This window comes from Parabacteroides sp. ASF519 (assembly GCF_000364265.2).
Classification (GTDB): domain Bacteria; phylum Bacteroidota; class Bacteroidia; order Bacteroidales; family Tannerellaceae; genus Parabacteroides; species Parabacteroides goldsteinii.
In genome coordinates, this window is the sequence record NZ_AQFV02000006.1 from 3,287,273 (window position 1) to 3,748,645 (window position 461,373).

356 protein-coding genes, 3 tRNA genes and 12 pseudogenes (1 of these 371 running past the window's edge) are annotated in these 461,373 nt (G+C 44.1%); 256 read left to right on the forward strand and 115 right to left on the reverse strand.

What is annotated here, in order from left to right; all coding sequences use genetic code 11:
- The 5 genes from uvrA to nhaA all read left to right on the forward strand — a co-directional run.
- On the forward strand, positions 1-169 hold the end of the coding sequence (gene uvrA, locus C825_RS12860; protein ID WP_010802753.1) for an excinuclease ABC subunit UvrA. The gene continues 2,672 nt to the left of window position 1, outside the view; 169 of the gene's 2,841 nt are visible here — the last part of the coding sequence; its start codon lies beyond the left edge, outside the window; it ends in the stop codon at positions 167-169.
- An 89-nt stretch (positions 170-258) separates the two neighbouring features.
- Positions 259-477: a hypothetical protein gene (locus C825_RS12865; RefSeq protein WP_007658121.1), complete on the forward strand. Its 219-nt coding sequence runs from the start codon at positions 259-261 to the stop codon at positions 475-477.
- Positions 478-480: 3 nt separating this feature from the next.
- Positions 481-1,077 (forward strand): IMPACT family protein, encoded by a 597-nt coding sequence (locus tag C825_RS12870; protein ID WP_007658120.1) that lies wholly within the window; start codon positions 481-483, stop codon positions 1,075-1,077.
- Between the two features lie 102 nt (positions 1,078-1,179).
- Positions 1,180-2,382: a cation:proton antiporter family protein gene (locus tag C825_RS12875; RefSeq protein ID WP_007658119.1), complete on the forward strand. Its 1,203-nt coding sequence runs from the start codon at positions 1,180-1,182 to the stop codon at positions 2,380-2,382.
- A 59-nt stretch (positions 2,383-2,441) separates the two neighbouring features.
- The gene (gene nhaA, locus C825_RS12880) at positions 2,442-3,797 is read left to right on the forward strand and encodes a Na+/H+ antiporter NhaA (RefSeq protein WP_010802754.1); all 1,356 of its coding nucleotides are present in this window, start codon (positions 2,442-2,444) and stop codon (positions 3,795-3,797) included.
- 37 nt (positions 3,798-3,834) lie between these two features.
- Here nhaA and C825_RS12885 read toward each other — a convergent pair whose 3' ends face one another.
- The gene (locus C825_RS12885; RefSeq protein ID WP_154278314.1) at positions 3,835-3,975 is read right to left on the reverse strand and encodes a hypothetical protein; all 141 of its coding nucleotides are present in this window, start codon (positions 3,973-3,975) and stop codon (positions 3,835-3,837) included.
- A 113-nt stretch (positions 3,976-4,088) separates the two neighbouring features.
- Here C825_RS12885 and C825_RS12890 point away from each other — a divergent pair, with 113 nt between their 5' ends.
- Positions 4,089-5,018, forward strand: a complete 930-nt coding sequence (locus tag C825_RS12890) for a tyrosine-type recombinase/integrase (RefSeq protein WP_010802755.1) — start codon at positions 4,089-4,091, stop codon at positions 5,016-5,018.
- A gap of 80 nt (positions 5,019-5,098) precedes the next feature.
- Here C825_RS12890 and C825_RS12895 read toward each other — a convergent pair.
- Positions 5,099-5,950, reverse strand: a pseudogene (locus C825_RS12895) (Rpn family recombination-promoting nuclease/putative transposase).
- Between the two features lie 1,446 nt (positions 5,951-7,396).
- Between C825_RS12895 and C825_RS12900 the strand changes: the two are divergent.
- The 14 genes from C825_RS12900 to C825_RS12965 all read left to right on the forward strand — a co-directional run bounded on the left by C825_RS12900 (position 7,397) and on the right by C825_RS12965 (position 22,249).
- Positions 7,397-8,305: a DUF5119 domain-containing protein gene (locus tag C825_RS12900; RefSeq protein ID WP_010802758.1), complete on the forward strand. Its 909-nt coding sequence runs from the start codon at positions 7,397-7,399 to the stop codon at positions 8,303-8,305.
- A 15-nt stretch (positions 8,306-8,320) separates the two neighbouring features.
- Positions 8,321-9,283, forward strand: coding sequence for a fimbrillin family protein (locus C825_RS12905; protein WP_010802759.1), 963 nt, complete (start codon positions 8,321-8,323; stop codon positions 9,281-9,283).
- Between the two features lie 10 nt (positions 9,284-9,293).
- Positions 9,294-10,229: a fimbrillin family protein gene (locus tag C825_RS12910; RefSeq protein WP_010802760.1), complete on the forward strand. Its 936-nt coding sequence runs from the start codon at positions 9,294-9,296 to the stop codon at positions 10,227-10,229.
- Between the two features lie 43 nt (positions 10,230-10,272).
- The gene (locus C825_RS12915; protein ID WP_010802761.1) at positions 10,273-11,298 is read left to right on the forward strand and encodes a fimbrillin family protein; all 1,026 of its coding nucleotides are present in this window, start codon (positions 10,273-10,275) and stop codon (positions 11,296-11,298) included.
- A 209-nt stretch (positions 11,299-11,507) separates the two neighbouring features.
- The gene (locus tag C825_RS12920) at positions 11,508-12,527 is read left to right on the forward strand and encodes a fimbrillin family protein (protein ID WP_010802762.1); all 1,020 of its coding nucleotides are present in this window, start codon (positions 11,508-11,510) and stop codon (positions 12,525-12,527) included.
- Between the two features lie 25 nt (positions 12,528-12,552).
- Positions 12,553-13,593: a BF2992 family fimbrillin-A clan protein gene (locus C825_RS12925; RefSeq protein ID WP_010802763.1), complete on the forward strand. Its 1,041-nt coding sequence runs from the start codon at positions 12,553-12,555 to the stop codon at positions 13,591-13,593.
- A 13-nt stretch (positions 13,594-13,606) separates the two neighbouring features.
- Positions 13,607-13,894: a hypothetical protein gene (locus C825_RS12930; protein ID WP_250690636.1), complete on the forward strand. Its 288-nt coding sequence runs from the start codon at positions 13,607-13,609 to the stop codon at positions 13,892-13,894.
- Positions 13,801-14,721: a fimbrillin family protein gene (locus C825_RS12935; RefSeq protein ID WP_250690632.1), complete on the forward strand. Its 921-nt coding sequence runs from the start codon at positions 13,801-13,803 to the stop codon at positions 14,719-14,721. The genes C825_RS12930 and C825_RS12935 overlap by 94 nt, the downstream gene beginning before the upstream one ends.
- 11 nt (positions 14,722-14,732) lie before the next feature.
- The gene (locus C825_RS12940) at positions 14,733-15,746 is read left to right on the forward strand and encodes a fimbrillin family protein (protein ID WP_010802765.1); all 1,014 of its coding nucleotides are present in this window, start codon (positions 14,733-14,735) and stop codon (positions 15,744-15,746) included.
- Positions 15,747-15,771: 25 nt separating this feature from the next.
- Entirely contained in the window at positions 15,772-16,785 is a 1,014-nt protein-coding gene (locus C825_RS12945; protein ID WP_010802766.1) for a fimbrillin family protein, read from the forward strand.
- Entirely contained in the window at positions 16,782-18,833 is a 2,052-nt protein-coding gene (locus C825_RS12950; protein ID WP_010802767.1) for a DUF4906 domain-containing protein, read from the forward strand. Before C825_RS12945 ends, C825_RS12950 begins: the two co-directional genes overlap by 4 nt.
- Positions 18,834-18,847: 14 nt before the next feature.
- The gene (locus tag C825_RS12955) at positions 18,848-20,983 is read left to right on the forward strand and encodes a DUF4906 domain-containing protein (RefSeq protein ID WP_010802768.1); all 2,136 of its coding nucleotides are present in this window, start codon (positions 18,848-18,850) and stop codon (positions 20,981-20,983) included.
- A gap of 13 nt (positions 20,984-20,996) precedes the next feature.
- Positions 20,997-21,278, forward strand: coding sequence for an HU family DNA-binding protein (locus tag C825_RS12960; protein WP_010802769.1), 282 nt, complete (start codon positions 20,997-20,999; stop codon positions 21,276-21,278).
- A 476-nt stretch (positions 21,279-21,754) separates the two neighbouring features.
- Complete coding sequence (locus C825_RS12965) at positions 21,755-22,249, forward strand: hypothetical protein (RefSeq protein ID WP_010802770.1); 495 nt, start codon at positions 21,755-21,757, stop codon at positions 22,247-22,249.
- A gap of 42 nt (positions 22,250-22,291) precedes the next feature.
- On the opposite strand, the gene C825_RS12970 is transcribed toward C825_RS12965, so the two are convergent.
- On the reverse strand, positions 22,292-23,425 hold the full coding sequence (locus tag C825_RS12970) for an AAA family ATPase (protein ID WP_010802771.1): 1,134 nt from the start codon (positions 23,423-23,425) through the stop codon (positions 22,292-22,294).
- 615 nt (positions 23,426-24,040) lie between these two features.
- Positions 24,041-25,159, reverse strand: a complete 1,119-nt coding sequence (locus tag C825_RS12975) for an IS110 family RNA-guided transposase (protein ID WP_010800321.1) — start codon at positions 25,157-25,159, stop codon at positions 24,041-24,043.
- Positions 25,160-25,337: 178 nt separating this feature from the next.
- Here C825_RS12975 and C825_RS12980 point away from each other — a divergent pair, with 178 nt between their 5' ends.
- The 5 genes from C825_RS12980 (at position 25,338) to C825_RS13000 (ending at position 28,826) form a co-directional block, all read left to right on the forward strand.
- Complete coding sequence (locus tag C825_RS12980) at positions 25,338-25,787, forward strand: HU family DNA-binding protein (protein ID WP_044214359.1); 450 nt, start codon at positions 25,338-25,340, stop codon at positions 25,785-25,787.
- Between the two features lie 37 nt (positions 25,788-25,824).
- Positions 25,825-26,724, forward strand: a complete 900-nt coding sequence (locus tag C825_RS12985) for a D-Ala-D-Ala carboxypeptidase family metallohydrolase (protein WP_010802772.1) — start codon at positions 25,825-25,827, stop codon at positions 26,722-26,724.
- Between the two features lie 73 nt (positions 26,725-26,797).
- Positions 26,798-27,946, forward strand: a complete 1,149-nt coding sequence (locus tag C825_RS12990; RefSeq protein WP_010802773.1) for an AAA family ATPase — start codon at positions 26,798-26,800, stop codon at positions 27,944-27,946.
- 13 nt (positions 27,947-27,959) lie between these two features.
- A complete protein-coding gene (locus C825_RS12995; RefSeq protein ID WP_007658106.1) occupies positions 27,960-28,199 on the forward strand; it encodes a hypothetical protein in 240 nt (79 codons plus the stop codon).
- Between the two features lie 12 nt (positions 28,200-28,211).
- Entirely contained in the window at positions 28,212-28,826 is a 615-nt protein-coding gene (locus C825_RS13000) for a hypothetical protein (RefSeq protein ID WP_010802774.1), read from the forward strand.
- Here the strand turns inward: C825_RS13000 and pbpC are convergent, their stop codons facing one another.
- Complete coding sequence (pbpC, locus tag C825_RS13005) at positions 28,827-31,127, reverse strand: penicillin-binding protein 1C (protein WP_167754498.1); 2,301 nt, start codon at positions 31,125-31,127, stop codon at positions 28,827-28,829.
- A 310-nt stretch (positions 31,128-31,437) separates the two neighbouring features.
- Between pbpC and C825_RS13010 the strand changes: the two genes are divergently transcribed.
- The 26 genes and pseudogenes from C825_RS13010 to C825_RS13135 all read left to right on the forward strand — a co-directional run.
- The gene (locus tag C825_RS13010) at positions 31,438-36,972 is read left to right on the forward strand and encodes an alpha-2-macroglobulin family protein (protein WP_010802776.1); all 5,535 of its coding nucleotides are present in this window, start codon (positions 31,438-31,440) and stop codon (positions 36,970-36,972) included.
- Positions 36,973-37,090: 118 nt separating this feature from the next.
- Entirely contained in the window at positions 37,091-38,389 is a 1,299-nt protein-coding gene (locus C825_RS13015) for an amylo-alpha-1,6-glucosidase (protein WP_010802777.1), read from the forward strand.
- Between the two features lie 15 nt (positions 38,390-38,404).
- Positions 38,405-40,156, forward strand: coding sequence for a class I mannose-6-phosphate isomerase (locus C825_RS13020; protein WP_010802778.1), 1,752 nt, complete (start codon positions 38,405-38,407; stop codon positions 40,154-40,156).
- Between the two features lie 31 nt (positions 40,157-40,187).
- A complete protein-coding gene (locus C825_RS13025; protein WP_010802779.1) occupies positions 40,188-41,273 on the forward strand; it encodes an ROK family protein in 1,086 nt (361 codons plus the stop codon).
- A gap of 21 nt (positions 41,274-41,294) precedes the next feature.
- The gene (locus C825_RS13030; protein WP_010802780.1) at positions 41,295-43,667 is read left to right on the forward strand and encodes a GH92 family glycosyl hydrolase; all 2,373 of its coding nucleotides are present in this window, start codon (positions 41,295-41,297) and stop codon (positions 43,665-43,667) included.
- Positions 43,668-43,683: 16 nt separating this feature from the next.
- Positions 43,684-44,829 (forward strand): MFS transporter, encoded by a 1,146-nt coding sequence (locus C825_RS13035; protein ID WP_010802781.1) that lies wholly within the window; start codon positions 43,684-43,686, stop codon positions 44,827-44,829.
- Positions 44,830-44,835: 6 nt separating this feature from the next.
- A complete protein-coding gene (locus tag C825_RS13040; RefSeq protein WP_010802782.1) occupies positions 44,836-47,733 on the forward strand; it encodes a glycoside hydrolase family 38 N-terminal domain-containing protein in 2,898 nt (965 codons plus the stop codon).
- A 219-nt stretch (positions 47,734-47,952) separates the two neighbouring features.
- Positions 47,953-48,516 carry an RNA polymerase sigma-70 factor gene (locus C825_RS13045; protein WP_007658090.1) on the forward strand — a complete coding sequence of 188 codons (564 nt, stop codon included), beginning with the start codon at positions 47,953-47,955 and terminating at the stop codon, positions 48,514-48,516.
- A gap of 69 nt (positions 48,517-48,585) precedes the next feature.
- The gene (locus C825_RS13050) at positions 48,586-49,560 is read left to right on the forward strand and encodes a FecR family protein (RefSeq protein ID WP_007658089.1); all 975 of its coding nucleotides are present in this window, start codon (positions 48,586-48,588) and stop codon (positions 49,558-49,560) included.
- Positions 49,561-49,719: 159 nt separating this feature from the next.
- A complete protein-coding gene (locus C825_RS13055; protein ID WP_010802783.1) occupies positions 49,720-53,097 on the forward strand; it encodes a SusC/RagA family TonB-linked outer membrane protein in 3,378 nt (1,125 codons plus the stop codon).
- 29 nt (positions 53,098-53,126) lie between these two features.
- Entirely contained in the window at positions 53,127-54,695 is a 1,569-nt protein-coding gene (locus tag C825_RS13060; RefSeq protein WP_010802784.1) for a RagB/SusD family nutrient uptake outer membrane protein, read from the forward strand.
- A gap of 293 nt (positions 54,696-54,988) precedes the next feature.
- Entirely contained in the window at positions 54,989-57,304 is a 2,316-nt protein-coding gene (locus tag C825_RS13065; protein ID WP_010802785.1) for a GH92 family glycosyl hydrolase, read from the forward strand.
- Positions 57,305-57,324: 20 nt separating this feature from the next.
- Positions 57,325-59,607: a GH92 family glycosyl hydrolase gene (locus tag C825_RS13070; protein WP_010802786.1), complete on the forward strand. Its 2,283-nt coding sequence runs from the start codon at positions 57,325-57,327 to the stop codon at positions 59,605-59,607.
- Between the two features lie 189 nt (positions 59,608-59,796).
- Positions 59,797-61,362 (forward strand): PD-(D/E)XK nuclease domain-containing ATP-binding protein, encoded by a 1,566-nt coding sequence (locus C825_RS13075; RefSeq protein ID WP_007658079.1) that lies wholly within the window; start codon positions 59,797-59,799, stop codon positions 61,360-61,362.
- A gap of 421 nt (positions 61,363-61,783) precedes the next feature.
- Positions 61,784-63,703 (forward strand): UDP-N-acetylglucosamine 4,6-dehydratase family protein, encoded by a 1,920-nt coding sequence (locus tag C825_RS13080; RefSeq protein WP_010802787.1) that lies wholly within the window; start codon positions 61,784-61,786, stop codon positions 63,701-63,703.
- Positions 63,704-63,810: 107 nt separating this feature from the next.
- Positions 63,811-65,130: a nucleotide sugar dehydrogenase gene (locus tag C825_RS13085; RefSeq protein ID WP_007658077.1), complete on the forward strand. Its 1,320-nt coding sequence runs from the start codon at positions 63,811-63,813 to the stop codon at positions 65,128-65,130.
- A 15-nt stretch (positions 65,131-65,145) separates the two neighbouring features.
- Positions 65,146-66,405 carry an oligosaccharide flippase family protein gene (locus tag C825_RS13090; protein ID WP_007658076.1) on the forward strand — a complete coding sequence of 420 codons (1,260 nt, stop codon included), beginning with the start codon at positions 65,146-65,148 and terminating at the stop codon, positions 66,403-66,405.
- Between the two features lie 421 nt (positions 66,406-66,826).
- Entirely contained in the window at positions 66,827-67,840 is a 1,014-nt protein-coding gene (locus C825_RS13095) for an O-antigen ligase family protein (RefSeq protein ID WP_232434110.1), read from the forward strand.
- Positions 67,833-68,732: a glycosyltransferase family 2 protein gene (locus C825_RS13100; RefSeq protein WP_010802789.1), complete on the forward strand. Its 900-nt coding sequence runs from the start codon at positions 67,833-67,835 to the stop codon at positions 68,730-68,732. The genes C825_RS13095 and C825_RS13100 overlap by 8 nt, the downstream gene beginning before the upstream one ends.
- Positions 68,720-69,862 (forward strand): glycosyltransferase, encoded by a 1,143-nt coding sequence (locus C825_RS13105; protein ID WP_010802790.1) that lies wholly within the window; start codon positions 68,720-68,722, stop codon positions 69,860-69,862. The genes C825_RS13100 and C825_RS13105 overlap by 13 nt, the downstream gene beginning before the upstream one ends.
- Positions 69,863-70,003: 141 nt before the next feature.
- Positions 70,004-71,167 (forward strand): glycosyltransferase, encoded by a 1,164-nt coding sequence (locus C825_RS13110; RefSeq protein ID WP_007658072.1) that lies wholly within the window; start codon positions 70,004-70,006, stop codon positions 71,165-71,167.
- A gap of 3 nt (positions 71,168-71,170) precedes the next feature.
- Entirely contained in the window at positions 71,171-71,776 is a 606-nt protein-coding gene (locus C825_RS13115; protein WP_007658071.1) for a sugar transferase, read from the forward strand.
- A complete protein-coding gene (locus tag C825_RS13120; RefSeq protein ID WP_228100181.1) occupies positions 71,776-72,960 on the forward strand; it encodes an ATP-grasp domain-containing protein in 1,185 nt (394 codons plus the stop codon). The genes C825_RS13115 and C825_RS13120 overlap by 1 nt, the downstream gene beginning before the upstream one ends.
- Before the next feature lies 1 nt (position 72,961).
- Complete coding sequence (locus C825_RS13125) at positions 72,962-74,149, forward strand: ATP-grasp domain-containing protein (protein WP_007658069.1); 1,188 nt, start codon at positions 72,962-72,964, stop codon at positions 74,147-74,149.
- 120 nt (positions 74,150-74,269) lie between these two features.
- Positions 74,270-75,469 carry a DegT/DnrJ/EryC1/StrS family aminotransferase gene (locus C825_RS13130; protein ID WP_010802792.1) on the forward strand — a complete coding sequence of 400 codons (1,200 nt, stop codon included), beginning with the start codon at positions 74,270-74,272 and terminating at the stop codon, positions 75,467-75,469.
- A 42-nt stretch (positions 75,470-75,511) separates the two neighbouring features.
- A pseudogene (locus C825_RS13135) lies at positions 75,512-75,912 on the forward strand (sugar transferase); the annotation flags it as partial.
- 64 nt (positions 75,913-75,976) lie between these two features.
- Here the strand turns inward: C825_RS13135 and C825_RS13140 are convergent.
- The 5 genes from C825_RS13140 to C825_RS13160 form a co-directional block, all read right to left on the reverse strand.
- A complete protein-coding gene (locus C825_RS13140; protein WP_010802794.1) occupies positions 75,977-76,450 on the reverse strand; it encodes an N-acetylmuramoyl-L-alanine amidase in 474 nt (157 codons plus the stop codon).
- A gap of 2 nt (positions 76,451-76,452) precedes the next feature.
- Complete coding sequence (locus C825_RS13145; protein WP_007658059.1) at positions 76,453-76,584, reverse strand: smalltalk protein; 132 nt, start codon at positions 76,582-76,584, stop codon at positions 76,453-76,455.
- Positions 76,585-76,604: 20 nt separating this feature from the next.
- Entirely contained in the window at positions 76,605-77,072 is a 468-nt protein-coding gene (locus C825_RS13150; RefSeq protein WP_007658058.1) for an HU family DNA-binding protein, read from the reverse strand.
- Positions 77,073-77,310: 238 nt separating this feature from the next.
- On the reverse strand, positions 77,311-77,523 hold the full coding sequence (locus C825_RS13155; RefSeq protein WP_010802796.1) for a DUF4248 domain-containing protein: 213 nt from the start codon (positions 77,521-77,523) through the stop codon (positions 77,311-77,313).
- Positions 77,524-77,740: 217 nt separating this feature from the next.
- Positions 77,741-79,882, reverse strand: coding sequence for a VapE domain-containing protein (locus tag C825_RS13160; RefSeq protein WP_010802797.1), 2,142 nt, complete (start codon positions 79,880-79,882; stop codon positions 77,741-77,743).
- 208 nt (positions 79,883-80,090) lie between these two features.
- Between C825_RS13160 and C825_RS13165 the strand changes: the two genes are divergently transcribed.
- The 6 genes from C825_RS13165 to C825_RS13190 all read left to right on the forward strand — a co-directional run bounded on the left by C825_RS13165 (position 80,091) and on the right by C825_RS13190 (position 88,393).
- The gene (locus C825_RS13165; protein ID WP_228100183.1) at positions 80,091-80,429 is read left to right on the forward strand and encodes a hypothetical protein; all 339 of its coding nucleotides are present in this window, start codon (positions 80,091-80,093) and stop codon (positions 80,427-80,429) included.
- Positions 80,430-80,482: 53 nt separating this feature from the next.
- On the forward strand, positions 80,483-81,943 hold the full coding sequence (locus C825_RS13170) for a capsule assembly Wzi family protein (protein WP_044214362.1): 1,461 nt from the start codon (positions 80,483-80,485) through the stop codon (positions 81,941-81,943).
- Positions 81,940-82,341: a lipocalin-like domain-containing protein gene (locus C825_RS13175; protein ID WP_010802800.1), complete on the forward strand. Its 402-nt coding sequence runs from the start codon at positions 81,940-81,942 to the stop codon at positions 82,339-82,341. Before C825_RS13170 ends, C825_RS13175 begins: the two co-directional genes overlap by 4 nt.
- A 216-nt stretch (positions 82,342-82,557) precedes the next feature.
- Positions 82,558-84,954, forward strand: coding sequence for an SLBB domain-containing protein (locus C825_RS13180; RefSeq protein ID WP_016212879.1), 2,397 nt, complete (start codon positions 82,558-82,560; stop codon positions 84,952-84,954).
- 42 nt (positions 84,955-84,996) lie between these two features.
- Positions 84,997-86,106: a Wzz/FepE/Etk N-terminal domain-containing protein gene (locus C825_RS13185; protein WP_010802802.1), complete on the forward strand. Its 1,110-nt coding sequence runs from the start codon at positions 84,997-84,999 to the stop codon at positions 86,104-86,106.
- A 25-nt stretch (positions 86,107-86,131) separates the two neighbouring features.
- Positions 86,132-88,393 (forward strand): Helicase associated domain protein, encoded by a 2,262-nt coding sequence (locus tag C825_RS13190; RefSeq protein WP_010802803.1) that lies wholly within the window; start codon positions 86,132-86,134, stop codon positions 88,391-88,393.
- 15 nt (positions 88,394-88,408) lie between these two features.
- On the opposite strand, the gene C825_RS13195 is transcribed toward C825_RS13190, so the two are convergent.
- Together C825_RS13195 and C825_RS13200 are read right to left on the reverse strand one after the other, a co-directional pair.
- A complete protein-coding gene (locus tag C825_RS13195; RefSeq protein WP_010802804.1) occupies positions 88,409-90,568 on the reverse strand; it encodes a sensor histidine kinase in 2,160 nt (719 codons plus the stop codon).
- Positions 90,569-90,673: 105 nt separating this feature from the next.
- Positions 90,674-91,996, reverse strand: coding sequence for a Gfo/Idh/MocA family protein (locus C825_RS13200; RefSeq protein WP_044214364.1), 1,323 nt, complete (start codon positions 91,994-91,996; stop codon positions 90,674-90,676).
- 83 nt (positions 91,997-92,079) lie between these two features.
- On the opposite strand from C825_RS13200, the gene C825_RS13205 reads away from it, so the two are divergent.
- Positions 92,080-92,574 (forward strand): UpxY family transcription antiterminator, encoded by a 495-nt coding sequence (locus tag C825_RS13205; protein ID WP_007655929.1) that lies wholly within the window; start codon positions 92,080-92,082, stop codon positions 92,572-92,574.
- A 38-nt stretch (positions 92,575-92,612) separates the two neighbouring features.
- The gene (locus tag C825_RS13210; RefSeq protein WP_044214569.1) at positions 92,613-93,338 is read left to right on the forward strand and encodes a tyrosine-protein phosphatase; all 726 of its coding nucleotides are present in this window, start codon (positions 92,613-92,615) and stop codon (positions 93,336-93,338) included.
- Here C825_RS13210 and C825_RS13215 read toward each other — a convergent pair whose 3' ends face one another.
- Positions 93,339-94,820, reverse strand: coding sequence for a cobyric acid synthase (locus tag C825_RS13215; protein WP_010802805.1), 1,482 nt, complete (start codon positions 94,818-94,820; stop codon positions 93,339-93,341).
- A 103-nt stretch (positions 94,821-94,923) separates the two neighbouring features.
- Here C825_RS13215 and C825_RS13220 point away from each other — a divergent pair, with 103 nt between their 5' ends.
- The 23 genes from C825_RS13220 (at position 94,924) to C825_RS13330 (ending at position 123,933) form a co-directional block, all read left to right on the forward strand.
- On the forward strand, positions 94,924-96,039 hold the full coding sequence (locus C825_RS13220) for an acyltransferase family protein (RefSeq protein WP_007655949.1): 1,116 nt from the start codon (positions 94,924-94,926) through the stop codon (positions 96,037-96,039).
- Positions 96,040-96,050: 11 nt separating this feature from the next.
- Positions 96,051-97,184: an acyltransferase family protein gene (locus tag C825_RS13225; protein WP_007655950.1), complete on the forward strand. Its 1,134-nt coding sequence runs from the start codon at positions 96,051-96,053 to the stop codon at positions 97,182-97,184.
- Positions 97,185-97,211: 27 nt separating this feature from the next.
- Positions 97,212-98,414, forward strand: coding sequence for an L-serine ammonia-lyase (locus C825_RS13230; RefSeq protein WP_007655951.1), 1,203 nt, complete (start codon positions 97,212-97,214; stop codon positions 98,412-98,414).
- Between the two features lie 161 nt (positions 98,415-98,575).
- On the forward strand, positions 98,576-99,214 hold the full coding sequence (locus C825_RS13235) for a TetR/AcrR family transcriptional regulator (RefSeq protein ID WP_007655952.1): 639 nt from the start codon (positions 98,576-98,578) through the stop codon (positions 99,212-99,214).
- Positions 99,215-99,225: 11 nt separating this feature from the next.
- Positions 99,226-100,518, forward strand: coding sequence for a TolC family protein (locus tag C825_RS13240; protein WP_010802806.1), 1,293 nt, complete (start codon positions 99,226-99,228; stop codon positions 100,516-100,518).
- Positions 100,519-100,542: 24 nt separating this feature from the next.
- On the forward strand, positions 100,543-101,445 hold the full coding sequence (locus C825_RS13245; protein ID WP_044214570.1) for an HlyD family secretion protein: 903 nt from the start codon (positions 100,543-100,545) through the stop codon (positions 101,443-101,445).
- Between the two features lie 30 nt (positions 101,446-101,475).
- Positions 101,476-102,375, forward strand: coding sequence for an ABC transporter ATP-binding protein (locus C825_RS13250; RefSeq protein ID WP_010802808.1), 900 nt, complete (start codon positions 101,476-101,478; stop codon positions 102,373-102,375).
- 134 nt (positions 102,376-102,509) lie between these two features.
- Positions 102,510-103,244 (forward strand): ABC transporter ATP-binding protein, encoded by a 735-nt coding sequence (locus tag C825_RS13255; protein ID WP_010802809.1) that lies wholly within the window; start codon positions 102,510-102,512, stop codon positions 103,242-103,244.
- Between the two features lie 2 nt (positions 103,245-103,246).
- A complete protein-coding gene (locus C825_RS13260) occupies positions 103,247-104,362 on the forward strand; it encodes an ABC transporter permease (RefSeq protein WP_010802810.1) in 1,116 nt (371 codons plus the stop codon).
- 11 nt (positions 104,363-104,373) lie between these two features.
- The gene (locus C825_RS13265) at positions 104,374-105,468 is read left to right on the forward strand and encodes an ABC transporter permease (protein WP_010802811.1); all 1,095 of its coding nucleotides are present in this window, start codon (positions 104,374-104,376) and stop codon (positions 105,466-105,468) included.
- 173 nt (positions 105,469-105,641) lie between these two features.
- Positions 105,642-106,451 carry an IclR family transcriptional regulator gene (locus C825_RS13270; protein ID WP_007655969.1) on the forward strand — a complete coding sequence of 270 codons (810 nt, stop codon included), beginning with the start codon at positions 105,642-105,644 and terminating at the stop codon, positions 106,449-106,451.
- An 8-nt stretch (positions 106,452-106,459) separates the two neighbouring features.
- Positions 106,460-108,232: a YncE family protein gene (locus tag C825_RS13275; RefSeq protein ID WP_007655970.1), complete on the forward strand. Its 1,773-nt coding sequence runs from the start codon at positions 106,460-106,462 to the stop codon at positions 108,230-108,232.
- A 12-nt stretch (positions 108,233-108,244) separates the two neighbouring features.
- Positions 108,245-109,339, forward strand: coding sequence for a chorismate transformation FkbO/Hyg5 family protein (locus C825_RS13280; RefSeq protein ID WP_010802812.1), 1,095 nt, complete (start codon positions 108,245-108,247; stop codon positions 109,337-109,339).
- A gap of 68 nt (positions 109,340-109,407) precedes the next feature.
- Entirely contained in the window at positions 109,408-110,145 is a 738-nt protein-coding gene (locus C825_RS13285) for a cupin domain-containing protein (RefSeq protein ID WP_007655974.1), read from the forward strand.
- A 43-nt stretch (positions 110,146-110,188) separates the two neighbouring features.
- Entirely contained in the window at positions 110,189-114,199 is a 4,011-nt protein-coding gene (locus C825_RS13290; RefSeq protein ID WP_010802813.1) for an SUMF1/EgtB/PvdO family nonheme iron enzyme, read from the forward strand.
- A 112-nt stretch (positions 114,200-114,311) separates the two neighbouring features.
- Positions 114,312-116,762: a cytochrome c biogenesis protein CcsA gene (locus C825_RS13295; RefSeq protein WP_010802814.1), complete on the forward strand. Its 2,451-nt coding sequence runs from the start codon at positions 114,312-114,314 to the stop codon at positions 116,760-116,762.
- Between the two features lie 161 nt (positions 116,763-116,923).
- Positions 116,924-117,244, forward strand: coding sequence for a hypothetical protein (locus C825_RS13300; protein WP_007655979.1), 321 nt, complete (start codon positions 116,924-116,926; stop codon positions 117,242-117,244).
- Positions 117,245-117,280: 36 nt separating this feature from the next.
- The gene (locus tag C825_RS13305) at positions 117,281-118,297 is read left to right on the forward strand and encodes a dihydroxyacetone kinase subunit DhaK (RefSeq protein ID WP_007655981.1); all 1,017 of its coding nucleotides are present in this window, start codon (positions 117,281-117,283) and stop codon (positions 118,295-118,297) included.
- A gap of 10 nt (positions 118,298-118,307) precedes the next feature.
- Positions 118,308-118,922, forward strand: coding sequence for a DAK2 domain-containing protein (locus C825_RS13310; RefSeq protein ID WP_007655983.1), 615 nt, complete (start codon positions 118,308-118,310; stop codon positions 118,920-118,922).
- A 38-nt stretch (positions 118,923-118,960) separates the two neighbouring features.
- Positions 118,961-119,833 (forward strand): 3-hydroxy-5-phosphonooxypentane-2,4-dione thiolase, encoded by an 873-nt coding sequence (gene lsrF / locus C825_RS13315; protein ID WP_007655985.1) that lies wholly within the window; start codon positions 118,961-118,963, stop codon positions 119,831-119,833.
- Positions 119,834-119,917: 84 nt separating this feature from the next.
- Positions 119,918-120,805, forward strand: a complete 888-nt coding sequence (locus C825_RS13320) for a beta-propeller domain-containing protein (protein WP_010802815.1) — start codon at positions 119,918-119,920, stop codon at positions 120,803-120,805.
- 148 nt (positions 120,806-120,953) lie between these two features.
- Positions 120,954-122,900, forward strand: coding sequence for a sodium:solute symporter family protein (locus C825_RS13325; RefSeq protein WP_010802816.1), 1,947 nt, complete (start codon positions 120,954-120,956; stop codon positions 122,898-122,900).
- A gap of 34 nt (positions 122,901-122,934) precedes the next feature.
- The gene (locus tag C825_RS13330) at positions 122,935-123,933 is read left to right on the forward strand and encodes a glycoside hydrolase family 130 protein (protein WP_007655989.1); all 999 of its coding nucleotides are present in this window, start codon (positions 122,935-122,937) and stop codon (positions 123,931-123,933) included.
- Between the two features lie 599 nt (positions 123,934-124,532).
- Here C825_RS13330 and C825_RS13335 read toward each other — a convergent pair.
- Together C825_RS13335 and C825_RS13340 are read right to left on the reverse strand one after the other, a co-directional pair.
- Positions 124,533-124,615, reverse strand: a tRNA-Tyr gene (locus C825_RS13335).
- Between the two features lie 44 nt (positions 124,616-124,659).
- Positions 124,660-124,733 (reverse strand) — tRNA-Thr (locus C825_RS13340).
- Between the two features lie 229 nt (positions 124,734-124,962).
- Here C825_RS13340 and C825_RS13345 point away from each other — a divergent pair.
- Positions 124,963-126,369 carry a Gfo/Idh/MocA family protein gene (locus tag C825_RS13345; protein ID WP_010802818.1) on the forward strand — a complete coding sequence of 469 codons (1,407 nt, stop codon included), beginning with the start codon at positions 124,963-124,965 and terminating at the stop codon, positions 126,367-126,369.
- Between the two features lie 89 nt (positions 126,370-126,458).
- Here C825_RS13345 and trxA read toward each other — a convergent pair whose 3' ends face one another.
- Positions 126,459-126,821, reverse strand: coding sequence for a thioredoxin (gene trxA / locus C825_RS13350; RefSeq protein ID WP_007655995.1), 363 nt, complete (start codon positions 126,819-126,821; stop codon positions 126,459-126,461).
- A 202-nt stretch (positions 126,822-127,023) separates the two neighbouring features.
- Positions 127,024-127,689, reverse strand: coding sequence for a superoxide dismutase (locus C825_RS13355; RefSeq protein WP_007655997.1), 666 nt, complete (start codon positions 127,687-127,689; stop codon positions 127,024-127,026).
- A gap of 294 nt (positions 127,690-127,983) precedes the next feature.
- Between C825_RS13355 and C825_RS13360 the strand changes: the two genes are divergently transcribed.
- From C825_RS13360 to C825_RS13395, 8 genes are all read left to right on the forward strand, one after another.
- Entirely contained in the window at positions 127,984-128,523 is a 540-nt protein-coding gene (locus tag C825_RS13360) for a pyruvoyl-dependent arginine decarboxylase (RefSeq protein WP_007655998.1), read from the forward strand.
- Positions 128,524-128,694: 171 nt separating this feature from the next.
- On the forward strand, positions 128,695-129,171 hold the full coding sequence (locus tag C825_RS13365; protein ID WP_010802819.1) for a PaaI family thioesterase: 477 nt from the start codon (positions 128,695-128,697) through the stop codon (positions 129,169-129,171).
- A gap of 38 nt (positions 129,172-129,209) precedes the next feature.
- Complete coding sequence (gene nfo, locus C825_RS13370) at positions 129,210-130,046, forward strand: deoxyribonuclease IV (RefSeq protein WP_010802820.1); 837 nt, start codon at positions 129,210-129,212, stop codon at positions 130,044-130,046.
- Between the two features lie 60 nt (positions 130,047-130,106).
- Positions 130,107-131,516 (forward strand): sodium:proton antiporter NhaD, encoded by a 1,410-nt coding sequence (nhaD, locus tag C825_RS13375; protein ID WP_007656003.1) that lies wholly within the window; start codon positions 130,107-130,109, stop codon positions 131,514-131,516.
- A gap of 10 nt (positions 131,517-131,526) precedes the next feature.
- On the forward strand, positions 131,527-133,167 hold the full coding sequence (locus tag C825_RS13380; protein WP_010802821.1) for a dipeptidase: 1,641 nt from the start codon (positions 131,527-131,529) through the stop codon (positions 133,165-133,167).
- Between the two features lie 40 nt (positions 133,168-133,207).
- Positions 133,208-133,708, forward strand: a complete 501-nt coding sequence (locus C825_RS13385) for an outer membrane beta-barrel protein (RefSeq protein ID WP_007656006.1) — start codon at positions 133,208-133,210, stop codon at positions 133,706-133,708.
- Positions 133,709-133,828: 120 nt separating this feature from the next.
- On the forward strand, positions 133,829-135,013 hold the full coding sequence (locus C825_RS13390; RefSeq protein WP_010802822.1) for a hypothetical protein: 1,185 nt from the start codon (positions 133,829-133,831) through the stop codon (positions 135,011-135,013).
- 348 nt (positions 135,014-135,361) lie between these two features.
- Positions 135,362-136,168, forward strand: a complete 807-nt coding sequence (locus C825_RS13395) for a DUF6261 family protein (RefSeq protein ID WP_010802825.1) — start codon at positions 135,362-135,364, stop codon at positions 136,166-136,168.
- A 70-nt stretch (positions 136,169-136,238) separates the two neighbouring features.
- On the opposite strand, the gene C825_RS13400 is transcribed toward C825_RS13395, so the two are convergent.
- Positions 136,239-136,874 (reverse strand): HAD family hydrolase, encoded by a 636-nt coding sequence (locus C825_RS13400; protein ID WP_010802826.1) that lies wholly within the window; start codon positions 136,872-136,874, stop codon positions 136,239-136,241.
- Positions 136,875-137,069: 195 nt separating this feature from the next.
- Between C825_RS13400 and C825_RS13405 the strand changes: the two genes are divergently transcribed.
- Positions 137,070-138,446 carry a 3-keto-disaccharide hydrolase gene (locus C825_RS13405; protein ID WP_007656011.1) on the forward strand — a complete coding sequence of 459 codons (1,377 nt, stop codon included), beginning with the start codon at positions 137,070-137,072 and terminating at the stop codon, positions 138,444-138,446.
- Between the two features lie 2 nt (positions 138,447-138,448).
- Here the strand turns inward: C825_RS13405 and C825_RS13410 are convergent, their stop codons facing one another.
- From C825_RS13410 to C825_RS13430, 5 genes are all read right to left on the reverse strand, one after another.
- Entirely contained in the window at positions 138,449-140,215 is a 1,767-nt protein-coding gene (locus C825_RS13410) for an ArnT family glycosyltransferase (protein WP_010802827.1), read from the reverse strand.
- A gap of 96 nt (positions 140,216-140,311) precedes the next feature.
- A complete protein-coding gene (locus C825_RS13415) occupies positions 140,312-141,868 on the reverse strand; it encodes a DUF4435 domain-containing protein (protein ID WP_007656013.1) in 1,557 nt (518 codons plus the stop codon).
- A 153-nt stretch (positions 141,869-142,021) separates the two neighbouring features.
- A complete protein-coding gene (locus C825_RS13420; protein ID WP_010802828.1) occupies positions 142,022-144,733 on the reverse strand; it encodes an alpha-L-rhamnosidase in 2,712 nt (903 codons plus the stop codon).
- 289 nt (positions 144,734-145,022) lie between these two features.
- Positions 145,023-146,504: a proline--tRNA ligase gene (gene proS / locus C825_RS13425; RefSeq protein WP_010802829.1), complete on the reverse strand. Its 1,482-nt coding sequence runs from the start codon at positions 146,502-146,504 to the stop codon at positions 145,023-145,025.
- 261 nt (positions 146,505-146,765) lie between these two features.
- Positions 146,766-148,037, reverse strand: a complete 1,272-nt coding sequence (locus tag C825_RS13430; protein WP_007656041.1) for a phosphoglycerate kinase — start codon at positions 148,035-148,037, stop codon at positions 146,766-146,768.
- Positions 148,038-148,360: 323 nt separating this feature from the next.
- On the opposite strand from C825_RS13430, the gene C825_RS13435 reads away from it, so the two are divergent.
- Genes C825_RS13435 through C825_RS13445 form a run of 3 tightly spaced genes read left to right on the forward strand, consistent with a single transcriptional unit; the run spans position 148,361 to position 151,205 of the window.
- Positions 148,361-149,512, forward strand: coding sequence for a COG1470 family protein (locus C825_RS13435; protein ID WP_044214368.1), 1,152 nt, complete (start codon positions 148,361-148,363; stop codon positions 149,510-149,512).
- A 3-nt stretch (positions 149,513-149,515) separates the two neighbouring features.
- Complete coding sequence (locus tag C825_RS13440) at positions 149,516-150,256, forward strand: ABC transporter ATP-binding protein (protein WP_010802831.1); 741 nt, start codon at positions 149,516-149,518, stop codon at positions 150,254-150,256.
- A complete protein-coding gene (locus C825_RS13445) occupies positions 150,249-151,205 on the forward strand; it encodes an ABC transporter permease (protein ID WP_007656046.1) in 957 nt (318 codons plus the stop codon). Before C825_RS13440 ends, C825_RS13445 begins: the two co-directional genes overlap by 8 nt.
- A 72-nt stretch (positions 151,206-151,277) precedes the next feature.
- Here the strand turns inward: C825_RS13445 and C825_RS13450 are convergent, their stop codons facing one another.
- From C825_RS13450 to C825_RS13460, 3 genes are all read right to left on the reverse strand, one after another.
- Positions 151,278-151,745 carry an alanyl-tRNA editing protein gene (locus C825_RS13450; RefSeq protein WP_007656048.1) on the reverse strand — a complete coding sequence of 156 codons (468 nt, stop codon included), beginning with the start codon at positions 151,743-151,745 and terminating at the stop codon, positions 151,278-151,280.
- Between the two features lie 75 nt (positions 151,746-151,820).
- Positions 151,821-152,888 (reverse strand): GNAT family N-acetyltransferase, encoded by a 1,068-nt coding sequence (locus tag C825_RS13455; protein WP_010802832.1) that lies wholly within the window; start codon positions 152,886-152,888, stop codon positions 151,821-151,823.
- Between the two features lie 145 nt (positions 152,889-153,033).
- Positions 153,034-153,549 carry an outer membrane beta-barrel protein gene (locus tag C825_RS13460; RefSeq protein WP_010802833.1) on the reverse strand — a complete coding sequence of 172 codons (516 nt, stop codon included), beginning with the start codon at positions 153,547-153,549 and terminating at the stop codon, positions 153,034-153,036.
- 149 nt (positions 153,550-153,698) lie between these two features.
- On the opposite strand from C825_RS13460, the gene panB reads away from it, so the two are divergent.
- Positions 153,699-154,526 carry a 3-methyl-2-oxobutanoate hydroxymethyltransferase gene (gene panB, locus C825_RS13465; protein ID WP_007656055.1) on the forward strand — a complete coding sequence of 276 codons (828 nt, stop codon included), beginning with the start codon at positions 153,699-153,701 and terminating at the stop codon, positions 154,524-154,526.
- Positions 154,527-154,731: 205 nt separating this feature from the next.
- A complete protein-coding gene (locus C825_RS13470; protein ID WP_010802834.1) occupies positions 154,732-156,057 on the forward strand; it encodes a cobyrinic acid a,c-diamide synthase CobB in 1,326 nt (441 codons plus the stop codon).
- Here the strand turns inward: C825_RS13470 and C825_RS13475 are convergent.
- Positions 156,050-156,757 (reverse strand): DNA alkylation repair protein, encoded by a 708-nt coding sequence (locus tag C825_RS13475; RefSeq protein ID WP_173012319.1) that lies wholly within the window; start codon positions 156,755-156,757, stop codon positions 156,050-156,052. The two genes, C825_RS13470 and C825_RS13475, sit on opposite strands and share 8 nt — an antisense overlap.
- A 102-nt stretch (positions 156,758-156,859) precedes the next feature.
- Between C825_RS13475 and C825_RS13480 the strand changes: the two genes are divergently transcribed.
- The 21 genes and pseudogenes from C825_RS13480 (at position 156,860) to C825_RS13575 (ending at position 177,744) form a co-directional block, all read left to right on the forward strand.
- On the forward strand, positions 156,860-157,354 hold the full coding sequence (locus C825_RS13480; RefSeq protein ID WP_007656066.1) for a hypothetical protein: 495 nt from the start codon (positions 156,860-156,862) through the stop codon (positions 157,352-157,354).
- Positions 157,355-157,377: 23 nt separating this feature from the next.
- Positions 157,378-159,006, forward strand: a complete 1,629-nt coding sequence (locus tag C825_RS13485) for a flotillin family protein (RefSeq protein ID WP_007656068.1) — start codon at positions 157,378-157,380, stop codon at positions 159,004-159,006.
- Position 159,007: 1 nt separating this feature from the next.
- A complete protein-coding gene (locus C825_RS13490; RefSeq protein WP_007656071.1) occupies positions 159,008-159,580 on the forward strand; it encodes a cob(I)yrinic acid a,c-diamide adenosyltransferase in 573 nt (190 codons plus the stop codon).
- A gap of 571 nt (positions 159,581-160,151) precedes the next feature.
- Entirely contained in the window at positions 160,152-161,249 is a 1,098-nt protein-coding gene (locus C825_RS13495) for an MraY family glycosyltransferase (protein WP_010802835.1), read from the forward strand.
- A 75-nt stretch (positions 161,250-161,324) separates the two neighbouring features.
- Positions 161,325-162,479 (forward strand): annotated as a pseudogene (locus C825_RS13500) (ATP-binding protein); the annotation flags it as partial.
- 90 nt (positions 162,480-162,569) lie between these two features.
- Entirely contained in the window at positions 162,570-162,803 is a 234-nt protein-coding gene (locus C825_RS13505) for a hypothetical protein (RefSeq protein ID WP_010802837.1), read from the forward strand.
- Positions 162,804-163,173: 370 nt separating this feature from the next.
- Positions 163,174-164,490: a UDP-glucose dehydrogenase family protein gene (locus C825_RS13510; protein WP_010802838.1), complete on the forward strand. Its 1,317-nt coding sequence runs from the start codon at positions 163,174-163,176 to the stop codon at positions 164,488-164,490.
- The gene (locus C825_RS13515) at positions 164,487-165,476 is read left to right on the forward strand and encodes a UDP-glucuronic acid decarboxylase family protein (protein WP_010802839.1); all 990 of its coding nucleotides are present in this window, start codon (positions 164,487-164,489) and stop codon (positions 165,474-165,476) included. Before C825_RS13510 ends, C825_RS13515 begins: the two co-directional genes overlap by 4 nt.
- 280 nt (positions 165,477-165,756) lie before the next feature.
- Positions 165,757-167,055: a lipopolysaccharide biosynthesis protein gene (locus tag C825_RS13520; protein ID WP_044214370.1), complete on the forward strand. Its 1,299-nt coding sequence runs from the start codon at positions 165,757-165,759 to the stop codon at positions 167,053-167,055.
- Entirely contained in the window at positions 167,033-168,166 is a 1,134-nt protein-coding gene (locus tag C825_RS13525) for a glycosyltransferase family 4 protein (RefSeq protein WP_010802841.1), read from the forward strand. Before C825_RS13520 ends, C825_RS13525 begins: the two co-directional genes overlap by 23 nt.
- Positions 168,167-168,169: 3 nt before the next feature.
- Complete coding sequence (locus C825_RS13530; protein WP_010802842.1) at positions 168,170-169,231, forward strand: glycosyltransferase family 2 protein; 1,062 nt, start codon at positions 168,170-168,172, stop codon at positions 169,229-169,231.
- Between the two features lie 8 nt (positions 169,232-169,239).
- The gene (locus C825_RS13535; RefSeq protein WP_010802843.1) at positions 169,240-170,382 is read left to right on the forward strand and encodes an O-antigen ligase family protein; all 1,143 of its coding nucleotides are present in this window, start codon (positions 169,240-169,242) and stop codon (positions 170,380-170,382) included.
- A 40-nt stretch (positions 170,383-170,422) separates the two neighbouring features.
- Entirely contained in the window at positions 170,423-171,457 is a 1,035-nt protein-coding gene (locus C825_RS13540; protein ID WP_010802844.1) for a glycosyltransferase family 4 protein, read from the forward strand.
- Between the two features lies 1 nt (position 171,458).
- Positions 171,459-172,346, forward strand: coding sequence for an FkbM family methyltransferase (locus C825_RS13545; protein WP_010802845.1), 888 nt, complete (start codon positions 171,459-171,461; stop codon positions 172,344-172,346).
- 11 nt (positions 172,347-172,357) lie between these two features.
- Entirely contained in the window at positions 172,358-173,704 is a 1,347-nt protein-coding gene (locus C825_RS13550) for a phenylacetate--CoA ligase family protein (RefSeq protein WP_010802846.1), read from the forward strand.
- Positions 173,704-174,834 carry a glycosyltransferase gene (locus tag C825_RS13555; protein ID WP_010802847.1) on the forward strand — a complete coding sequence of 377 codons (1,131 nt, stop codon included), beginning with the start codon at positions 173,704-173,706 and terminating at the stop codon, positions 174,832-174,834. The genes C825_RS13550 and C825_RS13555 overlap by 1 nt, the downstream gene beginning before the upstream one ends.
- A gap of 127 nt (positions 174,835-174,961) precedes the next feature.
- Positions 174,962-175,510, forward strand: coding sequence for a WcaF family extracellular polysaccharide biosynthesis acetyltransferase (locus tag C825_RS13560; protein WP_010802848.1), 549 nt, complete (start codon positions 174,962-174,964; stop codon positions 175,508-175,510).
- A 93-nt stretch (positions 175,511-175,603) separates the two neighbouring features.
- Positions 175,604-175,732, forward strand: coding sequence for a hypothetical protein (locus C825_RS27630; RefSeq protein ID WP_010802849.1), 129 nt, complete (start codon positions 175,604-175,606; stop codon positions 175,730-175,732).
- A 15-nt stretch (positions 175,733-175,747) separates the two neighbouring features.
- Positions 175,748-176,974, forward strand: coding sequence for a glycosyltransferase family 4 protein (locus C825_RS13565; RefSeq protein WP_010802850.1), 1,227 nt, complete (start codon positions 175,748-175,750; stop codon positions 176,972-176,974).
- Positions 176,975-177,056: 82 nt separating this feature from the next.
- The gene (locus tag C825_RS13570; RefSeq protein WP_007656094.1) at positions 177,057-177,221 is read left to right on the forward strand and encodes a hypothetical protein; all 165 of its coding nucleotides are present in this window, start codon (positions 177,057-177,059) and stop codon (positions 177,219-177,221) included.
- 34 nt (positions 177,222-177,255) lie between these two features.
- Complete coding sequence (locus C825_RS13575) at positions 177,256-177,744, forward strand: DUF6169 family protein (RefSeq protein WP_010802851.1); 489 nt, start codon at positions 177,256-177,258, stop codon at positions 177,742-177,744.
- A gap of 80 nt (positions 177,745-177,824) precedes the next feature.
- Here C825_RS13575 and C825_RS13580 read toward each other — a convergent pair whose 3' ends face one another.
- Positions 177,825-178,097 carry a hypothetical protein gene (locus tag C825_RS13580; RefSeq protein ID WP_010802852.1) on the reverse strand — a complete coding sequence of 91 codons (273 nt, stop codon included), beginning with the start codon at positions 178,095-178,097 and terminating at the stop codon, positions 177,825-177,827.
- Positions 178,094-178,408 carry a hypothetical protein gene (locus tag C825_RS13585; RefSeq protein ID WP_010802853.1) on the reverse strand — a complete coding sequence of 105 codons (315 nt, stop codon included), beginning with the start codon at positions 178,406-178,408 and terminating at the stop codon, positions 178,094-178,096. Before C825_RS13585 ends, C825_RS13580 begins: the two co-directional genes overlap by 4 nt.
- Before the next feature lie 92 nt (positions 178,409-178,500).
- Here C825_RS13585 and C825_RS13590 point away from each other — a divergent pair, with 92 nt between their 5' ends.
- Together C825_RS13590 and C825_RS13595 are read left to right on the forward strand one after the other, a co-directional pair.
- Positions 178,501-178,683, forward strand: coding sequence for a hypothetical protein (locus tag C825_RS13590; protein ID WP_010802854.1), 183 nt, complete (start codon positions 178,501-178,503; stop codon positions 178,681-178,683).
- A gap of 12 nt (positions 178,684-178,695) precedes the next feature.
- Positions 178,696-179,001, forward strand: coding sequence for a hypothetical protein (locus C825_RS13595; RefSeq protein WP_228100076.1), 306 nt, complete (start codon positions 178,696-178,698; stop codon positions 178,999-179,001).
- 1 nt (position 179,002) lies between these two features.
- On the opposite strand, the gene C825_RS13600 is transcribed toward C825_RS13595, so the two are convergent.
- Both C825_RS13600 and C825_RS13605 read right to left on the reverse strand, forming a co-directional pair.
- Positions 179,003-179,464 (reverse strand): glucosaminidase domain-containing protein, encoded by a 462-nt coding sequence (locus C825_RS13600; RefSeq protein WP_010802855.1) that lies wholly within the window; start codon positions 179,462-179,464, stop codon positions 179,003-179,005.
- A 17-nt stretch (positions 179,465-179,481) separates the two neighbouring features.
- On the reverse strand, positions 179,482-179,934 hold the full coding sequence (locus C825_RS13605) for an HU family DNA-binding protein (RefSeq protein ID WP_010802856.1): 453 nt from the start codon (positions 179,932-179,934) through the stop codon (positions 179,482-179,484).
- Positions 179,935-180,352: 418 nt separating this feature from the next.
- Between C825_RS13605 and C825_RS13610 the strand changes: the two genes are divergently transcribed.
- From C825_RS13610 to C825_RS13655, 10 genes and pseudogenes are all read left to right on the forward strand, one after another.
- Positions 180,353-180,775: a hypothetical protein gene (locus tag C825_RS13610; RefSeq protein ID WP_044214371.1), complete on the forward strand. Its 423-nt coding sequence runs from the start codon at positions 180,353-180,355 to the stop codon at positions 180,773-180,775.
- Positions 180,776-181,099: 324 nt separating this feature from the next.
- Positions 181,100-181,600 (forward strand): hypothetical protein, encoded by a 501-nt coding sequence (locus C825_RS13615; RefSeq protein WP_010802858.1) that lies wholly within the window; start codon positions 181,100-181,102, stop codon positions 181,598-181,600.
- On the forward strand, positions 181,597-182,952 hold the full coding sequence (locus tag C825_RS13620) for a replicative DNA helicase (RefSeq protein WP_010802859.1): 1,356 nt from the start codon (positions 181,597-181,599) through the stop codon (positions 182,950-182,952). The genes C825_RS13615 and C825_RS13620 overlap by 4 nt, the downstream gene beginning before the upstream one ends.
- 13 nt (positions 182,953-182,965) lie before the next feature.
- On the forward strand, positions 182,966-184,189 hold the full coding sequence (locus tag C825_RS13625) for a CHC2 zinc finger domain-containing protein (RefSeq protein WP_010802860.1): 1,224 nt from the start codon (positions 182,966-182,968) through the stop codon (positions 184,187-184,189).
- A complete protein-coding gene (locus tag C825_RS13630) occupies positions 184,186-184,449 on the forward strand; it encodes a DUF4248 domain-containing protein (RefSeq protein ID WP_010802861.1) in 264 nt (87 codons plus the stop codon). Before C825_RS13625 ends, C825_RS13630 begins: the two co-directional genes overlap by 4 nt.
- 190 nt (positions 184,450-184,639) lie before the next feature.
- A pseudogene (locus tag C825_RS13635) lies at positions 184,640-186,102 on the forward strand (capsule assembly Wzi family protein).
- Complete coding sequence (locus C825_RS13640; protein ID WP_010802863.1) at positions 186,090-186,497, forward strand: lipocalin-like domain-containing protein; 408 nt, start codon at positions 186,090-186,092, stop codon at positions 186,495-186,497. Before C825_RS13635 ends, C825_RS13640 begins: the two are co-directional and overlap by 13 nt.
- Before the next feature lie 143 nt (positions 186,498-186,640).
- Entirely contained in the window at positions 186,641-189,052 is a 2,412-nt protein-coding gene (locus C825_RS13645) for an SLBB domain-containing protein (protein ID WP_010802864.1), read from the forward strand.
- A 35-nt stretch (positions 189,053-189,087) separates the two neighbouring features.
- A complete protein-coding gene (locus C825_RS13650) occupies positions 189,088-190,194 on the forward strand; it encodes a Wzz/FepE/Etk N-terminal domain-containing protein (RefSeq protein WP_010802865.1) in 1,107 nt (368 codons plus the stop codon).
- Between the two features lie 193 nt (positions 190,195-190,387).
- On the forward strand, positions 190,388-192,649 hold the full coding sequence (locus C825_RS13655; protein ID WP_010802866.1) for a Helicase associated domain protein: 2,262 nt from the start codon (positions 190,388-190,390) through the stop codon (positions 192,647-192,649).
- Positions 192,650-192,670: 21 nt separating this feature from the next.
- On the opposite strand, the gene C825_RS13660 is transcribed toward C825_RS13655, so the two are convergent.
- Positions 192,671-193,519, reverse strand: coding sequence for a histidinol-phosphatase (locus C825_RS13660; protein ID WP_044214576.1), 849 nt, complete (start codon positions 193,517-193,519; stop codon positions 192,671-192,673).
- 120 nt (positions 193,520-193,639) lie between these two features.
- On the opposite strand from C825_RS13660, the gene C825_RS13665 reads away from it, so the two are divergent.
- A complete protein-coding gene (locus tag C825_RS13665) occupies positions 193,640-193,810 on the forward strand; it encodes a hypothetical protein (RefSeq protein ID WP_007656129.1) in 171 nt (56 codons plus the stop codon).
- 84 nt (positions 193,811-193,894) lie between these two features.
- Here C825_RS13665 and kbl read toward each other — a convergent pair whose 3' ends face one another.
- Positions 193,895-195,085 (reverse strand): glycine C-acetyltransferase, encoded by a 1,191-nt coding sequence (gene kbl, locus C825_RS13670; RefSeq protein ID WP_010802868.1) that lies wholly within the window; start codon positions 195,083-195,085, stop codon positions 193,895-193,897.
- 252 nt (positions 195,086-195,337) lie between these two features.
- Between kbl and C825_RS13675 the strand changes: the two genes are divergently transcribed.
- Positions 195,338-196,291, forward strand: a complete 954-nt coding sequence (locus C825_RS13675) for an NAD-dependent epimerase/dehydratase family protein (protein ID WP_007656131.1) — start codon at positions 195,338-195,340, stop codon at positions 196,289-196,291.
- Between the two features lie 294 nt (positions 196,292-196,585).
- Here C825_RS13675 and C825_RS13680 read toward each other — a convergent pair whose 3' ends face one another.
- The 6 genes from C825_RS13680 to mfd form a co-directional block, all read right to left on the reverse strand.
- A complete protein-coding gene (locus tag C825_RS13680) occupies positions 196,586-197,914 on the reverse strand; it encodes a Na+/H+ antiporter NhaC family protein (RefSeq protein ID WP_007656136.1) in 1,329 nt (442 codons plus the stop codon).
- The gene (locus C825_RS13685; RefSeq protein WP_010802871.1) at positions 197,892-200,483 is read right to left on the reverse strand and encodes a DUF5686 and carboxypeptidase-like regulatory domain-containing protein; all 2,592 of its coding nucleotides are present in this window, start codon (positions 200,481-200,483) and stop codon (positions 197,892-197,894) included. Before C825_RS13685 ends, C825_RS13680 begins: the two co-directional genes overlap by 23 nt.
- Positions 200,484-200,597: 114 nt before the next feature.
- A complete protein-coding gene (locus tag C825_RS13690) occupies positions 200,598-202,499 on the reverse strand; it encodes an AMP-dependent synthetase/ligase (RefSeq protein ID WP_010802872.1) in 1,902 nt (633 codons plus the stop codon).
- A 12-nt stretch (positions 202,500-202,511) separates the two neighbouring features.
- The gene (locus C825_RS13695; protein ID WP_010802873.1) at positions 202,512-203,114 is read right to left on the reverse strand and encodes a hypothetical protein; all 603 of its coding nucleotides are present in this window, start codon (positions 203,112-203,114) and stop codon (positions 202,512-202,514) included.
- Positions 203,111-204,307 carry an AAA family ATPase gene (locus C825_RS13700; RefSeq protein WP_010802874.1) on the reverse strand — a complete coding sequence of 399 codons (1,197 nt, stop codon included), beginning with the start codon at positions 204,305-204,307 and terminating at the stop codon, positions 203,111-203,113. The genes C825_RS13695 and C825_RS13700 overlap by 4 nt, the downstream gene beginning before the upstream one ends.
- 67 nt (positions 204,308-204,374) lie before the next feature.
- Positions 204,375-207,737: a transcription-repair coupling factor gene (gene mfd / locus C825_RS13705; protein ID WP_010802875.1), complete on the reverse strand. Its 3,363-nt coding sequence runs from the start codon at positions 207,735-207,737 to the stop codon at positions 204,375-204,377.
- A 227-nt stretch (positions 207,738-207,964) separates the two neighbouring features.
- On the opposite strand from mfd, the gene C825_RS13710 reads away from it, so the two are divergent.
- From C825_RS13710 to C825_RS13725, 4 genes are all read left to right on the forward strand, one after another.
- On the forward strand, positions 207,965-208,702 hold the full coding sequence (locus C825_RS13710) for a polyprenol monophosphomannose synthase (RefSeq protein ID WP_010802876.1): 738 nt from the start codon (positions 207,965-207,967) through the stop codon (positions 208,700-208,702).
- A gap of 111 nt (positions 208,703-208,813) precedes the next feature.
- Entirely contained in the window at positions 208,814-211,594 is a 2,781-nt protein-coding gene (locus C825_RS13715) for a polysaccharide lyase family 8 super-sandwich domain-containing protein (protein ID WP_010802877.1), read from the forward strand.
- Positions 211,595-211,716: 122 nt separating this feature from the next.
- Positions 211,717-214,872: a glycosyl hydrolase gene (locus C825_RS13720; RefSeq protein ID WP_010802878.1), complete on the forward strand. Its 3,156-nt coding sequence runs from the start codon at positions 211,717-211,719 to the stop codon at positions 214,870-214,872.
- Positions 214,873-214,938: 66 nt separating this feature from the next.
- Positions 214,939-216,279 (forward strand): dihydroorotase, encoded by a 1,341-nt coding sequence (locus C825_RS13725; RefSeq protein ID WP_010802879.1) that lies wholly within the window; start codon positions 214,939-214,941, stop codon positions 216,277-216,279.
- 133 nt (positions 216,280-216,412) lie between these two features.
- Here C825_RS13725 and C825_RS13730 read toward each other — a convergent pair whose 3' ends face one another.
- Both C825_RS13730 and C825_RS13735 read right to left on the reverse strand, forming a co-directional pair.
- Positions 216,413-216,868, reverse strand: coding sequence for a DUF6078 family protein (locus C825_RS13730; protein ID WP_044214578.1), 456 nt, complete (start codon positions 216,866-216,868; stop codon positions 216,413-216,415).
- 69 nt (positions 216,869-216,937) lie between these two features.
- Positions 216,938-217,825 (reverse strand): AraC family transcriptional regulator, encoded by an 888-nt coding sequence (locus tag C825_RS13735; RefSeq protein WP_007656161.1) that lies wholly within the window; start codon positions 217,823-217,825, stop codon positions 216,938-216,940.
- Positions 217,826-217,920: 95 nt separating this feature from the next.
- On the opposite strand from C825_RS13735, the gene C825_RS13740 reads away from it, so the two are divergent.
- The 11 genes from C825_RS13740 to C825_RS13790 all read left to right on the forward strand — a co-directional run bounded on the left by C825_RS13740 (position 217,921) and on the right by C825_RS13790 (position 234,344).
- Positions 217,921-219,396, forward strand: coding sequence for a rhamnulokinase (locus C825_RS13740; RefSeq protein WP_010802880.1), 1,476 nt, complete (start codon positions 217,921-217,923; stop codon positions 219,394-219,396).
- A 205-nt stretch (positions 219,397-219,601) separates the two neighbouring features.
- Positions 219,602-220,861, forward strand: a complete 1,260-nt coding sequence (locus C825_RS13745) for an L-rhamnose isomerase (protein ID WP_010802881.1) — start codon at positions 219,602-219,604, stop codon at positions 220,859-220,861.
- Positions 220,858-221,880 (forward strand): L-rhamnose/proton symporter RhaT, encoded by a 1,023-nt coding sequence (gene rhaT, locus C825_RS13750; RefSeq protein WP_007656164.1) that lies wholly within the window; start codon positions 220,858-220,860, stop codon positions 221,878-221,880. The genes C825_RS13745 and rhaT overlap by 4 nt, the downstream gene beginning before the upstream one ends.
- A gap of 42 nt (positions 221,881-221,922) precedes the next feature.
- A complete protein-coding gene (rhaD, locus tag C825_RS13755; protein ID WP_007656165.1) occupies positions 221,923-222,723 on the forward strand; it encodes a rhamnulose-1-phosphate aldolase in 801 nt (266 codons plus the stop codon).
- 216 nt (positions 222,724-222,939) lie between these two features.
- Positions 222,940-224,694 carry an alpha-L-rhamnosidase-related protein gene (locus C825_RS13760; protein WP_010802882.1) on the forward strand — a complete coding sequence of 585 codons (1,755 nt, stop codon included), beginning with the start codon at positions 222,940-222,942 and terminating at the stop codon, positions 224,692-224,694.
- Between the two features lie 33 nt (positions 224,695-224,727).
- The gene (locus C825_RS13765; protein ID WP_010802883.1) at positions 224,728-226,935 is read left to right on the forward strand and encodes an alpha-L-rhamnosidase-related protein; all 2,208 of its coding nucleotides are present in this window, start codon (positions 224,728-224,730) and stop codon (positions 226,933-226,935) included.
- A gap of 108 nt (positions 226,936-227,043) precedes the next feature.
- Positions 227,044-228,012, forward strand: a complete 969-nt coding sequence (locus C825_RS13770; protein WP_010802884.1) for a DNA/RNA non-specific endonuclease — start codon at positions 227,044-227,046, stop codon at positions 228,010-228,012.
- 202 nt (positions 228,013-228,214) lie between these two features.
- Positions 228,215-229,267, forward strand: coding sequence for an efflux RND transporter periplasmic adaptor subunit (locus C825_RS13775; protein ID WP_010802885.1), 1,053 nt, complete (start codon positions 228,215-228,217; stop codon positions 229,265-229,267).
- An 11-nt stretch (positions 229,268-229,278) separates the two neighbouring features.
- Positions 229,279-232,320 (forward strand): efflux RND transporter permease subunit, encoded by a 3,042-nt coding sequence (locus C825_RS13780; RefSeq protein ID WP_007656174.1) that lies wholly within the window; start codon positions 229,279-229,281, stop codon positions 232,318-232,320.
- A 3-nt stretch (positions 232,321-232,323) separates the two neighbouring features.
- Complete coding sequence (locus tag C825_RS13785) at positions 232,324-233,619, forward strand: TolC family protein (RefSeq protein ID WP_007656176.1); 1,296 nt, start codon at positions 232,324-232,326, stop codon at positions 233,617-233,619.
- A gap of 284 nt (positions 233,620-233,903) precedes the next feature.
- Positions 233,904-234,344 (forward strand): GNAT family N-acetyltransferase, encoded by a 441-nt coding sequence (locus tag C825_RS13790; protein ID WP_010802886.1) that lies wholly within the window; start codon positions 233,904-233,906, stop codon positions 234,342-234,344.
- 33 nt (positions 234,345-234,377) lie between these two features.
- Here C825_RS13790 and C825_RS13795 read toward each other — a convergent pair whose 3' ends face one another.
- The 17 genes from C825_RS13795 to C825_RS13875 form a co-directional block, all read right to left on the reverse strand.
- On the reverse strand, positions 234,378-235,496 hold the full coding sequence (locus tag C825_RS13795) for a hybrid sensor histidine kinase/response regulator (RefSeq protein WP_010802887.1): 1,119 nt from the start codon (positions 235,494-235,496) through the stop codon (positions 234,378-234,380).
- Between the two features lie 107 nt (positions 235,497-235,603).
- Positions 235,604-236,791, reverse strand: a complete 1,188-nt coding sequence (locus tag C825_RS13800; protein ID WP_010802888.1) for a glycosyltransferase family 2 protein — start codon at positions 236,789-236,791, stop codon at positions 235,604-235,606.
- 14 nt (positions 236,792-236,805) lie between these two features.
- Entirely contained in the window at positions 236,806-237,693 is an 888-nt protein-coding gene (locus C825_RS13805; protein ID WP_010802889.1) for a glycosyltransferase family 2 protein, read from the reverse strand.
- Complete coding sequence (locus C825_RS13810) at positions 237,686-238,861, reverse strand: glycosyltransferase family 2 protein (protein WP_010802890.1); 1,176 nt, start codon at positions 238,859-238,861, stop codon at positions 237,686-237,688. The genes C825_RS13805 and C825_RS13810 overlap by 8 nt, the downstream gene beginning before the upstream one ends.
- 180 nt (positions 238,862-239,041) lie before the next feature.
- A complete protein-coding gene (locus C825_RS13815) occupies positions 239,042-239,806 on the reverse strand; it encodes a class I SAM-dependent methyltransferase (RefSeq protein WP_007656188.1) in 765 nt (254 codons plus the stop codon).
- Between the two features lie 20 nt (positions 239,807-239,826).
- Entirely contained in the window at positions 239,827-240,942 is a 1,116-nt protein-coding gene (locus C825_RS13820; protein WP_010802891.1) for a glycosyltransferase family protein, read from the reverse strand.
- Entirely contained in the window at positions 240,939-242,384 is a 1,446-nt protein-coding gene (locus C825_RS13825; protein ID WP_010802892.1) for a lipopolysaccharide biosynthesis protein, read from the reverse strand. Before C825_RS13825 ends, C825_RS13820 begins: the two co-directional genes overlap by 4 nt.
- Before the next feature lie 5 nt (positions 242,385-242,389).
- Entirely contained in the window at positions 242,390-243,367 is a 978-nt protein-coding gene (locus C825_RS13830; protein WP_010802893.1) for a glycosyltransferase family 2 protein, read from the reverse strand.
- Positions 243,333-243,956, reverse strand: coding sequence for an acyltransferase (locus C825_RS13835; protein WP_007656198.1), 624 nt, complete (start codon positions 243,954-243,956; stop codon positions 243,333-243,335). Before C825_RS13835 ends, C825_RS13830 begins: the two co-directional genes overlap by 35 nt.
- A 9-nt stretch (positions 243,957-243,965) precedes the next feature.
- A complete protein-coding gene (locus C825_RS13840) occupies positions 243,966-245,078 on the reverse strand; it encodes a glycosyltransferase family 4 protein (RefSeq protein WP_010802894.1) in 1,113 nt (370 codons plus the stop codon).
- The gene (locus C825_RS13845; protein ID WP_010802895.1) at positions 245,062-246,291 is read right to left on the reverse strand and encodes a glycosyltransferase family 2 protein; all 1,230 of its coding nucleotides are present in this window, start codon (positions 246,289-246,291) and stop codon (positions 245,062-245,064) included. Before C825_RS13845 ends, C825_RS13840 begins: the two co-directional genes overlap by 17 nt.
- A 22-nt stretch (positions 246,292-246,313) precedes the next feature.
- Positions 246,314-247,771 carry an O-antigen ligase family protein gene (locus tag C825_RS13850; protein ID WP_007656206.1) on the reverse strand — a complete coding sequence of 486 codons (1,458 nt, stop codon included), beginning with the start codon at positions 247,769-247,771 and terminating at the stop codon, positions 246,314-246,316.
- A gap of 2 nt (positions 247,772-247,773) precedes the next feature.
- Positions 247,774-248,400 (reverse strand): hypothetical protein, encoded by a 627-nt coding sequence (locus C825_RS13855; protein WP_010802896.1) that lies wholly within the window; start codon positions 248,398-248,400, stop codon positions 247,774-247,776.
- A 40-nt stretch (positions 248,401-248,440) separates the two neighbouring features.
- Positions 248,441-249,928, reverse strand: coding sequence for a GumC family protein (locus tag C825_RS13860; protein ID WP_010802897.1), 1,488 nt, complete (start codon positions 249,926-249,928; stop codon positions 248,441-248,443).
- A gap of 3 nt (positions 249,929-249,931) precedes the next feature.
- The gene (locus C825_RS13865) at positions 249,932-250,717 is read right to left on the reverse strand and encodes a TolC family protein (protein WP_010802898.1); all 786 of its coding nucleotides are present in this window, start codon (positions 250,715-250,717) and stop codon (positions 249,932-249,934) included.
- 7 nt (positions 250,718-250,724) lie between these two features.
- The gene (locus tag C825_RS13870) at positions 250,725-251,906 is read right to left on the reverse strand and encodes a sugar transferase (protein WP_010802899.1); all 1,182 of its coding nucleotides are present in this window, start codon (positions 251,904-251,906) and stop codon (positions 250,725-250,727) included.
- 35 nt (positions 251,907-251,941) lie between these two features.
- The gene (locus tag C825_RS13875; RefSeq protein ID WP_007656214.1) at positions 251,942-252,307 is read right to left on the reverse strand and encodes a response regulator; all 366 of its coding nucleotides are present in this window, start codon (positions 252,305-252,307) and stop codon (positions 251,942-251,944) included.
- A gap of 191 nt (positions 252,308-252,498) precedes the next feature.
- Here C825_RS13875 and C825_RS13880 point away from each other — a divergent pair, with 191 nt between their 5' ends.
- Positions 252,499-254,967, forward strand: a complete 2,469-nt coding sequence (locus C825_RS13880; protein WP_010802900.1) for an alpha-L-arabinofuranosidase family protein — start codon at positions 252,499-252,501, stop codon at positions 254,965-254,967.
- Positions 254,968-255,027: 60 nt separating this feature from the next.
- Here the strand turns inward: C825_RS13880 and C825_RS13885 are convergent, their stop codons facing one another.
- The gene (locus C825_RS13885; RefSeq protein ID WP_010802901.1) at positions 255,028-257,376 is read right to left on the reverse strand and encodes a family 20 glycosylhydrolase; all 2,349 of its coding nucleotides are present in this window, start codon (positions 257,374-257,376) and stop codon (positions 255,028-255,030) included.
- Between the two features lie 181 nt (positions 257,377-257,557).
- Positions 257,558-258,838 carry a serine hydroxymethyltransferase gene (glyA, locus tag C825_RS13890; RefSeq protein WP_007656220.1) on the reverse strand — a complete coding sequence of 427 codons (1,281 nt, stop codon included), beginning with the start codon at positions 258,836-258,838 and terminating at the stop codon, positions 257,558-257,560.
- A gap of 583 nt (positions 258,839-259,421) precedes the next feature.
- Between glyA and C825_RS13895 the strand changes: the two genes are divergently transcribed.
- From C825_RS13895 to C825_RS27865, 5 genes and pseudogenes are all read left to right on the forward strand, one after another.
- A complete protein-coding gene (locus tag C825_RS13895; RefSeq protein ID WP_010802902.1) occupies positions 259,422-260,798 on the forward strand; it encodes an FAD-dependent oxidoreductase in 1,377 nt (458 codons plus the stop codon).
- A gap of 23 nt (positions 260,799-260,821) precedes the next feature.
- Positions 260,822-262,276 (forward strand): decarboxylating NADP(+)-dependent phosphogluconate dehydrogenase, encoded by a 1,455-nt coding sequence (gene gnd / locus C825_RS13900; RefSeq protein ID WP_007656224.1) that lies wholly within the window; start codon positions 260,822-260,824, stop codon positions 262,274-262,276.
- 15 nt (positions 262,277-262,291) lie between these two features.
- Positions 262,292-263,761, forward strand: a complete 1,470-nt coding sequence (gene zwf / locus C825_RS13905; RefSeq protein WP_044214580.1) for a glucose-6-phosphate dehydrogenase — start codon at positions 262,292-262,294, stop codon at positions 263,759-263,761.
- 14 nt (positions 263,762-263,775) lie between these two features.
- Positions 263,776-264,477: a 6-phosphogluconolactonase gene (pgl, locus tag C825_RS13910; RefSeq protein ID WP_010802904.1), complete on the forward strand. Its 702-nt coding sequence runs from the start codon at positions 263,776-263,778 to the stop codon at positions 264,475-264,477.
- A pseudogene (locus C825_RS27865) lies at positions 264,478-264,597 on the forward strand (Rpn family recombination-promoting nuclease/putative transposase); the annotation flags it as partial.
- A gap of 75 nt (positions 264,598-264,672) precedes the next feature.
- On the opposite strand, the gene C825_RS13920 reads toward C825_RS27865, so the two are convergent.
- Together C825_RS13920 and C825_RS13925 are read right to left on the reverse strand one after the other, a co-directional pair.
- Complete coding sequence (locus C825_RS13920) at positions 264,673-269,298, reverse strand: T9SS type A sorting domain-containing protein (RefSeq protein ID WP_010802905.1); 4,626 nt, start codon at positions 269,296-269,298, stop codon at positions 264,673-264,675.
- A 168-nt stretch (positions 269,299-269,466) separates the two neighbouring features.
- Positions 269,467-270,246: a DUF4469 domain-containing protein gene (locus tag C825_RS13925; protein ID WP_010802906.1), complete on the reverse strand. Its 780-nt coding sequence runs from the start codon at positions 270,244-270,246 to the stop codon at positions 269,467-269,469.
- Between the two features lie 165 nt (positions 270,247-270,411).
- Here C825_RS13925 and C825_RS13930 point away from each other — a divergent pair, with 165 nt between their 5' ends.
- The 12 genes and pseudogenes from C825_RS13930 to C825_RS13985 all read left to right on the forward strand — a co-directional run bounded on the left by C825_RS13930 (position 270,412) and on the right by C825_RS13985 (position 284,539).
- The gene (locus C825_RS13930) at positions 270,412-271,530 is read left to right on the forward strand and encodes an IS110 family RNA-guided transposase (protein WP_010800321.1); all 1,119 of its coding nucleotides are present in this window, start codon (positions 270,412-270,414) and stop codon (positions 271,528-271,530) included.
- 945 nt (positions 271,531-272,475) lie between these two features.
- Positions 272,476-272,658, forward strand: a complete 183-nt coding sequence (locus C825_RS13935; protein WP_010802907.1) for a hypothetical protein — start codon at positions 272,476-272,478, stop codon at positions 272,656-272,658.
- Between the two features lie 268 nt (positions 272,659-272,926).
- Complete coding sequence (locus C825_RS13940; protein WP_010802908.1) at positions 272,927-277,276, forward strand: CusA/CzcA family heavy metal efflux RND transporter; 4,350 nt, start codon at positions 272,927-272,929, stop codon at positions 277,274-277,276.
- Between the two features lie 73 nt (positions 277,277-277,349).
- Positions 277,350-278,243, forward strand: coding sequence for an efflux RND transporter periplasmic adaptor subunit (locus C825_RS13945; RefSeq protein WP_010802909.1), 894 nt, complete (start codon positions 277,350-277,352; stop codon positions 278,241-278,243).
- A gap of 13 nt (positions 278,244-278,256) precedes the next feature.
- Positions 278,257-279,293 (forward strand): annotated as a pseudogene (locus C825_RS13950) (sensor histidine kinase).
- Positions 279,290-280,060, forward strand: coding sequence for a LytR/AlgR family response regulator transcription factor (locus C825_RS13955; RefSeq protein ID WP_007657168.1), 771 nt, complete (start codon positions 279,290-279,292; stop codon positions 280,058-280,060). The pseudogene C825_RS13950 and the gene C825_RS13955 overlap by 4 nt, the downstream one beginning before the upstream one ends.
- Before the next feature lie 105 nt (positions 280,061-280,165).
- Positions 280,166-281,071 (forward strand): DUF6268 family outer membrane beta-barrel protein, encoded by a 906-nt coding sequence (locus C825_RS13960; RefSeq protein ID WP_010802911.1) that lies wholly within the window; start codon positions 280,166-280,168, stop codon positions 281,069-281,071.
- 51 nt (positions 281,072-281,122) lie between these two features.
- Complete coding sequence (locus C825_RS13965) at positions 281,123-281,518, forward strand: hypothetical protein (RefSeq protein ID WP_250690587.1); 396 nt, start codon at positions 281,123-281,125, stop codon at positions 281,516-281,518.
- Positions 281,518-282,210, forward strand: coding sequence for a sensor histidine kinase (locus C825_RS13970; RefSeq protein WP_250690588.1), 693 nt, complete (start codon positions 281,518-281,520; stop codon positions 282,208-282,210). The genes C825_RS13965 and C825_RS13970 overlap by 1 nt, the downstream gene beginning before the upstream one ends.
- Entirely contained in the window at positions 282,207-283,259 is a 1,053-nt protein-coding gene (locus tag C825_RS13975) for a sensor histidine kinase (protein WP_228100094.1), read from the forward strand. The genes C825_RS13970 and C825_RS13975 overlap by 4 nt, the downstream gene beginning before the upstream one ends.
- A 5-nt stretch (positions 283,260-283,264) precedes the next feature.
- A complete protein-coding gene (locus C825_RS13980; RefSeq protein WP_010802914.1) occupies positions 283,265-283,987 on the forward strand; it encodes a LytR/AlgR family response regulator transcription factor in 723 nt (240 codons plus the stop codon).
- 165 nt (positions 283,988-284,152) lie between these two features.
- Positions 284,153-284,539, forward strand: coding sequence for a GtrA family protein (locus C825_RS13985; RefSeq protein ID WP_007657160.1), 387 nt, complete (start codon positions 284,153-284,155; stop codon positions 284,537-284,539).
- Between the two features lie 507 nt (positions 284,540-285,046).
- On the opposite strand, the gene C825_RS13990 is transcribed toward C825_RS13985, so the two are convergent.
- Positions 285,047-286,699: an amino acid permease gene (locus C825_RS13990; RefSeq protein ID WP_010802915.1), complete on the reverse strand. Its 1,653-nt coding sequence runs from the start codon at positions 286,697-286,699 to the stop codon at positions 285,047-285,049.
- A gap of 122 nt (positions 286,700-286,821) precedes the next feature.
- Positions 286,822-287,547: an SDR family NAD(P)-dependent oxidoreductase gene (locus C825_RS13995; RefSeq protein WP_010802916.1), complete on the reverse strand. Its 726-nt coding sequence runs from the start codon at positions 287,545-287,547 to the stop codon at positions 286,822-286,824.
- A 206-nt stretch (positions 287,548-287,753) separates the two neighbouring features.
- On the opposite strand from C825_RS13995, the gene C825_RS14000 reads away from it, so the two are divergent.
- Positions 287,754-288,935 (forward strand): DUF4934 domain-containing protein, encoded by a 1,182-nt coding sequence (locus C825_RS14000; RefSeq protein ID WP_010802917.1) that lies wholly within the window; start codon positions 287,754-287,756, stop codon positions 288,933-288,935.
- A gap of 92 nt (positions 288,936-289,027) precedes the next feature.
- Positions 289,028-289,945 (forward strand): ThuA domain-containing protein, encoded by a 918-nt coding sequence (locus C825_RS14005; RefSeq protein ID WP_010802918.1) that lies wholly within the window; start codon positions 289,028-289,030, stop codon positions 289,943-289,945.
- Between the two features lie 113 nt (positions 289,946-290,058).
- Here the strand turns inward: C825_RS14005 and C825_RS14010 are convergent, their stop codons facing one another.
- From C825_RS14010 to C825_RS14075, 14 genes are all read right to left on the reverse strand, one after another.
- Positions 290,059-291,315, reverse strand: coding sequence for an ABC transporter permease (locus tag C825_RS14010; protein ID WP_010802919.1), 1,257 nt, complete (start codon positions 291,313-291,315; stop codon positions 290,059-290,061).
- 8 nt (positions 291,316-291,323) lie between these two features.
- Positions 291,324-292,625: an ABC transporter permease gene (locus tag C825_RS14015; protein WP_010802920.1), complete on the reverse strand. Its 1,302-nt coding sequence runs from the start codon at positions 292,623-292,625 to the stop codon at positions 291,324-291,326.
- Between the two features lie 91 nt (positions 292,626-292,716).
- On the reverse strand, positions 292,717-294,648 hold the full coding sequence (locus C825_RS14020) for a RecQ family ATP-dependent DNA helicase (protein WP_044214376.1): 1,932 nt from the start codon (positions 294,646-294,648) through the stop codon (positions 292,717-292,719).
- 9 nt (positions 294,649-294,657) lie between these two features.
- Positions 294,658-296,382 carry a single-stranded-DNA-specific exonuclease RecJ gene (recJ, locus tag C825_RS14025; protein ID WP_007657149.1) on the reverse strand — a complete coding sequence of 575 codons (1,725 nt, stop codon included), beginning with the start codon at positions 296,380-296,382 and terminating at the stop codon, positions 294,658-294,660.
- A gap of 270 nt (positions 296,383-296,652) precedes the next feature.
- Complete coding sequence (locus C825_RS14030; protein ID WP_010802922.1) at positions 296,653-296,937, reverse strand: HU family DNA-binding protein; 285 nt, start codon at positions 296,935-296,937, stop codon at positions 296,653-296,655.
- A gap of 46 nt (positions 296,938-296,983) precedes the next feature.
- Entirely contained in the window at positions 296,984-299,176 is a 2,193-nt protein-coding gene (locus C825_RS14035; protein WP_010802923.1) for a hypothetical protein, read from the reverse strand.
- A gap of 165 nt (positions 299,177-299,341) precedes the next feature.
- The gene (locus C825_RS14040) at positions 299,342-300,091 is read right to left on the reverse strand and encodes a DUF4469 domain-containing protein (protein WP_010802925.1); all 750 of its coding nucleotides are present in this window, start codon (positions 300,089-300,091) and stop codon (positions 299,342-299,344) included.
- A gap of 38 nt (positions 300,092-300,129) precedes the next feature.
- Positions 300,130-302,658 (reverse strand): fibrobacter succinogenes major paralogous domain-containing protein, encoded by a 2,529-nt coding sequence (locus C825_RS14045; RefSeq protein ID WP_135033547.1) that lies wholly within the window; start codon positions 302,656-302,658, stop codon positions 300,130-300,132.
- Between the two features lie 80 nt (positions 302,659-302,738).
- Positions 302,739-303,644, reverse strand: a complete 906-nt coding sequence (locus C825_RS14050; protein ID WP_010802927.1) for a FimB/Mfa2 family fimbrial subunit — start codon at positions 303,642-303,644, stop codon at positions 302,739-302,741.
- Positions 303,641-305,260 (reverse strand): OmpA family protein, encoded by a 1,620-nt coding sequence (locus C825_RS14055; protein WP_010802928.1) that lies wholly within the window; start codon positions 305,258-305,260, stop codon positions 303,641-303,643. The genes C825_RS14050 and C825_RS14055 overlap by 4 nt, the downstream gene beginning before the upstream one ends.
- A gap of 12 nt (positions 305,261-305,272) precedes the next feature.
- Positions 305,273-305,842, reverse strand: a complete 570-nt coding sequence (locus tag C825_RS14060; RefSeq protein ID WP_010802929.1) for a DUF3575 domain-containing protein — start codon at positions 305,840-305,842, stop codon at positions 305,273-305,275.
- Positions 305,843-306,440: 598 nt separating this feature from the next.
- Positions 306,441-307,712 (reverse strand): site-specific integrase, encoded by a 1,272-nt coding sequence (locus tag C825_RS14065; RefSeq protein WP_010802930.1) that lies wholly within the window; start codon positions 307,710-307,712, stop codon positions 306,441-306,443.
- Between the two features lie 60 nt (positions 307,713-307,772).
- Positions 307,773-308,072, reverse strand: coding sequence for a PD-(D/E)XK nuclease domain-containing protein (locus C825_RS14070; RefSeq protein ID WP_228100093.1), 300 nt, complete (start codon positions 308,070-308,072; stop codon positions 307,773-307,775).
- Entirely contained in the window at positions 308,066-309,469 is a 1,404-nt protein-coding gene (locus C825_RS14075; RefSeq protein ID WP_010802932.1) for an AAA family ATPase, read from the reverse strand. Before C825_RS14075 ends, C825_RS14070 begins: the two co-directional genes overlap by 7 nt.
- Positions 309,470-309,625: 156 nt before the next feature.
- On the opposite strand from C825_RS14075, the gene C825_RS14080 reads away from it, so the two are divergent.
- The 6 genes from C825_RS14080 to C825_RS14105 all read left to right on the forward strand — a co-directional run bounded on the left by C825_RS14080 (position 309,626) and on the right by C825_RS14105 (position 315,961).
- On the forward strand, positions 309,626-310,186 hold the full coding sequence (locus C825_RS14080; protein WP_010802933.1) for an L-threonylcarbamoyladenylate synthase: 561 nt from the start codon (positions 309,626-309,628) through the stop codon (positions 310,184-310,186).
- A 2-nt stretch (positions 310,187-310,188) separates the two neighbouring features.
- Positions 310,189-311,589, forward strand: a complete 1,401-nt coding sequence (locus C825_RS14085) for a sugar transferase (RefSeq protein WP_010802934.1) — start codon at positions 310,189-310,191, stop codon at positions 311,587-311,589.
- 1 nt (position 311,590) lies between these two features.
- Positions 311,591-313,375 carry a chloride channel protein gene (locus C825_RS14090; protein WP_007657143.1) on the forward strand — a complete coding sequence of 595 codons (1,785 nt, stop codon included), beginning with the start codon at positions 311,591-311,593 and terminating at the stop codon, positions 313,373-313,375.
- A gap of 3 nt (positions 313,376-313,378) precedes the next feature.
- Positions 313,379-314,353 carry a methionyl-tRNA formyltransferase gene (gene fmt / locus C825_RS14095; RefSeq protein ID WP_010802935.1) on the forward strand — a complete coding sequence of 325 codons (975 nt, stop codon included), beginning with the start codon at positions 313,379-313,381 and terminating at the stop codon, positions 314,351-314,353.
- Between the two features lie 2 nt (positions 314,354-314,355).
- On the forward strand, positions 314,356-314,727 hold the full coding sequence (locus C825_RS14100; RefSeq protein ID WP_007657139.1) for a YbaN family protein: 372 nt from the start codon (positions 314,356-314,358) through the stop codon (positions 314,725-314,727).
- A 139-nt stretch (positions 314,728-314,866) separates the two neighbouring features.
- A complete protein-coding gene (locus tag C825_RS14105; RefSeq protein ID WP_010802936.1) occupies positions 314,867-315,961 on the forward strand; it encodes an MBL fold metallo-hydrolase in 1,095 nt (364 codons plus the stop codon).
- Between the two features lie 81 nt (positions 315,962-316,042).
- Here C825_RS14105 and C825_RS14110 read toward each other — a convergent pair whose 3' ends face one another.
- On the reverse strand, positions 316,043-317,509 hold the full coding sequence (locus tag C825_RS14110; RefSeq protein WP_007657135.1) for a catalase: 1,467 nt from the start codon (positions 317,507-317,509) through the stop codon (positions 316,043-316,045).
- Positions 317,510-317,837: 328 nt separating this feature from the next.
- On the opposite strand from C825_RS14110, the gene C825_RS14115 reads away from it, so the two are divergent.
- Positions 317,838-321,767 carry an AlbA family DNA-binding domain-containing protein gene (locus C825_RS14115; protein ID WP_010802937.1) on the forward strand — a complete coding sequence of 1,310 codons (3,930 nt, stop codon included), beginning with the start codon at positions 317,838-317,840 and terminating at the stop codon, positions 321,765-321,767.
- Positions 321,768-321,866: 99 nt separating this feature from the next.
- Here the strand turns inward: C825_RS14115 and C825_RS14120 are convergent, their stop codons facing one another.
- Genes C825_RS14120 through C825_RS14130 form a run of 3 tightly spaced genes read right to left on the reverse strand, consistent with a single transcriptional unit; the run spans position 321,867 to position 327,564 of the window.
- Complete coding sequence (locus tag C825_RS14120; protein ID WP_010802938.1) at positions 321,867-325,001, reverse strand: efflux RND transporter permease subunit; 3,135 nt, start codon at positions 324,999-325,001, stop codon at positions 321,867-321,869.
- A gap of 7 nt (positions 325,002-325,008) precedes the next feature.
- Positions 325,009-326,124, reverse strand: a complete 1,116-nt coding sequence (locus C825_RS14125) for an efflux RND transporter periplasmic adaptor subunit (protein ID WP_010802939.1) — start codon at positions 326,122-326,124, stop codon at positions 325,009-325,011.
- Between the two features lie 33 nt (positions 326,125-326,157).
- Positions 326,158-327,564 (reverse strand): efflux transporter outer membrane subunit, encoded by a 1,407-nt coding sequence (locus C825_RS14130; protein ID WP_010802940.1) that lies wholly within the window; start codon positions 327,562-327,564, stop codon positions 326,158-326,160.
- Between the two features lie 236 nt (positions 327,565-327,800).
- Between C825_RS14130 and bamJ the strand changes: the two genes are divergently transcribed.
- Entirely contained in the window at positions 327,801-328,217 is a 417-nt protein-coding gene (gene bamJ, locus C825_RS14135; protein ID WP_010802941.1) for a BamJ family beta-barrel-assembly machinery protein, read from the forward strand.
- A 58-nt stretch (positions 328,218-328,275) separates the two neighbouring features.
- Here the strand turns inward: bamJ and C825_RS14140 are convergent, their stop codons facing one another.
- The 8 genes from C825_RS14140 to C825_RS14175 all read right to left on the reverse strand — a co-directional run bounded on the left by C825_RS14140 (position 328,276) and on the right by C825_RS14175 (position 342,473).
- Entirely contained in the window at positions 328,276-330,561 is a 2,286-nt protein-coding gene (locus tag C825_RS14140; protein WP_010802942.1) for an NADP-dependent malic enzyme, read from the reverse strand.
- Between the two features lie 130 nt (positions 330,562-330,691).
- A complete protein-coding gene (locus C825_RS14145) occupies positions 330,692-330,961 on the reverse strand; it encodes a hypothetical protein (protein WP_010802943.1) in 270 nt (89 codons plus the stop codon).
- Between the two features lie 19 nt (positions 330,962-330,980).
- Complete coding sequence (locus tag C825_RS14150) at positions 330,981-332,705, reverse strand: SWIM zinc finger family protein (RefSeq protein WP_010802944.1); 1,725 nt, start codon at positions 332,703-332,705, stop codon at positions 330,981-330,983.
- Positions 332,681-333,817: a VWA domain-containing protein gene (locus C825_RS14155; RefSeq protein WP_010802945.1), complete on the reverse strand. Its 1,137-nt coding sequence runs from the start codon at positions 333,815-333,817 to the stop codon at positions 332,681-332,683. The genes C825_RS14150 and C825_RS14155 overlap by 25 nt, the downstream gene beginning before the upstream one ends.
- The gene (locus C825_RS14160; protein WP_010802946.1) at positions 333,784-336,195 is read right to left on the reverse strand and encodes a DUF5682 family protein; all 2,412 of its coding nucleotides are present in this window, start codon (positions 336,193-336,195) and stop codon (positions 333,784-333,786) included. The genes C825_RS14155 and C825_RS14160 overlap by 34 nt, the downstream gene beginning before the upstream one ends.
- Positions 336,156-337,268: an ATP-binding protein gene (locus tag C825_RS14165; RefSeq protein ID WP_044214380.1), complete on the reverse strand. Its 1,113-nt coding sequence runs from the start codon at positions 337,266-337,268 to the stop codon at positions 336,156-336,158. The genes C825_RS14160 and C825_RS14165 overlap by 40 nt, the downstream gene beginning before the upstream one ends.
- A 35-nt stretch (positions 337,269-337,303) precedes the next feature.
- Positions 337,304-339,229 carry a DUF4132 domain-containing protein gene (locus C825_RS14170; protein WP_010802948.1) on the reverse strand — a complete coding sequence of 642 codons (1,926 nt, stop codon included), beginning with the start codon at positions 339,227-339,229 and terminating at the stop codon, positions 337,304-337,306.
- 7 nt (positions 339,230-339,236) lie between these two features.
- A complete protein-coding gene (locus tag C825_RS14175) occupies positions 339,237-342,473 on the reverse strand; it encodes a DUF4132 domain-containing protein (RefSeq protein WP_010802949.1) in 3,237 nt (1,078 codons plus the stop codon).
- Between the two features lie 89 nt (positions 342,474-342,562).
- Here C825_RS14175 and C825_RS14180 point away from each other — a divergent pair, with 89 nt between their 5' ends.
- The 3 genes from C825_RS14180 to C825_RS14190 all read left to right on the forward strand — a co-directional run bounded on the left by C825_RS14180 (position 342,563) and on the right by C825_RS14190 (position 345,979).
- Complete coding sequence (locus C825_RS14180; protein ID WP_493351719.1) at positions 342,563-342,916, forward strand: DUF8478 family putative metalloprotein; 354 nt, start codon at positions 342,563-342,565, stop codon at positions 342,914-342,916.
- A 232-nt stretch (positions 342,917-343,148) separates the two neighbouring features.
- Positions 343,149-345,449: a TonB-dependent receptor gene (locus C825_RS14185; protein ID WP_010802950.1), complete on the forward strand. Its 2,301-nt coding sequence runs from the start codon at positions 343,149-343,151 to the stop codon at positions 345,447-345,449.
- 101 nt (positions 345,450-345,550) lie between these two features.
- Positions 345,551-345,979, forward strand: a complete 429-nt coding sequence (locus tag C825_RS14190) for an HIT family protein (RefSeq protein WP_007657113.1) — start codon at positions 345,551-345,553, stop codon at positions 345,977-345,979.
- A gap of 39 nt (positions 345,980-346,018) precedes the next feature.
- On the opposite strand, the gene C825_RS14195 is transcribed toward C825_RS14190, so the two are convergent.
- The 7 genes from C825_RS14195 to C825_RS14225 all read right to left on the reverse strand — a co-directional run bounded on the left by C825_RS14195 (position 346,019) and on the right by C825_RS14225 (position 353,419).
- Positions 346,019-346,345, reverse strand: coding sequence for a type II toxin-antitoxin system RelE/ParE family toxin (locus C825_RS14195; RefSeq protein ID WP_007657112.1), 327 nt, complete (start codon positions 346,343-346,345; stop codon positions 346,019-346,021).
- Positions 346,330-346,632 carry a hypothetical protein gene (locus tag C825_RS14200; RefSeq protein WP_224265325.1) on the reverse strand — a complete coding sequence of 101 codons (303 nt, stop codon included), beginning with the start codon at positions 346,630-346,632 and terminating at the stop codon, positions 346,330-346,332. The genes C825_RS14195 and C825_RS14200 overlap by 16 nt, the downstream gene beginning before the upstream one ends.
- 210 nt (positions 346,633-346,842) lie before the next feature.
- Positions 346,843-347,445: a ribosome biogenesis GTP-binding protein YihA/YsxC gene (gene yihA, locus C825_RS14205; RefSeq protein ID WP_007657110.1), complete on the reverse strand. Its 603-nt coding sequence runs from the start codon at positions 347,443-347,445 to the stop codon at positions 346,843-346,845.
- A 4-nt stretch (positions 347,446-347,449) separates the two neighbouring features.
- Positions 347,450-348,910: a sodium:solute symporter gene (locus C825_RS14210; RefSeq protein ID WP_010802951.1), complete on the reverse strand. Its 1,461-nt coding sequence runs from the start codon at positions 348,908-348,910 to the stop codon at positions 347,450-347,452.
- A 370-nt stretch (positions 348,911-349,280) separates the two neighbouring features.
- Positions 349,281-350,594 (reverse strand): SpoIID/LytB domain-containing protein, encoded by a 1,314-nt coding sequence (locus C825_RS14215; RefSeq protein ID WP_010802952.1) that lies wholly within the window; start codon positions 350,592-350,594, stop codon positions 349,281-349,283.
- A gap of 8 nt (positions 350,595-350,602) precedes the next feature.
- A complete protein-coding gene (locus C825_RS14220; protein WP_007657105.1) occupies positions 350,603-352,600 on the reverse strand; it encodes an OPT family oligopeptide transporter in 1,998 nt (665 codons plus the stop codon).
- Positions 352,601-352,840: 240 nt separating this feature from the next.
- Entirely contained in the window at positions 352,841-353,419 is a 579-nt protein-coding gene (locus C825_RS14225; RefSeq protein WP_010802953.1) for an HdeD family acid-resistance protein, read from the reverse strand.
- A 163-nt stretch (positions 353,420-353,582) separates the two neighbouring features.
- Between C825_RS14225 and rfbA the strand changes: the two genes are divergently transcribed.
- The 43 genes and pseudogenes from rfbA (at position 353,583) to C825_RS14440 (ending at position 400,128) form a co-directional block, all read left to right on the forward strand.
- Positions 353,583-354,458, forward strand: coding sequence for a glucose-1-phosphate thymidylyltransferase RfbA (gene rfbA / locus C825_RS14230; protein WP_007657099.1), 876 nt, complete (start codon positions 353,583-353,585; stop codon positions 354,456-354,458).
- Entirely contained in the window at positions 354,455-355,528 is a 1,074-nt protein-coding gene (locus tag C825_RS14235; protein ID WP_010802954.1) for a GDP-L-fucose synthase family protein, read from the forward strand. Before rfbA ends, C825_RS14235 begins: the two co-directional genes overlap by 4 nt.
- 13 nt (positions 355,529-355,541) lie before the next feature.
- Positions 355,542-356,693 (forward strand): GDP-mannose 4,6-dehydratase, encoded by a 1,152-nt coding sequence (gmd, locus tag C825_RS14240; RefSeq protein ID WP_007657094.1) that lies wholly within the window; start codon positions 355,542-355,544, stop codon positions 356,691-356,693.
- A gap of 112 nt (positions 356,694-356,805) precedes the next feature.
- Positions 356,806-357,942 carry an OmpA family protein gene (locus C825_RS14245; RefSeq protein ID WP_007657093.1) on the forward strand — a complete coding sequence of 379 codons (1,137 nt, stop codon included), beginning with the start codon at positions 356,806-356,808 and terminating at the stop codon, positions 357,940-357,942.
- 100 nt (positions 357,943-358,042) lie between these two features.
- Positions 358,043-359,439, forward strand: a pseudogene (locus C825_RS14250) (undecaprenyl-phosphate glucose phosphotransferase).
- A gap of 69 nt (positions 359,440-359,508) precedes the next feature.
- On the forward strand, positions 359,509-359,931 hold the full coding sequence (ruvX, locus tag C825_RS14255) for a Holliday junction resolvase RuvX (RefSeq protein ID WP_044214382.1): 423 nt from the start codon (positions 359,509-359,511) through the stop codon (positions 359,929-359,931).
- Between the two features lie 3 nt (positions 359,932-359,934).
- Positions 359,935-360,492 carry a peptide deformylase gene (def, locus tag C825_RS14260; RefSeq protein ID WP_007657090.1) on the forward strand — a complete coding sequence of 186 codons (558 nt, stop codon included), beginning with the start codon at positions 359,935-359,937 and terminating at the stop codon, positions 360,490-360,492.
- Between the two features lie 19 nt (positions 360,493-360,511).
- Entirely contained in the window at positions 360,512-362,059 is a 1,548-nt protein-coding gene (locus C825_RS14265; protein WP_007657088.1) for an acyl-CoA carboxylase subunit beta, read from the forward strand.
- 29 nt (positions 362,060-362,088) lie between these two features.
- Complete coding sequence (locus C825_RS14270) at positions 362,089-362,415, forward strand: acyl-CoA carboxylase biotin carboxyl carrier protein subunit (RefSeq protein WP_007657087.1); 327 nt, start codon at positions 362,089-362,091, stop codon at positions 362,413-362,415.
- 255 nt (positions 362,416-362,670) lie between these two features.
- Positions 362,671-364,800, forward strand: a complete 2,130-nt coding sequence (locus tag C825_RS14275; RefSeq protein ID WP_044214384.1) for a tetratricopeptide repeat protein — start codon at positions 362,671-362,673, stop codon at positions 364,798-364,800.
- Between the two features lie 155 nt (positions 364,801-364,955).
- Positions 364,956-366,911 (forward strand): threonine--tRNA ligase, encoded by a 1,956-nt coding sequence (gene thrS / locus C825_RS14280; RefSeq protein WP_007657085.1) that lies wholly within the window; start codon positions 364,956-364,958, stop codon positions 366,909-366,911.
- Between the two features lie 33 nt (positions 366,912-366,944).
- Positions 366,945-367,588, forward strand: a pseudogene (infC, locus tag C825_RS14285) (translation initiation factor IF-3).
- Positions 367,589-367,639: 51 nt separating this feature from the next.
- Positions 367,640-367,837, forward strand: a complete 198-nt coding sequence (gene rpmI / locus C825_RS14290) for a 50S ribosomal protein L35 (RefSeq protein ID WP_007657083.1) — start codon at positions 367,640-367,642, stop codon at positions 367,835-367,837.
- A 107-nt stretch (positions 367,838-367,944) separates the two neighbouring features.
- Positions 367,945-368,289: a 50S ribosomal protein L20 gene (gene rplT / locus C825_RS14295; protein WP_005635321.1), complete on the forward strand. Its 345-nt coding sequence runs from the start codon at positions 367,945-367,947 to the stop codon at positions 368,287-368,289.
- Between the two features lie 455 nt (positions 368,290-368,744).
- Positions 368,745-370,919, forward strand: a complete 2,175-nt coding sequence (locus C825_RS14300; RefSeq protein ID WP_010802957.1) for a beta-N-acetylhexosaminidase — start codon at positions 368,745-368,747, stop codon at positions 370,917-370,919.
- A 128-nt stretch (positions 370,920-371,047) separates the two neighbouring features.
- Positions 371,048-373,291, forward strand: a complete 2,244-nt coding sequence (locus tag C825_RS14305) for a GH92 family glycosyl hydrolase (RefSeq protein ID WP_010802958.1) — start codon at positions 371,048-371,050, stop codon at positions 373,289-373,291.
- A 157-nt stretch (positions 373,292-373,448) separates the two neighbouring features.
- A complete protein-coding gene (locus C825_RS14310) occupies positions 373,449-374,753 on the forward strand; it encodes an AAA family ATPase (protein ID WP_007657079.1) in 1,305 nt (434 codons plus the stop codon).
- On the forward strand, positions 374,734-375,519 hold the full coding sequence (locus tag C825_RS14315; protein WP_010802959.1) for a hypothetical protein: 786 nt from the start codon (positions 374,734-374,736) through the stop codon (positions 375,517-375,519). Before C825_RS14310 ends, C825_RS14315 begins: the two co-directional genes overlap by 20 nt.
- Before the next feature lie 463 nt (positions 375,520-375,982).
- Positions 375,983-377,902: a UDP-N-acetylglucosamine 4,6-dehydratase family protein gene (locus C825_RS14320; protein WP_010802960.1), complete on the forward strand. Its 1,920-nt coding sequence runs from the start codon at positions 375,983-375,985 to the stop codon at positions 377,900-377,902.
- 394 nt (positions 377,903-378,296) lie between these two features.
- Positions 378,297-379,052, forward strand: a complete 756-nt coding sequence (locus C825_RS14325; protein ID WP_228100092.1) for a 3-deoxy-manno-octulosonate cytidylyltransferase — start codon at positions 378,297-378,299, stop codon at positions 379,050-379,052.
- Between the two features lie 16 nt (positions 379,053-379,068).
- Positions 379,069-380,643 carry an aldolase catalytic domain-containing protein gene (locus C825_RS14330; RefSeq protein ID WP_010802963.1) on the forward strand — a complete coding sequence of 525 codons (1,575 nt, stop codon included), beginning with the start codon at positions 379,069-379,071 and terminating at the stop codon, positions 380,641-380,643.
- The gene (locus C825_RS14335) at positions 380,636-381,331 is read left to right on the forward strand and encodes an inositol monophosphatase family protein (protein ID WP_010802964.1); all 696 of its coding nucleotides are present in this window, start codon (positions 380,636-380,638) and stop codon (positions 381,329-381,331) included. Before C825_RS14330 ends, C825_RS14335 begins: the two co-directional genes overlap by 8 nt.
- Positions 381,328-382,137: a glucose-1-phosphate cytidylyltransferase gene (gene rfbF, locus C825_RS14340; protein ID WP_010802965.1), complete on the forward strand. Its 810-nt coding sequence runs from the start codon at positions 381,328-381,330 to the stop codon at positions 382,135-382,137. The genes C825_RS14335 and rfbF overlap by 4 nt, the downstream gene beginning before the upstream one ends.
- A gap of 1 nt (position 382,138) precedes the next feature.
- A complete protein-coding gene (gene rfbG, locus C825_RS14345) occupies positions 382,139-383,194 on the forward strand; it encodes a CDP-glucose 4,6-dehydratase (RefSeq protein WP_010802966.1) in 1,056 nt (351 codons plus the stop codon).
- A complete protein-coding gene (locus C825_RS14350) occupies positions 383,191-384,108 on the forward strand; it encodes an NAD-dependent epimerase/dehydratase family protein (protein WP_010802967.1) in 918 nt (305 codons plus the stop codon). Before rfbG ends, C825_RS14350 begins: the two co-directional genes overlap by 4 nt.
- A gap of 284 nt (positions 384,109-384,392) precedes the next feature.
- Complete coding sequence (locus C825_RS14355; protein WP_044234848.1) at positions 384,393-385,433, forward strand: glycosyltransferase; 1,041 nt, start codon at positions 384,393-384,395, stop codon at positions 385,431-385,433.
- On the forward strand, positions 385,417-385,983 hold the full coding sequence (gene rfbC / locus C825_RS14360; RefSeq protein WP_010802969.1) for a dTDP-4-dehydrorhamnose 3,5-epimerase: 567 nt from the start codon (positions 385,417-385,419) through the stop codon (positions 385,981-385,983). Before C825_RS14355 ends, rfbC begins: the two co-directional genes overlap by 17 nt.
- Positions 385,984-385,985: 2 nt before the next feature.
- A complete protein-coding gene (locus C825_RS14365; RefSeq protein WP_010802970.1) occupies positions 385,986-387,098 on the forward strand; it encodes a glycosyltransferase in 1,113 nt (370 codons plus the stop codon).
- 14 nt (positions 387,099-387,112) lie between these two features.
- Positions 387,113-388,141, forward strand: coding sequence for a glycosyltransferase family 2 protein (locus tag C825_RS14370; protein WP_010802971.1), 1,029 nt, complete (start codon positions 387,113-387,115; stop codon positions 388,139-388,141).
- Positions 388,131-389,648 (forward strand): lipopolysaccharide biosynthesis protein, encoded by a 1,518-nt coding sequence (locus tag C825_RS14375; protein ID WP_010802972.1) that lies wholly within the window; start codon positions 388,131-388,133, stop codon positions 389,646-389,648. The genes C825_RS14370 and C825_RS14375 overlap by 11 nt, the downstream gene beginning before the upstream one ends.
- 68 nt (positions 389,649-389,716) lie before the next feature.
- Positions 389,717-390,451 carry a 6-hydroxymethylpterin diphosphokinase MptE-like protein gene (locus C825_RS14380; protein WP_157310093.1) on the forward strand — a complete coding sequence of 245 codons (735 nt, stop codon included), beginning with the start codon at positions 389,717-389,719 and terminating at the stop codon, positions 390,449-390,451.
- A 1-nt stretch (position 390,452) separates the two neighbouring features.
- Positions 390,453-391,442 carry an acyltransferase family protein gene (locus C825_RS14385; RefSeq protein ID WP_010802974.1) on the forward strand — a complete coding sequence of 330 codons (990 nt, stop codon included), beginning with the start codon at positions 390,453-390,455 and terminating at the stop codon, positions 391,440-391,442.
- Positions 391,443-391,454: 12 nt separating this feature from the next.
- Positions 391,455-392,528, forward strand: a complete 1,074-nt coding sequence (locus tag C825_RS14390) for an EpsG family protein (RefSeq protein WP_010802975.1) — start codon at positions 391,455-391,457, stop codon at positions 392,526-392,528.
- Positions 392,529-392,532: 4 nt separating this feature from the next.
- Positions 392,533-393,330 carry a glycosyltransferase gene (locus C825_RS14395; RefSeq protein ID WP_010802976.1) on the forward strand — a complete coding sequence of 266 codons (798 nt, stop codon included), beginning with the start codon at positions 392,533-392,535 and terminating at the stop codon, positions 393,328-393,330.
- A gap of 17 nt (positions 393,331-393,347) precedes the next feature.
- A complete protein-coding gene (locus C825_RS14400; RefSeq protein ID WP_010802977.1) occupies positions 393,348-394,331 on the forward strand; it encodes a glycosyltransferase family 2 protein in 984 nt (327 codons plus the stop codon).
- A gap of 59 nt (positions 394,332-394,390) precedes the next feature.
- Entirely contained in the window at positions 394,391-395,518 is a 1,128-nt protein-coding gene (locus C825_RS14405) for a glycosyltransferase family 4 protein (RefSeq protein WP_010802978.1), read from the forward strand.
- Between the two features lie 10 nt (positions 395,519-395,528).
- Positions 395,529-396,137, forward strand: coding sequence for a sugar transferase (locus C825_RS14410; RefSeq protein ID WP_010802979.1), 609 nt, complete (start codon positions 395,529-395,531; stop codon positions 396,135-396,137).
- A gap of 6 nt (positions 396,138-396,143) precedes the next feature.
- Positions 396,144-396,725, forward strand: a pseudogene (locus tag C825_RS14415) (acetyltransferase); the annotation flags it as partial.
- A gap of 78 nt (positions 396,726-396,803) precedes the next feature.
- A complete protein-coding gene (locus C825_RS14420; RefSeq protein WP_044214593.1) occupies positions 396,804-397,790 on the forward strand; it encodes an ATP-grasp domain-containing protein in 987 nt (328 codons plus the stop codon).
- Positions 397,780-398,430 (forward strand): HAD family hydrolase, encoded by a 651-nt coding sequence (locus C825_RS14425; protein ID WP_010802981.1) that lies wholly within the window; start codon positions 397,780-397,782, stop codon positions 398,428-398,430. Before C825_RS14420 ends, C825_RS14425 begins: the two co-directional genes overlap by 11 nt.
- An 18-nt stretch (positions 398,431-398,448) precedes the next feature.
- A complete protein-coding gene (locus tag C825_RS14430) occupies positions 398,449-399,693 on the forward strand; it encodes a DegT/DnrJ/EryC1/StrS family aminotransferase (protein ID WP_010802982.1) in 1,245 nt (414 codons plus the stop codon).
- The gene (locus tag C825_RS14435; protein ID WP_154278261.1) at positions 399,694-399,849 is read left to right on the forward strand and encodes a cupin domain-containing protein; all 156 of its coding nucleotides are present in this window, start codon (positions 399,694-399,696) and stop codon (positions 399,847-399,849) included.
- An 81-nt stretch (positions 399,850-399,930) separates the two neighbouring features.
- Positions 399,931-400,128: a hypothetical protein gene (locus tag C825_RS14440; RefSeq protein ID WP_044234851.1), complete on the forward strand. Its 198-nt coding sequence runs from the start codon at positions 399,931-399,933 to the stop codon at positions 400,126-400,128.
- A 79-nt stretch (positions 400,129-400,207) separates the two neighbouring features.
- On the opposite strand, the gene C825_RS14445 is transcribed toward C825_RS14440, so the two are convergent.
- The 3 genes from C825_RS14445 to C825_RS14455 are packed head-to-tail and all read right to left on the reverse strand — an operon-like array spanning position 400,208 to position 401,473.
- Positions 400,208-400,525 (reverse strand): hypothetical protein, encoded by a 318-nt coding sequence (locus tag C825_RS14445; RefSeq protein WP_010802983.1) that lies wholly within the window; start codon positions 400,523-400,525, stop codon positions 400,208-400,210.
- Between the two features lie 33 nt (positions 400,526-400,558).
- The gene (locus tag C825_RS14450; protein ID WP_010802984.1) at positions 400,559-401,020 is read right to left on the reverse strand and encodes a glucosaminidase domain-containing protein; all 462 of its coding nucleotides are present in this window, start codon (positions 401,018-401,020) and stop codon (positions 400,559-400,561) included.
- A 9-nt stretch (positions 401,021-401,029) separates the two neighbouring features.
- The gene (locus tag C825_RS14455; protein ID WP_010802985.1) at positions 401,030-401,473 is read right to left on the reverse strand and encodes an HU family DNA-binding protein; all 444 of its coding nucleotides are present in this window, start codon (positions 401,471-401,473) and stop codon (positions 401,030-401,032) included.
- Between the two features lie 493 nt (positions 401,474-401,966).
- On the opposite strand from C825_RS14455, the gene C825_RS14460 reads away from it, so the two are divergent.
- From C825_RS14460 to C825_RS14540, 17 genes are all read left to right on the forward strand, one after another.
- The gene (locus tag C825_RS14460) at positions 401,967-402,131 is read left to right on the forward strand and encodes a hypothetical protein (RefSeq protein ID WP_154278262.1); all 165 of its coding nucleotides are present in this window, start codon (positions 401,967-401,969) and stop codon (positions 402,129-402,131) included.
- 148 nt (positions 402,132-402,279) lie between these two features.
- On the forward strand, positions 402,280-402,504 hold the full coding sequence (locus tag C825_RS14465; protein ID WP_007657044.1) for a DUF4248 domain-containing protein: 225 nt from the start codon (positions 402,280-402,282) through the stop codon (positions 402,502-402,504).
- A gap of 175 nt (positions 402,505-402,679) precedes the next feature.
- Positions 402,680-403,069 (forward strand): hypothetical protein, encoded by a 390-nt coding sequence (locus C825_RS14470; protein WP_010802986.1) that lies wholly within the window; start codon positions 402,680-402,682, stop codon positions 403,067-403,069.
- 337 nt (positions 403,070-403,406) lie between these two features.
- The gene (locus tag C825_RS14475) at positions 403,407-403,934 is read left to right on the forward strand and encodes a MarR family transcriptional regulator (protein ID WP_010802987.1); all 528 of its coding nucleotides are present in this window, start codon (positions 403,407-403,409) and stop codon (positions 403,932-403,934) included.
- Between the two features lie 7 nt (positions 403,935-403,941).
- A complete protein-coding gene (locus C825_RS14480; RefSeq protein WP_010802988.1) occupies positions 403,942-405,342 on the forward strand; it encodes a replicative DNA helicase in 1,401 nt (466 codons plus the stop codon).
- Positions 405,329-406,261 (forward strand): CHC2 zinc finger domain-containing protein, encoded by a 933-nt coding sequence (locus C825_RS14485; protein ID WP_250690590.1) that lies wholly within the window; start codon positions 405,329-405,331, stop codon positions 406,259-406,261. Before C825_RS14480 ends, C825_RS14485 begins: the two co-directional genes overlap by 14 nt.
- Positions 406,262-406,281: 20 nt before the next feature.
- Positions 406,282-406,776 (forward strand): hypothetical protein, encoded by a 495-nt coding sequence (locus C825_RS14490; RefSeq protein ID WP_250690591.1) that lies wholly within the window; start codon positions 406,282-406,284, stop codon positions 406,774-406,776.
- Positions 406,777-406,807: 31 nt separating this feature from the next.
- On the forward strand, positions 406,808-407,539 hold the full coding sequence (locus tag C825_RS14495) for a YjbH domain-containing protein (RefSeq protein ID WP_010802990.1): 732 nt from the start codon (positions 406,808-406,810) through the stop codon (positions 407,537-407,539).
- Positions 407,539-408,750: a YjbH domain-containing protein gene (locus C825_RS14500; protein WP_010802991.1), complete on the forward strand. Its 1,212-nt coding sequence runs from the start codon at positions 407,539-407,541 to the stop codon at positions 408,748-408,750. Before C825_RS14495 ends, C825_RS14500 begins: the two co-directional genes overlap by 1 nt.
- Positions 408,751-408,861: 111 nt before the next feature.
- Complete coding sequence (locus tag C825_RS14505) at positions 408,862-410,064, forward strand: carboxypeptidase-like regulatory domain-containing protein (protein WP_010802992.1); 1,203 nt, start codon at positions 408,862-408,864, stop codon at positions 410,062-410,064.
- A gap of 14 nt (positions 410,065-410,078) precedes the next feature.
- Entirely contained in the window at positions 410,079-410,861 is a 783-nt protein-coding gene (locus C825_RS14510; protein WP_007657036.1) for a polysaccharide biosynthesis/export family protein, read from the forward strand.
- An 11-nt stretch (positions 410,862-410,872) separates the two neighbouring features.
- Positions 410,873-413,233: a GumC family protein gene (locus C825_RS14515; protein WP_010802993.1), complete on the forward strand. Its 2,361-nt coding sequence runs from the start codon at positions 410,873-410,875 to the stop codon at positions 413,231-413,233.
- 15 nt (positions 413,234-413,248) lie between these two features.
- Positions 413,249-413,977, forward strand: coding sequence for a tyrosine-protein phosphatase (locus tag C825_RS14520; RefSeq protein ID WP_007657032.1), 729 nt, complete (start codon positions 413,249-413,251; stop codon positions 413,975-413,977).
- Positions 413,978-414,016: 39 nt separating this feature from the next.
- The gene (locus tag C825_RS14525; RefSeq protein ID WP_007657030.1) at positions 414,017-414,304 is read left to right on the forward strand and encodes an HU family DNA-binding protein; all 288 of its coding nucleotides are present in this window, start codon (positions 414,017-414,019) and stop codon (positions 414,302-414,304) included.
- A 430-nt stretch (positions 414,305-414,734) separates the two neighbouring features.
- Positions 414,735-415,313, forward strand: coding sequence for a DUF3575 domain-containing protein (locus C825_RS14530; RefSeq protein WP_010802994.1), 579 nt, complete (start codon positions 414,735-414,737; stop codon positions 415,311-415,313).
- Positions 415,314-415,326: 13 nt separating this feature from the next.
- Complete coding sequence (locus C825_RS14535) at positions 415,327-416,337, forward strand: DUF3868 domain-containing protein (RefSeq protein ID WP_010802995.1); 1,011 nt, start codon at positions 415,327-415,329, stop codon at positions 416,335-416,337.
- A gap of 38 nt (positions 416,338-416,375) precedes the next feature.
- Positions 416,376-417,944: an Mfa1 family fimbria major subunit gene (locus tag C825_RS14540; RefSeq protein ID WP_010802996.1), complete on the forward strand. Its 1,569-nt coding sequence runs from the start codon at positions 416,376-416,378 to the stop codon at positions 417,942-417,944.
- Positions 417,945-418,044: 100 nt separating this feature from the next.
- Here C825_RS14540 and C825_RS14545 read toward each other — a convergent pair whose 3' ends face one another.
- Positions 418,045-418,971: a magnesium transporter CorA family protein gene (locus C825_RS14545; protein WP_010802997.1), complete on the reverse strand. Its 927-nt coding sequence runs from the start codon at positions 418,969-418,971 to the stop codon at positions 418,045-418,047.
- Between the two features lie 195 nt (positions 418,972-419,166).
- Between C825_RS14545 and dnaB the strand changes: the two genes are divergently transcribed.
- Positions 419,167-420,696: a replicative DNA helicase gene (gene dnaB, locus C825_RS14550; RefSeq protein ID WP_007657015.1), complete on the forward strand. Its 1,530-nt coding sequence runs from the start codon at positions 419,167-419,169 to the stop codon at positions 420,694-420,696.
- A 1-nt stretch (position 420,697) separates the two neighbouring features.
- Here dnaB and C825_RS14555 read toward each other — a convergent pair whose 3' ends face one another.
- The 4 genes from C825_RS14555 to C825_RS14570 all read right to left on the reverse strand — a co-directional run bounded on the left by C825_RS14555 (position 420,698) and on the right by C825_RS14570 (position 426,124).
- A complete protein-coding gene (locus tag C825_RS14555) occupies positions 420,698-421,459 on the reverse strand; it encodes a helix-turn-helix transcriptional regulator (protein ID WP_044214389.1) in 762 nt (253 codons plus the stop codon).
- A gap of 316 nt (positions 421,460-421,775) precedes the next feature.
- On the reverse strand, positions 421,776-424,154 hold the full coding sequence (locus tag C825_RS14560; RefSeq protein WP_010803000.1) for a hypothetical protein: 2,379 nt from the start codon (positions 424,152-424,154) through the stop codon (positions 421,776-421,778).
- A gap of 6 nt (positions 424,155-424,160) precedes the next feature.
- Positions 424,161-425,072: a FimB/Mfa2 family fimbrial subunit gene (locus C825_RS14565; protein WP_044214391.1), complete on the reverse strand. Its 912-nt coding sequence runs from the start codon at positions 425,070-425,072 to the stop codon at positions 424,161-424,163.
- Positions 425,066-426,124 carry a fimbrial protein gene (locus C825_RS14570; RefSeq protein WP_010803002.1) on the reverse strand — a complete coding sequence of 353 codons (1,059 nt, stop codon included), beginning with the start codon at positions 426,122-426,124 and terminating at the stop codon, positions 425,066-425,068. The genes C825_RS14565 and C825_RS14570 overlap by 7 nt, the downstream gene beginning before the upstream one ends.
- A gap of 231 nt (positions 426,125-426,355) precedes the next feature.
- Between C825_RS14570 and C825_RS14575 the strand changes: the two genes are divergently transcribed.
- The 13 genes from C825_RS14575 to C825_RS14635 all read left to right on the forward strand — a co-directional run bounded on the left by C825_RS14575 (position 426,356) and on the right by C825_RS14635 (position 442,162).
- A complete protein-coding gene (locus C825_RS14575) occupies positions 426,356-426,634 on the forward strand; it encodes an HU family DNA-binding protein (RefSeq protein WP_010803003.1) in 279 nt (92 codons plus the stop codon).
- Positions 426,635-427,156: 522 nt separating this feature from the next.
- Positions 427,157-428,950 carry a hybrid sensor histidine kinase/response regulator transcription factor gene (locus C825_RS14580; RefSeq protein ID WP_010803004.1) on the forward strand — a complete coding sequence of 598 codons (1,794 nt, stop codon included), beginning with the start codon at positions 427,157-427,159 and terminating at the stop codon, positions 428,948-428,950.
- 237 nt (positions 428,951-429,187) lie between these two features.
- Complete coding sequence (locus C825_RS14585) at positions 429,188-430,384, forward strand: hypothetical protein (protein ID WP_010803005.1); 1,197 nt, start codon at positions 429,188-429,190, stop codon at positions 430,382-430,384.
- A 134-nt stretch (positions 430,385-430,518) separates the two neighbouring features.
- Entirely contained in the window at positions 430,519-431,664 is a 1,146-nt protein-coding gene (locus C825_RS14590) for a fimbrial protein (RefSeq protein ID WP_010803006.1), read from the forward strand.
- Between the two features lie 21 nt (positions 431,665-431,685).
- Positions 431,686-432,843: a fimbrial protein gene (locus C825_RS14595; protein WP_007657006.1), complete on the forward strand. Its 1,158-nt coding sequence runs from the start codon at positions 431,686-431,688 to the stop codon at positions 432,841-432,843.
- Position 432,844: 1 nt separating this feature from the next.
- On the forward strand, positions 432,845-433,741 hold the full coding sequence (locus C825_RS14600) for a FimB/Mfa2 family fimbrial subunit (protein WP_007657005.1): 897 nt from the start codon (positions 432,845-432,847) through the stop codon (positions 433,739-433,741).
- Positions 433,742-433,771: 30 nt separating this feature from the next.
- Positions 433,772-434,905, forward strand: a complete 1,134-nt coding sequence (locus C825_RS14605) for a fimbrial protein (RefSeq protein ID WP_010803007.1) — start codon at positions 433,772-433,774, stop codon at positions 434,903-434,905.
- 12 nt (positions 434,906-434,917) lie between these two features.
- Positions 434,918-436,108 carry a fimbrial protein gene (locus tag C825_RS14610; RefSeq protein WP_007657003.1) on the forward strand — a complete coding sequence of 397 codons (1,191 nt, stop codon included), beginning with the start codon at positions 434,918-434,920 and terminating at the stop codon, positions 436,106-436,108.
- A gap of 220 nt (positions 436,109-436,328) precedes the next feature.
- A complete protein-coding gene (locus C825_RS14615) occupies positions 436,329-437,120 on the forward strand; it encodes a DUF6261 family protein (RefSeq protein WP_007657002.1) in 792 nt (263 codons plus the stop codon).
- A gap of 387 nt (positions 437,121-437,507) precedes the next feature.
- A complete protein-coding gene (locus tag C825_RS14620; RefSeq protein WP_010803008.1) occupies positions 437,508-438,530 on the forward strand; it encodes a fimbrial protein in 1,023 nt (340 codons plus the stop codon).
- Between the two features lie 51 nt (positions 438,531-438,581).
- Positions 438,582-441,449, forward strand: coding sequence for a DUF4906 domain-containing protein (locus C825_RS14625; RefSeq protein ID WP_010803009.1), 2,868 nt, complete (start codon positions 438,582-438,584; stop codon positions 441,447-441,449).
- A gap of 2 nt (positions 441,450-441,451) precedes the next feature.
- Positions 441,452-441,763 (forward strand): HU family DNA-binding protein, encoded by a 312-nt coding sequence (locus C825_RS14630; RefSeq protein ID WP_010803010.1) that lies wholly within the window; start codon positions 441,452-441,454, stop codon positions 441,761-441,763.
- A gap of 57 nt (positions 441,764-441,820) precedes the next feature.
- Positions 441,821-442,162, forward strand: coding sequence for a hypothetical protein (locus C825_RS14635; protein WP_010803011.1), 342 nt, complete (start codon positions 441,821-441,823; stop codon positions 442,160-442,162).
- Here C825_RS14635 and C825_RS14640 read toward each other — a convergent pair.
- The 3 genes and pseudogenes from C825_RS14640 to ettA all read right to left on the reverse strand — a co-directional run.
- A pseudogene (locus tag C825_RS14640) lies at positions 442,159-443,375 on the reverse strand (mechanosensitive ion channel family protein); the annotation flags it as partial. The gene C825_RS14635 and the pseudogene C825_RS14640 sit on opposite strands and share 4 nt — an antisense overlap.
- A 360-nt stretch (positions 443,376-443,735) precedes the next feature.
- A complete protein-coding gene (locus C825_RS14645; RefSeq protein WP_044214392.1) occupies positions 443,736-444,389 on the reverse strand; it encodes a 3-keto-disaccharide hydrolase in 654 nt (217 codons plus the stop codon).
- A gap of 34 nt (positions 444,390-444,423) precedes the next feature.
- Positions 444,424-446,112, reverse strand: coding sequence for an energy-dependent translational throttle protein EttA (gene ettA, locus C825_RS14650; RefSeq protein WP_007656994.1), 1,689 nt, complete (start codon positions 446,110-446,112; stop codon positions 444,424-444,426).
- A 338-nt stretch (positions 446,113-446,450) separates the two neighbouring features.
- On the opposite strand from ettA, the gene C825_RS14655 reads away from it, so the two are divergent.
- From C825_RS14655 to C825_RS14665, 3 genes and pseudogenes are all read left to right on the forward strand, one after another.
- Positions 446,451-446,523, forward strand: a tRNA-Lys gene (locus C825_RS14655).
- Positions 446,524-446,793: 270 nt separating this feature from the next.
- Positions 446,794-447,342: pseudogene (locus tag C825_RS14660) on the forward strand (phage integrase SAM-like domain and Arm DNA-binding domain-containing protein); the annotation flags it as partial.
- Positions 447,343-447,356: 14 nt separating this feature from the next.
- Positions 447,357-448,667 carry a reverse transcriptase/maturase family protein gene (locus tag C825_RS14665; protein WP_010803014.1) on the forward strand — a complete coding sequence of 437 codons (1,311 nt, stop codon included), beginning with the start codon at positions 447,357-447,359 and terminating at the stop codon, positions 448,665-448,667.
- Positions 448,668-449,209: 542 nt separating this feature from the next.
- Here C825_RS14665 and C825_RS14670 read toward each other — a convergent pair.
- The gene (locus tag C825_RS14670; protein WP_044214394.1) at positions 449,210-449,539 is read right to left on the reverse strand and encodes a hypothetical protein; all 330 of its coding nucleotides are present in this window, start codon (positions 449,537-449,539) and stop codon (positions 449,210-449,212) included.
- A gap of 124 nt (positions 449,540-449,663) precedes the next feature.
- On the opposite strand from C825_RS14670, the gene C825_RS14675 reads away from it, so the two are divergent.
- On the forward strand, positions 449,664-451,022 hold the full coding sequence (locus tag C825_RS14675; RefSeq protein ID WP_010803018.1) for an AAA family ATPase: 1,359 nt from the start codon (positions 449,664-449,666) through the stop codon (positions 451,020-451,022).
- Positions 451,023-451,062: 40 nt separating this feature from the next.
- Here C825_RS14675 and C825_RS27635 read toward each other — a convergent pair whose 3' ends face one another.
- The 6 genes and pseudogenes from C825_RS27635 to C825_RS14700 form a co-directional block, all read right to left on the reverse strand.
- Positions 451,063-451,185 carry a hypothetical protein gene (locus C825_RS27635; protein WP_255217670.1) on the reverse strand — a complete coding sequence of 41 codons (123 nt, stop codon included), beginning with the start codon at positions 451,183-451,185 and terminating at the stop codon, positions 451,063-451,065.
- 25 nt (positions 451,186-451,210) lie between these two features.
- Positions 451,211-451,264 (reverse strand): annotated as a pseudogene (locus C825_RS14680) (hypothetical protein); the annotation flags it as partial.
- 64 nt (positions 451,265-451,328) lie between these two features.
- Positions 451,329-454,184, reverse strand: coding sequence for an SNF2-related protein (locus C825_RS14685; protein WP_010803019.1), 2,856 nt, complete (start codon positions 454,182-454,184; stop codon positions 451,329-451,331).
- Position 454,185: 1 nt separating this feature from the next.
- Positions 454,186-459,180: a hypothetical protein gene (locus C825_RS14690; RefSeq protein ID WP_010803020.1), complete on the reverse strand. Its 4,995-nt coding sequence runs from the start codon at positions 459,178-459,180 to the stop codon at positions 454,186-454,188.
- A 1-nt stretch (position 459,181) separates the two neighbouring features.
- Positions 459,182-459,883: a hypothetical protein gene (locus C825_RS14695; RefSeq protein WP_010803021.1), complete on the reverse strand. Its 702-nt coding sequence runs from the start codon at positions 459,881-459,883 to the stop codon at positions 459,182-459,184.
- On the reverse strand, positions 459,880-461,301 hold the full coding sequence (locus C825_RS14700) for a MotA/TolQ/ExbB proton channel family protein (RefSeq protein ID WP_010803022.1): 1,422 nt from the start codon (positions 461,299-461,301) through the stop codon (positions 459,880-459,882). Before C825_RS14700 ends, C825_RS14695 begins: the two co-directional genes overlap by 4 nt.
- Positions 461,302-461,373 lie beyond the last annotated feature (72 nt).

The window sequence follows — 461,373 nt, forward strand, 5'->3', positions numbered from 1 at the left end:
CGAGCATAACCTCGACGTCATCAAATGCGCCGACTACCTGATCGACATGGGCCCCGAAGGCGGCCGTAAAGGCGGTCAGGTCTTGTTTACCGGCACCCCGGAAGAGATGGTAAAGAAGAAAACGAAGAGCTATACCGCTCCGTTCCTGAAAGAGGAGTTGAAACAATAACCTGGCATAGGCAGACGAGGAATATGGCACGCCTATCCCCGTTTGCCGACATAACTAAGATAGAATAATAACTAAGTGAAGACAGATATATGAAGAATCCTATCCAAATGATCAAACAATGCGTAGAGAAGGAAGAACCTTATTTCCTGCTGCGCGGACAAGATATATGCGCCCTGGCGGCCATTGAAACCTATTACGAGGAGGTGAAGAAAAATGTGAAAGATCCCTATTTTATCGAGGAGATCGAAGAGATCATGAAAGACTTCCGGGCCTTCCGCGAAGAACAGCAAACCCATATACCGGATTGATCGATGGCAGACGACAGTTACAGAACCATTAAACAAGTAGCCGAGGGCTATTACACGGAGAAGCGTAGCCGCTTTATCTCGTATGCCATCCCCGTGCGTACGGTCGAAGAGGTGAAGGAGCAACTGGACCGGTACCGTAAACAATATTATGATGCACGCCATGTCTGCTGGGCTTATATGCTGGGACCGGACCGCCTGACGTTTCGTGCAAACGATGACGGCGAACCGTCTTCCACTGCCGGGAAACCGATCCTCGGACAGATCAATTCCAATGAACTGACGGATATCCTGATCCTCGTAGTCCGTTATTTCGGAGGTATCGAGCTGGGTACCAGCGGGCTGATCGTTGCCTATCGTACGGCCGCTGCCGAAGCGATTGCGGCCGCCGAAATAGAGGAACGTACGGTGGATGAAGATATCACAGTCGCTTTCGAATATCCCTACCTGAACGGGATCATGCGCATAGTGAAAGAAGATACCCCCCTTATTGTATCTCAAAAATTCGAAATGGACTGTGAGATGACACTACGTATCCGAAAAGGGGAGGCGGAAAAGCTGAAGAACCGCTTATTGAAAGTGGAGTCGGCCTATCTGAAGTAATTTATTAATAATCTGAAACATGAGTTACCTGCTATTTCCGATTTGAGAGGATTTCCTTATTTTTGTACTCTGAAATCTAAACAAGCAAATAGTGGTAATATAATGAAGAAGATTCTGTTATTTTCTTTTTTCTTAGTGATTGGTTTGGTTGTCTCGCAGTTTCTTCCCGGTATGGTGGGAGAGAACTATTCGATGGTGAAGACGATCTCCAACACGTTGTTGTATGTGTGCCTGGCCTTTATTATGATCAACGTGGGCCGGGAGTTTGAAATGGACAAAACCCGTTGGAAATCTTATACGGAGGATTACTTTATTGCGATGGCAACCGCAGCCTTTCCCTGGATCTTTGTGGCGTTGTATTATATGTTCGTCCTGCTTCCCGATATCTATTGGTCGAGTGGCGAAGCCTGGAAGGAAAACCTGTTGCTGAGCCGTTTTGCGGCGCCTACCTCTGCCGGCATTCTCTTTACTATGCTTGCTGCTGCCGGACTGAAGGCTTCATGGGTATATAAAAAGGTGCAGGTTCTGGCTATTTTCGACGACCTCGATACAATCCTGCTGATGATACCGCTTCAGATCATGATGGTGGGACTGCGCTGGCAGTTGGGTGTTATCATCCTGATCGTGATGGTGCTGCTTATGCTCGGGTGGAAGAAGATGGGCACTTATAATATGCGTCAGGACTGGAAAGCGATCTTGCTCTATGCAATTGTGACGCTGGCTATTACACAGGGAGTTTATCTGGTGTCCAAACATTTCTATGGTGAAGACGCCAGTATTCATATCGAAGTGCTGCTGCCTGCTTTCGTCCTGGGTATGATCATGAAGCATAAGCATATCGACACGAAGGTCGAACACAATGTGGCTACAGCCATATCCTTCCTGTTCATGTTCCTTGTGGGAGTGAGTATGCCGGTATTCTTTGGCATTGATTTTGCCAAACAATCGGCCGAGGCGGCAACCATTACCGGGGCGCAGCCGATGATGTCGTGGCCGATGATCCTGTTGCACGTTCTTATTGTCTCTTTCCTTTCTAATATAGGAAAACTTTTCCCACTGTTCTTCTATCGCGACCGGCGCAAACGTGAGCGTCTGGCATTGTCGATCGGTATGTTTACGCGTGGTGAGGTAGGAGCAGGTATTATTTTCATCGCTCTCGGATACAATTTAGGTGGACCGGCCCTGATGATTTCTGTCCTTACTATTGTGTTTAATTTAATTTTAACTGGTATCTTTGTGGTCTGGGTAGAAAAATTGACCCGCAGTGCCTATCAGCTCGAAATGGCAGAGAAGCAAAGACAATAACACAGTTAGGAATTACGGAGACAGGTCAGCAAGCTGTCTCCGCAAATATTTTAAATACAATGGATCGTACTATTAATGTTATCCTGAAACCATTGCGCCGTTTCGCTACACAGAAGTCGAGCGCCAGTTTTCTATTGTTTATGGCCACCATACTGGCTATGATACTGGCCAATTCCCCTTGGGCGTATGCTTATCATCATATACTATCTTATCCCATAGATCTTCAGATCGGTAAATTCAATTTGTTCTCGCATCACGGAGAGCCGATGCCGATGCTGGCTTTTGTGAATGATGCCCTGATGGCCGTATTCTTCTTTGTGATAGGGTTGGAGATCAAGCAGGAGGTTTTGATCGGCGAACTCAGTTCGGTCCGTAAGGCGATCCTTCCGGTAATTGCCGCTTGCGGTGGTATGATCGTGCCGGTCCTTTTCTTCCTTCTGGTGTGTAATACAGGACCGGAAGCACGCGGGGCTGCCATCCCAATGGCTACCGATATCGCTTTTGCCCTTGCCGTTCTGGGACTTTTGGGGAAGCGGGTTCCTCTGAGTATGCGAATTTTCCTGACGGCGTTGGCTGTTGTCGATGATATCGGCGGTATAATTATTATCGCTTTGTTTTATAGCGGGCATATTGCCTATCAGCCGTTGCTGATTTCCCTGGCCCTGTTGGCGTTATTGTATGCCGGAGGGAAGATGCGGGTAAATAATAACCTGTTCTATTATATTGTCGGTTTTTTTGTCTGGATTTTGTTCCTGGAATCGGGTATTCATCCAACCATAGCAGGGGTATTGGTTGCCTTCACCGTTCCCGCCCGTCCGAAGATCAACCTGAACGATTTCACCTGTGATATGACCGGCTATCTGAATATGCTGGACTATACGGAGGTGCGCCAGTCTAAAAAGGCCGCCGTGCTGACTCCGACGCAGATACAGGTATTGAACAATATCCATTCGCTGGCGGATAGAACGATCAGTCCGTTGCAAAGCATTGCCGACAAACTGCATCCGATGGTAAATTACCTGATCCTTCCGCTGTTTGCCTTTGTGAATGCCGGTGTCACGTTCGGCGATATCCAGCCTGCGTCTTTGGTCAATGTGCCGTTGGCAGTCTTCCTGGGATTGTTTGTCGGAAAGACATTGGGTATTTTCTCTTTTACCTATTTCTTTGCCCGTACAAGCCTTGCCTCTATGCCGGCAGGAATGACACGTTGGAATCTGTTTGGGGTGTCGATGTTAGGAGGTATTGGTTTCACAGTTGCACTGTTCATCGCTAACCTGTCGTTTAACACTACGGATGCTGTAGGCATGGATTTGCTGAACCAGGCTAAACTTGGCGTATTTACGGGATCGTTTGTCTCTGGACTTTGCGGATACTTATTGCTGAAAAAGGTGCTGCCGAAGGCGGCAAATGAGTGATAACATACATTTGACGCACCTTTCTGCAATCAGATTCTTATACTTCCCAAATCTTATACCCCTTATTCGCAACGACATAAATAACAAATTGGCGAATATGGAAATCCGGCAATAATTCTTTGGCATCGGCAGCATAGCGGCACACCTGTTCGACATCTTCCGGATGCAGCACTTTCACGTATAGTATAGGGTATCTTATAACTTCTCATAGCGAAACATGTTAATCATTCAGACAAAGGTAGTTCATTTTCTGTTATATTCCTGCCAATATTAATTTAAATAGGAAACAGTATGGATGAAATGACTTTGATTAGGAAAGGGGTTGCACGTAATGGGTTCGTGCTTTATGCTCTGAATATTATTGACCAGGTGGAACAGGAAGGACGGTTCGGGACGGCACATGCCTATATGAGTAGCCTGAAGTCGCTGGTGCAGTTTACCGGGAGCCAGCGGATACCCTTCCGGCTGTTCCGGTCGGGGATGCTGAATAGTTATGAGAACTGGTTGTTGGGACAAGGCTGTTGTGAGAATACGGCACATTTCTATCTGCGTAATTTACGCGCCCTTTACAACAAGGCTGTGGCGGAGAAAGTGATCCGCCCGCGCGAAAACCCTTTTGCCGGCATGTCGCTGGAATCGATGCCGACACGTAAACGGGCATTGCCTAAAAGATGGGTGAAACGGATAAAGAACCTCAAATTGGATGAAGGAACCAGCCTGGCTATGGCACGCGATATGTTCCTTTTCAGTTTTTACACCTGCGGTATGGGGTTTGCTGATATGATTCTATTGAAACATGAGCAATTGCAACGGGAGATGATCCATTATGAGCGGGTGAAGACCGGACGGCCCGTCTCTGTTTTTGCAAATGGAGACTTGTTGAAGATTATTGAAAAATATCGTACCGATAGTTGTTACATCTGGCCTGTGCTGTCGGATGGGGCGAGCGAGGAAGCCCATTATAAATGTTATCGGAGTGCCTTATGCTCATTCAATCGTCATCTGAAGATCATTGCGGAGAAAGCGAATATCCCCGAATCACTGTCGTCATATATGGCCCGCCACTCTTGGGCAACCGCCGCCCGCAACCAATTGATGCCTACTGCGGTGATTAGTTCCTGCCTGGGACATGCCAACGAAAAAACGACACAGATCTATCTCGACTCGTTCAACGAAGGGTTGGTGAAGCGGATAAATAATAAAGTGATCAATCTGGATTGATAGGGGATGATAATGAAAGAAAGTTTCCATTACAAATGGAAACTTTCTTTCTGTTGACATTTGACTGTTAAGTGAATAAACTACAATTTGTCTATTTCTTCGACAGACAAACCGGTACACTGGGCGATCGTTTCGATATTAACTTCCTGCTTTTTTAAATTTGCAGCAATCTGGCGTTGTTCTTCTACTTTACCCTCAGCTTTACCTTTTGTCATCCCTTTCATTTCGGCCTCCTCCACCGCATATTCCAAGGTATTGCGCCAGTCGCGGTAAATCTTCAGGTTCTCATCGTAAACAGCCCGTTCGTGAGAAGTCATTGCATTCAGGTTTGCCACATCGAGCAGGCGTTTGAAGGCATCGTTTTTCTCCTTAAACGGAGACATATCAAATAAATTCATATTCTTCAATATATAAACCATATTCTCCAGAGGCGTTTTGCATTCCTCTTCTCTTAGATTGAACAGATCGAACGACAGATAAATCTGTTTCAGTTTGACCTCGCCAAAAGTTTTCCCTGTCGCCTCATTGGCTAGCACCACATCGGTGCGCCAACTCTGAAATTCAGGCAGACTAAAGTTCAACAGGTAGATGCCATATACCGGAAGCAAGCTATACTTCCAGTCAGCTCCGCTCTCTCCCTGACGGGAGATCATTCGACAAATGTAATAAAATCCGCGGTTAAAGAAATAATGTTGAGGACAATTCTGCATTTCAAGTACAAATTTGCTCCCGTCCACATCTTCGCAAAGGAGATCGAAGATCACCGTGCGCTGTTCTATTACTTCGGGTTGGATTTCTTTATCGAGATAGGTCAGGTCTTTCACCTAGCGTTCGCCCTCGAGCGTGGCGTTGATAAAGTCGATTGCCACTTGCTTTTCACCGAATACGGTTTTAAAAGCCTTGTCGAGCATGATGTTCACATACTTTTCCATAAGTCAATAGTTTTAGTTGTTTTATTACCCGATAGCAGGTAACGAGACAAATGTAGGCAATATTTTATTTATTCCAAACAGAGAAGGGGATTATTTGATTCAGATGTAGGAATAATTGAGCTATCTGTTTATAGTGACGGGAGTAACCAATTCCCCTCTTGAGAGGGGATAAGGGGTGTGTTAAAGCCAGTTATGGGGCGAAACTATAACACACCCCCTTCCCCCCTCTCAAGAGGGGAGCCAGTTACAACCAGTTTATAATTTAGATAGTTCAAATCTGATAGATTATGAACAGGATTAACTCCACCAACGATTATGAACTGTATTGTATAGAAGAATGCTATTCCTATTTTTTATTGGTATTCTTGAAAATCAATTTGTCATTTAATCCCTTTTATAGGAACTCTCTATGGAGGCGGGTAAGGGATTGGGAGTATTTATGCGTCTCTGGGGAAGTTAAGCGATGACAGGAGGAAAGGGGATTGGGGAAATCGGATGACTTTTTGTTTGCGCATTTGGAATGGGGCCCCGGGCTGTTTGTGATGGTGGCTGCTTGGTTGATGGAAACGGCTACATTTTGTCAGGCAGGAATGGTGTGGATTTTTTTACCTTCCAGCGAAAAAAACACTGAATAACCGATGCCTGCTTAGGGAAAAAAGAGACGTGTTACAATTATCTCCCAAGCAATTTCAATTGGCTGCCGGACAATTCCGACCAGTTGCCGGGTGGTTGAAACTATCCGGCAACTAACTGAAACTATCTGCCGGGTAATCGATACCAAACCGGAGCCAATAACCATGAAAAAGGCCTTTTTACCCGCCAAAAGCAACCGATTTGCGTCCGGATGGCCTCTGTTGAAAAAAGAGGGCGTTACGAAAAGAACTTAAAAAGTGATTGCAATGATAGCCTATCGTTGATTTTTGTTACTTTTTGATATCCTTTAGACTTCTGATAATCAGTTTGTGCTTTTCTTTGTCGGCTCTCTTATTCACCTTTTCCCTCTGTAACTCTTATCCCATATCAGCCGGATTTGTTGCATCCTAACAACAATCACCGGGTTCATTTTTTTGTGATTTTACGGCCTGTTCAATCTATAAATAAAGCTAAAAAATAATTGTTTGGTGGAGAAGAAGAGATGCCCTGAATTTCATATCCTTCTGAATATAGGGTACTGCATCTCTATTGATAGTAGAGATACATTATATTTACTTAACTAAAAACTGGTACAAAGGTAGTAAATATCTGTTTTAAAAACTCCTTGATCATTAAGAAGTAAATAATATTTAACTATTGAAAAAATGTTATCAATTTCACGTTTATTTACGTATTTTGTTGTGTGAATAAAAACCAATGAAGGTTAATGTTATTTGTATCACATTGAATTATAGTCGATTAAAGGCTGTGTATCTCTACTATCAATAGAGATGCAATATTCAGGGAGGAAAAATGAAGCAAAAAACAGGTATAGGGTTCATCTTTTGCTTGCTTGCAATCATGAGTATTTTATCTTGTTGCAGGAGATCTGACGAGCCGGCTGCGGAACTTGTCGACGGGACAGTCCGTATCTGTTTTGAATGGGATACGGTGCCTTCCGGCATACAGCCTCCGGAGGGGATGACGCTCCGTTTCTATCCGGAAAGCGGTGAGGGGACGGTCTACGAAATGAAATCGGATACGGTCTCTTTCTCCGGCAATCTGCCGGTCGGCAATTATCGTGTACTGATCTATAACTGTCCGACACCGGGTATCTGGTTTCGCGGACAGGAGCAGTTTGAAACCGCTGAAGCCTGCGTAAAACCTCTGACCCGTTCGGTGGAAACGGTCGGTCAACCGGATTGGTTTACGCTGGCTACGCTCGGAGAGTATGAAGTGAGGAAAGAGGATCCGGGTGCAGAGCCTTTACGGGTTCATCCCGAGCCAATTGTGCGGCGCATCTCTTTTCGTATAAAAGTGACCGATGCGCGGGAGGTGGAATCGGTATCGGGTCGCCTCCTGAATGTGGCCGAAGCAGTCAATCTGAGTACGGGAAAGTCTGTAGCCTCCTATGTGGCGGGCACCGATATCCCCATCCGCGCGGAAGAGGGCCTGTTCGTGGGTTCGCTTTTGGTGTTCAACCTGCTGGATAAGGATGAGATCCCGGGTGGAGGAGCCGATAAAAACCTTCGTTTGCAGATCAACTATGCGGACGAGACGAAGGAGGTGCACGAATTGGATATCTATGACGACTTGATCAATATGGGGGATGGCGATAATGCGGATGTGGAGTTGGATGTGACTCCTTCGGGCATCCATTTTCAGGTTCGTATAACTGAATGGATAGCGGGACAGGGTCCCGATGTATCGGTTGGTAAATAAAAAAATGATAGAGAAATGAAAACAACGACATTAGTATTAGTAGCGGGCCTGGGTCTGTTGTGTGCCTGTTCTGACAACCGTGGGGCCGAAACGCCGGACCTTTCGGGTGTGATCCGTTTTGAATCTGGCATTCAGACGAAAGCCGGTCCGGTGACGGGTACGCAGTTTGCAGCCGGAACGAAAGTGGGCGTGTACACGCTTGAAAACAGGAACGGCGTACCCGTCTGGACGACATCGGTTAGTGATGCTTCGAACAACCTGATTATGAACAATGTGGAAGCGGAGGTCAGCGGTAGCGGCGGCCTGGTCTACGAACCTGTAAAGATGTACACGGCGAATGCCAACTACAGTTTTTTTGCCTACTATCCTTATGAAGCGTCCGTCACGGATCCTTCTGCCGGTCAGCCGCCTAAGCTGGCCTGCACGTTCGGGAAGACTCCGTCGGACCAGATCGATTATATGTATGCGAGTCCGCTGGAAAATAAAAAGCCGGTGACCGGCGCTTACCTGCTGAGCTTCAACCATGCCCTGACGCAGGTCACGGTAAAGGTGGTGAATGGTACGGGCGATAAACTGACGCTGCACTCTTTGAAAATACAGGCTCCCGGCGGTGCAACGCTGAATATCGGCAACGGTACGTGGAGCGCACCTTCCGGATCGGAAACCTATATCCTGTTTGGTCCGTCTGCTGCGGAAGAGATTCAGCCGAAAGCCTCTTTCTCCGTACCGGGACAACTGATGTTGTTGCCTGTAGCAGCCAAAGGGACGGCCTATACTTTTGATATGGGTGTGACGGAAGGCGATGCTTCTTCGGCCATAGAGAAAACCGGTCAGACGCTGACATTGCCGACGGAAGGTTTACGGGCGGGATATTCTTACGAATATACAGTGACTTACGGAAGTGCTTCCTCCATCCAGTTGTCTACCAGCGTGGTGGAATGGCAATATGTATCAGGTCCGGGTATCACGGTAAAATAAAGGAGAGGGGATGAAACGGCTGCTGATATATCTGGTTTGCGCCGCCATGTTTGGGGGGTGTTCTCCCGACGACCGTCGGGAGACGCCTTCGGGCGGAGCAATTCGTTTCGTGGCAGACGTCTCTGTAGAAACGAGCAAAGCTTCGGGTCTTCTGTCGGGAACCGTATTACCGGACGGAAGTCGTGCCGGACTTTTCGCTTGTTCGACGCAGACCGGCGGTAGCAGTGAAGTTGTCATGAACAACGTAGCGGGAACGATCGGTGTGGAAGGGGCGGTCGATTACGATCCGGTGAAGTATTACGAAGCGGGAAAGAACTATTCTTTTTATGCCTGTTGGCCCTATACGGCGTCGATGGCCTATACGGATGCTGCCGACGCCCCTTCGCTGAAAATCAGCCTGGGCGATCAGGCGGGGAGTCAGGCGGATTATCTGTGGGCATCCCTGAAAGTAACGCCTGATACCGACAGGTCGAATGATATCGGCCGGTTGACTTTCCGGCATGCCTTGTGCCGGATACGGGTACGTATTTGGAACGGTAGTACAGCCGGTGTTTTTTTGAATAGCATTACGCTGACGGCTCCGGGGAGCGGCACGCTTTCGCTGGCCGACGGAAGCTGGGAGGAGGTAGAGGAAGGCAATCGTTTTCCCTCTTTTATCCTTTGCCGTTATAGTGAGGCGGTGGAACTTCCGCAAGAGGCTTTCTACGAGATACCGATTTCGTTGCTTCAACTCCCGGTGGGAGCGGAGACAATGAAAAAACAGGTTTTCAGCATTACGATCGACGGACAGACGTTCGAGGTTTCTCCCGCCACCCCTGCCGAAGGCTGGGCGGCAGGCTACTCTTACCTTTATACGGTATGGTATGCCACCGATGGTGTCACTTTCCAGGGTACGATCGAACCCTGGCTACCTGTCGAGGCAGGAGAGGTCGACCCGGAAGAATAGTTTTGAACAATATAAAGTATTAATATTAAAAAGAAATTAGTGTATGAAAAATCTTATTTTATTAACAGCAATCGCTTTCGCTGCTGTCTCCTGTTCTGAGGACGACGGGTTGCAGAATAGCAAACCGGAGGCTAATGCGATCCTTTTCGGTACAACGGTGCAGATAGAAACCAAGGCCGTGGTAAAAGGGACGAAGATCCCCGACGGGGAAAAAGTGGGACTGTATGCCCTGGAAGCGGAATCATCCGCATCCCCGGCATGGAAAGCCTCCGCAAACCTGATGGATAACATCGAAGCGGTTGCGAACAGTTCGGGAGGATTGGACTATTCTCCGCTACTGAACTATACGGTGGACAAAGTGTATAACTTCTATGCTTATTATCCGCATACGGCTGTTTCCCAGGCAGGTGGCGACGGAGTCGTGGCGCCAACTACTACTGCTGCCCCCAAATTGAAAGTGACTCTGGAAAAAACACCGTCCGCCCAGGCCGATTATATGTATGCCGCGCCGATTGAAAACTACAAACGGACATCAGACGAAGCCGGTGTTATTCAGAAGCTGGTGTTCAAGCATGCCTTGACACAGATACGTTTTAAGTTTAAGAATACGGAAGAGTCGGATGCGATAGTCATCAAGAGTATCAAGGTGAAAGACAATGATAAGGGAACAATGAGTATAACGGATGGGGAATGGAGCAGTTTAAGTGCTACATCATCCGACGGGAATACCTTTACTTTCTTTCAGCCGACAACCCCTCAGACAGTAGCAGCCGGAACAACTTTCGATATCCCGGAACAATTGATGCTGTTCCCGAAGACAGGAGAGGATATGGTTGGTAATTCGACTCTTAAATTTGAGTTGGCTCTGGATGCCAGCGGTACGGAAAAAAAGGTGGAGATCACCCCGACAGTCCCTGCCACAGGTCTTACAGCGGGCACTTCCTATCTGTATACCTTATTATACAGTTCCACAGCCAAAGACTTCATTTCCTTATCCACCGAAGTGGTCGACTGGGTAGATGCCATAGGCGGCGATTTGCCGGTAGTACCGGATAAACCCGGGGCGTGAAGCGGTAAGATAAAGATGTAGATATAGAAATAATTGAACTATCCCGTTCCCGTGCCCGACACGGGATCGCAAAGGCACAAACCGTATCCTATATGTATCTTTTGATACTGCTGGTTCTTCTGCGGCCCCGTGTCAAGCACGGGGACAAGATAGCTCAATTTTGGCAATATGTGAAACATTCAAATCTGACAATAATTAAAACAACAAACATGAAAACAACCAACATATTACTAACCATTCTCCTACTGCTTCTCTCGGTTACCGGGTGTACTTCCGACGAACAGGGGGATGACCCCGTTACAAACGGGAAGGGAGAATACGCTGTCAACTTTAGTGGAAATATAAATTTGACGCAGACAAAGGTAAGCTCGTCGGAGAGTGTGGCAACTGGGGTAAAAGCAAAAATCTCCACCTTTGTAACGGACGAGACTTCTACTCCTGTTGTCGATGCAAAAGGATATACGGTCGCCACTGCCGGGAAATTTAATGGCGACGATAGTTTCGTAATGTATCTGGCTAAAGGTTCTTATGACTTTTATGCCGTATCGGCCAATATCACCACTTCGGCAAATGGAATTCCTGTCTTTTCAAGCGGCACATCGACTACCGACTTGCAAAATAAGGTCGATTATATCTATGCGAATAGTAAGAATGTGGCTGTTCCTGCAACTGGCGGCGGTAGTGACAATAATATAACCCTGAATTTCGAGCATAAAGCTGTCCGGATTACTATTGACGTAAAATCCGGAACCGGGTTGGAACTGACCGGCTGGCAGGATGGTGACGATCATGCGACCATAACCCCTCCTGTAATAACCAATTGTAAGATGAACTTGACTGATGGTGTAATAACACCGGCAACGAGTGTGAATACAATTGCGGATAATATGGAAACAACAGCTGTGGCTACTAAAGCCTCTACAGCCTCTTATACGATGCTTCCTTTGGCTGCTTCGGGAGGCAATGCTCACCAATTGACTGTCACCTTTAAGGTTAAAGTACAGGTCGGAGGCCGTGCAGAAGAGAATAGAACCTATACGGCAACATTAACAGCACCGAATACCAGTGACAACGGTAACACGACCGCCTTCCAGTCCGGCAAGAATTACACCTACACGGCCACTCTGAACCCGACTGCAATCACCTTCACCGGCGCCACAGTCACAGACTGGACACAGGTAGGCACAATGGAAGACCTGAAACCCAACGAACCGGATCCGGTGCCATAAATATAAAATAACAAATAAAACACATATGTCCCATCCTTATTTATATATCCTGTCTTTCATCCTGCTACTGTCGGCTTGTGTCGATGGGGAAGAACATGCTGACGAGGTTGTCGATCCGGCTCCGCCCGGGGAGATGGTTGCCGTGTCGTTCAGTAGCGTTATCGGCCTGGCTACAAAAGCAGGCGGGGAGGCAGCGGGAGTTACCGCAGATACGGATCTCGTACTCGCCGATGATGTACAGGTAATTGTCTATGCCTATAAGGAGACCGCTGTCGGTGTCCCTACTGCTGCCCCGGTTGCCAGTCGAACTTATAAGGTTGCGAATGGGAATGGGAGCCTGACGGAATCCGGTAGCGAGGGCCTGATGTATCTAGCCGCCGGTAAATATTGCTTTTATGCCCTGTCGGTCAATGAAAACAGCCAACCGCCTGTATTGGCGGAAGGCTCCTTTTCGGAAACCGGCGAGCTAACCAATAACACCGACTATATCTATTGCAAAACAAATGCAACCATCTCGTCTACCTCGGGCGAAGAACAGGAGGTTTTGTTATCCTTCTCCCGCCTGTCGGTACGTATCGAACTGAAGGTGGTGAGCGAAATCAACGGAACGGATGCCGGTAAGGCGACGGAGGCAGCTACGCCGGTAATCAAACTGGCAGCTACCGACCCGGTTGGCTCAAAAATCAGGCTGGGGGCCGATCCGGTAATTACCTCCGGTCGTGTGCCGGATGCAGCCGTTGCCAACACAGGGATGACAGTCACAGGAACGCTGGCCGGAGGTGGTTTTACAGCCGGTTGCATCATGCTTCCGATGAAGGCCGGGCAGGAAATCCCTGTAACCCTCACCTTTCCGACTATCACCTTCGATGGACTGCCCCAGCAGAAAGACAAACTTTATACACTGGCTATAACGACTCCGGAAGGAGGTTTTGTGTCTGGTAACCAATATAGTTACCGGGTGAATATCACAGGAAACGAAGTCGTCTTTCAGGGGGTGACGATTACTGGTTGGAAAGACAAAGAGGGCAGTATGCCCGATAGCGATATAACAGAAGATTTTATGTAACACAGCAACAACCATGAGAGATCGAATAAACATACCTGCGTTGGCGAGCCTTTGGGTTCCGGTTCTTTGCCTGGTACTGGCAACCGGATGTACCCGGGAGGAAGCGATCGACGGTCCGGAATCAGGCAACCGATCGGAAATCCATTTCTTTACCTCTACGCAGACACGTGCGGGGGAAGTGGCCTGGCAACATCCGCTAAAGTTCGTATTTATCCCTATCATCGAAAAACAGGGACAACGGCACCGGTCATGTATGGCGGCAAAGAGTACGTGGCGGATGCTACCGCCGGAACAACGCTGACTCCTGCGGCTCCTGCGGGTACGGATGCCAAAAATATGATCCTTCCTGCCGGAACATTCGGGTTTTATGCCATTTCTACCAATAGCAGTACGGAAGAAGTTCCGGCGTTTAATACCGTTGCCAATGATGGCTATCCGACAGATGACGCGAAGAACACGACCGCACTTGTCAATGGAATCGATTATCTGCACGCTGTTAGAGAGGAGGCGATACAATTCGGTTCCGCGCAGGAGGTCCCTTTGACATTTAAGCATATAGGAACCCAGGTGCAGCTGACTATCCAGTTCGATGCAAATGCCTGTGCGGCAAGTGAGACGGCCGCTCAAAATTTTGCCAAAGCTGAGGTCTGGGTGCAGCAAACCGATGTAACAAATGTTTATATGTACCTGAGAGACGGCCAGGTGCGTGTCGGTAATAATGTGGGATTGCCGTTTTTGGACTGTGGTTCCGCGGCCGATAATTTGAATACCGGTAGCATGGCAAAAATGTCCGTAGAGAAGGTCGGAGAGGTGACAGGGAGCATTCCGGCCAATCAGGTGGCCACCTTCAATATGCTGCCATTGAGATCGGAGGCGTCCCGGAAGATGTGGATTAAAGTCGTTATCGCTGACCTTAAAGTCGGGGATACGCCAGCGGCAACCCACACCTATAGCGGACAACTCGATGCCTCCAACGGCTGGAATCCCGGTGAACGAAACAGCTATACGCTGATTCTGAAAGGTAATGAGATTTCTTTTTCCGGGGTAACGGTGGAAGACTGGAAAAACGGTACTTCGGGCGTGGTGGGCGGTATAACGGACTCGTCGTCATCAACAACAACAAACTAAACACGGAAAACATGAAACAACTGACAGCTACAATAACTACCGGCCTGTTCATGCTGCTTCCCATAGCCTGTACGCAGGAATACGGACAAGAACAGGCAGACAACCATGATATAACAGTCGGCTTTACGGCTACGGCAGGTGAGTTGGCTGCTCGGGCGGAGGCTGCCGTCGGCAAGTCCCTGGAAGCAGGAGCGAACGTCACGGTACATGCCTGGACGAGTGCCCTTTCTTCCGCCACATCGGAGAATCCTGCGCTTTCAAATACGTATACCGTCGATAATTCGGGAGAAACAGTGGTGTTGAAGGCAACAGGCGGTCCTATGCAGGTACAGACCGGATTGAGTTATTATTTTTATGCCCTGTCGACCAATAGTGCAACGGATGCCGTGCCCGCATTAAGCGGCAGTTACCAGACATCCACCCTTCACAACGGAGTCGATTACCTGATGGCAACAGCCAATATAACTAACAGCGGCGGTGATAGTGAGATTACGGTCCCTTTGTCTTTCCGCCATCTGGCAGCCCAAATCGTATTGACCGTAAAACCGGCAACCACTGATGGCTATCTGTCTGCCGATGCTCTGTCGGTAAGTATTGCCGACACCGATCCGACGGGCAGTTATATCGATTTGTCCGTCGGTTCCGATAGTCCTGCATTGATAACGGGCGGTGTTCCGGGCGATCTGCCCAGTGGGCAGACCAAGGGGGCTACAGTATCTCAATCCTCTCCGGCCGAATTTACCGTCTCCTTTATCGTCCTGCCGGTAACAGCTTCCGCCCGGGGGATCCCGTTGAAACTGGATTTTACCAATTTGAGCTTTGAAAGCGATAAAACCACGGCCTCTAAAAGCTATACGGCAAGTATCCTGCCGGAAACCGGTAAAACACTTACGCTGGAGGGGGGCTACAGTTACGCATACGAAGTGAGAATCGCCCGTTATGCCGCTTCATTCAGCCTGCCGACAGTAAAACCCTGGGAATTGTTCGGTGTGGATATGGATAAGATAGAACTGGACCCGAAATAATCAGCTTCGGAAAACAAGTATACGTATGAAAAAGAGTAACAATATATGGATCGTTCTTTTGTTGTTGGCATCCTGTCGGCAGGATACAGTCGTGCCGGACGGGGAGGTGCTCTATCCAGTGACGTTCAGCCTGCCGGAAGTGGAGGTGATGACCCGCGCAACGGAAAGCGAAGCGTTGGAAAACGGCAAAACGCTGACAATAACCGCTTATAACCCGGATACGAAAGAGATGGCGGGAAGTAGTCAATATGTCGTAAGTTCCGGCAGTCTCGGATTGGCAACGGGTGCGGGCCCTTTGTATCTTCCTGCCGGTACCTACGATTTTTGTACGATGGTTCCGGGGACCGGTCTGTCGGAGGATGGGCGTTCTATTACGGTTGCTGCCAATGTGGATGCGTTGGGTTCGGTTACCCGGGCGCAGATGTTGCCGGAGCCGACGAGTGTCACGCTGAATAGCCTGGATCATCTGGCTGCGCAAATCAGCTTTACGGTGCGGGTAGTGACGGCAACTTCGCCAATCACAACTTTTGAAGTAAAGAAGGTTGTTATAAATGGTATGGTGGAAGCCCGGGCCGATAATTATAAGTTGCCGGAAAATGAGTGGGTTATGCCGGATGTATTTAACGGTAATCTGACGATCGATAATCAGAGTGGGAATCTGTTTACTTATTCGGCGGATGCTCCTGACGGAAAAAACGGGAAACACTATAATATCCAGAAAGAGCCCTTAGTTATCTTCCCCCGGCCTGCCGGTACGTTTGAGGCTGTCATCACATTGAATGTGGGAGAAGAGAACAAGGCGGCTGTGGAAAGAACAGTAAAAGCAACCATTAACAAACTGGCATTCGAGCCGGGCAAACGATATCTGTTTGAAGTGAACTACGGCTGGGATTTTGTGAGTTTCACGGTGACAGTCGCTGCATGGAATCCGGTAGATAATAACCAGGACACAGTGGGGAGCGGCGAACAGGAGATCGAACATATCTTTACGATCGAAGGTAGTTGGGTAGATGTATCATTGGAAGGAGAGATAGGATGAAACAGTTGAAAGCGATTTATTACGGATTGTTTGCATGGGGCATAGCTTCCGGTTGTTCCGGAGGTTTACCTGATCACCCGGAAGAAGGGAGGGGCGATGAACCGGTACCGGTCTTTTTTTGCCTGAGGCAGGAACCGGTTGTCTCGATCGCGTGTGTCGACGGGCTGACGAAAGCAGACCCGCCGGCAACCGGAGAAACAACGGAACTGGCTATTAATGACCTGACGGTTTTGCAGTTTGACTGGGATGGAACGACGGGGGATGGCACTGATGCTGAATGTGTAACGTCGCGTTTCATCCTTTCGCCTCAACCGGAGACTGGTACTGATATAGAAAATCTTTACTCTATCGGTCTGCGTTCCCAGAGCAATGCAGACCAGTATATCATCTTCATAGCGAATGCCGGAGCCGTATTCCAGGATTACGAAGGAGGAACACTTGGAGCATTCAGGGAGAAGACGGTGGCGCTCGACCAACAGACCATGAATGAAAAGAATATCATGATGATTGCGGCAGTTAAAGCCTCCTTTACCTCCGGTGGAAATCAGGGAAATCCTATTGCGGTAGACTTGCAGCGGTTGGTGGCACGCATCCGTTTCACCTGGAAAAAGAACCTGAAAGTAACGGGTGCCAATTTTACCCCGTCTGTCCTGAAAATAGGGAATGTGCCTAATGTATTGAGATATGCCGACGGATTTGTCGATACGGCTGCCGGGGCGGATTATCCCGAAAAGAAGGAGGCCAATTTCAAAGACTATACCTCTATTGTCGCCGGGATCGACAAAGGGTATACCTGGTATGTTCCCCTGAACCGGCATGCCAAAACAGGAAAAGGAGCGACCTCCTATGAAAAAGATGCAATCAATGCCCCCGATGCATTTTGTACCTATGTGGAACTGTCAGGCGTATATACTACGCCGAATATGCCCGACCAGCTGGTCAGCTACCGGTTTTATCCCGGAGGAAATACAACGAACGATTATACGATCGACCGGAATTGCGCTTACGATATTCAAGCCGTTATTGAAGGGTTAAACTCGTTTGACAAGCGGGTGACGAAAAAGACCTTTGAATATACAGAACCCGCCAATTGCTTCGTAATAGCCCCGGAGCCGGGTAATGAATTGTCGTTTAACCCTTACCTGGCCCCGGGAGCAAGTGTGGCGGGCACAGGAGTGCTCTACGAAGACCGGTTGATCGACGGACGTTTCAGCAGAGTGGCCGGGGTGAAAATTCTCTGGCAAACGGTAGAAGGTTTGATCCGGTCGGTATCTCTAACCCAGGGGATGGTCGATATCGCTACGAATACGGACGGTGTTGCCGGAAATGCCCTGGTTGCGATTTACGATGATGAGGGAACCATCCTCTGGAGTTGGCATATCTGGGTGACTCCCTATGAGAAAGTGCTTTATAAAAATGGTACAAACGGGCGTTTGCAGAACTATGCCGGACAGACCTGGATGGATCGTAACCTGGGTGCACTGAGTACGATCAAAGGGGATGAAGGTGCCCGTGGTGTCTATTACCAGTGGGGACGTAAAGACCCGTTTGTTACCTCGGTTGTTGCCGGGGGAACGGCTCCCGCTCATAGGGATATGGGAACAGCTTTGAATATAGACAAGTCGGTCGAAAATCCTACTGTGTTTTTTACCAATCAGGCGGATAACACCTGGAATGGCGGGGGACCGTTGCCTGCATTGTGGCAGGCAACAGGCAGCAAAACACTGTTTGATCCCTGCCCGGCAGGTTGGAGGCTGCCGGGGAAAACGGCTTGGGAGACTTTTGTATGGAGCACTAATTTTTCTTGGGATAGCTCAACAAGTTCAGGGGCAGCCAGAGATGTCGAGGGCGAGACATTGCCTGCCTGGTATCCGTTGTCCGGACGGTTGGATAATAGTTCAATGGAGTATGCTGCTTCCCCTGCCTACCTGTGGTCGGCATCTTTCGGGAACACAATGCCGTATGTTTTCCAGTTTAGTTCAAGCGGGGCCTCCACAGTAGAAACCTCCGGAGCCTGGGGGGCAGCCGTGAGATGTGTCAAACAATAAAGAGAAAAAGAAGAATGGATAGAAAGAAGACAAATAGAACCCGGTTGATCGGAATATTGTTTTTACAGGTCGTCGGTTGGGGTGTTGTAACCGGTTGTGTGGAGGACGGCAGACGGACGGAAACGGATGACCGCAACAGCATAGAGGTAACCTGTTGTTTGCAGATCGAACCGCTGGTAGGCGAACCGGCTACGCGGGCGGATAATACGCTTATCAATGGAGAAGGCACAACGGCAGAAGAGACGGTGGTAAATGACCTGACGGTGATACAGTTTGACGGGAACGGAGACGCGACAGACGAATCGATTGTGATCCGCACATTCAATGGTAAGTTGAATCTGACCAGTTTGTCTATCGGCCTGATGCAACCGCCTTCGAAGGGAAGTCAGTATCTTTATTTTATCTGTAATGCCGGTGATGTGTTTGCCAATTTTGTGGGAACGCTGGGTGAGTTGGAAGAAAAAATACTGACAATCAGCCGGGAGGGTGGTTTGTCGGGAGGAATTGTAATGACCGGAGCCTGTCGTTCGACGTTGGTAGGCGGGACACCGATAAAGGCGACGCTGACCCGCCGATTTGCCAAAATTCGTTTTACTTATAACGCGGATGGATTGCCGGAGGGGGATACCTTCGAGCCGGTGTGGTTGCAATTACTGTCTGTTCCCAAGGCGATGATGCTTGAACCGGCATCGGCAACAACGGATATTGTTGTCGGTTTTTCCGATCTTGATCCGGTTTTAAAAGAGATAGAGAAGGGATATGTCTGGTATATACCTGAAAACAAACGGGGGAAGGGTAAGAATACCGGTGGTAGTGCGGCCAATAAAGGCGCGGTGAGTGTTCCTGATAATTATTGTACTTATATTTTACTGGAAGGCAGGTATCATCAGAGTAGTGATAATAAAGATTATAAAGTCTTTTACCGCTTTTATCCGGGAGCAGATGCGATCAATGATTTTAATCTGGAAAGTAACCATGTATATAATGTAGGATTGACCTTAAAAGGGATAGGTAACAACGACGACCGGGTGGCATCGCAGACGGCAGAGTCGCTACCCGGAGCAAATTGCTATATGACAGCACCCGGTTCTATTCTGACTTTTAATCCGTATGCAGCTGCGGGGATTGATGTTTCATCGACCGGATGGACGTATGCCGGCCGGATGGGAACAAAAGAGCAAAGTAAGATCGACCACGTCGGATTAGTCTGGCAAACGGAACCGGGATTGATAAGGAATATCTATTACCTGATTTCCAGCGGAGAAATACGTTTGGCTATAGATAATAAGTCAGGAAATGCATTGGTTGCAGCGTATGACGGGAATAATAGAATACTATGGAGTTGGCATATCTGGATAACGGATTATTCGGTGGCAAAGGCAGACTATTCTATGGAGGGAACCAGTGCCGAAGTTGATAATGGGTATGTTTATAAGTTTAAAGACTATATCTGGATGGACAGAGGCCCCGGTGCGTTATCTAATGAACGGACAAATGTTACAAACTTCGGTATGACTTACCAGTGGGGAAGAAAGGATCCGTTTGTTCCGGCAAATATGTTTACTGCAAATACCCTGACACCTATGTATGATGCGAATGGGGAGAGGGTCGAAACTACTGCAAAACAGTTTGATCAGGCTTATGTGAATACAGTCGGAGATATGTTTGATAATGTGATGCAAAATCCGCTTACATTCTTTACGAATGGAGCGGCTGTATCAGGTACACCTGTTAATACAAGCAATGAATGTATATGGTATGGTATGTCAGCGAAAGGTGATTTGTGGTCGTCGATAAAAACCTTTTTCGATCCCTGTCCGGCAGGGTGGTGTGTTCCACCGGCTGGAGCAAGGCCGGGATCTGGTGATGTATCTTATCATTATGCTTCAAATGCTTCCGGGAATGGTTTTTATATTAAAGGAATCGAAGGTCTGTTTTGGCCTTATATTGGCTATAGGCAGATCTCGACAGGAGTGCCTAGTGGTGTTGGAGCGCAAGGAATATACTGGACTTCTGAGAATGGAAGCAGTAAGGGAAGTAATTGGGCTAAAACTTATGGGGCTGGTAATGCGAATTGGGATAATACTATGTTTGACCAAAGCCGCAGACACTCCGATGGTATGGGAGTCCGTTGTGTAAAAATCAAATAAACGCAATAAATATATGAATAAGATCGAACTGGCCCGTGCCATCCAGGAAGCGTGTGGATGCACGCAGACAGAAGCAGCCGGGTTGTTGAATACTGTTATAGATGTATTTACAGAGCAACTGTCGAATGGCAATTCCATCAACCTCCAGGGGTTCGGTACCCTGAAACCCTGGCATCAGACCTTGCGTGACGGTCGCAACCCGAAAACAGGAGTACCCGTCACCATCCCTCCGCGCATCAGCGTCAAATTCCGTCCGGGAAAGTTTCTGCTGGAAGCATTGAATAAGTCCGAATAAGCGGATTTATAGAAATAACTGCATAACTTGTTAATAGTGACAGGTTGTATCTACCTCCCCTCTCGAGAGGGGTAGGGGTGTGTTAATGCCAATAAATAAAACATGCCTGGTTAAGGTTTATTTGTCGTCAGTTTTAACTCAATGTCATAAAGTTAAGGATAGGGACAGTAAATGTCCTGAAAGGACTAACTATGAATAGCCCCCGGTGAAGCCGGTGGGAAATAGGATGCGGTATGTCGGTGATCCCCGAAGGGGGTCAATCATAGCTTGTTATTCGCCCCTTTCAGGGACGCACCATCCGATGTATATCCTGTCCCCCGGCTTCACCGGGGGCTATTCACAATCGGGCCCTTCGGGTCCGGCACCGTTACTATTTAATTCCCCTTCGATACTATCAATACTTAACCCCGTTTGTGCGTGTACACATAGCGGGGGCAGGTGAGGATATAACCCGATCCTATAAAAAAAATAGTATTATGTACGAAGAATTAAGAGCATTATTCGGAAAGGAAAAGCCTTCCGTTAGTAAGTTTGAAACAATCCTGAGTGAATTACCCCCTGTCAGACGTTTGTATTATCACCGGCTTGCTTATAAAGTAGCCCTTTGCGAATGGGAATACCTGACTGTGCGTTACCAACTTTTTCTCACTCATTTCTTTACCCGCGACTGGCAGCGAACGCTCGATTATCTGCTGGAAAACACGGTACTCGGTACCTTGCAGTTCGAACTTCAGGAACCGGACATCATCCAGCGTTTTATCGGCCAGATGGAAAGCAGTAATCCCTATCACAAACCTTCTTTTGTGCATCTGTCTTTCTCCTATCAGCTGGCATTCAAATGCAAGAACTCCGTCGAGTACCTCGGTGACAAATTGCGTACGCAAACCCTCACCGCCGAAGACCTGATCTGGCTGAACGACAAGACGCTCATAACCAACGAACCGGGCCACGTACCACCCCGTGTGAAATAAGTTTAAATAGCAAGGGAATGGAGCGGTTGTAATAGAGTGGATTTAATACGGTTGTTGTCGTAACCAGATCGCAAAGAAGCGATCGTAAACGATATAACCGGCTTCTGTCCGGTAAACCATTTCCATTTTCGTGAGAGTACGAAGGGCTGAATTTACACTGCTCGCGGCTTTCAGTTTGTATTTGGAAATGAAAGAACCGGCATTGATCTCCGGTACGATCCGTTCCTTTGCTATTGCCTTAATTAAACGTATAGCGCCGGAAGTATAGGCAGCCAGTAAGTTTTGATAACCATATTCATTCTCTGCAACGATTTCGCGTATAGCATGGCTAACCGTTTCCTGATCGGGATTTATGGAATATCCGTACAGACGATTTAATATGGACTGAATATACCAGGTATGTCCTCCGAACTCATCGTAAATACCGGAAAATGTCTCTTCCTTTAAAAGGAGGTTTTGTCTGTCAAACCAGATAGCCGCAAAATCATAATAAGCCTTTCTATCTATACAACCGATGGTTATTGTCTGCGTACTTTGATAAAAAGGTCGCTTGGTTGACAAAAACATTTCCTGCATAACATGCTGTTTACTACCTGCAAAAATAAAACAGACATTGGGTAGGAACTGGATGTAAGAACGTAACAGGGCTTCTACTCCTTTTTCAGGATATTCCGTGATCTGCTGGAATTCGTCGATAGCGATATAACAACGTTTTTCCGACGATTGCAGGTAATTGAATATTTCTTTTAAAGTAGCTTCTTCTTTATCGGGGGCAATGTCAATACTGACTTCCGGCATACCTGATAGTTCATCCAGCGTAAAAACAGGCCGACAACTTTTAATGAATCGGCTGATTCGTGACATCGCTTTTTGAGGTATGGAGTCGAGGCTGCCTAATACGGTACTGGCAAATGCCTGTACAAACTCATTCAGGTTCTGCGTCGAATAAATATCGAGATAAAGAGTGATAATGTCAGAATGTTGCTCGTGCAACTGATGGAAAACATGCTTGATCAATCCTGTTTTACCCATACGCCGGGGAGCAACGAGCGTCAGGTTGCGTTCGTTATGTAAGGCGTTGGTTATCTGCCCGGTTTCCTGTTGTCTGTCACAGAAATAATCGGGACCGTAATATCCTGCTATCAGGAAAGGATTGTTCGGTTGAATCGTCGACATATTTTCATTGCGTAAATTGCGTAACGCAAATTACGTAATAAAGATCGAGGTGTGCAAATATTCCCGGAGGAAGTTGTCCGGCGGCCCTTATTATCGACGAAAGGTGGTTTTGGGGTTTCTGTATATTTCCTCTATAAATAAACAAACGTGAGTTCGAAATAAGTACCATAACCTTCCTCAGAATAACAGTCAAGCCATGTTTAATAACATGTATGTGTAAAAATATAACAAAAAGTTTGTATTAAAGAAAAATAAACCTGTCCTTTGACGAAAAGATTTTAACTATGAAAAACACAAAGAGATAACATTGCCACAGTCTTGACTATGAAATGTATGATCTTTGGGAGGGAGTCTGTATAAGGGTCCCTTTTTTCTTATTATTTTCTGTGTAATAAAAGTTACACTAACCTTATTTCGAACTCCCGTTAAAATAAGATCACTTTGTAGCTGTCCCTACATTTTGTCTATGCAGAGAGTGATAAATAATTTCCTCTTCGAGCTTGTTTGTCTCAGACGCAATTCCTTGCCAGAGCGTGCCTGTATACCAGTTTGCAAAAACGGGGTTTACTCCACCACAAATATAAGGGTCTTGGAACGCTCATTAAGAAGCAACCATTAATTCACAAATGGCATATAAGGTTGCTTTTTAGCTAATAAATTCCAAATAACAACGAGTAGCTTTCGAGCATTTGCCATTAAAGCCTTGTTGTGATTCATTCTCTTTTTCAAGGTATGATATCTGCTATAAAATTTAGATGTTTGAGTCCTGCAGGCTCCCCATGCACATTGTGTAAGCATAACACGTAAATACTTGTTTCCATGTAAAGTCTTTCTTCCTTTGATCTTTCCTGCACTTTGATCATTTCGCGGTCTTAATCCAGCCCAGCCAACTAAAGCTGATGCTGTTAGAAAGGCTTTCATGTCAACACCGATTTCTGCTATGATTCTCATAGCGCTTTCCTCTTTTATCCCAGGAGCTGTTTGAAGGATTTCCAGTTCCTCGGCATAATGTCCCTCGCAAATTATTCGCATTTTCTCTTTACACTCAAGAAGCTGACGATCATAAAGTTCCACTTCTTCCAAACTCATTTTAAGCATGTCTCTGTCTGATGAAGATACAATACCAGTCAAAGACGACTTAATAACCTCATGACAATGTTTATTACGAATACGCTTGTGAACCAACAGAGCTAATACTTCAGAATCAGTTTCACCACAGATTAATGCATTGACCACCTTACGCATGGATTTACAACCAATATCAGAAACATAATTACTCAAACGAATATTGCAACGTTGCAACGTTAGATCGATAGCAGATTCAGCTTGCTGTTTGCGACGAGTCAAATGGAAGATACGACGACTGTACTGACGTAATTCCTGTATTTTTGAATCAGGAATATAACTTCCCTTAATTAGCTCTTTCTGAAGAACAGTCGCAATCCATTGGGCATCTTTAATATCAGTTTTACGACCAGGGAGTTGACGGATGAAATAAGGGTTAACCAATTTAACATCAAAATCGCATTCCAAAATGCGCCAAATAGGAACCCAATAAATACTGGTGCTTTCCATTGCAACTTTACCAACACCATGAGAGACTAAAGTGTCACGAAGGCGATCCAGTTCCGGTGTTAAAGTTCCAAACACATCTTCAATTTTCTCACCGTTTGCTGTGAGAATACACATAAAGACACTATCTTTATGCACATCAAGACCACAAACTCTGTCCATAAGATATAGTTTTTTTGTATTACAACTTTAAAATAACGAAAGTCGGTGGAATAACAGCAGGGAGTGGTCTTTATTTTTATTAGACGCGCTTATAAATCTCAATTTTTATGTAAGTTTGTTATGTGCTCCGATAGCGGACATACAATTCATACATTATTCATTTAATACATTAATTATTATGGCAATGAAGTTTAAGCTGGTTACGAGAAAGAACATGGGGCCGGATCAGGAAGAAGTTCCGGAGAAAATTTATGCACAGATGGTGTGTGGCGATTATGTTCCTTTTGATGAATTTGTGGAAGAGGTTGCCGACAGTTCGGGAGTGGGCAGTGCCGGGGTAAAGGCGGTGATCGACCGTACGGTCGTTGTGCTGGTTCGCCATATGCAACACGGACGAAGAGTACAGGTGGGAGACCTGGGACATTTCCGCTATAACTTCGGATCAGAAGGAGTGCCGGATGAAAAGAGTTTTGCAACGAACATGATCCGCGAGCCGAAGGTTCGTTTCTTCCCGGGAAAGGCGTTGCGCGTAGCTAAAAGTCGGACGAGTTTCGAGAAGATTGTGCTTGATGATAAGGCGGAAGATAATGGTGGCGGAAGTGGCGGTGACAGACCGGAGATTGAGTAATTGAGTATTGAAGATCGGCGGTTCAATATGTAAGGTTATGAAACGGTTGACGGTTCAGTTGATTATTGCAATCCTGCTCACAATGAGCGGGATTGTCCTTCTCTTCAGCGGATTCTGGATCGATCCCGCATTGGAAGAGTTTACCTACAGCCGTATCGCGGTAGAAAATGCACTCGACAACACGCCTCCTGCCGCAGCAAAGACGGCTTTGAATCATCTGGTTACTTATTTGCTGGAACCTTTACGGAAGTTTTACAAATCCCCTGTTGCGATCCTTAGCGGATACCGTAGCGATGCCGTGAACCGTCTTGCCGGCGGTGTTGTTGCCAGCCAGCATCGGAAAGGGGAGGCTGCTGATTGTTATGTGGCAGAGGGACCGGAGCAACTACTGGCAGCTCTGCAAAACTCCGGCCTCCCTTTCGACCAGGCTATCTTATACAAACGCCGCCGTTTCCTGCATCTTTCCTTAAAGCAGTTCGGAAGGAACCGGATGCAGGTACTTGTTTATATGATTTGTGTTATTTGTTTGTTTCCGGGCTGCGGATTAAGAAGAAACATACGCCAATCTGAACAGTACGGTTACAGCGATTCCGTCGTTTTCATCCGTAGCGACAGCCTGTTACTTCAACAACATTCAGCCCTTCACGACTCTTTATCTTGGGAATTAAAGCAAATCATCTATCTTCCGCCAGACACGTCCGGCAGGCAACCCCTGCAAAGCATCACCTTCGCCCGTCTTCTCCATACCACCCACCAAACCGACAGCCTTACAACCAAAACTACTACACAACAATCCAGGTCCGCATATACGGAAGAAAGATCACTTACACAGAAAGAACATCGCGCAACGGGCTATCGGGTTTTGATATTGGTGGTAGTCGGGGGAGGCTTATTTATTAGTACTTGGAGATATCTGGCAAGAAAATATCAGTCGTAAAGCAATATTTAAGTTGAAACTTATTAGAAAAGAAATATATCCTTATCTTTGTACAAAATGATATATCTGAACAATGATTACAAAGATATCAATAGAGAACTATAAGTCAATAACCAAACTGGATTTTTCTCCGGGACGTTTTAATATACTTATAGGGGAGAATGGAGGAGGAAAATCTAATCTTCTTGAGGCCATATCATTTGGGCTAGCTGCTTCTTTGGATAAATTAGATAATGAATTTCTTGGATTGAGAGGTATCAGAGTTACCAAACCTCAGTTTGTGATGTCATCATTTGAGAATAATCCTCCAAAAGAAATTGTTATTTCTTTTCTAACTGATAGGAAAACTTCAAGTATAATTTGTCGGATCGATCCTAAAACAAAAAAGGCAGAATTGTTTGCTGGCTTTCCTATCAGCGGGAATGCGGAAGCGGAACCATTGAGTTATGAAACTATCTCACATATTAAAAACATATTATCTAAAGAAGGGATTTATGTGAACAAGCTGGATATTAGATCCACTTTAGCTGCAGAAGCACATCCTTTTTATGGAAAAGTAGATCCGGAACTTGGGCGTTTTGTTTTTTATTGTCCGGAGGAATCTGCCTTACGTACATTTCGTGATGAATATCAATTATTACCTTTGGGTAGAAAAGGCGAAGGTGTCTTTAAATATTTGAAAGAATTGTCCCAATCTGAAGAAGGAAAGCTTGTTTTAAATGAAATCAATGAGAACCTGTCTCTCCTTGATTGGTTTGATCATATAGAAGTTCCTGCTACAGGGTTATCAAATGATTATACGGTATATATTAAAGATCGCTATTTGACAGATACTATGTCGTATTTTGATCAGAGAAGTACCAATGAAGGTTTCCTGTATCTGTTGTTCTATTTCACATTGTTTATTTCAAAAGATACTCCTGCTTTCTTTGCAATTGATAATATAGAATCGTCTTTTAATCCGAAATTGTGTACTAAAATTATAGAGGTTTTGCAAAAGTTAGCGGTAAAACATAATAAGCAGGTGATCTTGACTACTCATAATCCATTTATATTAGATGGCTTGGATTTATCGGATGAAGATCAGAGATTGTTTGTTGTCAGACGAAATGATGAAGGGCATACGAAAATCAGGCATATTGAATATAAACCGGAACGAAAGAAAAAACTGTCAGAGCTTTGGATGAGTGGAGCTATCGGAGGATTGCCGGATAACTTTTAATATAGATACGGAAATGACCATCGCATTAGTAACAGAAGGTATCTCCGAATACCGCATAACAAAGCATATTCTTACAAAATACTTTAAAGGGTATAACGAAGATATTGACATCAATCAGATGCCACCGAAATTGACTGAAGATGAAAAGAAACAGGCTGATGGTGGTACCAAAGGTGGTTGGGTTGAGGTTTTGAAGTATTGTGAGAACCAGGAAAAACTGGAATCAATCGTTCAAAGTTTGAGTAACATTTAATACAGATTTATTATGTGTAGGATATTTACTTTTCTATTGTTTTGTCTGGTCTCGTTTTCTATGTCTGCCCAATCCTCGAAGGTGGAAGTCTCTTATGAACTTTGTAAGGATGATATGACACGGGAATTGATGGATTTTCAGGATATTCGTTATTATCAGGTATTTATTAAAGGTGATTTTTCAGGAAAGATGTGTAATTTGGTGATGGTACATTGTCGGGATGGTCAGTTGTCCTATGATGAACCGATTCGTTTTCAGGAAAAGGATTCGACGATCCGGCTGACCTATTTTGCCCAGTCTATTGATAGTGATACAGCCAAAATCTCTCTGAAAAGTAAAGCTGTACATTCAACTCGTAAATATGATGTGAAGAACTGTAAAAGTCATATACTTATGGAAACCTATACGGAAGCTCCTCTGACTACGGCGGATACTATACCGGTAATTGCTTATACAACAGGCTTGGTTCAAAATTTTATGTTTGAAGGGAAACCTGTAACCGGTATTGATTATTGTGGATTACGTTTTGCGAAGGTTAATCCTAAAGAGTGGTCGGACAAGTACGGGGTAAAGGACTTTGTTTATTATATCATTTATTTTGAACCTTTCGACATAGGGAAAGAATAACTATTTCACCTCGAAAAGTATCTTACGCTGATTACCCCAGTTGTCGATCAGAGTGAGCATGTGTTTACCGGACTCCACTGTGCAGGCGATCTGGTGGTTGTCTGTTGTTTCTCCAAGGTACGTGTCGTCGAGATGCCAGTAGATGGTGGCGTCGGGACGGGCATGGGCGGCTTTGAAGATAAACTTCTCCTGTTTGCCGGAGAATCCTTTCGGTAAGTATAAGATGGCGTTGTGTTCCGGGTAGATCAGTTCGATCTGCCGGCTTTGTGCCTGTTCGCATCCCGGTTTGATGGGAGGGAGGGGGACGTAGTCGATATGATAGTTACGGTAATAATATTCCTGTGAAGGCGGGAGCACGAACCAGGGACGGGTGATCATCCGGTCGACAGACTCGCAGGAACTGTTTACACGGAAACGTCCGTCTGCCGATAGATGGACGAGTTTGTGGTAAGGACATACCGGGGTGTTGATGCCGGAACGGGGGATATATAATGTGTCCGTCTGGTCACAGATCCGGGAGGCTTTGTGTCCGCTGTTACGACAGATCACCGCCTGTTCCAGTTCGTCGTAAGGCATATCGAACCAACTGCTGCCGGGTAACAGTGAGAAGAGGTCGAAGAGGACAGGGGCTGCATTTCCTACTCCTGTCAGGCCCGGGCGACCTTCGCCGGACGCATTTCCCACCCATACACCGACGACATAGCGGGGAGTAGTCCCGATAGCCCAGGCATCACGTCCTCCGTAACTGGTCCCGGTCTTCCAGGCGATCTGCTTCATCGATTCGAATTGTTGCCAGTCGGCTTCTTCTTCCGGGCGATTGAGGGCGGACATGGCTTCGTAAGTAAACCAGATGGAGGCGGCTGATAATAATGGCTTATCGGTAAGTCGCTTGTCTGTGATTGATTGTATAGGATCTTTTCCTTTGTTAGGGAATGGTGTCAACGGATGAATATCCTGCGGATTATATCGCCCGTTGTAGGGGCGGTAATGGGTGAGAACCCGGGACAGGGAGGCATACATTCCGGATATATCCCATAAAGTACCTTCTGCGCCTCCCAGAATCAGAGACGCTCCGTAATGTTCTTCCGAGAAACGGAGGGAGGTCATGCCTAATGTCTTCAGTAAGGTCATGAAACGGCCGGTATTATATTGCGACAACATGCGGACCAGAGGTACGTTCAGCGAACGTTCGATTGCCCGGTGGGCAGGGACGGCACCGTTAAATGTCTTGTTATAGTTCTGCGGCATAAAACCGTTGATGTTCAGAGGTACATCCGATACGAGGGTGGAAGGGAGTATCTGTCCGTCGTGCAGCATGCCGGCATAAAGGAAAGGTTTCAGGATGCTCCCCGTGCTACGGGGGGAAGTGATGATATCGACCTGGTTTCCCCGTTTTTCGTCGGCCTGGAAGGTGGCATTTCCAGCATAGGCCAGGATTTCTCCGGTTTCCACGTCGGCGATAAGGGCAGCCAGGTTATGGATATGGTTGGAACTGCTGTATTCCCGGGCATAACGGTTGACGAGTTCCTGGGTTTGTTTCTGCAAGGAATACTGTACCGATGAGGTGATACGTATTCCCGGTGTGCCGGCGGCCAGCCGTTCCAGCAGATGAGGAGCTTCGTTGGGTAAGGGTACCGGGGCTTCCGGCAGAGGTTCCATGCAGGATAGTTCGTATTCGGTATTATCGATGATATTTCTTTCCTTCAGCGTGTGCAGGAGTTTGTCGCGTTTTGTTTTCAGTTGTTTCCGGTTCCTGCCCGGATGGATAAGGGCGGGAGAGTTGGGTAGTACGGCCAGTGTGGCACTTTCCGCCCATGAGAGATCGGAAGCGCTGCGTCCAAAGTAACGCCAGGCCGCTGTCTCGATGCCTACAACGTTCCCTCCGAAGGGGGCATGGGAAGCATACAGGTTGAGTATTTCCTTTTTACTATGGGTCGTCTCCAGGAAGAGCGCCCAGCATATCTCGATACTTTTTTCGTACACGGTACGATCCCGGTTTCCCCGGGCGAGGCGTGCCAGCTGCATGGTCAGTGTACTTCCTCCGCTGACGACGCGGTGGTACCGGACATTCAGATAGGCGGCACGCAGAATGGCTGCCGCGTCTATCCCCGGATGATAAAAGAAATATCGGTCTTCATAAGTAGTCAGGCAGGTAATGAATTTATCCGGCAGAGAATCGGTCGCCGGAAACCGCCATTGCCCGTCCGGTGCAATCCTCGCCCCCAGCAGGTTACCCTCCGAAGAGTAAAGTAATGTCGAGTAAGATACGGGGAACAGGGTACGGGGAACCAGCAGGTACATCCCTCCCCAAAGAAACAGGATAAACAGCAAAATAGATATTATCCAGGTTTTATTTATCGTCATAATGCCCTAAAGCTGATACTATATAAACTGTCACGATATTTTCATCTACTATGATCTCTGCTCTATGTAATGTTTTAGTTGCCATACTTTCCATTGTTATAGTTATTACAAAGATAAGGATAAAAATGAAAGATCAGGTGGAATACGTTCTATCGTAGAATATAATTCTTTATATTTGTGAAATAAGTAGATGTGCTGATGTTTGTTTTTGATCTTGAATAAGTAGTAACCGTTAATTGGAAGAAATATGGCAAGGTATCTTTATTTGATGTGTTTATGCTATTTGTTGTGCCTGTTGGGCAGTTGTACTTCAAAGAGTAGTGAAGGCGAGACGGGAGAGTTGCCTTTTAACCCGCATGTGGAAGCGTTTACCTCGGGTAAAATATCCAGGTATACACCGGTGTATCTGATATTCAATCAGGATATACCACAGGATAAATTACAGAGCGACCGGTTGTCGAAGCTGGTCCGCATCAAACCGGATATAGCCGGAGAGTTCTCTTTTGAGAATAACCGGACTATCGTTTTCAAACCTGCAAAAGAGTTTGACCGGAATACCTCCTACAAGCTGACGGCCGACCTTTCCGAATGGTTTGACGTGACAGGCAAGGACAAGCAGTTTACCTTCGGCTTTTCTACTTTCCCTATGGCGTTGCGTGCCAATCTGGAATCGATGGAGATCAACAAGAAGAACGAGAACGGTTATGATGTACTGTGTACTTTGCTGACCCCCGATAAGGAGATACCGGAAACAGTTGAATCGTTGGTCCGCTTCTCAGAAAAGGTGGATGCTGTATGGCAACACAGCCCCGACGGTAAAAAACATCAGGTTACCTTGCAGAATGTACAGGCCGGAACCGACGGAAGCCGTACGCTTACCCTTTCCGTTGCCCCGAATAAACTGGGCGTTGCCGAAGATAAGCTGCTATCCGTAAGTATCCCGGATATGAACGATTTTGAGGTTTATGACGTGACTTATGTGACGGAACCGGAACGGTATGTGGAAGTGACGTTCTCTAAAGAGCTGGATTCTTCGCAGGATATGCAGGGATTGGCCTTTATCGCCGGGAATACCTCCGAGACGGTGAATGTGGAGGGGAACCGTCTGCGTTTATATCCCGATGCTCAACGTACGGGAGTTATGAATGTACATCTGAACCATCAGATACGCAGTAAGAACGGCCTTACTCTGAAAGAAGATATTACCCGCCAGGTCGAGATCAGCAGCCTTCTGCCGGATGTCAGGTTTGTTGGGCAGGGAGTTATTATACCGCAATCCACTCAATTGCTCGTACCTTTCCAGGCCGTTTATCTTCGTGGCGTTGTGGTACGTGTGATAAAGATATTGGAGCAGAATATCGGCCAGTTCCTCCAAGTGAATAATCTGGACGGGACTTCGGACCTGATGCGTGTGGGCCGCCTGGTTGCACGTAAGACGATCTTCCTGGATGAAGACGGCAGCGATCTTACCCAATGGAACACCTATGCTATCGATATGAAGCAAATGATGGAACCTGAACCCGGTGCCATTTACCGTGTCGAACTTTCTTTCAATAAAGATCTGTCGGCCTATCCTTGCGATGATTCCGTGAAAGTCTCCCGCGAACAATTGCTTGCTGAAGATGAAATCAAATTCAAAGAGGAAAGTTCGCGTTTCGATAATGGCGGATACTATTATTATAATGGTGATTTCGACTGGAGTGATTATAATTACAACGAACGGAATGACCCCTGTTCGAATAGTTACTATTATAATAAGGTAGAAGGCAAGAATGTGCTGGCAACCAACCTCGGCCTGATAGCAATGGCAGGTGAGGATAATGAAATGACGGTCCTGGTGCATAACCTGATGACGACTCATCCGGAGAATGGTGTCAATGTCGCAGCTTACAACTACCAGAACCAGCAGCTGGCATCGGGTATTACGGACAGCCAGGGGCAGACCCGTCTGAAGATAACTTCGGGCAAGCCTTTCTATCTGATCGCTTCTTTGGGAAATGAACGCTCGTATCTGCGTGTGGATGGCGGATCGGCATTGTCGTTAAGCTCTTTCGATGTCTCCGGCGAGGTCGTACAGAAAGGCATTAAAGGATTTATCTATGGTGACCGGGGCGTCTGGCGTCCGGGCGATACCTTGTTCCTGAGTTTTATGCTGAACGACCGTGCCAAAAAACTTCCCGCCAACCATCCGGTGGTAATGGAACTGTATAACCCGTTGGGACAATTATATCTGCGTAAGACACAGACCCGGGGAGAACTGGGTGTGTATTCGTTTGCCATGCCGACGGAACCGGATGCACCGACAGGCGCCTGGAATGTGACTGTAAACGTGGGAGGCGTCAGCTTCACCAAACGCCTGCGTGTGGAATCCATCAAGCCGAACCGTCTGAAGATCGACCTGTCCATGCCCGAAAAGACATTATTGCGCGGCGATCCGCTGAACGCACGTCTGCATACGGAATGGTTGCAGGGAGCAACGGCAAGGAACCTTAAATACGATATTCAGGGAACCTTTATCTCTACACCGACCACTTTCAGCGGATTTAAGGATTTCTATTTCGATGATCCTTCGAAAGTGTTTAACAGCGAAGAGAGCAAACTGATCTCCGGAACGACCGACGAGAAGGGAGACGCCCTTGTGCAGGCGAAGTTTGAGATCGGTTCGACGGCCCCGGGTATGCTGATGGCAAACTTCGTTACCCGTGTGTACGAAGAGTCGGGCGATTTCAGTATCGATGCCAACCGGATGTTGTATTCGCCTTATAAGCGCTATGCCGGTATCAAGTCGCCGCAGCAGACACGCGAACAACTCAATACAGGAAGTAATTACACCTACGAAGTCGCTTCGGCCGATTACCTGGGCAACCCGCAGGCCAATACGGAACTGGAGGTGCAGGTCTATAAAGTGTATTGGTACTGGTGGTGGAGTTCCGACAACAGTAGCCTGGCAAACTATGTCTCCGACTCCTACAACAAACCCGTCAAAAATATGACAGTCCGTACCGGGGAGAACGGGCGCGGGACCTTTAGCTTATCGTTCGGCAATGAAGAGTGGGGCACTTACTTTATTTCTGTGAAGGATAAGGAAAGCAAGCATTCGACCGGTGTCATGAGTTATTTTGACTGGCCTTATAACGAGGGACGGAGGAATGCCGACGGCAGTGAATCGGCCAGCATGCTGACCTTCAAGACGGATAAGGATAATTACCAGCCGGGCGAGAAACTGGTTATCACCATCCCTTCAGCCAAAGGAAGCCGTGCCGTTGTCAGCATAGAAAACGGCACGAAGGTATTGTCCGTTACCGAACATACCTGTGACGACCAACAGACCGTAATCAAACTGGACGTGACCAAAGAGATGCAGCCGAATGCCTACGTTTATGTAACGTTGTTGCAGCCTCACGGAATCACAAAAAACGATTTGCCGATCCGTATGTACGGCGTTGTCCCGTTCACGGTGACCTCTCCGGAAAGTCATTTATATCCCCAGATCAGCATACCGGACGAGATCAAGCCGGAAGCCAACTATGAGGTAACCGTTTCCGAAAAGGACGGCCGCGAAATGGCCTATACCTTAGCCATTGTGGACGAAGGCCTGCTCGACCTGACCCGTTTCCGCACCCCTGAACCCTGGAAGGCGTTCAATGCCCGCGAAGCCTTGGGCGTAAGCACCTGGGATATGTATAATTTCGTAGTCGGCGCTTACGGCGGACGTATCGAACAATTGTTCAGCATCGGTGGCGACGACGCCCTTAACAAGGGGCCGAAAGCCATTGTGAACCGTTTCAAGCCGGTTGTCATGTTCGACGGCCCGTTCCTGCTGAAGAAAGGGGAGAAGCAGCGTCATTCCTACCGGATGCCGAACTATAACGGTCGGGTGAAGGTCATGGTCGTAGCCGGCAACGGTGAAGCCTACGGAAATGCCGACAAGAGCGTTTTCGTGCGCAAGCCTGTGATGTTGCTCGGAACGTTGCCCCGTGTGATCGGTGTCGGCGAAGAGATGGTTGTCCCCGCTACCGTATTTGCTACTGAGAACGGTGTCGGAAATGTCAATGTCTCGATCAGTTGTTCCGATAATATGGAAGTCGTGGGACCGGCCACCCAACAATTGAACTTTACGGAGAAGAGCGACAAGCTAGCCTCGTTCCGTATCAAAGTGAAAGATCAGCCGGGAGCCGGACGCGTAACGATCACTGCATCGGGCAAAGGCGATAAGTCGGTTTACACAACGGATATCGAGATACGTTCAGTCTCCCGCCCGCAGGTGAAGGTATTGCCTGTCACTCTGGAAGCCGGCAAGTCCTGGAAAGAAACGGTTCAGATGCCGGGAATGAAAGGTACCAATTCGTTGACACTCGAAGTATCCGACGTGCCGCCTTTGAACCTGTCTTCCCGCCTGTCATACCTGATCGGTTATCCGCACGGATGCGTCGAACAGATCACCTCCAAAGGTTTCCCGCAATTGTATGTCGGTGAATTTGCTGCTTTGTCGAAGGCGCAGCAGACAACGACCGGAAACGCTGTTAAGGAAGTCATCCGTCGCTTGCGTTCTTACCAGACGGTAGACGGTGCATTCTCTTACTGGCCCGGCGGAACCAGCAGCAATGCCTGGGGAACGGTCTATGCCACCCACTTCCTGCTTTCTGCCGAGACGAAAGGATATCTGGTGCCCGACGGCATGAAACGGAATGTCCTGAATAACCTCCGCCGTGTGGCACGCGACTGGAAGCCCGTCAACTCCTATTATTCCCGTTCGGAAGAGATGACGCAAGCCTATCGCCTCTATGTTCTCGCCTTGGGACAGACGCCGGAAGTAGGCGCCATGAACCGCCTGAAAGAAAATAAATCGTTGCAACCGATGAGCCGTTGGCTGCTTGCCTCCGCCTATGCCTTGATCGGCCGCAGCGACGTGGCAAAGAACCTGATCGAAAAGACTACGGAACTGAAAACAGATTATTCGGACTACGACCTTACATTCGGCAGCGACCTGCGTGACCAGGCCATCCGCCTGATGACGCTTACCCTGCTCGGAGACGGTAAGGAAGCCGCCCTGCTCACCCGTGACATCTCGAAAGAACTTTCGTCGGACGATTGGCTGAGTACGCAATCCACGGCCTTTGCCCTGGTATCCCTCTCCGAATACATGGCAAAATACAAGGTGGGCGGATCGATGGATTTCACCTATTCCTGCGCCGGAAAGAATGACAAAGTCAGCTCCGTCAAGAACGTTTGGACGGAAACCTTACTGGAAAAAGCTGGGGCATCCGCTTCCGTAGAACTAAAGAACACCGGAACATCGACCTTGTTCGCCCGCATCATTACCGAAGGTATTCCCGAACAGGGCAAGGAAGAAGCCTATGCGAACGGCCTGTCGCTGGCCGTCAGCTACACCGACCAGAACGGCCGGGCTGTGAATATAGCTGACATGCAGCAGGGAACGAATTTCATAGCCGTGGTGACGGTCAAGAATCCTACCGCCCGTGGCATAAACAACCTGGTCTTGACGGAAATATTCCCTGCCGGCTGGGAAATCCTGAACACCCGCTTCCTGAACGACGGGGCGACGGACAAGACGGCCACAGGCATAAATTATCAGGATATTCGCGACGACAAGGTGTATAGTTACATCGACTATCTGCCTTCCGGCCGCCAGGTGACGGTAAAGATCAATCTCTGTGCCGTTTATCCGGGACGTTTCTATCTGCCCCCGGTTTATTGCGAAGCCATGTACGATAATTTGGTACGGGCGAATACCGAAGGGAAAGAAGTGGTTGTAGAGTGAAAATAACCGGCATTCCCGAACTTCCAAATCGTAAGATAGTCCAACTACATCGAAACAAATGCTTGTTTTATTCAGAAGTAACCTTTTTATCTTTGCCGTGGATAAATACAACTGATTCATGAAGAAAAAACACTTACTCTTTGCTTTGTTTTGTAGCGGACTTCTATCCTGTACAGCGCCTACAGCAACTCAACAGTTAGCCGGGGATATCCTGGCCGACCAAAGTTTTCATACCGTCGACAGTATGGCCCGTGCCGTAATCCGCAGCGGTTTTAATGCCGGAAGCGGTTACTCCCAGATATGGGCGCGCGATATGAATACCTTTATTGAAGTGGCCTGCGAAGAAAGCAACCCGTCCGATCTGCGCAATGCGATCCTGCTGTTTTTTGCCCTGCAACAGCCAAACGACGAGATGATAGACGGATATGTCCTGAAAACAGACTTCAACTGGGGTGACGATCATCCTTATTATTCTGATGCCGCGCCCGACCATGTCGCTTTCAAGAATACAGTCGAAACAGACCAGGAATCTTCCCTGATCCATATCGTAGGAAAGTATATCCGCAAGACCGGCGACACCTCTATCCTGAACGAAGTGGTAGCCGGCCGCACCGTCTACGATCGTATGGTCGGAATGATCGACTATCTGATGAAGGAACGTTATAACGAACAATATGGCCTTCTCTACGGAGCCATGACGACAGACTGGGGCGACGTGCAACCCAACGACGATTTCGGTTGCGATATGAATGAATTGTCGGACCCAGCGATCGATGTCTACGACAATGCCATGTTTATCATCGCCCTCGATTTTATGCAGGAGATGACTGCGGATAATGTGGATAAGACCCGCTGGAAAGAACTTCGCCAGCATATAGCAGCGAATACCCGCAAACATCTCTGGGATGAACAGCGTCAGAAGTTTATTCCCCATATCTACCTGGAGAAATCTCCGATACCGGAAGGCTTTAACGAACTGGACGTGCATTATCACGGAGGAACCGCCATCGCGATAGAAGCCGGCCTGTTGTCTCCCGAAGAAATAGCCGTTGTCAATGCGCAGATGTTGGAGAATGTCCGCCTGTCCGGTATGCCGAGTATCGGTCTTACGTTGTATCCTACTTATCCGGAAGGGTTCTTCCGTGGTGGAATGTCCAAACCCTATATTTATCAGAATGGGGGAGACTGGACCTGGTTCGGCGGTCGTATGATCCAGCAGCTCATTGCCAACGGCATGGTGAAGGAAGCCTATGAAGAAGTGCGTCCGATGATCGATCGCGTCATAAAGAACCAGGGATTTTATGAATGGTACGGCAAAGGTGGCGTACCCAGCGGTTCCGGTCATTTCAAAGGCTCGGCCGGGGTACTGGCGAAAGCTATCGAGATGTTCAATCAATGGTCGGAAGAGAATAAATAATAAAATATCATACAAATGAGAAAAAGTAATTACGATAAAAGCCCCTCGACAACCGTCGACGGGGCTCTTTGGAAAGGTTGGGAGTCTGTTCTGGATAAGTTGAAGGACGTATGCAACGTCCCGGAAGAGTTGGCACGAAAGGTCGTTGTCATTGAATGTTATCATGGTGTATACCCGGAGGAACTGGCTGAACACCTGGCAACATTGCATCCTTCTTTGATGATTCATTCGGATCAATGTTTTAAAGGCGTAGAAGATATTGAGAAGATGACGCGTCCTTATCTGACAGACGATCGCCTTTTTGGACGCCGTGCCCCGTTTTACTATGCAGACTTCCTGGATGCGGACAAAGTAAAAGAATGCCGGGAAAAGATAAAAGCTGCGACCGGACTGGTAATCGTTTACGGGCATGCTGCGGCAGAGGTTGTTCCCGAAGCTGATGTACTGGTCTATGTCGATATGGCACGTTGGGAGATACAACAACGTTTCCGCCAGGGAAAGATCGACGGCCTGGGAGTAAAAAACCGGGAGGAAGCGCCTTCGCTCCATTACAAACGCGGATATTTCATTGACTGGAATGTTTGTGACGCCCTGAAAAAACAACTGTTACCGAAAGCAGATTACTGGCTGGATACTCATATCCCCGGTATGCCTAAAATGATAACCGGCGAAACCCTGCGTGCTGGACTGGAAAAGACAGCCCGTAAACCGTTCCGTGTGGTTCCTTTCTTCGACCCGGCCCCCTGGGGAGGACAATGGATGAAGGAAGTCTGCGACCTCGATAAGGAACAGGCAAACTTCGGCTGGTGTTTCGACTGCGTGCCCGAAGAGAACAGCCTGTACCTGAAAGTAGAAGGCGAACTGTTTGAGATGGCCTCTAATAATCTTGTATTTTATCAAACCCGTAACCTGTTGGGAGGCCCGGTCGAATCGCGCTTCGGACAGGATTTCCCGATCCGTTTCGACTTCCTGGATACGATGGGAGGGGGCAACCTCAGTTTGCAGGTACACCCGACTACCCAGTATATCCGTGATACGTTCGGCATCTATTATACACAGGACGAAAGCTATTATCTGTTGGACGCCGGAGAGGATGCAACCGTTTACCTCGGTCTGAAAACGGGCGTGAACCCGGATGAGATGATCGACGCATTGAATGAAGCCCAGGTATCGGGTAAGCCGTTCGATACGGAGAAGTACGTAAACAAATGGCCGGCCAGGAAACATGATCATTATCTGATCCCGAACGGCACTATCCATTGCTCCGGTTCTAATGCGATGGTACTGGAGATCAGTGCTACCCCGAGCCTTTTCACATTCAAGTTATGGGACTGGGGACGCCTGGGGTTGGACGGCAAACCGCGTCCTATCAACATCACCCACGGTTCGCATGTGATACAATGGGAACGGCAGACGGAGTTTGTACGCGACCAGTTGGTCAACCATTTCGAACCGCGTGCCGAAGGCGAAGGTTGGGTAGAAGAACGTACCGGTCTGCATGAAAATGAGTTTATCGAAACCCGCCGCCACTGGTTTACCGGCACAGTGCCGCACAATACAGGTGGGGGAGTCAACGTTTTTAATGTGATAGAAGGAGATGAACTGATCGTGGAAAGTCCGGTAAATGCGTTTGAACCGTTTATCGTTCATTATGCCGAGACATTTATCGTACCGGCCGTAGTCGGTGATTACACGATCCGCCCGTATGGCATTTCAGAAGGAAAAACCTGCGGAACGATCAAGGCTTATGTACGGACGAAAGGATAATAATCGAATATCAATTAAACACATATATATAATGTATAACGATAACCGCATAGTAATGACCCTTGATGCCGGAGGGACCAACCTGGTCTTTTCGGCTATCCGTGGGGGAAATGAGATAGTGACTCCTATTACGTTGCCCTCTTGTGCCTGTAATCTGGAACAGTGCCTGGGGCAATTGGCCACAGGTTTTTCCCGGATTCGCGAACAACTGACGGAAGCCCCGGTTGCCATCAGTTTTGCTTTTCCCGGGCCAGCCGATTATTCGGCCGGTATTATCGGTAATCTGCCGAACTTTCCTTCTTTCCGCGGAGGCGTAGCGTTGGGCCCGTACCTGGAAGAAAAGTTCGGCATCCCTGTCTTCATCAATAATGACGGCGACCTTTTTGCTTATGGCGAAGCGCTTACCGGCGCATTGCCGGAGGTAAATCTTCGTCTGGAAAAGGCGGGAAGCATTAAGCGTTATAAAAATCTGCTCGGCGTAACACTCGGTACCGGTTTTGGTGCCGGAGTCGTGATAAACGGTGACCTGCTGATGGGAGACAATGCGGCCGGAGGTGATATCTGGTGCTTCCGCAACAAGAAACACCAGCAATATATCGTAGAGGAAAGTGTCAGTATCCGAGCCGTGCAGCATGTCTATCGCGAGCTTTCCAGCGACACTTCCGCTTTGACTCCGAAAGATATTTTCGATATCGCCGAAGGTACCCGTCCCGGAAATCAGGATGCCGCCCGCCGTGCCTTTGCCGAATTGGGGGAAATGGCCGGGGATGCCATAGCGCAGGCCATCACTTTGATCGACGGTCTGGTCGTGATTGGCGGAGGACTGACCGGTGCTGCCAAATATTTCATGCCTGCCTTGCTTGAAGAGATGAATAGCGAGACCGGTATGATGGACGGAAGCCGTTTCAGCCGTCTGCAAAGCAAAGCATTCAATTTGGATGACGAAGCGGACTTCAACCGGTTTGCCCGAGGGGAAGCGGTGAAGATACCTGTTCCCGGTTCGGACCGCCAGGTGGATTACGACCCTTGCAAACGCATCGGTGTCATGATAAGTAAGCAGGGGGCCAGCCGTTCGGTCGCTTTGGGTGCTTATGTATATGCCTTGAATCATTTATAAGAATGTAAAAATAAATACGCCATGAATACAAACTGTTTAATAACTCCGGTTCTCACCCTTCTGACAGGCTTGCTGGTTGTTTCCTGCTCGCCGGTGAAAGAAGAGAAGGCGGTTGCGGAGAACCTGTCCCAATATGTGGAACCACGTATCGGGACGGCACATTGCCGCTGGTTCCATTTCACCCCCGGTGCGATGCCTTTCGGTATGGCGAAGCCTGCTCCGTCGACAAACGCCCATCTGGGGAATAACTCCGGCTGGGAAGCAACCGGCTATGATTATCGCGATACTTCCATTGAAGGTTTTCCCTGTCTCCACGAGTTTCAGGTGGGTGGTATCGTCCTGATGCCGACGGTGGGTGAGTTGAAGACTGTCCCCGGTGCCGTGAATGATTCGACCGGAAGCGGTTACCGTTCCCGTTTCGATCATTCGGAAGAGATTGCCACTGCCGGTTATTATTCTGTGAATCTGCAAGACTACCATATCCGGGCAGAACTGACAGCCACCCCTCGTGTGGCTTTTCAGCGTTATACGTTCCCTGCTTCCGAAGAAAGCCGTATCCTGTTCGATATAGGTAACCGGCAGGGCGAGAGCGGTGTCGTGAAGGATGCCTCCGTCACGTTGAATGATGACGGGACGGTTGAAGGCTGGGTGATTACCTTGCCGGAATATGTAAAGAAATACCAGCCGGGCGCAACAGTTCCGTTGTATTTTTCTGCCCAGTTGGATAAACAGCCTTCCGGATACGGCACCTTCATCGGTGAAAAGGTACAGCCGGATGCAAAACAGGTTTCCGGAGTCGGTTCGGGTTTATATCTTACCTATAAGACTGCGGAAGGAGAAAGCATTACTGCCAAGGTCGGCCTGTCGTATACCTCTGTGGAAAATGCTCGTCTGAACCGTGATACGGAAGCCCGCACGCTTACCTTTGACGAGGCGAAAGAGGCGGCTCACCGACAATGGGAAGACTACCTCGGACGCATCCGGGTAGAGACACCGGTTAAAGAAGATAAGGTGAAATTCTATACCGGCCTTTACCATGCCCTGCTGGGACGCGGCCTTGCCAGCGATGTAAACGGAGCCTATCCCCGTAACGACGGTAGTGTGGGGCAGATACCGATGAAAAATGGCAAGCCTGCCCATAACCTTTATAATACCGATGCTGCCTGGGGAGCGCAATGGAATCTTTCGCAAGTTTGGATTTTGGCTTATCCTGAATATGCATCCGATTATATCAGCAGTCATTTGCTGGTCTACAAAGATGCCGGATGGTTGGCAGATGGCTTGGCCAATAGCCGTTATGTATCGGGGGTAGGGACCAACCTGCTGACTACGATTCTGGCCGGGGCTTATCAGTGCGGTATCCGTGATTTCGATGTCGACCTGGCTTATGAGGCTTCTATTAAAAATGAACTCGACGGTACGAACCGTCCGCTGGGGGCCGGAAAGGTCGATACGGATAAGTTCCTTGAATACGGATATGTCCCCCATCTGGAAAATGGTAATGGTCCCGACGAGGCCTTTATGTTCTCCGCTTCCCATACATTAGAATATTCTTACAGTGCCTGGGCAGTCGCTCAATGGGCAAAGAAATTGGGTAAGACTGACGACTATGATAAACTGATGTGGTTGTCGAAAGGCTGGGAACGTATCTATGATCCGTCCACTAATTTTGTTCATCCGAAGAAGGCTGATGGAAGTTTCATTGATAACTTCAACCCGATGCAGGTGTGGCGCGGTTTCCAGGAAGGAAATGCCTGGCAGTACACGTTCTATGTGCCGCATGATGCGGAAGGCTTGGTCGGCAAGGTCGGAGCCGATGTTTTCAATCAGCGTCTCGACAGTATTTTTACTGTTTCCCGCGAGCTGATCTTCAGCGGTGGTACGGAGGTCGGAGCCTTTGCCGGTCTGCAAACTTTGTATAATCATGGCAACCAACCTTGCCTCCATATCTCCTGGCTGTTCAACGAGGCGGGACGTCCTTCGCTGACCCAGAAATGGGTACGTGCCATTCTGGACGAGTTCTATGGAACGGATGGTATTCATGGTTACGGTTACGGGCAGGATGAAGACCAGGGACAGTTGGGTGCCTGGTATGCGATCGCTTCCCTGGGACTGTTCGATGTCAAAGGACTGACAGACCCGCAACCTTCTTTTGCTTTGGGCAGCCCTGTATTCGATAAAATAACGATTCAGCTGAATAATACATATTATAAAGGAAAAGAATTTGTTATCGAAGCAAAGAACAACAGCAAAGAAAACTATTACGTTCAGCAGTACCGTCTGAATGGTAAAGTCTATCCAACTACCCGCATTCCTTTTGAAACAATTGCAGCCGGAGGACGTCTGGAACTGGATATGGGGAATCAGCCGGTAGATACATACAATGATTATTGAAAAAACAATACATACCATGAATAAACAAAATTCGAAAGCCATTTATCCCATCCTCTTCGGTTTCTTTGTGATGGGCTTTGCAGATGTTGTCGGCATAGCAACCAACTATGTAAAGGTAGACTTCTCCCTGTCTGATACGTTGGCAAACCTGATTCCGATGATGGTTTTCCTTTGGTTCGCCCTGTTTTCTATTCCGACAGGAGTTATGATGGGAAAGCTCGGACGACGTAACACGGTGGTCATCGCGTTGGCTGTTACAGCCCTGGCGATGTTGCTGCCTCTGTTCTTTTATGACTTTGCTTGCATCCTGCTGGCCTTTGCCTTGTTGGGGATCGGTAATACTATTTTACAGGTTTCTCTGAATCCGATGGTGGCTAATGTAGTTAGTCCGGACCGTATTACGAGTGTCCTGACTCTGGGGCAATTTATCAAGTCGATTTCCTCTTTCCTCGGCCCGATCATTGCCGGGGCGGCTGCCTCTTTCTGGGGTGACTGGAAATTGATATTCCTTGTTTACGCAGTAACGACACTGATCTCTACGATCTGGCTGATCTCCACGATCCCGGGAAAGGAAAAGCTGGAAGAGGCCGGGGCTACCTTTGCTACCACCTTATCCCTGTTCAAGGATAAATATATCGTATCCCTGTTCCTGGGGATCCTTTTTATTGTCGGTATAGATGTCGGCTTGAACACTACTATCCCCAAGTTGCTGATGGAACGGACAGGTATGCCCGTTTCCGAAGCCGGACTGGGTACCAGCCTTTATTTTGCCGCCCGTACGATCGGTTCGTTTGCCGGAGCTTTCCTGCTGGCGAAACTCTCCGGTGCCCGCTTCCTGAAATATAGTATGTTTGTTGCGATAGCAGCATTTGTCTTGTTGTTGCTGGTTCCGGATATGTGGAGCATGTTTGTTATGATCGTTATTGTAGGGTTGGCGTGTGCGAATGTCTTTTCGATCATCTTCTCATACGCCCTTCAGCACAAGCCGGAACGGGCAAATGAAATATCCGCCCTGATGATTATGGGAGTATCCGGTGGTGCCCTGATAACGCCGTTGATGGGAATTGTTGCCGATGGTTTCGGACAGGTTGCCGGATTGTCCATCCTCCTGCTTTGCATCCTTTATATTTGTATAATCTCTTTTAGAATCGATAAAAAATAGATGCTTATGAAAACGCTTAAAACCTTATTCCTGGCAGGACTGGCATTGTTTGCTATGTCATCCTTTGCCTGGAGCGGTTCGACCGCTCCGCCGGGGATCGAGACGCATCTCTTTCCCGCTTTGTATAAAACAGCGAAAGGACCGGTACAGAAAGTACGGGTTACGGTAAAACACGAAGGAGCCTCCGCCAATGCAACGATTACCCTGGGCGATCAGTCCCGGAAAGTGAAATTGAATGACGGGCCGAATCCCTTCTTTTTTGAGATACCGCAGATACAGTCTACCGTGCAGTTGCCTCTGACAGTAACTGTCGGTAAGGAGCAAGAATCTGCCCGGGTGGAAGTAAAACCTGTCCGTCACTGGCAGATGAATATGGTGCAGCATACGCATACCGATATCGGCTACACCCGTTCGCAAACCGAAATCCTGGCAGAACATCTCCGTTACATCGACTATGCGCTCGACTATTGCGACGCTACCGATAATTACCCCGACTTTGCCAAGTTCCGTTGGACCTGTGAAATCGCCTGGGCCGTCAGCGAATACCTGAAATGCCGCCCTGCCGAACAGATCGCCCGCCTGAAAAAGCGGGTAGCCGAAGGACGCATCGAACTGGCTGCCATGTATCTGAACTTCGACGAATTGCCCGACGAACAGACATTGGCCGCCTCCCTCTACCCGTTGAAGGCTTTCCGTGAAGCAGGAATGAAAGCGGAAGTCGCTATGCAGAACGATGTGAACGGTATCGGCTGGTGCTTCACTGAATTTTTTGCCGATGCAGGTGTGAAATATGTAAATATGGGAACACACGGTCATCGTGCCCTGATCTGTTTCGACATACCGACCGTATTCTGGTGGCAGTCTCCTTCCGGGAAAAAGGTGTTGACTTATCGTGCCGAACATTACAACCAGGGAAACTTCTTCGGTATCCACACCGATAACTTCGAGCAGTTCGAAGAACGCGTCCTGAATTATCTGGGTGAAATGGAAGCCAAGAACTATCCGTACGATATCGTTGCCGCCCAGCACTCCGGTTATTTTACCGATAATTCGCCCCCTTCGACCAAGAGTTGCGAGATGCTGATGAAGTGGAATGAGAAATACGAATGGCCCAAACTCCGCACGGCAGTTGCCAGCGAGTTTATCAAAGATGTAGAGACGAACTATGCCGATAAGATACAGACTATCCGTGGCGCATGGCCTGACTGGTGGACAGACGGTTTTGCTTCCGGTGCCCGTGAAGCGGCTATTTCCCGTATCACTCATTCGGACATTATCGCCAACCAGGCAGGTCTGTCTTTTGCCGGTATGCTGGGAGCCAAACTTCCTGCCCAGATCGGTAACCAGATAGACGACATCAACAAGGCCCTGCTGTTTTATGATGAACATACATTCGGTTACAGCGAAAGCGTCCGTAATGCTTATTGCAAGGAAACCTGGGAGCAGCGTTCCCTGAAACAATCGTATGCCTGGGAGGCTTACCGTCATTCCGGTTTGCTGGGAGAAGTGACGATGGGATTGTTGCAGTCTTTCGTGCCGAAAGCCGAATATCCCTCGGTGGCTGTCTTCAATACGTTGAACTGGACATATAGCGGTATAGCCAAAGTGTATATCGATCACCAGATATTACCTCGCGAAAAAGCCTTTGAAATAGTGGATGCTTTCGGGAATATCATTCCTGCGCAACCGGCGGAAAGCCGTTCGGACGGTACTTACTGGTCGCTTTACGTGAAAGACGTACCTGCCTTTGGGTATGCCCAATATTATATAAAGGTAAAAGACGAGCCTCGTCCTGCCGTGCAATTGGCAGATAAATTGGAGAATGCTCATGTCGAGAATCCCTGGTATGCCATCGACTTCAATACTCGCAAGGGAACCATCAGTAAACTGTTCGACAAGGAACTGAACAAGGAGCTGACTACCCCGAATGCCGAGTGGGAGCTGGGCGAATTTATCTACGAGATCATCGACAGCCGTCATCCGATGGAACAGTACCGCGCACCGCAATTCCTTCGCCGTCGTCCCGAACGGATCCGTTTCGAGCGTTACGAAAAGGGAGCGATCTGGGATACGTATCGTTTCCGTGGCGAGACCGTTGCCGGTCGTGAACCGAACAACCTGATGGTCGAGTTCCGTGTATTCAATGTGACAAAGAAGATCGATATTGTTTACCGTCTGCGTAAAAAAGCCATTACCGATCCCGAAGCTGTCTATATCTCGTTCCCGTTTGAGGTGAATCAGGGAAAGATATTCCTGGATGTTCCCGGCGGAACGATCGAAGCGGGTGTAGACCAGATTCCCGGTTCATCGAACGACTGGTACACCGTCCAGAACTTTGCTACGGCGCGTAACAGCGAATCGCAGGTCGTGATGGGCAGTCCTGAAATACCGTTGATGCAGTTCGGGGCAATCAACACCGGACGCTATAAAGCCGGTGCCGTTCCCCAATCCACCAATATGTATTCCTGGCCGATGAACAACTATTGGGTAACCAATTTCAATGCCGACCAGATGGGTGAACTGCAATGGAGTTACTTTATCAATTCAAGCAAAGACAACTCGATTGGTTATGCCACCCGTTTTGCCTGGGAGAACCGCATCCCGTTCCTGACCCGCGTATTGCCGGCGGGAGCGAAGGGAAGCAAAGTCGTATCTCCTGCTTCCGTGTTCAATATCTCATCCGACAATTTGTTGCTGGTGAATATGAAACCTGTTGAAGGAGAAAACGCCGTGATGCTTCAGTTGCGCGAGATTGCAGGAAAACCGGCTGAATTTGCCGTTACTTCCGATAAGGTCAACTTTACGAAAGTCACTGTTTGTGATGTAGTGGGAGACCCGATTGCCGGAAATGCAACAACAGACTTTGTCCCCTGGGAGAATAAGTTTATAAAACTTTCCTGGTAATCTATCTGTAAGATAAAGCGATGCCACTTATGAAACTATCCTTCTGTAATAAAGGATTTTCATAAGTGGCATTTTTTTATTATTCCCTTTGATACGTTTGGTAAATAAATATTTCTTACCTGAACTTTATTGCAGTGAAAGTATCTTTTATATCTTTGCTGTCATTATAACATTCATGTCTATGGTATTCTGTAAAGAATAGTAACTCCTGATATAAAAATGCAAGTGGAAAATACAGATATTTTGCTGAAAGATGTACGGAATAATTTTGACAAAATCTATGTCCTATATTATTCCCGTATGTTCCGTTTTGCTAAAGAATATGTATTGTTTGACGAAGATGCGGAGAATATAGTACAGGATGTTTTTCTCCTGTTGTGGGAAAAGAGGGAAGTGTTGGATATACAGATCAGTTTAGTCTCCTATCTTTTCGCTCTGGTTAAAAATAAATCCCTGGATTACCTCAGGCACAAGGTAATAGCAGATGAATATAAACAGGAACTTAGTGCGAAGTTAACCGCCCTTGAATTATTGAATTACTCTTTTACTTCCGATGAAGAAATAGAACAAATTCTGATGACGGCAATCAATAAACTTCCGGAACGCTGTCGGCAGGTATTTCTCAAAAGCCGTATCGAAGGAAAGAAAAACCGTGAGATAGCCAATGAGCTTAACTTAACCGTAAGTACGGTGGAAAACCAGATGACCATTGCCCTGAGGAAACTCCGTGTAGAGTTGAAGGATTATTTGCCTCTGCTACTCTTTCTTTTAGATGTTAAATAATATTTATTTGCCCGACGGCTTTAGGAGGAAACCGCTTTTGAAACGCTCTCCTTGTATAAAAGCCGGAAAATGCACATTTTAATAACAAAATACTTTGAAGGAGAAATAACGGCAGCCGAAAGAAAGTTGTTATTCTCGATGATCCAGACAGATGAGAAGTTGAGGAAAGACTTTTCTTCTGTACAGAACCTGTATGCTTTATCTTCCTGGTTACCAAATGAAAATGACGAATTTGAGGCTGTGGATAAATTAGCCGCTTTCAAACATACCCATTGCAGGAAAAAGCGTTATCCGATACATATCCTTAAACATGCTGCCGGTTATGCCGCTGCCATTTGTATAACAATTCTCTCGACCTGGATGGTCATGAATGACCGGGAACCGGCTGAAGAAATGGTCACTTACGAGGAATTTACAACCCCGTCCGGACAACGGGCGATGGTGAAACTGCACGACGGAACGACTGTCTGGTTGAACGCCCGTTCCACACTCCGCTATCCGAATCATTTTGCCCGTGAAGAACGTAAAGTGGAACTGGACGGGGAAGCCTTTTTCGATGTTGAACATAATGAACATAAACCTTTTGTGGTGTCAACGGAGAAACTGGATATAAAAGTCCTGGGAACGAAGTTTAATGTATTTGCCTATAAAGGCCGGGAAGAATTTAATACGGCATTGCTGGAAGGTTCGGTGAAAGTATATGAGCGTATGAACGAGGAAAAGGCGTTGTTTATGAATCCAAATGAATGTGTGGAATTAAAAGATAATAAATTAGTGAAACGCCCTATGGGCAATACCGATTTTCTGCTGTGGAAAGAAGGTATTTATGCCTTTGATGACGTCCCGTTTGAAGACATAATAAAGAAGTTTGAATTATATTATGATATCGTGATAACGGTCAATAATAGCAAGCTTATGAAATATAAGTTTAGTGGAAAATTCCGGCAGAGGGATGGGGTGGAAAGTGCACTCCGCACACTGCGGAAAGTCTATTATTTTACTTATATTAAAGATGAAGAAAACAATAATATTGTAATACGATAAAGACTGAGAGAATAAAATATGTTCAACCTTTAAATCATCATTTGCCTATGGAAATATAAAGAATAAAAAAACGGCCGAAAGACGTTCCCGCATCCATTCGGCCGCATGCTAACACGTAATCAAAGTAATTAAGTATTAACAAATAATGGAAACAAAGTTATGAAAAAAGAACCGAAAATTCTAAATGTTATGAGAATTTCAGCCATTCTGCTTTCCCTTTGTGTATTCTCTTCCTTTGCTTCAAAGACCAGTTCGCAAAACGTGAAAGTGAATATGAGCGGAAAGAATATGACTATCGCTAATTTTATAGATCAGATTGAACAGCAGACAGATTATCTGTTTGTCTATAGTAAAAATGAAGTAGATGTAAATAAAACCATTCCTGTAAAAGCCGGAAGTAAATCCGTTGCCCAATACCTGAATGACGCTTTTGCAGACTCGGAAGTGAAGTTCGCTTTTGAGAATGATTATATCGTACTGACGAAGAACAGCTTGCTTTCTATCAAGCAGCAAGGTAAGAAAGTAACCGGTTCGGTAACCGATTCGTCCGGAGAGCCTGTCATCGGTGCCAATGTGGTAGTGAAAGGAACAACCAACGGTACGATCACGGATGTCGATGGTAAATTCTCCCTGGAGATTCCGGATAAAGCGGTATTGGTGATCTCTTATATCGGTTATCTGACCCGCGAAGTCTCGGTAAACGGCCAGTCGACTGTCAGTGCAGTACTGACAGAAGATACACAGGCGCTGGATGAAGTCGTTGTTGTCGGCTACGGAACAATGCGCAAATCGGATGTAACAGGATCTATCGGAGTTGCCAAAGGAGAGGAACTGACAAAGAATCAGAACTTCAGTGCATTGGATAACCTGCGCGGTAAAGTCTCCGGCGTCAATATCTTCTCGAATTCCAGCCAGCCGGGAGCCTATGCGAACCGTGTCATTATCCGTGGTATGGCTACTATCAACTCTTCTTCCGAACCGTTATATGTAGTGGACGGTGTCGTGATGGAAGACTTCGGACTGGTTAACCCGAATGATATCGAATCCATGGAAGTGTTGAAAGACGCTTCTGCTGCTGCCATCTACGGTGCACGTGGTGCCAACGGAGTTATTATGGTCACAACCAAACGGGGAAAGAAAGACGGCGAAGGAACCTCTGTCAGCTATCAGGGGTCGGTCAGCGTCAGTCATATTGCCCGTAAGATGGACTTGCTGAATTCGCAGGAATGGGTAGACACTTTCATGAAAGGGTTGGAGAATGAAAATACCTATATGGGGAAAGACTGGTCGTTGGACCGTTCCTATTGGTTCCATGACCGTAACTATTTCGATGAAAACGGTAATCCTTTGTATGATACTGACTGGCAGGATGAAGCTACCCGTACGGCTGTTTCACATAACCATCAGATAAACATACAGCAGGCCGGCAAGAACTCTTCTATGGGTGCTTTCCTGAATTATACCGATCAGCAGGGTATTGTTAATAATACGTATAACAAACGTCTGAATGCCAAGGTCGCTTACGATGCCAATCCGACTCCCTGGTTGTCTACGGCTGTTAACCTGTTGGTTAACCATACATGGGGACGCTATACTCCGGAAGACGGCGGCGGACAGGATGCCCGCCGTACCATGATCGAGATGGTTCCCTGGCTGCCGGTCTATGATGCCAACGGTGATTATACGACAAGCACCACTTCTTTGAGCGAAAGCAATTATTTCGGTCTGGAGGGCATGTCCAATCCGGCTATGATCCTGGACTTGCAGAAACGTATGCGATATAATACGCAGATATTCGGTAATGCTGCGCTGACTTTCCATCTGATGGACGGCCTGGACCTGAAGACCCAGTTCGGTATCGACAGCCATAATGCAACCTACAGGGGATATTCTTCCATCTCCCTGAATAATATCTCCATGCCTAACGGTTGGGCTGAATACCAGAACTGGAACTCACTCTACTGGCAGGAAGAAACTTATCTGACTTACAGTAAAGTATTCGGCGATCACCGCATAAACGCCATGGCCGGTTTATCCTGGCAGGAACGCACACAGCGTTGGAACAAATCCCGTACGGAAGGTTTTGCTGACGACTTCTACGAAGACAACAACATGGCTGTCGGAACCAATCCGGGCAGTCCGGAATCAAGTTGGGAACGTTGGGCTATGAACTCTTATTTCCTGCGTTTGGCTTATACCTATAAAGATCGTTACTCGGCAACCGTTACCGGCCGTGTCGATGGTTCTTCCAAATTCGGTGATAACAATAAATATGCCTTTTTCCCCTCTGCTGGTCTGGCATGGAATATCTCTCAGGAAGATTTCCTGTCTGACAGTGAAGTGATAAGCAACCTGAAACTGCACACCAGTTATGGTTTGACCGGTAACTCTGAAATTGGTCCGTACAATTCGTTGGGCAAGACGGATGCCGGAACGCATCTGATCGACGGTAAACGTGCTCCCTGGTCTTATATCAAGACCATGTCGAACCCGGATCTGAAATGGGAAAAGACGGGGCAGTTTGATATCGGTTTCGATATTGGCTTCTTCCAGAACCGTTTGAACTTGGATATCGCTTATTATAACAAGAAAACGACCGACTTGCTTTTGGACTGCCCGGTCCCTCACTCGACAGGATTCAGCACGATCTTTAAAAATATCGGAGCAGTAAGAAACCAGGGTATGGATTTGATGGTGAATGCAACTCCGGTACGTAGTAAAGAATTCAACTGGAACTCAGTAGTAAACCTGAACTATAACAAAAATAAGATCCTTGCTCTGGGTGATACCGATGCCGATGTGTATCTGTACGATTGGGTAAACGGCGGCAGTATCCTGCGTGTCGGAGAAAGTATGGGTAGCTTCTATGGCCTGCAACGTTACGGTGTTTATACGATAGAAGACTTTGAAGCCGGCAATTGCGAAAAGAATCAGATAGGCCGTGCAAAACGCTCTTCCGAAAAAGAGATCATCGGTAAAGGATTACCGGATTGGACGGGTAGCTGGATCAATAACTTCTCTTACAAGAATTTTGATCTTACACTGGATTTGCAGTTTGTATGGGGTGTTGAAACGTTGCAGCGTTTCTTCCACTCAACTTATGACCGTTTCGGTATAACCAACGGCTTGAAGAATATCCTGTATGATGCCTATGACGGAACAAATCCGGGAACCATGCAGCAGATGATCTATCTGCAAAGCGGCGACCATAACGGAGAAAAACATGCCGGCCAGGATACGACAACCGACTCTCAATGGGTTGCCAACGGTTCTTATCTGCGTTGCAACATGTTGCAGATAGGATATACATTTGAAAAGAATGTCGTCAAGAAACTCGGTTTGTCCGGTTTGCGCCTGTATGCTAGTGGTAATAACCTGTTCCAGATTGTCTCTAAGGATTTCCTGGGTTACGACCCCGAATCGACTTCCGAGACCAGTTCGACGGACAAGGGAGCCGGCAAGTTCGGCCAGAACATGACTTTCTTCTCTTATCCGAGAGCACGTACGTTTACTTTCGGTGTTAATGTGACTTTCTGATTCATTTAACTAATTAAGACGATTAAAATATGAAAAAGATATTGACGACCGCGATTTTATGTGCCGGACTGTTCAGCTTTACGGCATGTAGTGATTTTTTGGATGAAAAGCCTAAAAGCCAGCTGACTACTGTCGGTTATTATACAACGGAAGCGCAGGCATTGGCCAACGTCAACTATTTGTACCGTACAGGTGCTATCCGGCAGATAGCATCGGCGCCGAGTGCTTATGTCGGAAGTTTTGCCTCCATTACCGGACTGCTCACAGGTTATTTCCTGAACAGCTATGAAGGGCAGGAGATCGTTTGTAAGTATTCCCGCGAATTGAACCGCCAGCAATACACCATGCAGATCTCAGGAACGATGGACGGAATCTGGGATGCCTGTTACAAAGCGATCAACGTGTCGAACGCAGCCATTAAAAGTATTCCGGATATAAAGATGGAAGAGGCGGTATCGACCCGCTTGATCGGGGAGGCCAAGTTCTTCCGTGCATTCAATTATTTCTATCTGGTGAAAACATTCGGAGCTGTTCCTTTCTATACGGAACCTTATGTTATTGCAGAGAATATGGAACTTGAACGTACGGCGCCCGAAACCATTTACGCCCAGATCGAAGCTGACCTGAAAGAGGCGACCGATGTGTTGCCGGCTGCAAAATTTGCCGACAACTCTCACCGGATCACCCGGTATGCCGCCGCTATGATGCTGACTTCCGTGTATATGCAGCAGGGTAAATATGCCGATGCCGTCCAGTACGCAAAAATAGTGATCGATTCGCCCCATAAGCTGGTTCAGAATGACGACCTCAAGATGAACAGTGCTTTCAACAAGCTACGTTCGACCGATGATCTCGACGAAGTGATTTATGCCCAGGAATACGACAATGCAGTGAATACAAGCGACTGGTTCCCTACATATGCCTTTAATTCAAGTGCCGTGTCTGTATTCGGTACCTATTCAATTTTCGAACGCGTCTACGGTCCTGTTGATGAATTTCTGAATGTGTATGACAAGAACGATTTGCGTGTTCAGCCGAACCAGTTCTTCCATTGGGAATATACTAACCCGAACACGGGAGCGACCTGGTCTTCCAAGAATGCCGGATGCTGGTATTATTATGATGAAGACGCTTTGCTGAGTACAGGTAAAGGCACAAAAGACTGGAATATCTTCCGCTACGCCGAAGCCTTGCTGGACGGAGCGGAGTCTATTGCCCAAAGCCAGGGAGTCACGGCCGAAGCTGCCGGATATCTGGCACAGGTGCAGGCCCGTGCCAATATGGAAGGTAAAACAGCCGGCCAGATTGCCGCCGATTTGCAGAAGCTGTCGAAACAGGCATTTATCGAAGCCTGCTGGACCGAACGTTTGCGTGAGTTCCCGCTGGAATACAAGATTTGGGATGATTGCGTACGTACGGGCAAATTCCCGGTGATCTCCAAAACAGAAGCCGGCCGGGTAAATTATGTAGACTTGATAGGAGCCCAGAATGCTTCCGGTGCTACGTTTAAGGAAACCGACCTGTTATGGCCGATCTCGGTAAATGAAATGCAGCGTAATCCCCGCCTGACTCAAAACTCCGGTTACTCTGCCCGGTAAATAAATGGTTGAAATGCCGGAAACAATGTTTCCGGGGACCTGACCCACCGTCGAAATGGAATTTACAATGTTTCCGGGAGGTCGACAGTGGGTTATCTCCCCGGAAACATTGTTTCTCGCAAAGGCACTCACTTCCCGGATTATTATGTAAAGAGCCCCTTTATGTGATTTTGTATGTGAATTAAAGATATTTGTATTCTTTCTCTTCCGGATTGTCTTTATCTTTGTGTGATTAATGAATTTGATGATTTGGCTTCATTTAAACATATAAATTCAACCCAAAATAAGAAAACATGAATAAGAAAAATGTATTGGCTATTGCTTTGGTCGCGATGACGGCCTGGATTGGAAAGCCGGCTATGGCAGCTCCCGGTAACGACGCCTTTGATCCGGTAGAGTATGCAATGCCGTTGATGGGAACTCAATCGAGCTTTGAACTATCGACAGGAAACACTTATCCCGCCATTGCCCGTCCCTGGGGGATGAACTTCTGGACTCCCCAGACAGGAAAGATGGGAGACGGATGGCAGTATGTATATACCGCAAATAAGATAAGAGGATTCAAACAAACCCACCAGCCAAGTCCGTGGATCAACGATTACGGACAGTTTGCCATTATGCCCGTAGTGGGCGCTCCTGAATTTGACCAGGATAAACGTGCCAGCTGGTTCTCCCATAAGAGTGAAGTGGTGAAACCTTATTATTATAAAGCCTATCTGGCCGATCACGATGTGATAACGGAGCTGACTCCGACCGACCGTGCCGCTCTGTTCCGTTTCACCTTCCCGGAAAACGATCATTCTTATATTGTGGTAGATGCGTTGGATAACGGTTCTTATATCAAAGTCATTCCGGAAGAAAACAAAATTATCGGTTACTCTACCAAGAATAGCGGCGGTGTTCCCGAGAACTTCAAGAACTACTTTATTATCGAATTCGATAAACCTTTTACCTACGAAGCGACGTTTGCCGACAACACGCTGAAAGAAGGTTCGAAAGAACAAACTTCCAGTCATGTAGGTGCCGTGATCGGTTTCAAGACGAAGAAAGGCGAAATCGTTCAGGCCAAGGTGGCTTCTTCCTTCATCAGCTTCGACCAGGCTGCCATCAATATGAAAGAATTGGGTAATGATAATTTCGATACCCTGGTTTCTAAAGGTAAACAAGCCTGGAACGATGTCTTGGGTAAGATCGAGGTAGAAGGAGGAACATTGGACCAGTACCGTACGTTCTATTCCTGCATGTACCGTTCACTGCTTTTCCCGCGTAAGTTTTATGAGATCGATGCAGCCGGAAATGTAGTTCATTACAGTCCGTACAATGGAGAAGTATTGCCCGGTTATATGTTTACCGATACCGGTTTCTGGGATACGTTCCGTGCCCTGTTCCCGTTCCTGAACCTGATGTATCCGTCGATGAACAAGGAGATGCAGGAAGGTCTGATCAATACCTATAAGGAAAGCGGCTTCTTCCCCGAATGGGCAAGTCCGGGACACCGTGGTTGCATGGTGGGTAACAACTCGGCTTCCATCCTGGTAGATGCTTATATGAAGGGTGTAAAGGTCGATGACCTGGAAACGATGTACAAAGGCCTGATCCACGGAACGGAAAACGTACACCCGACTGTGTCTTCCACCGGCCGTCTGGGACATGAGTATTACAACAAACTGGGATATGTGCCTTACGATGTCAAGATCAATGAAAACGCAGCCCGTACGCTGGAATATGCTTATAACGACTGGTGTATTTATCAGATCGCCAAAGAACTGGGCCGTCCGAAGAAAGAACTCGACCTGTATGCTAAACGTGCCATGAATTATAAGAATCTGTACGACAAGGAAAGTAAACTGATGCGCGGAAAGAATGCCGACGGTACTTTCCAGTCACCGTTCTCTCCGTTGAAGTGGGGGGATGCTTTCACCGAAGGCAACAGTTGGCATTATACCTGGTCTGTCTTCCACGATCCGCAGGGACTGATCGACCTGATGGGTGGCAAAGACTCTTTTGTGATGATGCTTGATTCTGTATTTGCCGTTCCGCCATTGTTCGACGACAGTTACTACGGACAGGTAATCCATGAGATCCGCGAAATGCAGATCATGAACATGGGTAACTATGCACATGGCAACCAGCCGATCCAGCATATGATCTACCTGTATAACTACGCCGGACAACCCTGGAAAGCGCAGTACTGGGTACGTGACGTAATGAATAAGATGTACACTCCGACACCTGACGGTTATTGCGGTGACGAAGACAACGGCCAGACTTCCGCCTGGTATGTATTCTCAGCCCTTGGATTCTATCCGGTGGCTCCGGGTACTACGCAATATGTGTTGGGCGCTCCGTTGTTCAAGAAGGCAACACTGCATTTCGAGAATGGAAAGAACCTGGTGATCAACGCTCCCGAAAACAGCGACAAGAATATCTATATCGAGTCGATGTCATTCAACGGCGTGAACTATACCAAGAACTATCTCGACCACAACGAACTGCTGAAAGGCGGTGTCCTCGATATTAAGATGGGCGACAAACCCAACCTGAACAGAGGTGTTAACCCGGAAGACTTCCCTTATTCATTCTCAGTGGATGAAAAGAAGAAAAAATAAATACTGAATTGAATACTAAGATGAAATTAAACAAAAAAATCAAGACATCTGTTGCCTTGCTGGCTTCAGCTTTTTTACTGGCCTCCTGCGCTGCCGGAGGAGGTCTCCCGTCGGAGCAGAAAAGCCCGGTAGACTATGTCAATCCCTATATGGGAAACATCAGTCACTTGCTGGTGCCTACCTATCCGACCGTACATTTACCTAACAGTATGCTCCGTGTCTATCCGGAGCGTGCCGACTTTACAGGTGATATGTTGAGCGGACTGCCGGTTATCGTAACCAGCCACCGCGGAAGTTCTGCTTTTAATCTGAGCCCGTATCAGGGAGAAGAATCCGGATTGAAGCCGGTTATCAATTACAGTTATGACCATGAGAAGATCTATCCGTATCGTTACCAGGTATATCTGGACGATAATAATATAGATGTAGACTTCGCCCCTTCGCATCAGAGTGCCGTCTATGGCATCACTTTTGAAGGAGAAGGGCCAGCCTATCTGATCTTCAACAGCCGTAACGGACAGTTGAAGAGCGATGGAAAGAGCGTCAGCGGTTACCAGTTCGTAGACCGGAAGACGAAAGTCTATCTCTATGCCGAAATAGACAAAGCTCCGCAACAATGTGGCGTATTGGCAGATAACACCGTGAAATACGGCGAAACGTCGGTAGAAGGTAAAGACGCTGCCCTTGTCCTTTCTTACGGGAATGACGTGAAGAAACTCGGTGTGCGTTACGGTATCTCCTTCATCAGCGAAGACCAGGCAAAGAAGAACCTCGAACGTGAGATCGCCGCCTACGATGTGGACGTTGTAGCCAAGATCGCCCGCAACGACTGGAACGATGCCCTTGGCAAAATCCAGACGCAAGGCGGAACCAACGACGACAAGACCGTATTCTATACCTCTTTATACCGTTGCTACGAACGTCCGGTCAACCTGAGCGAAGACGGCCGTTACTACAGTGCCTTCGACGGTCAGATTCATGAAGACGGCGGTCGTCCGTTCTATACCGACGACTGGATCTGGGATACCTACCGTGCAACCCATCCGTTGCGTATCCTGATCGACAATGAACGTGAAAGCGATATCATCAACTCTTTCCTGCTGATGGCAGAACAGATGGGTACGAACTGGATGCCGACCTTCCCGGAAGTGACCGGCGATTCGCGTCGTATGAACTCCAACCATGCCGTAGCTACTGTGATCGATGCCTGGAAGAAAGGTTTACGCGGCTTCGACCTGGAAAAGGCTTATATTGCTTCAAAGAAAGGTATCGAAGAGAAAACACTGATCCCCTGGTCGGCTGCCCCTGCCGGATGGTTGGACGATTTCTATAAGGAACACGGTTATATCCCCGCATTGAAACCCGGCGAAAAGGAAACGGTAGCCAACGTCTCTATCTGGGAAAAACGCCAGCCGGTAGCCGTTACGCTGGGAACAGCCTACGACCAATGGTGTCTCTCACAAATCGCAGCCGAACTGGGTAAGACTGACGAAGCCAAACATTACCTGCGCGAATCCTACAACTACCGCAACCTGTTCAACCCCGATACCCGTTTCTTCCATCCGAAGGATAAGGACGGCAAGTTCATCGAACCGATGGATTACCGTTATGACGGTGGCCTGGGTGCCCGCGATTATTACGATGAGAACAATGCCTATGTGTATCGTTGGGACGTACAGCATAATATCGGCGACCTGATCTCTATGATCGGTGGTGACAAAGCATTTGTTTTGGATCTCGATTCCATGTTCAACGAACCGCTCGGTATGTCCAAATGGAGTTTTTATTCCTTCCTTCCCGACCATACCGGCAATGTAGGTATGTTCTCGATGGCCAACGAGCCGAGTTTGCATATCCCGTATCTGTACAACTACGCCGGTCAGCCCTGGAAGACACAGAAACGTATCCGTACGCTGTTGAACCAGTGGTTCCGTAACGACGTGATGGGCGTTCCCGGTGATGAAGACGGCGGTGGTATGTCTGCTTTCGTAGTGTTCAGCCAGATGGGATTCTATCCGGTTACTCCCGGTTCGCCTACCTATAATATAGGTAGCCCGGTATTTACCGATGTGAAGATCGACCTGGGAAACGGCAATACGTTTGAGATCAAAGCAAACAACGCTTCCGAAGAGAACAAATATGTGCAGTCGGCTCGCCTGAACGGGGAAGTCCTGAACCAGCCCTGGTTCCAGCACAGCGACATCGCCCAAGGCGGTCTGCTTGAACTTGAAATGGGCCCAAGAGCCAATAAAGAGTGGGGGACAAAGACACCTCCGCCTTCAGCAGCTCCGATGCCTCAATAATGATTTTCTTTCCGGATTTGATCTGGAATTCTTAAAAAAAATCAGCCAGGTAGTATATAGGTTAGCTACTTGGCTGATTTTTTTTGGATATTCTGTTGTGGTCGATATTAATTGGTTGGTTGTTTCCGCTTTATACGGATAAATGTTTATCTTTGTTCAACAACTAGATAAAAGTTAAAATAGCGTATAATGATGAGTCGTAAATTACCGATAGGAATACAAGATTTTGAAGATATTCGGAATGGGAACTATTTGTATGTCGATAAAACAGCATTGATTTATGAATTGGTGATGAAGGGAAAGCCTTATTTTCTCAGTCGTCCCCGTCGTTTCGGAAAGAGTTTACTGATTTCTACATTGGAGGCCTATTTTCAAGGAAAAAAAGAACTATTTGAAGGTTTGGCCATTGAAAAATTAGAACAAGAGTGGAATACTTATCCGGTGTTGCATCTTGATTTGAATGCCCGTAAATATGAAACGGAAGCAGATCTGGTAGCTATTTTAAATCAATATTTGGAAATGTGGGAAGCTGTTTACGGAGATGAAATGAAATTGCGTGTTCCGGAAGAACGTTTCTTTTATGTTATTCGTCGTGCCTGGGAACAAACCGGGCGTCAGGTAGTTGTTTTGATCGACGAATACGATAAACCTCTTTTGCAGGCGATTAATAATGAATCTTTGATGGAAGCCTATCGGCGTACGATGAAAGCGTTCTATGGCGTTCTCAAAAGTGCTGACCGTTACCTGCGTTTTGTATTCCTGACCGGTGTCACTAAATTTGCACAAGTAAGTGTTTTTAGTGATTTGAACCAACTTAATGATATAAGCCTCGACTATAATTATGCAACTCTTTGCGGTATAACACATCAAGAGTTAACTGCGAACTTGCGTCCCGAATTGGAACAGCTAGGTCAAATGCAGTCACTGACATGGGAAGAAACAGTTGAAATGATGGTGAAGCAATACGACGGCTACCACTTTCATCCGAACCGGGAGGGAGTGTTTAATCCTTTCAGTACGTTAAGTGCATTAGACAAAAGAGAGTTTGGCGATTATTGGTTCCAGACCGGAACTCCTACCTTTCTGGTAGAGTTATTGAAGAAAAGTGAATACGACCTTCGTCTTTTGATCGATGGTGTAGAGACACAAGCATCGGCTTTTACCGAATACCGTGCTGAACGGAACAACCCGATCCCGTTAATCTATCAAAGCGGATATCTGACAATCAAAGAATATGATGCTCGTTTTAAACTCTATAAACTGGAATTTCCAAACGAAGAAGTGCGTTACGGATTCCTAAACTTTATCACTCCTTTCTATTCTTCCATCACTGAAGAAGCAAGAGGCTTCTATATCGGTAAATTTGTCCATGAACTGGAGTCCGGCGATGTCGATGCTTTTATGCGACGTATGCGTGCTTTTTTTGCGGATTTCCCTTATGAATTGAATGACAAGACAGAGCGTCATTACCAGGTTGTCTTTTATCTGATCTTTAAATTGATGGGGCAGTTCTGTGATGCAGAGGTCCGTAGTGCCAAAGGCCGTGCGGATGCAGTTGTCAAAACTGGAGAATATATTTACGTTTTCGAATTTAAGTTGGACGGAAGTATAGAAGATGCTTTACAACAAATAAACGATAAAGGATACCTGTTACCTTATCAAATAGATCATCGTAAACTGATAAAAGTCGGTGTTTCGTTCGATCGGAAAGAACGAAATATCGGAGAATGGGGAATCTTCCATGATCTCCAATAGCTTCCTAACCTTAACCGATTTGGCTATAAAGATTAAAATCATGCTGAGAGTGCAAAAACTAATTTAGGTAAACTTTCTTTATAAATAATATTCAATAATTGACAAGGTGAAAGTGAAATGACTAGAAAAAACGATCGTTTTTTCTAGTCATTTATTCGTGTGCAAAATTATTCTTTATAATCCAATAATCAAAGCCTTTTCAGAATTATTATGACCTTAATTATCAATATTTCTCCTCTGATTTATACAAAATCTCTGTTAATCAATGATTAATGATTTTAAACAGAAAAAGGATGACTAGAAAAAACGATCGTTTTTTCTAGTCATCCTTTTCTTTGTGTAGGCTTTGAAAAACAAGCGATAATCGTCAGTCCAATTATGGGACTGACGAGCATTTTTATAACATATAACTAGTATTAATGTGTTGAAAATCAAAGATTTTATTATCCTCTTCTCGAAGCAAAAATACTTCAATCGCTGGGTAATCTTTTTTATAGACCTGTTTTTCTCGGTTTTATCCACTTTTTTAGTATTTGCGACCCTTGGCAATATTTTGAAAATAAGTCTGCCGGTACGTGAGTTTATTTATATAAATCTCTTTTCCATCCTATGCAGTACAATTTGTTTTCTTTCCTGCCAGACCTATAAAGGTGTCATTCGTCATTCAACTTTTACAGAGACGGGGCGTATTGCTATTGCCTCTTTTGTGAAAGCTACTTTGATGATTGTAGCCCTTTTCTGTTTTATCCACTCGTTATCTTTTCTTCAAATCTTTTTAGGAGGTTTGCTTGATTTATTCCTGACTTTCTTTATTCTAACAACGTTTCGTGCTTTATTAATAATGATGTATAGCATGATAGTTAGAAGTATTGCTTCCAATAATGAGAAGTTATTAATTTATAGGGAAGAAGGTACATCATCAAGCTCATCTGTAATTTCTCTATGGAAACAATCCGATAGTTGTCAGATTGGAGGATATATACGAATAGGGGAGAGAAGTAAAATTCGTATAGGAGGCTATCCCGTTTATTCTGTCAAGAATCAGATGGAATTTAATGCTTTAGTGGATCGAAAAGGGATCAAGACGATTTTGTTTACCGACTATCATGTCGTAAAAGCAGAAAGTGAACGTCTGGTGCGTTATTGCGAGAAAAAAAAGATTCGTATGTTGGTATTTTCAGCAATGAACGAGTTAAAAAGCAGAACAGTCAACCTGCATAATTTACCTGAGATTCGTATTGAAGACCTGTTAGGGCGTGATGAAATAAATATCAATCTAAAAAAAATAGCAGGTGAATTAAAAGGAAAAGTTACGCTGGTTACAGGAGCCGCCGGTTCTATCGGTAGTGAACTTTGTCGTCAACTATGTAAATTAGGATTAAAGCAATTGATCTTGTTTGATAGTGCCGAGACACCTATGCATACTCTTCGTCTGGAGTTGGAAGATCGATATCCGGAAGTTGTTTTCACTCCGATTATGGGAGATGTCCGGATGTTGGCTCGAGTGGAAAGTGTTTTTAAACGATTCCATCCTCAGTATGTTTTTCATGCGGCAGCCTATAAACATGTTCCCTTGATGGAAGAAAACCCTTGCGAAGCTGTGCACACCAACGTCCAGGGAACCTGTAATATGGCAGACATGTCTGTAAAATATGATGTAGACAAATTTATCATGATCTCTACGGACAAGGCGGTTAACCCTACGAATGTGATGGGAGCCTCCAAACGTTTGGCCGAAATCTATGTACAAAGTCTGAGTATTGCGATAAATAAAGGAATCCATCCTGGTAAAACTCGATTTATCACTACTCGTTTTGGGAATGTATTAGGGAGCAATGGTTCTGTTATTCCTCGTTTTCGTGACCAACTGGCAAAAGGAGGTCCTTTGACCGTCACTCATCCCGACATCATCCGTTATTTTATGACAATTCCGGAGGCCTGTCGTCTTGTTTTGGAAGCTGCATTTATGGGAGAAGGGAACGAGATTTTTGTGTTTGATATGGGGACTCCGGTAAAGATAGCCGATCTGGCACGTCGAATGATAGAGTTGGTAGGTCTTATTCCCGATAAAGACATTGAAATAAAATATACCGGTCTTCGTCCGGGTGAGAAATTGTATGAAGAGTTGTTGGCAACTAAGGAAAATACGCTTCCTACCATAAATGCTAAAATTTTCCGTGCGAAAGTGCGTGAATATGATTTTGCCGAGATATCAGCTGGTATTGATCATTTAGTAGATTTGGCAATCCGAGTAGAAAAGTTGGAAACCGTAAAAATGATGAAATCGATCGTGCCGGAGTTTATAAGTCGGAATTCGGAGTATGAGAAACTGGATAAGTAGGAAGAAGTAATATATAGCGATTGTTGGTTTAGGTTTGAATAAGAAAGAATATTTTTAATATTCTCTCAAATAGGAAGATGGAAAATGTTAATAAATCAAATATCAATATGTCGAAAGAAATTAAGATTGCCGTAGCTGGAACCGGTTACGTAGGATTGAGTATTGCCACCTTGCTGGCGCAACATCATGCAGTGATGGCTGTGGATGTCATTCCTGAGAAGGTGGAAATGTTAAACCGCAAGCAGTCGCCTATTCAGGATGAGTATATTGAGAAATATTTGGTTGAGAAAGAGTTGGATTTGACGGCCACGCTTGATGGGGCTTCCGCTTATCGTGATGCTGATTTCATTGTTATAGCGGCTCCAACAAACTACGATCCAGCGAAGAATTATTTCGACACGCACCACATTGAGGATGTAATCGATTTGGTATTAAGTGTCAATCCTGAAGCCGTAATGGTGATCAAGTCTACGATTCCCGTGGGTTATTGTCGTAGCCTCTATTTGAGGTACGCTCAAAAAGGGATACGGAAGTTGAATTTACTGTTTTCTCCGGAGTTCCTGCGTGAGAGTAAAGCCCTTTACGATAATCTATACCCGAGTCGTATCATCGTAGGTTTCCCGAAACTGATTACAGATGAACGGTTCAAGGAAGAGAATGAGGCCATTCGTCGCATCGCTGATATTCCAGCTTTAGAAAAAGCAGCTCATATTTTCGCCGACTTGTTGCGGGAAGGTGCTATCAAGCAAGATATACCCACGCTTTTCATGGGTATGAAGGAGGCCGAGGCCGTTAAGTTGTTCGCCAATACCTATCTCGCTTTACGTGTTAGTTATTTCAATGAGTTGGATACCTATGCGGAAGTGAAGGGATTGGAATCGCAAGCTATCATTCAGGGAGTAGGGTTGGATCCACGCATTGGTACTCATTATAATAACCCGAGTTTTGGTTATGGTGGTTACTGTCTTCCCAAGGATACCAAGCAGTTGTTGGCCAATTATCAAGACATTCCTCAAAATATGATGACCGCCATTGTGGAGAGTAACCGGACACGTAAGGACTTCATTGCGGATCAGGTATTACGTAAGGCCGGTTATTATAGTTATAGTGATCGGAACAGTTTCTGTCATGCAGAAGAGAAGGATTGCGTGATAGGTATTTATCGCCTGACAATGAAGTCGAACAGCGACAATTTCCGTCAATCTTCTATCCAAGGCGTGATGAAACGCATCAAGGCGAAAGGAGCATGTGTGATCGTTTATGAGCCTACGCTAGAGGATGGAGTTTCTTTCTTTGGTAGTACTGTGGTGAACGACCTTGTTAAGTTTAAGGAGATGAGCCACGCAATTATTGCCAACCGCTATGACGGTTGTCTGGATGATGTAATGGGGAAAGTATATACGAGGGATATTTTTAATAGGGATTAGGATTCATATCCAAAGATGATATTTTTGAAGGAAAAACTGGGTAGGAATAAGACTGTATTGGCGAATTTCTCCTACCTGAGCATATTGCAGGTATTTACGATCCTGTTCCCCTTGTTGACTTATCCTTATTTGTTGCGTGTCATAGGGTTGGAATTATATGGGGTGATTGTATTTGCCCAAACGATTGTCAACTATGTCTCGTTGGTAATAAATTTCGGATTTAATATGTCCGGGGCAAGAAATGTCGCTGTTTATAAGGACGACAAGACCCGATTATCAAATATTGTATCATCTACTTATTTATGTAAATTGATCTTATGGGTTATTTGTCTTGTCGTATATTTATCAGTTATAAGCATAGTCCCGTTTTTTGAGGATCATTATTGGGTCTACGCACTCTCTTTTCTGTTGACTTTTAATGAGCTTCTGTTACCTATCTGGTTCTTCCAAGGGATTGAGAAGATGAAGTATATCACGATCGTGAATTTGTCAGCCCGTCTGTTATTCGTGGTTGCTATCTTCTTGTTTGTCCATGAGCGGGAGGATTATCTGATAGTTCCTTTATTGAATGGTATTGGTGCTATGTTGGCGGGTTGCTTGTCATTGTATATCGTATTGGGAAAGGAGAGGATAAGGCTGTCCGTGATACCTATACGAAAATTAAAATCGGCTTATAGGGAAAGTTTTCCATTATTTATTTCCAACTTGTCTACCCAGATTTATGTGAATGTGAACAAATTGGTAATAGGTTCTTTTTTGGGAATGTCGGAAGTCTCTATCTATGACATGGCTGATAAGGTGTTGCATTTGATGAAGCTCCCTATTTCCATGATGGCGCAAGCCGTTTTCCCGAAGATTTCCCGAGAACGTAATATCCTTTTCGTGAATCGTGTGATGTTTTTGGTGGTGGGAATTGTGCTGTTGGCTTATATCTGTGTGTTTATCGGTAGTGACCAGATCGTGTATTTTTTCACCGGGAAGTATATGAGAGAAGCTTCTATTATCATGCGTTTATTGGGGATATCCGCTATCTTGGTTTCATTTAATACTTTTATAGGAGGAAATCGGCTTGTCCCTATGGGGTATTCGTCTGTCTATATGAAGGTGATGGTTGGTAATTGTTTGTTTTTTTTGGTAGGGATAGGCTTGCTTTTGCTTACACATAATATAAATATGTATACGGTGACAGTGATGGTGGTGACAGTAGAAGGTTTTAGCTTTGTTTCTTTAGTTTATAGAAATTGGCGATTAGGATTGTTGAGAATAAAAAGATAAAGAAAGTGGCATCGGGAGATTAGTGTTTAAAGAATAGATTTCGTGTCTTTTTTGAGATAGTATTGGTTGCATCGTTTTTGATGTGAGGAGTGGATAGGTCAAATAAATTTTTGTTTATTCTCTTGTAGTTTTGGAAGTTTTAGTGTCTCAATTTTTTATGTAAGAGAATGAAAAAGTAAAAATAAGAGAAATAGCATTGAAAGTGGTTTCAAAACATAAAAGATGATTATGTTTTATGGGAAATATAAATAGGAGTATAGTGCTATCCTTTAGGGATGTATTGTTATGGTTTACTTTTTTTATAGTAATAGGGAGTGCATGCTTTCAAACTCAATACAAATTTCCATTATTATTCGCATTGTTCAACATATTGTCGAAAGTAATTTTTGTGACAAGTTTAATCCTTCACATCATAAGATGTTTGAGATATAAGAAACAGTTTTTTACGAAGTATGATATTTTATTGTTGTTACTGTTTTCCTGGTTAGTGTGTTCTTCTATACTAAATGGTCATAGTTGGATTATGCAGGTTCCTTTTGTAATGAAATCTCTTTCGATTCGTTATATCTTTACATTGTATACTCCTAATCGCAAAGAAAAGATAATAACCATTTTGTCATCTGTTTTTACATTTATTGTTTATTTGAATTTTTTTCAATTACTCTTTTTTTCATCAATAATGGGTTACGTTGATGGAGATAAAGTCTATCTTATTTCAACGAATTATAACCAGTTTGGGGCAGTATTTATGCCGGCGATTTTTTTAAAAATAATAGAATCGTTTCAGACAGGTTGTAAAAGAAGTTTGATTTTGTTGTTTGTAGTCTGTGTCGCTTCTGTCGCAATAGAAGGTTCAGCAACGGCAACGATTTCTATATTACTATTATTACTTACTGTTGTTTTTGTTAAAAAATATTTTTTTCTAAAGGTAGAAAACATATCAATCTTGGTTGGGATTGTATTGTTTTTTTTCACATTTGTCTTACCAGTACTTTCGATATTCAATGTACCTTTTGTTAGTAGTTTTGTAGAAGGTTTGGGAAAGGATATGACATTTTCGCATAGAACGTCCATTTGGATTTATGCGTTATTTCAAATATCTTATAGTCCGCTAATAGGTTATGGGGTATGCGATAAGGAGTGGTTTCAGTTTTTGTTGAGTAATGCGGTAAATACTCATAATGTCATTTTACATTTTTTAATACAAGGGGGAGGGGTTGGTTTGTTGATATTTGCGGTATTTGTGTATATCGGAATTAAACAACTTCTGTCTATTCAAGATAAGTACCAAAGAGAGTTGTTGCTGACAGTAGTAATTGTTTTCTTCTTAATGTCTCAGTTTGAAGTATATACTAATACATTCATATATATATTTATATTTTTAATGTTTATATCCAAAGAAATGCTTACTTGTAAATTCATTGAAAATGTTTAATTATACTCTTATAATACCGCATTACAGATCTGTTGATACATTACATAGATTGCTTTTATCAATTCCTGATAGGAATGATATCCAGATATTGGTGATTGATGATAATAGTAGTTTGGATGAAGACGAATTTAAACGTTTGCCGTTATTTGCTTTTGCTGAATTTTTAATAATTTTTTTAATGAAAAACGAAGGGGCCGGAGGCGCTAGAAATAAGGGGCTAAAGACAGCCAAAGGGAAGTGGCTGATATTTGCAGATTCTGATGATTATTTTGTTGAAAATGCATTTTCTATATTTGATAAATATAATAATGAAGATTATGACATAGTTTATTTTAAATCGGAGAGTATCTGTTTGGGCGGTGACATTGTTTCTGATAGGAGTAATTATTATAATCAATTGATTGATAGTTTTTCACCTGAAGATGTGAAGTCTGTAAACAAGTTGAGATACAATCATGGTGTACCATGGTGCAAAATGATAAAAAAAAATTTGGTAATATTCAATAATATCCAATTTGATGCTATAATGTATAGTAATGATGTAATGTTTTCTACGAAAATAGGATACTATGCAGAAAAAATAGCGGCTGTCAATAGTATTGTTTATTACGTTACTACGAACGTAGGTAGTTTGACATCCCAAAAAAGTAAAGAATCATTGTTATGTAGATATGAAACAGCTCTTAGACAAAATAAATTTTTAAGAGATAGAGAATTGGCTAAGTATCAGAAATCTATTATGTTTTATCTTAGATTATCACTGAATTATGGTGTTTCAACATTGCTGTTTTTTATTAGATTAGGAATAAAATATCGTGCAAATTTTACAATAGGAATGCTTCATTGGCATGAATATATAACTACTAAAATTAAGTCTAAGTGTTTGTTTTAGTTGTATCTCGAGGTTTTCCTTCTTCTTTGGATGTGATGAATGGGAATTTTGAGGCGGATCAAGTTAGGGCACTACGAGCTTTAGGTCATAAGGTTGTCGTATTTAGCATAGACAGACGTTTTAACGCTTGTGATAGACATATTGGTCTTAATCATAGATTTGTAGATGGAATAGATGTGTATAATTTCTATTTGTTACCAATGCCGATAAAGACTATGTATAAATTAGGTTATTTTTATATAGTTCAGATGGCTAAATTAATGTATTGGATCATTCTTCGAAATCATGGTAAGCCAGACATCATACATGCACATTATCTGTATACTATGCCCATTGCTTTAAATTTGAAGAGCAGATTCAAAATACCGTGTGTCGGTACTGAGCATTGGAGCTTTGTAGGAAAAAGTAATATACCGAATCATGTTAAATTTTATGCTGAAAATGTGTATCCTAAATTGGATGCTCTTATTACTGTTTCAAATAGTTTAAAAACAAATATAAGTAAACAATTTGGTGTGGAGAGCATTGTTATACCGAATATGTTGGATATATCTAAATTTAATATCGAAGCTCAATGTGATTCTAATAAAGACGGAGCGTATTTTTCTTTTATATCGGTTGGTGCGCTTGTTGGAGGAAAATGCTTTGATTTATTGCTTAAAGCATTCTCAAAGTTGAAATTTGAAAATAAGTGTTTAACAATCATTGGGGATGGACCTCAAAAGCAAGATTTGAAAAACTTGATTATAGAATTAGGCCTTCAAGATTATGTAGAGCTTACAGGTAAATTGACTAGAGATGAAATGTTACCAAAGTTATCAGTCTCGAATATTTTTGTCTTGCCATCAAATTCTGAAACATTTGGGGTCGTTTATATTGAAGCAATGGCTTTAGGATTACCTGTTATTGCTACCAAGTGTGGTGGTCCTGAAGATTTTGTGAATTTTTCTAATGGTTTGTTGATAGAGCGGAATAACGAGGAACAGTTGATTGATGCAATGGAATATATGTACAGTCATTATAATGAATACAAGCCGGAAATAATAAGTAAGGATATTATAAATAAATACTCGCCAAGTAAAGTTGCTAGGCAGATAGAATCTTTATATAATGAGTGTTTATGCTACTAAGAGGTATTGGTCGAGCATCTTAGCAAATCATTGTTTGTCAATTAGAAATCCTTAATATTGATTATCACTACATTTGCTTATGAGTTGTCTGAATTTTTTATAAAATAATGCTAAACATGATGTAATATAATGAGGGAAAATATGAAAGGTTATTTATTTGTCAGCAATTCTTCTAAACCGGGGCATATTATCAGTGAACCTAAAACTGTTAATGTTGATTCTTTTGCTTTGCCTGCAATTTATGCGGCTGATAAGCTGGGATATAAATTGTATATAGGAATCAACTCAAATAATCCAAAGTTGATAACTTGTAAGCAATATGATGTCGTTTATTACAACCAAAATAGTTTTCGAAATCCATTTGCTATTAAAGATAACATAAAAGCATATAAGAATCTTTGTGCCTTTTTGGAGAAAAATTCAAATATAGAAGTAATTCATTGTAATACTCCTATAGGTGGTGTGATTGGTAGACTTTGTGGTTGTAAATACCACAAAAAAGTGATATATACTGCTCATGGATTTCACTTTTTCAAAGGGGCTTCAATAGTGAATTGGTTGCTTTATTATCCTATAGAGAAATGGTTGGCTCATTATACCGATGCTCTCATCACGATTAATAAAGAGGACTACGAGAGAGCTAAAAAATTCAAGCTTCGTAAAAATGGTAAAGTTTATTATGTACCAGGTGTAGGTGTTGACTTATCTGTATTTAACAAAGGGGAGGATAAATCTGAATTGAGGAAAGAATATAATATTAAAGATGATGAAATAGTGTTTGTCTCAATGGGTGACTTAGTTCCTCGTAAGAACTATGCTGTTGCATTGAACGCTATAGCTAAAGCTGGAGTAAATAATCTCAAATATCTTATCTGTGGAAACGGTCCTCAAATGGATGAAATGAAACAACTCTGCGTAAAACTTGGTATTGAAAAACAAGTTGAATTTCTTGGTAGAAGAGGCGATGTATCGAAGATCGTGAAGGCCTCTGATGTATTTCTATTCACGTCAAAACAAGAAGGCTTAGCTCGTTCTCTGATGGAAGCAATGGCAAGTGGCTTACCTTGTGTTGTTTCTGCTATTCGTGGTAACACAGATTTGATTGATAATGAAAAAGGAGGATTTATGTATGATGTAACAGATATTGATGGTTTTGTGGAAGGTATCAAGAGGATTTGTGGAGATAGTGAACTTCGCCAAAAAATGGGAAACTATAATTTATTAAAAATAAAGAACTTTGATATTAATGCTTCAAAAGCTGCATTTTATACTGTGTTTAAACAAGAATTAATAAAAGGTATATAAGCTATGTATAAGTGTTTTTTTAAAAGACTGATAGACATAGTAGGATCGTTGTGTATCTGTCCTTTTGTGGTGTTGGAAATTGTAATATTAGCACCTCTAATTTATTTCACGGATAGAGGTCCGATTTTTTTTAATGGTCAGAGAGTAGGTAAAGGTGGTAAGATTTTTAAAATGTTTAAGTTACGTTCAATGTACATCAATTCTAAAGACATACGTAATGCTGATGGTTCGACATTTAATTCAGACAATGATCCACGTGTTACTCCTATTGGTAGGTTTATTCGTAAGACCAGTTTAGATGAATTTCCTCAATTCTTCAATGTCCTAATAGGTGATATGAGTCTGGTAGGTCCACGTCCATCTTTGACAACAACTCCGTACTCAGAGTATAGTGAAGTAAGAAAGAAGAGAGTATCGATCTGTCCTGGTGTGACAGGTTACTCTCAGGCATACTACCGTAACTCGATAGGTCAAGATGAGAAGTTCAAGTATGATGCTTATTATGCAGATAACGTAACATTTTGGATGGATATTAAAGTTTTATTTAAGACATTTTGGACTGTTATTGCAAACAAGAATATTAATACGGGCGAATCAATGAAGAAATAATGAAAAAAAAAATACTTATAATTGGAGCTTCAATACTCCAGCTTCCAGCAATTAAAAAGGCAAAAGAGATGGGGTTAGAGGTAGCTGTAGCCGACTTTAATCCAGAGGCAATAGGAGTACCATATGCTGACAAATATTTCAATGCAAGTACTATTGACATTGAAGCAATTGTAAGAGTTGCTGAGGAATATCAACCGGATGGGATAATAACATTGGCAACAGATATGCCAATGAGAAGCATAGCTGTTGCCACAAGCAAGCTAGGTCTTGTGGGAATTACTTCTGATACAGCTTTGAAATCAACTGATAAGGCTGAAATGATTAAGGCTTTTCGCTCTGCAGGTGTACCGGTTCCGTGGTATTATATTGTTGATAATAAGGCTGTTTTTAATGAAAATTTTGCTGAATTTACTTTCCCTTGTATCATGAAACCTACGGATAATTCAGGAAGCCGTGGTGTTGTCTTGATTAAGTCGGTTGACGAATTGGTTGATGCTTATAAATATAGTCGTGAGCAGTCTAGAAATGGTAGTGTTATTGTTGAGGAATATTTGCAAGGTCATGAAGTGAGTGTTGAAGTGATTGTCTATAAAAGCAAGGTTCACATACTGCAAGTGACTGACAAGTTAACTACAGGAGCTCCAAATTTTGTGGAGATGGGGCATTCACAACCATCTCGCTTTATTGGTGAAGCCTTGGATAAAATTCACGATGTTGCAACAAAAGCATGTGCTGCTGTTGGTATTGAGAATGGTCCAGTTCATGTTGAGATGATGGTAACAGAGTGTGGACCGAAGATGATCGAGCTAGGAGCAAGAATGGGGGGGGACTGTATCGCTACGCATCTTGTTCCATTGTCAACAGGTATTGATATGATTAAAGCAACGATTGACATAGCTCTAGGGAACAAACCTGACCTGGAACGGAAATTGTATTGTGGTAGTGCTATTAGATATTTCGATTTGCCACTAGGTACAATTAAATCTATAACAGGAGAAGAAGATGCTCTGAATGAGGAAGGTGTGTGTGATATCATGTTTACTAAACATGTTGGAGATAAGGTGACTTCAATACATAGTAGTCTTGACAGAGTAGGGATGATAGTCTGTCAGGCAAAGTCAGCGGAAGCAGCTGTCGCACAATGTATAAAAGCAAAAGAGAAAGTGATGTTTGAAATAGAATAATATGATAGCTAGCAAGAAACTATTGTTCTTAGGTGGGGGACGTAGCAATATAAATGCAATAAAGTCAGCCTTGGAACTCGGTATAAAGCCATACGTTGTAGGTATGGAAGGTAATTATCCAGGTTATAAATTGGCAGAGAAGATTTTCATAGCTAATATTATGGATAAGTACGATGTTATGAAAGCTATTAAAGATGAAAAGATTGATGGCGTTTTAATTTGCTGTTCGGATAGAGCTATAGAGACTGTTGGTTTCTTAAACGATCATTTAGGATTGAATGGTATCACAGAATCTGCTGCAAAACGTTGTAACAACAAGTATGAAATGAAGCAGGCTCTTTTTAATAAGGGGGTTAATACTGCGAAGTTCATGAAGCTTGAAAAGGAGGCAGACTTGAAGAGGGCGTTAGAGTTACTGACATTCCCTGTCATAGTGAAAGCTGTTGATCTTCAGAGTAGCAAAGGTGTCTACATATGTAAGGATGAAACAGAATTGATGGAGAATTACTGTAAATCAATCAGTGAGTCTAATCTTACATACTGCATTGTAGAGGAATTTATAGAAGGTAGGGAACTTGGTGCTCAAGCTTTTGTTTGTAATGGTAAAATTGTATTTGTGCTTCCTCACGGTGATATAATTGCTCATGAGGGTAAGTCGACCGTTCCTGTTGGCCATTATGCACCATTAGATTGTAGTGAAAAACTGCGCAAGAGAATCGCCGAAGAAGCAGGTAAAGCTATCGATGCACTTGAGTTGAATAATTGTGCGGTTAATATCGATTTTATTGTTAAAGATGATGTTCCATACATTTTAGAACTGAGTGGAAGAGTTGGTGCAAATTGTCTCCCGGAAATGACAGGGTATCACTATGGAATGGATTATTATAAGATGATTGTTGCTGTAGCTGTTGGTGAAGATCCATTTTCATATTTCACCCCTAATATGAAGGGTAAGATAACTTTAGTTAAGATGATCAATTCAGCAGAAACGGGTGTACTTGAATTACTTGAATATGATAAGGACATGCTGCCTTATGTTAGCTTCTTTGTAAATAAGGGGGATAAAGTTTCTTCTTTTAAAAACTCCAATGACTGTATCGGTGAAATGTTAGTTCAGGGCGACACAATGGAAGAATGTGAAGAAAAGATAAGAAAATTCTATGAGAAACTTGTGATAAGGTTCAAATGATATTATGCAAAGAATAAGCAAGACGAGTATAAGCCTTTGTGCTTCGGGTATTGCGCAACAAGATTTTGAGAATAGCAGGTGTAAATTTATATCCTAAATAGAATATTAAAATTATTTCTTATGAAGAAAGTTCCTTTTTCTCCTCCTGATATAACTGAGAGTGAGGTTAATCTAGTATCAGAGGCTCTTCGTTCCGGTTGGATCACTACGGGACCTAAGACAAAAGAATTTGAGAGATTAATTGCCATGTGCTGTCAGACGGAGCAAGCTGTATGCTTGAATTCGGCTACGGCTTGTATGGAGTTGATATTGCGTGTTTTGGGTATTGGACCAGGAGACGAGGTGATTACTTCCGCTTATACGTATACTGCTACCGCAAGCGTAACTTGCCATGTGGGGGCAAAGGTTGTCATGGTAGATACCGCTCCTAATTCGTTTGAGATGGATTATGATAAGTTGGCAGATGCGATTACGGAGAGGACAAAGGTTGTTTTGCCTGTTGATCTTGCGGGTGTGGTTTGTGATTATGATAAAATATTCGCTGTCGTAGAGAGCAAGAAACATTTGTTTTCGCCAGCGAACGATATCCAGAAGGCATACGGTCGGGTTATCGTACTTGCGGATGCCGCTCATGCTTTTGGTGCCAAATGGCATGGAAAGATGTGTGGTGAGATCGCTGATTTTACTTCGTTTTCCTTCCATGCAGTGAAAAACCTTACGACAGCAGAGGGAGGTGCGTTGACTTGGAGAAATCATGATGGGGTTGACAACGAGTCTCTTTATAAACAGTTTCAATTGCTTTCCCTTCATGGGCAGAACAAGGACGCACTTGCTAAAACGAGGTTGGGGGCATGGGAGTATGATATTGTCGCTCCATATTATAAGTGTAATATGACGGATGTGATGGCGGGTATTGGTCTAGCGCAGTTGAAGCGTTATCCGGAAATGTTGTATCGTCGTCGTCAGATTATTGAGAGGTATAATGAAGGACTGAAGGGGTGCGATGTGCAGGTCTTGGATCATTTTGGTGATGACCATTCTTCGAGTGGGCATTTGTATCTTGTACGTTTGCTTGGTGAGGATGTGGAATATCGAAATGCTGTGATAGAGCGGATGGCTGAACGTGGGATCGCTTGTAACGTACATTATAAACCTTTACCGATGATGACGGCCTATAAAAATTTAGGTTTTGATATCGTAGATTATCCGAATGCTTACAACCAATACCATAACGAGATTACTCTTCCTTTGCATACCAGTCTTACGGATGAGGACGTAGAATATGTGATCTCTAATTTTGTTGATATTATTACCCAATAAAATAATCAATCGATTTGAAACGTTTTTTTGATGTTGTAGCCAGATAAGAAGGGACTTATTATGGTAGGAGGGCGTGATCCACGGGTTACACGGTCTGGCTATTATATCCGTAAGTATAAATTGGATGAGTTTCCTCAATTGATCAATGTACTCAAAGGGGATATGAGTTTGGTCGGTCCCGGCCCGAGGTGCGTAAGTATGTCGACATGTACACGGCTGAACAACGGCGTGTGTGGGCAGTCAGGCCGGGTATTACAGATTATGCATCTATAGTGTATATGGATGAAAATAGGTTACTGGGCCAGTCCTCAAATCCCGACAAAACTTATGTTGAGGATATTATGCCGGCGAAAATTGAACTCAATATGAGATATATTAATCATCCTACATTGTTTGAGTACTTTAAGTTGATAGTTCTTACGATTTTTAAAATAGTTCGATAAGCACGCAAACAACATGATGTATTTTGATTGGTTTTCATGTCGTTTGCGTGCCGGTAAGACACCGTCAGATCCATCTGTACTCCCATTCGGCATCAAAACAAGGACATGCCTTGGGTGCATGTGGGGTGAGGTGGTTATGGCCGGTGATGAGGGCTTGCGGGTAGAGTTGGCGGAGGATCGTTAGTAATTCTTCCAGCCGTTCGCGTTGGCGGGGCGTACGGGTATCGGCAGGATGCCCATCGGGGTCGAGCCCGCCCTCGTAGCAGATACCGATGGAGCAATGGTTCAGGCCTTTTACATGGGCACCCACCTCACCAAGTAGGCGAGGGTGGGTGGTGGTTCCGTCGGTACGGATGTAAAAATGATAACCGGTTGTGCGAAAACCTCTGCTCCGGTGGTCGCGTTCCAACTGTTCGGCTGTATAAGGCCGATTGCAACGGGTGGCGGAACAGTGGACCACGATAAAGCGGACACTATCAGTGGCATGGCGCATGAGTTCGATCTCGCCCTGCAGGACGGTTTCGCAGATAGGAACCATGGCTACAAGCAAGACTGGAGTCCCAAGGCTCCTAAAAGGGTGGCTACTACGGTGGCGATCACCTTTAACACGATACCCCAGATTTTGTGTTTGGGGTTTTCCGGTGCCGGATTGGCTTCAATGGTTTGTTGCATGTGTTTATAAATTTAATGAATTATTCGATTTCCGGTCTGTCACTACCTCCTCCTTCTTCCTCAGGAACTTGAGTCCCGTTGATGTTCACCTTTACTAAGGTAGTTTTTTCACCTAAGAGTGAATAACGGCGGGTACCGTTGAGGATCGTGTACGAAGGAGTAAAACCGGGGACGATGCTTCTGATTTGTGTTGCTTTTACCTCTTCGGCCTTTTCAACGCCTTTCCCTGTGATCAAACGGTTGTAGACCGTTCCGAATCCAAGCAGTTCAACTTTATAACCTTTTTGAAGGTTTTGAATGACATAGCGTTGATAACGGTCCAGGACGTTTAGCACATCCCCTTTGGTGAGCGACGATTCTTCTGCAATTTGCTCGGCGGCATCACGGGTCGATAGTGTCCCGTAATAAAACGGGGCAGGTTTGAATACTTCTTTCCGTGGTTCTTCCCCCGGAATAGTATACTTGCGAACTAAAAAAGCTTGCGGCATACGTTTTGATATTTAATAGTTTAACAATGTTTACAATGCAAATATACGGCAAGGGGCCGGTGGCAGTGATGCCGGATGATGCGGCAGGGAGGGAAATCCATCCGCTTTTTTTCATGCATCTGTCGATGGGCATCCTTCGTTTTCAAGAATGCCTATCCTTAGCCTCTTACAGTGGCATTGTAAGCTTCTTAGGATGGGCATTCTTGGCCTCTTAGGATGCCCATTCATGGATTCATTCTCAGCCGGGTTCTCCGAGGTAACGGATGATCAGCCGGACCTGTCGGGGTGTAAAGAAACGCTGGGTGGGCGAATAGCCGCTCAGAAGCAGTTCTTCATGCAATTCTTTACAACGGATGATCCAACGGCGCAGGCGATTGCATGCCTGGTGAGGTGCCAGTTCAGGGAAGTAGAGACTGGCGAGGTCTGATTTTTTGAGAGGATAAGAGATCATAATTGAATTGATAATTGATCATAGAAAATTAATATTTGAAAATCTGATGGCCGGATGTTGTGAAGGATGTGAAGTCAGTGAGGGCTGTTTTGTAAACTTTCCGGGAATACAAATAAATAACGGGGTCTCTTTAAAGAGAGGGCGGTATTTATTTATTTTCCCGCATAGTTTACAAACAGGGGGTAAAATCCTTCACATCCTTCACAGCGGTCGATGGTCAGCCCCCGTTTTTTTCCTCCTCTTGCGGTTCGGGCAAGATGGTGGTGATCTCGTCGGTAGTCCGCTCTGCGACCAGCCAGAAATTTCCGTTGCGGGTATGCAAGTTTTCAAAACCAAGCTCTTTCATGATGCGTCCCACTTGTCCGGTTGTCAGCCGTATGCTGTTGCCAAAGCGGGCGACAATCTGGCTGGCTGTGATGTAACGCCCTTTTTCCAACCCGTAAGGTTTCCGATAAAAAGCAAGGATCAATTCCCTGGCAGGGTTGGGTGTTTCAAAACGCCGGTTTCGGCGGTTGAGTTCGTCGATCTCTTCGCCTTGGAACCAGTAGCGGAAACCACTGTCGAGCAAGGCTTTTGCTTGCGCATAGACGGCATCGTGGTCGATCGGATGTTCCCAGGGACTATCGATGTCTGCCACTTCAAAAACAATCCATCGGCGGTTTCCGGTATCGTCGGAGAGGAAGAGCGGGTTGTTGCCGGTAGCGCAGAAGGAGGCGACGTGTGGCAACCGTACTTTGTTGCGACCGTAGGGGAGTCGTTCGTCGATGTAAAGTGCGGTGGTCATTGCTTTGAGTTGGTTCAATTCCGTTGGGCGCATGGTGTCGATCTCTTCGAAATTGACCAGGAGGAATTCCGAGAGGGTCAGCAGGTCGTCTTTGCCAAGCCGCTGGCTGTTGGTCTTCGTCGTGAAGTAACGCCGGAGGCAGGGTGGGAGCAGGTTTTGCATGAAAGAGGTTTTGTAGCTTCCCTGGCGGCCGATCAGCACGAAGATGACATGGTTGACAGTCCGTTCATCCAGTGCTCCCGCCAACATCCCCACAAGCCAGCGGCGGAAGTAGGAAGCGAATTTTTCAGGGGAGTTGTCTGTGGTATGCACCATCGCGGCGAGTTTGCCGATCGGGTCGCTCGTACCGTCCCAGGGCGGGAGGGTATTGAGATAGTCTGTCAACGGATGGTATTCGGGCACGAAGTCGCTGGTCAACAGGGTGTGCAGGCGGGAAAGGTCTGCATTGATACCCTCTTTTTGCATGGCTCGCCAAAGGGAATTCTCTATGGTGTCGGTCATGCGTTGCCATTCACTGTTGCCTTGCAGGCGTATTTCCGCCTGTTGGGTGAGTCGGTTGCGACGGATTTCCATGTAACCGTCAATGAAACGCTCCATCTCCTCGACCGAAGCACAACCTCGTGCGCGGGTTGTGCCACCGGCTACCGTCTGTTCGAACTTGCGGAGCTTTTGTGTGGCATGTTCGGCTGTCAATGCATAGCAGCTTTTTGCAGTAGAGCGGACGGAGGCCGCATCGTAATCGGCAAACGTATCGAGTGCCCATGCCGTAGCCTCCTTTTCCGGGATGCCGAACCGGTTCATCCAGTAGAGGCAGCGGCAGATGTAATCGTTGTGACTGTGTGCTTCGTAGGCGATTCCTTCCTGTTCAACGAGGCGGCGCACGGTCAGGGCTGCCCGGGAAACGGAGGGTTTGCGGCCGCGTTTTTCCACCTTACTTGTCTGCTTGCCTGTCTGTTCGTCCGGCAATGGGAAACAGAGCGCGTCGGGGCGGTAGAGAGTATCGGGATCATGGCAGATGACAGACATGCGGGTCGGATTTTTGCATTTGAAGTCATATCCGATACCGCTCAGATGGACATAATATTCATTGACAGTCTTCCAGGCAAGCAGGAAATCATGCTTTGTGGCCGCATTTTCCATCCGGACGAATACCCGGATACCGACACCGGAGATTGTGGTATGGGCGAGGAAGGTATGAGGATCGGCTTTGATCCGGACAAGTATTTCGGTGAATTGCCCGGGTGGGATGTCATCGATGTCGACCATGATGAACCCGGAATAACCGGTAACGTGTGCGGAGGTACGTCCGCCTGTGAGCGAGACCGAAGCGATAAAGGCAGGTTGGGCCTGTTTGATTTGTTCTTTTTCTGCTTTCAGCTTCGGGAGAAGCAAATTATCGTTCTCTTGTTCCGCTTGGTGCAAACGGGCAATTGTCTGCCGATACAGTTCGGTTTGCGCTTTATGAAACGGCCCTGTCAGTTCGTTGACAATCGTTTCCCATGAAACAGGAACCGGTGTTGTCGCCCGCAATGAGGCGAAACGGCTTGGCTGAAATGGAATAGTGTTTTGAATCATGTTAACAACAATTTGTTTAATTAAAAAATAAAAACAGAGAAAACTGTGTATGAGAGGCATGCCCTTTTATACTTGTGCTAAAGATATGGTTCTTATTTTTTAGCATGGTACATGGATGAATGTACCAAATATAGGATATAGTAGCATAAATTAAGGTTTCTTTTGTTTTCGGGCCGTTTCATGGGGAGATGCCCTCAGTGGAAACGAAATGTCCCGGCAATTTTCCGACGTAGGTTCTAATAAATGGATTATGATTGCTTCTGATGAAGTTTGGCAGATACAAAGAAGGTGGAGATTGCTATCATTCAGGCAATTGTCTGAATGTCTGCATATCGACCGCCGCACACTTTCGAAACTGGACCATCACCATCCGGATGGCACGTTGACGCTTGAAACGCTCGACCGCATTTATGCGACCTTCATGTACCTCTGTCCGATACACTTCACCCCGGAGGAGGTGGAAGAGGAATACCACAGGCTGGTCAATTCGCGTATCCGTATATTGATGTGTTCGGAGATAAACCCTCGGGTACTGGCTCAAAAATGAAAGACTGAAAAATGGTAATATTAATAAATCAGCTTCTCGTATTATATAAAAAAATGAAAATTATATCTAACTTAATCCTTTTGGGGAGTATATGTATGCTTCCTTTAACCTCTTATGCTCAGTTTACGAAAGGGCTGAGTTATCGGGCGGAGACCGGTGTCAGTTTCAGCGGAGGCGAACATAATCCTTTCTGGCTGACAGCAAATAAACAGGGATTGTCTTCTATCGAAAAGAATAACGGGTATCTGCGTGCAGGGATCTTCCGAGAGTTGGAAAACGATAAACGCTTCTCGTATGCTTTCGGGGCGGATCTGGCTGTCGCTTATAATTTTACATCGACTTTTGTGGTGCAACAATTGTATGCGGATCTGAAATATCGTTACCTGGGGGTGAGTATCGGAAGTAAGGAGCGGTATAGCGAGTTTAATAATCCGTTACTGAGTAGCGGTGGACTGACATTTTCGGGAAATGCCCGTCCGATTCCGCAAGTGCGTATCGGTATTCCGGAATATACGCTCGTTCCGGGAACAAAAGGTTGGTTGGCTTTTAAAGGACATATTGCTTATGGTATGTTTACGGATGATGGTTGGCAGAAAGATTTCGTAGCTCCGGGCGGTAAACGTACGGAACATGTGCTTTATCATTCCAAAGATTTATATGTGAAGATCGGTAATCAGGAAAAGTTTCCTTTGATCTTTGAAGGAGGGCTGGAGATGGCTGCTCAATTCGGGGGAAATGCGTTTAAGGGAAATGGAAAGATTGATATGCCGAATGGGATAAAAGATTTCTTTAAAGTGTTTATTCCGAGTGGGGGTAGCAGTGATACACCGATGGGAGAACAAACGAATATTTATGGAAATCATTTGGGGAGTTGGAATTTTTCACTGACGTGGTATGCTCCTAAAGAATGGGCAATCCGTCCTTATTACGAACATTATTTCGAAGATCATTCGCAGATGTTCGGAGAATATGGTTGGAAGGATTGCCTGGCTGGAGTGGAAATAACGCTTCCTAAGAATCCGGTGATCAGTGGTTTTGTTTATGAGTATATTTCTACAAAGGATCAGACCGGTGCTGTCTATTGGGATCATACACCGGAAATACCGGAGCAGGTAAGTGGTGCGGATAATTATTATAATCATAGCATTTATACCGGTTGGCAACATTGGGGGATGGGAATTGGTAATCCGCTAGTCATGTCTCCTATTTATAATACAGATGGTGATATAAGTTTTAAAAGTTCGCGTATGCAAGGACATCATTTCGGGATTATGGGAACTCCTTGTGCCGATTTGCAATATCGTGTCCTTTTATCAGTAACCCGTAATTGGGGTACTTATGGCGTACCATTTTATGAGATCAAAAAGAATGGCAATGCGTTAGTAGAATTAATTTATACGCCACATCAGTTAAAAGGCTGGGACTTTACAGGATCGCTGGGTATAGACCGGGGAGCGATGTTGGGTAAAAGTGTTGGTGGCATGTTAACAATCAGAAAAACGGGATGGATATGATGACTTTAATAAATACGAAGAAAAGATATATAGTGGCGGTGTTGCTGACCCTGATAGTCAGTGCCTGCGGAAAAATGCCGATCAACGGAGACCTGGATGGTCGCTGGCAGATCATGAAAATAGCATATGCGTCGGGAGAGGAAGAGATGCCTGAACGGGCTTACTACAGTGTTGCTTTGCATACAATCAACTTGATGAAGGTTGATGTAACCAGTCAGACCGGCAATATGGAATATACCGGAGATTCCTTGTTTGTAGTCATGCCGGTCAGCAAAGTTAAAGACTTATTGCCATTTGGAATGAACGGGACGGAGCAACGTTTCGGCGTCAAAGAATTAACATCAAAGTATCTAGTATTACAATCGGATTATGCCCGATTGGAGTTCAGGAAGTTTTGATTCAGAAATTATCAGAATTGAACTATCCGATTATTGACCGGTTGTACCCAGCTCCCCTCTTGAGAGGGGGAAGGGGGTGTGTTATAGTTTCGCCCTATAACTAGCTTTAACACACCCCTTATCCCCTCTCAAGAGGGGAATTAGTTACTCCCGTCACTATAAACAGATAACTCAATTTTTTTCTAAAATCGAAATAACAACAAAACAAATAACAATATGAATATCGTAATCAGAAATGTATTATTGGGGGGATTACTGTGGTTGGCGGTTCCATTGTCGGCGCAGGTATCCCAGGATTTGATCGACAAGGCAAAAGCTGCCGGTATGACGGATGAACAGATCCGTCGGGAGATAAATAAACGGATGGGGCAATCCGGTACAGAACAGGCTACACGTACAGCCTCGGATGCGGTGGTTACAGATCGTACGGTTGTCGTTCCAGATGGAAAGGGGATACCTCCTCTGGATGCTCAGCGGGAAGCCAATCGTCCGGCAGGAGATTTAAGCGGAACCGTGTTCGGTCGCGAAATATTCTCGAACAAGAACCTGTCCTTTGAGCCTAATCTGAATGTACCGACTCCCAAAGGATATGTTTTATCCGCAGGAGACGAATTGCTGATCAATGTATGGGGAGATTCAGAACTGAATCTGAAACTGAAGGTCTCTCCCGAAGGGACAATTCTTATCCCTAATCTAGGGCCGGTATCTGTCAGCGGACTGACTATCGAAACAGCTGAAAACCGTATCCGACAGGAATTAGGACGGATCATGTCTACTTTGTCAGGAGATACGGATGGGGCTAATACGTTCGTATCCGTTAGTCTAAGCCAGATACGTAGTATCAAAGTGAACATAGTAGGTGAAGTCGTTGCTCCGGGAACCTATACGCTTCCATCGTTTGCAACTTTGTTTAATGCGTTGTATGCAGCAGGCGGTGTAAATGAGATCGGTTCGCTTCGTGGAATAAAAGTCTATCGTAACAGTAAGGAAGTCGCTAAACTGGATGTATATGATTATCTCCTGAATGGCAAATACAATACGAATATCCGTCTGGAAGAAAATGATATGGTGATCGTTTCCCCTTATGACCAGCTGGCTGTAGTACAAGGAAAAGTAAAACGTAACCGCATTTTCGAAATGAAAAAAGGGGAAACACTCTCACAGCTATTGAACATGGCCGGCGGTTTTACCGGGGATGCCTACAAGAAAGACGTCCGTATTAAACGAAAAGCCGGAAGCCGTTATCAGATAGCTACTGTTACGGAAGATAAATATCCTACCTTTGCGATGATGGACGGTGATTCTTTGTTGGTGGATTCTGTGATCCCCTTCTATGAAAACCGTTTGACAGTGACGGGGGCAGTTTGGCGTCCGGGAGAATATGAATTGAATGGTACAGTTCATACAGTCCGTCAACTGGTTGATCAGGCAGCGGGTTTGAAAGGAGATGAGTTTGCCGGTCGTGCCCAAATCACCCGTTTGAATCCGGATTTCACAACGACTGTTATAGCCGTAGATATCCGTGGCATTCTCAGTGGCACATCTCCGGATATAGAACTTAAACCGGAAGACCAACTGAACATTCCATCCCTGTTTGATCTTCGCGAGCCTTATACGATCAAAGTAAGCGGAGCGGTAAATTACGTAGATACAGTTCTTCCTTACCGGAACAACCTGACAGTGGAAGATGCCATTATGATGGCTGGCGGTTTGAAGGAATCGGCTGCAACGGTGAATGTGGAAGTAGCCCGTCGTATTAAGGATACAAAGACGTACGAAAATACTAACCGTACAGCAGAAGTATTCAACTTTGAATTGAACGATAATTTAGGATTGATCTCTACGGATGGAAAGAAAAGCGATACGGTTTTTACGCTGGAACCGTTTGATGAAGTGTATGTGCGTTTTTCACCGGGTTATCAGGAACAACAGGTGGTGAAGGTCAATGGTGAAATTACTTTTGCCGGCGATTATGTATTAGCCGAAAAGAACTCCCGTCTGAGTGATATTATCACCAAAGCCGGAGGAATAACTCCCGATGCCTATGTAAAAGGGGCAAGCCTGAAACGCCAGCTGACAGAGGATGAGATGCGCCGCCTGGAAACTCTGCTGCAACTGAGTGCAAATAAGCAAAGCCGTGATTCGGTTGCCTTATCACTGGAAAACATTAAAGACTACTCTGTGGGTATCGATTTGGAAAAAGCCTTGGCAAATCCGGGAAGTGCGCATGATGTGGTGCTACGTGACGGGGATGAACTTTATATTCCGCAATTCCAAAGCACAGTGAAGATAAGTGGAGCTGTAACTTATCCGAACAGTGTGACGTATACAAATGGAATGTCTGTAAAAAGTTGTTTGTCGCAAGCCGGTGGTTATAACGATATTGCCCGTAAATATCCGATCGTAATTTATATGAATGGTAAAGTGGCAACGACCAGGAAGCGTTTTATCTTCTTCAAGCACTATCCGAAGGTAGAGCCCGGCAGTGAAATCGTTGTTCCCGCCAAAACGCAGCAAGATCGCAAAACAAGTTTGGCAGAAATCTTGAGCATAACCAGTTCGACCACATCGATGGCTGCAATGATAACCTCTATCATCAACACACTGAAATAATTATCAATTTTCAATCTTTAATTATCAATTAACAAGGTGGATATGATTCAAATGAACGCTCCTGATATGGATACAAACGAGCAGGAGATAGATTTAATAGAGTTGGCTAAACGGCTATGGGGGGAACGCAAGTTCTTGTTCAAATGCTGTGGAGTCGCGATAGTTGTGGGATTGGTGGTTGCTTTTAGTATACCGAAAGAATACAGTACGACAGTAAAGCTGGCACCTGAAACGTCTGATCCGTCTAAAAAGATGGGAAATTTGGGAGGATTAGCAGCCATGGCAGGGATAAACCTGAACAGTACTTCGGGAGCGGATGCCATCTCTCCGGACCTGTATCCGGATGTAGTCAGTAGTATTCCTTTTTTACTGGAGTTATTTCCTGTACAGGTGACAAATGAGAAAGGTGATTATTCTGCATCTTTATATGATTATATGAATGAGGATCAGAAAAGTGCGTGGTGGAGTTATGTGGTACAGGCTCCGTTCAAACTGTTGGGTGTTGTGAAAGATTTGTTCTCAAAAGAAGAACCGGCAAGTAGTGGGGAATTGACTTCTTTCAGATTGACAAAGGAACAGGCAGATGTCATAAATGCGTTACAGGAACGCATCTCCGCTTCTGTGGATAAAAAGACATCGGTAATCACCGTGTCCGTTCAGATGCAAGACCCATTGATCTCTGCGAATATCACTCAAATTGTTTTGGAAAAACTTCAGGGATACATCACAAATTACCGTACCCAGAAGGTAAAGCAAGACCTGGAATTCACAGCGAAAGTGTTCAGCGAAGCCCGTGATTCCTACTATAAAGCACAACGTGCTTATGCGGCTTTTGAGGATGCCAACAAGAATATCATCTCAGCCAGTTACCGTACGGAACAGGAACGTTTAAAGAATGAAATGACATTGACCTTTAATGTTTACAATACATTGGCCCAGAAGCTGGAGCAGGATAAACTCCGGGTACAGGAACAGACACCGGTATATACAATAATACAACCCGCCACTGTCCCTTTAAAAGCATCCTCTCCCAAGAAACCACTGATCCTGATTGGGTTTATATTCCTTGCCATTTTCGGTGGAGTCGGTTATCTGTTTATCAAAGACCTTTTCAAACCCAAAGAGGAAACTGAGGTTTTAGAGGTTGAATAATTTCTGAAATTGACATATTTTCTCAATGTCACTCTGCGATCTTTATCATTCTTATCATTATTTTGTCACTGAAGAATCCGGCTGTCTGCTGGTAGGATTCAGGGAGGACTCCGTTACTTTCATTGTAAAAGAGGTATGGAATAAGGAACCTGTCGGTTTGCCGGAAGTGGACAGGCTGTATACTGAAATGCAGCGTATCGGAGAAATGTGCGGCTGCAACCAGTTCCGGATCCTGGCTCATGGCGGTTATCTGCCGGAGGCACTTTCCTTTGAACTGCATGGACTGACTGTTTCAGATGATAGCTATCTGAGAAGTTTGGAGACAGGAAAACATATTGAACTGTTCTCACATAATGAAGCGGCTTACCGGGCAATTGAGGAAGGATTCAAAACGAACAGGATCGGAGCCGTTGTACAGGCGACCGGAACAGGAAAATCCTATCTGATTGCCCGCTATATCGTCAATCATTCGGAAGACGATATAGTAGTTATTGCTCCCAACGTTACGATTATCGCTGAGATCAAAAAAGCAATCGGCAGGACAATGCCGCATGTCGCCTACCGGACTTTCCAGGCATTAGTCCTGAATCGCGGAACAGTGGGGGAACTCAAAGCGGATCATATCATTATCGACGAATTCCATCATTTCGGAGCCGAGGTATGGGGAAAAGCTGTACAGGAAGTAATAGATAACAATCCGGAGGCCCGTGTATTGGGGATGTCAGCAACCCCGATACGTCCCGAAGAAATGCTCGATACGGTAGAAGTCTATTTCAAGGGAAACCTGTTTCATGAACTGTCTTTGTCTATGGCCTGGTATTATAAGATACTGCCTGTCCCTGTCCTGGTGCAGAGTGTATTCGATCTGAATAACCAGCTGGATAAGGTGCAGCGTATGCTGAACAGGAGTGACTGTACATCAGAAAGGCGTAAGCATATTCAGGATAAGATAAACTTTGCCCGACTGGATTTTCGCGGTTCGTTGAGTGCATCGGAACTGATCCGGCGTTATCTTCCGAAAGAGGTAAAGAAAATGCTTGTCTTCTGTAAAGACAAGGAAGATCTTCAGCATATGATTCCCGAAGTCTCGAACTGGCTCGGACAGGCAGGCTTTGAAACGGAAACATTTGAGATCCATAACGGGCTGAGTAACCGGGAGAATGAAAAGACATTGCGTCGTTTTCGTAGGGAAACGGGAAAACTGCATGTACTTTTCTCCATAAACATGCTGATCGAAGGGTTGCATGTGGAAGGAGTAGATGCCGCCATGTTCCTGCGACGGACGGAATCGTATGTGGTTGCCTTGCAACAGTTGGGCCGTTGCCTGAAAGCAGGTTCGGACCGTCATCCGGTGGTGCTAGACTTCGTCAATAACCTTTCGGGGCGTTCTGTTTATGAGGCTATGTCAAGGGAGTTGGCTTATCATCCGGCGATCCGTGCCCCGAAAAGCTTTAAAGGCTTTATGGAGTTTGAGGTAACAGGATTTCTGTCTGATATCCGTGCCCGTGTGGATGATATGCTGGCGGAGTTGGATGCGTGGCCGGTCATGTATGAGCGACTGATCGAATATAAGGAGCGTGAAGAACGCTGGCCACAGGCAGCCGAAGGGAAGTTGGGAAACTGGTGCAACACCCAGCGGATTGCCCGGAAGAAAGGGACGTTGTCGGAAGATTATATCTCGCAGCTGGACCGGATCGGTTTTGAATGGGAGGTACAGGACAGTCGTTGGATGCAGTATTATGAAGAGTTAAAGGTTTTTATGGCTGTAGAACACCGTTGTCCCAAACGCGGCGAAAACAAACTGAATATCTGGTGCAATACCCAACGACAAGCACGAAAGAAAGGACTTTTGTCTGAAGAAAGGACCCGGTTACTCGATTCGATCGGATTCAGATGGGAACAGGATCTGGATTCGCTCTGGACGGAGAACTGGCAGCAGGTGCTTGCTTACTACAGAAAACATGAACACTGGCCTAAAAGCCAGGAGGGTAGGTTGGGAGCGTGGTGTAATACGCAACGAAGATCCCGTAAACAGGGAGTGCTATCGCTTGTTCGCATCAGACAAATGGATGCCGAAGGTTTTATCTGGACAGTCGATGAAAAATGGCAGGAGAATTATGAGATGCTGAAACGTTTCTATACAGAGAATCAACGTTGGCCAACCGCCCGTGAGAATAAACTGGGCAGTTGGTGTTTCGTGCAACGCAGAAGTATGAAGAAAGGCGAACTTTCTCCTGAACGCAGGGAATTGCTTGACCGGATCGGTTTTCCCTGGAGTTTAAAATGATCTGTTTTTTAGTTATTACGAACTAATCCCTTTATAATCCAAAGGCAACGTAAACCAGAACGTAGAACCTTTACCCTGAACAGAATCTACTCCGATGGTACCTCCCAGATATTCGATGATCGTTTTACTGATTGTTAATCCCAGGCCGGTGCCCTGGTGGAAGTCATTGATCTTGATGAAACGTTCAAAAACACGGGGCCTGTTTTCTTCCGAAATGCCGATTCCGGTGTCTCGCACACAGACTTTCACTTCATTTTCTTTCGTCTCATAAAAGATTGTAATACTCCCTTCGCTTGTGAATTTGATCGCATTATTGACGAAATTGGCTATTACCTGCAGGATACGTTGCGGGTCTGTCCTGAGGGTTACAGTCGGTGAGTTTTTATCGAAAAGTAATTTTACTCCCGGTTTTATCTTCAGCGATCCGGACAGATAGACCTCCATGCACAATTCTTTGATGTTGGCCTCTTCAATGTTATACTTCAACATACCCGCCTCTATTTTTGAGAAGTCCAGAATGTCACCGATCAGGTTAAGCAGCAGATCGTTGTTTGTATGGATAATGTCGAGATAAGTCTGTCGCTCCTCCGGATCGTCCGTTTCGGCTACCAGGTCCGAGAATCCGACGATCGCATTCAACGGAGTACGTATCTCATGGCTCATGTTTGCCAGGAATGCCGACTTTAATTTATCTGCCTCCTTGACTTTCATTAGTTCCAGTTCTTTCTCACGTTGTTCGGTGATGTTAGAGGTGTAGCTTACTATTTTACTGGGTTTCCCGTCTACTGAATATTTATAAGCGCGGACATTTGAATTGAGCCAGTAAACCTTGCCGTCGAATACCCGGCGGTATACGGATATATATTTGCCGATTTCTCCGTCGACAAGCCGTTTGAATTGTTTGTTGTAAACCCTGTGGCGGTCATCGGGATGCAATGTTTCTATAAAATCACGTACGGAACTGAATCTGTCTTCTTTCAGATAAGTCAGGAATGAACTCTCTTCGATTTGATCATTCAGGCTGAAATCCGCACTTAGCTTATCTGTTGCCACATCATATTCCCAAATAATGGATTCGCCTGTATCGACAGCCGCTTTTAGTTTAGCCAGACTGTATTGTATCTCTTCTGTTTTATGATAACTCTCGGTATCATCGAAGACTATATAAAAGAATCCGAGTATCACGTCCTGCCGGTCTTTCAGCACAACGCCTTTCACCCTCAAATGTTTAACTTCATCGGCTAGTTTACTTGTATAGTAACCTTTTTCAGCAGCTTTATTGAAATTATAATCCAGCAGGAAAGCTACGTCTTCCCCTTTTTTTAGTTTCTCGCTTGCCCATTCCGGAATATTGGGGTTTTCGAATGCATTGAGACCGATTGCCTGTTCGCGTGTTACTCCGAAAATTTCAAGATCAGCTTTATTAATATCCAGCAGATACCCGTTTTCGTCGTATAATTCGACACCCCACGGGAGTCTGTCGAAGATGATCTGAAATTTGGCTTCGCTTTTCAATACCTGTTTCATTGAGTGTTCTATCATACCATGCGCCAGTTCGCGCTCGATAGCAATAGAGATAATATCGGTGAGCATTCGCAGGTTTTCGACATCCAAAGCATCCCAGTCCCTGTGTTTTTTTACACAATCGAGTCCTATGAAACCATTGGCATATCCTCTGTAATAGATAGGAATAACGAGCAGGGAGAGTATTTCCTGAACTTTTAGGATGTTTTGTTCGGCAGCGGCCTCTTCCGGCATATTATTAGTATCTCTGATAATAATGTCTTTTCCTTCCCTGATCGTTTTTATCCACCAGGCATAATCTGCTTTGGGCAACCCAACTAAAAGATCTTCACGCATGGAAATCGTACCTTGGCTGGTTACTTCATGCGTGAAGTCGAAAGTCGGTTTGTCATTATCGAAATTTCCGATGTATACCCTGTCTACATTAAAAAATCTCAATATGGTCAGTAGAGACTGATCAATAATATCCTTTTGGCTTGGAGTTATTAACAATGATAAAACTTCCGAGAATGTTTTCCTTAATGCGACTGCATTGTTCAGAAAACGACTTTGGTATATTTTTTCATCATTAACAGAGGTGCCTTGTGCCTTCAGTATTTCTATTTCACGGATCAGGTCTTCTCTCGAATAATTAGCATAAACGCTGCTCATTTAGGTATATCAAGTTTATATGTTCGTGTATCTGGAACAAAAGTACATATAATAATTGATTATCAAAAGATGTTCAGCGTTTTCCTGCTAATTATATTTTTACGTTTACAATTTGGGTAATTCCCATGGGGCGCGATAGTAAGCCTTTGATAATGCTGTTGCCTCATTATCACCGATAAACATGCTGTTGGCATCGTCCCAACGCACTTCCCGTTGCAGGCGGCAGGAGATGTTTGCCAGGTGCGACATCTTGGCTACACGTGCACCGATAGCGATATCTGCTTTGGGCAATTCGCGGCTTTTGATGCAACTCAGGAAATTTCCGACATGGTTGTACAGGCCTTTGCCTTCTCCCTTTTTGAAGGGGACAGCTTCCATGCGTGCTTCTTTTCCGGCAACGACAGGGATGACTTCCCAACCGGCGCGGGTGAGTACCAGTGTGCCGTTTTCACCGAAGAAGGCCAAACCTTCTTTTTTGTCGAACGGACCGTGGTTGATACCGCAGGCATGATCCCAGATGATATTGAAATCTTTGTAGGCGTATGTAGCCATCAATGTATCGGGCGTCTCCATTGCATCATCGGGATAGGCGAACTTGCCACCTCCGGAGAATACGCGGCTGGGCAGATCGGCTCCCATGCCTTCGAGCGCATAATCCAGCAGGTGTACGCCCCAGTCGGACATCAGTCCACCGGCATAATCCCAGAAGAAACGGAAGTTATAATGGAAGCGGTAGATATTGAACGGACGTTTCGGAGCCGGACCGAGCCACATGTCGTAATCCACTCCGGCGGGGACGGGACTGTCGGCAACAACAGGCAGAGTCGGTTTGCCGTCCTGGTAAGCCCAGACTTTTACGGTACGGATACGACCGATATTTCCCGCTTTCAGATAATTGGCGGCCTCGTCCCAATGCGGATCGCTGCGTTGCCATTGGCCTACCTGTACGACCCGGTTATATTTGCGGGCAGCCTTTTCCATCAGGTTGCATTCTTCGATGGTGTTGGAAAGCGGTTTTTCGACATACACGTCTTTGCCAGCCTGGCAGGCGAAGATAGTCGGCAGGCAGTGCCAGTGGTCGGGAGTACCGATAATGACAGCGTCGATATCCTTGTTGTCGATGACATGGCGCCAATCCTTATACAGGTGAGGAACTTTTTTTCCGGTCTTTTTTTCTACATCGGCGGCCCGTTTGTTCAGCCATTCGTCGTCGATATCGCAGAGGGCGACACATTCCACTTCCGGATATTCCAGAAACTTACTCAGGTTGGAGAAACCCATACTGCGGCATCCGATCAGAGCGACTTTCACTTTGTTGCTTGCTGCCGTTTGTCCGTAAACTGACTGATAAGTACCTCCAAACAGCGGTGACAAACCAAGTCCTGCAGCCGAAATGGCCGATTTTTGCAAAAAACTTCTTCTATTCATGGTATTTAAATTTGTGTTCGCAAACAGTTTTGCAATAATACGAAAAATAGTCCTATATTTGTGCCCGAAACAAAAAAAAGATAATGATACCCCCTTTAAATACCAATTGGAATGTATTATATACTGCCCCGCGGGCAGAAAAACAGGTAAAAGAACGTATTGCAGCTTTAGGTGTTGAATGCTTTTTACCTTTACACCGGACTCCGCGTGTGTGGTCCGACCGTGTGAAAATAGTTGAAGTCCCGTTATTCAGTTCTTATATATTTGTGCGCTGTCCGGATACGGTGTTGCGTGACCTGCTTCAGGTATATGGCGTTATCCGTATCGTCTTTTATAACGGTAAACCGGCTATTGTCCGCCAGAAGGAGATAGACGCTATCGAGGATTTCCTGGGCCAGGCAGCCGAGCATGAGCTTTGTGCGGGTGAAGAAGTGGAAATTCTTACCGGGGCCATGAAGCATGTATCCGGCAAGGTAAAGAAGATAAAGAAGAATCATTTGCTGCTTTACCTGGAGCAACTGGGAGCAACCGTTTGTGTGAAAATGGATGATGTGGCGCGGGTGAACCGGTTGAAATGACCCTTTCCCCATTGCAGGTATTGTTATATAAGTATATTATGAGCACATTTCTTTCAAATCTATTTACCCGGAAAAAACTTTTGTGGCCGGGGATGACTGATGTACATACCCATTTGCTGCCCGGGGTGGATGACGGGTTTTCGTCAGAGAAAGACAGTCTTGCCATGTTGGCTTTTCTGGAAGGGCAGGGAGTGGAACGTATTTTCCTGACACCGCATATAATGGCTGATTTGGCTAAGAACCGGAAAGATTACCTTCGGGACCGGTTTGAAACATTTCGGGAAGACTGTGCACATATACATATAGACCTTCATCTGGCAGCCGAATATATGCTGGATGAATGCTTCTACGAGCGGATGGAAGAAGGGTTGTTGTCGTATGACGGGAAGCATGTATTGGTAGAGGTTTCCTGCTTGCAGGCTCCCGGTGATCTGTTTGAGAAATTGTACGATATCCAATTGAATGGTTTTGTACCGGTTTTTGCTCATCCGGAACGCTATGGTTTCTGGAAGATGGAAGATTTGATGAAGCTGAAAGAGCACGGATGCAAATTTCAGCTTAATTTGTTTTCCCTGGCAGGCTTTTACGGAACGCTTCCTCGAAAAACAGCCGGTTCATTACTGAAAAACGGTTGTTATGATTATACCGGAACAGATATACATTCACTGAACTATTGCAGAGCCTATGAATCTTTTTCTCTGAAAAAAGATCAGTTTGAGGCTGTAAAACTGTTGATCCGGGCGAACGGGGAGTTGTGGGGATGATTACAGCGTACTGTAAATATACTCCATATCCACATGTTTTCTTACCAGGTCGGCCAGTTTGTCATACTGTTCTTCTTTGAATGCAGCGTAATCGAACGGGGTATTGTCGACTTCTTTGTTGAACCCCTTAGCTAGATTATCAAGTACTTCGGGATTATCGAGAATGCCATGCATATAGCTTCCCCAGCAATGGTCGTTCAGGTAGTAGCCGTCTTTCCTTCCGTCTTCCAGCAGGGCAACCGGACTTTCGGGCGCGTTGCCGAGTAAAGAGGTTTGTCCCATATGTATCTCGTATCCTTTGCAGATCATAGGGGAGCCGTTGCGGAAAGTGAAACGGCTTTGTTTGGTGACTTTCTCCTGTTCGATAACGGTGCATTGGGGGAGTAGTCCCAATCCCGGAACGGTAGGCAGGTTTCCTTCTATACCTTCCGGATCTTCCAGACGGGCACCCATCATCTGGTAACCGCCGCAGATACCGATTACTTTTTTCCCTCTCTTATAGGTGCGGACGATGGTGTCGGCTATGCCGTTGGCGCGGATGCTTTGCAGGTCGGCCAGCGTGTTCTTCGAGCCGGGCAGCAGGATGATGTCCGCTTTCTCAATCTCGTCGATGTTGCTGGTATAATAGGGATTGAAGCGCGGGTCCATATCCAGGACGTCGAAGTCGGTAAAGTTCGACATACGTTTCAGCAGGATGATGGCGACATTGATTTTGCCGTCCTGCCAGGTGTTTGTCTTCATATCCAGGGCGACGGAGTCTTCTTCTTCTATCTTGATGTCACGGAACCAGGGGATAACGCCTACGACGGGGAGGCCGGTCAACTCTTTCAGTATCGTCCGTCCTTCTTCAAACAGCGACGCGTCTCCGCGGAATTTATTGATGATGACACCTTTCATTTGTGCCCGTTCTTCTGGTTTGAGCAGTGTGATAGTACCGTAAACCGAGCCGAATACACCGCCCCGGTCGATATCGGCAACCAGGTAGGTGGAGGCGTTTGCCTGTATCGCCATCCGCATGTTGGTGATATCGCGGTCGCGCAGGTTTAGTTCGGAGATGCTTCCGGCGCCTTCCAGTACGATTGGGTTATAGCGGGATTCCAAGCGGTTGAAGGCCTCGATAGCTTCTTTGAAAAGTGCTTCCTTCTGGTTTTGTACACCGAAATAGTCTTTGGCGGACATGTTGCCGACCGGTTTACCGTTCAGTACGACCTGCGAACTCTTGTCGTTAGTCGGTTTCAGCAATACCGGGTTCATATCCGTATGCGGAGCGATACCGCATGCTTCAGCCTGTACTACTTGGGCGCGTCCCATCTCGCCACCTTCGGGAGTGGAGAAGGAGTTCAACGACATATTCTGCGCCTTGAAAGGGGCAGGTTGGTATCCGTCTTGCTTAAAGATACGGCAGAAGGCTGCGTTAATCACACTCTTTCCTGCATCGGAACAAGTGCCAACGAACATGATCGGTTTCAAATGCTGTTTCATAATGGTTGCAAAACTAGTGAAAAAGCAGGATAGTTCTTATATTATTTTCTATATTTGCGCTTACTTATTTCTAAATTTTATACGATTATCTAAATTGAATACCATGGAAAAACAGAAACAAAGCCAGCGGTTGTTGTCGTTGGATGCATTGCGGGGATTTGATATGTTCTTTATTATGGGGGGAGGTTCCCTTTTTGTTGCGTTGGCGACGTTGGTCCCGACGCCTTTTTTTGAGTCGATAGCTGCCCAAATGAGTCATGCTAAATGGGGGGCGGGGTTTACGTTTGAAGATATAATTTTTCCTTTGTTTTTGTTTATTGCCGGTATCTCTTTTCCTTTTTCATTGGAAAAGCAGCGGGAGCGGGGAATGTCGGAAGCGGCTATTTATAAAAAGATTATCCGCCGGGGAATTACACTGGTTGTATTAGGATTTGTTTATAACGGGTTGCTGAATCTGAATTTTGAGACACAGCGTTATGCCAGCGTATTGGCGCGTATCGGTCTGGGATGGATGTTCGGTGCGCTGATTTTTGTCAATACGCGGACGATCACACGGGTATGGATCGTTGCTGCCATCCTGATAGGTTACTGGTTGCTGTTATTTATTCCGGCACCCGACGGGAACGGGGCGGAGTTGTTTACCCGCGAAGGGAATCTGGCTTGCTACATCGACCGTCTGTTATTGCCGGGGCGTTTGCATGGAGGCAATTATGATCCGGAGGGGATTTTATCTACCTTGCCGGCCATCGGAACCGCTTTGCTGGGAATGTTCACCGGTGAGTTTGTCAAACTGCGGAGAGAGGGACTGACGGAGACGAAAAAGGTTGTTTATATGCTGGCTGTTGGCGGTTGCCTGTTGGTGATAGGTCTGTTGTGGGGATTGTTTTTCCCGATTAATAAATATTTGTGGACAAGCTCGTTTGTTTGTACGGTCGGTGGTATCTCGGCAATACTGTTTGCCGTCTTCTATTATATTGTCGATGTGAAGGAGTGCAGAGGGTGGACCCTTTTCTTTACAGTCATAGGTACGAACTCGATCACTATTTATCTGGCACAGGTGTTTATTAATTTTACCTTTACGGCAAATGCCGTTTTCGGAGGTTTCATCGGGTTATTCCCGGAAACAGCCCAGCCATTGCTGGGGGCGATTGCTTATATCGCCGTGTGCTGGGGATTCTTATATTTCTTGTATCGTCAACGTATTTTCTTAAAAGTCTAAAATAATAACAAATGGAAAAAACTACTTACAAGCGGCTGGAGTCGCTTGATGCTTTACGAGGATTCGATCTTTTCTTTTTGGTTGCTTTAGGACCGTTGGCACATTCATTGGCACGGGCTGCGGATGTGGGATGGCTGAATGATTGCATGTGGGCTTTTAATCATGTACAATGGGAAGGTTTTTCTCCCTGGGATTTGATTATGCCGTTGTTCCTTTTTATGTCGGGAGCTTCGATGCCGTTTGCTTTGTCACGTTTTAAAGGTGTTTCCGACAAAAAGACTCTTTTCCGGCGTCTAGGAAAACGCATCCTGTTGTTGTGGATATTCGGTATGATGTGCCAGGGAAATCTGCTGGGATTTGATCCGGATCGTATTTATTTATATTCGAATACGTTGCAGTCGATTGCCGCTGGTTATTTGATTACGGCTGTGTTGTTCCTTTATACCAGTCGGAGGACGCAGATCGGTGTGGCGGTGGCCCTGTTGCTTGTTTATTGGGCGGCGATGCAGTTCATTACGATCGGCAGTTATGGAGGTGGTAATTACACACCCGAGGGAAACCTGGCGGAATGGATAGACCGTACGGTGCTGGGACGTTTTCGGGATGGGGCGAAAGTGGTGGACGGTGAAGTCGTTTTTGCACCCTGGTATCATTATACATGGATTTTGAGTACCCTGAACTTTGGCGTGACGGTGTTGACCGGTTTGTTTGCCGGCTATATTGCCAAGGATAAGACCAGTGATATCCATAAACTGAAATGGTATTTCGGAGCAGGAGCCGCTATGGTGGCTGCCGGATGGCTTTGGGGATTGCAGATGCCGGTTATCAAGACGATATGGACCAGTTCTATGGTGCTGGTAAGTAGCGGATATTGCTTCCTATTGATGGGATTGTTTTATTATCTGATAGATTATAAAGGATATAAGAAGAATATAACCTGGCTGAAAGTGTACGGGATGAACTCGATTGTAGCCTATATGCTGGCGAACGTCATCAATTTCAGTTGCCTGGGACAGTCTTTGTTTTATGGGATGGAGCAATATCTGGGTAATTATTATTCCTTTTTGATAAGCTTGTCAAACGTATTGGTTATTTATGTAATTTTGTGGCTGCTTTATAAACGTAATATATTTCTTAAAGTATAGAAAACACAAAATTAGAGAGAAAGAGAAATGGAATCAATCAAGCAGATATACCGGATCGGACATGGTCCGTCGAGTAGCCACACGATGGGGCCGATGCGTGCTGCCCAGATGTTCGTGGAACGTAACAGAGGTGCCGTGCGGTTTAATGTGACTTTATATGGTAGTTTGGCTGCTACCGGGAAAGGCCACATGACGGATGCTGCCATCCTGGAAGTGTTGCAGCCGGTTGCTAAAACGACTATTACCTGGGAACCCAAGATATTTCTTCCGTTCCATCCGAACGGAATGTTGTTCGAATCGTTTAATGAGAACGACGAAGAACTGGAATCGTGGACTGTGTACAGTATTGGCGGCGGTACGCTTGCCAACGAAAGTTTTAACGAACTTAAAACGGCACAGGTCTATGAGATGAGCACGATTAAAGATATACAAGCCTGGTGCGAAAAGACCGGACATTCCTATTGGGAATATGTGGAGCAATGCGAAGGACCGGAAATCTGGGATTACCTGGCGGAAGTATGGGACGTGATGCAAAAGGCGGTGCAGAGCGGTCTGGAAGCAGAAGGTATCCTGCCGGGCGGTCTGGGCATACGCCGGAAAGCATCCGACTATCTGATTCGTGCCAAAGGATATGGCAGCAGCATTAAAAGTCGTGGTATGGTTTACGCTTTTGCGTTAGCTGTATCCGAAGAGAATGCCTGCGGTGGTAAGATTGTGACGGCTCCGACCTGCGGCTCCTGCGGAGTGATGCCGGCGGTGTTGTATCATCTGAAAGATACCCGTGAGTTCCGCGATTCCCGTATCCTGCGTGCATTGGCAACGGCCGGATTGTTCGGAAATGTGGTACGAACCAATGCGTCGGTTTCCGGAGCGGAGGTAGGCTGCCAGGGAGAAGTAGGGGTTGCCTGTGCGATGGCTGCCGGTGCTGCCAGTCAGTTGTTTGGCGGAACGCCTGCTCAGATTGAGTATGCTGCCGAGATGGGGTTGGAACATCACCTGGGATTGACTTGCGACCCGGTTTGCGGTTTGGTTCAGATTCCTTGTATCGAACGTAATGCTTTTGCCGCAGCGCGTGCACTGGATGCAAATACTTTCTCGAACTTCTCGGACGGAAAACATCGTGTGAGCTTCGACCAGGTAGTAGAGGTGATGCGACAGACGGGTAATGACCTGCCGAGTTTGTATAAAGAAACTTCCGAAGGCGGTCTGGCTAAGAAATACGGGGAATAAGATTAAAAAGAATATTCTCTTCATTGTATAAAAGATATTAAAATAAGGGTGCAGTAGTTGCATCCTTATTTTTTTACATTACTTTTGACACGTCTGTCAAACAAAAGTGTCAGACATATTCGACAGACAGTAATGACAAATGTGGTAAAACAAGATATACAATGAGTACAGAAGAAGTAATCACAATGGAGAACCGAATCCTGGAAGCGGCCAAACAGGTCTTTGTCAGGAAAGGATATGAAGCGACCAAGATGGGCGACGTGGCTGCCGAAGCAGGCATCGGGCGTACAGCCTTACATTATTATTATCGTACGAAAGAAATGTTGTTCGATGCGATCTTCGACCAGTTGATAGATGCCTTGCTTCCGAACCTGGGAGCGATTATGGAAGAGAATACCTCTTTCCTGGAGAAGCTGCCGAAGATTATCGATCAATATGTAAGAACGTTGCAGAGGAATCCTTTGTTCCCTGTGTTTGTTATAAATGAACTACAACGTGATCCGGAGCATATTTATCATTCCATACTGAAGAATCCCGCACGGGTTGAACCAATCATCCGAATGCGTAAACAGATGGAGGATGAGATGGAGAGAGGTGTATTGAAGAAACTGCCGGTATATTATGCGGCGACTACCTTGATAAGCCTGTTGGTTTTCCCCATGCTGGTACGTAATCCGTTTACGGCTGTTTTTATGGGAGGCGATGCAGAGAAATATGAAGAATTTCTGCGGGAACGGATTCCCTTCGTTATTGATATAATGATCCGGTTGCTGACACCGGACGATAATACATCGAATTAATAAATACCCCTATGAAACGGATTTGTGTAATTTTATTCTTATGTTTCCCCTTATTGTCGGGTGCCGTAAAAGGGCAGGAGCAGATAACATTGACACAATGTTATGAATGGGCCCGTGCCAATTATCCCCAGATACGGCAGTTCGGGTTGATCGGGCAGACGGAACAATACAATCTCTCGAATGCCGGAAAAGGCTGGTTGCCCCAACTGACGGTGAATGCAAAGGCAACCTATCAGAGTGATGTAACTAAACTACCTTTTGATGCGGACAAACTTTCGTCGATCGTTCCGGGGCTGGAGATTCCGACATTAAGTAAAGACCAGTATCAGGTAGTGGCCGAACTGAATCAGAATATCTGGGATGGCGGAACAATTCATTCCACCCGGCAGTTGACAAAGGCACAGGCTGCTGCCGACCGCGAACAGCTGGAAAGCGACCTTTATACATTGAACGACCGGGTAAATCAACTTTATTTCGGCTGCCTGCTTCAGGAAGAACTGATCCGCCAGAACGCATTGCTCCAGAAAGAGTTGCAGATTAATATCGACCGGATAACGGCGATGATGGATAATGGTGTGGCCAACCAGTCCGACCGCGAGAGTATGGAAGTGGAACTCTTGAATGCCCGTCAGAAAGAAATCGAACTGAAAGCCTCCCGTGTCGCCTTCGGCAGAATGCTGAGTGCGCTGATAGGAAAGCCTTATGATAAAGACAGGATATTGGTTGTTCCTTCCATACCGGGCGATCCGTTATCCGGAGACATAAACCGTCCCGAATTGCGGGCGCTGGATGCAAAAAGCTATTTGCTGGAAGTACAAAACAAACAGATTACAAGTGGTTTAATGCCTCGTCTGGGTGCATTTGTACAGGGCGGATATGGCCGTCCGGGGTTGAATATGCTGGAGGATGACTTTAATCCGTTTTATATAGCGGGAGTACGCCTTTCCTGGAATATGGGCAAATTGTACACCTTGAAGAATGACCGCCGTAAAGTGACTACGGCACGTCAGCAGGTGGAGGTGCAGCGTGAGACATTCCTGTTTAATACCTCATTGGAACTGATGCAGCAAAATACGGAAATACAGAAAATCTCCGATCTGATGAAAGCGGATGACGAAATAATCCGCCTGCGTACCAGCATCAAAAATGCTGCGGAGGTGAAACTGGCAAACGGCGTTATCTCCGTCACCGACCTTATCCGCGAAATCAATGCGGAAGATCTGGCGAAGCAAGCCGCTGCCGCCCATCGCATCCAGCATCTGAATGCCGTCTATAATTATATGTATACAACGAATAATGAATAATCACAAAGAATCATGAAGAAGAATATGAAACGATTGAATTCTTATACATTAATAGCAACCGCTTTATTAAGTCTGGCTGCATGTAACAGGGGAGACGGCGACTTCGATGCTACCGGTACGTTTGAAGCGACGGAAATCCTCGTTTCTTCCGAAGCAAACGGAAAGATTATGGAATTGAATATAGAAGAAGGCGACCGTCTGGATGCCGGCGCCCTTGTAGGATATGTCGACAGCACTCAATTATATTTGAAGAAAATGCAACTCTCGGCCGGTCTGCGCTCTGTCGATATCCGTAAACCGGATATTCGCAAGCAAATAGCCGCCCTGGAGCAACAGATTGCTACCGCACGTACGGAACAACAACGTATGGAGAATCTGGTAAAGGCAAAAGCCGGCAACCAGAAACAGGTGGACGACATCGTCAACAATATCAAATACCTCCAGAAACAATTGGATGCGCAGTATTCTACGCTAAACAAGACGACAGGCGGTGCCGATGCGGAAGCCGAAGGTATCCTGTATCAGATTATGCAGCTGGACGACCAGTTACAGAAAAGCCGTATCGTAAATCCCCAGGCAGGAACCGTTCTTGTTAAATATGCTGAACCGGGTGAAGTGACGGCCGCCGGTAAGCCTCTGTATAAAATAGCCGACACCGACTTGCTTTACCTGCGTGCCTATATCACGTCCGACCAACTTTCGACATTGAAACAGGGCCAGACAGTCCGTGTCTTTGCCGATTATGGAGAAAACGACCGGCGCGAATATCCGGGAACGATTACCTGGATATCCGATAAATCGGAGTTCACTCCCAAAGGAATCCAGACAAAGGACGAACGGGCCAATCTGGTCTATGCCATCAAGATTGCTGTTAAGAACGACGGTTATCTCAAGATTGGACAGTATGGGGAAACGGTGTTTGAGTAATTGAAAATTGAGAATTGAAAATTAATAGGGATGAATGGAGTTAAGATGGAGGCGGTTGGTAAGAACTACGGGCAGGTAGAGGCTTTGCAGGATATTTCTCTGGATATACGTCCCGGTGAATTGTTCGGCCTGATTGGTCCCGACGGGGCAGGGAAGACCACTTTGTTCCGTATCCTGACGACTTTATTGCTGGCGGATAAAGGGACGGCTACCGTCTGTGGTCTGGATGTCGTGCGTGATTATAAAAAGATACGTACGATGGTCGGTTACATGCCCGGCCGTTTCTCGTTGTATCAGGACCTGACGGTCGAAGAGAACCTGGATTTCTTTGCTACCGTGTTTAATACTACGGTAGAAGCCAACTATGACCTGGTTCACGACATTTATGTTCAGATAGAACCTTTTAAAAAACGGAAAGCAGGAAAATTGTCCGGAGGTATGAAACAAAAGCTGGCATTGAGCTGTGCTTTGATTCACCGCCCCGAAGTCCTTTTTCTGGATGAACCGACAACGGGTGTCGACCCGGTTTCCCGGGTGGAGTTCTGGGATATGCTGGACCGCTTGAAGAGGCAGGGCATTACGATTATGGTTTCCACTCCTTATATGGATGAGGCTTCCCGTTGCGACCGCATTGCTTTGATGCGTTCCGGCCAGTGCTTGTCCGTCGATACGCCGGCAGGCATCCGTGCCTCTTTCGGCAGGCAGCTGTGGACTGTCCGGTCGGCATCCATGTTCAGGCTGCTGACGGACCTTCGTTCTTTTCCGGGAACCTATTCCTGTTATGCCTTTGGCGATGCCCATCATCTGACATTAAAGGAAGATGGCAGGGAGATGAATGCCCTGATGCAGTTCTTGAAAGATAAAGGATATGCAGATGTCGCTATTGAACCGGTCGAGCCAAGTGTGGAAGATTGCTTTATGGCTTTGTAAAAACGATAGAGTGAAATGTAATACCATATATTGTGATAGAAAATTCTCATATATTATGATATTGGAATTGTATAATATATGAGAATGCAGTATCATAATATATGAGAATTTTATCTGATAAAAGTATATATACAATGAACGTAATAGAAACAGACAGTCTGACTAAGCGCTTCGGAACTTTTACCGCAGTAGATCATATCAGCTTTGAAGTGGGAGAAGGAGAGATCTTTGGTTTCCTGGGAGCCAATGGTGCCGGAAAGACGACGGCGATGCGTATGCTTTGCGGACTGTCGACACCCACTTCCGGCAAAGCCCGTGTGGCAGGTTTTGATGTATATAAGGAGACCGAGCAGATCAAACGCCATATCGGCTATATGAGTCAGAAGTTTTCCCTGTACGGTGACTTGAAGGTTTGGGAAAATATCCGTTTGTATGGCGGTATCTACGGTCTGTCGAAGAAAAAGCTGGCGGAGAAGACGGATGAACTGCTCGATGTACTGGATTTGGAGGGCGAGCGGAACACGTTGGTCGATGCGTTGCCTTTAGGCTGGAAGCAGAAGCTGGCTTTTTCCGTCGCTATCATCCACGAACCCCGTATTGTTTTTCTGGATGAGCCGACGGGTGGTGTTGATCCGGTTACCCGCCGTCAGTTTTGGGAGTTGATCTATAAAGCGGCGGAACGCAATATCACAGTCTTTGTCACCACCCATTATATGGATGAAGCCGAATATTGCAACCGTGTCTCTATTATGGTCGACGGAAAAATCGAAGCGCTGGACAGTCCGGCTGCTTTGAAATCGTCTTTCCATGCCGAAAATATGAATGATGTGTTCCGTGCCCTGGCGCGAAAAGCAACAAGAGGTGAATAGTTATGAAACAGTTTATATCTTTTATCCGCAAAGAATTCTTCCACATCTTCCGCGACAAACGGACCATGTTGATTTTATTGGCTATGCCGATTATCCTGATTATTCTGTTCGGCTATGCGATTACGACGGAAATAAAATGTGTGCCGATTGCCGTGTTCGACCAAAGCCGGGATGAAGTGAGCCGGAAAATCACCGAACATCTGGGGGCAAGCGAGTATTTTGATTTGTATAAAATGGTAGACAGCGAAGCGGAAGCTCAATCCCTCTTTAAACAGGGTAAGATTAAACTGGTCGTTGTTTTTCCGCCCCAATATGCTTCCACGGCGGATGCGGATGTCCAGTTGCTGGCAGATGCAACCGATCCGAACGAAGCGACTCAGCTGACCGCTTATGCAACCACCATCATCGCTTCTGCCAAAGCGGAGATACAAGGAAATCTCCTTCAGCCGGAAGAAAAAGCGCAACTTATGCAGGTGGGCATCATGCCGGTCACTCACCTTCTCTACAACCCCACCATGAAAGGCGCCTACAACTTTGTGCCGGGGGTAATGGGATTGATATTAATACTGATATGTGCCCTGATGACCTCCGTAGGCATCGTGAAGGAGAAGGAGATGGGTACGATGGAAGTGTTGCTGGTTTCGCCGATGAAGCCGGTCTATATCATTCTGGCAAAAGCGATTCCCTATCTTTTATTGAGTATAGTGAATGTGGCGACAATTCTTGCCCTGTCTTATTTCCTGCTGAAGGTTCCGATTGCGGGGAGCCTGGTTCTGCTGGTGGCAGTTTCCATCCTGTATGCCCTGGTTTCCCTTTGCCTCGGTCTGTTGATATCGACGATAGCCGACACGCAACAGGCTGCCATGCTGATTAGTGCTATGGTGTTGATGCTGCCGGTGATTCTGCTCAGCGGCATGGTATTTCCCATAGAGAACATGCCTGATATATTGCAATGGCTTTCCAATATCGTGCCGGCCAAATGGTATATTATCGCAGTGAAAGATGTGATGATAAAAGGGTTAAGTGCCGGAGCCATCCTGAAGGAGATAGGGATACTGTCGTTTATGGTCATATTCCTGGTGATTCTTAGTGTGAAACGTTTTAAGACTCGTTTGTGAGATAAGAAGTTATGAAAACATTACGATATTTACTTGAAAAAGAGTTTAAGCAGATCAAGCGCGACCGGTTTTTACCGCGCATCATCTTTTTGGTACCGTTGATGCAGTTGCTTATCCTGCCTTTTGCCGCCAATTTCGAAATGCGTAATATCAATCTGGGAGTGATTGACCATAATCATTCCGTGGTGTCTGTGCAGCTGGTCGAAAAGATTCTTTCGTCCGGTTATTTCCGGCTGACCGATGTGTCTTCCAGTTATGATCAGGCGATCACCTCGATAGAAAGTAACGAGTCGGACCTGTTGCTTGAAATCCCGGCAAAGTTTGAACAGGAGCTTGGCCGGGAAGGAAAGGCGGATGTCCTGATTGCTGCAAACGCAGTAAACGGAACAAAAGGAGGGATGGGTAGCTCTTACCTCACACAAATTATTCAGGATTTTAACCGGGATAAAGGTTTCACCTCTGCTGCCGTGAGTAGTGGAGTGCGGGCGACAGCTCTTTTTAATCCGCATCTGAATTATAAGAATTATATGGTGCCGGGTATCCTGGTCTTTTTGTTGACGATTATCGGTGGTTTCCTTTCGGCCCTGAATATAGTCAGCGAGAAGGAGAAAGGGACCATCGAACAGATTAATGTGACGCCTGTCCCCAAAACATTGTTCTTGCTGTCGAAGCTGATTCCTTTTTGGGTAATCGGTTTTATCCTGTTGACGATCGGAGCCATTGTGGCATGGATTATTTACGGTTTGCTGCCGGTCGGCAATATGGGGATTATTTATTTGTTTGCGGCAGTTTATCTGATTGCTTTTACAGGTTTGGGGTTGGCAATATCTTCTATATCGTCCAACCAGCAACAGGCGATGTTCACGGCTTTCTTCTTCTTGATTATATTTGCTTTGTTGAGCGGACTTTTTACCCCGATCAGCAGTATGCCGCAATGGGCACAGACTATAACATTATTTAATCCGGTACGTTATTTTATAGAAGTGATGCGTATGGTTTATCTGAAAGGCAGTTCGTTTTCCGATTTGAGCGGACATTTCATTGTCGTTTGTCTTTTTGCTGTATTATTTAATGTATTGGCTGTGATAAGTTATAGGAAAAAATAGTAAATCCCAAATACGTAATATAGAGTGCCGGATGGTAGAAACGGACAAACGGAGATAATGGTTTTGGCTAGTTGAATGTTTTACAGCATACTTAACGATATTTTACAAACATCTTACTGCTTTTTAACGTGACTCTTTTATATTTGATTCAAATCTGAAACAATATTTCAAATATGGAAAGCGTTATTCCAAATATGGAAAAAGGAGAAGAAAATTATAAGGTGCCGAATTTGGAGAAAGGAATTGCGGTGCTTGAATATCTTTCGCTTCGTCCACAGGGTGAGACGCTGCAAGATATTAAGAATAAGCTGGATATCTCCCAGACTACTGCTTATCGTATTTTGAATACATTGGTTCGATTGGATTATCTTAACTATAATGAAGACACGAAACGCTACAAATTGTCCCGAAAATTGCTAACTTTGGGCTTCAGATCGTTGAATGAACATAATTTGTTGGAGACAGTATTGCCTTGTTTGCGTGATTTGCGTGATAAAGTAGGGGAGACTGCCTGTTTTGGTGTACTAGGAGATGAGAAAGGAATTTTTATAGAGCAGGCGCAGGGACATCATACGTTCCGCTTTGTTCTATCGCCGGGGAAATCATTTGAATTACATTGTTCTGCACCCGGAAAAGCGATTATGGCTTATCTGCCAAACACGGTCCGCGACCGGTATTTGTCGTATATGACATTTGCGAAGTATAATGCGCGGACGATTACTAACCGGGATGCTTACCTGGAAGAATTGGAAAAAGTCCGTAAGCTGGGTTATGCTATGGATAATGAAGAAGAATTGAATGGTGTGATCTGTGTAGGTGCTCCTATCTTTAACTACACAGGCTATCCATGTGGCGCCATCTGGATATCGGGTCCCAAAGACAGGTTAACAAAAGAAATATTCCATTCAACGGTTGCGAGCATCAAGGAGGTCGCTCAGAATATTTCGGCTGAATTAGGATATAGTAAAAACACAAAAAAATAAATAATACCATGAGGACGAGTAAATACATATTAAGAACTTCATTGATGGCATGCTTTGTCAGTTGTTGCATCTCATTTGCATCGGCTGATAATCCGCCTTTTTTTACGACTGATATAAAACTGAATGATAAAGGGGAAATGCTTCTGACTGAAAAAGGAATGAAGCGGGTGGATGTATTTTCAGCCGACGGCAAACTGCTGCGTTCTTTCCCCATGGATGAAACACCGACCGGTATTTTGGTTGACGGCGATAAGGCCTATGTGACGACCTTTGAGAAGACGGGGAAGTTACAGATCTTATTGTTGGAATCGGGTAGGGTGGAAGCTGCTATCCCTACAGGGTCGGGTGCCTGCCATCCGATGTTCGGACCGGATAAAAAGACAATCTATGTCTGTAACCAGTTCGAAAACACGGTGTCGGAAATTGATCCGGTAAATCATAAAGTACTACGCACGGTTAAGGTACTTCGCGAACCGAAATCCGCCGTATTCAGCAAAGACGGTAAATATATGTATGTAACAAACTTCTTGCCGGCACAACGTGCGGACCTGGATTATGTGGCAGCCTGTGTTTCCGTGATTGAAATGGATGGTTTTACCAAAGTGAAAGATATTCAGCTGGCAAACGGTAGTAATGCTTTGCGTGGCATTTGTATTACGCCTGACGGCAAATATGTATATGTGTCGCATAATTTGGGACGTTTCGCCGTACCGACTTCGCAGTTGCAGCAGGGATGGATGAATACGAGCGCTTTCAGTATCATCGATACGGAAAAGCAGGAGTTTGTCGGTGCCGTTGTTGTTGACGAACCGGAAAGAGGAGCTGCCGGTATCTGGAGCATCGATTGTAATGACGACCATATCTTTATTTCGCATTCCGGTACTCACGAGGTGAGTGTGATCGATCATCCGGCTTTGCGTGAAAAGTTTGAAGCCTATCCCAATAAGGCAATGCTGGATTATGACCTGAATTTCCTGTATGGCATCCGCGAACGTGTTCCGTTGCAGGGTAACGGTCCCCGTGCGATGGCTCTGACCAACGAGAAACTGGTTGTTCCTACTTATTTTGCCGATGTTCTGAATGTAATGGATATTAATACCCGTGAAGTAACGTCGACAGAATTGAATCCGGGACGTACGGAAAGCAATATAAATAAAGGAGAAAAATATTTCAACGACGCTTCTCATTGTTTCCAGAATTGGCAGAGTTGTAACGGTTGCCACCCGGGGGATGCCCGTACGGATGGTATGAACTGGGATTTGATGAACGATGGCGTAGGAAACTCAAAGAACTGCAAAAGTTTGTTGTTTAGCCATGTGACTCCTCCTAATATGATTTCAGGAATCCGTGCTTCTGCGGAGGTTGCTGTGCGTGCAGGATATAACTTCATCCAGTTCTTCGATATTACTGAAGATGATGCAAAATGCGTGGATGAATATCTGACGTCATTGCGTCCGGTGCCGAGTCCTTTGCTGGTGAACGGTGAATTGTCCGATAAGGCGAAAGAAGGACGTAAAGTCTTTGAAAAACTAAAATGTGGTGAATGTCATAGCGGACCTTATTATACAGACATGAAGATGCATCGTATCGGTGAAGATATCGAGTTTGAAAAAGGGTGGGATACTCCGACTTTAAGAGAAGTCTGGCGTACGGCTCCTTATTTGTTCGATGGTCGTGCAGCTACAATGGAGGAAGTCTTTGAAGTGCACAAGCATGGAATTGATAAGAAGGTATCCAAGAAAGATATTGAGGCTTTGGTTGAATATGTAAACTCACTCTAAAAGGAGGGATCGATGAATTATTGCGAGAAGATACGTTATAACATTTACACTACTGAGAAAGCGGATTTTGAGGAAATGGTGGATAAGCTGCTTGCCCAATTACCGCAGAACGAACAAATATTCAGGCTGGCCTTTTTCGGCATGCCGGATGATAATGAACAATATGTTTCGCGCCGCGTAATGTTGCGTGAAAAAGTACGTAAATACTATGGGAACCATGAACCGGTGTTGAGTTATGTATCCCAGCCGCCATTGAACGGAGGTTTGATACTGGAGGCTCATACATATACGCCGGATAAAGGAGACCATATTACATATAAACATATCGGGACATTCCCGTATGTGGTATTGGTAAATGGCAGCGGCCGTTTCCTGTTTGCCGGAGGTTTCCATGGCGATGTGATTAATTTCGGTATCGAGCAACAGTCGAAAGAAGTGTTCAAGCTGGTATCGGAGTTGTTGAGGAAGGAAGGATTCCCGATCAACAGCATCATCCGCCAGTGGAACTATATCGAGCAGATCACTAAGTTTGACGGTGAAGACCAGCATTATCAGATATTCAATAATGCCCGTAGCGATTATTATGCCATGACAACCTGGGAAAACGGTTATCCGGCAGCAACGGGTATCGGTGCGAATCTGGGAGGCATACTGGTTGATCTGGATGCTGCCGTATTCTCGAATCCGGATTGTTATGCAACACCGATCGACAATAAATTGCAGGTGGCTGCCCACGCTTATTCCGAAGGAGTACTGGAGCCGGCCCACAGCAAAAAGACGACTCCGAAGTTCGAGCGCGCCAAGAGCATGACATTTGGAGAACGTGAGGTGATCTATATCTCCGGAACTGCGGCTATCCGTGGCGAGGAGAGTTTGATAGGAGTGGGGTTGGAGCGTCAGCTTCATATTACGATGGAGAATATCGCTGAACTGATCGGTGAGGCGAAGTTGAAAATGCTCCGGGTCTATCTGAAAGAGAAATCTTTCTTTGAAGAAGCTGAAAGGCTTTTGAATGCGTATGAGTTGAATATCCCCATATCATATATGTGGGCTGATGTTTGTCGGGATGAATTATTAATTGAGATTGAGGGAATAGCAGTGTTGTAACCCCTGCCATATCATGTTGACCGTTTGGCGAAATAAAGCAAATATTACTAACATAAATTAAAACAAAAATGAAAAAAGGATTGAGTATTAAAACAATGGCTGTGGGGCTTTTATTAAGTTCTATGGTTGCATGTACTGGTAACAAAACAAGTGACGCTACTTGTTGCAACGGAGAGGGCGAATGCACTGAACAGAGCAAATGCGATAAAAATTCTAATTGTAAAACTAATAAAGAAATGACTTATTCTAAGAAGTACACAAACGCCGACTTCTACAAAGACGGCAAATTCGATCAGGCAGTAGCTATCGAAGCAATGAAAGACATGTTTAAGTTCTATGATGTTCCTTTTACAGAACTGATGGCTAAAGACATGTGGGTTACAGATTTCGGTCTGGGTGACTTTGAAAACGTTGGTATGGGTGGTATTTTCTGGATCAACGATGCAGAACACGGATACTTCGCTCACGCTATCTATCTGCTTCCGGGACAGATGATCCCTGAACACGCTCACGTAAAAACTAAATTCCCTGCAAAACACGAATCATGGATGGTTGAAAAGGGATGGGTTTATAACTTCTCTGTACTTGGTGACGAAACTCCGAACGCTCCTGCAATTCCTGCAAGTCACGGACCTATCAAGAGCAAAAACTTCGTAGTTCAGAAAGTCGGTGATGTATTGCGTCTGAAAGAGCTTGAATCATTCCACTTCATGATGGCAGGACCGGAAGGTGCTATCGTTGACGAATGGGCTTGTTATCATGACAATGACGGTTTGCGTTTCACAAACCCGAAGGCGTCTCTCTAACTCCAATCGTAGTTGTTAACACCTTATATTAATATTGAGATACATGAATAAATATTTTTTATTAGTATCACTCTTTTTATCTACTTCTTTCTTTGTTTCGGCTGCGCCGAAACAAAAGAAGGTGGATACTTGGATTGATGCATCAATTAAAGCAAAAACGGAACTGCAAACCCAGCTTCAGAAAACAGGAATGCCGATTATTTCCTCTTTCAAGAAGCATAAGGAAAAAGCAGAACCTTTTGCTGTTGACTTGAAAGGCGTAGATAAGCTGGTGCTTATCACTGCCGGAGGTCCGGATGGTTCTGATTACGACCAGGCTGTTTGGGGTAATGCCCGTTTGATTAAAGCGGACGGTACTGCTGTTTGGTTGGATGAAGTTCCTTTCGAATATGGTGTTGCCGGTTGGGCAAAGCCAAAAATGAATATTAATGCTTACGACCATGAGATTTTCATTGCAGGCAAAGAATACAAACACGGTGTTTTCTGTCATGCAAACGGAACTTTGGTTTATCCTATTAAAGGTGAATATGTTCGTTTTGAAGCTGAAGTAGGTATCGACGATACTTCTTCCGGCGGTAGCGTGTATTTCCAGGCATTGAACGTTGTTCCGAAGTTTGTCGGCGATGAACTGATCGCTAAATATCCGGAACAGATCGGTATGCTGGGCGCTATGATGGACGGTTTGGACACTTGGTTGATCACCCCGGATGCCTCTATTGAAAAACAAGCAGTAGAAGCAATGGTCGGTAAGTTGAAAGACGGCTCTTATTATAAGAGTGTCGTTCAGCAGATCGCTAACGAAAAAGATGTAAATACACAAATCCGTAAATATCTGGAGTTGTTTGAAAAACTTCAGGATGTTTATGCGCTTCAAGGCGAACTGGAATGGCTGAATATCGATGCTATCAAGTTGGCATTTGCAGATATGAGCAAGCAGAAAGGTTTTGATGCTGCTAAATATCAGCCGATGCTGAATGAATTGGTACAACTTCAGCAGAAAGGTTTCAGTGGTATTTATAAAGGAGACGAACAAGCTATTGCCGATGCTCGCAAGGCATTGGATAATAAGAAGGCCATTTTGTTAGGTAACCCGTTGTTGGATCCTGACAAGATCGTTGCCGTACGTTATAAATTAGGCTCTACTGCTCGTCAGGCAATGGCTCCTTCTTTGGGAACACAAGCTAACAACTGGAGTAATCAGGAATCTGCCCGCCGTAGCGGTTTCGATGCAGAGATCGTTGAATTGTCTAACCTGCGTGGTGACATGCAGATGAAGAGTATCTTCAAACCGATCGTTCCCGATGCCTCTATCGCTGACCTGAGAATGCACTGGGATGCAAACCGCGTTATGTTCACAACCCTGATGGGCGAGAACGACAAACGTTGGAATGTATACGAAGTAAAACTGGATGGAACAGGCTGCAAAAAGCTGATCGAGAATGAAGAACCTGACTTGGAATTCTATGATGGTACTTATCTTCCGGACGGACGTATTATTGCTAACTCCAACATCGGTTACCAGGGTGTTCCTTGTGTAAGTGGTGATGACCCGGTTGGTAATATGGTTCTTTATACTCCGGAACAGAAGAATCTGCGTCGTCTGACATTTGACCAGGATGCCAATTGGAACCCGGTTGTAATGAATAACGGACGTGTGATGTATACCCGTTGGGAATATACCGACCTGACTCACTATTATTCTCGTATCGTGATGCATATGAATCCGGACGGAACAGAAAACAAGGCTTTGTATGGTAGTGGTTCAATGTTCCCGAACAGTACGTTCGACATTCAGCCGTTGCCCGGACATGGTTCTGCTTTCGTTGGTATTATCTCAGGACACCACGGTGTTGCCCGTTCAGGACGTCTGATCATCTTCGACCCGACAAAGGGACGTAAGAATGTACAGGGTATGGTTCAGGAAATTCCTCACCGTAACCGTCCTATCCAAGAGTTGATCAAAGACGAATTGGTAAATGGCGTATGGCCTCAGTTCGTTAAACCGACTCCGCTGAATGACAAATATTTCCTGGTTGCAGCCAAGTTAGACCCGCAGTCTTTGTGGGGACTTTATCTGGTCGATATCTATGATAACGTTACTTGTCTGATGCAGGCAGAAGGTGAAGGTTATATCAGCCCGATCCTGGTGAAGGAAACAAAAACACCTCCGGCAATTCCTGATCGTGTGAAGCTGAATGAAAAAGAAGCTACTATCTTTATTCAGGATATTTATGAAGGTGAAGGTCTGCGCGGTATTCCTCGCGGAACTGTAAAAGAACTTCGTCTGCATGCTTATGAATATGCTTATGTGAAGACTCGTTCAGACCACAACTGGCACGGTATCCAGAGTGGTTGGGATATCAAACGTTTGTTAGGTACTGTACCTGTTGAAGAAGACGGTTCGGCTATCTTCAAAGTTCCGGCTAATACTCCGATCTCTATCCAGCCGATCGACAAGGACGGCGTTGCTGTTCAGTGGATGCGTAGTTGGGTAACCGGCCAGCCGGGTGAAGTGGTATCTTGTATCGGTTGTCACGAAGACCAGAATCAGATTCCTATTCCGAAACGTGTGATGGCTTCTCAGAAAGCGGCTGTTCCGTTGAAGGCTCCTGAAGGTGGTGTTCGTTCATTCACATTCGACCTGGAAATTCAGCCTATCCTGGATCGTGCTTGTATCGCTTGTCATAATGGCGAAGGCAAGGCATTCGACCTGCGTGGCGGTAAGAAAGACAAACTGGGTTATGGCACATCTTATCTGAACATTCATCCGTACGTACACCGTCAGGGTGGCGAAGGTGATATGGTTGTTCTTCAGCCGTATGAATATCATCCGAACACCAGCGAATTGGTTCGTATCCTGAAGAAGGGTCACCATAACGTGAAATTGACTGACGCAGAATGGTTGAAACTGTACAACTGGATCGACTATAATGCTCCTGATAAAGGTTACTTCGATGCAAACGTTCTGGGTAAGGAAATCATCCCGTACCAGGGATTCGATCAGATCGAACGTCGTAAAGAATTGACTGACAAATATGCTAATGGCATGGGTGTAGACTGGAAGAAAGAAATCGCTGACTACGCTTCTTATCTGAAAGCTCAGGGCCCGATCACTCCGGTTATGCCTGAAAAGGCAGCTCCTGTAAAGGTGAAGAATGTGAAAGCTAAAGGCTGGCCGTTCGACAAAGCAGCTATCAAAGATATGCTTGCAAAGGAAACGAGCAACCGTAAAGAGGTTGAAATCGCTCCGGGCGTGAAGATCAATTTCGTTCGTATCCCTGCCGGTGAATTCGTAATGGGTAGCTATAATGGCGAATCTGATGCTTATCCTACTGCTAAGGTGAAGATCGACAAACCGTTCTGGATGGGTGAAATGGAAATTACCAACCAGCAGTTCAATGCGATTTATCCGGATCATGACAGCCGTTTCGTAGACCAGTTGTGGAAAGACCACGTGGTACAGGGTTATCCGGCTAACGAGCCGAATCAACCGGTAATCCGTGTAAACTACAATGATGCAATGGATTATTGTAAGCAACTGAGCGAAAAGACAGGTCTGAACATTACGCTTCCGACAGAAGCACAATGGGAATGGGCTTGCCGCGCAGGTAGCGACAGTGATTTCTGGTATGGTGATATGAATACTGACTTCGGTAAATATGAAAACCTGGCTGACAAGACTACTTTACTGTTCGCAGTAAGTGGTGTAGACCCGAAACCGATGTCTCCGAATTCTTATTGGTATAAGTATTATACTTATTTGCCGAAAGAAGAAGGAGTAGACGACGGTCAGCTGATCCAGACAGGCGAAAAGGTGTATGAAGCCAACCCGTTCGGTTTGTATAACATGCACGGTAATGTTTCAGAATGGACCCGTTCAGACTATGTGCCTTATCCGTATAATCCGAAGACAAAACTGACTTCAGATCATAAAGTGGTTCGTGGTGGTTCATATATCGAACGTCCGAAATTCTCTACTGCTTATGCACGTAAGGCTTACTATCCGTACCAGCGTGTATTTAACGTAGGTTTCCGTGTAATCATCGAAGACTAATCCCTAAGATATGTCCTAGATATAGATAAAATCTATTAGGTGGCCCCGGTAAGGCCGGGGTCACTTAATTGAAAATTCTTATCTTTGGCGGCATAACTTAATAAAACAACAAATGAAAGCAACTCTCGAAAGAATACTATCTTCCTTTGTAACAACAATTGTCTTGTTACTCCTCTATGGTTTTGGCCTGGCTGTCGCCACTTTTATAGAAAAGTATCATGGAACAGCAGCTGCCAAAGCAATGATTTATTATTCCCCCTTATTCTTTTTGTTGCAGTTTCTTTTAGTCGTTAATTTTATTGTCATTGCTGTTAAGTACCAATATTGCAAGCTGCACAGATGGGGCTTAATGGTAGTTCATACTTCCTTTATCATTATCCTTCTTGGCGCCCTTACATCCTTCCAGTTCGGCGAAGAAGGCATCCTTCATATCCGCGAAGGAGAATCAACCGATCAGATAGCAGTCCGCCAGGGCGATCTGACAACATTCCACACTTTACCCTTCACCGTAGAATTGGTGAAATTTACTTTAACCCGCTATCCGGGTTCGTCCAGTCCGTCTTCTTATGAAAGCGAATTGCTGGTGCATGTAGACGGTAAAACACGCCACGAACATGTATTTATGAATAATGTGTTAGATGTAAAAGGTTACCGTTTCTTTCAGGCTTCTTACGATCCGGACGAACAGGGTACCGTACTTTCCGTCAACCGCGATGTAGCCGGACGGAATATAACGTATACAGGTTACCTGTTGTTGGTAATCGGTCTTATCTTATCCTTAGTAGGGAAGAATTCCCGCTTTATGGCGTTGAGCCGCCGTTTGAAAGAATTTCGTTCTGTTGCACAATCGGCAACAATGATTATCGCTTTGCTGGCATTATCGGTGTCGGTAAATGCGAAAGAAGAAACTTCGTCCATGCTGGATGCCGTACAGAAATATGCGGTGTCTCCGGAACATGCCGCTAAGTTCGGCGCATTGCCGATCCAGTCGCATAGCGGCCGTATGATGCCTATCAATACCTTTTCTTCGGAAATCCTGCGTAAGCTGCATAAGTCGGACAAGATCGGAAATCTGAACTCCGACCAGTTCCTGCTGAGCCTGCTTTCCATGCCGGATATGTGGATGCGCGTTCCTTTTATCGCTTTATCCAATAAAGAACTGGCTAATTATTACGACCTGACAGACGGCGAATGTGCCTATCTTCAGGCGTTCGATAATAAAGGCGATTATAAATTGCAACAGAAACTGGAGGAAGCCTACAACAAGATGCCTGCCGAACGGACCCGTTTCGACAAGGACTTGCTGAAACTGGACGAGCAGATCAACATCTTCCACCAGTTGATCAATTACCAGATGTTGAACCTGTTCCCGAAAGAGGACGACCCTAACCATAAATGGTATGCCCCCGGTGATGACTTGTCCGAATTTGCCGGCAAGGACTCCATGTTTGTTTCCCGCATCATGGGTTGGTATCTGGCCGAAGTGCAGGATGCTTTGCAGGGTGGCGACTGGTCGAAAGCCAATGAGGTGATCGACATGATCAGTACTTATCAGCAGGCAAAGAACAAAACACTGGATATCTCTCCGAAAAAGATAGAGACAGAATTGAAATATAACAAGATGGACGTGTTCCGTCAGTGTAAGAAAGGCTATCTGATCCTGGGTGGATTGATGCTTGTACTCTCTTTCGCCATGCTGTTCAAACAGCAGAAGTGGATGAAGGCTGGTCTCTGGATAGTGGGAATAGGCGTGTTGGCTGTATTCCTTTTACACATGTACGGCATGGGGATGCGTTGGTATATTGCCGGATATGCACCGTGGAGTAATTCGTATGAAACAATGGTATATGTTGCCTGGGCTACAGTCTTGGCCGGTCTGCTGTTTGTAAGACGCAGTACGGTGACCTTTGCACTGGCTACTTTGTTCGGCGGTATTATCCTGTTCGTCTCCGGACTGAACTGGATGGACCCGGAAATCAATCCGCTCGTTCCGGTACTGAAATCGCCGTGGCTGATGTTCCATGTAGCCGTAATCGTTGCCGCTTATGGCTTCTTTGGTATCAGCTGCCTGATCGGACTGACGAACCTGGTGATGACGAGTATCGCCGGAAAGAAAAATACGGAATTACTGAAAGCCCGTGTGAAAGAACTGACTATCGTCAATGAAATGTCGCTCTGGGTAGGTCTGGCTTTGATGACGATCGGAACATTCCTCGGTGCCGTTTGGGCGAACGAGTCATGGGGACGTTACTGGGGATGGGACCCGAAAGAAACATGGGCATTGATTACGATGGTGGTTTATGCCGTTGTTGTTCACCTTCATCTGGTGAGACGCTGGTACAGCGACTGGTTATTCAATCTGTGCTCGGTCGTTGCTTTCTCATCCGTATTGATGACATTCTTCGGAGTGAATTATTTCCTGAGCGGCATGCACTCGTACGGACAGAACGATAATGTACACGGAATCTTTACTTATTTGTATATAGCCGGTGCTGTTGTAATCGTTTTAGGCGTATTGTCCAGGATTGGCTTTAACAAAACGAAGGAGAAGGAAAATGGGTAGTTTTTGCCTGTTGTGGTCTACCTACTTGGTAGGCATGATCTACCTACTAGGTAGACACGGTTAACCTACTAGGTAGGCAAGGTCGGGTCCGTTACCAGATAAAGTGGATATAAAATAAATGAATTATTAATATAGAAGTTAAACATTAAATTTTAGTGATCATGAGAACATTTAATCATGTAGGTATCATTACCAACGAAAACCAAGAAGGTGCAATGTTCAACGAAGGTTTGAACGTATGGTTAACCGATTACAGCAAGAGCCCTAACAAGATCGAATTCCTGAAGTTTGACGATCCTGCAAAGAGTTGTCTGCCTGAATTGGTTAAATCAAATGGTCATATCGCTTATACAGTTCCTTCACTGGACGAAGCGCTGAAAGATGCAAAGGTAATCTTTGGCCCGGCTGTATGCGACGAACATCTGACTATCGCTTTCATCGAAGAAGAAGGCATCGCAATCGAATTAATGGAAATCAAATAATTTATAAACCTAAACGAAACAAGGAGGAAAAACACCATGGCAGAAATTAAGACTAAATTTATAAATGATCCCGAACAAGTAACTCCGGAATTGCTGGAAGGTTATGTATTGGCTTATCCTGATCAGGTAAAGCTGGCTGCAGAAAACGTTGTTGTTCGCGCTAATCCGAAAAGCGAAGACAAAGTAGCTATCGTTACATTAGGCGGTTCTGGTCACGAACCTGCATTGAGCGGCTTCGTAGGCGACGGTATGCTCGACTGCTCCGTTGTAGGCGACGTATTTGCAGCTCCGGGTGCACAGCGTCTGTTCCAGGCTTTGCAATTGATGAAACGCGAAGCAGGTATCCTGTTGGTTGTATTGAACCACTCAGGCGACGTGATGAGTGCAAACATGGCTTGCCAGCTGGCAGAACGCGTAGGCATTAAAGTTAAACAGCTTCTGACTCACGATGATATCAGTGCCGGTATCGGTGCTCCGACAAACGATCGTCGCGGTTTGGCTGGCTGCGTACCTTTGTATAAGATTCTGGGTGCTGCTGCCGACGAAGGCAAATCATTGGACGAACTGATCGAGATCGGCGAACGTTACAACGAAAAAGTAGCTACTTTGGCTGTTGCTATGCGTTCTTGTACTCATCCGCAAAACGATGCTACAATCACTGACCTGCCTGCCGGTATCATGGAAATCGGTATGGGACAGCACGGTGAAGGTGGTGGCGGCCAGAAACCGCTGGTATCTGCCGATGCTACTGCTGCCGAAATGGTAGACCTGCTGTGTCAGCAACTGCAACCGAAGGCTGGCGACAAGATGATGCTTATCATCAACGGCGTAGGCGCTACTACTCATATGGAATTGAATATCATCTTCCGCAAGGCTTACAAAGAATTGGAAGCACGTGGTCTGGAAGTAGTATTCGGTCGTATCCAGGAAATCCTGACAGTTCAGGAACAAGCCGGTTTCCAGATGATCGTAGGTATTTTGGATGAAGATCATATTGACTATTTAAAGAACAAGAGTGCAAACGCACCGTATTGGACAACTATCGGTAAATAAACAAATAAACATGAAACAACTGACTATTGAGGCTTTCAAAGGTATGCTGAATAACGCCTTAACGCATATCAAAGCCCGCGAAGACGAATTCTCTAAACTGGATGCGGTAATCGGTGACGGCGATCACGGACAGGCTATCGTAACTGCTTTCTCTGTTGTAGTGAAAGCAGGCGAGAAAGGAACAGAATTCAAATCTATGCTGAATGACATGGGATTTGGCGTGATGCTGGAAACAAGCGGATCGACAAGTACCCTGTTAGGAGCATTTTTTCTTGGAATGAGCGACAACGCTGCCGGCACTGAACTGGATGCTGCCGCTGTGAAGAAGATGTTTGCCGGAGGCCTTGCAAATGTGCAGAAACAGACACAGGCTAAGAAGGGTGATAAAACCATGATGGACGCCCTGATCCCCGCAATCGAGGCAATCGAAGCATCTACTTCGGACGATATCAAGGAAATCATGACAGCAGGTGCTGAAGCAGCTATCAGAGGTGCTGAAGAAACTGTCAACATGAAAGCAAACTTCGGACGTGCCCGTAACTACGGCGAACGTTCTATCGGTTACGCCGATAGCGGTGCTACTTCCTGGAGCTGTATGTTTGCCTCTTTCGCAGAAGCATTATAATAGAATAACTAACTTTTTTAAATATAGAAAATAGAAAAATGGCAGATTTAGATGATTTGAGAGAAGGCAGTAACTTCGGTTTAGGTGTTAGCTCTCAACAACAGAGTTTCCATGTGAAAGGTGCTGAAAACCTTCCCTGGGGTATGAAAGATCGTTTATCACGTATCTTCAACCCGAAAACAGGCAAAGCCGTAATGTTGGCTTTCGACCACGGCTTCATCATGGGACCGACTTCAGGTTTGGAACGTATCGACCTGAATATTGTACCGCTGATTGAATATGCCGACTGTATCATGTGTACACGCGGTATCCTTCAGTCTTCAATCCCGACAACAACAAACAAACCTATCTGTTTGCGTTCGGATGCTGGTACTTCTATCCTGACTGACCTGAACGACAACGTTCTGATCGACATAGAAGATGCTATCCGCATGAACGTTTCAGCTATGGCTGTGATGTTGGCTATCGGTGACGAAGCACACGAAGCGAAGACGATCGCTAACCTGTACAAGGCTGTAGATAAAGGAACTCGTTATGGTATTCCTGTAATGGGTGTGACTGCTGTCGGTAAACAGATGGCACGCGACGCTCGTTACTTCGGTCTGGCTTCTCGTATCTGTGCTGAAAACGGTGCAAATATCGTGAAGACTTACTATTGCGAAGGTTTCGAAAAAGTAGTTGCTGCTTGTCCGGTTCCTGTTGTGATTGCAGGCGGTAAGAAATTACCTGAACTGGAAGCATTGGAACTGTGTTACAAGGCTATCAACGACGGTGCTGCCGGTGTTGACATGGGACGTAACGTATTCCAGTCTGAAAATCCTGTCGCTATGATCCAGGCTGTTCACGCAGTGGTTCATGACGGTTTGACTCCGCAACAAGGTTTCGAAAAGTTCCAGGATTTGTCTAAGTAATTAATTATTATACTCCGAAGGGGCGGGGCTCTGCTCTGCCCCTTGTTGTATCTAAACATAACATAATACATATATTGAATTGCCATGAAGAAAATATTCACATTATTGTGCTCTGCTCTTTTCTTATTTGCTGCCACTTCCTGCCAGCAAAAGGCTCAGAAATTATTGTTGGCCGGTTCAGGCTGGAATAAAGTCGTTATCATTGACAAGAATACAAAGCAGATAGAATGGGAGCATCCTATACAAAAGGGTTGGGAATGTAATTCAGCCGTTGCTACTCCGGACGGAAATATCCTGTTCGCCTATAAAAAAGGTGCAAAACTGATTACCCGCGATCAGAAAGAGTTATGGAACATTCCGGCTCCGGATACTTGCGAGATGCAGACAGCCCGTGTATTGCCCGACGGTAATTACCTGTTGGCATGGTGCGGCCATCCGGCTAAGATCATGGAAGTGAGCCCGAAAGGCGAGATACTTTCAGAAACTGTATACGAAACAGGTATCGACCACCCGCATGCTCAGTTCCGCCAGGTGAACAAGAACAAGGCAGGCAACTATCTGATGCCTCTTTTCGCTACATCTGAAGTACGTGAAATCTCTCCGGCCGGCGAACTTGTTAAAACAACGAAGCTGGAAGGTACTCCGTACAGCACTGTATTGCTGAACAACGGCAATTACATGGTAGCTTGCGGTGACGGACATTCTCTGATGGAAGTAAATCTGGACAAAGGCGAAATAATCCGCCGGATCGGCGAAAAGGACATCGAAGGTGTTTCCTTATTTTTTGTTGCCCAGCTGTTGCCTACTTCAAACAATGGTCTGTATATCTGTAACTGGCAGGGACACGACCCCAGTGCAAAAGAATCAAACAACCCGCAGTTGATGGAGATCGACGGTAACAACAAAGTTATCTGGAGCCTGAATGACAACGATACATTCGGCATGATCTCTTCTGTCTGCCCGATCGACTAAGTGGATTATCTATAACTACTGGTTGTAACTGTTTCCCCTCCCGAGAGGGAAACAGTTACTTTCTTCACTCTCCACAGAAGGATTTATAACTTTCTCCATTTTTTATATATCTTTGCTAAACGTTAAACCTAAAAACAAACTTAATATCATGAAATTGCAACCAATCGACATCTTTATCATCGGACTCTATCTGGTGGCCATGATCGTCATCGGATTAGTGTTAAAGAAAAAGGCGTCGAAAAACATGGACTCCTACTTCCTGGGAGGAAAAACACTACCTTTTTATATGTTAGGCTTGTCTAACGCATCCGGCCAGTTCGATATCTCTGGTACTATGTGGATGGTTACACTAGCCTTTATTTATGGAATTAAAAGTGCCTGGGTGCCCTGGCTCTGGCCTGTATTTAACCAGATATTCCTGATGGTCTATCTCTCTGTCTGGCTGCGCCGGTCGAATGTGCTGACGGGGGCGGAATGGATACAGACACGGTTCGGAAAGAACAAAGGCGCCAGCCTGTCGCATACGATTGTCGTTATCTACGCCCTGATCGGCGTGCTGGGTTTCCTTAGCTACGGCTTTATCGGCGTGGGTAAATTTATGGAGATATTCTTCCCATGGGATTTTGTTTCCCAGTATGTCCCGTTTGATATACCGGCTGAATACGTGCCGCATGCTTACGGTATATTCTTTACAGCCATCGCCACGATCTATGTGATGCTGGGCGGTATGCTGAGTATCGTATGGACCGATGTGGTTCAGTTTGCCATTATGACGGTTGCCGGTATCACGATTGCCGGTATCGCTATGATGAAGGTAAGCCCTGAAACGATTGCTTCTATCGTACCTGCCGGTTGGGACAGCCTGATGCCTGGGTGGAACCTTGATTTGCATTGGACCGACATTTTCAGCGATGTAAATACAAAGATAATGAACGACCAGTTCGGTTTGTTCGGGATTTTTATTATGATGATGCTTTTCAAAGGAGTGTTCAATAGTATGGCGGGACCTGCCCCCAACTACGATATGCAGAAGATCCTTTCCTGCCGTAACGGTAAGGAAGCAGCCTTAATGAGCGGTTCTGTTCCTGTCATCCTGCTTATCCCGCGTTATCTGATGATTATGGGATTTACGATCCTGGCGCTGGCTTTCTTCAAAGACCTGGATTTGACGACAAAGACCGGAGCGATTGACTTCGAACTGATCCTGCCGAATGCTATTAACCAGTTTGTGCCCGTTGGAGTATGCGGATTGCTGCTTGCCGGATTGCTTGCTGCCTTTATGTCTACTTTTGCCTCTACGGCCAACGCGGCGCCTGCTTATATTGTAAATGATATCTATAAAAAATATATCAACCCGAATGCCAGCAACAAGACGATGATCCGTGCCAGCTATATCGTAACGGTAGCGGTGGTTGTTGTCAGTGTGGTGATCGGTTTCTTCGTGGAGAGCGTAAACTCCGTCCTGCAATGGATCACATCTGCTTTGTATGGCGGATATATTGCAGCCAACCTGCTGAAATGGCACTGGTGGCGTTTTAACGGGAACGGTTATTTCTGGGGAATGATTACCGGTATCCTGGCCGCTATGGTATGTCCGTTCATCTTCGACGGCTATACGATGGTAGACGGACATTTTGTGGAAAGGGTGGGCGAGTATGCCAACAATGCTCCGATGCTGCCGTTGTTCTACTTCCCGGTTTTGCTGGTTGTTTCCCTGATCGGTTGTATCGTCGGTACTTATGCGGCTCCTCCGGTAGAAGACGAAACGCTGGAACGTTTCTACATCACCGTACGTCCTTGGGGGTACTGGAAACCTGTTTATAATAAGGTTGTTGCCAAATATCCGCAGGTGAAGGCGAATAAAAACTTCAAACGCGATATGTTCAATGTGGCTGTCGGCATTATCTGGCAGATGTGTCTGACCATTATCCCGATGTATATCGTGATCCGTGAAGGCATGCCGTTGATAACCAGCATCCTGATCCTGGCTATCACTACGTTGGTGCTGAAAAAGAACTGGTACGACAAGATGAGTAAGGATGAAGTCGAGTATAATGCTTTGATGGAAGAACTGAAATTGAATGAAAAGAAGTAATTTTGTATTGTCAAATAAAACAAATCAATAAGAAATGGATAAACTGAAAATTATTGGCGAACCGCTGCCCGATATGCCTTGGGAAGACCGCCCGGCTGATTGTAAAGATGTGATCTGGAGATATTCGAATAATCCGGTGATCCCCCGTGATATTATCCCTACATCAAACAGTGTGTTCAACAGTGCTGTCGTTCCGTTCAAGGGAGGTTATGCCGGCGTGTTTCGTTGCGACGATACCAACCGCCGTATGCGTCTGCATGTCGGTTTCAGTGCGGATGCTATCCACTGGAATATTTCTGAGACAAAGCTGGAGTTCGAATGCAACGACGAAGAGATAGGCAAATTCGTTTATGCGTATGACCCTCGTGTATGCTTCATTGAAGACCGCTATTATATAACCTGGTGTAACGGCTATCATGGCCCGACGATCGGTGTGGCTTATACATTCGATTTTGAAACATTCCATCAGTTGGAAAATGCTTATCTGCCTTTCAACCGTAACGGTGTGATGTTCCCGCGTAAGATCAACGGTAATTTCGCCATGCTGAACCGTCCGAGTGACAATGGTCATACTCCGTTCGGCGACATTTTCTACAGCGAATCCCCTGATATGTGCTTCTGGGGAAAACATCGTCATGTGATGGCTCCGGCTCCGTTTGAAGTGAGTGCCTGGCAATGCCTGAAGATCGGGGCAGGTCCTATTCCTATCGAGACATCGGAAGGTTGGTTGCTGATCTATCATGGCGTGTTGCAGTCATGCAATGGCTATGTATATAGCTTCGGTGCCGCCCTGTTGGATCTGGATCAGCCCTGGAAGGTAAAATATCGCACGGGGCCGTACTTGCTTTCTCCGCAAAAGGATTACGAATGTGTAGGTGACGTGCCTAACGTGACATTCCCGTGTGCCGCCCTGCATGATCCCGAATCTGACCGTATCGCTATCTATTACGGCTGTGCGGATACCGTGACAGGTCTTGCTTTTGGTTATATCAGCGAAATCATCGAGTTTACAAAGAAAAATTCTATTGTATAAATTCGTGTATTTCCATTAATAGGAGAATACGTTTTCTAAAAAGAGGGGTGCGTCAAAAGGAAAGAGTCTCAATAGTCTCATCAGTCTCACCCCCCTTTTTCATTTTCTGCATTTTTGTTCAGATAAAGATTTCTGCACTTATATATCTGAAATATAGCTTATTATATTTATATTTTCTTTTTTCTCTCTTCAATTTATTCCTTTTTTATTAAAGTTTCGGACGCACTTCTTCTTTTGGAGTATGGTTATTCGGTCATATGAGGTAAGCATAATATGAAAAACGGGTAAGCACCGGAAGAAAAACGGATAGGCACCGGAGGAAGAACGGATAGGCACCGGTGAGTTAACGGATAACTACTCATTAAAAATGTCCGAAATAAAGAGAAAAAACGGGTTTTTATGCTTGAATTCGGATCTTAAAATAGGGCGTATATGGATGTATATCAATGTATTATATATGTTTTTAGAAAAAAGCGTATTTTCAGAAATGGGGGTGAGACTGATGAAACTCTTGACACTCCTGTCCTTCATGGGATAGTCAGAAACACGAAACGACATAAAACAAAAAACCTCAGAAATTAAATTCCTGAGGTTATCTGTGGGCAGTGATGGATTCGAACCACCGAAGTCGAAAGACAGCTGAGTTACAGTCAGCCCCATTTGGCCACTCTGGTAACTGCCCAGTGCAAAACTTACGTTTTATAGGAAAATCTCTCTTTTCCTTTGAGCCTCTTGTCGGATTCGAACCAACGACCCCGAGATTACAAATCACGTGCTCTGGCCAACTGAGCTAAAGAGGCATTCAGTATTTCTGTTTTGCGAGTGCAAAGGTAGTTATTATTTCTAATCTCGCAATAGGGGAGGGTGTTTTTTTGTATACTTTTTTTCATCTTTCTTTTCAAATACAATCTATCTCCCTGATTAATAATAAGAAAAGATTAGACATTTTTTAAAGAAAAATAGTAGAAGTGAAAATAAATTCTTATTTTGCCGACTCATATAATATCACTTAATCTAAAATCTATTATCATGAGCATTAACAGAAGACAATTTTTAAGAAGATCATTGGCGGGAAGTGCAGCTATCGTTGTAGGCAAAGAGATGAATGCTGCCAATACGCCGGTCAGCGGGAGTTCTTTTTCACAGACAGAAGACCTGTCTCCCCCGGCAAAAGGAAAATCTGTTTTAGGACTGCGTTGTAAACCTTTGAGTACCGTCCGTATCGGTGTTGTCGGTCTGGGAAGAGGGGCAGGCGCCGTAGAGCGTATGGCACAGATCGAGGGAACGGAGATTGTGGCTATCTGTGATCTGAATCCCGAACGGATTGAGAATAGCCAGAAAACACTTAAAAACAGTAACCGGAAAGAAGCAGTCGCATATACCGGAGAAGAAGACTGGAAGAAAATGTGCGAACGCGATGATATCGACCTGATTTATAATGCCACCCCTTGGGAGTTGCACGTGCCTATCGCCCTTTATGCCATGGATCATGGAAAACATGTTGCCATCGAAGTGCCGGCTGCGCTAACGGTAAAGGATTGTTGGGCGTTGGTCGACAAGGCCGAAGAAACGCAGCTTCATTGCATGATGCTTGAAAATTGTTGTTACGACTTCTTTGAATTGGCCACATTGAATATGGCCCGCCAGGGACTGCTGGGAGAAATTATTCATACCGAAGGCGCTTATATCCACGACCTGAGAGGCTCGAAGTTTAAAGGCTATTATAAACATTGGCGCCTGGAATACAGTAAATACCATACCGGAAACCCGTATCCAACACATGGACTTGGCCCGGTTGCCCAGATTCTGGGAATCAACCAGGGAGACCGGATGGATTACCTGTCATCTGTTTCGACCAACCAGTTCGGCCTGGCTCTTTGGGCGAAGGAAAATCTGAAAGATGACGAACGTATCACCCAATCGGAACGGTATGCCCTGGGGGATATGAATACGACCATTATCCATACTGTGAACGGCAAGTCTATCATGATTCAGCATGATACGACATCGCCCCGTCCTTATTCCCGTATCCATCTGGTGCAGGGAACGAAAGGGATGGCTGTTAAATATCCGGAGCAGAAGGTGGCTGTACAGCCAGATACGCATTCTTTCCTGAAAGAAGGGCCTCAAAAGGAAGTGATGGCGGATTATGAACACCCGCTGAGCAAATACATCGGCGAACGGGCAAAGAAAGTCGGTGGTCACGGTGGTATGGACTTTATCATGGACTGGCGTCTTATCTATTGCCTGCGTAACGGTTATCCGCTGGATCAGAGTGTGTACGATGCGGCTGCCTGGTCGTGTATCGTCGAATTGAGCGAACGTTCTGTCCTGAACAAGAGCTGCTCTGTGGCTGTTCCAGATTTTACCCGTGGTGCCTGGCGTGATTATAAGCCCTGGCCTGTGATTGACATGAAAGATATTTTACACGGATAAATTGTAGACAAAATAAAACTCCTGAAAGCCGGCTGCTCTTTCGATAGCCTGCACTTTCAGGAGTTCCGTAAGTAATATGATAGCATTGTTTATTTCTTCAAAAGAACTTCTTCGATAGCCTTTTTGAAATCAGCCTTGCTCATGGCACCTCTTGCCATCTGCGGTTGTTCGCCCATCGGACAGAACAGGAGGGAAGGAATGCTCCGGATGCCGAAAGAAGCTGCCAGTTCTTCTTCTTTTTCCGTATCGACCTTATAGATGTCTATTTTTCCTTCATATTCGCCTGCCAGCTCTTCCAGGATAGGGGCAATCATTTTACAAGGACCGCACCAGGTAGCGAAGAAATCGACGATACAAGGTTTGTCACCCTCGTATATCCATTTATCGGGACTTGCTTCATAATTGGCCACTTTACTCAGAAATTCTTGTTTTGTCAACTCTTTTACTTTCATGATTCTAACTCCTTATTGTTTAGTTATTATTTCTCTTTCTATTTTACATAACAAAGTTACGACCTTATATGCTTGTAACTGTTTGCTGTATTTCCTTAATAATTGACATTTTTCCCTTGGGGTGATCGGTAAACAAAAAGCCGTTCGGAGAACATTTCCCCCGGACGGCCTTATCTGGTTTAAATCACACTACTTATTAATATCAATATCTTTCGCCAACGGCATCCCAATCAACGATATTCCATAAGGCATTCAGATGATCGGGACGGCGGTTCTGGTAATCCAGGTAATAAGCATGTTCCCATACATCGAATCCCAGGAGAGGAACCAGTCCGTGTGCAACGGGGTTGCTGCCGTTTGGCTCTTTGGTAATTGAAAGTTTGCCGTCTTTATCTTTTGCCAGCCATACCCATCCGGAACCGAATAGACCGGCGCCTGCTGCGTTGAACTCTTTCTTGAAGTTATCGAACGAACCCCAGGTTGCTTTGATGGCTTCCGCCAGCTTTCCTTTAGGTTCGCCGCCGCCTTTGGGGGAGAACTGGGTGAAATACAAGTTATGGTTGAGTATCTGTCCGGCATTATTAAAGATAGCGCCGTCGGATTCTGCTACGATCTGTTCCAGGGGAGCGTTTTCAAACTTTGTACCCGGAATCAGGTTATTCAGGTTGTTTACGTAAGCCTGTAAATGTTTTCCGTGATGGAACTCAATTGTTGCTTTACTGATAACCGGTTCCAATGCATTTGCCGCATAAGGCAATTTAATTAATTCGAATTTCATAATTTCTTCTTTTTTATCTGTTATTTGACTACTACTATTATTACTATTATTAGTTACCAACAATAATAAACTGAGGCATAATGTAAGCATGACTAATAAGTTTTATGTTGTTTCTACTATTCTAACACGGCGGGTTTCTTATTTGTTCACCCGGAAAGCCGGTATTTCCCATCACTTTTGTCAATCGGGCGATAAGTGAAATTTATGGACGTTGGCGGAAGTCTCCGTGACGGCTGATAATTATACCTTATGCGATATACCTTAAAATAAAATGAATAATAATATGTAAAAAGCTGTTTTTTTATCATTTGTAAAGAAAATAATCCCAAAGAAGTTTCTATTTTTGTGCCCTCATATTATTAATTAAGTAAAACATATTTGTAGATGGTAAAGAAAGTTGGGAATTTAATTCCAAACACCTTTTTTATTACAAAGGGTAGTGGTGATTCAGACCTGGAAAAGCATGCAGGTTCTTATCACATGGCTCTTTATGATGCCGGTATTTCAGACTTTAACATTATGACTTATTCGTCTGTTATTCCAGCAACTGCACATCTTGCAACCATGGACGAGATCGATCTTCCTCCATTTGGTACGGAATTGAAAACCATTATGGCGGTATCGCATGGTTATCAGGATGAGTTTGTATCTGCCGGTGTGGTTTACGCCTGGATGTACAAGGACGAAAACTTCGATGAGAAGGTTGGAGGCCTGGTATGCGAGGTCAGCGGCCGTTATCGTATCGAGGAGTTGGAATCACGTCTGATCCGTGTAATCAACGACTTGCACCAGAAGACTTACGGTAAGTATTATCTGGGTGAACTGAACTTCATTACCGAAGGTATTACCATCGAAAAGAGATACGGAACAGCTTTGGCTGCCCTGTGCTTCGTAGATTTCCTGATGCCTGAGATTGAAGATTAAAAGAAAATAAAATATCTGATTATCAGTATGGAAACAGAGGTAAGGCCACGGCTCTTATCTCTGTTTTTTTGTGGCTTCGGGAAAAACGGCATAAGTTTGTTATATTTGTAACCGGCTTATAGTATAAAATTCTCTTTATTTAAGAAACAATCCGTTTAAAGCTGTTGTTGTATGAAAAAGATTATTAATCCCTGGAAAGGGTTGGATGGCTATATGTGCTTCGGGTGTGCACCCGAAAATCCGCAGGGCCTGCACATGGAGTTTTACGAAGATGGTGAAGATATAGTTGCTTTCTGGAAGCCGGAAAGCCATTATCAGGGATGGTTGGAGACATTGCATGGGGGAATACAGACTACCATGATGGATGAACTGGCAGGTTGGGTGGTATTAAGGAAATTACAGACGTCGGGCGTGACTTCACGGCTGGATGCCCGTTTCCTGAAAAGTATCTCGACCCGGGAACCGCGCTTGATGATACGGGGGCGTATCAAGGAGCAGAAACGGAATGCCATATTCATAGAGACGGAGATATACAATTCGCAGAACGAACTTTGTTCGCGGGCGGACATCGTATATTTTGTCGTCACAAAAGAACAGGCGACGGAGAAGTTTCATTTTGCCGGCTGTAAGACCGAAGATGAAAAATAATGAACAGTAACAAAAAGAATAAAGTAAACGATTAACAAATGAAATACATCGGAGCACATGTAAGTGCGTCGGGTGGGGTTGAGAATGCCCCTCTGAACGCGAATGCTATCGGGGCCAAAGCATTCGCCCTCTTTACCCGAAACCAACGTCAGTGGAAATCATCCCCGTTGACGAAGAAAAGTATCTCCTTATTCAAAGAACGTTGTGAGGAGTTCGGTTACGAGGCGAAACATATCCTGCCTCATGACAGTTACCTGATTAACCTCGGACATCCGGACCCGGACGGATTGCAGAAGTCGCGCGATGCTTTCCTGGACGAAATGCAGCGTTGCGAACAACTGGGGCTGGACCGGCTGAATTTCCATCCTGGAAGTCATCTGAACGAATTGTCGGTCGACGATTGCCTGGCTCGTATTGCCGAGTCAATTAACCGGACGTTGGACCAGACCGCAGGTGTCTGTGCCGTTATAGAGAATACGGCCGGACAGGGTACAAACCTGGGATATACATTCGAACAAATAGCAGCCATCATCGATCGGGTAGAAGATAAAACGCGCGTCGGTGTCTGTATCGACACGGCTCATACGCTGGCTGCCGGTTATGATATTAAAACGGAACAAGGCTTTACCGAAACCTTCCGCCACTTCGATGAAGTGATCGGTTTTTCCTATTTGCGCGGAATGCATATCAACGATTCGAAGAAAGACCTGGCGACCCGTGTAGACAGGCATGACAGTATCGGAAAAGGGGTGATGGGGATGACAACCTTTAAAATGCTGATGGCCGATCCTCGTTTTGACGACATCCCTCTGATCCTTGAAACCCCTGACGAGTCGATCTGGGCGGAAGAGATCGGTTATTTGTATACATTGTGATAAAGTATGATTCAAAATAAGTCCCTTCTGAAAGAAGGTTGACCCAAAAACAGGACAACTATGTTTATATTAATGCCAATTATTTTTATCGGGGGTATCATTGCTATTGCGCTTGAAGATAAGATTAAGATCAACAAAGCGGCAACAGCTCTTTTTATGGCCATTTCTTTGTGGATGATATTGATGTTTGATGCCTACAACATTTTCGTTGAACGTTCCAATCCGCTGTTCGAAGAGTTTCTGATGCAGAACCCCGAAATGACAAATCTGCCGGCAAAAGACCAGTTTATTAATTTTATAACCAACCGTTCTATCGTTTACCATCTGGGAAATGTGGCAGAGACCTTGTTCTTTGTGATGTGTTCCATGCTGATTGTCGATATTGTAGATAAACACGGTGGTTTCAGGTCGGTGACGGGATATATCCGCACCTCCAACAAACGGAAACTGTTGTGGTATATCAGTTTTGCCACTTTCTTCTTCTCTGCTTTGCTGGATAACCTGGCGGCAGCGATCGTGATTATGGCGGTGCTTCGTAAGTTGGTTCCCGACAGGACCGACCGGTTGAAATATGCCTGTATGGTGATTATTGCAGCCAATGCCGGCGGCTCGTGGTCGCCCATCGGTGATGTGACGACAATCCTGCTCTGGGTAGGAAAGAATGTGACGGCGATGCACCAGATTTCGCATGTATTTATTCCTGCATTGGTTAATATGCTGGTTCCACTCTCCATTGCCCATTTCTGGTTGTTCAAGAAAGATGCCCAGTTGCGTGTCATGAGTGAGGAAGAGGCTGCCGATGAGTTTATTCCGGAAATACCGAATCATTCACGCCGGGTGATCTTTGTGATCGGCGTGCTTTCGTTGGCTTTGGTTCCGGTCTTTCAGATGCTGACCAATTTGCCTCCGTTCCTGGGCGTATTGCTGGGACTGGTTATTTTATGGATATATACCGATGTCATGTACAGCCGTTTGCATGTGCATGAATCGGAAAAGCTGCGTATTACCCAGTTGTTACCGAACATCGACCTGGCAACGATCTTTTTCTTCCTGGGAATCCTGATGGCGGTAGGCGCCCTGGAAACATCGGGACAGTTGGGGATCATGTCCGCCTATCTCGACAAGCATGTGCATGAACCTTATTTAATCAGCTTTGTGATCGGAGCTTTATCTTCCTGTGTGGATAACGTGGCGCTGGTGGCAGCAACGATGGGTATGTATCCGATCGTGCAGCAGACGGCCGACCTGGCCCCTTATGCACAGTTTTTTGTTTCCGACGGAGGATTCTGGACATTCCTTGCCTACTGTGCCGTAACGGGCGGTAGCATCCTGATTATCGGTTCGGCGACAGGTGTCACGGTGATGGGATTGGAGAAAATAGATTTCATGTACTATACAAAGCGATTTTCAATATTGGCATTGATTGGCTATATTTGCGGTGCGGCAGTATATATGCTATTATTCGCTTAAACTTATTTATATGAAAAGAAAATGGATTATCGCAGCAGCCTGTGCCGTTTTGCTTTCCGGAATGGAGGCAATGGCTTGTACGGGTTTGCTGGTAGGAAAGAAGGCATCGGTCGACGGATCGGTGATGATCAGTTATGCAGCTGATTCGCATACCCTGTATGGCGAGTTATACCGTTGGCCGGCAGCGACCTGGCCGAAAGGCGCCATGCTGGAAGTCAGGGAATGGGATACAAATAAGCCGCTGGGACAGATTCCGCAGGTGGAACAGACGTATTCGGTTGTCGGCAACATGAACGAACATCAGGTAGCTATCACGGAAAGTACGTGGGGCGGACGTCCGGAGCTGGTGGATACAACAGGTATTATTGACTACGGCAGCCTGATCTACATCGCCCTCCAGCGTTCAAAGTCAGCCCGCGAAGCAATCAAAGTAATGACCGACCTGGTGAAGGACTACGGTTATTACAGCAGCGGCGAAACTTTCTCTATCGCCGACAAGAACGAAGCGTGGGTGATGGAACTGATCGGTAAAGGCCCGGGTAACAAAGGGGCTGTTTGGGTGGCCATCCGCGTTCCGGATGATTGCATCTCTGCACATGCCAACCAGTCGCGCATCCAGCAGATTCCTTTCGATGACAAGGAAAACTGTATGTATTCGCCCGATGTTGTTTCTTTGGCCCGCGAAAAAGGGTATTTCAGTGGAAAAGATAAAGACTTCAGTTTCCAGAAGGCCTATTGTCCTTACGACTTCAGTGCATTGAGAGGTTGTGAAGCACGCGTATGGTCTTTCTTCCGTAAATACGATAAGACAATGGATAAGTACACCGACTTTATCAAGGGCGATCCTTCCAAAGAGCCGATGCCGTTGTATGTGAAGCCGGACCGTCTGTTGTCTGTTCAGGACGTTCAGAACGGTATGCGCGACCATTTTGAAGGAACCGATCTGGATATGACGAAAGATGCCGGAGCCGGTTCTTATAAAGTGCCGTATCGCTGGCGTCCGATGACATTTAAGGTGGATGGACAAGAATATACCAACGAACGTGCCATCGCTACGCAACAGACCGGTTTTGTAATCGTTCCGCAGATGCGTAACTGGTTGCCGGATGCGATCGGTGGAATCCTTTGGTTCGGTGTGGATGATGCCGATATGGCTGTGTTCACTCCGCTGTATTGTTCTATCACGGAATCGCCCGAGTGCTACCGGGTAGGAAACGGAGACATCATGAATTTCTCGTGGACTTCTGCATTCTGGATTCACAACTGGGTGGCCAACCAGGCTTACGGTAAATATAGCTTTATGATCAAAGACATTCGTCCGGTTCAGCAGGAGTTGGAGAACAGTTATAAGGAGGCAATCCCGGCTATCGACAAGGCTGCCTCCGAATTGTATGCCAAGAATCCGGCGGAAGCAGTCCGGTTCCTGACCTGGTTCAGCACGACGACTGCCGATCAGGCAACTGCCCGTTGGAAGAAGCTCGGCGAGTATCTTTTAGTAAAATATATGGACGGAAACGTTAAGAAAGAAGAAAACGGCCAGTTCAAGCAAAATGGCTACGGGCTGTCCGAATATCCTGATTTCCCTGGCTACGACGAAGACTATTATCGCAGTATTGTTAAGAGCGCAGGAGACAGACTTAAAGTAAAATAATTATATTTGCGCATAATGTTGAACTAAAATTAATGAGAGTATGAAGAAATTAATTGTTATGTGCATGCTGGCAATTATCAGCATGAGTGCATTTGCACAGACTCAGCAAGGACAATCGTCTTTCGGTTTTAATCTTGGTTATGGGTTTAATGAGAATGGAAATGCGTTGTTGGGGTTGGATTATCGTTATAATCTGACGGATGAGGTTCGTTTGGCTCCGTCTTTGTCTTATTTTGTGAAAGATGATGGTTTGAGTGCCTGGGCTATCGACGTGAATGCCCACTATGTCTTCAAATTGAGCGATATGTTCGGTTTCTATCCGTTGGCAGGTCTTGACCTTTCGTTCTGGAAAGTAAGTCTGGGAAATAGTGCAAGTCTGAATAAGACTCGTTTAGGAGCCAATATCGGTTTAGGAGGTGAAGTATATGCAACCGATCAGTTGAGTGTCGGTTTGGAATTCAAATATAATATACTCAAATCCTGGGGAGACCTGAGATTATCTCAGCCACTTCTGGCCCTTCGCATCGGATATAATTTCTGACAGATTATTTTTACAATAAAAAACAGAAAAGGGGATGAGCAGAAATGTTTATCCCCTTTTTTTGTTTATATTTGCGAGTGTTGTTTTTCAAACGGAGTTTGTCACTTAAATTTAATCTGAATGAAAATATTCCAGCAAGAAATATCGGAGAGTCACCGCAATGTTGTCAAAGGACAGCAGATGGCTAAAATATTACCTTCCTATGCATGGTTTGTACTGGGCGAAAATGGTGCGGATGAGTCGTTAATCTTCTACCAAAACGGAACTTTTGTAATCACTCAGAATAACGAAGAGAAGAAAGGTTTATGGCAATACAACTCCACTCTCCAAACGCTCTACATGAGACGGGACGACAACATAAGCGCTTTGCATCCTTTTTTCCGGAACAACGAAGTGCTGGTTCTGAAATTACATCAGGAAGATGCTTATCTGTTTTTGATAAAATCCGAATGCGTGAATAAATTCGATTACCATGTGCTGGAAGATTTTAATACCTATGCCGAACGATGGGAAAGTGCCCAGATAGCCAAAGGTAAAAAGGAGAAATTCTGGGAAGAATTGAAAGAACAACGTACGCCGATAGACCGGAAACCAGTTAAAGCGAAAAAAGAAAAGGAATTTTTCCTTGAAGAACGACCTGCCCGTACACCCGAAGAATGGTTAAAAAGAGAGGAAATGTTAAAGCAAAACTTCGAGTATAAGAAGCAGCAATATAAAAAAAAGTTTGAAGCTCAAATGGCTCGGAAGCTGCGTGAGCGGGAAAGAGAAATAGAAATTGACTTCATGCATAGGATGGCTGCGCAGGAGGCCAAATTTCAGGAACTGCTGGTGAGGCAGAGACGCGAAGCTCAAACTGAATTGTCTCGGTTGAAAAAGAAAGAGAATAGCCAGAAATCACAAGAAGGACTGGAATCGTCAACAAAAGAAGGGATAATCAACGAAATAATGGAAAAATGGTTTTATTATCAGAAAAACAAATCAGTTCGCATATCCCGGGAAATGGAAAAAATACTCGCTAAAGATAAGGGGTATAAAAAAGTCCACAGGGCCGTCAGGTATGCGTTTGGCTTTTTTATCGCTTCTCCATTTTTTATATTATTATTAACGGTTTTCTTATGTATTGGGGTACCTGAAGGTTATATAACGGATATTGTTATAACAGGCGGTATGGGAGCTGTTTTGGTTGGGGGGATGGCCTATTTTGCGTATCAGGAGTTCTGTTTATCTGAAGAAGAATATAAAAGACGTTTTAAGGAAGAACTGCAAAGAGAGTGTGATGAGTCTTTTTTAAAAAGTTTGAGGTGAAAAATGCTTTCGTATGCTGCGCCGCCGTTTTGCACCTTTGAAAAATGCTTTCGCATGCTGCGCCGCCGTTTTATACCCTTGCAAAATGCTTTCGCATGCTGCGCCGCCGTTTTACACCCTTGCAAAATGCTTTCGCATGCTGCGCCGCCGTTTTACACCCTTGCAAAATGCTTTCGCATGCTGCGCCGCCATTTTACACCCTTGCAAAGTGCTTTCGCACGCTGCGCCGCCATTTTGCATGCCAATATGGACTTTTTTTTCAAGGTGTCATTGATTTTCAGTTTGAGACCCCTATTTTGTAAATAAATATACCTATCTTTCGTCCATCAACCAATAAAAAATATAATTATGGGAACCTATTTGAAATTTGCAGATCCATTGATGACTCGTTTCAACAACGCCGAGTACCTCAGTTTTCTCCGCCGTTTCCGTGCCCTCCTTCCATTTCCGGAGCAGGGTGGCGACCGACCCGAAATCGAAAGCCTTAGCGTCAATGAATCGAACGGTGTCCCTGCATTGGGCGTTTCGGCCGCTCAACTGACTGTCCTCGACGCAGTGATCGACCAACTTACCGATCTGAACAACCAGAGCCGTATCAGCCAGGAAACTGAAACGTTGAACGACACTGACAAACAACGCGACAACGTTGCCGTCTATGCTTTGAACCGGATAAACAATTCCGCAACCCTGCCACTCCAGGCAGAACAGGAAGCCGGAAAGTTTCTGCGGAACGTAGTGAAACCATATACCGGAATCGCACGCCTCCCGCTCAATCAGGAAACAGAAACGATCAAAGGACTCCTGGTCGATCTGAGAAAACCTGAAAATGCATCTGCCGTACAGGCTTTGAGCCTGACCCCTTATTTGAATGAACTGGAACGTTTGAATAATCTATACGAATCACTGGTGGCCCAACGCGCTGCCGAACGTCTGGCTAGTAGTGTAGACAACAGCAAGATCGTGCGTGCCCAAGGTGATGATATTTATGACGATATAACCTCGCTGGCTTTTGCCTGGAGCCTGGCGAATCCTTCGGACGAAGCTACTGCTTTTATCCGCAATGTCAACGCTCTGATATCCGATGCGCAGACAGCCTATAACCAGCGTATGGGACAGAAGAAAAAGAAGGAAAGCGACCGGCCGGAAATTGAATAAACTGGGTAAGGTTGCGGTTAAGCCCGTTTTTACAACGGCTGCCGCAACCTTCTTTTTTTATTCTGTTTCATTACCACTTCAGATAATCCTCGAAAGTAACCTTTTCGAAGTTCGGAATCACTTCATATACTTTATCCTTTAATGATTCTTCCGGGTTGGTGGTGCTCAGGCCGATCACCCGCATGCCGGCAGCCGTTCCCGCTTGTATGCCGGCAAATGAATCCTCAAAAACGAGGCAGTCGGCAGGGGAGACACCCAGGTCGTCTGCGGCCAGTAGGTAACACATCGGATCAGGTTTCCCCTTAGTGATGCGGTCGGCGGTCACGACTGTGTCGAATATATTTTCCAGGTGATGTAATTTGAATGCACGTTCCACCTTCGCATTGTCCGAGCTTGTGACTAATCCCATCTGTACACCGTTCTTTTTCAATAAGTGCAGAAATTCCAGGGAGCCGGGCATGGCGGGCAAGGGCATCGTGCTTTCGTATTCGGTCGATTCATTAATAACCATCCGGCGGAATTCTTCCGTACGGTCGGAAAAATACTTTTCCATGATGTAGGGGAGTGTTGTGCCTTTGATAACAGCAGCGAAGTTGTCGATACCTGTCCCGTAACGTTCACCTGCCTCATTCCAGAAAATATCGTAAATGGGTTCAGTGTCGACTATCACGCCGTCAAAGTCAAAGAGAGCCGTTTTAAATTTCATAAAAATACCTTTATTGATTACATTTTGCACACAAAGATAAGGCTATTCTTTGAAAAAGATTCTATCTGTTGTAAAATAGCAACACTTTTGCTGTGCATTTATGAATAATATTTTATCTTTGTGCTCGTACACATGTGTTAGTTGACAGACCAGTAAAACAATTTTCTTATTTATAATACCTAAAAGAAAAACAGAATGAAAACATCTTTGAAGTTAGCAGCCCTGTCCCTCGCGCTGCTTTGTTCCTGTCAGTCGAATGACGGCTGGCAAAAGTTATTCAATGGTAAAGACCTTACCGGTTTCAAGCAATTGAACGGCGAAGCGCCCTACCGGGTGGAAGACGGCTGCCTGGTCGGAACTTCGGTGACGGGCCAGCCGAACAGCTTTATGGCTACCGAACAGGAGTATGGCGATTTTATCCTGGAATTTGAAGCCCTCTGCGACCCGGCATTGAACTCCGGTGTGCAGTTCCGCAGCGAAAGCCGTCCGGATTACCAGAACGGGCGTGTGCATGGCTACCAATGCGAAATGGACCCTTCCGACAGAGCATGGAGCGGAGGCGTTTACGACGAGGCACGCCGTGGTTGGCTGGTGACGCTCGTCGATAACAAACCGGGACAAGCCGCCTACAAAAAGACAGATTGGAATAAATTCCGTATCGAAGCGATCGGCAACAATATCCGCATCTGGCTGAACGGCGTGAACACCGCCAATCTCTATGACGACGAAACAGCCAAAGGCTTTATCGCATTCCAGGTGCATGGCATCGGAAAGAATACCGATCTGGAAGGAAAAGAAATCAAATGGCGTAATATCCGTATAAAGACGGAGAACCTGGAAGCCGAGCGCATGCAGGGCACATTAGCTCCGGAAGTGAACCGCGTCCCCAACTACCTGACGGATGCTGAAAAAGCGGACGGATGGAACCTCCTGTTCGACGGACAGACAACTACAGGCTGGCGTGGCGCCCATAAAGAGGCCTTCCCGGATCATGGCTGGAAAGTGGAAGACGGACAGTTGATCGTCTTGAAATCCGGTGGCGGCGAGTCTACCAACGGAGGTGATATCGTGACCGATAAAGAATATGCAGCATTCGAGTTAAGCCTGGAATTTAAAATCACTCCGGGAGCAAACAGCGGAATCAAATATTTCGTGACGGAAGCAGAAAAACCTAGCGGCTCCGCCTATGGCCTCGAATACCAGATATTAGATGACAAACTGCATCCGGATGCCAAACTCTACACAACGACTCCCGGCAGCCGCACCCTGGCAAGCCTTTACGACATGATGCCGGCCGGTAACAAACGTTTCAACGGTGTGGGCAACTGGAACCAGGCTGTCCTGAAAGTATTCCCCAATAACCATGTGGAACATTGGCTGAACGGCTTTAAAACATTGGAATACGATCGTGGTTCGGATGCTTTCCGCGAATTGGTGAAAGGTAGTAAATATGCTGCCCCGTCTTATAACGAGGCAGGACGTTTCGGTGAAGCTCCCCAGGGACATATCCTGTTACAGGATCATGGCGACGAAGTTGCTTTCCGCAGTATCAAAATCAAAGAATTAAAATAATCTTATTTTACACGGAGGAAGCTACACAGGACAACCGGGCGGCGCACTTCGTGGATGATACGTTCAGAGGAGGTCAATATATTAAAAGTATATTGGCCTTCGTAATTTTTAAGGACAACCTCCAGGTCGCTGGAAGTTGCAAAGAAAAATCCTTCTTCCGGCATCTCCTGTTCGAAATTGTGGAAGCGGTTGCCGAGATAGAAATTAAGCCCGTACAGGTTCCTGTATTTCTTGAGATTATTCATAACGAACATATTGTTCTCATTTAGCGGATATTCTTTCATTACCTTTTCCGCAAAAGGACGGGCAGAACCATCCTGGCGGATACCCCGCATGATAACCCCGTCGATCAGTAAATTGATCGTAAAACTCAGGGCGATTGTCGCATACAGGATCTTGATGTTTATCTTTTTGAACATCTGGTAAAGCACCGTCAGCAGCGCCACCAAAACGACGATAACAATGCAAACCGTCAGTCCGTAACTGAAAGAAAATATGTTGCTGACAGCTTCGACCTGTGCCAGGGTAGAGGTACGGCTTGTGTACTGTGAAGCAATAGCCACGGGGTCGATAACACCGATCATCGTCAATCCGATGGCAATCAGTACCACGGTAGTGACCGATGCCAGGAAGGCTGCGAAGATACGGGTTACCTTTGTCCTGTATTCCGTGATATAGATGGCGTATTGTGCCAGGAATATTGCGATGAACGGATAAGCCGGCATCAGGTATACGCTTCTCTTGCTGGAAGGGATACTATAAAAGAAGATGATGCAAACCAATGCTACCAGGCTGAACAGTTTTTCCTTTTCCATGGAAAGAATATTATTCCAGCTGTCTTTCAGCACTTGTTTGAACGATCCTTTTTTTCTCTGCCAATTCAAACCGAAGAGGGAGAAGAAAAAGAAGATGGTCCAGGGAATAAATCCGGCAGCCAGCGTCATAAAGTTATACCATACGCCATTCTCGTGTCCCAGGTCATAATTGATATCGGGCGTATTGAGATGGAAGAAACGTCCGAAGTTCTCGGCAAGTACGACATCGAGAAATTTATCCCCTCCCTGTTTCCAGGCTGCGATATACCACAGCAGAGGCAGGAACAGAGACGAAACGCCGATATAAAGCAGTGCCTTGAAAATTGTCAGCAGGCTGTATTTACGGAGCATCAGCAGATAAGCACCGAACACGAATAGAGGCAAAATAACTCCTACAGGCCCTTTAGTCAGAACCGCACACCCCAGCAATACCGGGATAATAACCGGCAGACCTTTCAACTCCAGTTGGTCTTCCCATCGGAACAACTGATAGAGGCCGATGACAATGAATGTCGTCAGTAGCATATCGACACGGGTAGTCATCGCCGCTCTGTGCATTTCAATGCATGTGAGTAGTAGGAGAGTAGCTATAAACGCCTGCTGGAATTTTATCCTCCGCCCGAAAAACATGAGCGTGCATCCCATCAGGCAGATAAAAGCGATTGTAGACGGCAGGCGAGAGGTAAACTCCGATACATATCCCTGCGGATAAGAGAAAGCAGCCATCAGCCAGTGTGCCATCGGCGGCTTATAGGCAAATTCGTTGGCATAAACCTGGGGTAATATCCAATTGCCTGATTCAAGCATGGATATGGCAACTGATGCTTCACGCGGCTCTCCTTTGGTGGAGAAATCACCCAGGCCGATCCAGGGAAGCACGGAGATTATACAGATTATAATAACCATTGTTACCGGCTTTTGCAGGTAGAGATATTGTAATGTCGGTGTACGCATATTCTTTTTGTAAGAGGACTAAACCAGTTAATGTCGTTATATCAGTTTGCAAAAGAACGATTTTTTGCGGACTTTTTCCTCATTTTTGATAACTTTTTATGTCCCTAAAGATTCTTTGATGGAAGAACGTATGACTTCCGCATCCTCTTTGTTTTCTTTCAGAATGGAAAGAACGAAGTTTAAATAACTCTCCTTGTTGCTGATACCGCAGAAGTTGCATACACGGCTTTGCGGCAGCATCCCTTTTTGATTATACACACGAAGGATATTCTTGTAATCTCCCGTTTCGATGTACTGGTTGAATTTATCTTTTATCCCATTGTATATTTCATCGACATGGACGTTGTAACGGATGCTTTCCACATGCTCGGTCAGTTGTTCGACGGTCGTTATCTTGCGGTCGACCGCTGTTTCCAGTTTCTTGCGGACGCGGTGTTTGGCATGCAGGATAACCTGGCTTTCGAGGTCCTTCTCGAAGAGTTTGACTACATTTTCCTTTACCTGGGTAAATACGGTATCGGGATCTTTCATCATACGGCGTGCCACGGTACGTATCACGGGTTCGAGCATCAGCAGGTTTTCCACTTCGGCTACGTCGGGAACGAAGATATGCTGGTCATGCAGATAGTCTATCTCTCCCTGTGTACGGCGGTCGCGGTCTACGATCCCCATGGATTCCAGCGTATGGAAGTCCTGTAACTGCCGGAAAGCCTTTGTCGTTTCGATCACCTTCTGGCAGCCACCCATCGGCTTGACCATATAATCGGGGAAGATCAGCGGATAGAGGCGGTTGTCGATACTGTTGGAGTCGGTCCCTTCGATGAACAGGATCGGCTTGCGGCTCCCAAGGATATCTATATATACTTCTTCGGGAAGGCTGTCGCTGTTTTCTATCAGTTGGTAGTCCCAGACATGGGCGTCGGCATTGTAGTCCCTGATCCATATCCGTTTGCCTTCCGGACGAGAGGTGGCGAAGTCGATATCGTGCGTCAGATAAACGAATGTGCAGTCGGGACGCATAGCTTCGATCTCATCCCAAAGCAGGTTCTTGATCGAGTTGTGAAGCAGTATTTCCGGTTCTTCGATCACCAGCAGTTCGTTGGGACGGGCACAGAGTACGGCGCCTATCAGGTAGAAGACGATCTTTTCGCCGTCGCTCATTCTGCCGGCCGTATAAGAATCGCCGTCGCGGCTGGTGGAAGCCAGTTCAATAAAGCCGGACTTCCTGACCAGGCGGTTATGCGGGAACATTTTCTCCCAGATGGCCTGTATGCGGTCTATTTTGGTAATGGGCGGTTCCAGGTCCGGGGTCAGCTTGCAGGCTTCCTTATAGTTTACCGCCGCCTCAAATTCTTCGCTTTGCAGGTGGAGGATTAGTTTTTCGTATTCTGAAAGGCGGGGCATGAAGATGCGTTCCGCTATCATCGATTGCAGGCGTGCCAGTTCATTACCTTCGACAGGCACAGGTTCTTCACTGCTGATAAACAGGGAGTGCATGCCGGATATCTTTTTACTGTTGTCGGAGTAACGCTCCAGCAGATCTCTGCCGAACGAACTTTTGCCGGCACCATTTGCCCCGATAACGACAAGCACGTTTGTGTCGAGCACGATCGTTTCGGAGGCATTCAACTTGGAAGGGAGAGTGAGTTCCATACAGGTACTGATTTATTTTACTCCCAAAGGTAATTAAATTATTCGTATTCTATAGCTTGGGCGATCTTTTTGACGGAGTAAAAAAATCTGTAAATGGCAAACCAATGATTAAGATCAAGGATGTCATTTACAGACTTTTCTTCATATTTATTTTTAGTTATTAAAGTGATAACTGCCCGAACCGATCTCGATTTCCGTATAGGAGGCAGTGTCATTCACCCTCCTGATACCCGATTGGTTGGATTGTTTGATCCGGAACTCTTTCGGTATCCGTACGACGGCTGAGGTGTTGCCGGGGATTGTAATATCCCAGCTGAAAGTACCGTTTTCTTTTTTCCAGGCACTTTTGATCTCTCCGTAGACTGATTCGTAGGAGGCGGAAACGGCATTCAGCCCTTCGGGAAATACCGGAGCCATGATCAGCTTCTTATAAGCGACGGATTCCGGAGCGCATTTGATTCCAGCCAGGTCTTCATAGTACCAGATGATCAGGTCGCCCAGTAACATGACATGGTTGGCGGAATTCATGGCAGGGTCGGCGGTATCTCCGTTCCAGAGTTCCCAGATGGTGGTGGCACCTTTCTTTGCCATGTATCCCCAACTCGGGTAGGTGTCGTTCGTTGCAATCTTCCAGGCTATATCTACCCGGCCGTATTCGGTGAGGCCGCGCATCAGATGCTGGATGCCCAGGACACCGGTACTGACATGGCCGCCGAAGTCTCCCTCCGTTTTCTTGACAATGTTGGCAAACACTTTTTCTTCATATCCTTTTGGAACGAGTCCTAAACGTAATGACAGGATGTTGGCTGTAACCGTATTGTTGCCGTATTGGGCTGTTTCCGGATGGAAATATTTTGCGTTGTAGGCTTCTTTCATCTTTGCTGCCAGTTCCTGATAGGCTGTAATATCGTTTTCCTGTCCGCTTAGCCGGGCAAATTCGCTCATCATATTCAGCAGGCTGTAATACATGGTTGTAGACAGGATAGCACCGTCAGTCTTACGGGCCGGGTCCTGCGAATGAATTAACTCCTGTGATTCCGGGGGCATACACCAGTCACCGTAAGTGTCTTTTACGATGATATAATCCTGCATGGCTGTTTGTTGTATGTGTTGCATCCATCGCTTCATAGACGGGTAATGTCTGATGATGGCACTCTTATCCCCGAACTGGCGGTATAAGAGGTTGGCTACATAGAAATAGGCGGCAGGCCAGGTGACATCGTCGTTGTATATCGTCCAATAACGGGGAGATACGTCGGAGATGCTTCCTTCCGGGCTTTGGGAGTCTTCGATATCCTGCAACCATTTATTATACAGGAGGGCATTGTTGAAGATGAAAGCTTCTCCATATGCTCCGGTTACACGGTCTCCCAGCCATCCGTGACGTTCGTCGCGTTGCGGACAGTCAGTCGGCATGCCCCGGTAATTGCCACGAATACCCCAATAGGCATTTTTATAGATCTGGTTCACCAGAGGGTTGGATGTTTCAAACTTTCCGGTCGTTTTCATTTTGTCATAGATTACTTTTCCGGTAAAGGCGGATAATTCCGGCTTATAATCAAGCCCCGAAATCTCTACAAAACGGAATCCGTGATAGACAAATATCGGTTCCCAGCTGAACTGGCCGTCACGGGCCGGGGTATATATATCGGTTACATTGGCACTACGCAGGTTTGCCAGGTAAAGCGAACCGTCTTCCTTGAGTAATTCAGCAAATTTCATGGTGACTGGTTGATCTTTCTTTCCTTTCAGGCTGACAGCCAACCTGCCGACCATATTTTGTCCCATGTCGATGATATATTTGCCGTCCGGTCTTTCGGTGATGCTGACCGGCTTGATTTCTTCCTGGATACGGAGGTTCGGATTTGACTGTACGGTTAATTTACCGGCGGGAGTTGTCATGACATCTGCCGTGAGCCATTTAGAGTCGTCGAAACCATTTTTGTTCCAACCGCTCAGTTCCAGGCGGGCGTCATATTCTTCGCCGTCAAATTCGTTGTTGGCAATGATCGGGCCTTTGGAGGTTACTTTCCATGAGGTATCGCTGACTATGACGGTTTGCGAGCCGTCGGCATACTCGATTTCCAGTTGTGCAAGCAGGGAGGGCAGCGTTTCCTGCCGGTCTCTCATTGCGAAATAACGACCGTTACCCAAGGCAACGCCTATCGTATTTTTATCTTTTGACAACAGATCCGTCACGTCATATACATTATAGTATACACGGTTAGGATACCAGGATGGTCCGGGCGCGAAAATATCTTCGCTTACAGTTTTTCCATTGATATAGGATTCGGAAAAACCGAGGCCGGAAATGTATAGAACAGCTCTTTGAATCGGTTTATCCGCAACAAACTCTTTGCGGAGATAGCGAGCAGCAAGACGTGTCTTCCCTTCTTTCGTCTCTCCGGGGTTGGAAAGATTGTTTTCGCCGATCCAGGTTGCTTTCCAGTCGGAAGGATTGAGCAAGGTCATCGACCAGGTGTTTATCGGACTCCAGTCCGTTGAGCCTTGATTCGTATTGGCTTTAATACGCCAATAATATTGTTTTCTGGATTGTAACGGATTGCCTCCGTAGGGGATGAGTATGGACTCATCGCTTTTCACTTCACCGCTGTCCCAAAGCAGTTCTTTCCCGTTTTTCAGGTTATCGGGAGATTCGGCAACCTGTATCTGATAGGAGGTCTGCGTGAGATCGGGTGATCCGGAAGAGATTTTCCACATAAAGCGGGGTTGTGATACACCAATGCCTACCGGGTTTTCTTTCATTTCAACCCGAAGATCTTTGATACTGACCGTTTGGCCGGAAGTACATCCTGCCAGTATGATAATCAGGACGGCCAATAAGGGGGAGAAGGTTAATTTCATCTGCATTCGTATTAAGTTAGGTATAGACCGGAATAATATATATTCCTTTAATTCACAAAATTAAGGCTTTGGGTGTAGGCTATAGTTCCAATTTTGACTTTTTTACTTTATAAAATGATACCTTTATATAGGTTGATAAAAAGCGTGTGAAATTTGATATATTTCCCTCCTTCTTTAGTCGGTTTTTCAGTACTTTCCAGTGTAGTAGTGTGTAGACTAATACGTCAAAGAGGACACACCATCACGGCATATCCTCTTGAATAGTTATTGTTTTTTTATTCTATATTGCTTAATAAGCCCGTGCAAACAATACGCGCTGTGCGGAAGGTTTGCCGGTAACCATACACTTACCCGGTGTTTTGTCGCCTTCCAATGGGATACAACGGATAGTTGCTTTGGTTTCGTTCTTGATCTGCTCTTCTGTTTCAGGAGTACCGTCCCAGTGAGCCATGATGAACAGGCCTTCTTCTATTTTTTCTTTGAACTCTTCGTAAGTATCGACAGTTACCGTGCAAGCTGTACGATGATCGAGAGCTTTCTGGAAGATGTTCTGCTGGATTTCTTCCAACAGATTCTGTACGTATTCTTCGATACCGTCGCAAGTGATGGTTTCTTTTTCCAGCGTATCGCGGCGCATTACTTCGATCGTGTTGTTTTCCAGATCGCGTCCACCCATTGCCAGACGTACAGGAACGCCTTTCAGTTCGTATTCAGCAAACTTCCATCCCGGTTTCTTGTTATCTGCATCGTCGTATTTAACGGAGATACCCATCTTTTTCAGTTTGGCTACGATACCGTTTACCTTTTCGCTGATTTGTGCCAACTGTTCTTCGCTGCGATAGATCGGAACGATCACTACCTGGATAGGAGCCAGGTGCGGAGGCAATACCAGACCATTATCATCCGAGTGAGACATGATCAGGGCACCGATCAGACGGGTTGAAACTCCCCATGAAGTAGCCCAGGCATAATCACTCTTGCCTTTTTTGTCGATGAAAGTAACATCGAAAGCCTTACCGAAGTTCTGTCCCAGGAAGTGGGAAGTACCTGCCTGCAAAGCCTTTCCGTCCTGCATCATCGCTTCAATAGTGTAGGTATCCAAAGCGCCTGCGAAACGTTCGCTGGCAGATTTTACACCTTTGATAACCGGCATTGCCATATAGTTTTCAGCAAAGTTTGCATATACTTCCTGCATCTTCTTTGCTTCGATTTCTGCTTCTTCACGGGTAGCGTGAGCCGTGTGACCTTCCTGCCACAGGAATTCTGCGGTACGGAGGAACAGGCGTGTACGCATTTCCCAGCGCATCACGTTTGCCCATTGGTTACATAGGATAGGCAGGTCGCGGTATGACTGAATCCAGTTACGGTATGTGTTCCAGATGATTGTTTCAGAAGTCGGACGAATGATCAGTTCTTCTTCCAGTTTAGCTGCCGGGTCGACAACTACACCTGTACCGTCATGGTTTGTTTTCAGACGATAATGTGTAACAACAGCGCATTCTTTGGCGAAACCTTCCACGTGTTCGGCTTCTTTGCTTAAGAATGATTTCGGGATCAACAGAGGGAAGTAAGCGTTTACGTGTCCTGTTTCCTTGAACATATCGTCGAGGATACGTTGCATCTTCTCCCAAATAGCGTATCCGTAAGGCTTGATAACCATACAGCCACGTACAGCAGAATTTTCTGCCAGATCCGCTTTAATAACCAAATCCTGGTACCACTGAGAGTAGTTTACACTTCTCTTAGTCAGTTCTTTCAGCTCTTTTGCCATTTTCTTTAATTCTATGTTGTTTTCAATGATTTTCGAATAATGTCGGGCAAAGGTACAAAATATTTAGATTGAGTTCCAATATGCAAGACTGATATTAGAATATATTCTGATCCGGGTATAAATTTCCATAGAAGAATGACACTTTCCGAATGATTCTTCCTTCTATGGTAAAAAGTGTTTCTATAGGTAGAAACAAACAAAGGCTGTCACCTTTTCAGGGACAGCCTTGGCGCTTATTTAGATAAGAGTATTTTCTTATTCTTATTTATACGGTTCGCCCTTTACAGCAGCGATACCCGGAAGAACTTTACCTTCGATAGCTTCCAGCAAAGCACCACCACCTGTAGATACATAAGAAACCTGATCTGCGATACCGAACTTGTTAACGCAGGCAACAGAGTCGCCACCACCAACAAGAGAGAATGCACCGTTCTTTGTAGCTTCAACGATAGCGTTACCTACTGCACGTGAACCGTCAGTGAAGTTATCGAATTCGAATACGCCTGTAGGACCGTTCCAAAGGATAGTCTTTGAGTTTTTGATAACGTCAGCGTAGATTTCGATAGTCTTAGGACCGATGTCAAGACCTTCCCATCCGTCAGGAATTTCGTTTACGTCAGCATATTTAGTGTTTGCGTCGTTACTGAAAGCGTCAGCAATCTTAGCGTCTACAGCCAATACCAGGTTTACACCTTTTTCTTTTGCTTTCTTCATCAGGTCAAGAGCCAGATCCAACTTATCGTCTTCAACGATAGAGTTACCGATCTTACCACCCATAGCCTTTGTGAAAGTATAAGTCATACCACCTGTTACGATCAGGTTATCTACCTTACCCAGCAGGTTTTCGATGATTTCGATTTTAGAAGAAACTTTAGAACCACCCATGATAGCAGTGAACGGACGAGTGATGTCGCTCATTACTTTATCGACAGCTTTTACTTCTTTTTCCATCAGGTAACCGAACATCTTGTGGTCAGTATCGAAGTAGTCAGCGATCAACGCTGTAGAAGCGTGAGCACGGTGAGCTGTACCGAATGCATCGTTTACATAGCAGTCTGCATAAGAAGCCAGTCTCTTTGTGAATTCTTTCTGGCTTTCTTTAACGGCTTTCTTGGCAGCTTTCTTTTCATCGTCTGTTGCGTCTTCAGCCAAACCTCTTGGTTTGCCTTCTTCTTCAGCATAGAAACGAAGGTTTTCCAGCAACAATGCTTCGCCCGGTTGCAATGCAGCAGCCTTAGCACCGGCTTCTTCGCCGATACAGTCGTTAGCAAACTGAACTTCTACGCCCAGCAGTTCAGAAACGTGTTTCAGGATATGTTTCAAAGAATATTTATCTGTAACGCCTTTCGGACGGCCCAGGTGTGAACCGATAATTACACTGCCACCGTCTGCCAGGATCTTCTTAAGAGTAGGAAGAGCGGCACGGATACGAGTGTCGTCTGTGATGTTGAAGTTTTCGTCCAATGGAACGTTGAAGTCAACTCTTACAAATGCCTTTTTGCCGGCAAAATTGAAATTGTCAATTGATTGCATAACTCTTGTATTTAAATTTCTGTATAAAATGTCTTTCTTAGCGCTCGCAAACTTACATAAAAATATTTTATTTCAGTGTTACATTTACATAATAATTCGGTCTATTTAGCATCCGAATGACATCTTTTGGTTTTATCTATATATAATGTATAGATGCTGAATAATCTGTTGTCGTAAACAGGAGAGGGCCTTAGGGTAAAAAGATGGGAGATCTTGTGTAATAGATTTTTTTTAACACTTTTAATAATTGCTAATAATCACAGTTTATATATTTGTCACCAGCTAATTAAGTAATCATTTTTGTATACTCTATAAAAATCATTATGAAAATGCAAATTAACTGTTTAAACCTACTATTGGTACTGTTATTGGGTGTTATCCCTTGTAAGATCCACGCTACGGACACAAAAGAGAGCGTGATGTTGTACACTCCCTACACAAAGATTTCTGTTCCACCGGGAGAGTCGATTGATTACAGTGTTGACGTCATCAACAAAAGTGACGAAGTGAAGAATGCGACGATTTCCGTGGAAGGAATGCCCCGGGGATGGAGTTATGAGGTGAAGTCCGGAGGTTTTACAATCAGTCAGTTGTCAGTTCTGCCGGATGAAAAGAAAAATTTCTCTTTAAAGGTCGAAGTGCCGGTGAAGGTGAATAAAGGTACTTATAATTTTACAGTCTCTGCCGACGGAATGGCGAAACTCCCGCTTACGATTACCGTCTCCAAGCAGGGAACTTACCAGACCGATTTCACGACTACACAGCCGAACATGGAGGGAAATTCCAAATCAACATTTACATTCAACGCAACGATTAAGAACCGTACAGCGGAGCAGCAACTCTATGCTTTGACAGCCGATGTACAGCGGGGCTGGAATGTGGTATTCAAGCCGAATTACAAGCAGGCAACATCTGCACAGGTAGAACCTAATGCAACCCAGAATATAACTATCGACGTCACCCCGCCGGCTAATGTTGCAGCAGGAAGTTATAAGATTCCTGTTCATGCCTCTACGGGTTCCACTTCTGCCGATCTGGACCTGGAAGTGGTAGTTACCGGTTCTTATGAAATGGAATTGACTACTCCGAGAGGTTTGCTCAGTTCTGATATTACAGCCGGTGAGACGAAACGGATCGATTTGGTTGTGAAAAATACCGGTTCTGCCGAACTAAAAGATATAGAGCTTTCTGCCAGCAAACCGGTAGACTGGGAGGTTACTTTCGAACCGGCAAAACTGATGAAGCTGGGAGCCGGACAGACTACAAACGTTGTTGCTACGGTAAAGGCTTCTAAAAAAGCACTTCCCGGAGATTATGTAACAAAGATGACAGTCAAGACTCCGGAGGTAAATGCTACAACCGATTTTCGTATTTCCGTAAAAACTCCGATGATATGGGGCTGGGTTGGTGTTCTGATCATTGTTTTGGTATTGGGAGGCGTCTATTATCTGTTCCGCAAATATGGAAGGAGGTAAGCCATGGGTCAACCAGTTATTGAACTTACCGGACTGACAAAAAAGTATGGTGGTTTTACTGCGGTAAATGGTTTGAACCTGACCATTAATAAAAAGGACATATTCGGATTACTGGGACCTAACGGAGCCGGAAAGTCTACAACGATCCTGATGATGCTGGGACTGACTGAGCCGACTTCGGGTTCTGTGAAAGTATGTGGCGTAGATTCTACCACGCACCCGATAGAAGTAAAACGGATAGTTGGCTATCTGCCGGAAGATGTCGGGTTTTATGACGACATGACCGGGATAGAAAATCTGGTATATACAGCTCAACTGAACGGTATTCCGAAGAAGGATGCAAAAGAAAAGGCTGTTCAATTGCTTGAAAGAGTCGGTCTGATGAATGAAGGGAATAAGAAAGCCGGTAAATATTCGCGGGGTATGCGTCAGCGTTTAGGCTTGGCAGATGTCCTGATTAAAGATCCGGAAGTGATTATTTTGGACGAACCGACATCAGGAATAGACCCTGCCGGTGTCCGTGAGTTTATGGACCTGATCCATCAGTTGAGTCATGAAGAAGGGCTGACGGTGCTGTTCTCTTCCCATCATCTGGACCAGGTTCAGCAGGTCTGTAACCGTGTCGGTCTGTTCAGCAGTGGTAAACTGTTGGCCGACATTGAACTGACGGAGCAACAGAAGAAAGAGCACGGACTCGATGATATTTATAATCATTATTTCGAAGGAGGTAAAGGTCATGAATAGAATATATCATCCTTTTTGGGTAATTGTGAATAAAGAAGTCTCCGATCATGTGAGAAGCTGGCGTTTTATTATCATGATCGTCCTTATTGCATTGACTTGTATGGGGTCGTTATATACTGCTCTGACTAATATCGGAGACTCCATCAAGCCTAATGACCCAGACAATGCGTTCCTTTTCCTGAAACTGTTTACCGTTTCGGATGGAACTTTGCCTTCTTTTGTTGTCTTTATCAGTTTCCTGGGGCCTTTGCTGGGGATTGCGTTAGGATTCGATGCGATCAATTCTGAACAAAACAGAGGTACATTGAGTCGTATCCTGTCTCAACCTATCCATCGTGATTACCTGATTAATGCCAAATTCGTCGGGGCATTGATTGTTATTGGCATTATGTTGTTCTCCCTGGGATTTCTGGTGATGGGATTCGGATTGATAGCGATCGGTATTCCTCCGACGGCGGAAGAGTTTTTGCGGATGGTGTTTTTTATCATTGTCAGCATCTTCTATGTTGCTTTTTGGCTGAATCTGTCGATATTCTTTTCCATACAGTTCCGTCAGGCTGCGACATCCGCACTGGCTTGTGTGGCCATCTGGTTATTTTTCAGTGTGTTCTATAATATGATCATCAATCTGATAGGGAAAGCACTCAGTCCTTCCGGATTTGCCAGCGATTACCAGATAATCAGCTACCAGCGCTTTATGCTTAACCTGTTGCGCTTCGCGCCGAGCCAGTTGTTCAGTGATGCAACGACAACCTTGCTGATGCCTTCTGTCAGAAGTTTGGGACCGTTGACGATGGAACAGGTGCATGGGGCTATCCCCAGTCCGTTGCCTCTGGGCCAGAGCCTGATCGTTGTCTGGCCGCAGCTGACAGGGTTGATTGCAGCGACAGTTGTTTGTTTTGCCTTGTCTTACGTTTCTTTTATGAGAAGGGAAGTTCGTTCCCGTTAATCCGATTAATATCAGAAAAGGCTCTTACCTGTGTTGGGGATAAGAGCCTTTCTTTAATAGTTATATCTTTGTTTATGCAGTTTCCAGTTTGAACCGCAGGCGTAACCGTCCGTCAGTATAATCGTAATTCAAGAGTTTAAACCGCCCTATTTCAGAAGTGTTGCTGACATGTGCACCAATACATGCACAGGCATCATAATCTCCGACACGAACAATACGTAATGTCTCACTCGCATCTTCCGGTAATTTACTGAGATCGACAATGGCTCCGGCTTCCGCTTTCGGAATAAATTCGATCGTTACAGGCAGATGCTGTTCTATTACTTCATTTATCCGGCGTTCTACTTCTGCCATCATTTCAGCGGTAGGCGCTTCCGATAATTCATAATCGCACTTGCTCTTTTTCCTTTCTATATGGGCATTCTTCGAACGCGGACAACCAAACATGCGAACCATCGTCTGATTTAAAATATGTTCGGCTGTATGCATCGGTGGATATTCAGCCTTATTATGTTCGTTTAATTGAATTTCTTGTTCCATTTTAATTATTTTGATTGATGAGGTTTACTGCAACTTGTTTGAACTTGTGTGATTTTTACACAGGTTGATTTATTATTATTTCAACTCCAACTCCTTCCTCAGTAAACTATATACATTTATATCCGTGTATTCACCGGAAGAAAGTAATTCTCCGTCACGTTCCGTTCCTTCCAGTGTGAAGCCTAAACGTTGAGGAATGGCGTTGCTGGGTTGATTGCCCACGGCACATCGTACCTGGATGCGGTTGAAATCTTTTTCAAAGAACGCCCATTGGCAGAGATAATGGACGGCCCGTGTAATAACACCTTTTCCCCGAAACTCAGGAAGCAGCCAGTATCCTATTTCCGTACGATGGTTTGTTCGGTCTGAGAAATGAAAACCGATCAGACCACAGATCGCAAAGCCTTTTTCAATGATATATACGACATCCCGTTCTTTATAAGGCACTTTTAATGTAGATTCCAGGAATAACTGTTCATCCGCAACACTGTTTAAACCATCGACAAACGGTAACCAGATCCGTAAATCCTCACGATGTTTATCTATCGCTTCATATATGATTTCTGCATCTTCATAAATAGCTTCCCGGATCGTATAACCCGGAATCCCGAAAGAAGAGGAGTGGGGGCGGATGCTTTTTTCAAACGCTTTGCGTTTATCTCCCCTGTAAGAAACTTCTCCAGAGTAACTGAATCCCAAAGAATCTATTAAGCGGAGCATATACTGATTGTCGAAATTGGTGTCGATGCGAAATGCATAGATGCCCTTGTTACGGCTTATTTCTTCCGCCTGCAACATAAAACGTTTCGCCAATCCTTGATGTTTCATCTCATCGGCTACGGCCAGTCGGTGAACTACCATGTAAGGAAGATCGTTTGTCCATTTACCGTCGATTTCTTTGTAGGCTGGCTCTCCGTCGAAAGAAATAACGCCATAAGTAACAGCTATATTTTCTTTATTACAAAAGACATATCCGTTTCCCGATTGAATATCTTTGGCAATGTTTTCAAGTGCCGGATAATTCTCATCCCATTGATGGCTGTTCAACCGTCGCATTTGCGCTTTGGCTTGTCCGATGATTTCCCAGATACGTGCTATATCTGCTTCTTCTGCTTTCCGGAATAGTAAATCTGAATTGTCCATATTATATCATTATATTTCAGTGGATGCAAATATAATGATATATTTCGGGCAACAGGATATTTTTTGAAGAAGTGGCGTTCAGAAAGAAAAAGAGCCTGCCTATCCGGAGTAGGATAAAGACAGGCTCTTCCTGTTTGATTGATAATTAGAATTCGTAGTGGAAACCGAAAGTCAGGTCTTCAGAACTCAGGCTGATACCGGATGTACTGTTGGCATATTTATAATCATCGCGATAACCGGCGAATCCGTATTTAGTGACAAATGTCAGGTTCTTGCATATTTCAAGTGCAATACCCGGTTTGATACCGATTTCGAAACCGTTGACGCTATCGTAGCTTTCTCTTTTATAGGTAGAGATACCAACACCACCGTCCAGGAATAAACGGACAATACCTTTTTCGAAGAATGAAAAGCGGGCATAAGGAGCGAAATTAAACGCATTAGCTTTGTTCTCGTCCGATTTGAAATGTGTATAACCGATCTCTGCTGCAATAGTCCAGTTTTCGTTCAGGTTATAACCGACTTCTGGTGCAATAGAAAAATTGGTAACATCGGCGTTCTTGTCGTGAGTAAGATTGAATGAACCACCTACATAAACCTGTGCATCAGCACTGATGATTGCCATAAATGCAACCACCAAAGTAAAAACTAACTTTTTCATCTTTGCTTGTATATTAAACGTTATATGTAAACGGGCGCAAAGATATACAAAAATAAACATATGTTGTACGGCATAAATATTTTATTGTTTGTCTTGCTAATTACAGAATATCCTTAACTTTGCCGCCGTAACAATTAACAAAAAGCATTATGTCAGTTGCAAAGAGGGATTTAGATGATACAAGAAAGGTGACGACACATCGCCTGATGGAAATGAAACAACGTGGAGAAAAAATTTCTATGTTGACGGCTTACGATTATTCTATGGCTAAACTGATCGATCAGGCTGGTATGGATGTTATTCTTGTCGGCGATTCAGCATCGAATGTAATGGCCGGTAATGTAACAACGCTTCCTATCACATTGGATCAGATGATTTACCATGGTAAATCGGTTATGAAAGCAGTACAGCGTTCGTTGGTGGTAGTCGACCTGCCTTTCGGTACATACCAGGGGAACTCCAAAGAGGCTTTGGCTTCCGCTATCCGTGTCATGAAAGAGACGCATGCCGACTGTATTAAACTGGAGGGAGGTAGTGAAATAAGAGAATCTATCGAGCGTATCCTTTGTGCAGGTATTCCTGTGATGGGACACTTGGGTTTGACTCCGCAGTCTATTAATAAGTTTGGTACTTATACCGTCCGTGCCCGTGAAGAAGCAGAAGCACAGAAGTTGATTGACGACGCTCATTTGTTGGAAGAAATCGGATGTTTCGCCATCGTGCTGGAAAAGATTCCGGCAGAACTGGCTGCACGTGTTGCTTCCGAACTGAGCATACCTATTATCGGTATCGGTGCCGGTGGAGGTGTAGACGGTCAGGTTTTGGTTATGCACGATATGTTGGGAATCAATATGGGATTCTCTCCGCGTTTCCTTCGCAGATATGCCAATATCGGAGAAGAAATTACTCGTGCTGTCCAGGCATACATCGAAGATGTGAAGACACAGGACTTCCCGAATGAGAAGGAACAATATTAGAAATAATTGACCCGACTTTTCCCTTGATGGAAAAGTAGTCAAAAGATCAAGGCTGCACCTGCTTTGCTACTATAAGTATCGGTGTCGGCCATCCTAAGAGGAAGTACAGCTTCCTTGGAAAGGCCTAAGCGGTGAAGCCGGTTGAGCCTTGATCTTTTGGCTACTTTTCTATCAAGAGAAAAGTGATATTTAAATCTGATAAGTCATGAAATCTCATCTACTGATCGGAGCCGCATCGTCAGGAAGCGGTAAGACAACATTTACACTCGGTTTGCTTCGGGCGTTGAAGAATCGGTATGGAAAAGTCCAGCCGTTCAAATGTGGTCCGGACTATATCGACACGCGCCATCATAAAATGGCCGCCGGTTGTCCTTCCGTCAATTTGGATAGTTTCATGATGTCCGAACAACATATATGTGATTTGTATCGACGCTATACTTCGGTAGCCGATTATGCGGTAACCGAAGGCGTGATGGGCCTTTTTGACGGATACGATGCTATGCAGGGAAGTAGTGCTGAAATCGCGCGTACATTAAATATACCTGTCGTCCTGATCGTAAACGCAAAAAGTACAGCCTATTCCGTTGCCCCTTTGCTGTACGGTTTCAAAAACTTCTATAAAGAGATAAACATTGTCGGAGCCGTTTTCAATTTTGTAGCTTCCGAAACTCATTATTCCTTTTTGAAACAAGCCTGTGAAGATGCCGGTGTCGAAGCATTAGGATACCTTCCCAAACAGGCCGACGTAGAGATACCGAGCCGCCATTTGGGCTTAACCCTGGATGAGACATTTTGTTTTGATACATTTGCCGACCGTGTAGCCGCCCTGGTAGAGAAACATGTCGATATCGACAGGCTATTGGCATTGACCGCCTGCCAACCTGTTTCTAACTCTCATATGGTTCAGCTTGAACAAACGCTGCCTTCTCCTTTGAAAATCTCGATCGCTCGTGATACCGCCTTTAATTTTGCGTATGAGGAGAATATTCAATTGCTGCACAGGCTGGGAGAAGTTACCTTTTTCAGTCCGCTTCACGATTCCGTATTACCGGAATCCGATTTTGTATACTTGCCCGGAGGCTATCCCGAATTATACCTTCCCGGTTTATCATCAAACCGTTCCATGCTTCAATCTATCCGCGATTATGCAGAAGCAGGAGGGAAGCTACTTGCCGAATGCGGAGGAATGATGTATCTATGCAATGAAATAAAATCGTCGGAAGGGAGTAGTTTTCCGATGGTCGGTTTACTGAACCAGTCGGCTACTATGGAGCAAATGAAACTTCGTCTGGGATACCGTACATTATATTATAATGATTATGTAATGACCGGACACGAGTTCCATTATTCCCGTATTGAGCCTCAGAAAGAGGAACTGCCTTCCGTCGCTACCGCCTGCACAGCCAAAGGAAGCCCTGTCGCTACCCCTTTATACAGATATAAGAACGTCTTAGCCGGATACACCCACCTTTATTGGGGCGATCCGTCAAGAAACCAATGGTTTATCGACTATCTGAACGGACTTATCTAGCCATTGCCAACACTTTCATCTCTTTCGGCATCTTTTCGATCGCATATCTTAACGAAGTACGCGGCATATCCGCTTTCTTAGCCATCACATAGTCGAATACATCTTTCTGATATGCTTCACTGGCAGCCTTCAACATCCATCCGTAGCCTTTTTGTACCAAATCATCCGTATCATAGAAAAGAGTATCGGCAATTTCAAATATATCTTTCAGGAAAAGGCCCTTTCTGGCAGGGATAATCAGTGTGACGGCAGCTGCCCGTTTCATCCACCGGTTCTCAGAATGCGCCCACTCTTTCAAACGGGAAATATAGTCCGGATACATCTCAACAAAAGTACCGACCGTATGATTACATAATGTATCGCAGGAAGCCCAATTGGATACATACTTGTCCACCCACTTTTCGAAAACGTCAAAATCCTCCGGTTCATACTGCGCATGAAGATAATAAGACCAATTACATGCAATATAAGATTCTTCCGAATATCCTGATTCCCACAAAGTTTCACAAAGAGTAAATATCTCTTTCTTAGGAAGTTCTTTGATTAATGCATAAAACTCCTTACTGATCTTATTAACCGTGGGGATTCTCACACCGTGGTACAAAATTTTTTCCTTAAAGAAACCCTGGGCATTCTGCCGGGTCTTTTCGTCAATATTGTCAACCAGTGCCTGGCGTACTTGTTCAATGACTGTTTTCATAAGAGGATATGATATATTTACTACAAACATACATATTTTTCTTATATATGCTCGTTTTAATAAAATAATCCTTATTTTCGTGTAAACTAATAATTCAATGCCATGGTCAATACTATTTTTCTTGGAATCGCAGTTGTTGCTTCCGCTATATTTCTGATACAGTTCATCATGTCTATCTTCTTTGGAGACCTGGATACGGACACGGATATTGATGTCGATCTCAGCAGCGCAGTATCTTTTAAAGGATTAACCCACTTCTGCATCGGTTTCGGATGGTATATGTATATTGCCAAAAGTACGGCCATCTCTACTTTCCTGATCGGCATCCTGATCGGGTTGCTCTTCGTTTTTATCCTATGGTTTCTCTATAAGAAAGCCTATCAGCTTCAAAAAGAAAACAAACCGGAAAAGACAGAAGCCCTGGTGGGCCGGGAATGTACGATCTATGCACACGACGGAGTTCGCTATATCGTTCAGGTCGCCCAGAACGGAGCCTTGCGTGAGGTGGAAGTCCGTTCTCTGGAAGGAAAAAAGTATCAGACCGGCGACCGTACGTTGATCTGCAAGGTTGAATCAGGAACAATTTATATACAATAAATAATAAACTCAACTATTAAATTATGACACAGGAAATGTTAATCATGGTAGCCATCCTGGTAGGGGTTATCATTCTTTCTTTTATCGGGATATTGTCCCGTTACCGTAAGTGTAAGAGCGACGAGGTGTTGGTTGTGTACGGTAAGACATCCGGAGAGAAATCAGCCAAACTCTATCACGGTGGAGCCGCTTTCGTATGGCCTATTATTCAGGGATACGAGTTCCTTTCCATGAAACCTCTTCAGATTGATTGTAAACTGACCGGCGCCTTGTCCGCGCAGAATATCCGTGTAGATGTTCCGACCACCATTACGGTAGCGATCAGTACCGATCCCGAAGTGATGCAGAATGCAGCCGAACGTCTGTTAGGTTTGCAGCCGGAAGACAAGCAGAACCTGATTACCGATGTTGTGTATGGCCAGATGCGTCTGGTTATTGCCGATATGACGATCGAAGAGTTGAACTCCGACCGTGATAAATTCCTTTCCAAGGTACGCGACAATATCGATACGGAACTACGCAAGTTCGGTCTTTACCTGATGAACATCAATATCAGCGATATCCGTGATGCCGCCAATTATATCGTCAATCTTGGTAAAGAAGCTGAAAGCAAAGCCCTGAACGAAGCACAGGCCAATATCGAAGAACAGGAAAAACTCGGCGCCATCAAGATTGCCAATCAGATTCGCGAACGTGAAACGACTGTTGCCGAAACACGCAAAGATCAGGATATCGCTATTGCAGAGACAAAGAAACAACAGGAAATATCAGTTGCCAATGCCGATAAAGAACGTATTGCCCAGGTTGCCGTTGCCAATGCCTCGAAAGAGTCGCAGGTAGCCAAAGCCGAAGCAGATAAGAATATCAATATAGAAAAAGCAAATACTGAAAAAGAAAGCCGTATCGCAGAACTAAATTCCGATATGGAAATCAAGAAGGCCGATGCCGGAAAGAAAGCCGCTGTCGGACGAAACGAAGCGAATAAAGAAGTTGCCAAGTCTGATGCCGAACTGGCAGTAACCCAGGCCGAAGCGAGCAAACAAGCCGGTGAAGCAGCAGCCCGTTCGGAAGCCTCTGTGCAAGCTGCCCGCGAAATCGCCCAGCGCGAAGTGGAAGAAGCAAAAGCCAAAAAGGTTGAATCAGCCCTGAAAGCACAAAAGATCGTTCCGGCAGAAATCGCCCGTCAGGAAGCCATCCTGCAAGCTGAAGCAGTGGCCGAAAAGATGATCCGCGAAGCCGAAGCGAAAGCAAAGGCAACTTTGGCCCAGGCCGAAGCCGAAGCCCGTGCCATCCAGATGAAACTGGAAGCCGAGGCCGAAGGTAAAAAGAAATCATTGCTGGCTGAAGCCGATGGTTTCAAGGCAATGGTTGAGGCAGCCGAATCGAACCCGGCTATCGCTATCCAGTATAAGATGGTAGACCAGTGGAAAGAAATTGCCGGCGAACAGGTGAAGGCATTCGAACACATGCAGCTTGGCGATATCACCGTCTTTGACGGTGGCCAGGGCACAACCGGTAATTTTCTGAACCAATTGGTTAAAACCGTTGCCCCGAGTCTCGGCGTATTGGATAAATTGCCTATCGGCGAAACCGTAAAAGGAATCATTCGTCCGGAAGAAAAAGACGAAAAGAAAGATACAACGAAGAAGTAATATGAGAATTTACACCAGGGGAGGAGATAAAGGCCGTACCGGTATCCACGGCGGCGAACGGGTTGATAAAGACGATATCCGTATCGAAGCCAACGGTACGCTTGACGAAGTGAATGCACAAATCGGTATCGTGCGGGCTTTATTACCTCCCGAACATGAATGGCAGGATGTCTTAGGTAAAATACAACGGGAGTTGATGGTTGTCATGTCGCACGTGGCAACCCCTTCGGCTATCCGTGATAAGAACCCTAACAGTTTATCGGAGGACCTTGTGTCCTTCTGTGAGCAACAAATAGATCTACTTACTGGACAGATGCAGGATAATGGTTTCTTTATCCTGCCCGGCGGTACCCTGATCTCCGCCCATTTGCAGTTGGCACGTACCATTGCCCGTCGAGCCGAACGTCGTTTATGGACATTATACCGGAAAGATCCGCTTCCGGAAGAAATCATGCAGTTCGTGAATCGCCTCTCAGACCTACTTTTCACTATGGCCCGTTACGAAATGTTTCAACAGGACCATGCCGAAGAACGTTGGAACTCTTTCCTCTATAAAAGAAAAAAGAAAGAGTAATCCATATCCGGCAATAGTTAAATTAAACTCTAAAATCTTGCAAATTCACTTTTCAATCGTGAATTTGCAAGATTTTTTTATTTTTCAGAAGTATATAACCTCTCTTTTTGAAGTTTGCCATCATCGGAACGTCCACTCTCCTTATGAAACTAAACCTATTTCTGGAAATCTCATCTTTTTAATTACTTATAAAAAACAGTGTATTCTTGTTTTACTTATTGTATGGAATTAATGTTTTATGTTTTGATTGAAAAATGACTTTATTCATATAAATTATATGACTTGAAATGTGTATTAATATACAGTATACTAGATATTTATGTATAATAGGTACTGACTAGAAAAAACGATCGTTTTTTTTAGTCAGCGCAAAAGTAAGCAAAAAAAATATATAACAAACAAAGAAATTCAATTATTATTTGAAATTCAATACTTCAACATTTTTTTAATCATAGTAAAATCGGACAATATGATGACTAGAAAAAACGATCGTTTTAGCTAGTCATCCTGTTCGTGAGTACACTTTATGTGACTGACGAACCTTGTCATATCAAAAAACTAGTATTAATTAATGGCTTATTTATTGACAACCCTGTCTTTAGTCTTATCTATATTGCTCTCAGCCCTGATAATTCCGCGTATCCTGGTTGTCGCTTATCGAAAAAAACTATTTGATATACCTAATGAACGAAAAGTTCACGACGGAATAATTCCCCGTTTAGGTGGTATTTCATTTGTTCCTACAATCCTGTTTTCACTCTCTTTTGTGACCGGATTACGTTATCTGATCGGCTTCGAAATAGCCGAAAACAGGCTCCATTTTATCATTCCCGAATTTTTCTTCTTGATCTGTGGTCTCACGTTATTGTATTTATCCGGTATAAAAGACGATCTGGTCGGACTACGTTATCGGACAAAATTCTTTATACAAATCCTAGCCGCCTCCATGTTCCCTCTGGCGGGATTATGGATCAATAACTTATACGGGTTGGCAGGTATTCACGAATTGAGTCCGTATATAGGAATTCCTCTTACGATATTAATGACAGTCTTTATCATCAACGCCATCAACCTGATTGACGGTATCGATGGCCTGGCCTCCGGGTTAAGTATTATTGCCCTAAGTGTTTTAGGAAGTTTATATCTTTATTATAGCCAGTGGGTATATGCCATGTTTGCTTTTTCGGCATTGGGCACATTACTCTCATTTTTCTATTATAACGTCTTTGGGAAGGCGGACCGTTGTACGAAGATCTTTATGGGCGATACCGGTAGTTTGACATTAGGTTATATGCTGGCATTTCTTATGATCTCTTATGCAACAGTCAATCCGCAGATACATCCTTATTTCGAAGGAGCGATCATTGTCGCTTTTGCCCCGTTGATAGTACCGGCTTTCGATGTTTTCCGCGTCATGTTGATTCGTGCCCGAAATCATAAACCATTGTTTATTGCCGACCGGAATCATATTCATCATAAATGCCTGGATGCAGGTCTGACATGTAAAAAAGCAGTGGTATACATCTTAGGACTGGCTTGTGTCTTTTGCATCCTGAATATGGCACTGATTAATACGATCAATAACAACCTGATTCTTTTTCTGGATATTCTGTTATGGTCTGTGTTGATAGGTTGGTTGAATAAATCAATAAAACGTTTTAACTATTAACTTTTCAGGTTTCCGCTTTATCCGGATAAATGTTAATCTTTGTTCAACACTTGACAAAGATTAAAATAGCGTATGATGACGAATCGTAAATTACCAATAGGAATACAAAGTTTCGAGAAGATTCGGAATGGAAACTATTTGTATGTCGATAAGACTGAACTGGTTTATCGTTTGGCAGTAAGTGAGATCCCTTATTTCCTCAGTCGTCCTCGTCGTTTCGGAAAAAGTTTGTTGATTTCTACTTTGGACGCTTATTTTCAAGGACGAAAAGAACTTTTTCAAGGGTTAGCCATTGAAAAATTGGAACACGATTGGTTTACTTATCCGGTGTTGCATCTTGATTTGAATGCCCGTAAATATGAAACGGAAGCGGATCTGGAAGCTATTTTAAATCAATATTTAGAGATGTGGGAAGCTGTTTACGGGGATGAAATGAAATTACGTGCTCCGGAAGAACGTTTCTTTTATGTTATCCGTCGTGCTTGGGAGCAAACCGGTCGTCAGGTGGTTGTATTGATCGACGAATACGATAAACCCCTTTTGCAGGCTATTAATAATGAACCTCTGCTGGATGCCTATCGGCGTACAATGAAAGCGTTTTACGGTGTACTGAAAAGTACGGATCGTTATCTGCGTTTTGTTTTCCTGACCGGTGTCACTAAATTTGCACAAGTCAGTGTTTTCAGCGATTTGAACCAGCTCAATGACATAAGCCTTGATTACAATTATGCTACTCTTTGTGGTATAACGCATAAGGAGTTGGCCGAAAACTTTCATCCGGAATTGGAACAACTAGGTCAAATGCAGTCTCTTTCATTGGATGAAACATTTGAAACAATGGTTAAACAATACGATGGATACCATTTCCATCCGAACCGTGAAGGAGTATTCAATCCTTTTAGTACTTTAAATGCATTAGAAAAAAGAGAATTTGGCGATTATTGGTTCCAGACAGGAACTCCCACCTTTTTAGTAGAATTATTGAAAAAAAGCGAATACGATCTTCGCCTTCTGATCGATGGTGTAGAGACACAGGCATCGGCTTTTACCGAATACCGTGCCGAGCAGAATAATCCGATCCCGTTAATCTATCAAAGCGGATATCTGACCATCAAAGAATACGATGCCCGTTTCAAACTCTATAAACTTGAATTTCCCAATGAAGAGGTGCGTTATGGATTCCTGAATTTTATCACAAAGGTCGGTGTTTCGTTTAATAAAGAAGAACGGAATGTCGGAGAGTGGGGTGTTGTGAATAAAGAGGTGATATTTTGATTTTAATGGTTTATTTATATAGCTTTGTAAAAAATCAATAACGAAATGGCAAAACAATCGCATCCATATAAATCAAAAGAAAATATTCACTCTTCGAAGTTGGAGGAACCTTCTGCTGCTTATGTTTCTGCTGACTTGCGGGGCACTTATCTGGATATTGTTTCTGAAGATATGTTTAGAAGTGCCATATCCAAAGCTGTTTCTGATTTCGATAAAGGATTGGTCATATCCCATAACCAGATAGATGAATTAGTGAAGGCTCGAATGGGATGGAAATAGTTTGGTCATCTTTTGCTACCGAAGGACTTTTCTCTATATTAGAATATGTAGAGACTGATTTTGGAAGCCGTGTATCCTAACGTGTATATACTGATATAATGGGATATATTGAAACCTTAACTAAGTTTCCTAACTTGGGTATTCATGATGATATATTTTCTACTGAAACTTTAGAGGTTCGTTATCTGATTTGTAAGCAAAATATAATTTATTATTTGATCTATAAGGAGACAATATACCTTTTGTCGATAGCAAACTCCAACCAGTCCTCTGACCGTATACGTAAAGTGATAGCAGACTATTTACGATTATATAAATAAGTTTTCCAAGGAATATCAATTCCTGATATTCCCATTGTAATCAAACAATAATGAATATAGCAATTGTAGGAACAGGCTACGTAGGCCTGGTCACGGGAACCTGCTTCTCTGAAATGGGAGTAGATGTCACCTGTGTGGACATAAATGAAGCAAAGATAAAAGCTTTGCAGGGAGGTGTAATGCCTATCTATGAACCCGGTTTGGAAAGCCTGGTCCTGAAGAATGTGGAAGCCGGTCGTTTACATTTTACGACTGATCTGACCGCTTGCCTGGATAATGTATCTATTGTTTTCAGTGCTGTCGGAACTCCTCCGGATGAAGATGGAAGTGCCGATCTGAGATATGTCCTGGATGTAGCGCGTACTGTAGGGCGTTCTATTAATAAATATACGCTGCTTGTAACAAAGAGCACTGTTCCGGTCGGAACGGCTCAAAAAGTAAAAGCCGTCATTCAGGAAGAACTGGATAAGCGTGGAGTGGCTATTCCCTTTGACGTGGCATCCAATCCTGAGTTTCTGAAAGAAGGAGCAGCCATTAAGGATTTTATGGCACCTGACCGGGTGGTTGTTGGTATTGAAAGTGACCATGCCCGTAAACTGATGGAACGTTTATACAGACCTTTTGTATTGAATGGTTATCCTATTTTATTTATGGATATTCCTTCAGCGGAGATGACGAAATATGCAGCTAATGCTATGCTGGCTACCCGTATCAGTTTTATGAATGATATCGCTAACCTGTGTGAAAGAGTTGGTGCTGATGTGGAATGTGTCCGTAAAGGCATTGGAAGCGATACCCGGATCGGAAAACATTTTTTGTATGCCGGCTGTGGTTATGGTGGCAGTTGTTTTCCAAAAGATGTGAAAGCATTGCTACATACCGGAAAAGAGAACGGTTATACGATGCGTGTTATAGAAGCTGTAGAAGAAGTGAATGAAACTCAGAAAAGTATTGTTTTTGAAAGAGTAAACAAACTCTTCAATAATGAGCTGAAAGGCAAGATCGTTGCTATTTGGGGATTGGCATTTAAACCGGATACGGATGATATGCGTGAAGCTCCGGCATTAGTGGTTATTGATAAACTGATAAAAGCCGGAGCGATAGTAAAGGTATACGATCCGATCGCTATGGATGAATGTAAACGTCGAATAGGAAATCAGGTGGAATATGCAAAGGATATGTATGATGTAGTAGTTGATGCAGATGCTTTAATGCTAATAACTGAATGGAAACAGTTTCGTTTACCTAGTTGGAAGTGTATAAAGAGATTGATGCGGGGAAATATTATGATTGATGGGCGAAATATTTATGATATGAAAGAAATAGAAGATGAATATTTTGTTTATTCCAGAATCGGACGGAAATGAAACGAATATTAATAACGGGCGGAGCCGGTTTTATCGGTTCCCATCTATGTGAACGTTTGGTGAAAAAAGGTAACGATGTGATTTGTCTGGATAATTATTTTACCGGCAGTAAGGATAATATTCGTCACCTGTTGCAGTATGATAATTTTGAGTTGGTTCGTCACGATGTAACATCCCCCTATTATGCCGAGGTCGATGAGATCTATAACTTGGCATGTCCAGCATCACCTCCCCATTATCAGTATAATGCAATTAAGACAATGAAAACCTCCGTTTACGGAGCAATGAATATGTTGGGATTGGCTAAACGAACGAAAGCAAAGATTCTCCAGGCATCGACCAGTGAAGTGTATGGCGATCCGGCTATTCATCCACAGGTTGAATCTTATTGGGGAAATGTGAACCCGATCGGTATCCGCAGTTGTTACGATGAGGGTAAACGCGCAGCCGAGACACTATTTATGGATTATCATCGACAGAATGGTGTACGGATTAAAATCATTCGGATATTTAATACATATGGCCCAAATATGAATCCGAATGATGGACGGGTTGTCTCTAATTTCATCATGCAAGCATTGCATGGAGTGGACATAACAATCTATGGAGATGGCCTTCAAACCCGTAGTTTTCAGTATGTGGATGATTTGATAGAAGGGATGATTCGCATGATGGCTACCGGAAATGATTTTATAGGCCCGGTAAATCTGGGAAATCCTGGAGAGTTTACAATGTTGGAACTGGCAGAAAAAGTGATTGAATTAACAAATTCAAAATCAAAGATTGTTTATTGCCCTCTACCTGGTGATGATCCGAAACAACGGAAGCCGGATATAGCATTGGCTAAAGAGAAATTGGATTGGCAGCCTACAATACGATTGGAGGAAGGGCTAAGGAGGACGATTGGGTATTTTGTGGGAAAAAAGTTTACGTTAAAAGGAAAAATGAATATTCCTAAATATGGATACCTATTGGAATATTCTTAAAAATTTGAGTTCGGATATGAAGTCAGAGCTAATATCCCGGCTTTCAAAATCATTGCTAAGCAAACAAGTTTTGTAAATATAGGAACTTCTATAAAAATTAATTTTGCTTTAAATCTGGTTAATACATTGCAGGTTTAATTTATATATTCTATCCACTGAATGAATACCTATTTGGATATTGTGTATGTTGATATGTGCGTAAATGCCATAACTAAAGTAGTTTCAGATTTTGAGGTTTGAATTCTGTATTGTTGTGGATTAGATGAAATAAATGAATTAGATGATGAACGTTCTGATAATAAAGAATTTATTTGCTAATGTTTATGGTGTAGTTGTTAATCTCGTATTTCAAATATTATTGGTACCATTATATATTAATTATTGGGGGAAATCTTTATACAGTGATTGGATTGTGATAACATCGTTAACAGCTTTCTTTTCGATAACAAATATTGGATTGAGTACTGTTACACAAAATGTATATTCAATTGAATACCTAAATAATAATATAAAGAAGTGTAATTCACTTATAGTTAATAATGTTTTGTTAGTTTCTCTTGTATTTATATTTTCATTGATTATAAGTGTTATTGTGTTATCAATTATTGATTTACCAATACTGTTGCATTTGTCGGAAATGAATAGATCTTTGGCTAATTTTATATTTGTTTCATTTTTGATATATGTCTATATATCAATGTATGGAGCTATTTTAGATTCTTTATTTCGTGCTAAATCAAAATATCATATAGCTACATTTATATCAATTACTTCCAGATTGATTGAAGTTTTGATAATTATTTTTTGCGTTAGCTGTAATGTGTCAATCTATTTTATGGTTTCATTGTATTTATTGCCAGGGTTATTTCTTTTGTTGTATAAATATAAATTGGCAAAGAGTTTTATTCAATTCTCTATTAATAAGAAATATTATGATTGGTCTTTGTTTAAACAATTAATAATTCCTTCTGTTTCGTTTATGTCTATTCCGGTTAGTTATTCAGTTTTAATACAAGGTTCTAATTTAATTGTAAATTATTTTTTTGGACCTAATGCTGTAATACTTTATACAACAACACGGACTTTGTCTAATTTTATAGCAACTCTTTTGAAGACAATTAAACATGCTATATGGCCTGAATTTACGATCGCTTTTGGTCGAGGGGATAGTAAGGAAATGAATAAATTATATAAAACATCAGCTGTCATATCAACATTTTTTGCCATATTAGTTAGTATTGTTTTGTTTTTTTACGGTGATTGGATATATTCTATGTGGTTACATAATAGCGTTGTATTTGATGCATCGTTAATGCTTTCATTTGTATTAATCATAATTGTTCATTCTTTGTGGGAGTCAGGAAGTGTTGTTTTGGAATCTACAAATAATCATGTTGTATTAGGATTATTATTTGTTAGTTTATCTATAGTAACACAATTACTTGCATATATAGTTTTGACTAAATATAAGTATATTGATATATTACCTTATAGTCAATTATTGATGGAGATAATAATATTATATTATGTAATAGGGAAAATAAAGAAAGTGATTTATGGAAAAGAATATAAAAATTAATGTTGTATCTTTGGGGAGAAGATGGTTATTGGATGTTGCTAGAGAGTTAGAAAAGCAAGGATATGAAGTTGCTTTTTATACTGCAGTCCCATATAAGCGAATGAAGAAGTTTGGATTAAAAAAAGAATCTAGTAAGTCAATATTTTGGATAATGACCCCTTTTATTTTGTTAAGTAAAATGTTTCCTGTATTTGGAATGAAAGTAATGAATTCTGTTTTTGATTACTTTGTATCTTTATATATGCGTAATAGTGATATTTATATTTCAGATGTTAATATTCATAAGAAGAGATGTTTTCGTGTTGCGAAAAAGAAATCTAAATTTAGATTATTAGAATCAGGTTCTACTCATATATTAAATCAAAAAAAACTATTAGAGAATTATCTAATCTCGAAGAAAATGCCAAATGATAAAAGATATTGTATTAAAAAATCAGATTTAGAAGATGAATTGAATCAATATAAAGAATGTGATTATATATTAGTTCCTTCAAAGATTGTTAAACAAACATATCTAGAAAATAATTATCCTTTCAATAAATTGTTCTATAATCCTTATGGTGTTGATTTATCAAAATTCTATCCTTTGAAATTTTCAAAAAAAGAATTTGATATAATAATGACGGGTAGCTGGTGCTATAGAAAAGGATGTGATCTTATACAACAATTATGCTTAAAACAAAACTATTCATTTTTGCATATAGGAAAAATTATGGATATGCAATTTCCTGAAAGTGCAAATATGAAGCATATTGAAGCTGTAGATCAAAATACTTTAATAAAGTACTATGCTAAAGCAAAAATATTCGTTCTACCTTCTCGAGAAGAAGGTTTAGCTTTAGTTCAACCTCAGGCTATTGCATGTGGATTACCTGTTGTGTGTTCTAAATTTACAGGAGGGAAGGATATTGGAGAAGTAACAGATTTAAAGGAATGGATATTTGAGATGAAAGATTTTTCGTTAGCAGCTTTAGAAGAAGAAGTATCAAAAGCTTTAATATTTTGTTCATTAAATAAAGTGCTTAATAGAGATCAATTAGATAATATTTCTTGGGAAGCATATGGTAGAAGATACTCAACGTTTATTGAACATCTATTTAAGAATTGTTAAATTATGAAAAAACCTTTGATTTCTGTTATTGTTCCTATTTATAATGTTGAATTATATTTGGAAAGATGTATTATAAGTATTATTACTCAAACAATTCATGATATTGAAATAATTTTGATAGATGATGGATCTACAGATAAATCAAGTGTGATAGCTGATAGATATGCATTAAAAGATGATAGAATATTAGTTGTTCACAAACCCAATGGAGGATTGAGTGATACTAGAAATGCAGGAATAAAATTAGCAAAAGGAGAGTATTTGTCATTTATTGATTCTGACGATTGGATTGAGTCCACAATGTTGGAAAGCATGTATGAGAAAGCTTGTTTGTACAATGCCGATATAGTAGTTTGTGGTGTTTGTACAGAATTTGTAAATGAAAATCGTATTGCTGAATATAAATCAATTGATAGATTATATGTTGAAAATGATAATATAGGAGAATTGTTTTGGAAATTGTCCAAAAAGAATATTTCTAATTATATGTGGAATAAAATATATAAATCGTCTTTGCTGTCCAATAATTCATTGTGCGTTGAAAATTTAGTACCTATGGAAGATTTGTTTTTTAATCTTAAAGCTTTCAAATGTGCAAAATCAATATATGTGTCTAGTGGCTTGTTTTATCATTATATGCGCCGTGACAGTTTTACTCTTTTATCTTCTTATTATTCTAGACTTGGATGTGTATATGATAAGATGATAAATTCCTGGAATATGTTTTTTGATTATTTTAATCTTAAAGGTCGATTATATGACGAATACATTTTAAGGTTAAGAAGCTTAAGTGGGCTTGCAATAACACTAAATATTTATAAACAAAATTCTCCTTATTTGAATGATAAACAAAATAGATTGCTTATTATCAATAAAGAAATATATGGAGGTGAATTTTCTATTTCAAATACGATTAAATCGAAGAGTTTTATTGAGTCTATTTATTTGTATTCTGTAAGAAATTTTTCACCATATATGTTTGATATTGTGTTTATGAATTTGTTTAGATTGAGATATTATTTTAGATTATTGTATTACAAAATACGCTCTAATTTAATAAAATAGATGATATTATGATGATACGATTAATAGTATCTATTATAACTATAATTGTTTTTTCAAGGAATATATTTATTGAGATTGAATTTCCTGTTTATTTATATTATTCATACTTTTTATTTGTATTTATTATATCTATATTGAAAGGTGGTATAAAAATAGATAGAACAATGCTATATTTTATCTTTTGGGCAATAGTTTCATTAGTGCTAAATAACGTTTCTCCTATGTTTAAAGCAGAAGAACGTTTGTTAAGTTTTGTTGTTGTGGTATCTTCGATTTCTCCCTTCTTAAATTCCTCTTTTTTATATAGTTATAAATTTCGTTTAATCAATCTTATGAATTTAGTAATTGTATATGTGGTAGTCATATCGTTTATTGGATATTTATTGTCTATTTCTAGTTTTACTGGTAGAAGTGGATTTAATGGATTGGTTAATCATTCTTTATTACTGGGCTATATGTCTGGTGTGTCTACAATAATCTGTTTTGTTAATTACTTGTTTTCAAAACAAAAGATAGATAAAATTAAATATCTATTCCTAATATTAATTAGTCTTTTAGTTTGTCTGATTAGTGCATCAAGAACTGCATTTGTTTCTATTATAATTTCTTTGTTTCTTATGATTTATGTTCATTACAAGAATAAAGTTATGTCTATATTTAAGGATTTGTATGTTTTTATTATAATTATATTTATATCTACTCCTTTGTGGATTAAATTTTCTCAGAATATATTGGAAAAACATATAGCTCGTTCAGAGGGAGGTAGTGCATTAAGTGGTAGAGATATTATGTGGTTGGATAGATTGGCAGACTTCCAAGAGAGCCCTTTTTATGGTGTTGGATTTGCTTCTATGAGCAATATGTTTTATAGTAAATTTTCAGATGATGGAGTGGTAGAACCCGGATCTTCATGGCTTTTTGTATTATCAACGATGGGTATTGTGGGACTTGTACTGTTTTCAATTATGATCTTTAAACCTATATGGTATGTACTTCATACTTCTTCCAATGGAGCGTTAAATTTGTTTGTATTAGGAATATTGTCTTATTGTGCATTGCATATGGGGACTGAAGGCTATGTTTTATCTTCTGGGGCCTTTTGCTTTGTTTATCTTTGGTTATGTATTGGGATTTCAAAATATGTGAAATAAATAATTAAAAATCATGTAGTTTAAATTGAATGACAATTGAATGAAAACAATCTTAATACTCTATTCCGCATTCATGCCTTACAATCTTATTGTAGTAAAGGAACTAATACAGATGGGTTGTACTGTCCATATAGTCAGATGGACGAAATGTAATACCCCCTATGTTCCTTCCGAATTACCGAATGTGAATTATTATGATCGTAATACATTTGCAAATGTACATTCTTTACTTCACAAAGTGCGAGAAATAAAGCCTGATTTGATTTGGGTTTCGGGTTGGATTGATAAATTATATTGCAGAGTAGTCGGTTTATATCGAAAGGAACATGATATACCGGTTGTCGTAGGGAGCGATACCCAGTGGCGGGGGGGAAAGCAATGGTTGAATGTTTTCTTTTCTCCTTTTAGACATAGGCGTTGGTTTAGCCATATTTTTGTGTCCGGTATTTGGCAGTATGAATATGCTCGTAAATTAGGATTTGATACTAATCATATTCTTATGCATAATTTATCGGCTGATGTATCAACATTTATGTCTGTTGATATTAACTTAAAGCAATATCATTATCCTCATAAACTTTTATTTATCGGACGTTTTGTTGACGTTAAAGGTTTATCTTTTCTTCTTGATGCGTGGAAATCTATTCCGGATAGAAAAGGTTGGACGCTTACTTTAGTAGGGAACGGCCCATTACGTGATACCTTGAATGGTTTTCCGGATGTGGAGATCAAAGATTTTATGTCACAAGAACAATTAGCGACCGAAATGCAAAACTCCGGAGCTTTTATCCTTCCTTCTATCTTCGAGCCATGGGCTTTGGTCCTGCATGAAGCTGCTGCGGGCGGATTACCTATTCTTGCTTCCAATTGTTGTGGGGCAGTTCCTTATTTTGTATTGGATAATTATAACGGGCGTTTGTTTACTCCGGGAAATATCTCATCCATTCGTGAGGCGATTCAATTATTGATTACTACCTCCGACGAAGATTTGATACGCATGTCATACAAAAGTCGTGAATTATCCAGACGCATTAATCCAGAGATTGTAGCACAAACATTATTAAGCGTAATATAATATGAATAGACTCCTTACTGTAATCCGTTGGATTATTCGACAACCTCTGAACAGAGGTAATAAGCAAAAAGCCCTAAAACGCTTTTTGCAATGGCAGCTAAATGTCCGTATAAATCCCTATCCAATAATTTTACCTTGGGTAAATGGGGTGAAGTTGATCGTAAAACGAGGAATGACTGGGGCTACCGGAAATTTGTATGCCGGTCTGCATGATTTTGAAGATATGTCATTCCTTTTGCATTTGTTGCGTGATGAAGATATGTTTATGGATATCGGCTCTAATATCGGTAGTTATACGATTCTTGCTTCAGGAGCGATCAGGTGTCGTAGTATTGCGATAGAACCGATTCCATCTACCTACGAACATTTGAAGAATAATATAGCTGTCAATCGGATGGAAGATCGCGTAGAAGCTCTTAATATAGGTCTGGGAAGTAAACATTCAACGTTATTATTTACTAATACTCAGGATACAGTAAATCATGTAGCAGTTGATGGAGAAAAAGATACAACCGAGGTTTCTGTACAGACGTTAGATGGAATCCTGAAAAGTTGTACTTGTCCTTTATTGATTAAAATAGATGTGGAAGGATTTGAAACAGAGGTTTTGCTTGGTGGTAAGAATACGTTGAATAATCCGGATTTGAAAGCAGTCATTATAGAATTGAACGGATCGGGTGCACGATATGGCTACAAAGATGCAGACATACATGCTATGTTTATAACAGCAGGTTTTCGTCCTTATGCGTATGAGCCGTTCACTCGCCAATTGACAGAACTAAATGCATATTCGGACGAAAGTAATACGATTTATATTCGGGATGTGGATTTTGTAAAGAATAGAATAAGGGTATCTGATGCATTTAAGGTTTTAGGTTTGGAAATATAAATATCATACTTATGGAAGATGCATTATTTTGGTTAAAGAACAATCTGTTTAGAAAAGCTGCAATGCGACAATATAAGAGAGCTATATTGTCGGATATATTATCTGATGAAGAATTGAACAATATCAATTGGATGAAGAGAAAGGCTATTGTAATGCATGCTTATAACCATTCCCTTTTCTATAAACACTTTTATGATGATCATCACTTTAATCCATCCATGTTACAAAAAGAGGCTGATTGGGATATAGTTCCAATATTGGAAAAGAAAGATGTTAGGACATTTCGTGAAGAGATAAAAGATAGTAGTATTTCCCAAAAACAAGTTGGAATTGCAACCACAGGAGGATCTACAGGAATGCCTTTGAAAGTCTATATAGACAAACGTTTTCATTTTGAAATATTGGGTTGGCGTGCTTTTCGTTGGTGGGGAGTTTCTCCAGCTGATCATGTTGGAATTATACATCGTTCCGTGCCATCCACTTTTTTAAGCAAATTGATAAATCGCTGTATGTGGTGGCCTACTCGCAGGGCATATTTAAATGCTTCTTCCATGATGGAAGAAGATATTAGAGTATTTGTGGATACTCTAATATCACAGCATACTAAATGGATTGTGGGATATGTTGGAGGTATAGAAAAAGTGGCCGATTATATTCTTGCAAATAACATTCAAATAAATTCTGTTCGTATGGTTTGGTCTACATCTGCTCCTTTATTAGATTTTGTCCGTAAAAAAATAGAGAAGGCCTTTCAGTGTAAAGTAATGGATCAATATGGGTGTAATGAAGTAGCAAACATAGCGATTCAATGTCCATTATGTAATGGTCTTCATATTAATTCCGACTTTATCCATGTTGACATAGTGGACCAAGAGGATAGACTTTTGGAAGCAGGCAAATATGGTGAAATTTTAGTTACAAATCTAGAAAGTAGAGCTTTTCCGTTAATAAAATATAGATTAGGGGATAAGAGTAAATATATGTTGGAAAAATGTTCTTGTGGATTACCTTATCCTTTATTGGAATTAATAACAGGCAGGACTTCTGATTCTGTATGGACTCCCTCAGGTATTATTCTTGAAAGCATTTATCTTACCTCGATTTTTGATGATTATACTGACTATGTGCAAAATTTCAGAATTTTGCAAAAATCAGATTACTCTGTAATAATTGATATTGTTATTGATAAGGAACAACAATCTGAAATTGAGAATGTAATCCAAACAATTAAGAATATATTATTGTCGAAATCTAAAAATGAAATACCAATTATTATAAAGTGCGTTGATAAAATAGAAGATGATCGAGGTAAAAACAGATATATAATTAGTAAAGTAGCCTTGAATTTGAATAAATAATGAAGATCCTACACTCAATCCCATCCATGGGCGTATTATTCGGTGGTCCGGCTTTAAGCACATTGTTGTCTGTGCAAGGAGAAAGGTCAGTTGGGCTTTCTTCTGTTGTTTTGACATACGATGTAGATAAAAGAAAGGACCGTTTGATAGATTCTTCTTCGTTTATCTACTTGGTTGCACGTCCTAAAGAGAGGCGGTTTGCCTATTCATCCTCTTTTCGTAAGGCATTGGAAGATGAATCGGCTGATTTGTATCATATTCAAGGGATATGGCAATATCCGTCTGTCTGTACGGCTTCGTGGGCAAGAAAAGAAAATAAACCCTATGTGATTACTTTGCGGGGCATGCTGTATCCGCAGTGTTTTGAGAAGTCTGCATGGATAAAGAAATTATCGTTGTGGTTATACTTGAAATCTGATCTGCAAAGGGCGGCATGCTTGCATGCTACTTGTATGGAAGAGATGGAACATTTACGAAATATGGGTATTTATGCACCTGTTGCTGTTATACCTAATCCGATTCGGACTTCAGGCCTTCAGGATAATATTATTCTACCTGACGGATTGCGGATAGGCTATTTAGGACGTATCCATCCTCGTAAACGGGTAGAACGGATTTTTTATGCTTTAGATGCTTTGCAGGATAAGAATCTAGAGATTCTGGTTATCGGTGATGGAGATGCCGCGTATATACAGTTCTTACGGGAAGAAGCCAAACGCTTACATTTGGATCGTATGATTTTTACCGGCTTTTTAAGTGGTGAAGAGAAAGAGAAAGCATTGAAATCACTTTCCTATTTAGTTGTTCCCAGTGATTTTGAGAATTTTGGGAATATTGTTACAGAGGCATTGGTAAAAGGCATCCCTGTTATCGCCTCCAAAGGTACACCCTGGGAAGAGCTGAATACGCATCGTTGCGGTTGGTGGGTGGATAATGATGTGGATACTTTGGCGGCTACGATTAGGGAGGCCTTGAATACTTCCGAAGCCGAAAGGATCGCAATGGGTGAGCGGGGGAAACATCTGATTCAGGAGAATTATTCCGTAGAGATGGTTGCCGGAAAGCTGAAGCGATTGTATGAGTGGATACTGTATGGAGGCGAGAAGCCGGAGTTTGTTTATTTGAAATAACTGAATCCGAGTTTACCGAGCCATCAGTATACATCGGATTATTGGGGAATTATCCACTCAAGAAAGAAAAGATTCCGTTTTTCATCTGGTTACATATATATTGGTTTATACAACCGGAAATTACTCAATGAAAACAAATCTATCTAAATATGATAACTCTTGGTATGATCCAGGAGCTGGTCTTGTCAAAAGGACGCTTTGGTTTATAGTCAATGTAGTATTCTTTCAATGTCCTTTGAATCCATTTTCTTCTTTGAAAGTTTTTTTACTACGACTATTTGGAGCGAAAATAGGAAAAAAAGTATGTATAAAGCCTTCTGTAAATATAAAATATCCATGGCGATTATTTGTGGGTAGTAATGTTTGGATAGGAGAAAGTGTATGGATTGATAATTTAGCTGATGTTGTGATAGAAGACAATGTTTGTATTTCACAAGGAGTAATGTTACTTTGTGGGAATCATAATTATAAAAAAGAAACATTTGATTTGATGATTGGTAAAATCATAATAAAGAAAGGAGCTTGGGTTGGAGCTCGTAGTATAGTTTGTTCCGGTATTATATTTAATGAAGGAGCAATATTAACAGTCGGTTCTGTTGCCAATAGAAACTTGGAAGAATATGCTATTTATCAAGGTATACCAGCAGTTAAGATTCGAAATAGAAATATCAATTAATGTAATCAAAAATCATTTATTCACCTTTTAGATATAGGTTGTGGAGATGGTTATTTTCTACATTAAATCAATTTATTTAATTCTAATTCAAAAATGAAAACAGCATTAGTCTGTGGCGCCGGTGAATTTATCGGTAGCCATATGGTGAAGTGCCTCAGAAAAGGGGGCTATTGGGTGAAAGGTGTCGACTTGAAATATCCGGAATTCGGACAGGTAGAATAGTGGATATTATTTGAAATGAAGATATATTGTATCTCTCAGGTTTACTGGCCTGACAATGTAGCTGTTGCTCAACATTTATATGATTTATTAAAATTATTATCAACCCGTGGGCATGAGGTAACCATCATCACCAGCCGTCACAATTACGAACATCCGGAGATTATCTACCCGGCTCGTGAGTGCTGTGAGCGGGTTCATATTCACCGTCTGCCGAACACAGGATTCGGCAAGCGAACGAAACTTGGGCGGCTGGTTGATTTTCTTAGTTTCAATTTTCTGATTGCCTGGAAATTACTTTTCATTGGCCGCAAATCGTGCGATGTGATGATTGGTCTGACCAGTCCGCCTTTGCTTTCGTATATCGGGATCAAGATTGCGCGGATGAAAAAGATGCGTTTTGTCTATTGGACGATGGATCTGCAACCGGAACTCTCTGTAGTGGCCGGATATATGAAAGAGGGTTCTTCGATGGCACAGACGATTCAGAAGCGGGGGGATTATATTTTTCGACATGCGGACAGGATAATCGTGTTGGATAAGTATATGAAGGAGCATATTTGCCGTCGTCTTCATTCGGACAGGAAAGGGATCGATGTGATTCCGGTCTGGCCGGTGATGGAGTCGGTGTATGAAGGGAAGCGGGAGGATAACCCGTTCCGTCAGGAGAATGGTTTCGGTGACCGTATCGTGATCATGTATTCCGGTAATCATTCGGTGATGCATCCGTTGACGACTTTGTTGGAGACTGCTGTCCGGCTGAGTGATGACAAGCGTTTCCTCTTTGTTCATATCGGTGGCGGAGTACGTTTACAGGAAGTCCGCGAATATAAGGAAGAGTATGGATTGGATAATGTCATGATCCTTCCTTACCAGCCGCGTGAACGGATTCATTTGTCGTTGGGTTCGGCCGATATCCAGGTTGTTTCGTTGGGAGAGGGATGTGTCGGATATACGCATCCGAATAAGGTCTATGGGGCTATGTTTATCGGCAAACCGATTCTCTATATTGGTCCGGAGAAGTCGCATATCAGTGATATCCTGAATGTCTGTAAAGGAAACATGGCTGTCTGTCATGAAGAATCGGAACTGTTGGCGGAAAGACTTTTAGCTTTTGCCGAACTTTCAGAAAGTCAAAAGAACGCAATCGGATTGTGTAACAAAACTTTTGCCGAACAGCATTTTCATCCTGATGTATTATTAGATCAGATGATACGGTCGGTAGAGTCGGTAGAGGATTTATGATATCTTGATTTTTTTCTTCTCTTTCTTTTTTGATATTCAATTATTTCTTTGTTCCTTTGCAGTAATCAAAACAAATAAGAATATGAATAATCCATTCGAAAAATTAATTAAGATGTCTCCAGAGGAACTGCTGAGTGCAACAAAAAAGATGTTGGAGGATAAGGAAGCATGGAAAGAATGCGTCCAAAAGAAAGAATCTTTTTCAACTCTGGAGAATAGAGGTATGAAATTGATGAAAGTTAAATAAGCCGTTAAAAATCAAACCATAAACCTTAATTGTAATGTATTCTATAATTAATCTTGATGACATTAATTTGTCCGCACCTTATTTTGTATATGCTTCATCTGATAATAAAAGTATAAAATTCACAACGGATAATACGTTGCATTATACTGTATCGTTTATTGAAGATTACAATTTTCCTGGTGCATATCAGTTTTTCTTATATGAAGATGATAAAAGAAAATCCTCATATGATGAAAAAATCAGTTTAACGATATTATCTATTCTAAGATCTTTTTTTACAGATAAGAATAATGTGTTGCTTTTTATTTGTGATGCACAAGATGACCGGCAGTGTGGAAGGAATCTGTTGTTTTCTAAATGGTATCATATATATGGGAGTAAAGCATATCATAAAGAAGATTTAGTAATAAATGTAGGTGGAACTTGTTCCTATTATGCATCATTTATTTGTAGGAAAGATCATCCTTCGTTAAAAATCATGCAAGAAACATTTATCGATTTTCAGAAAAAAAATTCAAAATAAAAACGTTTTGCTTCAGATTAACTAATACACAAAAAGTCTGTTACCCCTCCATATCAGAGAAGATAACAGACTTTAAACGATCAAACTTCCGTCTCTTCATCTTTCCAGTCCTCTTCCGGATAATACTGGTCGATGATAACGAAAAACAGATGATATTTACATAAGATATGACGTATCCAGCGTTCGCTCACCAATAGCATCTCACTGATCCGGGAGATATCCCGGTCGGTAATGCCGGAGACATCCATGCTTTCGGCATGTTTTCGGTAAGCCTTCAACAGACAGTCATAGATAGCATATCCGGTCGCTTTGTTGCGGCGGATCATACGTTGGTAATTTTCTTTGTAACTCATGCCGTGAATAATTTGTACAGACCGCCGATCAGTCCCGCAGCCATCAGGCTGTAACCGGCAATGTCTATGGGTTCGACACGTTGTTTGGTTCCCCAGTCGCCCTGGTGGAGAGCGAGAGTATCGCTCCGATAGTTGTCAGCGTCACTTCTGTCTGCTCCATCAGCAGAGACAGTAGGGTGATCGCCATCAGAAAGAGGACGAGGGTAGGGATGGGGACAAGGGCAGTCACCGGCTGCCGACTTTTGCCTGCGGGGAAAGATGATCCGGGCAAGGCTGGTGAGGAAGTTGAAAATGGTTTCAAGAGTTTTCATGTTAATTGAAAATTATAAATTGAAAATTAATGATCACAGATTAATGGAATTATCGTACCTTTGTCAAATAACCAAATAAAAAGTATTGTCTTATGAAAAAATTGAAAGAATACTCAATTCAAGATGAAACCTCTTCGGTTAAGGAATCGGAAGTGGAGTATCGCACATCTTATCCTTATATGTCAAGAGCCGAAGCTCTTAAACATGGAATGCCGTTAGAAGAATCCAGAAGACTTATGTTGGAACGAATTCATAAAGACTTCCAAAATAAGTAATATATGGATGTGATGATTAGCGATCAGGTCCATGAAGTTATCATGGACTTTTATGAAGCATCTAAACATTTGCACATTACTCTTGATGAAGAAACTGTAGCCAAGAAGATGCTGCGTATTTATGACAAGGTGAATGATCTAGGTAAATATGCAACATGTTGTAATACAGCTCGTCTGAAGTTGAAATGGAAACAAAATGGTTACAAGGAATGTATCATTGAAAATTTTCATTTCGCATTTCAAATCTATCAGGATGAAAATGATGAATCATTTGTTTATGTCCACGATGCTTGTCATAGCTATTTGTATAAAGAATAAATTAATTGACTATCATCCTTTCGATCGACCGGCAGATCGACACCAGCATCCTCTGGTAAGCAGCACGGTTGTCGCCATTCACTTCGCTGATGTATTTACTATACGCGATCTCTTTGGCATAGGCCGAAGGATGGGCACTGAGTGAGGCGGCTACCGGATAAGCGGTGTGGATCAGACGGGCGAAGTCCATAAAACTGTCTTTCGCTGATTCGTAGGTGCGGAACCAGAGGGAAGTATGGCCGCTGTTTTCCGACAGATCGGTCTTTTCGCCTTTCCAGAAAGCGTTTGGACGTCCGTAAGCGGTGATACCGAAGAAATTGTTATGCTCCTTTGCCAGCGTACTTTCTCCCCAGCCGGTTTCGATGGCCGATTGGGCAAGGATGACGATCGGATTGATTCCGAAACATTCCCCCGCCTTTTGAGCGGGGAAAAGATACTGTTTGATGTATTCCTGTTTTACCATAATAAAGAATAATTATTTTACTCGATTTCCGGACGGTCACTGCCACCGCCGCCTTCTTCCGGCTTGCTTTCCGCGCCGGGGATATTGTATTTTTCGAAACTGGCATTACGGATCGTGTCCGTCAGCATTGTACCCGGATAGAAAACTATATGTGCCCGGTGGAACAGAGAGGTATTGAAATCCTTTTCCGTAGAAGATCCTTTGCTGCCGGCAACCATCCGGAAGCTGCCGAAATCGCCCAGATGGATCGATTCTCCGTCGCCCAGCGATTCATTCATGACGGATAAGAGTCCGTCGAGTACCAGCAGGATATCACCGCGGCTGGCAGTGCTGTATTTGCTGATACGGCTGCAAATACGGTTCAGGTCGACCTTTTTGGTGATGCTGGTCTGTGCATAGTAAAGTTCGGCCCCTTCGGCCGCATCCTTACTCATGTCTCTTCTTTTGACAAGTCTGAATTTTAATGGCATGGGAAATAATTATTTAATGTGGATAATATGCCAATGTGCCAATGAAAAAACTTTTCCGGCATTTTGGCGGTTAGTTGGTTATCGATAACATTACAAAGGTAATTGCTGCGGAAAAGTGGCTGCCGGATAGAAGCAGATAGCGGTAGTTGGATGAGAATAAAGAAGGTTATTATTTATCGGAAAAGGAGCTGATAATTGCTATTAAAAGATAGGTGTTTTAACGGCAAAACATATATGGTTTGCGAACGAAACATATATGTTTTGTAAAAGGAAAAAGAGGGTATTTCACAAGAATAGAGACCGGAATTACGATTTAAAATCAGAAAATTATGAATACAAATAAAATAAATCGTATAGTGAATAATTTAATTGAAGTTTTAAAAAAACAATCAGGGCGATAACTGGAAATCATTTGTCGTTGGAGTCTTTGTCAAATTGGCTTGAAACGCAGCCGGATAAAGGACGCTATGTGATGTTGTTGGCGTGGCTCCTGGGGGAACCAGCTATAAAGCAACATACAACCTGGGAGGTGTTAAGAAAACGTTTTAATAAACATCATCGGGATGATATTCTGGAATATTGCGAAATTGATGCCTGCCGTTTGTTGATCGAACGTATCGTGGTGAACGATCCGGATTTATTTATTGCTTATATCTCGGCCATGCTCCGTTGCAAAATAATAGACGGAACGTATGAAAAGACAGCTGACCGTATCGACCTTGTTTTTCGTACCGGCAGGGAAATCAGTACCATTTGCAACCATCTGAGCGAAGCGGATGATGTGTATTTTGACATTTGTGAAGCGGTTAGAGAGACGAAAAAGAAGTACAAGAAAAATTGAAGTGACAGGAATATTGTTTAAACGGTTGTAATCGAGGAATTTATAATTGAGAAATGCCCTCAAGATATATTTTTCAAGGCGAGTAGTAATGGCTAAATTTGCATCAGAACGTTAGGGTATTATTTCATTTGCGAAAAAAATGATGGAAATTACGATTTATAAATTCTAGATAAGAAAGATAGTTCTAACTATATTAAAAGAGAGGCATCCGGATACGTATAGAGTCTACATACGGTAGTGCTTCGGGATAATGACTATCAAGTTTTAGCGCAAATAGTAATCTCATAACGGGGCAAATATTAATTTTCTTTAAATGTGATTATTATGAGCGTAAAACAAACGAAAGAAAACCCGGAGGTATTGTGGATGGGAAAGTCTTTTATGAAGATGCCTCGAAAAGTGTTGGCGCTGTCGGTTAGTGCCAGTAAGAAAGAACGTCACCTAGCCCGTATCTACATGGCATTGGCAACGATGAGTTATTTCAAACCCGGATTTATGAAACTGGGACGTATCCAGTACGTTTGCCATGTAGGGGAATATTTTTGTACTTATCAGTTCCTGGCTGATCGTACTGATATCAGTGTCGGTTCGGTGGGGTATTATCTGAGAAAGTTGGCTCGTGAACGATTGATCGAATATGGTCCTGTGGCGGGAGGCACAAAAATCAAGATTTGTAATTATAATTATTTTTCGGGACAGATAACGGAGAATACGGATAACAACGGGAACGATATTTCTGCCGCTCAGGCAATGGCTGCTGCCGAACAGGCGATGGGAGGTCGTAGCAAACAATTTCAGCCAAAAGGAAAGGGAGGCGAAGCATGAAAGAAGGTGTTGACGAACAGAAAGATCTGACATTGTCGGAGGTGGAGAATACGTTGGTGTGCTGCCTGCTGACCAGTGTGGATGCTCCGGGCCTGGTGTCGACATTGCTGCATAAGGAAATGTTTTCGGATGCAGCGCTGGGTTTTGTTTTCCAGGCGGTAATGAATTTGTATGAACAGGGTGTGCAACCGGATATGGTGTCGGTCGAAACGGAGATGCGGCGGATGGATGAAGCTCGCTGGAAGGAGCTGAACGGATTGTCGTTCCTGCTGACGGCGATGCTGAATGTGCGCCATGGCGGAAATGTGCAGCATTATGCTCAGGAGATAAAGCGCCAGTATATGTTACGTTGCCTGGCACAGTTGTTTGTCCTGCTGAATATTAAGAGCAGTTGTTTTGATGCTGATCCGGAGGCCGTTATTTCGGAAGCGGAAGATTCGCTGCTGAAACTGCGGGGGGAAGTGGCCGGTAGTGAACCGATACGTCCGGTGGGTGTCCTGGCTGCCGAAGCGGTTGCCTGGCACCGGGAGCGGTTGGATGGTTCGTACGACCGGAATCGCATACGGAGCGGGTTGGCTGAGTTCGATTATGTCACCGGTGGTTTTCATAAAGGGGAACTTTCTGTCTTGGCGGGTCATTCGAGCGATGGTAAGACTGCTGTCGCCCTGCATATCGCTGTCCAGGCGGCCCGTGCCGGAAAACATGTCTGCCTTTTCAGTCTGGAGATGTCGAACCTGCAAATGCTGAACCGCATCCTGGCGGGTGTGACGGATGTCGATCCGGACCATCTGCGTATCTCGGGACTGACGGTCCACGAACTGGAGGTGCTCGAAAAGGCCGGAAAGTTGTTGGAGCATCTGCCGTTGTATATTGACTATAAGGCGTGTAACACCCTGTCGGATATCCGTTCGAAGGTCATGCTGAAAAGCAAGAAGGGGGAGTGTGATTTCGTGATCCTCGACTACCTGCATCTGCTGAGCAGTATCCGTCAGAAAAACGAAACGCAGGAACAGGTAGTGGGGCGTAACATAACGGCCCTAAAGCAGTTGGCTTTGGATACCGACTGCCCGGTGCTTGTCGTTTCGCAGGTGAACCGTGCCAGCGACCAGCGTGTCGACAAGGCGCATATCCCGGTGATGAGTGACCTGCGTGATTCGGGAACCATCGAACAGGTAGCTGATTGTGTATTTTTTGTCTATCGCCCGGAGCGTTACGGGATCGTCAAGGACGAGCGTACAGGGGAAGACCTTAAAGGGGTAGGCAAACTCTATATCGTTAAAAACCGAAACGGTGCGACCGGCATTGCCCGTTTCCGTTATAATGCTTCGTACACTAAAATAACGGATTATTAATACCCGGAACGAAATGGCACAATATAATATCGATCAGATAAAACGGTCGGTCCGCCTGGAAGAGGTGGCCGGACATTACGTCAAACTGTCACGTCGGGGGAAGTTGTTTATCGGACTTTGTCCGTTCCATGCTGACCATCATCCGTCGTTGACCGTCGATCCGCAAAAGCAGACTTTCACCTGTTATGCCTGTGGCGAACATGGGGATGTGATTGCTTTTGTACAGAAAGCGGAGAAATGTAGTTTTGCGGAAGCGGTGGAGAAGTTGTCGCCGGTGACATCGTTGCCAATGACACACCCCCTGCCCCCTCTCGAGAGGGGAAAAGTTACTCCCGGCGCTATAAACGAAAAAACGGAATGTCCGATGGTATCTCCTTCCCCTCTTGAGAGGGGGCAGGGGGTGTGTTATCTTACCGTCCAAAAGAACAATCAATTTCTCCAGGCCCTCTTGCCTTATGCTTGCGGTGATTCGGACTTGACGCCTGCTTATCTGGATTTTGAGGTGGGTGTTTCGCCGGGTATGGTGCCGAAAGAATGGTATAAGATGCGGAACCGTGTCATTTTTCCGCTCCGTGATGAGATGGGAGGGTTGATAGGTTTTGCCGCGCGGAAACAACCGGACGGGGATCCGGATGAACCGAAATATAGAAACACGTCGGTGGAAGAGGGGTATCGGAAAAGTGAGAACCTGTATGCCTTGAATCTGGCGAAAGAGGCGATCCGGCAGGATGGTTTTGCATTTGTGGTGGAGGGGTATAAGGATGCCATAGCCATGCATGCGGCGGGTTTCAGGAATACAGTAGCTTTGTGTGGGACGGCTATGTGTGACGGACATGTCGCGTTGCTGAAAAAATATACTTCGCAGGTGACTGTCTTGCTGGACGGGGATCGGGCGGGTGAGAAGGGTTCGACTGAAGCTGTAGCGATTCTTCGCCGGGAAGGTCTCTGGGCTGTCAAGGGAGAATTGCCTGCGGGTGAAGATCCGGATTCGCTCTTTCGCCTTTGGGGAAAGGAGGCTTTTGTCTCTTTTATCCGCGGGTTACGGAAACAATTGCTGTCATCGGAAGAGGTCGCCTTATTCAACCGGATAAGCAGACAGGTGCAACTACTGCTGCAAAAGCATAATGCCGGGGAACGAAAAGTTTTGCTCAGTGATTTGAGGAAGATGTTTGCTTATCGGACAGGTTTGTCGCTTCGTGACGGCCATCCGGCTACATTAGATTGGAGGTGGCTATGAAAGAGGATCAGAAAAATAAGAAGCCGGATAGGGACGAAGAGGAGGAGAAATGGAAGAACCGTAGTTTCGGTTGGCTTGAACTGGGTATCCTGTACAGTCCGATGATAACACCGGCGGCAGCTTCCCGCCGTTTGAAAGCCTGGGTATTGGCAAACAAAATTCTGGTCACTCTTCTGAAAGCCGCCGGTTGGAATCGCAAGCAACGTGTCATGACACCGAAACAGGTGGAATGTATAGTAGAAATATTGGGAAGACCTTAATATCGATAACGTGATGAGGGGGACTGATTCAATATTTATCAGATTTGAACTATCCGATTATTGACCGGTTGTACCTGTCTCCCCTCTCAAGAAGGGAATTGGTTACTCCCATCACTATAAACTGATAGCTCAATTATTCCTAAATTGGCATATTGCCACATTGGCTCATTATTTTCTAAAATCGGAACAAATGAAATTAATATCAAACTTACTTCTTTGGGGAGGTATTTTAGTGCTTCCCCTAAACTCTTATGGCCAGTTAACGAAAGGACTGAGTTACCGGGCGGAAACCGGTGTGAGCTTTAGCGGGGGAGAGCATACTCCTTTCTGGCTGACGGCAAACAAGCAGGGACTTTCGTCCATTGAAAAAAATAATGGGTATCTGCGTGCCGGGGTCTTCCGGGAGTTGGAAAACGATACGCCTTTCTCGTATGCTTTCGGGGCGGATCTGGCTGTGGCTTATAATTTTACTTCGACTTTCGTGGTGCAGCAATTGTATGTGGATTTGAAATACCGTTGCCTGGGGTTGAGCATCGGAAGTAAGGAACGCTATGGTGAGTTCAATAATCCGCTTCTTAGTAGCGGTGGACTGACATTCTCGGGAAATGCGCGTCCGGTTCCGCAGGTTCGTATCGGTATTCCTGAATATACGCTTGTTCCGGGGACAAAAGGTTGGTTGGCTTTCAAAGGACATATGGCTTATGGTATGTTTACAGATGACGGCTGGCAAAAAGATTTTATTAAGCCGGGAGGAAAGCATACGGAGCATGTGCTTTATCATTCCAAAGATTTGTATGTGAAGGTCGGTAACCGAGAGAAGTTTCCTTTGATCTTTGAAGGAGGTCTTGAGATGGCTGCTCAGTTTGGGGGAATGCGTTTAGAGGAAGTGAAAAGATTGATATGCCAAACGGGATAAAGGATTTCTTTAAAGTGTTTATTCCAAGCGGAGGGAGCAGTGACACTCCGCTTGGGGAACAGACGAATATTTATGGAAACCATTTAGGAAGTTGGAATTTTTCTTTGACCTGGTATGCTCCTAAAGATTGGACAATTCGTCCTTATTACGAACATTATTTTGAAGATCATTCGCAGATGTTCGGAGAATATGGCTGGAAAGACTGTCTGGCAGGAGTGGAAATAACGTTTCCCAAAAATCCTGTCGTTAGCAGTTTCGTTTACGAATATATCTCAACAAAAGACCAGTCCGGTCCTGTTTATTGGGATCATACATCGGAGATACCTGAACAAGTGAGTGGTACAGATAATTATTATAATCATGGTATTTATACCGGTTGGCAGCATTGGGGAATGGGAATCGGGAATCCGCTAGTCATGTCTCCGATCTATAATGCAGATGGTGATATAAGTTTTAAAAGTTCACGTATGCAAGGACATCATTTGGGGATCATGGGTACTCCTGTCAACGGTTTGCGATATCGTATTTTATTCTCGTTTACCCGTAATTGGGGAACTTATAGCTTACCTTTTTATGAGATCAAAAAGAATGGAAATGCGTTGGTAGAATTAACTTATACGCTCCATCAGTTAAGAGGCTGGGACTTTACAGCATCGCTAGGTGTTGACAGAGGCGAAATGTTGGGTAAAAGTGCCGGGGGAATGCTAACAATCAGAAAAACAGGATGGATACGATGAGTTCTATGAATATGATGAAAAGAGATATAATAGCGGTGTTGCTGACCTTAATAGTCAGTTCCTGCGGAAAAATGCCGATTAACGGAGACCTGGATGGTCGCTGGCAGATCATGAAAATAGCATATGCATCAGGAGAGGAAGAGAACCTTGAACGGGCATATTACAGTGTTGCTCTGCATACAATCAATCTGATGAAGGTTGATGTAACCAGTCAGACCGGCAATATGGAATATACCGGAGATTCCTTGTTTGTAGTCATGCCGGTCAGTAAAGTTGAAGATTTATTGCCATTCGGGATGAACGGAACGGAGCAACGTTTCGGCGTCAAAGAATTAACATCAAAGCATCTGGTATTACAATCGGATTATGCCCGATTGGAGTTCAGGAAGTTTTGATTCATAATTTATCAGATATGAGCTATCTAATTATCGACCGGTTGTAACTGGCTCCCCTCTGGAGAGGGGAGCCAGTTACAACCAGTCACTAAACCGATAGTTCATCTTTCTAAAATCGAAATAACAACAAAACAAATAACAATATGAATAACGTAATCAGAAATGTATTATTGGGAGGATTACTGTGTCTGTCGGTTCCATTGTCGGCGCAGGTGCCCCAGGATTTGATCGACAAGGCGAAAGCCGCGGGTATGACGGATGAACAGATCCGTCAGGAGATGAATAAACGAATGGGACAGTCCGGAGCGGAACAGACCGTACGTACGGCATCGGATGCTGTGGTAACAGACCGCACGGTCACGGTTCCGGATGGGAAGGAGATACCTCCTCTGGATGCTCAGCGGGAAGCCAATCGTCCGGCGGGAGATTTAAGTGGTACGGTGTTTGGGCGTGAAATATTCTCAAACAAGAACCTGTCCTTTGAACCGGATCTGAATGTACCGACTCCCAAAGGATATGTTTTATCCGCCGGAGACGAATTGCTGATCAATGTCTGGGGAGATTCAGAACTGAATCTGAAACTGAAAGTTTCTCCCGAAGGAACCATCCTTATTCCTAACCTGGGTCCGGTATCTGTGAGCGGACTGACTATTGAAACAGCCGAAAATCGTATCCGTCAGGAACTGGGGCGGATCATGTCTACTTTGTCCGGAAATACAGAGTCTGGAAGTACGGACGGGGCTAATACGTTCGTATCCGTTAGTCTGAGCCAGATACGCAGTATCAAAGTCAATATTGTAGGTGAAGTCGTTGCTCCGGGAACCTATACATTACCTTCGTTTGCTACTTTGTTTAATGCTCTGTATGCAGCAGGCGGAGTGAATGAGATCGGTTCGCTTCGCGGAATAAAGGTTTACCGTAACAGTAAGGAAGTGGCTAAACTGGATGTATATGATTATCTCCTGAACGGCAAATACAATACGAATATCCGTCTGGAAGAAAATGATATGGTGATCGTTTCCCCTTATGACCAGCTGGCTGTGGTTCGTGGAAAAGTAAAACGTAACCGCATTTTCGAAATGAAAAAAGGGGAAACACTCTCACAGCTATTGAACATGGCCGGCGGTTTTACCGGGGATGCCTACAAGAAAGACGTCCGTATTAAACGAAAAGCCGGAAGCCGTTATCAGATAGCTACTGTTACGGAAGATAAATATCCTACTTTTGCGATGATGGACGGTGATTCTTTGTTGGTGGATTCAGTGATTCCTTTCTACGAAAACCGTCTGACAGTGACAGGTGCAGTCTGGCGTCCGGGAGAATATGAGTTGAATGGTACTGTTCATACGGTCCGTCAACTGGTTGATCAGGCAGCCGGTTTGAAAGGAGATGAGTTTACCGGTCGTGCCCAGATCACCCGTTTGAATCCGGATTTCACAACAACAGTTATAGCCGTAGACATTCGTGGTATTCTCAGTGGCACATCTCCGGATATAGAACTTAAACCGGAAGACCAACTGAACATTCCATCCCTGTTTGACCTTCGCGAACCTTATACGATCAAAATAAGCGGGGCGGTGAATTACATTGATACGGTTCTTCCTTACCGGAACAACTTAACCGTTGAAGATGCCATTATGATGGCGGGCGGATTAAAAGAATCGGCGGCAACGGTCAATGTGGAAGTAGCCCGAAGGATTAAGGATACAAAGACTTACGAAAACACTAACCGTACAGCCGAAGTATTCAATTTCGCATTGAACGATAATTTAGGTTTGATATCTACGGATGGAAAGAAAAGCGATACGGTCTTTACGTTGGAACCGTTTGATGAAGTGTATGTGCGTTTCTCACCGGGTTATCAGGAACAACAGGTGGTAAAGGTAAATGGTGAAATCACTTTCTCCGGTGATTACCTACTGGCAGAAAAGAACTCCCGTCTGAGTGATATCATCACTAAAGCCGGAGGAATAACTCCTGATGCCTATGTAAAAGGAGCAAGTCTGAAACGCCAGTTGACAGAAGATGAAATGCGCCGCCTGGAAACTCTGCTGCAACTGAGTTCCAATAAACAGAGCCGTGATTCGGTTGCCTTATCACTGGAAAACATCAAAGACTACTCGGTGGGTATCGACCTGGAAAAGGCTCTAGCAAATCCGGGAAGTGCGCACGATGTGGTATTGCGTGACGGGGATGCGCTTTACATTCCTCAGTTGCAAAGTACAGTTAAGATAAACGGCGCCGTAACTTATCCAAACAGCGTGACCTATACAAATGGGATGTCCGTGGGAGATTGTTTGTCGCAAGCTGGTGGCTATAACGATATTGCCCGTAAATATCCGATCGTAATCTATATGAACGGTAAAGTTGCAACAACGAAGAAATGCTTTATCTTCTTCAAACGTTATCCGAAGGTAGAACCCGGATGCGAAATCGTGGTTCCGACCAAGACACAGCGCGATCGTAAAACCAGCTTAGCGGAGGTACTGAGTATAGCCAGTTCAACCACTTCGATGGCAGCCATGGTCACTTCTATCATTAATACAATGAAATAATTTTCAATCTTCAATTTTCAATTAACAAAGTGGATATGAATCAAATGAATACCCCTGAGACAGACAATGTGCAGGAGATAGACTTGGTAGAATTGGCTAAACGTTTATGGAGTGAACGCAAGTTTTTGTTCAAATGTTGTGGAGTGGCGATAGTTGTAGGATTGGTGGTCGCTTTCAGTATACCGAAAGAATACAGTACGACGGTAAAGCTGGCACCTGAAACGTCTGATCCATCCAAAAAGATGGGGAATCTGGGAGGATTGGCTGCTATGGCAGGGATTAATCTGAACAGCTCTTCGGGAGCGGATGCTATTTCTCCGGATTTGTATCCGGATGTGGTGCAGAGTATTCCTTTTCTGTTGGAGTTGTTTCCGGTACAGGTTGAGAGTGAAAAAGGGGATTACTCATCGACATTGTATGCATATATGAATGAGGATCAGAAAAGTGCGTGGTGGAGTTATGTAGTACAGGCTCCATTCAAACTGTTGGGTGTTGTGAAAGATTTATTCTCAAAGGAAGAGGAAAAGAACAGTATGGAGTTATCCTCTTTTCATCTAACAAAAGAGCAGTCTGATGTGATAGAGGATTTGCAGGAGCGCATTTCTGCCTCTGTAGATAAAAAGACATTGGTGATCACTGTCTCTGTTCAGATGCAGGACCCGTTGATCTCTGCGAATATCACTCAAATTGTATTGGAAAAACTTCAGGGATACATCACAAATTACCGTACCCAGAAGGTAAAGCAAGACCTTGAATTCACAGAGAAAGTATTCCGCGAAGCCCGTGAGTCCTACTATAAGGCACAACGTGCCTATGCGGCCTTTGAAGATGCCAACAAGAATATCATTTCAGCCAGCTATCGTACGGAACAGGAGCGTTTGAAAAATGAAATGACATTAACCTTCAATGTTTACAATACGCTGGCCCAGAAGTTGGAACAGGATAAACTCCGTGTACAGGAACAGACACCGGTGTATACAATAATACAACCTGCCACTGTCCCTTTAAAAGCATCTTCTCCCAAGAAACCACTGATCCTGATCGGATTTGTATTCCTTGCCATATTTGGCGGAATCGGTTATCTGTTTATCAAAGACCTTTTCAACCCCAAAGAGGAAACTGAGGTTTTAGATATTGAATAATTAGTTGGGGTATTTGTATAGAGTTCAGTTTTTATCAGATATGAACTATCTTGTCCCCGTGCTTGACACGGGGCCGCAGAAGAACCAGCAGTATCAAAAGATACATATAGGATACGGTCTGTGCCTTTGCGATCCCGTGTCAAGCACGGGAACGGGATAGCTCAATTATTCCTAGTATTGACATATTTTCTGAATGTCACTCTGCGATCTTTATCATTCTTATCATTATTTTGTTACTGAAGAATCCGGCTGTCTGCTGGTAGGCTTCAGGGAAGATTCCGTTACTTTCATTGTAAAAGAGGTATGGAATAAGGAACCTGTTGGCTTGCCGGAAGTGGATAGACAGTATACTGAAATGCAGCGAATCGGAGAAATGTGCGGCTGTAATCAGTTTCGTATCCTGGCTCATGGAGGCTATCTTCCGGAGGCACTTTCCTTTGAACTGCATGGACTGACTGTTTCGGATGATAGCTATCTGAAAAGCTTGGAAACGGGAAAGCATATTGAACTGTTTTCACATAATGAAGCGGCTTACCGGGCCATCGAGGAAGGATTCAAAACGAATAGGATCGGAGCCGTTGTACAGGCGACCGGAACAGGAAAATCCTATCTGATTGCCCGCTATATCGTCAATCATTCGGAAGACGATATAGTAGTTATTGCTCCCAACGTTACGATTATCGCTGAGATCAAAAAAGCAATTGGCAGGACAATGCCGCATGTGACCTACCGGACTTTCCAGGCATTAGTCCTGAATCGCGGTACGGTGGGTGAACTCAAAGCAGATCATATCATTATTGACGAGTTCCATCATTTCGGGGCGGAGGTATGGGGAAAAGCTGTACAGGAAGTCATTGATAACAATCTGGAGGCCCGTGTACTGGGAATGTCGGCAACCCCGATACGTCCTGAAGAGATGCTCGATACGGTAGAAGTCTATTTCAAGGGAAACCTGTTTCATGAACTGTCTTTGTCTATGGCCTGGTATTATAAGATACTGCCTGTCCCTGTCCTGGTGCAGAGCGTATTCGATCTGAATAACCAGCTGGATAAGGTGCAGCGTATGCTGAACAGGAGTGACTGTACATCAGAAAGGCGCAAGCATATTCAAGACAAGATAGACTTTGCCCGACTGGATTTTCGCGGTTCATTGAGTGCATCGGAACTAATCCGGCGTTATCTTCCGAAAGATGTAAAGAAAATGCTTGTCTTCTGTAAAGACAAGGAGGATCTTCAGCATATGATTCCCGAAGTCTCGAACTGGCTCGGACAGGCAGGCTTTGAAACGGAAACATTTGAGATCCATAATGGGCTGAGTAACCGGGAGAATGAAAAGACATTGCGTCGTTTTCGTAGGGAAACAGGAAAACTGCATGTCCTTTTCTCCATAAATATGCTGATCGAAGGATTGCATGTGGAAGGAGTAGATGCTGCCATGTTCCTGCGTCGGACGGAATCATATGTGGTTGCCTTGCAACAGCTGGGCCGTTGCCTGAAAGCAGGTTCGGACCGTCATCCGGTAGTGCTTGACTTTGTCAATAACCTTTCGGGTCGTTCTGTTTATGAGGCTATGTCAAGGGAGTTGGTTTATCATCCGGCGATCCGTGCCCCGAAGAGCTTTAAAGGCTTTATGGAGTTTGAGGTCACGGGATTCCTGTCTGATATCCGTGCCCGTGTGGATGATATGCTGGCGGAGTTGGATGCGTGGCCGGTCATGTATGAGCGGCTGATCGAATATAAGGAACGTGAAGGGCGCTGGCCGCAGGCAGCCGAAGGAAAGTTGGGAAACTGGTGCAATACCCAGCGGATTGCCCGGAAGAAAGGGACGTTGTCGGAAGATTATATCTCACAGCTGGACCGGATCGGTTTTGAATGGGAGGTGCAGGACAGTCGTTGGATGCAGTATTATGAAGAGTTAAAGGGTTTTATGGTTGTAGAACACCGTTGTCCCAAACGCGGCGAAAACAAACTGAATACCTGGTGCAACACCCAACGGCAGGCACGAAAGAAAGGTCTCCTTTCCAATGAAAGAATCCGGTTGCTCGATTCGATCGGCTTCTGGTGGGAACAGGATCTGGATTCGCTCTGGGCGGAGAACTGGCAGCAGGTACTTATTTATTACAAGAAACATAAACGCTGGCCCAAAAGCAATGAAGGAAAAGCCGGCAGTTGGTGTAACACCCAGCGTAAAAACCGGAAACAAGGTCTACTTTCAGCTGAACGCATCGCTCGGATGGATGCCGAAGGTTTTATCTGGACCATCGATGATGTCTGGATGGAAAACTATGAAAAACTACAACAATTCTTCTCTGAAAACAACCGCTGGCCAACCGCCCGTGAGAACAAGCTGGGCAGTTGGTGTTTCGTACAGCGCAGAGCCTTGAAAAAAGGCGAACTCTCCTCTGATCGTAGGAGTCTGCTGGATAAGATTTCTTTCCCCTGGAGTTTGAGGTAAATTTCCAATAAGACTTTCCTATTAGTCAATGGCGACATCCTGCCATTCCCCTTTCACCAATTCACGGGTAGACTTAAACCCGATCTCTTTCAGCAATTTGAATGCCTTTTCCCGTCCGTCGTTTACCAGGTCAGGATAATGGCAGTCGGAATTAACCATCACGGGGATGTTCATCTCTTTCAGTAATCCGAGGTACTCTTTCCGGGGAAATAGCTGTTGCTTTTTTTCCAGATTTTTGGTGTTTATTTCAACCATCAATCCTTTTTCAGCTATCAGGTCGAGGGTTGCTCTGAACGGTTCCTGATACCAGGCTGCGTCAAAAGAGAAACCTTCGCATTTGTGCCCGTTCATATATATTTTATCTATATGGCCGACAATATCGATACCGCCGGCTTCTATCATTTTTAGTGTCGAATCATAATAACGGGTTACCAACTTGCGGATATCTCCTTCAAAATAACGTTCTACCGATGCTTTATAATCAGCGAAGGAACCGTCGATACAGACCATATTCTCTTCACTCAGATGTTCTGAGATAGGAAGGAAATGGATGGAGCCGATGCGGTAGTCCAACGGAAGTTCCTGGAAATAAGGGACGGATGGGTTGTAGGTTTCATCCAGATAATCAATTTCCAGGGCTGTATATATTTCTAACCGGTCGCTGTATTTCTTTTTCAGCCGGTCTATTTCAGCCAGGTATTCGGGCATGTCGTTTTTCGACATGTTCCAGAAGGTCTCGAAGGGCAGGGGGGAGTGTGATGAAAATCCATACGCCCGGAAGCCATGGGATATAGCGAACTTTACAAAGTCTTCAGGCGTACTGCGCCCATCACAGAATGTACAATGACTGTGATAATTACTAAGTTGCATAAATATTCTATTGTCGATTGTTTTAGGAATACAAAGATAGAAAATCTTTCTGAACATATTGACCGGGACTGTTGTTTAATAGTTGAGAGATTGTTAAACAGGTGATAATTTATAAGAGATATGAACAGACGAGAAAGATTGGAACTGGAGGTTTCGAATATCCAGTCGAAGATAGATAATGCTCCGAAAGATATTCCTTCCCATATTTTAGATTCGTGGAGGAAAGATATAGTCAGTCTGGAGTTTGAGTTGAACAACCTTGTCGATAGCGAGGAAGATAATAATTACTGATAGGTATATTTATAGGTTAATAGATTGTTTTAGGAAGAAAAGAAGCGGAACATCCCCATGTTGCCGCTTCTTTTTTTCAATCTTTTATTTGATGACATTCAGCTCTTTACCAACTTTGATAAATGCTGCAATGGCTTTATCCAGATGTTCTTTTTCGTGGCCGGCAGACAACTGAACGCGGATACGGGCCTGGTCTTTCGGAACTACCGGATAGTAGAATCCTGTTACATAAATGCCTTCTTCCTGCATTTTTGCAGCAAAGTCCTGAGACAATTTGGCATCATACAACATTACGGCGCAGATAGCAGACTGTGTCGGTTTGATATCGAAACCGGCAGCCAGCATCTTATCGCGGAAGTAAGAAACGTTGTTCATCAGCTTAGTATGCAGTGCGTCGCTTTCTTTCAGAATCTTGAACATTTCCAGACTGGCTCCAACGATAGCCGGTGCTACTGAGTTAGAGAACAGATAAGGACGTGAACGCTGGCGGAGCATGTCGATAATTTCTTTTTTACCTGTAGTAAAACCACCCATAGCGCCACCGAATGCTTTACCTAATGTACCTGTGAAAATATCTATTTTTCCATATACATTATATTGTTCTGCCACACCGCGACCTGTCGGACCGGCTACACCGGCTGAGTGAGATTCGTCGACCATGACCAGGGCATCGTATTTTTCTGCCAGTTCGCAGATCTTGTCCATCGGAGCAACGTTACCGTCCATAGAGAAGACACCGTCTGTGGCGATGATGCGATGACGCTGTGCCTGAGCTTCCTGCAAGCAACGTTCCAGGTCAGCCATATCGGCGTTGGCGTAGCGATAACGTTTTGCTTTACACAAACGTACACCGTCAATGATGGAGGCGTGGTTCAACGCATCGGAGATGATGGCATCTTCTTCGCCGAACAACGGCTCGAACAAACCACCGTTTGCATCGAAACAGGCGGCATACAGAATCGTATCTTCTGTTTTGAAATAATCGGAAATAGCGGCTTCCAATTCTTTGTGCAAATCCTGTGTTCCGCAGATGAAACGAACGGATGACATACCGTATCCGTGAGAATCCATGGCATCTTTAGCTGCTTTAATCAGACGCTGGTTGTCTGACAGACCAAGGTAATTGTTGGCACAGAAGTTTAAAACATTACTTCCGGCATTTACTTTAATGTCGGCTCTTTGTGGCGTAGTGATAATACGCTCGTTTTTGTACAATCCGGCTGCTTTAATGTTAGCCAGTTCCTGTGTAAGGAAATCTTTCAGTTTACCGTACATAACTTTGTTTTTTGTTAGTATTTTTGAATCAAGTAGACTATTTAGTTAACAATTGATAGTTGAAAAGTAACAGTTAGTTCGTTTTTGTTACAAAGGACTGTCAACAGTTAATAGTCAACTCTCAACTGGTGAAGCAAAGGTCATATTTTTTTTTGAATATTAGCATGAAAAAACACAAGAAAATCGTGCGGGAACAATTTTATTCTCTATACCTTTGCCGCAGAAAAAACTTAAAAGAACAATAAAAACGCAATGAAGAATGTATTAATTATCGGTTCTACCGGTCAGATCGGCTCAGAGTTAACCATGGAGTTGAGAAAACGTTATGATGGCGACATCGTAGCAGGTTATATATCCGGAGCAGAACCCAAAGGTGAACTATTGGAATCAGGACCTTCTGCACTTGTTGACATAACAAATGAACAGCAGATCGCCGAGACAGTGTCTAAATATAAGATTGACACAATCTATAATCTGGCTGCATTGTTGTCTGCCGTTGCTGAAGCAAAGCCTCAGTTAGCCTGGAAGATCGGTATGGGTGGATTATTCAACGTACTGGAAGTAGCACGTGAAATGAAATGTGCCGTATTTACTCCGAGTTCTATCGGTGTATTCGGTAACAACACTCCGAAAGACAAGACTCCGCAGGATACGATCCGTAACCCGCGTACGATGTATGGTGTGACTAAAGTTTCCGGCGAGTTGTTGAGCGACTATTATAACATCCGTTTCGGTGTGGATACACGTTCGGTTCGCTTCCCGGGATTGATTTCTTACGTAACTCCTCCGGGTGGTGGTACAACTGACTATGCAGTGGATATTTATTATTCAGCCGTAAAGGGTGAGAAGTTTGAATGTCCGATCGCTGCCGGTACATTTATGGATATGATGTATATGCCGGATGCATTACATGCTGCTATCCAGATTATGGAGGCCGATCCTACACGTCTGCAACACCGCAACTCATTCAATATTGCTTCTATGAGTTTCGATCCGGAAATTATAGCAAACAATATCCGTAAATATATTCCTGACTTCCAGATGGAATACAAGGTTGATCCGTTGCGTCAGGCGATCGCTGATTCATGGCCCAATTCATTGGATGATACTTGTGCCCGTGAAGAATGGGATTGGAAGCCGACTTACGATCTGGATACAATGACTAAAGACATGATCGCAAAACTGAAAGAACGTTTCGGTAAATAACAAATATAAGAGGTTTGTTGATGGGAGGGGATATCCGGTTTAGGGTGTCCCCTTTATTTTTAAGTGGGGTGGGTAATAAAGTTTCCTGTAAAGGATACTTCATTTTATATGTTTTAGAGCATGTTTTGGCTAAATAATGTTAATGCGAGGCATTTTTCTTGCAAATATTATGCTGAATAACATAAAACCCCTATATTTGCACTGTGTTTTTCATGGTATTAGATTTAAGGTTAACAATGAAGATTGGCTGTCCGTGATGGATAGCCTTTTTTTGTTTATATGTGTCTGGATTTGCTATTTCGTAGAAACCATGTTACTGTATTTTTTCGGGTATCCTGAGAGGATTGCCAGTAAAGCGCCGAATCCCAATAAATAAGGATAGTATAGGTACTGCATAATCTCGAGAGGGGAGACCTGGCCTAATCCTGAAGCCATTAGCAACTGTGCCCCGTAGGGGATGATTCCCTGAATGAAACAAGAGAAAATATCCAGAATACTTGCGCTGCGGCGTGGGTCGACTTTAAAACGGTCTGCAATATCTTTTGCGATCGGTCCCGCCATGATCAGGGCAATCGTATTGTTTGCCGTACAGAGATTGGCAAAGCTGACCAATGCGGCGATACTCATTTCCGCTCCTTTGGAGGAATGGATGCGGGAAGTCAGTTTGAGGATGATCCAGTCGATACCTCCATTGTAACGAATCATTTCCAACATGCCTCCTGCCAGTAAAGTGACGATAATCAGTTCACCCATATTGGTTATACCGAGTCCCATCGAAGCTGTCCAGCCCCATATGTCGAAACCTCCCGTCAGCAATCCGACAATGCCGGAGAGCAGGATACCGATAAATAAGACCAGCATTACATTGACTCCGCAAATGGCGGCGACAAGGACTACCAGGTAAGGAACCACCTTTGTCCATTCGATCGCTCCGGTTGTGTAATTGCTGTCGATACCGCTTCCAACCAATACATATATTATACCTGTAATAATAGCGATGGGGAGAGCGATACGGATGTTCACTTTAAACTTATCATTCATGTTACATCCCTGTGTTCGGGTGGCAACGATCGTAGTGTCGGATATGAAAGACAGATTGTCGCCGAACATGGCCCCGCTTACAACCACTCCGAGCATCAGGGCATCGGGCATTCCCGTCTTATCGGCGATACCTACTGCCACTGGAGCGAGGGCAACGATTGTACCTACGGAGGTCCCGACTGAAATAGATATAAAGCAGGCAGCCAGGAATATACCGGCAGCCAACAGGTTTCCGGGCAGGATCGACATCGCCAGATTGACGGTCGCATCTACAGCCCCCATCGCTTTGGCTGTCTGGGCAAACGCCCCGGCGAGAATAAAGATCAGTACCATCAGCATGATATTGCTGTTGGCAGCTCCGCGGCAAAATTGTTCGATACGGTTGGACAGTTTTCCTCCCTTGGATATGGCGATAGCAACGACAGATGATATGACAAAAGCTACGGTGATAGGCATCTTATAAAAATCGCCTGCCAATATGGATACGACCAGATAGGTGAGCAGGAATACCAGTAAAGGTATGAGTGCCCAGGCATTAGGCGCATGATTTAAAGGAGAGTTAGAAGGAGAATCGCAACGCAATACGCACCCCTCCTTTCTTTATATTCGGTTCATCCAGATAGGTAAGCCGTCGGTAATAATCTATACGAAGAATCTTGAAGATGTTTTCCAGGCCGACGCTTGCTTCCATATAGGGTGTTTTACCCAAAGGACGTGTGCCGTCGGGCAGGAGGAACAGATTCGGTGTCAAGGCCGGATTGTTTTTATCCGTCAGTCCTCCGTAGATACCATTGAAAGAGATTACTTCGCGTAACCTTAGCCATTTGATACCCGGGATACGGTTTAATATCCAACCTTTTAAATAATAAGTTGCATTGAATGAAACATATTGGTCTGTCACAAACTCCAGGGCATTCATCATGTGGAATGCTTCCGGCTGGATAGTAATTGACTGGTTGGTATTCGGCAGGATCAGCAGCGGGAAAGGTACTTTGTTCCATACTTTTCCGGCTTTCAACTGCGTATCGATATGCCCGAACGAGGATAACCAGATACGTTTTTCCGCACTGACTTCCGTATGATTGTAGTTATATTCTCCACCCAGTACCCCTTTGATACCCAACTGATGTGACAGTTTGAAGATAGGAGCATCCTTCGACAGGTTGAAGACCGATTCTTTTCCGGAGCGTCCGTCGTAAGAGCGTTCACCGGGAGCGAAACGGAGTTGTGTTCCGATTTCAGAGGTTGTAATATCCTTTTTTTGAATCAATGTGCCGTCTGCTTCTTTCTCGATATATTTGAGCGTTCCGGCAGCCTGGTTATTCTGGTTATATACCCATGACCTCCACGTAAGGCCGTTCAGCCATTCTTTTTCGTACTGGAACATGGATTTGCGGATATACTGCATTTTAGTTACCGGTTCGCCTACTTTCCAGGCAACAAAGATGTTATCCTTGCTGGTGAAAAGGAAATCCTGTCCGGGGGTATATACGTCATATTCCTGGATAAAGGATAAATTATTGACCGGACTTTCTCCTTCGTGGTATAGTTTTTTGTTGAAGCTATGTGTCAGTTTTACATTGTATTTCAGTTTACGGTCGTTCGTTCCGTAGGCGAGATATCCGCTGGCGAACCAGTAAGGATTCAGATTGGCTGTCGTCATACCGCCGATACGTAAACGGACACCTTCCAGACTGTTACCGCTGATTGTCGTGTTCATCGGACCGAAGTCGAATTTGGTGGATTTTTTATCGCCGGCTGTCGGGATATATCCGGATATAAGTATTTCTGCTGTTTTGATGATTACATTGAATGCCGGGACTTTCCGGAGTTGGGCCAGCAGGTCGTCCAAGGCGTTTTCTTTTTCTTTCAGAGGCACATGGCGGTTGTTTATCCAGAAGGTATCGGGCTGTTCGATTGCCACAGGTAATGTATGGAGTGAACCCAGCAGGTTGAAAACGGAGTCTGCTTTCGCCTGTTCTATGTTGAAATTGTATTTGTCGTAATTCCTGAGTTGGTGCGCATAGAGCTGCTGGGCACCTTTTACCAGGTAGAAATTGACATAGGTGTTTTCGTTCTTTACTACCCAGGTGCTGTCCGGCATCCGTTCGAATTCCTGTTCGATACGAAGTTTGTCCACCCAGTTCAGGTTGATATTGGCGGGGGTGTTCAGCAGGAATTTTTTTAAGGCATAATTACCGTCAAGAGTGATGTATAACCTTCCGGTAAAACCGTAACTCTGGCTGTTGACCGGAACGAAAGCCAGGTCGACACATTTATCGCCTCCTATATCGAGGGTATCCATGATATAGTATTTATAATAGCTGGTAGCCAGGGTGGAGGACAAGGGGCTGACGAAACGGTTCAACAGGATATTGATATTATTATCGAAGATGTTGATGCCCTGAAATATCTCTTCCAGGTTGGAGGTGATGCCCCCGCCGTCATCCAGAGTCTGGTCGACGCCTTGCATACGTTTGCCTTTGACAATCGTTTTTTCTGTTTTCGGATGTTTCCGGTAATATCTATCTGCAATTGTTTCACGAACGGAAAGGGTCAGGATGGGTTTACCGTTAAATTCGGAACTGTCCAGGTAGTTCTTGATGAATTTGAATTTCTTCATGAACTTGTTTTTCTCGAAATCCGGGTTGAAGTCATCTAGGGAGAGAGAGAGTTTTTCGTATACCTCGGTTTGATATTCGTCCTTGGCTTCGATGCGGTTGTCGTTTTTGTGTTCGATTACTTTCTTAATCAGTTCGACGGCCGGATTGTCTTTACGGGAATATTTTTCTCTTTTGGGTTTGACGATAACTTCGGATATTTCGAAGGCGGTAGGACGAAGGTCAATGGTAAGCCCGTCATTCTTCTGTCCGGTTTTCAGGTCGAGTATTTTAGTGTCGTATCCTAATGATGCGACAGCCAGCTTGTTATAACCTTTATCGTTCTGTAAGGCGAAAGCCCCGTTGTCGTCGGTCATTGCCCCAATGGTTGAACCGTCAAAATAGACGGAAACAAAAGCCAAAGGTTCTCCGGTTATTGAATCCTTTACGATACCGGATGCAGAGGTCATGCTTTGCGCATATAAAACGGCAACACCGGTCACTGCCTGCAACAGAACCAATAATACTATTAAGTGAATTCTTTTTACCATGAAACTAACGTTATTCCTTCTCGGATAATGCAGTTGGCAAAGGTAAGCTTTTTCCCCGTAGGAGCGGAGTCAGCCTTATTAATAATATTTAATCAAGGAGGATGCAGGAGCCGTTTACAACGACTTTATATTCTCCCTATTTACCGGATTCTTGCCTTCCGGTGTGTATAAATGATCGATGCGGGAAGCATAGGCTTTTTCTACTTTTCCACGGACAATCTTCATTGTACTGTTAACCATGCCGTTTTGTTCGGTGAACGGTTCGGGCAAGACGGCAAATGTGGTGGGTAGCCAGCGATCGGGGAACATAGATGACAAGTCACCCCCTTTACGGAAACGGTCGATCTGTTTTTGGATGATACGGATGGCTTCTTCTTTTCCTTTTTCCGTATTCAGATCGAGTTGCAGGTGGGAGAGATGTCTTTTCAGATGGTCTTTGTTCGGTACAACCAAGGCAACCGTATAAGGATTCTGGTTGTTGTAAAGCAACAGTTGGTCGATGCAGGAAGAATGTTCAACCAATGCTTCTTCGATACCTTCCGGACTGTATTTTTCGCCATCGCTACCGATCAGCAGGCTTTTGAAACGGCCTAATACATATAATAAGCCATCTTTACCCATATATCCCATATCCCCGGTGTAAAGCCAACCGTCTTTAATGGTTTCGGTCGTAGAAGCCGGATTTTTCCAGTATCCTGCCATGACATTTTCTCCGTGGATAACAATTTCGCCTTTTTCTCCGAGGGGAAGTTCTTTACCTTCCTGGTCGCATATTTTCAGGTCAAGTGGTTGAACCAGTACGCCGCTGCTTCCAAACCTGTGGTGGCGCGGGCCGTTGGTCGAGATGACAGGGGTTGCTTCGCTAAGCCCGTATCCTTGATACATCGGCAGGCCGATGGCATAATAGAACTTTTGTAAATCCTTATCCAGCAGGGCACCGCCGCCGATAAAGAACTTCAGTTCGCCGCCAAAGTTTTCACGGACCTTAGAAAAGATGATACTATCGAACAGGCTTACAACCGGCTTTAGCAGGAACCGCCAGCCACGACCTTTGTCATCGCCGCCATCCCCATTATAGGTATATGCCACGTTCAGCCCCATGTGGAACAGACGGTTGACCATGTTACCCTGCGCCCGGATGCCTTGTTCGATATTCTTCTTGAAGTTCTTGGCAAGGGCCGGGACACTCAATATTAAATACGGCTTAAATTCCTTGATGTTTACAGGGATATTCTTTAACGTCTCCATACCGGTTCTTCCCACCTGTACGGTAGCTACCGAAGCTCCTTTATACATAAATATATAGAAGCCTACCACATGGGCAAAGCAATGGTCGAGCGGAAGGATAACCAGCGTGCGCCAGGTATCGTCGATATCTACGCAGGTAAGTGATTGCTCCACGTTAGCCGTGTAATTGCGATGAGTGAGGATAACGCCTTTCGGGTCGGCGGTTGTTCCGGAGGTGTAAGTGATTGTGGCATAATCATCGTTGGTAAGCGATTGTCCGATTGCCAGAAACTCTTCCAACGGATGCGCACTGAGGTATTCTTGCCCCATTTCTATTACTTTAGAGAGGGGAATTTCTTTTTCCTGATATTCTTTTTGGTCGTCGAAGATGATGATTTGCCGGAGCAACGGCAGTTTATCGACGATAGAACGTATTTTCTTCAACTGGTTGCCGGATACCATAATATATTTTACATCGGCATGTGTCAGACGGAACAACAGGTCGTTTGCCTCTTCCAGTTTGATAGAGAGGGGGACATTGGTGGCTCCGGCGTAGAACATCGCCAGTTCACCGATGATCCAGGCGTTGCGGCCTTCGCTGAGCAGGGCCATGTTGTCGCCTTTCATTACTCCCAGGGCAACCAGTCCGGCGCCCAGCGTGTAAACCTGTTCCCTTACCTGTGTGTAGGTGGTAGGCTCAAATTTGTTTGTTGTCTTTTCCCATAAGAACGGGTTGTCGGGATATTGTTTCACCGAGTTTTCAAAAAGGTCTACCAATGTTCTTTTCATGACATCTTCATTTTATCCAATTAGCTTTATATTGTCGGAACTGATAATCTCCGCGTTGTTTGTGCCTCTTATAATAATGCCATAGTCCAGATAAAAATCGTTTATGGCATCGATACTGAATATCGTACTATTGAATGCAGATAGTAAATTGGGAAATGAAACGATAGCGTATACTTCTTTTTCCTGAGGTAAAATGCATTTATCTTTAAAGAATTGAACGGTCTGCTTTATTTGCTCAATCATATTATTCGGATAATCGTTTCCTTTCCTGAAAGCAGCGATCTCGTTTTCTGCATATTTCATTTCTACAAAAAGAACCCAATCTGTATCTTTATAATTATCGGGGTAAATAACACATTCGCATTGACGGGCCTTTTTCTTTTTGCTGTATTGTAATGCGTTTTCGCCGAATGCATCCACAAGAATGGACATGGCCGAATCATTCCTTAAGCAAACAGAGTGGATTAGTTTTCCTGTATTCGGGTTAACCGGAACACGATCATGTACTTTCAGATTTTCGCTCGTGAACTTTTTCCAATCAACGATATGGATGCTTGTATATGAACATGGATAAACCTGATGTTGTTGTATAGAATCATTTATCCGTGTTTTCATTTTGTTCTTTTGATATACTTGAGCATTGCATAATATTCATCCATTACTTCATTCATTATTGTGTTGAAATAATGATCTCCGATTGTATTCAGTCTGCTATTCTTAATATCTACTAACTTACCATCTTTTATTTCCCATGCGGATACCAGCGACGGATCTATCCATGATTGTCGGCTAGCCAGACTTTCCTGTTCCGTTTTCGGCATTGTCTCTTTTACTTGAAAGCCTAACATGCAGTTATTCAGGGCATAAAGGATGTAGGGACTATGGGTGGTGAGAATTAATGAGTCGTCTTCACGTTGCTGAACACTGCTGATGAGATTGTATAGTATATCTCGTTGGGTAGACGGAAATAGATTAAGTTCCGGTTCCTCAATAAAGAATCCGGTACCTGCTGTTGCGATATATGGAATAATATATGGCTCTAGTTCTGTAAATTGTATGCCGCCATCCTGCTTACTTAAAGTACTTATCAAAATATTTAGAAATCTGGAATCCCTCTCCTTAGAAGCTATACTTCTTGGTTCTTCATTTGTATATATCCACTCTGCAAAATAAGATCGCAATACGACTAAAGGGATCATAGATTGTAAACCACTGGATGCATCCATTAGTTGAATAACGGTACCGTCCTGATTTTGAATATAATCCATATCGCTCTTTTCGTCATAGTAATAGTCTATCTCTAAAAAGGGCAGATGAATATGTTTCTTAGGAGTGAATATTTTGCGGGCATTGTTCCAGTCTGCCATAAAATTCCTTATGTTGTTGTTGGGCAGGCTGACTTCTTTCCAGTCGGAAATCATCGAAACAATATTTCTTTCGGCAGGAATATATGACAGTTTTATCCTTTTATATCCAAACTGGTTCTTCCAATTTATGACAGGTTCTTTATCTTTATATATATATTTCAGATTAATTGTTTCTGAATGATATTCTATTTCTGAAGTTTCCTTAAAATAGCCGGTGAGTTTGTGGAAACGAGCTAATTCTTCAATAAATACACCTTCTTTGAGGAAGTAATCAAAAGATTGATCTAATGATATTTTCTTTTCCACCCAAGAACAGTAACATGCAATTTTATTGATAGTACTTTTCCCCGAACTCTGGGGGCCCATGATTACATTGACTTTGTTTAGTTCAATGTCTGCATATTTTATCGGACCTATATTTTTAATTCTTAAATGTGGCATATTATATTCTTATATTAATTCTCGCAAATGTAAAGAAATATATTTGAACCGAGTTGCTTACAATGGTTTATTCGTGAGAAGTCTTTGTCTTCTCTATTTCTTCAAGCAGCATGCAGGCAGCCTCTACTGTACTCACATTTTTTATTACGATACTGCGCTTACCGTTCTGGTCCCGGAGATTACATTCGCGGGGATGTTTTTGTATAAAGGCCAGCAATTTGTCGAAAGCCTCGCTCTGATAGTACGGGCTTTCGGAGTTGGATATGAGGATGATGTTCATCTGCCCCTTCTTTAATACTACTTTTTCCATTCCCAGCTTCTTGGCCATACGGCGGAGGCGGACGATACGGATCAGTTCTTTTCCTTCCTTCGGAATTTTGCCGAAGCGGTCTTTCAGACGTTCCGTGAAGGCCAGTATATCCCGTTCTTCTTCCATATTATCCAGTTCGCGGTAGAGAGAGACACGTTCCGAATCGTTGGGGATATAGGTGGGTGGGAACATCAGTTCGAGGTCGCTTTCGATATGAGTTTCGCGGATATATTCGCTGCCGGAATCCCGTTTGCCGTTGTCGGAATCGGCATACAGGTCGGCAAACTCATCGCTTTTCAATTCATCGACAGCCTCTTCCAGAATCTTCTGGTATGTTTCATAGCCGAGGTCGGCGATGAAACCACTTTGCTCGGCTCCCAGCATGTTACCGGCACCACGGATATCCAGGTCCTGCATGGCGATATGGATACCGCTACCCAGCTCAGAGAAGTTCTCGATGGCCTGCAAACGCCGGCGTGCCTCCTGTGTCAATGAAGAAAGAGGCGGGGAGAGCAGGTAACAGAAGGCTTTGCGGTTGCTTCGTCCTACACGTCCGCGTAACTGGTGCAGGTCGGACAGGCCGAATTGCTGTGCGTTGTTGATGATGATTGTGTTGGCATTCGGTACGTCGATACCGCTTTCCACAATGCTGGTGGCGATCAAGACATCGTATTCGTAATTGACGAAATCGAGGATGATCTTCTCCAGTTTTTCCGGTTCCATTTGTCCGTGACCGACTGCTACGCGGGCATCGGGTACTTCACGGCGAACCAGATTCTCTATCTCGTAAATATTCTGGATACGGTTATTGATAAAGAAAACCTGTCCGTTACGGCTCATCTCGAAATTGATCGCTTCACGGATAATATCGGGGTTGAAACGCTCCACTTCCGTCTGTACCGGATACCGGTTGGGCGGGGGAGTGGTGATGCTGCTCAGGTCGCGGGCACCCATCAACGAGAACTGCAAAGTTCGCGGGATCGGTGTCGCTGTCATTGTCAGCGTATCCACATTCACTTTCATCTGACGAAGTTTTTCCTTAACGGATACGCCGAACTTTTGCTCTTCATCGATGATAAGCAATCCCAGGTCTTTGAACTTGACATCTTTGCTGACAATACGATGCGTACCGATCAGGATGTTCACCTGACCGTCGGCGACATCCATCAACGTCCTTTTGATCTGTGCCGTAGTCCTTGCCCGGCTGATATAATCGATCCGGCAGGGGAAATCTTTCAGACGCTCCGAAAAAGTCTGGAAATGCTGGAAAGCAAGAACTGTTGTAGGAACCAGTACGGCTACCTGCTTGTTATCGGAAACGGCCTTGAAGGCAGCACGGATCGCTACCTCTGTCTTGCCGAAACCTACGTCACCACAGATCAGGCGATCCATCGGACGTAAACTTTCCATGTCTTCTTTCACTTCGCTTGTCGCTTTCATCTGGTCGGGCGTATCTTCATAAATGAAGCTCGCTTCCAGTTCGTGCTGCATGAAGCTGTCCGGCGAGTAGGAGAAACCTGTCTCCTGTTTGCGTTGGGAGTAGAGAAGGATCAGGTCGCGGGCAATGTCCTTGACCTTCTTCTTTGTCTTTTCCTTCATCTTCTCCCAAGCACCGGTTCCCAGCTTGTTCAGCTTGGGCGGTTCGCCGCTGTCTTTTCCTTTATATTTGGATAGCTTATGCAGGGAATGTATGCTGACGAAGATGATATCGTTGTTCTGGTAAATCAGCTTGATAGCTTCCTGTATCTTGCCGTTTACTTCGGTGCGTACCAGGCCGCCGAACTGCCCGACGCCATGGTCGATATGCACGATATAGTCGCCGGTCGTGAACTGGTTCAGTTCTTTCAGTGACAACGAGAGTTTTCCGCTGCGGGCCTTTTCGCTTTTCAGATTGAACTTGTGGAAACGATCGAACAGCTGATGATCCGTAAAGAGACAGATACGCAGCGCGTCATCGGTAAATCCTTCATGGATGGTTTTGTTGACCGAAGTGAAAGGGATATTTTCTCCCCGGTCCTCGAAGATCGCCCGGATACGGGTTGCCTGTTTTTCTACGTCACTCAATATATATAATGTATAGCCACCCTCCAGATAGTTACGGAAAGAGTCGCTCACCATGTCGAAATTCTTATGGTAAATAGGTTGTGCCTGTGTACTGAATGTAAGGGTGGCATCCGCTACTCCTGCCGGGCGTGTACCGAAATGTATCCGGCGGAAGTTGAGGGCTGCCCGGAGGAAATCTTCTCCAGTCACCAGTCTGGCACGCATTCGGCTGATGTCGGCAAACGATTCTTCGTCACCGACAACCGGCTCTTCGTTCCACAGGCTACCGATACGTTCCTTCGTCCATGCCAGGTCTCTGGCTGCCAGGATTGTTTGTGCAGGCAGTGAATCCAGCAGCAGGGTGTTGGTACGGTCGCTTTTATTCATTTCCGGCACGATATAGATACTCTCCAGTTTCTCTTTGGAAAGCTGGGTTTCCACATCGAACGTACGGATTGTCTCCACTTCCTTTCCGAAGAAGTCGATACGGTAAGGAAATTCGTAGGAGAAAGAGAATACGTCCAGGATACTGCCGCGCAGGGCATATTGCCCCGGTTCGTAGACATAGTCCACCTGTTCGAATCCATATTCGTCGAGCACGTCGGACACGAACATATTATCCAGCTTCTCGCCGACACTGATCTTTAGAGTGTTCTTTTTCAGGTCGTCGCGCGATATGACCTTTTCAGCCAGTGCATCGGGATAGGAAACGATCACGAAGGGTGCTTCGGGGTCCTGGAGGACACTGAGCACTTCGGTCCGCAGTATTTCATTTGCCGGATCGATATGTCCGTATTTGATGGCCCGGCGGTAAGCGGACGGGAAAAAGTAAATCTCATTGCTTCCGGTCAGCTGCATCAGGTCGTGATAGAAGTAGCCGGCTTCTTCCTGGTCGTTGAGTATGCACACATAGTTGCCCCCTCTTTTTAAAAAAAGAGAAGCGATTGTCATTGCTGCGCCCGAGCCGTTCAACCCTTTCAGGAAAATGTTATTTGACGTATTACCGTTCAAAAGGGTATCCAATGCGGAAACTTGTGGGTGGGCGGCGAATATTTTAAGTAATTCTTGTACCTCCATTAAAATTGTTGTCTGTTGACAAGTAACAAATGACAGCAACAAATGTTACTGAAATGTTTGGCAAAGGTAGCTTTTTTGTTCAAAATAATATAGAGTAATAAGTTTAAATCAACTAAAATATGTACCTTCGCATTCGGGTTGATAACCGATTGCCGACAGTTCTGCGGGATAGTTGCAGTAAATCTGTCAACTGTCACTTGTCAACTGTCAATTAATAAAAGAAGTATATGTCAGACAGTATTGTTATTATTCCGACCTACAACGAGAAAGAGAATATTGAGAATATTATCCGTGCGGTATTTGGGTTGGAAAAGGAGTTTCATATTTTGATTATAGATGATGGCTCGCCTGATGGAACAGCGGATATTGTAAAGCGATTACAGAGTGAATTTCCTGAACGTCTTTTCATGGTAGAAAGGAAAGGCAAGTTAGGGTTGGGAACTGCCTACATTTGCGGTTTCAAATGGGCGATCGAACATAAGTACGACTTTGTCTTCGAAATGGATGCCGATTTCAGTCATAATCCGAATGATCTTCAGAAGTTATATGCCGCCTGCACGGAGCAGGGGGGAGATGTGGCTATCGGTTCGCGTTACAGCAATGGCGTGAATGTGGTGAACTGGCCGCTGGGACGTGTATTGATGTCATATTACGCATCTGTCTATGTCCGCTTCGTTACCGGGATGAAAGTACAGGATACGACTGCCGGTTTCAAATGCTACCGTCGCGAGGTGCTTGAGGCGATCGATCTCGATCATATTCATTTCAAGGGATATGCTTTCCAGATAGAGATGAAGTTTACGGCGTATAAATGTGGTTTCAAACTGGTGGAAGTGCCTATTATCTTTATCAACCGCGTATTGGGAACATCGAAGATGAACTCTTCCATATTCGGGGAAGCGTTGTTTGGCGTGCTTAAACTGAAGTGGTGGAGTTTATTCCGCAAGTATCCGCAGAAGAAGTAAAGGGGATAGCTGGTAATAGAGGACGGATTCGTTACAATTTTTTTCGCCATTATTATATTTGTCAGGATTAATTATGGTAAATTTGTTGCTTTCAGTACTAAATTCAATATCATGAAGCTTCTTACAAACACATTCTTGTTAGCCGCATTCTTGTTTTTACCCGTGCGTGTGTTCTCGCAAACACAGCAGGACGAACTGGAGCAGATCCGTCAGAACTATATCGGGACCTTGATCAGTTCCAATGATGAATCGGATTTACTCAACCGCATATTGTCCGGTATCCCGCCTGAGACGGAAATGTCTGATCAGGTCGTTGTGGAACTGCATCAGCGGTATCCCTTCAATATGGAGAAGATCAAAGGATATATGGAGAGTATAAATGAAGACGGTTCCTGGCCGGATATCAACTATACAGATACCAAACGCTCCGGATGGGATGCCAAGAAGCATGCCGACCGTATACTGGAACTGGCAAAACTCTATCATGCCGAAGGACCTTCGTGCACCTGGTCGCCCCGCTTCTCTACGGTTATTCATCAGGCGCTCGGTTATTGGTTCCGCACGAAACCTGTTTGCAAGAACTGGTGGTATAACGAGATCGGCATCCCGAAAACGTTCGGGCCGGCTTTCCTGCTGCTCCGTATGCAGATGACACCCGACGAACTCAAAGAAGCTGTGAAAGTAATGGATAACGCCCGTTTCGGCATGACGGGGCAGAATAAAGTCTGGCTGGCAGGAAACGTACTTGTCAAAGGCCTGCTGACAGACGATTATGCCTTGGTAAAGGCTGCCCGCGATACGATCATCTCTGAAATAACCACCGGGCGTGAGGAAGGTATTAAAAGCGACTGGAGCTTCCACCAGCACGGGCCGCAACAGCAGTTCGGCAACTACGGGCTGGCTTATCTCGGTGAGATGAGTTTCTATTCAGGATTGTTTGCCGGGACTTCCTTTGCTTTGAATGCCGAACAGCAATCTATCCTGAATAATTTATTAACGGAAGGCTATCGCTGGATTATCTGGCGCGGCTATATGGATGTGAATGCCCTCGACCGGCAATTGTTCCATAATGCCCCTATTCATAAAGCGTTGGCGATAGGATATGCCGCCAGTTCACTGAAGAAGGGCAGCACACCGGGCGATGTGCAGAAGATGGATGATTTCCTGAATGACAATTTCCCTCCCCAACCTGCGCAGGGGACAGCCTTTACCGGACAGAAACATTTCTGGGATTCAGACCAGACTATCCATCGCGCACCGGGGTGGATGGCCTCTGTCAAGATGGCTTCCAAGCGGGTGATCGGTACTGAGTTAGTAAATGAAGATAACCTGAAAGGCTTTTATATGGGTGACGGCGCTACTTATATATACCGTAACGGCGATGAATATCTGAATGTGTTCCCGTTCTGGGACTGGCGTAAGGTCCCGGGTATTACTTCGTATGAAAGCGATGCGCCTATCCCTTCTCCCCGTACTTACGGGGCTCATGTCCGTAATGAAACGACTTTTGTCGGTGGTGTAACGGATGGCAGTACAGGCATGACCGCCATGATCCTGAACCGTGACGGAGCACATGCCCGCAAGTCGTGGGTTATCACGGACGATTTTGTGTTATGCCTTGGGGCGGGGATTCAGACCGACAGTACGCTGAACCTGGCGACATCGATCGACCAACGCTTGAAACAGGGGGAGCTGGCTTATTGGGAAAATAACCGTTGGAATCCTGTCGACGGAACCGTTACGATCACCGGGAAGGCTCCGCGTTTCTATCATGACAGTACCGGTTATATCCTGATGCAACCTGAAAACAGTGTGGCGATCTCAGAAAAACGTTCCGGCCGTTGGTCCGACTTTATGGGTTCATATATACCGCAAACGGTGGAAGGGGAGGTGGTCTCTTTATATATCCGCCATCCGAAAGAGCTACCCGCCACTTACCAATACCTGATACTGCCGGCCTCTTCGGCAGACCGTACAGCCACTTTCCAGACGGATGATATCCGGGTGCTTCGCAATGACGAGGTCATGCAGGCCGTAGCAGCCGGCAACCGTTTCTATGTCACCGCATATCAGGAAGGAACCATCCGCCTGTCGGATGATATAACACTGGTGGTACATACACCGGGTATCTATATGCTTTCTCCGGAAAACGGGAGACTCCGTATAGAGGCAAGCGATCCGACACATACACAATCGTCCTTGTCTTTAACGATCAATGACTACGATTTGAAGATAATGGTTCCTGCCAACCAGGCTCCCGGCCAGCCTGTTTCCGTTACTCCGGTTATCAGCGCGCCGTTGGTAAAGTCGATTTCCGTAGATGGCAAAAAAGACGACTGGCAACAGATACCTGTTTCCGTGTCGGGCCTGACCGCTCCCTGGAACGGGGCTGCTAAAGACCGGACCCGGTTCTCTGTCTGCCACGACAAGAAGAACTTATATTTCCTGTATGAAGTAGCCGATACTACCATTATATATAATAATGAAAAGACCGAGGCTTCGGTTGGGAGCAGTGACCGTATCGAGTTTTTCTTCAGCAAAGACCCGGCTATGGGCGATTATTATTGTGCGGAGATCGATCCGCGCGGAAAGGTCATGGACTATCATGCAAAGTTCTACCGCCAGTTTGATTTCGACTGGAACTTTAAAGGACTGAAACTGGGAACACATACCGGCAAAGACACTTATATCGTGGAAGGCTCCATCCCCTTGAAGAGCCTGGAAGAAATGGGCGTGATCTCACCGGACGGCGAGATACGTTTCGGTGTATACCGTGCCGATTATTACGGGCCGCAAGAGGAACAGGTGATCTGGTCGTCCTGGATCATCCCCGATGCCGCTAATCCAGATTTCCATATACCGTCTTCTTTAGGAGTATTGAAATTGCGGTAAGGGGTGGTTTGGAATTTATCAGAATTGAGAAGTATATTGTCATTATTATAAGTAATAGAGGAGAATATAAACAGTATTTTTGCTTGCATGTAAGATCAATGTAATTGCTTAATTCATGTATTATGGCGAAAATAACACACTTATTCTCTTTATGTATTCTTGTTTGTTTAGGTCTTTTGTCATGTAATAAGACAGAGACGTCTGCAAATCATCCATCCTTTGCCAGTATCGAGCAAGGCTTCCGTTCAATACCCGATAGTGTACAGACCGGTGTCTATTGGTACTGGATTTCTGATAATATATCGAAAGAAGGGGTGGAACGTGACCTGGAAGCCATGAAAGTGGCTGGTATTAATCGTGCGTTTATCGGGAATATCGGTATCGATGGCATCCCTTACGGCGATCATAAACTGCTGAGTTCCGAATGGTGGGAAGTGCTGCATGCCGCTTTGAAGAAAGCCACGGAACTGAATATAGAAATCGGAATATTCAACAGTCCGGGATGGAGCCAGTCTGGTGGTCCGTGGGTAAAAAGTTCACAGGCTATGCGTTATCTGGCCTCTTCAGATACGATTGTCGCCGGACCAGGACGTATGCAACTGACGCTACCTTCCGTTGGAAAAGATGAACAGGACGTCTGCGTTATCGCTTATCCGGCATTGGATAAGCCAGTGGCGGAAAAAAGCTGGGCGATAAATAAGAAGTCAGGGCAATCGTCCTCCTCCGTTCTGGTCTTTGATAAGGAAGCAACCGTCCGCACACTGATCTACCGGGTAAATACACCTTTTAAAACGACCGCCAAGCTGTGGGTGAAAAAAGGAGGAAAGGAAGAATTGCTGAGACAATTCGTGATCGACCGTAGTAACCCGGCACTGAATGTAGGCTTTGTCCCTTATGCGCCGGTCGTTATTTCCCTTCCGGAGACTTCCGCTTCACAGTTCCGCCTGGAAATGTCTGAAGAAGGAGAGGCTGCCGGAAATGTAACCCTTACATCTTCTCCCATGATGGAACGCTACCCGGAGAAATCGCTGGCTAAGATGTTCCAGACCCCGCTCCCTATGTGGGATGACTATCTCTGGGAAAAACAGCCTGCCGTTAGTGATGCCTCTTTGATGGTTTCGCCGGATGCGATAAAGAACGTGACTGAATTTTCAAAGAACGGTGTGTTGGATTGGGAAGTGCCTGAAGGTAAGTGGGTGATCCGCCGGATGGCGATGTTGCCGACAGGTGTAACCAACTTGCCGGCTGCTCCCGAAGCTACAGGGCCTGAGATCGATAAGATGAGCAAGAAACATGTCGCTTTCCATTTTGATGCCTTTATCGGTGATATACTGAAACGCATTCCGGAGGCTGACCGTAAAACATTTAAGGTAGTTGTCCAGGATAGCTATGAAACCGGAGGACAGAACTGGACTGACGATATGATCAGCGTATTTAAGGAACGTTACGGATATGACCCCGTTCCGTATCTTCCGGTTCTGGAAGGTACAGTGGTCGGTAATCCTGATATTTCAGACCGCTTCCTGTGGGATTTGCGCCGTTTGATAGCCGATCGTGTTTCTTACGATTATGTAGGTGGCTTGCGTGATGTTTGTCATCAGCATGGATTGACGACCTGGCTGGAAAATTACGGTCATTGGGGATTCCCGGGCGAGTTTCTGCAATATGGCGGCCAGTCCGACGAGATCGCCGGCGAGTTCTGGAGCGAAGGTTCCCTGGGGGATATCGAGAACAGGGCGGCTTCTTCCTGCGGACATATTTATGGCAAGAGACGTGTCTGGGCCGAGTCGTTTACAAGCGGCGGACCTGCTTTCGGCCGTTATCCGTATCAGATGAAGCAGCGTGGGGACCGTTTCTTTACGGAAGGGATAAACAGCTCTTTACTGCATGTATATATCCACCAGCCGTTTGAAGACCGCGAACCGGGACTGGATGCCTGGTTCGGTAATGAATTTAACCGGAAGAATACCTGGTTCAGCCAGATGGATGTCTTTACCGGCTATCTGAAAAGATGTAACTTCATGTTGCAACGCGGCGATTATGTGGCAGATGTAGCTTACTTTATCGGAGAGGATGCTCCGAAGATGACCGGTATCTGTACGCCTGAACTTCCTGCCGGTTATTCCTTCGATTATATTAATGGGGAAGTTTTGTTGCAGCGGGCATCGGTGGAAGACGGCCGGATTGTTTTGCCTAGCGGAATGAAATATCGTTTGCTGGTATTACCCCAACTGGAAACCATGCGTCCGGAAATTTTGCAGAAGATAAAGGAACTGTTGCAGGCTGGCGCCTGTGTGATAGGGCCTGCTCCGAAATATTCTCCGAGCCTGAGTGATTATCCGGCTGCCGACCGGAAAGTGCAGGCACTGGCTTCCGAGCTTTGGGGCGACCAGACAGAATCCGTACGGACAATAGGTAAAGGCCGTCTGTTTATGCCGGCGACTTCCCTGCAACCGGTATTGGAAGCCTTGAACGTAAAACCGGATATGCGTGTTAATTCCGGTACGCCTGTTTTGTTTATCCACCGTGCTACGGATGAGGGTGATATTTATTTTATCTCGAATCAAAGTGAAACTCCGGTTGATATAAACCCGTCCTTCCGTGTAGCCGGAAAATTACCGGAACTGTGGAATCCGCTGACAGCAGAGATACGTCTTTTGCCGGAGTTTACCTGTGCCGACGGAGTAACTACCGTACCGGTTCGTCTCGAAGGCTTTGAAAGCTCCTTTATTATCTTCCGTAAAAAAGGCACGCCGGCGAAAACAACTGCCCGGAATTATCCGGTTAAAGAGGTTCTGGCAACCGTTAGCTCTCCCTGGCAGGTCGATTTTGAAAAAGGGAAAAGAGGACCGGAAGAAGCTGTAACCTTCCCGGCATTGCAGGACTGGACAGAAAGTACAGACCCGTCCATCCGCTATTTCTCAGGAAAAGCAATCTATACCAACCGGATCACCTTGGATGAACTGCCTCAGAAGGCGCTTTATCTGGATCTGGGCAAGGTGATGGTCATGGCGAAAGTAAAGATCAACGGACAGTATGTTGGCGGCGTATGGACAACCCCTTACCGCCTGCCGGTTGGAGACTTTCTACGTAAAGGGGAGAACCTGATCGAAGTGGAAGTCGTGAATAACTGGAGGAACCGCCTGATCGGTGACGCTTCGTTGCCTGAAAAGGAACGCGGCACCTGGACAAACGTGAATCCCTGGAATGCAGATTCGCCTCTACAATCGTCCGGTTTGATCGGACCGGTGGAAATACAGGCCTATTCTTACGAATAACCGCTCCTGCCTGCGTTGTTTTTGAATAGAATCATGTACATTTGTAACAAATAAAATACAAGGTATATGAATAAGATTCTGATAAAAAACGCTCGCATTGTGAATGAAGGCCGTATGTTTAAAGGCTCGGTCCTTATTGATGGAGATAAAATAGCAGAGGTGTTCGAGGAAGTTGTTCCCGAAACTGCCTCTAATGTACAAGTTATCGATGCTGAAGGAAAGCTCCTGTTACCGGGAGCAATCGACGATCAGGTACATTTCCGTGAACCGGGCCTGACACATAAAGGAGACATCGCTAGTGAAAGCCGTGCGGCCGTAGCTGGCGGTGTCACCTCTTTTATGGATATGCCGAATACTAAGCCTCAGACTACCACGATAGCCGATCTGGAATGGAAGTTGCAGCGCGGAGCGGAAACATCTGCCGCCAACTACTCTTTCTTCTTCGGCGGAACGAATGATAATATGGACGAGATCCGTAAGCTGGACCGTAGCCGTGTGCCGGGGTTGAAGCTGTTCCTCGGTTCTTCCACAGGCAACATGCTGGTGGATAAGAAGGAGAGCCTGGAACGTATCTTCGGTGAAGCGGATATGTTGATCGCCATCCATGCGGAAAAGGAAGAAGTGATCAAACGTAATATCGCTTATTATACAGGCAAGTACGGCGAAGATCTCGACATCTCTTTCCATAGCAAAATCAGAAGCGAGGAAGCATGTTATGCCTCTTCATCCGAAGCTGTCGAACTGGCTACCCGCCTGAATTCACGTTTGCATATCCTGCATTTGTCTACTGCCAAAGAACTGACATTGCTGAGTAATGAGATTCCTTTGAGCGAGAAGAAGATTACCGGCGAGGTGTGTGTGCATCACCTTTGGTTCCATGACGGCGATTACGCTAAGTTCGGTAACCGAATCAAATGGAATCCGTCTATCAAGACGTTGGAAGACCGTGTCGCTTTGCGCAATGCCGTTAATGATAATACAATAGATATCGTAGCGACCGACCATGCTCCGCATTTGTTATCGGAGAAAGAGGGCAGTTGTTTGAAAGCGGCTTCGGGCGGTCCGTTGATTCAGCATTCGCTGGTTGCCATGCTGGAGATGGTGGCAGAGGGTTGCTTCACGTATGAAAAAGTGGTGGAAAAGATGGCGCATATGCCGGCAGACCTGTTCCATATCGACCGGCGCGGTTATATCCGTCCGGGTTATTATGCCGACCTGGTCCTTGTCGATCCGGAGAAGAACTGGACGGTGGCTCCCGAAAATATAGTATATAAATGCGGATGGGCACCTTTTGAAGGGACTACCTTTCATCATAGTGTCAGCCAGACTTTTGTCAACGGACAGTTGGTGTATGACAATGGCGTCATAAACGACGAAGTCCGGGGGATGGAAGTGAAATACAACTAAAATACAAACCTGTATGTATAATGTATCCCTTCTCGCTTTTACCAACTAGCCTACCACACTTTGGTAGGCTCGCTTCCAAGGCGTAGTAGTGTGGCTTCCAATCCGTGGAAGAGATGCTACCACGCCGTGGTAATCAGGTAAAGATAAAATCGTAGAGGTCGCGATACTCGTCGAAGCGTAACTCGTCTGTATAGCCGTGCCGGCGGAAGAGGTTGATGATCCATTCCTGTTGCTCGGGTGTGAGAAGGCGTTCGCCGTTGTGGTAGCGGTAGTAGGTGGTGTTTCCACCCAAATACGTCTTGATACGGTCGCGCAGAGGCGTATCGTCTTTCTTCTTCACCTCGGCAAAGAGGGCACGGAAACCGTAGGCGGCGTGGATAATACGTGTCTGCTTATAGCACACGCAGGTCGCGCCTTGACGGGCTGTGGGATAGACGGCAGGCCCTGTCACCCAGCCTTCGGGGAGGTGCTTTCCTGCGAGAAAACGAGCGCAACTGTCCGACTTCGGGCAGTCGCTTTGGAAGCAACGGCAGTAGGAGGGAGGAATTTGTTCGGGGGTCAATAGGATGTTTGTCTCCATTGTATTCATATTATTCGTTTCCTGTTTCAGTGAGTAAATAGCTTCTTGATGTTTTCTGTCCAACCGTCAACAACCGTATTAATGTGCTCTTTCCCTGAACTCGGAGGGCGTTACGCCCTCTTTCTTTTTAAAGAAAGTCGAGAACTGGCCGGCATTTTCAAACTTCAGGCTGTAAGCAATCTCCGATATGTTCAGGTTACTTCCTGTCAGGAGTTCTTTTGCCCTCAATAGTTTTTGTTGTAACTGGTATTGAGCAGGAGACACGCCGGTATATTCTTTGAACATACGGCGGAACCAAGAGTATCCCAGTCCCAGTTGCGAGGCGATCTCTTCCGGTGACACGGGGTTTTCTACCTGCTCTTTCATCAGAATACGGGCCTCGTTGATTTTGTCTACTACATATGTATTAGTAAAAGCGCCATTCTTTTTCTTATAATAAACAGTACCCATTATATGAAGGACGATACTGGATATCATCTGCTGGTATCCGGATTTTTCCTGCATGGCAAACTTTAGTATATCTTCATATAATCCTACGATAGTAGCACTTAAACCGATTCTATGAAGCGGCTCTTCTTTCGTGAAGAAACGTTTTTCCACTCGTTTGTCGATATGTATTCCACGGAATCCTACCCAATATTCATCCCATCCGGTCTCTTTGTCCGGATAGTAGCTGTGCCATTCTCCCGGAAAAAGCAGGATCATGGTGCCGGCTTCTATCTTTTGCTGTTTGCAGGATTGGGAAGAGAAGTAGCCGCTTCCTTTCGTTATATAGACAAGCTGGTATTCCTTCAAGATGCGTCCTGTCTGCGGTTTGAAATTATAACTGTCCGGATGACCGGATAACGGATATTGACTTTGGGGTGGAATGAATTGGTATCCGATCGTGGTGACCGTAATCCCCCAGTCTTCATCAGACGCTCCGATTGTCAGGTAGCGTATTTGATTATTTGCGTGTTTATTCATGTCAGAATTGAAAGGTTTAAAATCATTTTCGTAAGCAAAGATAGTAAATAACCTTTTACTTTTGCTTCTGTAAAACAAATAACTTTGTTGCAGGCATGAAGAAACATAACTTTTTAGCATTTGACATAGGAGCTACAAGCGGGAGAGCCGTTTTGGTGTCATTAATGAATGGCAAATTTGAAATGCGGGAACTTCACCGCTTCCCTAATAACCTGTTGGAATTGCATGGGAAATATTATTGGAACATATATAATCTGTATGAGGAACTGAAGAAAAGTCTTTCCCTTTGTGCCCGGGAAGATATCCCGGTCGATTCGATCGGGATCGATACCTGGGGAGTCGATTTCGGTTATCTGGCTTCGGATGGTTCTTTACTGGGGTTGCCCAGGGCGTACCGTGATCCGTATACGGAAGGTGCATTGGAGGAATATTTCCGCCTGGTGCCGCGTGAGGAAGTCTACCGGCTGACCGGTATCCAGTTTATGAACTTTAATAGTCTCTTTCAGTTGTTCCGTGCCCGGAAGGAAGATTTTGCACCTTTGAGAAATGCTGAAGAAATACTTTTCATTCCTGACTTATTGTCTTATCTGTTAACGGGCAAGAAGGTGTGTGAATATACGGATGCTTCCACATCCCAGTTGCTTAATCCTGTTACGAAACAATTTGAACCATCCTTGCTGGAAGCGGCAGGAGTTTCGCCGTCTATCGTGCGGCAGGTGGTGATGCCGGGAACGCTTGTCGGGGAACTGACGGATGCTCTGGCGGAGGAAACCGGCATTGGCAAGATACCTGTTATTGCTGTAGCGGGGCATGATACGGCTTCTGCCGTAGCTGCTGTTCCGGCCAGGGATGAGCATTTTGCTTATCTGAGTAGCGGGACCTGGAGCTTGATGGGGATTGAAACGGAAGAACCGATCATAACGGAAGAATCCTATAAGAATAACTTTACAAACGAAGGCGGTATCGAGGGAACAACCCGCTTCCTGAAAAATATTACCGGCATGTGGTTATTGGAACAATGCCGGAAAGAGTGGGAGAAGGCCGGGCGTGCTTATGCTTATTCTGAAATCGTGGAGCTGGCCGGGCAGGCTGTTCCCTTTGTACGTTTCGTAGATCCGGACGATCCCCGTTTTGCTAATCCGACGTGTATGACAAAGGCTATTGCCGGTTATTGTGAGGAAACAGGGCAGCCTGTTCCTGAAACGGATGCCGATTTTATCCGTTGCATCTTCGAGAGCCTTGCACTTCGTTATAATGAGGTGATCCGGATGTTGAAGGGAATGGCGCCTTTCCGGATCGATCGGTTGCATGTGATCGGCGGAGGTTCGAAAAATAACCTGCTGAATCAGTTTACGGCGAATGCGATCGGCATGCTGGTGATTGCCGGCCCTTCGGAAGCAACGGCGATCGGGAACGGTATGGTACAGGCACGGTCTGCCGGTATCGTCTCCACCCGTTGGGAAATGCGGCAGTTGATAGCTGATTCTATTCAGACCGAAACATTCCTGCCGCAGGATGAGACTGTTTGGAAAGATGTTTACGACCGGTATTTACAGGTTGTAAAACGATAATAATTAAGATAAATAAAGACCAGTGTGATAGTAAAAGTCAGCTTGTTCCCGCGCTTGACGCGGGATCGCATGAGAACCGGTCATATGAATATCGAATCGATCAGGCCTGTTTTTATGCGTCCCCGCATCGGGTGCGGGGACAAGGGCTTTTATATATTTGGAGTATAATAAAGTATTAACAATATCAATAATTAAAAAGCATACCATGAATACTGAAAAGAAAGTAAAAGAAGCATTTGATTTGGCAGCCGAACGTTTTGCTGCTGTAAACGTTGATGTAAACAGTGCACTTGAAAAGTTGCAGAAAATCAGTCTTTCACTCCATTGCTGGCAGGCAGATGACGTGACGGGATTCGAGAATCCGGACGGCTCGCTTTCGGGCGGCATACAGGTGACCGGTAATTATCCGGGCAAAGCGCGTAATATAGATGAAGTTCGCGCCGATATCCTGACGGCAAACTCTTTTATCCCGGGAACTCATCGTTTGAACCTGCATGAAATCTATGGCGATTTCGGAGGAAAGAAAGTGGATCGCGATGAAGTGGAACCTGCCCATTTCCAGAGTTGGATGGAGTGGGGGAAAGAGAACAATATGAAACTCGATTTCAACTCCACTTCTTTCTCACATCCTAAAAGCGGAAACCTGACGTTGGCTAATCCGGATGATTCGATCCGTAACTTCTGGATCGAACATACGAAACGCTGCCGTGCGATCAGTGAGGCGATGGGTGTTTACCAGAACGATCCCTGTATGATGAACCTCTGGATACATGATGGTTCCAAGGAAGTGCCGGCAAGCCGCATCAAATACCGCCAGTTGCTGAAAGATTCGCTGGACGAAATCTTTGCAACGGAGTATAAGAACATGAAGGATTGCATCGAAGCTAAATTGTTCGGTATCGGACTGGAAAGCTATACGGTCGGTTCTTACGATTTCTATCTGGGATATGGAGCTAAGAATAACAAAATCGTAACGTTGGATACCGGACATTTCCATCTGACGGAAAGCATTGCCGATAAGATCTCTTCCATGCTGTTGTTCACTCCTGAGATCATGCTTCATGTGAGCCGTCCGATCCGTTGGGACAGCGACCATGTGGTTGTATTGAGCGATGACCTGCTGGACCTTTCCCGTGAGATCATCCGTTGTAATGCATTGGACCGTGTACATATCGGACTGGATTATTTTGATGCTACGATCAACCGCATAGGAGCTTATGTGATCGGTTGCCGTGCCACACTGAAAGCATTCCTGCAAGCCTTGCTTGAACCGTCTGCTACTTTGCAGCAATATGAATCGGAAGATAAACTGTTCCAGCGCCTGGCATTGCAGGAAGAATTGAAAAGCCTTCCGTGGACTGCCGTATGGGATATGTACTGTTTGAAAAATAATGTTCCTGTAGGGGAAGATTACATTGCAGAAATAGAAAAATATGAAGCGGAAGTAACAAGCAAGCGCAGATGAATATACTGATAGGCTTACTGATTATCGCCATCGGCAGTCTGGGGCAAAGCAGTTCCTACGTGCCGATCAATAAGGTGAAAAACTGGAGTTGGGAGAGCTTCTGGCTGATCCAGGGTATTTTTGCCTGGCTCGTTTTCCCTTATCTGGGCGCACAACTCGCTATTCCAGAAGGAAATAGCCTGACTGAACTCTGGAGTGCCGGTGGAAGTACCGGCGCTGTAATCTACGGAATGCTGTGGGGCGTGGGAGGTCTGACATTCGGTCTTAGCATGCGTTATCTGGGAATAGCCCTGGGGCAGAGTATCGCTCTTGGTACCTGTGCCGGATTCGGTACGCTTTTTCCGGCAGTATTCGGGGGGACGGATTTATTTCATGGCGACGGACTGATCCTTTTGCTGGGTGTTTGCGTAACGTTGGCTGGTATCGCAGTGATCGGTTATGCCGGTAGTCTGCGTGCCCGCAACATGACGGAAGAGGAAAAGAAAGCGGCTGTGAAAGACTTTGCCCTGACGAAAGGTTTGCTGGTTGCATTGTTGGCGGGTGTGATGAGTGCCTGTTTTAATCTGGGCCTTGAATCCGGAACTCCGATACTGGAAAAAGCGAAAGCCTCTGGTGCAAGCGATTTGTTTGCTTTGAATCCGGTGATCCTGTTGGTAACAATGGGTGGCTTCCTGACGAATGCAGCCTATTGTATCTTCCAGAATATAAAAAATAAAACAGGGAAAGATTATTTCTCCGTTCCGGGTAAGATATTATTGAATAATGTTTTATTTTGTGCGCTGGCAGGAGTTCTTTGGTATTCACAGTTCTTCGGATTGGGCATGGGAAAGAGTTATTTTTCTGACTCTCCGGTAATGCTTGCCTTTTCATGGAGTATCCTGATGTCGCTGAATGTCATATTCAGTAATGTTTGGGGAATCATATTGAATGAATGGAAAGGTGTTAGCAGGAAAACGATTATCGTATTAATTACCGGTATGGGAATACTGATATTCTCTTTGCTGTTACCGAGTTTATAGATGACTTTTCGGGAATACCCGAAGCAATTAATATAGAAAAAAATGACAACAATTGGAAACAACAGCCTTTTGATGGCTGAAATTGGCCGTATCGCTGAGGTGGCTGGCTATCTCTGGACAAAAGGATGGGCCGAAAGAAATGGAGGAAATATATCTGTTAATCTAACCGGTTTACTGACACCGGAAGAAATGGAATTGCCGGCACTTGCTCCTGCTATTCAGTTGCAGGAAGCGATGACCGCCCTTGGAGGACATGTATTTTATGTGACCGGGACAGGCAAACGGATGCGGTATGTCGCACAGGACCCGTTCGCAAATGGTTCGCTGATCCGGATAGCACCGGACGGAAAAAGCTATGAGATCATTGCCGAACAACCTGTCGCCCCGACATCCGAACTGCCGTCTCACCTGATGATGCACAATTATCTCCGTTCCTTGGGACGTGATAACAAGGTCGTTTTGCATACGCATCCGACAGAACTGATCGGTATGACGCATTGTAAACCATTCCTCGATTCGCAGGTGATCACCCGGACATTATGGGGCATGATCCCCGAATGCCGTATCATCGTACCGAAAGGTGTCGGTATTGTCCCTTATGAAATACCGGGAACGATCGAACTGGCACATGCAACGATCAAACAACTGGAAAAACATGATGTTGTATTCTGGGAAAAACATGGAATCCTGGCGGTCGGTGAAGATCTGATCGAATGTTTTGACGCAATCGACACCTTGGCAAAATCTGCTCAAATCTATCTGAGTGCCCGCATGGCCGGCTATGAACCGGCAGGAATGACCGACCAGCAGTTGGATGATCTGGTTCCTGCTTTTGGGTTGTAGTTCCTGTAGCGTGTGAGGTTCAAAATTAGAAAGAAATGAGCTATCCCGTTCCCGTGTTTGATACGGGATCGCAAAGGCACAGACCGTATCCTATATGTATCTTTTGATATTGCTGGTTCTTCTGCGGCCCGTGTCAAGCACGGGGACAAGATAGCTCATATCTGATAATAACTAAACCTGTCCATAGAAGCAAATTGATTCATTATTGATAATACCATGAAAAAGATACTTATACTTCTTACTCTTTTATGTTCCCTGCCGGTACTGGCCCAGCAACGCGACAGCCGGGTACGCGAATATCTTTCCCCGACGCGTATTGTCTGGCAACAACATAGCGAATTGATAAAAGATGGTGATAAACTGCTCCTGCCGGGTAACGGACAGGCAGAATTAACAGATCGTGCCCTTTGTAAGATGACCAGTACGTCAGAAGAGCATCCGGCCCTTTTGTTTGATTTCGGGAAAGAACTTCAGGGAGGGATTCAGATTGTGACCGGTGCTTTTTCCAATAAAAGCCCTATAAAGATGCGTGTCCGTTTCGGAGAATCCGTCAGTGAAGCCATGTGTGAAATTGATGGGAAGAACGGGGCCAGTAATGACCATGCAATACGTGATTTTGTTGTCACATTGCCCTGGTTGGGTGTGCTGGAAGTCGGTAATTCAGGTTTCCGTTTTGCCCGTATAGACCTGATGAGCGATTCTACGGAAGTTTCCTTGAAAGAAATCCGTGCTATTTCTACATTCCGTGATATCCCGTACAAAGGTTCTTTCCGAAGTAGTGACGAACGGCTGAATAAAATCTGGCAGACCGGTGCGTATACGGTTCATTTGAATATGCAGGAATATCTTTGGGATGGTATTAAGCGTGACCGTCTGGTCTGGTTGGGTGATATGCATCCGGAAGTGATGACCGTAAATACTGTTTTCGGTTATAACGAAGTCGTCCCAAAGAGCCTTGACCTGATCCGCGATGTAACGCCTCTTCCCGCTTGGATGAATGGTATCAGCGCCTATTCGATCTGGTGGTTGCTGATCCAGCGTGACTGGTATTATCACCATGGAGATGTGGCTTACCTGAAAGAGCAGCAAACTTATATGAGCGACCTTCTGCGCCTCCTGATTTCTAAAGTGGATGCAGACGGACGTGAGAAACTGGATGGATGGCGTTTCATGGACTGGCCGTCAAGTGAGAATCAGGTGGCGATCGATGCCGGTCTGCAATCGCTGGTTCTGATGGCTATGAGGGCAGGCGATGAATTATGTACAACACTTGGTGACGATGTGTTGGCATCCCAATGTCGTGAAACGGCGAAGAAAATGGAAAAGGCGGCTCCGAAGGTGATCAAGCCTTTGTTGAAATCTAAAATAGCACCGGATGCTCCGGGCTCAAAACAGGGTGCGGCTTTATTGGCCCTGGCTGGTTTGATGAAACCGGAAGAGGCAAACAGTAAATATCTGTCAGTAGGTGGGGCACGTGGATTCTCTACTTTCTACGGATATTATATGTTGCGTGCAATGGCTGCTGCCGGGAATTATCAGGGAGCGATCGATGTGATTCGTCAGTATTGGGGAGCGATGATCGACCTGGGTGCTACTACGTTCTGGGAAGATTTCAATATGGACTGGCTTCCGAATGCCGCACGTATCGACGAACTTGTGCCTGAAGGGAAAAAGGATATTCACGGTGATTATGGTGATTATTGCTATAAAGGTTTCCGTCATAGTTTGTGTCATGGCTGGGCTTCCGGTCCGACATCATGGCTGAGTGAATATGTATTGGGTGTTCAGGTGGTGGAACCGGGATGCCGCGCAGTCCGTATCACCCCGCATCTGGGCGATTTAAAATGGGTGGAAGGAACTTTCCCGACTCCGCAGGGTGTAATAACGATCCGTCACGAAAAAGGAGCGGACGGTAAAGTGAAAAGCGAAGTAAAGGCTCCGGACGGTGTGAAAGTCTATCTGGAGAATTAAATAAAATTGATAACCTGTAAAAGCGATCGTATTATGAAAAAGTATCTCTTATTGTGTGTATGCGCCGGATTTTTGGCCTCGGCAGAAGCTAAAACGAAAACGGACTGGAAAGCAAACTGGATAAATACGGAACAATGCCAGAGTGCGAGCAATACCTGGCTGGCCTATCGTAAAACGGTAACTTTGGCTGAAGTTCCTCGGACACTGACCGCACATATTGCAGCCGACAGTAAATATTGGTTATGGATCAACGGCCGGATGGTGGTGTTTGAAGGAGGCTTGAAACGCGGTCCTTCTCCTTATGATACTTACTACGATTCGGTAGAGATTGCTCCTTACCTTACGTCGGGGGAAAATACGATCGCTGTTTTGGTGTGGCATTTTGGTAAGAACGGATTCAGTCATGTGAACAGTGGACTGGCAGCCTTGTTATTTGAGGCGATTGCTCCCGGCATAGAGATTGTATCCGATAAAAGCTGGAGTTGTAGGGTATATGATGCTTATCAGAATACCGGTGCTCCTTATCCGAACTATCGCCTGTCGGAAAGCAATATCCGTTTCGATGCCCGCAGAACATTGGAAGGATGGAACCTACCTGGTTATAAGAATGCGTTTCCTGGTGCCGAGATCGCTTCAGTGGTTGGTAAAGCGCCTTTGGGAAACCTGGTTGAACGTCCTATTCCGCTCTTTAAGGATTTTGGTTTAAAGGAGTATCCGGGTGTTCGCCGGTCGGAGAGAGGCGATACCCTGTTCTGCCGTTTACCTTACAACTGCCAGTTTACACCCTATCTGAAAGTGGAGTCGGCGGAAGGTGCGACAATCCATATGCAGACGGATAATTATCGGGGTGGAGGACCAGAAAATATCCGTGCCGAATATGTCACCCGCAACGGCATACAGGAGTATGAAAGTTACGGCTGGATGAGCGGTCATGAGATGTGGTATATTCTTCCCGAAGGAGTAAAAGTACTGGAAGTTAAGTATCGTGAAACCGGCTATGATACAGAGTTTGCCGGATCGTTTCAATGTAACGATTCTTTCCTGAACGAACTTTGGAAACGTTCTGCGAGAACATTATATATAACGATGCGTGACAATTATATGGATTGTCCCGAACGCGAACGTGCTCAATGGTGGGGAGACGAGGTGAACGAGTTGGGAGAGGCTTTCTATGCACTTTCTCCTTCTTCCCATAAACTGGCCGTTAAAGGCATTTATGAACTGATGAACTGGCAGCGTGCTGACGGCTCATTGTTTGCTCCTGTTCCTGCCGGTAACTGGTCGAAGGAGTTGCCTTTGCAGATGCTGGCTTCGGTGGGTTGGTATGGTTTCTATACACAGTATTATTATAGCGGAGACAGTACATTTATTCCGGTTATTTATGACCGCCTGCATCGTTATCTGCATGAAACATGGCAGGTCGATAAGAGTGGCCTGCCCATCGAACGCAGTGGTGAATGGAGTTGGGGTGACTGGGGCGAACAGATCGATATGGGGGTATTGACGAACTGCTGGTATTATCTGGCACTGAAAGCAGAAAAGGAATTTGCACTTCAACTGGGTAAGAAAGCAGATGCAGAAGAGATCACCCGTATGATGTATAGTATTGAGAAATGCTTTAATACGAAATTCTGGACCGGCACTGCATATCGTTCTCCGGGTTATCATGGCAAGGATGACGACCGTTCGCAGGCTATGGCCGTTCTATCCGGTTTGGCGACAAAAGACAAGTATCCTGCCATACTGAAGGTCTTGAAAAAAGAATATCATGCCAGTCCTTATATGGAAAAGTATGTATTGGAAGCTCTTTTTCAGATGAATGCCCCGGAGGTTGCCTTGCAGAGGATGCGTGACCGGTATGCCGGTATGTTAAGCTATAAGGATTATACAACCTTATTTGAAGGTTGGGGAGTCGGCGCTGAAGGTTTCGGAGGAGGTACGATCAACCATGCCTGGAGCGGAGGACCACTGACGCTGCTGAGTCAGAAAGTGTGTGGTATTGAACCGACATCTCCCGGTTTCCGTACATTCCGCATAAAACCTCAGATGGGGTCTTTAACGGAAGCATCGGCATCAGTACCTACCCATTACGGAGATATAAAAGTGAAATTACGCAAGTCAGGACGTACTATATTAATGGAAATACAAGTTCCGGAACAGACGAGTGCAGAGGTCGTTTCTCCGAAAGGAAAGATACAGCAGATAGGCTCCGGAACCTATAATTTAAAGTGCCCCTTTTAATCGGGGCACTTTTTGTATTAATTCTGACGAATATATTTAAGGTTTATATATTGTTTAATAATCTCACATTATCTACTTTTGCGGCGGAGAATAAATGGTTATTAATCAATGGCAAAAAGAAAAGGCAAAGCAAAATCGCGGAAAAAGAAGAATCAGGGGGCATCTTTAGTTTCTGTAATCAGGCGTATATTTGTTCTTGCGGCCTTAGTGGTTATCTGTTTTATCGGCCTGTTATATGTGTTTAACTATTTCTATCCTACTTCCGGTAAGAAGCCTGTGGCGGTGGAACAGAAGAAGCAGCCTGCTGATCCTGTAAAGGAAAAACCGGCAGATAAAAAGCCTGCCATTGTTCCTCCTCGTCCGAAAACAACTACTTTTAAAGTTCCGGCAAATGCCGAAATCCCTAAATTGAAGGCTAAACGTTCCGAACAAGTGATCCGTCACGAAGGATATACCGTATCCTACAATTCAGATTATAAGATTGCGAACTGGGTAGCTTACGAGCTGACTGCCGAAGAGGCGAAAAGCAAAAAGACGGAACGTTCTAATAAATTCGTACCGGACCCGATGGTAAAAGGTGCGACAGCAACGAATGAAGACTATACCCGTACAGGTTACGACCGTGGCCATATGGCTCCTGCCGGTGACATGAAGTGGTCGGCAAAGGCAATGCGCGAATCATTTTATTTCAGTAATATCTGTCCGCAGAAACCGGCGCTGAACCGGGGTATCTGGAAAGAACTGGAAGAGCAGAGCCGTTTATGGGCGAAAGATTACGGATCTTTGCTGATTGCTACCGGTCCTGTAATTACGGACAATATGAAACGGATGGGAAAGAATCGAGTAGGTGTTCCTGGCGCGTTTTACAAAGTGATTTGTTATGTTTCGGGAAGCGAATATAAAGCAATTGCGTTCATTCTGGAAAATAAGGATTATAAAAAGACTTCTTTGAAGTCAATGGTGATACCTGTCGATAGTGTGGAAAAAGTAACGGGAATTGATTTCTTTCCGGCTGTTCCCGATGAACAGGAAAGGGTAATGGAAGCAAAAATAGATTGGGACAGTTGGTCCTTTTGACACTAGTAGTTTGTACGAGCAATATAGAAATAAAACAAGCAAATATAAGTAGCTGCCGTTCGGTTCCGAAGGAGCGGCGCAATTAGAACAATTAGTGGAAAATGAATGTTGTATAGCTATGACTTAACGCATAGTTTTATATGACTGTATACAAGCATATATAATTAATAAGTAACTAAAATAACTAAATCAAGTTGTTATCATGAATGGTAAATTGATTCCCGTTTTTGTATTGACAGCATTGATGTCATGTAGCCAGCCTCCGGTAAAGGAACAGGGCCCTCGTCCGGTGAAGCTGGAAGAAGTGACATCTTTGGATATGGTAGAAAAATCATTTAGCGGTGTTGTATCGCCTGATCAATTTAGTGACCTGGCTTTTAAGATGTCCGGTCCACTGATCTCATTGAATGTCGAAGAAGGACAGAAAGTACGTACAGGGCAAATCGTAGCCGAAATAGACCCACAGGATTTCAAATGGGATTATGAAGCCAAAAAGGCTTCTTTCCAGACAGCACAGGCACAGCTGCAACGTGCAGAAAGACTTCTGGCTAAACAGGCAATCTCTCAACAGGAGTATGAATCGACAAAAGCTGCTTATTCCAATGCACAGGCAGCATTCGAGAACTCACAGAACACATTGGAGCAGACTAAGCTGCGTGCTCCTTTCGATGGCTTCATCCAAAAGAAATATGTAGAGAATTATCAGAAGGTACAGATGGGACAAGGTATTGTCTGCCTGATAAACCCGAACAAATTGCAGGTGCAGTTTACAATGCCTGAAACGAATATCACTTACTTCTCCACTCCCTACAGTATCTTTGTAGAGTTTGACAATTACAAAGGAACCCGCTTCAAAGCGAAAGTAAAAGAATATGTGGAAGCCTCGCCCGATGGTTCCGGCGTACCGGTATTCCTTTATATTGATGATCCCGAATTTAATCTGAACAAATATAAGGTAGCCGTAGGTTTCTCCTGTCGTGTAATCCTGAACATAGAGAGCAAGAGCTTCAATGAAGGAGCCGTGTTGATTCCGCTGTCTGCTATCGTTGCCGACGAACCGAACAGTGGTAATAAATATGTGTTCGTCTATAACCCGCAGACCTCGAAAGTAGAACGTCGTAAGATTACGGAAAAAGAACTGGTCGGCAAAGACGGTGTTGTCGTAACCGAAGGTTTGAAAGCCGGAGAACAGATCGTTACTGCCGGAGTAACCCGCCTTGTCGACGGACAACAAGTAAAAGTATTAACAGATTAAGAGGATAAGCAATGAATATTCCAAAATATTCTTTAGAGAATTCGAAGATTATATACTTCTTCCTGGCTGTTATGCTGATAGGTGGTGTATATTCTTTCTTCAAATTGCCGAAGAAGGAAGATGCTCCCTTTGTGATCAAGCAGGCTGTGCTTGTTACACAATATCCGGGTGCGACTCCTTTCGAGGTAGAAAAACTGGTCACCGAGCCAATCGAACGTGAGATCCAGTCTATGTCTGACGTGCTTCAGATCAAGTCTGAATCTTATTTCGGTATGTCTAAGATTTCGATTGAACTTCAGCCGACACTCGACCCTGACAACATGCCCGTTAAGTGGGATGAACTTCGCCGTAAGGTGGCGAATATCGAACCCCGCCTGCCGAGTGGCGCTTCTTCCATCTCAGTCAGCGATGATTTTGGAGACGTGTTTGGTATCTATTACGCTTTGAGTGCGGATGATGGTTATACCTATGATGAATTACGTGACTGGGCTCAGAAGATCAAGACGGAGCTGTCTCCCGTTCCCGGTGTTCAGAAAGTATATCTATTCGGTGAACAGACACAAGTTATTAATGTAAGGATTTCAGTTCCTAAACTGGCAAATCTTGGTATCGACCCGAACTCGATACAGCAAGTGTTGCAAACGCAAAACCTGCTGGTAAATACCGGAGATATCAATACGGGTAATTACCAGTTGCGTGTCCGGGCGGAAGGAACCTATAAGAATATCCAGGATATCCGCGACCAGTTGATCGTAACCAAAAGCGGTAGTGAAGTCCGTTTAGGAGATATTGCTATTGTGGAACGAGGGTATATGGATCCTCCTTCCAATCTGATGCGTGTGGATGGCAAACGTGCTATCGGTATCGGAGTTGCAACAGGGGCTAAAGATGACGTGGTGGCTGTCGGTAATGATGTAGCTGCCCACCTCCAGGAGATGGAACAATTGTTCCCTGTTGGAATGGACCTGAAAACGATCTATCCGGAAAACAAGATTGCAGACGAGGCAAACAATGGTTTTATCCTGAACCTGATCGAATCGTTGCTGATTGTAATTGTGGTGATCTTCCTGGTGATGGGATCACGTGCCGGTATGCTGGTGGGTAGTTCGCTGCTCTTCTCGGTGGGCGGTACTTTATTGCTTATGTTGATCTGGGGTGTCGGACTGAATCGTACTTCGCTGGCCGCCTTTATCATTGCGATGGGTATGCTGGTGGATAATGCGATAGTTGTAACCGATAATGCGCAGGTCGGTATCAAGCGGGGATTGTCCCGTTATCAGGCTCTGATCGATGGAGCGACCAAACCGCAATGGGCATTGCTGGGAGCTACCTTTATCGCTGTCTGTTCATTCCTGCCGATGTATCTGGCTCCGGCTTCAGTGGCCGAAATCGTTAAACCGTTGTTTATCGTATTGGCTGTTTCATTAGGTTTAAGTTGGGTACTGGCATTGACTCAGACAACAACTTTCGGTAACTTTATCCTGAAAGAGGCTAAACCGGGCGAGTCGAAGGATCCGTACGATACGAAACTGTATCATAAATTCGAAGGGGTGCTGGGTCGTCTGATCAAACGCAGATGGATAACTATTACTTCCGTGATTGCGACATTGTTCCTCTCCTTATTTATTATGAGTATCATGCCGCAGAGTTTCTTCCCGATCATGAACAAACCTTATTTCCGTGCCGACCTGATCTTCCCTGAAGGGTACAGTATTTACGACGTGGAGAAGAATGTTAAGTTGATCGAAGATTATCTGAGCAAGAACGAGAATATCAAGTCATATTCATTTACCCTGGGAGGTTCACCGGTTCGTTATTACCTGGCAAGTTCGTCGGTAGGTCCGAAACCTAACTTTGCCAATGTGCTGATTGAGACTAAAAAGGCGGAGGATGCACAGGCGGAAGAAGGTAAATTCTATGACTATATGGTGGCTAACTATCCTGATATCCTGACGCGTTCAGCCTTGTTCGCCTTGTCTCCGGTACCTGATGCCGCTATCGAGATCGGTTTTATCGGCGACAATGTGGATACACTGGTCGCTTTAACGGAACAAGTCAAAGAGATTGCCCGTCAGTACGACCAGGTGATGGAAGTGCGTGACAGCTGGGGGAATAAAGTACCGGTATGGAAACCGATGTACTCACAGGAAAAAGGTCTGCGCCTGGGTATTACCCGCCAGCAGGTTGCTTATTCCCTTCGTTCGGCAACGAACGGTGTACCATTGGGTGAATATCGTGAAGGCGATGTCTTCATGCCTATCCTGATGAAGGATGCCGACAGGGATTCTATGAACCTGAACGATATTAGAACATTGCCGGTTTACAGTGCCAAAGGACGTTCCGTCAAAGTTGAACAGGTTATCGACGATTTCTCTCTCGATTATGAATATAATGTAGTGAGACGTTACAACCGTCAGCCATACATGATGATGCAATGTGAACCGAAACGCGGCGCCAACACCATGGCTGCTTTCAGCCATCTTTGGACAGAAGCCCAGAAACAAATACAGGTTCCTGAAGGTTATAAGATGACTTATTTCGGAGAACAAAGCGAACAGGATAAAGGTAATAAAGCGATTGCCGCCAATATTCCGTTAATGTTCGGTCTGATCTATGTTACCCTGTTGTTCCTTTTCCCGAAATATTACCGTAAACCGGTGCTGATCATGGCTATGCTTCCGTTGATCTTCATCGGTGTGGTACTGGGATTACTGGTATTCGGCAAGTCGCTCGACTTCTTTGCGATGCTGGGATTATTGGGACTGATCGGTATGAATATAAAGAATGCGATTGTGCTTGTCGATGAGATAGGTTTGCAAATGGATAGCGGACTGGCTCCTGTCAATGCCGTTATCGAGGCGACCAAGACACGTATCGTTCCTGTAACGATGGCCTCGGGTACAACGATTCTGGGTATGCTTCCGTTGCTGGGAGACGCGATGTTTGCAGGTATGGCCGCAACGATCATGGGAGGTTTGTTTGTCTCAACCATCCTGACCATCTTCGTGCTTCCGGTTACCTATTGTATTTTCTTTAAGATTAAATCGGAATAAGATATGAAAAGTAAACTGATAATAGGTTGTATGTTACTGGGTGCCCTGTCTGCGAAAGCACAGGTGCAGCCCATTACGGCAGCCGAATACAAAGAAAAAGTACTTGAATACAGCCGTCAGATCAAGCAAAGTTCGGAAGAACGGATTGCAATGCAGCATGCTATCAAAGCTGCTAAAACAGCATTCTTCCCAGCTGTGGATTTCTCCGGAAGTTATCAATACCGTATAAATAAATACGAATTGGGAATGGGAGATGGCATACCCGGTATCGAAATGGACCATAATACGTATAGTCTTGGTGCCACAGTAAGCCAGCCTATTTACGCCGGCGGACAAATTTACAACAATTATAAGGCTGCCGAAATCCAGGGTCAGATCGCTACTGAGGCCGAAGAGCTGACGACCGATAACATCGTTTATGCTGCCGACATGAACTATTGGTCTGTAGCCGCCCGTAAAGGCATGTACGCTGTAATGACACAGTATGTCGATATTGTACAGGAACTGGCAAACGTGCTGACTCTCCGTTTTCAGGACGGACAGATCAGCAAGACTGACCTGTTGCAGGTACAGGCCCGTTTAAAGGAAGCCGAGTTGAATAAAAGTGCCGCTTATAAGGATTATCAGATTGCATTGCAGAATCTGAATGTCCTGATGGGCGTCCCTCCAATGGAGCCGATAACGATTACAGACTCTATTACGATGGTTTTGCCATTGCCTATGCAGGTCGGTGAATCGGCAGCATTGGAAAACCGGCCGGACTACCTGATCTCCAAACTGAACATCGAGTATCAGAAAAGACAGATCAACCTATCAAAAGCAAAATATAATCCGACCCTGTCTGTCGGTTTTCAAGGCACATGGGGAACTCCTATGTTAAACGTAAAAGGCTCCGATAACTTATGGACACCGGCTGTCTTTGCCTCTTTAAAGATTCCTTTGTTCCGTTGGGGTGCCCGTTTCAAGGAAGTAAATTCCCAAAAAGCCGTGCTGCGCAGTAAAGAGTATGCAATGGATAATACCCGCGACCAGATCACTCAGGAAGTGGCTAATGCATGGACAAGCCTGACAGAGAATACTAAACAGATCGATGTCGCTGAAGAGGCTTGTAAGATAGCAGAAGAGAACCTGGATCTGAATACATTCAGTTACAACGAAGGTAAGCTACCCATCGTCGATGTCCTTTCTGCCCAGTTGTCATGGATACAGTCTTATAGCAGCCTGATCCAGACCTGGTACCAGCAAAAAGCATCATTGGCCCAGTATAATAAGGCTATTGGTATCCGACGGATGCAGTGACCTCTGGAAAATACATACTAAGTAAAATCTGTTTCTCCCTAGTGGAACACTTGTTTCATTAGGGAGAAACATTTGTTTCATAGTAATGAAACAGTATAAAGGTTGTATGTTTATATTTGAATACAATTGCTTGCAGGTTAGAAAGCATTAGTTTTTATCTTTGTATCCGTTTAAGAACACAAAAACAAGATGGAGATTATAAGATTGACAGCAACGGATCATCCGCGGATACTGCTTTTAGAAACATATATGATATAAGTTTCCCAATCTATGAACAACGGACTGTGGAGCAGCAACAGGACGCGTTTTCAGACAGCCGGTATCATTTGGATTGTCATATTGATCCGGTCAATGATCTTTTATTGGGCTTTATCGCTTATTGGAGATTCGATAGTTATACGTATGTGGAACATTTTGCAATCCATCCGAATGAGCGCGGGAAAGGTCTGGGAGGTTTGATTCTGAAGAATCTGATAGAGCAGGAAAGTGGGCGTGTATTATTAGAAATAGACCCTGTTACGGATAATGTCTCTGCTGCCCGCCTGCATTTTTATCAGTTACATGGGTTTGTAGAAAATCCGTATCCTCATACCCATCCGGCTTACAGAAATGGATATCCGGATCATTCGTTAGTTGTTCTTTCCTCCGGAGAAACCATACCGGATATTGAATATAAGCGGTTCGCTTCAGATTTGAATCGGGTTATAATGAAAAAGGGAAGGTGATGAACCTTCCCTTTTTCATTATATAGTTTCTTTTTATTCTTTACTCAACGCTTTCAGGGATGCGAAGAATGTGGAACCTTTACCTTCTTCCGACTCGAACCAGAGCTTTCCGTCATGCTGTTCAACAAAGTCTTTGCAAAGCATCAAACCTAATCCGGAACCTTTTTCATTATTCGTTCCATAGGATGTGAAGTGAGTATTCTGTTTTAACAGCTTTTCCTGGTCTTCTTTCTTTATCCCCTTGCCGGAGTCTTTGACGCTGATAACAACATGGTCTCCTTCTATCTTGGAACCGATAGTAATGGTTCCGCCTTCAAAGCTGAACTTAATAGCATTTGAAATAAGGTTCCTGACAACTGTTTTGATCATGTCTATATCAACAAAACCGGATAATTCTTTGTCCATGTCCTGTAATTGGATAGTCAGTCCTTTTTGGGTTGCCATCGGGATATATATTTCTGCTGTGCTTGAAACCAGGCTGTTTATATCAGTTTCCTGTTTATATACATTTTGTTTCTTCAGACGGTTTTTAGCCCACTTAAGCAAATTATCCAACAGCAGGAAGATTTCTTCCGACGTCTTGTTCATCATCTGGAGCATTTCAAATACTTCCGGACTTACCTGGTCCTTATCTACCATCATAAGGATCGCATTGTTCATCATTTTCAGAGAACCTAGTGGCGAACGCAGATCATGGGCGATAACGGAATAAAGGGTGTCACGGGATTCTATGGTGTTTTCCAGTTCCTGCTTAATTCGTTTAATGCTGAATAACTCGAAACGGTGAGCTACGCGCTTAACCAATTCCTCTCTCTGGAACGGTTTCGTCACATATTCTGTTGCTCCGAGCTGGTAACCTTTTACTATACTCTGCATATCACTCAGGGCCGACATGATAATAACAGGTATATCGTTTGTGTCCGGATTACTTTTAAGATGCTGTAATACTTCGTATCCATCCATCTCCGGCATCATGATATCTAATAGTATGAGATTAGGGTGCTTGTCATGTGCCAGACGTAAAGCCTTGGCTCCGCTGTCACAGGTTAATAGCCTGTAGCCTTCTTTTTTTAATATAGCTTGTACTAACATGACGTTGGTTGGTACATCGTCAACGATCAATACTGTATATCCTGCTGCTAAATTATCCATATCAAATTTAAACTTTTCTTGATATTCAATCACTATGCGTACGCAAAAATATTAATAATGTTTGAATTTACAGGCGTTTTCCTTGTTACATTTTAGAATTATTTTTTTTATTGAATTCTTTTTGCTTTCTCCCATGCTCCATTCCCTTTATTTCCAGCTAAATAGAAAAAACCTCTTATCACATTTATATTCATGAAAGAGAAGTAGTAGGGGATAAAAAACAACTTGTTTCGAACATTTTTCTGTTCCATCATATAACCGGCATAAGCCATTATATAGAATGCGACTTGTAAAAGTAGTAAAAATATATAAGTAAACCCTCCATAACAGGCTAATATTATATTTAATGGTATTAAAAGAAATAACATGACCGGCGTAATGGTCCATCGTAAGACACGATGGCTCACAAATTGAAAACTAAGCATACCATAACGGAAGATGTTGAACAGGTTTCGCAGACGCCAGACCGATTGCAGTCCTCCGGCAGCAATGCGTATTTTGCGTTTTTCTTCTTCTTTCATATTGAGGGAAGCGGTTTCGGTAGCGTAGGCTTCTTTACAATAGGCTATTTTATATCCTTTTTGTGCAATATGTAATGAAAGAATGAAGTCGTCAAGCAGGGTGTCTGACGGCATTTGTTCGAATAACTCCGTCCGTACGGCAAATAACTCTCCTGCTGCTCCGACTGCCGAATACAACCGGTAGTCTAATGCTTTCAGGGCTGATTCGTATTTCCAGTAAATACCTTCTCCCGCCGTAGCTCCTTGGGCAGTGTTTGTTTCCACTCTTTTTTCTCCGGCTACGCATCCGACCTCCGGATTGGAGAATTGGCGGATAATTTCATGCACGGCTTCTTTATTAAGCATGGTATTTGCATCCGTAAAGATGACGTAGGGCGTTGTTATATATTGTATACCTCGGTTCAGGGCGGCTGTTTTCCCTTTGCGTTGCGGTTGGAAAAGCACGGTTACTTCCGGATATTGTTTCAGGAGTTCATTCGTACGGTCGTTCGACCCGTCTGTAACCCAAACGATTTTCAGTTTATCGGTCGGATAGGCGAGGGCATGACTGTTCTCCATCTTGGAAGCAACGATGTCTTCTTCATTGTATGCCGCAATGAAGAGGGTAACTTCAGGAAGAGGCTCAGGCAATCCTATGCTTATGGGTTTTTTGAAGAGTTCTTTTACTTTTACTAATACATATAATAATATACCGTATCCCAGATAGGTATAGAAGACTATAAAGATACCGATCCAAAATAGCCATTCGATTACAGTGTAAAATACTTCTTGCATGGTTTTATATTTATTTATCTGATAAAAGAGATTCCGTCTATTCCTCCTTTAAGCAAAGGAAGTATCAGCTTGAATTTTCCTTGGCATAAATAAATCAGAAAGTGCTTAGGTAAAGCAACAAAAAGCTGATATAGATAGGAACATTTCCTTTCAAATGGGTCAGACAATGTTCTTTGGGCAAATATCAGGCGATTGCGGGTATGAAAATATACTTGTAACGGACTTTGCAGACCGACACTGGCACTTTCTTTATGTCCGACGACTGCCTGAGGTTCATACCAGATACTAAATCCGGCTTTATGCATGAAGGTACACCAATCCAGTTCCTCATAATACAAAAAATAGTATTCGCTCATATAACCGAACTTTTGAATATCAGCCGTCCGGATCATCATGGCTGCTCCATTGGCAAAGGCTGTTTCCTGCGGGACATCAAACCTTCCGTCGTCTTCCTGTGAGTAGCCGATGAATTCGTTACGGAGTGTTATGTAACTCATTGGAGTGGCTCCTGCATATTGCAGTTTATTGTTTTGCGGCCAGAAAGTCGTTTTAGGGGAGACACATCCTATTTTTTCATCACTATCCAGCCGTTTTACCAGTATCTCAAGAATAGGGCGGGTAATGATCGTATCGTTATTCAGGAAAAACAAGTAATCACCGGTTGCCTGTTTGACGCCGATGTTATTTCCTTCTGCAAATCCGAGGTTTATATCGTTTCGTATTACTTTTGCATCAGGATATTTTTCTTTTAACAAAGTGTAATCATTCAGACTGGCTGAACCGTTATCCACAACAATCAGTTCGTAAGGATAATTTTCATGCCGTTTTAATGATTCAATCATTTCACATGTATCTGTGACCCCGTTATAATTAACAGTTATTATGGAGACTTTTTTATTCATGATTATTCTTTTTAGTGATATGATGCGGTGTATTGTTGAAACTCATGTCTTTCTTTTTTACGCGGCAAATCGAAGCCGTGTAACTGCGTAACAGTGCTATCATCATTGATGGTAGTTTTGTTATGCTGACGAAAAAGTCTTGGGTGTACATATTCCGGGGTATTGCTAAGAGATATGTTCCTATTTTGATGATTAGCAGGCAATACCATTTAATTGCAACGGGAAACGATACGACAGACCAGAAGAGTATCATCAGGAATATCAGCAAAAAACGGACTGGTCTGGGGAAAGGGATCCATTGGATGACCTTGTCAATATATGACAGATTTATCTTCCTTATATTAAAATCCTTTGTTATCAGGGAAAATGCAAGAATCTGAGCATGGAACCATCTTGACCGTTGTCTGATCAGAATGTCTTGTCTGGCGGTCTTCTCATCATATACATATATATCATCACTATAATCTACGAATATGTTGTCTCTGGCCAGGATGGCTTCCAGTTCTTTGTCTTCCGCAAAGGTTTTGCACTCATGCATATGTTGTTTCAGCCATTCAAAATCAAAAACCATTCCGGAGCCGATCAAAGCTGATGATAGTCCGACGTTCACACGTCCTTTTCTGAATATAGTATTATTTATCTCTTCTGAAATGCCATCCCACACGGCAACGGATGTGTTTTCATTTTTCCGGGTTCTGTGGGCCTGCAATACTTTAACTGTTTGTGTGGCTTGGTTTATGCGGGTCAGGAAGTCTGTGTCGGTAATATTATCGGCGTCCATAATAATAACCCGGTCAAATCCTTCCAAGTGATCTAATGCATAAGATATGGATTTATGCTTCATACTTTCTTGAAAGTCAGGAGTAAAAAGAGTTATTGGCAATTGCCCCAAAGCGAGATTGGTTGCCTCCTCCATATGATCAGAGACCACTACTACCTGAAATTTATCCCGGGGATAATCTTGCTTCATAAAACTTTCAACAGATTCTTTTATTACCCGGTCTTCCTTATAGGCAGCAAAGATAACTACAATGCTTTGTGTTTTAACATGGTCTGTCTTTCCTTTTTTTCTTTTGACAAAAGAGGCCAAAGTGAAAAAAAGATTGTATCCTGTGAATAGTACAGTGATAACAAACAGTAGAATATCTATTTTTAAAATAAGATTCATTTCTTTTTTTTACAAAAATAGAGATAAATATTAGTAAACTTTGATTTTCAATAAGTTTTTATCGCCTCTGATACAAAAAACTTTTAGCAAAGAGGCGTCTTGTATTATATATGCAAGCCTTCTGCAAATAAGAGACTTTGCAGAAGGCTTGCTATGAATAACTTACGTCCATGCAATATTTTATTTACTATTATTATATTCTGCCAGAGAGATTGGTTTGTGAACGAATATCCTCCTTTTTATCATTGTTTTTATCAAATGCATAATGACCTTTATTGATATTGCAACATCTTGTTGTTTAGAACGAATTGGGAAAATTTTATGTTGCATCTCTTCAGTCCATGTCTTTTCAAAAAAGGATCTGTAATATTCGTCTTGCGGATTGACTAGTATATCAATTGTATCATTCCATTCATATCTGACTGTATTGACCTGATGGTAGGACAAATAGAAAGTTCTTAAGGCCAGACTTTGATACGGAAGAAAATTGAGAAAAGTTCTCCCGTAGTCGGGGTATATCCTTGGCAATTTGTCCTTTTCAAATAGTACTAGTTTACCATCTATTTCCAAACAAACCCATTTGTGGGCTAATTTAGGAAACAAGGACTCTCCAACTAAACTAGGTAGTTCCAGATATCCTTTTGATGCAACACGCTGTAACTCTTTTACAAATCCAATAGGATCATCAGTGTGTTCAAGAACCTGATTACATATAATGTAATCAAATTCTTTATTCTGGAATGGCATGCTGGCGCCATCCGCATTTATAAATTTCTGGTGGGGGAATATCTTTACCTCTCCACTTCTGTGATAGTTCGAGCTGATGTATTTCTCAACAATTACATTCGCCCGATAGCTGGGATTATGCCCGCTACCTACTTCTAATACATAATCACTCTTTTTAATATTCAGATCATAACGATCTATTGGTGTACGATGTCCCATAGCTTTTATTTTTTAGTTATTTATTCTTCTATCGCTTTTATAACTTTATTCATTTGTGCTTCCCATGAAAGTGAAAGAATAGAGCTTCTTATTTCCAAAGGGATAGGATTTAACTTTTTGTAAAACTCTATTATTTTATTTACTTCAATAGGACTTTCGTCTGCCGGGACCTTTAAGATGTAAGGCTTGTCCTCAAAGTCACTGTCTTGTTCCGAATAGATGAAAGATAAGCCGCGAGCCGCATATTCCCGGTTCTTAAGTGTTTTTATATTGGTTATACCACTACGATGGCGCGCCAGACTACCAATGGCCATATCTGATTGTTCAAAAAGCTGATCTAATTCTTCACCATGTTTTGCCCCATGTAGAATGATATAAGGCTCCAGATGATTTGTTTCAATCAGTGGTAAAATATCATTTTTCTCTCTTTCCCCAAAAAAATTACCGACTAGGTGGAAAAACACTTTGTAATCGGGGGCTTTCTTATAATAATTAACCAGGCCTTGTACAAGACGGTCGAATCCATGCCAGTAATGTATCTCTGCGACTCCAATCAAATGGAGTTCGTGAGAAGTGTCATTTGTTTTTTGTTTCAATTTTATTTTGTTAAAATCGACTCCATTGGATATCTGGATTGTGGAAGTACCAAAAATACTTTTATAATCAGAAAATGTAACAATCCGGCATAATTGTTTGGCTAGACTATTCCTGAAATACTTATCCAGAAATCGTTGTAGTTTTCTTTCGGAAGAGGGTGTCTCATTATCATAGGGGTAAGTCGGAATTTCCATAACAACACGAATGTCCGCTTTACGCATTTTTTTTACCATTTTGATCGTAAACGGGTTGGCATTATGATCTGAACGGATATATACGAAACGAATACCTTCATTAATTGCATAATCTGCGATTGAATTGAACTCAATCCGTTTTAGTAGTTTTCCTTTTATTCCCCGTCCATAATCACATAAAATGGCATTATCGATCATCCTGTATTTGTTTCCATCGGACTCGCTCAGATAACAGGTTTGTACATCTAAACCACAGGCCTTTAATGCATCTACCTGATAATGTATTTTTTTACTGATACCATTTGTTTCACTGAAACCATGATATACGAGGAATAGGGCTTTCATCTTTTAATTTTAGATTTAATCAGATTGATAATATCATATTCTCCTTTTATTTGTAAGTATGCTACATAGACTATTGCGGATATGCAGCCTTTTAATAATAGACTGATGTATATAGGATATTTGTCCGACACATAATATATAGGTAATATGCAAACAATTAATATTCCTGTAAGCAAAATGGGAGAGACGAATTGCTTCCAAAATGTCTGAAGATCTTGTTTAAAGGTGATTTTGTACATCCAGATATAACATTGTACAAAGTTTATTGTAAATGTAAGGGATATACACCATGCTACAGCTTCTAATGTCTTGAAAAAAAATATTCCGGTTAATATTCCTATGATATTGAGCAGAGTAGAGAATACCCCACAAATAAATAAACTTTTAGTATCATTTGCTGCTTGAAAAATGGATCCGGAGGTAGAAAGGATTACTTGTATACCGACTGATATAGATAGTATTTGAAAGACAGGAACAGAAGGCATCCATTGTTCACCAAAGATAATCAGGATTATTTCCCGAGAGCAAAACCATAATAACACAGATAAGGGGAATCCAATAAAAGCCAGGAAACGAACTACTTTATTATATGAATCTGAAAGCCTGGACAAATCGTTTTGAAAGTCTGCGAATATAGGATGCATAACCGGGGATATGACATGTGTGATATTCTGAAGAGGCAACATCATGAGACGGTATGATTTTTCATAATATCCTAATGAAACCATATTCATATATTTTCCTATCAGCAATTTATCTAAATTCCGACTGAAATAATTGATTACATTGAACATAAATTGATAAGTAGAGAAGCTAAGAATTTTTTTCATGGATTGAATCCCCCATGTACCGGATAACTTCTGTGGTTTTTTCTGAAAAGATATGAGAAATAGTAATATACTGGACAATATAGGATTAATGATTAATGCATATAGTCCGGCTCCCATAAAAGCGGCAGTTATGGCTAAACTTCCTCCGGCAATTTGAATTGTTAAACTACGATATGCTATGAATTTAAATTCTTTTCCTTTGAATAACAATGCATTTGGTACGATGTTGGCAGAGGCGAAGAATAAGTTCAGTGACAGTAGTTGACAGATGCTTAATAACGTATCGCTTTCGTAAAAATGGGAGATTGGCCATGAGCATAAGAAAAAAATCATAGAGATACCAATACCCAACCAAAGGGTAAAGGAAAAGATATTGCTGAGATCATTTTCGGATAATTCTTTATTTTGTATGATTGCCGGTGCTATTCCAAGATCGCTGAATATACCAAAAAAAGAAATAATAACTGTTGCAATTGCTACTACGCCAAAATCTTCCGGCTCAATGAGACGAGCTAGTATCCCGGCTATTACTAAGGATATTATTATTCCTGAATATTTAGCTATTGCCGTATAAAAAACACCGGATAGAAGTTCTTTCTTTGTGGAAGACATGTAATCTATTTTTTTAAGAATGATTTAAACAGTAAAATAAGGATGTTTTTTCCGGAGACATACCTTTTGTAGTCTTTGATACAGCGTCTTGCTATGTATAAGCGATCTTTAAAAGGCATTTTGTAAGATAACCATACGGCTGCATTCAACATTTTAGACAAATGTTTATCAACTATATACCGTGTTTCTGTATGTTCAGAGGCATAAGTAAATAATCTATCTGTAATGATAAAATAACTATCTATGTTTTTTAAAGAGAATTTACGTGTCATAATGGAGTCACAGCGAAGTCTTCTCTTAAAAAAATCTTTGTGTATACACATCACTCGATTTGACTGTAAATATAATAGAGTACTGAATAACTGATCTTCATGGATAATGCCGGGAAGAAAAAGAAGATTTATTTCTTTCAGAAACTTAGTATTTATAAAATTTAAGCAAGCAGACGGAGTATATTTACTGTTTTCAATTAAGAGCGTAAATAATTGTATGCCATCATACAATATATCAGGATTAGTACAATCTTTACGTTGATAATTAATGTTGATATCGAAATCTGCCTCCTTGTTAAGAATATTGGCATCGAAAAAAATAAAATCTAAAGCATTTTTCTCACATTTGAGAAAACATGACTCCAAAGCGTCAGGTTCAAGATAGTCATCGCTATCCATGAAATATAGATATTTCCCTTTAGCTAAATAAATTCCTTGATTACGAGTAGCGGACAAACCTTTATTTTCTCTGCTATAGATCTGTATTCGGTCATCTTCATTTGCTAATTTTCGGATTATGGATAAAGAGTTATCTGTAGAACCATCATTTATAATAATGATTTCTATATCCTGTAGGGTTTGATTCATGATAGACCTGACGGCCTCTTCCACGAACTCTTCAGTGTTATATACTGGTATTATAATGCTAACCATAGAGTTTGACATTGGATTCATGTTATATTTTGATCCACTTTTGTATATTTGGATCATATCTTTTTATGATTTTTGCAGGGTTTCCCACAGCAATACAGAAATCCGGTATGTCTTTGGTAACAACACTTCCTGCACCGATTTGACACCTTTTTCCAATATGCACTCCGGCTACAACGACTGAGTTTGCTCCTATATGCGAATCATTATCAATCACAACTTCTTTTTTTACAAGAGGCTGTTCATTGGAGTCGCAAGTACCGTCTTCATATCCGTGGTTAAAACCTGAGATGAATACATGTTGTCCCAAGCCAACTTTATCCCCTAGCTTTGCCGGACCGATAACTACAGATCCTATGCCTATTCTGGCATTATTTCCAATAATAACATCTCCTGCACCATTATTTATGGTAGTAAAGTCTTCTACTAAAGAATCTGTACCAACAACAAATTGATTCCAGGGAAACACATCTATTCTTGACCGATTTCTTCTGATAACAGCCCCTTTTCCTTTTTTATGCAAAAAAGGATTCACAAACCATTTAACCCAAAGTCTGGGCCTCGGATTTTTAGGAGATGATATTAAAAACAAAATGAAATGTTTTAGTGTCTCATTTTGTTTTATTTTTTTTTTAAGACTACTATTCATAATTTTATCCTATATATTCCGATAGATTTTTAATAAAGATAAAGCTGTACTCTTCCAGGAGAATTTATTTACTCGTTGTAATCCGTAATCGACTTGTCCGACATAATATTGATGATCATTCTCTAATAAGAGTAATTTATTTGCAATATCTTCTTCATTGAATGGATCTGCCAGTATTCCTTTTTCACCTGCAATTTCCGGCATGGCAGAAGTATTTCCCGCAATTACAGGTGTGCCGCAAGCCATTGCTTCAAGCATAGGGATACCAAAACTTTCCCGGAGTGATGTATATAGAAAAGCATATGCTCCATTATATAAATAAGCCAAATCCTTGTTGGGAATGTATCCCGGATAGGAGAGATAAGGTTTGATCTCTTCTATTCCTTGTTCTTTAAGTATAATATCTAGCTTGTCTTCTTTTAAGTCGGCAATCAGTAGAGGACGTTTTTTCTCTGACTTCTTTAAGTAGATACTATAAGCCTTTAATGTGCGTGGCACATTTTTTTTAGGATCAGTATTTCCTAAAAAGAAAAGATACTCTTGACCTGCTATATATTTTTCTGTAACAGATGCTACATCAGGTATTGGATGGAAATGCTGATTATAGCCATTGTATATTGCCGTTATCTGATTCTCACAAAGATGTAATGCCTTTTTAATACGGTTACATTCAAAATTGGAGACTGTGATGATCTTTTTGCATTGGGGGAGAATGCGAGGAACGATCCAGCGACGATAATACCATCCCATATTTTGATACCACGATTTATTTCCGCTTTGCCGCGGTTCTAAAAATATAATATCATGTAGTGTCAGTATCAAGGGTACCGGGCAATAAATAGGAGCTGTGTTACTTGTACAATGTAGTAAATCTGCTTTTATCTTTGCTACGGCACGAGGTAAGGCAATCTGCTCCCAAAGTGGATATGTAGGACAGTTGACTTCTATGATATGCATATTGGGAGTCTCCTCCAGACAGCGATCATCTCCCGGACTTACAAAAATATAATACTCATTCTCTTTATCTATTTTTTGTAATTCCCGTATGCTTTCTAAAGCAACGAAGTCCATTCCATGTTTATTAGAACGGAATATACGTTGAGCTTCAATGGCTATTTTCATATTTTACAGAGTGTTTAGTATGGATAAATTTTTTGCTTCCTCCTCTTAACCGGAAAAGGTTTAGAAACATAAGAAAAAACAGAATTGGCAAACTGATGATTGCCTTTTTAAACTGCTTATCAACCAGATAATCGGGAACTGCTAAACTGAAGGTTATACCAATGAAAAGTAATAATCCCCACCATTTAATTGATAGAAATATATTTATAATAGTTAAAAAACAAGCGATAAGGATAACGAATCCTAACAACAAAATACGGGGGGGTATCATCCATTGGAATAGCTTATCACAATAATCCCATTTCCCGCTCAACATCGCTCCGGGTAATTGAGAGATCCCTGAAAACAGATTATTGAATTGAGTCGCTAACCAACGGCGTCGTTGGTTGTAAAATTCTTTTTTATCTCTTACTTTTTCATCATAGGTATAGACATCTTCCAGATATTCAATATATATATTTTGTAAAAGTAATTTGCGTTCCATGTGTTTGTCTTCGCCTATTTCATCAATATCCTGGATCATCTTTTTGAATAGATCATATTCGAAAGCCATTCCTGACCCACTTAAACCGGAAGAAAATCCAAGGCGTGTATGTCCTTTTCTAAAAATAGAGTTATTAATTTCTTCACTGACAGCGTCTAATACAGCCGTGTTTGTATCCCGGTTCTTAGCAACTCTATGTGTTTGTATTGCCAAGCATCCGGAATAGAAGGCATCGTTTATTTTATCTAGGAAATGAGGATTTACTACATTATCCGCATCGAGTACAACTACCATATCATAAGATAATTTGTTGTCTTCTATGTATTCGATCGCTTTTTGTAATGCATAGATCTTAGTACTTCTCGGATCAGATATTTGGGTCACCATTGCTGTTGTTCCCTCCAATCTGGCGATTGTATCTTCTCGCATTTGATCAGATATCACGATCACATCATATAACTCTCTTGGATAATCCTGCTTGAAAAACGATTGTACAGAATCGACAATCACATCATCTTCCATATAGGCTGGGAACAATATGACATATCTGTGTTTCTTATTTGCTTTAGGATAAGAATAGACAGCCTTTTTTTTAGAATAGGCTGCAAAAATGAATAGATATAAGACTGCTATAAGGAAAAGTAAAAACAAAACAGCATCTATAAGCAGAAATAAATACTCCTGTTGATCTATCCAGTTATTTTTTAAGCTAAATAATAGTTCTATCATGTTTTATTATCAACTAGTCGGTTTATGAATAATTTTTGATTTTATCACTGAGTTCCTTATCAAAATATTTTCCGTTTAAAATGAAACTCATACCCATGAATACTATAACCATCGTGGGGAATTGTCCCCAAAATGAATTTCCATATGCACTTAAAAACATACCGAATATAGCACATAGCCATCCTGTCAGTATCCCTTTTAGTTCGGGATCATATATATTAAACATTAAAATCCATGTTCCACGAGCTATGGTAATAAAAACCATACCTAAATATAATATTAAACCAATGATTCCTGTTTCAACCCATATCTTGACATACCAAGAATCAGTAGGAATAGATGTTGTAAAACGTCTGGATACTTTCACACCCAAACCATCACCAGATAATCCTAATCCTTCTCCGAATGGTTTGTATTTTAAATATTCTTTTAATCTTTTCTGGTTTTCTTTACGGACAATATATGAAGCATCTTTACTTGGTGTAAATGCTGTTCTCATTCTTCTGATAGTCGCATTACTTTGACCGATCATTGTAAAAGCGAAGAACACGTAAATCAGAACTAAAGAAGCTGTTCCAATTAAAATAGACCGAGTCTGTTTGCTTACTACGGTATAAAGTGCTAATCCGGCCAGTGGTACAATTATTGCCCCTCGAGTACCGGAAAGCATCATTGTATACAAAGAAGCAATAGCTACGCTTGCGTAATAAATCTTGAAAGTTTTATTTTTCATATACAAAGATGTTATACCAAAAATAATACCAGCACCTCCCATATTGGATCCCATGTTACTCGCATCTGTGAAGAAGGAGAAATAACGTATACCGGAATGAATTATATGGGTCGTTGCACCTCCATTGTTGAGCCATCGGGTTTCATAGGTATCAAAACCAAAATATTTTTGCATAAAGGTTTTTAATATGGCCAATATAGTGAATAATGAAAATGTAAATAAAAGAACTTTCAATGTTTTGTATCTGGTACATAGTAGTGAGGTAAGAATTGTTATAATTAGTCCGTTAATGATTAACCCTCTAGATAAAATCCACCCTTCAAATACTGCACTTGGATTCATCACTTCCAAAATGCAATAGAAGGCCCATAATGCTGATAATGCACTTAGAATGTGGAAGCTTCTTTTCCATTCTATATTATGATAGAGTGCACTATGCACAAAAATAAGTACAAGGGTAAGTACATATAAAATATCCATGATTATACTTATTCCTTCTATAGGCATATAACGGGTGATCCCCAAAATGAAATAATTGATAGTAAAGATTATGAATAACATTAACTGAGGATATCTTAAGATTAGGATTCCTGCGATACATATTAGTGGAAGTGCTGTAATTCCTGCAAAAAGTACCATATTCATGGATAATAAAGCCATGAGAATACCAACCAGCCCTATCAATATAATAAGATAGAGAAGCTTTATTGAACGAGTTTCAACTGGTATGTAATTACTGTTATTCATACTTATTCCTTTATAGCAGAGTTTCTTGCGGTTAATCCCATATATATAATACGATTGGAAAATGAACGTATAGAAGTTTCCGGAGGCAATTGACCTGTAAAATCTTCTACAGCTTCACGGCTTGCATTATTTAAATAAAGGAATAACGGCTTGTCTTGAGCCATGTCCATTAGATATTTCACAAATTCTTCATCACTATTCTTCCATACTCTATGGGCATTAGCTATTAAAAGGTTTACATCTGCTTTATTTAATAGACAAATCGGCAGACTATTATCTTTAATAGAAGGATATTCCAATAGGAGAATATCCATTTGATCATAGTCTTCTATGTAGGAACTTATTTCTCCTGAAGATAGATATGTTGCATCAATTGGGAAATCTATTCCCGCTACCAGATATTTGACATTGAATCCGATTTCTTTCCAATATTCTAATAAATATTGGCAAACAAAACTTTTCCCTTCTTTTCTTTCTATACTTAGTATATTAATATGAAAGGTTTTTCCTTTTTTCATGTGTTGAATAAATCGATTATGCGTATAGGCTGCAGATATTCTGTTACAAGCTTTTATAAATCCTCTGTATTTTAATTGCTGGTTACCCGTGAAAGCGCCTAAAACATTCATTTTAGTAAGTCTGCGGGCACGTTCTGCATCTCGTAGAGTTCTATAATTCTACGATTAAATTCAGACCGATAATGAATATTATACTACCGGCAAACGCAGCTATGATTAACAACATTCGTTTGCTTTTATCACTGAAAAGAGGGAATGTCGGTTCTGATATTGTGTTCAATGTTGCAGTAGTTAATTGCAAATTCTTTTGTTTCATTTTTGCCATATTCAGGGCATGTAACACCTGCAAATAAGCTTCTTCTGTCACATGTATTTCACGCTCTTGTCTGTTTATCTGGGTTCCTACAGGAGAATATGTCTTATATTGTTCAGTGAATTCTTTTTTCCTTTGGTCTAATATCTTCAATTCAGCTTTTGCTTTGATGTTGATAATGGTTTGTGCCAACCACTCATTGACTAATCCATCAATAGAAATACCTTCCTTACTTTCTTTATAATTATTGATTTGTTCTGTCAGTGTTGCTACTTTTTTCTCTGCATTCTTTAAATCATTTTTGTATTTCAATAATTCTGGATCGTCATTTTGAGTATCTTCCGTTGTAAATATTTCTATTTCCGTTATTTTTCCATTTATTTTAGATATTTCTTCTAAGGCTTTGATAAACTCGTCGTTAGCTTGTACTAACTTGACGCGAACTCGCATGTATTGTTCAAGGCCTTCAAGTAATTGTGAAGAACTATTGATTCTGCGAATTACTTCTTCATAGCGATTCTCAAAATCTGAAAATGAACCGGCAATAGCTTTTGTTTGTTCCTGATAATTTATTACGCTATTCTTGATATTGTAATCCGTAAGTTCGTTTTCGAGATTGTTTAATTGACTTCGTAATCTCTTTTGCTCGGCTTCGTAATATTTTACGATGTCGTCAGCAGTTTTATATTTTAATTGATTATATGAAAAGCGTAACTCTTCACTAAGGAGTTTCACAGTTGTTAATGTGATACCAGGGTCCGTAGATGTGTAAGCAATATCAATCAAGTCGCTATTCCCCAGGCGTTTTACAATGATTTGGGATAATGCATTATAACTATAATAAGGAGTGAATCCGTTAAATAGCTTATACAAGAAATTATGCGTATCACTTTGTTTGTATTTCTCAAGATTAATTATCGTTTTCTTAAAAGAATCTTTATCAATTAAATTCAGGACTTCTTTAGGAACAAAACTAACCAGGTTCTGATAGTTTTTGGCTGTAATATATTTATTATCTATATTGGGATCTCCATTAATAAGATTCAATGCTAATAATTTCATTGATACGGTTTCTAAAGTTCCTTTTGACTTAGTCAGATTTACTAGATTATCGAAAGTATTGTTTACACTCATCCAATCCGGTTTACTTTCACTCTCTAATCCGGTATTGGATGTAATGCCAGTATAGATAGATGTACTCACGGTATATTTTTTTTGCATGAACTGTGTAAAGTATGCAACTAACGCTGTGACAACTAACGTTCCTAATATTAGTTGATAGCGAATGCGATGTAGAAAACGGGATATATAGAGTGTGATATCCATAAGTTATCTGTTTATGATCTTTACATTTGTGAGCATCTCTAGTAGAGTGACAGCATTATGTAAAGCTGTTCGTCCTTCCTGATAAAGGATGATTGCATTAGTACGTCTTCCTTTCTCTATAGAGAGTTCTCCGATACCAATTTTTCCGTTAATGAAGTCTTGTTCGGATATTTTCATTTGGGCATTATATAATGCAGCAGCATCTGATTTAGCTTTCAGGGTAGCTAAAGATTGTAATACATTATTATAAGCTTCCAATATTTTTAATTTTCGTTCTTCTATTGACATCTCATATTCGTAATCCAGTTGGCGGAAATGTGCTTTCTTGGCTCTTATCTTTTGCTTGCGGCTGGCCAAATCGCCGAAAGGTATTGATATGGATAGTCCTGCGCTATAAGTGCTTTTATTACTTCCTAGACTTGTCATAAGTAAAGGATCATCAACTGTTTCTGTTGATGATAATTGCACGATTCTTCCGTATTGGTATTGTCCGTATATCCTGAAATAGTTTAGCCATTCTCTCCTTGACACTTTCATTTCAGCATTAGCTTCTTCCCGTTTGGCTTCATATATCTTTATTGAAGGATGATCGTAAACAGATTGTAAGAAAACAGAAAGAGGAGGAAGTTGAACCCGTTCATAGTCGTCTAACATGGCCTGTATAGAATCTGCATTGACCATGGCTGTTACTTCTACTGTTGTAGCTTTGTCAAAATAGTTGCTTTTCTTTTTTTGACAGAAACAGTAAGACGTATTTATCAGTAACAATATAATGAGAATATTTTTCATCAGATATTTATACATCCTCCTTTTGGATAAACGCTGTGAACGTTTTAATAATGATCCTCATATCCATACGGAAAGAAAACTCTTTTGCGTACTTGATATCCAGTTGTTTCCGCTCTTCGGCAGACATTTTTCCTGCACCACCCCGTTTTTCAACTTGCCAGAGTCCGGTCAGTCCGGCAGGACCCATGAAACGTTGCACATATTCGTCGCTTGTAAGCAATTCGGCTTCGTAAAGGGGGAGAGGACGGTTTCCTACAACAGACATATCACCTTTTAGGATGTTGAATAATTGCGGAAGTTCATCAATACTATATTTTCGAATGAAATGACCGACGCGAGTGATTCGTGGGTCGTTTTCCAGTTTGAAGAAGGCATTAGAACGTTCGGTTCGTTTAGTTTTTAGGTAGTTATTTTCGGAGGTACTTAGGTTGTCCGAAAATAAAAGTATATCCTGTTCCTGTTCTTGTTTCTGTTCGCTGGAACAGGATTGCTGAGATATCTCAGCAGCCGAAGAAGAGTTTAAAGACTCTTCTTCGGCTATATTTTTGGTATACTGATTTAATTGCTGATACTCAGCCAGCCGTTTATCAGCATCCGAATACATGGAACGGAACTTGTAAAAGTCAAAAATCTTATAGTTGCTGCCTACACGTTTCGATTTATATACAATCTTTCCATTACTTTCGGTACGAATAGCTAATGCCGTCAGAATAAGTATCGGGGATAAACAAAGAATAGCTGACCCCGAAGCCAGGATATCGAATGTTCGTTTCCATAAAGGAAGTCTGAATTCTGTCAAAGATGATATCTGATTATCTTTTCTGGCTTTTTCCTTTTCTTTGAAATCAATAATGACAGAAAATAATTTCTGCAAATCATCCTTGGAGGTGTTCTTTGATATCATGCAATCAGTGCCGGCTCTCAGATAAGGAATTTTCTCTTCCTTACTTAACGTTTCACTGATTAAAATAATGTATAGGGTAGGATATAACTTATGCAGTTGGGCAATAGTTGGTATATCTGTTGCCATATCGGACCTCTCCATAAAAACACAAAAATCAATGTATTCAATACTGGACAGACAAGATTTTATCTGCTGGAAGGTGATACATTCGATGATTTTGCATTGCAAAGTTTCACGTAAGTGAGCGGCAAGAGGAATATTATGTCCCCAAAAGATATATTCCATACAAAATGTTGTTATTTACCCTAGCGTTTAGTTATTTATCTCAAAAGTCTTTTTACCCGAACCCTTAATTCTTCAGGATTAAAAGGTTTCAGAATAAAATCTTCTGCCCCTTCTTCAAAAAGACGTATTCTGTTCGCGCTACTTTCAACGCTTGACAGAATCAATACCGGAATGTGATTAAAAAGAGCATTCGCCTTTAGATAACATAAGAATTCTTCTCCACTCATTTCGGGCATATTCAAATCGGATATCACTCCGTCAGGAATATTTCCTTCATTAAGCCAGGCTATAGCTTTAATCGGATTTTCTCTATATGTGACGTCATATAGAGAAGATAAATAAAGCATTATAATCTTTGCTATCTCCGGCTTATCATCAACCAATAGAATTGACTGTTTCATGTTTTTATATACTAGTGCTGTTTTTATTTGCTTCAATGCACAAAATTAAAATAATTATTTAATAAAACGTATAAAAATCAAAGGTTTTTATAGGAGAATAGTCTTTTCTCCAAAGAATGTTATATATGGAAATTATTCTTTAAGTTTGCAAAGCGAAACTTAGTCGATATATTGAATTGATAAATAAAGAAATGAATATACCCTTTAAAGTATTAAATATAAGCATTATACTCGCCGCTATGCTTTCCGGTTGTCAGCCGGAAATGCCTGTTACATCTTCAATAATAATTGATTTGGACGGCTTTTCTGTTCCTGTTAATAAAAATTTGTATGGAGTAACAATTGAAGAGATAAACCATGCCATTGATGGGGGAGTATATGCAGAGATGATACAAAATCGCAGTTTTGAGGATGGAGTGCCTCCTTTAAACTGCCCTTATGATGCCAAGCGAAATGTATTAAGCACACCTAACGGATGGACGATTCCTTTTATTCGTCCCGATTCAACACCCGGCTGGCGGAAAATTTCTTCAAATACCAGTATATGGCCTGATAATAAGGAGTTGATTAATGATAAAAATAAACGCTCTTTATTGGTTTCTGTTGCCGCTTCTTCGGAAACCGGGAGAGGAGGCGTAGTTGCAACCGGTTATAATGGACTTTCCATACGTGAGGGTGAAAAATATGAATTGTCCTTATATCTGAAAGGTGGGTCGATGATTCCTAAAAAGGTTCGTATCTTTTTAGGCGATTCTGTGGCAGAAACACCTTTGAGTGAAACTTTTGATGTTTCTCCGATATATGAATGGAGGAAATACAAACATACGTTTACCGCTTCGGAAAGCACAAATAATGCTGTTTTGGCTATTACGGCAGATACTTCTATTGTATTCTGGATGGATATGGTTTCTCTATTTCCTCAAAAAACCTGGAAAGACAGGCCTAACGGTCTGCGTCCTGATTTAATGGAGATGATTTCTTCGTTGAATCCCCAGTTTGTCCGTTTTCCGGGAGGGAGTTTTGTAGAAGGTTATACGGCCGGAACGTATCCGGTCTGGCATGAAACCATTGGAGATATTTCTACACGCAGGAATTTCTGGAATATATGGGCGTATGGTTCGACTAACGGTATGGGGTATCATGAATATCTGCAAATGTGCGAAGATTTGGAAGCGGAACCGCTTTATGTGATTAACAGCGGGGTGACAAGCCAAAGCCGCCGGCCCCGTTATGAGGATATTACAGCTATGAACAAGTTGGTTCAGGATGCATTGGATGCGATTGCTTATGCCAATCAGCCTGCTGATTCGACTTTTGGTGCTATGCGTGCCAGGAATGGGCATCCGGAACCGTTTGACTTGAAATACATAGAGATTGGGAGTGAGAACTATGGGCAGGAATATTCAAAGCGTTTTGACCTTTTTAAAAAAGCTATTAATGAGGCTTATCCTGAAATTACCGTGATTAAGAGCTCGTTTATTTCAGGGAAAAACCGTAACGAGTGGACTGATTATCATTTTTATTCCGGTGAAGATTTCCTTATCGCAAATCATGACAGATACGAGACCGGGCAATATCTGAGAAGATTTCCTGCGGTTTTCATCGGTGAGTTCAGTATGGGTGATGTCTCTTTACAAGGAACTTTGCGGGCGGCGATAGGAGAAGCCTGTTTCCTGCTTGGTGTGGAGAGTAGTCCGGAAGTGGTAAAACACCTGGCCTATGCACCCGTATTGGGGAATGTAAATTATGATTTTCAGAGATATCCGGCTATTTCTTTTAATAATAACAGTGCAATCGGGTCTCCTTCTTATTATATGATGAAGATGTTTTCGGATAACCGGGGAGATGATTTGCTGAAAACAGAAATAGAAACATACAGCAGGCCCCAGGTTACATTCGGATATGCAGGAATCGAACTGTTTGATAACAGTTATGACTTTGAAGATGTGCGGATTGATGGCAAACCTGTAACAGATGCGATAGTCAGGACCGGAGGCTGGAAAGTAAATAACGGTACATTAACTCCCGATGCCAACCGTTGGAATTATATCTTAATGGGCGATTCGACAGCCCACGATTACACTTTTTCCATGAGAGTGAGAAGGAATAAAGGAAGCGGACAGATTCAGCTTCGTGTACGGGATAATGGAAAAGAAGGAGAGGCCAACGACCATATTGCAGTTTCCATAGCTCCCGGAACCTGTGAGTTCTATCGTTCAGCCGGTGCGGTTAAAGACACATTGCGTTCTCCTGAACCTTATTCTTTTGAAAGTAACCGTTGGTATGATGTGAAAGTGGTTTGTAAGGATGAAGCCGTAAGTTGTTATGTCGATGACAAATTGGTGCATGAGGTTGTATTACCTCCGCTGCCGTCGCTGGTTTCTGTTGCCACATTGGAGAAGGAGACCAATACGATTATACTGAAAGTCGTAAATACGACACAACATGAAGAAAAGACGGAATTGAATATAAAAGGTGCTAGTGTCAAAAATGATGCGGAAATCCTTCAATTGACCGGCGAGCCTTTGGTGCGTAATACATTTGATAATCCGACCCGGATTGTTCCAGTATCGAAGAATATCACTTTCTCTCTGGGTGGACCGATGGTTTATTCTTTCCCGCCCAACTCGATTACCATTATGAAGATGAAAGTCGATTAAGATAAAGAAAGGCCCTGAACAGTGATGTCCAGAGCCTTTTTTGTGATTACGAAAATGTGATTAGTGAACCAGCATTTCCGGAGTGATGCGGGTGAATCTTTCTGCATCTGCTTTACGCAGTTTTACACTGCCGTCATTCCAGTTGGAAGGCCATCCGCCGATGATATGTCCGAGGAATACCACTTTGATTTCATGCAGGCCGGCAGCCAAAGCAACAGAAGTGTCGTGGCGTGAGAAACGTTTTACTTCACCGCCATTGTTGATAAGCAGTTTACCGTCAATCCAAACTTCTTCGTTGTCAGAAGAGATATAGTAAACGCCATCTTCCGGAATATTTACATAACCGGTTGCAACGGCAGCATACTGTTTAACGCCTCTCATTGATTCGCTGGTCTTGACAACGCTGGTAAGTTCGCGCAAATCTTTCATGGTCGATTTCTTCCATTCTTTTACGTCAGCCAGTTTCGATGATTCAAGGAACATACCGTCAGTAACCTGCATTTCCAGTCCCGGAGTTGTTTTAGCAACTTCCTTAGCCGGAGCCAGGGCCTGCTTTTCTACAGTGATTGTACGAGTCTTGCTCATTTTACCGGAAGGTAATACGGAGCGGATTTTCAATATGCCTGATTCTGTGAATTCGATAGGAGCAGAGTAAACAGTTGATTCGGCAGTCGGTTCTGTTCCGTCGATTGTATATACCATTTTGACAGGGCGAGTTGTTTTGAATGCCAGAGATGCTTTATCCGTAAATGCAACGAAGTTACATGAGCCGTTCGGCTGTTCCGGTTGTGGGATATGATAGTTGATGTTGTGTGCATCCAGACGAACATAAGCATTATCAAGTCTGCGTTCGAAATCTTTATAATCCTTACGGTTTAGCGGACTCCATCCGATTTCGGCCAAAGCCAACATACGAGGATACATGCGATATTCCATCAAATCGGTGTTGTACATATATTCCGACCAGTTGTTACACTGAACACCGATTACATGCTGGGCTTTGCCTGTTGTAACCAATGTGTCGGGAATCGGGTTATAGCTGTATACCTTTTCAATCGTAGCATATCCGCCGATAGTTACCGGTTCTATTTTGGAATCTCCCTGATATTGGTCGAGATACATACCACCGCTTCCCGGAGTCATAATCACATCGTGGTCCATGTTAGCAGCAGCGATACCGCCGGCTTCACCACGCCATGACATAACAGTTGCAGACGGTGCAAGACCACCTTCCAGAATTTCATCCCAACCAATGATTTTCTTTCCGTATTTGCCGGAAAGATATTTTTCCATACGTTGTACGAAGTAACTCTGCAAACGTTCTTCCGCGCTGTGCTGTTTGTCGCCTTTTAACCCTTCTTCCTTGATACGTTTCTGGCATAGCGGACATTCTTTCCAGCTGATCTTCGGACATTCGTCACCTCCGATATGGAAATATTCACTGGGGAACAACGGGGCGATTTCATCAATCACGTCTTCCAGGAACTTGAATGTTTCTTCTTTGCCGGCACACATTACGATGTCTTCAACACCCCAGATGATACGCGGAGTACCCGGTTCGCCTTTACAAGACAATTCAGGATAACCGGCGATAGCAGCCATTTCGTGTCCCGGAAGTTCCAGTTCAGGAATAACTGTGATGAAGCGATCGGCTGCATATTTCACAACTTCCTTGATTTCTTCCTGTGTATAGAAGCCGCCGTACTCAGTGCCTTCGCCTTCGATACGTTTTGCTCCGACTTCTGTCAGTTTCGGATATTTCTTGATTTCGATACGCCAGCCCTGGTCGTCTGTTAAGTGCCAGTGCATGCGGTTTACCTTGAACAGGGATAATACGTCAATCTGTTTTTTTACGTTTTCAACTGGAATGAAATGGCGGCACGGGTCAAGCATGAAGCCACGGTATCCGAAACGCGGTTCGTCTTTTACCGAAACACATGGAGTGGTCCATGCGATACCGTTTACAACAACCGGACTTTCGATTTCTGCCGGCAACAGTTGCATGAATGTCTGCATACCGTAGAACAAACCTTGCGGAGTTTTAGCTTTTACAACGACTCCATTGGCAGTTACGTCGAGTATGTAACCCTCGTTATTTACGTCCAGTGATTCGTCGATGAGCAATGAAATCCCGTTAGAAACTTCTTTGTCGCCGACTGTTACCTGATAACCTGTTGCCAGATTCATTTTAGAAGCAAAAAATTCAGCCACAGTCTTAGCTTCCGGAGTGGAAGCCTGGAAAGCCATATTTTTGCCAACTTTAAAGACTCCTTCGTTCTGAGTCAGACTTACAGGTACAGGAATTACATTGATACCCTGATTATAAGGCATCTGTTTTGTAGGCCCTTCGCTGCATGACGCAAGGATACATAGTGCTGCGCCTGCACACATTGAAACGAGCTTCTTCATGTTATAAAGATAAGTTTATAGATAATTGTGAATTTTGTTTTTCGTAGGGGCGGCCCTAGCGGTCGTCCCGGTATTTACTCCGGTTAAACAGATATTTTTGCCGCTTATACGGTATTTATATACTATATATAATATAATGTATAGGGACGGCGGTTTTAGTGCCGGCCCTATACAAGGTATTTTACCAAGCGAAGATTGGATATTCTTTCATGATGCTGTTTACTTTTTCGCGAACAGCGGTGATTGTCTTATCACATTCGGGAGCAGAAAGAACAGTGTCGATTAATTCAACGATTTCAGCCATCAGCGGTTCTTTGGCACCACGGGTTGTGATAGCCGGAGTACCGACACGGATACCTGACGTCTGGAATGCTGAACGGCTGTCGAACGGAACCATGTTCTTATTGACAGTGATGTCGGCAGCAACCAATGCTTTTTCAGCTACCTTACCGGTCAGTTCAGGGAATTTCTTACGTAGGTCGATCAGCATACTGTGATTGTCCGTACCATCGGAAATAATCTTATACCCCTTATCGATAAATGCTTTAGCCATAGCAGCCGCATTTGCCTTCACCTGAGCCTGGTATGTTTTGTATTCCGGTTCCAGTGCTTCGCCGAAAGCAACGGCTTTAGCAGCAATTACATGTTCCAGCGGACCTCCCTGGATTCCCGGGAATACGGCTGAATCGAGTAACTGCGACATCTTTTTGATTTCGCCTTTCGGAGTCTTCTTTCCCCATGGGTTTTCGAAGTCTTTGCCTAACAGGATGATACCTCCACGCGGACCACGCAGCGTTTTATGAGTCGTAGAAGTCACGATGTGGGCATATTCCAACGGGTTGTTCAGTAAACCTGCAGCAATCAGACCGGCAGGGTGAGCCATGTCTATCATCAACAGGGCGCCTACTTTGTCGGCAATTTCGCGCATACGTTTGTAATCCCATTCACGTGAATAAGCAGAACCGCCACCGACAATCAATTTCGGTTTTTCGCGCAGTGCAACTTCTTCCATCTGGTCGTAATCGACGCGTCCGGTTTCTTCTTTTACGTTATATTCTGTTGCTTTATATAGGATACCTGAACTATTTACGGGAGAACCATGAGAAAGGTGGCCGCCATGTGCCAGATTCAAACCGAGGAATGTATCCCCTGGGTTAAGAACTGCCAGGAATACGGCTGCATTTGCCTGTGCTCCCGAGTGAGGCTGGACATTTGCCCATTCAGCATTGAAGATTTGTTTCAACCGTTCGATAGCAATCGTTTCGCTCTGGTCTACTACCTCGCAACCACCATAATAACGCTTGCCGGGATAACCTTCGGCGTATTTGTTGGTCAGGCAGCTTCCCATGGCTTGCATCACCTGGTCGCTCACAAAGTTTTCAGAAGCAATCAGCTCGATACCTTTCAACTGGCGCTGATGTTCTTTTTCAATGATGTCGAAAATGATCTTGTCTTGTTTCATTACATGTAAAATTGGTTATTGCAATGAGTTCTCTGCTTATCAAAATGAGAGAATCGTCGCAAATTTACGATAAATTTCTGTATATATAGTCTAATTGTTATCAAAATATAAATAGAGAAAGGCAGGAATGAGGCCGTTTTTGTGCCTATCTTTGTCGTTCTCTGTATTTGTGGAAATGATGTTACTTATTTCGGCTGCCAAGAGGTAATAGAATCTGTTTTCTTACTATTCCTCAATTTTGTATTAGTGTATTATTGCTCAGCTGATTACAGTTTCCTCGTAGTTTCGCGTTTAGGAAACTCCAGTTTCCTGCGGAAGAAACTCGCATTTCCTAAACAGGAAACTGAAGCCGCTCCGTAGTGTCCGGAATTTTGCTCCCCAGTGAATGACAAATTGCCAACTCAATAGGAAAAATGACCATTCCCTTAACTAGTCGCTTTCTCTACTTTTGTATTGTCATCCTTTGCGTTTTAAGCGGGGAGGCTGATAGATAATAAATATTGGAATATAGATAAATTTTACGAACAATTAGGTTAAAACGAATGTTCTGTTAATAACTAACTTAAAAGAGGAGAAACGAAAGATGAAAAAGTATGATGCGATAATCATTGGGTTTGGTAAGGCCGGCAAGACTTTGGCCGCAGAGTTGGGAACGAGAGGCTGGAACGTAGCCATTATTGAACGTTCGGCTGGTATGTATGGCGGAACTTGTATCAATATAGGTTGTATCCCGACAAAAAGGCTGGTACACATGTCGAAAGTAACTCAATACAGGAAACCCTCTTCTTTTGAGCAATACGCAGAGGAATTCCGGAATGCTATTGCCGGAAAAAGGGAACTGACTGCCTTTTTACGCAAAAAGAATTTCGATAACCTCGATTCGAAAGACACCGTCACGGTCTATACCGGTATCGCTTCTTTTCGTTCTCCTCATGAAATAGAAGTGAAAGCAGGCAATGAAACCCTTCTCCTGGAGGGCGAAAAGATATTCATCAATACGGGCGCTTCCACCATAATTCCGTCAATCAAGGGACTGGAAGGTAATCCGTATGTTTATACCAGTACTTCTATTATGGAACTGGATAAGTTACCGCGCCGGCTGGTGATTGTAGGCGGCGGTTATATCGGCCTTGAGTTTGCCTCCATGTTTGCTGGCTTCGGTTCCGAAGTGACCGTGCTTGAAGGAGGCGACAAGTTTATTGCCCGTGAAGACCGTGATATTGCCGAGGCGGTAAAAACAGTATTGGAAAAGAAAGGAATTACTATTCATCTGAATGCTTTGGTGCAGTCGATTGAACACAATGACGCCGGAGCTGTTATAACATATAAAGAGAAAGAAGGAAACGAAGTACAACTTCCCGCCGACGCTGTGCTGCTGGCAACCGGACGCCGTCCGAACACCACAGACCTGCATCCGGAAGCTGCGGGGATAAAGATCTCCGACCGGGGAGCCGTCATTGTGGACGACCATCTGCGTACCAATGTCCCGAATATCTGGGCAATGGGCGATGTGACGGGTGGTCTTCAATTTACCTACATCTCTCTGGACGATTATCGGGTGATAAAAGACCTGCTGTTCGGTAGCGGACGCCGTACGAAAGATGACCGTGTAGCTGTGTCTTACTCCGTTTTCATCGATCCGCCTTTGTCGCGTATCGGTATGGGAGAAGAAGAGGCCCTGCGTTCGGGAAGAAAGATAAGTATTGCACGGATTCCGGCGGCAGCATTTCCGAGGACACGTACCTTTGAGCAGACGGATGGCCTGCTGAAAGCAATTGTCGATACGGAAACAGGCGAGATACTGGGTTGTACCCTCTTCTGCGCCGAATCGACGGAGGTTATCAATACCGTCTCGCTGGCTATACGGGCGGGAAAAGATTACACATTCCTGAGGGATAGCATTTATACGCATCCTTCGATGAGTGAATCGTTGAACGATTTGTTTGCATTGATAAAATAACGAAATATAAAATAGAACAGAACATGAAAAAAGCAGATATCGGACTGATAGGTCTCGCCGTTATGGGTGAGAACCTGGCTCTGAACATGGAAAGCAAAGGTTTTACCGTTGCTGTATATAACCGTAGTTTCCCCGGTGAGGAAGGGGTGGTGGACCGTTTTGTGAACGGCCGCGGCAAGGGAAAGAATTTTATCCCGGCCCATTCTATCGAGGAACTGGTGGAAGCCGTTAAGCGTCCGCGTGTCATCATGATGATGATTAAGGCAGGTGCTCCGGTCGATGAGATGATTGAACAACTGCTGCCCCACATGTCGCCCGGCGATGTGATTATTGACGGTGGTAATTCCGATTTCCACGATACGGAACGCCGTGTGAAGGAAGTGGAGGCAAAAGGTCTTTATTTTGTCGGTAGCGGTATTTCAGGCGGCGAGGAAGGTGCCCTGCACGGCCCGTCTGTGATGCCCGGAGGTTCTCCCGAAGCATGGCCAATTGTAAAGGACATATTGCAAGGCATTGCAGCCAAGCTCGACGATGGGACTCCCTGTTGTCAATGGATAGGCACGGGCGGTGCCGGACATTTCGTGAAGATGGTGCATAACGGGATTGAGTATGGCGACATGCAGTTAATCTCCGAAGCCTATTCTTTGCTGAAGAACCGTAAAGGACTGGATGACGACGAAATGGCTGTCGTCTTTGAAGAATGGAACAAAGGGGAACTGGACAGTTTCCTGATTGAGATTACAAAAAATATCCTCCGCTTCCGCGACGAAGACGGCAAACCGTTGCTGGACAAAATCCTGGATGTCGCCGGACAGAAAGGAACCGGCAAATGGAGCGCCATCGCAGCAATGGACGAAAACGATCCGTTGACACTGATTACGGAAGCTGTTTATGCCCGTATGCTGTCGGCCCTGTCGTCTGAACGCGAAAAGGCTTCCGGATTGTATCCCGAACCTGTCGAACTGGGTGAGAACCTGTATGTTGAAGAGATTCGCCAGGCCTTGTATGCTGCGAAGCTGATTTCTTATGCACAAGGTTTTTCTTTGATTCGCCGCGCTTCCGAACGTTACGGATGGAACCTGGACTTCGGCACGATTGCACAGATATGGCGTAAAGGCTGTATCATCCGTTCCGTATTCCTGCAGAAGATTACGGATGCGTACAGGAAGAATCCGGAGTTGCAGAACCTCCTGTTCGACGACTTCTTCCGCACCAAGATACAGGTCGCTTTGCCTTCCTGGCGTAAGGTGGTTGCAGAAGGCGCCCTGAGTGGCGTAGCCTTGCCGGCCATGAGTTCGGCCCTGAGTTATTTCGACGGCTTGCGCACGCTCAATTCGGCTGCCAACCTGATTCAGGCACAGCGTGACTATTTCGGTGCGCATACCTATGAGAGAGTAGATCGTGACCGCGGCATTTTCTTCCACACCAACTGGACGGGCGAAGGCGGTAACACAGTTTCAGGAACTTATACAGTATAAAGGAGGGACTTGATGATGAAAAGAGCAGACAGTCAACTCCTGGTTATTTTCGGAGCATCGGGCGACCTGACAGGTCGCAAGTTGCTTCCGGCACTTTTTGAATTGTTCATTGGCGATATGTTACCCGAACATTTCGCTATATTGGGTGCGGCCCGTACGGGATACACGGACGAAGAGTTCCGTGCCGAACAGCGTAAACACATCCTGGAAGCAAGGGGAAATAAGGAAACAAACAGCGCAGAACTGGATAAATTCCTCCGAATTCTGTTCTACCTGGCATTCGATTCAACCAACTCCGCCGAATATGTAAAACTGAAAGACCGTATCCATTCGTTGCAGCAACAGGAGAATATTCCGGACAGGATTATCTATTACCTGGCCACTCCGCCGCTGATGTACGAATTGGTACCCAAGTATCTTCAGGAAAACGGCATGAATGTGGCTGATACGGAAGACGGATGGCGCCGCGTGATTGTGGAGAAGCCGTTCGGAACAAGCCTTGAGACGGCCCAAGAACTGAACAAGCATCTCTGCCGTATTTTCGAAGAGGAGGAGATTTACCGTATCGACCATTATTTGGGAAAAGAGACGGTGCAGAATATCCTGGTACTCCGTTTTTCCAACGGTATTTTCGAACCCCTTTGGAACCGGAATTATGTGGATTCAGTCGAGATAAGCGCCTCCGAAACGCTAGGTGTGGAGAACCGCGGCAAGTATTATGACGGGGCAGGCGCCTTGCGGGATATGGTTCAGAACCACCTGATGCAATTGATGGCGTTTGCGGCGATGGAATCGCCTGCCGTGTTCGACCCGGAACCGATTCGCGATGAGATTGTGAAGGTCTTCCGTGCTATCCGTCCCTATACGATTCGTGAGATGAATGAATGGGTAGTCCGCGGTCAGTATGACGGTTATCGCGAGGAGAAGAATGTCGCACCCGATTCGAATACCGAAACGTATGTAGGCATGAAGTTCTTCATTGACAACTGGCGTTGGAGTGGTGTCCCGTTCTATTTCTTTACGGGTAAGAAGTTGCCGGAAAAGTCGTCGGAGATTGTCATCCATTTCAAATCGACACCGCATCAGCTTTTCGCCGGGCAGTGTTCGGGCAGTTCATGCAATAAGCTGGTTATCCGTATCCAGCCGGACGAAAGTATCACGCTGCGTTTCGGTCTGAAGATGCCGGGAGCCGGATTCACCGTGAAACAGGTCGGGATGGAATTCCGTTACGACTCGCTTTCAAAAACTCACCTGCCGGATGCTTACGAGCGTCTGTTGCTGGATGCCATGCTGGGCGATTCGACCCTGTATGCCCGCAGCGATGCGTTGGAGGCAAGCTGGCGTTTTATAGACCCTATCCTGTATCACTGGAAGGAAGAGGGTTCGAAGAATCTCTTCTTCTATGAGCCGGGACAGAATGGTCCGATAGAAAGAATGATGCTAGGCGCAGATTCGATGGGAGCTCCCTGCGATTCGTGCGGCTGATAATAATGAAGCATATGAAAATAGAGAATTACAAAGACAACAAAGATGCATTACGGGCATTGACTCGCCAGTTGATGGATTATATGGCCCGTAAAGAGGATGATGAACCGTTCAACCTGGCTCTGTCGGGTGGTGAAACGGCCAAACAGATGTTTGCCTTGTGGGCAGACGAATATAAAGATAAGATAGACTGGAACAACATGCGTTTCTTCTGGGTGGACGAACGCTGCGTTTCGCCGACAGATGCGGAAAGTAATTTCGGTCATGCGAACAAGCTGTTGTTCGAACCGCTCCACATTCCTAGCGAACATATCCACCGCATTCATGGCGAAGGGGAACCGGGGACGGAGGCTATGCGTTATTCGCGTATCGTGAAGGAGTATCTGCCGCGTCACGGCCAGTTTCCCTATTTCGATTGTATCATCCTGGGTATAGGAGGAGATTCGCATACGGCGTCTATCTTCCCCGACAATCTTCCCTTGCTGACCGACAGCCGCAATTATGCGGTATCGCAGCATCCGGAAACGGGACAGTTCCGCATCACGATGACGGGCCCGCTTATCCTGAACGGTTCGCCGTTGCTGGTCCCTGTATTGGGCAAAGGTAAAGCGGATGCAATAGAGGAATTGAAGAAGGGGTATTCCATAACGAATGCAACGCCGGCAGCTTATATCCTGTCGCATGCGGTGGATTCGATAGTGTATACGACGCTGTAATATTTATTAAAGCATACGGATACATTGGAAAGAATGCCTTTTAAGGCACGTAAAGCCGTCTTCGACAAATTGCTAGAAGTGGCAGATGTGGCAAGTCTGAGCAGGGATGAACGTATTCAATCAATAAAGCAATCAGGCGACTCCTTACGTAGGAGCCGCCTGATTTTTTTGAACTACCTTCCGGTTATTACCCGCTTATTTCACGATTACCTTCCGGACTGTTTGGCCGGCCTGGATGATGTAGAGGCCGGGGGCCAGATTGCGGCGGTTCAGGCCGGGGACAGGGCGGAAGTCGTGCAGCAGCCGTCCGTCGGCGGAGATGATGCGGACGGAAGGAACGGTATCCGTGTCGGTGCTTGTGCGGTTGGTAATGTCGAGGTCGATGCAGAGGGTACCCGGCTCCGTCCAGATGCGGAGGGCATCGGAGGGGGCGGCGATGGACTCGTTGGCGACAGGGTCGTTTTCGACGATGCCGGCGATTGAGATGGAGACGTCGCTGTGGACGGTTTTCACGATATAGGCCCCATCGCTCGTGCGGGGTGTGATCGTTTCACCGCGGTCGGTGATGACGACGGGCTGCGACTGCGAGTAGGCTTCGTCGAGGGTGAGGAAGAAGCGGAAGCTCTCCTTGGCTTCGACGGAGTACGTGCCGGCGGCGGGGTCGGTCGTGGCGCCTTCCACGGAGGGAAGGGTGACGTCGTAGTAGACCGGCGTTGGAGGCGGCGGCGGTGCCTGTGCGGTGAAGGAGGCGGTTATCCATAGGTCGGCGGCGGTCATTGTGAGTGACTGTCCGCTGACGGGTTGGGTGACGCCGTCGGGGGCTGGGCCGGAGAGGTAGGCTTTGAAGTCGTAGCCTGCCTTTGGGATGTTGGTGAGCCAGAGGGCGGTGCCGGGGACGACGGGGATACTTTCAGAGCCGTTGGTGCCGTCGGTGAGGGTCGGCGTACCGGGAGCCGGTGCCGTCGGGTTTGCCGGGTCGGCGAGGTAGACGGCCAGTGTTCCTCCTTCAGCAGGTTGGGTGACGTGGAGGAGGGGACGGTTGACAAGGTAGTCGGCTGCATCGAGGTCGGGTTGGGCGACTGAAATTACCGGGGAACTTAAAGTGCCGGAAGTTACCGTTGTAGCTGGTGCCGGCCAGGGGGTGAAGCCGTTGGGGGTACCGGAGTCGTCGAAGGTGACGAGGGCCAGTTTGGGGAGCAGCGTGGACGGGGCGGTAGGCCATGTCCAGGCGCCGGATTTCCAGCCTTCGTTGGTGGCATCGTCGCTTGCCAGGTTGTCGGCGAAGGTGTCGAGCCAGGTGTCTGCGCCGTCGAGTGAAGTGCCGTCGGGAGAGGTTACGGTTGTGGAACCAGAATCTGAACCGTTATTCAGCAACATGGCGGGGCGGGCGTAGTTGGTGTCGAGGACGGGAAGTAAGTCAGACGGAGGATCGGGCGGAAAAGAGTTGCTGGCTATCCGGTGGGCGTTGGCGCCGTTTGCTGTTACTTCGCTGTTCAGGGCGAGGCTGTGGGTTAGTTCTCCGCTGACTATATCTCCGCAAATGCCGCCGGCATATTGGTTGGTCTTGTTTGTCTTTACACTTCCGGTGGCATAGGTGTAGGAAAGGCGCCCGTAGGAACTTCCGGCAATGCCGCCTGCACAACAGGTGATATTTGCTGTTGCTTCGACATCGACTGTTGCATAGCAATGGGTGAGGGTGGCGGAGTTAGGGACGGAAAAGCTTATCAATCCGGCTATTCCTCCGGCAAAGCCTGAGAATTCAGCTGTAGCTTCCACCTTCCCGTTTCCAACTACGAAGCAATTACGGAGAAGGGTGTTATCTTCAAATCCAATTTGAAGTCCTACAATTCCTCCGGCAAAGGCATCGTTATTATTTGAAACTGCCTTTATACCATCTTCATGCAGGCGGACACCCAGGTTACAGAGCGTGCCATCTTCAACATAACCGAATAATCCGGCGTATGCAGGCGTATTATCGGACGTATTTTCTGATGAATTCTCTTTAACAACGTCCACTCTCAGTCCATCCACTGTATGTCCTTTGCCATCGAAGTGGCCTCGGAAGCTGTTGTCATCTCCTATCGGTATCCAGTTTCCTCCCTCCAGCTTAATGTCATTGGAGAGGGAGAAGTAGTAGCCGGAAAAACCGCGTTTGGTGATTTCACTGGCGTTGTCAATCTTGCTTCCATCGCTAAACTCCAATACATAGCCTCCCGCATTTACCTGTTGTGCCAGATACGCCAGTTCGGCGGCATCTTTGATAAGGATAGGGGTGTTTGGGGAGGAACCGTCGCCGGGTTGAGAGGCGCTGGAAGGAGCGGCGTTTTCAATGAAAGTGGCAGTGTTGTCGGTCCAGGGGGAGTGATAGAGGAAATCGTCTGCCTGGCGGGGTGTTTGCCCGGCTATCAGGGAGCTGGAATAGCTGCCGTCGGGGTTGCTTTTTTTCAGGCATGGGAGTTTGCCGTCCGCCCATTCCCAGGCTGTTGCCCATTCGTTGTTATCGGAAGGCTCTTTTAGCAGGTCTTCCTTGAATTTGTCGGTCCAGGTGTCGGCGCCGTCGAAGTCTCTATCATCGTTCTTGGTAGGTTGACCGTTTAGCATCATGCGGGGGGTGGAGTAGTTGGAGGTAGAGGTGGAGGCTAATCCTGCTATACGATAGAATAAGATATGGCCTTTTTCGTCGGTCGTAATTTCCTTGTTCAAGGCCAGGCAGTTTATTATTGAGCCACCTGTACTTCTTCCTGTAATGCCGCCTATAAAACACGAACCGCTACATTTTATTTCCCCAGTGGCATAAGTATAGGAAATGGTAGGGCCTCCTTCTCCGACAATGCCGCCGATACGAGCCGCTCTATTGTTTGTTACTTCTACATTGACGGTAGCGTAACAATGGGTTATTTCTACATTCGCTTTTCCTGCTATTCCTCCGATACAGGCAAAGTCACCTTCGCCTCTGATTGTACCGTTCCCTTCTGCTTCCACGTAACAGTTGTGGATATTGGTATATGATGCGTATATACATCCTGCCAGTCCTCCGGCATAAATATTGCTTTGGCTTGAGAATATATCTATCCCTTCCGGAGCCAGCCATACACCCAGGTTGCAGAAGGTGCTGTTTAGAACGTAGCCGAACAATCCGGCATATACATCGGCATCCGTTTCATTGTGAATACTTATTTTCAAACCTTTTATGACATGCCCGTCGCCATTGAAATTTCCCATGAATGGGGAGTCTTCATTCCCTATCGGCGTCCAGTTTTGCCTTTTCAGGTCGATGTCGTCGGAGAGGGCGAAGTGGTAGCCGGCGAAGCCTTTGAGGTTATCATCGGCGGTGTTGTCGATGCTTTTGCCATAGAGGAGCTGTAGGGTTTGACCGCCGTTGTTGACTTGACGGGCGAGGTAGGCCAGTTCGACGGCGTTGCGGATGCGGATGGGAGTTGCAGCGGTTGAGCCGTCGCCGCCACCCAGGTTTTCGATGGAAGACGCCGGGTCGGGTTGGACGGAAAGGAAGTCAACGGTGGCGAGTGAGGGCTGTCCGGCAAGCAGGTTGTCGGTGGAGGAACCTTCGGGGTAAGTGCCGTCGGGGTTGAGCCGTTTTAGCTGGGGGAGCAAAGCAGGTTGGCCGGACGGGGTGTCGGGCCAAATCCAGGCTGTTGTCCATTCGTTAACGTCCGATGGTGATGCCGGGATGTTTTGGAGGTCGTTCCTGAATTGGTCTGCCCAGGTGTTTGCACCGTCAAGGCTGGAAGGATCGTCGGTGAAGGGTTGGTTCTTCAGCGACATGGAGGGGCAGGCATAGTTGAAGGAGGAACCGGGAGATGTCTCGTCGTTGAGATTGGAGCCGGTTATCCGGTGGGAGTCGGAGCCGCCGGATACTGTCACTTCGCTGTTCAGGGCGAGGTTATGGGTTAGTTCTCCGCCTTCTCTTCTTCCGCAAATGCCGCCGGCAGATTGTTCAGTGGCGTTGTTGGTTTTCACGCTTCCGGTGGCGTAGGTGTAGGAAAGGATACTATTGGATCTACCGACGATGCCACCTGCATAGCACTGGTTCTCTGTTGTTGCTTCCACATCGACTGTGGAATAACAATGGGTCAGGAGGGCGGAATGAGAGTCGGAACTCTTAATTGACCCAGCTATTGCTCCTACTGTCCCCTGGTATCCTGCTGTTATCTCCACTTTTCCGTCTCCAACCACGAAGCAATTGCGGAGAGAAGCACCAATGTTTAATCCTAGTAGATATCCGACAATTCCGCCTGCGAAGATATTATCTTTAGGGTATGATGAAGCAACCTTTATCCCGTCTTCATGCAAGCGGACACCCAGATTGCAAATCGTGCCGTCATTAACGCAGCCGAATAATCCGATATAGCCATCAATCTGATCTATTCTCAGTCCGTCGACAGTATGCCCTTTGCCATCGAAGTGGCCGCAGAAGATATGCATATGTCCTATCGGAGTCCAGAGTCCTCCATCCAGTTTGATATCGTCGGAGAGAGCGAAATAATAACCGGAGAAACCTTGTTTATAGGAATCGGCCTCGTTGTCGATCTTATTTCCGTTTTTAACTTCCAATACATAGCCTCCCGTATTCACTTGTTGTGCCAGATACGCCAGTTCGGCGGCCTTTTTGATGAAGATAGGTTTATCGGCTGTGTCGCCGGAATTGCCGGCGGCATTTTCGATTTTGTCGGCTATCTTGCCGTTCCACCCTTCACCGGTCGGAGCGGCGTGTGCTATGAAGGGTGTTGCCGCCATAATAACAAAAAACAACCCGGCGAGTAAACGGCGGGTTGCCAGGGAGCGTAGTTCTGTTGTATTCATACGTATAAATGATTAATGTAGTATTTTCGATGGTTTATAACCTCGGGAGCGTTTGGTCCGGTAACCGGACCTTCCCGGGTCTTGGTGTCGGACCTTCCCGAGTCCGGGTGCCGGACCTTATAAGGTCCGACCTCCGGACTTTTACGGGGAGGGAGGATGGAGGGGCGGTCACTCTATTTCGGGACGGTCACTTCCGCCCGAACCTACCTGAAGCAGATAGGGAAAGCGGCTACGGCGTACTTCTTTCAATATTTTTGTGCTCTGCCCGCCGTATTGTGTCGCTATCTCCAGATAGTAGTTGCCGTTGGGCAGTGCGGGGATGATGAAGGCAAAGTTTGACGGCTCGTTGCGCGAGATGGCTGTCTCGGGTACGGCTACGACCTTTGTTTCGTCGGTAGCGTCGATGAAGAAGAAGCCTACTTCCTTGCCTTCGCTGCCGGCGATTTTTACGCGGTTGCCTTTGCCGTTGAGCGTGTTGCCGGGCGTGAGCTTCGCGTTGGTCGTCTTGGTGAACACGTCGTAGAGGGTCGTGACGGTCGGCATTCCTTCGTTGGTGCCGTTGATAATCACGTCGATCATGTCGAGCTCAGGACGGAGTCCTACCAACGGGATGCAGCGCATGACCACGCGGTTGACGGCGGGATCGAAACCGGCGCCTGGGCCGATCACGGCGCCTTCGACTCCCAGGGAGTTGTTGGCGAAACCGAATTCGACGGTAGCACCTGAGTATACTTCTTCCTTCGCCTGCTTTTCGATATCCTTGTAAGCGGTCAGCAGCTCGGAAGCTGAAAATTTGCTGCCTGCTTTGGCGGCAAGGCTGCACAGGCCGTCGATAGAGCGTCGGCCCACATAAGTGATGTTGATGGTGGAGTCGTCTTCGCGCTCGGTCAATTTGTTATCGACCAGTGTGCCGATGATGCTTCTCCGTTTAGGTTCGTCTTTTGCCATGTTTATTGGGTATTTTAGTTCATGAAGAACTACGTTTATAATGTGGGCAAACTTACATAAAAATTGAGATTTATAAGCGCGTCTAATAAAAATAAAGACCACTCCCTGCTGTTATTCCACCGACTTTCGTTATTTTAAAGTTGTAATACAAAAAAACTATATCTTATGGACAGAGTTTGTGGTCTTGATGTGCATAAAGATAGTGTCTTTATGTGTATTCTCACAGCAAACGGTGAGAAAATTGAAGATGTGTTTGGAACTTTAACACCGGAACTGGATCGCCTTCGTGACACTTTAGTCTCTCATGGTGTTGGTAAAGTTGCAATGGAAAGCACCAGTATTTATTGGGTTCCTATTTGGCGCATTTTGGAATGCGATTTTGATGTTAAATTGGTTAACCCTTATTTCATCCGTCAACTCCCTGGTCGTAAAACTGATATTAAAGATGCCCAATGGATTGCGACTGTTCTTCAGAAAGAGCTAATTAAGGGAAGTTATATTCCTGATTCAAAAATACAGGAATTACGTCAGTACAGTCGTCGTATCTTCCATTTGACTCGTCGCAAACAGCAAGCTGAATCTGCTATCGATCTAACGTTGCAACGTTGCAATATTCGTTTGAGTAATTATGTTTCTGATATTGGTTGTAAATCCATGCGTAAGGTGGTCAATGCATTAATCTGTGGTGAAACTGATTCTGAAGTATTAGCTCTGTTGGTTCACAAGCGTATTCGTAATAAACATTGTCATGAGGTTATTAAGTCGTCTTTGACTGGTATTGTATCTTCATCAGACAGAGACATGCTTAAAATGAGTTTGGAAGAAGTGGAACTTTATGATCGTCAGCTTCTTGAGTGTAAAGAGAAAATGCGAATAATTTGCGAGGGACATTATGCCGAGGAACTGGAAATCCTTCAAACAGCTCCTGGGATAAAAGAGGAAAGCGCTATGAGAATCATAGCAGAAATCGGTGTTGACATGAAAGCCTTTCTAACAGCATCAGCTTTAGTTGGCTGGGCTGGATTAAGACCGCGAAATGATCAAAGTGCAGGAAAGATCAAAGGAAGAAAGACTTTACATGGAAACAAGTATTTACGTGTTATGCTTACACAATGTGCATGGGGAGCCTGCAGGACTCAAACATCTAAATTTTATAGCAGATATCATACCTTGAAAAAGAGAATGAATCACAACAAGGCTTTAATGGCAAATGCTCGAAAGCTACTCGTTGTTATTTGGAATTTATTAGCTAAAAAGCAACCTTATATGCCATTTGTGAATTAATGGTTGCTTCTTAATGAGCGTTCCAAGACCCTTATATTTGTGGTGGAGTAAACCCCGTTTTTGCAAACTGGTATACAGGCACGCTCTGGCAAGGAATTGCGTCTGAGACAAACAAGCTCGAAGAGGAAATTATTTATCACTCTCTGCATAGACAAAATGTAGGGACAGCTACAAAGTGATCTTATTTTAACGGGAGTTCGAAATAAGGTTAGTGTAACTTTTATTACACAGAAAATAATAAGAAAAAAGGGACCCTTATACAGACTCCCTCCCAAAGATCATACATTTCATAGTCAAGACTGTGGCAATGTTATCTCTTTGTGTTTTTCATAGTTAAAATCTTTTCGTCAAAGGACAGGTTTATTTTTCTTTAATACAAACTTTTTGTTATATTTTTACACATACATGTTATTAAACATGGCTTGACTGTTATTCTGAGGAAGGTTATGGTACTTATTTCGAACTCACGTTTGTTTATTTATAGAGGAAATATAAGGATTATTTCAGGGTGCGCAACATACGATGGTTTGTTTTTTAGGGGGAGATAAGAATAAATATCTATTAGGGGACGCAAACGACGCAAAGAACGCAGATGCATGCAGAGAAAGATTGATTATTAAAAAGTCTGCGAGCGTCTGCGCCTTCTGCGTCGTTTGCGTCCCCTAACACCGTTCTGTTTTGGTACCAACGAGGTACCGGAGAGGGTTTCACAAGGGGATGCTACAAAAGGAAAAACTGATGTTATTCAACAGAAATTCCCTGTAAAACGGTTCATTATCAATAGGAATACTAGAGTTCTTCATGAACTATGTCGCTCTGATTCCACCGGTTACAAAGGGACCTGTGATAAATAAGCCGTTTATTTCTCAGAAATTGCTTTCCTTTTTCAACCTTTTGCGCGGCAGTCTTGTTAGAATAATGTACTAACAAATAAAATCAAAGGTTATGACAAAGATAATGCGAACATTGTGGGACGAGAGTGCCGAACTGACCGACGAGGCGATGGCTTCGGATGCCTCTGTCCTGTCTGATAGCTATACATCGGGCGACGTGAAAGACGTCACGGAAACCATTGAAGGCGGAAACCAGGAGGCAAACGACTTCAATGAAAAGAATGATGTCCCCTAAAAAAAATTCCGGGAAAAGTCGCGCACAGGAGCCTGTCAGTCTTCAGACCAGACACATGTACCCCCTTTTACAACGCATGTATGACCCTTTACACGAAGATGTGCGGCTCTGACTTTTCCCGGATTTTGTTCTTTACGCCCTTTCTCTCTTTTCCGTTTAAAAGCTGATTCGTACATTTCACTTCCCATTCTGTCAGCTTCATTCTTTTCTTATAGGTTACTTCTTTTGCAGCCGCTAGCTTTGTAATGTTATTTTAAATTACAAAGTGATGTTTAAAGCCATAGTACATTTTTCGATTCACAAAAAGCTGTTCGTCGGATTGACGACCCTGTTCCTGCTAATCGGAGGGATTTATGCCATGCTGACGTTGCCTATCGACGCCGTCCCCGATATTACGAACAACCAGGTGCAGATTGTGACTGTCTCGCCGACGCTTGCCCCGCAGGAGGTGGAGCAGTTGATTACTTTCCCGATAGAGATTGCCATGAGTAATATTATGAATGTGGAAGAGATACGCTCCGTGTCGCGTTTCGGGTTGTCGCTCGTGACGGTGGTGTTCAAGGAGAGTGTCCCGACACTGGATGCGCGGCAGCTGATCAATGAACAGATACAAACCGTTGCCGGAGAGATTCCCGCCGAACTGGGCATGCCGGAACTGATGCCGATAACGACCGGGCTGGGCGAAATCTACCAGTATGTGCTGAAGGTCGCCCCCGGCTATGAGGACCGCTACGATGCCATGGAGCTACGCACGATTCAGGACTGGATTGTGAAGCGGCAACTTTCGGGTATTCCGGGGATTGTGGAGATTAACAGTTTCGGCGGCTACCTGAAACAATACGAGGTGGCGGTCGACCCGGATGCCCTCTATTCGTTGAACATTACCATCGGCGACGTCTATTCCGCCCTGAGCAGCAACAACCAGAATACCGGCGGAAGTTATATCGAGAAGGTGAACCGTGCTTACTATATCCGTTCGGAAGGTATGATAAGCGATGCGAAAGACATCGAACGCATCGTGATTACGAACCGCGGAGGCATCCCTATACATATCAGCGACGTCGGCACGGTGCGCTTCGGTGCGCCGAAACGTTTCGGTGCGATGACCAAAGACGGCGAAGGCGAATGTGTGGGCGGCATTGCCATGATGCTGAAAGGGGCGAACGCCAATGTGGTGACGAAGGAACTGGAAGCCCGCGTGGAGAAAGTGCAGAAAATGCTTCCCGAAGGCGTCAGTGTCGAACCTTACCTGAACCGTTCAGAGCTGGTGAACCGGAATATCTCGACCGTGGTGCGCAACCTGATTGAAGGGGCACTGATAGTCTTCCTGGTGTTGATCGTCTTTCTGGGGAATGTACGTGCCGGGTTGATTGTCGCTTCGGTTATTCCGTTGGCGATGCTCTTCGGTTTCATTCTGATGCGCGTCTTCGGCGTGTCGGCCAACCTGATGAGCCTGGGGGCGATCGACTTCGGTATCGTGGTGGACGGCTCGATTGTTATCCTTGAAGGGATACTGGCGCATATCTATACGAAACGGCTTGCCGGGAGGACGCTCACGCAGGCTGAACTGGACCGGGAAGTGGAAGCCGGGGCGAGCGGCGTGGTGCGCAGTGCGACCTTTGCCGTCCTGATTATCCTGATTGTGTTCTTTCCCATCCTGACGCTGACGGGGATTGAAGGCAAATATTTTACGCCGATGGCAAAGACGCTGGTCTTCTGTATTATCGGTGCGCTGATTCTCTCGCTTACCTATGTGCCGATGATGGCTTCGCTCTTCCTGAAACGGACCATCTCTGCAAAGCCGACCTTTGCCGACCGTTTCTTCGATAAGCTGAATGTGTTTTATAAACGCGGCCTGCGTTTCTGCCTGCATCATGCCTGGGCGACGGTCGGTTCCGCTTTTGCGTTGCTGGCGGCTTCGTTGCTGCTGTTTACCCGGTTGGGCGCGGAGTTTATCCCGACGCTCGATGAAGGTGACTTTGCGATGCAGATGACGCTTCCCGCCGGAAGTTCGCTGACGCAGAGTATCGAACTTTCCAGCCGGGCGCAGAAGACGCTGATGGAGCAGTTCCCCGAAATCAAACATGTCGTTGCCAAGATAGGGACGGCGGAGGTGCCTACCGACCCGATGGCGGTGGAGGATGCCGATGTGATGATAATCATGAAGTCGTTCAAGGAATGGACGTCGGCTTCCAGCCGTGCCGAGATGGTGGAGAAGATGAAGAAGGCGCTGGAGACGGTCGAGGGGGCGGAGTTCAATTTCAGCCAGCCGATACAACTCCGGTTCAACGAGTTGATGACGGGTGCCAAGGCGGACATCGCCATCAAGCTGTATGGCGAAGACATGGAGGAACTCTACACCCGGGCGAAAGAGGCGGCGACCTATGTGGAGCAGGTGCCCGGTGCCGCCGACGTGATTGTGGAGCAGGCGATGGGACTTCCGCAACTGGTGGTCAGGTACAACCGCGGCAAGATTGCCCGTTACGGTATGAATATAGAGGAACTGAATACGATTATCCGCACGGCCTATGCCGGGGAGGCGGCTGGCGTGATTTTTGAGAACGAACGGCGCTTCGACCTTGTGTTGCGGCTGGATAACGATAAAGTGTCGGACCTTAACCTCGACAAGTTGTTTGTCCGCACGGCGGAGGGTATCCAGATACCCGTCAGCGAGGTGGCGAGTATCGAGCTGGTGAACGGTCCTTTGCAGATAAACCGAGATGCGACCAAACGCCGTATCGTGATTGGAGTGAATGTGCGCGATGCCGATATACAGCAGGTCGTTTCGCAGATACAGGACACGCTGGAAAAGAATATCAAGCTGAAGCCCGGTTATTATTTCGAATACGGCGGGCAGTTCGAGAACCTGCAAAATGCCATCAATACCTTGCTGGTCGTGATTCCTGTTGCACTGGCGTTGATTTTGCTGCTGCTGTTCTTCGCTTTCAAGAGCGTGACTTATACGCTGGTGGTCTTTTCGACCGTGCCCTTGTCGCTGATAGGGGGGATTGTGGCGCTTTGGCTGCGCGGGTTGCCTTTCAGTATTTCTGCCGGGGTCGGCTTTATTGCCTTGTTCGGGGTGGCGGTGCTGAATGGTATCCTGATGATTAATCATTTCAATGACTTACGTAAAAGAAACAGATATACTATGAGTACGAACCGGATTATTGCCCGGGGATGCCCGCATTTGTTGCGCCCGGTATTCCTGACGGGACTGGTGGCTTCGCTGGGATTCGTCCCGATGGCAATTGCCAGGTCGGCAGGTGCGGAGGTGCAGCGTCCGCTGGCGACTGTCGTGATTGGCGGGTTGATTGTTTCGACCGTCCTTACTCTGCTGATTATTCCTGTCTTCTACCGGATGGTTAATTCGTTCCCGCTGATGTGGAAGAAGTTCAGGAAAAGGAGGGGGACGAAGGTTGCCACCCTGGTTCTGCTGCTGGTTGTCCTGTCACCGGCGGCATGGGCGGAGGGGGGAGCGATTCCCGACGCAATCCCGGCAACCGTTACGCTGGACGAGGCCCTTGCCCTTGCCATGAAGAACCATCCCCGTTTGAAGACGGCCTCGGCGGCGATAGACCGCTCGCGGGCTGCAAGGGGAGAGGCCTGGGACCCGGGAGCGACTTCCTTTTCCTATTCCTGGGGGCAAATCAATGGCGAGACACACAGTGACAACCAGCTGGAAGTCACCCAGTCGTTGGGCAACCTCTTGACTCCTTTCTATAAAAACGCCCTGGTCAGCAAGCAGGTGGCGACGGGCGAATATTATCGCAACATGGTACGCAAAGAGATAACGGCAGAGGTGAAACGTGCCTGGGCTTATTATCAGTATGCGGCAAACCTTTGTTCCCTTTACCGCGAAGAGAGCGAGCTGGCAGTCCGTTTGCAGGAGGCGGGAAAACTCCGTTACGAGCAGGGCGATATCACTTTGCTGGAGCGCAATATGGCAACGACGCTGGCAGCCGACCTGCGTACCCGGCTGATGCAGGCGGAAGAAGAGCTTCAACTGGCAGTCCGCCGTTTCACCTGGGCGTGTTATGCCGACAGTCCGATTGTTCCGGCCGACAGTACGCTGGCGTTACTTCCGGGTGTGACCGGAGAGGCGGCGCCGTCGGAAGCGCATCTGAATTATTTCCGGAGCCTGGCAGATGAGAAGAAGGCGCTGCTGAACGTGGAGCGCAGCCGTTTCTTCCCCGAACTTTCGGTCGGTTATATCCGCCAGAAGATTTCACCGCTGAACGGGTTGAATTCGTGGATGGTCGGTGTTTCCTTCCCGCTCTTGTTCTTTCCGCAGCAAAGCCGTTCGAAGCAGGCGAGGATAGATGCCGGAATTGCCCGGACGGAAGCGGAAGCGAGCGCCCGCCAGCTGAACAACAAGGTCGATGAGTTGCAAGCCATGCTCCGCCAACAGGGAGAAAATATCCGTTATTATACGACCGGTGCGCTCCCGGAAGCGGATGCCCTGCTGAAGAGTGCGCAGATACAATTCAAGGAGAGCGAAACGGATATTATGCAGTTCGTCCAGAGCCTGAACAGTGCCCGCGAGATAAGGAGGGGATATATTGAAGCGGTCTATAATTACAATATCTCTGCACTGGAATTGGAATTGTATACTCGGTAAGAAAAAGACAAGCTGTCGGAACTCCCGGAAGCCATATTTTAAGAAAATAGAATATATTAAAAATAAACATCTGATGAAACGAATATTATTTCCTGTTGCAGTCCTTTTATTAGCCGCCTGCAATACGACAACTGAAAAAGAACAGACCCCGGAACCGGTTGCACCTCCTGTCGAACCGGTAGTGGTTGCCACCGATACCATCCGTGTCGACGCCGTCACTTCGGCAACCGCCATGCCGAATCATTCTTCCTTCAACGGAACCATGATTGTGCCTCCCCAACGCCATGCCACCGTCACCCTGACGATGGGAGGGACCGTCCATTCAACGCCCCTGCTTCCGGGCGATTATGTAAAGAAAGGTGCCGTCCTCGCCACCCTCGAAAACCCCGATTTCATCCTGTTGCAACAAAGTTACCTGGAGGCTCATGCCCAAACGGAATATCTCGAAGCCGAATACCACCGCCAGGAGCGTCTGAGTTCGCAGGAAGCAGCTTCCCAGAAACGTTTCCAGCAGAGCAAGGCCGATTACCTTTCGATGAAAAGCCGCCTGGAAGCTGCCGCCGCACAACTCACGATACTCGGAGTTACGCCCGGCGACCTGCTCAAAGACGGTATCCGTCCTTACCTGGAAGTAAAATCCCCGCTGAACGGCTACGTGACCGGGATGACCTTGAACCTGGGTAAATATATCAATGCCGGCGAACCTGTCTGCGAAGTAATCGACAAAGGCGAAACCCTCCTTTGCCTGACCGCCTACGAGAAAGACCTCGACGACCTTATCCCGGGCAGCCGCATCCAGTTCCGCGTGAACGGCATGGGAAAGCAGACGTTCGATGCCACACTGCTGTCTGTCGGCCAGGAGGTCGATGCCGTAAACCGCTCCCTCGAAATCTATGCACGGGTGAAAGGAAACCACGAACGTTTTCGTCCTGGCATGTATGTGACGGCGCGTGTAGAAAAGAAATAAGTATATTTGCGGTATGAAAGTAAATATAGATAAATATGTATTGGCAGTCGTCGTCATTTCCGTGGTGGTGGCGTTCCTGACCCATTTCCCGGAACTGATATCCCTGTTCGACCATTCCGGGGAGAACAATCTTTTCCCCGGAATGCGGATGGCCGATGTTGCCAATGAAGTGTTTTTTACTTTTATTTCGCTGCTGATTCTCTTTGCCCTGAATACGTTCTTCTTCCGGTTCAACCGTCCGGCGGCGCGCATCACGTGGGGAAAGATGGTGCTGTCTTTCGTCCTGACCTGGTTGATGAGCAATCTGTTGGGAAAGGTTTTCGTCTTCCTTCACCACCATTTCGATATTCCGGCGATTGATGCGATGGTGCACCATTACCTGCATCCGTTGCGCGATTTTATCATTACCTGTATCGTGACGGGCAGTTGTTATATGATTCACCTGCTTCGCAAAAGCCAGCAGGTGTTGGTCGAGAACCAGCAGCTACGCACGGAGAACCTGGTGAACCAGTATGAAGCCCTGAAGAACCAACTGAACCCGCATATGCTGTTCAACTCGCTGAATACCCTGCGCTCGCTCATCCGCGAAACGCCCGATAAGGCACAGGATTATTTGCAGGAACTGTCGCGGGTGCTTCGTTACACCTTGCAGGAGAATGAATCCCAAAGCGTCACCTTGCGGGAGGAGATGGAGTTTGTCTCTGCCTATATCTTTTTGTTGAAGATGCGCTATGAAGATAACCTGGAGTTTGATATCCGGATAGACGAAGCCGCCGGGGGCGCCAGCTTCCCCCTATGTCCGTCCAGCTGCTGATTGAAAACGCTGTCAAGCATAATGAGATTAGCAATCGCCATCCGTTGGTCATCCGGGTTTTTACCGAAGGAAACCGGCTGACAGTCAGTAATCCCGTCCAGCGTAAGCTTACAGCCAGCGGAGGCTTGCAAATCGGTCTGGCAAACCTGGCGAAACGTTACAACCTGCTCTTTAAGGAGGAAATCGAGGTGCGCGAAGAGAACAATACATTTATCGTAACTATTCCATTGATATGAATGCACTTATCATAGAAGATGAAAAAGCGGCGGTCCGCAATCTGACGGCTCTGCTTTCGGAGGCGGCCCCGCATATCGGGGTTGTGGCCGTGTTGGATAGTATTGCAGAAAGTATCGACTGGTTCCGTGCCAATGCGATGCCCGACCTGATATTCCTCGATATTCATCTGGCGGACGGTTCCGCCTTCGAGATTTTCGAACATGTGGATATCTCCTGCCCGATCATTTTCACGACGGCCTACGATGAGTATGCCCTGCGTGCCTTCAAAGTGAACAGCATCGATTATCTGCTCAAGCCGATTGGCGGGAGCGACATACGGAAGGCGATTGGCAAACTGGAACAACTGCGTTCGGAGGCACCTTCAAAGGAATTTGATTACAGCCGCCTGATTCATGTGCTGAAACGGCAGGAAAGCTACAAGACGCATTTCCTGGTTCCGGTAAAGGGGGACAAGTTGCTTCCGCTGTCGGTAGATATGATTCTGTTCTTCTATATCAATGACGGGCTTGTGAAGGCGGTCGTTACCGATGGGCGGGAATATACTTTTACGCAGACGCTCGATGAGTTGTCCGACTGTCTGAACCCGGATATTTTCTTCCGTGTGAACCGCCAGTATCTTATCTCCCGGAAAGCCGTATCCGACATCGACCTCTGGTTTAACGGACGCCTGTCTGTGAACCTGAAAGTCCCTGTGCAGGAGAAAATCCTGGTAAGCAAGGCGCGTGTCGGGGAGTTCAAGGATTGGTTTACCGGGAAATATACCTGAAATCCCGTTTGGTATATTATTACTGCCGCTTCGTCTACTAAAATATCCGGGCATCAGCTGTTTGTCTAGTTTTGCTTCGAGTTCAATAATAAAAAGAAGCATGATATGAAAACAGTATGGTTGTGGTTGATGTTGGCGGGAGTTTTTATATGCCGGGAAACAAGCGCACAGGTCTGGCTGAAGACTGAATATATCGGTTCGTCCGGATTCCGGGATGCCGATAATAAAAAGGTAGGCGGCAAAGGGGATATGAAGGTGATTCAGGGAGGGGTGAACATTCCCGTATCCATGAAAATGGATGAAAACAACCACCCGACAGCCTGGATGGTCGGTCTGGGCGCTTCCTATGCTTCGATGGATAACAAGGACTTGTCGGAGTATATGGAGTCGCAAATCTTCAATGCGCAGCTGGCTGTTTCGTATATCCGTCCGTTGAGTAAGAGGTGGTCGCTTCTGGCAAGTGCCGGGGTGGGGCTTTTTATGAATACCGGCAGCCTTGCCTATGCCCGTTGGGACCATGTGATGGGGGTGGGGATGGCGGCGGCTATCTGGCATCTGCGCGATAATCTGGATTTGGGGATGGGGGTTGCGCTGAATACCAGCTTTGGTTATCCGATGGTTTTTCCGGCTCTTTTTGTGGATTGGCGGCTCGAAGGGCGTTATATGGTGAATGTCTCGATGATGGACGGGGTGGAGATATCGGGCGGGATGCAGTTGCATAAGTTGCTTCGGCTGAAGCTGGTCGGTTCGATGAACGGTATGCTTGCTTTCGTGGAGCACGACGGCAAGGATAAGATATTCACCCAGCAGTATATTACGACCGGGTTGCAACCGGAACTGACTATCACGAAGTCGCTGTCCGTTCCGATAACGGTTGGCTTGTCCGCTTACCGGGCGGCTTTTTATGATGACCGCACGCTAAAAGCGATGTTCAAGTCGATGGACAGGGAGTATGACCCGCATTTCTCACCTGCTTTTTATACGAGTATAGCCGTCAAATATGGTTTTTGAGGGGGATATGTGTATCTTTGTTCTTTATTTGTGAAATATTAAACTCCTATTATGCCGAAGTTGGAAGGAACCTATAACAGCTTTTTGATTGATTTCCTGATAGCTCCGAAGTACAGGTTCGGGAGGCATTTGCTGCTGGTACTGTTCTTTACTTTTGTGGCGTTCAATATGCCTTATCTGACCTGCGCCGGTTTTCTGGATGAGGTGGGCGGTGTGATTGGGTATGTCAGCGGGCTGTTGCTGGCGTTTTATCTCGGAGGGATTTACCTGCACATGTATGTCCTGTTGCCCGGATTGCTGCTGAAAAACCGGTATGTGTTGTATATCATTATCGTGTCCCTGCTTATTCTGGTTATGATTGTAGTCTCTTTCGGGAGCGATTACTGGCTGAACCGGTATTCCGGGCAGGAGCCGGGTCTTATTCCTTTTTCTATAAGAACCGGATAATGGCTGTCGAGATTGTAAGTAACTTTTTCCTGTACGGTCTGCTGATTGCCGGTACTTCCATCACTATCCTGCTTCGCCATTGGATGGGATTCTACCAGCGGAAGAACGAACTGGAGAAGGTGAACCTGAAAACTGAACTGGAATCTTTGAAAGACCAGATAAACCCGGAGTTCCTTTTTAATATGCTCGATGAGGCGGGCAGGCAGACCTTCGATAACCCCGGACAGGCATCGAAGGTGTTGATGGAGTTGAGCAGGCTGCTCCGTTACCAGTTGTACGACGGGAAGCGGGAGAAGGTACTGCTGATTTCCGAGATATCGTTTATCGAGCGTTTTCTTGAACTGGCGAAGATGAAGTATGCGAACCTGAGCTTTACCGTGACGAAGGAGGGGGAGGTCAGCCGTAAACTGGTGCCACCTTTATTGTTTATTCCTTTTGCCATTCATTATATAAAGCAGTTGTCGTCGGAAGAGTCCCGGATGGATATTTATTTCTGTTTCCGGGCAGGTGAGCGGAAGTTGTTTTTCTCTTGTATTTGTTTTGCTCCGGGACTGCCGGACGGGCAGAAAGAGCATAACGAAGACCTGGAAGATGTGAAGCATCGCCTCGATTTGCTGTTCAAAGACGCTTATAAGTTGGAGACGGTGGATGATGGGGCTCTTTGTAAAACGAATTTATGTATCAGGTTATGATAAATGCATCCGGTTTTCTGTTGCGTCTGCTGGTTGATTCCCGTTACAGGATTTTCAGGCATTTCCTGCTGTTCTTTCTTAGTATGCTGATCATATCCGTGAATTTTTATCTGGATTTGATAGAGGGGAAGGAGTCTTTGATAAGAAGTAGTATTGCACAGAGTTTGATACTACTTATACCTATTTATTTGAGCGTATTTATATTGACCCCGCGTTTACTGCTGAAGAATAAGCTGGGGAAGTATGTCATCTCCGTGTTTTTGGTTATCGCTGTGGCTATTTTGTTTTCTTATCTGCTGCGGCAGGAAGATATCGAAAGAGAATATAAACTGTATCAGTTTTGGCTGGCAGCCTTCTTTTTTATCTCTTCCATTATCCAGTTAAGCCTGATTATTGCGGGCGCGTCGGCGGTGATTGTTTTCCAGGATTACGTGAAATACGGCCAGCGTATCGACGAACTGGAGAATGCGACGATGCAGTCGGAACTGGAACAGTTGAAGAACCAGATAAACCCGCATTTCCTGTTCAATATGCTGAATAACGCGAATGTGCTGATAAAGGAAAATCCGGTGGAGGCGGTGCATGTCCTGTCCAAGTTGAAAGACCTGTTGAAGTATCAACTGAAAGACAGTACTTCCGAAACGGTCTATCTGGCGGACGATATCCGTTTCCTGACCGATTATCTCAATATGGAGAAGATACGGCGTGATAATTTCGATTTCATCATCTCTACGGAAGGGGAAACAGCGCATATAACCGTTCCACCTTTATTATTCATCCCTTTTGTGGAGAATGCTGTGAAACATAATAACGATAACAGGAAACTGTCGTATGTGCACCTCTATTTCAAAACGAAAGAGGAGCAGCTTATCTTTATCTGTATCAATTCGAAGCCGGCCGAACAGAAAGAGAAGCCTGTCGACGGGGGGATAGGTCTTGCCAATATCAGCCGCCGCCTGCAACTTCTGTATGATACGGATTGTTCTTTGCAAATAAATGAGACGGATATAACATATACGGTCAATCTTCGTTTAAAACTTAAAAACTGATTAGTATGAATTGTATCATTGTAGATGATGAACCGCTAGGTCGTAAGGCAATCCAGTTGTTGATACAGGATACGCCGGTGTTGTCTTTGTATGGAAGTTTCGGCGATGCCGTGTCTGCCGGTAAGTTTATGCAGGCGAGTCCGGTGGACCTGGTGTTTCTGGATATCAAGATGCCGGGGGTGAACGGACTGGAGTTTGCCCGGATGATCCCGTCGGATACGCTTGTCATCTTTGTGACGGCTTATGCAGAGTATGCCCTCGACAGCTATGAGGTGGATGCGATAGATTATCTGGTGAAACCGATTGAAATCGAACGTTTCAAACGGGCGGTACAGAAAGCACATACTTATCATTCCCTGCTGAAAACCGACAACAGCAAGAATCAGGTGGAGTCTGTTTCCGCCAGTCATATCTTTGTGAAAGCGGAACGGCGTTATTTCAGGATACAGCTGGAAAATATCCTTTTCATCGAGGGACTGAAGGATTATGTCGTGATACAGACTCCCGAACAGCGGATTGTGACGAAGATGAATCTGAAGTCGATCCATGAGATGCTTCCGAAAGATGTTTTTCTGCGAACGAACAAGTCTTATATCGTGAACTCCAATTATATAGCCTCGTTTGACAACAATGATGTATTTATTGGAAAGTATGAAATATCGATAGGGAATAGTTACCGGGATGCGTTCTTTGAGAAGTTTTTTATGAAGAATAATCTGTCGGATTGAGTACTGTTCTTTTGAAAATCCCGTATATTTGTCGTTGAAAAATAAATAAAGTGAACAAAAGATGCCTAAAATAGCCGCTGCCTTTTCCATTAAGAGTTATGGATTATACACAGCCAGGGAACGCGAGTCGAAGGATTAGGCAGGATAAGTTTGTGGGAGATTGATATGAAAGAATCAGTACGGATATTCCGTTTTATCATAGTGGGGACCCTGAATGCTCTTATTACCGCCCTGGTTATTTGGGTGTTGATGAAGGGTGTCGGATGTAATTACCTTTGGTCGAACATTGCCGGTTATGTTGCTGCGTTGGTTAATAACTTTTTTTGGAGCAAATACTGGATATTCTCCTCTCGGAGTGGAAAGTTTGAACGTGAGGTGCCTCTTTTCCTTGTCGCTTTCGGTTGTGCTTACGGCTTACAGTTTCTCTCCCTGCTGTTGATGGTGGAGATAGGTGATATGAATGAATACCTGGCGCAGTTCCTGGGGTTATTCGTATATGGCGCCGTCAATTTCACGATGAATAAACGGCTGACTTTTACCAGAAAACAATGATTTCTTATCCGGTAGTGACACTATTCAAACTTTATCCTTCAGGCTTCAGGAATATATAATCCTTGAAAAATAAGGAATCCAACTGAAGGGTGCCACATTCCGGATTTTGATTCCGACAGATAGGCACCCGTTTGCCAACCGATAGTTATTTGTTTGTCTGCGGGTAGTTATCCGCTCCAAAAAGCATAGGTGTTTTGAAATGTTAAGTCAGGACTTTTGATGACAAAACATATATGCTTTGAAGACAAAAGTCCTATGTTTTGCCGGAAGTTACTTTATCCGGAATTTCCGTATACATTTTTTTACAATTCTATCCCTTCAGCCGTATATATTGAAAAATATTCTCTCCCGGCAACTGAAAGCTGAAAGCAATAATTTGAAAAGAGACAGAGTGTAAAAAGTTTCTATATGGTCCAATCTGCGTCATCTGCGTGCCATATAGAAACAAATGCTATGACTCGAATCTGATAATAATTGAACCTGTCCATCCTCATGACCATATTGGCATTAAGCTTGCGTCGTATTCTTCCAAATCCGTATCATATAGAAGGGCAGGTGTGTGAATGCGAATACAAAGGAGATGATTAGCAAAACCTTGCTTTCATCCCAACCCACTGTCTGCTGGTGCCACAACCCGGTGATAACGCAGAGGACGGAGAGGGTGATACCTATCATGTTCAGCGAAAGCTGTCCTTTGCGATGTTGTTGCATATATTCCAACTTACTGTGTTTAATGCCGTAACAGGCATAAATATCCAATCCGATAAGCATCCAGAGTACCAGGCGAATCCATGTGTCGGCCGGAAGGAAAAGCATCATGCAGAGACAAGTCACGATTCCGAGAACCGGTACAAGCGGAACGAACGGCGTTTTAAAAGCACGTTGCACGTCCGGCATCGTTTTTCTTACCACCAATACGCCTGCACAAACCAGTGTAAAGGCAAATAATGTTCCTATACTCGTCATCTCCCCGGCTACCCGGGCAGGTACGAAGGCCGCCAGCAATCCGACCAACAACATGAAAAGCAGGTTACTGCGTGCCGGAGTGCGGAATTTTTCATTGATATGCGAAAAGAACGGAGGCAATAACCCGTCGCGGCTCATGCTCAGGAATACGCGGCTTTGTCCGAGCAACGTAACCATTATCACCGAACAGTAACCAAACAGGATAGCCAGTACGATTGCCTTATTCAGCCAGGGATAATCCGGTTGGATGACCCCGGCGGCATCCGCATGTCCCATATGTGAAATAGCTACGGCAACAGGCGCAATCCCTTCCTGCCCGTTGAACTGGCTGTAATGTGCCACTCCGGTCATCACATGAGCGAAAAGCATATAAAGGATAGTACAAACCAGCAGGGAAACAAGAATCCCGATCGGCATATCCCGTTTCGGGTTTTTAGCTTCCTGTGCAGCGGTCGATACGGCATCGAATCCGAGGAAAGCGAAGAAAACGATTGCTGCCCCGCGAAGCACACCGGAGAAACCGTATTCACCTAACGTCCCGGTATTCGCCGGAATATAAGGAACATAATTCTCCGTATTGATATATTTCCATCCCAAAGCGACAAATACCAATACGACCGAAACCTTGAGGAAGACAATTATCCCGTTGAAAATCGAACTCCCTTCCGTTCCCCGTATCAGGAAAATACTCATCAGTACGACAATAAGAAAAGCGGGTATATTGACTATCCCTCCGTCCCAGGGACATGCCGTCAACGTATGTGGCAGATGGATACCCACCCCTTCGAGGAATACGACCAGATACCGGCTCCAACTGATACTGACCGTCGTTGCGGCTACGGTATATTCAAGTACCAAATCCCAGCCGATAATCCAGGCAATCAGTTCCCCCATCGTGGCATATGAATAGGTGTAGGCACTTCCGGCAACCGGTATCATGGATGCAAATTCGGCATAGCATAATCCGGCAAAACAACAGCCTAGCGCAGCAATGGCAAATGATAAGGTAATGGCTGGACCGGTATATCCGGCAGCAACGGTTCCGGTGATAGAGAATAACCCGGCACCGATGATAACCCCTACACCCAGCGCGACCAGACTCCAGGGGCCTAATACCCGTTTCAGCGTTTTACTACCCGACTCATTAGCCTCCGCCTGTAAAGCGCCTAACGGTTTCTTTATAAATAATCCCATTCTTCTGTTTGTTTAGGTGTGGTTGCGTCAAAAGCCTCTTTTGTCATAGCGGACTTGATGCAACCTCACAGTATTTCAATAATCGGCCGCAAAGGTAGGGATTACAGGAAAAATATACAAATTCAGTTATGAATGGACAATCGTTCCCAGATGTAATCGGGAATCAGCTTCCAGAAGAATACCAGTGTGACATACCGCCAGTCGATGATGACTGTCCGTTTCTTTCGTTTCAAAGCCCGTACAATCCGTTGTGCTACCCGTTCCGGACGCATCAGTAGCGGATAGTTATCATTTTTTAGCAAAGCCGTTTTCACGAACCCCGGACGTATATCGGTAAAAATTATCGGTAACTTTTCCATCCTGGCTAACTGTGCCAGTGCGTCGATATAAGTATTCTGGAAACGTTTGGTGGCGGAATAGGAGGGTGCTACTCCCAAACCTTTAGTCCCGGCGATAGAACTGATAACGGCCAGATGCCCGCATCCCTGTTCCTTGAAATAATGGTAAGCGGCAGTGACCATGCGGGTAAAACCGATTGCATTGGTATTGACGGTTGCCAGTTCAATGTCCGGATTCAAAGTCCGGTTCTGATTGCCGACACCGGTACTGAGCAGGAACAGGTCCATGCCTCCCAGTTTATCAATTAGCAGGTGGAGCTTGTCTACGGCTTCCACCTCAGTCACGTCGAGCTGTTGTATCTCTGTCTGCTCGGGAGCCTGCTCCCTGAATGCTTCCAGCCGTTCCAGCCGACGTCCTGCCACTCCAACGCGCCAACCCAGTTGACGATATATCTTTGCCACTTCGTAACCGATACCGGAAGTCGCCCCGATGATAACAATCCTTTTCACGATTTCTTTTTATTTAAAGACTAATAGAAGAACAAATGTAAGCAAAACTTTATTAATTCAACGTTACGCTTCTTACTTATTGATATTCTATCGCTCACACATTCTTTTTTAGGCTATTCTTTACTTGTTCATTCAATATATTCTTAATACCTTGCCACCGTGTTAGCTATAGCTTAAGAGATTCATTGTCCTATAAATAAAATAGCATGAAAATAAACAATCTCATCTTACTGGTATCCCTTTTAATAATGGGAAGCCAGGTTGTAAGCTCCCAATCGAAGACAGGCGACTTACCGGTATTTGATTTCTCAAAAAACTATCCTCAGAAGAAGTTGCGCCTTCAGGATATGGCGGAAATAGAGTATGTGCCTTTGGAGACAACAGATGAAATTTTGTTGGGTGGTTCATCGGTACTTTCAGCTGTTACCGATAAATATATTCTTATCCATGAATCCCGATTGGGTGATATATTTGTTTTCGATCGTAAAATAGGAAAGCTCTATTCACATTTCAATCACAAAGGACAGAGCGGGCGGGAATATACATGGATTAATGTCGGTACAATTTTAGATGAGAAGAAGGAAGAAATCTATGTGTGTTCCCAATTCATTCAGGTTTATTCTCTGAAGGGAGACTACAAACGAACATTGAAAATAAATACATTTGATAATGAAATGAGTATTTTCAATTTTGACGATGAATCTCTACTTATCTATGAAGGTGTAATAATTGAACCTGGTCGTGAAAGTAAGACTAAAAAGTCCCCTTACCGTCTTGTCTCCAAAAAAGATGGTAGCCAGCTTTCTGTATTAGACATTCATTTTGAAAAAAGATATACAAACAAAATAGCTCAATCATTGGAGGGTAATATGTGGAGACCTTTTGGAATTTATTATCCTCAAAATATGCATTACGGTCCGGATCTAATGATTGCGGATATTTCATCCGACACATTGTTTCGGTTATCCCCGGATAAGGGATTAATACCCTTATTAACCCGCAAGCCATCGACTCATGCTCCTGAACCTCGGAATATATGGATACCTTTATTAACAACTGATAAGTTCATGTTGATAGGTACGCTTCTATTAGATTTTAAATCACTGAAAGGCGGACCGATTCCAACGTTTATGTATGAATTTAAGACCGGTGAAATAAAGAAGACGCCGATTTTAGATACAGAATATGATACAAGGGCTTGGAGTCAGGGAAGATGGTCGCCGGATGCATCGCCTGATATCGCACGGAATATGGTCGCTGAAATGATTCAGGCATCAACGGTTATAGAGGCTTATCATGGAAAACGTTTGGCCGGGAATGGAATGAAGATTGCAAAGACACTTGTCGAAGACGATAATCCGGTAATCAGGATTATTAAATTCAAGTAATAAATATATTACTGCCGATAGTGCTTACTTATTGGCATTTATACAATAATTACTATATTTGTGGAAACAAATCTTTAAACCATATTTATACCATGAAACATTTATTTTTTGGAAAGCTATTGGTTGTGTTGCTCTCCTTTTTCTGTGTATGTTCGGTATCTGCACGCAAACCTATCAAGACGTTGTTGATTACCGGGCAAAACAATCATAACTGGCAAGTTAGCCATGTTGTTTTAAAGCAAATACTGGAAAACTCCGGTCGTTTCTCCGTAGATTTCGCAGTGTCTCCTTCACAAGGACAGGATATGTCCGGTTTTGTGCTTGATTTTGCTCCGTATGAATTAGTTGTGTTGGATTATAACGGTGATTCATGGCCGGAAGAAACAAACAAGCGTTTTCTGGAGTTCGTGCAAAATGGCGGGGGAGTGGTCGTTTATCATGCGGCAGATAACGCTTTCTCCAAGTGGCCGGAATTTAATAAGATATGTGCCTTGGGTGGATGGGAAGGACGTGATGAAAACTCCGGTCCTTATGTGTATTGGCAGGATGGTAAACTAGTCAAGGATAGTTCTGCCGGTCCGGGCGGTTCGCATGGAAAACAGCATGAATATGTGTTGAACGGGCGTGATAAAATACATCCCATTGTAAAAGGATTGCCTTTGAAATGGCGTCATACCCAGGATGAACTATACGACCGTATGCGTGGTCCGGGTAATATCGGAGACTTGCTTTATACGGCTTATTCGGATAAAGAGACAGGAGGTTCAGGACGTGAAGAACCGCTTGTCTTTACCGTCGATTACGGAAATGCCCGTATCTTCCATACCATGCTCGGACATGCCGGTGCTACTGTTGAAGATAATACAGCTATGCAGTGTACAGGCTTCCAGGTTTTGTTACTGCGTGGTGCGGAATGGGCTGCAACCGGAAAGGTAACTCAGAAAGTACCCAAAGATTTCCCGACCGAGACACAGTGCAGTTACCGGAAGGATTATAAGGAAAAGAAATAAATAGATATTACTTTTCTTTTGAAAGAAAAGCAATCAAAAAATCAAGGCTGTATCTGGTTTTTACCGGAGCAGCCTTGATTTTTTATCTATCCTTCCAAGAAGGAAAAATAGGTTTATTCAGCTCGTAATGTATCTGCCGGAGCAATTTTAGATGAGAGGTAAGCCGGGTACCAGGCTCCCAGTGTGATAAAGAATGCCATAAGCAGATAAGTCGATATCAAACCGGCAAAGACGCGGAAGAAAGTGACCGGCATAACATTCGTGTCAATCAATTCCATTTTCGCAATATTAATGCAGATGATAGCGGCAGGGATAGCCACCAGGCTTAATAACAGCCAGCCTTCTCCGATCATCATTTGCAATATCTGGCGGCGTGTGGAACCAACAGCCAGGCGGAGGCCGATTTCAGATTTCCTGTACTCATTACGGAACCAGAAAGTGCCGATGATTCCCAGGAATATATTGAAGATCAGGAATGCCATAAAGGCTATCCGGTAACGGATGGCATCCGTCACTCCGTTTGTAAGATAAAGTCTGTTTCTCAGGTCGTCGTAAGAGTCGACTCTGGAAAGTATGAAATTACCGATATTTATCTGTTCCCTTATATCCCGTTGGAAATCTTCTATGAATTTTTGTTTGTTGAGCCCGGGTTTTACCCGTATACTGATTTCTAACGACCAGGCGAGTTGTTGCTCATTCCATTCTTTGAAATAGGAAGTTGGTAACATAAAATATGCCGCTCTTTCTTCCCGGCTGTAATCGTCACGTTTTAATATCCCGCAAACACCTCCTATGCGGAATGAATTGTCATTCTTCATGTAAATAGAACGTCCTTTAGCCTGTTCTCCGGGGAAAAGTTCTTCAGCCAGTTTACGGGAAATGACAATGTTCTTTTCGGTCAAAGCATCTTTTAAAGAAGATCGGTCATCTTCGTTCAAGGGGCGGACTCTGAATACATCGAAATAGGAAGGAGTAACCGGTAAATATTGGAACTGCACCATTTTCGAACTGTCTTTTCCCATTTGGTTATCCATATAACTGGGGTTATAAGGACTACTATTTTGTGTCAGGCAAACCTCTTCTACCTGTGGATATTGCCGGATACGTTCTATAATAGATAGGTATAGGGCAGCTGCCTCTTCCGTGTTTTCATGGTGAATATAGTTGGGACTACTTTGCGGCACAGTCGTGAGCCGTACCTGGTAAGTGTCTTTTATATCGTAAGCACTATCGACTGAATTGGCATATCCGATCGTTGTGAAGTAGTCCATGATATACCATAAGAGAATGAATACCAGGAATAATTCAGCTACAATCCAGGCATTTTGCCGGCGTTGTTTCCATAAAAGTTTTAAAAGATGATGTATCATGATTCTTGTTATTTATCGTTTAAAGCATCGACAATGGGACGTCTGAGTGCACGCCAGGCAGGAACGAGAGCAGACATCAGGTTTAAAATCAGGCAGAAGATCAGCGTATATCCGAAAATTGCGGGGTTGATCAGCATGCCGGGAGAAAGATCGATAGAGGCGGTGAGTGAACTGCCGTCCCAGTCGTAATTTCCCAGTAACCACCCTTTTAGCATAAAGATCAATCCGTAGGAGATCAATAATCCGATCAGTCCGCCTAATAATGTGAGCAGCAGGTTTTCATATAATATCTGCAAAAGCAATGTTCTGTTCTGGGCTCCGAACGCTTTACGGATACCTAATTCTTCCATGCGCTTTTTCATGCGTGATGCAGTCATTCCCGTCAGATTGATGGAAGGGACCAACAGCAGAAGGAATATTACTGAGAAGATTTGTATAAAGAGTTTCATGAATTTCGGACTGGCGAAAGAATCTGTGCGTAACCAGGCACGTAGAACGGTGTCAGGTTGTTCGTTTAGTACAAAATTGTATTGTGGAATATTTGCACTGTAGCGCCGGCAATTTTCTTCAGCTTCCCGGCGGATAGCGTCAAAGTCGCCCGGTTTCTTTGCCAGGATATAAAGCTGCATATGACCTAAGATAAAATCACACCATTTACTTCCCTGTATCTGTGAAGGACGGTTGGTGAAAGGTATCCACATTTCAGCGTAACAGAATTGTGCTATGGAAGGTACATCTTCTACGACACCGGAGACTTGGTATTCTTCAAAGTTCAGTAGAAATGTTTTACCTGTTGCATCCGATGTATTGAACAGCCTGCGTGCCAGTGATTCGCTCACGACGGCTTTTCTGATTCCGGAGGTAAACTCTTCTTCCGTATAAGGTTTTCCGGCAAGGAATCTGAACTGGAATATTTTCCAGAATGCAACATCCGTACCCATGACAAGTCCGTTGTATACTTCATCACTTCCCGGGGTTTGTATGAATTCGGTCTGTTCTCCGATCGGGAGGATGGCAGTGACAGCCTCCGGAGTCTGCATTGAAAAAAAGCATTCTTTGATGGTCGGATAAGAAAGCCGGCTACTCCCGTTTCCCTGGCCTTCTGTTTTATTTAGAATTTTTCCGTGTTGTATGACTAACATCCGGTCACGGTTGATTTCCGGTGCGATATTTCCAGTCCGGAAATAATATAGTATAGCCAGTATCATGACCATCGTAATGGCCAGACCGGTACCGGTTATATAAATGATGCTGAAAAACTTGTTTTGCCTTAGCATCTGCATAGCCTGTTTGAGATAGACCTTATACATAAAAGACTTTGTTATTATTGTTTGGAATCTATAATAACAAAGTCTGTGCCATAAAGGTAAATGCCTGTCGTTCAGTCTATGGATATACTTTTTACTGTTCGTTATCGGACATAGTGTTCATTTTTGTAAGGCTTATTATTCCATCTTCCAGCGAAAAATGTTCATCGTGATCGGCCAGGTAGCGGATTACAGTGATGATCTTGTCGGCGGGAAAAGGTAGGTTCTCCGTCAGTTTCTTAGCCTCCTGCGGACCGTCGGTCAAAGCCTCCTTCAATGCGTCACGGATGGTATTGAACGTATGGTTGTTCAGGCCCGAATCGTTTTTTGCCAGACATACATCGCAACAACCACAATCGGAAGTTCCTTTTTCACCGAAGTAAGAAATCAGCATCCGGCTCCGGCATATCCGGTTTTCGTTGATGTATTCCATGACCCGGTTGATACGGCTTTCAAAACGTTTTTTACGCTCTTCGTAAGCCGAACGGGGAATAGACAGATATTTAATCTCCTCCCGGGTACGGGTATAGATAATGAGAGGTGTTTTCTTATGAGGGATGTAATTGACAATCCGGTATTTGGAAAGTCTGACCAGCACCTCATAAATCTCCTGCTGACTCAGTCCGGTACGGGTAGAGATCAGCCCTTCATTAATATATACGTAATCCGAAAACAAACCGGTGTAGGAACGGAGTATCGTTTGTATAACCTCATCCGTCTTTTTATCCTGATGCAGGTATTTGTAAAGCTCGTCGCGTGTGGCGGTAAATACCAGACGAGAAGCATTTTCCTGTTCTTCCGTATATTCTATGTAGCCTGCCAGTTCAAGTATCTTAAGGGCATGATGTGTTTGTAGATGCGAAAACTTATAGGCTGTACAGAAATCGACCAGGGAGAAGTCATGTACTGTATCCAGTCCGAAACCCATTGCTATCTGATAATAATTACCTAAAGCATCATACACCCGACTGATAAAATCCCTGTCCGGAAATTCATCGGCCAACCGTTTCTTCAACTTTGTACAATCTATATTGGAACACAAAGCGACAGCGTAAGCCCTCTGTTCATCCCGTCCGGCTCGTCCGGCTTCCTGATAATACTCTTCCAGCGATCCGGGCATATCCATGTGGATCACTAGGCGTACGTCCGGCTTGTCGATACCCATCCCGAATGCATTGGTCGAGACAATTACCCGACACTCGTTATTCTTCCAACGGCTTTGGCGAAGGTTTTTGTCGTCGCGGTTGAGGCCGGCATGAAAGAAATCGGCCGATATGCCGGCTTGCTGAAGCAGGACTGCTATTTCTTTCGTCCGTTTCCGGTTGCGCACATAGACAATAGCCGTTCCGGGAACTTTTCCCAGAATGTATATTAATGAATTTATCTTATCTTCCGTCTGGCGAACGATATAGGACAGGTTCTTCCGGACGAAACTTTTCCGGAATACATTCTTTTCTCTGAAATGTAGTCGTTCCTGGATATCATTCACTACCTCCGGAGTCGCTGTTGCCGTCAGAGCAAGAACCGGCACACCGGGAAGTTCTTCCCGGATATCGGCGATGCTCAGGTAAGAAGGACGGAAGTCGTATCCCCATTGCGAAATGCAATGGCTTTCGTCGATAACCAGCAGACAGACATTCATTGCCTGTAGCTTGCTTTTGAATATATCGGTCCCTAACCGCTCGGGCGAAACGTACAGGAATTTATAATCACCGAAGATACAGTTTTCCAGCTGGGCGATAATCTCCTGGCGGGTCATGCCCGAATAGACGGCTGTAGCTTTTATCCCCAACCGGCGCAGGTTATCCACCTGGTCTTTCATCAGAGCGATCAACGGGGTTACGACAATACATATTCCTTCCATTGCTAAGGCCGGAACCTGGAAGGTAATCGACTTACCTCCCCCTGTCGGCATTAGCCCAAGTGTATCTTTCCCCTCACAAACGGAGTGAATAATATCTTCCTGTAAAGGACGAAAAGCAGGGTATCCCCAATACTTTTCTAATATCTTATGGTAGACGTCCACCGGTTCCCTTCATATGTCATCGACCTTTATGTCTTTAACCATGAGTTGCAAGGTCGTGTTTCCGTTATATGTATTCTCTTCAATCGTATAGCAGATATTAAAAGGTTTCATCCCTTTAATATGCGGGCTGTGCTGGTGCATTCCGAAAGCGATGCCATGGATGGGCGTGTTCGATTTGTCGTCTATCAGTTCCAGCTTGATATGTTCCAGTTCTTTGCCGACCAGCTTGCTTGTCCCGTAATCTTTCACGTTCAGCGAGCAAAATACCGGTTTCTGGTTGTCCGGACCGAAAGGATTCATCTTTTTCAGTTCGCTCATGAACTTGGTATTGATGTCCTTCAGGTCGAGAACGGCGTCAATGTCGATTTGCGGGATCATCTGTTCGGGGATAATCTCGTCGGCAGCCAGCTTCAGGAATCGTTCGGTAAATTCATCCAGATTTTCTTCTTTCAGGGAAAGGCCGGCGGCATAGGTATGTCCCCCGAAGTTTTCCAGCAAGTCACGGCAGTTCTCTATTGCCTTATAAATGTCGAAACCGGTAACCGAGCGGGCAGAACCGGTGATCAGTTCGGATGATTTGGTCAGCACAACTGCCGGACGGTAATATTTCTCTGTCAGTCGCGACGCAACGATTCCGATAACTCCTTTATGCCAGCCGGGATTGTAAACGATTATCGCTTTCCGGTCTTCCATATTGGCGAATTCATCGATGATAGCGTTTGCCTCGTCGGTTATCTTTTTATCGAGTTCGCGTCGTTCGTCATTGTATTGGTTGATGTTTTCACTCTTCTCACGGGCTGACTCTACATCTTTGGCGAGCAACAGGTCGACTGCTTCTTTTCCGTTCATCATCCGTCCGGAAGCATTGATGCGCGGACCGATCTTGAAAACGATGTCGCTGATGGTTATCTCTTTCCCGGTAAGTCCGCAGATGTCGATGATACCTTTCAGTCCCAGGCTGGGATTACTGTTCAACTGCTTTAGTCCGTAATAAGCCAGGATACGGTTTTCTCCCGTAATAGGCACGATATCGGAAGCAATGCTGACAGCCGTCAGTTCCAGTAATTTCTCCAGTTCGGAGAAAGGAAAGTTATTGCTTTTGGCAAAAGCCTGCATAAATTTGAAGCCTACGCCACAACCGGACAGATGCTCGTACGGATAGATGGAATCTACGCGTTTAGCATCCAACACCGCAACGGCATCGGGCAATGTATCATCCGGCATGTGATGGTCACAGATTATAAAGTCAATGCCTTTTGTCTTTGCATACTCAATCTTTTCGATTGCTTTGATTCCGCAGTCGAGCGAAATAATTAATGTGACTCCGTTGTCGGAGGCATAATCAATCCCTTTATAAGAAATACCGTACCCTTCGTCATAGCGGTCGGGAATGTAATAATCCAACGTCGATGAATAGGGTCTTAAATACTTATACACAAGCGATACGGCAGTCGTGCCGTCTACATCGTAGTCGCCGTAAACCAGAATCTTTTCTTTATTGCCCAAGGCTCTGTTCAATCGTTTCACCGCCTTATCCATATCCGGCATCAGGAACGGGTCATGCAGATCGTTCAGATTGGGTTTAAAGAATTTTCTGGCTTCTTCAGCCGTCGTAATCCCTCTCTGAACAAGCAGGAGACAGATGACCGGGCTGAAACCGATTTCGGCTGCCAGCGCATCTCTCTTATGTAATTCTTCTTCTGTCGGGGTTTGAAAATTCCATTTGTTAATCATTATATATTGTTTTTTTCTTTTTATCTCCCTAAAAATAATATGCCAATTACTAATGTGCCAATATGCTAATGATAATGCCTTAATAAAATCCTGATTCCCAGGATTGGCACATTTGCATATAGGACTATTGGCAAATTATTATTTTTGAATCCGTAAAGTTAGAAATTAAAATGGAGAATTTTGGTGGGGGTGGCGAAATATTAACAATAAAAAAACCGGCCTTCCCTTCATAACTTAAAGAGAGGCCGGTTTTTATTTGTTCATGCAGATTTATTTATCTGTATTGTTCAACTTTTGCAGTAACATTTTGCCCGGTTTAAATTTTACGCTGCGGCGTGGCCGTATCAGGCAGGTTTCGCCGGTACGCGGGTTTCGTCCTTCGCGAGCAGTCTGGCTCCAGGGATGGAAAGTGCCGAAACCCTGAAGGATCAGTGAATCGCTTTTGGACAGGCGCTCGGTCATCAATGTTTGCCAGGCTTGCAGAAAACGATAACATTCCGTCTTAGGGAGCGAAAGACGCTCGGCCAGGTCGTTGACTATTTCTGTTTTGTTCATTTGAGTCTTTAAATTTTGTTGTTAATTAAATGGAAAAGCGGACTTGTTAAGGAGTGGCTGTCGCTTCCTTCTTTTTCAGTGTGACTGTCAGATTAGGTCCGTTCATTAATCTGTTGGTGAATGTTAGATTACATTCGGTAAATTCAGTTACATCCGTTTGGTTCGATACGGTGTATTCTACGTATTCATGAGTTCCGGTTTCCCAATTTGCTGCAACTTTTGAGATCGTCAACCAGGTACAATCCGTATTCTGCGGCAAGACCGGGTCTAGCGAACTACTAACCTTAATGGTGAAAGTTCCGTCGCTTAACTGATCTGTATCCACTTCAATCGTATCGGCAGTAATAGTGGTAGCCGTTTTATCATCGCTTGAAATATCAAATGTGATTGCCGGGTCGAGTAGGTTTACCTTCAGGATCGTATCCGCATTTTGGATCGTGTTTGCCTGATTGGTGAAGGTAATGTTCGGATCTGTTGTGACAGATGCACGGGCCTTTGTCGTGTCGGCAATCTGGATGGCATAGGTTGTTGTGAAACCATCGGTCGCTACCGGAGATATTTTTATACCCTCAGGTTCATTATACGTAACTCCTTCGATACACATAATATCCACGAGAGCCTGGCTGCCCTTTACATTGAAAAGATTGGCTTCGGCCGGAGTTTTTGTCAAATCGAGCGAATTACCTTCCGAATGTTTTCCTGCATTACTTAATACAGGAGCAACTACCGGTCCGTAGACTGTCAGTGTCGTCCATAAAGCCGGGTCATAGTTGGCTGCCGTGTTGCGTAACGTGATCTGGCACGGGGCTTTGCGGACAGCATCTGCGTAAGTGAATGTCAGGAAGGTTGCCGTCTTGCCGGGAACGGTGTCTGTGTCGTAGGCATAGGTCGGTTCTCCCAGCCAACCTCCGTAGGTTTTTGTCATAACAGACATCTCGGCTTCCACTTTGGAGGAAGCGAGAACCATCATTTTGAACCGTCCGCTTTCTTCATTGACGCGAAGCACATAAGGATTCTCATTGATAACGACGGGTACCTGGACCACATCATCGTCTTTATTTACTATGCTGAGTGAAGCGTCTCCCAGAAATTCGGGTGCAGCGTTATCAGGTTTGTTGTCTACGCCGCCGCCTGAGGTCCAGTCTTCCACTTCTAAAGTTGCCTGTATACTTGAATTGATTACGTCTGTAATGTGCAACTTGTAACGGTTGTTTGACAGAATCTGAACGTATTCGGTTATCGGATTATTCGGGTCGGTATTGTCGGTACGGGTGATTTTGACCGGATAGGTCACGGGGCTTTCGCCACCGCCTACAGTACTTCTGAATTTACCTCTGACAATCAGATAACTGCTGTCGGAAGGCATGTTCGGATATATGTAGAGGGCACTTTCGGTCATACCCATATTGGCACCGGACAGCTTGGTGAAGTCGTCGGCTGCATAAGTGATCAGGGTAGTAGCACGGTCTGCCTTGTCTATCTCCTTTAATGCTTCGCCAAACAGGGGAGCGTTGCTGCGGGCATTGGCTACCGTGATGCTGTTGATGGTCAGGCGCGATTTCAAAGCTGTGTTGTCGATATCGAAACGGGCTACGAGGCGTTTGAGCTCGATGTTGACTACCGAAGCGCTACCACTGATCTTTGTTGCGCTGCTACCTTGCATAATGAGCGGAGTTTTCAGCCAGGTGGCACCACCTTCGCCGGCTTTCAGCAATTTAGCGGTATAAGTAGGTATAAAAGCCGACTCTAATGTGCCGGGGACTGTAATTATACCTTTGTCGTCTGTTGTGACGGCGGTTAGAGCGTCGGCGTCACTGCCATCCAATTTATATCTGTTGCCATTTGGTAAATTGGCGACACAATAGAGTTTCAGATAGGGAAGGCCTTTTAATTCGCCCGGTTTGATAGATGCTTTCCAGGAGGAACCTGAATTTTGCAGGGTGAAGGAGTTCGCGGCTCCTGCCCGGGTTGACCAGGTTTCCAGATAATGCCAGTCATCGGGGTCTGTTGTCATCGTTGCGGCGGCAAAGACGTAAATGTCCAGTTCGTCTATGTTGTTCTCTTTCTCCGAGGCGATAGCTTTGGTAGGGTATTCCACACTTTCTCCGCTTCCGGTGAAGACCAGTTGTATTTCGCCGGGCTGTCCCTGTAGGGGAGATTCCTTGCCGACTTCTTCGTCGGTACATCCGACGGTTGCGCCACAAAGGGCGACAGCTACTAATAAATGTTTGATATTCATTTCGTTTAATTTTAAAATGTAATGATTGTTTCAATGACGGGAGTAATTGGCTTTAACACCCCCCTTAATCCCCTCTCGAGAGGAGAAAGGGATACTCCCTGTCTGTATAAACTTGCCTTATCGGGCAAGAGTGGCCTGCCCGACCTGGCAGGTCTGTCCTGCCGGTTACTCTATTTCCGGTCGGTCGCTACCGCCACCGCCGTTGCCTGCATGGACGCTGGCGGTTACCGAGCGCGGTTCTTTCAGCAATGATTTGCTGTTGCAGAACTGTGTGGTAATAGTCAGTTCGTAATTACCGTCCGGCAGGTCGGCCGGCACCAGCAAGGTCAACTCCGACGGTTTGTTGGTGACGATCATATCGCTTTCGAGTGTAATGACGTTTTTCGATTCGGTATTGGTGAAGGTGACGCCCACACCTGCCTTGTCTCCTATAACCTTGAGGTTCGCGCCCCGTACGAAGAGGTTGCGGCCCGGGGTAACGGTACCGTCTTTCAGACCGGTTTTGCGGTCTTCCACTTCGAGGATATACATCACGTCCGCCTTTTCGCCCAGAATATGGACGATTGTTTTGGCGATCTCTTCGCGTATTACCTTATCCTGGTTAAAAGCGACGTAGATGCTGTTCTTTTCGGGGTTCCACTTGCCACTTTCCACCACGCCGGTAAAGCGTGGAACGGCATAGAACAGTCCTGTGTTGAGCTGCCAGCCGTTCATCAGCAGGCGGGCGCAGATTCGTTCATAGAGGGTTGTTACATGTACGATGGTTTCGATGCGAAGACCGGTGTCTTCGTTAAGCATTTCTTCGTACACCTTGTTGATGTCGGCCTTGCCGGTCGATTCGAGAACAAGGATTTTATCGTTGGGATCGGCGGTCACCGTGTTGTCGGCGAGCCAGCCTTTTAGTGTGTTTGCCATTGTCGGATTGTTTCTTTATTATGGGAAATGATTTGAAATTATTCGTGTACACAGCGTAGGTTTGCTATTTTGTTCGTATTTGCATATGCGGTTATCTTACCGTCGCTGGTCACGCGTAGAGTCCAGTAATAGCCTTGGTTGTCTACAGCATGTGTAGTCCAGTAGTCAGTATTTGTATCAAATATGTTATTATTTTGAAGTTCTTCGAGATTCGTTCCTGAGGTATTTGGTCCACCGCATATATTTATCCAAGTTTCTACATTTGTAGGTATTTGCCATCCTTCGGGGCATCCGATGGATATAGCTTGCGCAATACTTACTCCCTTTGTTGCATCCTTCGGAGCAAGTAATACATCTCCATAGCACCAAACGTCTTCTCCATCATATTTTTTATCTGTAACACCTGTTATTTTGATAGTAGAAACTTTTGTGCTATCAGAACGGTTAGGTATTTGGATGGTGGCTGGTAGATAATTTTTGTCTTTGATTTTAATGGTAATCTTTTTTTCTTGAATGGATATTGATACTTTCGCGGTATCACCTGTTGGAGTTCCAATACCTCCGAGATAGGCCGCATCAGTTACTGTGAATTTAAGAGATTGTGTTTGATTATTTAGTACAGCATGTGCAAAAGTTGTATCTATTTGAGTAACCAATAATGGAGTAGTGAATCCGGTAGGTGTTATAGTAATTGCCCTGTCACCGTTTTCCGGTTTTCCATTTTTGAAAGTTACGGTTGCCGGTTTCATAGTAAGACCGGTTAAATTAGGTTTTTGGGTGATTTTGATATCTTGTTCGTCATCACTGGCTGATAGATTGGTCTTATTCAACGTAAACCATTGGTCTCCGCCATTCCAGTCGACTAGTATGTTACAACCGTTGGGGGCGGTGGCCTTAAGGGTCGTGTCCTGGTTGGCTTTTGCTGCGAAATTAATACCATTCGCTTTTATATCCGAATCCAGTCTTTTCACATAGATAGTTTTGCTTATACCCTGTGCTTTATCGGTGAATGTGACGGTTGCTCTCGGGGCATCTTCTCCGTCATAGCTGTCACTTATTACTATTTTGAAATTATATGTTTTTGAACTCAGCGCTTTTGTCAGGTTATCCGTAATTGCCGGGGTTTCTATTTTCAGCCAGTCTTTGTCTGTGCTGCCGTTTTCGTACGATTTGGTTACTCCGATTTCCGAGTTGGTGCCGACTGTGACATTGAAATAGCTTCCGCTTCCCCGGGTCATATAGACCAGGCTTGAATCGGCTATATATTTGTTGCCGGGAAATGCGTCCGGTATATCGATTTTCATATCTCCCGGGGTGTTGTCCGGTTCGTAGTCGTCGATTTTGCCGTCATCTTCCCAGTCGGCTGTCGTCAGGGTACATTTTAGCTGATACGGGTCGGCATCGATGATATTGACGGTATAACGGTGATTGTGGGCAATGTCGAGATACGTGCTGTTATCGCCGTTGTCTGTTTTAAACGGGACCTTGTAGGTTACTTCTGTACTGTCAGTCTTGTTGACACGGTAGATACCTTTCAGTAACAGATGTCCTTGGTCTTTGGTGGGACTGGGCCAGGAGTAGAAAGCACCTGTACAGTTACCTTCGTTGGCATTTTTCCCTTCAAACTTGCGGGCGGGATAAACGATCAGGTCACCTTTTGCGGCAGGCTGTGAGCCATAGATTTTGATTGGGAAGAAGGAGGTAGCTTTTCGTCCGTTCTCCATCGAGACGGAGGTTATCCGTAAGTTCGACAGCTTCTCATTGTTCACGATGTCGAAACGTGCCACCATGCGGGTCAGCCGGATGCCTGTGGTGTAGCGCGTAGAGACGGCAAGGTCGGTCAGATCGACCGGTACGGTCAGTGCGCCGCTCATCGGCAACGGAGTGACCAGGGTATCGGCCGCTAATGCCGGATCGATAAAGGGAGTGCGGTAGGTCAGAAATTCCTGTTCGGTAGGACGACCCGGTTGGGAGATCACGACCGACGAACCGCTTTCGTCGGCAGCTGTCGTTACCAGGGATGCGAACAGGGTGTCGGCAACTGTCTGGTTCGGGTCGGCAAAGACCAGCGGCGTACCGGGGTCGGCGGGATTGGTCGTATCTCTCAATTTAGCCGGGTCTTTCATCTCTTTCTGGTTGGCAATGCAGTAAAGACGGATGTAAAGCCCTTTTTTAGGTGTTAGCTTCGCTGTCGTGTTATTGTCCTTGCCGGGGATGGCTGTCAGTTCGAGCGGAGTGGCTCCGGCCGGTAGCGGCAGGCCTTCGGGGCGGTAGGCAAAACGTTCCTGAAAGGTGTACGTGCCGTTTTCCTCTTCGGAGCCGAACACGTAGACATCGAGCGTTTCGATGGTGTTCTCTTCGGCGGTAGCGATTTCACCGGCTTTGGTCGCTGTTGGCGACAGGCTTAATTTGTTTTTCAATGTCAGCATTACTTCCCTGCGTGTTGGGTCGTCGATGCCTCCGTCGGTTTCCTTGTCGAGCGGTTGCTCGTACTCGCTGGTGCAGGCTGTCCATGCCAGAAATCCGGCCAGGCTACAGGCTGCGAAAGCAGATAAGTTACTTTTCATTTTCATGACTTTAAAAGTTTAATATGAATACTCGTGTGGCATTGTGCCACGTTAATATTGTGATTCGATTGACTTTTTGTTTATCCGATGGCACCGCCTTCGTCCCAGTCGGTGCCCGATACCTGGTTGACCACGATACGGTCGTCGTAGACGGTGATCAGCAGGTCGAACTCCTGTTCGAGGCTGCGGTTGAGGTCGACAGGCAGTTTATTGAAAAACTTATAGAGGTCTATTTCCTGTACCAGTATATTATCGTTATGCCAGAGGCTCCACAGTTGGTGGGTGTCGGGCGTGTATCGAAAGGTGACGAAACGCCCTGTAACTTTGCCGTCGTAGTTCATGGCTGCAACTGTTTCGTGCTGGATAAAAGGAGATTGCGTTTGCGGTAACGTGTAGACCGCCTCGTCCGGAATCAGTATCTCTTCATAGGCGGGTGTAAAACCGTACGATCCGTGTATCCCACGCAGCCGCATCCGAAAAATCCCTGTTTCGGACGGTAGTACGGTGGTGCGCCATTCCACCGTGATATTGAGCAGGGCATGCGCCTGGGTGAGGTAGATGCGCCGGCGGCAGACTTCGCCGTCGACGGTTTCGAAGGTGGCGGAGCCGTAATAGAGCCGGTCGGTGTTTCCACGGTAGGCTGGCGGCGTGCCTCCGTTGGCGGTGAGCATCCGGCTGTCAGTTACTGTTTCTTCGTTTTCCAGGTTTCCCCAGGCAACGACGGTGTAGCGTCCGGCCGGTAGTTCGCCGTTCCAGAAGGTGACGCTGTCGCCTCGCATTTGGTCGGTAGCCAGCAGGTTACCCTCTTCGTCGAAGAGGTACTGGCGGAGGCTGTTCGCATAGGCGGGCAGTGCGTTTTCAAAGGTATTGCCAGCATACCAGTATTCGATGCGTGTACTGTAAGGGCATACCTGCGGTTCGTCCGTGAAGGTACATCCGGTGGCGGCCAGTAATAAGCAGGCGGCTAGTATTTCTTTTATTTTCATGGCTGTTCGCTCCTTTCCAAAGCTATTTCGAGATTGGCCCGTGCCTTGCGCGGTTCGAGGCCGACGGCCTTGCGAAACCAGACGGCGGCGCCTTCGGGATTGCCTTCCATCAGGGTCAGTACGCCTATATTGTTCCAGGCGCGGGGATCGGCTTCTGCCTTGCGCAGATATTCCCAGGCCGAGATCAGGTCGCCCGTCAGCATCACGGCGGAGGCGGCATTGATGTTTGCCACCACGTCGTCGGGGAAGTGGTAGGCGGCTATCTCGTAAATCTCGCGGTACTGGTCGGTGCCGGGCCGATAGTAACGCGCCACTTCATATATTTCTTCGAGACTGAGCAGGTCGGCATGGGTATAGAGCAGGTCGGCGGCTTCGTCGGAACTGACGGCTCGCACGCGGTAACTGACGGTCACCTCGATACGGCGCAATCGGGGAAAGAGTTCGCGCAGCATGGTCTTATAAGGAATACCGCCTTGTAGGTTCATCAATTCCCTTTCGCGTCCATTGAAGATGCCGTAGCGGCGGATGATGTCGAGAGCAGCCTCCCGATAGGGCGGACTGGTCTGTTGCAGGAGGTCGATCAGGCCTTCCCAGTCTTCGGCAACGGAACTGACGCTGAAAAGACTGCGGGGTAATCCATAGGTAATGCGCACATATTCGGAGAAACGTGCGGCACGTGTAGCCGAGAGTGTTTCGTTGTCGCGGTAATTTCCGTCGGGTGAGGCGTAGCCGCAGATACGTATTTCGTCGATCTCGGAAAAATCGCTGTCGAGCAGGGGTGTCACCAGCTTACCTATCTTATCGAGTTCGTGGCGGTTGTTCTTGTAATCGGGATAAATATCGTCTTTTCCCAGCGGATAGTCCAGATAGAGGGTGGCGGCACGGTTCCGGTTCTTGCCGTTGTTTGCAGCTATCGGTGTCAGCCAGGAAACCATATCAGCGAAAGCCGGTTCCGCTGCAACAACCCTGGCAGGTGTCGTAGGCGTAACGTTCGCAGCAGTTGTAACGGTAGTTGTCTTCCGGGGGATGGCCGGTTGTTCCGGCCTGATTGTCGCCTTCCCGGTTGTCGGTGCGGCAACTGCGGTTTGTGCCACAGATGCGCCAGCGGACCGGATTGCCAATGCGAGGTCTTTTTTCAGTGTGTCGGTGCCGAGCAGGTAGTGTTCGCAGCAGTCCTTGCTTTCCTGCCGGAGCAGGAGTGAGGCATGCTGCATCCAGGATGCGAAAGGGACGGATATGCGGTAATCGACCGTCCGGGAATCTGTCCGGCGGTTGTTGTGCAGGCGGGTATAAAAAGCCGTTTCGTCCGTATTGTGTTCCAGGAACCGTTCGCGGCGGTCGGTTCGTTCGCGGCGTGTACCGCTGATGACCACAGCCGATAAATCAAGTTGCTGTTTCTTGTGGCTGAGTACCGGTGTAAAGGTGATTGCCAGGCTGCTGCCGACACTTACCTGGTTCAAATCCATTAGCAGATGCAGATGAAGGCTGTCGCGCAGTACCTGTATGGAACGGGGTATGATACGTATTCCCCGTGCCATACAGGCGGAAGGAGTAGCGGCGGTAGCTACAACCAGGAACAGGGCGGCATATATATAATGTAAAGCATATTGTTTCATAACGGATAGATATTAGCGTAGAAAATAGATGACAGAGAAACCTATGCGGGTAGGCCCGAAGTAACTTCGGGTGTAGCGTCCGACGGCTTCGGCACATTCGGTGCAACGATATTTGGTGTAGTCCAGCCGGACATATCCGGCACCGATCATAGCTTCGAATCCCCATCGGTCGCCTACGGCCCAGTGATAACCATAAGTTACCCCACCGCCATAGAGGTCGCCTCGAAGTATGTGTTCTTTCAGACCGGAGATAAAAGGGATCTGTCCTATATTAAAATGTCCGTAATGACCGTGGACTCCTACGAAATGTCCTTCAAACTTTTGACAGGGCCAGTAGCGCAGTTCCGGTTGTATGAGGTATAAATTCAGTTTCATGTCGTTGGGAAATTTCCAGGCATTGTAGGCTCCCCAGAGGTCGAGAGTGAGACGATCGTTCAGGGCAATTTCCACTCCGGCGTTCGGTGTAGTGGTAGCCAGGAATAGCAGATTTGTTTTCAGTGCCGTTTGCTGCCCGTGAAGTCGGGACGATGTGCATAACGACAGAAGAAACAGGAATACGGGAATACAATAATGTTTATACATAAATGGTGACTTTTTATACACGCTATATTCTTAATTGTCTTTCCGTCTCTTGGTAAGAGACGGAAGTGAGGAGAAGAGGTATTTGTTATGTGTTGAAAAATAATTCGTATGCCGTATGTATCGTTCGAAATGGAGTAGCCTAGTAAAACAACATGTAAAACAAAAAGGGTTTAACAAGGTGCTTTTTAGGCGTAGTTTGCGAATTTCATTGATGTCGGAGCGACACCGAAGGGGACGACTGTGAATAGCCTCCGGTGAAGCCGGAGGTTATTTGATACATCGGTGAAGGTCCCTGCAAGGGGCGAATAAGATGCGGTATTGTAAGCGTTGTAATGCCTCCAAAATTGTAAAACAATTGTGAAACATCTGATAATTAGATAGTAAGGATAAGTAGAAGGATTAGATAAAGGGAAATAAAGGACATAGGGAAGAAGTTTGTAACATGTAGTTCTTTCCTTAAAATGTGTTATAACATTTGGCGATATGCCGAATGTAAAGGCTTCATTGTTGATTAATAAGCCTTTTTCTTTGCTGGTTTAAAAAAACGTTATTACATTTGCAACGTTTTAACAATTATGGAAACAGTCTTTTCCGTCTCTTACCAAGAGACAGAATCTTTCCAAAACTTCTTTCCTTTTGAAATTCTTCCCGTAATCACAAATTCATTAACACGGTCCATTCTGGAATCATCCAATGATGTCATGTAAATGTGTGTTGTTTCCAAGGAAGTGTGTCCCATACCTTCGGAGATCAGTTCTTCCGGTATGCCTCTTGTTTTCGCCATGCTGGCCCAAGTATGCCGGGGAATATAGGTGGACAGCTTGGTTCCGACTATTTCTCCGATAGTTTTGAGCCGTAGGTTTTGCAGGCGGAGGGCACTCTCGTATTTTTTATAGGAGGCATCCTGTGTTTTAAGTACAGGAAACAGGTAGGGCCATTTTTCATTCTGGTAACGCTCGATAATGGCTTGCATAACCGGTAATATCTTAACCTTTAGTGTCTGTCCGGTTTTTCTTCTGACGTAGACCAGGTATTTACCCCGTATGTTATTCTTTGTCAGGTAAGCGATATCGATGAATGCCATGCCTTGTGCATAGTAAGCAAACAGGAAAAGGTCTACAGCCATCCGCAGGGTTGCCGAGTTCTTAAGTTGTTTGTCGTCCAGATGCATGATCTTTTGCATTACCTGCGGGGCAACGGCGCGTTTCTCGGTTTTCTCAATCCGGGTATTTACTTTGCGGAAAAGGGATGGCTGTCTTTCGATCAGTCCGTCGTCTGCCGCCCTGTTCAGGATAGAGCGCAACACACGGAGGTAGAAAGAGACGGTGTTGGGATCGAGTTTCAATGCTTCCAGATACCCGGCATAATCGATTATTATCTGTTCGTTGATAGCTTGTAGCGTGAAGTTTTCCGCGATCTTTTTTTTCTGGCTGAGAAAACGGGCGAAACTGTTACGCAGGCTTCGACAATGATGAGCGGAGGCTGTTTTTTTCTGTTCCGTAAGTTCTTTTGCCCGATACTCGATATACCCGGAAAGGGTATGTGGCCTGTTTTGTGCTTGGTAAGCTACCAGCAGGTCATCAACGGAGTAGTCACCCTGTTTTTCCAGTTGCATGATGAGTAGCCCGATTTTGTGGCGGACTTTCAGGAGCATTTCATTCCCCTTCAGCAGATAGCTGTTTCGCGAAGAGCCGGTATCTGCCGGTATTTGCAACTTTTCTTCGTGGGGATTCCATTCTTCTTCGCAAATCCGTATATCCAACGGAATGCGTCTTGTCTGGCGGTGACAGATCAACTGAACGAAAAGCGATACCGGCTTTCCCCTCAACGTCGTTTTCCGCCGTTTGATTTTAATTGATGTGTAGGTCATAAATCATCTCTTATAAATGTAATATATAACAAATGTAAGAGAGATATGCTTATTTGAAATTTACAAAGGCTGTTCTTTGGTTTTAATCCAAACTCGTTTCCCATCGAAAGTGATCGCCATTTCCAGCACATTTGTGATACCGACAGCATGGAGGCTGGCAGTGTACTGCTTGTCTTCTATCTGCCGCAGGGCAGATGAGAGTGTTTCTTCAACGGATTCATCATACAGAGGGTCGAATAATTTCAGTTCCATAATGATGCCCCGTTTACTGAGGTCACGGGGACGCATCAAAATGTCGTATCTGCCAAGACCTGCTTCCCGGTTACTGCTTATTTCGTAGGCTCCGTTGCTGACTAGCATTCCGAGTAGGACGCTTGATAGACTTTCTCCGGGTCACGTCCGGATGTGTCGTAATAGGACAGTGTGTTGACTACAAAGTCGTTAAGGAGTCGCTGGAAGATCGGCATATTATTTTCGTCAAGAGCTTGCAACATTGTTTCAAGGCGGTCGTTCTTGACCGGACCGTTATTTATCCAGTTCTGAATGATCGTATAGAATACGGTCGATATTTCCCGATTCGGAACCTGGAGCGTGTATCGGATCAGGTTGTTGTTTTGTAAGACTGGTTCGGAAGCTTTCAGGTATCCGCTGAACAGCATGAATGACCAGATATTGACCGGACTTGCCAGTAAATCGGGGAAAACCAGCTTATCGTTTATTGTACTGTAAACTGATTCACCCTGTATCAGCGCCTCGATTCCGTGACGAATCACAGAAGGACCATTTGCAACAAGGTGACGTAATAGTACATCAGAACCGGTGTTGACCCAGTAAGGGATCAGTTTTCCTTTACTATCAGTATAATTTAATATAGACCAGGGATTGTATATTACCTGATTGCCAAAAAGATATCCGTTGTACCATTGGCGTACTTTTTCCTTATGTGAAGATAACTCGTAGTCATCCAGCATCTGGTCGGTTTCTTCCTGAGTAAAGCCAAAGGCCGAACACATTTTTTTATCGAGTATGGTGTCTACAGCTATATTGTTGAGGCCGCTGAATATGGATTCTTTGCTCACCCGCAATATGCCGGTAATGACCCCTCTGAAAATATCCGTATTGTCTTTGAATACTTTCGACATAAAGTTACGCATAAAGCCGATCATGGTGTCGTAATATCCTTTATCGAATGCCGTATGTATTGGCGTATCATATTCGTCGAGCAATACCAGAGGCGGAATACCCCAGTGAGTTGTGAGAAGATTTGTCAATAGGCCGAGAGAACTTTCCAACTGGACTTGCGTCGGATTGCCGGCACGAATAATTTCGAAGGTGGAGCGATAGGATTTCTCCATATCAGGATTGTCCGGTAAATATTTATGCCTGATGTATTCCTGTTGTACTTCCTCGGCTATCCGTTCCAGTGCTCCTTCAAATGTTTCGGCCTTGCAGTCTTTCAGTGTCAATGTGATAACAGGGTATTTACCTTGATAACGATCAAAATCTTTCCATTGTTCGATCTTTTTTCCGTTAAAGAGATGCCTGTATATATTCCCTTCTGTCCGTTCGAAGAAATACCGGAGCATGGAGAGATTGAGTGTCTTACCAAAACGGCGTGGGCGTGGGAGCATTGTAATCAGACTACCTTCTTCTACTAGCTGGCGGATAAAATCCGTTTTGTCAATATAATAGTAATTCTCGTCAATCAGCATTTTGTAGTCGCTGATACCTATCGGTATACGTTTTTTTGTCTCCATAATCTAGCCGTATTTAGGATGAGTTCAACTCTCTGTGATGCAAATGTACGAATTTATGCATACAAAGTATATAGTATACTATACATATAATTATTCCCCTATATATCGTTAGTTGGAAAATAAACCTGTATATTTGTCACAATATTCTAAAAAACAATGACGGAAGATATTAAAAAAGCCTGCGAAGTGATGCAGGAAGGGGGTATAATCCTTTATCCGACAGATACTATCTGGGGGATCGGTTGCGATGCGACCAACGAGGATGCCGTACAGCGTGTGTACGAGTTAAAGAGAAGAGCAGACAATAAGGCTATGCTGGTTCTTATGGATAGTTCTGCCAAATTAAATATGTACGTGAACGATATTCCGGATATTGCCTGGGATTTGATAGAAGTAGCGGATAAGCCGCTGACTATTATTTATTCGAATGCGAAGAACCTGGCAAAGAATCTGCTGGCTGACGATGGCAGTGTAGGTATCCGTATTACTAATGAAGAATTTTCCCATAAGTTATGTGAGCGTTTCCGTAAACCGTTGGTCTCTACTTCTGCCAATGTGAGCGGGGAATTGTCTCCGGCCAATTTCTCTGAAGTGTCCGAGGTAATAAAGAATGGTGTGGATTACATCGTTTCCTACCGCCAGGATGATATGAGCAAGGCACAACCGTCGAACATCATTAAATTGGGTGCCGGAGGTCTTATTCAGGTGATTAGATAATAATGAAAAGAAGCAGAGAGGCCGCAAAATACATATTATCGGATTTTATATCGGCAGCCGTAGCCTGGTTTTTATTTAACTGGTTGCGCTATGAAGAATTGGCAGTATATGAGGGCGCTACTTCCTTTACCAGTTATCTGGGGTATATGCAGGTGCTGAAAGGACAGTTGTTCGTTCCGTTCTTCTGGCTGATCTTATATTATTTTTCGGGTTACTACAACAAACCATTCGGTAAGTCTAGGCTGACGGAGTTATTCTCTACGTTCGTGACGACATTAATCGGAGTGGTATTTATATTCTTTGTTGTGGTGCTGAATGATTTGCCTCGCTCTTTCCATATTTATTATGAGTTGTTCTTTGTCCTTCTCGGATTGCAGTTTTTTCTGACGTATATTCCCCGCCTGGCAATTACACAGAGCGGTTTGCGGAAGATTAAGAGCCGGGAGTTGGCAATGAACGTACTTATTATCGGTGCCGGGAAGAAAGCGGTCCGCATTGCGGGTGATTTGTACCGGATGGGATACCATATTTCAGGTTTTATTCCCGAAGACGATGCGACCCCGGTGGAAGTGGAGAAAGAGCTGGTTGCCGGAACTTTATCCGGATTGGCTTCGGTTGTGGCAGATAAGAAAATTGATGAACTGGTACTGGCTGCCGAAACGGAGGACAACAAAAAACTGTTGACGATTTTGTATTCGCTTTATCATTATAAACTGCCGATCAAGGTGCTGGCGGATAAGTTGAGCATGTTGTCGCAGGTGAAGATAAAGACAATCCGCGGGATTCCGCTGGTGAATGTGACGGAGAATAACCTGTCGGCGGTGGAAAAGAATATAAAGTTTGTGATGGATAAGGTTGTCTCTGTGTTGGTCTTGCTGATATTTTCGCCGATGTACCTTTATATAGCCTGGCGGGTGAAGAAAGATTCGCCGGGACCGGTCTTTTTCCGCCAGGAACGGATTGGATATATGGGGAAACCTTTTTATATCTATAAGTTCCGGACGATGTATGTGGATGCGGAAGATAACGGTCCTCTGCTTTCATCGGAGAAGGATAAACGGATTACTCCGTTCGGCCATATATTGAGGAAATACCGGCTGGACGAGTTTCCGCAGTTCTGGAATGTACTGAAAGGCGATATGTCAATCGTCGGTCCACGGCCGGAACGGAAGTATTTTATCGACCAGATTGTGAAAAAAGCTCCTTTTTATTATTTGTTACATAATGTGAGACCGGGTATTACTTCATTGGGAATGGTGAAATACGGTTATGCCAATGATGTCGATAAGATGATAGAGCGTTTAAAGTATGATATATTATATTATGAAAATATGTCGTTAGTGCTGGATATAACAATTTTGATTTATACGGTGAGAACGGTATTTACAGGTAAAGGTATTTGAAATGGCAAAAGAAGGTTTATTTTACAGGTTCCTGTTGTGGAGGGACAAGCATATAAAAGAAAAGCATTTTATTCTGGTAATCAGTTTCCTGGTCGGGATATGTACGGCAGCGTCTGCGATTATCCTGAAACAGTTGATACACTTGATTCAGCATTTGCTTACCGGAAATTTTGATGTGAGCGGGGTGAATTACCTGTACCTGCTTTATCCGGTAATCGGTATTTTGCTGGCAGGTTTGTTTGTAAAGTATATTGTGCGTGACGATATCAGCCATGGGGTGACGAAAATCCTCTATGCTATTTCGCAGCGTAAAAGTCGAATCAAGCCTCATAATACCTGGACTTCCATTGTAGCCAGTTCGGTGACGATCGGGTTTGGTGGTTCGGTAGGAGCGGAGGCCCCGATCGTATTGACGGGAGCGGCTATCGGTTCCAATCTAGGACGTCTGTTCCGGATGGAGCAGAAGACGTTGATGCTGTTGGTCGGTTGCGGTGCGGCAGGTGCAATTGCCGGTATCTTTAAGGCGCCGATTGCCGGGTTGGTTTTTGTGATCGAGGTCTTGTTGCTCGACCTGACGATGACGTCGGTGTTGCCTTTGCTGATTTCATCGGTGACGGCGGCGACGGTTTCCTATATTTTTACGGGGACGGAAGCGATGTTTAAATTCTCGCAGACAGAAGTGTTTGAGATAGAACGTATCCCGTACGTGTTGTTGCTGGGCGTCTTTTGCGGATTGGTTTCCCTTTATTTTACGCGGGTGATGAACCGGGTGGAAGGGATGTACCGCAAGTTGGGTGTGTACTGGAAGAAGTTCCTGCTCGGCGGTGTTATGCTGAGTGTGCTTATCTTCCTTTTCCCTCCGTTGTATGGTGAAGGTTACGACACGATTGGCTCGCTGCTGAACGGGCAGTTCTCCCATATAATGGATAAGAGTTTGTTCTATGATTTGAATGATACGTACTGGGGAATACTGGTATTCCTGTTCCTGATTCTGCTGACTAAAGTGTTTGCCTCGAGTGCGACCAATGCCGGCGGGGGATGCGGTGGTATCTTTGCACCAAGCTTGTATCTGGGCTGTATTTCCGGTTTCCTTTTTGCGCATGCTTCCAATTATTTCCCTTTCACCATGTATATTTCCGAGAAGAATTTTGCGTTGCTGGGGATGGCGGGAATTATGTCGGGTGTCATGCATGCACCGCTTACCGGTGTGTTCCTGATTGCGGAACTTACCGGTGGATACGACCTTTTCCTGCCGTTGATGATTGTTTCCATCAGTTCGTACCTGACGATTCTGATGTTCGAGCCTCACAGTATCTATTCGATGCGTCTGGCACAGAAAGGCGAATTGCTGACCCATCATAAAGACCGCGCCGTACTGACTTTGCTGAATACGGATAGCGTGATTGAAAAGGACTTCCAGGTCGTTTCTCCGGAAATGTCGCTGGGAGATATGGTGAAGGTGATTGCAAAGAGCGGACGTAACTCGTTCCCGGTAGTCGATGAAAAGGGCGTTTTGCTGGGAATCGTGTTGCTGGATAATATCCGCAACATTATGTTCCGTCCGGAGTTATATAACAGGTTCCATGTATCCAAGTTCATGGTGTCGGCTCCGGCTAAGATATGTATCGGGACGCCGATGGAGCAAATCATGGGGATTTTTGATGATACGAAGGCCTGGAACCTTCCCGTGGTGGATGAAGAAGGACGTTATGTCGGCTTTATGTCGAAATCGAAGATATTTAATTCATACCGCGAAGTATTGGTAGAAAACTTTTCAGGAGATTAAAAGATGGAAAAAAAAGAGTTACGGATTGTATATATGGGCACCCCCGATTTTGCGGTGGAGAGCCTGAAAGCCTTAGTCGAAGGCGGATATAATGTAGTAGGGGTGATTACGATGCCGGATAAGCCGGTCGGACGTCACGGAAGTGTCTTGCAGGCAAGCCCGGTGAAGGAATATGCCGTGTCGCAGAACCTTCCTGTCTTGCAGCCGGAGAAGTTGAAAGATGAGGCATTCCTCGCAGAGTTACGTGCTTTGGAGGCTGATTTGCAGATTGTGGTCGCCTTCCGCATGCTGCCGGAGGTTGTCTGGAATATGCCCCGTTTCGGAACATTCAATCTTCATGCGTCTTTGCTGCCGCAGTACCGCGGGGCGGCTCCCATCAACTGGGCGGTGATTAATGGCGATACGGAAACGGGTGCGACCACCTTCTTCCTGACACATGAAATAGATACCGGCAAGATTATCCGTCAGAAACATTTGCCGATAGCCGATACGGATGATGTCGGAATCGTACACGATGCCCTGATGACTATGGGCGCCGGCCTGGTGACGGAAACGGTGGACTTGCTGCTGGAAGGAAAAGTGGATGCCGTTCCCCAGGAAGAGTTTTTTAAAGACCCGGCAGAACTTCGCCCGGCTCCGAAAATATTTAAGGAAACCTGCCGGATAAACTGGAATCAACCGTTGAAGAAGATATATGATTTTGTCCGCGGACTCTCTCCTTATCCTGCTGCATGGACGGAGTTGGTTGCTCCGGACGGAAGCCGCATGGCGTTGAAAGTGTATAAGACGGAAAAGCGTCCGGCTTCGCATGACCTGGCAACCGGCACTATCTGTACGGATGCAAAGAGTTATGTCGATGTGGCTGTTGAAGACGGTTATATTCGTCTCCTGACATTGCAGCTGGCCGGAAAGAAACGGATGGAAATAAAAGATTTCCTCAACGGTTTCAAACAAATCGGTGATTATACAGTAGAATAATAATGAAGGAAACCAGGCGCATTATCTATATAACACTGGGTTCTTTCTTCCTGATATTGGGAGCAATCGGCATATTTGTTCCGTTGCTCCCGACTACTCCTTTCTGGTTACTTACCTGCTGGTTTTATATCCGTAGTTCCGAAAAGTTATATAACCGGGCGATGGATAACCGTTATTTCGGACCGTATATCCGGAATTATCTGGTAGACAAAGCAATCCCGTTACGTTCAAAGATTATCTCGGTGGCGGTGATGTGGCTGTCTGCCATTCTTACTTCTCTTTTCCTTATTGAATATCTTTGGGTGAAAATCTTGCTGATCCTGATAAGTATCGGGGTGACCTGGCATATTCTTTCGTTTCCTACAAAAAAGTAAAATTTCTTTAGCCGTATATAATTAGGCGAGTAACGGATAGATACTGTAATAATGGTAATTATATCTGTAATTCGTCTACCAGCGACCTCGCCGGATTGTTCTATTTTTGTATCATCAATAAAAACAAAGAACTCGGTTTATGAACTTAATAAAAAAGAGTAAGTGGCGTATGGTAGCAGGAATAATTATAGGTATACTGATCGTATTGGGAGTGGCTGGTATTGCATTTGTTAACCAGCCGAGTTTCGGACGTCTGCCCAAAGGCGAACGGCTGGAAAAAATCAAACGTTCGCCCCAGTACAGGGATGGGGCATTCCAAAATCACCGTCTCACGGAAGTGGTGACTTCGGAAGGTGGGCGCTTACGGGCTATGTGGAAGTTCCTGTTTTCAAAACCGGAAAGACTTTATCCCGATAAACCTGTGCAGGCAATTAAGACCGACCTGAAAACCTTGCCGGAAGACTCTGACTGGATGGTCTGGTTCGGTCACTCTTCTTATCTGCTCCAGTTATCGGGAAAGCGTGTGCTGGTCGACCCGGTTTTCTGTATGGCTTCGCCCGTATCTTTTGTCAACAAGCCGTTTAAAGGCACGGATATTTATAAACCAGAGGATATGCCGGAGATTGACTACCTGGTTATTAGCCACGACCACTGGGATCATTTGGATTATCAGACAGTGGTGCAGTTGAAAGAACGGGTACGGAAAGTTATCTGTCCTTTAGGCGTAGGTGAGCATTTCGAGCGTTGGGGATATGACAAAGAGAATCTGGTGGAACTGGATTGGAAGGAAGACGCCTTGCTGGACAATGGTTTTACCGTTCATTGCCTGCCTGCCCGTCATTTCTCAGGACGCGGACTGACTCCCAACCAAACTCTTTGGGCTTCTTTCCTGCTTGAAACTCCTTCACGTAAGGTCTATATAGGAGGTGACGGCGGTTACGACACGCATTTTGAAGAAATCGGCCGCCAATATCCGCACATTGATCTGGCTATTCTGGAAAACGGACAATATAACGAAGATTGGCAACATATCCATCTGATGCCGACTGCCCTGGGTGAGGCTGCCCGCGATCTGAAAGCGAAAAGGCTCGTCACTGTCCATCATTCCAAATACGCACTTGCCCGTCATCCCTGGGACGAACCGTTGAAGAATGAACTTGAAGCAGCTACCCGAAACTCACTGGACCTGATTGCTTCGGAGATCGGCGAGGTAGTAGAGTTGGAGATCCGGTAATTTCCTGCGGAGGGAACTCCAGTTTCCCAGGCAGGAAACGCGCGTTTCCTCCTAAGGAAACTGGAACCCCTTAGCAAGTAATTATCTTGTTTCTTTTAATGCATCTTCCAGACTGATGCCTAACGCATCGGCAACGCCTTTGCCATAAGCTGGATCGGCTTTGTAACAGTTGCGTACGTGACGTTGCTGGATGAACAGTTCGGCACCACCGATCTGGCGGGCGGTGTTTTCGAATAACACCTGCTGTTCGTCGGCCGGCATCAGGCGGAATAAAGCACCCGGCTGGCTGTAATAATCGTCATCGTATTCGCGTTCGTTATAATTATAGATGTCGCCGTTCGCTTTCAAAGGCGGTTCTTTCTTTTCGGGAGAGTCCTGCCATTCGCCGTAGCTGTTCGGTTCGTATCCTTTTGCGGCACCATAGTTTCCGTCTACACGCATAGCTCCATCGCGGTGATAAGCATGGAAAGGACAGCGGGGTTTGTTTACCGGTATTTGTTCGGAGTTGACTCCCAGACGATAGCGTTGTGCATCGCCGTAAGAGAAAAGGCGTCCCTGAAGCATCTTGTCGGGAGAAAAGCCGATACCTTCTACTGTATTTATCGGGTTGAATGCGGCTTGTTCCACATCGGCGAAATAGTTTTCCGGATTACGGTTCAGTTCGAGGATGCCCACGTCTTGCAGTGGGAAGTCACCGTGCGGCCATACTTTTGTCAGGTCGAACGGATTGATACGATAGTTGTCTGCCTGTTCTTCCGTCATCAACTGAATCTGGAATTTCCATTTAGGGAAATCTCCCTTTTCAATGCTTTCAAACAAATCACGCTGATGCGACTCGCGGTCTTTGGCGATGATTGCTTCTGCTTCCTGGTCTGTCAGGTTCTTGATTCCCTGTAATGTCCGCAGGTGGAATTTCACCCAGATACGTTCGTTCTTTGCATTGATAAAGCTATACGTATGACTACCGAATCCATGCATGTGACGATAGGAGTAAGGGATTCCACGTGAGCTCATTGTGATGGTAACCTGATGCAATGCTTCAGGAAGTAACGTCCAGAAATCCCAGTTGTTGTTTGCACTGCGCATGTTCGTTTTCGGATCTCTTTTGATGGCGTGGTTAAGGTCGGGAAACTTCAGCGGGTCGCGCAGGAAAAATACCGGAGTATTGTTTCCGACTAAATCCCAGTTACCTTCTTCCGTATAAAACTTCATGGCAAAGCCGCGGATATCACGTTCGGCATCGGCCGCTCCGCGTTCGCCGGCAACAGTGGAGAAGCGGACGAAACATTCGGTCTGCTTGCCTACTTCACTGAAGATTGCTGCTTTTGTGTACTTTGTAATGTCATGTGTGACGGTGAAAGTACCAAATGCTCCGGAGCCTTTGGCATGCATACGTCTTTCGGGAATAACTTCGCGGTCGAAATGGGCCAGTTTCTCCAAAAACCACGGATCTTGTAATAACACTTGTCCACGCGGACCTACTGTCTGGATGTTCTGATTGTCTGCTACGGGACGACCGTTGGCAGCTGTGAGTTTCTTGTTCTCCATAGATGAATTTTTTATCTGTATATAGTCGACGACATTCTACCCTTGAATATTAATGTAACCGAACGGACACAGCTTTTGTTTTTAATTATTGAACAAAAGTAAAATGTTATTCAGCAGAAATCAAATAGGTAATTTTGATACGTGGATAAGGGTTATTTATCAGGAGAAACAACAAACGGTTGTCCGGCCTGATAAAGATTTGGTATTAATCATCAATCTCATTTGGTTTTTCAGATTATTGTAGTATATTTAGCCTTCAGGAATCAAGGCGTTTGCCTAATTGTTGGCTTTGAATAAAAATATGAACTAAAAAAACAGAATAACGCATATGACTGATCTGACTATAAACACTTTATATGAAAACAATCTTTCACTGGAAGGATCGACCCGTATTGATTTTACGAAGACTGTAAATTATATATCAGCTCACACCTCTTTGGATATAGGGATTGTAAAGAACAGATGTCCGTCCAGTTACCATATATCGAATCTTTTATTAAGGAAAGCGCAGCTATTATATCGGAATAATGATGTTTCCTGGATAGAGGCAATCGCTGCTTTCGAAGAACTGCATGCAGAATGTTTGCAGAAAGACAGAAAAAATGCGATCGGAGCGTTTACTCTTGCTTTGGATATTTTTAAGTGGATCAGTGAAGGATCAGATTACTTGCAGTCTGTCTATAAAGATGATGTGGAGCAGAAGCGGGAGGAAATCTTTCGGCGGATGGATAATTTGCAAGGGAAAATAGAAGCATGTAAATGCATTTTGGATAAAAGGACCGAATCTCGGCTGGCGAGCATACTGTTCAGGTTGAAAGCGAGCGGGAATCTTTGGCATGCAGAAAAAGAAATCCGGCAGATATTATATCTTTTATCCTATGACACGGATGTTCTGACGAATGCTTTGATGTTGGTTGTCCGTTTGATTAATGAACTGATAGCAAGCAAGCGAATCGGGAAAAACGAACTTGCAGAGTTATACAGCCTGTTAAAAAGAAAAGCGCAGGCGGCGGAAGATAAGACTGCCGAAGTATGGTACATGGATGAATGGAACACTGTCCATCCGGTTATTACGAATGCGATACAAATACATGCTTTCCTCTACCTGGTATCGAAAGAGGCAGATGTTGCCGATTCTGACCGGGCGGTGATTGCTGCACGTATTTGCCGGTATTTATCCCGTATCCCTTCTGTTTATGGTGATGTACTGAAAAATAAATCGTATACGCTGCTAACCGGAGAGAATCGGCTGAATGGTAAAATCCGCTGGGACAGTTTGTGTGATTATGATGAAAGGCGTATGCTGGAACAACTCGTTACGATACCAATTGAAGATGCTTCCTGTCCTGTTTTTGAGCAGGCACTTAAGTGGCAACAGTATAGCAATGCATCGAATACGCTGACACTCGATAACGATGGTTTTACGCTCAGTACACATTTGCCCCATGCTTCCCTTTTATGGAAAGGGCGCAAAGACCGGGTATCTGTGTTGAATAACAGGTTGTTTGTGGCCTTATTCGATAAACCGGTCTGTTCGTTCGATGCCTGTAAGACCATAAAAGATTACAGGTTGTACTGGAAGCAACTGGCGGAAGATTTTCCTCTTTCTTTGCAGGGCAGCAAACCGGTTGTCGAGATGTTTCCTGAAGAAGAAGCGTTTATTGCGAAGAAGTCGGAAGAAGAATTTCCGGGGATTGTCTATCCTTCGCCTGACGAGCGGGTAAATATTCGTATTTTGTCGATTAATAAAGAATCGATGTCGATGTATGCGGAAATAATCGACAAAACTTATCAGGGAATGAAAGCCCGTTTGCCTTTTGCCTATATCAATTCCTGTTATAGCATGATTCCCGGATTTTCCGATCTGTTTTCTGTCAACCAATTGTTTCAGGCTAAAATAAAAGAAGTGGAGAAAGGTGAAATTCTTTTATCCCTGATACAGGATTTCAATGAATTTATTTATCCGGAATGTGTACGGCGGAAAGCATTGCTGGGGAAGGTAGTCGAAGTTCGTGACGGGAAAGTCTGGTGGTTGCTTTCGTCCGGAGCTACGGCTACGACTGCTTTGACCTCGCATAAAAAATACCGGATCGGAGATATCTTTAAGGTTGAATATGTCGGTCTCCTTTCCCACAAACTGAAAAATACGATCAATGTGCAGTCGCATGTGCCTCGTCCTGACCATGCGGCTTTCGACCGGTCCGTGTTGGAGAATATACGCGATTTCTTTATATTTCTGACAAAAGAGATTTATAAAGGAGACGGCGATTCCGTGTTATTGACCGATCAGAAGAAAGAGAATAACCCTTTTTTCGTCGCCCTGAAAGATCTGAGCCTGGAAAATGTGAATATTACTCCTTGCGATATGAAAGAAAGCAAAGAAGTAGTGGAAAAAGAGGTGAAGAGCACGCTTGCTGATAACCCGGCATTAACGATCGAACTGGTGCGCGAACTGATCTTTTGCGTGGATTCGCTGGTTTTGGAACTGGATGATTCTACCGAACGGTTCAATGTATATAACATATTGAGTCTCTTGTGTAACTTCACCGGTAATCAGGCGTTGGCTCGTTATTACCAACTTTGTGCCGACTATATATATAATGTAGAAGTGCTGATGACGGAGCCTTATCATACCCGTTTTTCGGAAGCGAACATACAAAAGTTCCGCGATCTGCTGAAGAAGATGGAGCTCATGGATATAAACCGTTATGGCCGCAATCTGAAACAGTGCCGGCAGGTGATACGGGTGATGCAGACGTTGTATGAAAAAGACTCTTTCTCGCTCTTGAACTCTTTTATGCAGGACAAGAACCCGCTTGTTTCGGAATTGGCCCGCTATTTCAGTATTGTTCGTTTTCTGAGGGAGAAAGATACGGAGTTGCAGGAGGTTATCTATAAAAGCATCAATTTGCTGCTGGGCTTTAAGGATCCCGGGAAAGAAAAGAAGACATATGTTCCGGTCTACTTCGGGCATGAAGGCATGGAGAAGGAATTTAAGACATCGGCCTTTATTCATGCCAATAAAAATGCCGGCGAAGATCAGAGTGTCGTCCTGGCCCGTGTCATAGCCTCTTTCATGAATACAGACGGAGGAACGCTTTATATCGGCGTCAACGACAAAGGCTATCTGAACGGGTTGGCAGAGGATTTGAAATTTGCCCGTAACGATAGCGATGTCTACCTTCGTGAAGTCAACAGAAGTATCATTTGCCAGTTGGGAGAAAAAGAAGAAGACCGGAACCGGTATCAGGAAAATATCCGTTGCCGGATCTATGAATATGAAGACGGGAGGATGGTATTGGCCTTCAGGGTGGTGCCGATCAATGAAGTGGTGAAGGTGAAAGGGGTTGTATATACCCGAACAGGCAGTTCAAGTATGGCAAAGGCGGTGTGCAACGTGGACGAGTTTGTTAAACAAAGGCGTACACTGAAACTGGATTCAACACCTAAGAAGCCTGAGTTTCCGGTATTCTTCAGCGAGGAACGGAAAGAATACATTTTTAAGGTACAACAAGACAGTAATGTGCAACAGGAGATTTTTCTCCTGCCGGAAGTAGAGGTAAAAGAAGAGACCGTTCTTCCGCCGATGCGCGAGATAAAAAAAGACAATGAGAAGGGAAAAGCTAAAAACAAAGCGTATGCGTGCAAAACATCCGGTTTGCGAACGAACCCCCTGATAAAGAAACCGGACCACGGATATACGCCGGGGCACTTATTCGTTTCTTTGTTTGCCAACGGAAAGATCGCCAGTTCTCCCAGTCCCAAAATAGGTGTTTGGGGAGGCGAGGGAAAAGTCCTGTTCTCGTATAATCCGGAAGATAAAGAGGATATCCTGGTTGCAGTTTTCGCCAATGGCGAGGTCGGCCTGTCGAATCTGAAAAAAGGAATATCGCAACCCAATACTCCACTGGCATTCATCGATTCGGTAGACGGACTGCTCTTTTTGTCTCCGGCTCATAAAACAGACTATCTTTTGCTGATCGCGGATAAAGACGGGGAGAAAAGATTCCGTATTATAGCATTGGATGATTTTGAAAAGTCGATGAGCATTCAACCCCGTAATACGCTTGTACTCGAACCGGATAAAGGTACGTTCGTCTATGCAGAGATCCTGTCTGCGGAACAGGTCGGAACCCTTAATGAAGATAAATTGTCGTTGAAGGAATTTGACCAGTACAATGCCGGACGGCGATGGGAACATACCGTTTATAAATCGGATGTGGAAGTACTCAGTTCTATGTGTGGGATTACTTTCTGATCACATTGAGTGATCATTCCGCAACAGAATAGATAAGAGGATGCGTCGAAAAGTTACAGTCTTTTGGCGCATCCTCTTTTTATAATTTAAAGACCTGCATCAGGCTTTAGTTGCAGTTTTATTGGGAGAGGCTTTGTCCAGCCATTTCTCCTGGAAGGTTTGCATCCATTCGTAGAAGCTGGGGATAAAGGCGGTCGCAAAAATCGTATTGATGGCCATACCGAATACGACGGCTGCACCCAATGATACACGGCTGGCTGCTCCTGCTCCGGTGGCAAACAACAACGGCATGACTCCGAGTACAAAGGCGAACGAAGTCATCAGGATAGGACGCAGGCGGACGTGTCCGGCTTCGAGGGCCGCTTCGCGTATCGGATTACCGGCGGCACGGTAGTCGCGGGCAAATTCGACAATCAGGATACCGTTCTTTGCGGAGAGGGCTATCAGCAGGATAATCCCGATTTGCGTGTAGACGCTGACGGGCACTCCCATAATGAAACAACCGAGAATGGCTCCCAGCAAGGCGATTGGCAATCCCATGATGGCTGCCAGCGGACTTGTCCAACTTTCATATTGTGCCGAAAGAACCAGGAAGGCCACCAGTAAAGCCATACCGAATATCAACATCGTGGTCGAGCCGGCTTTGGTCTCCTGATAGGCGACGGAGGTCCATTCGTAACCGAAATTGTCGCCCAGCTGTTCCTGTATGAGTTCTTCCATCGCCTGTATGGCTTCTCCCGAACTGTATTTCGGATTGGCAATACAAGTGATGGAAGCAGAAGAATACATATTATACAGGTTAATCTGGTCCAATCCCAATTGTTGTTTCGCTTCTGTAAAAGCGGAGAAAGGAACCATCTTGCCGGAACTGTTTTCCAGGCTCAACCGCATAACATCATCGATGACCTTCTGCGCCTGTCCGCCGGCTTCAATCTTGACCTGATAGATACGCCCGAACTCGACAAAGTCATTTACATAGGCGGCTCCCATGTAATAGCTGAGGGTTGAAAAGACATCGCTCAACTGTAATCCCAGCAACTGCACCTTGTCGCGGTCGATATTCAGACGGTATTGAGGGACATTCGCCTGATACATACTGGATAAACTCAGAAGTTGAGGTTTGGTACGGTATGTTTCCAGCAATGTCTGTATGGCATGCTGCATTTCGGTCGGTCCCAGGTTCTTGCGGTCTTCCAGTTGTAGTTGCAGACCGCCGGAAGCCCCCAGGCCGGGAATGGCAGGAGGAACCAGGGCAAATATCTGCGCTTCCTGAATGCCATAGGCTTCCCGGTTGAAGCGGGCGACGACGTCTGCTGCCGTATGACCTTTCCCTTTTCGTTCACTCCAGTTCTTCAATACGACAAAATAGGTACCGGTATTCGACAGTTCGCCGCCTCCCATCACTGAGAAACCGTTTATTCCCATATAGGTTTTGACTTCTGGATAAGTGTCCAGTATCTTGTTGATTTTCTGGCTGACGGCTTCGGTGCGTGGTAGGCTCGAGGCCGGCGGCAACTGGCTGGAGATAATGAAATATCCGTCGTCTTCTTCCGGGATGAAGGTCGAAGGCCAGCGCATGAACATGACGGCTGCCGTAGCTGAAACGATCAGGAAGATTATCAATGTGACCAGCTGATGTTTCAACATGCGGTCGACAACATCATCGTAGATTTTCTGTGTTTTGTCGTATACCTTATTGAAGGCTTTGAAGACGACAAACTTCGGGTCGTTAGTGACGCGCAGGAACAGGGCGCAGAGTGCCGGTGTCAATGTCAATGAGTTGATGCCGCTCAGGACGGTTGCGGCAGCAATCGTCAGGGCGAACTGTTTGTAAAGCTGTCCGGAGATGCCGCCAATAAAAGTGGTGGGGATAAATACCGCCAACAGCACCAATACGACACCGATAACCGGCCCGACGAGTTCGCTCATTGCTTTTGTTACCGCTTCGCGTGCCGTATACTTCCCGGTATCCATGTATCGCGACGAGTTCTCGACGACAATGATTGCGTCGTCTACCACAATGGCAATCGCCAGGATCAATCCGAATAATGTTAATGTGTTGACCGAGAATCCCAATGCCCCCATGACAGCCAGTGTTCCTATCAATGAAACAGGAATACTGAGGCAGGGAATGATTACCGCCCGGAAATTCTGGAGGAAAAGGAAAATAACCAGGACAACCAGGGCTGTTGTTTCCAGGAAAGTCACCAACACTTCGTCGATAGAAGCGTTGATGACTTCTGTCGTGTCGAGGGTAACGCCGTATTCGACGCCTTGCGGAAGGGTGGAGGCTATCTCTTCCATCTTTGCCCGTACGGCTTTGGATACTTCCAGCGAGTTGGAGCCGGGTAGCTGGTAGATGGCAATGGCGGCAGCCTGTTGTCCCCGTAACCGTGAAGTCACGTTGTAGGAGGAGCTGCCCAGTTCGATACGGGCAATATCTTTCAGCCGGAGTATTTTACCGCCTTGCTCTGTCCGCAGGATGATATTGCCAAATTCCTCCGGCGTAGTCAGCCGGCCTTTTACGGTCAGGGTGTATTGATAAGGATTGTTCGCCTCTGCAATTGGCTGCCCTACATAACCGGCAGAAACCTGCCTGTTCTGTGTGGAGATAGCCTGGAAAACCATGTCCGGCGTCAGGTTGCGGATGCGCATGACTTCGGGGTCGAGCCAGATACGCATACTGTAGTTGCCGGCTCCCATGACACTAACTGAACCGACTCCCGGCAGACGGGCCAGCTGGTCGGTCAGGTTCAGGCTGGCATAGTTGCTCAGATAAAGTCCGTCGTAAAGAGAATCCCTGGAGGTGAGGGAAAGCATCATCACGATGTTGGATGATTGCTTTTTAGTCGTGATTCCTTGTACGATTACTGCTTCCGGCAGACTGCTTTGTGCAATGCTGACACGGTTCTGTACCATGACGGTTGCCATGTCGATGTCCGTACCGACAGCAAAAGTGATGGTCAGTGAGTAAGCGCCCGAACTGGAGGAGTTGGAGCTCATATAAAGCATTCCGTCCACACCGTTCACCTGTTGCTCAATCGGCAGTCCGACAGTTTGTGCAACCGTCTGCGCATCGGCTCCCGGATAAACGGCCGAAACCTGTACGGTAGGCGGCGTGATATCCGGATATTGGGCGATGGGTAATACGTTGAGTGTGACCAATCCCGCAACCACGATAATCAGGGCAAGAACGGTGGCAAAGATGGGTCTGTTTATAAAGAATTTTACCATGACGTTCTTATTTTATAGGGGTAATACTCATTCCGTCACGCACTTTCAATAAAGCGGTGGTGACGTAACGTTCGTTCGGTTCAAGTCCGCTGACGACCTGGCGTAAGGTGTCGTCTACCAACTGTCCCGGTTCTATATGACGGTACCGTACGATATTGGAATCGTTTACGATATAAAGATATTTGCCCAGCTGGTCGGTACCGATAGAGGCGTCGCGTACCAGGACGGCATCCCGCTTTTCGCTGTAGGGCAGGGTGATGGTGACGTATAATCCGCTTTTCAGTTCGCCGTCCTTGTTATCCAGGTTGGCACGGACGTTCAGTGTTCCGGTCGACAGGTCGACATTGGGAGAGAAATAATCCAACTGTCCGGTGTAGTTTTGCCGTCCGTTGTCTCCCAGATGTACGGCGATTGTTTCCGGCAGTTTGACGGTCGAATCGTTTTGGGCGGCGGTAATCATCATTTTCATAAACTGGTTATCTTCTATATTGAAGTTGACGAACATTTTGTCATCTTTATAAAGGGTAGCCAGCGTGACGGGTTGCGCCGCTCCGTTGATATAATTGCCGATGTCGTAAGTGGCCCGGGTGATTCGTCCGTCGAACGGGGCACGGATATAGCAGTAGCTGAGGTTGGTGCGTGCCGTATTCAGTTCGGCTTCCGAGTTACGGACGGATGCCTCCATTTCCTGTGCGGTCGATTGGGCCTGCAATACCTGTATCTGGCTGACGGCTCCACTTTTGGCGGCTTCTTTCATCCGCTCGTAATTGCTGCGGGCATAGTCGAGTTGCGCTTTGGAGGTTTTAAGTGCCGCCTCGGCCTGGGTTACATTATCCTGATAAGTGTCGGGCTCGATCACGAAGATGAGTTCTCCCTTCTTCACTTTGCTGCCGGCCACCAGGTGGGAGGTCCGGAGATAACCGTTTACCCGGGCCACCAGATTGACGGTCAATTCCGAACTCAGATAACCGGGATAGTCTTTTGTCAGCGTAATGTCTTTTACTTCCGGTGTTGCCACGCTGATGGAAGGGGCGGCTGTTTCCGCCGGTTGCTTTTTCCCTTTGCACGATGCCAGCATAAGGACCGACAAGGCGATCAGGGCGATTCTGACAGATGTTTTCATATTTGTGTTTTTTAGTTTGATAAACTACCTTTCTTAATACCCGTCTTCGTCCCAGCCTCCGCCCAGTGCCTGGTAGAGCTGAATCAGATAGACGAGCGACTGGCCTTTGGCTTGTGTCAATTGATTCTCATACGACAGCAGCGAGCGTTGCGCATCCAGTACATTCTGAAACGGTGTCAGTCCCTGTTTATAGAGGTCGAGCGAGAGGTCGAGCGTTTGTTGGCCCTGATTGACTACTTCGCGGAGGGCGACGATTTGTTTGATGGAGTTTTTATAGGAACTCATCGCGTTATCGACTTCCTGTACGGAGGTGAGGACGGTTTCGTTGAACTGCCTGATTGTTTCGTCTAACTGGGCTTTTGCCAGGCGGGTTGCCTGTGCCAGTTTGCCTCCCTGGAAGAAATTCCAGGAGATGGCGGGTGCGATTTCATATGTCAGGCTGTTATGGTTGGCTATCTTATCGATGTCGTGAGAAGCGAATCCGATGGAACCTTTGACGAAAACCTGCGGCCACCAGTCGGATTTGGATGCACCCAATGTCGCGGCCTGGGCGTTGACCTGGCGTTCGGCAGAACGGATATCCGGACGACGCAGTAACAGGTTGGCAGGAAATCCAACTCCGACGGTTTCGATGTAATCGGGCAGGGGGCGCGGATGGTCGATCAGTCCTTTAACGTCTTGCGGATACAGTCCCATCAGCACAGCCAGGGCGTTCGTGTACTGGATGATACCTGCTTCCAGCATGGGGAGCGAGGCCTTGGTACTGTAATATACGGATTGTGCCTGTGCCACATCCAGCTTCGACACCAGGCCGGTTTCATACCTTTTCTGGGTGATTTCGACTACAGCCTGTTGCGACAGACAGTTTTGGGTAACTACATCGACCTCTTGTTGCAGTTCACGCAGGTTGATATAGGCCGATGCGACCTGTGCACAAAGCGATACCATGACGGCATTGTACTCTTCTTTGGAGGCAGCGAAATTCTCTTTCTGCGCTTTCACCCGGTTACGGATACTGCCGAATACGTCGACTTCCCAGCTCATGGAGAGCGAGGCATCGGCATATTGGGTGATTGTTTGCGGCAAACTACTGGTGTTGCCGCTGCTTTGTTGCCGGTTCCATTCCGCCGATAGTCCCAGCGTCGGTGAATAACTGCCCTGTTGTATGCGCAGGTTGGCTTTCGCCATAGCGATACGGTCGGCAGCCATCTGCACAGAATAGTTCTGCTTCACGGCCACATCGATCAGGGAATCCAATACCGGATCATTGAAATTCCTCCACCAGTTGTCATCAACGGGTAGGGTTTGTTGGAAATTACTGTCATTCTCCTGCCACGCTTCCGGCAATGCGTGATCGAGGTACTTATGCTTAGCCTGTGCCATCAGCGTCATTGGCAGAAAAAGGCAAAGCATAGTATAACACCATGTACTTATGTGCATAACTTTTTGTTTAGATTCTACACATAAACACAAAAAAGTCACTCTTGGTTTAATAAAGGACTAATTTTCACAGGATAGTAAAATCTCGTTTAAAATGAATAAAAACTCGTTTTAAATGGGCTCCATACTCGTTTTAAACGAATTTCAGCTCGTTTTAAACGGACTTCACATTCGTTTTAAACGAAGTTTAGGCCTTTTTTGAAGAATAATTTATCTTTGCCGGTGAAAAAGAAAGAATGGCTAAAATGGCAAAGAACAGGAAAGAGGAATATAAAGAGCAAAATCTGCGGTATCTGGAAGAAATAGCTTCACAGGAAGGTGTAAAGAAACTGGCTGGCGGGATATTATATAAAGTAACGGAGCAGGGGAGCGGTACTGTTTCTCCCCAGTTGGATAACGTTATTTCCGTTCATTATCGGGGGACTTTGATGAATGGGCGCGAATTTGATAATTCATACGAACGCAACTGCCCGGAGGCTTTCCGTCTGAACCAGGTTATCGAAGGATGGCAGATTGCACTTCAACAAATGCATGTGGGGGATAAATGGGTTATTTATATCCCTTATACAGTAGGATATGGAAACCGGGCTTCCGGTCCGATTCCTGCATTTTCAACGTTAATCTTTGAGGTGGAGTTGCTGGGGATTGCCTGAAGATTAGAGCAGTGCCATTTAGTGTATTTTGACACTGCTCTTATAAAGAATAAACTCCTTATTCTCCTTTTTCAATTTGCTCCTGTACGATTGCATCTACAACGGCGACGGTTGTCAGGTTGAGGATGTCGCGGGTAGAGCTTTCTACGTCGGTGAAGTGGATCGGTTTGTTCAATCCCATCTGGATCGGGCCGATGGTTTCTACGACACCCATTTCGAGCAACAGTTTGTAAGCACTGTTGGCCGAACTCAGGTTCGGGAATACCAATGTGTTTACATCTTTGCCTTTCAGCTTGTTGAACGGATACATATCGTCGCGCAACTTCTTGTCTAATGCAAAGTTTACCTGCATCTCACCGTCTACGACGATTTCCGGGTGATTCTTGTGAAGGTATTCGATAGCGCCGTGCACTTTCAGCGGGCTTCCCTGCTTATCGGAACCGAAGTTTGAATAAGATACCATCGAGATAACCGGATCGTGCGCGAAGAACTTCACCGCATCATGCGTCAGGCGGGCAATGTCGATCAGGACTTCTGTGGATGGATGACGGTTAATCAGCGTATCTGCCATAAAGAAAGTACCCTTTTTGCAAGTTACAATGTTCATGGCACCGAAATGGTCGTATGTCGGACGGATACCGATGATCTCTTCCGCCAACTTTGTCACTTCCGAATAACGGCTGTAAACACCTGTGATAAATGCATCCGCATCGCCGGTTGCCACCATCATCATACCGAAAGCGTTCCGGCCGACCATCTTTTCGCGTGCTTCCGAGAAAGTAACGCCTTCGCGTGCTCTCTTTTCAGAAAGGATACGGGCGTAGCGGTCGCGGCGTTCTTCTTCGCGGTCGTGACGCAGGTTGACGATTTCGATACCTTCCAGGCTCAGGTTTTCTTCGGCAGCAATTTTTTCCAAACGTTCTTCGTTGCCTAACAGGATCGGATAACAGATTCCTTCAGCTTTGGCTTCTACGGCCGCTTTCAGCATGTTCACGTGGTTGGCTTCAGCAAATACCACACGTTTCGGATTTGCTTTTGCCATGTCGGTGAAGGAGCGGAGCAGTTTATTATCGTAGCCCATCATTTCACGCAAATGGTTGGCATAGCCTTCCCAGTCTGTGATTGTTTTGCGTGAGACACCCGACTCGATAGCTGCCTTGGCAACAGCAACCGATACTCGTGTCAACAACCGTGGGTCGAGCGCTTTCGGCAGGATATAATCGCGTCCGAAAGTCGTACGTTTCAGTTTATACGCTGCATTTACCACATCGGGAACCGGTTCTTTTGCCAGTTCGGCGATGGCATGTACGGCAGCCAGTTTCATCTCTTCGTTGATTGCTTTGGCATGTGTATCCAATGCTCCGCGGAAGATATATGGGAATCCTAAAACATTATTGATCTGATTCGGATAGTCCGAACGTCCTGTTGCGAAAATAATATCTTCGCGTGATGCCATTGCATCGGCGTATGAAATTTCCGGATTCGGATTAGCCAGAGCGAATACGATCGGGTTTTCGTTCATGGAACGCACCATCTCTTGTGTCAGCACATTGGCAACAGACAATCCCAGGAATACGTCTGTACCGACAACGGCTTCTTCCAGCGTCTTTATATCTCTTGTGGTAGCAAATTCTTTCTTCGATTCGTTCAAGTCGGTACGATGCGTAGAGATAACCCCTTTACTGTCGCACATGATGATGTTTTCCTTGCGGGCTCCCAGCATCACATACAGTTTCGTACAAGAGATGGAAGCGGCACCTGCACCGTTGACAACGATTTTTACATCTTCAATCTTCTTTCCGGCTATTTCAAGCGCATTGAGCAGACCGGCACCGGAGATGATTGCCGTACCATGCTGGTCGTCGTGCATCACCGGGATATCCAGTTCCGCTTTCAGTCGCTGTTCAATCTGGAAACATTCGGGCGCTTTGATATCTTCCAGGTTGATACCGCCGAAAGTAGGGGCGATTGCTTTTACGGTTTCGATGAACTTATCGGGATCTTTCTGGTCCACTTCGATATCGAATACATCGATTCCTGCGAAGATTTTAAACAGGAGGCCTTTGCCTTCCATAACCGGTTTGCCGGCAAGCGCTCCGATATTACCCAGTCCCAAAACAGCAGTACCGTTGGAGATAACGGCTACCAGATTACCTTTTGATGTATATTTATAGGCATCAAGCGGTTCTTTCTCTATTTCCAGGCAAGGCTCTGCCACACCGGGAGAATAGGCCAATGATAAATCTGTTTGTGTACTATAGGGTTTTGTTGGAATTACTTCAATCTTTCCGGGTTTGCCTTCGGAATGATACCGAAGTGCTTCCTCTTTTGTTATCTTTGCCATAGACTTATGATATTAGTAGATTTTGTGTACGTTTTAAAATCGCCCACAAAAGTAACAAATTATTAGATATATAGTATGATATGCTTACAATTAGTTGGAAATATTTTGAATAAAACCTTTGATGTCAAAATTAATTGTTAACTATATTCTTTTCATAAAACTCCAGTGCGCATAGATTGGCGGCGACGGTTTCCAGGGTTGTTTGTCCGGCTTGCCAGGCATAGACTGAATCGATAAAACGGTCTGTTAAATGGATGGCTTCAGACATATTTAATTCATTCATCCAGTGTTTGAGGTCTTCCAGCTTTTGGAGGGTGACCGGTTGTATGTTGCGCAAGCCGGAGAAGGCAATGTCGGAAAGCTGGAGTTCCAGTTCGGCAAGGAGATTCTTTATGATCATTGTGTTCGCTTTTAAAAAGTTAGAAATAGAAGTTATCAATCTCTGAAGCGGTGATAATACTGATTGGAATCAGTGTGTCCGGTCGTTTCTGGCAGACCATGTAACGCTGTTTCTTTTCTGTATAGGGTTGTCCCAGTTGTTCCAGTTTGCGGATGGCATTACGGTTCAGTTCGCTGTATGCCAGAGAACCTTCCGTCTCTGTCTGACCGTCAGTCATGGTGAAATAGAGTTTCTGTTCGGAGGAGCTGAACCGTATCTCTGAAAGATGAGTGAAAGGGACTAAAGCCAGTTGTTCGGGTTGTTTTTTCCGGAAATAATCGTAGTATTGGTCCGGACGTATGGATAAATCGGATAACTCCGGAACCGTAAGTAATGTATTCAGATGACCGATTGTTACTTTATCTGCTATCTCACATTGTGTCTGTGAAGACGATGAGAGGCGGTTTTGCCTGTTCAGCTTGAAGTTGCGCAATGTAAGGGTGGATATCGATAACCGGGCCAGTGATGCGCTGTTCCCCCAAAAGCTTTGCATCTCGAGTTGTTTCCTCAGGTTTTCCGGTGTAACGAGTGACTGGGTATGTTCATAATAATCAGCCATGCTCGATGTCAGCGTGCAGATACTCTCTTTCTCCTGATAGAAGAAATAAGCCGTAATTCCGAAATAACCCGAACGGGTTTGCCAGGGATAAGCGCCCAGTCCGGTGAAATGGCCGATAGGGGTGGTGTAATAATCCGAGCGTGTCCCTTCAATCAGTTTGCCGAGCATCTCGTTGTTTTGTGTATTCCGTAAGAGTAAGGTAAGCGTGTTATACAACCGGGAGAGCGTGGCAAAAGTTGTCAGAGGCTGAAAACCCACATGTTTGGCAAGCATATTTTCGATATCGGAGGAGAGCGAACGGAATAAGCGGGCCAGATTTCCGATTCCGCAGGTTTCCAGGCGGATGGAATACTGGATGGCTGTTTCCGCCTCGTTTTCCCCGCAACTGATCAGGCCTTTTTCCAATATGCCGAGGATGAAGCGGGAAGCTCCCTGTAAGACTTTTACCGTATCCTCCGTCAGTAGGGAGAGTTCCGGCTGGTTGCCGGCGGAGTCGGACGATAGTATTCCCTGCCGGCTCAGGTATGACAGGATGGCTATCAGTTTATGTTTGCACAATCCGTTTTCTCCGCATTTGCAGACGGAACGGTTCAGGCTGTCTTCTTTTGGAAAATAGACCGTGATGTTTTCGGTGTTGATAGTGGCTTCCAGCATATCGCCTTCCGTGAAGTCGGCCGTCCAGCCATCCTGGATAAGACGGAGGGTGTCTTCGAACAATTTCTTGCCGGCCTGTTTGCGAAGTTGCGTAAGGTCTGCATTTATCAATTTCTCCCAGGGGACGGAAGATGGCAGCTCCGAAGACGTTTCCGGCACGGCGTCTTTATCGTCTTCTGCGGTTGCAGCATAACCGGCTGCGGCAAGTATTCCCATCAGGATATGCTTGCAGACAGTTTTGGAAGGACAGCTGCATGTGCTTTGGGATACATTGGAAGCGAGGCAGACGGTGATGTCGTCCAGTTGGACCTGTAGATTGCTGCCTGTAACCGTCAGGGCGATTTGTCCGGTCGTTTCCAGGTCTTTCAGGGCACGTTTATATAGACCTTTATTTGCCAGCGTAACCAGGAAGGCTTCGTTGGCAAAAGGGACGAACTGTCCGGCGGAAGCGTGGCATCCGTCTCCGTTTATGATATAATCTTTCCTATCCATTCTGCTAACTCTTCAGGGGTTATTGCGGCTACATCGGCACCCATGCCGGCAATGGTCCGTGCGGCACGGACATCATAACAGGGAGCACCGGAGTAGTCGAGTGCCGGCAATACGAACAACTTACTTCCTGCTTCGATGATGTCGCGGCAGGAGCGGAACATATAACTATAGTTGTTCCCGTCGTAAAGGTCGCTTACCAGTACTACTATTGTTTTTTGTGGCGCGGAGATTAGTTTCTTTCCATATTCCAGCGCTTTATGTATATCCGTTCCGCCACCCAGCTGTACTTTCATCAGGATACCGACCGGATCGTCGAGATGTTCGCTCAAATCGACGACCGATGTGTCGAATATCGCCAGCTTGACCGAAAGAAACGGCATTTTGGCAAAGATGGAGGCCATGACAGCCGTATAGATTACCGAATCGAGCATGCTGCCGCTCTCATCTACCAGGATGACGATATGCCAGGGATTGTAACGACGTATGTTCTGGTTGAAATACAGGCGGTCGGGGATAATTGTCCCGTGTTCGCGGCTGTAGTTTTTCAGATTCTTTTCGATGGTCTGCTTGAAATCGAAGTTCCGGAATATTTTGTAGCTGGAATTGGTATGCGGAAGTTTCTTTCCGTAGAAGGCTTTGCGTACATTTATTTCCAGCTTCTTTTGAATCTCTTTTATGACCTGTTCCACGATTGAATAAGCCAGCTTTCTGACATGTTCCGGCATCATGTTGCGGAACGTCAGGATATTTTTCAGCAGTCCGATATTCGGTTCGAGTTGGCTCAGGACAGATTCGTCGGTCAGCAGTTGGGTAAGGTTATATTTATCCAAAGCCTGTTTCTGCATGATTTCGACGGTCTTTCTGGGGAACAGCTTCTTTACTTTTTTCAGCCATCCGGGGACGGTCAGCATGGAGCCGCCACGGCCTCCCCGGTTGGGGAAGTCGTTCCGTATTCCCTGTTCATCGGTATATTCGCGGTTGTATAGGAAATAAAGCGTACCGTCCAGTTCTGCGTTCTCCGGGTCGAGGGGCAGGCTGTTTTCGGCAAAGTCTCCCAATATAAGCCGCCAGCGGTTGACTATTTCGTGCTTGTCCATTCGATGATTCTCCATGTTTTTAGTGCTTCTGCCGCCAGTTTATCCAGGCGCATAGCTTCGGTGATTTCCTGTTGTGAAACAGTGATACTTCCTGTTAAGCGGGTTTCCGCTATCTGATGATATTCCGCAACCTGTTGTCCCAGGCGGTTGACTTCTGCCGGGAGAAAGCCGGTGAAGGCATAACGCAGGTTGGGCAGAATAGTCAGGAAAGTCTCCTGGTCGGCATTGGCGATAACCCGGTCTATCGCTTCCAGGATATGCGGGTCGGTAAATAACACATCGCGGGCAATCAGAAACAGGCCGCAGATAAAGGAGGCCGCCTGCTCAGGATGCGTGATGCTGCTTTCGAGGTAGGCGGCTATCTGCCGGCAGAAAACAGCCTGTCCGGTTTGTCCTTCTTTATAATGTATAGCAAGGCAGAGGCCGAAGAGGCGGCTGTTGCTGAAACTATCGTTCAATATCTTCTCTACGGCAGACAGGAAAGCGGCGGTATCGAACCAGTCTTTCGTATCCATAGTGAAACTGTAGAGGTTGCGCATCTGTTCACAGATTTCCTGTTCTTCTTCTTCCGTTGTGCTTTTCAGTGACGGAATCAGTACGACTGCTCCATTGAACGCGGTTCGTGCCAATCCGGCAATGACCGGCTGGATAGTTCCGTCCATCAATTGCTGCATATTGGTGAGGTATAACAGGCTGTTGATAAGTTTGCAGAGGCTGATAAAATTCCCTTCGCTTTCCACTACCAGCCGGACAGTGTCTTCATACCGGGAATAAAAGCCTTCTATCCCCATCACCTGAACGGAAATGAGCAGTTTGCCCAGCTCTTCTGCCGTCATGCTGTCTTTAAAATTCTTTTCGATGAGCGAGTTGCAAACCTGCGAGAGTGTCGCCCCGTAGACGGACAGGTCAATCAAACGGGTTTCAACGCCTGTGCCGTAACGGCATATCCATTGTTCCCGTACCAGGTTTTTGTTCTTCTGGTTCACATAATCGGGACCAGACTGAAGGGTGGCGAAACCTGTCTCCAAAAACTCCATCTGGTGAAGGAAACGGCTTTTCCTGTAATGGGCCGGATTCTTAATGATGTCGAGCGTTACTTCCTGCCGTTCGATAGTCGATGTTTTTAACCGGTGAAGCGAACATAAGGAACGAAACTCACGGACCACAGGCGGAATGCAATCGTTGGCCGCAATCTTTCCGGCACCCATCCCGGAGAGAAGACGATACAGGAAATCCACTTCGAAAGTCGAAGTCGCATTCAGGTCGCCTTTCACAAAACAACTTCGTACACCATCCAGCAATTCATATACGCCGGCACTCTGTTTGCCTCTCAATATAGCCAGCGAACGTGCCATATTCAAGGCATTAATCTCATCGGGCAGGGAGATTATCTGTGTTTTACGGGCATAACGGGCCGTCTTTATAATATATTCGAGAACGGTCGAAGCAAACGGGTCTTTCTTTTGTTTTTCCATCTTTTCCCAGACTTCCTGGTAGAAAGCGGGGAAGGGCATACCGGCGGCGTAACCGCTTTTACTGTCGGCCTCCTTAAATGTGTAAGGCATCAGATAAGCAGCGACGTGCTCCGGGTTGCCTGATTTCAACGATTGTTTCCGGTCTGATTGCAACTCATCCATTAAGCCGGCGATATGGAAAGCACCTGCCACTACCAGTATTTTCTGATGGTTGGGGATTGCTTTTCGTATTTCTGCTGCCATATAAGTTTCCCGTTGCCGGTCTTCTTTCAGGGACGTTTCGTTGCCGGGTGTTGCCAGCCGCATGAAATAACCGAGATGAAAAACATTGCGCACGAAGTCGTGTGTTTTCATTTTTCCGGCATCCAGTTCGAAGCGGCTTTCCCAAAATTCCGCAAAGCTGCGGCATCCGGCTTTGCGGGCAATCATGGCCGTATAGGTATTTACTTCGTATTCCTTATTCTCATTATAATAGAACTGTGTCTGCGGCTCTTCCTCTATTTTATTTATCAGTCGAAGTGCATAGGGCAGGTCTATAAAACGGGTCGGTATGTTGCGACGTGCCCCTTCACGGATAGCGACCAGCTCCGGCGAATAAGAGAGGAATGGATAGTAAGCGCGATACTTCTCTTTTTCTTCACTTACTTTTCCCTCCTTGTCATCGTAACTGTAATAGATGCAAAAAGGCGGAACCGATTCTTCGTCGGCTATGTAAGGCAACAGTTGTGCCGAATCCGAAGGCCCTTCTATCAGGATCAGTTCCGGACGGAAACTGTCGATTGTACGTTGCAGATGCAGCGCACAGGCTGGGGAGTGGTGACGTACCGGAAAGTACACCACCTGTCCGTCCATATTGAAACTGGTTGCGAAGAGGTGCTCTATTTCAGCCAGGTCCGGTTGTCGTAATATTCCTTCCATTTTCCTCCTTGTCTTTCGGCTTTCAGCCGGACTACGCCGTTAAAGTAATCTTTCAGTTTGGGCAAATCGTCTTTGTTTTCTTTCATGACGGCACCCAACAGGTTTTGTACCAGGGAACGCATGCTTACGTTTCCGTCTCCGTAATAATATCCGTCCAGGGCGGACTGGTAATAAACGGATACGGCCTCGGCTGTACTCATTACGCCCGACATCTTCTGTATCTTGGCTTTCTCGAAGGAGGTTCCGTTGCGTAGTTCGTTGAAGGTGGAGGCCAGAATGTCGACAACCTCTTCCTGCACCGGCATTTCCAAGCCGTTGGCAGCCAGCATTCCCTGGCATTGGTCGGTGATGATGCGGCTTTCCAATGCTACGCTGCGTATCGGTTCGACTGTCTCGAAGTTGAAACGGCGTTTCAGGGCACTACTCATTTCGTTAATCCCTTTGTCGCGGGTATTGGCGGTTGCTATCACATTGAATCCGGATGAGGCGAAGAGCAACCCTTCTTCTCCCAGTTCGGGTATATTCAATACCCGGTCGCTCATAATACTGATCAGGCTGTCCTGTATTTCCAGCGGGCAGCGGGTAATCTCTTCGAAGCGTGTGATGATTCCCCGTTTCATGCCGATATAGACGGGAGAGGGGACAAGGGCTTCCTTGACCGGTCCTTTGGCAAGCAAAAGGGCATAGTTCCAGGAATATTTGATATTGTCTTCGCTGGTTCCCGCCGTACCTTGTACCGTATTGGTACTGATGCCGCAGATTGCAGCCGACAGGAGTTCGCTCAACATGGTCTTTGCCGTACCCGGTTCGCCAACCAACATTAATCCCCGGTTACCGGCCAGGGTGATGATGGCACGTTCAACCAGGGCGTCATCGCCGAAGAACTTCGGGGTGATGGTGACCTGCCGTCCGTCCAGTTCTATCGGTTCGCTTTGACCGAGGATAAAGGCACGGACTGCACGGGGAGAGAGTTGCCAGTTTGCAGGCTTGGCTCCTGTATCTTGTTTGCGGAGTGCGGCAAGCTCGTCGGCATAGCGCATCTCCATCAATGGTTTCTGAATTTTGTTATCCATATAATATATGTAAGTGCTGTATTTGTTTTATTCGATTATTCATTCAGCGGAAAGGCACGATTCAGTATATCCAGCAGAGTGCTGATAAAGCGTTCGGGGATAGACGATAACGGTAGCCTTTCCTCTTTGGGCAACTGTATGGTGTTTATATCTTCCCCTTCTTCCACGGATGAGAAGTATAACTCTTTCAGGAAACAATCACTTTCTTCGTAAACAAATGAAAGCTGTGCCACCACATTGAGAGACCGGTCTATGATATGAAGCGTGTTGTTTTCTATCCGGGTGGTTATATCTGCCGTTTCAAACTCGTAAATGTTGCTGAGATAGACTTTTTTCCCTGAATAACGAAGAAGGATATCTCCCTGCTTTTCCGTTTCGGTCAGACGATGGACCGGTGCGCTCAGTTGGGGAATGAAAGGAATAAGCTCGTAATCGTCCAGTTGCTCTTTCCAGCCAGCCAGCGTTTCATCGGGCAAGTCAATCGGATGCACGAGGGAAATGACTGCGTTGTCCGGGAGAAGGAATTCTTTTTCGTCGGCAGTTGTGAACGTGCCGTCTTCCAGGTAACGGAAAGAATCCTGGAGTTTCCCTTCCTTATAGACGCCCCAGATAAGTCCGGTTGCTATATACCGCATGACCGGATTCTCTATAAAGGTTGCCAGCCAGGCCTCTTTGGGCCAGGTCCGTCCGTTCTTGAGCGACTGTTCCAGCCGTCTTTTCTGAATATTGGTCTGCGTCTTAACCCGTTTCTTCAGGCTGGCCTGTTCGGCTCTGGCATTTTCAGCTTTCTCCCGATCATCGCTCTTTAAAGGGGCGGGAAGTGACTTGCTTACTTTCTGCTTATCAAGATCAAGTACGGATATGCTGAAGTCGGGCATCAAAGTTACCCGGAAAGTACGTGTGCCATAATCCACCCTCTTTTTTCCCTGGCGGTTAAAACCGAAGTCGGGGATGATTTGGTCGGCGAGTTCTTCTATCGACAGGCCTTTCCGGATGGCGGCTTGACGGAATGCTTCCCAGGCAGCACGTTTGTACATGCCGTTGGGAGCAGTCTCCATCCAGTCGTTGAGTATGATAAGCGCGTTAGGACTAGCCTTCAATCCCAGCAACTTCATCGTGAGACCGACAAGTTGTTTGCGGGAGGCTTTCGACCATGACTTTATCAGGGGGGCTAATTGGGCTATCTGCCATTCTGCCCCGTAGAAACAATAAGGAAGCAGAAGCATCCTCCTGTTGGCCTCCGCACTATCTGCCAACCAATACCGGAACAGTTCTTCCAGGGCCGCCTGCCATTCTTTTTCATCGACGAAAGGGACAATCGCATCACAGGCATGCAGCCGGGTGATTTGGGTGAGTGCCATATGTTCGCTTAATACATAACGGAGCACATGGCGCGGCACAAACTCGTCTACATCGGTTTCGTTTGCCCAATGGATTCTCGTATAAGGTTTCTGTGGTAACCAGGCTATTTGTTGCGTGCAATAGAGCTCGATATGTTTGCTGCAATAGTCGATAACAGCCTGTTTGTTTCTGAATTTGATTTTACGGGCTGAGGCATGTGCGTTATCCCAGTATTTGAATAACTGCCGGGTCCAGTTCTGCGAATCCTCGTCCAGTTCCGGATACAGTTGTTCCAGTAGCCCTCGGGTTCTCTTCTCCTTGTCGAGGATAATCTTTTCGATGTTTCTGCGGATTAGTTTGGAGTTTTCCTTCAGTAATCCCAGTAACTGCTCATAGTCTTTCAAGCCGCAATCGGAAAACAGCTTATTCAACCAGATCAGTCTCTTTTTCAATGCGACATCACTATATAAATAATCGTATGCTGCTTGTTTGTTCTTACGGATTATGTCGTCGAGCGGCATCTCCTGAAATGTTTTCAGAACCTGCCAGTCGGATGCTGTATATGCTTCGCAATAGCTGTCGAATAATGCTGCTAAATCCGGTTGTTGCTTTTTCTTCATATCCTTTTTATTCTTCTTTCAATACATCAAAAATACCCAATACACTGCTCAGGAAGCGGGCCGGAACACTTTCGGGCGAGAGGATTGCGTTGTTTTTCGGTTCGTCGTCGGTCGTCTGGTCTTCTCCCAGGCGGTAGAGGATGACATCTCCGAGTGTCACGTCGTCATTATATTCCTGGCCCATGTACATATATTCGAAGTTCAGCAGGGCGGCCATATTCAGGTATTTGTCTACCAGATGATAACAAGTGTAGCTGCCGGCATCCCATACCTCTCCGCGAACCATGTTGTGTTTCTTTACCATGCCACTTATCTTTCCTGACTTGACGGTCAGGCCGTTGTAACGGGTTATCTTATTTCCGTCCGTCTCCTTTTCTCCTAAAACAATTATGGGAGCGGTTAGTTGCGGGATGGGCTGCACAATTTCATAATCATCCAGTTGCTCCTTCCAGCCTGCAAGAACTTCTTCCTCCAGTTCGATAGGATGGACGAGGGTGATAGCGGCTTTTTCGGGCAGTGTATATTCCTCTTCATCTACCGTATTGAATGTGCCGTCTTCCATATACCGGAACGTTCCGGTCAGTTTGTCTCCGTTATACACACCCCATATCAGGGCGGTTGCAAAACGATGCATAATCGGGTTCTCTACAAAGAGGGTGTTCCAGGAACCGGCTGTCCAGCGACGTCCGTTCATCAGTACCTTTTCCAAACGGTTGGTTTGTGACTGTACGGTGGCCTTGATTTGTTTTTTCAGTTCGGAGAATTCCTTTTTGGCGGCCGTCGCTTTCACTGCGTCGTCATTGGCTCCGGGAGCAGGCATCGACTTGATGGCTTTCTGTTTTTCGTTATCGAAGATAGAAAGTGAGAAGTCGGGCATCAAGGTTATTGTGAAGTTTCGCGGACCGTAATCGAGTATCTTTTCTCTTTCCTTATTGAAGCCCAGGGTAGGGACAATCTTGTCGGAGAGTTCATCCTCCGGTATTTCCAATGCTTTGGCTGCAAAAGAGAAGGCTGCCTTGGCGGCATTTTTGACCTGATTATTGGGGAACTTGACAGAGATGCTGTCTATCATGACCAGTGCAACGCTTCCTCCGTTCATGGCGATGGCGTTGACCACAAAGGCGGCGATAGCACCACGTGAAGCCTCGGCCCAGTCTTTCAACTGCGTTTTGAGGCGGAGTATCTGTGTGTCGGAACCGTAGATGCAATACGGGACCATAATCATTTTCTTTTTGGCTTCGGCTCCGTTCTCTTTCCAGAACAGATAAATGTTCTCCATCATTTGCTGGAAGTCCGGAGTATGCAACTGCTCCGTTATTTTATCGCAAGCCTTTATTTTGTAGGCTTCTTCCAGACAGAGATATTCGGAGAGGATATAACGGGTGACGATGGCGGGCGCTTTTTCGGTCATGTCGGCAAAGCGTACGTCGGTGAACATGTCTTCGGGTATCCAGGCAATGAATTTCTGATTATCCTTGTCGAAGTTGTCGTTGCAATATTCGACGACGCTTTCTTTGGTAAAGGTAAAGTCTGCACCGAATTTCCGTTCGTTGTCCCAGCGTTTGATGATTCGTTTACCGGCTGCCAGGGCATCTCCTTTCAGTTTGGATAATCCCGATTCCAGCAACGGACGGGTTGCTTCTTCATGGAGGTTAATCAACTCTTCGGCAGTCTTGCGGAGTATCTTCGATTTGTTGGATAATAACCCGAGCAACGGTTGGACGTCCGTTATTTTACAGGTTCCGTAAATCATGTCGAGCCAGTTCTGTGTCTCTTCGATCGAGAGGTCGCCGCTGTTCAGCAAGTCCAGTGCCAGAGACTGGTGGCTGATAATATCTTCTTTATCCAGAACGTCCTGCATCCGGTTCGGGTTATAGGCATAGGCTTTGAAGGCTTCGGCATAGGTGAACCGGCTGGTGGTGTCGAGTAATAGCCGAAGGCTTTCCTTTGGAGAACTGTTCAGCCATTTCTTACGTGTTTCAAGGAATATGTATGTAAGATATACCGGATTATTTATTGCGGCACTGGTACGGACCTGAATCAGCAGAACGTTGATGAACCGCCGGGCCAGTTCCGACTCACAGTATAGAAGAGCCAGGGCACCGATCAATAAAGCCGGAGCGTTTTTCCCGTATCCCCAGCCGAAGTTGCCGCAATTCTTCAGACGATTCTCCCAGGCAACCTGCGGTGTCGAAGCGTCCGTCAGGGCTGAAATAAAATTACCGGTGTTACCTAAGTTTTCTCCCAGCAGGTTAAGCATGCAACGGGCTTGTAACTCTGTACTTTCTGCCAGTTCTTCCGTGCCTTCTCCATGTTCGAGCAGGATTGACAAAAGGTAAAGGCTGTAGGCGGCCTGTTGGATGGGAGTTGTCTTTGCCAGCATCCGGTAGACTTCCATGAACAGTTCTTTATCTTCTTTATATAAGGTATGGAACATGGATGCCTTGTCGGCATCATTATCTTCTGTCAGAATCAAATAATAATAAATGCCTAAAGGAGCCCCGATCGATTGCAGGAATGCCAGCATCTTATGCGGATTGAGATGGAAGAACAAGGCCCGTGCCGATATAGTCTCTTTGAGCAGTTGGAGTAAACGCTCTTTTAGTTCGGGAGCGAACTTATAGCAGAAATACAGGATGAATGTGAAACTCGGACCGGAATATCTGTAAGCCAAAGCAGTCAGTACCGGCAGATAGCGGGCATATTTATCCGCATCCTGTTCCAGCAACAGGATGGCCAGGTATAAAGCCAGGTATAATTCATGGGTGTTGTTTCGCTGTTCTTCCAGTTCCTTTAGTTTATCGGAAAGAAGCAGGTCGGCAAATGCTTCCGATTCGGACGGGCAATATTTCAGTAATATCTGTGCTGTTTCATATAACTCCGGACCTTGTGTTTTGTGACGGGTTACCGACTCTTTAATCAGGTTCCTGAAATCATGGCCGTAACCGATGAGCAGGCAAATCTCCAGATCATCTTTCATCCCCCATTTATGGATAGGTCCGTCGCGACGTATTTTCGAGAGGATAACCAGCATGCGGCGTGCCAGCTCCGCATTGTCCCCGTTTAATTCATGTATAATCCAGGCGTCATAATCAACATATATCTTTGGGCCCGACATCACCGTTTCGGGAACCTGGTCGGTTTTCTCGTCCAGATATTCATATACTTTCGGGGTGAAGGCGCATTTGTAGTATCCTTGCTCATAGATTCTAGTCCATTGTTCGAGCATTTGTTCTTTTGTCATGGTGTCGTTTTAAAGTTTGCTTTGATTGAATATATAAGCAAATGTATAAAAAATATTTTGTAATTTTGCACCTTCCAAACAATAAGGGCGTGAGACAAACGATGAGAAAATATCTGAAATGGCTGCTGCCGGTGATTTTTATCGCCTACTATAGCTGTATCACGTTATTTATCCATGTCCATATCGAACATGGCACGACGATTGTCCATTCTCACCCTTTCGGAAAGATGAACGGCGGTCCCTGCCATCATCATGCTTCCCTTTCCGAAATACAGCTATTCCATATACTGACGACTCTTAGTGTGGAAGATGGGGCTGTTCATGCGTTACATCTGAATTTTAATGCACAGCAAGTCGCTGAAATAGTAGAATATCCGGTCTATCCGGATTATAAACTCCCAGACAAAGGGCTGCTTAGCCTTCGTGCCCCTCCTGTTTTCTGATAAAGAATAGTAAGACTTTTATTGATAAGGATAGGTGTTTCTACTATAAACATACCGTCCTTCTAATCTTTTGACCCTGGTCGAATACATTTTTGACCTGGGTGAAACATGTAGTTGACCCAGGTGAAATATGTATTCGACCCAGGTCAAAAGTATAAAACATCGGAGGCTTTGAATTAGAAAGTGCCGTGTTTTACATTATAACATTACCTATTTATCAGAACAAATCGCAATGAATAAGATAATTACGCTTATACTATGCCTATGCTGTGTCTTTACAACAGCATGGGCGGATGATGCTCCGGCCCTGAATCCGTCGGATGCCAATATCGTAGGACATATACTGGACAAGAAAACGGGTGAGCATCTTTCTTTTATTAATGTATTTCTGAAAGGAACGACAATCGGTACATCGACCGATGCCACCGGTCATTATTACCTGAAGAACCTGCCGGAAGGCAAATATACCCTGGTGATGAAAACGCTGGGCTTTAAGACAGTAGAGAAACCTATCACCTTGAAGAAAGGAAAAACGCTGGAAATCAATTTTGAGGCGGAGGAAGACCTGGTGTCGTTGGATGGGGTTGTCGTATCGGCAAACCGTAATGAGACAACCCGCCGCCTGGCTCCTTCGTTGGTGAATGTGCTCGATTCAAAAACATTTGAGACGACACATGCTACTTCTTTAGCGGACGGTTTGAACTTCCAGCCTGGTGTGCGTGTGGAAAACAATTGCCAAAACTGTGGGTTTCAGCAGGTGCGTATCAACGGACTTGAGGGCCCTTATACGCAGATATTGGTTGACAGCCGTCCGATATTCAGTGCTCTGACGGGTGTGTACGGTTTGGAACAGATTCCGGCCAATATGATCGAACGTGTGGAGATTATGCGTGGGGGAGGTTCCGCCTTGTTCGGTTCTTCCGCTATTGCCGGTACGATTAATATCATTACCAAAGAACCGTTGCGAAATTCGGCACAGATTTCTCACTCACTGACGATGATTGGCGGCGACCGTCCCGATAATAACACAACGATAAATGCTTCGCTGGTGACGGACGACCATAAAGCCGGTATTTATATGTTCGGACAGAACCGTTATCGCGGAGCTTACGACCATGACGGTGACGGATATACCGAACTGGGCAAACTGAATGCCCGCACGCTCGGTTTCCGTTCTTACCTGAAAACAAGCATGTATTCGAAGCTGACTTTCGAATATCATAATATCAATGAATACCGTCGTGGCGGTAACCTGTTGGACCTGCCTCCCCACGAAGCCGATATTGCCGAGCAGACCGAACATAACATCAATGGCGGCGGCTTGAAATTCGATTTGTTTTCAAAGGATTATAAGCATCGTCTGAATGTGTATACTTCTGCCCAGCATACAAAAAGAAACAGTTATTATGGCGCAGACAAGAACCCGAATGCCTACGGTAGCACAACGGATATGACCTTTGTCGGAGGAGCGCAGTATTCCTATGAATGGGAGAAATGCCTTTTCATGCCTGCCGAGTTTACGGGAGGTGCCGAATATAACTATGACGATTTGCAGGATAAGATGCTAGGCTATCACCGCACGATCGAGCAGACTGTACATATCGGTAGCGTTTTCCTGCAAAACGAATGGAAGAATGAGAAATGGAGTTTCCTGATCGGTGCACGGATGGACAAGCATAATTTGATAGACCATGCGATATTCAGTCCGCGTGCCAATGTGCGTTTTAATCCGACCAGCGATATAAATCTGCGTCTGTCTTATTCGAGTGGTTTCCGTGCTCCTCAGGCTTTTGACGAGGATTTGCATATTACGGCAGTCGGCGGCGATGTGGCGATCATCCAGATATCTCCGGACCTGAAAGAAGAGAACTCGCAAAGTATCAGTGCCTCTGCCGACTTTTACCGTCGTTTCGGTCCGGTACAGACTAATTTCCTGGTAGAAGGTTTTTACACAGACCTGCGTAATGTCTTCATCCTTGAAGAGATAGGGCGCGACAATGATAATAACTTGTTGATGGAACGTCGTAATGGGAAAGGTGCTCGTGTGATGGGAATAAACCTGGAGGCAAAAGCCGTCTATTCATGGATGCAGATTCAGGCAGGCGCAACTATCCAGCGCAGCCGTTACAAAGAACCGGAGAGCTGGAGTGAGAATGAGAATCTGGCACCTCAGAAAAAGATGTTCCGTTCGCCGGATGTATATGGTTATTTCACTTCTTCATTTACCCCGGTGAAGCGGTTGACGGCTTCGTTGACCGGTACTTATACCGGTAGCATGCTGGTTCAGCACCTGGCCGGTTATATCCCGGAAGACAGGGAGGAGAAAACGAAGGACTTCTTCGACCTGAATGTAAAGGTGGCGTATGATTTTCCTCTTTATAAATCTGTTACTTTGCAGGTAAATGCAGGTGTTCAGAATATCTTTAATTCTTATCAGGATGATTTTGATAAATATGAGAAACGGGATGCCGGCTATATTTATGGTCCGGGTATTCCCCGCAGTTATTTCATAGGTTGTAAGATCAGTTACTAAGATGCTGATTTAAAATATTCGGAAAGGCCCGGTAAAAGTTTCTTGTTTTTACCGGGCTTTATGTTTACTTTAGCGCCCATTATAAATAAATCTGATATAACATGAATTTAAGTGATCCCAAAGATTGTTTGTATTGCACGAACAATCAGACTTTAGATGATTTGATGATCGAAATAGCTCCTTTATCAGTCTCCCGGCTTTTTCTTTTCAAGGAACAGACTTATTATGGCCGTTGCCTGGTTGCCTATAAAGAGCATGTGCACGATTTGAATATGCTGAGCGATGACGAACGGAATGCGTTTATGGCAGATGTCGTAAAAGTAACCCGTGCCATGCAGAAAGTATTCAATCCGCAAAAGATAAATTACGGTGCTTATTCCGATAAGCTGTCGCATCTGCATTTTCATCTGGCCCCTAAATATGAAGATGGTCCCGATTTCGGAGGAACATTCACAATGAATCCGCAGAAAGTTTATCTGTCGGAACAGGAGTACAAGGAGATGGTGGAGAAGATAAGAGAGGCGTTGTAAGGCTATATAAGATAAAAAAGGAAGCGAAACTGCTTCCTTTTATCTTAGTTGTTCATTAAAATCTTCCGGATTCTGACTGTTAGACCAAATGTTGGCAATACAGATTGTCTTTTTTTCTACATAGTAAATGATTTTATGGTTCTTATGTTCTACGAAGGAACGATAATTTCTTTTACATGTTTCGGTATTCAGTTCAATCGGTTGTCCCATATTAGGATTTAATGCCAGTAAGTTTACAGTATCTAAAATACTGTTTATGAATTTGTCGGCAGCTCTAATGCCCATTTCTTTTTTATACCAGGCATAAGTTACTCTAGCATTCTTCCTTGCTGGACGTTTCCATTTAATAGTTAAAGGTTTCTCCATGAAGCAACAGCTTTTCGCATCTCTTCCTGTGTATAATAAACAGGATCGGCCTCCGACAACCTAAGGCTTTCTATCTTCTCCTCATAAGATAATGGACGCATAGCATTTTCAATCTCTTCATCAGTGATGATGTCGATGTCATCCACTTGAGTAGTACGGGATATTTTGTATCGGTTAGATGCGATACGTTTAATATACTTCTTTACTTTCTCGATACTTTCCGTGTCAAGGTTAATGATTTCGTTGAACAGTTCCAGGCGTTCACCCTGTAATTCCATTGCTTTCATATCTTTACTCCTTTCGGTTTTGATGAATTACAAATGTATTTATTTTTTTGGAACCGGCATAAGATAAGTAAAGAAAAATTATTCAGGAGGCTGTGGTTGCACGGCAACTATACTTGGTGAAGCGCAACCTTGCAGAGCGGATGATTGTATCCGCTCCGGTATAATTGTGGCGATTCCGTGCAACCGACACCATGTCGCTCCCGGATAATGCTACCCTTTTAAACTTTTATTTATTGTATCGATATAATCAAGTATTTCTTCCCGCCCGTCTTTTTTCTCGGATGAAGAAAGTAGGATAGGGGGAAGCTCTTCCCACGTTTCAAGTAATTTTTCCTGATAGGCTTTCAGATTTTCTTGTAGACGGCCTTTACTAATCTTATCTATTTTAGTGAAGATGATGGAGAAAGGAACTCCGTTCTCACCCAACCACTCCATAAACTCCAGGTCGATTTTCTGTGCTTCATGGCGGCAGTCGATTAAGACGAATAGATTAGTTAGCTGCTCACGTTCCAGGATATAATCTTCGATAATCCGCTGGATATTCTGTCTTCCTTCTTTTCCCCGTTGGGCAAAGCCATATCCGGGAAGGTCGACCAGAAACCAGTTGTTGTTGATAATAAAATGATTGATAAGCAATGTCTTTCCAGGTTTCTGTGAAGTCATTGCCAGACCTTTCTTGCCTGTCAGCATATTGATAAGGGAGGATTTGCCAACATTGCTTCGCCCGATAAAGGCATACTCCGGAAAGTTTCCTGCGGGGCATTTCTTTACGTCTGTGTTACTGATAACAAATTCTGCACTTTTGATTTCCATATTCTTAAACTTTTATTGTTTTGTGTTTGACTGAGGCCGCCCATAACCCGAAGAATGTGATGGCTCCGTTGAGCATCAGCATTTCGTAACCGAAGGCATAGCCTGTATGTTGTTTCACTAGGTAATCCGTTGCGAAACAGATTAGCGGCGAGAGAATACATATATAAGGAACATATTTGTCACGCGGTTGTTTTTTGGTGAACAAGCCAAAGACAAATAATCCCAGCAAAGGACCGTAGGTATAAGAAGCAATCATATAGATGGCATCAATCACGCTGCGGCTGTTTACGGCCTTAAAGATAAGGATTATTATGGCAAACAGAGCAGAGATAAGCAAATGAACCATCAATCGGGTGCGTTTAGCCTTGTTCGCTTCCTCCTTTTCCACTCCCAGAATATCGACGCAAAAAGAGGTGGTCAAAGCCGTTAATGCTGAATCGGCACTACTAAAAGCGGCTGCAATGATACCGATTGTAAAGAAAATTAGAATAGAATGCCCCAAGATTCCGGAAGTGCAGAACATCGGCAGAATATCATCGTTTAAGGCCGGCAGTTCGATATTCTTTTGAGAAGCCAGGCTCAACAATAATACACCTAATGCCAGGAACAGAAAATTGACCGGCGTGAAAGCAAAACCATAGGTGTACATATTCTTCTGTGCATCTTTCAGGCTTTTGCAGGATAGGTTCTTCTGCATCATATCCTGGTCGAGCCCGGTCATGACGATGGTGATAAAGATGCCGCTGAAAAACTGTTTCACGAAATGTTGTGTGCTGTGCCAGTCGTTGAATTCAAAGATACGAAAATGGGGATTCTCGGTCAGGGTTTGCACCATGCCTTCCATATCCAGTTCCATGGCATCTTTTACCTTCCAGATGATGACGACCAGCATGGCAACCAGGCAAAGTGCCTGAAGCGTATCCGTCCAGATAATAGTCTTGATTCCACTCCGGTAGGTGTATAGCCAAACCAGAAAAATACTGATGATAACAGTTACCCAAAAAGGAATATTCCAGGTACTGAAGACGTAATGCTGTAAAATCAGGACAACCAGATAAAGCCGTGCCGCTGCCCCGACAATCTTTGAAAGCAGGAAGAAAGAAGCACCGGTTTTATAACTCCGCTTTCCAATCCGGTCACCCAGATAGGAGTAGATAGAAGTCAGTTTCAATTTATAGTAAAGCGGTAACAGCACTTTGGCAATCAGTATATATCCGAAAAAGAATCCGAAAACCGTTTGCATATAAGTCATATCTATGCTGCGAACCATCCCCGGAACCGAAACGAAGGTGACGCCGGAAAGCGATGTCCCAATCATCCCGATAGATACGATATACCACGGAGATTTACGGTTTCCCAGAAAGAAAGCATCGTTACTTGTACTTTTCCTGCCTGTTATCCAGGCAATCAACAACAGTATGCCAAAGTAAATTGCAATTATAGAGAGGATGATATAACTATTCATTCACCAGTATTTAATTAAGTAGAGCAGGGTATTTGGTCCCTGTCGAACGTTCGGATACAAAGATAACAACAATTTGCTAAAATGTAATATCATGTAAACTTCTTCTTTCAGGCAGGACGTTAGAGGACGGATAAGGGTGTTTGTGGACCGTATGTCAGGTTCGTTCTAATGAATTTTATCGGTGTTTTTCCCTTTTTTGTGGGGAAAATATCCTTATTAATCTATTTTGTTTGTCTTCTTGATTTATTCTTTATTCCTTTGTAATCAGTTAGAGCTCGTGAGAGTAAAGACAACCGGATTCCACTAGGAACCGGAAAGATAGGTAAACACAAAAAAAGGCCGCTATCGTGAGATTAGCGACCTTTTTAGATTAATACCTTTTCTCTATGAATGCTCCCCGGAAATAATGTTCCAGTATTTTTGTATAAGCATATCCTTTTTCACCCATGACGGCTGCACCTATCTGGCAAAGTCCTACGCCATGCCCCCAGCCGGCACCCGTCAGTACGAAACGTTGGGGAATACGAACGCGTATATCTTCTTTGTCTACCACAAAGGCGGAACTGTACAGATGGGTTTCCGATAAAGTGCGCCGTATCTCCAATTCCTTGCCGATAGTATAAATACGGCGGGTTCCCACAATCTGTAACTCTTCGATACGTCCGGAAGTACCTCTTTTCAATGGTACCAGGTCTTGTATTTCGCCAAAGTCGATGCCGCTTTTACGATGAATCAGTTCGGACAACTCATCCTGGGTGTAAGACACTTTCCAGCGATAGAAATTTATCGTTTCCTGATCATAGTTGTTCAAGACCTGGCTGAGTATCTTTTTCTTTGTTGTGTTGCAAAATGCGTTAGGAGAATTACGTATCCACATTTCCGCTTCAATCGGGTCGGTCAGGTCGGGATAAGAAGTTTCTTTACTGTCCCGTACAACTGTCAGATAGGAGTGGGGCACCGGCTCCCAACAGTGTTCGAACTGTTCGGTCACGCCTCCGCAACATTTAGAGAAACGTGCGTCGCAGATGGATTCGCCATCGGTCAGTATCTCGCCGCGTGTTTCGTGGACCGCTTCCTGTACGATTTCGGTAGAAGCACGGGTTATGCCTTGGTAACGCTGGCAATGGTCGTCGGCACACACATCGAACATGGTATGATCTTCGCGGTCGTACCAACGGATTAATTGGTTATTGTCGCGATGGCAACTCTCATATTTTTCCGAAGCGTTACCCAGGCGGAAATTCTTTTCTATCTGCGCCAGTAGCCAGCTGCGGGAGATTACGGCGTGTGCCTTCAACAACTCTTTTGATGCTGTGGCACTCATTTCAGACGAAATCACGCTTGTCAGATATTCTTCAACGTCAATACTGTTGATTACAACAATCCCGTCATTCGTTGCCACCAGGTTCAGTGCTCCTTTGAAGCGTTGGTCTTCCTGGCGTTGCCAGTGGAAGTCCACTCCGATTGTCACAGCTTTCAGGTCAAACGATGATTGGGGCGAAGCCGGTTCAAAGAAAAGTTCCTTGTAGAGCTTGCCGTTATACACGATATTTCCGTTTACAAACAACGCGCGTTGTTCTCCCGTCAGGAAGGAACTGCTCTCCGTATGGATATATTCTCCATTGAATACGAAAGAGAGAGCCTTCCCCGTCATAATCCCAACATTAACTAGCGGTGCATCCATTCTTTATCTTATTCTTTTTTCGCGCTCAATGAACTTATCGCCAGATAAGCCATCAATGCAATATACATTACAACAGCCAGCGGTTCGGCAAAGTTTCCTTCCAACCATTTTTCGTTCAGCAGGTTGATGCCACCGAAACGTAAAGCTGCGCTGATAACTCCCATCAAGGCACCACCTGCGATGAAACCGGATGCAAGTAATGTTCCTTTTTCCAAACGGGCCGTATTCAATGCCTGGTCTTTGCTGCGGCTTCCTACATACCAGCTGATGGCTCCACCGATCAGCAGCGGAGTGTTCAGTTCCATCGGGATAAACATACCCAGTGCAAATGCCAGTGCCGGAATTTTACAGAAGTTCAGAACGATAGCCAGTACGGCACCGATGCCATACAGCACCCAGGGTGCTCCCGAACCGCTCATCAGCGGTTCGATAACGGCTGCCATTGCATTAGCCTGCGGTGCGGCCAGCTGCCCGGTCGTAAATCCGTACGTCTGGTTCAGGATAAGGATTACACCGCCAACTGTTGCAGCAGAGACTAAGGTGCCGAGAAACTTCCATGTCTGCTGTTTAGCAGGCGTACTTCCCAGCCAGTAACCTATCTTCAAGTCGGTAATGAAACCGCCTGCCATGGAAAGTGCCGTACAGACAACACCTCCGATAATCAGGGCCGAAACCATACCGGCCGTTCCTTTCAGTCCGGCAGCCACCAGAATGATGGACGATAAGATTAATGTCATCAGCGTCATACCCGACACCGGATTTGTTCCTACAATAGCAATGGCATTTGCGGCAACAGTCGTGAACAGGAAGGCAATAATCCCGACAATCAACAACCCTATTAAAGCATAATACCAGTTATCCAACACTCCGAAATGGAAGAACAGATAAGTAACAATCAGCGTAGCGAAGATACCAATCGAGATAATCTTCATCGATAAATCTTTCTGTGTGCGTATTGTGGCTGTGTCAGCTTCCGTATTTTTCCCTTTCAGTTCTTTGGCTGCCAGTCCGACGGCTCCGCGGATAATTCCCCATGAATTGATAATACCGATAACTCCGGCCGTCGCGATACCACCGATACCGATATGGCGGGCATAGGTCGTAAAGATTTGTTCGGCACTCATGCTGCCTACTGTGGCTGTAATGGCATCGTTGCCCAACGTTAGTACGTCTGCACCGAAGATGGCGGACATCAGCGGGATGATGACCAACCAAACAAGGAATGAACCGGCACAGATAATCATGGAATATTTCAATCCTATGATATAACCGAGTCCCAGTACGGCGGCTCCTGTATTGACTTTCAGTACGACTTTTGCTTTGTCGGCCAGCATTTCACCAACTCCGACAATGCGCGTGCTGACAGTTTCGCTCCACCAACCGAAAGTGGCAATAATAAAATCGTATAAACCTCCGATCAGACCTGCCAGAATAAGCGGTTTCGCCTGGCTTCCGCCTTTCTCGCCCGAAACAAGCACCTGGGTGGTTGCCGTTGCTTCCGGGAACGGATATTTGCCATGCATATCCGAAACGAAATATTTCCGGAATGGGATTAACAGAAGGATACCGAGTATGCCGCCCAGCAGCGAACTCATGAATACTTCAAAAAAGTTGATGGTAATTTCCGGATATTTGTCCTGAAGGATATACAGGGCAGGAAGAGTAAAAATCGCTCCGGCTACGATTACACCGCTACAGGCTCCGATAGATTGGATAATTACATTTTCTCCCAATGCGTTTTTCCGTTTGAAACCGCTCGACAGTCCGACAGCTATGATGGCAATCGGGATAGCTGCTTCAAACACCTGTCCGACCTTCAATCCCAGATAGGCGGCAGCCGCGCTGAATATGACAGCCATGACAAGTCCCCAGAATACAGACCAGGGAGTTACTTCCCTGTATTGTTTTTGAGGTGACATAATCGGGTTAAATACTTCTCCTTCTTTGAGTTCTCTGTAGGCATTTTCGGGTAGCCCGCTTACCTTTTCTTCATCTTCCTTTTTCACTGTGAGTATTATTTTTAGTTAGATTTAATCCCAAATGTGTTTTTCTGTATCTATAGCGTTACAAAACTACGTTATTTTTTTAATTGAACAAATGATTAAGGCTGGAAGAATGACAGACAGGGATATTTAGTGAAACAAAATCCCCACCTTTTTGACATAGGTGGGGAAAATGCCCCATATATGTGGGGAATAATACCCATACGTGTGGGGAAAAAGCCCCATTCAAGTGGGGAAAAAACTTTACTGTAGCGGAGTTGTCGCTTTTTTGTGCAGGCTTCTTAGTTCGAAAGAAAGCATTACACGGAAGATGCCGATGATAAGAAGTGCATAAGCAATCATATAAACGAGGGTGAATACGCCCAGTCCCGGTTGCCAGATGATAGCGATGCTACAGATGATTGCCAGGATACCGAAAGCCATATACCAACCCCAGTTTCCGGTTCCGAACCGTTTCAGGTCCATAGCATAACCTGTGGAAGAAAAGCCTCTGAACATCAACCAGAACGCCAGGATAAACGGTAGTACGGTCATACTCAGTCCCGGACTGGCCATGAGGTAAATACCCAGTATCAGGTCGATAATACCGCCGGCCAGATACCAGCCCCAGCTCGAAATGTGCTTCCGGTTCGACACGGCAAAAAGGATTTCAAGCGTACCGCTTACGAACATGGCGACGCTGAATAAAAGGCTTAAAGCCACATAACTTGCCATCGGTGTGAACATCAGGCATATTGCGATCAGGATATATAATAATCCCAGTAAAAGTGAAACCCACCAGTTCTTTACAGCGGAACTGATTCTTTCGTCAAATGTATTCATATCAAGTTACCTTTAAAAATTATTTCTACTGTAACAAACCGTAAGAAAGAAAGGTTTCACGATTAAGTAAATTAAGGGTGCCGATTGTATTTCCTCCATGCCTTCAAAATGAAATATTTTATATACATTTGCCCCGTATTAAGTAAAATTAAAAGTCTGTTTTATGAAAGGAATTGTACTGGCCGGAGGTTCCGGAACCCGTTTGTATCCAATAACCAAAGGAGTATCCAAGCAATTGTTGCCGATTTATGATAAACCGATGATCTATTATCCCGTGTCTGTATTGATGCTTGCCGGGATAAGGGAAATCCTGATCATTTCTACCCCGCAGGACTTACCCGGGTTCCGGCGGTTGCTGGGAGACGGTTCGGATTATGGCGTGCATTTTGAATATGCCGAACAACCTTCGCCCGATGGTTTGGCACAGGCTTTTATCATAGGGGATAAATTCATTGGTAATGATTCGGTTTGCCTTGTGTTGGGCGACAATATCTTTTACGGACAGAGCTTTACGGCTATGTTAAAAGAGGCCGTTAACAATGTGGAGAACGAACAAAAAGCAACCGTCTTCGGTTACTACGTAAACGATCCGGAACGCTATGGCGTTGCTGAATTTGATACGGACGGAAACGTGCTGAGCATTGAAGAAAAGCCGAAGAATCCCAAGTCGAATTACGCGGTTGTCGGACTCTATTTTTATCCGAATAAAGTGGTCGAAGTGGCAAAACAAATCAAGCCGTCGGCACGCGGAGAACTGGAGATCACAACTGTAAACCAGGAGTTCCTGAAAGACGGAGAGCTGAAAGTTCAGTTATTAGGACGCGGTTTTGCCTGGCTCGATACCGGTACGCACGATTCGCTTTCGGAGGCTTCTACATTTGTGGAGGTGATTGAAAAACGACAGGGACTGAAAGTGGCTTGTCTGGAGGAAATCGCTTACCGGAAAGGTTGGATTGATGACGAGAAACTGAAAGAAGCAGCTACTCCGATGATAAAGAACCAGTACGGTCAATATTTATTGAAGTTGATAAAGGAATGAATAAAGACAGTAAAATATTTGTAGCCGGTCATCGTGGTCTGGTCGGTTCTGCTATCCTGAAGAATTTGCAGCAGAAAGGATACACAAACTTTGTTTTGCGTACCCATGCAGAGCTGGACCTGACCGATCAGTATGCAGTCAATGAATTCTTTGCGACGGAAAAACCGGAATATGTCTTTTTAGCAGCTGCCCATGTGGGTGGTATTATGGCAAACAGCCGGTATCGCGCAGATTTCATTTACATAAATCTGATGATCCAGAATAATGTGATCCATGCTTCCTATATTAATAATGTAAAGAAATTACTGTTTTTAGGCAGTACCTGTATTTATCCGGGCGAAGCGCCGCAGCCGATGCCGGAAGATTGCCTGCTCACTTCTCCGTTGGAATATACCAATGAACCCTATGCCATCGCAAAGATTGCCGGGATAAAGATGTGTGAAAGCTATAACCTGCAATACGGAACGAACTATATCGCAGTGATGCCCACTAATTTGTATGGTCCGAACGATAATTTCAATCTGGAGACTTCGCATGTGCTTCCGGCGATGATCCGTAAGATTCATTTGGGCAAATGTCTTCATACCGATAATTGGGAGGCTTTGCGCAAAGATTTGAATGCACGTCCTGTAGAAGGAGTGGCCGGAAATGCAACGGATAATAACATCCTGGCTATTTTAGCGAAATACGGTATCTATCCGGGAAAAGTGCAGCTGTGGGGAACCGGAAAACCGCTCCGCGAATTTCTTTGGAGCGAAGAAATGGCAGATGCTTCCGTTTATATTATGGAACATATCGATTTTCAGGATGTGCGTCCGGAGGGAAATGAAGTGCGCAACACACATATAAATATAGGTACGGGAAAAGAGTTATCTATAAAAGAAGTCGCTACGCTGATTCAGGAAAAGATCGGTTTCGATGGCGAACTGGTTTTTGATGCTTCCAAACCCGATGGGACATTGCGCAAACTGACGGATGTCAGTAAACTGCATGCTTTGGGATGGCATCATAAAATAGAGATTGCCGAAGGTGTGGAACTTTTATACAACTGGTATTTAGACAAACAATAATAAATTCATATAAATGAGTAAAGTAGCTTTAATAACAGGTATTACAGGACAGGATGGCGCTTATCTGGCAGAATATCTTGTAAAAAAAGGATATACGGTGCATGGTATCAAACGTCGTTCATCCATGTTCAACACAGACCGTATCGATCATCTTTATCAGGACCCTCATGTGGAGAACCGGAACCTGATCCTTCATTATGGCGACCTGACCGACAGCCTGAACCTTACCCGTATCATCGGTGAGGTGCAGCCTGACGAAATATATAACCTGGCAGCTATGAGCCATGTGAAAGTAAGTTTCGATACTCCTGAATATACGGCGAATGCCGATGGTCTGGGTGTGTTGCGTATCCTTGAAGCGGTGCGTCTGCTGAACCTGATCCCTAAAACCCGTATCTATCAGGCTTCTACATCCGAATTATATGGATTGGTTCAGGAAGTGCCTCAAAAGGAAACGACTCCTTTCTATCCCCGAAGTCCGTATGCTGTTGCTAAACTATATGGTTACTGGATTACGGTAAACTATCGTGAAGCCTATAAAATGCATGCTTCCAACGGCATTCTGTTTAATCATGAGTCGCCGCTTCGCGGAGAAACGTTTGTTACCCGTAAAGTAACCCGTGCCGTTTCGCGCATTGCTTTGGGTATGCAGGAAAAAGTTTATATGGGAAATTTATCTTCCAAACGTGACTGGGGCCATGCCAAGGATTATGTCCGTGCCATGTATGCGATTCTCCAGCAGGATGAACCCTCTGATTATGTTATTGCTACCGGAATAACGACGACTATTCGCGATTTTATCAGTAAAGCATTTAAAGAAATAGGGGTAGAAGTCATTTTTAAAGGCGAAAATGTTAATGAGGTCGCAGTATTAAACTATATTGACGAAAAAATGTTTATAGAGAAAGTAGGTGAGGCTTATCTCGAAAATTTTAAAGAACGGATAGGTGAAGAAGTAGTTGGTATTGACCCTCAGTACTTCCGTCCGACCGAGGTTGACTTACTTATCGGGGATGCTACGAAGGCCCGTACCCGTTTGGGGTGGGAACCGAAATACACCCTTGATACTCTTATTCAGGATATGATGCAGAATGATATCAAGCTGATGAAAAAAGAATCCTATCTGAAAGAAGGTGGATATAAAATTCTGAATTATTTTGAATAAATTAAGAACAAAACATAGATTTATTTTGTTTTAGTTAAAAAAAGATTTAATTTTGCTCTAAATTTGAGCGTTATTTAAGGTAATTGATTGTTTAATTAAAAAGTTGATGAATATGAAGACTAAAGTATTACTTTTAGCTTTATTGTCAGGTTTTGTTTTCTCTGTGTCAGCACAGGAATTTAAACCACAAGTTGGTTTTAGTACTGAAAAAGGTTATAAGACAAATTTCAAGAAAAACAAAGCTGGCGATAATTGGTTTATTTCTGTTGCCGGTGGTGCAAGTATGTTATTGGGTGACCAGAATAATAAAGCAGATTTTGGCAACCGTCTGAATTTTGCGCCTCAGTTCTCGTTTGGTAAGTGGTTCAACCCGTATCTGGCTTTCCGTACTCAGTTGAACGGTGGTATTTTACACGGATTTGTAGGTGACAACGCAGAGATCATGCAGCACAACAAATATGCAGCTGCTCATGTAGACTTGTTATGGGATGTTACCAATTTCTGGGGAGTTTATAATGAAAAAAGAGTATTCCGTTTGATTCCTTGGGTCGGTTTCGGTTATGCACAGCGTTTCGAAAATCAGGGATATGCTAGAACAGAATCTCCTACATTAAATGCTGGTATCCTTACTGCTTTCCGTTTGAGCAAACGTGTTGATTTGAACGTGGAAGTTCAGGGTTCTTTGCTGAACGAACAGTTCAACCGTGTTAACATGTTCCACTTGACAGACGGTATCGCTCAGCTGAGCGCTGGTTTGACATTCAAACTGGGTAAAACTGATTTCGAAGTATTGGAACCAATGGATTACGCTTTGTTGAACGACCTGAACAATCAGATCAACTCATTGCGTGCTGCTAACGATGAATTGAGCAAACGTCCGGAATCTTGTCCTGAATGCGAAGAAGTTGTAACTAATGTTGTAAACAACTATGTTGACAATGTAGTATACTTCCGTCTGAATAGTTCTAAGATCGATAAGAACCAGCAGATCAGTATTTACAACACTGCTGAATTCATGAAGGCAAACAATGCTCCGATCAAGGTTATCGGTTATGCTGATAAGAACACAGGTACTTCTAAATACAACATGGGTCTTTCTGAAAAACGTGCTAAAGCCGTTGCTAAAGAATTGATCGATAAATACGGTATCAACTCTAACCAGATTACTATCGAATGGAGAGGTTCTGACGAACAGCCGTACAGCGAAAACAACTGGAACCGTGTTGTTATCATGTCTGCTAATAATTAATTTATTTTTAATTATATCTGAAAAAGGCTGCACATTCTATTGTGCAGCCTTTTTTTTGCACAGAATATTCATTACTTTTGTGGAATTTTAGAACACAGTTATGGAATTCGACAAAAAACATGGTTACCTTATCCAGTGGCTGATAGGAATGGGAGATTTAGTTGTATTAAATCTATTGTTCTTCGCTGTCTATTATGGGTTGGGGAATTTTATACAAAAGCTATATCTTATAGTTTGAGAGAGGTTGTTCTCTTATTGAATTTCTGTTATTTCTTTGCCCTTTATTTTGTTCCCATGCAATTGCATGTGGCTGTTGTTTTTATTGACAAAATTGTACAGCGTGCCTTTGCGTTGGTCTCTATATTTGTTTTTCTGTTCGCTACTTGTCTTATCTTTCTGAATATAGGGGATGCCCTGGCTACATTTCTGCTGGTTTATTTTGCTGTAACAGTTATAATTTTTGCTCTTTGGAGAGTGTTTGTTCGTGTTACACTAAAGATGTACCGTAGAAAAGGACATAATTTTAAAAGAATTATTATTGTAGGAGCAGGTAAGAATGGTATGGAATTGTACCGGGTTATGAAGGATGATCTTTCCTATGGATTCAGTATCATGGGTTTTTTTGATGATAATCTGTCTTTGCAAAGTGTGTTGCCGAATTACCTGGGTATGACGCATGAAGTGGAGAAGTATGTATTAGCCAATGATATAGACGAAATCTATTGTACTTTGCCTGGAACGCAGGACGAGAAGATATTGCGGATAATGAATTTTGCTGAAAAGCATATGATTCGTTTCTATATTGTTCCGGAGTTTTACAGGAATATAAAGAAGAGTCTTGTTATGGAAATAATGGAGTCGATTCCATTATTGGCTGTTCGCCGTGAACCTTTGCAAGCAGCTTATAACCGGGCATTAAAGAGAACTTTTGATATTCTTTTTTCTTTGGGTATTTTACTGACCATTTATCCGATACTTTATGTCGTTATAGGAATATTGATAAAAGCAACATCTCCGGGACCTATATTTTTCAAGCAAAAGCGTACCGGTTTGTACGGGCAGGAATTTGAGTGTTATAAATTCCGGACAATGCGGGTCAATGCAGATGCCGATAAATTGCAGGCAGCAAAAGATGATCCGCGTAAAACCCGTATCGGAGATTTCCTTCGGCGTACGAATCTGGATGAGTTCCCTCAATTTATCAATGTATTAAGAGGGGAGATGTCGGTAGTGGGCCCTCGTCCTCATATGCTGAAACACACTGAGCAATATTCGGCTCTTATCGATAAATATATGGTACGCCATCTGGTAAAACCCGGAGTGACGGGATGGGCACAGGTAACCGGTTATCGGGGAGAAACCAAGACGCTCGAACAGATGGAAGGACGTGTGAAACGGGATGTGTGGTACATTGAGAACTGGTCGTTCTTCCTGGATCTGAAGATCATCGTGGTGACGATTCTGAACATGTCTAAAGGTGAAAAGAATGCCTATTAAACTTATAAATTGCACACTTTTTGTGTATTTGTGTAATACAAATGCATATTTGTGCTATCTTTGCAGCCGATGGGAAGGATACTAGCAATTGATTATGGCCGAAAACGGACCGGGTTAGCAGCTACAGACAATTTACAGATGATTGCAAACGGTCTGACAACGGTGCCGAGTGGGGAATTGGTCTCCTGGTTATCTGCTTATGTGGCAAAAGAACCGGTGGATTTATTCGTGGTCGGTCTGCCGAAGCAGATGAATAACGAGCCTTCGGAAAACATGAAGTATGTAGAGGCTTTCGTGACACATCTGAAACGGACCATTCCGGATATTCCGGTTGAATATTATGATGAGCGTTTCACGTCTGTCCTGGCGCACAAGGCAATGCTCGACGGAGGTTTGAAGAAGAAAAAAAGACAGGATAAAGGCCTGGTGGATGAGATCAGTGCAGTTATTATCCTTCAATCATATTTAGAAAATAAAAAATATCAGTTATAGTTTATGATTTTACCAGTATACTTATACGGTCAGCCTGTGTTAAGAAAAGAGGCTGAAGATGTACCCAGGGATTATCCGGAATTAAAGCAGTTAGTAGCTAATATGTTCGATACGATGTACAATGCCGATGGAGTAGGCTTGGCCGCTCCCCAGGTTGGGTTGTCGATTCGTTTGCTTGTGATCGATGCTGATGTGATGGGAGATGATTTCCCTGAATGTAAAGGATTCAAGCGTGCGATGGTTAATCCGGATATCGTTGAAAGCAGTGAAGAAGAGATTTCTATGGAAGAAGGTTGTCTGAGCCTTCCTGGCGTACATGAGAAAGTGTCCCGTGCCAGCAAGATCCGGGTGAAATATTTTGATGAAAACTGGGAGGAACATGACGAGGTGGTAGATGGTTTTGCTGCCCGTGTGGTACAGCACGAATGCGAGCATCTGGAAGGTCACGTGTTCATCGACAATGTTTCGGCTATCCGTCGCCAGTTGAATAAAGGAAAACTAAATAGTATTATTAAAGGGACTGCTCGTTGTTCATACAGAGCAAAAGCTGTCGGTAAATAATAAAAATCTATTAAATAATATGACAGATTTAAGTAAAAACATTCAGGCCCTCAGGGAGAAGAAAGCCGTCGTTGAGATGGGTGGAGGCGAAGCTGCTATCGAAAAGCAGATCGCGATGGGTAAACTTACTGCCCGTGATCGTATTCTTTCCTTGCTGGACAAGAACTCTTTTCATGAGTACGATTTGTTTGTAAAGCACGATGGCCGTGACTTCGGAATGGATAAGAAAGATTTTCCGGGTGATGGTGTAGTTACAGGTACAGGTACTATTTTCGGTGCTCCGGTATGTATCTACGCACAGGACTTTACTGTAGCCGGTGGTTCATTGGGTTTGCAACATGCTCGTAAGATCACTAAGATCATGGATCATGCATTGAAGATGAAATGTCCGATTATCGGTATCAACGACTCGGGTGGTGCACGTATTCAGGAAGGTGTTGGTGCTTTGGCCGGATATGGTGAAATATTCTATAGAAATACAATCGCATCAGGCGTTATCCCTCAGATCTCATTGATTCTGGGTCCGTGTGCCGGTGGTGCTGTTTATTCACCTGCTTTGACAGACTTCGTGTTCGTGGTTGAAAATATCTCCAAGATGTTTATCACCGGTCCGAATGTGATCAAGACTGTTTTAGGTGAAGACATCTCTATGGAAGACCTGGGCGGTGCCCGTGTTCATGCGGAAACAACAGGTAATGCTCATTTCTATGCCTTGAGCGAACAGGATTGTTTCGAACAGGTTAAACGTCTGGTCAGCTTTATCCCCTGGAATAACCAGCAGCGTGCCAAGACTACTGAGCCAAAAGAACCGACAGCGATGCTGAACATTGAAGAAGTTGTTCCAGCTGATCCGAAACAGCCGTACGATGTTCGTGACGTTATCAAATGCATCGTCGATGATTCCGACTTCCTGGAAATTCAGGAACTGTGGGCTGCCAATATCGTGATCGGTTTCGGTCGTATGGCAGGCGAAACAGTCGGTTTCGTTGCTAACCAGCCGATGGTGCTGGCCGGCGTACTCGATTGCGACAGTGCCGACAAAGCAGCCCGTTTCATTCGTTTCTGCGACTCATTCAATATTCCTATTATTACCTTGGAAGATATGCCGGGTTACCTGCCGGGCGTAGACCAGGAGCATGCCGGTGTGATCCGTCACGGGGCAAAAGTATTGTATGCTTATTCGGAAGCAACTGTGCCTAAGATCACAGTAATCTTGCGTAAGGCTTACGGTGGTGGTTACATTGCGATGAACTCGCGTCACCTGGGTGCCGACTTTATGTTTGCATGGCCGAGCGCAGAGATTGCCGTTATGGGACCGGAAGGTGCAGCCAACATTATTTTCCGTAAGGAAATCATGGAAGCTGAAGACCAGAATGCAATGCGTCAGGAAAAAGTGAAAGAGTATATCGAGAAGTTCGCTAATCCTTATGTGGCAGCTTCGAAAGGATTTATCGATTCTGTTATCGAGCCGAAAGAAACACGTGCGTTGTTGCTTCACGCTCTGAAACTTTCTATTTTGAAAGAGGAATACAGACCGGCTAAAAAGCACGGAATCCCTCCGTTCTAATTAAATCCGTACATATACTTTTTGAAAATATGGAAAATAAAGAAAACGAATATGTAGATTTTGTAGTTACCGCCCGTAAATACAAAACACTGCTGACAGAGAAATATAAGAACCGTAAGATGTGGCATAAGCCCTTCGTCGGTGATGTGATTTCGACTCTTCCGGGAACTGTCGTGAAGATTTATGTGGAAAAAGGGCAGGAAGTTGAAGCCGGCCAGTTGCTCCTCATTCATCAGGCGATGAAGATGTACAATCGGATCGTCGCTCCGGTATCCGGAGTGATTACCGAGTTGGATGTAACCGAAGGAGATAAGATCGCAAAAGATCATTTGATGGTAAAAATACAGCCGAAGTAAAATTTGGTTATTTCATAATACGTGCGAAAAGGTTGTGCCAGTAGTGTTTATACACTGGTGCAACCTTTTTATTTGATACATTTTACATTCAATTTAAGTTTTTTGGCTTGATTACGGTTTGTTGAGAATTATTTTTGCTACGAACCGTTTTAACATTCACATGAATTGCTTATTTTTGTTCGCTGAATAAAGAGGGGTGTCAAAAGTCTGTTGAAACCTTTTGGCATGCCTCTTTTTAACACTTAAGGCAATCTGATGAAAAAAATATTCCTCTTTTTGATGTTTGTAGCATATTCGTTAGCGATGTCAGCGCAGATCAATACGGATCGTGTTCTGGCTATCGGACGTAATGCCTTGTATTTTGAAGATTACGTATTGTCGATACAATATTTCAATCAAGTCATTAAAGCGAAACCTTGGATCGCGGAACCCTATTTCTACCGCGCTGTTGCCAAGATCAATCTGGACGATTATAAGGGAGCGGAAGAAGACTGTACGCTATGTCTCCAGCGGAATCCATTTCTGGTTCAGGCTTATTATGCCCGCGGTATTGCCCGCCAGAGCCAGGAAAAATATGCCGAAGCGATTGCCGACTACGACAAAGGTCTTGAATTTAAACCCGAAGACCGCCAGATGCTTGTTAATAAAGCCGTAGCCAATATCCAACGGAAAGACTATGATGATGCCGAAAAGACTTTCGATGTGCTGATGAAAGCGCATCCTAAATATTCGATGAATTACCTGACCCGTGGTGCTATGTACACCGAGAAAGGCGATACGGTAAAAGCGCTTGCCGATTATAATAAGGCTATTGAAATGGACCCCTATTATGCTCCGTCCTATGGTAACCGTGCGATCCTGCTTTATCAGACAAATGATCTGAAAGGTGCTTTGGCGGATCTGAACGAGGCCATCCGCTTGAATACCCGTGAAAGTGGCTATTATATCAATCGTGGTTTGGTACGTTACCAGATGAATGACCTCCGTGGTGCGATGGATGATTACGATCAGGTAATCGGTATGGATAAAAATAATCTGATTGCCCGCTTTAACCGGGGACTGCTCCGCTATCAGGTAGGCGATAACAACCGTGCTATCGAAGACTTCGATGTGGTGATCCAGCAGGAACCGGATAACTATATGGCTTATTATAACCGTGCTCTCCTGCGTTTTGAAACAGGTGACTACCGTGGTTCTGTTCAGGACTTCGATGTTGTTTTAGGTCAATATCCAAATTTTACTCCGGGTTATTACAGCCGTTCCGAAGCTAAGCGTAAAATGAATGACCAGGTAGGTGCCGATCGCGACTACTGGACCGCTATCGAAATGGAAAACAATTCGAAGAAAGACCGCCAGTCTGCGCAGGGTGGAAATGCCATGGCCTCTACTAATACGACAGGACAGGATAGTAATGCTTCTTCTTCGGATGACAAAGGTGAAAATACACGTGAGAAATCAGATAAAAACATCAGTAAATTCAATCGCCTGGTGGTGTATGACAAAGAGGAGGAACGCAGGAATAAATACCAGAGTGATGTCCGCGGACGTGTGCAGGATCGTAATGTCCGTGTAGATATCGAACCTCAGTTTGTCCTGACTTATTACGAAAAGATTGATCCGATCAAGAAAATTGTCTATTACGACAAGACGATCGAAGAATATAATGCCCGTATGGTTTTATCGCGCAAACTGCGTATAACCAATGAAGAGGCTGCCCTCACGGAAGATCAGATTTCGGTTCACTTTGCCTCGATCAATGATTATTCCGCGAAGATAGAAGTCCAGCCGGGAAATGCGGATGCGTGGTTTGGCCGTGCAGTAGATTATATGCTTGTACAAGACTTTACGGAAGCTATCAAAGATTTCAATAAGGTTATCGAACTTGATCCGACCTATACGATGGCTTATTTCAACCGTGCAGTGGTACGTTACAAACAATTGGTTTATGATATGTCCCAGACTACTACAACCGATGACTTGTCAGCCTCTATGGGTAGTATGAACTTTAAGATGGGGCAGAGTCCGACACAGCCGAGAGCTCCTTCTGATCCTAGATCGGCCGAAGTGAAGGATAAAAGGAAGGCTTACGAACATGAATTGATTACACGTGATTACGATATGGTTATCCGTTTGAATCCCGGATTTGTGTATGCTTATTTCAATCGTGGAAATTTACGTTGTGTGCAGCGTGACTTCCGGGCGGCCATACAGGATTATGATGAGGCGATCAAACGTGACCCTGATTTTGCAGAGGCTTATTTTAACCGCGGACTGGCTCATCTCTCCCTGGGTGATGCCAATCAAGGTATTGCAGACCTGAGTAAGGCAGGCGAATTAGGTATTATCAATGCCTATAGTATCATCAAACGTATGACAAGCAATTGATCTGAATAAGCTTTTTTAGATTCAAAACAGGCATGTTTCCCAATAAAACATGTCTGTTTTGGGTTTAAAGCATATATCTTTTGACCTAAAAAGATCATTTTACGAAAAAGAATGCTAAATTTGCATGCTAATTAAAGAATTATAGAGAACAGATTATGATAAAGATTACATTTCCGGATGATTCCGTAAGAGAATACGCCGAAGGAACAACTGCTATGCAGATCGCAGAAAGCATCAGTTCCCGTTTGGCTCAGGAAGTTTTGGCCGCAAGTGTGAACGGAGAAACATGGGACCTGTCTCGTCCAATTATGCAGGATTCAACTGTGAAGCTGCTGAAGTGGGATGATGAAGAAGGTAAACATGCTTTCTGGCACTCAAGTGCTCACCTGATGGCTGAAGCGCTGCAGGAACTTTATCCTGGCATCAAGTTCGGTATCGGTCCGGCTATCGAGAATGGATTCTACTATGACGTAGATCCGGGTGAAGCTACAATCAAAGAAGGTGATTTCGCAGCAATCGAAGCAAAGATGCTGGAACTGGTAGCTAAAAAAGAAGAAATCAAACGTCAGGACATTACCAAGGCAGATGCCATGAAAATGTTCGGTGACAGAGGTGAAGAATATAAAACTGAGTTGATCAGTGAACTGGAAGACGGTACGATCACAACCTATACACAAGGCTCTTTCACAGATTTGTGTCGTGGTCCGCATTTACCTAACACATCTTACTTGAAAGCTGTAAAGATTCTGAGCGTGGCCGGTGCTTACTGGCGTGGTGATGAAAAACGCAAACAGCTGGTTCGTCTGTATGGAATCACTTTCCCGAAAAAGAAAATGTTGGATGAATATCTGGCATTACTGGAAGAAGCCAAAAAACGTGATCACCGTAAGATCGGTAAAGAACTAGAGTTATTCACATTCTCTACCGCAGTAGGAGCAGGTCTGCCATTGTGGTTGCCCCGTGGTACTCAGTTGCGTTTGAAACTGGAAGATTTCCTGAAACGTATCCAGAAGAAATACGGTTACCAGCAGGTAATGACTCCGCATATCGGAGGCAAACAACTGTATGTAACATCTGGCCACTATGCAAAATATGGCAAGGATTCATTCCAGCCGATCCATACTCCGCAGGAAGGCGAAGAATTCCTGTTGAAACCGATGAACTGTCCTCACCATTGTGAGATATTCAAGGCATTCCCACGTTCATACAAAGACCTGCCTTTGCGTTTCGCAGAGTTCGGTACGGTTTACCGTTATGAACAGAGCGGTGAGTTACACGGTTTGACGAGAGTACGTGGCTTTACGCAGGATGACGCCCACCTGTTCTGCCGTCCGGATCAGTTGAAGGATGAATTCCTGAAAGTAATGGATATTATCTTTATCATTTTTAAAGCGCTTGATTTCGAAAACTTCGAAGCCCAGATCTCTTTACGTGATAAAGTGAACAGAGATAAATACATCGGTTCGGAAGAGAATTGGGAAAAAGCTGAAACCGCTATCATCGAAGCCTGTCAGGAAAAAGGTCTGAAAGCTAAGATCGAATATGGTGAAGCTGCTTTCTATGGTCCGAAACTCGACTTTATGGTGAAAGATGCTATCGGTCGCCGCTGGCAGTTGGGAACTATCCAGGTAGATTATAACCTGCCGGAACGTTTCGAGCTGGAATATACAGGTGAAGATAACAAAAAACACCGTCCGGTAATGATTCACCGTGCACCGTTCGGCTCAATGGAACGTTTCGTTGCCGTGCTGATCGAACATACAGGAGGTAAATTCCCGTTGTGGCTGACTCCGGATCAGGTATGTATCATGCCTATCAGTGAGAAGTTCAATGAATATGCATGGGACATCGCCCGTCAGCTGGAAGAACAGGATATCCGTGTTCTGGTAGATGACAGAAATGAAAAAATCGGTCGTAAGATTCGTGACAATGAATTGAAACGTATTCCTTATATGCTCATCGTCGGAGAAAAAGAAGCAGAAAATAATGAAGTTTCTGTAAGAAAACAGGGCGAAGGTGATAAAGGTTCGATGAAAATTGCTACCTTTGCAGCGCTTTTGAACGATGAAGTAGAGGACATGATGAATCGTTGGCAAAATAAAAACAAGTAAATAACTAATAACGAGGAGAATAAATCTTTTTGAATGAAGAATGACAATCTGAAAGAACAGTACAGAATCAACGAACGAATTCGTGTTCGTGAAGTTCGTTTAGTAGGTGACAATGTAGAACAAGGTGTATTTCCTACATCTCAGGCATTAAAAATGGCTGAAGATCAGGGATTGGACCTGGTAGAAATTTCACCCAATGCTGCGCCCCCGTTTGTAAAATAACCGATTATCAGAAATTCCTCTATCAGCAGAAAAAGCGGCAGAAAGAGCAAAAAGCGAAATCTGTGAAGGTTGTTGTGAAGGAGATTCGTTTCGGACCTCAGACAGATGATCATGATTATAACTTCAAACTGAAGCATGCTAAAGGATTTCTGGAAGAAGGCTCTAAAGTGAAAGCATATGTGTTCTTTAAAGGACGTTCCATTCTTTTCAAAGAGCAGGGTGAAGTTTTATTGCTTCGTTTTGCCAATGATTTGGAAGACTACGGTAAAGTAGAACAGCTACCGGTTTTGGAAGGTAAACGTATGATCATCATGCTGACACCTAAAAAAGCGGGTGCATCGGCTACAGCAGCTGCTCCGAAACCAGCATCTGCGGGACCGGCAAAGCCTGTGGTTAAGAAAGTGATAACATTGAAGCCGAGGACAGAATCTGACGCTGAAGAAAATAAAGAATAAAAAAACACCCGTAGAGGGTGTCAAGTTTAATAATTAAAACAAAATTGGAAAATGCCTAAGATGAAGACTAATTCCGGTGCCAAAAAGAGGTTCGCCCTTACCGGAACAGGAAAAATCAAAAGAAAACACGCTTTTAAAAGTCACATTTTGACTAAGAAGACTAAAAAAGCTAAGAGAAACCTTACTCACACTGGCCTTGTTGCTACTGTTGATGTAAACAGTGTTAAGCTAATGCTTGGCATGAAGTAATCTTCTTAAATTAAGCGAGTTTTACAAAGATTTTTATTAACCGAATGTATTTAGCAAGTTAAGATCATCATAAAGGATGACGCTAACATTCAAAACAGATTAGAATTATGCCTAGATCAGTAAATCATGTTGCTTCAAGAGCAAAAAGAAAACGGATTTTAAAACTTACCAGAGGTTATTATGGTGCACGTAAGAATGTGTGGACCGTAGCAAAGAATACCTGGGAAAAAGGTTTGACTTATGCATTCCGTGACCGTCGTAACAAGAAACGTAACTTCCGCGCATTGTGGATCCAGCGTATCAACGCTGCTGCTCGCCTGGAAGGTATGTCTTACTCTCGTTTGATGGGAGCTTTGCATGCTGCAGGAATTGAAATCAACCGTAAGGTGTTGGCCGACCTGGCTATGAACCATCCGGAAGCTTTCAAAGCTATCGTTGCAAAAGTAAAGTAAATTGATATATAAATGTCAATAAGAGAAGGGTTCCGGTTTCGGGACCCTTTTTTTGTTAGCTTTTTGCAATTCATACCTTCTGAAACACTGAGACTTTACTTTTTTATTCATTATTTAAGGGGAAATTGTTGACATTTTGTTTGGAAGATTCAAAGGCTTTACATATCTTTGTGATAAGAAAAATGAGTTAGCCGCACTTGTTCGATTGGGAAACTCATCAGTTTTTTTTAATTCCGAGACAAAGCTCTTGTCGCTAATGGCGGGCCGCACCCTTCGGGGCATGCATCGCACAGCGGATTACAAAGGTGGCAAAGCACTCAAATCCTGTCATACGGAGTTTGTTCATATCTACGGTGCGGCTTTCTTCTCATATAAAGGGAAAATCTCTTACGGGATTTTCCCTTTTTCTTTGTATATTTACCGCACCAAGAATAAATACACAAAAACTGATTATTATGTTACTGCCAAAACAATCGCGCATAGCGATGACGGGTGTTACTGTAGTATGCTCTTTGCTTCTTGTTGCCTGCTCTCCGAAAGAGACTGTGCAACTGAATGTAATCCCGCTGCCTGCACAGGTTAGTGCTTCAGGAGGCTTTTTGAAAGTCGACAGTGCTGCTGTTTTTTCTACGGCAAAGCCTGCAAATGTTCGCTTTATCGTGGATGAGTCAATAGGTGGAAATCCGGAAGGATACCAGCTTGTAGTGAATGAAAAGGGTATCGACCTGAAAGCAGCCACCGGGACAGGTCTGTTCTATGGCGAACAGACACTCCGTCAGCTGTTTTCTCCCCAGGGAGTCCCTTATGTCACCATACAGGATGAGCCTCGGTTTAAGTACCGAGGGATGCACCTGGATGTGTCGCGTCATTTCTTTCCCAAAGAAGAAGTATTCAAGTTGCTGGACGTGATGTCCTTTTATAAGCTGAATAATCTGCATCTTCACCTGACGGATGCAGGAGGATGGCGTATCCAGATGGATAAATATCCTAAACTGACTACGGATGCTGCTTTCCGTACCGAATCCGACTGGCGGAAGTGGTGGGATGGAAAAGACCGCAAATATCTTCCTGAAGGAACTCCGGGAGCCTATGGCGGTTATTACACCAAAGACGATATACGTGCGATCGTTGCCTATGCAGCATCTAAACATATTAATGTATTGCCGGAAATCGAATTTCCCGGTCATTCGGAAGAGGTCCTGTTTGCTTATCCGGAGTTAAGTTGTTCCGGTCAGCCTTATAAGAATGGAGATTTCTGTATCGGTAATCCGAAATCATTTACCTTTATGGAAGACGTACTGGATGAAGTGATCGAACTTTTTCCATCCGAGTATATTCATATAGGAGGGGACGAAGCCGGTAAAGGTGCCTGGAAAACCTGTCCTAAATGTCAGGCTTTGATGAAAAAGAATGGCATGAAAAGCGTGGATGAACTGCAAAGTTATATGATACATAAGGCAGAGGAATATCTGATCTCTAAAGGCCGTAAGCTGATCGGCTGGGATGAGATACTGGAAGGTGGCCTTGCTCCGGAGGCTACCGTTATGTCCTGGCGTGGCGAAAGTGGTGGCATTAAGTCTGCCCGTATGGGACATGACGTGGTGATGACACCGGGTAATTATATGTATTTTGACTTCTACCAGGCTGATCCGAAAACACAACCTTATGCTATCGGCGGATATACTCCGATTAAGAAAGTGTATAGTTATAATCCGATTCCGGTCGACTCACTGACTGCCGAAGAAAGTAAACACATCATGGGAGTACAGGCCAATACCTGGACAGAATATATTCCGAACGAACAACATCTGGAATATATGATGTTTCCTCGTGCTTTGGCTTTGGCTGAAATAGCCTGGTCGCCTCAGGAAAAGCGCGAATGGAATGACTTCAAACCCCGTATGAATGCTCATATTTCAAAATTACAGCAGATGGGCATCAATACATTTACTCTTTCCAACGAACTGGAAGTAACGATGAAGGTCGATACGGTCAGCAAACAGATTGAAGTCTACCTGGATGCCGAAAAGTATCCGGCAGAAATCCGTTATACGACGGACGGTACTGTCCCGACAGCCTCCTCCACAGTTTACGACGGGATGATTCAGGTGAAGGATTCAGCTTATATCAAAGCTGCTATTTTCAGTAATGGTCAGTTGCAGGGAACCCCGACCGAGAAGAAAGTCGATTACCACTGCGCCATCAACAAGCCTATACATTATAATAGTAAGTTGTATCCCGGTTATATGGCAGGCGGTATGAATGCGCTGCTCGATGGTTATCGGGGAGGACTGACCTATCTGGATGGTCGTTGGCAGGGATACCTGAACGACCTTGATTGTGTGATCGATATGGAAGAAGTTACCGATATTCACAAAGTATCCGCCCGTTTCATGCAACTGATCGGGCCGGGAGTTTTCCAACCGGCTACAGTCGAGTTATTGACATCCGAAGATGGAACGAATTTCACTTCACAGGGAATTATCCCGACCACCATCTCCAATAAAGATCCCGAACTTTCTTTCCAGGAATATCTCTTCCAGGGAGACTGGAAAGCCCGCTATGTCCGTCTGAAAGCTGATGAAGCGAATAAGGGGTTCATCTTTGTGGATGAGATCGTCGTATGGTAAGAAGGATAATGGACCAATGTGGTAAATATGCCAATGTGCCGATTCTAAGAATGAATGCATATGTATCTCATTGGCATATTGGCACATTTTCAAATTAGCATATTATTAATTAACTAAATAAATCGAGAATGAAGAAGCAAGTAATGAGCCTCCTGCTGTGTGGTAGCCTGATGGCGGCAGCACAACAGCCGGTAGATTATGTAAACCCTTTTATCGGGACCAGCAACTACGGGACTACTAATCCCGGAGCCATCTGTCCCCAGGGTATGATGAGTGTCACTCCATTCAATGTGATGGGATCGGAGAGCAACCGCTTCGATAAAGACAGCCAATGGTGGTCCACTCCATACTCCGCCGACAATGACTACATGACAGGTTTTGCCCATGTAAACCTGAGTGGGGTAGGTTGTCCCGAATTAGGCAGTCTGTTATTGATGCCGACCGCCGGCGAACTGAAAGTCGATTACCGGGAATATGGTAGCAAATATAAGGATGAAGTAGCCCATCCCGGTTATTATAGCAATGTCCTGACAAAATATGGTATCAAGACCGAAGCGACAGCCAGTATGCGTACCGGCCTTAGCCGTTTCACTTTCCCGAAAGGGCAGGGGAATATTCTGCTGAACCTGGGAGAAGGATTGACCAACGAAACCGGAGCAACCGTTCGTATCGTCAACGAAACCGAGATTGAAGGAAGCAAGTTGCTGGGAACTTTCTGTTATAACCCGCAGGCCGTTTTCCCGATCTATTTCGTAATGAAGGTCAGCAAGGTTCCCAAGTCGATGGGATACTGGAAGAAACAGCGTGAAATGAAAGGTGTGGAAGCCGAATGGGATGTCTATTCAGGCAAATACAAACTATATACCAAGTATAACCGTGAAATGAGCGGTGACGATGTCGGTGTATGGTTCACCTATGATACGGAAGAAAACGAAGCCATCGAAGTCAAGATGGGTGTCTCTTTTGTCAGCATCGAAAACGCCCGTCTCAACATGAATACGGAACAACCCGGTTTCGATTTCGATAAAGTCAGGACAACCGCCAGCAATATGTGGAACAGCGACCTGTCTCGTGTAAAGGTAGAAGGCGGTAGCAAAGACGACAAGACAATTTTCTATACCGCTTTATATCACCTGCTGATTCATCCGAACATTATTCAGGATGTGAACGGTGAATACCCGATGATGGAAAGCCTGAAAGTAGGTCATACTACCGGAAACCGTTACACCGTATTCTCTTTGTGGGATACCTATCGTAACGTAAGTACCTTGATGACCTTGCTTTTCCCCGAACGTCAGCTCGATATCATCCGTACCATGATCGATATGTATAAGGAAAGCGGCTGGTTGCCTAAGTGGGAACTATACGGACGTGAAACCCTCACGATGGAAGGTGATCCTTCCATACCTTATATAGTAGATGCCTGGATGCGCGGCCTTCGTGATTTCGATGTAGAAACAGCTTACGAAGCGATGCGTAAAGGAGCTACTACACCGGGTGAGTTCAACCTGCTTCGTCCGGACAATAACGATTATATGAGCAAAGGATATGTTCCGCTTCGTGAACAATACGACAACTCCGTATCCCATGCTTTGGAATATTATATAGCTGACTGGAACCTGTCCCAGTTTGCCAAAGCTTTAGGAAAGAAGGAAGATGCAAAACTCTTCTATGACCGCTCGATGGGCTATAAGCATTATTACAGTAAAGAATTCGGTACACTTCGTCCGATTCTGCCCGATGGAACATTCTATTCTCCCTTCAACCCTAAACAAGGTGAAAACTTCGAACCCAATCCCGGTTTCCATGAAGGAAGTGCCTGGAACTATACTTTCTATGTTCCCCACGATATCCCCGGTCTGGTTAAGCTGATGGGAGGCCAGAAGAAATTTGTAGACAAATTGCAGATGGTATTCGACGAAGGCCATTACGATATGGCAAACGAACCGGATATCGCCTATCCATATCTGTTCAGTTATTTCAAAGGTGATGCCTGGCGTACACAGAAGCTCGTTCGTGAATTGTTAAGTAAATACTATCATAATGCACCGAACGGTCTTCCCGGCAATGATGATACCGGAACCATGTCAACCTGGGCTGTTTTCTCTATGATGGGATTCTACCCGGCTTGTCCCGGCGATATGGATTATGTACTGACTTCGCCGACCTTCAATAAGGTTACCATCGATTTGAATAAGAAATTCTATCCAAAAGGTGAGTTAGTAATCGAATCCATGCATAACAATCCGGAAGACATCTATATTAAAGAAGTAACAGCCGACGGAAAGAAGCTAAAAGGCTATACTATTTCTCAGGAAGAATTGGTAAATGCCGGAACGCTCAAATTCATTTTGGAAGATACGCATAAATAAGAGATAAAAACATGGCAGAAATAAGCCCTGGAAGTTTTGAAACTTTCCAGGGCTTTCTATTTCGAATATAGGATACTTGATAAATAATAAATCCTTTTACCTTTGTAGTCATCGGTTTTTCCTTTATTTTTGCAAAGACAGAATTAAAAAAGGACAGATGAGCAAATATAAATATTCGCTATATGGGTATCATGCTATAGAGAAAGCTGATATTACTATCAATGGAATAACTGTGTTGTCCGGAGAAAATGGTTGTGGCAAAAGTACTTTGTCAAGATGGTTGTATTATATAATTAATGAATCGAACAAATTTGATGAATCTCTTTATGAGGAATTCTCCAATCAATTAAGAGGAAATCTTCATAAATTGTTTAGAGCTAGTCGGGAGATAAGTCAGAGCGATGAATTCACCTCATATCATGAGGTGATCGATCAGATAAATGATCAAGTTGATATAGACACATTGAAAGAAAGATATATAAGTTTGGTTAAGCAGTTCGAGTTGAGACTGATATCTTTCTTATCTGCAGAAATGATGAAGAGCAGAAAAAAACGTATTTTCTCTTATCTGAAAATTTCATATAATGATGATAAAATCCTCTTAGAAAAGAATATTGCTGAATTTTTTAGTTTATTAATAGCTGATTTTGATCAAAAATATGAAGAACTTTATCTTAATAAAGAAAAACGCTCATTAGATCAACTGTATAGATTTATAAAAAGAAATTATTTAGAGGAAGATAAAGCCCCGTCAAAGATACAGCTTTCAGAAGATGGGGTTAAGCTATTGGAAAAAGGAAAATTTGATGCTCCATTGATGATTCATAGAGCAATATATATAGATACTCCAATGGCTTTGTCTGATAAAGCTAAAACGTTAAGTACCCATTGGACAGATTTATATGAAATGATGATAAGTCCTCGGGGAGAAATGCCTCAGTCTGGCAAAAAAGTGTTGTTACGTATCAGGCGACTGATAAATGGGCAGATAATAGTTGAAGACGATACATTTGGTTTTAATAAGGAATTGCATTTTCATCGGGAGGATGGTTTAAATATACCTTTGGAAAAAGCTGCTACCGGTTTGAAAGCTTTTGCCTATTTACAGCGTCTTTTGGAAAATGGTTATCTGAATGAAGAGACCTTGTTGCTTATTGATGAACCCGAAGCCCATTTACATCCTCAGTGGATAGTGGAATTTGCACGTTTATTAGTTTTGCTGCATAAGGAATTAGGCTTAAAAATTATGATTGCCAGTCATAATCCGGATATGGTTGCAGCTATACAATCGATTGCTCATAAAGAGGATATTATCGAAAATACCTGTTTTTATCAGGCGACTAGAAGTGAGAATTCATTACAATATACATATCAAAACCTCGGAAGCGATATAAAAGAGATTTTTGAGTCTTTTAATATTGCGATATCCCGTATTCAAGATTATGGTTCCAATAATTTATAATGAAGACATTATTGTTTCTCATTTGATAGCAAAACATTGTTTGTGTTTATTAGATGAAGTCTCTCAAAGAGATTATAATAAAGTAGGGATTTTTTCAAGCAAGATCAAATGTTTGGCTTTGGATGATTACGAAACAAAGTTCTGTGGTGGTTCAAAAGATAATACAATGGATGCAGCAGTCGGAATTAGTGATTATCAAAATAATCGAAAAGTAAATCATAGATTGTTGTTGGTAGAATTGCGTTTGGATTATCAAAGTTCTAGAAATCTGGATAAAAGCTCGTTAGTTCGCAAAATAAAACATTCTAAAGATTTATTATCAGAGTCTAGGATTGCCCCCAATAGTTGTTTTATTTTTTCTGAAGAGGTTGCTCCCAAGGCTCAAAGTTGGGTACGGCGCTTTGCTCGTGAGTTTAGTGCGAATTGGGAGGTGATGAATCCCATACAGTTTAATGCTTTTATAAAATTTGAATCAGATATGCCGTATCAACCGGAAAATGATTTAGATAGAATAAAAGAAGTCTTGTATGAATGTTTGAAGAAAAAGGATTTAAAGAACTTTTTTGATAATACAAGATATTGGCGTACAGAAGCTTTAAAATATAGGAATCAATTTAAATTATTGGAATTTGAAGCCATTACAGATACGCTATGGGATATATGGAAATCTTTTGATATAGCGGCTTATTCATCTGATGAAATGGATATTCTTGAATCAGAAATAGAAAAAGAGGATTTGCAGATTCTCATTGGAAGATACGCATAAGTAAGAAAAATAAATTATCGTAAGGGAGCCCTGGGGAGTAATGAACTTCTCAGGGCTTTTTGCATTTAGGAAACTGTATTATGAGTGTAGAGATTGATAGGCAAACTTGTTACTGAATGTAAAATCTTTTGAAAAGATGAAAGGGGGATAATTCAAAATGACTAGAAAAAACGATCGTTTTTTCTAGTCATTTTTTTGTGCTGCAAAGGTAAGTGATATTTATTGAAATACAAAGAGTTTCTGAGAAATTATCTATTTGTTCTTCAATGTTTTAATTCGTTTTTTTCAAAAAGCCGCTTCAATCATAGGTTAACAAAAATTAGGTAAATATAGTGACTAGAAAAAACGATCGTTTTTTTTAGTCACTCCAATGACCTTTAAGTATAAGAATTACAATGATTTATGTAGGTTGGCCGCTTGGGACTGACGAACTTTTTTACATAATATCCTTAATTTACAACTTATGAATATCAATGGTTTTGCACTAGTATTATCACGCGTTAAATTTTTTAACCGTTGGATCGTCCTATTTATTGACTTATTTCTATCAATTCTAGCTACTGCTACTTCTCTGTCATTCCTATGGTATATTCTTGGAACAGAGCTTGTGGACGATTCTCTTTTTCATATATTATCCATTTCTTTCTGCAGCAGTCTGGTGAGTTTCTTTTTGTGCCAGACCTATAAAGGTGTGATCCGGCATTCTGCATTTACAGAAGCTGGACGTCTTGCTTTATCCTCATTAATAAAGGTACTTTTCATCGTCATTTTGGTCTACCTGACTACGACGATTCAATCTCCTCGTGAATTAGCCTTAGGAGCTGTAGTAGACTTGTTCCTTACCTTCTTCCTTTTGACAATACTCCGTGTTTTCATGATCGTTTTCTATTCAATTATAGTCAATAGTGTATCCTTGAATCAAGGAAAATTATTGATCTATCAGGGTGATAAATCCGGAACTTTCTTGTTTGATGCTTCCCTGAGTGACAAACTATTGTATAAAGTTTGTGGTTTCCTGCGCTTTGGAGATCATACCTGTTTACGTGTAGGAAAATACAGAATTTATTCAATTAAAAAGCAAGTAGACTTTAACCATTTGGTTAATAGGAAAAATATTAAAGCAGTATTGTTTACGGACTATCATTTAGTAAAAGAAGAGAGTGAGCGTTTAGTCCGTTATTGTGAAAAGAAGAAAGTTCGTATGTTGATGCTTCCTTCTGTAGATGAATTGAAGAAGGGTAAGGTTAATTTCCGTAATCTCCCTGAGGTACATATAGAAGATTTATTAGGTCGTGAGGAAATCTGTATCAATATGACTGAAATCGCCACTTCCTTGAAAGGCAAAGTTGTTTTGGTAACCGGAGCCGCCGGTTCTATCGGTAGCGAATTATGCCGTCAACTATGTACATTCAATCTGAAGCAATTGATCTTGTTTGACAGTGCAGAAACCCCTATGCACAACATACGTTTGGAACTGGAAGAAAAATTTCCTCAGGTAGAATTTACTCCTGTAATGGGAGATATCCGGATGATCGACCGTGTAGAGTCCCTTTTCTTGCGTTTCCAACCTCAATATGTATTTCATGCGGCTGCTTATAAGCACGTACCTTTGATGGAGGAAAATCCTTGTGAAGCAGTCCATACGAATGTATATGGAACCCGTAATGTGGCGGATATGGCTGTCAAATACAATGTAGATAAATTCATAATGATTTCTACTGATAAGGCGGTTAATCCGACTAACGTAATGGGAGCTTCCAAACGCCTGGCAGAAATCTATGTACAAAGTTTTAGTATTGCTATCAGCAAAGGTTTGCATCCAGGCAAAACCCGTTTTATCACGACTCGTTTTGGGAATGTTTTAGGAAGTAACGGTTCTGTTATTCCCCGTTTTCGTGAGCAATTAGCAAAAGGAGGCCCTTTAACAGTGACTCATCCCGACATCATCCGCTACTTTATGACAATCCCGGAAGCGTGTCGTTTGGTGCTCGAAGCCGCATTTATGGGCAAGGGCAATGAAATCTTTGTATTCGATATGGGAACTCCTGTAAAGATCGTTGATCTGGCTCGTCGTATGATCGAATTGGCAGGTCTTGTCCCCGGCGAGGATATCGAAATTCAATATACGGGGCTCCGCCCGGGAGAAAAACTGTATGAGGAACTTCTGGCAACTAAAGAGAACGTCCTCCCTACAAATAATGCTAAAATATATCGCGCTCAGGTGAGAGAATATGATTACAATGATATTTGCTCGGTTATGAGTCCGTTGATTGCTTTGGCGATTAAAGTAGATAAAATGGGGACAGTCCAAATGATGAAAGGGATTGTACCGGAGTTTAAGAGTAAGAATTCGGAGTATGAGGTGTTGGATAAGGTTGAATAATATTCTCTTTATCTGTCCTTTGTTTGATCAGTGGATATTATGCCGATGGAATTTGTATCTGGCTATCCTTTCTGACATTGCTGGCTTGGCCGGTAATCTGTTCTTGATACTCAACTATATGCCTGCTTCTTATAATACCATCGAGTGAGAAAAGGCTTGACAGATGACTTTCGAAATCTGGGGAACGGTTATCAATATACATTCTGGCAGTTATATAAGTTATGGTGGATTGATTATGTTTTTTATTCTGAATCTTTAAAAGGAAAGGATTGTTTTTCTCCTAACGCGCCTTATAGTGATCATAATATGGTTGTTTGGAGAGGATGTTTGAAAAATCTGATAAATAGATTGTTATAACAAGTGTTTTTTGATACGTTTTTCTTTGTTAAGAAATATGAAATTTAAAAATAGAGATATGAATGTAATAGGTATTATTCCTGCTCGTTATAAGAGTACACGATTTGAGGGTAAACCTCTTGCGAAGATTTGTGGGCATCCTATGATTTGGTGGGTATACCAACGTGTTTGTCAAGCACAAAAAATTAAAGAAGTGTTTGTTGCTATAGATGATGAACGTGTTCGTAAGGTTTGTGAAGAACTTGATATTAAGTATGTAATGACCCGAAGTGATCATCCTGAGCATATTTCTCGTATTCATGAAGTTGCTGAAAAAGTAAAGGCTGATTTATATGTTTGTGTGAATGGTGATGAGCCTCTTATTTCACCTAAATGTATTGATCAAGTTATACCCTGTGAGATAGATGATAATTTCTTTTTTAGTGGTGCTATGCGTACATTAACAGACCCTGCAGAAACTATTGATTCTGCTAATATAAAAATTGTTATGTCTGACATTGGACGTTGTGTGTATATCAGCCGTACTCCTGTTCCCTATCCTAAAGGGACCTTAATGTTTAGCTATAAGAAGTATGTTGGTATTGAGTGTTTCTCAAAAAAAGCACTTGATTTCTTTGTGTCAACACCTCAAGGTAACATTGAGCGCATTGAAGATATTGATCATCTTCGTTTTTTGGAGCATGGAAAAGAACTTCAATTTACCCTTGTTGATTCAGAGTCGATCTCTGTAGATACTCGTAAGGATTTGGAAAAAGTCATTTATATAATTGAGCATCAAGGAGCTAATTTGTAAATCAAAAATACTGAAAATGAGAAAGATTCAAATATTAGATTGTACTCTTAGAGATGGTGGTTATATTAATGACTTTCATTTTGGAGAGAGGGGTATAAAGAAAATTATTGCGCAGCTCTCATCTGCAAATATTGATATTATTGAATGTGGATTCTTGGAAGATGGTAATAATGATCCTGAATATTCTTTATACACAACAGTTGATCAAATAGCTAATATTTTGCCTTCTCAGCGTAATGAAAATACGATGTATGTGGCAATGGCTTGTTACGGTGAATATGATCTTGCGCAATTGGCCCCTTATGATGGAAAATCAATAGAAGGAATTCGTGTGACTTTCCACTACAATGAGGTGGAAGATGCCTTAGAATATTGTCGCCAGATTCAAGCAAAAGGTTATAAAGTTTTTGTTCAGCCTGTCGGTACAACCAGTTACACCGATGAACAATTGTTATGGTTGATACGTAAAGTAAATGAATTAAAGCCATATGCTTTCTATATTGTTGATACGTTAGGACTAATGCATCAACATGATGTGTTGCGTTTTTTCTATTTAATTAATCACAATCTTGCAACAGGTATCCACATAGGATTCCATAGTCATAACAACTTACAGTTATCATATTCCAATTGTCAATGTTTGGCTTCTGTGGAAACGGAGCGTGTAATATCACTTGATTCATCTGTTTTTGGTATGGGGCGTGGTGCTGGTAATCTTAATACGGAGCTTATTGCCAACTATCTTAACACAAAGTCTCGTTGTTATGAAATAGAACCAATTTTAGAAGTGGTGGATGAATATATTATGCGTATTAAGCAAGAACATGATTGGGGATACAGTGTACCATATTATCTTGCTGCTATTAACGGATGTCATCCTAATTACGCATCATATCTGTCAAGTAAACAGACACTTAATGTTAAGAGTATTGGTACGATTCTGCGTATGATTGAGCAGGATAAGCGTTCGTTGTTTGACAGGGAACTCGCTGAAGAGAAATATCGTGATTTTCAAGCTCATGAGGTTGATGATAGTGGATCAATAGCAACATTAAAAGCAGCAATAAAAGGTCGTAGTGTTTTACTTATTGCTCCTGGACCATCACTTAATGAACACCAAGAAGAATTGTTGCAGGTTGCAAAAGAGCATAAGTGTATAGTGATGTCTGCAACTTTCATCCCCAATTTTATTGATTGTAACTATGTGTTTCTTAGTAATTTGAAACGTTATAATACAACGTTTAATCCTCAGAAGAAAGTTGTCTGTCTTATACATACTTCAAATATTGAAGTAGTTGAAGCTAATGCAGTGAGGGTTAATTATACTTCGTTACTTGATGAAGAAAATGTAATAATGGATAACTCTAGTATAATGCTTATTAATCTGTTGACGAAATTGGAACCTTTACAAGTATATCTTGCAGGTATGGATGGGTATAAGGCAGATACAAGTAATTATGCAGAAGAGCGTCTTGTGTTAAATCAATCAAAGGATAATGCAGAAGCAATAAATAAAGCAATGCGTAATCGTATTGCAGAACTTCGTAAATCGCTTAATATCTCATTTATAACTCCATCGCTTTATGAATAAAAATATTTGCCGTGGAATATATGCGTTGATATGTGAGCATTTAGATGATATTCTAACTTTGCGTAATACTAGAATTCTTAAAGATGACCTGTCTTTTGTTTCAAAAGGTGATTTGCTTTGTGATAAATTGGTGAAAAACTTTATCAAAGAAAATTTACCTAACAGTCACATTGTTTCGGAGGAGATAAAAGAAAGTTGGAATATACCTACAAATGCAGAATATATAGTGACGGTTGATCCAATAGATGGTACAGAAAACTTTGTTTCAGGTTTGAAAGAGTGGGGAATTGGTATTAGTATCTATCATAATGATAGGCATTTTCAGTCAATGATAGCATTACCGGAGTTTAATATTTGTCTTGTAACAGGAGATAAGTTGGAACGTATTTCAGGTTCGCGCCTTTGTGGTCTGCCTTCCTATATGAAACCTGAACATTTTGAACAGCTTGATAGAGATTATGAATATCGTCAACTTGGATGTTGTATGTTGAATATGTATAATGTCATTAAGGGGTGCTTTACTAAATTTCATCATCTAACAGGTTGTTATTCTTGGGATATTTTACCAGGAATGAATCTCGCAATAGAACATGGACTTAATGTCGAGATTGAAGGGAAGAAGTATTCAGGATGCTTTTTACAGCCGGGAATTAAATATAAGTTTGTAGTTAAAGATTCTATTATATGAAAGTTGTACTACTTGCAGGTGGATTTGGCTCTCGGATAAGTGAAGAGAGTGTGTTTAAACCTAAACCAATGATAGAGATAGGTGGTATGCCGATTCTTTGGCATATAATGAAAGAATATGCTTATTATGGGCATAATGAGTTCATAATTTGTGCTGGTTATAAACAAGAATATATAAAAGAATGGTTTGCAAATTATTTTCTGTATAATTCTGATGTAAGTTTTGATTTTCGGAATGGGAAAAACATCATGACGGTACATTATAGTAATTTGGAACCATGGAAGGTTACAGTTGTTGATACAGGTTACAATACTATGACAGGTGGACGTATCAAACGTATTCAAGAATATGTGGGTGATGAATCATTTTTCATGACTTATGGTGATGGAGTTTGTGATGTGGACATGAATAAACTTCTTGAATTTCATAAGTCTCATGGTAGGATTGCAACCTTAACAGCAGTAAAACAGGTTCAAGAAAAAGGAGTATTAGAAATAGGTGGTGATCAAGCTGTAAAGGCTTTTCGCGAGAAAAACATTAATGATGGTGCTCCTATTAACGCTGGATATATGGTACTTGAATCTGCTGTATTTAATTATCTCACAGATGATTCTTGCGTTTTTGAACGTGAACCGCTCCATAGGTTAGTTAATGAAGGGCAGTTGATGTCCTATATTCATACTGGTTTTTGGCAATGTATGGATAATGTTCGAGAAAAAACTATGCTTGAAAATTTGCTTGTTGCGGATAAAGCTCCTTGGAAGAAATGGGAGCGTGTAATTCCTAATAATCCTTATAGCGAATAATATGGAAAATATTTTAGAATTTTATAATGGGAGACGTGTTTTTGTGACTGGTCATACAGGTTTCAAGGGATCATGGCTCTGTAAAATGTTGGTTAATGCTGGAGCAAAGGTAACAGGATATTCATTGGAACCTCCCACATCACCTTCTCTTTTTAATATTGCAAATATAGCGAGTGATGTTCATTCCGTGATTGGCGATATTCGCGATTTGGCTTTATTGAAAACCATTTTTAATGAGGTTCAGCCTGAAATTGTGTTGCATTTGGCTGCACAACCAATTGTGCGTGATAGCTATAGAGATCCTGTTTATACTTATGAAACGAATGTGATGGGTACGGTCAACATTTTGGAGTGTGTTCGTCACTTTTCATGTGTCCGTTCTTTTTTGAACGTAACAACCGATAAGGTATATTTAAACAAAGAGTGGGTGTGGGGGTATCGAGAGAATGAAGAATTGGATGGCTTTGATCCATATTCAAATTCCAAGTCTTGCTCCGAGTTGGTTACACATTCTTATAAGAACAGTTTCTTCTCAGATAGTAAGGTTGCCATTTCAACGGCTCGTGCTGGTAATGTGATAGGTGGAGGAGATTTTGCTAAGGATCGTATTATCCCCGACTGTGTTCGTGCAGCTCAAGCTAAGGAAGATATAATTGTACGTAATCCCTTTTCTACACGTCCTTACCAACATGTATTGGAACCTTTGTATGCTTACCTTATGATTGCAGCTCGTCAGTATGTGGATGGAAGATATGCTGGTTATTATAATGTGGGGCCTGATGATGTGGATTGTTTTCTGACAGGAGCACTTGTCGACCTTTTTGTACAGAAATGGGGTGATGAGATGAAGTGGATTAATCGTTATGAAGGTGGTTTTCACGAGGCAAACTTCCTGAAACTTGATTGTTCTAAATTGAAAAATACTTTTGATTGGGTACCCCGTTGGAATCTTGAAACCGCTATTATCAAAGTTGTAGAATGGAGCAAATGTTGGATCAATGGAGAGGATGTGAGAATATGCATGGATAAACAGATTAATGAGTTTTTGGAAAAATGAAAAAGGTTATTATAACAGGAGCAGATGGTTTTATCGGAAGTCATACTGTTAATTATTTTTTAGCACAAGAAATAGAAGTTTTGGCTATTGATATATGTGATATACCCCATCGTTTGGTTCCCGATGGAAAGAAGTTGAAGTATATGCAGTGTGATATTGCGAATATTCAAGAAATGAAAGAAAAAATCCCAACAAACTATTATGACACTTTTATACATTTTGCTTGGGTGGGTTCTGCTGGGCCAGCACGTATGGATTATAATCTTCAAATACAAAATGCTCTTAATACAGTGGAATGTGTGAAGGTCGCTAAAGAGTTGGAGTGCAGTCGTTTTGTATGTGCCGGTAGTATTATGGAGTATGAAGTTGAAGCAGCAGTTCATGCACAAGGTAGTCAACCAGGTATGGGATATATCTATGGAATGGGTAAGCATATAGCACACTGTATGTGTAAGGTTGTGGCTGTGAATATAGGAATTGAGTTAATATGGCCAATGATAACCAATGCTTATGGGGCCGGTGAACTTTCACCTCGATTTGTGAATACTACTTTACGTAAGTGTATTAATGGAGAACCTCTTCAGTTCACTGCTGCTACACAAAATTATGATTTTGTGTATGTGACAGATGTTGCTAAAGCTTTCTATTATATATCAAAGAATGGTAAACCATTTTGTGAATATATGATTGGTAGTGGTAAGGCTCGACCCCTCAGAGAGTTTATTCTTGAAATGCAGCAAGAGTGTGCCCCTGAATCAACACCATTGTTTGGTGATATTCCTTTTACAGGAACAAATATGCCGCTTTCAACGTTTGATACCACGATTACAGAGAAGGACACAGGCTTTAAACCAGCAATTAGCTTTGCAAAAGGTACACGTATGACAAAAGAATGGCTTGCTGCTAATAAGTGATTGAATATTAGTGGTTTATTTTTTTTGTGGAGCAGTCGTTGTTCTTGTTTATAATGTCAGTAAGTATATATAAACTGGTTGACTCATTGCAAAAGTAAACCTTTAAAATAGGGAACTAATATTAGTTAATGATGGTTCTACAAAGTTTGTAAGAGGTGTGTAAAATCTGATAGTCGTATAAAAAATATATAGGGTAATTAATCGGTAATATATGAGGAGAATAAAGATTGCGTATATTACATGGCTTGGGCTTTGAAGGAATTTCTGCATTCACTTGCAATTTGATGGCACATCTTGATATGTCTCAGTTTGATGTTACAATAATAATGGCTGTTGATAAAAACGGTGTACTTCAGAAGCGTGAGAAAGAAGTTGCGGATTGTGGGGTTAAGATATTGCGTACATGTGATCTTGGTTCTATTTCTCGTTTGCAGACTCATTTGCATATGTTAAAGGAAATTCTTGTAAAGGAAGGTCCTTTTAATGTGATTCATAGTAATATGGATAAATTAAATGGTTTGAATCTAAAGGTTGCAAAGGAATTGAGAATCCCCAAGCGTATCAGCCATTCTCATTGTGCAAATAGAGTTAAGTATATAAATCCTTTAAAAGATATGATTGCTACTATTTATCAGAAATTTATGTTTAGTATGATTAAGTGGTACGCAACAGATTTTGTTGGATGTTCAGATTTGGCGAACAATTATATGCATAATGGAAAAGGAGATGTAGTTGTTAATGGCATAGCTTTAAATAAGTTTTATCGAAATATCAAACAATCGAGTCCTCTTTTTGAAGCGAAAGCAAAGGTTTTAGGAGTAGTTGCTCGTGTATCACCTCCGAAAAATCCCTTTTATTTTATTGGTATTGTTCGGGAATTATCTAGAATACGTCAGGATTTTACACTTGTATGGATTGGTGACAGTAATGCAAATCTTTTATTAGATCAGATTAAATTAAATGGTTTAGAAAAATATTTTAACTTTTTGGGGCAAAGAAATGATGTCGCTGATTTATTACAGTATATAGACGTGTTTTTAATGCCTTCGTTATTTGAAGGACTTCCTATTTCTGCTGTAGAGGCGCAAGCTTCAGGATGTGAATGTTTGTTATCTGATAATATTACTCGTATGGTAGATGTGGGGTTGTGTTCTTTTTTACCTATAGGCGAAGGAAATGAAGGACTTTGGGCTGAAAAAATTAATGAATTATTGAATAAAAAGCGGACAAAATTACCAATTGAAAAATTAAAAGTTTTTGATGTACAAACGATGGCGGATTCAATGTCTGATATTTATATGCGAAAATATGATACGAAAATTTGATTTTGAAGAATTTGATTTTGAAGGTGCATACCTTATACAACCATTTTATGTGACTGATGAACGAGGTGGTTTTGTTAAAGACTATAATGTGGAAATATTCAAGGTCAATGGGATTGAACACGAATTGAAAGAGGTATTTTACACAATTTCTAAACGGGGAGTTATTCGTGCAATCCATTTTCAGCTGGTAAAGCAACAAGCAAAACTTGTACGTTGTATATCCGGACACGTATATGATGTAATTGTAGATCTTCGTCCTAATTCATCCACATTCGGTCAATGGAGAGGGGTTGACTTAACGGGGGAAAATCAAAAAACGCTTTATGTGCCTCAGTTTTTTGGACATGGTTATCTTGTGCTGGAAGATTCTGTTGTGTCATATAAATGCAGTGAGGTCTTTTATGGTGAAGGTGATTCTGGTATTATGTATAATGATAGTGAAATTGCGATAGAGTGGCCATTTGAGAAAATTGGAGGTATAGAGAACATGATTATATCAGAAAAAGATAAGGCATTGATGAGTTTTGCTGATTACAAAAAACTATTTTAAGAATGAAATCTATACTCTTTTTTATACCAACATTAGGAGGTGGTGGAGCAGAACGTGTGCTTGTGAACCTTGTTAATAATTTAAATAGAACAAGATATAAGATTACTGTTCAAACGTTATTTGATTCAGGTGTAAACAAAGAGATGCTTGCTGAGCATGTTGAATATCGTTCAAATTTTAAATATATTATTCCTGCAAATACGAAATTTTTTAAATTGTTTTCTCCTAAGTTTCTTTATAACCGTTTGATTGGTAAAAAATATGATATAGCAGTTTCCTTTCTTGAAGGTCCTACGGAACGTATCATTGCCGGTTGCCCATACAAAGAAACAAAATTGGTAAATTGGGTACATGTAGAGCAGCATACGGTAAAATGTGCCTCGTACAGTTATAAAAGTTTTAAAGAAGCACAAAATTGTATTGATAAATTCGAACGTACAGTCTGTGTAGCTGAAACTGTCAAAAATGATATAACTAAAATTTTTCATTTTTCACACCCTTGTGAAGTGTTGTATAATACTAATGAGAATGATAAAATTGTAGATATGGCGAAAGAACCTATTGTTGAAGGTCTATATTTAAAGGATAGTGCTAGTGTTATATCTATTGGTCGTCTCATTGAGCTGAAGGGTTATGATAGATTGATAAATGTGCATAAGCGATTATTGGAGGAAGGCATAAAACATAATGTCTATGTAGTGGGCGCTGGAGGATTGGAAAAGAAATTGAAAAAACAAGTCGAATTATTGGATGTGGCGGACACCTTTCATTTCTTAGGTTTTCATAAGAATCCTTACAAGTATATAGCTAAAGCTGATATGTTTGTTTGTTCATCTCGACGAGAGGGTTTTAGTACTGCAGTAACAGAAGCTTTACTTTTGGGTATTCCTGTTGTTAGTACAAATTGTAGTGGTGCTTATGAATTGCTTGGTAGAAATAATGAGTATGGTATTGTAACAGAAAATAGTGAAGAGGGAATTTATGAAGGTATGAAGCGGTTACTTTCTGATAAACTTTTGCTTGCTTATTACTATGAGCAAGCGAAAATTCGTGCTTTAAAATTTTCCAAAACTGAAACAATTAAGGCTGTTGAAAATATGTTCAACTCTTTGTAAGATATTCAGAATTAATGAAACTAAGTATAATAACAACTATATATAATGCGGCGGCTGATTTACCACGCCTACTCGACTCAATGATGGCGCAAAAAAGTCCTGATTTGGAGTTCTTTTTAATAGATAATGGATGTGTTGATAATAGTAGATCTATTTGCGAGGAATATGCAAAACGTGATAGTCGTTTTACAATATTTGTAATAAAAGATAATGTAGGTTATATACGTGCGCGCAATATAGGTATTAAAGAAGTAAATGCTGATTATATTGGTTTTTGTGACTCTGATGATTATCTTGAAATTGGTGCCTATGATCGTGCAATAACGAAAATCAAAGAAACTGGTTGTGATTTGTATATCACATCGTATAGAACAATAAACGGAGATCGTGCAATAGATAATAAACTTCCTTATGATTGTGGGTTTTATAACGGTGAAGATGTAAAGAATAATATACTACCACTTGCGTTTGGTCCTTGTAAAGGAAGAGGAATGCTTCATGGTTTTATGTGGAAAGAGATTTTTTGTCATGATTTGTTGTTTGTCAATAATCTGTCGTTTGAAGTAGAGCTAAAGCCTTACGAAGATCAACTGTTGAATGTACAGGTAATTAGTTTGTGCAAAACTGTTTATGTTGATGATAATCCCATATACAATTATGTAATGAATCCTCTATCTATAACTGCCCAACTTGTAGAGCATCCGGATTATAGGAAAGAATGGAACCGTATAGTGTCATTATATGAAAGTAAGGCGAAGTATACTATTAATTCTGTAACATGTTGCGCTAATGCCAATGCTACATTGAACTTTGTGTATGGTCTGATTCTATCAATTGTCAAAAGTGAACAAAATCCAAGAAAATCACTTCTTGCTCTTATAGAAGATGATTTTATTCAAGAGATTTTGTCGCATACAGAAGTTCGAGGATTTTTTTATTATGTTCGTTTTTGTATGAAACATCAATTATATCGTATTTTATTTTTCACAATGAGTTTAGCTCTCAAAGTGCGTTGGTTGTTAAATAATTTCTATGATAAATAAACAATTTGCCCTTAATACAACAGCAATAGGGTTGAATTTACTTGTCCAATTTACGATAAATTTTTTTTTAACGTCGTATCTTGTTCGTACAGTTGGTTCAACTGCGTATGGGTTCTTTACACTGGCCAATACAATGGTAAATTATGCTTTAATTATTTCTACAGCATTAAATTCTATGTCTGCACGATTTGTAGGTATAGAGTACCATAAACAAAATTTTAAAGAAGCAACAGGATATTACTCGTCAGTTTTATATGGAGATTTAATCTTTGTACTATTACTAGTAATGCCTGCAAGCGTCCTTATTTGGAATATAGGGGATGTAATCAATGTGCCGGACAACTTGATAGAAGAAGTGAAAATCTTATTCTATTTAGTGTTCCTAAATATGTGTATCAATGTCCTTGGAGCAGTCTTTTCCGGTGTATTTGTAATAAAAAACCGGCTTGATATAGCATCTTATATATCAGTTGTCTCCAATTTATTTAAAGCAGGCCTTCTGATTATTCTTTATGTTTGTTTTCCTTCTTCTATAGTGTATTTGGGGATAGCCACTGTAATAACAACTTTGTTTCTTGTTTCATGCAATTATTATTACAATAAAAAGCTGTTGATAGAAATACATCTGTCTCGTAAATCTACAAAATGGAATTTGATGAGAATCATTATTATTGCAGGGGTATGGAACTCATTTAGTCAATTAAGTATTTATCTACTTCATGGTTTGGATTTGCTATTTTGTAATATAATGGTAAATGCTGTTTCAATGGGGTATTTATCAATTGCAGGTACTATGCCTAATGCTGTATCTTCGTGTGTTAGTACATTGTCATCAGTCTTTATTCCCAAATTTCTTGAATATTTTTCAAAAAATCAGTTTGAAGAACTGGTTTTGGAAGTAAAAAATAGTATCAAGTTTATGACCATTATCTCATGTGTCCCTCTTTGTTTTTTGGTGGGATTTGGTCATACTTTTTATAAGCTGTGGGTACCAAGTACGGATGTTGATTTGGTTTATTTGTTAAGTATATGTGTCGTTTTTCCTAATTTTACAGGGGCTGTGATTAATAGTACTAATTACCTATACACAGTTACCAATAAAGTAAAATGGCCTTCTATCGTATTATTTATCAATGGATTGTTAAATGTTGCTACTGTATATTGTCTTTTGCGTTGGACGTGTCTTGGCGTATTGGCAATAGTGTTGGTAAGTGCGGTATTGGGGTTTGTTAGGAATATAATATTCAATGCTCCTTATGCTGCTCGTTGTATTGGTCAACCTTATTATGTGTTTTTGCCGGATTTGTTTAAATCTTTTGGCTTGATTTGTGTAGCTAGTGGCATTTGTTATTATGTGAATAATAGTGTGAATATATCAACTTGGCTGCAATTAATATTTATAGGAGGAGGTACAGTCTTTGGAATTGCGTTAATCGTTTCAAGTGTTGTATTGTCCAAAAATCAAATAAAATATATATATAATAGGTTTAACAATAAATTACGATGAGTCTGTTTAAATATATAAAATGGAGTCCAGGTCTAACTAGGTTTGTTTATAACATATTGTATAATCGAATGGCAGTAAAAGAGTGTCAGATTAATTTTGAGCAAACAAAACAATTGGAGGCACTTAAAAATATTCATAAAGGTGATCGCTGTTTTATTATAGGTACTGGGCCAAGCCTGAAAATAACTGATTTAGAAACTTTAAAGAGTGAATATACATTTGCTCCAAATCGTATATATGAGTTGTTCGATAAAACAGATTGGCGTCCTACATATTATATATGTCAGGATCATAAAATTATTCAAACGTTTGCAGATCAAATTAAAGCTATAAAATCAGAATTAAGTTTTCTACCTGTTAATTATAAGAACGAATTTACTGATAGAAAATATCGTTTTTTTGTATTGAAAGAGCAATTGTATTATCCATATAATGCTCCATTTAGTAAGGATGTGTCTAAGTTTTTAGGTCAAGGATATACCGTTACTTATGGTGCAATTCAGATGGCAATATATATGGGATTTTCAGAAATTTTTCTTTTGGGAATAGATCATAATTATAATATTATACGCGATGCAAAAGGACGTCCGCTTAAGAAAGATGATAGTTGTAGCAATTATCCGCAAGGTATGTCGAATTATGTGGATATGAAAAATTTGCCTCGTATAGAGGAGTCTACAATCGCTTATGAAACAGCAGAAAAAATATCTCGTAAGATGGGTGTACGTATTTATAATGCCACTCGAGGAGGTAAATTGGATTCTTTTGAACGTGTAGATTTTGATTTGATAAAAAAGAAATAGTATGGTAGAAAAAAGGGTTGAATGGATTGACATGGCAAAAGGTATAGGTCTGTTGTTTGTTTTTTTAGGACATTTAAAAACTCCTTTTTTGGCGACATGGATATATACATTTCATATGCCATTGTTCTTTTTTCTAAGCGGGCTTGTGTATAACCATTCCCGTAATTACGGGAATGGTATTACCAAGCGTTTTACACGCTTGGTAATACCTTATTTTACTCTTGGTTCGGGAATATTTATTGTATGGTGTATAATCTATGCTTTTCAAGAGAGAAGTAATGCTGAATATTGGTATATGTTACGTGATTTCCTTGTACAAAGAGGATATTGGACGATTTGGTTTCTTGCGGCACTGTTTTTAGCATCTATACTGCAATGGGGGATAGTTTGTATAGCAAAAGAAAAAAAAACTTTGATTCTTATTCTATCATTAACCTTATGTGTTTGGGCTTTTGTTTATTATAGATTGGGTGGTGTTGTTTTACCGTGGTGTTTTGATGTTGCATGTGTTGCTCAGTTCTTTATGAATATGGGGTATTTGGTTAAAAACACATTAATGTATGAATCTAAAGTGAAATTTACATGGAGGAGACTAATAGTTCTGTTTGCTATTAATGTGATAGCAGGCTTTGTGAATATTCGTTTTTCTGGGCATTCGCTTGATATGTCAATAGGAATGTATGGTAATGAGTTTTTATCCATGATTTCTGCTTTAGCTGGTATTGGTGTAACAATTCTTCTTTCACAATTATTTATTAACCGCTGGATTATATATTTGGGGAGGAATTCTATGATATTATTTGCATGGCATAGTCGGATAGTTATTGTTTTGTGTGATTTTTTATATGGAAGTTTTGGATTGTTTCAGCAACATACGATTTTTGAGCAAATCATTTATACAGTTGTAACATTGGTAATAATATTGTGTGTATTAATTCCAGTTACAGAGTTTGCTAAAGATTCGAAGTATAGGGTTTTATTTGGCGTTTAAACAAAAAAGTTTATGATAAGAGCGGAATATTATGTTTGTATTTATCTGGTTGTTGTGACTATTATGACACTTATTTATGCCAATAAATATAAATGTTATTCATTAGGTAAAAATGAGACAATGCTACTTGTGCTTTTGTCCCTTATGATGACTTTGTTTATTGGTTTTCGACCTATTTATAGAGAGTTTGTGGATATGATGAACTATACTCTTGTTTATGACTATAATTTAGGGATGCCTTTTGTGTTTGACTGGAAATCAGAGAACTTATTTTTTGATAATTGGTTTTCGTTTTGTAGTAGTTCTTTTTTTGATAAGTATATTTTCTTCTTCAGTATTGCTTTAATCTATTTTATAGGTGCTGCTGTTGCATGTAGAAAACTGTTTAAAACTCATTCGGTTATTGCTTATCTCTTTTTTTTGGGTGCTTTTTCTACCTTTTCTTATGGAACGAATGGTATTAAAGCAGGTGCAGCAATGTCTATTTTTTTTCTGGCAGTTGCTTGGTGGAATAATAAAGTAGTGGCAATTATTCTGTTGTGGGTTGCATTGGGCTTTCATCATTCCATGCTTTTGCCTATATCCGCTTTTGTTTTATGCTATTTTGTGCACAAGCCAAAGTGGTTCTTTTACGGATGGTTGATCTGTTTGTTTTTATCAGCTGCTCATGTCACATCATTTATGAATGTTATAGCCGATTTAGTATCAGGAGAGGACACACGTGCCGCAGACTATCTTGTTACAAATGTAGAATGGGGTGGAAAATCGGGGTTTCGTTATGACTTTGTTCTTTATTCTGCTATGCCGGTGTTAGTAGGTTATTATTTGATTTTAAAGTGTCATGTAGAGAGTCGGACATATCATTTTATGTGGAGTTTATATTGTGTAATTAATGCTTTTTGGTTGATTTGTATGTATGCGCAGTTTACAAATCGTATTGCTTATTTGTCATGGGGAATATATCCTTTTGTCCTATGTTATCCATTTTTAATGGTAAAATTTGACGATAGGCAATATAAATGGTTGGCGAATATTGCATTTCTGCATTTAGGATTTACTCTATTTATGAATATAATATATGATTAAGTCTATGGTAGAAACACCTCGGATTTCGGTAATAATGGGTATATACAATTGTGCCGATACTTTGCTTGAAGCATTGGAGTCTTTGGAAGCCCAAACCTATAAAAGATTTAAAGTTATTCTTTGTGATGATGGCTCAAAAGATAACACTTTGGAAATTGTAAAAAAGTGGGCAGAAACACATCTTAATTATGTTGTGATACAAAATGAGTACAATATGAAACTCGCTGCAACACTAAATCATTGCCTCGATTATGCTGATACAGAGTATGTAGCCCGTATGGATGGTGATGATTTGTCAATACCATTTCGTTTTGAGAAGGAAATTAATTTTCTTGATGAACATCCCGAGTTTGCTTTTGTAAGTTGTCCAATGATTTATTTTGACGAAAATGGAGATTATCGAACAGGGATAGCTAAGGCAGAACCGACAAAAATAGATTTTATTCGTAACACACCTTTCTGCCATGCTCCAGTATTAATGCGTCGTGATGCATTGGAAGCAATAGGTCGATATACGGCAGAAACTAAAACAGAGCGTATAGAAGATTATTACCTATGGCATAAATTTTATAGTAAAGGCTATAAAGGGTATAATCTGCAAGAACCTTTGTATAAAATGAGAAATGGGCGCGAGGCTTTTGCCCGTCGTAAATTTTCTGACCGTTGGCGTGGATATAAAATTACTACTGAAGTTTGTCAAAATTTGGGATTCTCTTATCCTTGGATTTATGGTATACCTGCCTTAATGAAGGTTATTGTTCCTAATTTTCTAGTTAGGATGATAAAGACAAAGTTACGTTAAATGTTATTATTATAAATATGAAATCACCTAAAGTTACGGTAATAGTACCGGTGTATAATGTTGCTACATACATAGAGAAATGTGCAGTTTCATTATTTGCTCAGACTTTGGATAGTTTAGAGATTTTGTTTGTAGACGATTGTAGTCCAGATAATTCAATAGATATTATTAAGGAAACTCTCAAAAAATATCCGGTGCGAAATTCGCTAACGCGAATTATTAGGATGCCGTCTAACAGCGGCCTGGCCGCTGTTAGACGGCAGGGGATAATTGAGGCAACGGGAAAATATGTTATTCATTGTGACGGTGATGATTGGGTGGATCTTGACCTGTATGAACGATTATATCGTACTGCAATTGAACGAAATGCCGATATTGTGGTATGTGATGAGATACATGAATATAATGATGGGGCTCATTTGTGTGAAATTACTTCGTTACCAGAGCATTGTAAAGATGTTGTAAAAAATTGGTATCAATTTACTCTCAGTATGTTTTGTCACAATAAGTTAGTAAATCGTTCACTTTATACTAAATATGATATCTTGCCATGGATAGGACTAAATATGTGGGAAGACAATGGTTTGATAACTCGTTTATTTTACTATGGTGACAAATTAGCACAGATTCATGGTTCATGTTATCATTATAACCGAACTAATATAAATGCGATGACTTCGGGTTATGGTATTAAGCAGGTTGAGCAAATGATAGGTATCGCAGAGCATCTTACAGAGTTTTTTAGTACAAAACTTGATGCTAAAGATTTTGAAAAAACGGTAATGGCTTTCCAGTTCCTAGCCCGAATAAATTTAGTTACTGATAGTTTTACAAATTTACATCGGTACAACGATACTTTTAAAGGTTCCGAAGCCATTATTCCTTATTTGGATTCTAATGCATTTTCAATCAAAGGCCGTTTTCGCTTTCGTATGGTGAAATACCATTTAAGTTGGTTGTTTGTGTTAATGTTTAAGATAAAGAATCTTTTTAACAAATGAAGTGATCAAAGGGCTGCGGCTACACATTAATTATTATAAATTTATAATAATAAATGGGCATGCAAAAATTAATTCGTATCTCAACTATCCCCGTTTCCCTCGAAACCCTTTTAAAAGGCCAGCTTAAAATGCTTTCCGAGCACTATGAAGTCGTGGTGGTATCTTCTCCGGGAGAGAGGATGAAAGTGTTGGAAGAGAGGGAAGGGGTACGTACTGTTTCCATTCCGATGGAACGACGGATTTCGTTAGTGAAGGATTTTATGTCTCTTTTGCGTCTGATTATTCTCTTTGCCAAGGAACGTCCGGATATGGTGCATTCCATTACGCCTAAAGCTGGGTTGTTGTCTATGTTGGCTGCTTGGATTACACGGGTTCCTGTCCGTATGCATACGTTTACGGGATTGGTGTTTCCTACGGCTACCGGAAAGATGCAGAAGTTGCTGATTGTGATGGATCGTTTGACCTGTTTCTGTGCAACGCATATCAATCCGGAAGGAGAAGGGGTGAAGCGGGATCTTATTAACTACAATATTACTTCTAAGCCGCTTCATGTTATTGCTAATGGTAATGTAAACGGAATCGATCTCGAATATTTCGATAGGACTCCGGAAGTAATGGAAAAGGCTTACTCTTATAAAAAGGAAGGAACTTTCACCTTCTGTTTTGTCGGGCGTATGGTGAAAGATAAGGGTATAAACGAATTGGTTCATTCTTTTTTGCGGTTGTATCAGGATGATGCCCGGGTGCGTTTGTTATTGGTCGGGCCTTTTGAAAAAGAATTGGATCCGGTTCTACCGGAGGTGGAAGAACAAATATTGCATCATCCGGGAATTTGTTTTATGGGGTTTCAAAGTGATGTCCGCCCCTTCTTAGCAGCTTCGGATGCATTGGTATTTCCCAGTTATCGGGAGGGATTCCCTAATGTGGTCATACAGGCAGGAGCTATGGGGATTCCGGCTATCGTAACGGATATAAACGGATGTAATGAGATTGTCTTGCCGGATCGGAATGGGATGATCATCCCTACTAAAAATGAACAAGCGTTGTATGAAGCGATGAAATATTTTGCTTTCCATTCGGTGGAAGTAGAAAAGATGGCTACCAATGCCCGTCCGTTGATCGTTTCCCGTTATGAACAGCGGATGGTATGGAATGCATTGTTGGCTGAATACAAGTCTATAATTTAAGGAGTAATCCATGTATAAACATTTTTTTAAACGATTGATCGATTTTATCATAGTTTTTTGTGTATTGGTCGTGATCTGGCCGATATTGTTGGTTGTCACCTTGTGGTTGCATTTTGCCAACAAAGGAACTGGCGCTTTTTTCATGCAAGAGCGCCCTGGGAAAGGGGGAAAAGTATTTAAGGTAATCAAGTTCAAGACCATGACGGATGAACGGGATGCTGACGGTAATTTACTGCCTGATGCGGATCGGTTGACGAACGTAGGGCGTTTTGTTCGTTCTACTTCAATCGATGAGTTGCCCCAGCTGATAAATGTCCTGAAAGGGGATATGGCGTTGATCGGACCTCGTCCCTTATTGGTTCAATATCTACCATTGTATAGTAAAGAGCAAGCTCGTCGTCATGATGTGCGACCGGGTATCACCGGATGGGCACAAGTGAACGGACGTAATGCGATCAGTTGGATGAAGAAGTTCGAACTGGATGTCTGGTATGTGGACCATTGTTCGTTCTTGTTGGATGTAAAGATCATCTTTTTAACGATAAAAAAAGTGTTTGTCCGGGAAGGTATTTCACAAGAGGGACAGGCAACGATGGAGTTTTTTACGGGTAATAATTAAACGGATATGTATTTATACGGTGCGAGTGGTCATGCTAAAGTGATCATAGATATATTAAAAGCGAATCATATAGAGATAGAAGGTCTTGTCGATGATAATCCGAATATAAATGAACTTTTAGGTTATCCGGTTTTTCATGGAAGAGAAGATATTTCACCTCTGATAATAAGTATAGGAGATAATAAAATACGTCAGATGATCGCTCATAAATTGAATGTTGAGTTTGGAACGGCGATACACCCGTCTGCGATGATCTCTCCTTATGCTATTGTACGGGAAGGATCGGTTATAATGCAGGGAGCGGTTGTCCAGTCTTGTGCTTGTATAGGGAAACATTGCATTGTTAATACCGGAGTGTCAGTTGATCATGAATGTGTGATAGGAGATTATGTGCATATCTCTCCACATAGTACGCTTTGTGGAAACGTTCATGTTGGTGAAGGTTGTTGGATCGGTGCAGGTACGACGGTTCTACCGGGTGTCAAGGTTGGAAAATGGTCTGTGATAGGTGCTGGCTCGGTGGTTGCCAAAGACATTCCGGATGGGGTTTTGGCTGTAGGAAATAGATGTAAAACGATAAAGACATTGAATATCGAAGTGTTAACCAGTGTTAACGGGGGGGGGGTAAATTACCTTCTTAAACCTCTTTTGGCAGCAAGAACTGCTTTGGAACGTCATGATCTTCGAGGTAATATTAATATCCTAATCACCTCTGCTGGAAAGCGGGTTACATTGACAAAGCTGTTTCAAGAAACATTGAGACGTTTTTATCCTGAAGCGAAGGTGTTCACGACAGATATGAATCCTGAGATGACTCCTGCCGGGATTGTTTCAGACGGGTGCATAGCTGTACCGAGGGTGACAGATCCCGGTTATATAAAGATGTTGCTGACAATATGTAAGGAAAAAGGAATTCGGATTATCGTGCCGACGATCGATACAGAATTATTGGTATTGGCTGAGAATAAGAAGCTGCTTTGGGAGAATGGGGTAGAACCGATGGTCTCGGAATTGCCTTTCATACAAGCCTGCCGGGATAAGCGGAATACCGGGACATTTTTGAATAGCCATGATATTCGCGTTCCGGCTCCAGTGGATAAATATCATCCGACTTTTCCACTTTTCGCCAAACCATATGACGGTTCCTTAAGCAAAGACCTGTATGTCGTTAGGTGTAAAGAGGAATTGTCACCGGAAATATTGAATCATCCGAAATTGATCTTTATGGAATATATTGACAAACAAGAATACAAGGAATTTACGGTCGATATGTATTATGGCAGAGATAATAGGGTGAAAGCCATTGTGCCCCGCGAAAGAATAGAGATCCGTGCCGGTGAGATCAACAAAGGGTTTACCCGCAAAAACTATTTGGTTCAGTTCTTGAAGGAACGACTGGACTATTTGCCGGGTGTGGTTGGTTGCATTTGTATCCAATTGTTCTATAGGAAGTCGGACGACGATGTGGTCGGGATCGAGATCAATCCACGGTTCGGCGGGGGATATCCACTGTCCTATTATGCGGGAGCCAACTTTCCGGAATATGTCGTAAGAGAGTATATGTTGGATGAAACGTTGACCTATATGGATACTTGGGCAGACAATACTTTGATGCTCCGGTATGACAACGAGGTAATCGTATATGAAAAATAAGATTTTCATTTTTGATCTAGATGATACGTTGTATAAGGAAATCGATTTCTTATACTCTGCTTATCTGGAAATTGCCGGATGGATAGAATTGAAGTTCTCCTTGAAAGGAATCTATGTTTTTATGTTGGAAGCCTATAAAGAGAAAGCGGATGTTTTTTCTCGTTTGATCGATACTTACGATTTGTCGTTGACGAAAACGGATTTGTTGTCCGTCTACAGGTCTCATCGTCCCGATATCCGGTTGGAACTTGATACCTTGAAGGCTTTAGAAATTCTGAAGCAGGATTTTACGCTGGGGATGATAACGGATGGTCGCTCAATTACCCAACGGAATAAGTTCCGAGCATTGGGACTTGAACAATTTATCGGAAACGAAAACTTGGTCATATCCGAAGAGTTTGGCTCTGAAAAACCGTCGGAGAGGAATTTTATGTTTTTTCAGAATAAATATGCCGATGCGAAGTTTGTCTATGTCGGGGATAATCTTCGGAAAGATTTTATCACACCTAATAAGCTGGGGTGGAAAACGATCTGCCTGTTGGATGATGGAAGAAATATCCACCGTCAGGACTTTTCCTGTCAGGAAGAGTACCTGCCGGATGTAAAGATACGTACTCTGAAAGAATTATTGTCTTTGTAGATTTAATTATAAATTATAATGAACAAACGAATTTACCTTTGCCTTGCCCATATGAGCGGCAAAGAACAGACTTTTATCCAAGAAGCCTTTGATACCAATTGGGTTGTACCCTTGGGACCGAATGTGAATGGGTTTGAAGAGGATCTGAAACATTTTGTAGGTAATAATAAGGAAGTTGTAGTCCTTTCTGCCGGTACGGCAGCCGTCCATCTTGCATTGTTGGCCTGTGGTGTGGGACCGAGGGACGAAGTGATTGTACAGAGCTTTACTTTCTGTGCTTCTTCGCATCCGGTGACTTATCTGGGGGCTACTCCGGTATTTGTGGATTCGGAGGCGGATACTTGGAATATGGACCCGGAGTTGTTGGAAGAGGCTATTAAAGATCGGATCGCCAAGACAGGTAAGAAGCCGAAGGCGATTGTTCCCGTTTATCTGTATGGTATGCCTGCTAAGATTGAGGAGATTATGGCGATTGCCAATAAGTATGATATTCCGGTTATCGAGGATGCTGCCGAAGGATTAGGCAGCCGGTATAACGGACAGGTTTGTGGTACGTTCGGACGGTATGGGGTACTTTCTTTCAATGGGAATAAGATGATTACGACTTCCGGAGGCGGTGCATTAATTTGTCCGGATGAAGAGGCAAAAAGGAAAATCATGTTCTATGCTACCCAGGCTCGCGAGTCATATCCTTATTATCAGCATGAAGAGATCGGTTATAATTACCGTATGTCGAATATCTGTGCCGGTATCGGACGTGGGCAGATGACAGTACTGGAGGAACATATCGCCCACCATCAGTACACTTGCCGTCTTTACAAGGAGTTACTTGCTGGAGTAGAGGGAATCGTACTGCATGAAAATCCATCTTCCCGGTTCGATAGCAACTATTGGCTGAATACAATCCTGCTTGATACAGACTTACATGTGAAAGGTGAAGAACATGCTTATGAGGTGGTTGTTCGGGGAGCTGTAGGTGGTGCTGCCGGAGTGACCCACGAAGCTTCTTCTTTGCATACGGATTGTGAGCCAAACAAGAATGTAGAGGCGATGCGTATGGCTTTGGATGCTGCCGGTATCGAATCTCGTCCGCTATGGAAACCAATGCATTTGCAACCCGTTTATAAAAATAATCTTTGTTATGTGAACGGTGTAAGTGAATCTTTGTTCAAACAAGGACTTTGTCTGCCAAGTGGCCCATGTGTGACGGATGAGGATGTGGTTTATATTGTGCAAGAGATCAAGAAGGCGATTCAGAAGTAAATGATTCTCGGTTATACGCATAACATCATTAATCTTTTCGATACGGAAGAACTGATAACTTTTCTTTATTCCTACCATCCCCGTTTCAGGAAGTATATAGAACAACGTGGCTTCAAATTCGATCAGCGTGTGATCCGGTATGAACAGTTGGGATGAATAAAGACGAGTGAGGAAGTTGAGAGTTTTTTTACAATCTATCTAAAATTCCTCAAGGATTTTTGGGGACAATATGATAGAGTGGACAATTCGGGGCATAAAATAGCCGTAGAATGTAAGTTTAAGAGATTAGTTAATCCAGTCTCTATTCCGGCTTTAAGTAATCTGGCCGACGAAGAAAATATGTCCGGTCGCTACATTGCCAATATCAATATGGACGAAACCTATAAAGAAACCCGTCTGATGCCGGGAATACTGGCTGACAGGATAAAAGTATAGATAAAACAAAGTCCCCCTCGAAATGAAGGGAACCTTGAGTTAACGAATTTCATTTTTAAACAAACCTCTGTCATCCCGCCTATGAGAGGAATAATTTGTACAAACACCCAACCCCGCCCATCAGCATCAGGCTGTATCCGGACATTCCGAGCCAGTCGGCTCCGGGCGGGAGGCTTTCTTGCCGGGTTCCCCAGTCCCCCTGTCCGAGAGCGAGAGTATCGCTCCGATACAGGTCAGGGTTACTTCCGTCTCCCGCATCAGGAGGGAGAGGAGGCTCAGTAGGAGCAGGCAGAGGATGAGGACAGGGGCAGTCACCGGCTGCCGGCTTTCGCTTGCGGGGAAAGATGATCCGGGCAAGGCTGGTGAGGAAGTTGAGAATTGTTTCAAGGACATTCATGGGAATTGAAAATTATAAATTGAAAATTGAAAATTAATTGACCGATAACCGCTCTATCGACCGGCAGATCGACACTAGCATACGCTGGTAAGCGGCACGGTTGTCACCGTTCACTTCGCTGATGTATTTGCTGTAGGCAATCTCTTTGGCGTAAGCCGCAGGGTGGAAGGTGAGAGTCGCTGCCACAGGATAGGCAGAGTGGATCAGACGGGCGAAGTCGAGGAAACTGTCTTCCGGTGAAGCGTACCGGCGGAACCATAAGGTCGGACGGCCGATGACGGCAGATAAATCGCTCCGGTCGCCTTTCCAGAAAGGGTTGGGATGACCGTAAGCTGTGATGCCGAAAAAGTTGTTATGCTCCTTGCAAAGTGTACTTTCGCCCCAGCCGGTTTCGATGGCGGACTGGGCCAGGATGATGACCGGGTTCATTCCGAATTGCACTCCCGCCTTTTGGGCGAGAGGCAAATATTGTTTGATGAAATCTTGCTTTTTCATGGTGCGTTATTACTCGATTTCAGGACGGTCACTCCCCGAGCCGCTGTTGCCGGAAGGGGTGATCGGTACAATTTTCTCAAATTTCGGTTTCGCTGTGACTTCTTTCAGCATGGGACCTGGTGTGAAAACGATACGACCCTTTTTGAACAGACTCGTGGTGAAATCATCGGCAACCGCTGTCCCCTTGCTGCCAGCCAGCATACGGAAGTTACCGAAATCGCCCACCTGGACCACTTCGCCGTTTTCCAGATGTTGGCGCATAACGTATAACAAACCGTCGATTACTAACATGACATCACCGCGTGAAGCCGTAGAATAAGAAGCAATGATTTCGCAGAGTTTGTTAAACTCCAGTTTCTGTTGGGCACGGATCTGGCCATAATACAGCTTTGAACCGGCAGCAGCATCTTTACTTTTGTCAAGACGCTGTACTAAATGATACTTTAAAGCCATGGGAAATAATTTTTTAATTTGACAATGTGCCAATATGCCAATGGAAATACTCCGAAAGCTATTGACGATTAACAGGTTGGTTATCGATAACAATACAAAGGTACATCAGCCGAAAAACGCAAATTCCTATCTATCCTTCAACGGGAAGATCGATGAATATTTGTTCTTATTTTCAGTTCAGTATTAGAAATAATTGAACCTACTTTTCCCTTGATGGAAAAGTAGTCAAAAGATCAAGGCTCAACCGGCTTCACTGCTCTGGTGAAAGACTCCGCTGAAAAATCCGAAACTCGCTTCGCTCAGACAACGGATTTTTTTAACCGCTTCGTCTTCCCCCTTCGCGGACGTTCACCCGCTTAGGCCTTTCCCAGGAAGCTGTGCTTCCTCTTAGGATGGCCGGTACCGGTACTTATAGAACAAAAACTATCGGATTTAACAGGTAGTATCGGCAATCCCAGGAGAACGCAAAGCGTTCTATGAAAGGCCTCATCTGGTGAGCGTAAAGCGAAGCATCTGTAGAGAGCGCCCGGAGGCTGTGCTGTTTGAGCGTAGCGAGTTCACAGACGACAGCGAACGCAGGATGCTGAGTAGCGAAGCAGATGCAGTCTTGATCTTTTGGTTACTTTTCTATCAAGAGAAAAGTAACATTCACTTCTGATAATAATTGATCTATTCGCAATGCTCAATGTCTGTATTAAGGGACGCAGATGAATATGATTGAATCTCTTGAAATAATTGAGAATCATGGCGATTATGTCGTTTTTATTTTGTAACTTCAAGGCATGTAAAACAACGGAGGAGGAAATATGGAAGAAGGAAAATTCAAGATCAGATCGTATGGTTGGCAGGAGTTGGCATTGCTGTATGGAGAGGGACTGACACCCGAATCGTCTACCAAAAGATTAAGCAAATGGGTACAGGTCAATCCTTCGTTGACAGACGAACTGGAACGGTGCGGATGGAAGAAAGGGAAAAAGATTCTGACACCCATACAGGTGCAGGTTATCGTCCGTTTTCTGGGCGAACCGTAAGTGAGAAAACAGATAGTTATGCGTGGCGGATTACATAGTTATCCGTATGCGATTATATAGTTAGGGAATTGACAATTAAAAGAGGCTTTCTGACAGCATAATACAATTGCCATATGGATTTATTACATAAAAAACATATCGATCTGATCAAGATCGTAAAAAAAGAATCGGCGCTTTGACAGGTAGAAACCTTGCGTATACGTACCTGGAGGAAGTAATCGAAAAGAACGATGATAAAATCGGTCTGATATTAATGCTCATCCCTGTCCTGGCATGCAATGACACGAAAAGCACGAGTCGTTGGGATAGTCTGCGGACGCAGTTTTTCGAAAACAATAAAGAATTGATCCTGCATCAACTCGGATACACGAATCTGGTCGAGGCTTTTGAAAAAATTCCATTGGATGAAAAGGGAAAGACGAAAGTGATAGAACTGTTTCTCGAAATGAGAGAAGCCGGTTTACTCGGAGATATTTCTTACGGGAGATTGGCCGCCGCCCTGCTCACCATTTTTGAAATGAGTTGTACGAAAGAATATCTCACTTCACATTTGAGTCATTCATAGTATAGATTATACTAGTTTAACAAACTGTATTTACACAAAAATACGTATTTTAATTTTATAACCTGTTGTCAGAAAGCCTTCTAAAGAAATAAAATGCGGAAAAAAGCGGGTTGCCATCCGTTTCCGAACCGTCTACTTTTGTCTTCGTAATGCAAGTTGAAAATCAATGTTTATTTTTTATATGTTCTTTTAAGAAGTTCTTTAATATATATAGAAAATAGGGTAATGCGTCTCAAAAGCGTTTCGAAAAAGCTTAAATCTATTTGTTAACCGGATGAGTAGCGTTTTAAAAGTGTTTCAAATTGCGTTTCAGATGTTACACGTTAAAGTAATACACATGAGACAAGAAAACAAAGAACATGAACGGGTGGCTCTCGAATATATGGGGCATTCATTCGTAAAAGTACCCAGAGTCTTATATGCTAGGGTATTGAGTTTGGAGAAAGAAGAAAAAATGTTAGCCAGGTTGCATTTGGTTTTGTTTATTTCATGCAACTTCGATGACAGGGTGGTGAAATTGGGAAATAACCAGGTAATGAGTTACAGAGGGGAGTATGTAGGCACGTATCGTGAGCTGTCGCGATTGTCGGGAATACCTTTCGGCTCGATCAGCCGCTTGCTTGAAAAACTGGAGAAAAGGGAACTGGTAGAGATAGTCCGGGTACCGGGCGGCTCTGTCATCCGCGTAAACGGATACGATAAATTCTGTTTTGCTTCGGAGAAGGAATACAAGTTGCGTGACACTGCTAAAACCAGTCGGACGAACGAAGCGAAACAGGCGGAAGATGCCGCTGCACGCCTGTCGGAGGCTGAGGCCAAGATAGGGGGAAGAAGCAAGCAATATCCAAATAAAAACGTTAACTGAATCGACCATGGCAACAGAGAATATCGAAAATAAAATATTCGCAGGAGAAAACAACATCAGTGTGGAACAGGTGGAAGAAGCCGTTATCAGCGCCTTGCTGCTCGATGCCGGAGCGATAGTGGGCACCTTTCCCGTCTTGAAACCGGAGATGTTCAGCCGTCCGGACCTGGCATTTATCTATCAGGCAGTCAGCAATCTTTACGACAAGGGGGAAACGGTGGATATGATCACGGTCGATACCGAAATGCGTAAGACCGACGAGAAACGTTGGAAGGAATGGGGCGGTATTAAACGAATGGCTTCGTTGGTAGGACGCATACGCCATATTTCGGGTTTGTCTTATTATGTGGAAGAGGTGAAAAGACAGTATATGCTCCGCCTGTTGAACATCCTTTTTGTGACGCTGGGCGCAAAGGCGGCCGGGTTCGAGTCTTCTTACACACTGTTGATAGAAGAGGCGGAGCGGTCGTTGCTCGAACTGCGTGGGAGATGCACGGTGGGCAAACCGCTCGAACGTATCGGGTGTACGGCCAACGAGGTGCTTCAGATGCATCGTGAACGGTTGAGTACGGGGAATGACAGAATGCGTATCCTGTCGGGAATCGAAGAGTTCGATTACGTGACGGGCGGACTTTACAACGGTGAACTGTTGGTGGAAGGCGGACGTCCGAGCGACGGAAAAACGGCTGTCGCCATGCATATTGCCATGAATGTAGCGCTTTCGGGAAAAGCGGTCTGTTTCTTCAGCCTGGAGATGACGGCTATGCAGACGATGAACCGTCTTTTTGCCGGTTATGCTAGTGTGGATGCTGATCATTTACGTATCGAGGGACTGACGACGGCTGAACTGGAACGTATGGAACGGCTGGCGGGAAAGTTTGAAGACCTGCCGCTCTTTTTCGACCATACGCCGGGCAATAGCATAGAGAATATCCGTGCCCAGGTGATGTTACAGAAGAAGAAGGGGCTGTGTGACCTGGTAGTGATCGATTATCTGCATCTGATGGAACGCAAAGGGCGTGCCGGGGAGACGATGGACCAGTTGGTGGGCCGTAATATAGAAGGAGCGAAACAGGTGGCGGTCGATGCCAATTGTCCGGTGCTGGTCTTGTCGCAGATGAACCGTAATAGTGTACAACGTGTCGAAAAGGCGTATGTCCCTGAATTGCATGATCTGCGTGATTCGGGTGTGATCGAGCAGGTGGCGGATTGTGTCTTTTTCGTTCACCGTCCCGAACGTTACGGTATTTTCAAGGACGAGACGACAGGGGAGAGCCTGCGGGGCGTAGGGAAATTATATATACTGAAAACACGAAACGGATCGACCGGGATTGCCCGTTTCCGTTACAATAAGTCATTTACCCGTATTACTAACTATGACAACCGGATGCGTTATGAAGAAGAATGATTTTCAACAAATAAAATCATCTGTTCGTATCGAGGAGGTGATCGGCGGTTATCAGCATTTGGAGCCTAAGGGGAAGAATTATGTCGGGCTGTGTCCGTTTCATCCGGACCACCATCCGTCGTTGATGGTGAATCCCGAAAAACAAACTTATTCCTGTTTTGCCTGCGGGGAACATGGGGATGTATTCGAGTTTGTCAGGAAGATGGAACATTGTACGTTGAGTGACGCGGTCAGGAAACTGGCGGCAGGCAGATTTGCTGAGGGTAAGCCGGATTTCGTGATGCCCGGTACAGGGCGGCTGGCTATCAAACGACAGGCGAAACAGCCTGCAAAGGATTTTGCGGCTTTTATGAAACTGTTGTTGCCTTATGCCTGCGGGTGTACGGAGCTTTCGGCTGCTTATCTGGATTTTGAAGTGGGCATGTCGCCTGTGCAGGTGCCTGCCGAATGGAAGGTGATGCGCAACCGGATTATTTTTCCGGTGCGCGACGAGTATGGAAAACTGGTCGGGATGGGAGCACGCCGGTTGTGTGACGAAGATACTTCGGTTCCGAAATATATCAACTCGTCGGCTGCCGACGGGTATGACAAAGGGGCTACCTTGTACGGACTCAACCGTGCGGTGGCGGTGATACGGAAAGAAGATTATGTGTTTATTACCGAAGGATATAAAGATGCGATTGCGATGCATGCTGCCGGGTTTGTCAATACGGTGGCTTTGTGCGGGACGGCTTTGACCGACAGCCATATTGCTTTGCTGAAGAAATATACCAACCGTGCCTGTTTGTTGCTCGACGGTGACGAGGCGGGGCAGGCAGCTTCGAAGAAAGCGGTGTTGCGCTTGCGGGAAGCGGGGATGGATGCCGATTCGGCGTTGATTCCTGGCGGGGAGATCCGGATTCTTTATTCCGTCGGTTAGGCAGGGAAGAGTTTGCGCGGATGATCGGGCGGTTGCAGAACAGGCCGCATTCGTCGGAGTGCGCCTTGCTGACGGTTTGCCTGTTGTATCCGGAGGTTACTTTTCGTTTGAGAGGGGCGGAGTACTTGTTTATCGACCTGGTGGCTTCGGCCCTGGAGACGGATGATCTCTGGTTTGAGGATGCGGATCATCAGCGTATTTTCGAACATCTGCAGGAGGCAGGAACGGAGAATGGGTTGTCGGCCCCGCTTCAATGCGTTGTTGCTGAGCTGCATCGGGAATATGATACGCAATTACAGGCTGATCTGGAACTGTTATCGTCTGATGTATATCTGCCTTATCTGCTATTCCTGTATAGCGAAGCTCGTTTGCTCCGGCTGATCTCCCGGCTGGTCCGTCAGGTAGTACAGGAAGACCATGAAGAGTTGCAGTACGAACTGGTTATAAAGCTGGCGGAACGCCGGGAACAACTGCGCCACGTTTCGGTGTGGCTGGACAGGCCGGGGGCGGTTTGATAATGAACAGTTTCTTATAATATCCGAATAAATGAAATGTTTTCTATTTGTTTTGGCTGCGGGCTTTTTGCTGGGCGGCTCATCCTTATACGCTCAACACTCGATGGGGGTGACGGGGTTATTGAATATTCCGACGGCAGATATGCAGGTAGACGGAACGTTTATGGTGGGGGCGAATTATCTGCCGGAGCAGATGCTTCCTGATTTCTGGGATTATAATTCCGGGAATTATTTCCTGAATGTGACTTTTCTGCCTTGCCTGGAGGTCGGTTATCGCTGTACGTTGATGAAACTTAAAACGGGTAAATGGAATCAGGACCGTTCGGTGTCGCTCAGGATACGTCCGTTGAAAGAGGGACGATATTGGCCGTCGGTGGTCGTGGGGAGTAGTGACGCACTGACGACCGGGCAACTGAATACGTTTAGCGGGGAGACCGGCAATCGTTATTTCTCGTCGGTGTATGGGGTAGCGACAAAGCATTTTCAGTCTGGCGGTCATGACCTGGCGTTTACATTCGGATGGAATATCCCGTTCCGTAAGCATGCTGTTCGTGACGGAGTCTTTGGTGGGATGAGTTATTCGCCCGCCTTCTGCCGTCCGCTTTCGTTGATGGCGGAGTACGACGGCAATGCGGTGAATATGGGTGGTAGCGTGCGTCTTTTCAATCATTTTACGGTACATCTGTTTTGTTACGACCTGAAAGCGGTGTCGGGCGGGATACGGTATGAACTGGTATTGCTCAAAAAGAAAGGAGGCCGTTAATGAGAGGGAATCGTTTGGGAATGGTTTGCCTGATGACCTGGGGAATGGTTACAGGGTTACTGGGGCAACAACCGGCGGGAAGACAGGTCGTAGAAGCGGCTGAACAAACTTTGCTTTCGCTCGGTATGGAAGAGATACGGGTGGCACAGACCGATTCGGTTTGTACGATAGCCTATGAAGATAATATATACCGGGGGACGTATCGCGGATTGGCGGCTGTGATTGAAGCCTTGCGCAGCCTGCCGGAGACGGAACAGGCAGCAGCGTATGAGCTGGTGGTGTTGGACGACCGTATACCGCGATTGCTGTTGACATTGCCCCGGCAGACGGCGGCATTGGAGGTGAGTTATGATACGGATGAGGCGATGCGGCGCTTGAAAGGGAAAGAACGCCGGAATAAGATGGCGGGACGGATAGATGTGGTGTTGTATCCGGAGCTGTTCTTACAGAATTCTTGGCTCGATAAATTATATGGGGTAGCGGTCAATTTTTCTCCGGCTATCCGGATGGACCTTTGGAAAGGGGCGGTGCTGACAGGGCAGGTCGTGTTGCCGGTTTATACGAATATGACTGATTTCCGTAAATATATACGTCCGGGAGTGATTACGCTGCGGCAGGAATTTCGTCTGCCGGGTGGTGTGTTGGGACGGCTTACGACCGGAAACTTTACAGGGAACCGGATGGGAGTGGATGCCGCCCTCCGTTATCAACCGGCCCGGGGACGGTGGTTGGTGGGGGCGAATGTCGGACTGACCGGGTCGAGTACCTGCTATGGCGGGGAATGGGTGGTGTCGACCTGGAGAAGGGTGTCGGGTTCCGTCTGGGGACGGTATAACGAACCGCATTATGGTTTGCAGATAGACCTGGCGGCCGTGCGGTTGGTGTATGGCGATATGGGAGCTCGGCTGGATTGCCGTCGTCATTTCGGTGAGGTGACGGTCGGGGTATATGGCCTGTTTACTGATGGTGAGATGAATGGTGGTTTCCATTTTGCTCTCCCGATTCCGGGAACGAAGCGGGGGAAACGCAGAGCCGTCCGTTTCCGGTTACCTGAATATTTTGCCCATGAATACAGGGCACGTCATGGCGGTTCGTATGGCGACGAGTTGTTAGGTTACAGCTACGAAGTCCGCCCCGACGAAAATGGTAGCCGGGGATATGATGCACCGGATTTTATAAAGAAGGAGATTCTGAGAATTGTTACAAAATAATTTCCTGTATAGAAATAATCGGATAGTTCAAACCTGATAAGAATTGAAATAACAGCTTTTCCATAAACATATTATCAACAAATAATAAATATTAATTAATTCATTTTTAGTATGAAAACAACTAATTTCTGGTCGTTGAGCCTGTTGGCTGCAACGTTGATGGTGGGGGGATTGTCCTTCAACTCATGTAAAAAAGATGAAGTGGAACCGGTTCCCGAAGTAGTAGAAAACCCATTGGAAAAAGAAGCCTATTTTATAACCGGTAAGGTAACGGACGGAACGAATGCGTTGGCGGATGTTTCCGTATCTGCCGGAAAGGTGTCGGCAAAAACGGATGCTTCAGGTGCTTACCAAATCGAGGTGGATAAGAAAGGTTCTTTTGAACTGAGCTTTGCCAAAGACGGATACATCACGATTAAAAATGAAGTGACAGTAGATAGCAAAGCAGAAAAAGGTACCACCGTATTTTACTCGCAGATACTGACTAAGCAGGCTGAATCAGTCAAAGTAACTCCTGAGAAAGACGCTTTGCTGGTTGTTACGCAAAATACCGAAGCGTTTGTTCCTGCCGGCGCAGTGGAAAAAGAAACGGATATAGCAATCACGTCATTTGTTCCGGCTGCTGATAAAAAGTTGAAAGAGGTGGCCGATAAGGCGGTGTCGACTTCTACTCCGCAAACAACATCTTCTGCATTGGCGTTATCTAGCTTTGATTGCCAACCGGACGGTGTCAAGTTTGAAAAGCCATTGGAAATAAGGGTAAAGGCGCTGGAAGCCGATAATGATGTTTATTTCACGGAAGTGAAACATTATGTGAACGGAACGGATAATGCAGAAGTTATTTATGATGATTCGGATAAATCTTATGTCCTGCAGTTGGATGGCTTTTCTGTACACGAGTTGAGAGTGGTTACAGATTTGTCGGCCGAACCGAATAGTGAAACCCTCTTGTCTGAAGAAGTGGACAACCTTGGAAAAACAACGGCTGTGTCGAAAGACTTTTCCGTTAAGGCGAAAGAAGGTTGGAAAGTCGTATCTAAAAGTAAAGGAGTGACGGGTGATGTTGAAGCAATGCTGATGGCTGCTTTAAGGAATGTTTTGGCTAGTGAAGGTGTTTCCGAAATCGCAATGTCAAAGAGTATGGCGGTAAGTGGCGACATGAAGATGACTGTCACTTATAAGCAGGCGGTAATAAGATATACGATTCGTGTTAAGACTAACCGTGGCGTGGAAAGTATTGTTGTCGAACAGTATGGAGCGGTATCGCAGAACATCGAGAAAGAGCAGGGAAACATGAAACCTGAGCATAATTAATATTGTAAGTAACTATGTTTAAGAAGTATGTGGCCTATCTGGTCGTGTGTATGGCGGTATTTTTTACCGCCTGCACATCGACTAAAAAAATTATCTATTTGCAGGATGTCGTTCCGTTGAAACAACAGGAGATCGAACAAAAGTATGAGGTGATTATCCATGGTGACGACTTGCTGGCTATTATGGTGAACAGTCGCGACCCGGAGCTGGCATTGCCTTTCAATATGCCGATGGTAAGTTATCAGTTGGGTTCTAACACTGGCGGACAGCAACGTGTTTTAGGGTATCTGGTGGATACGAACGGAAACATCGACTTTCCCATCTTGGGAGAAATCCATGTAGAAGGCTTGACTCGTATGCAGTTGACCGAACTGATCAAAAACAAGCTGATCGAAGGCGATTTGATTAAGGATCCGATTGTGACGGTACAGTTCCTGAACTTCAAGATTTCCGTGATGGGCGAAGTCGGACGTCCGGGTAGCTTTACTATCTCCGGCGACCGTATCACATTGTTGGAGGCTTTGAGTATGGCAGGCGACCTGACAATCTACGGACGTCGTGACCGGGTAGGGGTGATTCGCGAAAATAACGGAAAACGTACAATCCTGTTCCATGACTTGCGTTCGGCGGATATTTTTAATTCTCCTTGTTACTACCTGCAACAGAACGATATTGTCTATGTGGAACCGAATAAAGCGAAATCGGGTCAGAGCAGCATCAACCAGAATAATTCGATCGGAGTCTGGGTTTCTGTTATCTCCTTGCTGACTACGATTGCGGTATTAATCTTTAAATAATCGGATTACAAATGAATTCTGAACAAGAAACAATCAACTTGCGAAGAGAAGAAAACGAACTGAACCTGAGTGACCTTTTCCATATTGTGTTGGCCAACTGGTATTGGTTCGTTTTGTCTGTCCTGGTTTGTGCCGGAGTAGCTGTTCTGTATCTGAAATGGGCTCCTAAAGTCTACACACGTACGGCATCGGTATTGATAAAAGACAATAGCAAGGGAGGAGGGCTCAGCGAGTCGGCAGCTTTCGAAGAGCTGAATATGTTCAATGTAAAAAGTAATGTGGACAACGAAGTGTTGGTCTTCAAGTCGAAGCGTCTGATGTCGGTAGTGGCTGAACGGTTGAATCTGGATATCAGCTATACGATAAAGGACGGGTTGCGGACGGAAGAGTTGTATACGCAATCGCCGATAGCCGTACGGTTCCCGGAAGCGGAGGCTTCGCAGTCTTTTTCCTTGGTAGCGACACCTTTGTCGGCCGGAGAGATTTTGTTGTCCGGTTTCTCGACGAATGAGGCTAAGAGTTTGAAAGTGGCATTGAACGATACGGTCTCTACTCCGGTGGGTAAACTGGTGGTGACCCCTACGTTGTATTATGCGGATAAATATTTCGGGAAGGCGGTAACTATAAGTAAGCGGAACAGGGAGGAGATCGCTTTGACTTATAGCAATTCCCTTCAGGTGGCGTTGGCCAGTAAGACGGCGACGATCATCAACCTGACGTTGCAGGACGTATCCATACCGCGTGCCGAAGATGTTCTGAATATGTTGATTGCCGTGTACAACGAAGACGCGATAAACGATAAGAACCAGGTAACGGTGAACACCTCTAACTTTATTAATGACCGTTTGATCATTATTGAAGAGGAGTTGGGTAGTGTGGATGCCGATATCGAAACGTATAAACGGGAAAACCAGCTGACGGACATCAGTTCGGAAACGGGAATGTACCTTCAGGAGAGTAGCCAGTATAGCAAAGAAGGACTTGGACTGGAGAATCAGGTGACTTTGGCGAAATATATACGCGATTACCTGACAGACCCTCATAAGAGTTCGGACCTGATACCGGCCAACACCGGGATTGCCGATGTGAATATAGAAGGGCAAATCAGCGAATACAACAACTTGTTGCTAAAACGTGATAAACTGATAGGTAATAGCAGTAACAAGAACCCGGTGGTGATGGACCTGAATAATTCGCTTAGTGCGATGAAGCAGACGATTATCCGGGCTATCGACAACCTGATTGTCGGTCTGAATATCAAGATAAAGAATATCAGAGAACGGGAAGCCCAGACCAGCCGCCGTATTTCGGCTGTGCCGACACAACAGAAATATGTGTTGTCTGTCGAACGTCAGCAGAAGATCAAGGAAGAGTTGTATCTCTACTTGTTGAATAAGCGGGAAGAGAATGCTTTGTCGCAGGCGATTACCGAAAGTAATGCCCGTGTGATCGATGCGGCGCAGGGAAGCCGGAGTCCGGTGGCACCGAAATCGATGATGATCTTATTGGCAGCAGTAGTGTTGGGATTGGCTATTCCGGCAGGTATCATCTGGTTGCAGATGGTCATGAATACGACTGTGCGTACACGTAAGGATGTGGAAGATGCCGTATCGATCCCGTTCCTGGGAGAGATTCCTTTGCGTGACAAGAAGAATAAAGATGAAATAGTCGTGCGTGAAAATGGGCGCGACAGTATTTCGGAGGCGTTCCGTATTGTCCGTACGAATATGGATTTCATGCGTGTGAAAGCGAAGGATATGAAAGTGGTGATGTTTACTTCTTTCAATCCGAATGCAGGAAAGACATTTGTATCGATGAATCTGGCCATGAGTTTTGCCCTGACCCGAAAAAAAGTGATACTGGTCGATCTCGATATTCGTAAGGGTACCCTTAGCGGCCATGTTAGTGGTTCCACTAACATGGGAATAACAAACTATTTATCCGGAAAAGTGGATGACATCAACTCTATCATAAAAAAAGAGGAACTTGCCACAAACCTGGATATTATCCATACCGGCCCTGTGCCTCCCAATCCTTCCGAGCTTTTATTGAGCGACCGTTTGGAAGCTTTGATCGAGGAGTTGAAGAAACGGTATGATTATATCATTCTGGATAATGTGCCTGCCGGTTTGGTGGCCGATGCAGCGATTGTAAACCGTGTAGCCGACCTGACCATTTATATCCTGCGTGCCGGATTGATGGACCGCCGGCAGTTACCTGAACTGGAAAAGCTATACAGGCAGGGTAAATTCAGGAATATGAGTCTGGTGCTGAATGGTGTCCGCTATAATCGTTCGGGTTATGGTTACGGTTATGGCTATGGATACGGTTACGGCTATGGTTATGGCTACGGGAACGAAAAGAAAAAATAAAAACTATTTTCCAATATGCTGACCTGGTTTAGCTCAAAGAAAAACATAATCCGTACCACATTGCTTGAAGGAATGACAGATGTGCATGCGCATCTGCTTCCTAATGTGGACGGTGGATCGGAGTCGTTGATGGACTCGATCGCTGCATTAGAGAGAATGAAGGAAGTCGGTGTGAAACGGATATTTCTGACTCCCCATATTATGGCGGAGTTTCCTAATAATACACCGGAACTCCTGTGTGCAAAGTATGCTATTTTGAAGGAATGTTGTCCTCCGGAAATAGAGTTACACCTGGCTGCCGAGTATATGCTGGACGATGGTTTTGAGGCATATATGAAGGGAATGTTATTTACACTTCCCGGCAGGCAGGTCTTGGTTGAGACTTCCTGTTTGTCGGCTCACGACAAATTTCTGACAATCCTGTTCGACCTGGCATTGGATGGTTATACGCCTGTTATCGCTCATCCGGAGCGATATGGGTATATGAAACAGGAGGACTATTCTTATTTGAAAAGTAAAGGGTATAGATTTCAACTGAACCTGTTTTCTTTAGCCGGTTTACAGGGTAAACAGGTCCGGCAGGTAGCGGAGCATTTGCTCCGTGAAGGGTATTATGATTATGTCGGTACCGATTTTCATAAACTAAGTGAGTATGAGAAAGGGTTGAGGACTTTACGCTTGTCTGGGGAACAGGTCCGGTTGGTACGCAAATTATTAGATAACAATGAAATGCTTTTGAAATAACAGATTAAACATAACAAACAATTAAAAATCGTAAAAGATATGATGAACAAAAGAGAGTTGATATACTCCATTGCAGAACAGACAGGGTACACGCAAAGTGCTGTACGAAAGGTATTGAATACATTTATCGATACTGTATTTAATGAAGTAAAATCAGAGAACAAGGTGAGGATAGGAGGGCTTGGAGTTTTTTCTCCCGTGCTCCAGAAGTCCCGCCCTGTTCGTAATCCGCAAACAATGGAACCAATTATGCTTGCTCCGAGAACAACCATAAAATTCCGGACAGCAGACGATTTGGTCCGTAAACTGAATAATCAGGAAAAATAGCGGTATAGGTTTTATTCGTGTTCAATATTTAACTCTGTATTTCCCGGTTTCAACTAAAAATAATACCGGGAAATACGGAGTTTTTTATGAAATATTCATAAGGTTATAAAGCAATGACTAAAAAAAACGATCGTTTTTTTTAGTCATTTATTTTGTGCAAATATATTTTATATTAAATGAAAAACAAAGCATTTTTAATCTTTTTATTTCGCTGTATTACAGATAGATAAATGTAGTTTTTCAAGAAGTTGCAATAATCATCATATATTGAATTTTACTCTCGAAATAGTGACTAGAAAAAACGATCCTTTATTCTAGTCATTATTTTTTTGTGAAAATGTAAAAAGTGAAGAATATATGGTGTTAATTATTTACGATGATATTTGTTATGCAAGAAAAAAGAAATTATAAAGTTGCTTTTTGTAACATTATGAATTATTGCAATAAAGGTATTTTATTGTTTTATAAGCCTAAGTGCCTTTTGTTTATTGTTTTGATTATTAGTGTATTGCAAAAAATGAATTGTCAGAATATAGCAGTGAAAAGTAATGTTCTCTATGATTTGACGTCATCTTTGAATATCGGTGGGGAGATAAAATGTAATGATACCTATTCTATCAGTTCGATTATAAGTTATAATCCGTGGACTTTTGCTGATAACAGAAAGATGAAGCATCTTCTTATACAGCCGGAGCTCAGGAAATGGTTTGGCGATGTTTTTCAGGGAAGTTTTGTCGGTATACAGGCTCATTATGCTCGTTTTAATGTCGGAGGGATATTGTCCGATTATCGTTTTCAAGGAAATCTGGTTGGTGGCGGGGTTTCCTACGGATATCAATGGATGATAAGTCCGTTGTGGAATCTGGAGGCCAGCATTGCGTTTGGATATGCTTATTTGAGTTATGATAAGTACGGGCGGAAGGAGGGGGCATCTCTGATAGAAAAAGCGCATACTAATTATGTTGGTCCGACTCAGTTAGGTTTCTCTTTAGTCTACTTTATACAATAAAAAAACGATAAATATGAAAATCAATTTGCTCGTGTTATTGGGCTTATTTTTTATTAGCAACTCCTTATCAGCAAAAAATATCGATGTGGAGATAAAATCGCAATCCTGTTTTGTGGAAGGGGATTCGTTAATGGTGTCGATAAAGTACATGGTCAATGCACATGGTTTTGCATCGAATGAAGCCCTGACGCTTATTCCGGTTATTAAAGAAAACAGGCAGGAAAAAGAGTTGCCTCCCGTTTTATTAAATGGTAAAAAAAGACATCGTACTTATGAACGGAACCGGGTTTTAAATAAGAGAAAAGGAATTAAAGGAGATGACTTTTTTCTTGTAAAGGAACTGTCGGAAAAAGAGCCTTGTGAAATTGTCTATACTACTTCTGTTATTGCGGAGAACTGGATGCGTAAACCTGAGTTGTTTTTGAAAATGAACCGGTTGACTCATTCTGGGGAGATTGTTAGGGAAGAGGTTCGTTTGACGAAATCCGGTTTGTCTCCGGATAGCGGGAAACCGCTTGTTGTGGAGGAGGCCGCATCTTCGTCGACAGTGTCCGGCCTGTCAGGATTAAAGGCATCTTATATTTCTCCAGAGAGCGATGCAACGGATATACGTAATCAGAAAGAGCTGAATTTTAATCTGGAGGAAGCTCGTGTAGTGGCTGAAATGAACCCTCAGATGCTCTCTTTGCGTGAGCTGTATATGGTTGCATTAAGCTATAAAAATGAACCGGAACAGTTTTATAAGATAATCGAAACTAGTGTCAAGATTTATCCGGCTCATCCGGTAGCCAACCAGAATGCGGCAGCGGCAGCCATCGAACAGGGAAACTGGCAGGCTGCCGGACAATATCTGCAAATGGCATCCCATGAAACGTTGGCCTATAAGAACTGTAAGGGGGTATATGAGTTAATGACCGGAAATTTGTATGAGGGTATCCGTTTGCTGAAGTCTGCAAAAGCGGAAGGCTCGGAAGAAGCCGGCATGAATCTGACATTATTTTTTGAGAATAATAAACGTCATTGAGTTAGTCTGGAATATTATTTACTAAATACTTTTATCGTATGAAAAACAAACTTTTTGTAAAATCAGTATGGCTGTTATGCCTGGCTTTGGGGCTGGTCGGATGTATTAATGATGCAGATGTTTTGCCGGAGGATAATTCCGGTTTTGTGGATGGAGGAGAAGGAAATGTTCGTTTTGCTTTTGTTGTGCCCAACAGTTCTTCAACTAAAGCCGGAGATGCCGAAACTTCGGGTATTTATGAAACCGGAAATGCGAACGAATATAATGTGAAGTCGCTTAATGTCTACCTGTTTAATTCAGATACGAAGGCTTTATATAAAAAGATTCGGCTGGAAAATATAACACGTACGGCCGGTCCGCAATTACCGGAAAATAGCTCGTCCGGAAATCAAAACGAGCATGTAGTGAAATATACGGCCAACCGGGTGTTGATAGACCCGGGTACGTATGATATCTTTACGATTGCCAATGGAGATGTTACGGGTTCTTTCAGTACGGAAAATGAGTTTATAAACTTGGTGGATAGGTCTACTTATAAGGATGGTTTCGGAGTCTTGACCGAAGACGGCACATTGCAGATGACAAACCGTGCCGATAATAGCGGTTTGTATGATGGTACGACCGATTCAAATCTGAAAGTGACAGTTCGTGAGATTTTACCGTCGGAGGAACCGGACATCGTGACTATCAATCTGGAACGTGTGATGGCTAAAGTTCTGGTCGGGCAGTCGAAAGAGGATTACAGCCTGGTTGATGGAAATGGAAAAGAGTATGTTTCTATCAGTTTGACCGGATTCCAGTATATCAATTTGAGCCGGTGGTTCTATACGTTTCGTCATACGGCGGTGCTGACAGCAAATAATGCTCCTTCTTCTTATACTATTGCTAATGGAAATTTCGGAGAGATAAATGCGAATAACGGTTATGTGATCGACCCTTATTTCTTTTCGAAAACGGTAGACGGGGCGAAAGGGTTTGATAATGCGGATAGTTATTATGCTTATCCATTGACCTCTGTGGCTGAAAGCTGGCAGTCGGTTCCGGTTGATGCGTTCCACGGTTTTTATTGTCTGGAGAATTGCATGTTTAAAACGGCACAGTTGAATGCTTATTCGACCGGAGTACGGTTTAAGGCAAGTTTTGTTCCCGGTACGCTTTGGGGAGAGGGTAAAGAAGCAACTAGCGCAAAGCCTGATGCTATTTATTATGCGAACTATAAATTTTATAGCAGTATCAAAGCGATGAAAGATGCCGGACTTAAACTGGATGGCATTACGGAAGATTCGACTGATGAAGAGCTGGCAAAGTTCTTTGTGAAACGTTATCGGAAAGATCCGGAAGGTAACAATTATTATTGCTATTATAATTATTGGATCAGGCACCTGGATAATAACAAGGAAAACGAGATGGGAGTTATGGAGTTTGCGATAGTACGAAATAATATTTACCGTTTGCTGGTGACGAATATTTCCGGACTTGGTTCCGGAACACCGGAGATCGATCCGGAAAAACCTGATGAATACGAAGCTTATCTGAAAATGGATTTTAATGTTTTACCTTGGATCGTCCGGAATCAGGGTGGGGACGGAGGCGCAACCCTTAAATAAGTATATCTCGTTTTTCGGGAGAACGATTTGTTTCCCGTCAAAACAAACCGAAAAGTCCCGGATATCCGGGACTTTTTTTGTATGAGTTTTTGTGTAATTATCAGAACCACTTGATCTTTCTGAAAATAAAGAATGCCAGAGCGGATAAGGTGATCGATAAAAGTACGATCGCAATAAGTCCGTGGGGAGCGTCTTCAATATAATTGACCACATTCATTCCGTAGAAGCTGGCAATCAGCGTTGGTACCATCAGAATAATAGAGATGGAGGTCATGCGCTTCATGATGGTATTCACGTTGTTGGAGATGATGGAGGCAAAAGCATCCATCGTTCCGGTAAGGATATCGCTGTAAATGTTCACCGTGAGGTGTGCCTGTTTTAACTCTGTTTCGACATCTTCCAGCAGTTCCGCATCCATATACATCGGTTCCTGGAAAATGCTTTGCAGTTTCGAGAGCATCACTTCGTTTCCACGGATAGAAGTGTTGAAGTAAACCATACTTTTCTCCAGTTTCATCAACCGCAGGAGATCTTCGTTACGGATACTCTTTTCCAGGGCTTTTTCGGCACGTGCCACTTCATTGTTGATCTGTTTCAGATATTTCAGGAACCAGACGGCAGACGAATGGATCAGTCGCAGGATCAGGTCGTATTTATGACGTACGACGAGCTCTTTACGCCGACTGTAACGAATAAAATCGGGCAATAACTCCGTCTTATGATAACAGACGGAGATAATGATCTCGTTATTCGTGATGATGCCGATCGGGACAGTTGTAAAAGGAATACCGCTTTCGGTGCTCTGTACCGGGATACGCAGGATTGTCAGCAACCAGTTCCCTTCATACTCGATACGCGGACGTTCGTCGGTATCCTCAATATCGCTCAGGAATGATTCGGGTACGTGAAATTGATTTAAAAGGTATTGGATGTCTTCGGGTGTAGGGCATTCTACATTTACCCAGCTGTTAGGAAGCCACTGGTCTTTCTCCACAAAACCGGCTTCACAATAAAGAAATGTTTTCATTATTGCCTCCTTTCGTTGTTAACACGAACAGAGGTAATAAGAAACCCCCGTCCGCTAATTTTTACTTGTTAATGTTTCTCGCGGAATACTGTCGTCCATAATTAGTTAATTACTTTTTACGGCTGCAAAGGTAAAAAAAAGGAATGAATACCAAATAAAAATCGTATTTTTGGTGTCCGAAAATTACAAAAGAGAATGGCAGAAGGAACTAAAAATACCGGGAGAGGAAACTCCGGAAGGGGAAAGCAAAAGCCTGTGGTCGTGCCCGATATGGGGCGTCTACAGCCACAGGCACGCGAGTTGGAAGAGGCCGTTTTAGGTGCCTTGATGCTTGAGAAGGATGCTTATTCGATCATTAGTGAGATATTGAAGCCGGAGTGCTTCTATGAAAAGTCGCACGAGATGATCTATGCAGCTATTGTGGATCTGGCAGCCAGCCAGCGTCCGGTCGATATGCTGACCGTGACGGAACAGTTGAGGAAACGCGGCGAATTGGATCAGGTGGGTGGACCGTTTTATATTTCGCAGCTCACCAGTAAAGTTGCCAGTAGTGCGCATATTGAATATCATGCCCGTATTATCGCCCAGAAATATCTGGCAAGGGAGTTGATCTCTTTTACGGCCATGATACAGGGGAAAGCATTTGATGAGACGATCGATGTGGAAGACCTGATGCAGGAGGCCGAAGGTAAATTGTTTGAGATTTCGCAACGGAATGTAAAGAAAGACGTGACCCAGATCAATCCGGTTATCAAGGATGCGATGGATATGTTGCAGAAAGCGGCAAACCAGAAAGAAGGTCTGAGCGGTACGCGTACCGGTTTCGATGCGTTGGATAAGATCACTTCGGGGTGGCAAAATTCCGACTTGATCATTATCGCTGCCCGTCCTGCGATGGGTAAGACGGCGTTTGTACTTTCGATGGCGAAGAATATGGCGGTGAACCATAATGTGCCGGTTGCCTTGTTCTCGCTTGAAATGAGTAACGTTCAGTTGGTAAACCGTCTGATCGTGAATGTATGTGAGATACCGGGTGAGAAGATTAAAAGCGGACGCTTGGAAAGCTATGAGTGGGAACAGCTTGACTTCAAGATTAAGGAATTGTATGATGCTCCGATTTATGTGGATGATACGCCGAGTCTTTCGGTGTTCGAGTTGCGTACCAAGGCACGCCGTCTGGTGCGTGAACACGGGGTAAGATGTATTATCATCGACTACCTTCAGTTGATGAATGCGAGTGGTATGAGTTTCGGTAGCCGTGAGCAGGAGGTAAGTACTATCTCCCGTTCGTTGAAAGGGTTGGCGAAGGAACTGAATATCCCGATTATCGCACTTTCGCAGTTGAACCGTGGTGTGGAAAGCCGTCAGGGAGCTGAAGGAAAACGTCCGCAGTTGGCCGACCTTCGTGAATCCGGAGCGATCGAGCAGGATGCGGATATGGTTTGCTTTATCCATCGTCCCGAATATTATAAGATTACGGAAGATGAACGCGGTAACTCGCTGGTCGGATTGGCGGAGATCATCATAGCCAAGCATCGTAACGGTGCGACGGGGGATGTGCGTCTGCGATTTAAGGGCGATTATGCGAAGTTCATGAATATTGATGAAGATGTGGCTGTCCGTGAGTTTTCATCGAATATGAACAGTGACGATTCGTTACCTCCGATACCGCCTGCCGGTGCAGATTTCCTGAACCAGGGCAGTAGTAACGAGGTCCCGTTCTAAATTAGTCGGATATAAGATTATGTGCGGCCTGTTCCCGGATTTGCGAAGGGGACAGGCCGCATTGTTGTTTGGTAAACTTTGTCAGGTGCGCCTGTGATGAAAAATTCCAGTCAAGTGAGATTGTCAGGAAAGACTTGTTCGTACTTCGAATATCGTCCAGTACACCTTCTGTTTTACGATGCAGCATCCATTGATAGGCTGGTTCATTGAAATATTTCTTGAATTTGCGGTTGAATGCTGACAGGCTGATATGAGCCAGGCGGGCAAACTCTTCCACGTTTGCCACCGACCGATAGTTGGATAGGACGAAATTGTTGAAATCCGTATCCCGACTAAGGATAGGATGGAAGAAGGCGGCCAGTTGCTCTTTTGTGTAATAAGCCCTAAATAATATGAAGAGTTCCTGCAATTTAAGTTCCTGCAGATGCTTACATCCGATATCATCTTCCATATAATTATTGAGTAAATTCAAAAAAAGCCGTATTTCTTCCTGGAATTTTAATGTATTATGATTATAGGTGATTTCTTTTTTGTATTCAGACAAAGATTCAAGATGAATACGATTGCATAATCTGATATCATCGCTGAACCGGCAGGTGAGTAAGTGGCTTGCTTTTCTTACTTCGATGGAATAATGGCTACCTACAGGTATCAATGCAATATCTTCTTTTTGTAGTATCTGTTTGTGAACAGCATCATTACTAAACATAATTTCTCCTTCCAGAATAAAAAGGAGGATAGACCTTGAATTGTCAAGTTCCATACATTTTTCTTCGGGGTGAAGATGGAAAACTTGAAAAGTACGTTGTGTGGGCAACCGAAAATTGTTGCAGGTAACATGTTCGTGTTTATAAAGAATCCTCATAATGTGTCTTAGTTTTATGCAATCATCAGAATTCGACAAAAGTATGTATCGATTTTTGATTGTTTGGTGTGATAATAATTATTTTAAAGGACTGACTGACGTATTATGCGGAGACAAAACGAGCTTTATCCTTGTTTTGTCTCCTTATTCATGTGTGTTGTTGTTTTTGTGTTGAAATGAGATACTCATATATCTTGTTTGTTGCGATATGCGGTTATCCATTGTCTCCTAATACAACTTCTTCGATCATCCAGGCCCATAAATTGGCCATGATTCGCGAATAGTCGTTTGTCAGGTCACCGACATTGTTGTCGATCCGTGAATTTCTTTTTACGACATTTCCCGAGCCTATTTCAAAAATCTGTGAATCGCCCACATAAACGATCCGTTTCTTTTTGTCTACTCCCAGTATCATCCGTCCGTCTCCTTCCGGATAGGGACTGTAGGATGGGAGTGAGCCGGAGCCGTCGTCTTTGAGCACATTCTTGAAACGGATAAGTGGGGTGATGTTAGGGGAATGGACATCTAAACGTCCCCAGATGCCATCACTTATCCAGTAGCCACAGTCTGTGACCCCCATAGTTAGTGATTCTGTAAAAGGACCTGTTCGGAAGAAGTAGTCGTTGTCGGCAGTAGGAGCGAATGAGGCAATCAGTGCTGAACGTAAAGGACCTGTGTCACCGATAGATTCGTTGTTTGCTCCGTTGTACCAATAAGGGGTTACATCTTCCCGCAGTAATTTCAGTAACTGGTAATTAGTTGTATAGGCAGTTTCAGGCCGTCCGCTACCGCTACTGTCGTTAATGCCGGGTGCTTTCCAGTCGGTACCTATGATAAGTACTCTGTTTTTTCTTGCTCCGAGCCAGTCTAAGATACGGCGTGCGGAAGCGGAATCAGGTCGGCTGTCGTAGCCCAGAATTAAAATATCTTGTTGTACCAACTTGCTATAAGGTAAATTAGTCTCATTGATCGTGATAGGGATCTGGGAATATTCTATTCCTCCGAGCTGGATCGTTTTTCCGATACCGAAATGGTTGTCGAGTATCGCTTTCATAGGTCTCGATGAAGCATAATCGATACCTCCGATGCCGTTGGTACTCAATATATGGATGATCTCGTCTCTGCTGCTGTTTGCCGATTGGGTGATTGTTATCATTATCTTCCAACGGTTTACATGTATCATAATATATTCGGAATGGTCGGAGTAACTATCGTTCAGCTGTTTGGCACGGCATTGAATCACTCTCCGGATATTGTTATCGCTATCTGTTTCCTGGGTCAGGGATACTTCGAAACGGGCACTCGACAAAGAGGAGGATAATTCGCCATTACCGATGGTGTTACCGTCTGTATCCACCCATTGCATGAGCTCGCCTGTCAGGTCTGTGTCGATATAAATGACACCTTTGGAGTTCATCCGGTATTGTAATTTAAGATGGCGGGTTGAAACGCCATAGTGATGTTCTCCGTCGAAATACATGTCGGTCGTATGTTCGTCCCATGATTCGACGGTGGCAATGATACCGGAGGATGCGTTTACAGCCGCTTCTTCGGGTGTGTCCCAACCGGCAGCCGAAACTTTCTGTATAAAAAACATATATCGGTGGTTACGCAGGATCTGTCCGAACGGATGTCCGGACGGTTTGAAGTCGATCCGGTAATAAACGGTCCTGGCAGGATAGATACCGTCATCATAAATACCACCGGCAATGAGACAGGTCGCATCGCTTATCTGTTTATCTGTTGCCGGAACCGGGGCTTCCGGAAGATAGATCTGTTCGATCGAAGTATCGCCATCAACAATACTCTGCTGTGGCATGGGGAACCCGACCGGATAGAAAACCGATTGATCGGGCAGGGAAGGAGCATCTACTTTTGGTCCTCCTTCGCTGTTGACAGTCATGTGGGTGGGGATAAGCTGCAACTTATCGTAGGGACGGAATACCTGTATGCTCTGCAAACGGAAATGTCCTGTCGCATCGTTATTATAGACATCCGCTCTCGCAACGGAGCGTAACATTCTGATCTGTATATCGGCATTGATTTGCCCTGCATCCAGTTTCGGAAGCGAGTATTCGCCGTACATCGGCAGATAACCGGTGATCTGTTTCGGACTGCCGTTGCCGTTATCTAGTTCGTACACCAGTTTCTCTTTGAGACGAGTTTCCGTATCGCCTGCTTCGGGATATTTTTCCGCTATGGTTTGGCTGGCGTTGGCGATCAGTACGAGCTTGACCGGGACGTTTGACGATTTGAGCATAGCGGTGAAGGTCGTCGTGTTGCTGTTGGGACGATTAATATTTATCCCCTCTACGCTGTAAAGAAACTGATATTCGGTATCCGCCGACTGCCGGGAGAGTACCAGTATACATATTTCTTCGATCTGTTCTTCCTGCTCCGTGCTCCGTGTTTCCGGTTTTTGGGTAGCAGGCGTGCTGATGGTCAGCCGGACTGCCATCCGGTCTTCCGCGTGCTTGTTACCTCCTTCACCGACAAACGTTTCGTCGATACAGGATACGGTCATCAGACCGAATGTCAACAGAAGCAGCATCCAGGCTGTTGTCCGGTTGAAAGCTTGATATCTTTTATTCATAATTAATTACCATTCGACCCATTGTTCTGTCTTGTCCCAGAGACTTGTTTTGATGTGGACACTGATCTCCTGGCGCAGGTCGATCAGCAGATTGGTTGTCCGGCCGGCTGGAAGAACAATGGGATTTCCGTTTAAATCAGAATTTATACTAGCAATAAGTATGTCTTCTCCGTATTCTGTATCCGATCTTCTGTAAAGATTGACAGTTGCGTAATCCTCCCGGCTGCTGTCCGTATGGATCAGATTGAAAGAGGAGGGAGAGACAAAATCGTTGTTTGCGAGCGTGATGCCGTTTTGCTTGATTACTATTGCATTCGGGATCGGTGTCCCTTTAAAATTATATCCGTTGTTGTTCAGATGGATTGTGAAGTAATAATCTATCGCCTTATGAAGGGCCGGAAGGCCCCGGACGGTCAGATACATTCGGGCATTTTTCCTGGAAATGATTATTTCTTCATTTCTGATCGGGGATTTACCGATCTGCGCAATACCGAAAAAGAGGTCGTCCTGTGTCTGAGACTGGTTTTCGCCTTCTTTTCCAGATGCGGAGACAGTTGGGTTATCGAGGGTGTTGGAAGGTTCCAGTTGAGTGATACACTGGTTCCCGTCCAGGTTTCCCCAGACGGACAGCCAGTAGTGATCCGTATTTTTGAGAGTGATGGGTATCGGTATTCTTTGCCGGACCTGGTTCGAGTCGGCTCTGACCGTGTACCGGTATTGTTCGTCCGCATCAAAAACGAACAGAATGGCATGGCTGACTTCCCTGGAAGCGGTGATATCTTCTCCGGTGAGCATATCCACCACTTTTATAGTTATGAAATACACTTCTTCACACTCCTGCAAACCTTCACGAATACAACTTGTTTGTCCCCAGATCAACAACAACAGAACGATGGTTCTGATTGTCGATCTTACCATTCTACATCCTGTTCCAGCGGATCTTCCCAACCTTCGGTAGTGACAGTAACTTCGACTGCTGCCGGATCACCCGGACCGTCAGGATCGGTTGTTCCGCTTCCTAATTTCTTCAACGTTACATTTAATATATAACGGGTGTTCCGTTTGATGAGTGTTCCGTCGGCGGTGCTGGAAACGATGCTGTTGATACGGAACGGGAAATGGGTGGTACTCCCTTTGTATGTTCCGCTGATGGTCAACAAGGTTTCTGCTCCTGTTTCTTCGTTCGGGAATACATAGAAAAAGTTATCGAAGGATTTGGCGGTTCCGTTCGGCTGATCGGTCGTGATGGCATCCAGCAGATAGTTGTCGGGTGTGGGGATGTTACTTTCCGTACCACCGAATCCGCCGTAGAACGGTATTTCAGACAGGACAGTATTCGGCCCGATAGTTGCTTTCGACTTCGCTTTTTGGATGCTGACATGGGTCAGGACAAACGGTTCGGTGTGTCCGGCTTCGGGAGTAATGGTGACCGAACCCAGTTCGATCTTGGCAACCACGCGTCTGATACTTACGGTTACCGGGACAGGACTTCCGCTGGTCAATGTCAGTTCTGGTGACTCGCCACTCATGACAAGACCTGTTGTTGCACGGTTCGCCGGGTTTTGCAATCCGAGGTCGAAAGTGGCTGTTTCAAAGTCGGTATAGTTACTGACGGCAGGAAATCTGGCGGGGAGGTTAGCGACAACTACCACGCGCTTCGTACCGGCAGTACTCAGCCCGTCGACCTGTGTCGATCCTGCTATACCGTTATTGACAGCACCGTCTACCTCTTTTTCCAATACACCGCTGTTATAACTGAAAACGTAGACTTTATAGTTTACGATCTTCCGCTCATCGGTTTCGGTATCAGAAGTACTGCCTGTCGCTTTCGATGACAGATTTTCACCTTTCAATGTGATTGTGATAGATGCTTTCTCTTCGTTACCTCTTTCATTCATTTCGTCGTTGCTACAGGCACTCAATAAAGCCAGTGCAAGTATTCCAGTGATTAATTTACTCGTTGTTCTCATTTTATATTCTTTTGAAATGTAAATATTTTATTAGTGGTTATGACTCTGCAAAGCTACAATACTGTAAAGTTTCATCTCTTATACAAAAGTGGCGTTCGCTTATATATTCAGATCAAAAAGAAAAAACAGAACATATTATGAAAAAAATCCGGATTGTGTAGTATGATTGAAAGTCCGAACTTTGTGACCGGTATAATAAATGAATTTTTCGCAGTTAATAATTAGTAGAGAATGAATAAAACACAAATCGTTAGAATGCTGGCAGAAAGGCTGGATATAACTTTGGTAGATAGTCGTATTTATCTGAATACGTTGTTGGATATTGTAGTTGAAGGGGTAATAACTGATGAAAAAGTAGGAATCCATGAGTTCGGCAAGATATTTATTTTACCTCAGTCACGGCGATTGGTCCGGAATCCGAGAACGGGAGAGAAAGTGATGCTTAATCCCCGTAAAACAATCCGTTTAAAACCGTGTGAGGCTCTTATTGAGAAGATCAATAAGCAATGAAAATGAACGGAGTTCATACAGAACTCCATATTTTTCGGATTCAAAGGTATAAAATAATCTGATATGAACTAATTCCAGGCTTTATTTTATAACGTGACCCTTGTTTTACTCTTTTTCTTTCTCTTTTGTGGCTTTACAGGCCTGTTATTTATCCGGTATCTTTACAGGAAAAAATAATTCCAACCGATAGGGGCTATTCTTCCTCTATTCTTTTATCATCTTTCATTCTTCCTTAATAGGGGACCTTAAATTTCTGTTGAAAAACAACAGAAATTTATTGTCTATCTCTCTGAACCATAGTTCTGTATGGACTATGTATATATTGTTCTATAAAGTGTAAATCGTTGTCTGTCAGTAGTTACATGTAATTTATGTTCTACAATCGGACTCGTATGATTGGTTACTTTGAGGCAATAATCAGCAGTAAATCCATAAAAAAGATACCGAACTTCTACTGAATAGGGGAAGATATGTTAAATATCAATGATATCAGTAAATGAAAAATAGTAAATCTTGATACATATGGAAATGGTTAATCAATTTCGAACACTAATCGCTGGTCTGTTTAATAATAAACAGGAAAAAGAGGAAAGACAAGGAGACGGAGAAGTTGTGAAGCTCAAGCAAGAGAACGAAGAGTTGAAGCGGACCGTCGATACGCTGACCATCAAGAACCGTGAGATACAACAACTCATGGTACAGAAGATCAGGGAGACGGACGATTGGGGCCATGAGCATGAAGCCAAATACAAAGAAGCCATCCGGAGAGCGGAGGAATTGGAAAAACTCCATAACTCTTTCTTCGTTGAAGCGGTACATGAGATGCGTACGCCTCTCTCCCTGATATTGGGATACTTGGGACAGTTAGTGCAGAATCGTGAACTCGATGGTTTGGTTTCCACCCAGGTTCTTTCGGCCTATCGCAATACACTTGCTTTGCAGGATATGATGTATCAGTTGCAAGATATTCGCCACGGTGATGATGTCGCTAACCATATGCGAATAGCCCGCTATGATCTGGTGGATATAACGAAGCAGATATGCGACCTGTTTGTTGACTGGATTGCCATGAACAATATTGATTTTAAAATCAATACGCAGACACCTGTTTTATGGGTGTGGGTAGACCGCCGGAAGATGGAATATGCTTTGCGTACTATGTTATCCAATTCTTTGAAGAATACATTTATGTACGGGAAGATTACGATTGACATAGCAGTAGTTAAAGTCGACGGCAAGTCCTGTTGTTCCTTGAGTGTGCAGGATGACGGTCTTGATGCGCAGGACAGTGCCCGTATCGGTTTGAAGCAGATCGCAGATATGGCAGAATCGGTACATGCAAAATTTATTCAGGAGACGATGGAAGGACAGAGCGGGACTCGTTGCATGATCCTTATTCCGTTGGGAAAACGGTCTTTGATGGAATTGCCAGTCGAATTTGTGGAACCTGACAGTGACCTGGTAAATCTTAACGAACTTCAAAAGGAAGAGATTGCCGGATTCGTTCAGCTTATCCCCAAGAAGAAAGAGACCGGAAAGAAAATCCTGATTATTGACGACAGCGACCAGATCCGTTGGTTCTTGAAACTGGCTTTAGGAAAGGAATACCAGATATTCGAGGCTCGTAACGGTGAGGAAGGTGTTATAATGGCAAAAAAAGAACATCCGGACGGTATTTTGTGTGATGTTATGATGCCTGTAAAGGACGGATTCACTACCTGCCGGGAAATAAAGACGAATCCGGCAACCAGTCAGACGGTTGTTATCATGTTGACAGCCAAAGTAGAGAATGAAGATGTGATAGCTGGTATTGAAGCAGGGGCAGACGATTATATCACTAAGCCTTTCGACCTTGAAGTATTGCGTAGTAAATTGATCAGTCAGCTTAAACGCCGTGAGCAAATGAGGGCGTTCTATACCCAGTCGGCAACGGATACGGAAGATGCGGTTGTTGCAGTACCTGCCCCGTTAAATGAGATTGAAGCGGCAGGAAATGTTTTTATGAATAAAATAGTAAAGATTATCGAGGAGCATTTGGATGATCCTTGTTTTGATGCAAAATTTTTGGCAGATGAAATGAGTATGAGTATTCCGACGCTTTATCGTAGAGTAAAAGCGTTTTCAAATTGCAGCATCCTGGAACTGACGCGGAGTGTCCGTATCAAACACGCAGCTGAATTAATTTTACAGCAGCGATATTCTATTATAGAGGTCTGTGAAATGGTCGGATTCAACGATATGGCGACATTCCGCAAGCGTTTTACCGAACAATATGGGGTCAATCCATCTCAATATGGACAACCGGTAAAGGCATAAGCGTGGTATTCATTAAAACAAATGTAAACAAACAGAGGAATTTTTATCATTTAAAAATAACCTCACATGAGTGATAAATATACCGACAAGTCCTAAAAACAAAGCTTTCTACATTTGCACTGTCAACAAGAGACAATGATACAGAAAACTTAATTATTTGGATAGTCAAAAGAGAAATCTGAGAATAATAAGTATAGGGTAGTAAAATGATTTATCACTTTTAAAATATATAAAGTTATGAAATTTCAAAATTTAATTTACGCAACGATGGTTGCTTGCGCTTTCAGCGCTTGTTCAAATGATGACGATCCTAATATTCCGGATCCGGCACAGGAGTTGGATGCTACTGTAACGGTAGCGTTTAATTCGATCGGCTCTAATGGCTCTTCTTTGAAAAGCCAGACAAAATCTTCTACTAATGGGGAAGTCGGTAAAATTGGTATTGCTGTTTTTAATGATGGAGCAATGGAAAATATGGCTTCGGGTGCTTTGATCAATTACAAAGAAAGAGATGCGGATTCTGGTGTTGATACAACTGCTTGTATTGATGCAAAAGCAGGAGCTGTTAATGTTTTGGTTGTTGTGAATCCCCCAGCAAAAGTGTTCGAAGGAAAGACAAACATCGATGACTTTAAAAAGGCAATATCGAAAGCCGAATTAAGTTCTGCTCAACCTTTGATGGCTAGTGTTGTTAAAGGTTATAATTTGGTGAAAGGTAGAAATATCATTTCGTTAACTGATGAAGGATTTGCTGCTTATGATAAGCAATTTGAAGAAAACATCAAAGTATTCCGAAATGTCGCTAACATTGATTTGGAAAGTATCACGTTAAAACCACGTGCGGATTTTGCTACGGATGCCAAGTTAGTAGTAAGCAAAGCTTTTATTATGCATTATCGTAATGATGTAAAAGTTTTTGGTGCTGCTACTGCATGGTGTCCTGTTGTAAACGATACGGAAAGTGATGATAATATTGTTCCTAATTTAACAGGTGCTGAAGGTATTTATACTCACTCTTTCTCTCAGAATATTACAGGAACAAATGAAGTAAAAGTTAGTGCAGAAAATGGAGAGTTCTTTGTATATGATAATAGCTCTAGTTCTCGAATAGCTAATGTTAAGAATGCAACAGCTTTAGTTATTCAAGGAACTTATACTTATACAGCTAATAACGGTCAAACTGTAACATCAAAAGACGCTTACTGGACTGTATACATTAATAATAATGAAACAGCAAGTGAGGTTAAAAATGATAGTGGCTATACAAATTTAGCGCATTTCGGTGTCCTACGTAATGTGAAATATGCAATTAACGCAACTATTACAGGTCCTGGTAGTGATAATCCGGAAACTCCGACTGAAGCTGCATCAATAACATCAAATATTGAAATTGTACCTTGGGGCACGGTCACTCTTGATCCTAGCATCGACTAACAATCAATTATACTAGTTTATTAAGTTTAAATTTCCTTATTCGAAATTCTAACGAACCAATCCGGGGTAATTCCCGGGTTGGTTTCACTCTCAAAAAATATTCCGGTTTGACGATTTATAAAACAATATAATTTATGAATAGTAGGGTTTTATTTTACAATGTATTCCTGTTTCTCGCTTTGCTATCCTGTTCCCATGACGGGAATCCTGAGATAGACGAAACCGGAGATGCTACACTTTCATTACGCATCACGATTCCACAGATCGGAACCAGAGCCGCTGACTCCGGAATCGAAAGACTCTATGTGGCTATTTTCGGCACTTCCGGCGAGAATGCAGACAAATTGATCGTCTCCCGCGAAGTCACACAAACAAATACTGTTGAAGATATTACCCCGTTGAAAGCCGGGACTATCCGGATGCTGCTGGTCGCCAATGCACCCGAAGGTACTTTCGACGGTTTAACCACTTTGGACCAATTCCTGGCCCTTACCAAGACGATTGAAAACGAAGATACAGCCCCGACAATGAGTTCGGGAGTACAGACTTATACCTTGAAGCCTGGAAAAAATACGATCGGTTTGCAGAAGACGGGAGCCAATCAGATCTCTGCTTCACCGGTGACGATCTACCGCACGATTGCCCGTGTCTATCTGAACCAGTTGTTCCTGCGTCCACTGGAAGAATATAGCAACGGAGCCAGTTTTAAACTGGAATCCGTGTTTATGGCAAATGTCAAAAATTATTCCCGTTATATCAGTATGGAAGATTGGGGCGCTGTGGAAGTTTCCGACCCTTCCCTTCCTGATTTCTTCCTGACAGGTGCAAATCCCGACGTTGAAGGTATTTATAAGGAAGGTACTTCCAAACTGTCGGATCAGTTACATACAGCCTATAATTATGATTTCCGTACAGCGACCGACGAAACGGGCCTTATCGCCAACTGCGCCGCCAATGCTTACACTGTTTTTGAAAATATGCAGGAAACGACTTGGCATACGCTGCTGATCCTTCACGGAACTTACCGTTATACCGACAAAAACGGGACCCCCCGCAACGTGGATACCTATTATCCCGTAATTGTAAACCGACAGCACGATCAGATATCCAATGTGACGGATCATCTGTATGTACGCCGCAACGTGATCTACTCTATTGATGTCGTTATCAAAGGTCCCGGTTCTGACACTCCGTATGACCCGTCCGGTGATGCCACGCTGACAAGTATGATCGAAGTACAGGCCTGGGGTGAGATTGTGGAGAATCCTTCAATTGATTAATACAGCTAAAATAAAACTGATATGAAACGAAATAAAATATATCTGTTCTTCTTATCCGGTCTATTGCTGGCGGCCTGTTCGAAGGAGGATGAACCGGCTTCGACACCGGGCGGTGAGGATGCCTTTGCCACTGTTTCCGTAGCGGTGGACGGTATTAACGGAACGAAGGCTGATGGCGCAACAACAGATCCGGGCACTGAGGACGAGAATGAAATCTACGACCTGAATGTTGTTTTTATCAATAGTAATAACGAAGTTGCCGGTCGTGCTTTTCGCAAAATTGATGATGCTCAGGATACTATTCGTGTGGGTTTAAAAACCGGTACTTATAAATTATTGGTGATTGCAAATGCCGGAGAAATGTCTTCTTTCAAGCCGGAAGATTATTATGATAAAACAGTTTCGTTAGCTGACCAGGTAGACAAACCTGCCGGTCAGGTCGGTGAAAAAGGTTTTGTTATGACTAATATTGCCCGGGATGTAGAGATCAAAAAGACCGCGGAGAATGGTGGTCTAAACCAGTTTTCTGAGAAGGTTAAGCGGGTGGTTGGTTGTGTGGATTTAAGTCAGGTAGATATAGACAATGATTGGCTAGATAAAAATTTGAAAGGAATGAAGTTTAAACTATCCCAGGTTTTTCTTGCTAATGTTCGTCCCCTGTCTTATTTGTATGATACGAAAACAGACTGGACCTTACCCAAAGAGGCAACACCGCATACGATGGAGTTTATAGAAGACAGTTATTTATGTGGTATAGAAAAAAAACTTCAAGTAGGAGGGGAGATTGCTTCCGGTAGCGAATATGCTGAATATTTGACAAAAGCGACAGACGTTACTATAGCAGGTAATGAAAGCGAACCTCATAAAGACATCGCCCGTTTTTACGCAATGACCAATTCGTTTACTAAAGACGGAGCTACCCCGGTTATCCTTTATTTCAAAGGTAGTTGGTATGATGCGGCAGATAAGCCTGCCCTTACAAACCGTTATTATCGTATCAAACTACAGAACGGCGTTCAGCGAAATACTATTTACAAGATAGAGGCGACTCTTAAGGGTAAAGGATCCCCGGATCCGGATATAAAGGATGACGTAACATTATCCGTTACCATCACCGTAAAGTCATGGGAAGGAATAACGCTCGATGAATATACCATAAATGAAGAAATCGAAATATAATATGAAACATATCAATCATACCTGTCGATGGTTGGCAGCCGCTGTCTGCGCTTCAACCCTGTTGCTTTCCGGTTGTATCCAGGAGAATCTGCTAGCTTGTTATAAACTGACTTTAAAGGCGGAAAATGCGAAGGGCGATGACGTCACGGGAAGTGCTCTGTCAGATGCTTCCCTCTATGTTTTCGATGAAAATTACGAATATCTCCAAACCGTCCGTATGACGGAAGGGCAAATACGCAACCGCGAAGAAATCAGACTGAATTATCCGGAAGACTGTAACCTGCATGTGATAGCCTGGGGAAATTTGGCCGGACAAAATCAGACTGTCACGGAAAGCAAGTTGATTGAAGAATTGAAGATCAAACTCAAAAGCCGTGACGGCCTGGCTCAGAAACCCGACGACCTGTTCTACGGAAACCGTCTGGTGCAGACCAAAGCGGAAGGCAGCCTCTACGATAACGACACGATCGTGGTCCGCCCCAAACTTTCGGAAGTCAATATCGTGACACAAAATATCAAATATGCCTTGAGGAAATATGACTCACCGGCCGATGCCGATTGTAACTACTACGTCAACCGCACGTTAGATGCTTTCGACTATCAGGGACAGTTGACAGGCGACAGCGTCTATTACCATCCCGATGCCGACTGGGATAAGAACAAGGAATATTTCGCCCCCAACTACCGGATGTGTTCCGGCGAGAACCTGAACGTGCAACTGACAGCCGAAGGTAATACGCTGGCTGTGGCTACCCACGACGACGACGGCAAACCGCTCACCGCTCCCGAAGCCGCAGTGCTTTATGTCATCCTGCGTTTCGGTGAAGATGGCGCCCTGCTTTCCGTCCGCCAGGCGATCCGTCCCTGGGGTACGGTGGACGACCATATCGAATTTTAAATCAATCAACAATTAAATCAGTTCAGAAAGATGATCCGATATAAATTACTTTTATCCATAGTTGTTGCCATCATGTTGGCTTCTTGTTCGAAAGACGACGGGCCAGTCACACCGCCGGTCGAACAGGCCAAGCTTTCCGTCGGGTTGCAATTGCGCAGCCAGGCGGGAAGTAAGGCAACAGGCGACGATCCGAATGCCTTACCCGGCGAGAGTGACATTCACAACCTGAGCGCTTTTGTCTTCAACAGCGACGGTTCTGCATTGATCGGCTACGGGCGTGCGGAGAATCCCGAGCCCGATAAGTTGGTCATTACCGATATAGAGACTACTCCCGAACGTGTTATGCTGGTCGTGTTGGCAAACATTCCCGGAAATATAGATCGTTCCGTCGGTAACTATGCCGGTTTGCAGTCACGTTTGGCCGACCTTTCTTCACAGACGCAGGAATCATTGACTTTCAGCACACAGGTAGTCCGTACGGAACAAGCACTGGTGAAAGGGGAGGACAACCTGATCGGCTATACAGCCGGAACGAACATTGATAATCTTTCCACCCCTCTGCTGCTCACCCGTATTGCTGCTCGTGTGGAAATGAATACGATCGAAACCCGTTTTGCCGGTTCCCTGTTGGAAGGGAAAACTGTGCGGATCGACCATATCGCCCTGGCAAATGTAAAAAGTAATTCATATTATTTCAGCGAAGGGGATTGGGGTAAAGTAGAAGTTCCTTCCGGACAGGCAAACCTGCTCTATGGGGCGGGCGTCACGGAAGCCGCTTCCCTTTTTGCCCCCGGTTCTTATCCGTCCGATTATCTCGGCAGTGATTTCAGCCTGACGGTAACCGACAATACACCGAGCCTGACTCCTGTTCTCGAAACCTATGCCTTCGAAAACAGTGCGTCCGGCAATGACCCGACACTACTGGTCGTAAAGGCGACCCTGGTGGAAACGAACCAGACGCGCATCTTCACTTCGCCGATCAACCGCAACGGTGTGTTGAACGGTTACGACCACAATTTTGTGAAACGTAATTATATCTACCGTCTCCACGTCACCTTCACGGAAACGAGTTTCGACCCCGACGAGAATGACGATGCCTCGCTCGACGTCCGTGTCGAAGTGGCGGGTTGGGGATATGTACATCAAACCGAAGAAGTTGAATAAAAAATGAATGATATGAAAACAATCAATATTACTCCCTTCCTGCTGGCATTAAGCCTCCTGGTATCCTGTTCGTCCGATGGCGATGACGGTCCCGAAGTGGTCGTGCCGCAGGATGCAACGCTGACAATGGCGATCGCACCGGGTTCGATACTGACGAAAGCTGCAAAGTCCGAGACTCCGGAAACAAAGAATGGCGAGAAGAAAATCAATAATATCTGTGCCGCCCTGTTCAAAGCCGACGGTAGTTTGCTGACGACCGCTTATGTGGATTATAAGGACATACCGACGGAAACTACTCCCGACACGATACGGATCAGTGCCAAAAGCGATACGCCATACACTTACGTGATTTTGGTTAACGTCGGGAATCAGAGTTTTTCAAATTTGGATGAATTGAAGTCGAAGACCTATGATTTAGAAAATATCAAGGTCGATAACCAGCCGATGTGCAGCCGTTTTATGACTATTACAGATCAAATGCTTAAGCCGGGAGCCAACTATTGGGGACCGGATAAAGCGTTTCCCAATAAACCGTCCGGAGCCGGTTCTCTATCTGAAGAAGCGGTCAATGTCTACCGTACCGCCAGCCGTATCGACCTCGAGCAGATAAGCGTCAGTTGGAGTGGCGATAATGCCGCCGACCTGAAAGAAGCGAAAGCCCGTTTCCATCTGAAGCGGATTTATGTGATTGATGCTAAAAATGCGACCTGCCTGGCGGATCATTCAAGCACGGATGCTTCCGTGGAACTTACAGGGGAGGGACGAACTTTTCTTCACGGACGGGAGGCTGGCGAAAACTATTTTTCCGGACTCGACCTGTTTCCGGCTGTCGGTGAGAATCCTGTTGTGATCGGAGCGAATGATAGTTATGTCCCAGCGAACAAATGGCAATGCTACGTAACGGAGAATACGGAAACATCGAATCCCACAACATTGATCTTGAAAGGGGATATCCTTGAAGGAGATACTCCGATCCTGTCAGACCGCTATTTCTTTATCAGGCTGGAGAATATGAAGGGGACGGATGCCAATAATACAGACCATCTCCTTGCCGGTGTCATCCGCAATTACGTGATCCGTATCAGTGCCACGATCACCGGTAAAGGCTCTGGCGATGAAGAATATAAGGAAAATGCCTATGTCAGGGTGACCGTTACTCCCGAAGAGTGGTCGGTCGAGACACAACATGAAGATGTAAACTGATAAAAACCTTTTGCAGCGCTGCAAACCTCCCATACACTCGTGTAACGGTTCTTGCAGCGCTGCAAAAGTTCCAAACACGACTGCGCGGACGTTTTGCAGTGCTACAAAAGGCAAAACACGGTTGCGTGGACAGTTTGTAGTACTGCAAAAGCCTCAAACAGGACTGTATGGACGCTGTGCAGCACTGCAAGATCAATAAATCATTAAAATCATAAATAACATGGAAATTAGCACAATCAGTGTCGGCCGTATGAATAACGGAGCACACTATCTTTACAATGTCGATTTTTATAGCCGTATCGATGCCGATACGGCAGTGAAAGGTAAACTTACGGAGGTTTTGCCCGCCTACAAACAAGCCATCGACAATGAAGATATCGCCTTGAAAATTTCGCAGAAAAGCCTGAACTCAGACAAGATAGACGAATATGATAAACAACGTGACACGCTTTTCATGGCGATAAAAGCGGTTGTGAAGGCACAAATGTCTGTTGCTGATCCGGGAGTTCACGATGCGGCTGTCAAGATCAACCAGTTGATCATTGATTACAAACTGAATGTAAGAGGCCAGTTGGATAAAGAGACCGGTCTGTTGATCAACATTATATACGACCTGGAAAATAAATATGCGGCAGAAGTTCGTAAACTCGGACTGGAACTGTTTCTCACCCAGTTGAAAGAATCAAACCTCAATGTCCGCAATTATACCGACAGCCGTAATAAAGAATTACTCGACAAACCGGATTATAAATTGGCCGAAGCCCGTAAAGCGACCGATGCAGTTTATCAGGAAGTAGTCCGGCAGATCAATGCGCATGCCGTATTGGAAGGGGATGCCCTTTATAAGAACCTGATCGCATTACAAAACCAGGAGATAGTACATTATAAGCAGCAAGTTTTGAAACAATCTGTTCCCCCGTCGACCGGAGGTCCGGTTCGTCCCACCGAACCTGATACTCCTACTGACCCGGAAACCCCGGGAGGCGGAGGCGACCGTCCGGAAATTGAATAGATATTGAATAAATAGTTAGTGTTGTATTTTTGAGAAGAAAAGGGGAACGCAGGTCATCAGCCGGTCGTTTCCCTTTTTCTGTAATAAATGCCACCTTTAGGAAGGTATTCATAAAAAACATCGCTTTTCTCAGTTACCAAGGCATTTTTATCATTCTTGTGAGAATAATTTTTTGTTGACTTTTTTCGATCGTTTATTTTCGCTTAATCCCCCTATTTGACAGGGTAAATTTATCGTTTTCATAGGGTGTTTTTATCAAAATCAAGGCTTTAAAAAATACCGTGCCACCCTGTAATATTTGCCTATCATCCACTATTTGCCGTCGCCGTACATTTGCATTGTAATCGTAAGGGTAAAATTTTAATTCGATAAAAAACATTCATTCCTATGAACGCAAAAAATATCATCTCAGCAATTTTAATGGTTCTGTCATTCGCAGCCTGTTCTTCTGATATCGAAGGTTTCGACGACAACATGACAAACAACAATACAAACAACGGCGAAACTTCTATATCTGTACGCATGGTGATGGAAGGGGTTAGCACGAAAGCAGGTACAACGATTGACCCTACAACAGAAGAAGCTGCTATCAAAAATTATATTATTGCTGTATTTGAAACAAAATCGGGAGAACGTGTCGGTTATTTGAAAGGTTCAAATAATACAAATGATATAGATGCAACGAAGTCTGGCGTTACTGGTTTAACTATCGGTGGCATTGATTGTAAAGCAGGTATTGTCAATGTTGTTGTTATTGCGAATTTAAACACAGATGATGAAGCGAAATTTGATGCGGTTTATACATATAATGAATTTAAGGCACAGACCGTAAATAGCTTGGATAGACTGGTAAAAGTTGGAGAGGAAAGTAATAAAGAAATATCTCTTGATAATAATCAAAGTAAAGCTATCACAGTAAAACTATCACAGCTTACAGCACGTGTTAAGGTAAGTTTTGGTGAAATAACGGTTAATGGAGATAACACAGGCGTTACAGCAGTCTTTAAGCCATTGAGCTTTCGGGCCAAACGACAAAAGAGTTCAGCAGTCTTTTCTCCGATAGCCGGTGAGGGTGAATTAGGTGAATCTGTAGATTTGAAGGGAGCAGAAGAGTTCTCTTTCTATACTTATATGCTGAAAAATCCTGAATTATTCGTATCTGCCAATATATTGGTTTCTAAAAATACTGAGACTGGAACAAATGAATCTACTATCTCCAAAAACAATGTCTCGGTTTCTTTTATTAAAGATGGAGTTCAACAGTCTGTTTTAAAGAGTGGTAAAGCATATAGCATAAAAATCAATGCAACTATAACAATCAGTGTCAAGGAAGATATTCCTTGTAATGTGGAATTTTTATATACAGTACATGAAATCGAGGATATTGAACAAAATATCGAATTTAGTTAATTCTTTACCATTCAAATGAACCATATATTAACAAAATAAATACAACTTGTTATGATACACTCTAATAAACACATAATCTATTTTCTGGCAGGTTGCTTGAGCCTTTTTGCCTCTTGCACTGACGAAGAAATGATTAACAAAGAAATCGAAGTAGAAGAAGGAATACCTGTAACTACTACGTTATCATTCGGAGCATCAAACATCGTAAAAGTCGAAACGAAAGCAACCGATATTGATAAAGATAATAAAGTCAATTCATTGGCTATATTGGTATTTAATAAAGAGAAAGAAAAGGTGGGAAAAACTCATTTTGTTACTTCTCTAACAGATGAAAAAGTGACGATAGCAACCTCTTCTGGTAAAAGATATGTCTATGCAGTAGCCAATTACAAGAGTTCTCTGTTCGATTTGGAAAGGGAACTGACCAATATTAAATCACAGGATGACCTTAAAAATCTTTCTGTCAAACTATCGGAAAATAACATGTCTGTGCTCGACGATCAGTTTTTGATGAGCGGTGCATTTGTTGGGAGAAAAGATGATGAAGAAGGACTTTGTATTATCGGAACGGATGGACAAATCAAAAATCTGGACTCCGATAATTCAACTTCAGGTAAGATAGACTTGAAGCGTATCATGGCATCTGTTAAATTCAACGTTTCTTGCGGTAATACCGAGGCTACTTTCGTGGCTGATAGCTGGCAGGTGAAGAATATCCCGCAAAGGTCTAATCTTATTGAACAGAAAAGTGGTGATTATGCAGGTGGTGAGGGTGATTATTTGGCATCAAAGTTAAACTCAGCTTTTAATATAGACGGTAACACTTATAGTTTTTCCTTTTTAATGATGGAAAACCGGAAACAGCCGAAAAGTACTTCTGTTTTTGAATATGATGAGAGAGAAAAAATGAGTGATTCACCGGAAAAGTTTTCAGTGGCAAATGACCATTCGACTTATGTCGTATTAAAAGGTACTTATACAGGTATGACATCGGAAGAAGTAAATGGGGATGTTAAAGAAAAGAACGTGAAAGCTTTCACAACCTATTATGTACATTTGGGTGACTGGCGTTCTAATTTGTCAGATTTTAATATATTTCGTAATAATCGTTATACTTATAATGTATCTGTCAAGTCAGTAGATAAACTGATTGTCGAAGTAATAAAAGATGATGAAGTTTGGGGTGGTGACGGTGAAATCTATTTGTCGACAACCAATGTCAGAACCTTTGATGCGCATTATGGAACGACTGTTATTTCTTTTGATAAAACAATGATCAAGGATTTGATATATGGGACAAGAACGGAGCCTTGCTCTAAAGAAGCCTTTATTGAAAATTTTAAGATATTGGCTTCAACTCCTGAAAATAACTTTAGTTCAAATAATACGGATATAAATTGGGTTCAATATAAAAGAAATACTGCCGGTTATAACGGTTTCATGAAATATAAAGAGTCTATATCAGATGAACCTTTGAATGCAGATGGATTTAGATCAGATCTGTATGATGCATGTATCAAAGATGAAGGTTTTAGTTTAGACGATTCAATTCGCTATACCTGCTTTATTGATGAATATTATTATGTAGGAAAACCTCTTCGTGAGTTTATTAATCAACAACCCCGTACTATTCAAATTTGGACTTATTACAAAAAGAATGAAGAACCGTCTAGTAACAGTTCTGTCAGTATGGCTGCCTATACTTTCTCTCAGTATTCCATCTGTACGATTTATGATTTGGATAAACTGGATGCTGATGAAAAAGTCAATGGTTGGGGCACGGAATGGACACAGGAGGGATCAAACTTGCCAACTGTTATTGAGAAGAATAATAATCATAATAGCTTTGATCTTTCTAGTACATATAGCAATGATCTTTTGCAAGGACGTAATAATATGATTGCTCAATTGTCAGATTTGCAATCATGGGAAACCTATGTTAATTTTAAAAATAATGAGATACAGGCTCAATATAAATATGCAGAATATGCTTGTTTAAACAGAAACAGGGATTTGAATGGAAACGGTCAATTGGATAAAGATGAAATACGTTGGTATCTTCCTTCTATTAATCAATATATGGGATATTCAATGGGAGATAATGTATTGCCTGAAGAAGTCCGCTTATTTACGGGAAATACTTATGATCGAACATATATTTATCTAAGTAATACTGTTGTGGAAAAAAACAAGGCAAGTGGGCAAGGTGGGGGGACATCTCCTGATTACGACACTCAAGTCTTTTGGGCATGTGAGGGCTCTTCTACGGGGTATTATAGGGCAGCTGTCAGCGAGTTAGCGGGATATGGTATATCATTATCGGAAATGCCTTATCGTTGTATTCGTAATTTACGAAGCGTATCGGAACCGGTGGATGATTTTGTTGTCCCTTCTGAAGGTACGCGAGCACCATCAGAACCAGCTGTTTTCAATTATTTAGATTTTACTTATTTGAATCCAAGAGCAATACGTGCACAGGTAAATCAGGCATTGACTCCTTATCACAAAAATACAGATGAAGAGAATCGTCTGCCTGAGGGTTTGGAAATAGCTCAATTAGAGAGCGGTTATGATTCAGGAACTTGGATAATACGTTCAATAAGTTCTATAAATGCAGTTGACACAAATCCTTGCGAGGATAAGAATAAAGGATGGCGTTTACCCAATCAGAGAGAATTAACAATTATGACTTCTCATGTAGCAAGACTAAATAATGGAAATGTAATAAAGGGTGAGTATGATTTTGAAGCAAATAGTTTAGCCTGTTGTACGATGGCTAAATACTCGGATTCAAATTGGAGGGTTTATTTCACTTATGTAAATGATCAATTGGGATCACATAATATGCTGTTAGGGGGCCCTGATAAGAATCATTATTATCGTTGTGTCAGAGATAAAAAAATAACAAAAAATAAATAACAATGAACCGAACAAGATTAGTCAAAAGAATAGCTGACCGGCTTCTCATAGAAGAGGAGGAAGCTGCCTTGTTTATCAGAGTGTGGGAAGAAGAAGTGGAGAGGGCATTGATCCGGGAAGGCGAAGTGGGGTTGATGGGATTTGGAGCATTCACTTTATGGAAACAGGTCGGAAGGCCAGGACGTAATCCCAGGGATAATACATCCTGTATGATCGCTCCGCGTAACAGCGTGAAGTTCAAACCGGGAAAGTTTCTTCTGGAGCATCTGAACAACCGGACAAAGACTCCGGGTGAAGACAATAAGGAAAAATAGATAGCAAACAACAGGAATATGGAAACCGGAAATAGTATTATAACTCAACTTCATATTATGAAACAAGCATCTGACGTAGAATCGATTTTATTGAATGAAGTAGATAATGAGAAGTACGTTTATCTCTATCTTGAAGGAGATACCTGGTGTGCTTATGAACGTTCGGCTTATTATCTGGCAATGGAATTTCCTGTCGTTCTCGATAAGGAAATTGTGCACGATGGTTACGAAGTCATTCTGATGAAGGCTTCTTTCAACGTGGATAAAATGCAGCTACCCCTGTTCCGCACGGCTGTCCTGCGGACGGTGGCAGATGACCGTGTTCTTTTTCAGATGACCCGTACCATTGAAGGATTCGTGGAATGGAAAGAACAGCAATTAAAGGGATTACCGGCTTAATCGGTCGCCGGCTTTTCCTTGGGGATCGTTGAGGCATTCCCGTTCCTGAACGCCGTATAGTGGGGGACAGGATCTCGACGCTGGCCTTATCGAAATAGTCCTGGATATTCTGATGCAGGTCCGAATAGATGCTTGTCATCTTGTCCGCATCCTGAATATAAGCGTTGATCTGATAAACGGGGTAGAAGTCGCTCAGGGACGTTTCGAGGACGAAAGGAGCCGGCTCGGGCATCACTCCGGACGTTGCCTTGGCTGCATCGATCAAAAGCTGGTGCACTTGCCGCCACGGTGTGTCATAGCCGATCGTCACTTCGGAATGGATGATAAGCCCGTAACTTCTTGCCGACGAACTGTAATTTACTGTCTGTGAAGACATGATGAATGAGTTCGGTATCGTCACGATCTCGTTCTTTATCGTGCGGAGGCGGGTGACGAAAGCTGTCTTTTCGATCACATTCCCCACCGTATCGTTCAGTTTTATGCGGTCGCCTTGTTTGAAAGCGCGCATATAAGTGATAACGAACCCGGCAATAATATTTCCGATCACCGTACTCGACCCCAGCGAAACGATCAATCCGACAAAAACCGATACTCCCTGGAACACGCCCGAATTGGCGCCCGGCAAATAAGGATAAATCATAGCGATCATAAATGCATACAGCAGGAATCGGACGATATGGTAGGTCGGCATCGCCCAGTCCGCATAAAAGCCGTTAATCTTCAACCTTCCTGCATCTATTTCCGTTGCCAGGTAACGGATTCCCCGGATAATGTATTTTATAGCGAGGCAGATCACGATGATTGTGAACAGGTTGGGGATATAATCCAGAATACCTACCAGGATGCTTTTTACCGGGTTCCAGATGTAATAAGCGATCTTGTAGGCAAGTTCTTTGGTCTGCGGGAAGATCGAGAAGAGGATCGGGATCGTCAGTACCAGCAGGATGAACAGCAGTAGGTAGCGTATGATGCTTGCCACGAAGACCAGCAGTTTGACCTGCTTTTGCGTATCCAGTATCTCGTAGTTCTGTATGGAGATTGGTTTCAACTTGGTATCTTTCAGTTGTTGGATACGTGCTTTGGCTTTTTGGTAGAGCCAGGAAGAAAGGCGGAACAGCAGGTATTGGCCCAGCAGCACCAGCATGAAATAGATGGCGTGTTTTCCCGTTTCCCACCAATTTTCATGGAGTTTACTACCCCTTAATTGCGCAACCGTTTCCTGGTGCAACGAATCCAGTTTCTGGATTTGTCCGGCTTTCAGTTTGAAGGCGGCGTCTGTCTTTTGTATGGCGGACGAGTCGGTATGCGTCAGAGCCGTATCGGCCGAGAAAATATCCTTGATTACTTTTTGCAGTTGGGCGTTTGCCGTTGTGTGCAGGAATAATAGGAGCAGGAAAATGTATAAAGTTTTATGCCGTTTCATTTTGACGTTCATTTTTATTGTTGATTTACATACAACAAAAAGAAACGGGATAGGTTAAGTGAAAAAAAATTATAAAAGGCGGCTGCCGGAGATTAGAATCTTCCAGGTAGCCGCCTTCCGCGTCATCAGATAATCTGATTTATTATAATTTTACCAGGGAGTGATCGTCACGTTGCGGAACTCCACTTCCTTACCTTCGCTCTGCAAGCCGATATAACCGTCTTTCTGCTTGTTCCATCCGGTGTTCTGATAAACGCCGTTGATGTAGACGTTGATCTTTCCGTCTTTCACATAGATGTTGGCCTCGTTCCATTCGCCGGCAGGCTTTTCGCTGCTCGGAGCGTTCTTTTTTACCACCGGGAAACCAGGACGGGGTTCACCCGGCTTGCCCTGGTATTGCATCAGGTCGGAGCCGCCTAGAAGGACAAAGTCACCCGCATTACCCAGCATCAGGTTACATTCTATCCCGTTCGGGAACGGATTCTTCGGATCGGCGATCAATAGGAAAATACCACTGTTCGCATTCTGGTCACCGTTTGGCCAGCGCCATTCCACGTGCAGCTTGTAGTTATCGTACTTTTCTTTCGTGTACATATAACCGAAAGGCTGGCCTTTGATCTTGATCACGCCGTCGCTTACGGAATAAACCTGTTCAGGCGGAACGGAATTTTTGTCAACGACAAAGTTCCAGTTTGACAGGTCTTTTCCGTTGAACAACTTGGTTGTCTTCTGTGCATTTGCGTCGCTTCCGAAGCACAAAAATGCTGCGGCTATGGCCGCCATGCAGAGCATTCTTTTTTTCATGGTTCTAAATGAATTATGAATAATAAAATAGTAATTAGTCAACAATAAGTTTGCGGTAACGTACACGCTTCGGTTCTGTGTCGCCACCCTGTTTGCGTTTGTATTCTTCGTATTCGGAATAAGTTCCTTCATAGAAGACCACATTCGAATCGCCTTCGAACGACAGGATATGTGTACAGATACGGTCGAGGAACCAGCGGTCGTGCGAAACGACAACAGCGCATCCGGCGAAGTTCTCCAGACCTTCTTCCAGGGCACGCAGCGTGTTCACGTCGATGTCGTTGGTCGGTTCGTCGAGTAACAGCACATTGGCTTCGGCCTTCAGTGTGATGGCAAGGTGCAGGCGGTTACGTTCTCCACCCGACAAGACGCCGCAAAGTTTTTCCTGGTCGGCTCCTGCAAAATTGAAACGTGACAGGTATGCACGCGAGTTGATCTCTTTTCCTCCTACGCGGATAAATTCCTGTCCGCCGGAAACAACCTGGTAGACCGTTTTATTCGGGTCGATGTCTTTATGTGTCTGGTCGGCATAACCTACTTTTACGGTTTCACCCACTTCGAATGTACCTTTGTCGATGCTTTCCATGCCCATGATCATCTTGAACAGTGTTGTTTTACCGGCACCGTTCGGACCGATCACACCCACGATGCCGTTCGGAGGAAGCATGAAGTTCAGGTCGTCGAACAATAGTTTTTCACCGAATGCCTTGGCTACATGTTGCGCTTCGATCACCTTGTTACCCAGACGAGGACCGTTCGGGATAAAGATTTCCAGTTTGGATTCGCGCTCTTTCTGGTCTTCATTCAGCAAGGCTTCGTAAGAGTTCAGACGAGCTTTACCTTTAGCCTGGCGAGCTTTCGGAGCCATGTTGATCCATTCCAGCTCGCGTTCCAACGTCTTGCGGCGTTTGCTGGCCTGCTTTTCTTCCTGAGCCATTTTCTTAGTCTTCTGATCCAGCCAGGAAGAGTAATTACCTTTCCAGGGAATACCTTCGCCACGGTCGAGTTCAAGAATCCAACCGGCCACGTGATCAAGGAAGTAACGGTCGTGTGTGATACAGATGACTGTTCCGGCATACTGCTGCAAATGTTGTTCCAGCCAGTCGATAGACTCGGCATCCAGGTGGTTGGTCGGCTCATCAAGCAGCAACACGTCCGGCTGTTGAAGTAACAGACGGCAAAGAGCTACACGGCGGCGCTCGCCTCCGGACAGCGTATCCACGATCTGGTCTTCAGGCGGGCAGCGCAGGGCATCCATTGCACGTTCGAGGCGGCTGTCGAGATTCCAGGCGTCGGTCGCGTCGATCTTATCCTGCAATTCGGCTTGACGGGCGATCAGCGCATCCATCTTGTCCGGGTCTTCCAGCACTTCGGGATCGCCGAACTTTTCGTTTACCTCTTCGTATTCTTTTAATGTATCAACGATTTCCTGTACTCCTTCTTGTACGATCTCCTTTACGGTTTTGCCCGGTTCCAGTTTCGGGTCCTGTTCCAGGTAACCTACCGAATAGCCGGGTGAGAAGACCACTTCTCCCTGGTATTCCTTTTCAATGCCGGCGATGATCTTCAGCAACGTAGATTTACCGGAACCGTTCAGACCGATGATACCGATCTTGGCTCCATAAAAGAAAGACAGATAAATATTTTTCAGTACTTGTTTCTGCGGCGGGAAAGTTTTGCTCACGCCTACCATCGAGAAAATAATTTTCTTGTCGTCTGCCATATTTTTAAGAATGTATTTTGTAATTTTTTTTCCAGGACAAACTTACATAAATATCTTCAGATTCTAAAATCTATGGTGGTATTGTATTCTTCATATACCCATTCTGTCTTTTTTGTGCCTTTTTTATGAGTAGTGATGCACAACGGCCAGTAACAGTATTAGTCAATGGCGAATATGTGGAGGTGATACCTGAAAAAATCTAGTTCCTGTTATGTGCAGTGAGCCAATGTGTTTCGTTTGTTAGGTGAAAAAATATTCAAAAAAGTCATTGGAATATTTGCATAATAAAAAACAACCTTCTATCTTTGCACCCGCATTACAGAAGTAACGCACCGGATGATTCGCTAGCTCAGCAGGTAGAGCACATCCCTTTTAAGGATGGGGTCCTGGGTTCGAACCCCAGGCGGATCACAGAAACGCTGGACAGAAATGGACAGTAAATGTACAACTCCTACAATATCAAGGTATTGTAGGAGTTTTTCTTTGTATAATGTCTGTGACCTAAGACACGAAAAGGTCACAAAAAGACACACTTTCGTGACCAATTCGTGACCTGTCCACCCTCTAAGATTTTAGGTCACGGAATGTCCCAAATTGGCGGTTTGTTGTCTTGATTTGTCCGTACTGCAAATATCTCATTTTCAGTTTATCAATTTAAGTTTGTAACTAAAAAAAGAGATTATGAGAAGTACTTTTAAGCTACTCTATTTCGTTAAACGAAATGCAGTAAAGAAAAATGGTAACGCACCGATTATCGCACGTATCACTATCGACCAAGTTGTAGCCCAGTTTAACACCAAGCTGGAAATAAATCCGGCTCACTGGAGCGTGGAATTAGGCAAGGCTTCCGGCAGAACCGCAGAAGCCGTACACATCAATTCCATGCTGGAAAGTATTCGTAGCACAGTTCATCAACATTACCATGCGTTAATGGCGCAAGACGGATATGTAACCGCAGAACTGGTAAAGAACGCTTTTTTAGGCAAGATAGCAAGGGAACGGACTTTGATAGAGTTCTTCAAACAGCACAACGAACAGTATTTGCAAAAGGTCAAAATGAATACAGCAGACAAGACCTATTCACGTTATGAACTGACAAAAAAACGGCTTATGGAGTTTATGAAGTTTAAATACTCCGTTTCCGATATGCTCATTAAAGATATAAATGTGGTATTCATTGAAGATTTCCTGTTGTATATCAAGAATAACTATGGGTGCAGCCATAATACGGTGACCATAATATTATGATCGATATCCTCAGAGAACGCATCTCCGATGAACGGTTCCTGCGTTTAATCCGCAAATTCTTAAATGCAGGCTATATGGAGAAATGGACATACAACAATACTTACTCGGGAACACCACAAGGTGGCATCATCAGCCCTATATTGGCTAATATCTACCTTGATAAGTTCGACAAGTATATAAAGGAGTATGCCGAAAATTTCAATAAAGGCAAAGGACGGAGGCTAACCTGTGAATATCAACGTAATCGGAATCAAAGAAATGCATTACGATGGAAACTGGAAGACGAAACGGATGAAAACCGTAAAGCTGAACTGAAATCAAAAATTGCCCGGCTGCGCAAGCAGATGTTGGATATTCCAGCAACAAGGGACATGGATGATACATTCAAAAGATTGAAGTATGTAAGGTATGCTGATGACTTCCTTATTGGAATGATTGGCAGCAAGGAGGAATGCAAGATTGTCAAAGCCGACATTACGACTTTCATGAGAGAAAAGCTCAAACTGGAGATGTCGCAGGAGAAGACTTTAATCACCAATGCACAAGAACCTGCAAAATACCTTGGATATGAAATCATGGCACGCCGTTCTATGGATCATACACGCACACGGAGTGGGCTACAACGCCGTCCGTGGCTGGGAACAATTGTGTTGAATGTATCTTACGAAACCGTACTTAAGCGCCTTCAATCCTATGATGCCGTGCGTATCACACAAGTTAATAGGAAAGAGACTCTTAAGCCTTCGTCTCGTAAGTATATGGTAAATAGACAAGACGCAGATATTCTGGCGCAATACAATCTTGAATTGCGGGGATTCTACAACTACTATTCCATTGCGGACAACATCAGTTATTGGGGGTGGAAGTTTAATTATTTCATGAAGTACAGCATGCTTAAAACGCTCGGTCGAAAACACAAAAGAACCGTCGGACAAATACTCGAAAAGTATAGGGACGGGACGGATGTGGTTATCCCTTATAAGGATAATAAAGGAAACGAGAAACAAAGAGTATGGTATAACGGTGGGTTCAGATGCAAACGTTTCACAGACATCTATGAGGATAACCATTACGACAATATACCGAACACGATGTATCTTCCTGCCCCCACACTTGTGGAAAGGCTCAAAGAGAGAAGATGTGAACTATGTGGAAAAATGGGAGACCTTGTGATGTATCACGTACGTAACATCAATCAACTGAAAGCTGATACAAGATGGAATACCATGATGATTAAACGACATCGTAAAACATTAGCGGTCTGTCACGACTGTGATGCATTAATCCACAAAAGCTATGGAAACTAGAGTTATGTTGACAATGGAGAGCCGTATACATGGAGACATGTACGTACGGTTCGGGGGCAGGTTAGTGGAAACTTACCACCGCAAGGTGGCAAAGCGCTGCTGGCCTAGCTTACTAAAAGAAATCGCAGCCATTTGCGGAATTCAGAAAAACCTTAGTACTCATACTGCAAGACATTGTAATTCTTATTACTCTTTGAAAATAAACAAATTACAAGACTGTGATTTTAGGCAGGTAACGATTTAGAAACGAGCAAAGCTCTGTATTCTGCCTCGTTTTGCATTAAATCAAAAGAACGCTTCTATCTACCACAAAGATATCCTTTTCTGCTGAAATAGCAAAACATTGTTGATATTAATATCTAATGATATATATCATTAATCTTTTCTTCAGCATATTCACTCGCTTTTTTATAATTAGGAACAGAAGCTCCGTTATAAAAATTCGTAATATCAAAATAAATATCTTTCTTAATATTTCCTTTCTTTATCGGAAGAATATCAAACGTTTTCTTGCCTTGCTTAGTTTTTATATGAGTTAGCATTTACATGCAATTCTTATATCCCGGATATTTTTTCATCAACCATTCGCGTTCAGCTCGCATACCAAGCAGATGAGTTGTTGCATGAATTTTAATTATGTCAAAATCTTGACTGATCAGTTTTTCTTCTATTTTTATCGTTTCATCTGCATACTCTATAATTAGAGTGCCATCATTACTTTTGGGACAAAAAAATCGATATATTAATATTATTCCATCTCTGACTTGGGATATGGCAATTAAAACAGTACATATCAATACAATAATAGAGATTATAGGATGATTTAATGCCCACTGTACTATTCTGTCGTATGTCGTACTTTCTTCCATCATTCTTAATATATTGGACTTATTATTCGTTAATTTTACTACGAAATTAGTTATTTATTTGGCAACAACTTCACCGACAAGCAATAAAATCGTAATTTTGTTTTCGTTTAATTAAGATTTGATTTTTATGAAGATAAGAAAAGTTAAGTGGGCGAATCATCCTATATTGGGAGATTTAGAATTGAATTTTATAAATCCTGTTACCAATAAGCCATATTCCACTATTGTTTTAGCTGGAGAGAATGGTACAGGGAAAACTACAATCTTAGAAACACTGAATACTTTTTTGAGTATTGGTAGTTTCGAGCCATTTGATGCAATAGAGTATGAAGTTGAAAACAAATGCTACATATTAACACCTCCAACTATACCCGGTTCAAATAAAACTTTTTTTACAAGATATGATATAGTAAATGATACGTCAGAGAATATACGTACGGATAAAAGCAATAACCCCCAATCTGTTCAATCAGATAACAAAGATCCAAGATCATATGGAAGTGTTTTCTCTAGACCAAGAGCAGATTATAAAACCAACAAAATTGAATCTGTAAAAACTAACGAACTTGATAAAAACAAGTATGACTCGGATAATGATGATAATTTCACATCACTAAAGCAACTAATTGTCGATGTTCAGAATCAAGACAACGAGCAATACAGTGACATCAATGATGAGCGGAATTTGCAAGGTCGATCACCTATGTCCAAAGCTGAATTTGAGCCAATATCAAAAATATTTAGATTTAAAAATGCGTTCAATAGTTTCTTCGAAATCATTAAATACAAAAAAGTTGGTAATATATCAGGAGAAAAAGTTGTTATTTTTGAAAAAGATGGTATAAATATTCCATTGGATGATTTGAGTACTGGCGAAAAGCAAATTGTATTTAGAGGAGCTTATTTGCTTAAGAATATCAATGTACTTAAAAACTCAACAATAATGATTGATGAACCAGAATTAAGTATGCACCCACTATGGCAAAAGAAAATATTGCAATATTATAAGAAATTATTCATTGATAACAATTCAACCCAAATGGCGCAAATATTTTTTGCAAGCCATTCAGAGGCTGTGATTAGTGAAGCCCTACAAGATTTAATTGACACCAAAGTTATTGTATTAAGGAGAGCTGATAATGGGAAAATATTAGCAGACAGCATAGGTGTCCCTGCTGTACTTCCTTATACTATGGCCGCAGAAGTAAACTATCAAGCATTTGGTATATTATCCACAGATTACCATAATGCTTTGTATGGATATATTGAAGCTGAAGGATGGAAAAATAATTTTGACGTGCTATATCCTACTATCAATTATGTAAAATTGAATAGAGATGGGACAACATCAAATTTACAGATAACATTAACAGAAAAGATACGTCACATCATTCACCACCCTGAGAACCGTCATAATAGTTATACCCAGAGCGATTTAGAAGAGTCTATAAACCGTATGAGAAATTATATCATAGCACAGCCTTAAAATTGGGCGTTCACTTGTGAGGGTGAACGCCCAATTTTTATCAATGTATCGCATTCATACCGTCCATCAAATCTTGGTAGGTAGCTACCTTGGGATACTTCAGGTCGGCTGTAGAAATGGAGTTGAATAACTTTTCTGCACAGTCGATTTTTCGCTTTCTCAATGGAGGACAAATCCATAGACGACATCGAGCCTTTGGTTTCGGCAATGAAGAAGATGTGCTTTAAATAATTCTTCTTCATAGCGATAGCCCAGTCTGGATTATATGCAGCAGAATAGAAATTTAGCAATTATTTAATACACTGTTTATTGTATTGTCCATTTGAAACAAAACATTAACTCAACTTGTGTCTGGTTCTCCATTGACTTCCTCAACTTTTCAGTCAATTCATCCACTTGTCTATCGCAATCATCTTGCTTATCAAATAACTCCTGCTGTTTGACTCTAAGGAGTCTGGCTATTTTAACTTCCTGTTCCTTCATCGCAAGTTTTACGCGAGCGACACGCTCTTTTCGTATCTGACGCTTAATATTCTCGTGTTCTTTACGAAGAGCTATAACCTCCTCCTGTAATTTAAAAATAACATCCTCAGACCAGGATTCAAACTTGTCAATCTCAAACACGATATATTCATTTGTGCGTTCTGACAAACTTTCCTTTAATTTTGTCAACTTCGCCTCTAATTCTTCAGAGACATTCGCTTCGTCGTTCATGTTGGTTAGCCTGTAACTCTCCGGAACGACCTGTAACAAAGCCTTCACAAAATCATCTGGCAAGCAGGTGCCAACATCATTTTTTGTGCAGCATATTATATCCTCTTGACTGTCGTGCTCATTCCATGACATGACCTTGTATACATAGGATACACCAGAATGTCCACGTTGTTCTTCCAAAAGACTTTTTCTAATTGGGTGTTCATTAAGCCTAAAACAGATATCCAAAGGCGTTGCTGGTGCTTTACAAGCCTCATTGACAATGTATTCCCCAAGAGGATGACCTATTCTCAATTGATGAGAATCGCCAGAATTCTTATTCAATATATACTTTCCATTTGGAATAGATGGTGATGGACTATTGGGCAACATAAACGACATAGTATCATCATCAACCTCTGTAACTTGATCGGATAGAACAGAATTCGCCAAAAGCCAGAATGTCCTATTATAGGTATTTACTCGCTTAGTGTCATCAATATGGCGCATCTTAAGTTTTTGGACAACCTCCTCATCAAAGTTCTCAAGCAATGAGCGATGTGTCTTTTTTAGACGCTCATTAATAACATCCTCCAACTCTTTTTGCAGTTCATCAAAAGCCACCTCAATTTCTTGTGCGGTTCTACATGTTTGGTATATTTGATTTAAGCGCTTTTCGAAACCAACGCCTGAATCTATTGCTCCAAGTACCTCATCACTACAACCAAACACACCATCAAAGAGGTTGAATTTACTATCCAACAGTTCGTATACACGATTATCTGCAATATTGTTTTGGTTGACAAAATTGACCACTACCACATCGTGCTTTTGGCCATATCGGTGGCATCGACCAATTCTCTGTTCAATTCTTTGAGGATTCCAAGGCATATCGAAATTAACCACCAATGAACAGATTTGAAGGTTGATTCCTTCAGCTCCTGCTTCAGTCGCAATTAGTATTTCGGCATCCGTATTAAAATAATCAACAATAGCCTGTTTTCTATCAATTTCTCTATTTCCGGATATACGGTTCGTCCCATGATACCTACTTAACCAATTTTCATATATACACTTAGCTGTAAAGTCATTGTTCATCCCATTGAAGCAAACAACCTTATCTTTGTATCCGTGCGTTTCAAGATAGTTTTTTAAATATTCCTGTGTGCGTCTACTTTCGGTGAAGATCAGAGCTTTTCGATTTCCCCCAATTGCTTTGATTCTATTAAATGCGACATCAAGGGCTTCAACTAATTTAACAGCCTTTGTCTCTTCTTTAATATTTTGGGCTAATTTCTGGCACTCCAGCAGCTCTTTTATCTCGCCGTCAAGAGAATAGTCAACATATCCAGTGGAAGGTTCATGTGCATCTTCTTCATCAGAGAAATCATCGTTTTCCATCATGTCAATATCCTCATAAAAATCATCAATATCATCGATAATCTTTCCTTCCCTTTTGTACTTTTCTAACTTACTTATAAGTTTACCCAATGTAAAGGAAAGCGCGTATGCAGATGATGACAGAATCTTACGAATTATCAGAGACAGCATCGGCAGTGCAATCGGATTTATCGCATGTATTATGTCCCTTTTAAGATACTCATCTACACGATTATATAATTCCTGTTCAACGTCTTTCGGTTCATACTTAGTAACCATAGCAGAACGCTTAGTATAGTTCACATATTCTTGAACCTGCTGGCGTAAAGTTCTATGAGAAATTCTTTGTAATCTCTCCTTTAGTTCGCTGTATCTCGAAGTCTCTTTTGTGGAAATAGCGTTGTACTGCTTATCAAACGTATCAACAGAAGAGAAAAACTCTCCGTCTATTATACTTATAAGTCCATATAACTCTTTGAGGTTATTTTGCAAGGGAGTCGCTGTTAGGAGTACCTTTTTGTAAGGCTGTAAAACTCTTTTTAGGATATTGGAGAGTTTAGCAGACTTCCTATAAACATTTCTCAATTTATGAGCCTCATCTATTACTACAAGGTCCCAAGATATTTTTGAAATGTCCTCTGAATACTTTGCGGCAAAGTTATATGAACAGATAATGATATCTTCCCCTGCACCTAGTGGGTTAACGCCAGCACTTTTATATGCAGAATAATTGTCGGACAGAAGTATTGTTGAGGGCAAGAAAAACTTCTCCATCAACTCTATATTCCACTGATTGCGGAGAGATGCTGGAACAATAATCAAAATATTCCTTTTATGCTCCGCCCACATCTCCGATAATATGATACCGGCCTCAATGGTCTTACCAAGGCCAACTTCGTCGGCAAGTATAGCACCTTTGCTGAGTGGGGATTTGAATGCAAAAAGAGCGGCCTCGACCTGATGAGGGTTGAGATCTACTTTTGCTTCAGATAATATACCAGTAAAACGAGTATTATCGCTCACGGACTTCTTGTGAGTTAAGTCCCAAGCGAAATAAAGTTGTTGCAAAGATGAAATGCTTTTTGCCATACTATTGTCTTATTTCTATTCTAATTACGTATTCAGGAGAATCGCTGGTAAACTCTTCAATTTGCGCGTGTTTCCAATAGTGTAGAGCGAGTTTCCGGCAATCCTCTTTAAGTCGTGAGTTATCACGAGGGTTTTGGTCCTTTCCGTAAACACCTCTCAATGTTGAATAACTATCTCTTCCCTTATCCAAATGTAAATCCTTCAACGAAATACGAACAATACGGTAGTCGGCTTGCGGATTCTCGTGCATAAACCCATTTTGAGTTCTGTGCAAATAGAATGGCGAATTACCGTCCTTCAAACTATACAAATTGGTTTTAACATCAACATATACAGTATGACCATCAGTGTCAGTATATTTGAAATCATACTCGCCAACACCTTTATCTGCAGAGAACTCATAATCAACTTTGAGAGTCTCCTTTAAGTAATGTTCATATATAAGTTCACCGATATATCCTATAATTTGACGAACTTGCGACTCCTGTGATTCATCTTCATCATTTAGGTCTGCAAGCATTTCAAGCAACTTATCCTTATTTTCAGCAAGTTCTTGAAGTTCGTCTGGACTTAGATTCTCAGCAATATCCTTAAGCGTTTCTATGCTATCTATCATATCATCCGACAGAGACTCTGCAGCCTTTTGCAAAGATTCTTTGGATAGATTTTCAGACATCTTCACATAAGTATATTCTTGATTCCCTCTCTTACTATCTGCTGTTTCAACAAGCGAGTGAATATCCAGACCCTTTTCCTCAGCTATTGTCTCCAACTGTTCCAATTGCTCAACATACAAACCTTGCAAAACGATAAATGGCTCTTTAAAGAAATTCATTTCGGCAATGTATTTCTCTATCGTTTTGAGCGGGGTGAGTCTTTCTGCATTCGGGTACTGTATTACAACATACTTGTTTGCCTCATATCCATACTCTCTATTACGCATCTCGGTAGAGAACAATGTCTCTCCGTTGCATCTAAGAATGAAATTCACTCCAATAGGTTCCTTAGAGAGATTTATTACAATGCCTTTTGATTCAGGCATCAACTTCCATTTATCATATGGAGGCGATGCAAACTCCTTATATGTTGTGCTTGAAGTTATCGCAGAAGGAGCAATCTCAATTCTTGGAGCTTTTCCTAATTGGTGGTTAACAAGCATATCTTGCTGTCCATAACAGAACACAATATTATTAGCAAAGAACTGCTGGAGCTTTACATTGTTTTTTAGCAACTCTTTGAAAGTATCGCTGTATGTCCAGTTATACCACGACAAAAATTTTGCGTCTGTTTGATATTCCTCAAGTATAAATGTTGGCAATATCATTCCGCTACTTGGCTCATCGATTTTACCTGTGTACCTCAGGAACACTTTAGGTTCAAATTCCTCTGGTAAGTTTTCTATTACCATACTAATTTGTCTGTACGACATTGAGTCAAACAGATAAACGATGTTACTATTAAGAAGCCATGAGATAGTTAGATCTGTTAGCTTAGAGTCAGCAAAACTTGGAAAACCAACAGCCTCGTTATTATTCTTAATGGCGCTTCTTATTGCAATATAGGGATCAATATTTTTTCGTAATGTAGAGAACAAACTCACCCCGTCAGGATTGTCCTTTAACCAATTATGCAAAAGAGCAGGAAGATACTCCTCCTTTGTTAACAATTCTTGTTCTGCAAAGGCTTGAACATCTGGATTAAAACCTTCTATCTTAAAGTATTTATCAAAGCCATAGTATGAATTTGCCTTGATCATATCCATAGCTTCCCTCAACTTCTTGTCATCATCAATTTTCAGACTATCATGATCTGGAGAAAAATGCAATGAGTAATCGAGGCAGAATCTTAACTGCTCAATAGAGAGATGCTCTCTCTTCAAATCCTCGTATAAGTCTTCCTCTGCAATACACTCTATAGCATCGCTATAAAATGTTGTCTTGAACCAAGTTGTCTTGTCCTCGGATGGCAAGCATCTAAAGAATGAGTCAATAAGTTCATTCTCCTCCTTATACTCTTGGTTCAACTCATAAAGACTATAGCATACACCACTAGAAGAGGTTATACTATCACTCTTAATTGTATTAGGTAGTTTTTCTTTTTTGTGTCTAATTGCTCTCTTAAACTGCTCGATATAGTTGTTAGCATCACTACTTCTGGAAACAGCAAACTGTATCAACTGCCATCTAATATCGCTATCTTCAATGTGTTCATCAATAGCGATTTCATTAATGCTATCTAAATACTTATTGATAATATCTGCATTGCAGTCCTTTATAACGGGCAGTAATTCATATGTATTAGGTAGTCGCTCAATAACTTTGGAAGCCAAGGTTGTATTTGTTTTAAAATAATACGCATAGTTATTGGGCGAGACAAATAGTGCTTGCACCTGTTTTGGGACATAGTAGAAACCAGCCTGAACAAGTTTTTTTCTTAGTTCATTCGAAACATTATCTAGGTAATTTCGTCCGCCATCCAAATTAAATATCTTGAATGTATCTTGCGTACCTATTATCCTGTACTTGCTTAGTAAGTCGGAGTGCAATGCAGCAAGTATCTTCAGTATATCAATATGCAGTTCAATTCCATCAGATAACAAATCATCGACGGACAAATACGGCAATATAAATGGAGCTTCGGTAAGTTCCTTCTCAAATTGATATGGGACAAAGGTGTATCCCTTAAAACTATCAGCTAACAGTTGATATTCGCTTACATCAAGCTTTTTACCGGAACGCATTAAATAATGGCAAGCAGTATCTGTTGGATTACCACTATCGTCTAGGTACACGGAAATTTTTTGACTTGAGTCTACCTTTTCGTCAACAAATACCTTCTTAATGTCTGATAAATACTTATGGGCATTATCCTGCCAATCTGTTAGTGCTAATATTTTGGTAAGGTTTCTGCTAAGCCATGGCCATATCTCGCCAGGATTTACAACCCAATCTACAAGGCCTTCCTTGAGTACACTAGGGATATAACCTTTAATAGTAAACGTATCAAATAGGATTGTTCCTTCTGGCCTCTCAGAGAGTAGTTCACTGAACGCCACATACTCTCCTTGCCAATTCTGAAATAATGCTATTTCGTGCTTTATTTGATAATTAAGGACGCTACTAATTTCATTTACAGTACAAAGGATGTTGCAGGCCGTTTCTTTGTTAACATCAGATGACCTAAAGTGTGCAATATTAGCTTTGACTTTTTTGTATAAGATAAGAGCATCATCTGTACTATACTCGCCGGTCAATGTTTCAACAATACATTCCTGGCCTGGAAACTTCAACTCATTGGTTGAGGCCGTGAAAAACAACAAACTATCGTTTCTGATGTCTTCAATAGAGAAAAGATTACCTTTGTCTGATCTAAACACTTTTAAGGTTTCAATATCATCCACGCAATCAAGGCAATGGCTATGGAACAACTTATATGTTTCCAAAGACATTGATTTTATCCACTGTGATAACTTTGCAGAATCAGCATCACACAGCATATCCTTGAAAGAATATGTTTCTGTCTCTTTTGTGAAATGAAACTTATACTCTTTCAGCAATGAATAATCAACCCAAAATTTATCGTCTATGCCTATATCAGATAACTGTATATCTACCTCTTTTTCTTGCTCGCAAATGCACGAGAAGTCTACATATGTTCCAATTGCTGTGGGCGCATTCTTATCAAAGAAAGGACGGAAAGTGTCATAAAAGGCATCGCGAACATATTTTGCCTCATCTATACCACTTTCGAGTTTTGAAGACAAAATAGATTTGTATATGTAATCAAATTTAGCTCTATCGCTATCTCTGAGTTCCTCAAGTTTCTCGATAAGTTTGCTAAATGCCAAGCGCAACTGACTTCCTGTTTTATCTGTGTCAGTAATACGCTGACGGCTATCATCGATATCGAATACCTTACTATCAATGATAAAGCCTAAACGATATTTGGTTTGCAGTATAGGCAGTCCCTGAAAAAAGTTTACTACATTCTTTTCAGAAAATGCAGGATTGAATGCAAAATGGTACTCAAAAGTTCTACCTTCATTAGCATATTCAAGGAAGAGAGACTGAACAGGAAGTTGTTCAATTTCCTCGCCTATAACATAAATATGCTTTAGACACTTACCTTTGTTATGTTCTAAGTCTGCTGTTATTGATGCGAATCCTCCTAGGCGCGATCTCACATTCTGTAGATTGGCTTCTGCAACAATAGATTCATATTTACCTTTCCCAAGAGGAATAATCAAGGCTGTACCCCTCGTTAGGAAATGCATATTGCGACGAGGATCAACCAACAATTCAAAAGCTCGAACAGCCTTTTGAGCCTCTTCGTTTGTGAAGAAGTCGAGGCGTTGTCCAGGTGCGACTGGATAGTAGCTCATTAGAATCTTGGCAAACAATATATTGTCATCAATATTGTCAGCCTGAGCTGGCTCCCAATCGTCGCCATTTATGAGTAGAGCATCAAGTTGTGCTTTGTTACTCCAGCTAATCAGATAAGGACCTTTCTTGTCTTTGATAATGGTATCTTTCAGCAGTTCCTCTGTCTTGGCATTATTGTCAACATCTGCCAGTAATGTATAAAGCAACTTGGACCCTTGACCGTGCTTACCTAGTTTGCCTTCATCTTCCAATTTCAGAGATTGTCCCTTAGCCAAGAAGTTGTATAACTGCCCATCTCTTGGATTTTCAATCTCGAGAATATCTAAATCTGTATAAAATGGCTCTCCATTATTGAGCACAATTAAATACTCCTCATTCGCATAAAAGAATAAAGAATCTGCGCTGGCATCGTAAGCATTCTGAACGAACTCATAGAATAGCTGCTCTTTTGCGTTGTTAGCAAAACTTGCTGCTCCCACGATGAGACTGTTAACAGTCTTCATTGCACCAGACATCTTCTCAAGGAAGTACTCTTTCTTTGTTCCTAAAGCATCGATTGTATCCATACCACCACATAGAGTGGTTATATATTGTCTTAAATCCCTTACTTTCATACTAAATATGCTTTATGTATGGAATGATCTGAATGATGAAAGTCTTATTTTTATCCTCGCCATCAGGTCCATAGCCAGAATATCTACCTTGCCCACCGAAGCCAGAGCCACTAATAAAGACCTCTCCATTAATTTTCTCGACATCTTTCAATATGCCGTTCTCCTGCCAAAGAGCATAAAGACTACGAGCTCTATTATAGCTTAGAGTCTCTGCATCTTTCCAGCCCCTAGCGTCCGCCTGCTCATTCTCAATCTTGGTTGGGTAATTGAGATGTCGAGCTGCTCGTCCTTCTATTACTACCTTAAAAGCGACATTAACGGATTGGTTGAACTTTTCAATAATATCCTCCAACTCATTACCGGCATTTATCAAATCAGCCTGACTTGCGACAGGTATTTTATCATCATTCCTTGCAAAAAGAACATTTACCGTGCACTCAAATCGTTGGTATTTTTCGTTGTAGACAAAATACTCGCTATCAAGGTGTTTTTGAGCATCTAGAAACTCTCGGATAAGATCAATCTGCTTAATGGTATGCTCAATATTGGGGTCACCACCAAGACGGTCAGTAACCTGAATATATCCATACCAAGCAACTATACTGGTTATTATAAACACTATTAGGAAGCCTGACATTAGGTCAGTATAATTTTGCCAAAAATTATGCTGTTCGCCTTCCTCTTTAAAATTTATCTTGCTCATTTGCTGGCTATCCTATTAAGTTGCAACTCAAGTTTCTGCAAGAGTTCAATAGTTTCTCCGATTTGATTAATCTTAATGATCAATGTCTCGATGTTCTCTTGACGTTCAACTAATACCGAAAGTACATTGTCAATCTTCTCATTGGTATCAACGACGGCACCAATACTATCATTGAATGTTTTCACGAGCTTATCTGATGCTTCGTTCTGTCTATGGGCAAGTTTCATTGCATCCTCGAATGACTGAGCAGCACTATCATAATTACCCTTGATATTGGCCACATGATTATCAATGTAGTCATAGCTCTGTTGCAATGCTTGAACGCTATTGGCAACAGCCGTAGACAGTGATTCTACCTGTTGACGAATAATTGCTTGCATATCGGCAATAAGTATTGAAATAGAACTTCTAAATTCAGCCGTAATCTCATTATTCATATCAGTCGCACTTTGCAACATAGATGCATTTGCTGATTGGTAGGTTTGCTTAAGTTCCTCCATCTGCTGCAAACCATCAGCGCCCTGCTGAGTCAAGCGTTGAGCTAGGTCGCCATATTTTTCAATTATACCAGAGAAATCTTCACGTTGCTTTGCACTTATATTCTGAAGAACGCTAGTGGTATCCGCACAAAGCTTATCTACCTGCTGAACAACAGTTGTGGTAACAGAACTCAATCCCTCGTTAGTTCTATCAATCATCTCAGTTACCGATTGCTCCTGTTTTGCTATTAAAGCTGTTGAAGAATCCGATAGTTTCTGGGTAATCTCAGTAAGTATGGTACTAGTCTTCTTAAACTGATCCTCGCCGAAGTCTTGAATCTGTTGCTCAATATTGCCTTGCATCTTAGTAAAGATCTCTTCCATTCTGACAACGAACTTGTTTATGAAGTCTTCAAGAATCTTGCTCTGCTGACTAATGGATTCATTGAGTTTCTGATTATACTCTTCGTCCTTCGCTGCTTTCTGTTTAAGCAACGACACAACTTCTTGGATTGATGCGTGAGTTTGATTAGTATTATTTACTACATCGAACAGACACTCTTCAGGTGTCTTATTCTCAACTTTCTTATCTATTCGTTTTTCTTCAATAGAATACCAAATCTTACATATAGTTGTTGCAATAAACGCAGCAATCAAACCGGCTATTGAAGAGGTGAACGCAGGTATCAACTTCTGAATAATCAGAAGAACATTTAGGCTCTTCATACTATCAATGCCACCCAATGAATTACAGATAGCAACGAAAGTTCCTAAAAGTCCCAACGAAGTAAATAGTCCAGGAAGACTATTTAACAGTTGTCTCGACTTGGTGAATCTGTATATCACTGCAAATATTACAGCAATAGCAAAACTTAAAATAAATACACCAACACCATCAAGAATTGGTGACAAAGCTGACAAGATGCCTTGAAACTCCATACAATATAAGTGTTATACTTGTTTTTTATTATTCTGCAAAATTACTCAAATTAAATTTTATGTTCATTTCTA

Excerpts from the sequence above, each read along its gene's own strand:
- C825_RS13885 (WP_010802901.1), bottom strand. The coding sequence starts at position 257,376 with ATGAAGAAGCTCGTTTCAATGTGTGCAGGCGCAGCACTATGTATCCTT.
- C825_RS14670 (WP_044214394.1), bottom strand. The coding sequence starts at position 449,539 with ATGATGGAAGAAAGTACGACATACGACAGAATAGTACAGTGGGCATTA.
- C825_RS13220 (WP_007655949.1), top strand. The coding sequence starts at position 94,924 with ATGGAAAAACAGAAACAAAGCCAGCGGTTGTTGTCGTTGGATGCATTG.
- C825_RS13360 (WP_007655998.1), top strand. The coding sequence starts at position 127,984 with ATGGTAAAGAAAGTTGGGAATTTAATTCCAAACACCTTTTTTATTACA.
- C825_RS13345 (WP_010802818.1), top strand. The coding sequence starts at position 124,963 with ATGAGCATTAACAGAAGACAATTTTTAAGAAGATCATTGGCGGGAAGT.
- C825_RS14130 (WP_010802940.1), bottom strand. The coding sequence starts at position 327,564 with ATGCACATAAGTACATGGTGTTATACTATGCTTTGCCTTTTTCTGCCA.
- C825_RS13710 (WP_010802876.1), top strand. The coding sequence starts at position 207,965 with ATGTCAGACAGTATTGTTATTATTCCGACCTACAACGAGAAAGAGAAT.
- C825_RS13325 (WP_010802816.1), top strand. The coding sequence starts at position 120,954 with ATGAAATTGCAACCAATCGACATCTTTATCATCGGACTCTATCTGGTG.
- C825_RS13455 (WP_010802832.1), bottom strand. The coding sequence starts at position 152,888 with ATGGACAATTCAGATTTACTATTCCGGAAAGCAGAAGAAGCAGATATA.
- C825_RS14150 (WP_010802944.1), bottom strand. The coding sequence starts at position 332,705 with ATGGATAGGAAAGATTATATCATAAACGGAGACGGATGCCACGCTTCC.
- C825_RS13525 (WP_010802841.1), top strand. The coding sequence starts at position 167,033 with ATGGAAAAGAATATAAAAATTAATGTTGTATCTTTGGGGAGAAGATGG.
- C825_RS13560 (WP_010802848.1), top strand. The coding sequence starts at position 174,962 with ATGAAAACAAATCTATCTAAATATGATAACTCTTGGTATGATCCAGGA.
- C825_RS12975 (WP_010800321.1), bottom strand. The coding sequence starts at position 25,159 with ATGGACAGAGTTTGTGGTCTTGATGTGCATAAAGATAGTGTCTTTATG.
- C825_RS12900 (WP_010802758.1), top strand. The coding sequence starts at position 7,397 with ATGAAGCAAAAAACAGGTATAGGGTTCATCTTTTGCTTGCTTGCAATC.
- C825_RS14395 (WP_010802976.1), top strand. The coding sequence starts at position 392,533 with ATGGTAGAAACACCTCGGATTTCGGTAATAATGGGTATATACAATTGT.
- C825_RS13605 (WP_010802856.1), bottom strand. The coding sequence starts at position 179,934 with ATGCCATTAAAATTCAGACTTGTCAAAAGAAGAGACATGAGTAAGGAT.
- C825_RS14695 (WP_010803021.1), bottom strand. The coding sequence starts at position 459,883 with ATGAGCAAGATAAATTTTAAAGAGGAAGGCGAACAGCATAATTTTTGG.
- C825_RS14645 (WP_044214392.1), bottom strand. The coding sequence starts at position 444,389 with ATGAAAAAAAGAATGCTCTGCATGGCGGCCATAGCCGCAGCATTTTTG.
- C825_RS13010 (WP_010802776.1), top strand. The coding sequence starts at position 31,438 with ATGGCAAGGTATCTTTATTTGATGTGTTTATGCTATTTGTTGTGCCTG.
- C825_RS13365 (WP_010802819.1), top strand. The coding sequence starts at position 128,695 with ATGAAAAAGATTATTAATCCCTGGAAAGGGTTGGATGGCTATATGTGC.
- C825_RS13570 (WP_007656094.1), top strand. The coding sequence starts at position 177,057 with ATGAATAATCCATTCGAAAAATTAATTAAGATGTCTCCAGAGGAACTG.
- C825_RS14375 (WP_010802972.1), top strand. The coding sequence starts at position 388,131 with ATGATAAATAAACAATTTGCCCTTAATACAACAGCAATAGGGTTGAAT.
- C825_RS13330 (WP_007655989.1), top strand. The coding sequence starts at position 122,935 with ATGGATAAACTGAAAATTATTGGCGAACCGCTGCCCGATATGCCTTGG.
- C825_RS13145 (WP_007658059.1), bottom strand. The coding sequence starts at position 76,584 with ATGCAACAAACCATTGAAGCCAATCCGGCACCGGAAAACCCCAAACAC.
- C825_RS14585 (WP_010803005.1), top strand. The coding sequence starts at position 429,188 with ATGAAATTTCAAAATTTAATTTACGCAACGATGGTTGCTTGCGCTTTC.
- dnaB (WP_007657015.1), top strand. The coding sequence starts at position 419,167 with ATGGCAGAAGGAACTAAAAATACCGGGAGAGGAAACTCCGGAAGGGGA.
- C825_RS13925 (WP_010802906.1), bottom strand. The coding sequence starts at position 270,246 with ATGGCAAAAGACGAACCTAAACGGAGAAGCATCATCGGCACACTGGTC.
- C825_RS13970 (WP_250690588.1), top strand. The coding sequence starts at position 281,518 with ATGGCTGTCGAGATTGTAAGTAACTTTTTCCTGTACGGTCTGCTGATT.
- C825_RS14685 (WP_010803019.1), bottom strand. The coding sequence starts at position 454,184 with ATGGCAAAAAGCATTTCATCTTTGCAACAACTTTATTTCGCTTGGGAC.
- C825_RS14620 (WP_010803008.1), top strand. The coding sequence starts at position 437,508 with ATGAACGCAAAAAATATCATCTCAGCAATTTTAATGGTTCTGTCATTC.
- C825_RS12950 (WP_010802767.1), top strand. The coding sequence starts at position 16,782 with ATGAAACAGTTGAAAGCGATTTATTACGGATTGTTTGCATGGGGCATA.
- C825_RS14400 (WP_010802977.1), top strand. The coding sequence starts at position 393,348 with ATGAAATCACCTAAAGTTACGGTAATAGTACCGGTGTATAATGTTGCT.
- C825_RS13815 (WP_007656188.1), bottom strand. The coding sequence starts at position 239,806 with ATGGGACATCGTACACCAATAGATCGTTATGATCTGAATATTAAAAAG.
- C825_RS13255 (WP_010802809.1), top strand. The coding sequence starts at position 102,510 with ATGAACGTAATAGAAACAGACAGTCTGACTAAGCGCTTCGGAACTTTT.
- C825_RS12905 (WP_010802759.1), top strand. The coding sequence starts at position 8,321 with ATGAAAACAACGACATTAGTATTAGTAGCGGGCCTGGGTCTGTTGTGT.
- C825_RS13630 (WP_010802861.1), top strand. The coding sequence starts at position 184,186 with ATGAAAGAGGATCAGAAAAATAAGAAGCCGGATAGGGACGAAGAGGAG.
- C825_RS13860 (WP_010802897.1), bottom strand. The coding sequence starts at position 249,928 with ATGGATATCACACTCTATATATCCCGTTTTCTACATCGCATTCGCTAT.
- C825_RS13625 (WP_010802860.1), top strand. The coding sequence starts at position 182,966 with ATGGCACAATATAATATCGATCAGATAAAACGGTCGGTCCGCCTGGAA.
- C825_RS13505 (WP_010802837.1), top strand. The coding sequence starts at position 162,570 with ATGGCAAAACAATCGCATCCATATAAATCAAAAGAAAATATTCACTCT.
- C825_RS14410 (WP_010802979.1), top strand. The coding sequence starts at position 395,529 with ATGTATAAACATTTTTTTAAACGATTGATCGATTTTATCATAGTTTTT.
- mfd (WP_010802875.1), bottom strand. The coding sequence starts at position 207,737 with ATGGAGGTACAAGAATTACTTAAAATATTCGCCGCCCACCCACAAGTT.
- bamJ (WP_010802941.1), top strand. The coding sequence starts at position 327,801 with ATGGCTAAAATGGCAAAGAACAGGAAAGAGGAATATAAAGAGCAAAAT.
- C825_RS14055 (WP_010802928.1), bottom strand. The coding sequence starts at position 305,260 with ATGAAACAATATGCTTTACATTATATATATGCCGCCCTGTTCCTGGTT.
- C825_RS13510 (WP_010802838.1), top strand. The coding sequence starts at position 163,174 with ATGAATATAGCAATTGTAGGAACAGGCTACGTAGGCCTGGTCACGGGA.
- nhaA (WP_010802754.1), top strand. The coding sequence starts at position 2,442 with ATGGATCGTACTATTAATGTTATCCTGAAACCATTGCGCCGTTTCGCT.
- C825_RS14060 (WP_010802929.1), bottom strand. The coding sequence starts at position 305,842 with ATGTATAAACATTATTGTATTCCCGTATTCCTGTTTCTTCTGTCGTTA.
- C825_RS14540 (WP_010802996.1), top strand. The coding sequence starts at position 416,376 with ATGAAAAACAAACTTTTTGTAAAATCAGTATGGCTGTTATGCCTGGCT.
- C825_RS13320 (WP_010802815.1), top strand. The coding sequence starts at position 119,918 with ATGAAGAAAATATTCACATTATTGTGCTCTGCTCTTTTCTTATTTGCT.
- C825_RS13475 (WP_173012319.1), bottom strand. The coding sequence starts at position 156,757 with ATGAAAACAGTCATTGAACAAGTACGCCAGGCACTGGTTGACAATATT.
- C825_RS13700 (WP_010802874.1), bottom strand. The coding sequence starts at position 204,307 with ATGCCACATTTAAGAATTAAAAATATAGGTCCGATAAAATATGCAGAC.
- thrS (WP_007657085.1), top strand. The coding sequence starts at position 364,956 with ATGATAAAGATTACATTTCCGGATGATTCCGTAAGAGAATACGCCGAA.
- C825_RS13855 (WP_010802896.1), bottom strand. The coding sequence starts at position 248,400 with ATGAATGTTTTAGGCGCTTTCACGGGTAACCAGCAATTAAAATACAGA.
- C825_RS13810 (WP_010802890.1), bottom strand. The coding sequence starts at position 238,861 with ATGAATCTTATTTTAAAAATAGATATTCTACTGTTTGTTATCACTGTA.
- C825_RS14215 (WP_010802952.1), bottom strand. The coding sequence starts at position 350,594 with ATGGATGCACCGCTAGTTAATGTTGGGATTATGACGGGGAAGGCTCTC.
- C825_RS14140 (WP_010802942.1), bottom strand. The coding sequence starts at position 330,561 with ATGGCAAAGATAACAAAAGAGGAAGCACTTCGGTATCATTCCGAAGGC.
- C825_RS13495 (WP_010802835.1), top strand. The coding sequence starts at position 160,152 with ATGGCTTATTTATTGACAACCCTGTCTTTAGTCTTATCTATATTGCTC.
- C825_RS13110 (WP_007658072.1), top strand. The coding sequence starts at position 70,004 with ATGAAAGGTTATTTATTTGTCAGCAATTCTTCTAAACCGGGGCATATT.
- C825_RS13125 (WP_007658069.1), top strand. The coding sequence starts at position 72,962 with ATGATAGCTAGCAAGAAACTATTGTTCTTAGGTGGGGGACGTAGCAAT.
- C825_RS12910 (WP_010802760.1), top strand. The coding sequence starts at position 9,294 with ATGAAACGGCTGCTGATATATCTGGTTTGCGCCGCCATGTTTGGGGGG.
- C825_RS13470 (WP_010802834.1), top strand. The coding sequence starts at position 154,732 with ATGAAATCTCATCTACTGATCGGAGCCGCATCGTCAGGAAGCGGTAAG.
- C825_RS14045 (WP_135033547.1), bottom strand. The coding sequence starts at position 302,658 with ATGAAAAGTAACTTATCTGCTTTCGCAGCCTGTAGCCTGGCCGGATTT.
- C825_RS12920 (WP_010802762.1), top strand. The coding sequence starts at position 11,508 with ATGAAAACAACCAACATATTACTAACCATTCTCCTACTGCTTCTCTCG.
- C825_RS14325 (WP_228100092.1), top strand. The coding sequence starts at position 378,297 with ATGAAATTTAAAAATAGAGATATGAATGTAATAGGTATTATTCCTGCT.
- C825_RS13530 (WP_010802842.1), top strand. The coding sequence starts at position 168,170 with ATGAAAAAACCTTTGATTTCTGTTATTGTTCCTATTTATAATGTTGAA.
- C825_RS13955 (WP_007657168.1), top strand. The coding sequence starts at position 279,290 with ATGAATGCACTTATCATAGAAGATGAAAAAGCGGCGGTCCGCAATCTG.
- C825_RS14590 (WP_010803006.1), top strand. The coding sequence starts at position 430,519 with ATGAATAGTAGGGTTTTATTTTACAATGTATTCCTGTTTCTCGCTTTG.
- C825_RS13765 (WP_010802883.1), top strand. The coding sequence starts at position 224,728 with ATGAAAAAGTATCTCTTATTGTGTGTATGCGCCGGATTTTTGGCCTCG.
- rfbF (WP_010802965.1), top strand. The coding sequence starts at position 381,328 with ATGAAAGTTGTACTACTTGCAGGTGGATTTGGCTCTCGGATAAGTGAA.
- rfbG (WP_010802966.1), top strand. The coding sequence starts at position 382,139 with ATGGAAAATATTTTAGAATTTTATAATGGGAGACGTGTTTTTGTGACT.
- C825_RS13985 (WP_007657160.1), top strand. The coding sequence starts at position 284,153 with ATGAAAGAATCAGTACGGATATTCCGTTTTATCATAGTGGGGACCCTG.
- C825_RS12930 (WP_250690636.1), top strand. The coding sequence starts at position 13,607 with ATGAGAGATCGAATAAACATACCTGCGTTGGCGAGCCTTTGGGTTCCG.
- C825_RS14155 (WP_010802945.1), bottom strand. The coding sequence starts at position 333,817 with ATGGAGAATCATCGAATGGACAAGCACGAAATAGTCAACCGCTGGCGG.
- C825_RS13195 (WP_010802804.1), bottom strand. The coding sequence starts at position 90,568 with ATGAGCAGCGTTTATGCTAATTATTCGAGAGAAGACCTGATCCGTGAA.
- C825_RS12925 (WP_010802763.1), top strand. The coding sequence starts at position 12,553 with ATGTCCCATCCTTATTTATATATCCTGTCTTTCATCCTGCTACTGTCG.
- C825_RS13965 (WP_250690587.1), top strand. The coding sequence starts at position 281,123 with ATGCCGAAGTTGGAAGGAACCTATAACAGCTTTTTGATTGATTTCCTG.
- C825_RS13490 (WP_007656071.1), top strand. The coding sequence starts at position 159,008 with ATGAGAATTTACACCAGGGGAGGAGATAAAGGCCGTACCGGTATCCAC.
- C825_RS14520 (WP_007657032.1), top strand. The coding sequence starts at position 413,249 with ATGCTGACCTGGTTTAGCTCAAAGAAAAACATAATCCGTACCACATTG.
- C825_RS13575 (WP_010802851.1), top strand. The coding sequence starts at position 177,256 with ATGTATTCTATAATTAATCTTGATGACATTAATTTGTCCGCACCTTAT.
- C825_RS13245 (WP_044214570.1), top strand. The coding sequence starts at position 100,543 with ATGAAACGATTGAATTCTTATACATTAATAGCAACCGCTTTATTAAGT.
- C825_RS14110 (WP_007657135.1), bottom strand. The coding sequence starts at position 317,509 with ATGGAGAACAAGAAACTCACAGCTGCCAACGGTCGTCCCGTAGCAGAC.
- C825_RS14700 (WP_010803022.1), bottom strand. The coding sequence starts at position 461,301 with ATGGAGTTTCAAGGCATCTTGTCAGCTTTGTCACCAATTCTTGATGGT.
- C825_RS13945 (WP_010802909.1), top strand. The coding sequence starts at position 277,350 with ATGAAACGAATATTATTTCCTGTTGCAGTCCTTTTATTAGCCGCCTGC.
- C825_RS13760 (WP_010802882.1), top strand. The coding sequence starts at position 222,940 with ATGAAAAAGATACTTATACTTCTTACTCTTTTATGTTCCCTGCCGGTA.
- C825_RS13600 (WP_010802855.1), bottom strand. The coding sequence starts at position 179,464 with ATGGTAAAACAGGAATACATCAAACAGTATCTTTTCCCCGCTCAAAAG.
- C825_RS13665 (WP_007656129.1), top strand. The coding sequence starts at position 193,640 with ATGAACAGACGAGAAAGATTGGAACTGGAGGTTTCGAATATCCAGTCG.
- C825_RS14010 (WP_010802919.1), bottom strand. The coding sequence starts at position 291,315 with ATGATACATCATCTTTTAAAACTTTTATGGAAACAACGCCGGCAAAAT.
- C825_RS12995 (WP_007658106.1), top strand. The coding sequence starts at position 27,960 with ATGACCATCGCATTAGTAACAGAAGGTATCTCCGAATACCGCATAACA.
- C825_RS13250 (WP_010802808.1), top strand. The coding sequence starts at position 101,476 with ATGAATGGAGTTAAGATGGAGGCGGTTGGTAAGAACTACGGGCAGGTA.
- C825_RS13745 (WP_010802881.1), top strand. The coding sequence starts at position 219,602 with ATGAATACTGAAAAGAAAGTAAAAGAAGCATTTGATTTGGCAGCCGAA.
- def (WP_007657090.1), top strand. The coding sequence starts at position 359,935 with ATGATTTTACCAGTATACTTATACGGTCAGCCTGTGTTAAGAAAAGAG.
- C825_RS14070 (WP_228100093.1), bottom strand. The coding sequence starts at position 308,072 with ATGCTAGTCAGCAACGGAGCCTACGAAATAAGCAGTAACCGGGAAGCA.
- C825_RS13170 (WP_044214362.1), top strand. The coding sequence starts at position 80,483 with ATGAAAATTATATCTAACTTAATCCTTTTGGGGAGTATATGTATGCTT.
- C825_RS14245 (WP_007657093.1), top strand. The coding sequence starts at position 356,806 with ATGAAGACTAAAGTATTACTTTTAGCTTTATTGTCAGGTTTTGTTTTC.
- C825_RS13140 (WP_010802794.1), bottom strand. The coding sequence starts at position 76,450 with ATGGTTCCTATCTGCGAAACCGTCCTGCAGGGCGAGATCGAACTCATG.
- C825_RS14530 (WP_010802994.1), top strand. The coding sequence starts at position 414,735 with ATGAATTATTGCAATAAAGGTATTTTATTGTTTTATAAGCCTAAGTGC.
- recJ (WP_007657149.1), bottom strand. The coding sequence starts at position 296,382 with ATGATTAACAAATGGAATTTTCAAACCCCGACAGAAGAAGAATTACAT.
- C825_RS14565 (WP_044214391.1), bottom strand. The coding sequence starts at position 425,072 with ATGGTAAGATCGACAATCAGAACCATCGTTCTGTTGTTGTTGATCTGG.
- C825_RS14100 (WP_007657139.1), top strand. The coding sequence starts at position 314,356 with ATGAAGGAAACCAGGCGCATTATCTATATAACACTGGGTTCTTTCTTC.
- kbl (WP_010802868.1), bottom strand. The coding sequence starts at position 195,085 with ATGTACGGTAAACTGAAAGATTTCCTTACACAGGAACTGGCTAACATT.
- C825_RS13015 (WP_010802777.1), top strand. The coding sequence starts at position 37,091 with ATGAAGAAAAAACACTTACTCTTTGCTTTGTTTTGTAGCGGACTTCTA.
- C825_RS13740 (WP_010802880.1), top strand. The coding sequence starts at position 217,921 with ATGAAGAAACATAACTTTTTAGCATTTGACATAGGAGCTACAAGCGGG.
- C825_RS14210 (WP_010802951.1), bottom strand. The coding sequence starts at position 348,910 with ATGAATAGTTATATCATCCTCTCTATAATTGCAATTTACTTTGGCATA.
- C825_RS14365 (WP_010802970.1), top strand. The coding sequence starts at position 385,986 with ATGAAATCTATACTCTTTTTTATACCAACATTAGGAGGTGGTGGAGCA.
- C825_RS13355 (WP_007655997.1), bottom strand. The coding sequence starts at position 127,689 with ATGCTTACATTATGCCTCAGTTTATTATTGTTGGTAACTAATAATAGT.
- C825_RS13115 (WP_007658071.1), top strand. The coding sequence starts at position 71,171 with ATGTATAAGTGTTTTTTTAAAAGACTGATAGACATAGTAGGATCGTTG.
- C825_RS14330 (WP_010802963.1), top strand. The coding sequence starts at position 379,069 with ATGAGAAAGATTCAAATATTAGATTGTACTCTTAGAGATGGTGGTTAT.
- C825_RS13395 (WP_010802825.1), top strand. The coding sequence starts at position 135,362 with ATGGGAACCTATTTGAAATTTGCAGATCCATTGATGACTCGTTTCAAC.
- C825_RS13620 (WP_010802859.1), top strand. The coding sequence starts at position 181,597 with ATGAAAGAAGGTGTTGACGAACAGAAAGATCTGACATTGTCGGAGGTG.
- C825_RS14485 (WP_250690590.1), top strand. The coding sequence starts at position 405,329 with ATGAAGAAGAATGATTTTCAACAAATAAAATCATCTGTTCGTATCGAG.
- C825_RS12965 (WP_010802770.1), top strand. The coding sequence starts at position 21,755 with ATGTACGAAGAATTAAGAGCATTATTCGGAAAGGAAAAGCCTTCCGTT.
- C825_RS14665 (WP_010803014.1), top strand. The coding sequence starts at position 447,357 with ATGATCGATATCCTCAGAGAACGCATCTCCGATGAACGGTTCCTGCGT.
- C825_RS14510 (WP_007657036.1), top strand. The coding sequence starts at position 410,079 with ATGTTTAAGAAGTATGTGGCCTATCTGGTCGTGTGTATGGCGGTATTT.
- C825_RS14200 (WP_224265325.1), bottom strand. The coding sequence starts at position 346,632 with ATGAAAGCAATGGAATTACAGGGTGAACGCCTGGAACTGTTCAACGAA.
- C825_RS13000 (WP_010802774.1), top strand. The coding sequence starts at position 28,212 with ATGTGTAGGATATTTACTTTTCTATTGTTTTGTCTGGTCTCGTTTTCT.
- C825_RS13430 (WP_007656041.1), bottom strand. The coding sequence starts at position 148,037 with ATGCAATCAATTGACAATTTCAATTTTGCCGGCAAAAAGGCATTTGTA.
- C825_RS13770 (WP_010802884.1), top strand. The coding sequence starts at position 227,044 with ATGGCAAAAAGAAAAGGCAAAGCAAAATCGCGGAAAAAGAAGAATCAG.
- C825_RS13685 (WP_010802871.1), bottom strand. The coding sequence starts at position 200,483 with ATGGTAAAAAGAATTCACTTAATAGTATTATTGGTTCTGTTGCAGGCA.
- C825_RS13065 (WP_010802785.1), top strand. The coding sequence starts at position 54,989 with ATGAATAAGAAAAATGTATTGGCTATTGCTTTGGTCGCGATGACGGCC.
- C825_RS13485 (WP_007656068.1), top strand. The coding sequence starts at position 157,378 with ATGACACAGGAAATGTTAATCATGGTAGCCATCCTGGTAGGGGTTATC.
- C825_RS13400 (WP_010802826.1), bottom strand. The coding sequence starts at position 136,874 with ATGAAATTTAAAACGGCTCTCTTTGACTTTGACGGCGTGATAGTCGAC.
- C825_RS13265 (WP_010802811.1), top strand. The coding sequence starts at position 104,374 with ATGAAAACATTACGATATTTACTTGAAAAAGAGTTTAAGCAGATCAAG.
- nfo (WP_010802820.1), top strand. The coding sequence starts at position 129,210 with ATGAAATACATCGGAGCACATGTAAGTGCGTCGGGTGGGGTTGAGAAT.
- C825_RS13870 (WP_010802899.1), bottom strand. The coding sequence starts at position 251,906 with ATGGAATATATCTTTTGGGGACATAATATTCCTCTTGCCGCTCACTTA.
- C825_RS27630 (WP_010802849.1), top strand. The coding sequence starts at position 175,604 with ATGAAAACAGCATTAGTCTGTGGCGCCGGTGAATTTATCGGTAGCCAT.
- lsrF (WP_007655985.1), top strand. The coding sequence starts at position 118,961 with ATGGCAGATTTAGATGATTTGAGAGAAGGCAGTAACTTCGGTTTAGGT.
- C825_RS14480 (WP_010802988.1), top strand. The coding sequence starts at position 403,942 with ATGGCAACAGAGAATATCGAAAATAAAATATTCGCAGGAGAAAACAAC.
- C825_RS13640 (WP_010802863.1), top strand. The coding sequence starts at position 186,090 with ATGGATACGATGAGTTCTATGAATATGATGAAAAGAGATATAATAGCG.
- C825_RS12875 (WP_007658119.1), top strand. The coding sequence starts at position 1,180 with ATGAAGAAGATTCTGTTATTTTCTTTTTTCTTAGTGATTGGTTTGGTT.
- C825_RS14465 (WP_007657044.1), top strand. The coding sequence starts at position 402,280 with ATGGAAGAAGGAAAATTCAAGATCAGATCGTATGGTTGGCAGGAGTTG.
- C825_RS14175 (WP_010802949.1), bottom strand. The coding sequence starts at position 342,473 with ATGACAAAAGAACAAATGCTCGAACAATGGACTAGAATCTATGAGCAA.
- C825_RS13840 (WP_010802894.1), bottom strand. The coding sequence starts at position 245,078 with ATGAAAATAGCCATTGAAGCTCAACGTATATTCCGTTCTAATAAACAT.
- gmd (WP_007657094.1), top strand. The coding sequence starts at position 355,542 with ATGAGTAAAGTAGCTTTAATAACAGGTATTACAGGACAGGATGGCGCT.
- C825_RS14120 (WP_010802938.1), bottom strand. The coding sequence starts at position 325,001 with ATGGTAAAATTCTTTATAAACAGACCCATCTTTGCCACCGTTCTTGCC.
- C825_RS14610 (WP_007657003.1), top strand. The coding sequence starts at position 434,918 with ATGAAAACAATCAATATTACTCCCTTCCTGCTGGCATTAAGCCTCCTG.
- C825_RS14335 (WP_010802964.1), top strand. The coding sequence starts at position 380,636 with ATGAATAAAAATATTTGCCGTGGAATATATGCGTTGATATGTGAGCAT.
- C825_RS14145 (WP_010802943.1), bottom strand. The coding sequence starts at position 330,961 with ATGATCATAAAGAATCTCCTTGCCGAACTGGAACTCCAGCTTTCCGAC.
- C825_RS13055 (WP_010802783.1), top strand. The coding sequence starts at position 49,720 with ATGAAAAAAGAACCGAAAATTCTAAATGTTATGAGAATTTCAGCCATT.
- C825_RS14265 (WP_007657088.1), top strand. The coding sequence starts at position 360,512 with ATGACAGATTTAAGTAAAAACATTCAGGCCCTCAGGGAGAAGAAAGCC.
- C825_RS13130 (WP_010802792.1), top strand. The coding sequence starts at position 74,270 with ATGAAGAAAGTTCCTTTTTCTCCTCCTGATATAACTGAGAGTGAGGTT.
- C825_RS14490 (WP_250690591.1), top strand. The coding sequence starts at position 406,282 with ATGATCGGGCGGTTGCAGAACAGGCCGCATTCGTCGGAGTGCGCCTTG.
- C825_RS13545 (WP_010802845.1), top strand. The coding sequence starts at position 171,459 with ATGAATAGACTCCTTACTGTAATCCGTTGGATTATTCGACAACCTCTG.
- C825_RS13305 (WP_007655981.1), top strand. The coding sequence starts at position 117,281 with ATGGCAGAAATTAAGACTAAATTTATAAATGATCCCGAACAAGTAACT.
- C825_RS13515 (WP_010802839.1), top strand. The coding sequence starts at position 164,487 with ATGAAACGAATATTAATAACGGGCGGAGCCGGTTTTATCGGTTCCCAT.
- C825_RS14315 (WP_010802959.1), top strand. The coding sequence starts at position 374,734 with ATGGTTCCAATAATTTATAATGAAGACATTATTGTTTCTCATTTGATA.
- C825_RS13940 (WP_010802908.1), top strand. The coding sequence starts at position 272,927 with ATGTTTAAAGCCATAGTACATTTTTCGATTCACAAAAAGCTGTTCGTC.
- C825_RS14190 (WP_007657113.1), top strand. The coding sequence starts at position 345,551 with ATGAATTTAAGTGATCCCAAAGATTGTTTGTATTGCACGAACAATCAG.
- C825_RS14075 (WP_010802932.1), bottom strand. The coding sequence starts at position 309,469 with ATGGAGACAAAAAAACGTATACCGATAGGTATCAGCGACTACAAAATG.
- C825_RS13580 (WP_010802852.1), bottom strand. The coding sequence starts at position 178,097 with ATGAGTTACAAAGAAAATTACCAACGTATGATCCGCCGCAACAAAGCG.
- C825_RS14105 (WP_010802936.1), top strand. The coding sequence starts at position 314,867 with ATGAACTTAATAAAAAAGAGTAAGTGGCGTATGGTAGCAGGAATAATT.
- C825_RS13540 (WP_010802844.1), top strand. The coding sequence starts at position 170,423 with ATGAAAACAATCTTAATACTCTATTCCGCATTCATGCCTTACAATCTT.
- C825_RS13550 (WP_010802846.1), top strand. The coding sequence starts at position 172,358 with ATGGAAGATGCATTATTTTGGTTAAAGAACAATCTGTTTAGAAAAGCT.
- pbpC (WP_167754498.1), bottom strand. The coding sequence starts at position 31,127 with ATGTACCTGCTGGTTCCCCGTACCCTGTTCCCCGTATCTTACTCGACA.
- C825_RS13155 (WP_010802796.1), bottom strand. The coding sequence starts at position 77,523 with ATGATCTCTTATCCTCTCAAAAAATCAGACCTCGCCAGTCTCTACTTC.
- C825_RS13645 (WP_010802864.1), top strand. The coding sequence starts at position 186,641 with ATGAATAACGTAATCAGAAATGTATTATTGGGAGGATTACTGTGTCTG.
- C825_RS13165 (WP_228100183.1), top strand. The coding sequence starts at position 80,091 with ATGTCCCGGCAATTTTCCGACGTAGGTTCTAATAAATGGATTATGATT.
- nhaD (WP_007656003.1), top strand. The coding sequence starts at position 130,107 with ATGTTTATATTAATGCCAATTATTTTTATCGGGGGTATCATTGCTATT.
- C825_RS13385 (WP_007656006.1), top strand. The coding sequence starts at position 133,208 with ATGAAGAAATTAATTGTTATGTGCATGCTGGCAATTATCAGCATGAGT.
- C825_RS13025 (WP_010802779.1), top strand. The coding sequence starts at position 40,188 with ATGTATAACGATAACCGCATAGTAATGACCCTTGATGCCGGAGGGACC.
- C825_RS14430 (WP_010802982.1), top strand. The coding sequence starts at position 398,449 with ATGAACAAACGAATTTACCTTTGCCTTGCCCATATGAGCGGCAAAGAA.
- C825_RS13720 (WP_010802878.1), top strand. The coding sequence starts at position 211,717 with ATGGCGAAAATAACACACTTATTCTCTTTATGTATTCTTGTTTGTTTA.
- C825_RS14390 (WP_010802975.1), top strand. The coding sequence starts at position 391,455 with ATGATAAGAGCGGAATATTATGTTTGTATTTATCTGGTTGTTGTGACT.
- pgl (WP_010802904.1), top strand. The coding sequence starts at position 263,776 with ATGAAAATAGAGAATTACAAAGACAACAAAGATGCATTACGGGCATTG.
- C825_RS12940 (WP_010802765.1), top strand. The coding sequence starts at position 14,733 with ATGAAACAACTGACAGCTACAATAACTACCGGCCTGTTCATGCTGCTT.
- C825_RS12915 (WP_010802761.1), top strand. The coding sequence starts at position 10,273 with ATGAAAAATCTTATTTTATTAACAGCAATCGCTTTCGCTGCTGTCTCC.
- rfbC (WP_010802969.1), top strand. The coding sequence starts at position 385,417 with ATGATACGAAAATTTGATTTTGAAGAATTTGATTTTGAAGGTGCATAC.
- C825_RS14165 (WP_044214380.1), bottom strand. The coding sequence starts at position 337,268 with ATGGATAACAAAATTCAGAAACCATTGATGGAGATGCGCTATGCCGAC.
- C825_RS13555 (WP_010802847.1), top strand. The coding sequence starts at position 173,704 with ATGAAGATCCTACACTCAATCCCATCCATGGGCGTATTATTCGGTGGT.
- C825_RS13300 (WP_007655979.1), top strand. The coding sequence starts at position 116,924 with ATGAGAACATTTAATCATGTAGGTATCATTACCAACGAAAACCAAGAA.
- C825_RS13830 (WP_010802893.1), bottom strand. The coding sequence starts at position 243,367 with ATGATCCAAATATACAAAAGTGGATCAAAATATAACATGAATCCAATG.
- C825_RS14350 (WP_010802967.1), top strand. The coding sequence starts at position 383,191 with ATGAAAAAGGTTATTATAACAGGAGCAGATGGTTTTATCGGAAGTCAT.
- C825_RS14090 (WP_007657143.1), top strand. The coding sequence starts at position 311,591 with ATGGCAAAAGAAGGTTTATTTTACAGGTTCCTGTTGTGGAGGGACAAG.
- panB (WP_007656055.1), top strand. The coding sequence starts at position 153,699 with ATGTCAGTTGCAAAGAGGGATTTAGATGATACAAGAAAGGTGACGACA.
- C825_RS13960 (WP_010802911.1), top strand. The coding sequence starts at position 280,166 with ATGAAAACAGTATGGTTGTGGTTGATGTTGGCGGGAGTTTTTATATGC.
- C825_RS13275 (WP_007655970.1), top strand. The coding sequence starts at position 106,460 with ATGAGGACGAGTAAATACATATTAAGAACTTCATTGATGGCATGCTTT.
- C825_RS14355 (WP_044234848.1), top strand. The coding sequence starts at position 384,393 with ATGGCACATCTTGATATGTCTCAGTTTGATGTTACAATAATAATGGCT.
- C825_RS14225 (WP_010802953.1), bottom strand. The coding sequence starts at position 353,419 with ATGAATACATTTGACGAAAGAATCAGTTCCGCTGTAAAGAACTGGTGG.
- trxA (WP_007655995.1), bottom strand. The coding sequence starts at position 126,821 with ATGAAAGTAAAAGAGTTGACAAAACAAGAATTTCTGAGTAAAGTGGCC.
- C825_RS13835 (WP_007656198.1), bottom strand. The coding sequence starts at position 243,956 with ATGAATAGTAGTCTTAAAAAAAAAATAAAACAAAATGAGACACTAAAA.
- C825_RS14385 (WP_010802974.1), top strand. The coding sequence starts at position 390,453 with ATGGTAGAAAAAAGGGTTGAATGGATTGACATGGCAAAAGGTATAGGT.
- C825_RS14370 (WP_010802971.1), top strand. The coding sequence starts at position 387,113 with ATGAAACTAAGTATAATAACAACTATATATAATGCGGCGGCTGATTTA.
- C825_RS14525 (WP_007657030.1), top strand. The coding sequence starts at position 414,017 with ATGATGAACAAAAGAGAGTTGATATACTCCATTGCAGAACAGACAGGG.
- C825_RS13660 (WP_044214576.1), bottom strand. The coding sequence starts at position 193,519 with ATGCAACTTAGTAATTATCACAGTCATTGTACATTCTGTGATGGGCGC.
- C825_RS14445 (WP_010802983.1), bottom strand. The coding sequence starts at position 400,525 with ATGAATGTCCTTGAAACAATTCTCAACTTCCTCACCAGCCTTGCCCGG.
- C825_RS13590 (WP_010802854.1), top strand. The coding sequence starts at position 178,501 with ATGAAAAAATTGAAAGAATACTCAATTCAAGATGAAACCTCTTCGGTT.
- C825_RS14050 (WP_010802927.1), bottom strand. The coding sequence starts at position 303,644 with ATGAAAATAAAAGAAATACTAGCCGCCTGCTTATTACTGGCCGCCACC.
- C825_RS12865 (WP_007658121.1), top strand. The coding sequence starts at position 259 with ATGAAGAATCCTATCCAAATGATCAAACAATGCGTAGAGAAGGAAGAA.
- C825_RS13715 (WP_010802877.1), top strand. The coding sequence starts at position 208,814 with ATGAAGCTTCTTACAAACACATTCTTGTTAGCCGCATTCTTGTTTTTA.
- C825_RS14085 (WP_010802934.1), top strand. The coding sequence starts at position 310,189 with ATGAAAAGAAGCAGAGAGGCCGCAAAATACATATTATCGGATTTTATA.
- C825_RS13215 (WP_010802805.1), bottom strand. The coding sequence starts at position 94,820 with ATGAAACAGCATTTGAAACCGATCATGTTCGTTGGCACTTGTTCCGAT.
- C825_RS12960 (WP_010802769.1), top strand. The coding sequence starts at position 20,997 with ATGAATAAGATCGAACTGGCCCGTGCCATCCAGGAAGCGTGTGGATGC.
- C825_RS12955 (WP_010802768.1), top strand. The coding sequence starts at position 18,848 with ATGGATAGAAAGAAGACAAATAGAACCCGGTTGATCGGAATATTGTTT.
- rhaD (WP_007656165.1), top strand. The coding sequence starts at position 221,923 with ATGACAACAATTGGAAACAACAGCCTTTTGATGGCTGAAATTGGCCGT.
- C825_RS13040 (WP_010802782.1), top strand. The coding sequence starts at position 44,836 with ATGAAAACGCTTAAAACCTTATTCCTGGCAGGACTGGCATTGTTTGCT.
- C825_RS13480 (WP_007656066.1), top strand. The coding sequence starts at position 156,860 with ATGGTCAATACTATTTTTCTTGGAATCGCAGTTGTTGCTTCCGCTATA.
- C825_RS13100 (WP_010802789.1), top strand. The coding sequence starts at position 67,833 with ATGTTTAATTATACTCTTATAATACCGCATTACAGATCTGTTGATACA.
- C825_RS13440 (WP_010802831.1), top strand. The coding sequence starts at position 149,516 with ATGGGTCAACCAGTTATTGAACTTACCGGACTGACAAAAAAGTATGGT.
- C825_RS13270 (WP_007655969.1), top strand. The coding sequence starts at position 105,642 with ATGGAAAGCGTTATTCCAAATATGGAAAAAGGAGAAGAAAATTATAAG.
- rpmI (WP_007657083.1), top strand. The coding sequence starts at position 367,640 with ATGCCTAAGATGAAGACTAATTCCGGTGCCAAAAAGAGGTTCGCCCTT.
- C825_RS14455 (WP_010802985.1), bottom strand. The coding sequence starts at position 401,473 with ATGGCTTTAAAGTATCATTTAGTACAGCGTCTTGACAAAAGTAAAGAT.
- C825_RS12945 (WP_010802766.1), top strand. The coding sequence starts at position 15,772 with ATGAAAAAGAGTAACAATATATGGATCGTTCTTTTGTTGTTGGCATCC.
- C825_RS13310 (WP_007655983.1), top strand. The coding sequence starts at position 118,308 with ATGAAACAACTGACTATTGAGGCTTTCAAAGGTATGCTGAATAACGCC.
- C825_RS13785 (WP_007656176.1), top strand. The coding sequence starts at position 232,324 with ATGAAAAGTAAACTGATAATAGGTTGTATGTTACTGGGTGCCCTGTCT.
- C825_RS13820 (WP_010802891.1), bottom strand. The coding sequence starts at position 240,942 with ATGAAAGCCCTATTCCTCGTATATCATGGTTTCAGTGAAACAAATGGT.
- C825_RS14160 (WP_010802946.1), bottom strand. The coding sequence starts at position 336,195 with ATGGAAGGAATATTACGACAACCGGACCTGGCTGAAATAGAGCACCTC.
- rplT (WP_005635321.1), top strand. The coding sequence starts at position 367,945 with ATGCCTAGATCAGTAAATCATGTTGCTTCAAGAGCAAAAAGAAAACGG.
- C825_RS14605 (WP_010803007.1), top strand. The coding sequence starts at position 433,772 with ATGATCCGATATAAATTACTTTTATCCATAGTTGTTGCCATCATGTTG.
- C825_RS13845 (WP_010802895.1), bottom strand. The coding sequence starts at position 246,291 with ATGATAGAACTATTATTTAGCTTAAAAAATAACTGGATAGATCAACAG.
- C825_RS14625 (WP_010803009.1), top strand. The coding sequence starts at position 438,582 with ATGATACACTCTAATAAACACATAATCTATTTTCTGGCAGGTTGCTTG.
- C825_RS13535 (WP_010802843.1), top strand. The coding sequence starts at position 169,240 with ATGATGATACGATTAATAGTATCTATTATAACTATAATTGTTTTTTCA.
- rhaT (WP_007656164.1), top strand. The coding sequence starts at position 220,858 with ATGAATATACTGATAGGCTTACTGATTATCGCCATCGGCAGTCTGGGG.
- C825_RS13730 (WP_044214578.1), bottom strand. The coding sequence starts at position 216,868 with ATGAATACAATGGAGACAAACATCCTATTGACCCCCGAACAAATTCCT.
- C825_RS13895 (WP_010802902.1), top strand. The coding sequence starts at position 259,422 with ATGAAAAAGTATGATGCGATAATCATTGGGTTTGGTAAGGCCGGCAAG.
- C825_RS13075 (WP_007658079.1), top strand. The coding sequence starts at position 59,797 with ATGATGAGTCGTAAATTACCGATAGGAATACAAGATTTTGAAGATATT.
- C825_RS14235 (WP_010802954.1), top strand. The coding sequence starts at position 354,455 with ATGAATAAAGACAGTAAAATATTTGTAGCCGGTCATCGTGGTCTGGTC.
- C825_RS13175 (WP_010802800.1), top strand. The coding sequence starts at position 81,940 with ATGATGACTTTAATAAATACGAAGAAAAGATATATAGTGGCGGTGTTG.
- C825_RS13435 (WP_044214368.1), top strand. The coding sequence starts at position 148,361 with ATGAAAATGCAAATTAACTGTTTAAACCTACTATTGGTACTGTTATTG.
- C825_RS14555 (WP_044214389.1), bottom strand. The coding sequence starts at position 421,459 with ATGGAACTTGACAATTCAAGGTCTATCCTCCTTTTTATTCTGGAAGGA.
- C825_RS13290 (WP_010802813.1), top strand. The coding sequence starts at position 110,189 with ATGAATAAATATTTTTTATTAGTATCACTCTTTTTATCTACTTCTTTC.
- C825_RS13775 (WP_010802885.1), top strand. The coding sequence starts at position 228,215 with ATGAATGGTAAATTGATTCCCGTTTTTGTATTGACAGCATTGATGTCA.
- C825_RS13210 (WP_044214569.1), top strand. The coding sequence starts at position 92,613 with ATGAGCACATTTCTTTCAAATCTATTTACCCGGAAAAAACTTTTGTGG.
- C825_RS13030 (WP_010802780.1), top strand. The coding sequence starts at position 41,295 with ATGAATACAAACTGTTTAATAACTCCGGTTCTCACCCTTCTGACAGGC.
- C825_RS14500 (WP_010802991.1), top strand. The coding sequence starts at position 407,539 with ATGAGAGGGAATCGTTTGGGAATGGTTTGCCTGATGACCTGGGGAATG.
- C825_RS14305 (WP_010802958.1), top strand. The coding sequence starts at position 371,048 with ATGAAGAAGCAAGTAATGAGCCTCCTGCTGTGTGGTAGCCTGATGGCG.
- C825_RS14005 (WP_010802918.1), top strand. The coding sequence starts at position 289,028 with ATGAAACATTTATTTTTTGGAAAGCTATTGGTTGTGTTGCTCTCCTTT.
- C825_RS14000 (WP_010802917.1), top strand. The coding sequence starts at position 287,754 with ATGAAAATAAACAATCTCATCTTACTGGTATCCCTTTTAATAATGGGA.
- C825_RS13650 (WP_010802865.1), top strand. The coding sequence starts at position 189,088 with ATGAATCAAATGAATACCCCTGAGACAGACAATGTGCAGGAGATAGAC.
- C825_RS13780 (WP_007656174.1), top strand. The coding sequence starts at position 229,279 with ATGAATATTCCAAAATATTCTTTAGAGAATTCGAAGATTATATACTTC.
- C825_RS13225 (WP_007655950.1), top strand. The coding sequence starts at position 96,051 with ATGGAAAAAACTACTTACAAGCGGCTGGAGTCGCTTGATGCTTTACGA.
- C825_RS13020 (WP_010802778.1), top strand. The coding sequence starts at position 38,405 with ATGAGAAAAAGTAATTACGATAAAAGCCCCTCGACAACCGTCGACGGG.
- C825_RS13865 (WP_010802898.1), bottom strand. The coding sequence starts at position 250,717 with ATGAAAAATATTCTCATTATATTGTTACTGATAAATACGTCTTACTGT.
- C825_RS14195 (WP_007657112.1), bottom strand. The coding sequence starts at position 346,345 with ATGGAGAAACCTTTAACTATTAAATGGAAACGTCCAGCAAGGAAGAAT.
- C825_RS14065 (WP_010802930.1), bottom strand. The coding sequence starts at position 307,712 with ATGACCTACACATCAATTAAAATCAAACGGCGGAAAACGACGTTGAGG.
- C825_RS14515 (WP_010802993.1), top strand. The coding sequence starts at position 410,873 with ATGAATTCTGAACAAGAAACAATCAACTTGCGAAGAGAAGAAAACGAA.
- C825_RS14545 (WP_010802997.1), bottom strand. The coding sequence starts at position 418,971 with ATGAAAACATTTCTTTATTGTGAAGCCGGTTTTGTGGAGAAAGACCAG.
- C825_RS14185 (WP_010802950.1), top strand. The coding sequence starts at position 343,149 with ATGAATAAGATAATTACGCTTATACTATGCCTATGCTGTGTCTTTACA.
- C825_RS14170 (WP_010802948.1), bottom strand. The coding sequence starts at position 339,229 with ATGAAGAAAAAGCAACAACCGGATTTAGCAGCATTATTCGACAGCTAT.
- C825_RS13875 (WP_007656214.1), bottom strand. The coding sequence starts at position 252,307 with ATGAAACAGTCAATTCTATTGGTTGATGATAAGCCGGAGATAGCAAAG.
- C825_RS13980 (WP_010802914.1), top strand. The coding sequence starts at position 283,265 with ATGAATTGTATCATTGTAGATGATGAACCGCTAGGTCGTAAGGCAATC.
- C825_RS13655 (WP_010802866.1), top strand. The coding sequence starts at position 190,388 with ATGTCACTCTGCGATCTTTATCATTCTTATCATTATTTTGTTACTGAA.
- C825_RS13235 (WP_007655952.1), top strand. The coding sequence starts at position 98,576 with ATGAGTACAGAAGAAGTAATCACAATGGAGAACCGAATCCTGGAAGCG.
- C825_RS12980 (WP_044214359.1), top strand. The coding sequence starts at position 25,338 with ATGGCAATGAAGTTTAAGCTGGTTACGAGAAAGAACATGGGGCCGGAT.
- C825_RS13410 (WP_010802827.1), bottom strand. The coding sequence starts at position 140,215 with ATGCGTACACCGACATTACAATATCTCTACCTGCAAAAGCCGGTAACA.
- C825_RS13445 (WP_007656046.1), top strand. The coding sequence starts at position 150,249 with ATGAATAGAATATATCATCCTTTTTGGGTAATTGTGAATAAAGAAGTC.
- C825_RS14475 (WP_010802987.1), top strand. The coding sequence starts at position 403,407 with ATGAGACAAGAAAACAAAGAACATGAACGGGTGGCTCTCGAATATATG.
- C825_RS13795 (WP_010802887.1), bottom strand. The coding sequence starts at position 235,496 with ATGGATAATTTAGCAGCAGGATATACAGTATTGATCGTTGACGATGTA.
- C825_RS14115 (WP_010802937.1), top strand. The coding sequence starts at position 317,838 with ATGACTGATCTGACTATAAACACTTTATATGAAAACAATCTTTCACTG.
- C825_RS14535 (WP_010802995.1), top strand. The coding sequence starts at position 415,327 with ATGAAAATCAATTTGCTCGTGTTATTGGGCTTATTTTTTATTAGCAAC.
- C825_RS13405 (WP_007656011.1), top strand. The coding sequence starts at position 137,070 with ATGAAAACATCTTTGAAGTTAGCAGCCCTGTCCCTCGCGCTGCTTTGT.
- C825_RS13185 (WP_010802802.1), top strand. The coding sequence starts at position 84,997 with ATGATTCAAATGAACGCTCCTGATATGGATACAAACGAGCAGGAGATA.
- fmt (WP_010802935.1), top strand. The coding sequence starts at position 313,379 with ATGGAAAAAAAAGAGTTACGGATTGTATATATGGGCACCCCCGATTTT.
- C825_RS13280 (WP_010802812.1), top strand. The coding sequence starts at position 108,245 with ATGAATTATTGCGAGAAGATACGTTATAACATTTACACTACTGAGAAA.
- C825_RS13450 (WP_007656048.1), bottom strand. The coding sequence starts at position 151,745 with ATGGAACAAGAAATTCAATTAAACGAACATAATAAGGCTGAATATCCA.
- C825_RS13420 (WP_010802828.1), bottom strand. The coding sequence starts at position 144,733 with ATGAAATTAACCTTCTCCCCCTTATTGGCCGTCCTGATTATCATACTG.
- C825_RS13935 (WP_010802907.1), top strand. The coding sequence starts at position 272,476 with ATGACAAAGATAATGCGAACATTGTGGGACGAGAGTGCCGAACTGACC.
- C825_RS13460 (WP_010802833.1), bottom strand. The coding sequence starts at position 153,549 with ATGAAAAAGTTAGTTTTTACTTTGGTGGTTGCATTTATGGCAATCATC.
- C825_RS13205 (WP_007655929.1), top strand. The coding sequence starts at position 92,080 with ATGATACCCCCTTTAAATACCAATTGGAATGTATTATATACTGCCCCG.
- C825_RS13920 (WP_010802905.1), bottom strand. The coding sequence starts at position 269,298 with ATGAATACAACAGAACTACGCTCCCTGGCAACCCGCCGTTTACTCGCC.
- gnd (WP_007656224.1), top strand. The coding sequence starts at position 260,822 with ATGAAAAAAGCAGATATCGGACTGATAGGTCTCGCCGTTATGGGTGAG.
- C825_RS13295 (WP_010802814.1), top strand. The coding sequence starts at position 114,312 with ATGAAAGCAACTCTCGAAAGAATACTATCTTCCTTTGTAACAACAATT.
- C825_RS13990 (WP_010802915.1), bottom strand. The coding sequence starts at position 286,699 with ATGGGATTATTTATAAAGAAACCGTTAGGCGCTTTACAGGCGGAGGCT.
- C825_RS14425 (WP_010802981.1), top strand. The coding sequence starts at position 397,780 with ATGAAAAATAAGATTTTCATTTTTGATCTAGATGATACGTTGTATAAG.
- glyA (WP_007656220.1), bottom strand. The coding sequence starts at position 258,838 with ATGAAACAAGACAAGATCATTTTCGACATCATTGAAAAAGAACATCAG.
- C825_RS14630 (WP_010803010.1), top strand. The coding sequence starts at position 441,452 with ATGAACCGAACAAGATTAGTCAAAAGAATAGCTGACCGGCTTCTCATA.
- C825_RS13230 (WP_007655951.1), top strand. The coding sequence starts at position 97,212 with ATGGAATCAATCAAGCAGATATACCGGATCGGACATGGTCCGTCGAGT.
- C825_RS13200 (WP_044214364.1), bottom strand. The coding sequence starts at position 91,996 with ATGAATAGAAGAAGTTTTTTGCAAAAATCGGCCATTTCGGCTGCAGGA.
- C825_RS14405 (WP_010802978.1), top strand. The coding sequence starts at position 394,391 with ATGCAAAAATTAATTCGTATCTCAACTATCCCCGTTTCCCTCGAAACC.
- C825_RS13060 (WP_010802784.1), top strand. The coding sequence starts at position 53,127 with ATGAAAAAGATATTGACGACCGCGATTTTATGTGCCGGACTGTTCAGC.
- C825_RS13090 (WP_007658076.1), top strand. The coding sequence starts at position 65,146 with ATGATATTTTTGAAGGAAAAACTGGGTAGGAATAAGACTGTATTGGCG.
- C825_RS14560 (WP_010803000.1), bottom strand. The coding sequence starts at position 424,154 with ATGAATAAAAGATATCAAGCTTTCAACCGGACAACAGCCTGGATGCTG.
- C825_RS13150 (WP_007658058.1), bottom strand. The coding sequence starts at position 77,072 with ATGCCGCAAGCTTTTTTAGTTCGCAAGTATACTATTCCGGGGGAAGAA.
- C825_RS14635 (WP_010803011.1), top strand. The coding sequence starts at position 441,821 with ATGAAACAAGCATCTGACGTAGAATCGATTTTATTGAATGAAGTAGAT.
- proS (WP_010802829.1), bottom strand. The coding sequence starts at position 146,504 with ATGGCAAAAGAGCTGAAAGAACTGACTAAGAGAAGTGTAAACTACTCT.
- C825_RS13565 (WP_010802850.1), top strand. The coding sequence starts at position 175,748 with ATGAAGATATATTGTATCTCTCAGGTTTACTGGCCTGACAATGTAGCT.
- C825_RS14495 (WP_010802990.1), top strand. The coding sequence starts at position 406,808 with ATGAAATGTTTTCTATTTGTTTTGGCTGCGGGCTTTTTGCTGGGCGGC.
- C825_RS13380 (WP_010802821.1), top strand. The coding sequence starts at position 131,527 with ATGAAAAGAAAATGGATTATCGCAGCAGCCTGTGCCGTTTTGCTTTCC.
- C825_RS14450 (WP_010802984.1), bottom strand. The coding sequence starts at position 401,020 with ATGAAAAAGCAAGATTTCATCAAACAATATTTGCCTCTCGCCCAAAAG.
- C825_RS14300 (WP_010802957.1), top strand. The coding sequence starts at position 368,745 with ATGTTACTGCCAAAACAATCGCGCATAGCGATGACGGGTGTTACTGTA.
- C825_RS14270 (WP_007657087.1), top strand. The coding sequence starts at position 362,089 with ATGGAAAATAAAGAAAACGAATATGTAGATTTTGTAGTTACCGCCCGT.
- C825_RS14040 (WP_010802925.1), bottom strand. The coding sequence starts at position 300,091 with ATGGCAAACACACTAAAAGGCTGGCTCGCCGACAACACGGTGACCGCC.
- ruvX (WP_044214382.1), top strand. The coding sequence starts at position 359,509 with ATGGGAAGGATACTAGCAATTGATTATGGCCGAAAACGGACCGGGTTA.
- C825_RS13285 (WP_007655974.1), top strand. The coding sequence starts at position 109,408 with ATGAAAAAAGGATTGAGTATTAAAACAATGGCTGTGGGGCTTTTATTA.
- C825_RS12990 (WP_010802773.1), top strand. The coding sequence starts at position 26,798 with ATGATTACAAAGATATCAATAGAGAACTATAAGTCAATAACCAAACTG.
- C825_RS13805 (WP_010802889.1), bottom strand. The coding sequence starts at position 237,693 with ATGAATAAAAAAGTCTCCATAATAACTGTTAATTATAACGGGGTCACA.
- C825_RS14125 (WP_010802939.1), bottom strand. The coding sequence starts at position 326,124 with ATGAAAACATCTGTCAGAATCGCCCTGATCGCCTTGTCGGTCCTTATG.
- C825_RS14080 (WP_010802933.1), top strand. The coding sequence starts at position 309,626 with ATGACGGAAGATATTAAAAAAGCCTGCGAAGTGATGCAGGAAGGGGGT.
- C825_RS13240 (WP_010802806.1), top strand. The coding sequence starts at position 99,226 with ATGAAACGGATTTGTGTAATTTTATTCTTATGTTTCCCCTTATTGTCG.
- C825_RS14035 (WP_010802923.1), bottom strand. The coding sequence starts at position 299,176 with ATGAATATCAAACATTTATTAGTAGCTGTCGCCCTTTGTGGCGCAACC.
- C825_RS13070 (WP_010802786.1), top strand. The coding sequence starts at position 57,325 with ATGAAATTAAACAAAAAAATCAAGACATCTGTTGCCTTGCTGGCTTCA.
- zwf (WP_044214580.1), top strand. The coding sequence starts at position 262,292 with ATGAAAAGAGCAGACAGTCAACTCCTGGTTATTTTCGGAGCATCGGGC.
- C825_RS14015 (WP_010802920.1), bottom strand. The coding sequence starts at position 292,625 with ATGTATAAGGTCTATCTCAAACAGGCTATGCAGATGCTAAGGCAAAAC.
- C825_RS13930 (WP_010800321.1), top strand. The coding sequence starts at position 270,412 with ATGGACAGAGTTTGTGGTCTTGATGTGCATAAAGATAGTGTCTTTATG.
- C825_RS13975 (WP_228100094.1), top strand. The coding sequence starts at position 282,207 with ATGATAAATGCATCCGGTTTTCTGTTGCGTCTGCTGGTTGATTCCCGT.
- C825_RS13850 (WP_007656206.1), bottom strand. The coding sequence starts at position 247,771 with ATGAATAACAGTAATTACATACCAGTTGAAACTCGTTCAATAAAGCTT.
- C825_RS14595 (WP_007657006.1), top strand. The coding sequence starts at position 431,686 with ATGAAACGAAATAAAATATATCTGTTCTTCTTATCCGGTCTATTGCTG.
- C825_RS13880 (WP_010802900.1), top strand. The coding sequence starts at position 252,499 with ATGAATATACCCTTTAAAGTATTAAATATAAGCATTATACTCGCCGCT.
- C825_RS14690 (WP_010803020.1), bottom strand. The coding sequence starts at position 459,180 with ATGAAAGTAAGGGATTTAAGACAATATATAACCACTCTATGTGGTGGT.
- C825_RS14380 (WP_157310093.1), top strand. The coding sequence starts at position 389,717 with ATGGCAGTAAAAGAGTGTCAGATTAATTTTGAGCAAACAAAACAATTG.
- C825_RS13800 (WP_010802888.1), bottom strand. The coding sequence starts at position 236,791 with ATGCAAGAAGTATTTTACACTGTAATCGAATGGCTATTTTGGATCGGT.
- rfbA (WP_007657099.1), top strand. The coding sequence starts at position 353,583 with ATGAAAGGAATTGTACTGGCCGGAGGTTCCGGAACCCGTTTGTATCCA.
- C825_RS13045 (WP_007658090.1), top strand. The coding sequence starts at position 47,953 with ATGCAAGTGGAAAATACAGATATTTTGCTGAAAGATGTACGGAATAAT.
- C825_RS13190 (WP_010802803.1), top strand. The coding sequence starts at position 86,132 with ATGTCACTCTGCGATCTTTATCATTCTTATCATTATTTTGTCACTGAA.
- C825_RS14310 (WP_007657079.1), top strand. The coding sequence starts at position 373,449 with ATGAGCAAATATAAATATTCGCTATATGGGTATCATGCTATAGAGAAA.
- C825_RS12870 (WP_007658120.1), top strand. The coding sequence starts at position 481 with ATGGCAGACGACAGTTACAGAACCATTAAACAAGTAGCCGAGGGCTAT.
- C825_RS13050 (WP_007658089.1), top strand. The coding sequence starts at position 48,586 with ATGCACATTTTAATAACAAAATACTTTGAAGGAGAAATAACGGCAGCC.
- C825_RS14320 (WP_010802960.1), top strand. The coding sequence starts at position 375,983 with ATGAATATCAATGGTTTTGCACTAGTATTATCACGCGTTAAATTTTTT.
- C825_RS14275 (WP_044214384.1), top strand. The coding sequence starts at position 362,671 with ATGAAAAAAATATTCCTCTTTTTGATGTTTGTAGCATATTCGTTAGCG.
- C825_RS13595 (WP_228100076.1), top strand. The coding sequence starts at position 178,696 with ATGATTAGCGATCAGGTCCATGAAGTTATCATGGACTTTTATGAAGCA.
- C825_RS13160 (WP_010802797.1), bottom strand. The coding sequence starts at position 79,882 with ATGATTCAAAACACTATTCCATTTCAGCCAAGCCGTTTCGCCTCATTG.
- ettA (WP_007656994.1), bottom strand. The coding sequence starts at position 446,112 with ATGGCAGACGACAAGAAAATTATTTTCTCGATGGTAGGCGTGAGCAAA.
- C825_RS13415 (WP_007656013.1), bottom strand. The coding sequence starts at position 141,868 with ATGGAACTCACTCTCCCTTCCAAGTTGAATGCCTCCGAAACGATCGTG.
- C825_RS13825 (WP_010802892.1), bottom strand. The coding sequence starts at position 242,384 with ATGTCTTCCACAAAGAAAGAACTTCTATCCGGTGTTTTTTATACGGCA.
- C825_RS13035 (WP_010802781.1), top strand. The coding sequence starts at position 43,684 with ATGAATAAACAAAATTCGAAAGCCATTTATCCCATCCTCTTCGGTTTC.
- C825_RS12970 (WP_010802771.1), bottom strand. The coding sequence starts at position 23,425 with ATGTCGACGATTCAACCGAACAATCCTTTCCTGATAGCAGGATATTAC.
- C825_RS13260 (WP_010802810.1), top strand. The coding sequence starts at position 103,247 with ATGAAACAGTTTATATCTTTTATCCGCAAAGAATTCTTCCACATCTTC.
- C825_RS13615 (WP_010802858.1), top strand. The coding sequence starts at position 181,100 with ATGAGCGTAAAACAAACGAAAGAAAACCCGGAGGTATTGTGGATGGGA.
- C825_RS14615 (WP_007657002.1), top strand. The coding sequence starts at position 436,329 with ATGGAAATTAGCACAATCAGTGTCGGCCGTATGAATAACGGAGCACAC.
- C825_RS13085 (WP_007658077.1), top strand. The coding sequence starts at position 63,811 with ATGTCGAAAGAAATTAAGATTGCCGTAGCTGGAACCGGTTACGTAGGA.
- C825_RS13675 (WP_007656131.1), top strand. The coding sequence starts at position 195,338 with ATGAAGAATGTATTAATTATCGGTTCTACCGGTCAGATCGGCTCAGAG.
- C825_RS12985 (WP_010802772.1), top strand. The coding sequence starts at position 25,825 with ATGAAACGGTTGACGGTTCAGTTGATTATTGCAATCCTGCTCACAATG.
- C825_RS14570 (WP_010803002.1), bottom strand. The coding sequence starts at position 426,124 with ATGAGAACAACGAGTAAATTAATCACTGGAATACTTGCACTGGCTTTA.
- C825_RS14030 (WP_010802922.1), bottom strand. The coding sequence starts at position 296,937 with ATGAACAAAACAGAAATAGTCAACGACCTGGCCGAGCGTCTTTCGCTC.
- C825_RS13120 (WP_228100181.1), top strand. The coding sequence starts at position 71,776 with ATGAAAAAAAAAATACTTATAATTGGAGCTTCAATACTCCAGCTTCCA.
- C825_RS13390 (WP_010802822.1), top strand. The coding sequence starts at position 133,829 with ATGAAAATATTCCAGCAAGAAATATCGGAGAGTCACCGCAATGTTGTC.
- C825_RS13695 (WP_010802873.1), bottom strand. The coding sequence starts at position 203,114 with ATGAAAACACGGATAAATGATTCTATACAACAACATCAGGTTTATCCA.
- C825_RS13690 (WP_010802872.1), bottom strand. The coding sequence starts at position 202,499 with ATGAAAAGAACATTGGTAGACCTTTTTGAAAACTCGGTGAAACAATAT.
- C825_RS13725 (WP_010802879.1), top strand. The coding sequence starts at position 214,939 with ATGAATAAGATTCTGATAAAAAACGCTCGCATTGTGAATGAAGGCCGT.
- C825_RS12890 (WP_010802755.1), top strand. The coding sequence starts at position 4,089 with ATGGATGAAATGACTTTGATTAGGAAAGGGGTTGCACGTAATGGGTTC.
- C825_RS14675 (WP_010803018.1), top strand. The coding sequence starts at position 449,664 with ATGAAGATAAGAAAAGTTAAGTGGGCGAATCATCCTATATTGGGAGAT.
- C825_RS13585 (WP_010802853.1), bottom strand. The coding sequence starts at position 178,408 with ATGAAAACTCTTGAAACCATTTTCAACTTCCTCACCAGCCTTGCCCGG.
- yihA (WP_007657110.1), bottom strand. The coding sequence starts at position 347,445 with ATGGAAATCAAAAGTGCAGAATTTGTTATCAGTAACACAGACGTAAAG.
- C825_RS14580 (WP_010803004.1), top strand. The coding sequence starts at position 427,157 with ATGGAAATGGTTAATCAATTTCGAACACTAATCGCTGGTCTGTTTAAT.
- C825_RS14575 (WP_010803003.1), top strand. The coding sequence starts at position 426,356 with ATGAATAAAACACAAATCGTTAGAATGCTGGCAGAAAGGCTGGATATA.
- C825_RS13180 (WP_016212879.1), top strand. The coding sequence starts at position 82,558 with ATGAATATCGTAATCAGAAATGTATTATTGGGGGGATTACTGTGGTTG.
- C825_RS14505 (WP_010802992.1), top strand. The coding sequence starts at position 408,862 with ATGAAAACAACTAATTTCTGGTCGTTGAGCCTGTTGGCTGCAACGTTG.
- C825_RS14600 (WP_007657005.1), top strand. The coding sequence starts at position 432,845 with ATGAAACATATCAATCATACCTGTCGATGGTTGGCAGCCGCTGTCTGC.
- C825_RS14435 (WP_154278261.1), top strand. The coding sequence starts at position 399,694 with ATGATTCTCGGTTATACGCATAACATCATTAATCTTTTCGATACGGAA.
- C825_RS13735 (WP_007656161.1), bottom strand. The coding sequence starts at position 217,825 with ATGAATAAACACGCAAATAATCAAATACGCTACCTGACAATCGGAGCG.
- C825_RS13520 (WP_044214370.1), top strand. The coding sequence starts at position 165,757 with ATGATGAACGTTCTGATAATAAAGAATTTATTTGCTAATGTTTATGGT.